Raw genomic sequence first — 369,467 nt, 5'->3', positions numbered from 1 at the left:
CGTACCCTTCGTATCCTCGGGTACTTCACACGGTCCTTCTCGATCGTACGGCCTTCGTCGAAGCTGCATTCTTCGCTCAGAACTTCGTCGGAACGTCGTCCCTTGTTCCTCCTTGTTCGTACCTTTCGCTTCCCTCAGGTACGCCTCTAACCTTCGCTTTGCTCGGTTACGTTTCACTCAGATCTTCGTCGGAGAACTTCGTCAGGGCTGCTTCGTCACGAGGGCTTCGCCAGGCCTACTGTCTCAACACCGTTGAGACCTTGGTCGCAACCTTCGCCTACGCTCGGTTGCCTTCGTTGGTTCCAACACTATTGGACCCTTCCTCGGATATCTCATTCGTACCCTTCGTATCCTCGGGTACTTCACACGGTCCTTCTCGATCGTACGGCCTTCGTCGAAGCTGCATTCTTCGCTTCTCCTTGCCCCTAACCTTCGCTTTGCTCGGTTACGTTTCACTCAGATCTTCGTCGGAGAATTTCGTCAGGGCTGCTTCGTCACGCCCAGAACTTCGAAAAAGCTTCGTTCCTCGCTTTTCCTCGTTCGTTCCCTTCGCTCCCCTCGTGAACATTCGTACCCTTCGTATCCTCGGGTACTTCACACGGTCCTTCTCGATCGTAACCTTCGTTTCACTCAGATCTTCGTCGGACCTGCTTCGACACGGTCCTTCTCGATCGTAACCTTCGTTTCACTCGGTTACCCTTTGCCTTGGTCGGAATCTTCGATTCTGGACGAGCTGCTTTCAGCAGGTCCTGGTTTAAGGATAAATCCGCCTTCTAAGCCACTTGATTGCTCGAAAAGGCGGATCAAACGAATTTATTGCAAACCGGAGGTTATGCTATTTAGCGTGCTCTTCCAGATAAGCGACAGCCTGACCAACGGTAGTAATCGTCTCTGCCTGCTCGTCCGGGATGGAGATGTTGAATTCCTTTTCGAATTCCATGATGAGTTCAACGGTGTCCAGAGAGTCTGCACCCAGATCATTGGTAAAAGAAGCCTCATTTGTAACCTCAGCTTCTTCAACTCCTAATTTATCAACGATGATCTTTTTAACCCTTGTAGCGATGTCTGACATTTTTGTAAGATTTAGTTATACGGCTGCAAAAATAGAGATTTCCAGCAAAACACAACAAACCGGGCATTTTTTAATTTTACCCTTTGTTCGTACCTTGCAATTTCCCTACCACCCTTTAATTGGCATTTTCTCGTCGCAAGCGCTAATAGAGCGCTTTAGCAGATTTTGGCAATATGTGTAAAATTTTTAGTTTTTGCGCCATTTAACAGCCCGGAATTAGTAAATTTAAATAACTTCGGCCTCCCTCTTACTTAAAATATAAAAGACAGCATGGCGCTTAGGATCATCGATCACGGAACGAAGGAGTATCAGCAGATGGTGAATTTACGCATGGAGATCCTGCGTAAACCACTGGGTCTCTCATTTGACGCAGCGGAGCTGGAAAAAGAAAAGGAGGATGTGCTGATGGGCGCCTTCGAAGACGACAAACTACTGGGCTGTTGTCTGCTGACAAGAATGGACCAGCATACTATGCGTCTCCGACAGATGGCCGTCCCCAATAGTATGCAGGGGAAAGGTATTGGCCGTGCTCTTATGATCTTCGCGGAGAATATTGCGCGGGACCTTGGCTATAAAAAATTGTGTATGCATGCCCGCAAGACGGCCCTTGGATTCTATGAAAAGCTGGGTTACAGCACCACCGGCGAAGAGTTCATCGAGGTCACCATACCACATTATATTATGGAGAAAGCGCTTTGAGCGGCGAGCTACAAGCTGAGAATTAATTAAATCCTGGCTTGAGGCTATCTGATCAGCCTTATGCTGATGGGATATCGGTATATCCTATTCTCAGCAGCCCTGATCGTCGCAACAATCACCAGGACGGTGTTAAGGATGCCCACTACCCAAAAGAGGAGCACTCCAATAAGGGTAATAAAGAGGATAATATATAACAAGATGATTGTCAACTGGAAATTCAAAGATTCCTTTGCATTGGCCGCTACAAAGGCGGAATCGTTCTTCTTTAGGAGGTAGATCACCAGTGGCGCCAGGAAACCGACTCCGGGGATGATGGCCAGTATATGGGAGAGGATGGCCAGCGTGCGTTCGTCGCCGTCAGGCATATAACCTGGTTGATCTTCTGCCATGGTGCACCTTTTCCATAAATATAATGAATTTATGTAGCAGCTGCCCTTTCGGGGACCTTATCTTCTCCAAGCGCGAAATCACTCATCCGGCGGAGGAAACGGAGCAATTCGGCCATGGAATGCACATCATCCACCACCAGCAGGAAGTTTTTGCCAGCCTGTTTGAGCTTGGCCTTATTTGTATATTTCTGAATATAGTCCAGGATCCGACTGAAGATCTCCGACTCAAAATAGGGAGAGTCGGGCCTGTTGATAAAATAGCAACGCAGGTCAGTATCCTTCAGGATCAGCTTTTCGAATCCCAGGGTGACGGCCAGCTTGCGGATACGCACTGTGTCGAAAAGGTCCTCTACCTGTGGCGGTATGGGGCCAAAACGGTCTATCAGCTCTTTATGGAATTCCTGCAATTCTTCTTCGTTACTGCTGTTATCCAGCCTTGTGTAGAGCGATAGCCTTTCAGTGATGCTTTCCACGTAGCTGTCGGGTATCAGTATTTCCAGGTCCGTGTCTATCGTACAGTCCTGTACATAATCGTCCGCTTTGGAGATCTCTTCTTTGAATAGCTCTTTGAACTCGGTGCGTTTGAGTTCCTTGATGGCTTCGTCCAGGATCTTCTGATAGGTCTCGAATCCGATGTCGGCCATAAAGCCACTTTGTTCGCCACCGAGCATGTTGCCAGCGCCGCGGATGTCGAGGTCGCGCATGGCGATCTGGAAGCCACTGCCCAGGTCGCTGTGCTGTTCCAGCGTCTGCAAGCGCTTGCGGCTGTCATCCGGCAGTGTGGCCAGGGAGGGAGCCAGTAGATAACAGAATGCCTTTTTATTGCTCCGGCCTACGCGACCGCGCAGCTGATGAAGATCGCTGAGACCGAAATGATGGGCATTATTGACGATGATCGTGTTTACATTGGGGATATCCACGCCACTCTCCACGATGTTTGTACATACGAGGACGTCATATTTCCTGTCGATGAAGTCCAGTATCTTTTCCTCCAGCTCATGGCCTTCCATCTGGCCGTGGGCGTAGCTGATGCTCAGATCGGGGCACAATCCCTGGATGACGGCGGACATTTCCGCCAGCCCCTGGACCCTGTTGTAGATGAAGAACACCTGTCCACCCCTTTCCGTCTCATAGTAGATTGCGTCACGGATGAAATCTTCATTATAGCCATGCAATTCCGTCTGTATAGGCTGACGATTGGGAGGGGGTGTATTGATGATACTCAGATCACGGGCGCCCATCAGGCTGAACTGCAGGGTACGGGGAATAGGCGTGGCTGTCAGGGTAAGGCAGTCGACATTTGTCCGCAGTGTCTTGATCTTCTCTTTATGTGCCACCCCGAATTTCTGTTCCTCGTCGATGACCAGCAATCCCAGGTCTTTGAACTTTACTTCTTTGCCCAGCAAGGCGTGGGTACCGATGATGATATCGATCTTACCGTCCTCCAGCCTTTTCAGGGTATCTTTTTTCTCTTTCGAGGATTTGAACCTGTTGACGTAATCCACTTTGACCGGGAAGTCCTTCAATCTTTCGCTAAAGGTCTTATAATGCTGGAAAGCAAGGATAGTGGTGGGCACGAGCACGGCGGCCTGTTTACCGTCACAGCAGGTCTTAAAGGCTGATCGAACGGCCACTTCCGTCTTGCCGAAACCTACGTCCCCGCAGACCAGCCTGTCCATTGGCGAAGGAGATTCCATATCCTTCTTTACGTCGGCAGTGGCTTTGCTCTGGTCTGGCGTGTCCTCATAGATAAACGACGCCTCCAGCTCTGTCTGCATGTAGTTGTCGGGGGTATGTGCAAAGCCTTGCTGCGCTTTGCGCTGCGCATAGAGCCTGATCAGATCGAAAGCAATCTCTTTTACCCTGGTCTTTGTCTTTTCCTTCAGCTTCTGCCAGACATCGCTGCCAAGCTTATTCACCCTGGGCACAGTGCCTTCCTTGCCTGTGTATTTCGAGATCTTGTGTAAAGAGTTGATGTTGACGTACAGGATATCGCTGTCCTTATAGATGATCCGAACGGCCTCCTGCAGCCGGCCATTGGCTTCTATTTTTTGCAAACCGCTGTACACGCCTACCCCGTGGTCGATATGTGTGACGTAATCTCCCGGCTGTAACTCCCGAAGGGTTCGGAGGGTGATGGCCTTGTTCTTATTATAGGCTTGTTTAACCTTGTACTTATGGTATCGCTGGAAAAGCTGATGGTCTGTATAACAGACGACTTTCAGGTCTTCGTCAATGAATCCTTCATGGATGGACAGTGGTATGGGGGTGAAAGTGACCTCGGCTTTCAGGTCTTCGAAGATCGTACGGAGCCGTTCCAACTGCCGCGGATTCTCAGCAAAGAGGTAAAGGGTATATTTTTTAGCCTCCCAGGACTTCAGATCCTTTATCAGCAAGTCGAACTGCCTGTTGAAAGCGGGCTGGGGGCGGGTGTGGAAATCGATAGCGAAAGGGGAACCACCATCGATGTCACCGGATGCCGAGGGCCCGTATTCCACCACGTGGAATTTTTTCAGCTCCCGTCCTATGTCTTCTGCTGTGGCGAACTCTTCCTGCCGTATCTCTCTTTTCTCCATTTTATCCTCTTCGTCCGAAGCGGCTTCCCGGGACAGGGGGCGCCGGCTTTTGCCTGCCGGTTCGGCTGCCGCCTGGGCTGCAAGGCGTTCACGTTCCACTGTCAGGTGTTCCAGGTAGATCTCCAGGTCTTCCTCCTGGATGGCGAGCCTTTCCCTCGTGAAAGCCCAGTCCTGCATCCAGATGACCGTATTTTCCGGCAGGAACTCCAGCAAGGAGATCTTCTCCCCGCTGCCCACCCGGGTGTCCACATTTGGTATAATATTGACTTGCAGCAACTTACGCTCACTGAGCTGGGTCTCGGGGTCAAATATGCGGATGGAATCCACGTCATTGCCAAAGAGCTCTATCCGGTAAGGCTTTTCGTTGCCAAAGGAGTAAATGTCGAGGATACCGCCGCGCAAAGCGAACTGCCCGGGTTCATATACAAAGTCGGTCCTTTCGAAGCCTTTTTCCACAAAGCGCTCCATCATGCCATTCAAGTCGAGGGTATCGCCCGCCTTGATGGAAATGATGTTGCCGGAAAGGGCATCCGGCTGTACCACCTTTTCAAAAAGCGCTTCGGGGTAGGAGACGATGAGCTTTTTATGGCTGCCGGTGACTGCCGCAGGATTTCGCATAGCTGCGGACAGGCGCGTCAGGGTCTCGGTGCGCAGCATGACATGGCTGCTGTTCAGCAGTCGATAATTTTTCTTTGTCTTAAAAGAGGAAGGGAAGTAAAAGAGGTCCAGGGCTCCTGTGAGGTTTTCCAGCGTATTATGCAGGTAGGCTGCGGCCTCGGCGTCCTCACAAACTACCAGGTGATTGAGCTGGCTGGTCATTTCATGCTGAAATACGGCGTTCACCAGAAAGGCTGGGCTACTGCCCTGTAGGTTCCTGCAATGAATGCGTTGGGGTTGGGACAATACGAGTCTGTCCGCCAGTTGAAAAAGGCGGGGAGAATGCAAAAAAGACCCGGATAAAACCTCACTGTTCATTCAGTTGGCAAAGATACGAAAAATGGTCAGGCAACCGAACAGGTTAAATTACCGTAAATCCTAATAAACGGGTTTATGATCGGATTCTACACTACAATCAACTTTTGTCATTTTTCCTGATAAGACCTCAACGGGGGCGAGATTGTTTTTTTCATCCCTGCGGCTGGCGTGGAAGAGATCACCCTTCTTTGTGAAAATGGAGTACTGACCGACAGGCAACAGCACTTTAAAATGTCCCTTATCGTCAGTGTCGGCCTGCCGGATCATCCGGGTATGTATGGACTTGAAATAAGGCGCGTCACCGACCCTATCTACCTGGTTGATATTGGTTAATTCATAGATGTAGATGGTGCCGCGGACACCCTCTTTTGGAGCAGAAGTTCTCCTATTTGGAGCGGGCATACGGTTGCCTCCGATGCTGAAGACGGTGCCTTCGATGCCCTGATCGCCGAAGGTCCTGTGGATCAGGCCGCAAGAAAGGCTCAAAAGACCTACAAGTAAAAGTTTCAGCATGAAGGAAGGCCCCAAAATGGTTCTAAGTAAGTTACATATAATTAAGCCTGAAAACAGCTAAAAAACACTATTTTTAAGACCGATTTAAATAATCCTTATGACTAATTGGCGCCCGCGCTCCTTATTCCTTTTATCGATCCTACTCCTTTCCGCCCTATTTTCCCAGGCGCAAGTGTCCACCAATAGAGCCGCTCTTCAACAAGCGAGCCGGCTCAAAGCCAGCCAGGAACAGGATATCCGCCGGATGGTGGAAACCCTGGCCGCCAAGCATGGATGGCCGCTGACGATCAAGAACAAGAGCGGGCGCCTGGCCTATCTGCGGGGACTCAGCCGGACGGGGCATCCAATATATATAACCACCAACGATAATATTATATCCGCCGCCACTATCCGGACCACCTCCCTTTGGCCTGGCGGCAGTACGGGACTTGGGCTCAGCGGCAGCGCCAACTATATGTCGGGATTGATCGCCGTATGGGACGAGGGGAAGGTGAGGAATACCCACGTCGAGCTGAACAACCGGGTGAACCAGGCAGACAACTCGGCGGTCCTCAGCGATCACTCCACGCATGTCGCCGGCACGATGATCGCGGCGGGGGTGAACCCGGTGGCCAAGGGCATGTCGTTTGGCGCAAAGATGCTGAACGCGTATGACTTCAATAGTGACCAATCCGAGATGATGACGGCGGCGCAGAACGGACTCCTTGTTTCTAATCACTCTTATTCCATTATTACTGGTTGGTACTACAATGGCGACCAGAGCCGGTGGGAATGGTGGGGCAATCATGGGGACACGGTGGATGTCAACTTCGGATTATATGACGAAGATACCCGGACCTGGGACTCCATCGCGTATAATGCCCCTTTCTACCTGATTACCAAAGCAGCGGGCAACAACAGATCCGTGAATGGTCCCGACGTGAACGCCACCTATTATTATTACGATGTCAGTTCCAACAGCTGGAAGTCTGAAAAGCGTCCTTCCAACATCAGCAACAATGCCGGTTACATGATCATCGCCACCTACGGCAATGCCAAGAATATCCTTACAGTAGGAGCGGTGAATCCGATTCCTGCCGGCTATAGCCAGCCTTCGGACGCAGTGCTGACCGATTTCAGCAGTTGGGGTCCCACGGGGGATGGCCGTATCAAGCCCGATGTCGTGGCTGACGGGGCCAATGTCCTGTCTTCCGTCAGTACTGCCGACAATGCATATGATGTTTTCAGCGGCACTTCCATGGCATCCCCTGCTGCGGCGGGCTCTTCTTTCCTGCTGCAGGAATATTGGTCGAAGCTGCATGGCAACACCTTCATGCGTTCGGCCACGTTGAAGGGCCTTCTTATCCATACGGCTGACGAAGCGGGCGCCAACCCCGGTCCGGACTATCAATATGGTTGGGGCCTGATCAATATGGAAAAGGCGGCCTCCGTCATCACTTCGAACAACACCGCCCAAAAAGATCAGATGGTCGTGGAGGATCAGCTGACGAATACTACCAATGATGCCGACAGCATCACCGTGGTGGCTTCCGGCACATCGCCTCTTATTGCTACCATCTCCTGGACGGATCCCGCGGGGGTGCCGGCAGCCAATGTCACTTCCAACTTTCATGACGTGGGCATCAAGCTGGTGAATGACCTGGACCTCCGGATTACCGATGTCTCGTCAGGCACTGTCTACCTGCCCTGGATATTAAATCCTGCCTCGCCGTCTGCGGCGGCTACCAGGGGGGACAATATCCGCGACAACGTAGAAAAGGTACAGGTGGACAGCCTGATACCCGGCAGGACCTATAAAATAAAAGTATCTCATAAGGGCACCCTGAAGCAGGGCACTCCTTCGGGCAGCCAGGCCTATTCGCTGCTGGTCAGCGGGGCGGGCGGAACAGCCTATTGCGCATCCGGCGCCTCGGGTTCCACCGGTTCCTTTATCAGCAATGTGAACCTGGGCAGCCTGAATAATGCTACAGCAGGCGACTGTGGCGCGAAATACAATGATCAGACTGCAGTGGCTGCGCCACAGCTGGCTATCGGGCAAACCTTTCCCATCAAGGTGGGTTACCAGACATGCAGCGGTACTGCCAACACCAATATTGCTGTTTATATCGACTATAATAATAACGGTGATTTTGGCGATGCGGGCGAGCTTGCCGCATCTACTACGAACCTGAGCAGCACCACAACTGCCGCCACCTACACGGGCAGCATTACTATCCCTACTACCGTAAAAGCCGGTGTATTCACCCGCATGCGGATCGTCGTACAGGACGGGGCAGCGGCTGTACCTGCTGCCTGCGGCACTTATACTGCTGGCGAGACCCAGGATTACCGCGTAATGTTCTCCACGCCCGCCAGCGACGTAGGCGTGGCTTCGCTGGAATTGCCCGGCCTTTCCAGCTGCGCCAGCGATTCCCAGATCGTCACCATCCGGATCCGCAACTACGGTACTACGCTGCAGAATGCAGTTCCCGTGACGACTACCATCAAGGATGGCGGCGGCAATACCGTCGCCACGCTTACTGCGATCTGCAAGGATAGCCTACCGGGCAAAAGCGATGTCGTTTTTACCTATAACACCACATTTAAAGCCATTGCCGGCACGACGTATACGTTGACGAGCAAAACGGGCCTGGCCACTGACTTTAATACCGGCAACGATCAGTATGTCGCCAGCACTACTGTCAGCACCAACTCCTCTACTGCTACGGGTACGGCATTTACCTGCGGTACGAATGCCACGACCGCTTCTTTAAAAGCAACCACTTCCGGCAACGACGTGGCCTTATGGTATGATAGTCCAACAGCGACCAAGCCTATTGCTGCGGGCAATTCCACTACTACCAGCGTGATCCCGTCCAATAACACCTATTATCTGGGAGTGAACGATCTGGCAACCAAAGAAGGCCCCCCTAATAAGATGGCGGCTTACACCAATGGAACGGGAGCCTATTATCAGCTGCAGGGCAATTTCATAAAGCTGACAACGCAAGTTCCCCTTACCATCGAAAGTGCCAAGATGTATTTTTCTCATAGCGGGAAGGTGACGTTTACCCTTGCTACTTTTGCAGGCTGGTCGGGTACCAATGGCTCCTATTCCTATATACCCAACTACAGTACGACCATCGACGTATACGCGACCAGGAATACGCCATTGGCAGTAGGCCCTAATACGTCTGCCCCAGCTGATAACAATGATACAGGAGGAATATTCAATCTGAATATCCCCATTCCCACTCCAGGCAGCTATATCATCATTATCGACGGCACTGACGGCACGGGCATATTTGCCAATGTATTCGGCAGCGGCAGCAGTTCCGTCGTGCCCTATCCCATTTCGATTCCCGGACTGATCTCTATCACCGGCAATGATCAGGGGGGCAATACTGCCGACAGCACTACGGCCTATAAAAAGATCTATTATCCCTTCTATAACATGGGTATCAGATTGACTGGCTGTCCCAGCACGGCGGCCCGGACTCCTGTGGTGGCCACACCCGTAGCTGCGCCTGTCATTACGCTGACCAATACCAATGTATTCACCAGCAGCTTTGACGATGGCAACCAGTGGTACCGGAGTGGAACGCTGTTACGGGATTCCACCGGAAAGACGCTTATCGCCAAGATCTCCGGCACGTATCAGACCATCGTCACGGATGCTGTCAGCGGGTGTGCGCTGCCGTCCAACTCCATACCATTCGTCTCCACCGGAACCAATGATGTCAACGGTTCCACCATTGGGTTGGTGGTATCGCCCAATCCCAACCCGGGGATCTTCCAGCTGCAGTTCAACATGGAAACGCCGGACAATACCAGTATCATCCTGTTGAATACCCTGGGCCAGAAAGTCTATGAAGAAGATGATGCGAATTTTGTCGGTGCGTATAACAAAACGATCAATGCCGGCAACCTGGCTTCCGGCATGTATGTGCTGAAGATCATTCACGGGAATGACACTTATGTCCGGAAAATCCTGGTGAAAAAATAAATCATACCCGGAAAAAAATTATATATTAGCCAATCGATTGCCTGCTACAACTGAACAAAGGGCGGATCTTCGGATCCGTTCTTTGTTTGTGTACCTGCCAGCATCACGCTTAAATTCCATCAGTATGCTCCAACCTTGGCAAACCGGTAAGGTCACCCGCATAGAGAATGAGACGGCGCAAACCCGGCGATTTTGGATACAGATCCCGGCCCTTGCCTCTTTTGACTTTAAGCCAGGGCAGTTTGTCACCCTGGACCTTCCTATTCACGAGAAGCTCAACAAACGGGTGCGGAGTTATTCCATTGCCTCCTGGCCCGATGGCTCCAATACTATCGAGCTGGTGATCGTACATCTGGAAGGAGGCGCCGGTACGAATTATTTATTCAATGAAGTGAAAGTTGGCAGCGAGCTGACGCTCCGTGGGCCACAGGGAATATTTACCTTACCGGAACCTATCGAGAAAGACCTGTATTTCATTTGCACAGGGACGGGGATCGCTCCTTTTCGGAGCATGGCGCATCATATCCTTAATAATAATATCCCGCACCGGGAGATCTACCTGATCTTTGGCTGCCGTCATTTTGGCGATGCGTTATATGGCCCCGAATTAAAGGCGCTGGCCGAGCAGATACCCAGCTTTCATTATATTCCTACTTACTCCCGGGAAGTTTCCACGGACCATATCATCCGTACGGGATATGTACACGCCGTGTATGAGGAGCTTTGCCGCAAGAACCAGGAAGGTTCGGGCACAAATGAATTGAAGGCGGCTTCTTTCTACTTATGTGGATGGAAAAATATGATCGATGAAGCCAAGCAACGGATTCAGGCATTAGGCTATGACAGGAAGGCTATCCACCAGGAGCTTTATGGTTAGGTCTGCTATTTCGTCGCTTTTTCTTTGGGATTTTCCTTGCCGTTGATCTTCATGGAGATGACAGGGATGGAATGTTCTTCTAATTTATTTTCCAGCTGTACATATGCCTTTTGTATCTCCAGAATCTCGGCGTGGCTATTCATCATTTCTTTTTCCAGTTCGATGATCTTCGAACGGCTTTTTGCCAATGTCGCCCTACCTATCATGAGACCTATAAAACCACCTCCAATTACTGCAATCAATAGAATAACCGGATTAATGATTAGATCAAAAGTAATCATCTTAAAAATAATTTAATGTTCTTTAAGCGATAGGCTGTTCACCAGGGGATGCAGTGGGTCGTTTTCAGGGGATCGGACAGGCTTTGCGTCCGATCCGGATCAAATATAGTAATAAATTAACGAAAACACAATAAATCCCGGATGCGAAAAATTCCTGTTATCCTTCTATTTGTCGGCTGACGATCCTGGATATGTCAGCAATGGGCACCCGCTCCTGCTGCATAGTGTCTCTATAGCGGATAGTAACCGTCTGATCCTCTTTGGTCTGGTGGTCCACCGTTACGCAGAATGGTGTTCCGATGGCGTCCATCCGGCGATAGCGCTTGCCGATGGCATCTTTTTCCTCATAAAAGCACCGGAACTGGCTTTTGCAGGCATCCATCACCTCCCGGGCTATTTCGGGCAGGCCGTCTTTTTTCGTTAGGGGCAGCACGGCCAATTTTATGGGCGCCAGCCTGGGGGGGAATTTCAGCACAACGCGGCTATCCTGCTTTTCAGGAGTGCTGAGGTCCTCTTCGAAATAGGCTTCGCTCAGTACCATCAGGACGGTGCGGTCCAGGCCGATGGAAGTCTCTATGACATAGGGTATATAGTTCTGATTGATCTCGGAGTCGAAGTACTGCATTTTCTTTTTGCTATATTCCTGATGGCTCTTCAGGTCGAAATCCGTGCGGGAATGGATGCCTTCTACTTCTTTGAATCCAATGGGAAAATCATATTCGATATCGCAGGCCGCATCTGCGTAGTGGGCCAGCTTCACGTGATCGTGGAAGCGGTATTTTTCTTTTGGTATACCCAGGCTCAGGTGCCATTTCATCCTTTCGTTCTTCCAGTGTTCGTACCATTCTTTTTGTGTGCCGGGTCGGATGAAGAACTGCATTTCCATCTGTTCGAACTCCCGCATGCGGAAGATGAACTGGCGGGCGACGATCTCGTTGCGGAAAGCTTTGCCGATCTGCGCGATGCCGAAAGGGATCTTCATCCGGCCTGTTTTCTGTACGTTGAGGAAATTGACGAAGATACCCTGGGCCGTTTCCGGGCGCAGGTAGATCTCGCTTGCTTCTTCGGACACGCTGCCCAGCTGGGTAGAGAACATGAGATTGAACTGGCGTACTTCCGTCCAGTTACCCGTATCGCTGACGCTGCATTTTATCTTCTGGTCTTCTATGAGCTTTTTCAGGCCGGCGAAGTCGCTGGCGGCGAGCAGGCTGTCCATAGCTTGCTGGAGGGCGTCCGCGCCTGCCTTATCTCCCTTTTTTTCCAGCTCTTCGATCCGGGCTTCGATGAGGTGGTCGACACGATAGCGCTTTTTGCTGTCCTTATTGTCGATCATCGGGTCGCTGAAATTGTCGACATGGCCGCTGGCTTTCCAGGTGGTGGGATGCATGAAGATGGCCGCGTCGATGCCGACGATGTTCTCATTCAGCTGGGTCATGCTTTTCCACCAATAGTCTTTTATGTTCTTTTTCAGCTCACTGCCATTTTGGCCATAGTCATAAACGGCGCTCAGGCCATCATAGATCTCGCTGGACGGGAAGATAAAGCCATATTCTTTACAGTGCGAAATGATCGCCTGGAACCTGTTCGTGTCGTTTGCCATAGTCGGCAAAGATAAAGAATCACCTCAATTTCTCGTTCTCCTTATGCCGCTCCGCGTCCCGGATGTTTTTCTTTTCGAAATTCTTTTCCAATGCGACGGAGAGATCGACCCCTGTCTGGTTGGCAATGCAGAGCAGCACCCATAGCACGTCCGCCAGCTCATCCGACAATTCCTTTCCTTTATCGGAAGCTTTGAAGGACTGGTCACCATAAAGCCGGCTCATCAACCGGGCGACCTCCCCCACCTCTTCGGCGAGGATGGCCATGTTCGTCAGTTCGCTGAAATAGCGCACGCCGGTGGTAGTGATCCATTTGTCTACCAGCTGCTGGGCTTCCTTTATGGACAGATGTTGTTCCGGCATGGTAATTAATCCCCTTTATCTTCCTCCAGGTCGTCATGATCATCGCCACCCAGGCTATAATAGTTATTTTCTTCGTCTTCTTCACCGATGGCTTCGTCGTCATCATCGAGTTCGGCGCCGGGTATATCCAAGCCGTCGTCGAGGGAAGGATCTTCGTCCTCCTTCTTCTTTTTCGACCTGGTTTCCGGGTCTATATCCGACTCTTCTTCCTGCTTGTAGATATCGTCTTTAGGGGAGTATTCCGGTAAGGGAAAGAGTTTGTCCTCCTTTTTCTCCGCCCTGGTTTTTTTCGCCATATATTATTATTTGACCTAAAATTACTGAAATTCCTACTCCCTGACCTTTGTATCCAGGAGGATCGTCACTGGCCCGTCATTCAGCAGCTCCACTTTCATATCCGCCCCGAATATGCCTGTACCGATGGGCTTGCCCAGATCGGCCTCCAGGCGGCGAATGGTCTCTTCATAGAGGGGAATGGCGATGTCCGGCTTGCTGGCCCGGATATAAGAGGGGCGATTCCCTTTTTTCGTGGCTGCGTGGAGCGTGAACTGGCTCACCAGCAGCAGGTCGCCGCCTGTATCTTTCAGGGAAAGGTTCATGACGCCTGCCGCATCATTGAAAATACGGAGATTGACGATCTTACCGCTCAGCCATTCGATGTCTTCCGGACCGTCTGCGTCCTCGATGCCTATCAATACCAGCAGGCCGGCCTCTATGGCAGCCTTCAGGACGCCGTCAATGGTGACGGATGCACGGGTTACCCGTTGTATAACTGTTCGCATTTCAGGATGAAGGTAAGCTCTCCGGGTGGAAATTCAGCACGGGCCGGCCGGCTATGCGGATACGCAATCCTTTTTCATACAATGATACGATGACGGCCCCTGCGACCAGCAGCAACTGGAGGATAATAGCCATCCATTGGACCTGTCTTCCTATATAATAGGAAAGGGGGTGGAAGACGAAGCGGATGACATGCCGTCCCGGTGGTATGGAAAGTCCCCGCAATGCATAGTTGGTGCGAATGATGGGCACTTCACGATCATCTACCCATGCCTTCCAGCCGCGGCCGTAGAAGACCTCACTGAATACGGCGAACCTGGGCTTCTTCGATGTCGACACGTAGGTAATGACATCATTATCGTTGTTCAGCAAGTGAATCTGTGCGGTAGTATCGGGTCCGGGCACGTAGGCGACCTTGTCTTTGTCTGCCGTGAAGACGATGGCCTCCTGTGCCGGCTGGAAATGTGTCAGGGTATCCATGACCGTTTTGGGTGTCCGGAGGAAGCGGATGCTGTCGACGAACCATACCGGGCCCAGGCAATTCGCATTTTGATAAACGAACTCTTTGCCCGTTACGCTGCGCCGGAGGATATACTTTGTATTCAGCATATTGATCACGGGCTGACAGATGGGATAGTTCATCAGCTGGTGGACTATAAGGTCTTCATAAACCCGCAGCTTGGCAGCGTGATAGCCTCCTATTGAATTATGGAAGTAGGCGGTCATTGCCCCATAGCTTAGGGTATTGTTAGCCGTGTCACGGAGATCGAAAACACGATAGTATCCTTTGTCCTGCATAACTTCCTTGTCGCTTTCGGTCGGGATGAAATTTGTCTGGTATTCTTCTTTTTCCTGGTAATTGTCGTAGTTGAGATATTTCAGGTCAATGTCCATGAGGTCCACGAAGCTGAGCAGGCCTATTGAAGCCAGCAGGAATGCGGGCCGGACCTTCCGTTTCAGATACAGTGCGAGGATCAGGGCTGCGGCTGCAACAAAGGAAAGACTGCGCAGAATGCTGTTCAGAAAGAGGGTACGGCGATCCAGGCGGAGGCCTTCCAGGAAGGTGGTGACGTAACCTACCTGGACTTTGCCTTTTGCGGCGGCCTTTTCCAGCAGGCGGATGTCTGAAAGGCCGGTGTAGTTTGATCCGGCGTAGAGGCCGAACAGCACACCAAAGACAGCCAGGGTCAGTAGTAGGCCCCAGCGGTATTTTTGCCAAATCTGTTTGGAATCCCTGCGTACCTGTTCCGGGACAGGCATGGCTGTCCCTGCGTTCCCACGGCTGATTCCCCAGGTATAGATCCGCTGCAAGGTCAGTGTGGCCAGGAGGCAAAGCAGGAAATTGGGGATAACGATGATCATGCTGGGCGCCCTGAATTTGTTATACATGGGAAGATATTTCAACAACCAGCTGTTGAAAGGTTGGAAATAACTACCCCAGCTCATTACGATGGTGACGATAAAAGCGCTCAGAATCCACCATTTATGCTTCTTATCCAGCATGATAAGGCCGGCCAGGGCCAAAAAGCAGATGATGGCACCCGCATAGGGGGGGCCAGCCAGCAGATCGCCCACGCCGCCCCAATAATATCTCGGTCCGTCCTCCCCTACCAACTGTCCCAGCTCGGCGGGCATTTTCTGCAGGGCCTGCACTGCATGGGACTTTTCGGCCGGCAATTGCAGGTCGGTGCTACCACCATAGATATCCGGCACCAGCAGGACGAAGGGTTCCGTCCTGTACATACTGAAATCGAAAGCGGCGGTCTCGCTCAGTCCATTGCTTGTGTAGTTGCTTTGATGGTCCGCCAGCTCGCTGCCTCCCCGAATGGTCTCATGGGAGGAATCATTGGTGGTAAAAAGTACAATGCCGTTGGCCAGCACACCTACCAGGACTGCCCCGATGCATACCAGGGAGGCATGGCGCAACCGGCGGAACTCCTTACCACGGATCCAGCGAATGGCATAGGCGCCAAAGAGGAACATGGCTGCCAGGAATGTGTAATAGACGATCTGCATATGACCTGTCGAGATCATCATCGATGCAAAAAGGGCCATCAAGGCCATTCCCTGCCAATATCTTTTCTCCAGGACCAGGATCATGGAGCCAATCAACCCGGGCAGCATGGCAATACATTGCATTTTTGTATCATGGCCTACGGCTACGATGACGGGATTATAGGTGGCATAGGCATAGGCCAGGCTGCCGATGATGCCGATGAATGGGTTGACCCGAAGTACGCCGGCGAGGAAGTAAAAACAAATGCAGGCCAGGAAGAAGAAACTGGCGGGTTTCTCCAGGTAGAGGGTCAACATCCCATAGAGTACGGAAGAAAGGTGGAGGGACGGGCCGTCCATTGCTATCTGGTAGGCGGGCATACCGCAGAACATGCTGTTGCTCCACAGGGGGAAATGTCCATGTGTCTGCCTGAACTGGAAAGATTGCTGGGCCATTGCCTTCCATTGCAGCAGATCTTCCTGGAAAAGCACCTTGCCCTGGAAGACGGGTTTGCAATAGATCACCGCCACCAGGAGGAATATCAATACCGCCACGCCATGGGGCAGCAGCCTGGTGAACCATTTTTTCCCGGGAAAATGTAATCCGGACACCTGGATGAAGCGGTGTTTGAGCATATTTGAATCGTTTTGCAATTGTCGGACCATATTTAGCGGTAACTTCGGGAGCTTAATTAAAACCAAGTTAATACTATTGGGGATGGATGGCCCATCAAAATAGCATGAAGATCGATATAACCAAAGAAATTATTTTTCAGACGGCCCGGAGCGGGGGTAAAGGCGGCCAGAATGTGAACAAGGTAGAGACGATGGTAGAGGGGTATTTCCTGGTCCGAGCTTCCTCCGTCCTGACGGAGCAGCAAAAAGCCGTGCTTGAACAAAAACTGGCCGGAAAGATCAATTCCGATGGCTTTTTGCAAGTGCGGTCCCAGGTCCATCGGAGCCAATTAGCCAATAAACAGGAAGTTGTCCGCAAAATGCAGGACCTGATCGCACAGGCCTTGAAGAAGGAGAAAAAGCGGATAGCTACCAAGCCCTCGAAGGGTTCTAAGGAAAAAAGGATTGAATCCAAGAAGAAGCAGGGGCAGATCAAGGAAGGCCGGAAAAAGATACAACACTGATCCCAGGCAATTAAAAAATTCCCCCACCCGGTGAGGATGGAGGAGGTTGACCCGTTTTGTTTAATGGTAAATGGTATCTGAACACTACGGAGATGGTTTAGGGGCTGTGCAAATTATCTCTCCAAAACCCCGGGTCCGCCGGGGGATTCGATGCCAAAGTTCCATTATCGGACACAATATGCCTAGCGCAATCCTACGGGAAAATGCACGTAGTTATACTTATTATATTTAGGTGTATATACTTATCTTACCTTCTTGCGGTTAATAGTATTTTGCCGCCTGATCGTTCACTACATAAATCACCCTTTAAATCAGAAATTTCCTTATGAACAAATTCCCAACTTCCTTTACCAGGACGCTCCCGGTAGCTGCGGGCCTTTTAATGATCACCGCTGTCCTGGCCTTGTCAGGGTGTGGCGGAGGTCCTTCCGAGCCCCCTATTAACGAAGACAGTGTGCGGCCGCACGCAATTTCCATTAAAGAGGCGACAGCGCTTTGTTCCATGTTCAGGACCACTACGGATACGCTGAAAGCGAAATGCCCGCTGTTCAAGGATGCCCTGAATATGGGATATGCAGAGGCCTTCAACAGTGACACGTACCGGATCCTGCTCAGGCAAAAGGATTCCACGGGGGCTCTTGCTGCTGGTATCCGCATCTATTACGGCCTGGATGCAAAAGGGGTCATGAAGCTGGTGATGGTACCTTATGACAAGAATGGCAATGATATCCTTCATCACCTGATCAGTACGGATGTCAAGCCTTTACCTGGCGATTCATCGAAGGAAAGGAAGGCTGAATCCCTTACCGCAGATGGCGCCCAGGCCATGGAGCAGGGGAACCTTTGTCCGACGGTCTGCTCACCTACCGGTCCGCTTACGCCTCAATAATTATGAAGCTTCTCTTCACTTACCTACTGAGTCAATCCATTTTAATACCTATTATCATAGGGCTGATACGCTTGCGTCGCCTCAAAGGCTATCAGCCCTTTTTTATCCTGCTGATCATCGGAACGTTGACGGAAACGGCGGGCTATATCACCATCAAGCGCTATGGCACCAATCTTGTGGTCGTCAATATCTATGTAGTGCTGGAATGGATATTCATCGCCTGGCAATTCCATGTCTGGGGCCTATTGCGTCAAAAAAAGTGGCTGTATTATCTTTTGCTTACCGGTCCAATCCTGCTCTGGATTGAAGAGGACCTTGTCCTGGGGAATATCACCCGCATCGAGCCCTACTTCCGGTTCCTCTATTTTCTCCTGATCGTCCTGCTTAGCATCAATAAGATCAATTTTACGATCACACATGAAAGCCGTAATCTTTTGAGAAACCCTCAATTCATTCTCTGCCTAGGGTTTATTATCTATTTCATGTATATGATCGTTTATTTCTGGGCATACTATGCCAGTGTATTTGAAAGGTCGGTTATCACGAGCAATATCATCGGCTTCATGGCCTATGTCAATGTTCTTACCAACATTATCTTCGGCATTGCGCTCTGGATGATCCCTGCGCCGCAGAAATTCACGCTCAGATAGTTTTTGGTCTGGGGTTTGCACAACGTACTTTAGCATCTGATGGAACATAAGATACTTTACAATACCGTTATTTTCTCTATAATCATTGGAGCGATTATCATATATTTCTTTGTTTCCATTATTCGTCACCATCGCCGTTTTGTCCGGTTGCAAAGGGAGAAGATCTTTGCGGAGATCACAATCCGGGAGAACGAGCGAAAACGCATTGCAGGCGATCTCCATGACAGCATGGGTCCTCTTCTGGCTGCAGTAAAGCTCAACATCAGCAATGTCGAGGTGGAGCAGGAGGCTGACAGGGAGGTGCTGGAAAAGACGGCGAAGTACCTGGATGAGATCATTGGCAGCATGCGCAGGATATCCCACGATCTTCTGCCCAATACGTTGGAGAGAAAGGGATTGGTGGAAGCCATCCGCGAATTCATCAACCAGATCAATGTCAAGGCATCCCTCAATATTCAGTTATACGTAGTGAAAGAGATCCAGGTGCCTAAGGAAAAGGAGATCCACATCTTCCGGATGATCCAGGAGATCGTTCATAATACAATCAAGCATGCCCAGGCGCGGAACCTGCAAATAGGCTTCAGCGAAGAGGAGGGGCATCTGCTGTTCCTTGCCAAGGATGACGGTAAAGGGTTTGACAAGGAGAAAGTGCTGGCGGGCGCCCACGGCCTGGGCCTTCGTAGTCTTGAGAGTCGTTGTGAGATACTGAACGGGGTACTTTCGCTGGAGTCGAAGCCGGGGGCAGGGACGAATTATTTTATAAAGATACCGGTGGCGTAGTGGGGGTTTGGCCTGACGGCCAGATTTGCTTAGATTTGGACCCTACCTCTTGCACTGAATGAAAAAGCAAATTTCCCTCGTAATTGCAGACGATCACGAGATCTTTCGGGACGGTCTTGCGCTGATGATCAACAAACAGGAAAATCTATCCCTTGTTGGACAGGCGGGCGACGGTCGTGAACTGATCCAACTGGTAAACGATAAGCAGCCTGATATTGTCATTACGGACATCAAGATGCCTTATATGGACGGTATTGCAGCCACCCGGCTCATGCTGCAACATGATCCCCTGCTGAAGATCATTGCTCTGTCCATGTTTGACGAAGAAGACCTCATTGTGGAAATGCTGGAGGCGGGCGCAAAAGGGTATTTACTAAAGAATGCAGATAAAAAGGAGATACAGGAAGCCATCCTCACCGTGAATGAAGGCAATATATTTTATTGCAAACTTACTTCTGCCCGCCTGGCCTCTCTTATTGTCAAGAGCAAATTCGATCCTCAGAAGAAGAAGTCAAGCGATCTCTTTACTGAGAGGGAAAAGCAGATCATCGAACTCATATGCCTGCAACACACCGCCCAGGAGATCGGCGACCGGCTCTTCCTCAGCAAGCGCACAGTGGAAGGTTATCGCACCCGTATCCTTGAAAAAATGGAGGTGAAGAACACTGCAGGGGTCGTGGTCTTCGCTCTCCGGCACAATCTCATCAGGGAAGAAGATATCCTTTAATGTTTCCTCAGGGTCTTTAATGAATCGAGGGTCTGCTGCTGCTGCCCGGCTGCCGTCCTCTGGAATTCCTGGTTTTTCTTGTTTTGTTCCAGGTCAGCCTGGTATTTAGCCAGCTTTTTCTGCAGGCTTGTCTGGTCATCCAACAGCTTATCCAGTTTTTTGTGGGATTTCTTCATGGCGGCGTCGTCGTTCTTTACGCTGGATTGCATGGCCTGTGTTTCCTTTATCTGGTCTGCCTTATTTTGTTTCAGGTCATCTTCCGTATTCCTGATCTTTTTCTCCAAAGAGCCTTGTTCGTCGTGGAGATTGCCCAGTTTATTCTGTGCTTTTTTGGTATCTCCTTCCTGGGTTTTGATCCTGTCTTCCAGGTCGGCGGCCTCGATGGCGGGCAGCATTTTCTCCATAAAGGCGGCTATTTTGTTCATCATGACAGCGTCCTTGCCTGTTCGGGTGGCGGGGTCTTCCCCTGCCCGGGCAGCCAGCACCGTAACAATGGAATTACTTTTATCCCGACTGCTTTTGCGGTCGACCATAATATGCAGATCGCTCAAGGAAGTGTCGGAATTATCCAGCTTCATGTTCCTATATACTTTATATCCCCGGCTGCTGGCGCCTTTCCAGCCATTGCGGGCCATGTACTCTTTGATGGAAGATTCCACTACATCCGAGGGATAGGGCAGGTCGACCTGGATAGCCGGCTGTACGCTTTTCTGGTAGCTGACCTGCGATTCATAGGTTTTAGGCTGTTGCGCGTGCGCTTGTAGCGTAGCAGTGAAACAAGCTATTATGGTCAAGGTGAACAGCATGCTTTGGGAGAGATAGCGCTTCATGTTCATACGGGGTTGATTTTGCGCAAAGTTACTATCAAAACCATTATGACAGAAAATCAAAAAGGCGCCAGATATAGGACAGTTCGTAGAGGATGAACAGGATGACGAGGGTGGCATGGAACTTCCTGTTAGATACGAACATAGCCACGATGCAGAGGGCAAAGTGTATGGAATTACGAACAGGATATTCCCATGTAGCCTGGAGAAAGTAGTCCTTCCCTTTCAGCCACGTGTCCAGGATGTCAGCTAAAAAGGTGGCGGCCAGCACTGCAAAGAACCATTTTTTCCGGGAATAGAAATATTCGGACCATTGGTTGTCATAATCCTTTACGTCATCCGGAAAAAGGAGGGCGCAGAGGGTGAAGTACATGGTGATGAAGAGGATGATAAAAAAATAGACCTGGAAGCTCCAGCCGGATATATCTTTCAGCCTATATTCCCACCACCAGAAATGGATCAGCAAAAGAAAGATATACAGGGCCCAGGCCAGGTGAATCCAGTAGGGTTTGGTCCTTCCCGGGTGCTGGATCAGCTTTACAGTTCCCTGCAGCAGCTTGGCAATACTCAGGCCCAGGATAATGCCGATGACCGACTTGATGTGCGCGAAGATATCCATGGCTTTTCTCCTTATGGTCTAATATACGGTATTTTGAAAATTAAGCGTTAATATGCACGTAACGGGATATTTTTGTCCATCAGAAACAAACAACCGCCTTTTTGAGCAGCATAAAAAAATTAGCCGGGCAGACAATGTGGTATGGAGTAAGCTCCATTTTCGCAAGATTCCTCAACTATCTGCTGACCCCTTACCTTACGTTGATGTTCACGGGGACCACTGATTTCGGGAAGATGAGCCTGGTCTATTCCCTGATCCCTTTCCTGAATGTGGCGGTGGTGTTTGCCCTGGATACGGCCTATTTCCGATATATACAGCAAAAGGAAGGGCAAGCCCACCTGTATGATACGCTGCTGTACAGTCTTTTCCTCAATACCCTGCTGATCACGGGCATTTTGCTGCTTTTCCGGCAACCTATTGCCGCCTTCATTCACCTGGAGAACCGCCCGGAATATATCACTTTCACGGCCTGCATCATCGGTCTGGAAGCGCTGTCGGCCCTGCCTTTCGCCAAGCTACGTCACGAAGGACGGCCCAAGAGATTTGCTTTTATCCGGGTGACCGGCATCCTGTTAAACATCTTTTTTACCTTTTTCTTTCTTTCTCTGTGTCCCAAGCTGGCGAAAACGCATCCCAATGGTATCTGGCGGCTCATCTACAGCCCGGGCTTTGGGGTAGGGTATGTGCTGCTGGCCAATCTCATTTCCTCGGCATTTCAATTCCTGGCGTTGTCGGGTCAATTCCTGCAATTCCGGTGGAAGTTTGATAAAAAGTTATGGATAGACGTCATGATCTATGCGTTGCCCCTGACCATCGCCGGATTCGGAGGAATGATCAACGAGACCTTCGACCGGATCATGCTGGCCCGGCGGCTGGACATCTCAAGAGCCGACCTCGATGTGGGCATTTATTCAGCCTGCTATAAGCTGTCTTTACTGATCTCCCTCTTCGTACAGGCATTCCGGATGGGTGCGGAACCCTTCTTTTTCCGGCAGGCAACGGAGGGCGATGCCCCCCGCACCTATGCCCGGGTCATGAAATTCTTCGTCATCACCATTTGCCTGATGTTCCTGGTGGTCGCGCTGTACCTGGACATCTGGAAACAGTTCATCCGGGACAAGACCATGTGGAAGGGACTTGGGGTTGTACCCATCCTCCTTTTTGCTAATATGTTCCTGGGGATCTATTACAATCTTTCCATCTGGTATAAGCTGTCGCGCAATACCCGGGCGGGGGCTTATATTACGCTGATCGGAGCGGCTATCACCCTGGTGATAAACTACATTTTCATTCCCCGGTTCAGTTACTGGGCTTCGGCCTGGGCGACTTTTTTATGCTATGGCTCCATGATGGTCATTTCTTTTAACTGGGGGCAGAAGGCCTACCGGGTACCTTATGCCTGGAAGAAGCTGGTGGCTTATATGGTCATTGTGGCGCTGCTGTTCTTTATTCATTACGGCATCACCCGGATCTGGAACAACCAGGCCTTCAGTCTTATTCTGGCCACCTTGCTGACCGGGGGTTATGCCTTCTTCATCCTGCGGGTGGAGCGGAAGGAGTTCCGGAGGCTACCTGTTGTGGGGAAATATCTTTAGCTACAAGCTGCAAGTTGGCTTGTCCAGGCATGAAAGACTTATTAGTTCCTGGCTTGCAGCTTGTAGCTTGAGGCTTGTCGCTTTATTTAAGGAATGGGTTGTACGCTTTTTCCCAGCCGATGGTCGTCTCTTCCCCGTGCCCCGGGTAGACGATGGTGTCGTCGGGCAAGGAGAATAACTGCTCTCTTATGCTGCGGAGCAAGGTGGCGTGGTCTCCACCCGGCAGATCCGTCCGGCCGATGCTCCCACGGAAAAGTGTGTCTCCCGCGATCAGAAAACCCTGAGCGGCGCAGTAGAAGCCCACGCTACCCGGCGAATGGCCCGGCAGGAACAGGATTTCCAGCTCATCGTCCCCCCATTTCACTTTCTCTCCCGGCTTCAGCAGCACCAGCGGTCCGCGGTAGTTCTCGAAGGGCATGTCCCAGATACGTCCTGCAGCCGGAGCATATTCCAACACCGGTCTTTCCTTTTCGTGGAGGTGTAAGGGCAAGTCCCATGTGTCATAGACGAACTTGTTACCAAAGACGTGATCCAGGTGACAATGCGTATTTAATAAAATTTTGGGTGTTAGGCCCTGCTGTTCAATATATTCCTGTAAGTTCACCCGTTCGTTACCGAAATAACAGCCAGGATCGATGATGCAGCAGGCATCCTTTTGGTCCAATAGCACGTATGTGTTTTCTTGCAGAGGGTTGAAAACAAAGGTTTTTACTGTCAGCATACGTTCCTTTTTTAGTTGCGCTCCGTCCCATATAAAACCGGCAAAATCAATTTCACCGGTAATAGGGATTGTTATAACTTTAAAACTCTAAAGAATGGGTATGAAAGATCCTAAAGATCCTCAGATTACGTTGAAGTCGCACTATTTTTTTTTCGTTTTACTGGGGATTTTCTTCTTTGCCGGGGGTGCTTCTGCCCAGGTCAATACTGTAGAGTTTGGTAAGAACAGGCTACAATTCAAAAAGTTCAAATGGAAATATTACCAAACCCAAAATTTTAATACTTATTTCAGCGAGGGTGGGCAGGATCTGGGCAAATTTGTCTGCCAGCTGGCCGAAAAAGAGCTTCCCGGTCTTGAGCAATTCGTAGAATACGGACTCCAGCGCCGGGCCAATATCGTCATTTACAACACCTATAATGACATGCAGCAGTCCAATATCGGGCTGAGCATGGACTGGCAGACCACGGGGGGCATCACCAAGCTGGTGAACAATAAGATGGTGATCTATTACGACGGCGATCACAACCATCTCCGTGTTCAGATCCGGCAAGGCATTGCCCGTATCCTGCTGGAGAACATCCTTTTTGGGGACGACCTGGGGGAGTTTGCCACGAACCAGGCTTTGCTGGACCTTCCCCAGTGGCTAACGGACGGCTACATTGACTATGCGGGGGAGACCTGGAGCACCACGTTGGATGACCAGCTGAAATCGGCCATTCTTTCCGGGAGATATAAGAACTTTTATCAGTTTGCATTTGAAAAGCCGTTGCTGGCGGGGCATGCTTTCTGGTATTATATGGCCACCAAGTACAAGAAGGAGAACGTCACCTATTTCCTATATCTGGCACGGGTGTACCGCAATCTCAACAATGCCTCCCAGCGCATCTGTAAAAAGAAGTTCAAGGAAGTGCTGAAAGACTTTATGGCGGAACAAGAGGATGTATTCGACAAGGATATCCGGGGGCGCCGCAATTTCCCCAAGGGCACTGTTGCGGTGGTAGAGGACGTCAACGATCATAAGGATTTTTTCCACTTCTCCCCCAACCCTGCTCCCCGCAGCCAGACGTATGCCGTGGTAGAGTTCAAACATGGCAGATATTCGGTTGTGCTGCATGAGAATTTCATCAATAAGAAGATATTGCTTAGGAACGGGGTCCGTTCCGATGCCGAGCAGCTGGATCCGCACTATCCCCTGATCGCCTGGGACAATAAGGGCACCCGGCTGGCCTGTGTCTATTGGGACAGGGGGAAGGTGAAACTTTTCGTCTATGACGTCGTGTCCAAATACAAGCGTGTCGTGCAGGACCTGTCGGACTTCCAGCAGGTGCAGGACATGAAATATATGCTCGACAACAATACATTGCTGATGAGCGCCAGCCGTAATGGCCAGTCGGATATCTTTGTCTATAAGATAGATAAGGATGAGTACAGGCAGATCACCAATGATGTGTATGACGACCTGGATGCCACTTTTGTGACCTTTCCTAATAAGACGGGCATCATCTATTCTTCCAACCGGCCCTCCGGAATGGCCAGGAGCGCGGATACGGTCCTGCCTTCCAACTATCATTACAATGTGTTTTTGGTGGATAACTGGAATGATATGGAGGGCAAGCAGATCTCCCAGCTGACGTACCTGAAATATGGCAATGCCCGCTACCCGACGCAGTACAATGTCAACCACTTCACCTTTATCAGCGATGAGAACGGGATCAACAATCGTTATGCGGGCTTTTTTACGACCAAAAGGGCCGGCATTGATACGGTCTATAAGATCGGAGACGAGCTGCTGCACAATCCCGATCCTAAAGATGTGGATTCTGTGCTGAAGTCCCAGAACAAGGAACAGCCCGATACCGTGTATTCATTTGCCATTACCAGCGATTCCTCTTATATTTTCCCCATCACCAATTACCAGAGCGGTCTTTCAGAGACCAAGATCGCGGGCGATGTCGGACAGGTGACCGAGGTAAGGCAGGAAGGCGACCAAAAATACCTGTATAAACTGAAGGTGGATGAGGCTGCCTTGAAAAAGCGCAACGTGATAGCGCGGATGACGGACTACCGGAAAAGGACGGTCACGGAAGCCCAGGTACAGGGGGCGAACATACTCGCACCCAGGGCCCGAACTGCCCGTCCGGACACGTCCCGGCGTGCGAATGACTTTTTTGAAAGCGAGTTCGACAAGGACAAACGGGACACCAGCGCCAACAACCGCCGTCCCACTGCCGTCAGCAATGACGCCAACCCTTTTTCCACCCGCCCGGAGCCCAGGGAAGAGCCTCTTTTAAAGAAAGCGAAGCTATTCGATTATAAGCTGAAGTTCTCGGTTGACAATTTCTCTGCCGGATTTAATAACGACGTCCTCATTACGCGTTATCAGCCATTCACCGGCAGTCTGCCTATCAATCTCAGCGGTACCGACCAGTTCAACGGTATGTTGAAAGCCTCTATATTCGATCTTTTCGAGGACATCCGGTTCACCGGGGCCATGCGCCTGCCTTTCTTCGGCAGCGGTTCCGGGGCGGGTGCCTTCGCCGGGCAGGGGGGACGTAGTTTCGTACCTACCAGCTCTTCTTTCTTTGACGGCAGCGGGGAGTGGTTTGCCCGGGTGGACTACCTGAAAAAGCTATTCGATTTCTCCCTGTTGTATTACCGGGAGACGCAGGTAGGCGCATATGTCGATACCCCCCTGGCCATAAGAATAGGGGGCATGGCAGATGGAGGATACGATGCCAAGTCCTATACCAATCTCTGGCAAGCTATTATCAAGTACCCGTTTGATAAAGTAAAAAGCCTGCGTCTTTCCGTGGGACTGCGTACGGATAAAGTCCAGCTTCGCCCTTATGGCCCCGCAATAGCGCCTTACTCCATTGACTCCGCAATATTGGAGCTGCCGGCACAAAACAAACAGACCTATGGCCTGCTGCGTTTGGAATATGTATATGACAATGCCCTGATGAAGGCTACGAATATCTACAATGGCATACGAGCCAAGGCATATATGGACTGGAACATGCAACTGAACACCACACCCGGGGCGGGAGAAGGCAAGTACATGTATAACTTTGGGTTCGACGCAAGGCATTACCTACCTATTTATCGCAACTTTATCTGGGCGGTGCGGTTCGCGGGCGACTTCTCCTGGGGCAACCGGAAAGTGGTGTACTACCTGGGCGGCACCGATGGCTGGCTGTTCCCAAAAGCAAACAATCAGCCGCAGCCAGCACCTGACGCCACTTATGCATTCCAGTCGTTGGCGGTGAACCTGCGGGGTTTCAAACAGAATGTCGCCAACGGCAATAATGCCCTGGTCCTGAACAGTGAGCTGCGGCTGCCTGTGTTCGCAACGCTCTTCAACAAGCCTATCAATAACGCTTTCTTACGTAATTTTCAGCTCGTACAGTTCTTCGACCTGGGTTCGGCCTGGAATGGGGCTTATGGAGGGCTCTCCCGCCCTACCCTCGAAATACCCAGCGGTGATCCGGTGCCGCCGGCAGCCCTGAATGTGAGGCTGAAAGCAGGCGGTATCGGGCCCTTTGCTGGAGGATATGGCTTTGGGGCACGCAGCACCTTACTGGGATATTTCCTCCGATTTGACGCCGGGTGGCAGATGAACACCTTTTTTGGCGGCAAGCCAGTGATGAACGTATCGATGGGCGTAGACTTCTGATCACTCGCTCCGCAGGCTTTCCGCCGGATTTGACAGGGCGGCTGTCAATGCCTGATAGCTCACTGTCACCAGGGTGATGAAGGTGGCGACCAGTCCTGCCGTCGCAAAGATCCACCAGGCAAATTCCGTGTGGTAGGTGTAATGCTGCAGCCAGCCATGCATGCAATAGTAAGCGACCGGTCCGGCAATGAAGAGGGAGATGATCACGAGTAGGATGAATTCTTTCGACAGCAAGTACCACACACTATATACAGATGCTCCCAGGATCTTTCGTATGCCTATTTCCTTTATACGTTGTTCTGCCATAAAGGAGGCCATGCCAAACAACCCCATGCAGCTGATGAAGATGGCCAGGGAAGTGAACACGAGCGAGAGTCGGCCTGTCTGTTCCTCCTCCCCGAACTTATTCGCATATTCTTCATCTACAAATTTGTAATCGAAAGGCGCTGAAGGTACGTACTGCTGTAAGATAGCCTGGATCTTACCGAGCGATGCTTTCATCTGCGATCCGGGCTTCATCCTGATCAGGATGAAATTTGCCTCTGCCTCTGCACCCAGGTAGTATATGGCAGGCTTCACCTGTTCATAAGGTGATTCCATCAGCATATTATTGATCACACCGATGACACGGTAGATATGGTGGTCCCAAGTGATGGACTCTCCTACCGGGTGTTGCAGGCCCATAAATTTGACGGCGGCCTGGTTTAGTATCAGCCCGGAAGAATCCGTAGGCAAGCCTCTTGAAAAGTCACGTCCTTCGGTGAATTGCCACCCCAGGGTTTTGCCGTAGCCATGCGTTACTGCAATGGTCCCGAACTCAGCCTGGGTCGCAGGATCTTTTCCCCGCCATTCAAATCCTCCATTGCTTCTCCATACCCAGGTCGCGGGACTGGATGATTCGGCCATTTCCACTACGGCGTCTGTTTGCAGCAACGCCTTGCGAAGCATCTCCTGCTTGCCAAAAAAGTCTGCCGTATTCATTTGTAGCGAGATCAATCCATCTTTATTATACCCCACCGGACGATCTTTCACAAATTGCACCTGACGGTAAACGATAACAGTACCGATGATCAAAGCAACAGAAACAGTGAATTGCAGCACTACCAATGCCTTGCGGGGCAAGGCCGCCCAGGGGCCGGACCTGAATAAGCCTTTCAGCACTTTCACCGGCCTGAAAGAGGACAGGTAGAGGGCCGGATAAAGTCCGGCCACGATGCCCGTAAGTGTCGTGCATACAAGGCCATAAGTCCAGAACCAGGCATTGCGCCATGGCAGGAAAATCTCCTTATGCGTGAGATCGTTGAAAAAAGGCAGGATAACATCTGTCAGGACCAATGCCAGCACAAAAGCAAAAAACGCAGCCAGCAAGGACTCACCAAAGAACTGGGCAACGAGCTGGGCCCTGGAAGAGCCTATTGCTTTCCGGATGCCTACTTCTTTGGCCCTGCGTTCCGACCGGGCGGTGCTCAGGTTCATAAAATTCACGCAGGCCAGCAGCAGTACGAAACATCCGATGACCCCGAATAGCCAAACCAATTGGATGCGTCCGCCGGTGTTTACTCCGTTGCTGAATTCGGAGTACAAGTGCCACCGGGCCATCGGATGAAGGAACAATACTGGTTTATAGACTGCCAGGTCTTTGGCGTTTTTGACCTTATCTAATTTGACATTCCTGATCCGGGCAGACACCTGGTCGATGTTTATGTTGTCCGCCAACTGGACGAAGATCTCGATGGCATCCCACCCCCAACTCGTCTCAACCATTGCCACTTCGGGATCCATCGACCGGAACAATTGCCAGGAAGATATGAACTGCAGATGAAAGAACTGGCTGTTGGAAGGCAGGTCCTCATAAACGCCCGTCACTTTTGCGTTTGCCTTGTTATCGATCCGGACGGTCCTGTTCAAGGCCTCCTCATTGCCAAATAGTGCTCTTGCCGTCGAGGCGGAGATCAGTATGGAAGCAGGGTCGTTGAGTCCTGCTCTTGTACCTTCGCGCATTTTCAGCGAAAGGATCTCGGGGCCTTCCGGCTCCATGAATTTTCCTTTCTCCGTGAATTTTCTGTCACCGGAAGAAAGGATGTGATCGCGGGTCCATTGAGAAAGGGCAACACGGCGGAAGGCATCTTTATAGTTATTGCGCAGTTCGGCCGCGATGGGTAGCGGCACGCTGTAAGATGTGGAAACCTGCCCGTTGAGGGTAGTAGTCTGCATCACCCGGGCCACCTGGGAATAATGTTCGTTGGACTTGTCGTAGGACGCCTCATCCATTATCCACAGTGCAGTGAGCAGCGCTACCGCCATTCCTATGGATAGTCCCGTAATATTGATGAAAGAGTGGATCCTGGTCTTAAAGAGGTTGCGCCAGGCAGTCCTGAGGATATTCTTAAGCATGTATTGTCGCTGCCAAAAACATACCTAATTTATATATTCCTGATTTACAACAATTTGGTTGCAGACTTGAGTTTTTGGATGTTCGTTTTTGCAACAGACGCTGTCCGGGTCGTCAGGATGTCTCGTGCTGGCACAAGATTTTAGTGCCCTTCATACAAAAAAATATGGCAACCCATACAAATACTGATGCGCTCCTGCCCGTCGATGAGCATTTCCTGCAAAGGTTGATGCCGGGCTCGCATCTTTTCCATTATCCCCGCGTTGGCGATGCGGAGGCATCTTTCCGGAAGAGTCCTTCCGCGGAATATACCATGTATTCCGTCATTGACGTGCCCACGGAGAACGACATTGTGCTGACGAGGGCTTTCGATGAAAAAGAAAGAAAGCGGTCCTATTCCCGGGACGACCTGCTGGCAGGCGAATGGTGGTATAACCCGGAAACCCTGCAACCGGGGAAATAATCGGGCAAATCGTATTACATTTGTCGCCGGATGTCTTTATATATCACTTCACTTAATTCGGGCAGTAATGGCAACTGCTATTACATCGGGAATGATCAGGAAGCTATTCTTGTCGATGCGGGCCTATCCTGCCGTGAAACGGAGAAACGTATGCGTAGGCTGGGCCTGTCCCTGGGATCCGTGAAAGCGATATTTGTCTCGCACGAGCATGACGATCATATCAAGGGCATTCCGATCATCGCCAGAAAATATCAGCTGCCAGTATATATCACTTCGGATACTTTGGAGAATTGGGGTTGCGAACTGGAGAAGCATCTCGTATGCTCCTTCAGCGCTTATACTCCCGTGACCATAGGATCGCTGACGATCACACCCTTTCCAAAGTTCCACGACGCAGCTGATCCACACAGCTTTATCATAAGGGAAGGCCCTACCGTCGTTGGGGTGTTCACGGATATCGGCGCTCCCTGCGAGCATCTGGTCCGGCATTTCAGGCAATGCCATGCCGCATTCCTGGAGGCAAATTACGACGAAGACATGCTGGAGAAAGGCAGCTATCCCTTTCATTTGAAAAAACGCATCCGTGGGGGACAAGGGCATCTTTCCAACCGGCAGGCACTGGAGCTTTTCCTTGCCCATCGTCCTCCTTTCATGAGCCATTTATTCCTGTCCCACCTCTCGCAGAACAACAATGATCCGGACCTGGCGCAAGATCTTTTCAACGGGCGAACGGAGGGTGTAAAGATCGTTCTTGCTTCAAGATTTGAGGAGACATCGGTATATGCCATACAAGGCAAGGAGGGAGATATCATGCCGCACTGGAAGCCCGAGGGTGCGCCGGCGGAGCAAGTGCAGGCCCGAAAGGCCTTGACAGCAGGGAGCAAAAAAAAGCAGGAGCAGGATCCCCGTCAGCTGTCATTGTTCTAGGTCATTCCCATTGTATTTATCATTGTCTATCCGGAAGGAGTTCCCAGTAACGGCCCGCTGCACCTTAAAGTAAGCGGGGTTTACCGGGGGATTTTGCGTACCTTTAGGGGAATGCCATGGTTATACATGGCTCCTACAAACAAAATAAATGACAGTTAAACAAGAATTAAAAGGGAATTGGAGCGAGCAGAAGATCAAGCTCAAGGCCCGATATCCCTCACTGACGGACAGGGATCTGATGTATGCGGAGGGCAAGAAAGAAGAAATGCTGAATAATCTGCAGATGGTGCTGGGCAAGCCCAGGCCAGCGCTTTACGCAATGATCGAAGCGTTGTAAAAGCCTACCATTCGTCTTGTTGTGGAAGATCCCACCTCATTCATAGCTACCTGCCGTCGATAAGATAAGTCATTCAAGCACAAGTACGATAGACCGGCTATCCGGAGAAGAACATTCATCAACAGCCGCTGCCCGCTCCGGCAGGTATATTCTCTTTGTCGGGCTTTAAAAATTTTGATCCATATTATGAAGGTCACTACAGGCACTGTGTTTGACATATTATCCCGTTTGCGCATTTATTTTCAGGGAAGCAATTCCTTCCGGAATTCCGACAATAAAGAGCCTTTCAGGTCCGAGCTTTACAGCGCGGATCAGATGAATCGTCATGGAACCCTTCTGGCCCGCTCTCACAAGCTGATGAAGCGCAATTCTTCCGACCAGCTATTGAAAAGACTGGTTGACAATGAAGAAACACTGCATGAGGTTCAAAACCTGATCGTTGAAAGCGTTGCGGCAGGTAAGAGCATTACCCCGGCGGCAGAATGGCTGCTTGACAATTCCTACCTTGTAGAGGAGCAGATCGTTATGGCAAGAAGGCATCTTCCGAAAGGATACAGTGAAGGATTGCCGTATCTCGCCGAAGGCAACTCTTCCGGCATGCCACGTATTTATGACATTGCCTTGGAGATCATTTCCCACAGTGATGGGCGGGTGGACGTAAAAAGCCTCACCAATTTCATTGCAGCTTACCAGGAATCTGCCTTGTTGACCCTGGGTGAACTATGGGCCATACCCATCATGCTGCGCCTGGCGGTCATCGAGAACCTCCGCAGAATTGCCGGGAAGGTAGCATTGGATATGATCGATCAAAATCTTGCGGGCTATTGGGCTGAAAAGATGATGACAACCATAAAGGAGGAGCCGGGTGAACTGATCCTCATCATCGCCGATATGGTAAGGTCCAGGCCTATATTGGGCAGCTCTTTCGTTGCAGAATTTTCCCGCAAACTGCAGGGGAAAGGTCCCTCCCTGGCATTACCTATCAGTTGGATGGAGGAGCAATTGACCGGCCTGGGCACCAGCATCAATGATCTTGTCCGGCAGGAGAATCAAAAACAAGCCGCCGACCAGGTATCGGTACGCAACAGCATCGGCACGCTACGGGTCATAGGCGCTACTGACTGGCGTGAATTTGTGGAATCCCTCAGCAGTGTGGAAGAGGTATTGAAACAGGATATTACGGGTACTTACCCGCTGATGGACTTTGCCACGAGAGACAGATACAGGCATGTTGTGGAATCCATATCCAAATCCTCCGACCTATCCGAGACGGAAGTGGCCCGCCTGGCAATTGCATTGACAAGACAGCATGTAGGAGAGGATGCTTCGTTCAATAGGTATCAGCATGTCGGTTATTACCTTATTGATAAAGGCCTGAGGCAGTTGGGGCAGGCCGCGCGTGTGCGTTATTCGATGGTCCGCAGGCTCGCTTTTTTCACGGACCGTATGCCTGCAACCATTTACCTGCTGTCCATCTTGTTCCTGACACTGCTGGCAGCGGCCGCCATATTCTATCCTGCCTACCGGTATGCCCCCCTTAACTGGCCACTGCTATCCCTGGTTGGGTTGATCACGCTTTCAGGGGCGTCCCAACTGGCTGTATCGATGGTCAATTGGTTATCTACGATCTGGACAAAACCCAAGCTGCTGCCCCGGATGGACTTCTCCGAGAACATTCCAGCGTCCAGCAGGACGCTGGTGGTCATTCCTACCATGCTTGCAGGAAAGGCCTATATTGAGGATTTGATCGAGGCGCTGGAGATACGATTTCTTGCCAACAGACAAGCCAATATTTATTTCGGGCTATTGACGGATCTTCCGGATGCCGCGAAAGAGGACATGCCGGAAGACGATGAACTAATCTATCTCGCCAGCAACAGGATACTCGCACTGAATGAAAGATATAAACAGGCGGGGGAAGACATTTTTTTCCTTTTCCACCGCCCCAGGACCTGGAATGCCCGGGAGAAGAAATGGATGGGATACGAGCGTAAAAGAGGAAAGCTGTCTGCTCTCAACGCTTTTATTCTGGGAAAGGGTCGTGATGCATTTTCCCTGATCACGGGCAATTATCCTGTTCTCAATGGGGTGAAATATGTCATCACACTTGATTCCGACACACAGCTGCCCAGGGAAACGGTGTGGAAGCTGATAGCCACGATGGCACATCCGCTCAATCATGCGTTGTATAATCCTCAAAAAAGGCGGGTCACGGAAGGGTATGGCATCCTGCAACCCAGGATTGGATCCGCAGCCCCTGCAACGCCGCCTTCCCTGTACCTGCGTATACAGGGTGAAACAGCCGGCATCGACCCCTATTCACTGGCCTCTTCAGACGTATACCAGGACCTTTTCGGCGAGGGTTCGTTCATCGGCAAGGGGATCTATGATGTCGAAATATTCGAACAGGTATTGCAGCCTGCCCTGCAGGAAAATCGTATCCTGAGCCATGATCTGCTGGAAGGTTGTTATGCCCGGTCCGGCTTACTGAGCGATGTGATCTTATATGAGGAAGGGGTTCTTCAATACAGGGCTGATGTCCGGCGCCATCACCGTTGGATAAGAGGAGATTGGCAGGCTGGCGCCTGGATGCTGCCTTTCGTCACCAACAGTGAGGGCCGATTGATAAAAAATAAGCTCTCCGGCTTGTCCAGGTGGAAAATATTTGACAACCTCCGGAGAAGTTTCCAGCCATTGACGCTGTTATTCCTTTTATTAGCGGGGTGGTGCTTTTTACCGTCGCCCGGCTATTGGACCCTGGTCGTCATCGGCATCCAATTGCTGGCACTGCTGGCAGCGACGGCCTGGCAGTTACTGAACAAGCCGGTTGACCTGACTTTGAAAGCACATTTATCCGAGATAGGCGTTTCCATCGGCCAAATACTTGCACGATTCCTATTCAATCTCGCCGTCCTGCCTTATGAGGCCTTAAAATATACGGATGCCGTCATACGGACCAATTGGCGAATGATCGTTTCCAGAAAAAAATTATTAGAATGGTCGCCCTCCGCCACCGCATCGCGGAATGATCATAACGATGTCGCGTCGATGTACAGATCCATGTGGGTCGCTCCCGTGCTGGCCATTGCCTGTGCGGGCTTTTTGTTATTTACCTACAGCGCAGCATTCTATGTCGCCAGCCCCATCCTTGCACTCTGGGTCCTCGCACCGTTGCTGGCGGCCCATGTAAGCAGCCCTGCCAAGGATACGACGGTCAAGCTTACAGATGAGCAAACTTCCTTCCTTCTCAGGTCTGCCCGTAAGACATGGGCATTTTTCGAGCAATTTGTGACGGCGGCCGACAACTGGCTGCCACCCGACAATTACCAGGAGCAGCCCGTTGCGGTGATCGCTCACCGCACTTCTCCCACCAATATGGGAATGGCCCTGCTTGCCAATCTCACCGCCTATGACTTTGGCTACATCGGGGGAGGAGAACTCGTGCAAAGGTGCAACAATACCCTGCAGAGCATGCTCAAGCTACAGCGGTATAAAGGGCATTTTTACAACTGGTATGATACAAGATCCATGTCGGTGCTGCAGCCCAGGTACGTTTCGGCCGTCGACAGCGGTAACCTCGTTGGTCATCTGCTCACCCTGCGGCAGGGCTTATTGCAGCTACCCGGTCAACCCGTATTCGGGACTCGTATTTACGAAGGTTTCCAGACTACTGCCAGCATCATTACGGGACTCTCCGGGAAACATCCCTCCGCGCAGGCAGGCAAGATAATGACGTTATTGAACGGGGCAACTGCTGAAAGCAGTTCATTGAGCATTGTAAAAAAGCACCTGGACGAGCTGGCGTCGCTCCTCGGGGATCTGCCTTCTGCCGTCGTCCCGGAACATACGGTTGTCTCCAGATGGATCGACAGATTATCACGGCAGGTGAAAGCGATCAGAGATGACCTGGCGTTACAGATACCCTGGCTGGACATGTTGCCTATTCCATCGCATTATACTCAGCTAGCTACGATAGACCGCATTCCTACGCTTCTGGACCTAAGGGACATACCCGGCAATTTGCTGCCACATATCGAAGCCTATGAACAGGGGCAAAATGATCTCCGGGAAAAACAGTGGCTAACTGGTTTGCGCGATGCGATCATACAGGCAAGCCGGCTGGCGAATGAAAGGATCGCCCTCTCGGAACAGCTCGCTGAGGATTGTGAGCAGCTAAGCGACGTAGAATATGACTTTCTGCTGAACAAGTCGACCGGTCTTTTGCATATAGGCTTCAACGTCGATGAGCACCGGAGAGATGACAGCTATTATGATCTGTTGGCCTCCGAAATAAGACTGGGTATTTTCGTCGGCATTGCACAGGGGAAGTTATCACAAGAAAGTTGGTTTGCCCTGGGCCGTCTGCTGACAAATCCCGGAAAGGAGCCTATCCTGCTGTCCTGGAGCGGATCTATGTTCGAATATCTTATGCCACAAGTGGTAATGCCCTCCTATGATAACACATTGCTTTCACAAACCTCCAAAGCAACGGTAAGACGGCAGATCGAGTATGCGGGCCAGCAAGGCGTGCCCTGGGGTATTTCAGAATCGGCTTACAATATGGTGGACGCCGAGCTGAATTACCAATATCGTGCTTTCGGTGTGCCCGGCCTGGGGCTAAAGCGAGGCCTGAAAGAAGACCTCGTGATAGCGCCTTATGCCAGCATGCTGGCGTTGATGGTGTCGCCAGCGAAGGCATGTGCAAACCTCCGGACATTAGCTGCGGAGGGGTTTGAAGGTGAGTTCGGCTTTTATGAAGCCATCGATTATACTCCCGGGCGACAGCCCCGGGGTAAGACCCATACCATTGTGCAGTCATTTATGGTTCACCACCAAGGCATGGGATTGCTTTCGCTTGCTTACGTGCTGCTGGATAAGCCCATGCAGCAGCGGTTTGTGTCGGAGCTCCGGTTTAATGCCACCCTCCTGTTGCTGCATGAACGTCAGCCGAGGGCAACACCTTATTATGTACATGCTGCCGACCTTATCGAGACACATGTGGGCGGCGCCGAGACACCGGTGCGGAAAATTACAACGCCCCACACAAGGACACCAGAGCTCCAGCTTTTAGGTAATGGCCATTACCAGGTGATGGTCACTAATGCCGGCGCCGGGTACAGTCGCTGGAACGATATCGCAGTCACCCGCTGGAGAGAAGACACTACGCAGGACAACAGGGGTATATTCTGTTATATTAAAGATACACAGAACGGACATGTCTGGTCCAATACTTATCAGCCGACCCTGCACCCCGTAAAAAACTATGAGGCTGTCTTTTCCCAGGGTCATGTTGAATTCTCCAGGACTGACCATGGACTGGATACAAGGACGGAAATAGTGGTCTCTCCCGAAGATGATATTGAAATGCGAAGGGTCGGCATAACCAACAGAACCCAATCGGCAAAGATCCTTGAGGTTACAAGCTATGCAGAAATAGTAATGGCAAGGCAGGATGCCGATGAGGCGCATCCTGCCTTCAGCAATCTTTTTGTCCAGACGGAGGTCATACCACAATATAATGCGATATTCTGCACGCGCCGTCCTCGTTCTGCGGATGAGACACCTCCCTGGATGTTCCATCTGATGGATGTCCATGGCGGATTGGTGGAGGCCGTGTCATTCGAATCGGATCGGATGCAGTTCGTCGGCAGGGGAAGGACCCTGGCGAACCCACAGGCTATGGAAATTGACCAGCTCTCGGGCAGCAATGGGTCCGTGCTCGATCCTATCCTTTCTATCCGCTATCGCATTCACTTAAAGCCTGGCCAGACAGTCAAGGTCGACCTGATATATGGCATCAGTCCTGTGAAAGAAGCATGTGAAAGCCTGATGCATAAATACCGGGACCAGCATTTGAAGCACCGTGCATTTGAACTTTCCTGGACACATAACCAGGTGCTCCTGCGGCAAATCAACGCCAATGAATCCGATGCGCAATTGTACCTTCGGTTAGCAGCTTCCGTTATTTACGCTAATTCTTCCTTCCGGGCAGAGGCGGCAGTGATCCTCAATAACTACAGGGGGCAGTCGGGGCTTTGGAGCCATTCAGTTTCAGGTGATCTGCCAATTGTATTGATGCATGTCCACGATCCGGGAAGCCTGGAGTTAGTAAGACAAATGGTGCAAGCGCATGCCTACTGGCGTCTGAAAGGGCTGGCGGTAGACCTGGTGATATGGAATGAGGATTACGGCTCTTACCGGCAGTTGCTGCAGGATCAGATCCAGGGCATGATAACTGCCGAAGCCGCCGGCAATGCAGGGCATGCCAGGCCCGGCAATATTTATGTGCGATCGGCGGATCAGATCTCTTCCGAAGACCGCATACTTTTTGAAAGTGTTGCGCGGGTAATAATCCATGACAATAAAGGCACATTGTCTGAGCAGGTGGACAGGCATTATGCGGAAAAAGTGCTCCCGCCACTTCTGGAAATCAAGCCGGCGACGACGAAGGTAACCCAGGAAAAGATCGCGTTACCCAAGGATCTGTTGTTCTTTAATGGAACAGGAGGATTCACGCCCGATGGGAAGGAATATAAGATCATCGTGGAGAAGGGCGTCACCACTCCCGCACCCTGGGTGAATGTCATTGCCAACCCGGATTTCGGTACCGTGGTCTCGGAAAGCGGATCTGCCTATACCTGGGCAATCAATGCCCACGAATACCGCATTACGCCCTGGAGCAACGACCCGGTGAGTGATGCCGGCGGCGAAGCCTATTATCTCCGGGATGAAGAGACGGGACAATACTGGTCCCCGTCACCATTTCCGGCTAAAAGCGCAAGTCCTTATATCGTTACCCATGGCTTCGGATATTCGGTCTTCGAACATATGGAACAAGGGATCTCTTCCGAATTGACGGTCTTTGTGGACAAAGCACTACCTGTAAAATTCATCGTGTTAAAGGTCAGGAACCGGTCGGGCCAGGAACGTAAGCTGTCGGCTACGGGCTTCCTGGAAATGATCCTGGGGGATGTGCGATCCAAGACGAACATGCATATCATTTCAGAAGTGGATGCCGGCAGCGGGGCCCTACTGGTGCGGAACCGGTATAATACCGCGTTTGCCGAGCGGGTGACCTTTTTCAGAACGGAGGGCCCCAACCAAAGTCTCACGGCGGATCGTTCGGAGTTCATCGGCCGTAATGGCAACCTGGAGAGCCCACACTCCCTACACCGAAAAAAGCTTTCAGGCAGGGTGGGCGCCGGTATGGATCCCTGTGCAGCATTACAGGTGAAATTCGACTTGTTCGACGGAGCAGAAAAAGACATCATCTTCCAACTGGGAAATGGAGAGAACATCACGGCAGTAAATACACTGCTGCGGCAGTTTGCAGATAAAGGGGCGGTGTTACGGTCCCTGGATGAAGTAAAAGCATATTGGCGTACAGTGGTGGGGGCGGTACAGGTGACGACGCCCGACACAGCATTGAACATCCTGGCCAATGGCTGGCTGACCTACCAGACGATGGCCTGCAGGGTCTTTGCCCGGACCGGGTTCTATCAATCCGGGGGCGCATTTGGTTTCAGGGACCAGCTACAGGACGTATTGGCCTTGCTGCATACGCAACCTGCGCTTGCGCGGCAACAGATCCTTTTAAGCGCATCCAGGCAGTTTGTGGAAGGAGACGTGCAGCACTGGTGGCATCCGCCAGAAGGGAGAGGCGTACGTACAAAATGCTCCGATGATCTCTTGTGGCTGCCCTTCGCGGTTGCCCGGTATATCGATGCGACAGGCGATAAAGCCATCCTATCCGTAACGATAGGGTTCCTTGAAAGCCGGTTGTTGCAGCATGAAGAAGATTCTTTCTATGATCTGCCGGTCAGCGGCAGTCTGAGCGCCCCTCTTTATGAGCATTGTGTTCGTGCGATCCGGCATGCTCTTCCCCGGGGCAAGCATGGCTTACCACTGATAGGGTCGGGAGACTGGAATGACGGCATGGACCAGGTAGGTAATAAAGGACAGGGAGAAAGCGTATGGCTTGCTTTCTTTTTATATGATGTATTGGTACGTTTTGGCAATGTAGCGCATGAGTATGGCGATGCCGGATTTGCCGATGTCTGTACAAAGGAAGCGGCCGCGCTGAGATCCGACACAGAAGCTTCCGGCTGGGACGGCGAATGGTACCTGCGCGCCTGGTTCGACGATGGCGTGCCATTGGGGTCGAAAGTCAATAATGAATGCCGTATCGATGCCATTGCCCAAAGTTGGGGGGTATTGTCCGGAGCGGCAGATGGAGAACGGGCGGCCATGGCGATGGATTCGCTAAATAAGCACCTGGTCCGCCGGGATCTGAAGCTCATCCAACTGCTGGATCCGCCATTTGAAGGCAGGGGACTCAATCCCGGCTATATCAAAGGATACGTGCCGGGTGTACGTGAAAATGGCGGTCAGTATTCCCATGCTGCCATATGGGCGCTGATGGCCTTTGCAAAATTGGGCCAACGGGCGCTTGCCTGGGAGCTGTTTCAAATGATCCAGCCTCTGAACCATACTTTGGATCCTTCGTCAGTAAATGTATATAAGGCAGAGCCTTATGTGATGGCAGCGGATGTGTACGCCAACGAGTCGCATAAAGGCAGGGGGGGATGGACCTGGTATACGGGCTCCGCCGGGTGGATGTACCAGTTCATCATCGGCAGTTTGCTGGGCATTGAATTGCTCGCAGACCGCCTTCGTTTCAAACCCTGCTTTCCTCTGGAATGGCCGTCTATTTCGATGGACTACCGGTATGGGCGCGCTATTTACAAGATCACCGTATTTCAGGACAAGCATTCCAATGGCTCATGGTGGAAAATGGATGACAGGGAGGGGCAGGGAGAGACGGTGCAGCTTACGGACGATGGGTTACAGCATCAGGTGGAAATGCACTATTGTGTTGATGTACAGTCATCCCGCAAGAACCGGATTGGCGCTGTTGATGCTTTGGGCTAGCTTTGTTCCTGTATGTCCGCCATAGAACATTCCGTGCCGGGGAAGCTGAGGGCGGGCCAGGTACGACGCGCCGCCTGCTGCAGGTGGTGAATATGAGCGCAAGGATATTGTCACGGGCCCATTCCGGGTCTTGAGCCGATGGCTTCGCAGATACAGAACAAGACAAATGAGCATACAGCTGAAAGTAAGATCCCAATCACGATCCTGATCATTTTGCTTCCGTCAATGAATTTCCAGATGCAAGGTATAATGATCAGTGGGGCAACGAGGGCCAGGAAGCACAATGCCAATTGTATAACATCCAAGAATGTATCCATATGGATAAATAATTAATTTTTATTCCGTCCATTTGATCTTTCTCGAAAAATACATCACAACACCCAGGGTAATGAACAAGCCGATGCTACCCATCAGCAGGGCATAATCCTGCAATTGGATCAGGGTATAGATGAAGCCGTACAGCAGGGTGAGCAACGAACCGACGAACAGCGACATCTTAGCGCTGCGCAGGATGCTGCGGACATACCAGGCAATAAGAAGGATGGTCGCCAGGGCTGCAGTCAGGTATGCTTTATTGAAGCCGATGTACTCAGAGAATGACAGGAGCAAGGTATAGAACAGGCAGAGCGCAAGGCCTACCAATACATATTGCAGGGCATGGATCGGAGATCTATAGACCCATTCGATGAGAAAGAAGGCGGTAAACGTGAGAAGGATGATCAGGATGGCATATTTCACGCTGCGGGTCGTCTGCTGGTAAGCATCCACCGGGACGATGAGGTTTACACCAAAGGCGGACTTGTCCATGTCGTGGACATTGTCCTTCCATTGCTGGGGATAATTGCGATTCAGATACAGCACTTTCCAGTCAGCGGCAAAGCCACTGTCTTTCACCGAACGCAGGTCCGGGAGATAGCTGCCGGCAAAGCTGGGGTCCGGCCAGGAAGAGGATGCTCTTACTGTCGTGGTCTTCCCCGCAGGTACGAACAAAAGGTTGCCGGAGCCTTTCAGCTGAACGGTAGCAGAAAAATCCAGGGGAACATGTGTGCCAGCAAAGGATACAGGAAGGGTGGCGCTCAGCGCGTTCTTAAACTGATCCGTCGAGAATTTAGCGGGCACCAGGTCCAGGTCCGACCCAGCCAGGTGAAGGATCATTTCTTCCCTCAGTCCCTGTACATCGCTGATATTGAAAAAAACTGCCGCCTCATTCCACAGCAGCCGATCGGCCGGGATATTCAGCTCGACTATACGCAGGCTGTCAAAAGCACCTTTTATCTGCAGTTCCGCCGTATAAACGATGACCTGATAAATGCCGCGGTATCTTTTTTCCGGGACGACATGCGCCTGGATATTCAGCTTGTCTGGAAGGAAATAGGCCCATTTCTTTGTTTCGACAGTCTTGTTGTCAACGGTCACCATTTCAGTGTAAGGTATCCCAATGGCAGGGCCCGTGATCGTCTGTGGGCCAGCCCATTTCGAGCTGATCTCGCCTACGGCTTCCTGCTGCCGTGACTGCCTTTCGGAAACGAGACTTTGTATAAAGGCAGCGGGTATCAGGAGCAGCAGCACCAGCATGCCGATGAAAAAGCTTTTCAGGATGATCTTATTGCGATCCCAAAAACTTTTGATGATATTTTCCATATTGTCAGGGGTTTATTTTGTTTAGGGTAAAGGGGTACTGTTAAGTCAGCGTCTTGCTGATCTTTTTCATCATGAGGTAGATGAGTGTCATCAGGATCGAGAAGCAGAACACCATGTCCCAGGTGTTTTGGTGCCGCAGGGGATGAACGGCCATGACGGCGATGTCCCGCAGCAGCTGAAAGGGATCGGTCACTACGTCCCAGCTGTTATACCGGAGGTAGCGGCCGACGTAGACTCCCAGGGCATTAAGCCACATAACGGGATAGAGGAAGAGCAGCTCGTTGCGCAAGGTCTGGCGGGGCAGGAGCACCCGCTCCATTTGTCTTACGGAAAGCACGCCCAACAAAAGCCCGTTCCAGACGTAGGACAGGATCATGGCCAGATCGAACCACTGCGGTATCTGGCGGTCGTTGTAATTATCTCCGAGGTGGTAGAGGTCGGTGATGATGTAAAAGGAGTTGGGTATGAACAACAACCAGATAAATGACAGGGCCCACCACCCTGCCCCTCGCCGGCTGCTCTTTGCCAACGCCGACGAAATAAAGTACGGGATATAGGCCAGGAAAAGATTCCAGGGTAAAAATATAAACGTACGCCGCTCCGTATGCACGATACGCGCTGCCGTCAGCAGGCAGCTGAAAAGCATGGACAGGAACAGCAGGCGATCCGTTTCGGTCCGGAGGAAAGGGATGCTGTCTATTGAAAGACGCGCTGTCTTTTGTGCTACAAAGGTTTCTTGTGTTTTCATAAAAATTTGGGGATAAAAATGAATGACCCGACGATCACAGCCGTGATAGAAGCGATCAGAACGGCCCCGGCCGCAAGGTCTTTTATGACCTTAATCTCCGGGTGATGTTCTCTGGTGATCATGTCCATTGCCTTTTCCAGGCATGTGTTGAGCATTTCCGTCACCCACACCAGGCCGATGACCACTACCAATGCGACGGCCTCCGTATAAGATACTTTCAGCCGCCAGGCCAGGATGCCGACGACGATGGCTGCCGCCAGGTGAATCCGGGCATTGTGCTCCTGCCGGAAGAATTGCTTTATGCCGGCGCCGGCATAATAGAAACTTCTGAGCCTGCTGCGGACGGAGAACTTTTGATCTTTTACCATGAAGTTTGAATTGTCCATAAATTTAAGCAATGGCCGGGAAGGGAGACAGGGTTCCGTCCTGCGTGCGTCCGCCTCGTTTCCCAGCTTTTGAAAGAATGGCTTCCAGCAGTGGCAGCATTTTGTTCAGGCCCTCCGACTTGATGAGGAAATTCCACAATGGTTCAAACTTCTTCCATCCGCCGGCATAGGCAAAATGTTTGAGCTGGTGTTTGAAAGTGTCATGACCCAGGCTGGCCTTTACAATATTCCGCCATGAGTAAAAAGAACGGTAGGCCCAATCATATCCACTTTTCAATTCAACGGCACTGAGCCCAACCGTCTTGTAAACCACCTGCCGCGTGTCGTACTGATCCCAATGCTTGTGCAAGATCCTGCCTTGGGCTGCCATGTCGCGGAACAGGCGTGTGCCGGGATAAGGGGTTAGAATATGAAATGTGCAGGTAGTGAGCGAATTTTTCACCGCCCAATCCACCGTCCTGCGAAATACGTCGGGGTCATCCTCGTCAAGTCCAAAAACAAAGCTGCCATTGATCATGATTCCTAAAGAATGCAGCCGTTGAATGGCCTGTTCATAGTCATGGCCGATGTTCTGCCGTTTGTTACTTTGAATGAGGTTGCCTTTGCTAAGGGTTTCGAAACCCACGAAGACGCTGCGCATCCCTGCTTCCGCCGCAAGTTCGACCAGGTTGCCCCGGAGTATGGCGTCGATGGTGCTGGCGCCCTGGAACACCCGGTTCATCCCTTTCATGCCTTCGAACAGGCTGGAAGCAAACCGTTGGTGACCCAGCAAATGGTCATCCAGGAAATACAGGTGGCGACCGGGCAGGCGATCGATCTCTGCCAATGCCGCGTCTACTTTTTGCGTATAGAAGCTACGTCCACCTTCGAAAAAAGCGTCTTTGTAGCAAAAGTCGCAATGGTGGGGGCATCCCCGTGATACGACGATAGAGTTGGGTACCAGGTAACGGCTCCGTTTGATCAGGTCTCTCCGGATGGGAGGGATGTCTTCAATATCACGCTGGCTGTTGCGGTAGATCTTTTGGGGGCATTTGTTACGAAAATCTTTCAGGAATGTTGGAAATGTATCCTCGCCCGGACCGATGAATATGCTGTCCGCATGCGTCATGGCCTCTTCCGGCAGTGAGCTGACGTGCAAGCCTCCCATGCAAACGTATGTTCTTTTTTTCCTGTAGTGATCGGCCAGCGCGTATGCTCTGAAAGCATTGGTGATATAGACCTGAATGATCACCAGGTCCGGCTCGTCATCAGTCACCAGTTCCTCTACATGTTCGTCCTGCAGAAGGATCTCGTCGTCCGGCGAGCAATATGCGGCCAGCGTAGCAAGACCCAGAGGCGGGAACAGGGAGTATTTGATGGGTCGCCAGAAAGGGCTTTTGGCTTCTGCCAGGGCGGGAAGGATCATTTTGATCTTCATTGTTTCGGATTTTTTAATACCGGATATGCTGGATGACTGTATAGACCGTCAGGATGACCAGGAGCAAAGTACCTTGTAATACGATGGCCATGTTCAGCCAATGGCGTCGATGAGTCAGGCAGTTCAGCATGATGGCCAACAACAAGGTACCGAGGATAAACTGCGCCTTGTGCCACGCCCACAGATCGAAGGGCGACTGCAGGAAAGAAGGCGCGAAATAATGGTACATCTTCTTTGTGCCGAAGATGATCCGCGTCAGCAAGGTCAGCAGAAAGACGCTCGCCGGCAGCAGGAGGGTGATGCCCAGGAGTCCGGAGATAAGGGGTTTCAGGAAGCCTGTGTTTGTCTTGTAGCGTGCGATTTGCTCTGTCATATGCTATTATTTAAAAAAGTACTTTGAATTTCAAAGTTATTGCCGATAAAAAAAGGGTGTTCCCCTTGTATGTTGCTGTGCCTGCGGTCTCAGCCAGGCTTGTTCATTCCTTTGATCATGTGCTCCAGGGCTTCCAGGTGATCTTTAAATGCCTTTTCCCCGGCTTTCGTGATCGAATAGGTCGTGTTTGTCTTTCGCCCGATGAAACCTTTGTGCACCTTGATAAACCCGTTCTCTTCCAGGTTGATCATGTGCGAAGCCAGGTTGCCGTCGGTGAGCTCAAGCAGCTGTTTCAGGTCGTTGAAACTGATCTCCTGGTTCATCATCAGGATACTCATCACTCCCATCCTGATCCGGCTGTCAAACACCTTATTCAGATTGCCGATGGGATTCTTCATGCCGTACCTCCCCTCTCATACTTCCACCACATGATCAGTCCATATACGATATGCAGGATCCCGAAGCCCACTGCCCAGAAGTACAACCCCCAATGGAGGTAGAACATGCTGACCGAGCCCAATACTATCTCAAGAAAACCGAGATAGCGGATGTCCGTCAATGTAAACTTGCTTGCATTGACAAGGGCCAGTCCATAGAACACCAGGCAGGTGGGAGCCACATAGTCCCAATCTGTATGGTAGAACATGCCCAGTACGAATAATCCGCCAGCCAGCAGGGGGATGAGCATATTGATGATCAATTTCTTTGAAGCCATGTCCCAGATAGGCAGGCCGCTTCTGCGTGCCTTGCGCCAGGTGAAGAACGTTGAGGATATCAGGGCTGCTGCCAGCACTGCGATCGCCAGCCCGATCAGCTTCCATTTCAACCCATCTGCCTCACCGTGCATGTAGCCATGCCGGCCGTATGATCCCGGCGTGACATCTCCCGAGAAACTGATGCCTCCATAGTAATCCATGATCCAGCCGTGCGCTATAAAGGCCCCGATCAGCGCACAGACGCCCGCGCTAACGCCGCTGAGCCCGCTGAGGGAGATAAACCGGGAGGAGCGTTCCATCATCCGGCGGATGTCCTGGAGGGTCTCTAAGGATTCGTTGGCTTGGCTGGGGCTATCCATATAAAAGCACTTTGAAATACAAAGTAAAGAGTAAATATTGGTTTTTGCAAGCCTTGCAGGTGAAATTTTAGAAGGTTTTTGGGATTGCCGGGGGCATTATGCTGGCTTTGTGGAATAATTTGCCCATTCAGATGTGTGAAAGGTTGTATTGGAAGTATTTATGAATTGGCATTATATTTCCCTTACTGCCAATATGTTAAGACTCAGGAGTAAGAAAGGATATTTACTGCTTACCATAGGTATCATCGTGATCGGGGTCCTCGGCTGGCAGATCTATAAATACAGGATGGTGAGCAGGAAGGTCGGAGAGGCGCTGCTGAACAAAACGGAAGGACTTTATAGTATCCATTACGAGGGGCTTTCATTTGATGAGGTCGGCGGGGTCCTGCACGCAAAGAATATACAGGTTGTCCCAGATACTGCCGTCTACCGTCAACTGGCGATGGAAGGGCGGGAGCCTCCGATGCTGCTGCGGCTGACCATACCAGCATTGGAAATTACAGGCGTCAAGACGCCGAAGGCTTTGCTCGCTAAACAAGTAGAGGGAAGCAAGGTGGAGATCGCCGGAGCAACTATCGAGGTATTGATGAGCGATCGGAAAAAAGAGGGCAAGCGCCTGCATTCCTCCAGTGACATCTCCAGGGAAATGCTGGGCAAACTGTTGAAAATTAAAATGGATAGTGTGAAGGTTACCCATGCCGATGTGCGTGTCAGCCATGTGAACGGAAAAGAGGTCCTTTTCTCCAGCAATAATGTTTCTTTTGTCTTCTCCGATGTGCTGGTCGACAGCACGAGTGGCGGGGACAGCTCCAGGATACTTTTTGCCAGGGGCCTTGAAATGGCCTGTGATGAAATAGCCTTTCCCACAAAGAATAAGAAATACAGGTTGCACGTATCAGGGGTGAGATTCTCCAGCCGGAATGACGCGTTGCATTTTCACCAGGTAAAAATAATACCTCAGCTGCCCGAAGATGCTTTTGCACATTCCTTCCCGGTGCAGAAGGATAGATATAATTTTTCATTTGAAGATGTGAGGCTGGTTCATGTCAGCAGGCAAGGCCTCTGGGATAAGGAGATCATGGCGGATAGTCTGGTGATCAGCAAAAGCGCTTTCAGGATCTACCGTGACCTGTCCCGTCCTCCAGACACGACCAGCAAGGTGGGCAAGTATCCACAGCAGCTGTTGATGCGCCTGCCCATCCCTATTCGAATCAAAGCGGCCGTGTTCACCCATTCCTTTATAGAATATAAAGAAAGAAACGGCAAAAGCGACAGTGTGGGTAAATTACAATTTTACGATGTAAGTGCGACACTTAAGAATATCAGCAACAGGAAGGAAGATATAGCACTGGATGATAAATGCGTCCTGGCGTTTAAGGCGAGGCTCCTGAATATGGCGCCAGTGGATGCCCGGGTGGTCATGGTCCTCGGGGACAGGCGCGGAAGGTTCTCCATTGATGGCAATATAGGCGGTATCGACGCGGTGGCGCTCAATCCGCTTACGCGGCCGATGGGACTTGCCCGGATGGAGAATGGAAGGATACATCAACTACATTTTAATTTTGCAGGCACTGATTCTTCCAGCGACGGCAAATTGTTATTGTTGTATGATGACCTGAAGATCTCTCTGCTGAAGAAGGACGAGGCGGAAGGCAGGCTCGATAAAAAGGGTCTGGCCAGCTTGTTTGCGAATCTTATCTTGAAAAATTCCAATAAAGGTGAGCATCCCCGGGTGGAGGAGGTGCATTTTGACCGGGTCCTGTATAAGTCATTCTTTAATCTGATCTGGAAAAGTATTTTCACCGGGGTAAAGCAAACGGTGGGGATGAAGAAATAGAACGGCTGATCTTTTATGGGGGTAAAAGCTACAATTTTGAGAACGGCCAGCTCAAGCTGGTTAATCTTGCGGAATGCTTACAGGGTTTTCCGGAAGAATGATCCATTGCGGATGGCGGCGGCGACTTCCTTCTTTTCCAGCTTTGCATTGCCCCCTATTATGATCATCCTGATCGAAGTTTTTGGCGTCTTCGCCGACCCGAAGACCGTACGGCATGACCTATTTAAACAGCTGGGGGTTGGGATCGACAGGAGCATCGCGCTGCAGGTGCGTGAAATTCTCAGGAACCTGCATTATTTATCCCTGAACCGGGAGGCGCGTATCGGCGGATTTATTTTCCTGCTATTTGTCGCCACTACATTGTTCGAGGTGATCAGCAGATCCCTTAATCAATTGTGGGGCTTCCGGCTCAAGGCACATCAGGGTTTGGGGTTCCTGCTGTTGCACCGGACCAAATCGATCGGCATCATCCTCATGGGAGGGCTTTTGTTTTCGACGGTACTGCTGGGAGATGCAAAGGGCTGGCTGTTGCCCCTCCAGGTGAACGAGCTGCTCTATCGTCTCATCACCACGTTGGCAGTGATCGTCTGGTTCGTCCTGATATTGAAGTACCTTTCCTATGGGCGACCGACCTGGAAAATGGCAATAGCCGGCGCTGTATTTACCGGGATCCTGTTCACCTCAGGACAGGTGCTATTGCATCACCTCCTTACCTATGATGGTTTGAAGGCCATTTATGGCGTTTCTGCTTCCCTGGCGTTGCTGCTTTTATTTGTATTTTATTGTTCGTTCATGTTTTATTTCGGGGCGTGTTTTACCCTGGCGTTGTCCAAGCATACGGGTCAGCCTATATCGCCTGCCGGATATGCTATATCAAGCGAATAATTGCAGTATATTTATATCACATTGCCAATATGAAAAGAACATTACTTGCTGCCGTCGTTTGTTATTCAATAGCCGTCTCTGGCTGCCGGGACAAGACCGTCGGAAAGATCGAACTGTATGACAAGAGCGCTGTCAATCTCATTGATACCAATGCAACGATCGAAGTGATCGGCAGGAATTATAAATGGTCGGAAGGGCCCGTCTGGGTAGCGGCCAAACAAATGCTGCTGTTTTCGGATGTCATAGGGAATAAGATATACCGTTGGTCGGAGAATGATACGCCGTTGGTTTATCTTACGCCTTCAGGATATACGGATAGCGCACGTCGTGACGGTGAGAATGGATCCAACGGACTTACCCTGGATAAGGATGGGCGATTGTTGCTATGCCAGTCGGGCAACCGGCAGGTAGCGAGAATGGACGCCGCGTTGGATGTGCCTGTTCCCAGGTTTACCGTATTGTCATCAGGCTACCAGGGAAAGCGGTTTAATAGTCCCAACGACCTCGTCGCAGACAGCAGGAACAATATATACTTTACAGATCCAATCTATGGCCTCCCTAAGCAGGCAAATGATCCTTCGAGGGAGCTGAAATTTGAAGGCGTGTATAGGATCAGCGCCCAGGGTGAGACTGTTCTGTTGATCGATTCTATTTCGCGGCCGAATGGCATTGCCTTGTCCCCGGATGAGAAGACGCTTTATATCGGCAGCAGCGATGATCAGCACCCTAGGTGGTATGCCTATCAGCTCGATACGGCCGGCCACATTCAGGGTGGCGGCGTTTTACTGGATGGTACGGAGATGAAGGCAAGGGCTTCCGTCAAGCAAGGCGCCGATGGGTTCAAGATAGATGGTCATGGCAATATCTTCAGCTCGGGTCCGGATGGCGTAGTGATCATTTCGCCGAACGGAAAGGTATTGGGATTGATAAAGATCTTCGGCCGGCCGGCGTCCAATTGTGCTTTTAATGAAACGAAGGAAGTGCTGTATATCACCGCGGATGATAGGGTACTGAGGGTGAAGCTCCATTAAGGTTTCAGGATTAGTTCCATCTGTATATCGCATCGTTCGTACGGGGACGGCGGACCTGCTATCTTACGGAATCCCAGCTTATGATACAGGCTAATGGCCGGCTTGAGACGAGTGTTGCTTTCCAGGTAGACCCGGTGCGCGCCCAGTTCACGCGCTTTCTCCAAACAAGCGCGGCCCAGCAGCCACCCGATGCCCTTTCCCTTGGCTTTTGGCGACACACCCATCTTGGCCAGCTCGAATCCGCCATCGTTCATTTTAATGATGGCGCAAGCGCCTACGGGTTCGCCCTTATACAAGGCGATGTAAATATGGCCACCTCCGTCCAGGATATGTTCCTGCGGATGGTCCAGGGCGTGATAATCCTCTTCCTCCATTTTGAACCAGGTGGTGATCCATTCTTCGTTGAGCTGGCGAAAGGCCTGGGCATAGCGGGGTTCGAAATCCACCATCTGCACGTCCTGGCTCTCGCGCAGTTTTTTTTCTTCCTGCACCCGTCTTAGCAGGCTTTTCTGGTCCAGTAAGAACTCCCATTCCGCGATGGCTTTCCACAGGTCGTATTGTGTCTCTTTCATTGCGTTTTCGATGGCGGAGGTGACGTCCTTTAATTGGTCCTGCATTTTTTCCATCATTCGCTGTCCTTCCTCCGAGAGGACCACGAAATTCTTCCTGCCATCGGCGGAGCCTTTTTTTTCTATGAGGTATCCTTTGGCTACCATTTCCCGTACGATCTGGCTAACGGAAGGGTGGGTGTGGCCGATCTCGCGGGCAATGTCGGTGATGGATTTCTCCGCGCCTTCGGAGAGGGCATAAAACACGGGAAACCACTTGGGCTGGAGGTCTACCTGGTAAAGGTCATAGATCCCAGCGGCCTGTTCCGTCACCTGATCGCTTAAGCGGCGAAGGCGGCTGCCGAGGGCCATTTTGCCAGTCTTTTCATAAAAGTTCATATAATCACTATTAATTACGTAAGTGCTTACGTAAATGTAGAAAGATAATTTTATTTCTCAAAAAAATATACCAGGAGAGGCAGGAAAATAATTTTCCCTAATTTACCTACTTAATTGTTTACCAAACCAAAAGCGATTACATGCCTTCTTCCTATATTCTTTCCCTTGACCAGGGGACTACCAGTTCCCGGGCTATTTTGTTCGACCAGGGGGGCCATATCCTGCAAGTGGCTCAGAAAGAGTTCCGCCAATATTATCCTCAGCCTGGCTGGGTAGAGCATGATCCTGAAGAGATCTGGTCGTCCCAGTATGGTGTGCTGGCCGAGGTGCTGGCCAAGAGCGGTGTTACCACGAAGGAGATAGCCGGGATCGGGATCACTAATCAGCGGGAGACCACGATCGTATGGGAGCGGGCCAGTGGTAAGCCCATTTATCCGGCTATCGTATGGCAAGACCGGCGTACGGCGGGATATTGCGACCAGCTGAAGGCGGCGGGATATACCGATCTGATCCGTGAGCGTACCGGGCTGGTCATCGACGCCTACTTTTCCGGCACCAAGCTGAAATGGATATTGGATAATGTTGCCGGGGCGCGGGCCCGGGCGGAGAAAGGGGAACTGGCTTTCGGAACGGTGGACAGCTGGCTGATATGGAAGCTCACGGGGGGTAAACTCCATATTACGGACAGCACCAATGCTTCACGGACGTTGTTGTTGAATATACATTCCGGGCATTGGGATGCGGATCTGTTGCGGATGTTAGACGTGCCTGCATCGGTATTGCCGGAGGTCAGGGCATCGAGCGAGGTGTACGGTTCCACCAGCAGCGGGGTGGCTTCCGGTTCGCTGGGCATGCCGATCGCCGGGATCGCAGGGGATCAGCAGGCTGCACTCTTCGGGCAGTTGTGTACTTCGCCGGGGATGGTGAAGAACACCTATGGAACAGGCTGCTTCATGCTGATGCATACGGGTGCGAAGGCCGTCCTGTCTAAGAATAACCTACTTACGACCATTGCCTGGCAGTTGAAAGGGCGCACCGAATATGCGCTGGAGGGAAGTATATTTATAGCAGGGGCTGTCGTACAATGGTTGCGGGACGGGTTGCGAATGATCCACCACTCTTCGGAAGTGGGTCCTCTGGCAGCCCAGGTGCCGGATACGGAGGGTGTTTATATGGTGCCGGCATTTGCGGGATTGGGCGCTCCTCACTGGAATCAGTATGCGCGAGGTAGTTTTTTTGGACTTACGAGAGGTACGACGCATGCGCATATGGCGAGGGCTGCGCTGGAGAGCATTGCTTATCAGACTTACGATGTATTGAAGGCTATGGAAGCCGACAGTGGCATCCAGATCCGGGAGCTGCGGGTGGATGGCGGGGCCACAGCCAATGACCTGTTGATGCAATTCCAGTCCGATATTCTGCAAGCGCCTGTGATCAGGCCTACGGTGACGGAGACCACGGCGCTGGGTGCGGCTTATCTGGCGGGGCTGGCAGTGGGTTTCTGGCATTCCGTAGAAGACATCCAACAACAATGGCAGATAGACCGTCGGTTTGATCCTTCCATGGATGCTGCCCGTGCAAAAACGTTATTGAAAGGCTGGCAAAGAGCGGTAAAAGCGGCTATTGCCTGGGCGGATAATGGCTAAAAGATGAATAGACAAGTAATGTTACAGGCCTTAGCGTCCCAGGGCGACCAGCCCTGGGACGTCTGCATCATCGGCGGCGGAGCTACGGGATTGGGAGTAGCGGTGGACGCCGCTTCCCGGGGGTTCAGCACGCTGCTGCTGGAGCAGTATGATTTTGCAAAAGGCACTTCTTCCCGGTCCACGAAGCTCGTCCATGGAGGTGTCCGCTACTTACAGCAGGGGAATATCAAGCTGGTGATGGAAGCCTTGCAAGAGAGGGGCATTCTTCGACGCAATGCTCCTCACCTGGTGAAAGATCAATCCTTTATTGTCCCCAACTATAAATGGTGGGAGGGTCCTTATTATGGCCTGGGACTGAAAGTCTATGACTGGATGTCCGGTCGCCTCGGGCTGGGTCCGTCAAGGCTGCTGTCCCGTGAGGAAACACTGGAGCTCGCCCCTACCCTGGATGCGGAAGGCCTTCGGGGAGGGGTATTGTATCATGACGGACAATTCGATGACGCCCGGCTGGCCATCAGCCTGGCGATGACGGCTGCTTCGCAGGGCGGGGTGCTGCTGAATTATTGCGAGGTGAGCGGATTGGTCAAGGCTGGAGAGAAGGTCACCGGTGTTGCAGTGTATGATAAGATCAGTGGGACTCCATTCTCTGTCAATGCCAAGGTGGTGATCAATGCCACGGGTATATTTACAGATACAGTGCTGCAGATGGATGAGCCGGGCAGCGAGCCCATCATGGCGCCCAGTCAGGGCGTGCATATCGTGCTCGACAAACATTTTTTACCTGGCGAGGCCGCCATCCTCGTACCCCATACTGATGACGGCCGGGTGTTATTTGCCGTACCCTGGCATGACAAGATCATCATCGGGACGACCGATACGCCTGTCCAGGAAGTGACAGCGGAGCCGCGGGCGCTGCCACAGGAGATCGATTTTATATTGCAGCAGATCAGCCGGTATCTTACCAAGCCGCCCTCACGTGCAGACATACGCAGTGTATTCGCCGGTCTTCGCCCCCTGGTAAAACGCTCGGGGCGGAGGACCGCTGAACTTTCCAGGGATCATTTGATAAGCGTGTCGGCGTCAGGGCTTATCACCGTCACAGGTGGAAAATGGACGACCTATCGCCGGATGGCAGAGGATACCGTTAACACGGCGGTTGCACGCGCCGGTCTTCCGGAACGGCCTTGCCGGACTGCTGAGCTAATGATCCATGGAGGCGGAGAGGCTTTTGCAGGAGGTCGGGAACTGGATTTTCATGCGCCGTTGTACTATTATGGTAGTGATATGCCGTCTATCCAATCGCTGGCAGCCGCCGACACTTCCCTGGGACAACTATTGCATACCCGGCTGCCTTATATCAAGGCAGAGATCATCTGGGCCGCCAGGGAAGAGCTGTGCATGACAGTTGAAGATGCGTTGAGCCGGCGTACCAGGGCCTTATTGCTGGATGCTGCCGCGGCTGTCGAGTGTGCCCCGCTGGTAGCGGAGCTACTAGCCAGGGAGCTGGGACGGGATGGGGTATGGCAGGAGGAGCAGGTACTGGCTTTCAAAGAACTGGCGCGAGGCTACCAGGTGTAGCGATCATTAAGTATTTTGTTCATTATAATCACTGCCATATGACACCTTTTTTCGGAGAATTCATTGGTACCGGTCTTCTCATTACGTTCGGGCAAGGGGTTGTGGCCAATGTTGTCCTTCCCAGGACCAAGGGCCAGAACAGCGGATGGATCGTCATTTCATTCGGGTGGGCTATAGCGGTATTCGTAGGAGTATATTGCTCCGCCGGTTCCAGCAAAGCACATCTGAACCCAGCTGTCACGCTGGCATTCGCTGCCCTCGGAAAATTTCCCTGGGCCCAGGTGCCACAGTACATTGCGGCCCAGCTGCTGGGAGCTATGGCGGGGTCTTCGTTGGCGTATCTAAGCTATCGCGGGCATTTTCAGGAGCCAGGAGATCCCAATGGAAAGCTCGCCGTATTTTGCACAGCGCCGGCTATCCGCCATACCCTGGACAATTTTGTCACGGAAGTCATCGGAACCTTTGTACTTATTTTAGGCGTCCTGTATATCGCCTCGCCTTCCAGCAGCCTGGGCGCGTTGGATGCCTTGCCTGTGGCCCTGCTGGTGCTGGGTATCGGCCTTTCCCTGGGCGGACCGACCGGATATGCGATCAATCCTGCCCGTGACCTGGGTCCGAGGATCATGCATACGTTGTTGCCTATTGCCGGCAAGCGGGACAGTGACTGGGCATACGCCTGGATACCTATTGCCGGACCCGTGGTGGGGGCATTGCTGGCGGCGATGGTTTTTAAGATGTTATAAGGATCTGCGGTTCAAAAAAAATCCCCGCTGTGTGAGCGGGGATGACTAATCAAATTCTTAGCCTGAATTATTCTTCTCATTCACAGGCATATACGCAAAAAAGGGGCTGTCAGATTCCTTTGTTGAAAAAAAGCCTTCCGGGGGTATACATGGACGGGAAAAGGCCGGATTCTCTGCGGGAAACCCGCAGCCGTAATCCTCTTCTCTTATGCTGGCTTATAGGTTAACTTCTATGTGCCACGGATATGCCCGGCGTTTGACCAGTAAAATTAGAAATCCTTTTTATATTTATTTCCCCAGACCTTTTTCCTGAGCTATCTATCGCCCCGTAGATCACTGACCCAATTTACCTCTGGATTAGTAGATGTGTTGGTTAAGGCTTAGATCTGATTAGTTTCCACGATGCAGTTCCATATATTTCTATTAAAGGAAACAATTGAACCTTATGCCTATACACATCACCACACCAACCTGGGGGGGTCCCTGTTTGCAACCCCTTTTGCCAGCGACGGCGGTCACAACCGCATTTCCTGATGTCCGGGAGCTTCAATCCTCCGGATGTTTTAGCAGCCTTTTATTTTTCGATGAACAATGCCCGGATCTCTGTATTCGCCTCAGTAATTATTTCCTGGGAGCCGATGCTGGCTGGTACGAGCAAAGCCAGGGAGACCGGCTACTGGTATTGCAGTTCGTATTACATGATTGCCTGCATTACAAGTTGGGCGAAAGCGAACGCAAGAGCATGTCGGAAGGGCAGTTTAATTTCTTCACTGCTCCTTCCATCAGCAAGATCAACTGGTTTGATCCTGCCAACAGTCATGCAGATACCCTGGATATTCATTTCTCTCCCACTTATCTGCACAAATTAGGGGATGATTTCCCCGAGTTGATCCGTTGGATAGGAAAAAAGAATCTTTCGTCTACGCTCAGCGCCACACCGGCTACCGTGACCCCGATCATGCTGCGCATGCTGCATGCCATTCACGATTGCCCTTACACAGGCGATCTCCGCCGCACTTACCTTCAGGCAAAAGCGGCCGTATTGCTATTGCTGGCGTTGGAACAGCTGATCAACCGTCCCACAGAACAGCAAGCCGGCGTACCATTGCGAAAATATGACCTGGAGAAGTTGTATGAAGCCAGGGAATACTTGCTGCACAACATTGAAAATCCCCCCACGCTGAAACAGCTGGCCCACAAAGTAGGGTTGAATGAATTCAAACTTAAGAAGGGATACAAGCAGGTGTTCGGCACCACTATCTTCGGAGACTTCAATAAAGTGCGGATGGAAGACGCAAAGCAAAATCTTCTGGAAACCAATAAAAGCATTGCCGAGATCTCTTTACTGGCGGGCTATGACGATCCTCCTAATTTCATACGCGCCTTCAAACACTATTTTGGTTGTGCACCCAACCGATTTCGCAAGCAACAAATTATAGCCAACGGCAAATTAAGATCATGAAGATCCGGATCGAGGCAGCGCAAGGCGGTGAGATCCATCTCTCTCCCGTCTTGCCTTCTTCGTTGCAGCAGCTGCAGATCCCGGATAGCGTTTGTTATGGCGCCGTGGGTCCCTTTGGCCATGTGCTTGTACAGCAGCTGGAAGGAGAAGATATTTCCATCCTTTACCATACGCTGTATTTCAACCACGGGGAACAGTTGGTGTATAGTTCCGAAGAGCCTGCCATTCGTCTGCAGATCGTTCTCCGCAACAGTTACTATTATGACTCCAGGTATTTCGGCGCGGGGGTGCTGCACGAGCGCGGCCTTAGTCTCAACTATGTGCCTGTAGTTTATTCAAAATTGAAGTTACATCCGGGTGAGGCGTACAGCCATCTTTCCGTTTATTACGGAAAAGAACGTTTGTTGCCTTTGCAGAATAGCTTTCCGGGGCTGATGCCCTTTTTGGCCAAGGTATCCGCGGGCCAGCCCGGTCTGTTTGGATCCGGATACACCATTGCCGATGCCGGCATCTTATCGGTGGTGGATAATATACTGGATTGTAATTACCAGGGGCACTTGCGCAAATTGTATCTTGGCTACCTCTCTGTAGAATTGCTTTTACTTTCGTTGATAAGGCTTTCGGAAAGTCATTCATCCGCGTCCGGGGTTATTACGGAAGAGGATGCAAAATGGGTCTATCGGGCGAAGGAGCTGATGTTACAGGATCTGGGAGGTAAGATATCACTTGGTTCTCTCGCCGGGCAAACAGGTCTTAGTGTCTATAAGCTGAATCATGGTTTCAAAGCGATCTATGGTATTGGCGTTACAGAGTTCCTCCATGAATGCAGGATGAAAAAAGCGCATCAGGCGTTGTCCGAGACAGATAGGTCCGTGGAAGCCGTTGCCAGGGAAAACGGCTATTCACATTCGGAATCGTTCTCATTGGCTTTCAAAAAGTATTTTGGTTATACGCCGGCGTTTGTGCAACGCAGCAGGCGGCTGCAGGGTTTGGTGAATGATTGAGGTGATACGAAAGAAGTATGAATGGTCTTGCAGATTTCATTTCTTATTGTATTTTTAATCCCTATTTCATAGGCAGTCCCCTGGATCTGTAGATTATATTTGTCTACACAAGTAAGTTGAATTACACACATCGTTCAACAGACATGCAAAAAATTCTACCACACAAATAAGGTTGGGGTAAGACTCGGTTATAGCAATCCCATATATACGACCCGGCGGCCAGAACGGCCCGAGCTGGAATAGGATGCGGATCCGGAAGAATACGACTGCGAACGCATGCGGCTCTCCGGTTTGGGTTGTTCGTTCCGGGTTTCAGAGCACTAACGATTAATCGAATCAACGGGTTTTTATTATACTACCTCTTCAATGGAGGGGATAAACTTTTATTCTATGTATGAGACTCTTCAATCTGCAGGAGCTGCTGTGCCCGTGCGCAAAGCTCCCAAACACATCCGGTACTCATCCCACCGCAGCCATATTCAAAAACTGTCTATCATCATTCCGGCTTTCAATGAGGAAGCAACGATCTCCATTATTTTGGAAAAGATCAACCAGGTGGAGCTGATTGGTAATGTCGCTAAGGATATTATCATCGTGGATGATTGTTCTTCAGATGACACTGAATTGGTTGCCCGGGAGTATATAGAAGAGAATCCTTCGGTCTCTATAAGATATGTAAGGCATACCGTCAACCAGGGAAAAGGAGCAGCTATTCATACAGGTATTCAGCATGCTGTTGGCGACTATCTATTGATCCAGGATGCCGACCTGGAATATGATCCGAGAGAATATAACACTTTGCTGGAGCCTATTGTGAATGGGTATGCGGATGTGGTATATGGTTCGCGGTTTATGGGAGGTAAGCCTCATAGAATATTATTCTTCTGGCATACGATAGGTAACCGGTGCCTGACGTTTTTCTCCAATATGTTCTCTAATCTGAACCTGACGGATATGGAGACGGGCTATAAGGCGTTCAGGACTTCGCTGATACAGCAGATCCCGCTGAGGGAAAAACGGTTTGGGTTTGAGCCGGAGGTGACGGCGAAGATTGCACAGGTGGAGGGAGCGAAGATCTATGAGGTGGGGATTTCTTATTATGGGCGGACTTATAAGGAGGGGAAGAAGATTGGGTGGAAGGACGGGGTGAGGACGTTGTGGTGTATTATCAAGTATTCGTTTCTTTCGAAAATACCGGCGGATATTAAGGTGCCGGAGCCTGAAGTTGTTGGTGCAGCATGAGTATTGTTTAACTTTTATCCTATTAGTACTATGAACCAGGCGTTTGTTCTACCGCAGTCTGTCGCGCAGGAATCTCGTGGATCTGCCGAGTCATTTCTGAACTTTATCTGGAAGAATAAGGTTAATCGGAGGTATTTGTTGATTGCGCTGGGAGGGACGATTGTTCAGTTTGTTATATTTAAAATACTGTATCCTTTTCCAGATTTTTTTTCGGATTCGTATAGTTATCTTTATGCAGCTTATGCGAATTTGGATGTGAGTATCTGGCCGATCGGGTATTCGAAGTTTTTGAGTCTTTTTCATTCAATTACCCAATCCCACACATTACTAGTAGCATTTCAATATTTCATTCTAGAGGGAGCATCCCTCTATTTATTTCTTTCTATACTATATTTTTACAAACCAGGAAAGACTTATCAATTAATTCTATTCATTTTCCTTTTTGCAAATCCACTATTTCTCTACCTCGGAAATTATGTCAACAGTGATCCCTTGTTTGCAGCTCTTAGTCTAGGTTGGTTTACTCAACTAATATGGTTAATGCAAAAGCCTATGGTTTATAACATTTTTGTACATGCTTTATTATTGTTTCTTTGCTTTACTACACGGAACAATGCCTATTATTATCCCCTTTTGGCGATAGTTGCCTTTTTAATATGTGCTAGAAACTGGAAATATAGGGCTGCAGGTATACTCTTACCATTCCTTCTAATTATTCCATTTGTTCTGCACACCCGGTCGGTTGCCCGTCAAATGACCGGAACTAGTCAATTCTCATTATTCACAGGATGGCAGTTGGCTAATAATGCACTTTATATGTACAGAAACCTGAATGTTGATCCCAGTGATTTGCCTTCTAATGAAACGCGTGAGTTGGATAGCCTTTCGAAAAACTTCTACAATGGTGTCGTCCCCGAATTTCACGACTATCTGGGAGAATATACTGGAAATTACTTCATCAGACAATCAGAAGCACCCTTAAAGCAATATTTGTTTAAACATTATTCTCTTACGAATCAACAAGATATAGTAATCGGGTGGGGAAAGGCATCTGCTGTATTTTCCCAATACGGCAGTTATCTAATAAAACATAATCCGTCCGCATATATTAGAGATTATATGTGGTTAAATGCAAAAAATTATTTCATAACCCCTTTGGAAAAACTTGAAGTATATAACTTAGGGCAAGACAGCGTTGAAGAAATAGCAGGTCTTTGGTTCAATCTTAAAGGTTTAAAAACAAAGTCCATCTCGAAACGTCTGCAGGGGGTTCTCCTATTCCCCATACCGCCTTTGTTTTTCCTCCTGAATCTTTATCTTGTTATCCGAGGCCTCCATTTCCTGGCAACCCGAAAATATAAAACTACCGACAGACCTACGAATCGATTCCTTTTACTCTGTGGCAGCTTCCTCACTCTAAATTTCTGTTTCTGCGTAACTGCGACAATTATAGTTTTCAGGTATCAATTCTTCCCAATGATCATTTTAATGGCGGTATCTCTCATGCTATTGCAAGGTTCGGAAAGAGTTGCTCTCAATTCCTCACTACAGCCACCCTTAAAACCAGTGTTATGAGTAAAAAAGCAATCATAATCGGGGCAGGTCCCGCCGGTCTAACAGCCGCTTACGAATTACTCAAAAGAACAGATATCATTCCTGTGATTCTGGAAAAAAGTGGAGAGATTGGAGGAATATCTCGTACAATTAATTACAAAGGTAATAGAATGGATATGGGGCCGCACCGTTTCTTTTCCAAGTCCGACAGAGTCATGGATTGGTGGCTGAATATAATGCCATTAGAAGGAGAAAAAACCAATATAACAATCGCCTATCAGAACAAACAAAGAAGTATTGAAACTAATCCTGGTGCCACGGCTATAGGTAAAAGAAAAGATTCGGATAAAGTAATGTTAGTAATCCAGCGTCTCACACGAATTTATTTTCTACGCCGTTTTTTTGCATACCCGATCCAACTAAGTCTAGAGACATTGCGAACATTAGGTGTGCTCCGGACTTGGAAGATTCTTCTTTCGTTCTTATGGATAAGACTATTCCCAATTAAAAATGAAAAAAACCTTGAAGACTTTCTGATCAATAAATTTGGTCGACAGCTTTATCTGCTATTTTTTAAAGACTATACTGAAAAAGTATGGGGAGTACCTTGTCACTCAATTTCTTCAGAATGGGGTGCTCAGCGAATCAAGGGAGTATCTCTCAGCAAAGCAATATTTCAGGCACTCCGAAGCTTTCGAAAGGGGGAGAAAAAAGATGCCGGCATCAATCAGAAAGCAACAGAAACAAGTCTTATCGAGCAATTTCTATACCCGAAAAAGGGGCCTGGTGCCCTCTGGGAAGAAGTAGCCAGACAAGTGCAGGAAATGGGCGGGAAAATTTTCCTCAATCAACAGGTGGAAAAAATATACCATAAGGATGGGGAGATCACTATGATCAATACTGTAAGCTCAGTTACCGGACAGGCAGGGGCCTGGGAAGGTGATTATTTTTTCTCCACTATGCCTGTTCAGGAATTGATTGCAGGCATGGACTCGCCCGCGCCTACTGATGTCCAAGCTATAGCTGCTGGCTTGCAATACCGAGATTTTATTAATGTTGGTATCCTTTTGGAAAAGCTATCGGCTCGAAATAAAGATGGAATCTACAAAAAATTGCAACTTAAAGACAATTGGATATACATCCAGGAGCGGGATGTAAAAGTAGGAAGGTTGATGATCTACAATAATTGGGGAGATGGAATGATTGCTGATCCGTCCAAAACATGGATTGGTATGGAATACTTCTGTGACAAAACAGATAGTTTCTGGGCCTTGGACGACGAGGCGATTCAGCGTATTGCTATCCTAGAATTGGAAAAAATGGCCCTTGCCAGGGCAGAAGATGTGCTGGATATAACCGTCCGTCGCATGGAAAAAACGTATCCGGCTTATTTCGGAACGTTCAGCGAGTTTGGAAAGATCCGAGAATATACAGATCAATTTTGCAATTTATTCCTGGTTGGTCGAAATGGGATGCATAAATACAATAACGCAGACCACTCTATGTTGACAGCAATGGTAGCAGTAGACAATATTGTAGCAGGAAACATCTCTAAGGACAATCTATGGTCCATCAATACCGAGCAGGATTATCATGAGGAAAAGAAATCCATTCCAGAAGAGATTATCCTCAATGAACCAACCTTGTCCCGGAAAGATCCACTTCCCGAATATTCTTTTAAGAGCTTTTTGTGGAAAAATAAATGGAATAGAGCTTATTTATTATTAGCAGCCGTAGCAATGCTTGCTCAATTCGCTATTTTTAAATTTCTATACCCATATGCAAATTATTTCGTTGATTCCTATTCGTACCTAGAGGCAGCCTATCGGAATTCGGATGTAAATACATGGCCTGTAGCCTATTCGAAGTTCCTTCGAATTTTCAGTGCATTCTCTCATTCGGACATGCTGCTAGTGGCTTTTCAATACTTCTTCATTCAATGTAGCAGCTTGTTCCTTCTTTTTACCGTTCAATATTTTTTCAAACCCAGCAAGATCATCTTCTTGATACTGTATGTTTTCTTTCTTTTTAACCCTATAAGCCATTATTTGGCGAACTATATATCAGCTGATGCGACATTTATAGGTTTAAGCACTTTATGGATAGCGCAGCTCATCTGGATAATCTGTCGTCCCATGACATCACACATCTTTATTCATGCCGTCCTGCTACTATTAGTGTTTACGCTACGGTATAATGCAATTTATTACCCTTTAATTTCCACCCTTGCATTCATTTTTACCAAGCGGCATTCTTGGTTTAAGATAGCAGGGATTGCATTTAGTTTCATGCTGCTATCCTTTTCTGTCCTATATACCAGCCAAAAGATGTATAAAGTAACAGGTTATCGACAATTCTCAGCCTTTGGAGGATGGCAACTGGCAAATAATGCTTTATATGCATACGAACATGTAAAAAATGAACCTAATGATAAATTTCCCGAGCGATTTGCAAAACTTGAAAATATGGTCCGCCAGCATAAAGACACCATATTACGGGTTAAACAATCCAGATTGGATACTTTACGTAATTATTTTTATCTGTGGAGTCCGCGAGCTCCGCTATTACAGTACATGATGCGAGAATGGAAAGGAGATAGCACGTCTCCGTATTTCAAAAAATGGGCTGCAGAAGGACCATTGTATCAGGACTACGCATTCTTTCTAATTAAGAAATATCCACTGAGCTTTGCTCAATATTTCCTCTGGCCGAATGCAATTAAATTTGCGGTTCCTCCTATAGAATTTTTAGGCGTATACAATATGGGAGAAGACAGTGTAGATAGGCTAGCTAAAGAGTGGTTTGATTACAAGACGCTTAGGATTTCTCATCATTATAAAGATCATGACGTCACATCTTTAAATTGGTACCCAATATTTAATGCGCTGGTGAATTTATTCCTAGTCATCAGTTTAGCCGGTTTCCTCTTGTTCAACGGAATAAAAATAGCTTTACCTTCTTACACCATTGTTCTGGCATTGATATTAGTGTTTTGGATTTTGAATATGGGCTTCAGCATATTTGCTTCCCCTGTTGTCCTTCGATACCAGGTATTCCCAGCATCTCTATCCTTTGTATTTGCACTATTGTCCACACGATATATAGATCTTCGGAATTAAACAAATATTCATGTCTGAAATTTCATCCATACAACTATATCCCAATACCGCAGTCTTAATGAATGAGGAATCGACCATCTCGCCGGAAAACTATTCCGGTCTACTAGCCTCTTTTGTTGAACTATTTAAGGCCAAAGACTACTTTTGGCAGGCAGGGGATATATCGGATATTCAGGGATGGGTGATTCATTTATCTGCTGTAGCCTCCCAATTAAATGATCTTTTTCAAACAGTCATCCCTATTCTGGTTTCGGAAAAAGTCTCCTTTACAATTCCCGCAGATAAAGAAACAGCAATGACGCTGCTCAATGGAGGGCTTGGCATAATTCAACTGGGTAAAATAATCACTGTATATCCGGATAATGACGAATTGGCCCTTTTGATAGCAAAAAAACTTGTGGCAGCAACTACAGCTATTAAAGGCCCTGTCATCCCAACTGATATCGCGCTAGGCAATGTAGTATATACACGCTATAGTCGTTTTCATCCATTATTGCTTACTGACGCTAATGGCAATAAAAACGAATATTTATATGACCCAGCTGGTAAATTGATTAAAGATACCTATTCCATTCCTTTTCAGCCGCCTCACGGCATTAATTGGCCATTTGATGTATTAGCCAGTACGGTTCCCAAAAAACCAAAAACCGTATTGAATCACATATATAAACCCTTATTCCTTTTAAAACCCGATATCAGTAAGGGAGATGTATATAAAGGGATTTATGTTAAAAGCCTATTTCGTGTTGTACAATGTGTTATTAAACAGGGAAGAAAAAACATGGTATCCGATGAGGCAGGCCGGGACGTTTATGACAGGCTGATTTGGCAACAGGAATTGCATAAGGAACTAGCTGGCATTATTCCGCTTCCGAAAATCTATGATCTCTTTGTGGAAGACGGAGATAGCTACCTTGTAATGGAATTCATAAAGGGATGTTCATTGTATGACAGGATGAGGAAGCTGAATTTCAGTAGTAAAAGCTGGTTCGAATTACATTCTGAGGAAAAATCAGAGTTACTTGATTACATTTTGCAAATCGTCTCTGTCCTTAAAAATCTCCATCATCATGGTTATATCCATCGCGATATGGCTCCTGGGAATTTTCTAATTGACTCCAGGGGTCAGATCATACTCATTGATATGGAATTAGCCTATTCCGTCAAAAAAGCATATCCTCATCCCCCCTTTGAATCCGGAACTCCCGGGTTTATGTCCCCACAACAACAGGCAGCCAAGGCCCCTTCTCCTAAAGAGGACATTTATGGCTTAGGCGCTTTAATGACTATTCTATTCACCGGCCTTTCACCCATACGTTTTGATACGAGTGATAATAAACTTTTGATTAGTAATTTAAATGCATTTATTGGCAACCATTCTCTTGCGGCAATGATTGGTGCCTGTATGAACCAAAATCCAGCAGAGCGGCCTGAACTAAATATCATTCAAAACATCCTGAATGAGTATCGTGTAAGCATCGTTAAAGCCGATGTATCCCAAGAAAAGCCTCCTGCAATGTTTGGCAGAAATGAACTAGAGAATTTAATTACAGCAAGTCTTCAAGGATTGATCAATCAGCCCATTGTCCAGTCTGGCGACATATGGTATTCTCAAAATATAGATAATATTACGACAGGGTCACATAGTCAAAAGGAATACTCAGTCTATGGAGGTTTATACCAGGGCCTGGCTGGTGTTTTGTATGTCATTTCAAGGGCACATCTCTTGGGATTTAATGTTGACTCGTGTCTATCTCATTATACTAAAAGCTGGCAATTCATAGAGGAAAATTATTTTAGTTGTCTCCCCAATTTATCCCCTGGCCTTTACAATGGTGCATCGGGGATAGCACTTAGCCTCGCAGAAGCCATCAGGGGCGGCCTAATGGAAAATTCCAAGAAAAATCGTAGTTGGATCAGGTCGTTATTAGAATTGAAGGATGACAATCTGGATCTTACTACCGGTGTAACCGGACAAGGTATTGCTTTACTTCAATGCATAGAATTGGTTGAATCAGATTTTTTTCGTCAACAATTGGACGCGGTTGTTCTTCTTTTATTAAAAAGACAGGAAAAGGATGGTTCTTGGTTGATCCTGAATGAGGCGGATAATAAAAAAGGATTAAAAAATATGCGCTTTGGCAATGGCATACCAGGTATACTTTTCTTTCTTCTTGCTTATTATAAACAATATCCCAGTAATCAATTATTAGAATCAATTAATAAAACTCTAAACTATATACTGAAAAGAACACATAATCTGGAATATCTGTTTAAAGGAGAAATATTCAAAAAAATGGTCCTTGATGGGGTTGAACTAGGAGACGAAAGAAAAGGTATAATTCTGGTTTTCATAAAAGCCTACGAAGTCATCGGGAACGAAAACTATAAATTTCTAGCAGAGCGGGCATTAATGCAATATCCTCCTTGTATGGTCAAGACCAACTTCTCGCAAGATACCGGACTAGCAGGATTAGGTGAACTATATCTGGAGGCATTTCGGGTATTCGGCAATTCCGAATGGGAAAATAGGGCGAATTGGATTGCAAAAGTCTATAATCACACATGTTACAATAGTGGTCCAGAGAAAGGTAAATATTGGATAATGGAAGAGAGAAGTACGCCGACAGCCGATTTTATGATAGGCACCAGTGGTATCATCCATTTTCTACTACGCTGTTTTCATACCAATAGACTAGGCTATCGACTTTTAAACTAAAATCTCTAAACATTAAATTATGAAAAAAACAAAGTTTCTTATTGCTACCTCTGCTGTTATCCTGGCAATTGGTGGATTCATAGCAACAAAAGCAAACCGAAAATTTGTAAGCTTTTCCATCAAGGCTGCCTGCCCTACGATAACAGGAGCTTTAAACGTAAGCACAACTAATTTCACAACGGTGCAAACTGGATCTTTAAGAACTTTATTATTGGTATGTGCGAGCTGTAATAAACTATGCACATTTGTAACTTCGGTCAATCAGGTGCACCGGGTATATTGTAAATAGCTCTTCCTCGTTAGCTAAATCAATGTTGCTCTTGATTACACTCATATCTTTCTCAGTAAGAACAAACAGGAGATTAGCACGAGATATTAAAAAATAAACACCTACAGCTATGAATTGCACCCATAGCATGTTTATTTGTAAACACGGTTCTAAAAAAAGGCAGGTCATGACTACCAAAGGGAAAATATTTGTTTCTATCACTTTTTTGATGATAGCAATAGGCGGACGTCTTTTCGCCAGAATAAATCGCAAGTACTCCTATTTTCAGGTAAGATTCTATGGAACAGTAGCCGGTGGCCTTATAGGTGATCTTTCAGCTGACAGTTACGACTATACAACTGTCATAAGTTCAGGATATAGAACAGTAGTGATAAAATCCGCGATCAGCGGCGTCAAGTTAGCAACCATGTTTACGGCAATTAATGGTAGGCATAAAGTATACTATAAATAATTACCCGTACTTCTGAAAGTGTCAATCTGGAATGGAAATCGAATAAAACATCAGTTGTTATAACACTAATAAAATGATCATGAAAAAATACAGGCTATTCATATTAATTGGGGTTACTGAAATGATTTTCGGTGCCTACCTAGCAGTAAGAGCTAATAAAAGATATGCCGATTTTGATATTCGATTCAAAACCTTTTTTGGTCTATCGGGATCAGAAACAGCGAACTCTCAATTCTTCACCACTGTTCAAAGCGGATCATTAAGAACCGCAATGTTAAAAACAAATGTGGGGAATACCAAATTGGCAACCATGGTCACTGCGATTAATAACTCTCACCGAGTATATTATAAATAATGGTAGTATCGGATTTGCATTGTTGATATTAAGAATTACAAATTTGTTATAATAAAGAGAATTTATACTTAATTAAAAATATTGCGCAATAATCCTGCTGGTTTTAGCAATAGCGGGGAAGGGGAAGCTGAAAACCTTTATAAGAGAGTAGGCATATATTTTAAAATAAAAAACTTGAATTATGAAAAAGTCAAAGATTTTCATTGGATGTGCTGCTTTTGCACTTGCAATTGGTGGTTTCCTGGCAACTAAAGCCAACAAGAAATTCGCTAATTTCGACGTAAAAATTGCTGGCGCAGCTTCTGGTCTCTCAGGATCTCTGTCCGCAAGCACGACAAACTACACTACCGTTCAATCTGGCTCTTTAAGAACAGTTATGTTAAAAACCAATGTTGGCAACACTAAACTTGCAACATTGGTTACTGCCATTTCTGGAGCTCACAGGGTATATTACAAATAGGTGGTATATTCTCCAGTACAAATTTACAATGCACCTGAAATCTCTCAGGTGCATTGTAATATTCAAATAAAATATTTCTCCGTTATTTGTAATGTGCCGCCAGAGATAAAGCATTATAGGCATTTATCACTCCTCCTGTCTTACACATCTTTATAAGATATTTGCTCTTAATCACTGATTTCATGACAATATCCTTAACCTGAGTCGCTTTCAGGTGAGGATAATACTCTCTTATCAAAGCAGCCAATCCCGCAACAACTGGAGCAGCCATGCTCGTGCCATCCAAGTACTCATATTGTGATCCCGGAATGCAAGAATATATTCGTATGCCAGGCGCAAAAACATCTACATATTTTTGTCCATAATTGCTAAAAGTCGCTACCAAAGTAGAGTCATTTTTTTTTCCAGAGGCCCCTACTTCAATCCAGGCATCACCAATACCGCTGCCATCAGCAAATAAGCTATTAGGGAATACATGATTTTCCGGATCATCCAAGTCTTTACCTTCATTGCCCGCAGCATGCACTAACAAAACATCCTTGGATAAGGCATACTTTACTGCCTCGTCCACGACAGGTTTTTCCGACGAAAATCTTTTCCCGAAACTCATATTGATAATGCTAGCTCCATTATCTGCTGCGTACCGGATAGCGTTTGCGACATCCTTATCCCTCTCATCGCCATTGGGAACTACCCTAATAGCCATGATCTGGATATGATCAGCGACTCCTTTTATGCCTCGTTCATTATCTCGAACGGCTCCAATGACACCTGCTACATGTGTTCCATGCTGAGCATTAGGACCACATACATCATTATTCCCGTAAAACATCTGATGTGGATTGCTATAATTGTCCCCAATCAACGGCCGTGGATCAAAATCAAGGTTAAGTCCATAATCAACCTTATCCTTATAATATTTATATACATCCGTGACGTTTTGTTTAATTTTCTTGTAATCAGCTTGAGTACGAAACTCCACAAGCATTCTCTCGACTAGATCTTTTTGTTCATCATTCTCTGGCTTATATGTCATGAAATCATTTTGGGAAGGATTGCGATTCCCGATATGATCTTCGATAGAGTCTAATACAATCCTAATTCGATTGATCTTATCTATCATTGTATATGCGCTTTCGAGTTCTCGATCATAGATTGATTTCATCTTACGAAAGGCTTGGTAAGACATTTGATATTCCTGTGGCACTCGGCTATGTGAAATGCTATCAAAGAATGGGCTTTTTTCCCGTAACTGCCTGGTTAATTCTAAATTATCATAATTAACATTGCCAACCCTGCCCCCGATGAAATTCCAACCATGAATGTCATCTGAATAGCCATTCCGGTCATCATCTATCCCATTGTTGGCCTGCTCTCTCCTATTTCTCCAGATAATTTGAGATAAGTCCTCATGAGAAGTATCGATGCCCCCATCAATTACGGCTACAATTACTATCTTCGGTTTCTTATACTTCAACAAGGCGTAAGCCTTTTCAGTGCTTATACCGAATACACTATCCTTTTCTAAATCGAGATTTTGCCAATTGCTTACCTGGGCCGACATGTCGAAGCAAACGGCAAACAAAATGCCCGTAAGTATAAATTTAAACATACAAATAAATAGAGCTAAGATTATCTATTGACGGAAGTAACAGATTGAGTCGATGATTTACCGTCTCCGAGATATTTCCATAAATTCCATTCTAATTCGGCCCCGTTTACATCCCAGGCCACGATATTTCCAGACCTATCCAATAGGACATTGGTCGTATTTTCACTTCTGTAGTTTCCATATTCCCTGTATACCTTTTCTATAATTTTTCCCCCTGGATTGATAAGATTAAGCCACGGATACTTTTCCATTGTCAGCGCCTCTTTCCAGCTTTCCATATCTATATCGGATGAAATTCCGACAACATCCAGTCCCTTATCATGATATTGTTTATAGAGGTCCCGTAGCTCATATTGAAACTTCCTTCTTTCATATGAATGCGTAGCCCAAAAATGTATTAAAGTCATTTTATTACGCCCTAGAAGTTCATTTGATGTCACCTGCCGACCTTCAGCGTTCGAAAAACTGAACGCCGGGAAAGGCTGTCCAATACATAGTGCCGTCAGTTCTTTCATCCATTTACCTAAAAAACTGTTCTTTTTAGCACTATCCAAATTTTTATAAAATTCTGCCCAATAGGCGGCATGTCCCGACCGTTGAAAGCTGGAATAATAAGTAGGCAGAACAATGTTAGATTCCTTAATATCAGGTGTACGCGAATCGTCTGGATCTTTATCGCCGTAAAATATCTGGTAATAAAATGTCTTATTAAGCTCTTCCCGAAGAGTAAAAATATTACCTAGCATAGGTCCGTCAAATCCGATGGAGTCTTTCAATTTTTGCACATATCGGTTCAACTTTCCAATGCTTTCATAATAGATTTCCTCAGCAGGTACCAGACACAATAATGAATAATTAGTTGGGCTACCTTTGATGGATATATATCTTTCAAGAGTGGGACTCGGAATCTGATCGATGTTGCTGCTATTTATTGTGATCGATTCATAGTTGTTTAAATACAAATTAATCTTTTTGCCATCATGTTTGTCGAAGATCATCATATACCTACGCGGTCCTTCAGGGACTGTCCCACTAAGATAGAACTCTCCATTCTTCACCGAAGCAGTATCAGAAACAACCCAAAAGTCTGTATAGGACCCCAACCCTTTACTATTCGACAACATCATTGTGACTTTTTCATGTTCCTTAAGGCCTTCTATACGTCCAGTGATACTATATTTTGCATTCTGGGCTTGTGAAACAGGTCCTGCAAGCTGGCTAATTAAAAGAAAAAAAAATGATCTTGACATCGTAGTATGATTTTTATTATTTCCCATATCCTGGATTCTGGGTTAAATTTGGATCTGTTAATAGTTCCTGATGGGGAATGGGGTATAGTGTATCCGTTTTTTGCCACGAAGGTTTAATAGTCGAAAGAGCAACATCCGCCTTGCCAGTTCTTTTAAGATCAAACCATCTATGTCCCCATTCTGCGAAAAATTCAATTCTCCTTTCCTGAGCCACAGCTTCCAGTACTTGTGCCTGAGAGAGAGAGGGATCCAACTCAGAAAGGCCCGCTCTTTTACGAATAATATTCAAATCACCAATAGCATCAAATGTCTTATTCATTTGCGCATTTGCTTCTGCCCGAATGAGATATTGCTCAGCTAATCGTAATATTGTATAGTATTCGGTAATGCTGCCTCCCGATGCATCTCTTACTTTATACTTATGTGGATAAAAAAGATCTGTCCCTGAAATATTAACGCTATCCACCCATGACTCACGCCTTTTGTCTCCTGGTTCAAACGCACCAAGCAACTGATCTGTCAATGTATAATAAGGCGCTGTCTGGGAATCATATGGAATGAAAAGATTTCCTTCCTGGGTGGCATACAGGAAGTTGCCCTGGTTAATATCCTGCCATTGCAAGATTGCCTCATTGCCATTCATTAAGAAGACATCATTAAGATTCGAATCTAAATTATAAAGAGAAGATTGATTTATAATAAGATTAGCCTCGGCAACTGCTTGTGACCAGTTTTGTTTATAAAGGTATGCTCTGGCCAAGAGCGCACTTGCCGCCCAGGAAGTTGCCCGAATTCGTTCCTTGAATAGGCTATAATCTGAGGGTAGTGTTGTTTTGGCTTCAGTTAAATCCGAAATCATTTGTTGATACACTGAGTCTGCACTTGTCCTTGCAAGTAGAGACGTTTTAACAAATGCAGTAGACGTAACCAAGGGAACATCCCCAAATAAATTTACAAGATAAAAATAGCAGAAAGCACGAAGAAATTTCGACTCACCAATCAATTGCTTCTTTACTTCTCCCGGCAATGTTTTCGATGCCTGTATGCCTTCTATACACGCATTTGCCATATAAATATCATAATAACAGGGTGCCCAAAAAACATTTAGAAGTGTGCCATCATCAGATAACAATTCATTGGTGAAATAGGGGTCGCTGCCATTGCCGAAAGGGTTTAGCTCATCAGCACTCATACCGGCATATATTGTTGTTGCACCACTTGCATAAAAGAAACTTCCAGAACTATAACTCATATCATTATAAATGGAAGTAACAGCAGCAGTAGCCTGGGCAACTGAACTGAAAGTTTCACTCGTGGTAATAGAGTTTGTGGGTTCTGCAATATGAACGAGCTTTTTACACCCGCCCAAAATTATGAGACTGGCAGAAAAGTATGTGTATATAATACAGCGTTTCATAATAATCGCGTTAAAAATTAAAAGTTATTCCCCCTACCAATGTTTTTGAAGGAGGCATACTACCGAAAACTTGCGTATCAGGGTCTAGTCCCTTGTATTTTGTGATAACAAACAGATTGTTAGTATGAATAAAGAACGTGCAACCTTCCATTCCCGCCTTTCTGACAATAGATGAAGGCAAAGTATAAGAAAGAGAAAGGTTAGATAGTCGTACAAATGATGCATCTGTATAAATGCCGTCTGACGCAATAAAATGTATATAAGAATCAGTAGTCTTTGTGGTAAATTTGGCATAAGAAGCAATATCACCTGGCTTTTGCCAATGCTTTTCAAACAATTCCAAAGATTGGTTACCAAGCTTTCCCGCAAGGCCGCTGTTGGCAAAAGCGTTCTTTCCAATTTGCTTTTTGTATTGGAAGAATAAATTTAGAGCAAACCCCTTATAATTGAAATTCATCCCAATGCCTCCAAAGTACTTAGGGCTACGATCAAATGCATATGTATCAGTCTGATCAGGATGTGCTGGGTCATACACAATTTCTCCATCGTGATTCTTATCCTCAAAGATATATTCCCCAGTTTGCGGATCGACACCCTTATTATGGAATAGGTTAATCATATTCAAAGATTTGCCAATTATAAGCAAACTTGCATATGGAGATTGATCAATATTTGGATAAGCTAACAGTTTGTTCTTATTAAGAGAAATGTTGAAGTTAATCGTCCACGTTAGATCTTTTTTATCTATCAGTTTAGCGCCCATGGTAAATTCCCATCCTGCATTCTGCACCAATGCAGGAGAATTAGCTATGACAGAAGTAAATCCGCTAAGATATGGTGTAGGAAAGCTCACCAATTGATTTCCACACCGGTCCCGATAATACACTGCTTCAAGATTTATTCTGTCTTTCAGAAAACCTAAGTTAAGAGCCGCCTCAAGCTTTTTATTCACCTGCCACCGATAATTTGGGTTAGCATGCTGGGTAGGAAACAGCGGCTGAGAACCATTATAAGGAATTCCCGATGTGACATTTGCCGACCACCTAGTTAGATATTGATAATCACCCACAGCATCACTACCAGTGGTACCGTAGCTTCCTCTCAATTTTCCAAAGCTAATGAAAGGAAGTCCTTTCTTCAACCAATTTTCCTCAGAAAAAATCCAGGCCGCACCTACCGATCCAAAGTTGCCATACTGATTTCCCTCGCCAAAACGACTTGATCCGTCGCGACGGCCATTGAAGTTCAATATATATTTATTCTTAAGATTATAGGTAACTCTGCCAAATGCTGCTGCATATTTATATTCGCCGAAAAGATCGTTAGCGCGCTGAGTTTGAGCATTGGCAATGGATTTCAACAGGCGATCATCCGTATATCCATCTCCCGTCAACAGAATTCCGCCGGTACTGGTATGCTGAACGGATGCTCCGGCCAAGATCGACAACTTCCCCTCGCCTATAATACCGTCGTAACTTATTTGAGGCTCAACTATCCAGTTTTTATTTGTGTTATATCCTGAGCGATTAAGACCAACCGGGCTACTAAGCGGATCCTGGGAAGCAATCGGTGAAAGAAACATTGTATTGGCTTGGGTGTTATTATACCCCAGATTGGTAGTGAATTGCAATCCCTTGAAAAGTAAATAGCCAAAAACCAAATTGCTATTGAGAAAATTGGTTTTGGCTGTGTAAGGTTGCTTGAGACTATAAAAAGGATAACGTTGTCTGGCAGTAGCGTTGCTTCCTCCGTATCCTGCATAATTCAAATTTCCCACAGAATCATAGATTGCTGGGGCATTTGGAGGAAGTGTACCTGCAGCGGCTATATTTATCATATCCGATTGAGTATAGGAGTACTGTCCTATCAGACCGACGGAGAACCGTTGATTGGCAGAACGATGTGTAAGATTGAAGGATAATGAACCTCGTTGATCTGCGCCGCTGACAGTTTGGATATTAGTATTGCGATTGTAAGAAGCTCCAAGCCGGAAGGTGGTTCGCACATCTCCTCCTGAAAGCCCAGCATATGCATCAATATTTCGTCCTGTGCCGCCGTACAAGCTTTTCTGCCAATCAGTATACTTTGTTGTGTCAAATTGCAGAAGATCATAATCACCATGGTTTATAGAGGGAGTGATGCCGTCATTCTTCAGTGCCTCCTTGCGCATTTGCAGATATTGTTGCGTGTTCATCATCTGCCAGTATTTGGTGACTTTGCTGAGGCCACTTTCGATGCGCATGTCTAATTTGGTCTTTCCCGTCTTCCCTTTCTTGGTGCTGATCAATATAACGCCATTAGCTCCCCTTGAACCGTAAATAGCGGTTGCATCGGCATCTTTTAATACTTCTATGCTTTCAATATCCCCTGGATTCAAACTAAAGAACGGACTTTGGCCATTGGCCGGTCCTCCATATCCTGATTGTAAGAATCCATACGAACCACTTTCGTACGTGGAAGAATTTCCTACCTCCAAGACAGTCAAAGGTACCCCATCAATGATATATAAAGGATCGGAGGTAAAAAGAGAATTAATAGCGCTTCTTCCCCTCAATTCTATTTTGACCGGAGCACTAGCAAAACCACTGGTTTGCACGACATCCAGGCCTGCCACTTTTCCTTGAAGAGCCAACAAAGGGTTCATTATTGGCTGTCTTTCAATCTCTTCGCTAGTAACTCGGCCAATATTACTTGTGGTTAGCCGTTTGCTTGTCCTTCCGTATGCCTGCACAACCTGTACATCCAGATCATTCATTGCAATCGTCAATCGTATGGAGATGGGTTCTTCATTCTTTACTATGAAAGTGTGACTTTTGTAGCCAACGTAACTAATAATTAAAATGCTATTTTCAGGGACAGCAGGCAATACGAATTCACCTTTAGCATTCGTAAGCGTTCCTTTTCCCGTCTGTTTAATTGTGATATTGGCTCCGGACAATGGCTGCCCAGATTCATTGTAAACAACCCCTTTTGTTTTGAACATCTTTTCCGCTATAGGGTCATTCAATACAATTTTTCTTTCTGGCTTTCTTGTTATGAAAATGGTTTTATTCAGAATACTGTAATCAAGTCCTTGTCCCTGTAAACACTCCTCTATTACATTCTCAATATTCGCATTTTTGAAATCTAAGGTCACATTCTTTACTCCCTGAAAAATGCTATAGTCATAAAAGAACACATACCCCGTTTGTTTCTTGATCATGGTAAACACTTTTTCCAGAGGCAGATCCTTTCCAGAAATAGTTACTTTCTGGCCAAAGCCAGTGGCACCGAGATGAAGGTATATAGCTACCAAAAAGAAGGTGGTCAATTTCATCGTCCTTAGCAGTTGTTGAGACACCTTATTATGCACAGAAATAGGGCGTCTACGTATAGTAAAAAAAAGCATTACCTTTAGTTTAGGATTATAGTACAAAGTCCGCCCCGTAAAGGCGGGTTTTGGAGTCCTGCTCTATCAGGACTTTTAGAGCCGAAGTGCTAGTAACACTTCGGCTTCTTTTTGGGATGCATCCTGCGTATTATGGATGTATGCCATTTATACAGGGTGTAGAGGGAACTTGTAGTACTCCTTTCTTAGCATGTTCATAATTTTAGGTGGTTCGCAAATAAAACTAAATAGCCCAGCCTGGTAGGTCGCAAGATCTTATTGCGGGCATTGATCCCGAAACGAGAGGCACTCCACAGGCTTAAAAGAAAGGTTTAATGGACTAATGGGAATTGGGTTCCACCTGAAATGGGATATATGTGAATTTTCTTATGCCTTAAAGGACGAAAGGTTTGATAAAGCAAGAATCGCGTAGAGTGTATAAGGTATAATGGTAAAGGAACTGCTGTGTTATGGTCTCACCGTGAGCTTTCGCCCTTCGATGTCAAAGTGTACCTCGTTCTTCTCGAGGATCTTCAACACCTCTGAAAGATTTAGCTTACGTTCCATGTCTCCTCCAAATGTGCGATTGGGAATTGCCCCCTCATAGACCACCTCCACATTGTACCAGCGGGCCAGCATCCGCATCGCCGTCTTTATATCGGCTCTTTCAAAATGAAATAGTCCGTTCTTCCAGGCCACCACCCCATCGGTGTCCACATCATCCAGGGTTTCGAGGCTGCCGGACTCATTCATCCGGGCTTGTTGACCAGGCTTGAGGATCTTCCGGGCATCGCCGCGGGAAATACGCACAGCGCCTGATAATAAGGTTGTCTTTATTGTAGTTTCGTCAGTGTAAGCAGAGATATTAAAGCTCGTTCCCAACACGTCCACTTGCGTTCCTTCATTCACTTTCACTTTGAATGGTTGACGGGCATTGGGCGCTATTTCAAAATATGCCTCCCCTTTCAGTTCCACCTCGCGGTCCTTGCCTGTGAAGGCGACGGGATAGCGAAGAGACGATGCGTTGTTCAACCAAACCTTGGTACCATCCGGCAGCAAAAGCTGAAACTGACCAGCGGCCGGTGTTGTCAGCGTATTATACGCGAGGGCGGCTGGTTTTTCACTCCCCGTATTATTGTAAGCCAGTTTGCCGTCATCCAGCTTCACTACACGGGCAATGCCCTGGTGAGCGATGGTCCCTTTGCCGGCGCTGTCCAACACTACATTGGAGCCGTCGGACAAAGTCAGAATGGCTTTATTTCCACCCGGCGCCACGTCATTCTTAAAAGTAGAGGTAAGCGCGGGTGAAGCATCGGACGTGGCAACCGGCCTATTTCTCGTATAGAGCCAGGCGCCAACAGCCAAAAGACCAACAAGGGAGGCCGCCACAAAATACCGGGTACGATGCATGGGCCTCACTATGGCTGGTTGTACGGAAAGATCTTCTTCATCTATGGCAGATATAACCTTTTCCCATCCTGCCTTTTTCAAAGATTGTAAATTAGAGAACTTCTGGACCCTACCCCGGAGATAATCCGGATCGGAAAGCTTGTCAAACCACACACGATTCTCATCCGACAATTGCCTCCAGTCCATCAGCTCCTGGTACTCTTCCTGCGTTATTTCATCATTATGAAATTTAATTATCAGCCCTGCTATCCTTTCTATGTAGTTCAGTTCATCCGACATGCACTTCCTGTTTGTACTTTTTGCGATCCATCTGATAAAAAAATATCATCCCTTCTGCAACAGCGTTCAATCTTACTACGAATGACATTATAGTTTTAACAAAAGAATCTTCAAGTTTTTTAAAAAAATTATTTCTATTCCAGGTTCCGGAATTGGAACACCTATTATGTATAAATCACATAATAGTCTTGCGGCCCGAAAAATGATTGCTTAAATGAAAAAGAATAAGGCGATAAGGCAAAGCTCTACCGCAGGCAATGACGAACGAAGAAGGTGGATCGCCCTTGCTTTTTGATTGAGGACATTTTGGTTGCTGATGCCCATCCTGGCTGCCACTTCCGCAGTAGTCAGATTATTAACGTAAATGAGTTCGAAGATCTTCCGGCATTTGCCGGGAAGGGATTTTATCTGATGTGCCAATGCGCCCAGGACCTCGGCATTGATCATTTCATTCTTCATGTCTCCGCTTAACTCTTCCATGTAAAGAATCTCTTTATGCGCGGATCGCTGTTTTTGAAGGAAACGCAAATAGTCGATACAAGCATTACGGCTTGTCACATATAGAAAGGCGCGTATATTATTGAGGCTTTCGAAATTTTCGCGTAATCGCCAGAGCTTGATGAAGGTTTCGGTAGTAATATCCTGAGCTTCTGTCTCCTTGCGGATCATATTGTAGGCGAAGATATACAACCCGTCATAACAGGAGTCGTATACACGCTTAAACTCTTCGCGATCCCCTTCGCGGAACCGATCGATAGAGACATCAAGTGTCAAAGTATTACCACTCATACCTTACTTGCCATTAAAATGCTACTAACTAATTCGAACAACCAAAACAACCAATTAAATTTTAACGTCAGGCAGTGATCCCCGCTTCCGGGGCTAGGGCCTGTTTCGGATAAGGTTTCATGAAGATATTGAAAAATAAAATATGTGAGTTTTTCTAACAAGAAAAAGGGCCAAACGCTGACAATGATAGCATAATCTATCAGTTTCTACCTCTTTTTAATCATTTTATTTAGGGTCTCTAACAAATTCTCCCTAGAAAAAAAGGTGATTTTTACCTAAAAAAAGGTCGTATTTATACTACAAGTATTTTTCGACCATTCCATAAGGGTAAATATTTATGTGCAAATAAAGAGCTGTTTGCAAATAGACGCTGCATAAAATTACAAACTTAATTGGAAAAGCGAGACAAAAGAAATTCACAGTCATTTCGCCCGGCCTACCCCGGCCAACAACCAACCGGCTTCCAGCAATTCCTCAAAATGCCTGCAGCGCAATAGGAGGTCCGCCCGCTCCTCGGGCTCGCTGAATTCCGAATTATCTGTCGTCAGGCAGGCCTCTACCATACTCCACAATATGTATCGCAGCTCGTGCAAACGGTAGTCATTATAAAAGCGTCGAAATACCCGCAGCGGTTCCTGCTTGTCTTCCTCTTCTAAATATATGATCTTGTCAAAAAGCTCCTCCGAAGATTGATTGAACCTGGACATAGAATTTGATTTTAATGGATACTCAATTATCCATATCGGGAGGAGATTGTCGGGTAAATTGCAGCATAAAATTAGATAAAAAAGAAACCAGATTAGGGAGAAAGTTGGTTAAAAATAAGATATTTATCCACAAATTAAATGAATCAAAGCGGTAGTTTTTATAAATGAACGGATAGCAATTTTATTGCTATATAAAGACGAAGTAAACTGTGGTGGAATGGCATAGGTGGAGCAGCCTCACGGAAACCCACAACCGATCTGGATGATATGCTGTCTTAAAAAAAGAAAAAGCCGATCCCTGAAGACCGGCATAAGAAAAACTGATCTGGTTCGTACCCATATCTGGCCGGCAAAGTAACTTTTCCGGCCCCTTCTGTCAATACCCAGTTAGTTGTAATTTTTTTCAATGTTTATATTTTCCCGCATTGCTCTTGCAAAAAAGAGTTAAATTGTGGCCTAATTAAACCGCACGCCTATCGGGAAAAATTTTCATCTTGGTTATCCATTAACCAAACCAATCCATGACAACAGCAGAAAAAGAAATCCTTAAAAAAAGATTCGGGGCCACTATCCAGGAGCTGCGGGAGAAAAAACGACTCAGCCTAAGACAGGTAGCCGCCAATTGCAACCTCGACAACAGCAAGATCGCCAAGATCGAAGACGGGAGATTCAATGTTTCCTTATCCACCATCGTCGAGCTGGCCCGAGGATTGGAAACGCACCCTTCCAAGTTATTCGTGGGTGAATTCACCTGGTTCGCCCTGGCCTAAATGCCGCAGACCCTCACCAGACCACCGGTCAAAACTTATGAATGCTACGAAATGCCCTCAATTCAAGAGGGCATTCGTCTTCTGTGACTGCACAGTTATAGGGCTGATCCCCGGCAGTCCCGCCACATCCACGGTCTTTTTACCCTGAAAGAACCGGGCAATGGTCGCATCGCCTGGTTGGAGCTTCATAAGTAGGTTTACTATGAGAAACACCCAACCCGCCTTGTTAATGAGTGAGCGATGACAAAATAATCTCACAGGCCTGCCGGATCTCCTCCTCCGTAATTAGAAGAGGTGGGGCTATGCGCATACACTGCGGTGCGAAAAGGTACCAATCTGTCAGCAAGCCCTTTTCAATGCAGTTATCAATGACCTGCTTGTTTATCTCAAAGCTGTCGAATTCCACGGCCATCAACAATCCGCAACTGCGCAGCTGCCGGATGGAAGGATGCACCAACAACTGCCGGAACAAAGCTTCCTTTGCCGCCACCTCGCTGATCCATTTCTCTTCCAGCAACACTTCCAGGGACGCCTGCCCCGCCGCGCAGGAGATGGGATGCCCGCCGAAAGTCGTGATATGTCCCAGCACGGGATCTCCAGTCAAAGTCCACATCAACTGTCTATCGGCAATAAACGCGCCCATGGGCATGCCGCCTCCCAGCGCCTTCCCCAACAGCAGAATGTCGGGCACAATGTCATAATGATCGAAGCCCCAGAGCCTGCCTGTCCTGCCGAATCCCGCCTGGATCTCGTCCAGTACCAATAAAGCTCCTGTCTCTTCGCATCGCTGCCGTAATGCCTTCATCCACTCCCGTGCCGGCGCGTACACGCCCCGCTCGGCCTGTACGGTCTCTGCGATCACACAAGCGGTGCGATCCGTGATCCATTCCAGACTGTCCATCACATTATATTCGACATGCCGTACGCCCGGCAGCAACGGACGATAAGCATTCCGCCAGTATTCGTCCCCCATAACGCTTAGCGCTCCCTGTGTACTGCCATGGTAGGACTGCCGGAAAGCTACTATTTCCGTACGGCCTGTCGCTCGTTTGGCCAGCTTCATCGCCCCTTCCGTAGCCTCTGCCCCGGAGTTAGTGAAATAGATGCTGTTCAGCGAAGCTGGCAGATTGGCCGCCAGCAAAGTTGCATACCGGACTTGCGGAGACTGGATCAGCTCCCCATACACCAATACATGCAGGTAGCGGTCGGCCTGGTCTTTAATTGCCTGGACTACGCGCGGATGTCGATGACCTGTGTTGCAGACGCTGATACCCCCTATAAGGTCCATATAGGCTTTTCCGGACGGCTCATACAGGTGGATGCCTTCTGCCCGGGCGATCTCGATGCCCAGGGGGCTGGGAGAGGTCTGGGCTACGTGTCGCAGGAACATTTGCCGAAGATCCATGCCCTTGCTGTTGTTGGAATTAAAACTCATTAATGGCAAAGTTCGTAAAAGAATTCTTAGGATATTCGCATAAACAAAAAGCATTGCCATGGCTACCATTCTTCCCGTCGAAGGCAAATTCCCAAAATTTGGAAAGAACTGCTTCGTTGCCCCCAATGCCACGGTTGTGGGAGATGTGGAGATCGGTGATGACACCAGCATCTGGTTCAATGCGGTCGTTCGCGGCGATGTCAATAGCATCCGCATCGGCAATAAAGTTAATATCCAGGATGGCGTGATCATCCATGCCACGTATCAAAAAACAAAAACGGTGATCGGAGACAATGTTTCAATCGGTCACAATGCCATTGTACACGGCTGTAAACTATGCGATAAAGTCCTTGTAGGGATGGGCGCTATCATCATGGACAATGCCGAGATCGGCAGCAACACGATCATTGCAGCGGGCGCCGTTGTCCTGGAAGGCACCAAGATCGAAAGCGGTACGATCTATGGAGGTATTCCCGCCAGAAAGATCAAGGACATACCTGTAGACCTGATCAAGGGCCAGATCGACCGCATTGCAGAACATTATACGCTTTATGCCAGCTGGTTCAAGGACTCCAATGCGGCGCCGCCTGCTCAGTAATTGATTAGTATCTGCGGCAAAAGACAAAATACCCTTAGAACTAACCAGAAACCACTAGTTTCCAATCGCTACAAGTGATTACCCTTGCATTTTCAAAATAATATTTGTAGGTTTAAATCGTTTATAAATAAGAAAAGACCCAATCCGATCCCATGAACACAGAACCGACGATATACGACACAAGATCCATATATAGCAGGAGTCCGGAGAGAACTAATTTTCCCCTTCTGATCCTCTTGTCGGCATTGCTCTTCTTCGGTAGTTCCTGCGGACTGGTACACAATCTTTTCGGACCAAAAAGCGGCTGTCCAAGCAACGGGAAAAATGTGGGTGCGGAGCGGATCCTGAGTGGAGAGAAAGTCCCGAAGGCGTCTAAATTCAAAGCATAGTAAGTATCTGTACTCTATTATAAACATTTAAATCCCTACGCTATGAGCCCCTTGACTCTCCGCACCGATTTCGGTTGCACAGAAGCCGTCATAGACGACGACTGCGGTCTGAAACGTTTTTACGAAGTAGCTAATATCCTCTCCGACGACCTGGATATTAAATTCACCCAAAAAACTGATGAATTCGACAGTCTTATGTGGGACTTCCTTTACAAGGGACATATCCTGACCCTTCACTATAATATTTACACGGGCATTTCTATCTATCCACGAAAGTTCCGGGAGGCGCCCCGCAAGGATAACGACGCCGTGGTAGAAGTGGCCAAATTCCTTGAAAGCAAACTCCTGATCAACACTGCTAAAAGATATATGTCTTAACCGGTCTATCGTCCATGGATGATCCGGGGCTCTGAAGCTGACGATTGTTCGCCTTTCGGCAAAAGCGGCCGCCCACGAGGGCGGCCGCCATTTTTTCTTATATTGCATCATGGCCTACACAAAACCCTCTGCGCCTTTCTATACCAAGCTGGCTATGGTACTGGTCAGCCTGATCGCTCTTTTCTACATCGCCATCCTGGGCAAGTCCATTCTTGCGCCGCTGGTATTCGGGCTGCTTTTCGCCGTCCTGCTGCTGCCCCTGGCAAACCTCCTGGAGAAAAAGCTGCGTTTGCCCCGCAGCCTGGCTTCCATCGTCTCTGTCCTGCTGCTAGTGTGCACGCTTGCCTTTATACTTTTCCTGGTCGGCGCCCAGATCAGCACGTTGGCGGACGATTGGCCTTTGTTCAAGCAACAGGTGCTGACATCTCTCGGCGATCTCCAGCGTTGGATCTCTCTAAAATTCCATATCCGTATCAAGCAGCAGAATACTTACCTTGACAATGCCACTTCCAAGCTGCTGGCCACGGGCTCTTCCGTATTGGGCGATGCGGTCCTTTCTCTCTCGTCCTTCGTGCTTTTCATGGTCTTTATCATGTTCGACACCTTTTTTCTTTTGTACTACCGCCGTCTTATCGTGCGCTTTCTCGTCTCGGTTTTCAAGGAAGAGAATTCCGTGACGGTGTATGATATCATCGCACACATACAGTCCCGCATCCGTCAATATATCCTGGGGTTGGTGCTGGAAATGATCATCGTAGCAGGCGCTACCTGTCTGGCCTTATGGATACTTGGGGTGAAATACGCCATCCTACTCGGGCTGATCACCGGACTATTTAACATCATCCCTTACATCGGGATCATAACTGCCATGATCCTCAGCGCCCTGGTCACTTTTGCCACAGCGGGCGCGGCTAAGGTGCTCATTGTCGCCGGCGTCGTATTCGGTATCCACCTGATCGATGCGAATGTCCTGCTGCCTGTGATCGTAGGCTCCAAAGTGAGGATCAATGCCCTTATCACTGTCCTGGGTGTTATCGTCGGTGAGAATGTTTGGGGGATCACCGGCACGTTCCTTGCCATACCGGTGATCGCCATGGCGAAAATAGTATTCGACCGTATCGAACCGCTGAAGGCCTGGGGTATGCTGCTGGGTGATGAAAGGGATGAAAAAGAGCCTGAGCCGCTGAAGGAAGAGATCAGGGAGGAAGGAGGAGTCGATCCTGAAAAACACGAAAGCTCGACGGCCGGTGCGGTATCGGGATAGGAGGTTCAGTAATTTTTGTCGTCGATGGAATCGAGAATAGTGCGATAGCTGACATAGCGGTCTTCAGTGATGTCCCCTTCTCGTACCGCCTCCTTCACGACACAGCCTGGCTCTTCGGCGTGCAGGCAGTCGTTGAACTGACACTGCCCGGCCAGCGCCCGCATTTCGGGGAAGTAACCTGACAGCTCCGCCCGGCTGATGTCCACCAGTCCAAATTCTTTCATACCAGGAGTATCGATGACCTTCCCTGAAGGAAGGTCGAACATCTCTGCAAAGGTCGTTGTATGGATACCCTTTCCGCTCCACCCGCTGACATCCTGCGTCTTTAGCCGCAGGTCCGGAAGGATGACATTCAAGAAAGATGATTTCCCCACACCGGAATGTCCGCTGAGCAGGCTGATCTTACCCTGCAGGCAATCTTTCACCTCCTGCACGCCTTCTCCCGTCTGTACGCTCATACGGATGACCCGATAACCGACGTCCTCATACATCTCTTTCCAGGCATCGAACTTTTCCGTCTCTTTCTTTTTATAAAGGTCCGCCTTGTTGAAGATGAGGATGGCGGGAATATGATAAGCTTCGCAAGTCACCAGCCATCTGTCGATGAACCCTTGGGAAGTGCGGGGCTCTTTCAGCGTTACCAGCAACAGCGACTGGTCGAGATTGGCAGCCACAATATGATGCTGCATACGGTGGGAAGGCGATTGCCGGTTGATATAATTTCTGCGATCGTGTATTTTCGTGATAATAGCCGTGTTCTCCAGTGCGTCTTCCTCTTCCATCTCCACGATGTCCCCTACGGCAATAGGATTGGTGGAAGTGATCCCATCCAGTTTCATGACACCTTTCAACCGGGCATTCCACACTTCACCTTCCGGGGTTTTCACCACGTACCAGCTGCCTGTTGACCTATACACAGTCGCCGTCATGGGAACTTTTTTAAGATCGTCCAGCGCAGCAAAAGCTCAAGCATGAGCAAGACTGCGGCGGCCAGTGCGAAAGGAAAGAACTGTTCTGTGTAGCGACGAAGGGCTGTCACCTCGATCCTGGACTTCTCCAGCCGATCGATCTCTGCATAGATACTTTTCAGACTTTCGTTATCCTTGGCCCGGTAATATTGTCCGCCCGTTTCTTTTGCGATCTGTGTCAGCAACTTCTCGTCGATGTTGACCTTTTCCCTTGACATACGGACGCCCTGGGGAGTCTGGATCGGCACGGGGGCAAAGCCTTCGGTGCCCATACCCACCGTGTATACACGTACGCCGATGGATTTCGCGATCTCTTTGGCTGTATTGGGGTCGATAAGCCCGCCGTTGTTCTCTCCGTCTGTCAGCAGGATGATCACTTTACTTTTTGAGGGCGAATTGCGAAGGCGGTCTACTCCTGTGGCGAGGCCCGAGCCGATGGCCGTACCATCTTCCAGCAGGCCGCTCTGCACACTGGCCAGCTGTGTCTTCAGGACAGCGCGGTCCGTGGTCAATGGACACATGGTAAAGCTTTCTCCGGAAAAGATGACAAGGCCAATGCGATCAGTGGGCCTGTGATCAATGAAGTCGCCGGCCACGTTCTTGGCAGCTTCCATTCGATTGGGGGTAAAATCCTGGGCCAGCATGCTACCGCTGATGTCAAGGCAAAGCACGATGTCGATGCCTTCTCCGGTGACCATTTGTTCATCATTACGGGTCTGGGGGCGCGCCAGGGCGATGATCAGGCAGCAAAAGGCCAGTATCCGAAAGATAAAGGGTACGGGTCGCAGCAGGTTCTTCCAGGAACGCTGTCCGGCGAAAGGACGTGTAGATGACACCAGCACAGTGCCCTGTGCCTGGCCGCTCTTACGCAGCTCCCAATAGATCAACACCGGCACAAGGGCAAAGAGCCCGAAGAACGCCGGCTGGCTGAAGTGAATATTTTCGTACCAATCGTACAGCACTAGGTCGTTGGTTTATTTTGTTTTTTTTCTATCTCGTCCTTTTCTTCTTCCTGGCCTATCGCATTCAGGTGCTCCACTGACTGGCGGATGACCTGGTAATTATGTTCGTTGTCGGCCGTTGCCGGTTGATATTTGGCAAACTTCACGAAATCGGCCATTCGCAACGTTTCCGCCAATTCATCAAATTGCTTACGGGTTAGGGGCAGCCTTCGTATCTGCCCGATCAGCTCCTCATTGGTTTCCGCCAGGCTTGCAATTCCCAGCTTGCGGAGTATGAACAGTCGCAGGATATCGTTCAGCCGGGTGTAGTAGATCTTTATTTGCCCATCTCCACCTGCGCCCTGCTTATGCAGCTCTTCCAGCTGACGGATGGCGTCCTCATAGGGAGAGAGGCGAGGCGCGGATGCTGCCGCTGCCGCCCGCTGTATTAATTTCTTTTTCAGCACCAGCCAGACCACCAGCGCCAAAGCGATCAGGGTGACAGCTGCCACTCCCCAGGGGATCCATTTTGCATAGGGATTGGGAATATCGATGATATCCTTGATGTCGTGAAAGTCTTTGCTGGGATCAAACCTGGAATAGTTGACTGCGATTCGTATCGAGTCGGAGAAATACTTCTTATGTCCCGAAGTAAAGGGGAGGCGGGGAATGGCCCAGGCCCCGGAGTCAAAGCTGGTGATGACGAACCTTTGGCGGTAATATCGCTCGTCGGGCTTCACGACAGAATCCAGCTGCCCTTTTTCCAGCCACTCAAAATGAGGTAAGCTGTCGATGGCGGGCCAGGTCAGCGGAGCGTTGCCTTGAACGAAGGCCTCCACCATCAGCTGCAAGGGTTGTCCGATGACAATTTTTTGAGAGTCGACGGAGACCTTTACCTTGACAAGAGGAGCCGGCTGTGCGGAAAGTGTCCGGGACAACAGCAATAACGCAAAGGGGCAGGCTATATATACTATTAATCTTTTCATGTACTAAGCCGGCCTGTTGCGTCCGACAAAAAAGCGTTGTAATATTTTGACGTAATCTTCGTCCGTACGCAAGTGCAGGAGGTCGCAACCGGCCTTCTGGAAAAAACTTTTGCACTGCTCCGTCTGATTGAAGAAATGTTGCTGATAGTTCGTCCGCACCAGGTAATCGTCCGTATCCACCCAGTATCGGCCACCCGTCTCCGCGTCTTCCGCCTCGATGAGACCGATGGCCGGCAATTCCATGTCCATTTTGTCATACACTTTAATGCCTATGACATCATGCTTTTTGCCTGCCACTTTCAAGGCGTCCTCGAATCTTTCTTCACGAATGGCAGGATCAGCGGCAGTCGTCTTTTCGCGAACGCTCTCCTCTATGAAATCACTGAGGAAGAAGACGATACTTTTCTGGCGGGCGCTGCGATTGAGGAAGCGAATGGCCTCCCGCAGGTTGGTCCCTTTCTGCCGGGGTTCTATGGAAAGCAGCTGCCGTACGATGTACAGTACATGTTCCCTGCCTTTTTTAGGCGGGATATATCCTTCTACCCTATCGCTGAACAGGATGACGCCCACTTTGTCGTTGTTATTGATGGCGGAGAAGGCCAATACGGCGCAGACCTCGGTAATAATATCCTTTTTACGGGCATGCACCGTGCCGAAAAGGGAGCTGGCACTTACATCCACCAGCAGCATCACCGTCAGCTCACGTTCCTCTTCGAACAACTTGCTGAAAGGATGGTTAAACCGTGCCGAAACATTCCAGTCGATGAATCGGATATCATCGCCCGCAGCATATTCCCGCACTTCGCGAAAGCTCATGCCACGCCCTTTAAAGGCGCTGTGATACTCTCCCGTGAAGAGGTGCCGGGTGAGCTTCTTGCTCTTTATCTCCAACTCCCGGACCTTCTTTATTATTTCTGCAGTTGTCAGCATATGATAATTATTGTGCTCGCTATGGGATGGGGATCGCTTTTAACACGTCATCGATCACCTGCTCCACATTCACGCTTTCGGCTTCGGCCTCATAGGTCAGCCCGATCCGATGACGCAGCACATCCTTGGAGATGGTACGGACATCTTCCGGGATCACATAGCCCCTCTTATTCAGGAAAGCATTGGCTTTGGCAGCCAGGGCCAGATTGATGCTGGCGCGGGGACTGCCGCCGTAGGCGATCAGGGGTTTCAGCTTTTCCAACTTATACTTTTCGGGAGTTCTTGTGGCAAACACGATATCCAAAATATAATGTTCCACTTTTTCGTCCATATACACCTGCCGGGCGAGATCTTTCGCCTCGGTGATCTCCTGCATGGAAACTACCTGTTCCACTTTCGGTGCCTGCCCTCCCTGCACGTTTTGACGGATGATCATCTGCTCTTCCTGCTTGGTTGGATAGTCCACGATGACCTTCATGATAAACCGGTCCTGCTGGGCTTCCGGAAGCGGGTAGGTGCCCTCCTGTTCCAGAGGATTCTGTGTAGCCAGCACCAGGAAGGGTTCCTCCAATTTGTAGCTGGTGTCCCCGATGGTGACCTGCCGCTCCTGCATGGCTTCCAGCAGGGCGCTCTGGACCTTTGCCGGGGCGCGGTTGATCTCATCGGCCAGCACAAAGTTGGCGAAGATGGGGCCCCTACGGACGACGAATTCGTGCTTTTGCTGATTGTAGATCATGGTCCCGATGACGTCGGCCGGCAGGAGGTCGGGTGTAAACTGGATCCGGCTGAAACGGGCATGAATAGCCTGGGAAAGGGATTTGATAGCCAGGGTCTTCGCGAGGCCGGGAACGCCTTCCAGCAGGACGTGGCCATTGCTGAGCAGGCCGATTAGCAACCTGTCGAGCATATGGTGCTGTCCTACAATGACGCGACCTACCTCGTCCCTTAACCTGTCGATAAAAGCCGCCTGGTATTGGATCTTATTATTTAATTGTCTGATATCCTCTGCGGTATAGAGCATATTACTAATATTAAGGTTGCAAAATAACGATTCTATCCGTACAAATTGCGTTCTTAATCACCGGATAGAAAGCGCTTTCACAGGGCAAGTAGCTTGCCAGATAATCAATATTTTAATTTTTTGACCGCTTAAGGCAAATAGTCTCCTAAAAACAAGGTTTCCATAACAATAATGCGAGCCCGGAAATGGGTAATGGAGGGCTCCTAATTGTTAAACAAACCCAATTCTTTATGAAAAAAACCGTACTATTCTTTGTTATTTCCGGCGCTGTTGTCCAAATCATCAATGTTTGCAGTAAAAAGAACGATGCACAGTCCTATACCGTCAAGCAATTGGCCGGAACGTACAAACTCACCGCCTCAACGTCCACCTCCAGCGGCATCACCGTTGATAATGTGGCGCAAATGGATGCCTGCGAAAAAGACGATCTCATGAAGCTGCAGGAAGATTCAACCATTGTATTTGTCGATGCAGGGATCCAATGCGCCTCCGGAGGCGACTACTCCGCCAAATTTACCGTCAAGGGCAATTTGCTTATCCAAAGCCCTGGCACCGACTATGCCGATAAGGCCACCATCAAGAGTTTCAGCGGGTCTACGCAGGTACTCACTACCGCGGAAAAGGACCAGGGAGTCCCCGTCCTGACTACAGTCACTTTTGCCAGGCTTTCCCCGCAGCCTTTTTCCATTACTTCCATGTGGGAAATTTTCCCGGATAGATAATAAATAGGCAATAGCAACCATTGGGACCAAAATTCCGTCTTTACCACTGGTGGTAAACCACCCTTTTAATCGGTTTTTAACAGGATAGGGCAATAACTTTCCAATCAGGCAGTTTAAACCTTGGGGTTATCTGGCCTTCTAAAGATTCGTGCAGCATGTTGTTGAAATGGACCATATTAATTTTTTCAGCCAGCGTTGCGCTGAGTAGCTGCACTGGCGCTTCCGGCCATGATATGGAACTCCTAACCCACTCTCCCTGGAAATATGAAAAAGCCGCCTTTGATTCAGACGATGAAGATGGGGTCAGCTTTAATGCGCTTGATCCCCGTATCATAGGTTTCGAAAAAGACTACTCCATCGTTTTCCGAAAGGACGGCACAGGCGCCATGAAGGATGGCAAGGCGAAGACCCGGCATCACCCAGGGCCGGACAGTCTTCCTTTTCTCTGGTCGTTCCAAAACAAAGACAGCCTTCTTTATTTTCAGGATCAGTACTATCGGGTCCAGACGCTCAATAATGATCATCTGGTCATCTACGCCGATCACAAGCTGGGAGGAGTCAGCTCGCGGTATACCATCGTTCTCAGGCACTGAGCGCAGCTGCAAGCTACAAGCTGCAAGTGCTTAATTAAGTCCTGGCTTGTAGCTTGAGGCTAACAGCTTGCAGCTTAAAAAACGGCCCGAAAATTGCCTATTTTGCCCTGGATGTACACAATAATTCCGGCATTTTATATGTTTTTAATAACCAATGTATTATAAGTCCAATTTTATGCAAAAACTCCTATGGACCGCCTCTTGCCTGCTGCTATTGACCCTTGCAATTAACTGGGCATCCTGCAGCAAAAGTAATTCCGACAGCAATAGTGCCAATGTAACCTTGCTGACCAAGAGTGTCTGGAAATTTGACACGGCCGGAATAGACATGAATAATGATGGAAATATTGACCAGGAAGACCCTAGCCTGGAAGCCTGTTTCAAGGACAATACTTACCTTTTCAACAAGGATAGTACGGTGGTGATGGATGAAGGCGCTACGAAATGCAACAGTGCAGATCCCCAAACTGCCACTTATTCATGGAGCCTTACCAACAGCAATCCCCCAGTATTGAAATCCGATGTCAACCCCATATTGGCACAAGGATTGAAAGTACGTACGCTTACTGACACGAAGCTAACAGTGTATAAAGACACCAGCTTCCAAGGCATCAAATTCTGGTATGTGCTCTCTTTAAAACATTAGGAGAGATATTTCCCCACGATGGGCATACGGCGGCCTACGCCAAAGGCTTTGCTGCTCACGCGAATGATGGGGCAGAATTGATTGCGTTTATATTCATTGGTGTTCACCAGCCGCAGCACTCTTCTCACCAGGGCTTCATCGATACCCATGGCAATGATCTCTTTGGGACCTTTCCGCCGCTCGATATACTGATACAACACTTTGTCGAGCACATCGTATTCGGGGAGACTATCGCTGTCCTTTTGATCGGGCCGTAGTTCGGCGGAAGGCGCTTTCTCCAGGATATTGGCGGGGATGATCTCTCCGTTGCGATTGATATACCTGGCCAACGCATATACCTGCAGCTTGTATACGTCACCCAGCACGCTGAGGCCGCCGGCCATGTCGCCATAGAGCGTTCCATAGCCTGTAGAGAGCTCGCTCTTATTCGAAGTATTCAGAAGTATATAACCGAATTTATTGGCGATGGCCATGAGGATGTTGCCCCTGGTCCGGCTTTGTAAATTTTCCTCTGCGAGGCCGAAGGCTGTGCCTTTAAACACCGGCTCCAGCGTATGCAACAATGACTCGTACACTTCCCTGATCGGAATAATGTCATAGGGGTTGCCCAGTTTGCGGGATAACTGTTCCGCGTCGCTGACAGAATGGGAGGTGGAGTAAGGAGAAGGCAATAGAATGGCCCGCACGTTGTCCTTCCCCAGTGCCTCGCAGGCCAGGGCCAGGGTGACGGCGCTGTCAATGCCGCCGCTGCTCCCAAGGATGGCTTTGGCAAAGCCCATCTTGGAAAAATAGTCCCGGATTCCCAGTATGAGGGCCTGGTGGATCTCCCTGATATTTTCCTGATCTACCAGGTATTCGATGACCTTGTTGGGATCTTTCAGCCTGGATACGCGCATTTCTTTATCGAACAAGGTGGACTCCCCGGCAGCGCTGCCTGCCGGCGCATCCGTAGTGGTCGTTGCCACTCCTGGTACAGAGGGTTTTCCAGTGGGTGCAGTCAGGTCATCATCTCCCGCCTCTTCCGAATGAATGGGGATAGAGAAGCCGGGGAGCAGCTCTTCAAACAGCGGGGGTACGGGAGCGGGCAAATCTATCACTGCCAGGTCCTCTTCAAAGTATTTCAATTCCTTTACCAATCTTCCCTTTGCATCATATACCAGGCTACCTCCGTCGAAAACGATCTCCGTCTGAGAGCCTACGGCATTACAATAGTACATGGGTATCTTGTATTTCAGTACATTCTGCCGCACTACTTCTTTGCGATCCTCATCATGATCATAATCGAAAGGACTGGCGGAGATATTGATCATCAGGTCCGGCTCCTGTCCTATCAGCTGATCCATTGGACAGACCCTATACAAAGGATTATCACCCAGGTTCCAGATGTCCTCACAAATGGTGAGGGCTATTTTCTTCCCTTTGAAAGGGATCACTTTCCACTCATATCCCGGCTCGAAATAGCGGTATTCATCAAACACATCGTAAGTGGGTAAACAGGTCTTATGGGCTATGCCTTTAACTTCCTTCTCAAAAAGGAACCAGGCGGCATTGAAAAGGTCTTTCCCTAGCGGGTCCGTATTGCGTGCCGGGGATCCAACGATGACGCCGATGGTGTCGGCCTCCTCCCGGATACGGTCCACGGAAGCATAGCATTGCGCGATGAAATCCTCGAATTCCAGGAAATCCCGGGGCGGGTAGCCACAGACGGACAGCTCGGTAAACACAACCAGGTCTGCACCCGACTGTTTGGCCTGCCGGATGGCGTCTATGATCTTGCGGGTATTTTCTTCAAAATTACCGACGTGATAATTTTGTTGGGCCATTGCGATCTTCATGGTACAAATTTACACTAATCTCACTGCATTCACGTTATTTCGCAGTATGAAGAACCATTCGCTTACTACCACTCAAGCTTCACAAGTGCCTGTTCCTGAACACCGTCCTTTCCCCCGAAGCCTCAACCTGGCCCTGGTTGCCCTGGCCTTTATCCTCAGCTTCTTACTGGCTTCCTGCGGTCATGGCGACAAGGGACCCGATGTCTCGGGCGTAAAGGTCAAGGAAGTCCGGATCATCCGCTATGACACCGCCTGGTTTTCCCTGGACTCCAATAATATTGTCCCTGGCCTTCATCGCCTGGACCAGGAGTATCCTTATTTCACAGGAGATTTTGTAGGTAATATATTAGGTGCCGGCCCCCTGTCCGACACCAGTAGGGTGGCATTTGTGGCCAGCCGGCAGTTCCTGGTCAGCTATCTGCCCGTAAAGGATTCGCTGGAAAAGAAATATGCCCGGTTGGACTGGCTGGAGCGGCAGCTGACCGAATCCTTCCGTTACATAAAGTATTATTTCCCCCGTTATAATCTGCCTCCCAGGGTCGTATCTTTTATTGGTCCTTTTGACGGCCCTGGTGTGGCCATCACCCAGTATACGCTGGCTATCGGTCTCCAATCCTATGCAGGAAAAGATGCGTCCTTCTATGCCGGACAGGACCATTACCCCACCTATATCACCCGGCGATTTGAGCCAGAATATATCATTCCCAATTGTCTTACAGCCCTTGCGCAGGACATCTTTCCCGACAGCAGCGAAGGTCGTCCTCTGCTGGACCAAATGATCATCAAAGGAAAGTATTGGTGGCTGGCCGGAGAGTTACAACCTGCCATCGCGGACAGTATTCGCACAGGTTTTACCCAGTCACAGCTGAACTGGTGTAACTCCCATGAATCCGACATCTGGAATTTTTTCCTGCAAAATACGGACCTGTACACGCTGGACCCCGACATCATCAAAAATTACGTAGGCGATGGTCCTAAGACTCTGGGAATGCCGGACACTTCACCTGGTAATATCGGCGCCTGGGTAGGCTGGCAGATCGTGAAGAAATACCTGCAGGTGCACGGTGATATCACCCCGGAAGCATTGATGCGGACGCCTGTTCGCCGGATCTTTGAAGAGGCGAAGTACAAGCCGAGATAAGTTAGCCGCCTCCTTTAACAACCTGTTAAATCCGCATTAACATCCCGTGCGATATGCAAGGAATATTTTTGCACTTCCCGGAATGAAAAAGCGTTTATTCATAGCACGGCAATTACTGATCGGTATCCTCTTATTGCAACTGCTTAATCTTGGCCTTTGCAGTGAACCTTACATTGACTACAATATGGCAACGAACCTTCGGCTCGTTTGCGATCCCACTGAAACGATCGTGGAATGGGTAGTTGAATGGAAAAAAGGGAACCAGGACGCATTTACTTACGCTCACACTATAAATCTTAAGGGGCTTAATAAAAATTTCGCATGGCATACAGATATGCGGCATGGCTTTCCCGTTCTGCCCCCTTCCTGTCTGTGTGCCTCCTCCGTCCATCAGAAAAAGCTGGCCTCCTCTTTCCTTTCCGCATGCATTGAGATACTCTCGCCTCCGCCGGAATGCTCCTGGTGGTTATGACCTTTTTATTTTTTCAATTTTCTCATTGATGCTGTGGCAGCCTGCGTACCATCTATGCGCAGTCTGCTGCCTGTTACAAAAAATGCTACTATGAATAAGCTCCTCAAGCGGATACTGGCCTTTTCGCTAAAGAATAAGTATTTTATCTTCTTCGCAACACTGCTGATGGTGATAGCGGGGGTCATCATTTTCCAGAACATGTCCATCGAAGCTTTTCCGGACGTGACCAATACCGAGATAACCCTCATCACGCAATGGCCGGGAAGGAGCGCCGAAGAGGTCGAGAAATTCGTAACCATTCCCATTGAAATAGCGCTCAACCCGGTGCAAAAGAAGACCAGCCTTCGATCTACCAGCATATTCGGTCTTTCAATGGTGAAATTGATCTTCGAAGATGGTGTGCCGGATAACTATGCCCGAACGCAGGTGAATAATATGCTGGTGAACCTTACACTGCCGGAAAATATCAGCCCGCAGGTGCAGCCTCCAACGGGTCCCACCGGTGAAATATTCCGGTATACGCTGGAGAGCGACATTCGTGATCCCCGGGAACTGAAGACTATGCAGGATTGGACAGTGGACAGGGAACTACGTTCTGTACCAGGGGTGGCCGACATCGTAAGTTTCGGAGGAAAGGTGAAGGCCTATGAAATAAAGGCGAACCCACTGAAGCTGGCCGACCTGGGCATCTCCGCGCTGGACGTCTATAATGCCGTCAACCGGAGCAATATCAACATCGGGGGCGACGTGGTCGTCGACAATTCTCAGGCATATGTAGTCAGGGGCATCGGCCTGCTCAACGACATCAATGAAATAAAGAATATCATCGTCCAAAACCTCAATGGCATACCTATACTCGTGAAAGATGTTGCCGAAGTAGAGATCTCCAACCAGCCAAGATTGGGGCAGGTAGGCCGGTCTGATGCACAGTTGGAGAATCGCAAAAGGATTATAAAAGAGCAAAAAGATGTTGTAGAGGCCATTGTCCTGATGCGAAAGGGAGAAAATGCGGGGGAAGTGATCCGTGCGCTCAAAGAAAGGATCGACAGGATCAATAAAAGAGTGCTGCCTTACGACACTAAGATCGTCCCTTACTACAATAGAGAAGATCTCATCGGCTATGCCACGCACACTGTGCTCCACAACCTGGTGGAAGGCATTCTTCTGGTAACGTTACTAGTCTCCCTGTTCATGTTCAACTGGCGCACCACGCTGATCGTATCCATCATTATACCGATAGCGTTGCTTTTTTCCTTTATCTGCCTGCACCTTATGGGCATGTCCGCTAACCTGCTGTCGTTGGGCGCCGTGGACTTCGGCATTATCATTGACGGGGCCGTGGTGATGGTGGAAGGATTATTTGTCGCCCTGCATCACAAGGCTTTGGAAGCCGGGATGACAAAATTCAACCGGCTCAGCAAACTGGGGCTTATCAAAAACAAAGGTACGGAACTGGGCAAAGCCATCTTCTTTGCCAAAGCAATTATCATTACAGGGCTTCTTCCCATTTTTGCATTCCAGAAAGTTGAAGGGAAGATGTTCTCTCCCCTGGCCTATACCCTGGGCTTCGCGTTGCTGGGCGCCCTCATCACTACCTTGACGTTGGTGCCTGTGCTGATCAATCTGCTCCTCCGGAAGAACGTCCATGAAAAGCGAAACCCTTTTGTGCATTTTCTCACGGCCGCCATGCTGAACGCCTTCCAATATGTGTTCAGGCATCGGAGGATTGCCTTGGTCATTTCCTGCCTGGTCGTCGTGGCAGGCCTTTACAGCTTTAACTTCCTCGGCAGTGAGTTCCTGCCTGAGCTGGACGAAGGGTCCATCTGGATACGGGCGCAGCTGCCTTACAGTATCTCCCTGGAAAAATCCAACGAAGTGGCGGACCAGATCCGGGGTATCCTTATGCAGTTCCCCCAGGTGAAAAGCATTGCGTCGCAGACAGGTCGGCCCGATGATGGCACGGATGTCACCGGGTTCTATAACAATGAATTCGACGTCATCCTCCTTCCGGAAGAAAACTGGAAGCACGAGATCAGCAAGGAAGGTCTGATCGCACAAATGCAGGAAAAGCTGCGTGTAATCCCGGGCGTCGATCTCAATTTCTCCCAGCCTATCATGGACAATGTAGAGGAAGCCGTATCCGGCGTCAAAGGTTCAATATGTGTAAAAGTATTCGGAGACTCGCTCGGTTATATGGAGAATAAAGTAACGGAGGTAGGTGGCATCCTGAAAAATGTCAAGGGTATAGAAGATCTGGGTGTGATAAGGAATATTGGCCAGCCGGAACTGGACATCGAGCTGGATCAGTCAAAAATGGCCCTTTACGGAGTGGCTACGGCAGATGCCAATGCGGTTATTGAAATGGCCATCGGTGGCAAGGCGGCAACACAGCTCTACGAGGGCATAAAAAAATTCGATATTCGCGTCCGTCTGCCTGAAGCTTTCCGGAAGAACGCCAAGGACATCGGTGACATACTTGTTCCCACGCAAAATGGCTCAAAGGTTCCTATCCGCGAGATAGCCACTATAACAAAAAAAACGGCACCCTGTCTTATTTTCAGGGATGATAACCAGCGGTATGCAGCATTGAAATTCTCTGTGCGGGGCAGGGACATGGGCAGCACCATTGCAGAGGCTCAGGAAAAGGTGAACAAAAATGTAAGCCTCAGAAAAGGCTATTCCATGGTGTGGCAGGGAGATTTTGAAAATCAGCGCCGCGCGGAGAACAGGCTTGCCCAAGTAGTACCAATCGCCCTTGTCCTGATCTTTATCCTGTTATTTGTCATGTTTGGCAATCTAAAAGATGCTGCCCTGGTCTTTCTCAACGTCCCTTTCGCCATTGTGGGAGGCATCTTCGCCCTACTGATAACCGGCACCCATTTCAGCATTTCGGCCGGCATCGGGTTTATTGCCCTCTTCGGTATCTGTATCCAGGATGGCGTACTGCTGATCACTGTTTTTAAACAAAACCTTGAGGCTTTAAAAGGCCAGGGCAGCTCTCTGTATACGGCTATTCGTCTCGGTGTGAATTCCAGGATCCGGCCGGTGATGATGACCGCCCTGATGGCAGCCATTGGCCTCTTCCCTGCGGCCCTCTCCACTGGTATAGGTTCGGAGAGTTCCCGGCCGCTGGCACGGGTGGTCATTGGCGGCATTGTATGCGCCATGCTTTTCTCCCTGCTGGTCTTTCCCCTGATCTTTGCCTGGGCGTATAAGAAATACTGGCCGCAAATGGAAGAAGGAGTTACAAATCAGCGGTCTGCGCCACGATGAATGCCCCTGCCGCCAATGCCAGGTCGAGCATGGCCCCTGTCCATTCTATGGCATTATGGATATTGGCCGCCAGTAAAGGTATATGATGGAGAATCAACAGGATCATGAGGAGCACACCCAGTCTGACGGCCGTCCGGTGTGCGTTTCGCGTGAAGAGGATGCCCAAAGCAGCGGCGATCAATGCGATCCCTATCAAATAATCGAAAACATCTATTAATGGGAACCAGGCGGGGATCTTAGCCGTTACAAAAGCATTGTGCGTAAAGTGCTGTGCGCCCAGCACCATCAGCGGCAGCGCATAGCAGTATTTTACAATGATGGATGCCTTCGGTGATGAGGGATGAGGACTATAAACGAGGCACAGTCCAAATGCAGCCGCCATAATGGCTGTGTCCTGCAAAGCCCGCGTCCAGTGTATTCCCCCTTGCGGCTCACCGGACAACAGCAGTGGATGTACCATCAAAATGAAGAGCAGCAGCATACAGCCCAGGAGGAAAGCGGCCAACCGCACCTGCCGGCGGAGGATAAAGCTGATGCCTGCAGCGATCATGGCTACGCACGTGAGATAGACCCAAAAGATGCGTGCCGGCATATAGGCCGGCACCAGACCCCTGACAAAATCTGCATACAGGAAATGCTGGATCCCGAATATGATCCAGGGTATACCGAATAAGAGGCTGGCTAATGGAAGCAGATAGGTGGTGCGCATATAACGAATATCCGTTTTCGGCGATATTCCTTTGCGTGCATTCTACCGGCAGCTTTTTAAGATATCCATACGGTATGGCTCTGAGGATAAGCGCTGTTGGTAGCCTCATGGCGGTTGCCGGTGGGTTGCAGGCTGCTTTCCGACAATTATTACCCGATGGCAGGCTTTTTTTTCCGACTTTTATGGTTCATGAGGAGGGTTTGGCTGCATATAGCTTTCTGGGTATTATATGTCCTGCAGGATACCCTCCTGGCCTATAACTGGGTAGGACCATCTTTCAGGGATATTTCCGATAGCCGGATGCTGGGCATTGCCATCCAGGCAGCCCTTATCAATATGCCTTACAAATTGCTGCTGACCTATTTCGTGCTCTATGTGTCCATCCCGAAGATCACCGCAGCCAACCATGCGCTGGGAAGGATCGTAACGGAGATCATTCTTGTCTTTATTCTTTGTGTGCTGTTGTATAGGTTCACCTCCCACTATATCCTGTACGCAAAGGTCTATGGAGGAACGATCCCTGACGGGAACACCCTGGGTATCGCCAATGTCATCGTCGCCACCATGGACATCGGCTTTATTGCAGGGCTGGCGGCTTCTATAAAATTCGTACGTATACAGTTGGTGACGAAAGAAAGGGAGAAAAGCCTGGTTAAGGAAAAATTAGGCGCGGAATTAAAATTCCTGCGCAACCAGACAAATCCCCATTTCCTGCTGAATACGCTGAATAATATTTATGGACTGGCCCGGAAAAAATCCGACGATACGGCTGAGGTGGTGATGAAATTATCGGAGCTGCTCCGCTTCATCCTGTATGAATCCAGGAGCAGCCTGATCGGCCTGGTGGATGAGATCAAGGTGATCGAAGACTACCTGGAACTGGAGATGATACGGTACAATGAACGGTTTGCCGTGGGCTTTAACAAGTCGCTTGATGGTGGCTGCTACCATATCACTCCTCTGCTGTTGCTGCCCTTTGTAGAAAATGCCTTCAAGCATGGGATCAGCGAGACCCGCTTCCAGTCCTTCATCCATATCGATATCCGTGTAAGCAACGGGCAATTATATTTCAACATCGAGAACACGAAAGACGCGGATCAGCAAGGTATTACCGGCAACAACATCGGGCTGATGAACGTAAAAAGGCAACTGGAGCTCAGCTATAAGGATTACAGGCTGGATGTTCGCAACGAGGATGATCTTTTCACTGTCAACCTTTTTTTAAATTTAGAGAGCCATGTTGAAATATAACTGTCTCATCGTCGAGGACGAGCCTCTCTCAGCTGAAATTTTGACCGATTATGTCCGGCAGGTGCCTTTCCTGGAGCTGCGATCCGTCTGTGCCGACGCCATTTACGCGATGGATCTGCTGCAGAAAGAGAAGATCGACCTCCTTTTCCTGGACATCCATTTACCCAAGCTGAAAGGAATGGAATTCCTGGAATCGCTGCGCAATCCGCCGCGAGTCATCATTGTTTCCGCCTATAAGGATTATGCGCTGCATGCATTCGAGCTCAATGTGGTGGATTATCTATTGAAGCCCATCCGGTTTAGCCGCTTCTTAAAAGCAGTGAACAAGCTGAACCAGCCATTGGATAGCAAGCCGGCGCCCATCTCGGCGGAGGTGCGGGAAAGGACCTATTTCTTTTTCTCCGTAGGTAAAAAAAAGGTAAAGGTGTTCCTGGATGAGATCCTGTATATCGAAAGCCTCCGGGAATACATCCGCATCACTACCCTGGAAAAGAACATCCTCACAAAATTCCAGCTAAGCGCCATCGAAGAGCTGCTGTCAAAAAATAACTTCATCCGCATTCACCGGAGCTTTATCGTGGCGAAAGATAAGATCAGCGCCTTCACGGCTACGGACATAGAGATCAACAATAAGCAGATCCCCATCGGCAGAAGCTATAAGGAACTGGTGATCGGTCTGTTGGAGAGAGGCATTTGAGCGGCTCAGGCGTGCATTGTATGGTGCGCCGGTTTTTTGCCCAGTTGGCGCATCACGTGAAAATGGCTCTTCACAGCCTGCCGCATGGTAGGGAATTCGTTGTAGTCGATGCCGTATTTCCGGCAGGTGTCCTTTACGATCAGGTTGATCGCGGGATAATGTATATGACTGATCCGGGGGAATAAATGATGTTCCACCTGAAAGTTCAATCCACCGACATACCAGGATACGAACTTATTCCGCGGGGCGAAATTAGCAGTGGTTTTCACCTGGTGAATGGCCCATTCTTCTTCCAGCTTTTTCGTCTCGCCTTCCTGAATATGTGCAAATGTGGCGCCTTCCACCACGTGCGCCAGTTGGAATACGAGGGCGAGGGTCAGGCCGAGAGCCAGGTGCATGGAGGTGAAGCCAATCGCCCAGTTACGCCAGCCAGTGACATATATGGGTATCGCGATGTAAAAGAGGATGTAGAGTACCTTGCTCAGCCAAAATACAATGTGTTCCCGGACATCCATTTTCTGCAGGGGCGTATTAACGATCTTTCGTTTGAAATATTTGATGAAATCCAGCGTCAATACCCACAGAAAAGACGACAGGGCATATGCAAGGATCATATAAATGTGCTGAAATCGATGGGCCGGCACCCATTTTTGAGAAGGGCAATGGCGCATGACCGGGCTTTTGGCAATATCATCGTCGATACCGTCGACATTCGTGTAGGTATGATGAATGATATTGTGCTTAAACTTCCAGATAAAAGCATTCCCTCCCAGGGCATTCAGGGAAAGTCCCATGATCTCATTAACCCATTCCTTGCTGGAATAACTGCCATGACAGGCATCATGCATTACATTGAACCCGATGCTTGCCAGCGCAAATCCAAGCAAAATGCTCATGGAAATGCCCGTGACCTGCAGGAGCGCCGGAACACCGGAGCCCGGATGGCGGAAGAGGCTTAATAAGGTGATATACAGGGTCAATGCAACCGGTATTAAAATCCCGGTTTTAGCGTATAGCTGCCAATTACCTGTTTTGCGGAGCTGAGACTGGTTGAAATATTGGTCTACGGATGTCTTCAGGGTGGTATAAAAAGCATTATGCTTATTATTGAAGGATACTTTGGTCATAACTTGTATTGCCGAAAAACGGCGGTAGCAAGGTAGGCAAGTTAGCCGGATTAGGGAGCAGCGAATCGTTAAATATAAAGATTTATTAAAATCAGGCAAGTGTTAACCCTTAATATGCGCTTTTAGCAATTGCCTGGCAGTCTGTATGTCCGTGATGTCCTTAAAAGAGTCCTTGGGGATCAAAAAGAAGCTCCGGGCGTCAAAATACAGGTGAAAGAAATAGGCGGTTTCCTTGAAAGCGCTGAAGTTATTCCAGTTCCACCGCTGGCTGCCTTTCTTGGTCTCCAGGAGGATGCCCTGATCTTCCAGGGTAAGGGTAAAAGTATCCTGGAAGGTAGCCGATCTTTTGTAGATACTGAGCGGCAGCAGCCGTCGGATGGACAGCCAAAGCAGGAACCAGAGAACGGAAAAGATGATGAAGGGCTGAGGTTGTATTTGCTTGAGCCAGAATAAGATAGCCGATATGATCGCAAACACATTGATACAAATGAAAAGGAATCTGATCTCCGGTCGTCCGAAAAAATGACCACGTAATCCATCCAGCACCTGTCTTTTGTTGTAACTAAATTGAATTGTCATTCCGCCCAGTGTAGTTTGGCGGTAAAAATAAAGGAAAAAGGCCATCCCGCATGATACAGGATGGCCGAATTACATTAGGCGATATACCAGAGCTGTGTTCCTGGAACGACAGGGATTTATCCTTAACGGACATTCCTGCAACTGCCATAGTGATGACTTGCGGCTTCCCCGGGGGTCACGCTACGGGCGCAGGAGGCAAATAAAGAGATTACGATGAGCGCCAACACAATACGTTTGTTCATGGTTTCCATTTTAGGTGTTAAGGATTATTCTATAACGAAAATATTGACAAAGTATTATGTATGTCTTTTTTTTCGTTTGTCAGAAGAAAAATAGGAAGAATCAGTGAAATTAGATAACCATTTTTTAGGGTGCTGGAAGGGGGGAAGGACAACAAAGTTGGAGTGTCCGGGGAAAAAACCCTTAGATCCTCACACTTATACCCTCATAGCAATAAAAGCTCCTCCGATAGACATCGAAGGAGCTGCGAAATTATGATTAGGTTATCGTGAGACGTTTAGCTACAACCCATACTATTCCCGCAATTCAGGCATTTATAACAGGTTCCGCTGCGGATGGTGATATGTCCACAGGTATTACAGGCAGGCGCATCGCTTTGCATGCTCTTTGCCGCAGCGTTCACCGCATCCAGGCCTGTTTCCGCCTTTATAGCCGAGGCTGCCCTGGAGGTCTTTGGCGCCAGTGGTTGTCCTGCCGGGGAGGTGGTCCCCCCGCTGTTGGCTTTTGCTACGATCCGCACATCGCTCAGCTCGGGTGTGCTTTTATCATATTCGAGAGATGTGGGAATCTCATCCCAGTCATCGGTGCCTGTATTGGCTACTTCGGGCCTGTCCAGCACATGGACCAGGTCGGTCCTACCCAAATACTCATAAGCCAGGCTGCGGAAGATGAAATCCACGATAGAAGTTGCGCTTTTGATATTCGGATGATCTACCATGCCCGATGGCTCAAAGCGAGTGAAAATGAATTTCTCAACAAACTCTTCCAGCGGTACGCCATATTGCAGGCCGATGGAGACTGCAATAGCAAAACAGTTGGAGAGGCTGCGCATCGTGGCTCCTTCTTTGGCCATGTCGATGAATATTTCCCCCACTGTCCCGTCGGCATATTCTCCTGTACGGAGGAAAAGCGTCTGACCATTGATCTTTGCCTTTTGTGTAAAGCCCCGGCGCTTGGCGGGCAGGGTCCTGCGCTCAACGATGGTAGCAAGCGCCCTTTTCAGCTTGGTATCGGGAGAAGCCTGCACTCTTTTCTGCACTTCTTCCAGCAGCTCCTGCACAGTCAGCTTGCTCATATCTACGATCATTGATTCTGTGGAGGAGGGAGCTTCAGGGGCTGTGGCTTCTTTTTCTCCTTCGATCTCCTTCTTTTTCTTGTCGGATTTTGTGCTCAGCGGCTGGGACAGCTTGGAACCGTCGCGGTACAGTGCGCAGGCTTTCAGGCCCAGCTGCCAGCTAAGCATATATGCGTCTGCGATGTCCTCTACCGCAGCTTCGTTTGGAAGATTAATCGTTTTTGAGATGGCGCCGCTGATAAAAGGCTGTGCGGCACCCATCATACGGATATGACCGTGTGCATGGATGTAGCGCTGGCCGATCTTGCCGCATTTATTTGCGCAGTCGAAGACCGCCAGGTGCTCATCCTTCAGGAAGGGGGCGCCTTCCACCGTCATGGTGCCGCATACGTAGTTGTTGGCAGCCTCGATCTCGCTCCCCGTGAAACCCAGGGCTTCGAGCAAACTCCATTCAAGATTGAAATATTGTTCAGGTTTGAATCCCAGGCGTTGCAGGCATTCTTCGCCCAGCGTGTAGACATTGAATACAAAACCGATCTCGAAGGCTGAGCCCACGGCCGAATCAAGCTTTTTTATTTCTTCCGCGATGAAGCCTTTTTCGCTCAGAGACTGGTGATTGATGGCAGGGGCGCCAGCGAATGAAGCGGCCCCCACGGCATATTTTATGATAGTATCGATCTGTTTGTCCGTGTAGTGGAGGTTCTTCAGGGCAGTGGGCACGGATTGGTTGATGATCTTGAAGTAGCCGCCTCCGGATAATTTTTTGAATTTGACAAGCGCGAAATCCGGCTCTACACCCGTGGTGTCGCAATCCATTACCAGGCCGATGGTGCCAGTGGGAGCGATGACGGTGGCTTGCGCATTGCGGTAGCCGTATTTCTCACCCAATTGCACCGCCTCATCCCAGGCCTTGGTGGCGGCTTTCAACAGATAGTCCGGGCAATAGCGGGCCTTGATCCCTTGCGGCTTGATGCCCAATCCCTCGTATTCATCCGCATCGTAAGCGGCCAGTCTGTGATTACGCATGACCCGCAGCATGTGCTCCTTGTTCTCTTCGTACCTTGGGAAAGCGCCCATTACGGCGGCCAGTTCGGCAGAGGTCTTGTAAGCCACGCCCGTCATGATGGCTGTGATAGCGCCGGCGATGCCACGGGCCTCCTCGCTGTCATAAGGAATACCCATGATCATCAGCATGGAGCCCAGGTTAGCGTAGCCCAGGCCCAGGGTACGATAGTCATAGGAAAGCTGCGCCACTTCCCGGGAAGGGAACTGTGCCATCAATACGGATACTTCCAGTACGGTGGTCCACAGACGGCAGCAATACTCGAATCCTTCCACATCGAATGTGTTGGTGTCCTCATCGTAGAAACGGCGGAGGTTGGCGGAAGCCAGATTACAAGCGGTGTTGTCCAGGAACATGTATTCGGAGCAGGGGTTGGAGGCCCGGATGCGGCCACCTTCAGGGCAAGTATGCCATTCATTGATGGTGGTGTCGTATTGGGTACCCGGGTCAGCACAACGCCATGCTGCATACGCAATCTGGTTCCAGACTTCTTTTGCAGGAATACGCTTCATTACTCTTTTGTCGCTGCGGGCAATGAGTTCCCAGTCTTCGTCCCTGGCCAGCTTATCGAAAAATTCATTTGTTACACGGATGGAATTGTTGGAGTTCTGTCCTGAGACAGTGCGGTAGGCTTCTCCTTCATAGTCACTGGGATAGCCGGCGGCAATGAGCGCCCCTACCTTTTTTTCTTCTTCTACTTTCCAGTTGATAAACTCCATGATCTCGGGATGGTCCAGGTCCAGGCATACCATTTTAGCGGCCCTGCGGGTAGTGCCTCCGGATTTGATTGCCCCCGCAGCCCTGTCTCCGATCTTCAGGAAGCTCATCAAACCACTGGAAGTTCCGCCTCCGCTCAACTTTTCACCTTCCCCTCGGATATAGGAGAAGTTGGTTCCGACGCCGGACCCGTATTTGAAGATGCGGGCTTCGCGCACCCAGAGGTCCATGATGCCGCCATCGTTTACGAGGTCGTCGCTAACGCTGAGGATGAAACACGCATGGGGCTGTGGTCTCTCATAGGCGGAGGTGGACCTCTTCAATTCCCCGTCTGCCTGATCGACGTAGTAATGCCCCTGGGGCTTGCCCGTGATCCCATAGCTTTCGTGCAGGCCTGTATTGAACCATTGAGGGGAGTTGGGTACGCAGGCCTGGTCGAGAATGCTATACACCAGCTCTTCATAGAACACCTGTGCGTCTTTAGCGCTGGCAAAATAGCCATATCGCTCGCCCCATACCCGCCAGCAGTTGGCCATACGATGGGCAACCTGCTTTACGGAAGTTTCTCTTCCCAGCGAACCGTCGGGCTGAGGGACGCCGGCTTTACGAAAATATTTTTGTGCAAGAATGTCGGTGGCAATCTGGCTCCACCGTTTAGGCACTTCTACGTTGTTCATTTCAAATACCACTTCCCCGCTGGGGTTCCGGATCAGGGACGAACGATAATCGTAAGCGAATTGATCGAATACATTTACATCGTCCTTTGTGAAGCGGCGGGGAAACTGCAAGCCCTTCGTAGTTTGCTTCTTGGATGCCATAAGTCAGTGCCAGATTTAAAGATTTTCAGATACGTTTTCAACGGGTAGGTGGGATAACGAAAGTATTTTTTTGAGGTCGAATTCCAATGTCAAACTTATCCCCATGGGTGGAAAAGAGTGTGCAAATTTTAGTCCAAAATAAGGCGGGAAACAGCTTACCCATGTGCATAATTATTTGGAGACCTTATTAAGGCCAACGGTTAAAAATACGGCCTTAACCGTTGAATTTATTTCCCCATTCCCGCCATTGGTGTAAATTTTACTGCCTCAACGTGTTATATGCAATTGAAGCTTATGCTTTTCGTGCTGGCCTTACTGGCCTTTATCAGCTTTTCCACCTCCCGGACGGCTGCTCCGGCGGGATGGCGGCCTCTCTTTCAAAATGACACCAGTGGACATACCCTGTATGGCGATAAGGAAGCGTTGTTACAGGCGGTGAAGCAAGGATGCCCTATCCGGGTGTCATGGGGAGAAAGATTGCCTGACGGCACCTCGGACATCGAATATTCCGCCCCCGACTTTACTTCCCTGGTCAATGACTCCGACCTTGTGGCGCAATTTCCTGCCAGCGCCATCCAGACGGACTATATGAATGCGCACAAAGCCTTCCTGAAGACGGATCCTCCGACGACGTGGAAGGCCCTGATGTGTACGGACGGGCATTATCATCAATTCCACCAGGATATGACCACGGGACGGGTCACCCGGGTAATGTACCTGCGTGCGTCCATGCTATGGTATGCTTTTACCAGCGATGCACCGGAAGGAAAGGTTGGGGACCGGATCCCGGATATGGCCATACCGGGAGGTATTGTACTGGACAGTATGGTCCGGCGATAAAATTTTACCATTTTTTTAGAATATAATTGCTTCATTTTGGGGTATGAAGCAAACTTTCCTTCTGATCCTCCTGCTGGCTATCATCGGCGTCCGTACTGTCTCTGCGCAATCACAGTTCTCGGGCTGGCTTGCCACTTTCCAGAATTATAAACTATCGCCCAAATTCGGCCTTTATTTCGACGGTCAGTTCAGGACCACGCATCAATGGCAGCAGATGAACCAATTGCTGCTGCGTCCGGGGGTCAACTTCTATATCACGCCGGCCATCACGGGGACTGCCGGTTATGCCTATATTCCCGGGCAGCGGATGTCCAATGGCGTTGTCGGCTATCTTCCGGAACATCGTACGTGGGAGCAGCTGATGGTGACCCATTCGACGCGTCTGAGCCGCTATGCCCGCACGACATCCATCGCACATCGCTTCCGCCTGGAACAGCGCTATATTCCCAAACATCATGCGGAAGGAAATTCGCTTGTGCATGACAAAAACGTATATGCCGGCAGGTTGCGTTATTTCACCCGGGCCGTCATTCCTTTTGGAGGTGCACATCCTGTGGCCGCACCACCTGCGGATGCGTCAGCCACGGCGCCCCTGCAGAATGGTACTGCCACTTCACGCGCTTTTACGGCAGGATTTTTTGCCGCCATCCAGAACGAGATCTTTCTCAATGTGGGCGATCCATCTCCTGTCAACGGAAAGGTCTTCGACCAAAACAGGGCATACCTGGCCATCGGCTATCGTTGCAGCAAGCAATTTGATGTGGAGCTGGGCTATCTCAATCAATATGTCAGCGGGGCAGGCAATAATTCCACGGCCAACCATGTACTACAAGTGGCCACTTATGTAAGATTATAGTTATAGTGAAGGCTCATCGCAAATTAGGATGGTCGTCCCTGTATTTAGGGTCCAGCACATCCCTGTTCTCCGGATGCTTTTTCAGCCAGCTGGCGACAAAGGGACAGTAGACCATGACAGGCAGCCGATGCTCACGGGCATATTTGAACGCGTATTCCGCCAGGGCCGAGGCGATACCTCTACCTTCCAGCTTGTCCGGTACTTCAGTGTGCATGAGCGCGATGTCTCCTTTATAGAAACGATATTCCAGGTAAGCGAGCTCGTCTTCCAGCCGTACCTGGAATTGCTGTTGCTGCTCATTGTTGATAATAGTAACTGGTGCCATAAATAAGTTTACAGATAACAAAAATCTATTACATTTGTTTTCAACCAGGAAATTTACGGATAGACACGTCCCCGGATGAACGTCTTACGTGAACAAATGCGAATAATACGTATTTGTCTTGAAGATCAAGACGTAAAAATGCACATTTCCATGGAATTTACTCCCTTAAAGCGGAAAACTTTTCGCATTTTTGCATTACTACCAACGGCAATAGCGAATGAAGCAATTTATTTACGAGTCCTTGTTGGCTAAGAAAAATAAGGGGCAGCGGTCTTTCGCGGTCCTTATTGATCCGGACAATGTGAATGCGGGGAAGATCGATGAGCTCACCGGGCTGGCTGTCGATGCAGGGGTAGACTACCTCCTGGTCGGCGGTAGTCTTGTCATCTCCAATCACCTGGACGAGGTGGTCCAGCATATCCGCCGGAATTGTTCCATTCCTGTGATTCTTTTTCCCGGTACGCCATCCCAGGTGTCCCGTTATGCCGATGGTCTCCTTTATTTATCATTGATCTCCGGAAGGAATCCCGAGCTGCTGATCGGACAGCATGTCATTTCTGCCCCACAAGTGCGCAGCAGTGGGCTTGAGATCATTTCCACTGGCTATATGGTCATCGATGGCGGGGCGCCAACCACTGTCTCGTATATCAGCAACGCCACACCGATCCCGGCCGACAAGAATGAAATCGCCCTTTGTACAGCCATGGCCGGCGAAATGCTAGGTATGAAGCTCATCTATATGGATGCGGGCAGCGGCGCACGTCACCCCATCCGAGAAGAGATGATCGCTGCTGTCGCCGCGCATATCGATGTGCCGCTGGTGATTGGCGGAGGTATCCGCGATCCGGAGAAAGCATACCGCAACTGCAAGGCCGGGGCTAATGTCATCGTGGTGGGCAATGCGATAGAGAAGGACGCCGGGCTTATTAAGGAGATGGCCGCCGCCGTACATTCTGTACCCGTCGAAGAGCCACTGCTATGATATTCTCTCCAGCAATTCCTTTGGATTGTCTACGGCAAACAAGATCACTGATGCTTCCCGCCGGATCCCGAACATACGTACGACCGTCACGGGCTGCCTGAGCTTTATACGCACGGTGTGATTTTCCAGCGCTCCCAACAAGGCCAGCTTAAGGGCTTTTTCTTTGGGTGATGTCCGGCTGGTGAGGTTGATCTCTTCGATATCGGCCATCCGGATGCAGGCGTCAGCCGCCAGGCCATTGCGCAGGTACACCAGGTTGCCCACTATTTGAATGGGCCTGGCATACATCGCCCGCATGTGGGCAAATAGCTGGAGCATGGTATAGGCACTCAGCCCTGTGAAGATCCAGGCAGTCGTGGGAGACCAGTGTGCGATGAGAAAATGTAGTGCGATCCCTTCAGCCAGCATGCACAGCAGGAATACGCCCAGTACCGGAATGGCGCCGGAGGAACGGGAATAGGAAAAAGAGCCATCCCGGCGTTTTCCGGCCGGTGCAAAAGCATAATAAAATACGGCAAATTCCGACCCCAAGATATCGCCCACACGCGTGCTGCCTGTGAGGCTGGCTACTACGGAACGGGTTCCTGACAGGAAATCAAGCTCATGTACGTTCTTGCGGGCTTTGTGTAACCTGAGGGCCAGTGTAAGGAGGAGCAGGCATTCAATTACGGGAGATATCCAGGTTTTGATGTCATGGGGCAGGGGGCTTCGATGATTCAGGAGACCTGCGATCAATAATCCCAGCAGGAATACACGGATCACTGTCAGCTTTGATATACTGCTTTTCCGGATGGCAAAGAAGTAAAGTAAGGGCGCTGTCAGGGTCAGGTCCAACGTTACGGCGATGGAGAGTTGTTCTTCGTGCTGCAGGAATAGGGGGCTGAAGACGATCATGGTGCAGGCGGCCACTACCAGCAGCGGCATGCCGAGGGCAAGGGTCCAGTTGGGGCGGGGAGAGACAGTCATGGTCCCCTAAAGGTACTTACTCTGTCCGCAAACTTTCCACCGGATTGGCAAGTACGGCCCGAACAACGCGTAATCCAGTGACAGACAAGGTAATAAGCGCCAGCAGCAAAAGGGGCGCAACGAACAGGTCAACGGTAAATGCAGTATGATAGGCATAGGACGACAGCCACCTGTGCAGGCCCCACCACGCCAGTGGCAGGGCCACCAGGGCTGCCCAACCGATGAGCAGGAAAAATTCCCGTGTCAGCAACAGGATCAAACCCCGTCCGGACGCACCCAATACTTTACGGATACCGATCTCACGGGTACGCCGGACCGTGATCAGCGATACCAGACCGTAGAGGCCCAGGCAGGAAATGAAGATCGCCAGCAAGGTGAATCCATTGAATAAGGTCATTGTGATCCGATCTTCCTTGTATTGCGCGTCGAAAGATTCGTCCAGGAAGTAGTAATCGAAGGCGTTGGAAGGGAAATAGCGGGCCCAGGTCTCTTTGAGACGGGGCAGGGCGGACGGAGATGCCTTTGCCAGCACTGCAGATGCATTACGGGCGCTGTCGTGATAGATCATTACCGCCGGCTCGATGGCATTGTGCAGGGACTTGAAGAAGAAGTCCTTTACCACACCTACGACCTTCCCTTTCCGGCCATAGCCCTCGATGGACTGTCCTTCTCCATGCTGCCAGCCCATCGCCCGTACAAAGGCTTCGTTTACGATGAACCCTTCCTTTGGGTCCATGCGGATACTGTCCGACAGGTTGCGGCCTTCCGCCAACCTGATATGCAGCAAAGGCACGAACTGCGCATCGATGAAAAAGTAATTGCATAATATTTCTCTTTTCATGCCTGCAGACCGCACCGTCGTGCTGCTCATCATTACGCCTTCGACAGGGATACCACTGCCGACCGACACTCCCCTGACACCGGAGATCTGCTGCACGGCCTGACTAAAACCCATAATACGCCGGCTGGCTATGGAATCCCGCGGCACCGAAAGACAGATGACCTGCGATCTGTCCGCACCCAGGTCTTTGTGCAGTACAAAATGCATCTGCCTGTAGATGACCGCCGTTCCCATCAGCATGGCCAGGGCGATGATGAACTGGGTTACCGTCAGCACTTTCCGGAGGCCGATTCCCTTGCTCTGTACCGCCATGCCCTTCAGCACCTTTACAGGCTGGAAACGCGACAATACAAAGGCAGGCCAGGCGCCCGCCAGCAGCGTTGTCAGGAAGAATAAGAGGAACAAAAAAAATACCGAGCCGCCGTCCCCAAGGGAGATGCGGGTGGACAGCATTTTATTGAAGAATGGAATAGCGGTCTCCGCCATCATGATGGCCAATAGCCAGGCGATGGCCATAAGGAAAACAGATTCTCCCAGGAATTGTCCCATCAGCTGAACGGGCTTTGCACCCGCCACTTTTCTTACTGCCACTTCCTTTGCCCGTTGTTCCGCCCTGGCGGTGGAGAGATTGATATAATTCAATATCGCTATGATCAGGATAAAGATCGCCAGCACTGAAAAGATGGTATTGAAAAGCCGGTTGCCTTTCGGTGTGTCGGCGATCTTTCTCTTGCTGAAATGCACGTCGGCCAGAAGTTCCGGAGTAAACCGCACCTGGTATTTTGCAGCTTCCATTTTTTCCAGCTCCGGCTGTATATAGGTGGCGGATATAACGGCCAATTGTTTTCTCAGGGCGGTGAGATCGGGACGTCCGCGGAAAAGCACAAAAGTGTATACCTCGAAGTCGTTGTCCATCCAACTGGTGACGGACTGGAAATCCTTCCAAACCAGGGCATCGATGGTCATATCCGAGTTTGCCGGCCTGTCCGCTATCACAGCTGTGACCTTATAGGAATGTTTGTCGCAGATCAGGATCCTGCCCATGGCTTCGCCGTCGCCAAAATATTTCCGGGCAGTGCTTTTTGTAAGCACGATGGAATTGGGTTCTGTGAGCGCTGTCGCCGGCGCCCCTTCCAGGAAAGAGAAATAAAAGATGGAGAAGATCGCCTGCTCCGAAAAAGCAAAATTATCTTCCTGAAATATGACCGTACCCTGTTTAACCGTCATTTCCGCATTCTGGATCCTTACGGCGTTCTCCACCTGGGGGCAATCCCGGATAAGGGCGCCGGCGAGAGGCGTATTGGAGGTAGCGAAAGCCAGCTCCGTGTCAGGCGAGTGAAATACAGTCGTCACCCGAACAATACGGTCCGCCTTGGGATGATAATTGTCAAAGCTCTGCTGGTGGTGGACATAACCATAGATCAGCAGGCAGGCGGCGATGCCCGTGGAAAGTCCCAAAATATTGATAAGGGAAAAACTTTTGTGACGCTGAAAATGGCGCCGGGCCATTCTAAGATAGTTTGCCGTGAACATTGCTCCAAGAAATGCAAATTTCCCTACTAAAGGAAGCCCGAAGGCAGGGCTTTAAGAGGACTTTAACAGGCTAAACCAGTAGTAAATAATACATTAAATAATATAAACATATAAAAAAGGGTTGGTTTAGCAAGATTTATCTAAAAATTGACGTTAAAATAATGGCGATAAACTAAAAAATGTCCCATCTTTGCACCTGTAAAAACATTTTACACAATTTCATCTGTCTTGAAATGAAAAAAAACTCACCCATATCACATCTCCCGGTGATATTGCACGCCTTCAATAAGCGTGGGTTTTTTGCTGCAGCCCTGTGCTCAGTTTTTTCCGTTCGCCCTGTTCCCTTTTGGGTGCGACGTTGATACTTACTCTCTCATAGCGACCCCTGATATAGCGGCACTATCCCCCATCCTGCGGCGGTTGATCCTACAATTAATCCCGTTTCAGCAATGGAGCATCATTTTTCATCCCAAGAGCACACTTCTAAAATGGAACAACAGAACTTTAAAATATTAATAGCCGACCACACGCACCAGGATTTTGCAAAGATCATCTGCGACGAGATGGAGTCATCCGCAAAAGCGAGGGGTACCGGCATTGCCAAAAGAAGCCCTGATTATATCCAGGATAAAATGCGGGAAGGAAAGGCGGTGATCGCCTTTACCGAGGACGGCGTCTGGGCCGGCTTTTGTTATATCGAGACCTGGAGCCATGGGGAATATGTGGCCAATTCCGGCCTGATCGTATCTCCTCAATTCCGCAAGAGCGGACTGGCAAAACTGATCAAAAAGAAAATATTCGCGCTTAGCCGCAAGACCTATCCCGAAGCCAAGATCTTCGGGCTCACCACGGGGCTGGCCGTCATGAAGATCAATTCCGAGCTGGGTTACGAACCCGTCACCTACTCAGAGCTAACCCAGGACGAAAATTTTTGGGCGGGTTGTAAAAGCTGCGTCAACTATGAGATCCTCATGAGCAAGGAGCGCAAGAACTGTATGTGCACCGCCATGCTCTATGATCCCAAAGATCACTACGAGCCTGAGGAAACCCAGCAGGATTTCACCAAGCATTCGAAACTGTACGAACGTTTTATGCGTATCAAACAGTGGAAGCTGCTGGCTCCTTTCCTGAAGCACCATGAGCCTGCCAATAGTGGCAATAAGGCTGGCGGCAGCCCGGAGAATGCGAAGCGGCACCGCAGCCTGTTCCATACTTTCTTCAACTTTTAACATTCACCCGAAATTCACCCGATAAAGACTATGAACAATAAAGTTGTATTAGCTTACAGCGGCGGACTGGACACTACCTATTGCGCAATTTACCTGCAGAAGATCAAAGGCCTGGAAATACATGCGCTCACCGTCAACACCGGTGGGTTCAGCGATAAAGAGATCGAGCAGATAGCCACCAGGGCCAGGAGCCTGGGGGTTGCCTCCTTCGAATGCGTGGATGTGACAAAAGAGTATTACGACAGCTGTATCAAATACCTCATTTTCGGAAATATCCTGAAGAATGCCACCTATCCCCTGAGCGTTAGCGCTGAGCGGATGGTACAGGCAATTGCCGTGGCAGAGCATGTGAAAAAGACAGGCGCTGCCTATGTGGCCCATGGCAGCACAGGCGCCGGCAATGACCAGGTGCGATTTGACATGGTATTCCAGAGCATGCTCCCCGGTGTAGAGATCATTACCCCCATCCGCGACCTGCGGCTTAGCCGGGAGGCGGAGATCGATTTCCTGAAGGAGCATGGTGTTGAAATGAATGCCGAAAAAGCAAAATACAGTATCAATAAAGGGCTTTGGGGCACTTCCGTCGGAGGAAAGGAAACGCTGACCTCCAGAGACTATCTGCCAGAGGAAGCCTGGCCTACGCAAGTGACGGAGACGGGCACCCGGCAGCTGGAGCTGGAATTTGTAAAAGGCCAGCTGGTATCCGTGGATGGAAAAAAGTTCAGCCATCCTGTAGCCGCCATTCAATACCTGCAAGCCATCGCACAACCTTATGGCGTAGGCAGGGATATCCATGTCGGCGACACCATCATCGGGATCAAAGGCCGTGTGGGCTTTGAAGCTGCTGCCCCCCTTATCATTATCAAAGCACATCATTTACTGGAAAAGCATACCCTCACCAAATGGCAGCTGTATTGGAAGGACCAGCTGAGCACCTGGTATGGCAACTGGCTGCATGAAGGACAGATGCTGGACCCTACCATGCGCAATATTGAAAAATTCCTGGAAGACACCCAGGCCACAGTCACGGGCAAGGCTTTTGTCGTCCTGCAACCCTATCGCTTTACTGTCACCGGTGTCGAGAGCGTTCATGACCTCATGAGCAGCAAGTTCGGCAGCTACGGGGAGATGAACAAAGGCTGGTCGGGTGACGACGTGAAAGGCTTTGCCAAGATCTTCGGCAACCAGACAGCCATTTATCACAAAGTAAACGAGGACCTGCAATGAGCACCGCCACCGGAAATAACAAGACCATAAAGGCGGGCATCATCGGTGGTGCGGGGTACACCGGCGGGGAGATGCTCCGGATATTGCTCCGGCATCCCAACGTTGACATCCGTTTTGTGCACAGCAAGAGCAATGCGGGGAAAGCGCTTTATGCCGTGCATGAGGACCTTATCGGCGAAACGGACAAAAAGTTCGATTCCGAATGGAGCTATGACGTCGATGTTCTCTTCCTCTGTCTTGGGCATGGCGAAGCAAAAAAATTCATCGAAGAAAATTCGCCGGTGAAGGGCGGTGTAAAGATCATAGATCTTTCGCAGGATTACAGGCTGGGCGGCCCACTGCTGGACGGGCAAACCGTGATCTACGGACTGCCGGAGCTGAACAGGGAAGCCATTCGGACGGCGCGTCACGTCGCCAATCCGGGCTGTTTTGCAACGGCCCTTCAACTGGGGCTGCTGCCCCTGGCCAAGGCCGGACTGCTGAACGACATATATACCACGGGTATTACGGGGTCTACTGGCGCCGGGCAAGGTCTTTCGGCCACCTCTCACTTCTCCTGGCGGGCGAACAATATCCAGGCATATAAGACCCTGACGCACCAGCATCTGAAAGAAGTAGGTCAATCCCTGCAGCAGGCGGGAGGGGGAGATGCATCCATTCATTTCGTTCCCTGGCGCGGAGACTTTACCCGGGGCATCTTCGTCTCCTCCCAACTCCGGGTCGGGCGACGACCGGAAGAGATCATTGCCCTTTATGAGCAATTTTACCAGGGCCATCCCTTCACGATCGTCAGCAGACAGCCCATCTCGCTCAAGCAGGTGGTCAATACCAACAAATGCCTGATCCAGCTGGAGCAGCAAGGCTCCCAGCTGGTGGTTCATTCGGTCATCGACAATCTGACGAAAGGGGCTTCTGGCCAGGCCGTACAGAATATGAATTTGTTGTTTGGGCTCGATGAGACGGCCGGCTTGCAATTGAAAGCAAACGCTTTTTAAAAAACTTATTATGAACTTATTTGACGTCTATCCCCTCAATGACATCACCATCGTAAAAGCCAAGGGCTCTTATGTATGGGACGATGAAGGACAACAGTACCTTGATCTTTATGGCGGCCATGCTGTAATATCCATCGGCCATACCCATCCCCATTATGTCAACCGTCTCACCGACCAGCTGAATAAGGTGGGGTTCTATTCCAATTCCATCCGCATTCCGCTGCAGCAGGAGCTGGCAGCCAAATTGGGTAAGATCTCCGGCAGGGAAGACTATCAGCTCTTCCTTTGCAACTCGGGAGCTGAAGCCAATGAAAATGCGCTGAAGCTGGCATCCTTTCACAATGGCCGGAAGAAGATCGTGGCTTTCACGAAATCTTTCCATGGACGTACTTCCCTGGCCGTCGCCGTAACGGACAATCCATCCATCGTGGCGCCAGTCAACCAGACGGACAATGTCATTTTCCTTCCTTTTAACGATGAAGCGGCCCTCGAAGCCTGTTTTGCATCCAGGGGAGAAGAGATCTCTTCGGTCATCATCGAAGGGATACAAGGTGTGGGCGGCATACAGGAAGCTTCCGCCGCCTTTCTGCAAAAGATCAGCAAGCTGTGCAAGCAATATGGCGCGGTATTCATCGCGGACAGCGTGCAATGCGGATATGGGCGCAGCGGGAAATTCTTCTCCCATGACCATGCCGGAGTAGATGCAGACATCTATACCATGGCCAAAGGAATGGGCAATGGCTTTCCTGTAGCGGGTATCATCATCGCCCCTCATCTCCATGCAAAGCATGGCATGCTGGGCACGACATTCGGGGGTAACCACCTGGCTTGCGCCGCAGCGCTGGCTGTGCTGGAGGTCATCGAAAAAGAAGGATTGATGGCCAATGCCGTCGAGGTGGGCGGCTACCTGATCGGGCAGCTGAAGAAAGTTCCGGGACTCCAAAATGTCAGGGGCAAGGGATTGATGATCGGATTCGATGTTCCGGAACAATGGAAGGAGCTGCGGAAGAACCTGTTGTTCAATCAGCGTATCTTCACGGGGGAGGCCAAGCCAAATACGATCCGCCTGCTGCCTTCCCTGGCATTGAGAAAGAAGGATGCCGATGCTTTCCTGGAAGCGCTTGAGGAAGAGATCCATGCCCTGCAAGGGACCGTTAAATCCGCGAATTGATCATTTCAAATATCAGAAGTAATAATGAAGAATTTTCTCTCTGCGCATGATGTAAAGAACATTGACAGCCTGGTACAGACGGCCCTGTCCTACAAGGCGGATCCATTGAAGGATAAAAAGCTGGGGACCGACAAGAGAATAGGTATGTTGTTCCTCAACCCCTCGATGCGTACCCGTCTCAGTACGCAAATAGCCGCGCAGAACCTGGGTGCCGAAGCCATTGTCTTCAACGTGGACAAGGAGGGCTGGGCCCTGGAGTTCGAGGAAGAGGCCATCATGAGCGGGAATAAGGTGGAGCACGTAAAAGACGCGGCTCCCATCATGGGAAATTATTTTGATATTCTCTGTATCCGGACCTTCCCAGGGCTTAAGAACAAGGAAGAGGATTACAGTGAGCTTTATATCAATCAATTCGTAAAATATTCCGGCATCCCGGTGGTCAGCCTGGAAAGCTCTACCCTGCACCCACTGCAGAGTCTTACGGATCTCATCACCATCAATGAAACGCTTGGGTTTCCCCGGGTTGCCATCCGCCGTCCCAAGATCGTCCTTACATGGGCGCCGCATGTTAAAGCACTGCCCCAGGCCGTAGCGAACAGCTTTTCCCAATGGGTGAATGCCTGGGGACAAGCCGACTTCGTCATCACGCATCCCGAGGATTATGAGCTGGATGAGCAATTTACGAAAGGCGCTACGATCACCCATGACCAGGATGAAGCATTGAAAGACGCTGACTTTATCTATGTAAAGAACTGGAGCACCTTTTCCGACTACGGCAAGATCTATTGCAATGACCCGGAATGGATGCTGACACAGGAAAAGCTCCGGCAGACCAACAACGCGAAAGTGATGCATTGCCTGCCGGTGCGGCGTAACGTAGAGCTCAGCGACGAGATATTGGACAGTCCTTCCAGCATTGTGACGCAGGAAGCTTCCAACCGGGTATGGGCCGCACAGGCAGTCCTGGCGGAGCTACTAAAAAAATAGATCATGCAACTTTCCATCATCAAGATAGGTGGTAATATCATTGACGACGAGGCCAGGCTGGAGACATTCCTCGAAGTTTTTGCGGCTGTAAAAGGCAAGAAGATCCTGGTGCATGGGGGAGGCAAGCTGGCTACCCGGGTCGCCACAGGTCTGGGCGTTCAGCAGCAGATGGTCGATGGACGCCGTATCACGGATGCCGAGACCCTGAAGATCGTCACGATGGTGTATGCCGGCACCATCAACAAGAATATCGTTGCCAGCCTCCAGGCGAAAGGCTGCAATGCCATGGGACTTACCGGTGCGGACGGCAATGCCATCCTTGCACACAAACGAGTGCATCCCACCATTGATTACGGCTATGTAGGAGATGTGGACGTTGTGGACGCCAGCTTGCTTACCAGCCTGCTGATGCTGGACAAGACGCTCGTATTTGCGCCTATCACCCATGATGGGAATGGACAGCTGCTGAATACCAATGCCGACACTATCGCCCAGGAAGTAGCCCGGGCCCTGTGCAGGACTTTCGACACCAGCCTGGTTTACTCTTTTGAAAAGAGCGGTGTCCTGCTGAATGCAGAAGATGACGATTCTGTCATCGGGCGTATTGATGCGGCCTATTATCAGCAATTAAAGGATAGGCAGGTGATCTTTGCCGGCATGATACCTAAACTGGACAATGCCTTCGCCGCCCTCAACAGCGGTGTGGGAAAAGTCATTATCGGGCGGGCAGAACAGCTGCCCCAATTACTCACCGGGACATCCGGCACAACCATCGTACATGCTTGACTCAGCCATCCATACATTACAGGCGGAAGCGATCGACCTGCTGCGGCAACTGATCGCCATCCCTTCCTTTAGCAAGGAGGAGGATAAGACGGCTGCGCTCCTCGAACAATTTCTCCGGGGTAAGGGTATTTCCACGGAAAGAATCCAAAACAATATCTGGGCGAAAAATAAATTCTTCGATCCGGCCAAGCCTACGTTATTATTGAATTCCCACCATGATACCGTCAAGCCAAACAAAGCCTATACGCTCGACCCTTTCTCTCCTATAGAAAAGGATGGCAAGCTCTATGGATTGGGCAGCAATGATGCCGGGGGCCCCCTGGTATCGCTGATCGCGGCTTTTATTTATTTCTATGGGCAAAAGGACCTGACACATAATATCCTGCTGGCCGCCACGGCAGAAGAAGAGATCTCCGGCCACCAGGGTATCGAGCTGCTGATCCCCTATCTGGGAAAAGTAGATTGGGGAGTCGTAGGCGAGCCTACGCAGATGCAACTGGCCGTTGCGGAGAAAGGATTACTGGTGCTGGATTGCACTGTTCAGGGCAGAGCGGGGCATGCCGCCCGGGAAGAGGGAGAGAATGCTATTTACAAGGCGATGCCTGATATCGAATGGTTCCGCACCTACCGGTTCCCCAAGGTGTCCGATCTGCTGGGACCCGTGAAAACCAGCGTCACCGTGATCCACACTGATAACAAGGCGCATAATGTGGTGCCTTCCACTTGTCATTTCGTCGTGGATGTAAGGGTAAATGAACTCTATACATTTGAAGAGATACTGGGCGTCATCCGGGAGCATGTCTCCTGCGATGTGCAGCCGCGCAGCCTGCGGATGCGCTCATCCTCCATTTCCATGGAGCATCCCGTGGTGCAGGCCGGGGTGCGGGCAGGAAGAAAATGTTATGGCAGCCCCACGACTTCCGACAAGGCCCTTATGCCTTTTCCCACATTGAAGACGGGCCCCGGCGATTCGGCCAGGAGCCATACTGCCGATGAATATATCCGCCTGGACGAGATAAAGGAAGGTATTACATCATATATTGAACTGTTGAAGCCCCTATTGTGAGGGCAGCCACAAATAAGTTAACTATGAGCGGACAAAAACTTTGGAGTAAAGAAGCCACGAGCACCTCTCAGCTGGTGGAAACCTTCACGGTAGGACGGGATAAGGAATTTGACGTGCTGCTGGCGGAATACGACGTACTGGGTTCGCTGGCCCATACGCAGATGCTGGAAAGCGCCGGTCTGCTCAGCAAGGAAGACCGGGAGCAGATCCACCGGGAGCTGAACAATATCCTAGCTGTCATCAGGGAAGGCAAGTTCGTCATAGAGAAAGACATCGAGGACGTGCATTCGCAGGTGGAATGGATGCTGACCCAACGCATTGGAGAGGCCGGAAAAAAGATCCACAGCGGCAGGAGCCGTAATGACCAGGTAGCGGTGGACATCAAGCTGTACCTGCGGGCACAGGTGCTGGCATTGAAGGAAGAGACGCATGAACTCTTCGAGCTGCTGATCAGACTGAGCGAACAGTATAAGGACAAGCTCCTTCCCGGCTATACGCATTTACAGATCGCCATGCCCTCCTCTTTTGGGCTCTGGTTTGGCGCTTACGCGGAAAGCCTGGTAGATGACCTGGAATTACTGGCGGCCGCCTATCAAGTCGTCAATAAGAATCCTTTAGGCAGCGGAGCCGGCTATGGCTCCTCCTTTCCGCTGGATAGAGAGTTGACCACCCGACTGCTGCATTTTGCCACGCTGAATTATAATTCCGTATATGCCCAGATGAGCCGTGGCAAGACGGAAAAGATCGTCGCCACCGGCCTGGCCACCATTGCCGCCACCCTGAGCAGGCTGGCCATGGACTGTTGTCTTTATATCAACCAGAACTTCGGGTTCATCTCCTTTCCTTCAGAACTCACCACCGGCAGCAGCATCATGCCGCATAAAAAGAACCCGGACGTATTCGAGCTGATACGGGCAAAGTGCAACAGGATACAGGCCGCCCCTAATGAGCTGACCCTCCTGATCAATAATCTTCCATCAGGCTACCACCGTGACCTGCAGCTGACCAAGGAGATCCTATTTCCTGCCATCGAAGAAGGGAAGGCCTGTTTGCAGATGATGCGTCTGATGCTGTCCAATATCCAGATCAGGGATGGCATCCTGGAGGATGAAAAATACAAATATCTTTTCAGCGTGGAGGCCGTCAATGAATTGGTGAACAAGGGCATCCCTTTCCGTGAGGCATACCGGCAGGTGGGCAACCAGATAGACAAAGGTGAATTTCGATTTGATCACAGGCAGCAGCTGCACCATACGCATGCGGGGAGCATCGGGAACCTTTCCAATGATAAGATCGCGGCGGAGATGGAGAAGGTGATGAAAAAGTTTGCCTGATGGATAATCAGGACATAATGCTTAAATTGTAGTAACAAGCTACTGCATTATGAAATTCCTCCATTTGTCCATTTTACTTACGGTGCATTTTTTTGCCCGTGCCGCAGACATTGACACTACCCTGAAGGCCGGGGCTATGGCCGACCTGCAATCCCGTTATGACGACTACAAAAAGATAGCCCTGCAGATATGGGACTACGCTGAAGTGGGCTATAAGGAAGTCAAAAGCTCCTCCCTATTGCAAAAGACCCTCAACGATGCAGGCTTTACGGTAAAGGCTGGCGTGGCAGACATTCCCACCGCCTTTGTCGCAACTTACGGATCGGGCAGTCCTGTGATCGGTATCCTTGCGGAATTCGATGCGCTCCCGGGACTTTCGCAACAGGCGGTCCCGGAAAAGTCGCCCATCACGGGTAAAAATGCGGGACATGGCTGCGGCCATCATCTGTTTGGTACGGCATCTGTAGCCGCCGGCATCGAGATCCAAAAGCTGATGGCTTCGAAAAAGCTTACCGGCACCATCCGTGTGTACGGATGTCCGGCAGAGGAAGGGGGGTCCGGTAAAGTATACATGGTACGGGCAGGTCTTTTCAGTGATGTGGACGTGGTCATCCACTGGCATCCGGGTGATGAGAACCGGGTGACGCTTACCAGCGCCCTGGCCAACAAGTCGGCCAAGTTCCGCTTCCACGGATTGGCGGCTCATGCGGCCATGAGCCCGGATAAAGGGCGCTCCGCCCTGGACGGCGTGGAATCCATGGATTATATGGTCAATCTTATGCGGGAGCATATTCCACAGGAAACCCGGATACATTATGTCATTACCAATGGAGGCAAGGCACCCAATGTGGTGCCCGACTTTGCCGAGGTATATTACTATGTCCGCCACCCGAAAAAAGAAGAGGTCGCCCGTATTTTCGACTGGGTGGTGAAGGCAGGCGAGGGCGCGGCCCTGGGCTCGCAGACCACGATGGACTATGAGGTCATCGGAGGAACGCATGATCTGCTGCTCAACCGGGTGTTGGCGTCAGCTATGCAACAGAACCTTTTATTGGTAGGAGGTGTTACATATTCGCCGGAAGAGCAGGCTTTTGCGAAAAAGATACAATCATCTTTTACGTATAAGGTAGCCGGCATCGAAGAGGCTGCTACCGTCAAGCCATTGAAAGAAGTAAATGACGCCGGAGGCGGGTCCACTGATGTGGGTGATGTCAGCTATGCGGTTCCTACTGTCGGTATGTCGTCCGCCACCTGGGTCACGGGCACTCCGGCCCATAGCTGGCAGGCAACAGCTTGCGGAGGGACGGATATCGGGGCAAAAGGAATGATGGTGGCGGCCAAGACGATGGCGCTGACCGCCATTGACCTTTTTACCACCCCCGCATTGATACAAAGAGCGAAGGAAGAATTTAAGGTAGGAAAAGGGGATTATCAATATAAGGCTTTGTTAGGAGATCGGAAGCCTGCGTTGAATTACAGAGATTAGCCTCAAGCTGCAAGCTACAAGCTGCAAGCCAGGATTTAAATAAGTATAGATGAAGAAACTAGGTGCTTTACTGGTTTTACTGGTCCTGCTGCTGGCAGGGTGGATCCTTATCCGGACGTTCAACGTCAAACCCTGGCCCAAACACAAGGCCAGGTCTTTAACGGCCTTGCCCGACTCCGCCATTTCGCATCTCAGCATGGCCATACGCATACCTACGGTGTCCCCGCAGGATCCTTCCCGTATCGACAGCGGCGTCTTCCTTCAATACAGGTCTTTTTTGCAAAGCGGCTATCCTCTTATTCACCAGCGGCTCAGCCGGGAGATCGTAACCGATTTCAGCTACGTCTATACCTGGAAAGGGACAGACTCCACATTGGCCCCGCTGATCCTCATGGCGCATTACGACGTGGTGCCCGTGGAGCCTTCGGCTGCAAAGCTGTGGACAGCACAACCCTTTGGCGGAGAGATCCGGAGGGACACGGTCTGGGGCAGGGGAGCCGTCGATGATAAATGCAGCATGATATCCATCATGGAGGCCGTAGAAGCGTTGCTACGGCAGCACTATACGCCCCGGCGTACTGTCCTGCTCTGCTTCGGCCATAATGAAGAATCCACCGGGCAAGGCGCCATCGCTATCGTCAAATTGCTGCAGCAAAAAGGTGTCCATGCAGAGATGGTCGTGGACGAAGGCGGAGAGATCACGTACGAACGGTTGCCGGACATTCATCGGCCCGTAGCCCTCATCGGCATTGGAGAAAAAGGCTATGCCACGTTTGAGCTGCTGGTGGAAAAGACAGGCGGGCATTCCTCGAGACCAGACAAAGAGACGGCCATCGATATCCTCTCCAGGGCATTGTACAAACTACAGAATGAAAAAACGCCCCGCCGGATCCTGCCGCCTACACGGGAATTCCTTGCCCGGATCAGCGGGTCGTCCGAAGATTTTTTTCAGAAAATGGCGCTCAATAACCTGTGGCTTTTCGAAGGCTATGTTCTCTACAAGATGGGAGAAGACAAGGATGGCCGGGCGATGACCGGCACTACTATTGTCCCCACCATCCTGGAGAGCGGCGTGCGGGAGAATGTAATTCCCTCTCAGGCCAGGGCCCTTGTCAATTCCCGCATATTACCAGGCGAAAGCATTAAGGAAGTAGAAGAATTTATCCGTAAGTCCATTGGTGACGAAAGGGTGAAGATCAGGATTGCCGGGGACTTTTCCACCGAGCCTTCCGCCATGACGGACTATCATTCCGATGCATTTAAAAAAGTAGCCGATGCCGCTGCCGCTGTTGCAGATGATATCATCCCTACCCCATTCATCATGCTGGGAGCCACCGATTCCAGGAATTTCCGGGCTATCAGCAATGGCGTGGTCAATTTCTGTCCTACCACGGACGGCAAGGGCTACCATGGTATTGACGAGCGATTACCCGTCAGGGACCTTCAGCGGGCCATTCAATTTTATACGTTGCTGATCAATGGATAGTCAGCATCCAACAAATCCCATCATGTATTCTTTACAAACAGAAAGGACACTGCTCAGCCTGCTCGTCGAGGAGGATCTGCCGGACATGGAAGCAATGGCCCGTGAGACGGATACGTTCAAATACCTGAAGAAATTTCAGACAATGACCTCCGATGAGTATACGCAGTTCCTCCAGACCAAGCTGGAGCAAATACGCAATGGTATCGGCTATCACTGGGCTGTCCGGCTAAAGACGGATCAGCATTTCATCGGCGCAGTCAATCTCAACCCCATCAAAGGCACATCGAAGCTGCAGATCGGCTGCCAGCTGAAAAGAGATTTTTGGAGCCAGGGTTTTGCTTCCGAGCTAATGGCCCGGCTGCTGGAATTCGCTATCAGGGATCTGAAACTCACGGCAGTCTATGGCGTATTCGAAAAAGAAAATAAAGCTTCCAGAAAGCTACTTGAAAAACTGGGATTTGTATTTGAAGAAGGCTTGCAGGAGCAGGAGGTGGAGCTGGAGATCCATAAATATACAGTTCCTGGTTCTCATACCGCTTAATTGAATTTGTAAATACTCAGCACAAAAATGCCGGCAAATAACAGCAGCTGGCCAAGGTGCATCACCAGAATACTACTCTTTAAGCTCTCCAGGCTATCCAGCGCATTTCCTCCTGCCAGTTGCAGTTCCATCGCCTGTCTCAGCTTTGATGTAAGCCGCTGCCCGTACACCGCCCCATTGAGCAGTATAAGCACGAGAAGGCCCATTTTAATACGGAACCACCATTGCTGGGCAAAAAGCCCATGAGAAAGTACTACCATGCCAATTCCGCTGATCAAAAGCAAGAGGAATCCCCCTGCGAACAGAAATCTGAAGGAAGCTGTCACGTTCAATATAGCCATTGCACCCTGCTTTCCTAAGGCATACTGTTTCCAGAATTGACCATAACAAACATAACTGACAATGGTAGTCCCGGCCATAGTGGCCAGGCCTATGATATGAAGGACCAGGAAAAAGAAAATATTCATTTTCGTTGTATTTATTTCAAAAATACAACGAAATCGAAATAATAAAAATATTTTTGAAGTTATTTTATATTAATTAATACGTTTACGAAACAAATGGAAGAGGGTGTTTATTTCATGGCCTGGTCATAGATCTCCTGGAAGGTAGCGCTCTTATATTGCTGCCAGAGGGCGGCGAATTTGATCTCCACATTTTTCAGCAGTTGAGTGCAGAGTCGTATGTCGTCTTCATTCATGTCCGCCAGCATCATACCTGCGCATTTCATCATCTGTTGAGCGCATTTATCGATGACCTTTTCCCCTGCGGACGTCAGGCTCACCCGCTTGCTGCGACCGTCTTCCTTATCCGCATGTTCCTTTACAAACCCCTTTTTCCGCAGGCGGTTTAGCATGTCCGTTCCGCTGCTAAGCTCGAAGATATTGGCGTAGATGATCTCTGTCTTCCGCGGTGTCTTCAGCCGCCGCACCGTCAGCAGCATACCGAATTCCTCCAATTGATCGATGCCGGTACCCTCCAGGGCCTTGGCGGCAAAGATGATATTGAGCTTATTTATCCTGCCCATCATTTTTAACAGCAGACCGTTGGGATGCCAGGGAATATCGCCTCCTTCCAGGGGAATTTTCTTGTCTTTTTCCCGCTGGGATATCAGGTAGTGCCGACAAAAATCCGAAAGATCCGCATCGGGATGGCGTTCTTCAAAGCTTGCCCACTCGTTGACAAGCTCTACCGTCTTATTCATGATAAATTATTTCAGTTTCGAAGCGAATCTACTGAAATTTCTGCGGAAGCCTTATTACGCAATGTTTCTACCTCAGCTGTGTCGCATCCACTCTCGAGGGGGTATCGGTCCCTGCGATAATGGTCTTTGCGCTCAATGCAATGGATTTTATGATCTCCGCCATATTTTTCATATCCAATGTGCTGAGCTCATCGCCCTGGGTGTGGTAAAACTTTTCCGAATCCATTTTGGAGGTGGAGATGGTATGGGCCGGGACGCCTTGCCGGGCTAAGGTAGCATTGTCGCTGCGATAAAAGAGCTGCTGTTCCGTATATGGATCAGGATAGAAGGAGAATTTGCTGCCGGAAAGATTTTTTTCCAGGATCTTGCCCATGTCGGTCTTTTCATATCCCGTGATGTAGGCGGAGTTCGTTCCCCATTTGCTTTCAGTTCCGATCATTTCGATATTGAACATGGCCATCACTGCGGCGGGGTCGAACTGGTGTGAGAAGTATTGTGAGCCAAATCCTCCGATCTCTTCGGCTGTGAAAGTGGCGAATATGAGTGTCCTTTCATTGTTGTTTAATTTTCCGAAGTATTTAGCCAGCATTATCACAGCGGTGCTTCCGCTGGCATCGTCGTTGGCCCCGTTGAAAACAGAGTCGCCCTTCTCATTCGGCTGTCCTACTCCCAAGTGATCGTAGTGACCGGAGAAGATGACATATTCGTTCTTTTTACTTTTGCCAGGAAGGATACCCACCACGTTGGCCAGCTTCTTTTCGCTGACTTCCTGTTCCACGGTTATGGAATACCTGGCTGGATCGGCCGCCGTAAGGATCATCACCACGCTGCGGGGGGATTTGAACTGTTGGGCGGCGAACCCGGCAAGGCGGGGAAAGTTCTTCGAAAAGCTGGTGTCGATGAGCACCAGGTAACTCTTTTTCTCCTGGGACAGATATTTCAAAATATCCCTGAAGCTGCCTCCGGCTTTTATGAATACCTTCTCGTAGCCACTGTTCTCATCGACGACCAGGTGAGCGGAAGAGGAAGCTACGGCAATGGAAGCTGCAGGAATGGAGATGCCATCCAGGCTTGCCGAGGCTGACAACGTCTTCGCCTGCACCATGGCGAAAGGCTGGAGATAACTGGCGCTGCCATTCCAGGTATGCAGGCCGGCCGCCTTAAATTGAGTTGCTATATAGGCCGCGGCCTTGTCGATGTCCGGCGTGAATGTGGCCCGGCCCCGCATGGCATCGGAGGAAAGGTTCTTTTCAATATTTTCTACCGCGGAAGGGGTGATGACGGCATCTACGTTCTGGGCGGACAGGCTACCGCAGGTAAAGAGGATAAAGGCGGCAAATAGTATCTTCATATGTAAATGTAAAATAGTAAAATTATAAGCTCATCATTTCTTTGAATTTCACCGTCTGGCGACGGCTGACCTCGATCTTTTCCCCTCCTTTCATTTCCAGCAGCAGGCCGCCATTGAAATAAGGTTCGATCTTCTCAATGAGCCGCAGGTTAACGATGTGCTTGCGGTTGGCCCGGAAGAACACTTTCTCATCCAGTCTTTCTTCCAGCGCATTGAGGGATTTCAGGATCAGGGGTTTGTTGCCCCCAAAGTATACTTTCGCATAGTTGCCTACGCTTTCAAATAAACGAATATCGGAGAGCTTCACGAACCAGCAGCGCTCCCCGTCTTTGACGAACACCTGGTCGTGTTCACCCAGAATGCTCCGGTTCACCGAGATCGGATGATCTGAGATAGGTTCCTTGTCTTCTTCCAGCTGCAGCTTCTGCAGGGCGTCGGCCAGCCGTTTGGGTTCGACTGGTTTCAGCAGGTAGTCGAGCGCGTTGACCTCGAAGGCCTTCAGCGCATATTCGTCATAGGCGGTAGTGAAGATGACATTGGGGGCCCTTTCCAGCTCGGACAACATGTCGAATCCGGTCTTACCGGGCATTTGTATATCGAGAAAGATCAGGTCGGGATTCAGGGAGTCGATCTTTTCCACGCCTTCAGCGGCATTGGTTGCCTCGGCGATGACCTCGATCTCCGGAAAGTCCATCAGCAGCTTTTTCAACTCATTCCTGGCAAGACGCTCGTCGTCGATGATAATAGCTCTAATCATACTATTGTTATTTACTCATGTCGATGGGGATCAATACACGTGCTTCTACAGTATTGCCGTCGATCTCACGGATGTCAAAATTAGCTTTTTGTCCGAATAAGATCTGTAGCCTGTTCTTTGTGCTTGCAAGGCCGAAGCCATCACCATTGCGGGCGCCGTTGAGGTAGCCAGTATTCTGGATCATCAGCTCATGGTAGTTGTCCTTGAAATCCGAGACGATCTTCACTTTGCCACCGCCTATCTGTTTGCTGATGCCGTGCTTGATGGCATTTTCTACCAGGGTCTGCAGCATCATGGGAGGGATGGGCTGATCAAGGGTATCTTCGTCTATCACGTATTCTATCTGCAGGCGGTCTTCAAAACGGATGTGTTCCAGGGCCAGGTAATCTTTTACGATGTTCAGCTCTTTTTCAAAGGTGACGGTTTCCAGCTTTTCCGCCTGCATGCTGCTGCGGAGTATATTGCTGAGCTCAGTGATGGCCGTACGGGCGCGAACAGGGTTCTCATCCACCAGAGCGCGGATGCTGTTCAATGCGTTGAAAATAAAATGAGGGTTGATATGTGCCTTGATGGTCTTCAGCTCCAGTTCCTTCACCAGCGCTTCCAGCTTCAACGTGTCCAGCTGTTGCCTGCGGCTATTCTCAATATAGTGGTAGAAATAGTAGATGAGGGTCCAGGGAATGATGAGGAGGCCGTTCTCGAAAGTAGTAGCGAGCAGGCGGGAAATAAAATCCATTTTGGATTTCGAGGTCGAGAGGTCCAGCGCTTCAATGAATGCAAAACGGATCAGGCTGTCTGCCACGCAGATCAGCAGCACACCGATCAGCAGTTTGGGCAGCGCTTTTTCCACCGGCAGCAGCAGCCATCCGGACCGGCGTATCACTTCCCGGAATATATGGGTCGTCAGGATCCCTGCAAATACGAAGATGACGAGGAAGCCTACCAGTTTCTGGGTGATCTTTTGATCAAGCGTCGAGGAGAATAGTACCATTACCAATGCCAAAAAACCCCAACCACTGATCTGACACCACCAATAATACCTGTTTGCATTTTTAGGCATAATAGTATATGAAAGTATATGAATTGAGCCAAATCTAACCTTTTCCCCCACCTGATCATCCCTAAATTGTACTAATGGCCAAATTAAATAGGCCATCGGTTCAGCAAACGGCGTAAAAGCAGGGGTTAATAACATGTATACTGCTCATTTTCAACATTTGAGGCACCACTGTGTCAAACAACAATAAAAGTGTATTTTTACAAAATCAAAGAACTCCGAATGGAAATTACCCCGGGACCGCTGTTGCAGTCCATCGATTCTCCCGCAGACCTGAAAAAGCTCGGCCGGGAGCAGCTGCAAAAAGTTAGCGACGAGCTGCGTCAGTATATCATCGACACCGTTAGCGTACATGGCGGCCATTTTGCGGCCAGCCTGGGCGTTATCGAGCTGACCGTAGCCCTGCACTATGTTTTCAATACTCCTTATGATCAGCTGGTCTGGGACGTCGGTCACCAGGCCTACGGTCATAAGATCCTTACGGGTCGCCGGGATAATTTTAGCACCAACCGTAAATACAATGGCATCAGCGGCTTCCCAAAACGCTCTGAAAGTCAATATGATACGTTTGGCGTTGGGCATTCTTCCACTTCCATCAGCGCCGCCCTGGGCATGGCCATGGCAGCCAAGTATAAGGGTGAAACCGACCGGAAGGCCGTTGCGGTCATCGGGGATGGCGCCATGACGGCCGGAGAGGCATTCGAGGCTATGAACCACGCTGGCGTGGCTGATACTGACCTGCTCATCATCCTGAACGACAATTGCATGAGCATCGACCCCAACGTGGGCGCCCTGAAAGAATACCTTACCGATATCACCACCTCGCAGACATACAATCGCCTGAAGGACGACATATGGAAGGCCCTGGGAAAGCTGCCTATCGGCAGTACGTTCAGCCGGGAGATAGCTTCCAAGATAGAGCATAGCATCAAAGGATTCATCAGCCGGAGCAGCAACCTTTTCGAATCGCTGAACCTCCGTTATTTCGGTCCTATCGATGGGCATAATGTTACCAAGCTGGTGGATACGCTGAATGACCTGAAGAACATTCCCGGTCCCAAGCTCCTGCACATCATGACCGTAAAAGGGAAGGGCTATGCGCTTGCCGAAAAGGACCAGACCAAGTGGCATGCGCCGGGCCTTTTTGATAAGATCACAGGCGAGATCTATAAAAAGCATTATGAGACCCCGCAGCCGCCCAAATACCAGGACGTCTTTGGCCTCACGCTCATCGAGCTGGCGGAAAAGAACCCGAACGTCTTCGGCATTACGCCAGCTATGCCCAGCGGCTCTTCTTTGAAATTCATGATGGAAAAGATGCCTGACCGGGCTTTTGATGTAGGCATCTGTGAGCAGCATGCGGTCACGCTGTCGGCAGGCATGGCCACGCAGGGGATGCGGGTCTTTTGTAATATTTACTCCTCCTTTATGCAACGGGCATATGACCAGGTGATCCATGACGTAGCCATCCAGCAGCTGCCGGTGGTGTTTTGTCTGGACCGCGCCGGTCTCGTAGGGGAGGATGGCCCCACGCATCACGGGGCATATGATATCCCCTATATGCGTTGTATACCTAATATGGTCATCAGCGCCCCGATGAATGAAAGCGAGCTTCGCAATCTGTTATATACTGCTCAGCTGGACGGCAACCAGCACCCCTTTGTCATCCGTTATCCCCGAGGCGAAGGCGTCCTGGCCCAGTGGAAGACGCCCATGCAGGAGGTACCCATTGGCAAAGGCCGGAAGATCAAGGACGGTGAAGACATCGCTATTCTGAGCCTGGGCCACCCCGGTAATTTTGCTACCACCGCCATACGTGAACTGAAGATGGACGGCCTCAACCCGGCCCATTTCGACATGCGCTTTGCCAAGCCGCTGGACGAAGCGTTGCTGCACGAAGTATTTTCCAAATACGACCGTATCCTCACAGTAGAGGACGGCACTGTCGTGGGAGGATTTGGATCTGCCATCCTGGAGTTCCAGGCTGCCCATGGATACAATGCCCATATCAGGATCCTCGGTATTCCCGATCGCATCGTCGAACATGGCACATTGAAGGAGCTGCAGCGCGAATGTGGTTATGATGCTCCGGCCATCGTTGCCGCCGTACGGGATATGATGAAGGATAAAGTGCAGGTGAGCACCTTGCTGCAATAGTACTTTCGCTTTTAGAATTTCTTTAACAGGCAGGGCCGCATTTCCGCTGTGGAATGCACGTTGGAGTGCATCCCAATGATCTAAAACTCTTTTATGCGGCGGCTTCGCAAACTACTCCTGGTGCTGGCGGGGTTAGGGACTGTTGTGTGCGTGTTGGCGGCACATTATTACTACAAAGGTTTTTACAAATGGAAGAAACGTCCCGCTGCGTCTTCGGAGGCAGTGCGGTTACGCAAAGCGGAGGCCGCCCGACTTGAGGGGAAGGCTGCCGATTTAAGAAAGTTCCTTGCGGGAACGGGGCATACGTATAATTCCAAGCTGGCATTCTTTGTTGACATGCATCTTCCTTCCGGGAAGAACAGGTTCTTTGTCTATGACCTGGATGGAGATTCTGTCCGGATGGCAGGACTGGTGTCCCATGGCAGCGGAGGCCGCGCCTTCAGCCTTACTCCTTCCTTTTCCAATATCAATGGGAGCAATTGCAGCGCCCTGGGAAGGTATCGCATTGGCGGCGCTTATATGGGGCGTTTTGGAAGGGCCTATATCCTCCACGGCCTGGATTCCACCAATGACAATGCATTGGAAAGGCATATTGTGCTGCATTCATTCAGCTGCGTTCCCGAGGGAGAGACCGATCCTTATCCCATCTGCAACAGTGAAGGATGTGCGATGGTGTCGCCGGGATTCCTGCAACACTTGCAGCCTATGCTGGACGCATCGAAAAAGCCTGTGCTATTATGGATCTTTTATTGAGGGCTGGCTATGCAAACATCGGCACTTCGATGGCTAGCAGCTCCGCGCCTGAAACAGCATGGATAGAGACATCCTTTATTTCGGAGAGGCCCAGGGCATCCCGTCTTTCCAGCTTTTTACCCTCCACTTCCACTTCGCCATCCAGCACGAAGAGATAGATGCCATTGCCTTCAAAAGCAGGGGTAAAAGTAATGTCTTTCCCCGCGCTTAGTTTAGTGAGAGCCATGCGGGCATCCTGGTTGATCCATACGCCGCCTTCGGCAGGATCGGGGCTGACCACTATCTGCCATTGATCCTTACGCTGGCTCTGGTCAAAGGTTCGCTGATCATGGCGTGGCCTGATGTTCTGTTGTTTGGGGAAGACCCAGATCTGCAGGAAGTTGGCGGGGTCATAATGGGAGGCATTGTATTCTGAATGACGAATGCCACTGCCGGCACTCATGATCTGCACATCACCACTGTAGACGATACCTTCGGTACCTGTGCTGTCCTTGTGCGCTATGGCTCCTTTCAGGGGTATGGAGACGATCTCCATATTATCGTGCGGATGTGTGTCGAATCCTCCGCCTCCTTTCACAACGTCATCGTTCAATACACGAAGGGCGCCAAAATGTACTTTTTCAGGATGATGCCAGTTGCCGAAGCTAAAAGAATGGTAGCTGTCCAGCCAACCAAAGTTAACATGGCCTCTTTCGGCCGCGGGATAGAATATGGTCTTCATAAGTATGTAAGTATTGCGCAATACCTTAATTCAAAAGCGACGTGTCGTCCTGTTCTCCGGGTTCGTCGTCCCCGTCTCCCTGATCTTTGTCATCCGCCCCATCTTCGTCAAAGCGTAATTCCGGCTGCCCATTTATGGGGGCGTCAAAAAGACCCAATGCGTTTTGCGGTGTATGTTCGGGCGTGTCTGCCTCTTCTCTGGGGAAAAAGCCATCATCCTCTTCCGTGCGATTTTCATTGAACTCGACGATGAAATTATTCCGGCCTTCACCGATCATGATATGCATATATTTTGCCTGTACCAGCTCCAGCATGGAGAGGAACATAAAAATCGCATGCAGTCTATTCTCGCAGATGTCGAATATTTTTTCAAAAGACAGCGTCTTTTCCTTTTGCACGATGGTCAGCATATATTCCCGGCTGTCTTCCATGGTGTAGCGGTACTGGACCACGGTGTGTACAGGCTTATTCTGTCTTTGTTGTATACGCTGCATAAGCCTTTCGAAGGTCTTCATCAGCTTGAACAGCGTGATAGCCTGGATCTCGGTGCCTTCTCCGGCTTCCTCCCCGATGTGGGAAAGCTCTTTCTGAAGGTTGCCCCTGCGTACCATCAGGTGGCGGATGGCCTCCATTTCGGCCAGGGTCGCTGCGGCCTCTTTATAGCGCTTGTATTCTAACAGTTTGTCTATCAGCTCCTGGCGAGGATCGATCTCATTGCCTTGTTCATCCACTTCCTTACGGGGCAGCAGCATTTTCGCCTTGATCCGCATCAGGGTGCTGACGAAGAGGATGAATTCGCTGGAAAGTTCGATATCGAGGTGGTCTTCGGAATGTATATAGGTTAAGAAATCCTTGATGATCCGGCTGATGGGAATATTATAGATATCCAGCTCGTCCCTCTCTATGAAGAACAGGAGCAGGTCGAAAGGACCTTCGAACTGTGGTAGCCTGATCTGGTACGTGGCATTGGTCATAAGCGAAAATACCCCAAAATCTGATTGAGATAAGGATCGGTTTTCCCCAAGTTATGCTACATATTATTGGGCTGGCGAGGCAGGTTCAGAACTTCGTTTCACTTGGTTATCTTTCGGTTGTTGAATGCATAGGCCAATCCGATGCCCATTACTTCCTGCAGCTGTACTTTGGGACCTCCCTGGGTACCATCCTTATTGACAGATTTGATATCGTTGTCATATATCAGGTTTACTGTCAGGTTCATGCTGATGAGCCTGGTCACTTTCACCGCCAGGATATTATTCCAATAGACGGCGACATTCCCGGCCTTGTGCAAATAGTCCGTGAAGAGGTCCAGCTTGGTCTTATAGCTGGCCGTTTTACTGATGTTGGAGACATAGGTGATGGAAGCAAAGGCACCCAGCTGGAACCGGACATGTTTACCCGTATCCACTCCAAAGGCGCCGATGGAAGAAAGGCTGTCATTGCTGACAATCACCCAGCGGGCCGTAGCAGGGGAAAGAAAGAGCGAGAAATTGTCTTTGGGTTTCCAATCCAGACCAAGTGAAGCCAGCACATAGGCCGGGGAAAGGAAATTAGAGGTCAGCCGCCTGGCGGTGTCCTCATAGGCAAATCCTTTTGCAAACTGGCTCCTGAAGTTCACCAGGCCGCTGAGATACCATTTTTTTCCAATATCATAGCCATACTTGGACACCAGATCGATGCGGTCATCAGCTTTGCGGGTACCCAGGCTGGTGGATTGCACCAAACCATAAGCCATATCCAGCGTATTGTCCCAATTATGTTTGCCTTCCTTGTAAAAAGCATACAGGCTGAGCAGGGTGGAAAGGGAAAGGGAAGATTTATCACCGCCGGCCGCCCAGTTGCTCAGGGCCGCCTGGTTGAAGTTGAGATTATAGATGCCGCCAGTCTTCCAGGTCTGGGGAATGGTATCTGCGGGATCTTTGGTAATGCTCCGGTTTGCTTCGTCCCTTAGCCCCAGGATCTTATTCTGCGCACGGGATAAAGAGATGCTGCCTACCGTAAGGATGACTAACAGTACATAGTTCTTCATAACACATCAAGTTTGATTACTTTAGGTCGATTCAACAAAAAAGTTGCCAAGAATGGTTCCCGGCATTTATTTTCCAATAACGGCAAGCAATCGTGCGGATCAGACTTTGGGCCTGGCTTTCAATTCATCGAGGATCTCAGCCAGTAATCTTTCGGTGGTAGAAGGTGCGGCTGCCGGTGGTACTTTTTTTCTTTCCAGGCTCTTGAAACCTTTTACGATGAGGAAAAGGATGAAGGCAATGATGATAAACTTAATAATCGCAGAAAGAAAGCTTCCGTATTTCACGGCGCCGTAATGCAGTTGCTCGATGTTCTCCAGGTGTGCCATCTTAAGGGCGGGTGTCAGGAGCAAGGGGGTGATCACATGATCCACCAAAGAGGAGACGATGGCTGTAAAGGCAGCGCCGATGACTACTGCCACGGCAAGATCCAGCACGTTGCCGCGCATGATAAAATCCTTGAATTCTTTAAGCATAATTTTCTATTTTGGTTTATCAAGTTGGTTACTTCTTCTTCAGGCCGGGGTACTGCATATTCAGGTCTTTTAGCATGTCCCTCACTGTGGTTGCAATGAGATGTTCTTTATACCAATTCTGATCGGCCGGCACGATGATCCATGGCACATCACTACAATTTTCAAAGCAGTCTTCGTACATAGACATATAATCGTCCCATAGTTTTGCCTCTGCGAAATCATTCTCATTGTACTTCCACTGTTTGGAGGGATTGTGGATGCGTTCTTCCAGTCTTTGCTTTTGCTCTTTGGGGGATATATGCAGGTAGAATTTCAGGATATGTGTATCGTTATGTTCCGTAAGCAATCGTTCGAAGTCATTGATGGCTTTCATCCGTTTGTGGGCTGTGCTATCATCGATCCAATTATGTACGCGGGTGACAAGAATATCTTCGTACTGGCTACGGTTGAATATTTGTATATAGCCTTTGGGTGGTGCGTGTGCGTGGATCCGCCATAAGAAATCATGGGCCAGCTCCTCGGCGGAGGGCGCCTTGAATGACCTTACCAACACGCCCTGCGGATTCAGCTTTCCAAATACGTTGCGTACAGCCCCGTCTTTACCGCTGGCATCCATGCCCTGGATAATGACTAACACCGAATGTTTAGACTCTGCGTATAACAGATTTTGCAATTCGTCCAGCTCCAGCAGGATATCGACCAGCTTGTCTTTGGTCTCTTGTTTGTCCCAGCCATCGGGGGCCCTTGTACTAATGTCCTTTAGTTTAATTTTTCCCATGATCCCTTTTTACTATTCAAATGTATAGATTTTCCCCTATGCAGCTCATGGGGACAGCAATGTTTGTGACAGGGTCTGATTCCTTGCGACAGGTGATCAGTAAGGGATGGGTAGGGAGAATCTATACGGACATGATCTCTTTTTCCTTTGCCGCCAGATGCTTGTCTACAAGCGCAATGAACTTGTCGGTCAGGTCCTGCATCGTCTTTTCAGCATCCTTGGCCTCGTCTTCACTCAGACCGTCCTTCTGCAGCTTTTTTATCTGCTCGATGGCCTCACGGCGAATACTGCGAACAGAGACTTTCGATTGTTCGCCTTCACCATTGGCTCTTTTCACAAACTCCCGTCTTCTTTCTTCCGTCAGGGGGGGCATGAACAGGCGTATGATATTGCCGTCATTTTGAGGGGTAACGCCCAGGTTTGCGTTGATGATCGCTCTTTCGATGGGCTGCAGCATATTTTTCTCCCAGGGCTGAATGGTCAGTGTGCGGGCATCCATTACGGATACATTGCCTACCTGGTTCAACGGTGTGAGGCTGCCGTAATAATCCACCGTCAGGCCGTCCAACATTTGCGGGCTGGCCTTGCCGGCACGTATTTTAATCAATTCAGTTTCAAGGTGATCGAGTGCTTTTTGCATGTTATCCTGGGCATCTTCCAGGATCAACGTAACATCGTCTGACATATGCTATAAGTTGACAAAAATAATGACGGTCTTCGGTGCAAATACCGTTAGACCTTGATGCAAACCTATGGAAAAATTGCTAATCTTCCCGACACTAATTGTTTTGCTCCAGCATTGTGTCTTTGGCCAGGGTTACCAGCTTAGAAGCTTTTGTAAGATGGGCGCTCTTTTCCGCTCCTCTTTTTGCCACAAAGAGCCGGGGAGCAGGACGCATGTAATAGATGAGGCCTATGAGTGAGAAGAAAATTGCGATGACGGAAAAAATGAGCACCGTACAGTTGAGGTTCCTTGCCAAAAAGACAAGAGTGATCATTGCCGCATTGACTGTCACCAGGAAGAAGGTGATCGCCTTATGGGAGAAGCCCTTGTCCAGCAGCAGGTGGTGGATATGATTTCTGTCGGGGCTGAATGGGCTGCGACGGTTGAACATTCGGATCCCAAAAACCCGGAGCGTATCCAGCAGCGGCACCATCAAAATGGTGAATCCCACGGCAGGTGAAGAAGCTATCCTGAAACTCACGTCTTCGGAATTGGCAACATTGATGAATTTTATAACGAGTATTGCATTGATCGTCCCAACTAACAGGGAGCCAGTATCGCCCATGAAGATCTTAGCCGGCTGGAAATTGAAGATCAGGAAGGCCAGCAGGCTGCCTGCCAGCGAAAACGCGACAACGGCATAAGGCAGCATGTTTGGATTCACATTCAGGAAGTAGATACCGAAAATAACGGTGGACAGTAGGCCCAGGCTGCCTGCCAAACCATCGATCCCATCGATAAGGTTGAATGAATTGATCACTACGATGACAGCGAAGTAGGTCAGCAACAGGCTGAACATTTCCGGCAGCTGATAGATGCCAAGGAAACCGTTCATGCTCCTGATCTGGATGCCGCCATAATATATGATAATGAAGGCAGCCAATACCTGGCCAATGAATTTCTTAACGGGTGATATAATAAGAATATCATCCTTAAGTCCCAGGAAGAATATGACGAGCGAAGCAGCCATAAAGTACTGAAGATCAGGATATTGATTGAAGTGAAGCGTAAGCAGGCATCCAAAAACGAAGCCGGCAAAGACGCCCAGGCCGCCCAGGGGGGTGATAGGTGAATGATGTACTTTACGCTCATCCGGCATGTCGAATAGCTTCTTCATTTCAGCCACATTGATGACAGCTGGTATGGCAAGGAATGTAATAGTGAAAGAAATAGCTATCGAAAGTAGAACATCGAACATCAGCCTCGTTTTGAATTGGTTAACAAAAATAGGAATCTTTTTTCCATTTCTATATTGCTACTTATATATAAACCCGCCTAGGTGCGCACAGGTCCTGGAGTGGTAGGCTTGCCAGTTCAAGTTTGAGTTCGTCTCAGATGTTACAAATAAACCGGATCAGTTAGTAAGCTATTGGGTAGCCAGGGAATTTGGACGGAAAGTTAGTACAAAAGTTTAATGCGTCAAACTATTCGGGATAAATATTGAGCACAATTGGTCTTCAGGCGAATATAGCCCAATTGTGCCAAACATCTTACGTCTGTCCCTAGGACAACGAACCTCCGGTTCGTTTTGAAAAAATCCTTAGCTTTGCTCACCAAATCTTGTAAAACGCTCATTATGGCCGATTTGAAAGCAATAGCTACCCAGATTAGAAGAGACATCGTTCGAATGGTTCACGGATCTGCCAGCGGCCACCCGGGTGGTTCCCTGGGCTGCGCAGATTATTTGACAGCACTTTATTTCAAAGTGATGCAGCATGATCCCAAATTCAACATGGATGGGAAGAACGAAGACCTTTTCTTTTTGTCCAACGGTCATATTTCTCCCGTATTTTATTCCGCACTAGCGAGATCAGGTTATTTTGACATCAAAGAACTGGCTACCTTCCGTAAGATCAACTCCCGGCTTCAGGGTCATCCGACCACGCACGAACACCTTCCTGGTGTAAGGGTGGCCAGCGGCTCACTGGGTCAAGGTATGAGCGTTGCCATCGGCGCCGCCCTGTCTAAAAAACTCAATAACGATAAAAATATTGTCTTTTCACTCCATGGAGACGGAGAATTAGATGAAGGTCAGAACTGGGAGGCTATCATGTTCGCCAACGCCCATAAGGTGGATAATCTCATTTCCACGGTGGATTGGAATGGTCAGCAGATCGACGGCACTACCAAATCCGTAATGGACCTGGGCAATATCCATGCTAAGTTCGAGTCTTTCGGCTGGACTACCCTGGAGATGAATGGCAACGATATGGATGAAGTGGTCGCTACGCTGGACAAGGCCAAAGGAATGACAGGAAAAGGCAAGCCTATTGCTATTATGATGCATACCATTATGGGCAAGGGTGTGGATTTTATGGAAAATGATCACCACTGGCATGGCGTAGCGCCGAATGACGAGCAGCTGCAAAAAGCCCTGGCACAATTGCCCGAGACGCTGGGAGATTATTAAAATTCGTTCTAAATAAAAAAAGGGTGGGTCGTCCTGAAAACGACCCACCCTTTTTTATCTTAATTCGATGGGAGTATGGGCGGCTTTCCGGGCGGGTATCCAGGAGGCCAGCAACGCTACGATCAGAATGGTGGTCAGTACCAGCAGGAAATCCGAAGCGATCAATTTTACCGGATAATAATCAATCAGGAATGAGCCGCCCTGCAGCGGCACCAGGTGGTAGGTGGATTGCAGCCAGCAGATGAGCACTGCCAACAGGATACCAAATCCGCCTCCCAGGAGCGCCAGCAGGATGCCCTCGCTTAGAAAGATCCGTTGGATCCTTCCGTCATCCGCCCCCAGCGCCTTTAATACATGAATGTCCTTTTGTTTTTCCCAGACCAACATTGTCAGGGCGCCTACCATATTAAAGGCGGCCACTACCAGGATCAGGGTCAGCATCACATAGATGACCCATTTTTCCGTACCCATCACATTATACAAGCTTTGGTTTTGCTCATAGCGGGTCTGCACCTTGTAGTCTTTCCCCAATAACTTTCCAATGACAGGAGCCAGGTCCCTGGCCAGCCGGGGGTCGTCCAGCGCCAGTTCGGCACTGGTGTATTCATCCGGCTTCAGGGCCAGCATGCGTTTGACAAAGGGCAGGTTGGTAATGACATAACGGTCGTCAAAGTCCTGCTGGATCATGAAAACTCCGGAAGTGGCCATATTCGCGTTGCTGAGAGATGAAGTAGGGTCGGCATTGTAGTTTCCGTCTCCTTTTTTAAACATATATACAGACAGTGGCAGGATGGCGCGGTCTGCTTCCGTACTTAAAGCGTTCTCTATGCCGGAGCCCAGGATGGCCAAAGGATGGTCCTCGTTTCCCAGCTCGAACTTACCCCGTACCAGCTTTTTATCGACTCCGGTGACTTTTGTAAAGTTTTCGTCTACTCCTTTCAGAACGGCGATGACTCTCCATTCCCCATTTTGGAGTACGGCATTATCTTCTGCATCCAGGGAAAGGGCACGAACGCCTTTTATCCCCGACAGCTGCTGCAATTGCTGAGGTGTTAAGGTCAGGGTCTTGCCTGTGGCCGGCGAAATTCTCACGTCCGGATAAAAACTGGTATAGAGGGATTTTACCAGGTCTTCAAAGCCATTGAACACACTAAGCACGAGGATCAGGGAAGCAGAACCTACGACAATGGCCGCCATGCTGACCCATGCAATGATATTGATCGCGTTGGTCGATTTTTTTGCTTTGAAATAGCGCCAGGCAAAGAGGAAATTCATGCATCATTTTTTGGGTTCTCCGAGTTCAGCCGCCGGAACAACTCTTCCATTCTATCTGCATGCTCCAATGTATCGTCCTGGAAATAGGAGATCACCGGAATACGACGTAGCTGGTGCTTTACCCTGGCAGCCAGCTCTTTTTTGATCTCCCAGCTTCTATCCTCTATCTTTTTCATGGCGGCAGGTACGTCCTTCACTTTGAAAAGGCTGAGATAAACCCGGGCCTCCAGCAGGTCGGGCGTCACTTTTACCGCCGTCAGCGAGATCAGACCGCCATCGATCATGCCCAGGCCCAGCCGCTGGAAAATATCGCTCATCTCCTGCAGCAGCAGGGCACCCACTTGTTTCTGTCTTTTTCCTTCTTGCATAAGATTTTTCTTTATTGTATGGCCGCATCCGGATGAAATTGTTCGATCTCTTCAGCCGTCCATTTTGTTCTCACTTCGATCATCTTATCGCGATCTGCAAATGGCGTTGGTTTCACGGCATATTTCGCGGTCATCCGGATATAGTGATGAATAAACACACCCCGGGCTATATGGCAGGGCTTGATATCGCCTGCTTCCACCGATCGCTTTTTCGTCCGTATGAAGAGATCCCAGTCAGCGCCCTGGATACGTTCGTCCCAATCTCCCATAATGGATAGCGCCCGACGGGTCATCATCACATTGTTGCCAACGATGCCTTCGATCGTCACGTTGCCAAGGTGTTCTCGTCTCTTAGCACAGAACTTCTCCCAGTCACCATACATCAGGCGATGCATCAGGCGGAGATTTCGTTCCCCAAAACCGAATAGGAACATCAGGGGGTTCTTGATCTTCTTCCACTTCCGGGAGAATGCCTTCGTCTCCAGGGAATTCCCCATGTTCTCAATACCTGCGGCAGAGATGATGTCCACATCCTGGCTCCGGGCAATTTCTATAAGATGCTTGTCCCAGGCAGGGGAGACCACAATGTCATTGTTCAGAAAAAAAAGGTACTCGCCTGCGGCTTCCCGGATACCCTGGTTCTGCGTATAAGGATACGAATAGTTCAGGCTGTTTTCAATGACTTTGCAGCCATTGGCCTTGAAAAACTCACGGCTGCCATCCGTGGAAGCGTTGTCAATAATGATGACCTCATAGGGATGATGGGTATACTTTCGGATGTATTCGAGATATATCTTATTGAAAGCAAGACCATTGTGCACTGCTGTGATAATACTTATCATACTGAAATTACCTTAACTTTGCTCCCTTTAAGTGAATTGTAAAAGTACATGAAAATTTTCTTCCGCCTGCTCGGTTTTTCAAGGCCCTACCATCACTACATCCCTGAGTATATCATCTATATATTCCTTTTTATCGTCTTTGGCCTGGTGAATTTTACCTTGCTGGCACCTTTATTCGACATTCTTTTCAACACCGGGAACAAGCATGTGGTCGAACAGCTGCCCTCCTTTTCTTTCTCAGCCACCTGGTTCAAGGATGCTTTTTACTATTATGTAAATTATTACAGTGCCGGCCCGTCCGGCAAAGAAAAAGTCCTGGTCTTTGTCAGCCTTGTCACCCTGGCCTGCGTATTGCTGAAGAATGTTTTCGGCTTTCTGGCCACGAAGGTATTGACCCGTATGCGCGTCAACATGGTAAAAAAGCTGCGGCACATCCTTTACGAACAATATGCCCGGCAGTCCCTTGGGTTCTATATCCACCAGCGGAAGGGAGATCTGATCTCCATCATGAGCAATGACGTGGTGGAAATAGAGAATTCCGTGGTCAGCAGCATCCAGACGATTTTCCGTGACCCGCTGGTCATTATCGGCACCTTTGTCGTGCTGTTCTACCTGTCTCCCCAGCTCACGCTGTTTACGCTGATCTTCTTTCCCATCTCGGGCACTATCATCTCCCTGATCTCCCGCAAGCTGAAGAAAGGCGGGGGCCGCAGCCAGGCCATCCTGGGAAAGATCCTCAACACCACGGAAGAGACCTTGTCGGGGATCCGGATCATCAAGGCATTTAATGCCGAGCAGTTCATGGAGAAGAAGTTTGACAGAGAAAATGCCGATTTCGCCCGCTCCACGAAAGGAGTGCTCAACCAACGGGAGCTTTCCTCTCCTCTTGCGGAATTCCTGGGAGTGGCCGTCATCGTCACCATTATCATCTATGGGGGCAGGCTGATCCTGTCTGGCGACAGCAGCTTTACGGCCAGCTCATTCATCGCTTATATTGCCCTGTATTTCCAGATCATCACACCGGCTAAGAACATTGCGGGGGCCATTACTTACCTCCAGCGAGGGCTGGCTGCCGGCGAGCGGGTGCTTAGTGTCGTCGATGTTGCCAATACCATTGTCGACAGCCCGGACGCAAAGACCGTCACCGGCTTCCATTCGGCTATTGAATACAGGAATGTCTCTTTCCGCTATGAACAGGCGGAGGTCCTGAAAGAAGTGAACCTGACCATCGAAAAAGGCAAGATCATCGCGCTGGTGGGCAGCAGCGGGGCGGGCAAATCCACGCTGGCCGACCTGTTACCCCGGTTTTACGACGTCACGGGAGGGGGCATCTTCATCGACGGACAGGACATCCGCAACCTGAAGACGCATTCCTTACGCGAGCTGATCGGAATTGTATCACAGGAGCCGATCCTTTTCAATGACAGTGTCTTTAACAATATTGCTTTCGGCATGCCCGACGCAAAAATGGAGGATGTTATTGCAGCTGCAAAGGTCGCCAATGCCCATGAATTCGTGGCACAGCTGGAGCAAGGCTATCACACCACCATCGGCGATAAAGGAATGAAGCTCAGCGGCGGTCAGCGCCAACGTTTGACCATCGCCCGGGCAGTGTTTAAAAATCCGGCGATCCTGATACTGGATGAAGCGACTTCTTCGCTGGACACGGAAAGTGAGCAGCTGGTACAGGAAGCCATCAACAATATGATGCAGCACCGCACGAGCATCGTCATCGCCCACCGGCTCAGCACCGTCCGTCATGCGGACGAGATCATCGTGCTGCAAAAGGGCGCCATTGTGGAAAGAGGGACTCATGATGCGCTTGTTCAGCATCAGGGGATCTATAAGCGGCTGCTGGATATGCAGGAAGTGAAATAATCATCTGATGAATATATCTTCTTCCCGTAGGGATTTTCTGAAGGCCGGCGCCGGATTGCTGGGCCTTTCCGGTCTATCTACTCTGTCGTTCAGAAAGCAGCCTCTCCTCTCCTTTTCCACCCTCGGGTGTCCGGACTGGACCTTTCCTGCCATCATGGACTTTGCCACGAAGAACGGCTATTCCGGCGTAGAGGTACGAGGGATCCTGAGAGAGATGGATCTGGTCAAATGCCCTGAATTCAGCAATGCCGAAAATATTGCCGCCACGCTACGGCAAATGGAGGACCATCAGCTGAAGTTCGTGAATCTGGGTTCCTCGGCAGAATTACATCTTGCCGATGCCGCGGCCCGGCAGCGCAATCTGGACGAGGGACGCCGCTTTATTGACCTGGCCCATCAGTTGCGTTGTCCCTATATCCGGGTGTTCCCCAATCGCCTGCCGAAAGAACAGGATCAGAACGCCACCATCGGGCTCATCACCAAGGGCTTGCTGGAACTGGGCGAACATGCCCGCAACAGCGGGGTCACCGTGTTAATGGAGACGCATGGCGACCTGGTGGAGACGGCGGTACTGGAACAGATCATGCAGGGGGCCTCCGGTCCCAATACAGGATTGATCTGGGATATCTTCAATATGTGGTCCATCACAAAGGAGCCGCCGGCGGAAGTGTATCCAAAGCTGAAAAAATATATCCGTCACACGCATATTAAAGATGGAAAGACCATCGGGGGACATATGGAAAATCGCAAAATGGTGGATGGAAAAGAACAGTACCTGCTCCTGGGGCAGGGTGAATCCCCGATCTTCGAAGCCATCGGGCTGCTGTACAAGGATGGTTACCCCGGCTTTTACAGCTTTGAATGGGAGAAGCTTTGGCATCCTGAGATTGCGGAGCCGGAAGTGGCGCTGGCAGATTATCCTAAGGCGATGAAGAAGTTTTTCCGCCTCACTTCCTGAAATAAATCCCCCTATCCGGATTAATAAGCGTACATTACTGTAAACGCGGCCTCCTCTCTTATAACAAAGGGCCGCATAACCGTCGATTAAAAAGAGTTCTGTGAAAATATTGATTATAACCACCTCGCACGAGCAGTTTGGTGACACCGGCCGCAAGACAGGCGTATGGCTGGAAGAGCTGGCTGTCCCTTACTATATATTCAAAGACGCTGGCGCCGACATTACACTGGCATCCCCCCTTGGCGGTCCCATACCCATAGATCCAAAAAGTGAGTCGATCATTGCTTCAACATCTACCATACGGCGTTTTCAAAAGGACCTGGAGGTGACTTCCTGGATGGCGCATTCCATTCCTTTAGGTACATTGAGCGCATTCGGCTACGACATGGTATTCCTGGCTGGCGGTCTTGGCGCAATATGGGATCTTCCGGGCGACGATCTGCTGGTGCAGCTATTGGAAGATTTCGACAGGCAAAGTAAGGTTATTGGCCTTTTGTCTTATGCGGTAACCGTTCTTATCTCGATGAAAACGGGCGATGGAGAGCCCTTCGTTAAAGGCAAGGACCTTACCGGGCCCAGCGACACCGAAGAGCAATTAGCCGGGCTGACCGGGATGCTATCCTCTTCCCTGGAATCAAAAATGATTGCGGGCAAGGCTTATTACAGTAAGGCTCCGAATTATATTTGCCACACTGTCGTCAACAGAAATATTGTTACCGGTCAGAACCCGGCATCTTCCGGAGAAGTGGCCAAGAAAATGCTTTTTGCCCTGAAAGAGGCGGCAAGGGACAGGCCGGTCGCCCAACCTTATTGATCAACGTCCTCTTCCTCGTCTTCATCCGGCGTTCTATTGTTACCTTCTTTCTCTCCAATCTGCGGCTGTTCACGATCTATTTCTTCCATATCCACAGGTCTTTCCGACACATCCCCGATAAGCCAATGGGAGAAGTAGTCGGCCATGCGCCAAAAAAAGTATTCTGTCATGTCGGCATAACCGTGCCGTTGTCCCGGCAGCAATACCAGGTCAAACCGCTTGTTGGCCTTTATCAGGGCATTGGCTACCCGGATGGTATTACCGGGATGGACGTTGTTGTCGATGTCGCCCGTGGACAGCATCAAATGCCCTTTTAAATTTTTCGCCAGGTCCGGGTTCTTTTCGATGTTGTATACAAAGGTCGTATCTCCTTTAGGACTGATGACTTCTTTCACCCCATGGTGCTTCTCGCTCCACCACCTGTTGTAGATGGCGTTATCGTGGTTGCCGGAAGAAGAGACGGCTACCTTGAAAAAGTCGGGATACACCAGCATGGCCGCCGTACTCATAAAACCGCCGCCGCTGTGACCGTGGATCCCTACCCTGTTGACATCAATAAAAGGATACCGGTCTGCCAGTTGCTCGACCGCCGCCTTTTTATCGGCGAGTCCATAATCACGCAGGTTGCCATAGCCATAATTGTGATACCATTTGCTGCGGGACGGATGACCGCCCCTGTTGCCAAGCGTAATAACGATCATGCCCAGCTGCGCCAACCTCTCGGTCCTGTCCATGCTCCGACTGAACGCTTTATTCACCGCCTCTGTCTGCGGACCAGGGTATACGTATTCCATGATAGGATATTTCTTCGTGGAGTCGAAGTTGAAAGGTTTGTACATGACTCCATAGATATCCGTAATACCATCATCCGCCTTGACCTTGAATGGCTGAGGGAACTTATATCCGGCGGCCATCAGCGCGCTGAGATCTGTCGCTTCCAGGTCCATGATCTTTTTGCCAAGGGCATTGAATAGGGCAGATCTGGGCGCTGTGTTTACCCTGGAATAATTATCGACAAAAAATTGCTGATCGTCATTCATGTTGATTGCATGATCGAATTCACCCGGGTCCAGCAAAGTAAAGCCAGATCCATCGAAGTTCACTTTGTAGAGGTGCAGGTAATAAGGATCTTCGCCGGCTTCGCGACCATTGGCCGAGAAATAGAGTATCCTTTTTTTCTCATCGATGCCTACGATGTCCTCGCAATGGAAGGAACCGCTGGTGATCTGGTTTTCCAGCTTGCCATTGGCGTCGTAGAGATAGAAATGGGCCCAGCCGTCACGCTCGCTCCACTCGATCAATTCTTTACCTTCGTTAATGAGACCCGGGCGGTGGATTTCCACGTAGGTGTTAAGCCCTTCGCGGATCAGGGGCCGGGCAACGGTGTCTTTTACATCCGCCGTGCAGACATCTATTCTTTTCAGATCACGGCTGGTCCGGGAGAAATAGAATTTGCTGTCCGTGCCCAGCCAGATATTCGAGCGATATTCATCGTCCCGATTTTTTGCCAGCACAGGCTTTGCCCACAAGGCAACGTCCTGGTCCTTAAATCCCGCCGCATTCAGCTCGCGATGTGTCATTGCTGTCATATCGAAAAGGAGCACATGATCGACCGGGGCTTCTTTTTCCCCAGGCATTTGATATTTATATGATTCCAACGTAGGCCGGGGGTTGGCCAATGCGTTGATGACCCACAGGTCCTTTACCTTGCGGCTGTCCGAACGGGTCATTGCAAAATATTTTGCGTCAGGGCTCCAGAAGACCTGTGCCGGCTTTCGTTTATCCTTGTTCTTTTCCTTGTCTACATTGGTCTCGCCGCCGCCGCCGAGTACGCCGCTGCCATGATAGCTGAAGTATTCCACACCGTCCGTCGTCAGAGCGTGCTCTACGATGGTGCTGTCGTCCTCATTCCTGAGCGCTTTTTCATAATTGGCTTTGTCCATCCAATACAGGTTGAAGCGTCGGCCGAAGACGATGGTGTTACTGTCGGGAGAGATGGAAGCCCAGTTTGGTTTATGTTTAGGCTTTTTATAGCCGACGAGTTCATTGAGTGTTCCATCCAGCAGGTGGTATTCGAAATAGAAAACCTTCTTTTCCTTTTTCCTGACACTGTCGGTCTTTTTGCCTGAGGAGTCGGTCTTCTCCGCATCCGAAGTGCTTTTCACTTCAAACTGGATCCAATTCTCATCTTTTATGAAACGCATGCTATCCAGCCCCAGGTGCTGCGCATCGAAAGGGTCGTGGACAATCCGTGTGATGGCGGCGGCCAGCTTTTCATTATCGAAAAGCTGTTTCTTCTCTCCCCTTACAGGGTCTATGATATACCATTTTTTCCCTTCGGAAGTCTCGTAGACATACCAGAAGCGGTCGCTTTTCTTTAGCCAATGTGGGTCCACACTGGTGGAAAAGACTAACTTATCAAGCTTTCTGGGAGAGAAGCGGGCGGCTGCCTGGTAATTGGCTTTAATGACGGGGGTCAATTGCGCCCGGACGAAATAGCATGTGACGAGCAACAGAAAGGTCAGCAGTATCCTGAACATTAGCAGTGATGGTTTATGCCTGTAAAATAGTTATTTGAGCTGCCAGTTATGCGAACGAACCAACTAACATCCACGCGCGGCGGCTTTTCGGGATAAACGGGGCATTAAAGTAAAAGGCAATTTTCTTGTAGAAATCCAATGGATTTTTATTTTTGAGGGCCCAACCCTTTCGTTTATGCCCATGTTTTTCCAAAATAGTTATTTTTATTATATCACTGTCGGATTGCAGGCCATATGCGCTATCCATTGTTTGAGGCGGGGTACGCAGAACAAGTGGATCTGGATGATCGTCTTCGTGCCCGTCATCGGTAGCATTGCCTATTTATTTACGGAGGTTTTTACGCTTCATCATCGGAAGGATTGGCAGGAAGGTATCTCAGGTGTTCTTGTCAGCAAGAGTGCCCGGATCAGGAGGCTGGAGAATAATTTAAAATTTACGGATACATTCAATAACAGGGTGATGCTGGCGGACGCTTATCTGGCTGCCGGGTATACGGACGATGCCATTGAATTATATGAATCCAGTCTTACGGGTGCTTTCGAGGAGAATGAGCATGTCATTGTGCAGCTGATCACGGCGTGTAATGCCAAGGGGGATTACGCCCGTATCGTGCCGCTGGCGAAGAAGGTATATCACCGACCGCAGTTTGCCCGTAGCCGGGGGCATATATTATATGCCATGGCGTTGGAAAAGGTGGGTGAGCCAGTGCTGGCGGAGCAGGAGTTTAAGAAAATGAAAGCGCGATTCTCCTATTTCGAAGCAAGGCTGCAATACGGGTTCTTTTTGAAAAGGGCGGGGAGGGGCCAGGAAGCAATGCAGGTATTTATGGATATGGTAGACGAAGCCCCTCATCTCAGCTCGAGGGAGAGAAGGGACAGCCGTGCCTGGATTGCGCAGGCGCGGTCAGAATTGAAAGAGAGCTAGCCGGGAGTTAACCGGCTATCGGCTACTTATTCATCATTTGCTTGGCTTCGATGGAGAGCGTAGCATGGGGCACGGCTCTCAACCTTGCTTTATCGATGAGCTTGCCTGTCACGCGACAAATACCGTAGGTCTTATTTTCAATGCGCATGATGGCTTTTTCGAGATGGTCGATAAATGTGATCTGGCGGCTGGCCATCTGGCTCAGCTGCTCGCGTTCCATGCTCATACTTCCGTCTTCCATGGTCATGTAACGTGCGTCATCGTTGTCTCCTCCCATTTCGTCCTTGCGAGTGATCAATCCCTGCAGGTAGGCCAGTTCTTTCTTAGCCGCGTCCAGCTTACGGTTTATTAGCTCTCTGAATTCTCCGAGTTCTGCGTCGCTGTATCTCATAGTGGGTCCAGTTTGATCTTCTTGTGGTGTATCTAAAACAGATTTTGTGAATTCCGGTTCATATTTACGAACCGTTTTTGTCTTAATTTCCGGTATCACCACCTTGGTTGGTTTAGCGGGTGGAGGAGCCGGTTTTTTTACTTCAGGTTTGATCGACACAGGGGGCGGAGGGGGGATTATAGCCTTTTTGACCTCTTCTTTGGGGACCGGTTTAGTGGTGGCCACCGGAGGAGGAGCAGCGGGCTGTGGTTTTGAAATGGGTTTCGAAATATTGGATGCAGTTGACTTCTTAGCAGGGACGACCACAGGCTTTTTAGCCGGTGCGGGAGGGGCAACCTTCTTTGCTGCTACCACCGGTCTGGCAGGGCTCTTAGCTACCGGGGCTTTTTTAACTGCTTTGCCGGCACCTGACGAGTGGGCAGGTTTCGCGGCCGCTTTTTTAGCCGGCGCTATTTTTTTGCCATTGGGAGTAGGTTTTTTGGCGGGCTTAGCCGCTTTCTTCTTGGTTGCCATACAATTAGGCTTTTTTTGAAACAAACACTTTTAAAAGAATATCATTCACTTCAATTTCAGTGCCATTAGCCAGTTCCGCTACCAACTCGATAGAATCTGCCAAAATTTCCGAGCAAATATAGTCATTAAATTGAGTCAAGGAATCCTTAAGGGCGGGTACGTCAGCGACTTTTACTAAAATTCTGTCGGTCAATTCATAGCCATTGTCTTTCCGGATCTTCTGGATCCGATTGACAAATTCGCGGGCATTACCTTCGCGGGCCAGTTCTGGAGTTACGGTGACGTCCAGGGCCACTGTGAGTGTGTCTTTTCCGGCCACAACCCAGCCTGGAATGTCCTCGCTGGTTATCTCCACTTCATTAATCTTCAATATTAATGGTTCGCTTTCAATTGACAAAGTATATATGCCTTCTTTTTCCAATTTTGCTATATCTTCCTGCGAAAAGGCGCCTAATGCTGTGCTGACGGCCTTCATTTTAGATCCCAGCTTCTTCCCAAGAGCAATAAAATTGGGCTTTATCTTCTTTTTTATAAACCCGTCACCATCGGAAAGGTATTGCAGCTCCTTCACGTTAACTTCTGCCTTTACCAGGTCCTCGACTTTTTCCAGCTGGTGTTTCATCCCGGGATTCAGAACAGGGATGAGCACTTTTTGCAGTGGCTGCCGCACCTTGATATTCACCTTCTTACGTAAGGACAACACCAGGGAGGAAGCGTCCTGGGCCAGCTGCATCCGCTCTTCCAGCGGGACATCTATCACACTTTCGTCGGCTTCAGGGAAGTCGGTGTGATGAATGGAAGCGGCTTTGTTCCGTCCGGTGGCGCTGTTGAGGTTACAGAAAAGCCAGTCTGCGAAGAAAGGGGAGACGGGGGCCATCAGGCGGGCTACTGTCTCCAGGCATTCGTAAAGGGTCTGATAGGCGCAAAGTTTGTCGTGGCCATAGTCACCCTTCCAGAAACGGCGGCGGCTGAGGCGCACATACCAGTTGCTGAGGTGTTCGTCCACAAAATCCTCGATCAAACGGCCGGCAACGGTCGGCTCATAGTCGTCCAGGCCTGCTCCCACTTTGGCGATCAATGTATTGAGGGAAGAAAGTATCCAGCGATCAATCTCGGGTCTGTCTTTCAAAGGCACATAGGCTTCCTGAAAATTAAAGCCATCCACATTGGCATAGAGGGCAAAGAACTGGTAGGTATTGTAAAGGGTCCCGAAGAATTTCCGTTGTGTTTCTTTGATACCGTCAATGTCAAATTTCATGCTGTCCCAGGGGGAAGCATTGGTGATCAGGTACCAACGGGTGGCATCGGCCCCGAAATCGCCGATGGTCTTAAAGGGGTCCACTACATTACCCAGGCGCTTGCTCATCTTATTTCCATTCTTATCCAGGACCAGGCCATTGGATACCACTGTTTTATAGGCGATGCCGGGGTATAGCCGCTCCAGGTCTGCTGCCGGGACGCCTGAGGCCTTCAGTTTTTCGTGAATGGACTCTTTCAGCAGGGCTGCCAGTGCATGGAGAGTATAAAACCAGCCTCTTGTCTGGTCCACTCCTTCGGCAATGAAGTCGGCAGGATAGTTTTGGGCAAAGGTATCGATGTTCTCAAAGGGGAAATGCCATTGTGCGTAGGGCATTGCGCCGCTGTCGAACCATACGTCGATGAGATCTGGCACTCTCCGCATGGGTTTGCCGCCGGGGGACACAAATATTATCTCATCCACGAAAGGTTTGTGCAGGTCTGAAGTGAGCTTTTGAATGTATTTTTCGACGTCATCTCCGACAGGAGGTGGCATGAGACCAGCCTTGACGGATTTATCCAGTTCCGCCCGGAGGGCTGCAATGGAGCCGATGCATATTTCCTCCTTGCCGTCTTCCGTCCTCCAGATAGGGAGGGGGGTCCCCCAATATCGGCTGCGGCTGAGATTCCAGTCTACCATATTTTCCAGCCAGTTGCCAAAGCGGCCTTCACCTGTGGACCTGGGTTTCCAGTTAATGGTTTTATTCAGCTCTACCATCCTGTCCTTCAGTGCTGTAGTCCTTATGAACCAGGCATCGAGGGGATAATAGAGTATGGGCTTGTCCGTTCTCCAGCAGTGGGGGTAGTTGTGTTCGTATTTTTCGATCTTAAAGGCCCTGTTCTCTTTTTTCAGCTTGACACTGATGTCCACATTGACGTCGACATACTGCGGGTCATCCTTATAGTTCTTTACATAGCGGTTGCTAAATTCGCCCAGGCCGTCTATGAACTTACCCTGCCTGTCCACCATGACCAGGATACCTATATTATACTTCTTCCCCACTTTAAAGTCATCTGCACCGAAGGCGGGGGCTGTATGTACGATGCCCGTGCCATCTTCCGTCGTGACGAAGTCTCCCAGGATAACGCGGAAAGGGTCGCCCCCGGCTTTTTCGGGCGCGTTGGCTTCGTAGGGCAGTAACTGTTCATAGCGGCATTCTTCCAGGTCCTTTCCTTTGCATTCAGCCAGGACCGTCCAGGGGAGCAGCTTATCCCCTTCTTTATACCCCTCAGGATCAATGTTCTCGCCTTCGGGCTTAAAATATTTGCTTACCAGGGCTTTGGCAAGAACAATATTTATAGGAAGGTGGGTATAAGGGTTAAAGGTTTTTACCAGGACGTAATCTATGTTCGGTCCGACAGTGAGGCCCAGGTTGGAAGGAAGGGTCCAGGGAGTGGTTGTCCACGCCATAAAGAAAATCTCGGCGCCAGCTGCTGCCGCCTTAAAGAGGAATTCGCTTTCTTTGTTCCGGATGGCTTTGAACATTACCACGGCCGAAGTGTCTTTAACGTCCTTATAGGTACCCGGCTGGTTTAACTCATGGGAGCTGAGGCCCGTACCCGCGGCAGGCGAGTAGGGCTGTATGCTTACGCTTTCGTATAGCAGGTCTTTATTATATAGTTCGTTCAGGATCCACCAGAGGGTCTCGATATACTCGTTCTGGAAGGTGATATAGGGTTCTTTCAGGTCGACCCAATAGCCCATCCGGCGCGTCAGTTCGTCCCATTTATCCTTGTATTTCAACACCTCCCGACGACAGGTCTCATTGTATTCCGCGATGGATATTTTTTTACCGATGTCTTCTTTGGTGATGCCCAACATCTTTTCCACGCCCAGTTCCACGGGAAGGCCATGGGTATCCCATCCGCCTTTGCGTTTGACCTGGAAACCTTTCATGGTCTTATAGCGGCATACCAGGTCCTTTAATGTCCGGCTAATGACGTGGTGAATGCCAGGCATACCATTGGCGCTGGGGGGACCTTCATAAAATACGAAGGGAGTGGCTCCTGCTCTCAATTCCACGCTCCTTTCAAAAGCCCGTTCGGCCTCCCATTTGGCCAGTATCTCCTGGCTGATGGCAGGGAGGTTCAACTGCTGATATTCCTTATATTTGTTGGGCATAACTTTGATTCTCTTTGGGGGTGCAAAGTTACGAAATTGGGGCCAATGGCGCGCCGGCAGGGTTTGGACAGTTTAAGGCGCTTAACTATCGCTTTTTGACTAATTGTTAAAGATTTGCAAAAGGATTTTTTTAGCCTGTTTAGCCTCGTTTCAGTTATCCACATTGTCAGGCTTTGGCATAATTTATGGTTAACTACTCTCAGAAACAACGACGATAAAGGGTGTACGCACCTTCTAGCTCATATAAATAAAGAAATTAAAATCCTTAATGTTATAAGTTGTTGAAAACATTGACATTAAGTTAACTCTTTCTACGGTTTAGGGTTTAGGGGTTAAAAAGGGGGGTATTCCTACTCCCCTTCCTTTTTAAAACTTCCCTCCGTACATTCCTGACCTGCCTTATTCCGTGTAAATTCTTTTTATTCTACCTTATCGAGTCTTTCTCGTCCGTAACCACCCGTTTTTAATCTCTGATATTGCCTTTGCAAGAACCCGTTCGACAAGCACCAGCCTCAAAAATGTCGTTTTGTTGATCCCAATTCCTCCGATTACCGAATTTTAAAGATTTCAGTTTCCTGAAAAACTACCTTTTTACCCCGGAATAGAAAAAACCCTCCCGACCTCAGCGTCGGGAGGGCTTTTTTGTGCCACAAACCACAAGCTGCGAGCTACTAGCTTCGAGCTGTGAGCCAGGGTTTATTTAGTTCAACGCTCATGGCTCATCGCTCGCGGCTATTTCTTGGTTCTTATGGTTTTATAGATGCGCACGGCGCTCATCAGGATGATGACAAAGCCGAAAAGCCCGGCCAAACCCCAGGCCCAGCTCATATTTTGCTTCACTACGACCAGCATGACGATGGCCACCAGGAAAATAGTGGCTATTTCGTTCCAGATGCGCAATTGCTGGGAAGACCACCGGAAGATACCTTTCATTTGCTGGCGATAGATGGCCTGGAGAGAGAAATGATAGAGATAAAGTCCCACAACAAAGCCTAATTTAATGATCAGCCAAGTGGGGAGGGCGCCCATCATTCCCATGACCCAGGGTCCGAAGATGAGGGTAAAGATGGCGGATGGCCAGGTGATGATCAGCCACAGCCGGCGGATCATGATCCTGTACTGCTGCTGTAGGATAGTTTTTTCCGGCTCGGGCTTTTCTGCCGCCTCGGCATTATAAATGAAGAGACGGACCATGTAGAAAAGACCGCTAAACCAGGTGACGATGAAAATAATGTGGAGCGCTTTGATGTAACTATACATAGGAATTGATTATTTAAGGATCATCTCCTGGCTGCCTGTCCCGATCTCTTTTGTCCAGCCTGCCAGGGCCTGGACCCACAGCGGATCTGCATTCAGGCAAGGGATCATTTCATATTGTTCTCCGCCGGCCTCCATGAATGTCTCCTTTCCTCTGATAGCGATCTCTTCCAGCGTCTCCAGGCAATCGCTGACAAAAGCGGGGCAAAGGATCAGCAATTTCTTTATCCCTTCCCTGGGCATTTCTTCGAGCCGGATGTCCGTGAAAGGTTCCAGCCATCCTTTACCCAGCCGGGATTGAAAGGAATTACTGTACTTGCCTTCGGGGATATCCAGGATGCGTACTACTTCCTTTGTCGTGGCAAAACACTGGTGACGATAGCAACGGCTGTGAGCCAGCGAGGGAAGGTCACAGCAGTCCGCCGACGAGAGACAGTGCCGGTGGGTGGGGTCTGATTTTCTGATATGACGGGCAGGCACTCCGTGGTAGCTAAATAATATATGATCGTAATCTTTCGAAAGGTAAGGGCGGATCTTTTCGCTCAGTGCCTGTAAATAATGCGGTTCATTGTAGAATGGGCGGACGAACCGCAGGCCGAATGAATAGTTCTTTTTGCGATGGATCTCTTTGGCGTGGTCCACTGCCGTCTCATAGCTTGCCATGGCGTAATGCGGATAGAGCGGGATGGCGATGACCTCTTCCAGGTCCGGAACTTTTGCCAGGAGGCGTTCATAGGCAAGCTCCATACCTGGATTGCCGTAGCGCATGGCTATTTCAACGGGTTCGTCCACCTGCTGCTGTAATGCCTGCTGCAGCTGGCGGGTGAGGTGGATCAGGGGCGATCCATCGTTGGTCCAGATGGTCTTGTATGCCTCTGCCGAATTAGCGGTACGCGAGGGTATGATAATACCTTGCACGAGTATTTTACGAAACAGCCAGGGGTAATCAATGACCTTGCCATCCATAAGGAACTCTGTCAGGTAGCGTTTCACATCGGGCGCCTCCGTGGAATCGGGTGATCCCAGATTCAGTAATATGATGGCGCGCTTCACCGGTGATTTTGTCATAATTGGCAAATGTATGGTGACAAAAGGGATTTAGGCCCAAATTGACCCGATTGATTGTTCTCAGGCGGCTGGCTGACCTAAATCATAGTTCCCTGACGGCTGGAACCTATATTTGTTTCCGGATTAGGCGGTTCCAGATAAAAGATCATGGATTTAAATGACAGTCTAATGACAGAAAAATTCGTGTAATAGGAACCCTTGCAACTAATTTTGCGTACATATTTCAACAAGCTGATGTAATGGCCAACAAGTCGACTGATATCTCTAAATTCTTCATAGCCGGGATCAATTATAAAAAGACGGATGCGGCTATCAGAGGTCGGTTTGCCATCAGCGCGGAACAATATGAGAAGATACTTACCCTGGCGCCTGCCCACCATTTACACGAGCTTTTTATTTTGTCCACCTGCAACCGGACAGAAATATACGGGTTTGCCGAAGAGCCTGCGCATCTGATCAACCTGCTGTGTACGCAAACCACCGGGGATCCTGCAACTTTTTCGAAAATAGCTTATATTAAGAATGGCCTGGAAGCGGTGGAGCATCTCTTCCAGGTATCTGCCGGACTGGATTCCCAGATCCTGGGAGATTATGAGATTGTGGGTCAGATCAAGACTGCGGTGAAATTTGCCCGGGAACGAGGGTTCATCGGCGCTTTTACGGAAAGGCTGGTAAATTGTGTGCTGCAATCCTCAAAATCCATCAAGAACCAGACGGCGCTCAGCGGCGGGACGGTGTCCGTCTCCTTTGCCGCGATTCAATACATAAAGGAACGAATAGGGCGTGTGGAAGGCGAAAAGATCCTGCTGATCGGCGTCGGCAAGATAGGCCGGAATACATGCCGCAATATGGTGGATTATCTTGGCACCCGGAATATCACCCTGATCAACCGTACGGAAGAAAGGGCCGCCAGCCTGGCTTCGGAAATGGGTCTTAGCTATGCTCCCTTGGAGGATGCTGCGAAATACATCGGTGAGTCCGATATCATCCTGGTTGCCACGAATGCGGAACAGCCCACATTGCTGCGCACGCATCTGGAGGGTAAGGGAGCCAAGCTGCTCATCGACCTTTCCATCCCCTGCAATATAGAAAAGTCTGCCGGCGAATTGCCGGGTATAACCCTGGTGAACGTAGACGAGCTGTCAAAGCTGAAGGACGAGACGCTCCAAAAGAGGGAAGCAGAGGTCCCGAAGGCAAAGGCTATCATCGCCGAGCACATCGATGAGCTGCTGGAGTGGCATGATATGCGCAAGTATGTCCCCGTATTGAAAGCCGTGAAGACAAAGCTGAAAGAGCTGCATTCATGCCCAGTATTCAGCCGGCTTTCGGGAGAATCTTTTCCTTCCACTGTCCATACGGATGAGCAGATACAACGCGTGATCAACGGCATGGCCACCAAAATGCGCCAGCATAACAAAGGTGGCTGTCATTATATAGAGGCGATCAACGAATACATCGCCATAGGCCCCCAATGGACCGCAACTTCGGCAAAGGCTGTGGGCTAAACTAAATTTTGCATGCAAACACCGATCCGGATAGGCACAAGAGAGAGTCAACTCGCTGTCTGGCAAGCTACCCAGGTTAAGGAATTATTAGCACGGGAAGGCACAGCCGCAGAGCTGGTGTTCATTAAAAGCGAAGGTGACATCGACCTGAAGACACCACTGTATGAAATGGGTGTCCAGGGCGTGTTTACCCGCAGCCTTGACGCCGCCTTGCTGAGCGGACGGATCGATGTAGCCGTACATTCCATGAAGGATGTCCCCACGCAGCTGCCGGAAGGGCTGCAACAGGCTGCCGTGCTGAAAAGGGGCCCCGTCTACGACCTGCTGGTCTACAATAATGATCCGGCCCTTTTCCGGCAAAAGGATTACATAGCTCACATTGCTACGAGCAGCATTCGCCGCAAGGCGCAGTGGCTGCACAAATACCCCAACCACCAGGTGCATAATCTCCGGGGTAATGTCAACACGCGATTGAAAAAGCTGAAGGAAGAGCGCTGGGACGCTGCCATATTTGCCCAGGCGGGGCTGGAGCGTATCCATCTGCGCCCTGAAAACAGCGTACTGTTGGACTGGATGCTGCCTGCACCGGCACAAGGCGCTATTATGGTGGTATGCAGGTCCGTGGACGAAACGGCTTTCCATGTATGCCAGCCGCTGAACGACGTGACTACCGCCTTTTGCGTAAAGACGGAAAGGGAGTTCCTTCGTGTTCTGCTGGGAGGATGTTCTACTCCCATCAGCGCGTTGGCGGAAATAGAGAATGAAGAGCTTTATTTCAGGGGTTCTATCCTGTCATTGGATGGCAGCCGGAAAGTGGAGATCGAAAAGATCCTTCCCGTAGATAAAGCAGCGGGCTTGGGAAAGACCGCTGCTGAAGAGTTACTGGAAAGGGGAGGGAAGGCTATTGCAGACGGTATTCGCGAGGCAGGTAAAAGCCCGGCCACCGGAAAATGAGCGAACCAGCACATATATTATCGACCCGCCCCCTGGACACCGGCCTATTGGCGCATGCGAAGGCTTGTGGTATCGTCATTGACACGCAATCGTTCATTTCAACGGCACCGGTGAAGGAGGAAGGGTTGCAGCGGCGGGTCAGGGAACTGAGCCACCAGCCATTGACGGCTGTATTTACCAGCGTGAATGCGGTGGAGGCTGTGGCAGCAATGGTTGGATCGAAGGTTCCTTGGGAGATCTTTTGCATCGGTGCAGCGTCAAGGCAATCAGTGCATGAGCATTTCGGGGCGGACGCGATTGCGGGGAAGGCCCCTTCTGCGGCGGAACTGGCGGATGTGGTCCTGCGGCGGTCTCTTTCAGGGGCAGCGCCAGCGGATGAGGCCCCTGGCCATCACCCTGCCGAGGTCTTTTTCTTTTGCGGGGACCAGCGCAGGGATGAATTGCCTGATAAATTGTCAGCAGCGGGCGTACATGTCAATGAACTGGTGGTCTACCGTACGACACAGACGCCGCACTACGTGGAAAGGCCCTATGACGGCATTGCATTTTTCAGTCCCAGCGCGGTGCATAGTTTTTTTTCAGTCAATATTGCCGGTGGCGAGACGCCGCTTTTTGCCATTGGAAGCACAACGGCTCAGGCCATTCGAGGGTATTGCACGAACCCGGTGATCATCAGCGGATCCCCGGTGAAAGAAGCGCTGGTACAACAAATCATCGAGCATTTTCAAACGAATATATGAGCCAACTAAAGAACGACTTACTATTAAGGACGCTGAGAGGAGAGGAAACAGAACGTACACCTGTCTGGATGATGCGGCAAGCGGGCCGCTATCTCCCGGATTATATGAAGCTGAAAGAAAAATATTCTTTTTTTGAACGTTGTCAAACGCCCGAGCTAGCGACGGAGATTACCATACAGCCGGTGGAGCAGGTAGGTGTGGATGCCGCGATCATCTTTTCCGACATCCTGGTTGTACCGCAAGCCATGGGGCTGGAAGTGCAGATGGTGGAAGGCAAAGGGCCTTTCCTGCCGGACCCGGTAAAACAGGAAAAAGATCTTCAACGGTTACACCTGCCCGACGTAGATGAAACGCTTGGCTATGTATTCGATGCCCTTCGACTCACCAAAAAGACACTGGACGGCCGGGTACCCCTGATCGGTTTTGCGGGCGCGCCCTGGACGCTGCTGTGCTATATGGTACAAGGGAAAGGCTCTAAGACTTTTGATGAAGCAAAGGCATTTTGCTATACGCAGCCCGGGACGGCGCACCGGCTACTGCAGATGATCACGGACACTACCATTGCCTATCTGAAAGGGCAGGCAAAGGCGGGCGCTGACGTGGTGCAAATCTTCGACTCCTGGGGCGGGCTGCTGGGTCCGGATGATTTCGAAAACCTTTCTCTTCGTTATATCCGCCAGATCGTGGCGGCGCTGAAAGATGTGATCCCTACTATCATATTTGCAAAAGGCGCCTTTTCTTCCCTGGAAGGAATGGCGGCCACGGGCGCGCAGGGGTTGGGCATTGACTGGTGTATCCGCCCGGCCATGGCCAGGCAGCTGGCAGGTGCGAATGTGACGCTGCAGGGAAATTTCGACCCTGCTAAACTGATGTCGCCTATCCCTGTCATCGAGCAGGAAGTGAAAACGATGATGGCTGCCTTTTCAGGCACCCGGCACATTGCCAACCTGGGACATGGCATCCTGCCGGAAATACCGGTGGATCATGCAAGGGCTTTTGTCCAGGCGGTGAAGAATTATCGGACTTTTTAAATCAACAGGATGGACGCAATGCCTTTTAAGACGGACACGCATGCCTTCCGCGAGAAATGGATCAGCTATATCCATGCACTGCAGGATACCATTTGCGGGGCACTTGAAGGCCTGGACGGCAAGGCACGTTTTGCCACGGATGAATGGGAGCGGGAGGGCGGCGGCGGCGGTATAACCAGGGTTATTGCCGATGGGAATGTCTTGGAGAAAGGCGGTGTCAATACTTCTGTGGTCTGGGGTGAGGTCACCGATATGATGCGGGGTCAGCTGAAGCTGGGAAGTCCGGGAGACGGCAGCGCTGCCAAATGGTTTGCCTGCGGACTTTCCCTGGTGATCCATCCACTGAACCCTTATGTGCCTACCACCCATGCCAACTGGCGATATTTTGAATTATACGATGAAGAAGGCAATGTCTCCGACAGATGGTTTGGAGGAGGCTCCGATCTTACCCCTTATTATCTCTTTGAAGAAGATGCCCGGCATTTTCACGGTGTGCTGCGGGAGGCCATGGAGCCATTTGGCAATGAGAAATATCCCCTTTACAAAAAATGGTGTGACGAATATTTTGTCAACAGGCATCGCGATAATGAAATGCGCGGCATCGGCGGGGTATTTTACGATCACCTGCGTCCGGCAGATGCTGCGGAAGCTGATAGATGGTTTGCTTTCCAACAGGCCTGCGGAAATTCGTTCCTGCCTGCTTATGTTCCCATTGTCCTGCGCAGGAAAGACATACCATATGGTGAAAGGGAAAAAGAGTGGCAGGAGATCCGGCGGGGGCGTTATGTGGAATTCAACCTGGTCCATGATCGCGGGACCTTGTTCGGCCTAAAGACACAGGGACGTACGGAGAGCATCCTGATGAGTCTGCCGCCCAGAGCCCGTTGGGGATATAATTATCGGCCTCAACCGGGAACGCCGGAGGCCGAGCTGCTGGATGCCTGTCTCCATCCGCGGGACTGGATGGCATGAAGATCAATGTAAAAAAGGAATTTATATATGTATCTGCAAAGGCGCAATCGCATTCTACGTAAGACCGCCGCTATCCGCGCGATGGTGGCGGAGACCCTGCTCACTCCCCAGGATTTCATCGTCCCTCTTTTCATCGACGAAGGGAAAGGGCAGCAGCATGAGATCTCCTCCATGCCCGGGTATTTCCGCCGCAGCATCGATGGCACGGTGAAAGAAGTGAAAGAGCTATGGGGTCTGGGTATCCGGAGCGTGCTGCTTTTCATCAAATGCCGGGATGAGCTGAAAGACAATACAGGTAAGGAGGCCTGGAACCCTAACGGACTGATGCAAACGAGCATTCGGGCCATTAAGGATGCCGTTCCGGAGATAGTGGTAATGACGGACGTTGCGCTGGACCCTTATTCCTCCTATGGTCATGACGGGATAGTGGAAAATGGCGAGATCGTCAACGACCCTACGGTAGCCGCATTGGTCAGAATGAGCCTTAGTCATGCGGACGCTGGGGCTGACTTCGTGGCGCCCAGCGACATGATGGACGGAAGGATCGGCGCGATCCGCCAGGGACTTGAAGAGAATGGTTTTACGCAAACAGGTATCATGGCTTACAGCGCGAAATATGCATCCTGCTTCTACGGACCTTTTCGGGACGCGCTGGATTCTGCGCCGGGCTTTGGGGACAAGAAGACCTACCAGATGGATTATGCCAACAGGCTGGAAGCTGTCAAAGAAGCGCAGATGGACGTGGAAGAAGGCGCCGACATTGTTATGGTCAAGCCTGCCCTGCCCTACCTGGACATTATCCGGGAAGTGAAGAATGCGGTGGAGGTGCCCGTTAGCGCTTATAATATCAGTGGGGAGTATGCGATGATCAAGGCTGCCGCGAGGATGGGCTGGATAAATGAAGAAAAGGCGATCCTGGAAACCCTAACTTCTATCAAACGGGCAGGCGCGGATCTAATAGCTACCTATTTTGCGAAAGATGCGGCCAAACTTTTAAATATTTAGAAGCTATGTTCATCATCGAATTGACCTATAAGGTTCCCAACGCGGAGATCGATCAATTCCTGACGGCGCACAGGGATTTCCTGGATAAGTATTTTACTGCCGGCGTATTTATTGCGGCCGGGGCCCAGGTGCCCAGGAAGGGCGGCATTATCCTGGCGATGGCGTCTTCGAGGGAGGCCGTTCTTTCCATCATCGGAGAGGATCCATTTTATATCAATGGGTTGTCGGACTACCGGATCATTGAATTCAAGGCTACCAAAAAAGCCGCCGCTATTGCGGATCTTATTGATTAATATATAATTACAGAACTAAGCATATGTACGAAAAGAGCCAGCAACTTTTTGAAAGGGCCCAGCAAAGCATTCCAGGCGGCGTCAACTCTCCTGTCCGCGCCTTCCGCAGCGTTGGAGGCACTCCCATCTTCATGCAAAAGGCCGAAGGTGCCTATCTCTATGACGTGGATGGACGCCGGTACATCGACTACATCGCCTCGTGGGGGCCGATGATCCTGGGACATGCCTGGCAGCCTGTGGTAAAGGCCATTCAGGAGTATGCCATATATTCCACCTCTTATGGGGCGCCTACCCTGCTGGAAGTGGAGATGGCGGAGCTGATCATCAGCATGGCGCCCAATGTGGATCTGATCCGTATGGTGAGCAGCGGTACAGAGGCGTGTATGAGCGCCATCCGGCTGGCAAGGGGATATACGGGCAGGAATAAGATCATAAAATTCGAAGGCCATTATCATGGGCATGCAGACCCTTTCCTGGTAAAGGCGGGCAGCGGGGTGGCGACCTTTAACATCCAGACTGTTCCCGGCGTAACCCCGGGTGTGGCACAGGACACCCTGACAGCGGCTTACAACGACCTGGAGGCCGTGAAGAAGATCACGGCTGCCCACCAGGGAGAGATCGCAGCCATCATCGTGGAGCCGGTGGCTGGCAATATGGGCTGTATCCTGCCCAGACCGGGATTCCTGGAAGGGCTACGGAGCATTTGCGACCTGGAAGGCATCGTGCTGATCCTGGATGAGGTGATGACGGGTTTCCGGCTTGCGCCGGGAGGCGCCCAGGAGCGATTGGGGATCCGTGCGGACCTGCTGACCTATGGAAAGGTCATCGGAGGGGGCATGCCTGTTGGGGCATTTGGCGGAAGAAAGGAGATCATGCAGCACATCGCTCCGTTGGGTAATGTCTACCAGGCCGGTACGCTGAGCGGCAATCCCATTGCCATGATAGCAGGGTATACGCTCCTAAAGGAATTGAAGCAGAACCCTTCTATTTATACGGAACTGGAGGAAAAAACACTTTATCTGAGGGATGGACTGGATAAGGTATTGGGCGCGTGGGGACAGCCTTACCAGATCAATCAGATGGGGTCCATGATCAGCGTACATTTCAGTGAGCACCCCGTTACGGACTTTGCATCCGCCTCGGCAGCCAATAATGCACGGTTCAAGACCTTTTTCCACTCGTTGCTGAAAAGGGGCGTCTATTTGCCGCCCAGTGCTTTTGAGAGCTGGTTCCTGAACAATGCGTTGCAAAAGGAGGACCTAGACGCTACGATCCATGCCGTGAAGGAGAGCCTGGAAGAGTTAGTGTAACAGCAATTCACAAGGCTTCAATCCCGTATGTTTCTTGAAAGCGGTGGAGAAGTGGGAGATGGAGGAGTAACCCAGCATGATGGATACTTCGGTGACGCTTAATCCTTTTTCATACAAGAGATAGCGCGCGTGTTCCATCCGCTGGCTCTGGTAGAAGTCGAAGATCGTGGTGCCGAACATTTCCTTGAAACCTTTTTTCAGATAGCATTCATTGATCGCCACTTTGCGGCTGAGCTCCTTGATGGTGAGGGGTTCACCGATGTGCTGAAGGAGCACTTCCCTGGCCCTGATGATCTTTTCCCTGTCCGCTTCATTCGCCAGGAATTTACATTGGAATCCTTCCACGTCTTTTTCACCGACCATGCATTCCAGGCTATATAACAGCAGCATCTGGCTTTGGGCATTGATGAAGATGTTCTCCATGCTGTCCGTATAGCTATGGTTCAGGAGGGCTTCCAGCACCAGGCGGGTCCTTCCACAAAGAGACAGTATTTTCGAAAAGGAGGAAGGATGGCGAAAGTCCAGGACGTCCTGGCTAAGTGTGCTTTCGGGCTTACGAGGTTTTCCGAACTGCGAGAGGTGGACGGCCAGGAAGCGGAAGCTAAGGACATCCACAGTATCGACCCGTTCCGAGCAGCCGGGAGTTTCGTTGACCTTACAGGCGTTGCATTCGACGCTATTTTTCCGGCAATACACGTTGCCGGCTATGCAAAATCTCAGTTCGAGGTAATTCTGGGAGGGGTCGTCCTTCTTACAGTGGTAGACGAGCATGCCCAAATCGTCGAGGTTCCATTGGGGGTGCTTGTTGTACCTTTTGATGGTGTATTGTACCGAACCAGGTATATGTCGTTCTTTTTCATCCAGTAATGCCAGCTGTCCCTGCATGACAGGTTGCTTGTAAGCCATCATCAGTATATCAGGCGCCTGGTACATAAGCCGCAAATTTAGGTCAGAATTATGAATTTATGTTCGTCGATCTAAGCAATGCCGGGAAGAATACAGGCAGGATGGGGGTTTGGTTATGTAGAAATGGATCTTTTGACAAAACGATGACGCAGGAGAGCCGGAAGGGGGTGAAAATGACAGGAATGCGGCTGATTGGAGTGTGGGGTTGGGACTACCGGAAGAATGTCAGTAAAAAGCCTAAAATGAGCCTAAAATGGGGATATCAAATCGTCCAAAACCCCTTAATTTGCTTACATTTGCAGGCCTTATTAATTTATTGTTAACGACAATATTTTCAACCAAATATGAGTGAACAAACAGAGGAAATCCTAACCGCCGCAAGTAATGGATATGGGGCAGATAGTATCCAGGTTCTGGAGGGATTGGAAGCCGTTCGCAAGCGTCCTGCCATGTATATCGGCGACATCGGTGTGAAAGGTCTTCACCACCTGGTATATGAGGTAGTGGACAACTCCATTGACGAGGCGCTGGCAGGCTATTGCAAGAATATCAATGTCACGATCCATGAAGACAATTCGATAACGGTCGAAGACGATGGTCGCGGTATCCCTACGGGTATCAACACCAAAGAGAAGAAGAGCGCCCTGGAGATGGTGATGACGATCCTCCATGCCGGTGGTAAATTCGACAAGAACACTTACAAGGTTTCCGGGGGATTGCATGGAGTGGGTGTCAGCTGCGTCAACGCGCTCAGCTCCGACCTGCACGCTACTGTTTACCGCGAAGGGAAAATTTTCGAGCAGGCTTACAAGATCGGGGTCCCTCAATATCCCGTGCGCGAGATTGGCATAAGCGATAAGACGGGCACTACCATTCAGTTCTGGCCCGATGCCAGTATCTTCATCACTACCACTTACAATAAGGATATCCTGGAAGGCCGTCTGCGGGAGCTGTCGTTCCTCAACAGGGGAGTACGCATCATCCTGAACGATCTCCGGGAGAAAGAAGAAGATGGCAGCACTTACACCAAGACTTTTTACAGCGAAGGCGGCATTACGGAATTCGTAGAAATGCTGGATAAGAATGCAGGTCGTACGCCCCTGATCCCCAACATCATCTTTGTGGAGGGGCGGGATGAGGCCACCAATGTATCCGTGGAAGTTGCGCTGACCTATAACGACAGCTACAGCGAGCATATCTATTCATACGTCAATAACATCAATACCATCGAAGGCGGTACGCACGTGGCCGGCTTTCGCCGGGCGCTTACCCGTGTATTTAAATCCTATGGCGAGAAGCAGGGACTTTTTGAAAAGGCCAAGGTAGAGATCGAGGGAGATGATTTCCGGGAAGGCCTCAGCACCATTGTCTCGGTGAAAGTTCCCGAGCCGCAGTTTGAAGGACAGACAAAGACCAAGCTGGGAAATAACGAGGTCAGCGGCGTTGTGGATTCCACGGTTTCAAAAGCACTTGACTCTTTCCTGGAGGAAAATCCAAGGGAAGCCAAGAATATCATTCAGAAAGTAATTCTGGCCGCCCAGGCCCGTGCAGCGGCTAAGAAGGCCCGGGAGCTGGTGCAAAGAAAAAGCGTACTGAGCGGCGGCGGACTGCCCGGAAAGCTGGCGGACTGTTCAGACCGCGACCCCGAACGTTGCGAGCTCTACCTGGTCGAAGGCGACTCGGCCGGCGGCACTGCCAAGCAGGGCCGCGACCGCAGCTTCCAGGCGATCCTCCCACTGCGTGGTAAGATCCTGAATGTGGAAAAAGCCATGGAGCACAAGATCTATGAGAACGAAGAAATCCGCAACATGTATACGGCACTGGGAGTAACGGTGGGCACAGCCGAAGATCCCAAGGCATTGAACCTGTCGAAGCTGCGCTATCACAAAGTCATCATCATGACCGATGCCGACGTCGACGGCAGCCATATCGCCACGCTTATTCTCACCTTCATCTATCGCTATATGAAAGAGATGGTGGAGCAGGGATATGTATATATCGCACAACCCCCCTTGTATTTAGTGAAGAAAGGTAAAGAACAATCTTATGCCTGGAATGAGGAGCAGCGGAGAGGATGGGTAGAGAAGCTAGCCGGCGGGAAAGAGGACAGCGTCACTGTACAACGCTATAAAGGGTTGGGAGAGATGAATGCGGAACAACTTTGGGAAACTACCATGAATCCTAATACCAGGACCTTGAAGCAGGTGACGATTGAAAGCGCCGCGGAGGCCGATCGTATCTTCAGCATGCTTATGGGAGATGAAGTGGCGCCAAGAAGGGACTTCATCGAATCGCATGCAAAATATGCCAAGCTGGACGTGTAATCGAGCACGGCCGGCCCCGGGAGATGATTTTTTTCCCGTCAACTGGGGCAAATGGCGTAATATTACAATATTTGGTACTAATCTTGCGTGTAAACATCAGACACTAAATCAATTAATCATGTCAACGGTAACACTTACGGCCTACAATGTCAAGACGAAAGAAAAAAATGTACCCATCCAGGATGCAGTGATCACTAAAACTGCAAAAGGTGCTTATATGGCCCAGGGGAATGATGGTAAAGGCAATAAGCTGACCACCCTGCTCGGAGAAGAAAAAGCGCTGGCCGCCATCAAGGCTGGTATAGCAAAACAAGGCTGGTAAACATCCTGTTATCGGCAAGACTTTCCTCAAAATAAAAGAATGAAGCAGGCGGTCATGGGACCGCCTGCTATACATTTTTGCGTTTGTCCAGCCTGACTTAGATGATCCATTTGATGCCGACGACGAAATTGTCGAGGGTCTTATTAAGACCGGTACCGAGACTAAAAGAATTTGATTTCACATTGTCAGCACCATCTCCCAATTTGGAATGTCCGTATTGGGCATAAAACAAGTTCTGCATACCGGTCTCCACCTGCACATGCCGGCTGATGAAATACGCGATGCCCGGATAGAATCCGGCATTGATGGAATAGCCTTTGTTCGCAGGGGGCTTCGGTGCGCCGTCCGGATAGCTATTATTCTGCTGATAGGCTCCGGACAGGTTGCCTTCCGCAAAGAGGGCAAAGTTGGCGCCCAGGCTCTTATACCTGCGCACAAAAACGCCCAGTCCATAGCTGTCGATGGTGGAAATAGTGGAAGGAGTGCCACCCTTAGTTCTGGTATGTGCATAGGAAAGGGTCAGGCCTACGATGAGGTCGTCCTTAACAGCCTTAGCAATGGAAGGGGAGATGGCGAAGAAAGTTTGATCGCTGGCATAACTGTCAGGCTTTACGTTCGACGTGTTGAAATTGACATTTCCTCCCAGCAAAATATCTCCTTTCTTAATTTGTGCGTTGGCAATGCATACAGTGAAGAGGCCGGCGGCCAGCAGATAAAAATGTTTTTTCATACTAGATAAAATATTTATTGCAGTAAAGATTGCGGGAATAAAACTATGTTCATAACCGTTGCACTGTCTTTCACAAATATTTATCTATAAGATTAAACGATTCTTAAAATTGCGAGGCCGTGCAGCACTGATGAGCTTTGTCACACAGGACGCGGCGAACCGTTGCAGGCAATCGCCGGAAGAAAAAATTCAAATCTTCTCCGCTCCGAAATAATTATGCAATGCTTTGGGCAAGGCGATATGATCCGTCGCCTGATGATTTTCCAGGAGACATGCGACAATACGGGGCAGTGCGAGGGAGCTGCCATTCAAAGAATGGACCAGCTGGGTCTTCCCACCGCCATCCTTGAAACGGATCTTCATCCTATTCGTCTGAAATGCTTCGAAGTTACTGACGGAGCTGACCTCCAACCATTTTTCCTGGGCGGCGCTATAGACCTCAAAGTCATAGGTCATGGCAGAAGTGAAACCCATGTCGCCTCCGCAGAGCCGCAGAATGCGGTAAGGCAGCTCCAGGGATTGTAATAATTTTTCAACATGCGCTACCATCTCTTCCAGGACCTCATAGCTTTTTTCCGGATGCACGAGCTGGACTACTTCCACTTTATCGAACTGGTGCAAGCGATTGAGGCCACGTACATCCTTTCCGTAGCTGCCTGCCTCCCTGCGAAAACAAGGTGTATAAGCGGTCATCTTCAACGGCAGCTGCGCTTCTTTCAGGATCTCATCCCTATAGATATTGGTCACCGGCACTTCCGCCGTCGGTATCAGGTACAGGTTGTCCAGGGTAACGTGGTACATTTGACCTTCCTTATCAGGCAATTGACCCGTGCCACGGGCGGAAGCCTCATTCACCATGATGGGAGGCTGGTATTCCGTATAGCCTGCGGCGGTATTGTAATCCAGGAAATACTGGATGAGGGCCCTTTGCAGCTTTGCACCCTTGTTGATATATACAGGGAATCCGCTGCCTGTGATCTTATTGCCCAGCTCGAAGTCGATGAGCTCATATTTTTTTGCCAGGTCCCAGTGCGGCTGTGCGCCTGCGGGCAGGGCAGGTTTCTTTCCGCCTTCCCGGATCGTAATATTGTCCGCTGGTGTTTTCCCCCGTGGGACAAGGGCAGCGGGCAGATTGGGTAATTTTATCAGTGTGCTGTTCAATTCTTCTTCCACAGCTGCAAGCTTTTCAGTGATGGGAGACAGAGAGGTCTTCAGCGAGGCAACTTCCTGTTTTTTTGCTTCTGCCTCCTGTTTTGCCCCCTTGGCCATCAGCTGTCCTATTTCCCTGGAAAGTGTGTTTATTCCGGACTGGGTGGTGTCTGCTTCCAGCTGGAGCTTTTTGCGCTGGTCATCAAGCTGTACGATCGTATCTACCAGGTCCGTTTCCGGGAAATTCCTCACGCTCAGTCTTTCCTTTACAAACGCCGGATCCTGACGAATAACTGCCAACTGTAACATCTAATGAAATTTTTGGTAAAGATAGTATTGTAAAAGCGTAATTTTATCTGAACTCACACCAAAACCTGTTATATGCTCGACCAAACGATGATCACCACCAGCACAGCACTTGAGGGCTATCGTATCACACGTAACCTGGGCGTGGTGCGGGGCATTACTGTCCGCAGCCGCAGCGTCCTGGGTAATATCGCCGGTGGCCTGCAGACCCTTTTTGGAGGGCAGATCTCCATCTATGTGGACCTCTGTGAAAAGACCCGGGAAGAGGCTTTTCAATACATGATGCAGCATGCCGCCGAGAGAGGCGCCAATGCGATCATCAATATGCGTTATGACGCCAATGAGGTGATGAATGGTGTGACGGAAGTGCTGGCCTATGGGACTGCGGTGACGGTGGAAAAAATATAAGTATCTTTGCAGGATGCAACAAGCGCAAGATGACCTGCAGATGCGGTGGTGGAACCTGGAAGCCCAATTGGTGGAAAGATTCGGGAAGAAGCCCGATATGGAAGCCATTTTATTCCTTATCGGCGTCCAGGAGTTCGGGGATATCCGAAAGAAATTTTCGAAAGAGCAAAAGCAGGATCTTATGCATATCGCCATATGCTCCTTATTCCGGCAAAGCGGTTACTATGAGCTGGACCGGGTGGACGAGGATGGCTGGCCACACTTCACACAGCTGAAGGCCCTTCCCGTCATGACCATGCCGCAGCAGGAGAACTTCCTGAAGGACCACATATTATTATACTTCGAGAACGCTGGCATCTAATCTATGCTTAAATACTTAACGGGTGTCGTTGCCGCCCTTCTGATCTTTTCCTGTAATCCCAGGCTTGCCAATGGCTTGCGGAAGAATGACCTTCACAAGGACATAGAAATGGTCACTACCCGGGGGACAGTAGTCCTTCGTCTCTCGGATTCTACCCCGCTGCACCGCGACAATTTCCTGTCACTGGTGAAAAAAGGTTACTATGACAGCCTATTATTCCATCGTGTCATCCAGCGCTTTATGATCCAGGCGGGAGATCCTACCAGCAAGCATGCGGTGACAGGCGCCAGCCTGGGGGACGGAGGGCCATCCTATACTATCCCGGCAGAGTTCCGCCCTACCCTTTTTCACCAACGAGGGGCGCTGGCAGCGGCCAGAGAAGGGGATGACGTTAATCCTCAACAAGCCAGCAGTGGTAGTCAGTTCTATATCGTCCAGGGAAAGGTATTCACTCCTGCCGGATTGGATTCAGTGGAAACCTTTCGCCTGAAAGGCAGGAAGATACCGGCTGCGGAACGGGAAGTTTACCAGACGAAGGGAGGGGCGCCGCATCTCGATCAGCATTATACCGTATTCGGAGAGGTGATACGGGGCATGGAAGTAGTGGATTCGATTGCTGCCGTGCCCACCAGCGGACGGCCGAACGACAGACCCTTACAGGACGTTCGTATATTGAAAATGAAGCTGATAAGCAGAAAATAAGTCCACTGGAAATTTTATCATGGGTGATTGAGGTCTTTTACTAATATTTGCATCACAAAATATACATCGTCATGAATTTTCCCGAGAATTTACGCTATACGAAAGATCACGAATGGATACGCCTTGAAAATGGCAATACGGCCATCATCGGCATTACGGAATTTGCTCAAAAGGAATTGGGGGACATTGTATACGTGGAGATTGAGACGGTGGGTAAGGCCCTGGCGGCGGAGACTGTATTTGGAACTGTAGAGGCTGTCAAGACTGTTTCAGATCTGTACCTACCCATTGCCGGAACTATTACGGAGGTGAACCCGGCGCTGGCAGGCGCTCCCGAACTGGTGAACTCTGATCCGTACGGAGAAGGTTGGATGATCAAAATGACTGTAAAAGATCCGGCGGACCTGGATAAGCTGATGGATGCCGCAGCTTACGGCAACATCGTACATTGATCTTTATTTTCCTTACATTAGAGTATCTATCCATATAAGACCTTGGGAATACCAAAAACCTATAATACTGAGCAGGAATTGGTGCTTGCTTTAAAACGGCGAGATAATCAAGCTTTCAGTTCTTTATACGACAACTATGCAGGCGCACTCTATAGCATTATTAAACAGATTATTACAGATAATGCAGAGTTAGCAAGCGATGTTTTGCAGGAGGTATTTATCAATATTTACAGGAAGATCGACACGTATGACCAGACAAAGGGGCGCCTGTTCACCTGGATGCTGAATATAGCCAGGAATGCTTCCATAGACATGCTACGAAGCAAAAGTTACCAGAATTCTCAAAAAAACCAGGAGCTCCCGGATAACGTATATAAGGGTACAGCCCACCAGTCCACGCTACTCAACGTTGATAACATCGGCTTGAAAAAAGTGCTGGAAAAGCTGAAGCCAGAGCATCGTGTATTGATGGAACTGGCTTACTTTAAAGGATTTACACATGAGGAAATAGCTGAAATGATGAGTATTCCTCTAGGAACTGTAAAAACCAGGATCCGAAATGCGTTGTTACAATTAAGAGAATACCTACAGTAAATTGAATATACAACAGTACATAGAAAGTGGCATTATAGAGACCTATGTATTAGGTCTGGCCAGTCCGTCAGAAAGTGCTGAATTTGAGCAACTGTGTGCTCAATATCCCGAATTAGTAGCAGCCCGTACCAAATTTGAGGAAGGGCTTGAGAAGCATGCTTTGGCCAATGCCGAGCAGCTTTCCACAGGGGTTAAGGTGAAGGTTTTGGAAGCAATCGGGGACACCACCGCAACAGGTGCCCGTGAAAGTGTTTCTTCAAATCCACCTAAAATAGTCACCATGCAAAATGAAAGCAAGAAAGGTTCTTCCGGCTGGCTGCGTTTCGTAGCCGCCGCGTCTGTCGTATTGCTCATTGGACTGGCCTGGTTCAGCTACCAGTTCTATTCTCAGAACTCCGAGCTGCAACGCTCCAACACCGCCCTGCAGGAAAAGTTGAATTCCACGCAAGGCACGCTGGACAAGATCGTTCAGGAACAAAGCATTGTAAAGGACCCTAATACTACCGTGGTCAACATGGTGGGTACGAAGGTGGCCCCCAAATCTTCCGCCAACGTTTATTGGGATTCTACCAGTTCCAATGTCTACCTGGTGGTGAAGAATATGCCCAAGCTGCCTTCTGACAAACAATATCAGCTGTGGGCACTGATCGACGGTGAAAAACAGCCCAAAGACCTGGGTGTATTTGACGCCACGGATGATAAGATCATCCTGAAAATGAAGGATACCAAGAAAGCCCAGGCGTTTGCCATCACGATCGAGAAGACGGGAGGAAGTCCTTCACCTACGCTGGACAGCATGCAATCGCTGGGAAAGACCTTGCAAAGTCAATAGAGACGGGGGCTGCGGGAAAAAAAATCTACACTGGGTAGAAAAAAAAGTCCCACTTAAGTTATATTATAATAAAGAGATCGTCCAAAATTTTTCTGTTTGGCGGTCTCTTTCTACTTTAGCGGACATCGCTACATGAATCAATTTCTGAAAAAATACCTGGGGTCTGTCTATCTTCCCATTCTCTGGACACTGATCATCGCTGTTCTGCTATCCATCCCCGGGACTATGCTGCCCAGTGAGTCACATTTCACTATTCCGCAATTCGACAAAATAGTGCATATCTCTTTGTTCGGGGGGTTTGTGCTAAGCTGGAATTTTTATCTCAGCAGAAGGCCTTTGTCTTCTCCTCAATTGCTGCGATGGTTCTTCGTCATTTTCATATTGGGAAATTCATTCGGTATTGGAATGGAGTTCGTGCAGAAATACTTCATCCCATTCAGGGACTTTGATACGGAAGATATTATTGCCGATATGATTGGAGCGGGGTTGGGGTATGGGGTGTCGAATGTTTTTTTGGCTGGTTACAAAGGTTAGTTTGACAGTTTATTTAGTCTGGCCTGACGGCCCGAGTTTCTTATCGGACCTAACGGTCCTCCAGGGTTTGTTTAGACTCTAATTTATTGCGATCGCCTGCGATCGCTGGTTTATTTTTTTGGCCTTCGGCCGAAAAAATAAACCCCTGTAGAAACAGGGGTCGTAACCAAAACTAACTGCTTATGAGAAAATTGACTGCTTTATGTGAGTCAAATAGAAAAGACTAACTTATGAACTATATAACGCAAAACAGGTGCCAATATTACTTATCCATTTCTCTTCATTTTCACCTGCCCTGTAAAATTACGTTGCAAATTGATGCTTCGTAATTGATCCAAAGAGTAATAACATTTATTTAGCATTCGCTCTCTTAAGATACGTAATCCCGTGGTTTATAGCAAGATTTTAGCTGTTTTTTTAAAGAACTTCTACAATATAAAGACGCAGAAACGAAGAAAAGGTTTACAGCACAAGCGTTAAAAGATTCTAAAAACGGGAAAACAGCCAATAACTACCCAGAACCGTGAGGGCTTGGCGGGGCGCTTTTAATGCCGTTTTAATTTGGCGGGTTCGTATAGAGTTAATTCTGCCGGGCCATTTTCTCGGCATTCTCCGCAAATTGGAGAGCGTCGATAAATTCCTGGATATTCCCATTCAGTACATCGTCCAGGTTATAGACGGTGAGGCCGATGCGGTGGTCTGTCACCCTACCCTGTGGAAAATTGTAGGTTCGGATCTTGGCGCTGCGATCTCCTGTGCTGACGAGGCTTTTCCGGTGACGGGCAATTTCCTCTTCCTGTTTGCGTACCTGTTCCTCATATAATTTGGTGCGCAGCATCTGCATTGCCTTTTCCCTGTTGCCCAGCTGGCTGCGTTCCGTCTGGCAGACCACGACCACGCCTGTGGGAATATGCGTAAGAAAGACCTTTGTTTCCACCTTGTTTACATTCTGACCGCCGGCGCCACCGCTACGGGCCGTCTCCATTTTTACGTCGCTTTCCTTCAGCTCGAAATCCACCTCTTCCGCCTCGGGCATCACGGCGACAGTAGCCGCACTCGTATGTACGCGCCCGCTCGTCTCCGTATCCGGTACACGCTGCACACGATGAACGCCACTCTCGAATTTAAGCGTCCCGTATACGTCATCGCCCACCACTTCCACCTGGACTTCCTTGTATCCACCCACTGTGCCTTCACTTTCGCTGAGGATAGCAGTTTTCCAGCCCCTCCGTTCGCAATACTTTATATACATGCGAAGCAGGTCGCCTGCGAACAAGCTGGCTTCATCTCCTCCCGTACCAGCCCTGATCTCCAGGATGGCATTCTTTTCGTCCTGAGGGTCTTTGGGAATCAGCAGCTGGCGAACGAAAGCCTCCATCTTCTCCTTTTTCTCGTCCAGGCCTGCCGTTTCGGCTTTGGCAAGATCACGTAATTCGGCATCGTCCCCGTTTAACGCCTCTCTATTAAAATCGATCGTATCCAACAGGTCCTTATATTCCTTGTACGCCTGGACGATCTTTTCCAGGTGACGGTATTCTTTACTTATCTCTCTGAACTTCCGGTTGTCGCTGACAATCTCCGGATTGCTCAGGGCTACTCCCAGGTCTTCGAATCTCGCCTTTATGGCTTCTAATTTATCTAACATACTTTTTGCTACTTTTAGGACCCCTCACGGGCCCGTGGGCCTGCAAACCTACATCAAAATGCGAAAATTCAGTGCGGACTATTTATTTACAGGCCGGGAAATGGCAGCGGAAGGTACGGTACTGATAACCAAGGACGATGGAACGGTGGAAGCAATCCTTCCCGCAGCGGATGCCGGCGAAGGCGTGGAAGCGCTTCCGGGGCTGCTCACGCCGGGATTTGTCAATTGCCACTGCCACCTGGAGCTTTCACATATGAAGGGCCTCCTGCCGGAAAAAACGGGCATGGTGGATTTTCTAATAAGCGTGATCCGGGGAAGGGGCACGGCGACTGCGCAGGGAGAGGAGATGTCCCAGATCCTGACCGCCATCGCCGGGGCGGAGGAATCCATGCTGCATAATGGCATTGTCGCTGTTGGGGACATCTGCAATACCAGCCTTACCCTTAAACAAAAGGTGGAGGGACGCCTGAATTATCACAATTTTATCGAGACCATGGGGTTCATCGAACAGACAGCTCCCGACCGCCTGGAAGCCGCGGTAAAGATTTTCGGGGAGTTTGCCGGGGCTTACAGCCTGCCGATAGCGGCGATTTCGCTGGTACCGCATGCACCCTATTCCGTGTCGCCCCGTCTTTTTGGGCTGATCGCCAACTTTCCCGGCAATCAGTTGATCACCATCCATAACCAGGAAAGCCAGGCGGAGAATCTTTTCTGCCAGACGGGGCAAGGAGATTTTCTACGGCTGTACCAGGCGCTGGGGCTGGATATTTCGTTCTTTTCCGGCTCGGGCCAAAGAAGCATGGCAGGCTATCTGCCTCATTTCTATCACAATCAAACGTTACTGCTCGTGCATAATGTGGATACCCGGGAGGAAGATCTGGCGTGGAAAGGCGGACCCGATCTTTGTTTTTGTCTTTGCCCGAATGCCAACCTTTATATTAGCGGGCAGCTGCCTGATGTGGACCTATTGATGCGGCATGGCTGCAGGATCGTGCTGGGCACGGATAGTCTGGCGTCCAATCACCAATTGGATATCCTGGAGGAAATGAAAACGCTGCAGCATCATTTTCCCCTGGTTCCGACTGAAATACTACTGCGGTGGGCAACCTCCAATGGGGCCGAAGTCCTACAAATGGACGGGATATTGGGGGCATTTGATATGGGTAAGCAGCCGGGGGTCGTATTGGTCAGCGGCATGGAAGAGGGGAAATTTACGAAGCGCTCGAAGGCGCACCGGCTGATCTAGGCGCTGATGATCGTTTGCAACACAGCCAATGTCCTCATTTCACCGAAGTCCGGGATGTGCAGGGCATAAAAGGTCCGGTATGCCTGCAGCAAATGACGCCTGACGTCCTGGTTGAGCAATAGTTCCCTCAGCTCGGCGGGTTGTCTCACCCGCAGCAGCTGGGACGTGATATAGGCGTAGCTGCCTTCCAGGTAGTGTTGATGAGTGGGGTGCTGCGCTGCGAATATCCCCTCCTGTAAGTCCAGTATCTCGTTGCGTTCTGACCAGGTATCTTCGATCCGGAAGCCGAAAAAACCTGCCAGGTGGAGAGTGAAAAACAACGGGAAATTGGCCAGCACGGGGCCTTCCGCTTCGTCCAGGTGAATGAAGGCGTCTTCGATAAAATAAAAGAGGTCTGCATTGGGTTCCGGCTGCTTGAGGCATTTCTGCAGGAGCTCCACCATAAACAAGGCGACCGAGTTTTTTATCACGTCGAAAAACAAATGTTTGTACAGGTATTCCCATTTGAACTCTTTTATACGCTGCAGGTGTTTCAGGTCATTATGGTAGACGACGAGATCGAGCATGGCGGCGGATTGGAAGAGGTTGGCCTTGCCCGGTCCTTTTTTTGTCGAAGTCCTCACACCGTTGACGAGATAGGACTGCACCCCAAAAAGTTCGGTATAGACGGTGACGATGAGGCTTGTCTCCCCATACTTCACTGTCCTGAATACGATTCCTTTTGTTTTATGCAGCTGCATTTGTTGTTATTTACCGATGAAAACGATCTTTGCCGATGACTTTTCATGCCGGCTCTCGTCGGATATCAGTACCAGGTAGACGCCGGTGGCTACCCTGCGGCCTTTGTAGTCTCTTCCATCCCAGATGGCCTGTCCTCCCAGCGCGTTGGTCTGATAAACCAGGCGTCCATCCGGGGCTGTGATCTTGACGAAGGCTCCATCCACCAGACCTCTGACGGCGATGACGCCCGTATAATCAGGGGGTACGGGATTGGGAAATACCAACACATTTGCATTATGATCCCCGCCTTCTGTTGCGGTACTACGAAATGAGCAAAGCCCCCCGGCTGTGGCAAAAAATACTTCTCCCGTGTTTGGATCGATGGCGATGTTCCTTACATCGTTGTTGAGGAGGGGTGTGCTATCCGCCGTAAAGTGATAAACGATCTTTTGCGCATCCGGTGTGACAAGCCATACCCCATTTCGGGTGGCGATCCATTTTCTGTCAGCGCCATCCACTGCTATGGCCTGTACAGCCTGGCCGCCAAAAAGGTAACCTGCAAAATTATCGAATTGTACGACAGGCCATACCGCCTCACAGCCACCCGCACCAAAGACCTGCCGGGCGCATTGTATCAAGCCGATGCCATTACCCGTACCAATCCATATGAGGCTGTTCCTGTCCCTGGCCAGGCAATAAACATGATTGTCAGGCAGATTGCCATTGCCCGTACCTGTGCGATAATATTTCCATTGATCGTCCGAAGTACTACTTAATGAAGCTCCGGGGTTGTAACAGAAAACGCCGTTTCCTTTTGGCGAGACGATCCATACTTGCTTATTATCATCCACCAACACCTGAGAGACGGCATTTCCCGTATGGGCAAAAGGGATGGCAAAAGAGGACCAGCTGCCATCGGCCTGTCTTAGCAGGAGGTCGCGGGCGGCGCCATAATTGGCGATCCAGGCATTGCCGTCCTTGTCGAAGGCCAGGCCGCTGACGCGGTAGGCGGAAGGGTTGTCGAGGGATGGGCCTATGGAAGAGCGTGCAGCGAAGACCCTGAACCCGTCATCTGCATTTTTTTCCAGCAATCCTTCTCCGAAGGAACCGGCCCAGAGGCTGCTATCCCCGGGATTATAAGCGATGGCACAGAAGTCGAAGATGCTGTCGAATACGGGATAGGAGTCTTTGTTATAGTTGGTCCAACCGTTGGCATCGAGGCGATAGATCCCTCCGTTGCGGTCGCCCAGTGGGTGCCAACTGGTGTCGGCGCCTCCTGAGGCCACCCAAAGAACACCGGCGGCGCCCGGGCCCGCCGTGGGGTCCCGGTGGATGGTGATGGGTCCGGTGGCTAGTCCGCCGGGGGAATCGGGGATATAGGATCGCGCCTGGGAGCCAGCGGAACCCCAGGCGGAGAGGCCGGTGATGACATCCGCCACCCAGGGCTCTCCTTGTAAGAGCAGGGCTTGGCGAGGGCTGTGGAGAACACCGGGCTGCTGCAGCACCCTTTCGATCTGACCCGATCCCGTCAGGATCGTCACCCGGCCACTGTCCCCATTTTGTTCGCAAACCAGCAACCGATGTTCGCTGGTTGACAGGCTATTGACATGCCAGGTGCTGCTGTATGCTGCTACCCAGCTGTTGTTGATCAGGGCTACAATGGAATCGCCACGAAGGGCGATGATCTCACCGTCGAGGGACACTACCTGGCGGCAGGGGGCCTCGTTACCTCCCGGCACGGTCCAATTATGATAGTCTGCCAGGTCGGGGGAGTTCAGGGGCGCTTGTTTCAGCCCTTCGGCGGTGGCGGCATACAAGAGCGTTCCATCGGTGGCGACAGCCTGTACGGCGACAGAGTCGCCGCCCGCTCCTATAATGTAAGTGTCTTTTACTTCGTATTTGTCTTCATCCACTACGATGATGCCCAGGCCCGTGGACAGATAGACCTTATTATTATAAGCGATGGCCTGGTAGATGGTCTTGTCGCCTCCCGCGCTCGTCCGCCGGATATCGGGGATATTAAAGGTTTGCCTGCCGGAGAGGATGTCGATATTGCTGGTGGTGTAGGCGATGGTCAGCTTATCGGACGCAGGATCGTAGCAGAGGGCGCTGATGCCTGTTTCGCTGAGCCCGTTGGTCTTACTGAGCCGGCTCATGCTATTGTCCTCCTTATCCACTATAAAGATGCTGTAAGGGGAAGCGCAGTATATTTTCCCTGCCGATCCGGCGACGGCGATGGCCTGATGATAAGGCAAATGGTCCCGCCAATGGCCGATGGCAGGGGTTTGCGTCAGGCCGGAAAGCCAGCACAGAAGGGCAAAATATACCGTAAACAGTATTTTTTTGATCGTTGCGATGGCCAAAGTTAACGGGAAGGTTGCTAAAAGCATCTTTCCAGTGCTGGAAAAGCCGGAGAAATAACGGACCTTCGCACGGCAAAAACCGTTGACTTACAAAAATCATTACCATGTGGGAATCCCTGGCACGCCTGGTCCTAAAATTCCGGTTGTCCTTACTTCTTTTCTTACTGACGGCCACGGGCTTCATGGCCTACCATGCTTCCAGGGTCAAGCTGAGCTATGATTTCAACAGCAGCATTCCTACTGACAATCCCAAATACATCGCGAATCTGAATTTCCGCCAGCAATTCGGGGATGACGGCAATCTATTGGTCGTCGGCGTGCAGACGGACAGGCTTTTTGAAAAGGAGATCTTTTCCGGGTATATCGCGCTAGGCGAAAAATTAAAGAAGATAACAGGCGTGGATGATGTGCTAAGCACTCCCATGGCGATTAACCTGGTGAAGGATTCTGTCACGGAAAAGCCGCATGCTCTTGCCATTTTCCCGGCGCATCCGCAGTCGCAGGCCGAGATCGACAGTGGCAAATCGGTGTTCAAAGGTCTTCCTTTTTACAAGGGACTGCTGTATAATGCAGAGACGAATACCTGGCTAATGGCGGTGCGTGTGAATAAGGACGTGATGAATTCGGCCAAACGGATCGTCACGGTAAATGCAATTATAAAAGAAGTAAAGGCTTTTGGGACGCAATATAACCTGGATATGCATCTCAGCGGCCTGCCCCTTATCAGGACCGTGATGGCGCAGAAAGTATCCCGGGAAACTACCTGGTTCCTGCTGGGATCCGTGCTGTTGTCGGCGATCATCCTGGTAATCTTCTTCCGAAGTCTGGGCGCTATGCTCCTTTCGCTGGGGGTGGTAATCGTCGGGGTGATCTTCAGCCTTGGGACGATGGACCTGCTGGGATACAAGATCACGCTGCTGAATGCCCTGACACCTACTTTAATGGTGGTGATCGGCATACCGAACTGTATCTATTTTCTCAATAAATATCATACGGCATACCGGGAATTGAAAGACAAGCGTGAAGCGCTGCTGGCGATGATCGGCCGGATGGGCGTCGTCACCCTGTTCTGCAACCTGACGGCAGCCATTGGATTTGGAGTTTTTGCCCTGACCCGGAGCGCTATCCTGAACCAATTTGGCGTGGTGGCGGGGATTAACATCATGATGTTGTTCTTTATATCCTTTATTCTGATCCCGGTGGTGCTCAGCTATCTTCCTCCGCCCAGGCCCCACCATACGCGATACCTGGAGAACAGGTGGCTGACCGCCATTTTGCGGAAGCTGGAGATATGGACGCTACACCATCAGCGGACGATCTATGCCGTGACTTTTGGGATGCTTGTTCTGGCGATAGTGGGCATGTTCAGGCTGAAATCGGAAGGTTTTATCGTGGATGACCTGCCACAGAAGGATCCGATCTACACCGATCTCAAGTTTTTCGAACACCATTTTAAGGGCGTAATGCCCCTGGAGATCATAGTAGATACCCGCAGAAAGAATGGATTGCGGATCAACATGCTGCAGACCCTGGACAGCGTGGATCAGCTGTCACGATATATTGCCGCGCAGCCGGAGATGGCCCGGCCTTTGTCGCTGGCGGAGGGGTTGAAATTCGTCCGTCAGTCCTATTACGGAGGGGACAGCGCCAACTATGGCGTGCCAAATTCGCTGGACCTGCCCTTTTTGTCGTCGTATCTGAAAGGGGGGGGAGACTCTTCGGGGAAAGCTACCGGCGGGAGCAATAATCTTAACCAGCTATTGAAGAGTTTTGTAGACAAGGATAACCGGCGGCTGCGTATCAGTGTAAATATGGCCGATGTGGGCAGCAGTCGTCTACCCTTCATCCTGGACGACCTTGAAAGGAAAACGAAGCTTCTTTTCGATACTGCAAAATACCATGTAGAGCTCACGGGCACCAGCGTCACTTACCTGGAAGGCAGTAGCTTTATCATCAAGGGGCTGAAGGATAGCATTCAATGGGCGTTTGTGCTGATCGCAGCCTGTATGCTTTTCCTGTTCAGGTCTTTCCGGATATTGCTTTGCAGCCTTGTACCCAATATCATACCATTGATCATAACGGCGGGCATTATGGGATGGGCGGGGGTCCGGCTTAAGCCATCGACGGTGATCATTTTCAGTATTGCGCTGGGTATTGCCATCGATATCACGATCCGGTTCCTGGTGAATTATAAGCAGGAGTCCCGTGGGCCGGATGGCAAGCAGACTGATCCGCAGCAAATGGTGATCGAGACGATCAATAAGACCGGTATCAGCATATTATACACTTCGATGGTGCTGATCGCGGGGTTTGTCATTTTTTGCTTTAGTGATTTTGGCGGGATCTTCGCCCTGGGATGGCTGACCTCGCTGACGCTGGTGATCGCTACGGTGACGAACCTGGTATTTCTGCCGGCATTGCTTATCACGCTGACGCGCAGGCGCCGGAGGTAGTACTAGACCTCGGCCAGGCCGTTCTTGATGGCGAACATTACAAGGCCTACGCGGGTGCGTACCTTTAATTTCTCGAAGAGGGTATTGCGGTAGTTGTCGACGGTGCGGGGGCTGATGAACATTTTGTCGGCAATGTCCTTGTAGGTAAGCTCCGAGCAAATGAGCCGGAGGAATTCCTTTTCTTTATCGCTGAGGATGACAGGATCTTCGGGATTACCCAGGTCTTTATGGAGTCCGCTGATGATCTTGCCGGAAATATATTCGGACAGGTAGAAATCTTTTTTCATGATGGAATCCAGGGCCACTTTCAGCTCTTCAGGTTCGATGTTCTTCATGATGTAGCCTTTGGCGCCCAGGCGGAGCATGCGGATGATCGTATTCTCGTCGCTGGACATGGAGAGGGCCAGCACTTTGATCTGGGGGTAGTTCTTATGGAGCCAGCGCACCGTCTCATATCCGTCCATATCCGGCATATTGACGTCGAGGAGGATGATGTCGGGGACGATGTGCTGTGTAACCTTGGCCTTTATCTCTTTTCCATTATCTCCTTCGAACAGGACGGTGTAATTTTCGAAAGAATCGATCAATTTTGCCAATGCCTTCCGTAGAAGGCTATGATCATCAACAATGCCGACCTGTATTTTCTTAAGTGATGCAGCCATAAATAAATTATAAAGCTTCCCTTTCGAGGGGCAATTCCACTTGTATAACTGTACCTTTTCCAGGCTGGCTCTGAATGGTGATCTCTCCGCCAATGAGACGGGCACGGTTTGTCATACTTTTCAGGCCTATACCGCTGGAGGAGGACGCCGATACCTGTTTCTTTTCCGGATCAAAGCCTACCCCGTTGTCCTCCACCCGCAAAACAAATTTATCATCAATTGAGTAATTTACCGCAATATTTACGTGAGTGGCTTTAGAATGCTTTAAAATATTGTTTATCATCTCCTGGAACATGCGAAAAAGGAAGATGGCCCGTTGACTTTCGAAAGGAAATTCCTCCCCTTCCACGGAGAATTCTACTTCTATCAGGCCTGTCCGGCGGAGGCTTTCCAGGTCAAACCGGATGGCTTCCACCAGGCCAATCTGGGAAATACGGTCTGTATGGAGGCTTTTGGTAAGGTCTGCCATATCGTAGATGATCTTATTGAGCATCTGACGGCTATTTTGAACGCTTTCGTATGCGGGGTGTTCTTTTTCCAGGGGCAGGATGGACAGGGATAGTTTGACCACCGATAATACCTGGCCGATGTTGTCATGGAGTTCCTGGGCGATGGTCTTGAAAGTGGCTTCCTGCATTTCGAGCTGGCTTCGAAGCACTTCCTGTTCGTATTCCTGTTTCATGCGTACCATTTCTTTTTCCTGCCTGTGTTGTCTTTTTTGGTAGAGGAACAGCAGGAAAAGGATGAAGCCGACCAATAACAAGGCCAGCACCATCCCTAAAAGGACTACGACGTAGAGTTCCTGGCCCTGATCCGGCATAAAAAGGCGATAGTGAAAGATGAATATAAGAAAACATTCAAAAGTAGTATGATAAACTGGAAATTTTTCCGGATAATATCCGGTGCTTTTTTCAGGAAGTTAAGCATTCCGAAAACGGGGAAAGTGCAGCAATAAAAAAATAAGAGACCGGCGCAAATCCAGAAAGCTGGCTGCCTGACAAGGTTGACAGAATGAGAAGATTGGAATAACTCGAAAAAGTAGTAGATACAGATAATAGTGATAAGCAGGCAGCTCAATGCATAGTTTATGGAACCAAAGGATGTGATCGGCTGGATAAAAATAAAATTCACTGCAACCATCAGTACATACAGCCAGGCGGTATGCAAAATGATCTTTTTTACGGTCTTGCTTTGTATGATCTCCCTAAGAACATACATGTAGAACAGGAATTCAAAAACGCCAAAGAAATTGTACAGGGGAATGGGAGGTTTACCCTGATTGGAATAGTGCAACCCAATAAGCTCTACGATCAATGTGATCAATAAGAACAGGGGGAACAAGCGCAGGTAAACGCTAATCCTTTCGTAAAAGTAGACGCTAAGACTGGCTATAAAACTGACCGCAATGAATGTTATATATATCAGCGGATTCATAAATCCCCAAAATAGGGGAATTAATCGGTATGAAAAAGCCAGCTATAAATTAAAAGAGAGGTCTCCCTTGCGGGAAGACCTCTCTTTGATCCATGGTTATGGTTATATGATCATTAATCCTTTATTTTTGTCCGCGACCATAAGTGTTCCCAGTTGGTCGCCTCCCATTGTAACAGTGGTTGGAGGAGGATTAGTTCCGGGGAGGACATTAGGGAGAGGGAAACCCATATTGTAAGCCATCAACCCGGCTTTTCCATCCTTTTCGACATATAGATCCTTAAATGCGGGCGCCTCATTTTCCTCATTCAGGCTACAGGTTGCTATTAAGGCCACTGTTTGACGTCCTTCATTTTCTTTTCTGGGAGCATTGCCGCCGTATACACCAAAAGCTATTCGAATTCCATCAGCACCATGCAGCTTAGCAGTTTGAATGAATTCTTCCAGTTCGTCAGCACTATACCAGATACCCAGCGTATCTTCTTTGCCAATTTTCTCCGAATTCTGCATCCATCTGTCTTTCTTATAATTCCGGATAAGGGAGTCAACATGTTCGGTACCTACATAATTTCCAGCCTTTACTGTTTTTTTTTCAATTGTTCTCATTGTTAGTCGCTTTAGAGTTTTGAAGAATAATTTGCTTTGGTAAAAGTATTCCCCAAGTCTCTGAGAGACTAGACGCAAAAAAGTATCAATCAAATAATTATAAATTAGTATTATTTATAAACTAAAGGGGATCAAAGACTCAGGTGGTAAATATGACAAAAAAAACGTTTTTTAGTCAATAAAAAAACAGTAAATAAACGAAGGAAAACCACGTCTTTTTACGTGGTCAAAAGGCACGTATAATACGCAAGAAAATACCGTCTGAAGTTTTCATCCTGATTTCTTCAGGATCGGAGATTTTATCTGACATTAGTAGGGAGAGGTTCATCATTGTCCCGTTTTTACAATTTGATATCCTTAAAGCGTGTTGGAAACTAAGTGTTGTTGTGCCATGTTGCTACCTTGAATGTATCGTACAGATTTAATCAAAAATTATTGACCACTACATTACTATGCATCGGCAACAGCATACATAACCATTAACACCTTATCCTGTTTGTTTTCAAGCGTGTATGGGTATGTATGCTGTTGTTTTCCTTATGTTTAAACGCGGATCGGGCCGATTTTAGTACACATGAGAAATCACCCGGGCATTACAAATATGCTACCGTTGTTTGCCCAAAGTGCTTACCGCTGTTACCATTCAAAACTCCCGGGTACCCGCTGCCACCTTCGGCAGGGGGGTATCCCGGAGTGATCTTCTCCCCTTCTTTTTCCTTTCCTATTGATTTGTGATTGAGAAAGTTACAAGCTTTCAGGTTTGTTGAAGCATTCCATCCGGCGGTGCAATAGGCCGGTTTTTCGTACATTTGCGCCTCTTTATACCCAACACTCAGTCAATGAATAAGAAGATCAAATCGGCGCTTATCTCCGTTTTTTACAAAAATGGCCTGGACAGTATCGTTAAAAAACTACACCAGGAGGGTGTAATCATCTATTCGACGGGAGGCACACAGCAGTTTATCGAGTCGTTGGGCCTGCCCTGCACTCCGGTGGAGAGCCTGACCTCCTACCCTTCTATTCTTGGAGGAAGGGTGAAGACATTGCATCCTTCGGTCTTTGGGGGCATCCTGGGAAGAAGGGACAGACCCACCGACCTGGAAGAGATGGCCCGTTATCATATTCCGGAGATCGACCTCGTGATCGTAGACTTATATCCTTTTGAAGAGACGGTGGCTTCCACCAGTGATGACGAGGCTATTATCGAGAAGATCGACGTTGGGGGCCCCTCTATGATCCGGGGAGCCGCCAAGAATCATAAAGATGTGGTAGTTATAGCGTCCAAAAAGGAATATGCTTACCTGGAGCAGCTGCTGGATGATCAAAAAGGGACCACTACGCTGGAACAGCGCCGGATGCTGGCCGCCAAGGCGTTTGAAGTTTGCGCTCACTACGATGTAGTGATCGCCCAATATTTTATTTCCCCCGCTGCGGTGTCTTCACAGGGGGCGGCCTCTTCGGCCCCTGCGCAGGAACCGGATTATTTCCTGGAATCTGTTGCCTCACCAAAGAGTTTAAGATACGGTGAAAACCCCCATCAATCCGCCCGTTTTTTTGGCAACCTGTCGGCGCTTTTCGACCAGCTGAATGGCAAGGAATTATCCTACAATAACCTGGTGGATGTGGATGCTGCCGTGCAGCTGATCCAGGAATTTGACGGTACCCAGGGTGCTGTTTTTGCCATCATCAAACACACAAATGTTTGCGGTATTTCCATCCGTCCTTCGCTGAAACAAGCCTGGGATGCGGCCCTGGCGGGCGATCCGGAGAGTGCTTTCGGGGGGGTATTAGCCTGCAGCGCCCCGGTGGATAAAGCCACGGCCGAAGCGATCAACGAGATCTTTTTCGAGGTGTTGATCGCCCCTGCCTATGATAAAGACGCCCTGGAAGTGCTGCGTTCGAAGAAGAACCGCATCGTTCTCCGGCAGAAGGTCCAGCTGGCCAACCGCCCTCAATACCGGAGGCTGCTGAACGGTGTATTACAACAACAGCAGGATGAGGGCAATTACCTTGAATGGAAAGAAGTGGGGGGCCGTCCTTCCACCAGCGGGGAAAAAGACGATCTCACCTTTGCCAATATTGTTTGTAAGCATTTGAAGTCCAATGCCATTGCACTTGTAAAAGACAGGCAGCTGATAGGTAAGGGCTGCGGACAGACCAGCCGGGTGGATTCCGTACGGCAATCCATTGCCAAGGCGGCACAATTTAATTTCGATCTTAAGGGAGCGGTGCTGGCATCCGACGCGTTCTTCCCATTTAATGACAGCGTACAGATCGCCCATGCAGCGGGGATTACGGCTTTTATTCAACCGGGGGGCTCCATCCGTGACAAAGATTCCGTCGACTATTGCGTGGAGAACAAGCTGGTGATGGTCCTGACGGGGATCAGGCATTTTAAACACTAGCTACAAGTTACAAGCTTCAAGCTGCAAGCTGGGTTTGCTTAAATGATCCGACTTGTAGCTAGTACCTTGCGGCTTGTGGCTGTTTAGGCGTCCCAGAACACCTCTTCTTTCAGGAATACTTCGTAGACTTTCTTCCAGCCTGCAAATTGCGGGTCGTTGCCAAGAAAAGTATTATGCCAGATGGTCACCATCAGTCCGTTGACCTTTCTGATCAGCTGGTAGTAATGCATCAGCTCGCGCATGGCCTGGGCCGGTGTATCATGCTGCTCATAAAAGGAATTGGCGTCCATAAAACAAAAAGGGAACAGGCGCAGGGAGGTCGTTTCCTCTTTTTCCAGGTCATACCAGTAAAAGGAAGAGGCCACCGAGGCGCGGAAACCATTGATGCTCCCATACCCCATGGAGAAATCCTGCTGAATGCCGTATTTTATCAGCAGGCGGTAAGTTTGCGGTAATGCAAACCTGATATAATGCTGGCGGCTGCGGATGACCTCTTTTTCAGTCATACATTCCAGCCATTCTATCTCTTCTTTCAGGATGCTCTCCCTGTCGCCACTCTGCCAGGAAGGATGGATGCCTACGCGATAGCCTGCTGCATGATAGCGCACGAGTTCCTGCAAGCCCGGGCCATCCGGGGAAATGTTCCTGTCCAGTCCTTTTTGCCGGGCAGCCACCAGGAAGAAATAATAAGCCCGCAGGCGGCAATACAAGTGCAGCGAGTCCAGCCACTCGTATGCATCGTAAGGGTCTTGCTGCCGTCCCTGCAATACGCCGATCCTTTCCCTGACCTTCGACCATTCGCCTTTTGACAGCGCCAGCAGAAGACCGCCCAGGTTCCTTTTCCATCCTTTGTGCAGGTAGCTATAAGCAACATCGATGTCATACGTAGGAATGAACTTGAAGGAAGCGTAGCGGAAGGTGAGGGCGGGATATTTTTTCGCAAGCGCTTTTTTGAATTCCTGGATCCAGATATTTATCAGCGGGATATCCAGAAAGCCTTCTTTCCAGGCCAGCGAACGCGTGTGATCAAAACGCCCATATTCATCCGGGCTGCCGGGCAGGTATTCTTCGTACCGGCTGAGCAGATAGAAGGAGGCGGCGAAAATATCAAAGGGAAAATCACCTTCCGTAGGGAAAAAAGCCTTGTGAAAGTTGAGCTCGAAGCATTCGATCTCCGCTGCGCGAATGCCTGTTTCCTGCAGCAGCGGCGTATTGCGTAAAAAGAACTCTACTTCGTCCAGCTCTTCCTCCGAATAATTCAGACGGGGCCCGGCATAGCCGGCATATTCCTTAATGTTCACAGTAAGCGCGATAGGTTCGTCGAAAAGCTCCCTGCCGATGAAGTCGACAATGTAGCGCAGTCGTGGAGTGATATGAGGGGTATATAATAAAAGCATACTAGTTCACCATCACCCTCTTTCGGCCTTCCATCTTTCATTGAAGGTCTTTGGAGAAAAGTCCAGTTCGTCACGATGCGCCGTCCAGGCTTTGAATGCCTTATTGACGACCCAGTTCTTCATCCTGTGGCTTCCCATATTCATTAATCCGCGGCTGAGGCTAGCCTTTTTCCAGGCTTTCCAGGCCAGCTTTTCAGACCAGGAGGCATAGCCGTTCTCAACGGCTTCATATCTATTCTCCAGGAGCAGCTCGTGCAGGTTGATCTTCACGGCGCAGACCTCAGTGCAATTGCCGCAAAGGGAAGAAGCGTAGCTAAGGTGTTTCCACTCTCCCATCTCTTTCAGGTGAGGGGTAATAACAGAGCCAATAGGACCGCTGTAGGTGGTGCCATAGCTATGTCCGCCGATGTTCTTGTAAATGGGGCAGGCGTTGAGGCAGGCACCGCAGCGGATACAGTAAAGGCTTTCGCGCGATTTTTCGTTGGCAAGGATATTGGTCCGGCCATTGTCCAGGAGAATAACGATCATTTCTTCCGGACCGTCCGACTCACCCGGCTGTCTGGGGCCGGCGACGATGGTATTGTATACGGTGACCCGCTGGCCTGTGCCGTAGGTGGCCAATAAGGGCCAGAATAGTCCCAGGTCAGTAAGGGAGGGGATCACTTTTTCGATGCCGGCGATGACGATATGTGTTTTGGGAAAGGCGCAGCTGAGGCGTGCGTTGCCTTCATTTTCCGTGACGGCGATGGCGCCTGAGTCCGAAATAATGAAATTGGCTCCTGTAATACCGATCTCCGCCTGTACATATTTTCCCCGTAGTTTTTCCCTGGCTACCAGGGTGAGCTGTTCGGGGGTAAGTCCGGGTTTGGTATGCAATTTTTCGTAAAAAAGCTTAGCCACATCTTCCTTACTCTTATGCATGGCCGGCGTGACGATGTGATAAGGCGGTTCGCCATCCAGCTGCTGGATATATTCGCCGAGGTCTGTCTCTACGGACTCGATGCCATTTTCTTCCAGGAAATCATTCAGTTTGAGCTCTTCTGTGACCATGCTTTTGCTTTTCACGATGGTCCGACAGTTCCTCTGCTTACAAATGGCCAGGATCTCTTTCAGGGCAGACGCGGCATTTTCAGCCCAGATGACCTTTCCGCCACGCTGGGTGAAGATGGCCTCGAATTCCTCGAGGTGTTTGTCCAGGGTCTCGAGCGCCCGCCATTTGATGTTCTTTGCCCTTTCCCGGGCCAGGTTCAGCTCCGCAAACTGCTGTTTGCCCTGTGGGACGACGGCGTTATACCGGCCGATGTTGAAGTTGATCTTACGCCGGTGGTCCATATCTCCGGCCTTCACCGTGCTGCGGGCGATGAAACTGGCTGCTGTGTCAGTCATGGTTTAAAGTATTTTTTCGCCACCTTATCCAGGGCTTCATAGAAGCCGGCTCCGAACTTACGCACCAGGGATTCTTTCAGGAAAACATATGCAGGCACTTTCAGTTTCTTACCGTTGATGCAAGCCGGCCGGCACATTGTCTCACGGGGCTCGTAGTTCACTACTTCGTGAGTTTTTGTCTTACTGATCTTTACGGGATATAAATGGCAACTGATGGGCTTTTTCCAGCTGATCTTTCCATCGTAGTAAGCCTGTTCAATACCGCATTTTATAATGCCCTTGCTATCCCTGAAACCATATGCACACATTTTTCCTTCGATGGTGGGGGTGACCCAGCCGAATTCCCGGTCGTAGTTGTAGCGGCCGCGGCCTTCGATCTCTTTTATCCCTGCAGGAGTGAGGTAGGGCTTTACGGTCTCATAGACCTCGTTGATCCTGTCCATTTCATCTTTCTCCAGCGGGGCTCCTGCGTCGCCATCCTCACAGCATCCTCCTTTACATTTCAGAAGGTCGCATACGAACTGCTCTTCCACCAGGAGATCGCTTACCAGGACGTTGTCGATTGCTATCATGCTTACAAATATAGGTCACATTAGTGATTATTCAGCTACAAGCCACAAGCTGCAAGCTACAAGAAAGTCTTATAAAGTCCTGGCTTGCAGCTTGTGGCTAATAGCTTGCAGCTTATTGATTTTTCCACCGAAAGGTATTGATCAGATGGTTCATATCTTCCTGCAGGAATTCATTGACGGGTTTTAGGGAGTCTTCGTTGGGGGTCGTATCGAAATACAAGGCTCCCCGGAGAAAATGCCTGGTGGTGTCGGTGACGAAGAACTGATGGGCTGTAGCCGCATTGCCTCCTACGTTGAAGAAGACGCCGCCCACGCCATTTGCCGTCCGGATAGGGGTCTGATCAATGGAAGAGGCTCTGGATGTGTGCTTAAAGGTCATTTTGAAAGCATCGTCCCGCAGCTTATCGAAGGTATTGTGGCCAATGTCCTTGTAGCTGACGTAAATTTTTGCATTGAAGCGGGGGAAATCGATGTTAATCCACCAGGGATTTTCCGGCTTTGCCTCAAAAAAGGAGCTGTCTCTCACCACATTGGCATAGACAGGATATTCAAAGCTGTATGGGTAGCCCGGCTGGTCGAATGTGCGGTATTGATGCGGTGGGAGGTCTATTTTGAAGTAACCCCTTCTTTTGAGGGTAAAATCGCTGTTACAGGAAAAAAGGAGGGCGGATATTACGCAACATATTCCCAGGACGGTGAAAAACCTTGTCGTATTCAATTTAAGCATTCATTTTTACGGTGACCTTTACTTTTTTTATCCTGCTGCTGTCTGCGTCGAGAATAGTGAACTCAAAGTCTCCACAGGGTATCATGTCGTTCACCTTAGGGATCTTGCCTGATATCTCCAGTATGAGGCCGGCGAGCGAATCGCTATCACCTTTTACCTCGTCAAAGGTATCCACGGGCAGGAGCATGGCCTTGCAAACGTCATTCAGCATGGTGCGACCTTCGAATATATAGCTGCCATCGTCCAGCCGCCTGTTGCCACTCTCCTCTTCATCGAACTCATCCCGGATGTCACCGATGACCTCTTCCATAATATCTTCCAGTGTGACGATGCCGCTGGTGCCGCCAAACTCATCCACGACGATGGCGAAATGGATCCTTTTCTGCTGAAATTCATGCAGGAGATCTTCTATCAATTTGTGTTCATGGACAAAAAAGGGAGGGCGGATAAGCTTATGCCAGTCGAAGTCGTCGGGTTCATTCAGGTGGGTGATCAGGTCTTTCGTATGGATCATGCCGGCCAGATCATCCAGGCTTTTGCGGTATACGGGCAAACGCGAATAATGCAGCTCTTCCACTCTTTGTTTCAGCCCGGCGAAATTCAGCTGGAAGTCGATGCCGTGGACCTCCAGGCGGGTGCGCATGATCTGCTTAACCGTGATGCTGCCAAATTCGATGAAGCCCTGCAGAATGCTTTTTTCTTCTTCAGAAGCCAGTTTTTCAAGATTGAATGCTGTCTTTTTGCGGCCAAAGAATCTTTCCAGTCCTTCGCTCCTGTGAACGGCCCACCCGCTGACCCTCCGGAAAAGAAGGTGAATGAGCTCTACGACGCCGGATGTATAATAGGCGAACTGCAGGTTATTCTGGGTGGCCCAGACCTTTGGCATGACCTCTCCGAAAAGGATGACGACAAAAGCGACCAGGATGACCTTTATAAGGAATTCAAATAGCCAGAAGCTTTGTTTTAGAAGAACCATTTCATCAATAAGGAAATTGGCCAGAATGATGATAGCGATGTTGATGATGCTATTGGCGATGAGCAGTGAAGCGAGGAGATCTTTCGGTTCTTCCAGCAGGGTGACAATCCTCTTCCAGGAGGCGTCCTGTTTGGTCTTAAGGATATTGATATCCTTATAGGTCAGTGAAAAAAAGGCTACTTCCGAGCCTGCCAGGACAAACGAGATGATCAGGAGGAAAAGGATAACGATTGCCAGTATAGTCGTAGCCTGTGGGTTGATGACCAGGAACACAGGAGACAGGACTTCGTTCAGTAACACTTTCGTTAAAGGGTGATCCAAAATAAACAATTTCGTTAACAATGACTACTTACCCAAGGAGTTAAAACGGCAGGTCTTCGGAGGGCTCTCCCAGGGTTGGAGAATCCGAATTGCCTTCCAGGCCCTCGTGATGAATATGGGGATGAGAAGGTCCGTCGGAGCGTTTGTCCAGCATGATCAGGTTGTCCCCTACCACTTCAGTGGCGAATTTTTTATTCCCTTCCTTATCTTCCCAGCTGCGCGTACGCAATCTGCCTTCGATATAGACCAGGCTGCCTTTGTGAAGATATTTTTGAGCCAGTTCGGCCAGGCCCCGCCAAAGGACGACAGTATGCCATTCCGTTTGCGAGATGAGTTTACCTGCCCTGTCTTTAAAGGTCTCTGTGGTAGCCAATGAGAATTTTGCGACGGCAATATTACCCTCCAACACCTGTACATCCGGGTCTTTTCCGAGATTTCCAATTAACATCACCCTATTTACACCACGCATACGAAGAAGTTTGAAGTTTACAATCGTCTTTAAGTACCAATTCCTGCTTTGATGTCCGTAAAACGGATGTCGGTAAATTTCATCCGTTTTCCGGAAAAATCTAATATCCGTCCTTCAGACAACGAACCTTTGGTTCGTCAGACCGTGCCGTACGGTCACTCGTTCATTAAAATTAAATTTTTTCAGGCAAAAAGATAAATTTATTAGAACAAGCTTTGCGCCGGGGTGGGATCGAGCAGCCAGGCGTTGATAAATTTGGGAAAGGGGTAATCGCTTAGTTTCTTCTTATCCACCAGCAGGTAGTCTTTAAGGGAAGTAAGCGGTTTTTTAAGGTGGATGGTAAAGAACTGTCCCTGGATGGACTGGTGCGTAAGTTCCTGACGATATACTTTTGATATATACCTGACTGTGAGTGATTGTGTTCCAAAGACCCTTGCCGCCAGATCGCCTTTAAGGATGTCTTCGGGGTACACGGGTTCTTTTGACTCCCAACCTACCAGTTCGAAGAGATCGGCCCAGATATCGCCTTTTTCCCGGCGCCGGATATATACCTGTCCATCGGGTGTTTCCACCATAAAATAATAGAACCAGCGGCGTTTTTTGTGAAGGACTTTTTCTTTTATGGGGAGCTCACCTACCCTTTCGCTGCCGTAAGCCTGGCAACGGTCCCGTTGGATACAGGTAGTGCAGAGAGGGTTTTGGGGTCGACAGATCATGGCGCCAAAGTCCATAATGGCCTGGTTATAGGTGCCTGGCTGCTCTTTATCCAGCAGTTGACCGGCCAGGGCCGTATATTTTTTTTTCCCGGCGGTGGAATCGATGGGAGTAGCATCGCCTGTATAGCGCGACAATACGCGCAATACATTGCCATCCACCACGGCATGGGGAAGGTTAAAGGCAAAAGAGGCAATGGCTGCGGCTGTATAGGGGCCAATGCCCTTCAACGCCAGAATAGTCTCATAATCGGCGGGGAATTTGCCGCCATAGTCATCTGCTATCTTGCGGGCTGTGGCTATGAGGTTGCGGCACCGGCTGTAATATCCCAATCCTTCCCAGCATTTGAATACTTTCTGGTCTGGGGCACGGGCCAGGTCTTCGATGGTAGGGAACGTTGTGATAAACTTTTCATAGTAGGCCCAGCCCTGTTCTACACGAGTTTGCTGCAGGATGACCTCGCTGAGCCAGATCCTATAGGGGTTTTTCTCACCTTTCCAGGGCATAGCCCTGAAATTTTCTTTTTTATGCCATTTTAGCAGCAAATTTGTAAAATCGCCTTTTTTTACCGTCATTATACGTAAATTAGCCTCCCTTAAAATTCACAATCAATATTTTAGAGAATCCTTGCACAAATAAACCAAATCTATTATTTTGATGCTGAAAAAGGATTTTATACAAGATGTTGTGAATTAAAAATTTTGTTATATATTTAAAATCAGAAACTTATAAAACTTAATCCCCATGAGAAAGGCAGACCTAGTTAACCAGATATCGGAAAAAACAGGTATACCTAAGGTTGACGTCCTTGTGACGTTGGAAACCATGTTCAAAGAAGTAAAAGAGACCCTTTCCCAGGGAGAAAACATTTATATCCGGGGATTTGGCAGTTTCATCACGAAGAAGAGAGCTGCGAAAATCGGACGCAATATAAAGAAGAATGTGGCAGTTCATATTCCTGAGCACTTCATTCCTGCTTTCAAGCCTGCGAAAGAGTTTGTGGCAGAAGTAAAAAAATTGCAGTCTGTGAAAGAAGATCAACCAAACCCGGATGAAGAGATGTAATTTTGCGCTCTAAGCGAACAGCATGAAGAGACAGCAAATTATGGTAGTTGGCACCGGGGTGCTCTTATTACTCGCTCTGTATTTTTTTGGACAAACAGTTCCTCCGCAAAAGAAGCAAGAGCCCTCCGAAGGGGGTGCTCAAGGGGCTTCTATTTCAAGACCGATCAGCACTGAGGATATTCTACAGGCCTCACAATCAAAGCTTACTCCTACACAACTGGAATATGTCACCCGTTTGCAGCATGCTGTGGTAAGGGGGGATGTAAAAGTGCAGCAGCTGGATGCCAGCCGGTCGTTGGCAGCATTCTGGCGGGATTCCGTGCAGAATGGGTTCCTGCCTTTTGCCTATTATACGGCAGAAGTAGCTAAATTGGAAAATTCGGAAAAAAGTCTGACATTTGCAGCCCGAATATTTTTGGAGAGTTTGCGGGGGCAGGATAACCCGGCTATTAAAAGCTGGATGGCCACCAATGCTAAAGAGTTGTTTGAAAAGGCTTTAGAACTGAATCCTCAGAATGATTCCACGAAGGTGGGTCTGGGCGCAAGCTACGTGTTTGGTAGCACGGCCGGAAGTCCAACGGAGGTCATGCAGGGAATTCAGCGGATTTTGGAAGTAGCACGCCGTGATACAAGCAATATGTACGCTCAATTCATGCTGGGTTGGGGAGGGATTGTATCAGGGCAATTTGATAAAGCTATTGAACGTTTGACAACAGTCGTTCGACATCAACCTGCCAATATCGAAGCGATACTCCTACTTGCCGAAGTCCATCAGCAACAGGGTAACAAGGCTGATGCCATCCGATGGTATCAGGTTGCCCGGAAGCTGGTAGGTAACCCGGATATGATCAAGGAGATTGATCAAAGTATCCAGTCTTTACGTTAAGTCTCACATTTAGAGCGAGCGAAGTGCGCTGGCAGAGGCTCAACATCAATCATTGGGGAATTTAGAATTTATTTTTAACTATAAAAAGTACTCATTATGCCTTGTGGTAAAAAGCGTAAGCGTCATAAAATTGCGACGCATAAGCGTAAAAAAAGACTGAGAAAAAATCGCCATAAGAAGAGGAACAAATAGTGTTTTTCTATGCGCGCGGGGGTCAGTCAGAATGGCCTCGTTCTAAAAGGTTCATGTCTATGGCAAACGCTAGTTACGCTTGAATAAGGAACTGATCATAAATGCAACCCCACAGGGTGTTGAGATAGCCCTATTAGAGGACAAGAAGCTGGTGGAGCTACACCATGAAAAAGCTGATGCAAGCTTTGCAGTGGGTGATCTGTACCTGGGAAAGGTAAAGAAGCTGATCCCGGGGCTGAATGCCGCTTTTGTGGACGTAGGTTTCGAAAAGGATGCTTTTCTACACTATACTGATCTCAGTCCTTATGCCCGGAGCCTGCTGAAGTTCACGCAACAGGCGATGAACGACACCAGCGCGGAGGGTTTTGACTTCGGTGGTTTCCAGGTGGAGCCGGAGATCATTAAAACGGGGAAGATCAATGAGGTATTGAACGGCAAACCACACATACTTGTTCAGATATTAAAAGAACCTATTGCGGCCAAGGGCCCTCGCCTCAGCTGTGAGATCTCACTGCCGGGGCGTTTTGTCGTTATTACTCCTTTTAATGATATTGTAGCTGTCAGCAGGAAGATCCATTCTTCAGAGGAGCGCAAACGGCTGCAAAAGATCGTTGAGGCCATCAAGCCGAAGAATTTCGGGGTCATTGTCCGTACGGCGGCCGAGGGTAAGAACACGGCTGAGCTACATGAGGACCTTACGGACCTGGTAGCCACGTGGAAGATGATCCAGCACAACCTGAAAGGGGCTGTGGCGCCTGCGAAGATCCTCAGCGAGCAAACGAAGACCACCAGCATGTTGCGGGACCTGTTGAACGAGGATTTCAACAAGATCGTCATCAACGACCGGAATATCTACAACGATACCAAGAGCTATATCCAGCGTATCGCCCCCGATAAGGTTGACATTGTCTCCTATTATCACAATGGTTCTCCTATTTTCGACCAGTTCAGCGTTACGAAGCAGGTGAAGGCGGCTTTTGGGAAGACGGTAAACCTCCCCAGCGGGGCTTATCTCATCCTGGAGCATACCGAAGCGCTGCATGTCATCGACGTGAACAGCGGGTACAAGAGCGTCAGTAATAACCAGGAGCAGAACGCGTTGGAAACCAACCTGGAGGCTGCGGAGGAGATCGCAAGGCAATTGAGGCTACGGGATCTGGGTGGCATTATCGTGGTGGATTTCATAGACATGAAGCTACCGGACAATAAGCGCAAGCTGATGGAGTCCATGGAATCATTTATGCGCACGGACAGGGCCAAGCATGCCGTCCTGCCTATCTCCAAATTCGGGCTGATGCAGATCACCCGGCAGCGGATGAAGCCGGAAGTCACTATCAATACACAGGAAGTGTGTCCCACCTGTAATGGCACAGGCAAGATATCTTCCGCTCTTATCCTGGAGGACGAGATCGAAAAGAACTTAAGCTACCTGCTGAATCACCAACATAAGGACCTGACCCTCACGGTGCATCCCATTATGCATGCTTACCTGACCAAGGGGAAGCTCTTTGGCATCGGGTCAAGGCAATGGAAATGGCGGTTGAAATACAAGCAGAAGGTCAATATTGCTGCGAATACGAATTACCACCTTACGGAGTTCCATTTCTTCGACAAGCAGGAAGATGAGATCAAGCTGTAAATAAAGAAAATACTTAAAAAAAAACGAGGGTGTCTCAAAAGTAGAGACACCTTTTTTCTATATAGGGATGTATAGAGGTTGGTATAGGCGATTACTAGAGCGCCTTATGCTGCAGCTTCAATAAAGTCAAAGTAGATTGTAGCAGTTTTTAAGTGATTAGGAAGGATTTCCTCCATTTTTAGGCCGCTTTCTTTCTTAAATTATGAGCCAGGGCGAGTAGACCTGTTTCAATGGCCACTTTTTCGATCCCCCGCAGCATAAAGCGTTTAAAGTGGTGATTGTGTTTGATCTGCCCAAAGACGGGTTCGGTATCCCAGCAGCGTTGTTTGCGTTTTTTAATACCCCGTTTCGATTTAAGCCGTTTTTCCGCTTTTCGCCTTAACCGGTTAAGGTTGAGGTTGACCTCTATGATCCGGTGGCCTTCTGCCGGATGACATTTCGATCGCAGCGGACAGCTGGCACATCCTTTCGCCTGGTAACGGGTCAGGGTTTGATCGATACCGGATTTGGTCTTATTGCTCCGGATAAAGCTGTTCCGTTTCTTCATCACTTTGCCAGCAGGGCAATACTGACGCCCGGTAGATTCCTTATAAGGGAACCGGTCTGCCCGGAAGGCTTCCTGATCATGGAGCCGCTCCTGCTGCTGCCGGTCAAAACGCGGGTATTTAACATAGGCGGTAATCCGTTTTTTCTCCAGCCATTGATAGTTCTGTTCACTGCCATATCCCGCATCAGCCGTCAGGTTATTGGGCTTAACGCCACTATTACGGATATGCTGCTGTAAATGATCGATCAGTGTTCCCGTATCGGTGGAGCTCTGGTGGATGCTATAGGCGGCTATATATTGATTGTTGGTGCTGATCTGTACGTTGTAGCCCGGCTTTAACTGCCCGTTGCGCATATGATCCTCCTTCATCCGCATAAAGGTCGCGTCAGGATCTGTTTTGCTATAACTGCTCCTGGACTCTCCGATGATCTTTTCCTGTTGTTCATATTTATCCAGTGCCCCCGGCCAGTTTTTGCGGGCATAGTTCAGCTTTTGACGGATCTTACTGCTGACCGGTTTATCTCTCAGAACACTATTGATCTTCTCTACGGTAGCACTTACCGTTTCTTTGTCGATCTTTTTGAAGCCCGACGGATCGGTATCGTCCAGTTCTGCGGCAGCTACCGATTGAGCGTACTTCCACAGGTCGTTTAGTTGCTCTCTGATCTTCTCCTTATGATATTTGATCGCCTTACCCCAGACAAAGGTGTAGCGGTTGGCATTGGCTTCCATCTTTGTTCCATCTGTATACAAGTCCTTCAGACTCAGTAACCCTTCCTCACACAGCAACAGGACCACCTGGGTAAAGATCGGCTGTAGCGTCTTTTGCAACCGCTGGCCACGGAACCGGTTAATCGTATTGTGATCCGGTTTACTCATGCCTGTCAGCCACATAAAATAAATGCTCTCCTGCAATGCCTGCTCGATCCTGCGGCTGCTGTAAATGTTGTTGATATAGGCATAGACCAGCGCTTTGAGCAGCATCCGGGGATGATAACTACTCGTCCCGCCTGGTTTATACTCCTTTAAAAGTGCAGTAATATCCACCTGCTCAAGCACCTCATGAACGACCCTGACCGGATGATCGGCTGCAATCAACTCGTCCAGAGTAGGGGGAAAGGCCATCAGCTGATGTTGGTGATTGGCCTTGAACACGACTGATAATGTTTTGCCTCTTGCCATACCCTAATTTAACCCTATTCTTCCGCCTCTGCTAATCCACAGGCTACCTACTTATCCCACTGTTGTGCATAACATTGCGTACTTCCCGAAAACGAAGAGGGTGCCTCAGTTACTTTTGAGACACCCTCGTTTTTTTGTTTATTTGAGGATCGACAATTTGTCGAAAATGGTGGCAGCGGGTACGTTGGCAGCATTTTTATCCAGCTCAGACTGCGGATACAGCAGGCGCTGGATGAACTGGGTAGCCACCGGTACCGGGGAGGCCGCCGATGCATCTTCCACCGGGATGGTCAGCCAGGTGGGATAGAGATTACCCGTCCTTCTGACGTCCATCCAGGATTCACCTTCGATGGCGAACATGATCTTATGTTTCTCAGTCATGATCTTCTCCAGCGTGATGGTGGCCGCTGTCTCGCTGGCGAAACTTGCCAGGTAAGCCGGGATCTTGGCCTTATCGGAAGCTTTGGAGGCCGGCAGGGACAATACTGCATTCACCTGGTCGGTGATAGCTGCATTATGTGCTGCTGCCGCACGTGCTGGGTCACCGGACCGCAGAGCCGCTTCGGCTTCGATCATCAGCAGCTCCGGATAAGTAGCCATCCATACCGGAGAGTTCTTTTGACCATAGTAGGACCAGGCGTCAGGACCGATGCCCATGTAATTCCCGTTACCCACTACGCCGTCCTGGGGTTTTCCAAGACCGTAAACATCATCGCCCGACACGCCATTGATGGAGGTGAAATAAGCATTCAGACGGGGATCGTTCTGCGAGATCATCAATTGCAGGAATGGTTCATTGGCGGCCAGCATCCCATTGGTCCACATACCGTACCAGGGGTTGGTGGTTTGCGAAGTAGCGCCATCATAAGGGAGCGCAAAATTGCCGTCATCCTTGTTGGCGGTGAAGCCGGCGGCTTTGGCGCTGTCAACCATCGCCAGGGCCGAAGTGGCGCTGCCGGTGGGGTCTTTCTTGCTGAAGTGGTTGTAGTACCTCGCTTTCAGGAGGTAGGCGCAAGCTATCCATTTGTCGAGATCGCCGTTATAAATGACATCGCCCGTCACGCTGGCGGCCTGGTCATCATTCTTGGCATCGTTCAGCTTTGCGATACCTTCGCTAAAAAGGGTCTGTGCTGACGCATAAATATCTGTCTGAGCATCATATTTCGGATTATGGTATTTCAACACATCCAGCGCCTGGCTCCAGGGAATGTCTCCATATACTGTCGTAAGCCAGGCGATCTGGTAAGCCTGCAGGATCTTGGCAACGCCTACGAACCCTGCTTCGTTGGACTTTGCATTGGCGATCAGCAGCTGCAGGTTCTTCAGGGAAGAGACGTAAGCATCGTTGAAGAGGAACTGGAAATCGCCGTGCTTCAGAAGATAGATATTAAAATTCACTCCTTGCGCATGGTTGCCGGCAAAATGTCCTGCAAAGATGCCCAGGAAACCGTCCCCATCGCCACTGTTGACAAAGCTGCCTTCGTCATACATAATGCCGGAATACTCGGCGGCGGTGAGCAAGGTGGGAGAAGAAGCCTTCAATGGGTTATTCTCATTGTTGTTGTATTCCGATATCCTGTCCAGCGTCTTCGTGCAGGAGCTAAACCCGAGCACCGCAACGCTGGTAAATGCTATGGAAAATATTTTAAGTCTTAGTTTCATGGTTGATTTTTTTTGCTTATTTACTTTGCGCTCCGGGTCCAATTAAAAATTAATCTTTACGCTCGCATCCCAGGCCTTTGTAGCGGGAACGCCATTGTAATCGATGCCTGTTACACCATTGGGGCCATTGCCGACAGAAGCGACTTCCGGATCGATGCCCGTGTATTTCGTATGCAGCCAGACGTTGCGGCCTGCGATGGTGAACTCGACACCTTTGATATGTAGGGGTCTCAGGACACTCTCAGGGATCGCATAGCTCAGGTAGATATTGCGCAGACGCAGCCAGCTGGCGTCTTCCACCCAATGTTCGTCGATCTGGTTGAACTGGCCTGTATACCAGGATTTTGTCAGCTTGATTGGGTTGCTGGTCTTTGCCTTCCCTTGTGCATCGACGCCTGTGTATGTCATGGTCGAGTTAGCACCTGCATATGTATCGGAGTAGTACCTGTTTTGTGTAAGCGCACCTTTACCGGAATAGGTCAGCAGGTTGTTATAATCATTGATGACATCACCGCCATGTCTCCATTCGATGGTCCAGCCAAACGTAAAACCCATGTACTTCAGCGTATTGTTCCAGGCCAGTATGAACTTAGGGCTGGTGTTGCCCAGTAGGACCTTATCACCGGAGCCCGAGACCGTACCGTCGTCACCGATGAGCATAGGGGCTTTGATATAATTAGGATCGGTGGACGCTACGTTGTAACGTTTCCACGCATAGCCGTAGATGGCGCCGAAGGCTTGTCCTTTCTGTGCGTCAATCTCGGTGGTGGCATTGTAACCGCCGGCGAGGGTCAGCTTGTCATTGCCATTGTCACCCACTTTGATGACCTTGCCGACATTCCGGCCAAAGTTGAAGGCGGACGTCCAGCTGAATCCTTTCGCCCTTACGATATCCTTAAAGGTGATGGTTGCATCTACCCCTTTGTTGGTAATCTCGCCGAGATTGATCACCTCTGTGGTAACACCTGTTGCATTGGAGGTGGGGGCTGTCACGATCAGGTCCTTGGACCTCTTGAAATAGTAGGAAGCTTCCAAAAAGACTTTTTGCTTAAAGAATCCCAGGTCGGCGCCGATTTCTTTCTGGGTTGTATGTTCCGGTCTCAGGAAGGGATTACCCACCTGGGTAGAATAAGAATACCGGGGATTACCCATCACGTTGGGCGTAACGGGGACATAAGGAGTAGTTGTTTGATAAGGTCCGGCATCATTAGCTGTTCCGGCGATAGAGCCACGCAGCTTGCCGTAAGACAACCAGTCAAAATGCACCAGGTCGCTGAACAGAAAGCCTGCGCTCACGGAAGGGTATTGGAAACCCATGTTGGCACGAGGCAGGGTGGACGACCAGTCCTTCCGGTAGGTGCCCTCCAGGAATAGCATGTCCTTATAGCTCAACTGCACATCGGCATATGCACCCAATGTCTGCTTCTGGAAGGAATAATGATAAAGCGTTTGGGTTTTGGTGTTGGTGATATCGAACAGGTCAGGCAGAACGAAGGAAGTGCCGGTGATGTCCAGCACATCGTATTTGTTATAGAAGATGTTGTTGCCCACCAATGCGTGCAGATGAAGATCATCGCTGAATTTGTGGTCATAGTTCAACATAGCCTCCGAGTTGACCTGCAGGTTGCTAACCCTTACTTCGTGCATGCCACCCAGGTAGTCGGTGCTGGAGTAGGCCAGGGTACCGATGGGGTCGACATTCCGCCTGTTCTCGGAATAATTGTCGACACCGTACCTGTAGTTGAACGACCAGTCGCGGGCAATCTTATAATCGGCGCCGATGTTGGCGATGAGGCGATTCAGCTTGTACTTTTCTCCCGTCTCGTGTACGCTCCATTCGGGACTGGAGATCGTCTTCTGCCACCAGGTCTCTTCACCCGTTGGGGTCTTCCAGGGGAAGGTGGTGATATCCCAGGTATTTACATAGTAGTCCAGTGCGTTCATCAACCTGCCTGCATCGAAACGTTTGCCGCCCGTGTTGATATAATTGGCCTTTACGGTCAGGTTCAAGCGAGAGCTGACCTGCGTGGTGTAGTTAAAGACGGCGCCTGTCTTGTTGTAGTTGTTATTTAAAATGATGCCATCCTGCTCCAGTCTTGACAGACCTACGTAGTAGGTGGACTTGTCGCCGCCGCCTGAAAGAGACAAATTATATTTGTTCGATTTACCTGTGACGAAAAAATTCTTCCAGTTATTGGGATAATAGGGGATCTTCTGACCGGATACATCGACGGGTATGCCTGTGCCTACCAAATCAAGTTTCGTCCCTGAGGCGAAAACGGGATTGGATGAAGCAGTAGGCCCCCAGTTATTGGTGGTGACTGTGTTGTATACACCGCCGCTGCCTCTCATGAATCCGTGTGAGAGCGCAGGGAACTTGTTGGCTTTTGCTATACCATGATCAAAGGCGGCTTCCACCACCATCTTTCCGGGACGCCCTTTCTTGGTAGTGATGATCAGGGCGCCGTTGGCCGCCTTGATGCCGTAAAGCGCTGTTGCCGCACCACCTTTCAGGACCGTGAGGTTCTCGATATCATCGGGGCTGATGTCGACGGCCCGGTTGGCTGTGGGTACGTTGACCGCGTAGCCGCTGCCCTGCTCGGCACTGTTGTCGATAGGAACACCATCGACCACGTACAAGGGCTGATTGGTCCCTGTTATCGAATTGTACCCGCGGATGATGACGGTGGTACCCGAGCCGGCCTGGCCGCCCGCATTGGTGATCTGGACGCCCGCGACCTTTCCGTTGATGTTGTCCATCAGGTTGCCGCGGCCGCCATTGGAAATATTCTCTGCGGTAACGCTCTGCGCAGAGTAGCTGAGCGACCTCTTTTCCCGGGCGATACCCAGGGCAGTGACGACCACTTCGCTGAGCGACTTGCGATCTTCATCCAGCTGAATGGAAATGGAGGTGCGGTCCTCCAGGCCCAATTCCTTTGGCAGGTAGCCCACGGCGCTGATCACAATCGTCGCATTGCCAGGGGCTTTAATCACGAAAGAGCCATTCTGATCGGCGCTGGTACCTGTTTTGGCCCCCCTGATCTTAATGGTCGCATTCGGAATGGGCAGACCACTCGCGTTGGTCACCGTGCCGGACACGTTCTTCGTTTGTCCAAAACTTAGTAGTGAATACAATATCAGCATCGCTGATAGCATTAGACATTTTCTCATGTTTAGTAGTTATGTGGTAATTTAAAATGACGACACAAAAATTTCTAAAAGAAAAGTTGTTGACATAATGTAAATGAAGCCCCGGTGGAAACCGGGGCCGTTTTTTCACTGTCAACATTGAGTCACACAGACTTGATTAAAATATTTTACGTTGCAGGAACTGGCTTTCCGGACCGCTGACCGCGTTCCAGAAAAGATATTCCATGCTAAAAGTGGGGGGGATGAACTGTTGGGATCGGTGACTTTTTGTGTCACTCGAGATGCTTGGGGGAAGATACCCTTACTAATGGGCAATAGTATGCCCATTAGCAAACAGTGAAGTTTTCTCATGTGTAGTAGTGTTTATTCCAAAAAATCTTTCTCTAATAGGGAAGCAAGCGTCCCAAAAATGACGAGTGGGTATCTTATTGGTTGGATGGTAACCGCTTATACTAATTTTCTTTTCAGAACCAATAAACTAGTCAGATTTGGGAGATTAAAGTACGAACTTTTAATTAGACTTTAATTTTTCTTAACAATTTTTTTTAGTTTTTTATAGAAAATCGTGCCGATAATATATTATTATGTAAAAGAGATCGGCCGGTGAGCCGATCTCTTTTTTTGCTCATTGCTTTTGAAGGATGAGCCGGTTAGGGCCATAGTCTGTACCACCCCCCTGGATATCGATGCTCAATGTAATATACCCCGTACAGGAAAAAATATATCCTGCGACGTCACCTGCGCCGGCGCCTTCTGCGGTGTACTGCGTGGAAGATGCACCACCGTATCGGCCGAAAGTCACTTTGGGAATGGTGGCGACACCATTCGCCGGATTGACGTTGACAACCAGCGGGCTGATAACGGTTCCGCCGTTGGGGTAGACCTGGCTCAGGTTCACCTGGTTTGGCCCCGGTCCGTCCGTCACCTGCACGAGATCGTCCGGATGCCAGTCTGCCCAATCATCTGCGATGACCTTATAAGTTCCCGCGATCGGACCGGAGAACGGACAGGTGATATAGGCGGTGAAAAAATAGGCTCCGTAATAATAGGGGCCTGTTATCAGACCGCTGCCGGAATTATTCCCGGTGTTATTGACATCGAAGGACCTTCCTGTCTTTGTATAGAGCCGGGTATAAAAAGTATAGAACGAGCCGGCGACGAAACTGTTGGGGTTCACTCCGAGCGCGGTGGCCAATTCTGCTCCCGTGACGTTTAATTTTGTGCCATCGCCCGAATAGCTGACCGTCTTTATCTTGTGCCACTTCGTCGTATCGTAGGTGGAGCCGGATGCGGCGAATACATCGATGTGGTCTACAGCTTCGCCTCCCTTATAACTGCTGACCATGATACCGACGGTGGAAGTGGTCATCGCGCTGTTATCAAAATTCAGGTTAAGAGTGCTGTCCAGCACCAGGTAGGATCCCACAGTGAGGTTTTTGACGTCCGAGAGCGGGTTGATCGCACCTCCTGTCTTTTTACAGGAGTTGATCGCCGTGACCAGGCTGATGATGCTTATGATGATAAGTAATTTCTTCATGTTGAAATTTTTTTGTGTACCGAATTACTTGACGAAATTATCCGGGTTGTTATCCCAGAACACTTTGTTGACGGCATCTCCCGGTGTTTTCTGTGCAGGGGCATTGGCGTTCCTGTTGACGAACACGGAAGGGTAGTACAGGCTGCGCATGAAAAAGCCCGGATTGGGGACAGCTTGCGCTATCTGGGCGTTATCCGGCTTACCTGTGCGCCGGTAGTTATTGTATGGTTCCACACCATTCCCCCAAAGGGCGAGATAATATTCGGTCATGATAATATTGAGTCGTGCGTCGTCTGTTGTAGCCGCATCATAGTTATTCAGGACGAGGTTGACATAATTCGACACCTGGGTAGCAGAGGGGACGAAGGAAGGGTCTGGCGTCACGCTGACAGTGGCGGGGAAGGACATGACCTTCTCGATGGAGGAATTTACGCCGGCTTCCAACAGATCGCGCGGTGTTCCTTGAGAGGTGATATTCAGGGTGAGCGCCGCCTCGGCTTCGAGGAAAGCCGTGAAGGAGGAAAGCCAGATGGGATTGATGCCGGCTCCTTGCCCGCCCATGCCGAGAGAGACCGACTCGTGCTGGTCCGCATCGAACTCGCCGGCTGCGGGATAAACGCCAAAGGCAGTACGATAGCTTCCGTCCGGGGGAGCGCCGCTGTTGTCCCCGTGGTCTCGTCCCATATAGCCTTTGCCGATGACGCAATATGGGGTTTTGGAGGGAACGCTGGGGTACCATGCGGGGAAGGTGGGAGAAGTACCGAACTGGGAATTGACAAAGCAGGGACAGGTCTGTGAATTGGCCCAGGAATAAGTACCCACCTGGCGGTAGAAATAATAGCGTGTCCGGGGATCGCCTGAAAGGTTGACCGTGCCTCCGTATTTCTGCGCCGTCACCATCCACATGAAATAGTTGCAGATGTACTCCCCTACTCCACCGGAGTTTACATAATCCAGGGCGTAATGTTCATGGCGGCTGTCCGGGGCAGTGACGGACGTACCATATTTAAATGCAAAATCCTGGGAAGGGTCGTTGATAAGATCGTTCTCTGTCAGCAATGCCTGGATCTTTGTGGCAACCGCATTGTCTACCAGCCGGGTCTGCATATAAAATTTCAGTTTCAGTGTTTTGGCGAGGGTGATCCAGTTGGCCGCTTCATTGTCGCCGGGGTAGAACAAGTCGTTAGCTGGGCCTGCTGCCGCATCGGGATTCTGGAGGTCGAGAATGGCGCTGTCCAGCAGGGTCTGTATCCCTGCATAGATGGAGGCGCCCGGATCTACCTTGGGATTGGTATTGGAATTTCCGTGGTTGGCTTCAGAATAGGGCACGTCTCCGAAATCATCCACCAGGATGCCCAAGGAAAAGGCTTTCAGGATCCTGGCGATGCCGGATTGAATGTATTTTTTTTGTGTTTGCGCCAGCTTGATCAGCGCATCGGCATTGGGGATGACTCCACCGTAAGTGCTGGCACTGGCTCCCAGTGCGCCGTAGTATGCGCCGAATTGGGTCGAACCACCTGCATAGGCTATTTCCCATTCACCGTCGAAGGAAGCGGGTGTATAGGCATTGCGATAAAAGGGCCCGACCCATTGCTGTTGACGGGTCAGCTGTGCGCCGTAGTCGGATGCGGTCAACCACAGGTTGTTGAAGGTCAGCTGCACCTGGTTGAGGTACAGGTCGACGTCAGCAGTGGAAGTGCCGGGATAGTTGGGATTGACCAGTCGCTCATCAAGGCTTTTACTACAGGAAGCTAATCCTACAAGAAGACTTATCGTCACGCTGCCGATCAATATTTTTTTATAGTTCATATTTGCTGTTTAAAAGTTTTAGAAAGTGACTCTCAGACTGACGCCGTATCTGCGGGCCGATGGGCCGGATAGGAATTCCATACCCCTTCCATTGCCTACACCCAGACCGGAAGCCTCCGGATCGAAGTGGATGTATTTGGGGAAGTTGGGGGCATAGTACCAGAGATTGGTACCGGACAGGCTGACGGAAAGAGAGCCGAATGGTGTCTTATCTAAAATTTTTGCGGGAGGGCTATAGGAAAGGGATGCTTCCCGGAGGCGGATGCAGGTGGCATCGAAGACGGCGCCTTCATTCGCAGCACCATTGGTGATGCTGTTGCCGTAATAGGCTTGCGTAGCGGAGATCTCGATGTTATTGGGCTGACCGTTCTCCAGCACACCCGGCAGTATATAGGGTGCGGCCCTATCGAATTGCGTATCCTTTGTCACACCTCTGCCCAGCAGTGCGCCAGCCGTGGAAGAGAACATTTCACCACCCTCCGTAAAGTCCCATTGCATCCTGAAGGATAGCCCTTTATAAGAAAGGGTACTGATGCCCGTGAGCTTATATAAAGCATTGGGGTCGCCTATGATGCCGATGTCACCAGAGTTGATGTAGTTACCGTCCGTGCCGACCAGGCGCTTGCCGGATTTCGGGTCTTTCTGGAAATAGTTGGCCATGATAATGCCGAGGGGATAACCATTTTTTGCAAAGGTTCCCAGGTTGGAATACCCGGCAGTAGGAACCTGGGTCAGGTCAGCCGGCAAATTGGATACCTTGCTTTTGTTCAAAGTATACAGTCCATCCAGCTGCCATCTCCAGTCCTGGGTCTGCAGGACCGTCACACCAATTTTCAGCTCGATGCCTTTATTGGTGACTTCACCTGCATTGATTTGCTTTTCGGTGCCGCCAGCGGCAGGGTCAACCAGGCGCAAAAGGATCTGATCATTTGCAACGCGGCGATAGACGGTGAGATCGACGTCCACTATATTATTCAGGAACCTGCCTTCCACGCCGGCCTCCGTCTCTTTCAGCAGTTCCGGCTTCAAATCGGGGTTGGGCAGCAATGGTGGTATGGAGTTGATATTGATGGCCGTGCCCTTGGCCGTGAGGAAATTTTGCGTAGCTGTGTACAGGGTAGCCCTGGTGGAATAGGCCGGCGGAATATTGGCGGAGGTGGCGTAACCGATCCTCAGCTTAAGGTAATTGACCATTTTACTGCCCTTGAGGCTTTCTATCGCCGTGGTTGGAATGAAAGCCAGGGAGCCGCTGGGATAGAAGATGCTGCGATGGTTCTTTTCCACGGTGGAGAACCAGCTGTTGCGGCCTCCGACGGTCAGGTAAGCATAATCCTTATAGCCTAACGTGCCTTGTGCGAAAAGGCCCAGGCTTAATACATTGGAATTGTTGTTGTTCAATGGTGTGGTACCGTTTTCGCCGTTGGAAGAATGATTGACGAAGTTGCCATGGTTCATCAGGCCGTACACCAGCTGCTGGCTACTGGTCATGCCTGTCTGTTCATACTTGATCTCTTTGGCGTTGGCGCCAGCGTCCACGTTGAGGGAGAAATTATCTCCGAAGTTCCGATTGTAATTCAGCAGACCTGTATGATCCCAGATGGTATTGATGCCGGTAGTGGTGCGGTAGATACCGGTGGGTGTGGCAATGCCGCCCTTGTTCTGGGCGTATTCCTGGAACTCCGTATAGTTGTCATATCCTATCCGGTAGGACAGGTTCATCCCTTTTACCGGTGTGGCGTAGGAGAACGTCATCTGACCGAATACGCGGCTGACCTTATCAACGGTGAAGGCGTTATAAAGGGTCCAGCGAGGATTTTGAATATCATTTCCATTACGATAGTAGATAGAAGAGTGATCGGAAGGCAGTTCATAGGGCAGTCCCATCAGGTCAACGGCGGTAGGGGTATACAAGACGTTGCCAAATACGGAAGTGTTGGTGGAATTATTGCCATAGCTGTCGCTGGTGGGTGGCGAGCTTACGTTGGTCGAAACATAGTTCACCGTTCCGCTGACCGTGAACTTATTCGTCAGCCTGGCGGACCCGCCGAATCCGAAGGTATTCTTGAACATGGAGTTCCCCGGCAAATAGCCTTCGTCGTCCATGTAGCTATAGCTCATGGCATAGCTGGCGGTGGGTGAGGCGCCAGAGACATTCACCGATGTATTGCTGGTGTTGCCCGTTCTGAAAAAGCGGGGGACGCTGTTATAATATTGATAGTAATAAGGTGCGCCCTGGTATTGAGGGAATTCATTAGCCAGGTTGGATTTGTCATAGGGGTGGGTTACCACAGCGGGCGGATGGGTGAACCTGGCACCCCAGTTGCTAAAGAAGGCGATACCCTGGCTAAGGTCGAATCCACCGCCATATTCAGTATTGTATTCCGGTAATATTGCTTTTGTACGGAAATAAGATTGGGAGACCATGATCTCCGCTTTTTTTCTTGCCTTTTGCGAGGCGCCGTTCCTGGTGGTGACGAGGATGACACCATTTCTTCCGGCTTCGCCGTACAGGACGGTGGCGCTTAGTCCTTTCAGGATGCTGACGCTTTCGACGTTATTGGGATCCAGGTCCAGGAAGCGGCTGGAGGTCTGGGTACCGAAGGTGAAGTCGGCCTGGGTATTGGTACTGTTGTCGAATGGAACGCCGTCGACAACGAACAGAGGTGTCGAGTTACCGCTGATCGTGCTGATACCGCGGATGTTGATATTGGTGCCGCTGCCGCTGAGGCCGCTGGTGCTGAGGACATTCAGGCCCGGGGCCTTGCCGCTGAGGACACGTCCCAGGTCGCCTTCGGGCCTAAGCTCCAATGCGGCTTTGTCGACGGTGGATACGGCATAGCCCAGGGCTTTCTTTTCTCTTTTGATACCCAGAGCGGTGACGACTACTTCGCTCAGTGCGTTGTTGGATGGTTGCAAGGCGATGGTGATGGAGGTCCTGTCTTTTACGGAGATCTCTACCGGCTGGAAGCCTACGCCACTGATGATAAAGGAGGCATTTTCGGGGGCAGTGATCTTGAATTCGCCGTTGGTGTCGGCGCTGGTACCTTTCTTAAGGCCTTTAATGCGGATAGAAGCTCCCGGGATAGGATTTCCGGATGGATCTGTGATCTTTCCTGTGACTTCTTTAGTTTGCGCTATTAGCCCGGATGAAATGAGCAATAGGAGGCCCACTATGAGACCGTGAAGTTTTCTCATGTGATCTGTTTTGGTTAATAAATAAATATGACTCTATGCAGTTTCCCGGGATGCAACGGAGCAAATGGAGTGGGCACTCAAAATATTGACAGTAGTAATAATGTGACTTATCTTTCTAAAAATTACGAAGTCAGTCGTGGATTTCCGCGAATGGGAATGTCTTTATAGGGCTTCTACAGGTTTATACTTATAGAGTTTGAAGTACCGCGGAGGGTCATGAAGCAGCCGGGTAAAATCAGATAAAAAGCCCTCCTGTCAAGTGAAGAAGTCTTCTCATGTTGTTCGCAGTTCTGGTTACGATGCATAAAAACCGAAGCTGGTCACAGGCAAACAACCGCCTCGACAATTGACAGAAGGGAGGGTGTAGATAAAAAAATATAATGTGATGACTCAGGCGTCAAATATATGAACATTTGATTTATTTGTCTTTTTAATAACAAATATTTATGAATTTAATATGAATTTCTGCGCACAAAAAATGGGGCCCGGGTTGAAACCCAGGCCCGTTCTTCACTGTCAACATTGAGTCACACATTTTTCAGGGCAATCCGTTGTAAAAGTGGATGAATTGCCGATATCGTTTCTTGCACGCATTGTTAATAATTCGGGTTAACAACCGGGGCGCTCGAAGCAGAGGGCTTGTTCTTGTCGGTTTCATCCGCAGGTACATCCCAATAATCCATGTAATTGTAATTGATGTATGCATTGGTATAAACAGTCCCATTATAGATCAAACTTGTCCCCCATCGGCCACCACCTTTTGAAGAGCCATAGGTCCAACCCCACCTTCTCAGATCATAAAACGACAGGCCTCTGAATGCCAGGGCTGCAAGGCGTTCCTGTGTCAAAACATTCAATGCCTGGGCTAAGGTCAAACCGGTGCCCGCTACTGGCGCGACACCTGCTCCCTGGTATGCCCTGACCGCATCGATCAAACCCAGGCCTTTGTCGATTTGCCCGGTTTGAATATACGCCTCGGCAAGCATCAACGCATTCTCTTCATAGGTAGGGCCAATATATACTTCAAGGCCGCCTACCTGCCTGGAGCCCAAGATTTGGATCCCGGTTAGTCCCGCACTCACTCCGTCCACCAAGCTGTACCGGGTCGAGTTGGTATTCGCATCACCTGTAAAAATCCCATTTGCAGTACTAAAATTGGCCAACCGTTCATCGCCGGCCTGGAATTGCTGAACCAGTCTTTCACTTACTTTATACGTGGAGTTCTGGTTACTGGTCGCACACAAAGAAGCTACCGTGCCGCTCGGAGCGGTAAAAAATGAATTCGAGGCTGTCGATCTTCCTGTAAATACATTGTCGCCGCTCTGGACCCCTGCCTGACAATAGCTGATGATCGCCGCCCAGTCGGTGGATGCAATAGCAGGGATGCTGGCGCCCGTGATAGTAGCGTTTGGATTGCCATTTACAAAGGGCGACAATCTATTGAGCAGGATATTTCTTGCCAACATGGTATTGATCGTGCCGATCCATTGCGTGGTTGTCAATGGCAGGCCGAGGCCTACCTGGCATTGCGTGGGTATCAGCTCGGTAACGACCGCAGTGTAATCGCCCTGGTTCGCAATACCTTTTAATTGGCCTAAGGCAGCATTTAACAGGCTATCGGATTGTGCGATGATAGCCGTATGGCTCACAAACTGGTTGTTGATCACATTGGGTTTATCTTCGATCAGGCCGGCATAATATAATGTTCCAAGCTGTGCATAGGCATACCCTTTCCACCAATAGCACCAGGCCTTGACCGTTGCCACTTTATCTGCGCTTAAGCCACTTACATTGGGAAGTTGGCCCAATACCGTATTCATGACATTGATCATTGCGTACATATTGGCCCATTCGTAATACAAGGCGTTGTTCGCAGACGCTGTGGCAGCCGCATTATTATAACCCCTGATGATAGAGACCTGGGGGCTGGGGTTGGTAACAACGGTGCCCGGGGCGCCCACCGGATCGGGTGTAAAGCTGTCCGGAACACCCATGGTCGTAGTTTGGTTATTGGAACCGGCGCCGCCTCCTACTACATCACCCATCAGTTCGTGGTATCCCCAGGGCAAAGAGAAGTAGCTGTTGCCCAACCAGCCGTCACCATAGTTGAAACCGTTCCAGTAAACGCCGCCCATCGCGTATGCTGTAATACCCTGTTCGTTGGTCACATTGCCGGCAAGGGTAGGCGAATTGGGATTGATCTGATTTAGCTGCTTCTTGCATGAGCTGGCCAGTACGATCATTATAAAAAACGCCGTATAAAACCGTATTGGAAGAATTATTTTTTGCATTGTCGGTGCGTTTTAATGATTAAAGACTAATGTTGATAGTAGCCTGGTACGCTTTCATGTTGGGAATGGTGCTGTGATCGATACCTCTGTCAAATGCTGAGTTGGAAGATCCGGAGCTGATCTCAGGGTCCAGGCCGGGGTATTTAGTGATCGTCCACAGGTTTCTGCCGCTCAGCACCAGTTGGCATTTTTTAAGCCAACCTTGTGAGACAAATCTTGCAAAGTCGACTCCAACCGATACGTTCCTCAACCTCCAGAAAGACGCGTCGTGATAGAAAAAGCTCTTGGTAATATTGTTGCCAACGCCGTGTGCCGTCGTTCCCAGCCCGTAATAAGCACTGGCATAATAGGCGGTCCAGGCGCCTTTTTGGCCATTGATCGTCACCGGCTTGTCCCAATCACCGCTGATCCCTTCCCTGTACAACCACTCGTCTGTCTGATCATACAGATGAGTACCATAGATCCAGTCCCATTGGAATCCCAATGTTATGAATCCTTTGTAGCTAACGCTGTTGATAAATGAGGAGGTGAGTTTTGGATTGGGGTCGCCCAACACCGTTGGCTCATCGGAGATATATAACCACTTCGATTTGTTATTGACCACATAACCGCTGCTGGCAACAGAATAATCGCCCTGGTTTGCGGTGGGTATGAAGGGTGTCTTCCCATCTGCCCTCAATTGGTTCACGCTGGTCAACATCTTGTAACCATATATCTGGCCGATCTTGGTTCCTGCTCTCAGAACTTCGCTCGATGAGCCCGCACCGGTTGTCAGCGGGATATCTCCGCCTACGATACCATCGATGATCGAGACCTGGTGGCCGAAATTGGCGGTAAAGTCCCAGTTCCAGGTCTTGGTCTGGACCACCGGGATATTCACCGACAGTTGCCAACCCCTGGAATGCATCGTGATGACATTGTCAACGATATTGGACGAGCCGGTGGACATCGGCAACACTCGTGCAAAAATGGCATTATCCGTGTGTCGCTTCCAGTAAGAGAAAGAGAAATTCAGACTTTTAAACCAGCTGCCCTGTTGGCTTGGCGCCACGGTAAAGTCAGTTCCATATTCCGTTTCAGCCGAGACTTCCACCCCTAGGGCAGGGTTATTGGCTGTCGTTGGATTAGCATAAGCTGCCTGGTTTCCTGTGGGTTGTCCATTCAGAGTGGATTGTCTTTGATAAGCGCCAGGTTGAATACCGGCCTTACCGTAAGAAGATCTCAGTTTAAAGTTGGGCAGCACATCCCGGATCCCTTCCCAGAAGCTGAAGGACGGCAGGTTGACATAGCCGTTTACATGCGGGAAGGTGAATGGCGTATGACCTTCACCAAATTGCGAAGAATAGTCCGTCCGGAAACCGCCCGCCACACCTGCCCAGTCACCGATGTCAAATTTCTGATCCACGATATAGCCATAAGTTACCTTGGTTTCATTGTATTGAGTGATCAGTGACTGCGACTGCGTTGAGAGGAATGCGAATGGCGGCTGCAAGGGTAAGGAATAGCCGTTGAAGCCTATCTCCTTATAAACATCCTTTCTGAAATCATATCCTGCAAACGTAGTGGATTGAATAGGCAGTTTTAGATGGAAGTCCTTTTCAAAATCCAATTTGATCGCAGCGCTTGTAAATAAGTTTTGCTTGGTTTGGTCATACGAAAAATTATTAACTTCACCGGTATTGTCGGTGCCATTATTATAGGAAGACCAGGTACTGTAGTATTGAGAGTTGGCGTTCAGGGTCTGATTATAATACGTCCAGATATCATTTTCATTCTTATAGGTGACCCCATAACGGCCGTTCAGGGTAACAAATTTGTTTAACTTGTAACTGGCCTCAAAACTTTGGATGATATCATATCGCTTGCCATCACCTTTACTGTAATATTTTTGATAGAAAGGATTGAATGCATTGGCGCCGATGTTGATATTGGAAATATAGTAGCCGGCGGCAGGCACCCCCCCGGCGATAGTGTCTTCCAGGCTAAAGAAGGAAGGGGTATTCAGGAATCCATATACGGAGCCCACACCGGCATTGCTGGTGCCATAACCATAACCGGGATACCCGATGCCTCCCCCGCCGCCGGGAGCTCCCAACCCCGGATGCAGCGTATTCTTTGTATAAGCCAGATTCGTGATCGAACGAAAGGTCAGACCTTTGGCCAATTCCATTCCAAGGTTTGCGGTAACGTTCGTTCTGTCTATATAGCCATTGTCCTTCAGCAAAGCAGAGTTTGTCCTGTTATTCGCAATGGCAATATTATAATCTGCTTTTTCGTTACCACCCCCAATGGACAAAGAATTGTTGTAAGAAGGCGCGCTCTGAAATACCTGTTTAAAATGGTCATAATAGTGCAGGCTTCCCTTATAGGTCTGATTGTTTTGATTCAAGGGGTCTAATATCCCATAGCGGGAGTGGCTGGAGCCTTCGCCAGAAACAGGGTCAGGATTATTTTCGGAACCAAAGCGATAAGCCATATCTCCCAGTATCGTTCCGGTGGCCGGATCGATCGTCAACGCGTCTCCTTTGTTGAAGCCACCATGCGTATCATAGGCAATGATGTTCCCGTTCGCATCCGTCAGGTAAGGATGCAGGGCGGAGTTGCGGAAATGTCCATTGTTAATAAAAGAGGAGGACCCATAACTGGAGGAAAGGTTAATGGACATTTTACCCTTGCTTCCTTTTTTGCTGAAGATCTGGATAACTCCATTGGCTCCCTGGGCGCCATACAGGAAGGCAGAAGCAGCACCCTGCACTATTTCCACTCTTGCGACCTGCGCAAGATCGAGTGTGCTTAAGTTAGCATAGGGAATTTCCACTCCATCCATTAACACCATGGGCCTTGTTCCACCCTGAACGGTGTTGATACCTCTTAAAACGATGTTCACCTGGTCGCCGGGGTTGCCGGATACGGTCGATATCTGGGCTCCGGCGACTTTGCCGATCAGGGCCTGATCGATCGAAGCTATTGGCACCGGTGGCAACTTTTCCCCGCCGACGCTTTCGACCGCAAAACCCAGGTTCCGCTTGGAAGTCGCGGTACCTACCCCGGTAACCACCACTTCGCTAAGTGATTTGGAGTCAGTGTTGAGCTGAACGGACAAATTAGTAGCGTTACCTACCTTTATCGCCTTGGATTCATATCCTACACCGGTGATAATAAGAACATTAGCGTCCAAAACATCCAATTTGAACGAGCCGTCGAAACCGGCACTGGTACCCAAATTGGTACCCTTGATCTTAATAGTTGCTGATGGAACGGGCGCGCCCGAGGGGTCTGTGACCGTACCGGTGATCTGCCTCTTTTGGGCAAATAAACCGGTCGTGACGAGCAATAAGATGCACGTCATCAGTTGATGAAGATTTCTCATGTGAGTAGTAGTTTTGTTTAAGTACTAAAAATCAGGCAACAGCAAACGAGGGCTGTGTCTGCAAAAATTGACGAGGTGAAGAAGTGTTGCTTATTTGGTAGGATAGGGAAAAGTCAAATACATTATATTAAATAATATATTTAGTTCCTAAGACGAAAATATGAAAATTTAATGTTCTTTTAATTTGAATCGCACATATTTTTTTTGCCCATATCTTTGCGGGGCTATTGGGTTTGCCAAAAAGGCAGTCGCCAGGCAAAAAAGACAGTCACATTTCAGGTAATTTGTGAAGCTCCCTGCCGATGTTAATTTTCAATATTTTATTGGGGCTTATTCGGTGAGCGGCCCCGGGACAGGGAAATTGCTAATTTCCCATATCGTATTGATTATCAAATAATAATAAGGATATTCAGGCCTCTCAAAAACCGATTTTTACCCCCTTTAAAGTTATTCACACCGTCAAAAATTTATTTTGTTATGTGGCGCTAATTTGTAATTTAGTGCAAGAATTTAATGGGTTAGTAAGTAAGGGGCCGGCGATTTAGCTGGCCCTTTTACTTTTTATGCCTTTCTTCTCTCCTCCCCCGGAATCATCCACTACCTTTACTGAATGAGTAAAATAAAAACCGCTTTCTTCTGTAGTAATTGTGGTTATGAGAGCGCTAAGTGGTCGGGCAAGTGTCCTTCATGTGAGCAATGGAATACTTTCGTCGAAGAAGTCATCACAAAAGACAACAAGCTGGCGGAAAATGATTGGAAGAAGATTTCTTCCGGGAAGAAAGATGTCCGGACCTTACCCTTGCGTGAAATAGTAAGCGCGGAAGAAGAGAGGATCATCACGGCGGATGCAGAGCTCAACAGAGTATTAGGCGGAGGGATTGTAGCGGGAAGCATCGTGCTGGTGGCTGGAGAGCCGGGCATCGGAAAAAGTACGTTGTTCCTGCAGAACGGATTGCTTTTAAAGGACCAGATCATTCTTTATATCAGCGGAGAGGAAAGTGAGCAGCAGATCAAGATGAGGGCAGACCGTTTGAAGATGCACAATGATCAATTCTATCTATTGACAGAGACATCAACACAGGTGATCTTCCAGGAGATAAAAAAATTAAAGCCCAACCTGGTGATCGTGGACTCCATACAGACCCTGCAATCTCCTTATATCGAATCATCAGCTGGCAGCATCTCGCAGATAAGGGAGTGCACTTCGGAATTTCAGCGCTTTGCCAAGGATTCCCAGACGCCTGTGTTCCTTATCGGACATATCACCAAAGATGGCACCATCGCGGGCCCCAAGGTCCTGGAGCATATGGTGGATACGGTATTGCAATTCGAAGGCGACAGGAATTATTCTTACCGGCTCCTGCGTACGCTGAAGAATCGATTTGGCAGCACGGCCGAACTAGGCATCTATGAAATGACCGAAGACGGGATGCGTGGGGTGAGCAATCCAAGCGAGCTCCTGATCACTCAAAAGGAGGAGCAGCTGAGTGGCACGGCGATTGCTGCCACCAACGAGGGGCAGCGTCCTCTCCTGATAGAAGTGCAGGCATTGGTGACACCATCTGTATATGGCACGCCGCAAAGAACCGTTAGTGGATTTGACCTGCGTCGTCTGCAATTGCTGCTGGCCGTGCTGGAAAAGAGGGGCGGTTTCCATTTTGGCATGAAGGATGTCTTTCTCAATATTGCGGGAGGGTTGAAAGTGGAGGATCCATCCATTGACCTTGCCGTATTATGTGCATTGCTTAGCTCTTATGAAGACACTCCCCTATCCTCCCATTATTGTTTTGCGGGTGAAGTAGGTCTCAGCGGCGAGATCCGGGCGGTGAATCGCATCGAGCAACGGATAGCAGAGGCCGAAAAGCTGGGTTTTGAAAAGATATTTGTCAGCAGATACAATATCAAGGGGCTGAACAACCAGAAATCCAATATCGAGATCATGCCGGTGGGAAGAGTAGAGGAAGTATACCAATATCTTTTTTGACAGCTCTTTCAGACCTTCCAAAGTATTCGTACTTTTAGCCCGATGTACAAGCTGTTCATACCACTGGTCGTCGCCCTCACCCTTTTGTCCTGCAGGAAAGATAACTTCAATACCAGCAAAGACGCCATCGTCCAGTTTAGCGCCGATACTTTGTTCTTCGACACGGTGTTCGTCTCCACCGGCTCGGTGACGCAGGCCGTCAAGATCATCAATGGGAATGATCAGAAACTGCGTTTATCGGATGTTAAATTAATGGGCGGCAGCGGGTCTTATTTTGCCATCAATATCGATGGGTCTGCGGGACCTCAGCAGCAGAACCTGGAACTGGAAGCGGGCGATTCCCTTTACGTATTTGTTGCGGTGACCATAAAGCCTGGTGCGGCCAATCTGCCTTTTGTGGTAGACGACAGCATACAAGTAAGCTTTAATGGCGTGAGCCGGTATATTCAACTGCAGGCCTGGGGTCAAAATGCGCATTTCCTTAGGAACGCGGTGATCGGAGGAAACGTGGTTTGGGATAACGCCTTACCTTATGTTATCCTGGGTGGATTGCGGGTAGATACAACTGCGCATCTCACCATTCAGCAGGGATGCCGGATCTATTCGCATGCGGATGCACCCTTGCTGGTGGACGGAACATTGGAGGTATCGGGCGGAAAGGACACCGTCAACCGCGTTGTTTTTCAAAGCGACAGGCTGGACGATCCTTATCGTGATTTTCCGGGCAGCTGGCCGGGCATTTATTTCAGGCAATCCAGCACCAATAATAAGCTGCAGTATACTACTATCAGGAACGCTTACCAGGCTGTCGTGGTGGTAGGGCCTCCGGCAGGAGGTTTTCCTCAGCTATCGATGGAGGAGTGTATAATAGATAATAGTTATGATGCGGGCATAGCAGGAACAGGCGCCTCTATACAGGCTTCCAATTGCCTGATCAGCAATTGCGGGAAAAATATCGTGCTGGATGATGGGGGGAGCTACCAGTTCCTGCATTGTACGGCCGCCAGCTACTCCAATGAGCTGATCGCTCACACACAACCTGTGCTGTCCGTCAGCAATTATATTTTGCAAGGGAGCGCGACCCTGACAAATGATCTAACAGCCGACTTTATCAATTGTATCTTCTGGGGAAATAATGGCAATGTGGACAATGAGGTGCAGGTCTCGCGGCAAGGCACTACAGCTTTCCATGTAGGCTTTTCCAATTGCGACTGGAAAGTCAAATCAACTCCGGGCGATGTAACTGTTGCCAATATGATCGCCAATGCCGACCCAATGTTCGACAGTGTCAACAATACCCGGCGCATTTACAATTTCCATCTGAAGGCGGAGTCGCCGCTGATCGACAAGGGTTTGGGCACTGCAGTGTCCCTTGACCTGGATGGCAACAGCCGTCCTGTCGGATTGCCCGACCTGGGATGCTATGAGCGGCATTGAGACAATCCTGCCCGGCTATCCGGAGGGAATGCCGTCCATCATTCAAATCTTTCTCTAATTTAAACTTTAGCGTTCAATCTTTGTAAAACTTTAATAATTGTAAATACCTTCAACTAAAATCATTAACTATGTTACGCGCTCTATTCCTATCAATCTTCCTGGTGGCCGGCGTCGGTGTCACAAGCGTTTATGATTTCAAGGTACCGGGGCTGGATGGAAAAACCATCGATCTCTCCAAATACAAGGGGAAAAAGCTTTTGATCGTCAATACGGCATCCAAGTGCGGATTTACCCCTCAGTATGCCGATCTGGAAAAATTATACGAGCAGTACAAGGACAAGCTGGTGATCGTGGGCTTCCCCGCCAACAATTTTCACCAGCAGGAGCCGGGCACCAATTCGGAGATCAGCGAGTTCTGCAAAAAGAATTATGGCGTTACTTTTCCCATGGCTGAAAAAGTGGATGTTGTCGGAGAAAATACGCATCCTCTCTTTAAGTATCTGACGGAAGAAGCTAAGAAGATGGGGGTGGCCGATCCCGTCATCGGCTGGAACTTTACTAAGTTCCTCATTGACGAAAAGGGTAAGCTGGTGGCGGTGTTTCCCAGCAAGGTGAAGCCTATGGACGAGCAGATCACGAAATACCTGAACTAATCTATAAATAACTGGATTAAACTCCCGGCTTGCGCCGGGGGTTTTTTATTTTTGTACTCTTATGTTTAAAGACGTCATCGGGCAGGAGGAGATCAAACAGAAGCTGGTTGAGTTAGTGGAACACAACCGGTTGAGCCATGCGCTGCTATTCCTCGGGAATGAAGGCAGCGGCGCGCTGCCGTTGGCCCTGGCATTTGCGCAATACACGGTCTGCGAAAAAGTAAACAGGCCGCAGGCTACTGCCGTTGCGGCAGGTCCGTCCCTGTTTGGGGAAGAGCCTGCCCCTTCTCCGACCGGAATAGGGGGCCAGGCCGCCTTGCCCCTGGATGCCTGCGGGGCGTGCGCTTCCTGTGTCAAAGCGGGGCAGCTGATCCATCCTGACATTCACTTCTCCTACCCAGTCATTCCCCGTAAACCTGGCGATAAGCCGGTGAGCACCGACTACATCAGCGAATGGCGGGAATTTATCCGGCAACACCCTTATGGCAATGCCTATGACTGGCTGCAGTTCATCGGGGCGGAGAATAAACAAGGGAATATAACGGCCCTGGAGTGCAACGACATTCTTCACAAACTGAGCCTCAAGAGCTTTGAAAGCGGATATAAGGTATTAGTCATGTGGATGCCGGAATACCTGGGCAACGAGGGGAATAAGCTGCTGAAGCTCATCGAGGAGCCTCCGGCCAATACACTCTTTATACTAGTAGCTGAGAATGAATCGCTTATCCTGCAGACCATCCTGTCCAGAACACAGTTGGTAAAAATACCCCTGCCGGATGCCAAAGCCATTGAAAAAGCCCTGGTTGAGCGGGCAGGTGTGCCTGGGGAACAGGCCCGGCAGACGGCCGTCCTCTGCGAGGGGAATTACCATGAAGCGCTGCAATTGATCCGCCATGCGGAAGATGACTGGCAGGGTGTCCTCCGGGAATGGCTTAATGCCATCCTCAAGACCGGGCCGGTGGCCCAGGTGAAATGGATAGATGAGATCAGCAAATCGGGCAGAGAGCGTCAGAAGCAGTTCCTCCGGTATTTCAACCATTTACTGGAACAGTCCATCCGGCTGCGGTACATGGGGGATGCGGCGCCGGCAATACCTGACAATGAAAGAGATATTGCTTTGAGATTGAATAAGATAGCTGATGTTTCCCAGCAACGGGCTATTATCGAGGAGCTGGACCGGGCAGCTTATTATATCGAAAGGAATGCACACGCCAAGATGCTTTTTCATGCACTGACCATAAAGCTGTATCATATTCTGGCCCACCGGACGTTGGCTTCGGTGAATTAAACGGTTGGCGCTTTTCGCTTAGTTTAGGGGGAAAAGTAAAATTTAGCTTTATAATAGTATATTTGGACAACCCTAAATGGGGTTAGTGAAAAGAAGCGGCCCGGGAGAGATGAATAGTTGTGTAAGGGGGACGCCAGGAACAGAGACATTTTGCACCTGATATATTTTTATAATTTAGTTTTTACAAGTCAGTAGCATTCTTCTGCCTCCGCCGTTATATGCTTCTTTTTGCGATTTTTTTCCTAATTGTTAATTTATTTTGGATATGGGATGTAGCAATTGCGGTACAGCCAAGGGGGGGAAACCATCGGGCTGTAAAAGTAACGGAGGATGCAGCACAGGGGGATGTAATCGGCTCAATGTGCATGACTGGCTTGCGAACTTACCTTTCAGCGACCCGGAAAGTGGTTGCCGGATCATCGAAGTCAGCTTTAACAGGGGTAGCCGTAAGGATTTTTATAGAAATACCACCATGCAGCTGTTTGAAAAAGGGGATTTGGTCAGTGTAGAAGGGGTCAGTGGTTTTGACGTTGGGGAAGTGAGTCTCACCGGAGAGATGGTTCGCCTGCAAATGAAGAAAAAGGATGTGGAGGAGAACAATCCCGAAATAAAAAAGATCCTGCGCCGGGCCAATGACAAGGACCTGGACATCATGAAACAAAATAAGGCCAGAGAAAAGGACGCCCTGACCCGGGCCAGAGCCATTGCCCGTCAGCTGAAGCTAGACATGAAAATGAGCGAAGTGGAGATACAGGCCGACGGCAGAAAAGCGACTTTCTTTTATATTGCGGACGACCGGGTGGATTTTCGTGAACTGATCAAATTATATGCGGGAGAATTCCGCCTCAAGGTAGAGATGCGCCAGATCGGCGCCCGCCAGGAAGCCGCCAAAGTTGGGGGGATCGGAAGCTGCGGAAGGGAATTATGCTGCAGCACCTGGCTGAGCGATTTCAAGTCGGTGAATACCACTGCCGCCCGGTATCAAAATCTTTCAATCAATCAAAGTAAGCTCAGCGGTCAGTGTGGCAGGCTGAAATGCTGTCTCAACTACGAGTTGGATACTTACCTGGATGCCCTGCAGAACTTCCCGGATAACGCAGAAACGCTGCAGGTAGCGAAAGGAACGGCTATTCTCATCAAGAAAGATATTTTCAAGAACCTCATGTGGTATGTGCTGCCGGACAGCAATAAGCAATATCCCCTTACCATTGAAAGGGTTAGAAAGATCCGGCAGCTGAATCTTCAGAATAATGTGCCGGATAGCCTGGAACCTGTAGAAGTAAGCACGGGCAAGCCAAAAGAAGATGAGGGTGGTTTTGTGGATCTTGTTGGCCAGATCAGCCTGAAGACGCTGGAAAAAGCCGACAGAAAAAAGCGGCATGGGCATCAGAAGCCCGGGCATCAGCGACAGGGATCGGGACAGGGTCAGCAAGGCGGCGGGAAGCAGGGTGGCAACGGCGGCCAGCAAGGGTCGCAAGGCCGGGGAGAAGGACGGGACAACCGTGAAGGCCGGGATAATAAGGACGGGAAGAATCCTCCGCCGCCGGGTGGTGGGCGCAATAGGCGCAGATAGATGACCTGGTGGAGAATTGTTAAAGTTTTTCCTGATCCAACCACTTTTATTGCTACTTGTTAATTTTATGTACTCTTTGTACTTTACAAAGGCTAAAACTCTATAACTATGGCACTTTTTGAAACTGGAAATCCAACCCTGTCGGAAAAAATTTTTAGTAAAAGCATTGACCGATCGAGCACTGAATTAATGACGGTGAGAGGGTCAATTCAAAAATTCGGCTTTTTATTACTGATGGTGGTGGCAGGTGCTGCATATACCTGGAAGCTATATTTTGAAGGAGCATTTCCTACCATGATGACCTTTTTCTGGGTCGGACTGATCGGGGGACTTGTTTCTGTCATCGCTATTTCTTTTAAGCCTACACTCGCAAAATACCTGGCGCCGGCTTATGGTGTGCTGGAAGGTTTTGTACTGGGTGGGTTGTCGGCCATTATCAATGATCAGTTCAAGGCTAAATATCCCAATATTGTCCTCTCCGCCGTGCTGTTGACATTTGGAGTAGCCTTCGCCGTATTTCTGTTGTATAATTTCCGGATCATCCGGCCTACAGCTAAATTCAAGGCTATTATCTACTCTTCTATTGCGGGTATTGCCATTTTTTACCTGGTCTATATGGTATTGGGGCTTTTCGGCGTCAATATTCCTTTTATGAACTGGGGTGACAGCAGCCTGCTGGGCATCGGGATCAACCTGTTTGTGGTGGTGATCGCGGCATTGAGTCTTATTCTCAACTTCGAGCAGATAGAGGTTGGAGAGCAGATGGGTGCACCGAAATATATGGAATGGTATGGTGCGTTTGGCCTCCTGGTAACGATGGTTTGGTTGTATATCGAGATCCTGAAGTTATTGAGCAGGTTTTCGAGTAATAGGAATTAATTTTATCTGAAGATATATTATGACAAGTCCCGGCCTCTGGCCGGGACTTTTTTTAGTACCCATCCCCATCCAACAGATTGCCGAGCCCCCCCAATATGCTGCCTTCCTCGCGGCGGTGGCCCAGCTGCGGGCTGTATTGGATGATCCTGCTGGCCAGGCGGCTGATGGGCAGGGATTGTAACCATACTTTGCCGGGGCCACGCATCAGGGCAAAGAACAGACCTTCGCCGCCAAACATCCAGTTGCGGATGCCACGGATAAATTCGATATCGAAATCTACAGAGGGCTGGAAAGCTACCACGCAGCCTGTATCCACTTTCAGGATCTCGCCTGGCTGAAGCTGCTTTTCAATAACATATCCTCCGGCATGTACAAAGGCCATTCCGTCCCCTTCCAGCTTCTCCATGATGAAGCCTTCTCCTCCGAAGATGCCAGTGCCCAGCCGGCGTTGGAATGCGATGCCGATGCTGACCCCTTTTGCAGCACAGAGAAAAGCATCTTTCTGAGCGATGATGGTGCCTCCTAATTGCTGCAGGTCGAGGGGAATGATCTTGCCTGTATAGGGAGAGGCGAAACTTACTCTTTTTTTACCTTGCCCGGTGTTAGTAAAAGCTGTCATGAAAAGATTTTCACCTACCAATACCCGTTTGCCTGCATTCATCAGCTTGCTCAACAAGCCACCTTGCTGCGCCTGCGCGGAGCCATCTCCAAACAGAGTGGCCATCTGAATGCCGTCATCCATCATCATAAAGCCGCCGGGCTCCCCTATGACTGTCTCACCCGGGTCCAGCTCCACCTCTACGAATTGCAGCTCCTCGCCGAAAATTTTATAGTCTATTTCGTGATTGTTGCGCATGTTTTTTTGTTTTTATGAAGATAACTTATTTCGAAAAAAAAGCCGCCCATCAATTGATGAGCGGCTTTGCTAGTTTTTCCGGGCTATACGACAGTTCCTGTCTGAGGGTTGTTCCGATCTATATAATTTTATCAAAACCAGCTGCCTATCCATGCCTCCCCTACTTTTCCGCTCAGCTTTCTTCTTCTTCTTGCTTTTTCAAAACGGTGACGGAGGATGGTAACGAACATCAGCAGCAGGAAAATGACGGTAAACGGCGGGATACCCAGGAAAGAGATCCATTTGCCGCCCCAGTGGCGGCGCATGGGTCTTCTCAGCCTTTCTGCAATAATATACATACTGGGCACCATGATCAACGTCATGAAGAATGCAAAGGCCAGGCCAAAGATGATGGTCCAGGACAGCGGTTTCCAGAACACGGCGTTATCGCCACCGAAATAAATATGGGGATTCAGCTCGGAGAAGAGCGTGACGAAGTTGATGTTGAACCCTACGGCCAGCGGGATCAGGGCCAGGATAGCGGCCATGGCTGTGAGGAGTACGGGAATGATACGGGTCTTCCCTGCTTCGATCGCCGCCTCTCTTGTCTTCATGCCGCGTCCACGCAGCTCGTCTGTAAACTCTATCACAAGGATTCCGTTCTTCACCACGATACCGGCCAGGCCTACGATACCCAGGCCAGTCATGATGACGGACACTTCCATCTTCGTGATGGCGAATCCAAGGATGACGCCGATGACGCTGAAGAGGATCTCGGTAAGGATGATCACTGATTTGGCTACAGAGTTGAATTGCAGCACGAGTACGATAAGTATGGTCATCAATGCAATGACCAACGCCTTGCCCAGGAAGGCGCCTGTCTCCGCCTGTTGTTCTCCTTCCCCTGTCTGCTTGATATTCACATTGTCGGGCTTCTTTTTGAAGTCCCCAATGGATTTTGCAAGGTCGATGTTGACGGCAGTCGGCGTATATCCGTTCAGCACGTTGCTACGCAGGGTGATGACCCGTTTCTGGTTCTTTCTTTTTACGCTGCCCAGGGTGCTGGTGTAATCAATTTTCACCAAAGAGCTGATGGGCACATTCTTGATCCTGCCCTGGTTGGCCATATCGCGGAATGTGACGTTCATGTTCAGCAGATCGATGAGGTTCTTCCGCTGTACTTCCAGGTTGCGGATCTGGATCTTATATTCTTCTTTTCCTTCCTTGATCTTGGAAGACTCTCTTCCAAAGAGGGCCGTGCGTAATGTCTGTCCGATCTGAGCTGAGCTTACGCCTTCCGTCATCGCCCGCTGGCGATCCACAGTGAAGCTGATCTCAGGGTTGGTGAGATCGATGTCCATCTTCAGCTCTTCCACGCCGGGAGTTTGTACGGAGTCGAGATAATTTTTCAATGATACGGCCGTCTTGATCAGGTCATCGAAGTCTTCACTGGCCACTTCGATATTGACGGGAGGATCGGTGGGCGGGCCGTTTTGTTCCTGGTCCACGGAGATCTCCGCACCGGGAATACCTTTCATCACGTGGCGAATGGAATCCAGGTATGGGGCGGTGTGAACGCCATTGCGTTTACCATATTCGACGAAGGATACCTGTATACGTCCCAGCTCACTGCGGGTGCTACGATCGCCGCTGGTGGGATCGCTGGCGCCGATGGCCACGTTGCTGATGACACTTTCCACTACGGGATTCTTTTTGCCATTCTGCATATCCAGTACCCTATAGACTCTTTCTTCCAGGACCTTGGTAACGGAGTCCGTATAATCCACATTGGTACCCACCGGCAGCTTGAGGTACACATACACCTGGTTGGGATCCCCTTTCGGGAAGAACACTACCTGTACGTTGCGGGCGCCGAAGAACATGAAAGAGAAGATCAGCAGTCCGAAGGTTCCCAACAGGAGCCAGGCCGGTCGCCAGCCTTTCAGGGCCCAGCGAAGGAGGCTTTCGTAATGGCCCATGATCCAGGGCAGCACCCTGTTCTGGAAGGAATGGATCATTCCTTCAAAGACGAATTTATTCAGGATGGTCAGGATGACCAGGAACAGGAGCAGGTTGCCCAGGAAAGTCATATGCCCCAGGTCCAGCAGGACGCCCAATACCACTGCGATCCAGAATCCGGGTTTTTTAAAGATATCGGCTTTGGACGACTTGCCTTCTTCTTCCGGATGGTTCATGAAGTCCACTGCAAATACGGGATTCATGATGAAGGCCACGACCAGGGATGCTGTCAGCGTAAAGATCAGCATGGCGGGAAGGTAGACCATGAACTTGCCGATGATGCCCGGCCAGAACAACAGGGGGAAGAAGGGCGCCAGCGTGGTGACCGTACCTGCCAGCACGGGAATAAACACTTCTCCCGCCGCCATCATGGCGGAGGTTGGAGCGGTGATCTTTCCTTTTCCCTGGGTGAAAATGCGGTGTGTATTCTCAATGACCACGATGGCGTCATCCACGATGATGCCCAATCCGAAGAGCAAGGCAAACAGCACGATGAAATTGAGGGTGACATGGGTACCGATGATCACATCCGCACCGGGCAGGAACATAAAGGCCACGAACATGCTTAGTGGAACGGAAAGCGCCACGAAGAAAGCGTTGACCACGCCCATGAAGAACATGAGGATGATCAACACCAGCATAAAGCCTATGACGATCGAATTCACCAGATCGTCGAAAGAGGTGCGTGTCTTGGTGCTCAAATCGCCTGTCACCACTACCGTAAGGTCCCGAGGCAGGGATTTTTTCATTTCTTCCACTGCGCCTTTCACATTATCGGAAGTCTCGATGAGATTCTCTCCGCTCCTTTTGATAATATTCAATGTCACCACGTTCTTTCCATCCAGGCGGGCATAGCTTTCCCTGTCCTTGATGGTGTCCCTGATCGTGGCGATGTCTTTTAAATAGACGGCGCCGCCGCCGGGATTGCGGATAATGATCTGCTCGATATCCTGGGCCGTATGGAACTGTCCTTTCAATTGAAGGTTTCGTTTCATCGTGCCTACGTCCAGGAGACCTCCGGAGATATCCAGGTTCTCACCTTTCACGGCATTGTCGATGTCGTCGAAACTGATGTTGGAGCTCCGCATTTTGTAGTTGTCCACGTTGATCTGGAATTCCCTTTCCGGAGCGCCTACGATGTCCACACGATTGAGCTGGGGAAGGTCTTCCAGCTTGTCCTTCATGTCATCGGCAAATTTTTTCAGGCGTTGCTGGTCATAGTCTCCGCTGATGTTGACATACATGATGGGCTGATCCGAGAAGCTCACTTCCAGGGCGGTAGGCTCCTGGGTGAGGTTGGTCGGCAAGTCCTGCTTGGATTTGTCGATGGCGTCCTTGACTTTCTGCAAGGCGACGTCCACCTTTACGTCCGTCTCAAATTCCACCATGATGGCGGAATAGTCCTGCTGGGAGGTGCTGGTGAATTTTTTGATCTTGGCGCCTGTAATGGATTTGATCTGTTTTTCTATAGGCCTGGTAACCAGGTTTTCCATATCCTTGGGAGAGTTGCCTGTGTAGATCGTGGATACATAGATGGTAGGTATCACGATGTCGGGGAACTGCTCTTTAGGCAATGTCATGAACTGGTACACTCCTATTCCGCTGACGACCAGCATCAGCAAATAGACGGCTGTTTTGTTCTTTATACTCCAGGTGGTGGGCCCGAACTGCTTGAACTTTTCGGTAATATTTTCTAAAACACTCATACAGTGGTTTTTGTGTGGTCCGCTTATTGATGCATTATTGTATCGTGATCAGCTGGCCTTCATACAGACCCTGAAAACCGTCCGTGATCAGCTGGTCGCCTTCCTGCAGACCGCCAATGACCTCCACCTTGTCGCCGTAGGACTGTCCGATGGTGATGGCTTTTTTATGCGCCAGCAGGTTGTTCTCCTTGTCCTTTGTGGCTACCATCACATATTTGCCTTTATCATCCGTCTGCAGGGTATTCACCGGAATGGCCAGGGTCTTTGCGACATTGTAATCCTGAAGCCGGACGAGGGCCACCTGGTTGCTGCGGATATCGCTGCTGGCGGGAAGCTTTATTTCAACGGTGAATGAACGGCTGTCGCCGTTGATCGTTCTACCAGTGATATGCACGATGCCAGTGATCTCTTTGTTATTCAGCCCGGGAAGGGTGATCTTGACGGGTGTGCCTACTTTCACTTTTTCCTGGTAGAGTTCCGGTACCTGTACGGTCACTTTCAAATTCTGGGTATTGACGAGGTGGATCTGTGTGGAACCTTGTATGAAGGCCTCTCCTACTTTCAGCCAGATGTCCTCGATAACACCGCTGATATCCGCGTATACATTGGTAAAATCAAGCTGCTCCTGGTAGTTCTTCAGCTGATTTTCTGCCTGGTCCACCGCGTTCTTAGCATTGATTAGGTCCACTTCCGTGCCGATCTTCTCATCCCAAAGGTTCTTGCGGCGCTGGTAGAGGTCTTTTGCGTGGTCCAGCTGGATCTGGGCGTTGGCCACATTGGTACGCTGAAGCGCATCGTCCAGCTTCACCAGCAGCTGACCCTGCCGCACGTGATCACCTTTTTTAACATAGACGGCTTTAGCGACTCCCGGGGTGCGGGGGGAGACATAGGAATTATTCTCCGCCTCTACGTTACCCTGGAGGTCGATGAAATGGGCAAAGGAAGAGGGGGTCACGGGTGACAAGGCGACCAGTTTGGCTTTCTGACCCACCTTTGAAGAGGTGTCCAGGCGGCTGATCTGGGATTCCAGGCTGTCGATCTGTTTAGCCAGTGCGGTCTGCTGGTCTTTCAGCATTGTCAGCTGCTTTTTCTTGCCTTCCAGCGTGTCCGGCGTTTTGACGCCGCTGCCACAGGATGCCAGCAGTATGGTGGTGGTAATTGCAGCTACAGTCAGTATCTTTTGCATATTGAGCTTTTTAGATTGTATTCTTGATTATAATTTGCCTATTGCATTCAGATAGTCTACTCTCGCGACTATTGCGCTGTAAAGGGCATTGAAATAGTTGGCCTGGGCCGTTTTCTGATCGGCAAGAGCGGTGGTGATCTCCGTATTGGAGCCCAAACCCTGGTCGTATTTTTTCCTTGTCTGGGCGTATACCCTGTCAGACAAGTCCATATTCTTTTTCTGGAAATCCAGCGTTGCCAGGGCGGCGGAAAATCTCAGCTGCGCCTGTTTGACGTCATTATCTATCCGGATCTTCATGGAGTCGATGTTATTCTCTGTCTGACGCAGCCGGAGCTTTGCCTGTTTGACGTTGGCATCCTTGAAAAATCCATCGAAGATGGGCACGGAAATATTGAGCCCGATGTAAGCGGAAGGGAACCAGCTGTTCTTCTGCGTCAGATCAAATTTGTTGGAAAATTGATTCTGCGAATAGTTGGCAGTCAGGTTGGCTGTAGGTATATACATTTTCTTATAGCGGCTGATATCGTATTCATTCAGCTTTTTGTTCACCTGGAGCAGCTGGAAATCGCGTCTGTCCGCGTATTTGTAATCATCGCTCAACGTGGCGTCCCGGATCATATCGTAGGTGAGTGAATCGGTCAGTCTCAGCGAGTCTTTTACAGGCATGCCCATCAGCACTTTCAGGCCCAGGTAGCCATTGGAGATATTCAGCTCCAGCTGGATCTTTTCTGTCTGGAGGTTGGCCAGCTGTACATTGGACCTGTCGACGTCCAATTGTTCGGCAAAACCATTTTTGAACATCTCCGTGGAATTATGCAAAAGCTCCTGCTGGTTTGTAATGTTGGCGTCGATCTGAGCGATCTGCGATTTGCTTATCAACAGCTGATAATAAACTTTCTCGATGTTGGCCCGCAACATCTGCTCGGTGACCTCCTGTTTTTTCTGGTAAAAATCCAGGGATGCCTGGCGTGCCTGCAATCCCACGAAGACCTGTCCATCGAACAGCACCTGTTTAAGGGTGATGCCTGCATTTGCATTGTACTGGGTACCGAACTGGAGCGGAACGAATGTGCCCGCGGGCTGTCCGATGAATTCCCCCGGGATCAGCGTAGTGGGTATTTTGACATTGTCCGTCAGTCCGAGGTTGCCTGTTATCTGCGGCAAGGCTTGCGAGGTCGTGGCCCGGTTGCTTTGCTGCTGGATCTGAAGGTCCAGTAAAGCATTTCTTACCATGACACTGTTCTTAGCGGCATAATCTATTGCCTGTGTCAGAGAAAATTCGTGCAGCTGAGGGCCCTGTGCGGCGCCCGACGCCTGTCCGTTGGGAGCTTGCTGTGTCCATGCTGTAAGGGCAGGAAAAGCCAGCATGACAGCCATCAGCATTCTTCCAATGTTAAACCTTCTGTTCATGAGATATTTTTTTGTTACGTTCAATGGTGTATTTCCCGATCAGCGCTCTGCCTGCGTCGGTAGCAACGCTATTGAGAAAGAGAATGGCCAGCTCAAAGGCCACTTCCGCCACTTTATAGCGACTGTGAGGATAAACGTCGGGGTTAAATACCAGGAATGCCGCTTCGATGCGTGCTTTTACCACGATGTCTTTATGCAGATCTAAGCGGTATACCCCTTCTTCCATCCCCCACTGCAAGTTGTCCATCAGCACCTGGTGAAGGAATTGGTATTTAAATTCCTTTAATCGCTTAAAGGCCCTGGGATGATGTTTTTCCAGGTCGTACACCATCAGGGGGTTGGTGTACTTCAGCATCTCCTCCACGGATTCCTGGGCCATAAAGATCTGATGCACAGCATTTTCGGCTTGTTGACGGAATAGTACGCACTCCTCCTCGTTCTTACGGATCTCCTGGTCGATGACAGCAGAAACCATATCATCTTTATCTGTAAAGAACTGGTAGATCGTCTTTTTCGAAATGCCCAACTGGGTGGCGATCTCATCCATGGTGATGGAGCGGATGCCATACCGCAGGAAGAGGTCTGCGGCCTTACCTAGTATTCTTTCTTTTACGTCCATTTCGAGTGCAAAACTATGGAAACTTTTTTTGTTACCAAAGTTTCCATGGGGTTTTTTGGAGGTTTACCCAGTTTCCGCCCAGGGGTCGGATGTCTCATCCGGCAGCGGGCCGGCAGTCCCCGGGAAGGCGCGAATGGCAGAAGTTGAGTGGGCGGGAGGGGTGAAATATGATTACTTTTGAGCAGCTAAATCCCTGCACATGAAGTTTCGAAAAATACCTAAACAATTGTTTCACTTCTTTTTACAGGGAGTGCTTGTTCTGGCGCCTATTTCTATCACCATCTGGACTGTCATTGCCGTATTTAACTGGATCGACGGGATACTACCTAACCTGGTATATAATATTGTCCCGAGCCTCATCGGGACGGACCAGTTTGGGGTACCCAGGAGGATCCCCGGGTTGGGGTTTATCGTATTTGTCGCCATTGCGCTTATCGTGGGGTATATTTCCCCGTCTTTCATCGTCAGCCGGCTGGTGGACTTTGCCGACAGACTGCTGGAAAAGACTCCCGGTATCAAGCTGATCTATACCACATTAAAGGACTTTTTCGAAGCTTTCGCTGGTAACAAACGGAAATTTGACAAAGCGGTGCTGGTCAGCATCGATGCGCCGGATATCTGGCGGATGGGGTTCATCACCCAGGAGGACCTGCATGAATTCGGGCTGCCGGAATATGTTGCAGTATATGTGCCTCAGTCCTATGCTTTTTCGGGTAACCTGTATTTTGTAAAAAGGGACAGGATCCGCGTAGTGACGGACATCAGCTCGGCCGATGCAATGAAGTTCGCTATTTCGGGGGGTGTTTCCGATGTTGATGAACATGAGCAGCAGCGCTGAATTGCCAGATGAAATACCATGTGACCAGGATCTGGAAGAGAATAAAGGAAGGCAGCAGGTAGTGGTGACGGTCGATCGGGTTCAGGCTATCTCCGGAAGCCAGCATGATGGGTAAATCCAGGACATTAAAGATGACGATCGTGATCAATAGCTTTTTGCTCCCTTTAAAATACCACCAGCAGCATATGCCATAAAGCAGCTCGACCGTAAAATCCAGTAATGGATGGTCGATGATGCCCAATCCCCATGCTGGCTTTTCTGTAAAAGGGGTCAACCGGATATCGTGTTCGTGGAAAACCAGGTCTATTGCTACGTGGGAGAGGACGCCTATAGCAAATGCGAGGGCTATGTCGTGTTTTTTATAGCTGCGGTAGAGGATGATATAGGACAAAGCTGCCAGCACGAGGGCGGAGCATATGGAGTGGGACCAGGGCAGAAAATCAAGATGCAGCCGGCCATTGGCAACAGAAAAATATTCCAGCCCCGTGTAGTTGAAGAGCACCCAGAAAAGTTCTACGAGCTGTACGGATACCAGGAGCGGGAACATGGGAGAAGCGGGAAATTTTTTCTTAACCAGCAGGGCCGTAGCGGCGTGATCGATGGCGTACATATCAGTGATTATTTCCGCAAAGGAACGACGCTTATTTCCAGAAGGCTTGTACGTTCTGGCTATTTTTCAGGACAGAGGAGGGATAGAGGCCGAACATTTTACGAAACGTCCTGTTGAAATGGGGTGCGTCCGAGAATCCTGCATATAATGCCGCCTCGCGGATATTCTTCGTTTCGAATACTTTCTGAAGCGCCAGCAGGATCTTTGTCCACAGCATATACTTCCTAATGGGTATGCCTACCTGCTTTTTGAAAAGATGGGTGAGCCTGCCGGGCGAGAGGAATACCTCGGCTGCGAGCTCCTCTAATTTCAGTGTATCATCATTTTTCTCTTTCAACAGCTCCATGACCTTTTGGATCCTTTCATCGATGTCGGTGTCTTCCTCCAGTGCGCAAAGCCTGCATAAGTACTGGCGCGTGATGTCGTGGATGAGGTGGCTGTCGAAGGGGTGCACATGGAGGTTCTGTTCGATGGTCCTCAGGAATTCGGCCGTTTCTTCCGGAGGCAGTTCCATCACTGCCTGTCCGGTCAGGTAGATCTTTTTAAGCGCACGTCCCAAGGTGGTCTGGGGATCGATGTTCAGGAGAAGGAAATAATTGTCATTGGTGCGGCATTCATGGGCCTGATCGGAGTCGATTATTACGGCCTTGACCGTTTTGAATGACCCTTCGGAAGACTTGATAAAGAATGGCTGGTCGAAACTGAGGGCGAGCTGCAGAGCGTGATGGTCATGGGTAGATGTGTCTATCGCCTTCCCGATGTACATAAATTGTCCTGCCCAGAAGAAAAAGTATGAATTTATTTCCGTCATGTGAATTTGCACCTGGTATGGGGTAAGATACATTGATTTAAAAAGATTTAAAAAAAACTCTCAAAATTTTATAAATCAAAAAGATTCTTTTTTCCTATATACAGGGACGGGTGTTTGCCCGAGAGGGGGTATCTTTGGCCCTCATTTAAAGAGCTGTCAATGGTTTATAATTTTAATTCCGGTCCCAGCGTGCTGCCCAGGGAGGTGTTCGAGCAGGCCAGCCGGGCAATCCTGGATTTCGATGGTACGGGACTTTCCATCCTGGAAATAGGCCATAGGACGCCTCTTTTCCAGGGAGTGCTGGATGAGGCGCTGGCTACAGCCCGCGAGCTGATGCAACTAGATAAGGAGCATGAGGTCATTTTCCTGCATGGGGGGGCCAGCACCCAGTTCTTCCAGGTGCCTATGAATCTTTTGAATGAAAATGAGACGGCGGCCTATCTGGATTGCGGTACCTGGGGCACGAAAGCAATCAAAGAAGCGAAGCTTTATGGGAATGTGGATGTGGTGGCGTCTTCCAAGGACAAGAACTACACGTATATTCCTAAAGGTTTCGCCATACCTGCCGGAGCAAAATATTTCCACTATACCACCAACAATACGATCGAAGGAACGCAAATGCATTCCATTCCCGAGACGGATGTCCCGCTGGTAGCGGATATGAGCAGCGATATCCTTAGCCGGGTGACAGACTTCAACCGGCACGACCTGATCTATGCGGGCGCCCAGAAAAATATGGGGGCGGCAGGAGTGAACATGGTGGTATTGAAGAAAGACCTCTTGGGCAAGGTCAGCAGGAAACTGCCTACCATGATGGATTACCGCCAGCATATCGAAGCCGGGTCGGTATTGAACACGCCACCTGTGTTTGCTATTTATGTCTGTATGCTCACGCTTCGCTGGCTGAAGGAGCAAGGCGGCGTGGCGGCCATCGAAAAAATCAACGATCAGAAGGCCGCGCTCTTATACGACACGTTGGACAGCCTTCCCATTTTTCGTCCTACTGTGGCGAAGGAAGATAGAAGTAAGATGAACGTAGTCTTTGTGATGGACGACAAGGAATTGGAAATGGAATTCCTGGCTGCCTGCACCGACAATGGGATGGTGGGCATACAGGGTCATCGTACCGCAGGGGGATTCCGGGCCTCCCTGTACAATGCCCTTCCCCTGGAAAGCGTAAAGGTCCTGACAGATTTGATGAAAGAATTCGCAACTCAAAAAGCTTAATAAAATAAACGATGGCAAGCATTAGTCCTTTCAAAGCGCTGCGTCCCGTGCCGCAATCGGCAGCGCAGGTAGCGTCCAGGCCATATGATGTTCTGAACAGCGCAGAAGCCAGGCAGGAGGCTGCAGGCAATGCCAGCTCTTTTCTCCATATCACCAAGTCCGAGATCGACCTGCCGGAGAATATCGACACGCATTCTTCCCAGGTGTATGATAAAGCAAAGGAGAACCTCCAGGATTTCATCCGCAGGGGCGTCCTTATACAGGAGGAAAAGCCCCTGTACTATATTTACCGCCTCATCATGAATGGGAGGAGCCAGACGGGATTAGTATGCGGAAGCTCGGTGGACGACTATGAAAGGGACGTCATCAAGAAGCATGAGTTTACACGTCCCGACAAGGAGGCTGACCGTATTCAGCATATGAAGACCATCCGGGCCCAGACGGGCAATGTGTTCCTGGCCTATAAGAATGTGGCAGCCATTGACGAGCTGATCGAAGGATGGAAGAATGCACATGCGCCTTTATATGATTTTACCGCGGGAGACGGCATTCAGCATACCATCTGGGCCGTGGATGAAGAGGGGGCGATCGATGCGATCACCCAAACATTTGCGGAAAAGGTCCCTTTCACCTATATAGCGGATGGGCATCACCGTGCAGCCTCCGCTGCCAAGGTCAGGAAAGAGCTGGGTGAAGCGGCGGGAAAAAGCGCCGACTACTTCCTTACCACCCTGTTCCCTTCCGCGGAGCTGCATATCCTGGATTATAACCGCCTGGCAAAGGATCTCAATGGCGCCAGCCCGGAGGAATTCCTGGACAGTCTGCAGAAAGACTTCCTGGTAGGAAAAGTAGACAAGGCTTTTTCGCCTGCCCGGCTTCATGAGTTCGGCATGTACCTGGATGGCAGCTGGTATCAGCTGGTGGCCAAGGACGGCTCATATACAGAAGATGATCCTATCGGCGTTTTAGATGTCACCATCCTGCAAAAAAATGTATTGGACCGGCTGCTGGCCATCAAGGACCCGCGCACGGACAAAAGGATCGACTTTGTAGGAGGCATCCGGGGCCTGGGGGAACTGGAAAAGAGGGTGGACGGCGGCGAATGGAGAGTGGCTTTCAGTCTCTACCCTGTCAGCATCGAGCAATTATTCGCCATTGCGGACAGCGGGAATGTGATGCCGCCCAAGAGTACCTGGTTTGAGCCCAAACTGCGGGATGGCCTCCTCACGCATATTATCTGAGCTGCAAGCTACCAGCCTCAAGCTACACGCGATGTGCTGGGAGCCAGGGATTTGTTAAGAAAGGCTGAGTTTTAGCTATGAGCCAGGGATTTATTAACTTGCGGCTTGCAGCTTGTAGCTTGCAGCTAAAAAACGGTCTTATGATAAGAAGGAGTCTTTTTCTACCCTGTTTGCTGGTGTTTGCCAGCTTGTCAGTCCTTTCACAACAACCTGAAGCAAAGACATTGCAGGAGACGGCGAAGACCTTCACGCGGCAGGGCGATTACTCGAACGCCATTATGGTATTGACCGGTGCGGTGCAGAAAGAGCCGCAGAACCTGGAATTGCAAAAAGACCTGGCATTCAATTATTACCTGCAAAGAGACTATCCCAAGGGCCTGAATGTTGTCCGACCTTTGATAGAGCGCTCTGACGCAGACGTGCAATGTTACCAGATCGCCGGTATGCTGTACAAGGCTATCGACGAGAGTAAAGAATGTGAAAGGCTCTATAAGGCCGGCCTGAAAAAATTCCCCCAAAGCGGCGTATTATATAATGAATATGGGGAAATGCTGTTTGCCCGTCAGGACAATTCCGGCGCGATCAGGCAATGGGAAAGGGGTATCGAAGTCGATCCTACTTATTCTTCCAATTATTATAATGCCAGCCGGTACTATTACTTCACCATGGACAAGATATGGAGCATTCTCTACGGGGAGATCTTTGTCAACCTGGAAAGTTACAGCAAACGCACGGCGGAGATCAAGGAAGTGCTATTGGAGTCCTACAAAAAGCTGTATACCGGCGACGATGTGATGAAGGACCAGACTACCAGGAGCCCATTCGCCCTTGCCTGCCTGGGAATGTATGCCAGTCTAAAGCCTGTTGTAGCGCAAGGGATCACCACGGAGTCACTTATCCTGCTGCGGACGAAATTTATCCTTGGCTGGTTTGAAAAATATCCTTCCACTTATCCTTTCCGGCTTTTTGAATATCAGCGGCAGCTGCTGAAGGACGGGATGTTCGATGCTTATAATCAATGGATCTTCGGTGCTGCGGAAAACCTGACCACTTTTCAAAACTGGAGCAACACCCATGGAGACGAGTACAAGCGTTTTGTGGGGTTCCAGCAAGGAAGGGTTTTCAAGTTGCCGGAGGGGCAGTACTATCAGACTAAGCCGTGAGCATTTCTTAGCTACAAGCTGCAAGCGACAAGCCCCAAGCTGAGGACTTATTAAGGCCAACTTGCAGCTTGAAGCTGGAGCCTTGAAGCCGGTTCTTTTGTTTGGGATAAGTTTTGTACATTGATTTCCGAAACAATGAATATGACCGAACCCAAACGATTGTTCGACTGCATTTTACAGCAAGACGACCGACTTTTTCTTCCCGATATGCTGGCCGGCAAAGAAAACGGCAAATGGCGGGCGTACAGCTCCGAAGAGACTATCGATACCATCCATAAATTGAGTGCGGGGCTGCTGCGCCTTGGCATCTCCGGGCAGGACGGCACCATTGAAGGCCGGGATAAGGTGGCTGTTATTTCGAAGAACCGACCGGAATGGATCATGCTGGATCTGGCCGTACAGCAGATTGGTGCCATCCTTACACCCGTCTATCCTACCATCAGCGTCCATGAGCTGGAGTTCATCCTCAATGACGCCCAGGTAAAGCTGATATTCGTCAATGACGAAGAATTGTTCCATAAGGTCCTGAGCATACGGGAACGGGTTCCCAGCCTGAAAGGGATCTATACTTTCGAGCATGTGGCCCATGGCCAACATTGGAAAGAGCTGTTATCGGATGTTTCCGAAGCTGAGGCCGGGCAACTGGCCGCTATCCGGGATAAGATACAGCCGGAAGACCTGGCTACCATTATTTATACTTCCGGTACCACGGGCACACCAAAGGGTGTTATGCTTTCGCACAGGAACATCGTCAGCAATGTGATCTCCTGTATACCCTGTCTTCCACGAGGCCCTATCAGGGCCCTTAGCTTTCTGCCCCTGAACCATATCTACGAGCGCATGCTGACCTACGTATATCTTTTCAGCGGCAGCTCCATCTATTATGCGGAGAGCATGGATACCATCGGTGAGAACCTGAAAGAGGTGAAGCCTCAGATGTTCGTCACGGTACCTCGTCTGCTGGAAAAAGTCTATGATCGCATCATGTTGAAAGGAGCCGAGCTGACAGGGATAAAGAAGAAGCTTTTTTTCTGGGCGCATGGTCTGGCTGCCCGTTATGAGATCAACAGGCCGATGGGAGCATGGTATAACCTGCAGCTATCGCTGGCCAATAAACTCATATTCAGTAAATGGAGGGAGGCATTAGGCAATAATCTTACCTGTGTCGCCAGCGGCGGCGCTGCCTGTCAGGTAAGGCTGATAAGGATCTTCACTGCTGCCCGGATCCCTATCCTGGAAGGTTATGGTCTTACCGAGACCTCTCCGGTGATCAGCGTCAACCGTCTGCAGGAAGAAGACCGTATGTTCGGTACTGTGGGCCCTATCATCCCGGATGTGGAAGTGAAGATCGCGGAGGACGGCGAAATACTCTGCAAAGGTCCGAATGTGATGTTGGGTTACTATAAGCGGCCTGACCTGACAGCGGAAGCTATGGAAGGCGGGTGGTTCCATACGGGAGACATTGGGATGCTGGTAGAAGGTAAATATCTGAAGATCACAGACCGGAAGAAGGAGATGTTCAAGACCAGCGGCGGCAAGTACGTAGCGCCCCTGGCCATCGAGAGTAAGTTGAAAGAATCGCCTTATATAGAGCAGCTGATGGTGGTGGGGCCGGAAAGAAAATTTGTAGGTGCACTGATCGTGCCTGCTTTTTCTTACCTGACGGAATGGTGCAGGCAGAATGAGATAGCGGTAACTTCCCAGGAGGAAATGGTCAGGAACCCGAAGGTTATTGCTTTCTACCAGGAGATCATCGAAAGCTATAATAAATTCTTCAGCCATGTGGAGCAGGTGAAACGGTTCCGGCTGTTGCCTTTGGATTGGACGATAGAGACCGGCGAAATGACACCTAAGCTGAGCCTCAAACGAAAAGTTATCACGGAAAAATACCGCGACCTCATTGAGGGCATCTATGCGCAATAACCTTTTTATTCCTTGAATTTCAGCAAAGACCATTTTCCATTGCCTATTACCAGGAATAAGATCAGCAACAGCAGCACGACGACCGACAGGAGTAGTTCTGAGAAAGGCCTGTACAAGTTGTCCGGCGATAGATTGACAAAAAAGATAGCCCCCAGCAGGATCGGGATCTGGATGAGGCAGGCAAACCGGGTCAGCACGCCCAATATCAGCAGGATGCCACCCAGTATATGTGCGAAGGAAATGTAATTGCTCATCATCATAGATGAGAATGACCCGAAGCCCATCTTGTTGGTGATAAGATTGAGCATGGTGCCCATGTTATACAGGTATTGCACTCCTTTAAAGCAAAGGAAGGCGCCAAGGGCAATGCGAACGATATCGAGCCATTGAGGATGATGGGTATCGCCCCAGTGCTCCACGCGTTGTACGAGGTTCATATGGCATCGTTTTAGTAATAAATAAAGCCTATCTAAATATAAGAAATTTTTATCTATCTACAACGAGGATCTTGTTTGCTGTATGCATTCCTGAATTTCAGCATTTTACAACCCTCCGGCGCCGGAGGGTCACAGCATCTTCCTGATGAGTGTACCCAGTACTTTTAACCCTTGCTCGACATCTTCATCCCAGGGGCGGGCGTAGCTGATGCGCAGACAATTGCCAAAACGACCTTGCATGGAAAAGAGCTGTCCGGGCGCCACGGAGATATGATGTTTCAACGCCTCGCGGTACAGAAGGTAGGCGTTGAGCTTTTTATCCAGCTCAACCCACAGCACGAAACCACCCTGGGGGCGGGAAACTTTCACATTCTCTGGAAAGTATTGCATGATGCCCTGCAAATAGCGCAGGCATTGTGTGTGCAGCGCCTTGCGTAATTTTTTCAAATGGTATTCATATCTGCCGATGCTTAGGAAATGAGCGATGGCCTGTTGTGTGATGGTGACGCCCGTCACTGTGTGCATCATCTTGTGGAGGACTACCTGCCCGGTGAACCTCCCGGGGATGGCCCATCCGATGCGATAGCCGGGCGCCAGTGACTTGGATAATGAGCTGCAATAAAGGACCCAGCCTTCTTTATCGAAGGTCTTGCAGGTTTTGGGGCGATGGCGTCCGAAATATAGCTCTCCGTAAATGTCGTCTTCGATGAGGGGAATACGGGCCCTGGTAAGCAGCTCCACCAGGGCTTGTTTATTTTTATCCGGCATGCAGGAACCGAGGGGGTTGCTGAAATTAGGGACGAATACGCAGGCTTTGATGGGAAATTTTTTGATCAGGGTAGCCAGCAGGTCCGGATCCATACCTGTCATGGGATCGCAGGGGATCTCCAGCACTTTGAGGCCCAGACTTTCCATCACCTGGAAAATGCCGAAATAAGTAGGGTTCTCGATGGCAACAGTATCGCCGGGCTTTGTCACGGCTTTCAGGCACATGACCAGGGCCTCCATGCATCCGGCCGTTACTACCACATCCTCTTCGGACAGCTTGCCGCCCCAGTGGAAGGCTTGTTTCACCAGCTGACGACGCAGCTCCTTACTGCCCTGGATGTGTTCATATTGGATCGCATGATGCCGGGTGGAGCGCATGGCGTGCACCAGCGATTTATTCAGCCGGGCCACGGGCAGAAGGCTTGTCGGCGGCGCTGCAATGGAAAAATTGATCAGGTCGTCGGAAGTAATGTCGTTGAAGACGGCGGTGATCATCTCCTGCACGCTCACATCGCTGGTCACCGGCTCCGGCTCTGCGATCCGTGGAAGGGCGGGCATTCTCCGGAAATTAAACCGGACATAGTAGCCTGATTTGGGCCGGGCTTCAATCAGGCCTTTGCCTTCCAGGTGATAGTATGCCTGGAAAGCTGTGCCCATGCTGATCCCATACTCTTCGCTGAGCATCCGGACGGAAGGCAGCTTGTCCCCTATCTTAAGGGTCTCCTCGCCTATCATTTTTTCCAGGCCTTCCGCTACCTGGAGGTAGAGGTGGTCCTGGTCATTGAATTTTTTCTTTGGCATATATTATCTGATACAGCCAAAATTAATAAATCTGCATCTGTTTTATTATAAGATTCTTTCGGAATTTTGGGAAAATGATTTGCTTATGGAATATAATCTGGATCCTGCCGATTGGGAGGAGCTGCGTCAGCTTGGTCATCGTATGGTAGACGATATGATGGAGCATTTGCGCACGGTACGGGAAAGGCCGGCGTGGGTGAAGATGCCGGAGAATGTATTGCAGGATTTGAGACAGCCGTTGCCGCAAGGGCCGCAGGATGCCGCCGATGTGTATGAAGATTTTCTTCGTGCCGTGCTGCCTTACAATAAGAACAATATACATCCCCGCTTTTGGGGCTGGGTGCAGGGAGGGGGTACGCCTTTCGGAATGCTCGCAGATATGCTGGCCAGCGGTATGAATGCCAATGTCGCCATCGGTGATCATTCGGCGATGTATGTAGAACAGCAGGTGTTGGATTGGAGTAAAGAAATGTTCGGTTTCCCTGCATCGGCTTCCGGCATTCTCACCAGCGGCGCCTCTATTGCGAATATAACGGCGCTGGTGGTGGCGAGGAATCATTTTCGCGCGGGGGTGAAGCAAAAAGGTGTGCGGGCCGTGGAGGGACAGATGATCGTTTATGGCTCTTCGGAAACGCACAACTGTGTGGCGAAAGGAGTTGAAGTCATCGGCATCGGAAGCGACCATTTCCGCAAGGTTCCGGTGGATACGGATTACCGTGTGCGGACGGAGGTACTTCGCACCATGATACGGGAGGACCGGGAAGCAGGGCATCTACCTTTTTGCATCATCGGGAATGCGGGAACGGTGAATACGGGCGCCATCGATGACCTGGAGGTGCTGGCAGTTATTGCAAAGGAAGAGGGTTTATGGTTCCACATCGACGGAGCGTTTGGCGCTATTCCGTACATACTGCCTTCATTCCGGGATAAGCTGAAGGGCTTGCAGCTGGCGGACAGTCTCAGCTTTGATTTTCACAAGTGGCTCTACATGAATTACGAGGTAGGATGTGTGCTGGTGAAAGAAGCAGCCATACATCGTGCAGCTTTTGCCACTTCCGTGAATTACCTGATGCAGCATGAACGGGGACTATCGGCGGGGCCCGAGACTTTCACCAATTATGGGATGGAGCTGTCAAGGGGATTCAAGGCATTGAAAGTATGGATGCTGCTGAAAGAGCATGGTGTACAAGGGTACGCGAGACTGGTGCGACAAAACCTGGATCAGGCGCAGTACCTCGCAAAATTGGTCCGGGGGAACGGAGAGTTGGAATTGTTGGCGGATGTACCGCTCAATATCGTTTGCTACCGGTGGAATCCCGGGGGCATGGAAGAGGAGGAGCTGAACACCAGTAACAAGGAGATCCTCATGCGGCTGCACGAAGAGGGTATTGCCCTTCCGACGTATACGGTGTTGCATGGGCGATATGCCATACGGGTGGCGATCACCAATCATCGCAGCAGGCTGGAGGACTTTGATGCCCTGGCAGATGCCAGCATACGCATCGGCAGGGATCTTCATATAACACAATAAAAAAATAACCACATTATGTCTATTACCAAATCATTGCCTATTCCTGTGCAAAGGGTTTCCGAAACCAGGCTTCCTGAAGTGGACTGGGATGACCTGGAATTTGGAAAATATTTTACAGATCACATGCTTATCTGCGATTACGCGGATGGCGATTGGAGTGATGCGCAGATCATCCCTTTCGGGGATCTTCGGCTGAGCCCTGTCGCACTGGCGCTGCACTATGGGCAGACCATCTTCGAGGGGATGAAAGCTTTCGGTATGGAGGATGGTGCAGTGAATATATTTCGTCCTTATAAACATCATGAGCGCCTGTCGCTGTCGGCGGAACGTTTGTGTATGCCTGTTGTGCCGCAGGAAATCTTCATAGAGGGCCTTCGGCGGCTGGTGGAGCTTGACAAGGCCTGGGTGCCGGCAGCTGCGGGGAGCGCGCTGTATATCCGGCCCTTTATGATCGCTACGGAAGCACGCCTTCGGGTGAAAGTATCCGGCGCCTATCGTTTTGTTATTGTCGCCACACCTGTCGGTTCCTATTTTCAGCAGCCCGTGCGGGTGAAAGTGGAAAGAGATTTTGTCCGTGCGGCAAGGGGCGGTACGGGCTATGCCAAGTGCGGCGGCAATTACGGCGCTTCCATGTACCCAACCCAGCGGGCCAGGGAGGAGGGTTATGACCAGGTGTTGTGGACGGATGGAAAGGAGCATCGCTTTATAGAGGAATCTGGCGCCATGAATGTATTTTTCGTAGTGGATGGCGTGTTGATAACGCCGCCCTTATCCGACTCGATATTGGATGGGGTCACACGCGACAGTCTGTTGAAGCTGGCCGTCCGGGACGGTATCCCTGTAGCGGAGCGGCCTGTCGACGTGGAGGAACTGAAAGCCGCCTTTGCCGGGGGGAGGATCAGCGAGGCATTTGGATCCGGGACGGCGGCTGTTATTTCTCCCATTGGGGTCATCGGAATAGATGACAAGGATTATGTGCTGCCTGCCGCGGAAGAGCCGGGTGTGGGATCGCGGCTGAAAGCAGCGTTGGAAAATATCCGTTATGGCAAAGCTAATGATACGGAAGACTGGAATTTTCTTGTTAAATAGGCCAGGAAAGTAAAAGGTGGTGAATATTTATCGGTAAATTGAACCAATAAGCAACGGTTTACCGATATGAAGGAGAAAAAATTGCAAGGGCAGGTGGCCATCGTCACAGGCGCCAGTTCCGGCATCGGTTCGGGGGTAGCCAGGGCGCTGGCGGCGGCAGGCGCAACGGTGGTGATCAACTACCCGGCAGAAGCTACCAAGATAGGGGCACAGACAATATTAGAGGAAGTCATCAGTGCCGGGAACGGGGGCATCATATATCAGTGTGATGTTAGTAAGGAACAGGAAGTACAAAAGATGTTCTCCGACGTAATTGCTCAATTCGGAACGGTGGACATTCTTGTTAATAATGCGGGATTGCAAAGAGACGCTCCATTCCAGGATATGACCCTGGAGCAATGGAATTTTGTACTTGGCGTAAATCTCACCGGGCAGTTCCTTTGTGCCCGGGAAGCCATCCGTGAGTTCCTCCGGAGAGGCATTGTGCCGGAAAGATCTCTCTCAGCCGGCAAGATCATCTGTATGAGTAGTGTTCACGAAGTGATCCCCTGGGCGGGGCATGTCAACTATGCCACCAGTAAGGGGGGCATTATGATGATGATGAAAAGCATTGCGCAGGAATTTGCACCCTGGAAGATCCGTGTCAACAGCATTGGACCGGGCGCCATCAAGACGCCTATCAATCATCAGGCGTGGGATACGCCAGCGGCGGAGAAAAAGCTGCTGGAGCTGATCCCTTATGGCCGTGTCGGTGTTGTCGAGGACATCGGGGCTGCGGCGGTATGGCTGGCGAGCGATGATTCGGAATATGTGACGGGCACCACTTTATTTGTGGATGGCGGCATGACTTTGTATCCGGGATTTAGTACGAATGGATAAAAAATATGGAAAAAGAAAGGCTTAAGATACCAGATTGGAAAAAATGGGGCCCTTATCTCTCCGAAAGGCAATGGGGCACGGTGAGGGAGGATTATAGCTATAATGGAGAACCCTGGCTCTTCACCACGCATGATATGGCCAGGAGCAAGGCCTGGCGCTGGGGTGAGGACGGACTGGCAGGTTTCTCCGACAAGCGGCAGACGCTGTGTTTTTGCTTAGGGCTCTGGAACGAAAAGGACGCGATCATTAAAGAAAGGTTATTCGGCCTGTCGGGTTATGAGGGCAATCATGGCGAGGACGTAAAGGAGCTGTATTATTATCTTGACAGCAGTCCCACCCACGCTTATATGAAGATGCTGTACAAGTACCCTCAGGAGGCGTATCCTTATCACCGGCTCGTGGAGGAAAACCAGCGGCGGACAAAACAGGATCCTGAGTTCGAGCTGATGGATACGGGCATCTTCGACGACGACAACTATTTCGATGTATTCATAGAATATGCCAAGGCGGACATGGAGGATATCCTTGTGCGGGTGACCGTGTACAACCGCGGGAAGGCCGCGGCCCCTATCCATCTGCTGCCTACGATCTGGTTCCGCAATACCTGGGCCTGGGGTTACGACGATTATAAGCCCAGGATGATGACTTCGAATGAAGGAGATATCCTGATCCAGCACCGGGAGCTGGGAGATTTCACGTTCTTCGGGGAGGAAAAGGAAGGGCACCTTTTCTGTGACAACGAGACCAATATAGAGCGGTTATACGGCGCTGACGGTACCGGCTATTTTAAGGATGGCATCAATGAATACGTCGTCCAAAAAAATACGAATGCAGTGAACTACCAGGAAGGCACGAAGGCGGCCCTGCATTATCAACGGATGGTCCCTCCGGGCCAGTCTACCTCCATCCGGCTGCGATTGCAAAAAGGCTGCAGCCTGACGCCATTCCGGGACTTCGACGCCATTTTCGAAGCACGTCTTAGAGAAACGGATCAATTCTATAATGAACTGCAGGTAGAGATGACTAATGAGGACGAGAAGCTGGTGCAGCGCCAGGCTTTTGCGGGCATGTTGTGGGGTAAGCAGCTGTATTACTACAATGTTCATCAATGGTTGAAGGGCGACCCCCGTCAGCCGCCTCCGGCGCCGCAACGAAAAGTGGGTCGTAATCACACCTGGCAGCACCTCAACAACAGCAATATCATTTCCATGCCGGACAAATGGGAGTATCCCTGGTATGCGGCCTGGGACCTTGCCTTCCACTGTATCTCGCTGGCCATTATCGATGCCGACTTTGCCAAGCATCAATTATTGCTGTTGACGCATGACTGGTATATGCACCCCAATGGTCAGCTGCCGGCCTATGAATGGGCTTTCAGCGATACCAATCCTCCCGTACATGCCTGGGCTGCTTACCGCGTTTATGAGCTGGATAAGCATGCCAACGGGGGCAAGGGTGATATTGCTTTCCTGGAGACTGTCTTTCACAAGCTGCTGCTCAACTTTACCTGGTGGGTTAACCGAAAGGATGAGGAGGGTAATAACATCTTCGAGGGAGGATTCCTGGGGATGGATAATATCGGGATCTTTGACCGTAGCAACACGCGCCTGCCTTATGGGGGGACGCTGGAGCAGGCGGACGGCACCAGCTGGATGGCCGCCTATTCGCTGAACCTCATGCGCATTGCCCTGGAGCTATCCATGAATAATCCTGCTTACCAGGACATGGCCAACAAGTTCTTCGAGCATTTCCTCCATATTGCTGCGGCCATCGCCAATATGGGTGAAGGGGCGGAAGGGCTCTGGGATGCGGAGGACGAATTCTTTTATGACACTATCCGGCTCCCCGGGGAGAAAAGCATCCGGGTGAAGGCCCGTTCAATGGTAGGGCTGATCCCGCTCTTTGCCGTGGAAGTGATCGATGACGTTATTTTACAGGCCCTGCCTGAATTCGCGAAGCGGCTGAAGTGGCTGCTGGAACATCGTCCTGACCTGGCGTCCCTGGTGTCGCGCTGGCATGAAAAGGGCTCGGAAGAGAAGCATTTGTTGTCGCTGCTGCGCGGGCACCGGATCAAGCGGCTGTTGAACCGTATGCTGGATGAGACTGAATTCCTCAGCGAATATGGCGTACGGGCTTTGTCCAAATACCATGAAGAGCATCCTTACGAGCTGCAGATAGACGGCCAGGTCCTAAGTGTAAAATACGTGCCGGGAGAATCGGACAGCGGTATGTTCGGCGGCAATTCCAACTGGAGGGGTCCCATCTGGATGCCTCCCAACTTTCTTCTTATCGAATCATTGCAGCGTTTCCATCATTATTACGGGGATGATTTCAAGGTGGAGTACCCGACCTATTCCGGTAAATACTTAACATTAAATGAGATCAGCCATGAGCTGACCCGCCGGCTGTCGCATATCTTTCTCCGTGATGAGAAAGGTCGGAGGGCCGTGTTCGGCAATTGCGACAAGCTGCAGCATGACCCTCATTTTAAGGATTATGTTCTCTTCTTTGAATATTTCCATGGCGACAACGGCACGGGACTGGGGGCATCGCACCAGACCGGGTGGACAGGGTTGATCGGCAAACTGCTGATGCCCAGGAACGTGGTGGTGGAGCCGGCTGCACGGGCGGATGAGAACAGGTGAGGCCTGTTGTCCTGCTCAGGCTGGCGTGACCACATTAATGGGATGGCGGTCCAGGAATGCTCTTACATTGGAGGTCGTCACCTGCATGATCCTTTCTCTTGCCTCCTTACTTATCCAGGCGTTATGGGGTGTGATAATACAGTTTTTGGCGGTGAGCAGGGGATTGGCTGCCACGGGCGGCTCTATGGACAGGACGTCCAGGGCGGCGCCTCCCAGGCGGCCTTCGTTCAGCGCGTCGGCCAGGTCCTGCTCCTGAATAAGCTGTCCCCTGGCCGTATTGATAAGAAATGCCGTGGGTTTCATCAGGCGCAGCAGGTCTTTATTCACGAAGGCATGATTGTCGGGAGTCAGGGGGCAGTGAAGGGTCACGACATCGCTGGTGGAGAAGAGTGTGGGCAGGTCCGCGGGTACGTCCGGCGTCCAGGGTTTTATCATCGGGCTGTAATAGATCACTTCCATACCAAAGTCCTGGGCGATCTGTCCTACGCGCTGCCCGATGTTGCCGTAGCCTACGATACCTATTGTTTTGCCTTCCAATTCCATTATAGGCGCCTCCGTGTAGCACCAGTCTTCGGAGCGCAACCATTTGCCTTCCGTGACTGAGCGGGCATTCCGGCCTACATGGTTGGTCAGCTCCAGGAGGAGCGCAAAAGCGTGCTGGGCAACAGAAGCTGTGCCATAGGCGGGAACATTGCAGACGACGATGTTTTTCTTCCGGGCTGCGGCAATATCCACTATGTTGTATCCTGTTGCCGTCACGGCAATCATTTTCAATTGCGGCAGGGCATCCAGGGTAGCAGACGTAAAAGGCACTTTATTGGTAAGGACGATGTGCGCATTTTTGCATCTGTCGATGATCTGGTCGGCGGACGTCCGATCATAATGGGTCAGCTGTCCCAATGTTTCCAGATCCTTCCAGCTCAGATCGCCGGGATTGAGGGTATAACCGTCTATTGCAACTATGTTCATAGGCCGAAGATATGCTTTATATGAAAAAGGTGGATAAGCCAGGCCTGCAAAGTAGTCAATATGCAGACGATAGCCAGCATGATGAAGCTGTGTTTGGCTGTAAACCGGAAGATGTCGGATTCTTTTCCCACCAGGCCCACGGCTGTTGCAGCGATGGCGATGGATTGGGGGGAGATCATTTTGCCTGTGACGCCACCGGAGACATTTGCAGCCACTGTGACAACAGGGTCTACACCGATGGCGACCGCCGAGTTATACTGTAATTTACAGAAAAGCGCATTGGAAGAAGTATCTGATCCAGTGAGGAATACGCCCAGCCAGCCCAGGATGGGGGAAAAGAAAGGGAAGAGCGTGCCTGTCGTTGCAAGGGCCAGGGCCATGGTAATGGACATACCGGAGTTATTGACAACATAGGCAAAGCCCATTACAGAGGTTATGGTGAGCGCGGGAAATTTCAGTTGATGGATGGTCAGACGAAAGGCTTTGGCTGCCATCGCGCCGTCAGCCCCGATGATCGGGATGGAAAGTATGGCCGCAAACAGCATGGCAGTGCCGGCATTGGCAAGCCAGCTGAAGGTGAAAGGTTTGATCACAAGTGGACTGCCATCCGCCCGGAGGATGGCATTATGCAGTCCCGCGATCGTAGCTTTCAGCTGTCCGACAGTATTCAGCTGGTCTTTTATGGCGGGGACTCCCCATAGGATCACCAGCAGGGTCATGATCATGAAGGGAGACCATGCCCTGACGATCTGCAGGCTCGTGTAACCGGAGGCGGTTTGTGGCGCATGCGGGCCTGGCCTCCAGTATTTCAGCAATACGATCATGCAAATGATGGAAGTGAGACCCGAAAGGACATCGGGCAACATCGGGCTGATGTAATTAGCCGTGACAAACTGAACAATGGCAAAGCTGGATCCGGCTACCAGCACGGCGGGCCAGACCTCCCATGTCTTTTTGAATCCGACTGTTATGAACACGAGGTAGAAAGGCAGCAGCAGGGACAGCAACGGCAGGGTTTTACCCACCATTTGTGAAATAGCCATTTCCGGCAGGCCGGATACCTGGGAAGCTACGGTGATCGGGATGCCAATGGAGCCGAATGCAACCGGGGCCGTATTGGCGATGAGGCAGATGCCGGCAGCGTATAATGGTTCAAATCCCAGGCCCGTCAGCATGGCGGCTGTAATCGCCACGGGCGCGCCAAAACCGGCAGCTCCTTCCAGAAATGAGCCGAATGCAAATGCGATGAGCAGGGCCTGTAATCGTTTATCGGTGGTGATGGAAGCCATAAAATGCCGGATGATGGCGAATTGTCCGCTTTCCACTGTCAGGTGGTAGAGGAAAAGAACGCCCATGATGATCCAGCAGATGGTGAACAGTCCGAACAAGGCGCCGTCAGCCAGGGAGAGGACGGCCAGCTTCACCGGCATGCCATAGACTATTATGGCGATGAGCATTCCCGCCAGGGCGGTGAGCAGGCAAACCGTGTGTCCTTTCATCTTCCTGATAATGAGGGCCCAGAAGATAAAGGCTATTGGGAGGGCGGCCACCAGGGCCGACAGACCGAGATGGTGCAGCGGGTCTGTGATTTGGGTCCATTTCATATGTCGTTCAATTTACGAAAGAATTGAGCGCCATGGGACTTTGGTTAATTCTGATTAGAGATCGTCATTACAGGTATGCTGAAAGTATTGGGCAATGAATGTGCGCCGGTCCATTTTAAGAATTTGCTGCGGAGCTTGTTCCAGAAGCCGGCGTGCATGGATCCCTTTCCAGGAGAGGTGAGGATGAGGTCGGCCTTAATTTTCTTCGCATAATCCCAGGCAGCCTCTTCCAGGTCCTCTTCGGGACTGGCCTGGCATTCTATGGAAAGGTTTGTATTCTCTCTCAGCAGGCGGTAGCATTTATGGAGGTTATCATGGGACCCGATGGCAAAGCCAGGGTCATTGCTGCTGCCGGGCGCTATGAGGTGGATGGTGGAATTAACAGTCCTGCCCAGGTAGGTGGCGAAAACCAGCTGGCGCATCGGGATATGATCTCCTACGGGCAGCACGATCTTCTGCAGGCTGGAAAAGGACGGCTGTTCGAATACGGAGAGCACAGGGCAGAGGGCCTTATTTACGAGCCGGTCCACGTCAGCGCCAACGGGGTGCCGGAAGAGGGGGTGGCCGGGTCTTTTCTTCCTGACGAGCAGGATGAGGTCGATGCCGTGCCTTTTGGTATAATCAAGGATCTGTCTTTCAGGGAAGGAGGGTTCTATGTTTACTTCGAGGGAGATGGCAGGATCCGCGAGAAAAGGATGCCGTTGCCGTATATCGGCTTTTAACCTGCCGGCCGCCCCTTCGCCGTGAGCGCCAGGAACATGGTAGAAAAGGTGCAGCTGGCATTGCAGGCGGCCGGCCATGTGAAGCGCTTGTTGTACAATGCCCTCATCGTCTGCAAGGTCCACCGGCACGAGCATATGGTTGAATAATTTTTGCATGAGCTTCGTTCCCTCTTCCCAAAACTAGGCCATCGTCTTCGTACGGGCATTAAACAGGAATTAAAATAGCGGTGCAGGAGGATCGTTAACAAAACTCAGTTGAAGATGGTGATGGAGGGCATTTCGATAGTGAAGCTGGTGCCTGTGTCCATATCGGATCTTACCCGTATAAAGCCTTTATGGAGGGCTATGATACGTTGGGCGAGCGCCAGGCCCAGGCCAAATCCTCTGGTATTGGCGGTGCCGGCTCCCCTGTAAAAAGGCTGAAAGATCTGCTGGATCTCTTCGGCCGCAATGACATCCCCCTGGTTTACCACCTGCACAAATACTTTATGGTCTGTGAAGGAGAGGTCGACCACGGACCGTTTGTCCGTGGAATATTTACATCCATTCTCCACGATATTCTTTATGGCAATGTATAAGAGCTCGTTATTGCCAAATACGACAAAATCCTTTTCATCTTCTGGAAATTCTCCGAAGTTGAGCTCGACGCGGTAGTCGCTACTGAGCTTTTTCACATCTGCCGTCACTTTCAGCAGCAGTTCATCCACCCGTACTTCATTGAGTTCGATACCGCCCTGGGAGCCTGTCTTGGCGATCTCGAGGAGACTTTTGGTCAGTTGGCGCATCTGCTGGACGTCCTCACGGATGGAATAAAGCACCTGTTTGTATTCATCGGCGTTCCTTTCTTTTTGCAGGATGACCTCCACCTGGCTGGAAACGGAAGTGAGGGGGGTTGAAAGTTCATGGGAGGCATTGGAGATGAACCTGCGTTGAATGGCGAATGACTCCTGCAGGCGTCCAAGTAAATCGTTGAATGTATTGGCCAGCTGGCTCAGCTCGTCCTGTCCGGTGCCGGCGCGGATTCGGTGAGAAAGGTCATAGGAGGAGATGTCCTGTACTTCCCGGATGATCTGGGACAGGGGCCGTAGCAATTGACCTGTAAACAGGTAGCTTACCAGGGCCGTGAGACAGACGCCCAGCACCAGGCTGAACAGGAGGATCTTGTTTAAGGTTCCCACTCTTTCCAGCCCATCGTCATCATGGCCCGCCACCACTACGATGAAGTCCCTATTACGGGTTTCCCTGTGGATGGCGATGGCATCCCGGTCACCCAGTGTGAAGAATTTTTCTCCCTTTCCTATCACTTCCCGCAGGAGGTCATTGTCGACGCGGAGCAGGGGTGCTCCGGGTACATCATATTGATACAAAGTCTTACCATCATCGGTATAGATACCCATACTGCGGGCGGGCAGGAGGCCGCCGGTGGTATCCATCCGCCGGAGAAAGGAAAAGGCGCTGTCGCCCATCAGCGCGTAGAGCTGGGTATTGTAGCTGGCGCGCGCTTTCAGTCGTTTGTTGAAAACCTGCACCCTTTCGAGCTTGGCAAAGTAGGAGACGGACAACGTCAATACGGATATGATCGCTGTTACCAGCAATGTGAACAGCAGCATTATTTTGTAGCGGATCTTCACGTCAGGGGGTTTCTTTCAGAACATATCCCATGCCCACCTGGGTGTAGATGAGCTTGGAAGAAAAGTCTTTTTCGATCTTTTTCCGGAGGAAATTCACATATACGTCGATGACATTTGTCTTGGTATCGAAGTCGATGTCCCACACATTCATGGCGATGTCAATGCGGGACACCACTTTATTCTTGTTCCGGATGAAGTATTCCAATAATTGAAACTCTTTGGCTGTCAGCGGGATATTCCTGCCTTCGCGGGACACTTCCTTACTATCGAGATTCATGACCAGATCTCCCACTTTCAATACGTTGGGGCCGGCGGCCGGCTGATGGTGGAGGCGTTTCAGAAGGGCGCGGATGCGAACCAGCAGCTCCTGGAAGTCGAAGGGTTTTACGATATAGTCGTCAGCACCTGCCTCGAAGCCTTCTATTTTATCTTCCGTCGTGTTCATGGCAGTCAGCATGATTACGAGGATCTCTTCATTGTAGGAGCGGATATGACGTGCCAGCTCATATCCATTCATCAGCGGCAGGTTGATATCCAGGATAGCGAGGTCATAGGCGCCTGCGTCAAAGAGTTTTTTGCCGATGGCCCCATCATAGGCTACGTCCACTTCATAATGATGTTCCGTCAGTCCTTTACGCAGGGTTTCCGCTATTTTCTTTTCATCTTCTACCAATAAGATCTTTGTTTCTGCCATGGTGGTACCGAATGGTGTAATATAGTGTAATTGAGGGGTTGTGGCCTACTCTACCCCATTAAAAATGCATTAAACCGTTTTAGCAAATAAATAATCTATCTTCTTGCAATATGCCGAAAAAATTTGTAAATTTTGTACACTCTTCCCTAAACACTTTATCGTATGGGTCGTCTACCTGTTGCATGCTAAAATTCGATTAGTCATGTATAATTTTGTCCTTGCCCGGATGAAAGCGATTATTTAAAATCTAAAAAAGGGGGTTGCTATGAAACTGCGCGAATCGCCGTACATCAACAGGCGAACAAAAAGGATCGAGTTTTATGTACACCATCTGAATGCGGCCGCCTGTAAACACATCTCACTGGCGGGAACTTTCAATCATTGGGCGACCGATGAACTGCAAATGAAGCCAGAAAGGGTCACCGGAGGCGGGTGGAAGATCTCCATTCCTATGTTGCCGAATGGCAAGTATTATTATCGATTTTTGATCGATGATAAGATGTGGATGGAAGATATTGAAAATCCCCTGCGGGAGCCGGATGGTGTGACGGGGTTTAACAGCGTGCTAACTGTTTAGACACTATGGGTTGTGAGTAAAGAGAATGCCCGCCTGACGGCGGGCATTCTCTTTGGCCGGAAACTATTTAAGTGAGAGTTCTTTTCCGCTGCAGATAAGCTCCAGCACGTCGGCCAGCTGGGCAGGTTCTATCCAGCCGCTGGAGTCGGCATCGGGCATGCTTTTATGGTTGAGCTCGGTGTCTATCGTTCCAGGTGCGACGACGGAGGCCAGTACATTCTTTCCTTTTGCAGAGGCGTTCAACAGATCAGCCAGGTTGAACAGCATGGATTTGGTGAGGGCGTAAGCGAGTGCTCCTTTGCCCAGCTCGGGTTTTATTGCCGTGCGGGCGCCCATGAAGATCAGCCGGCCGAAGCCGTTTTCCATCATATGCCGGAATAAGGGGCGGGCAGCAAACCAGGCTGTCTCGAAGTTCAGGGAATACATTTTTTGCATAGCTGCCCCATCTGTGGCTGCGACATCGCCCATGGCGAAACCGCCCACCAGCAGTAGGGCTCCATCAATACGGCCGTAAAGGCTAATGGCTTCGGCGATAAAGTCTTCGGTGGCCGCCTCGTCGGAAAGGTTGATGTCCTTCAGCTCGAAATTGTCGTGTGATGCGGCAAACCCCAGGTGGGTGCCCGTGTGGTCGACGGCAATTACCTTGTATCCTTTATCCAGGAATTTTTTTACGGCGGCGACGCCCAGATTGCCATTTGCGCCAGTGATCAGGACTGTCTTTCCCATATGAAAGTTTATTTGGATGCTATTTTGAATCCAGGGCTTCCCACATTTTGTCCGCTACCAGCTGATTGCCGGCATCGTTCAGGTGTACACGGTCCCTGGTGAGGATGCCGGATTCGTTGTTGGCCGGGTTGTTCTTCAGCTCATAGTTATGGAAGAGTTCCCGAAAGTCCACCAGGCCGCAATGAAATTTCTGGGCCAGGTTGCGAATAATCTGGGAGTACGCATTCAGGTCGCCGTCCTGCATATTGGTGAAATCAGTCTTTTCACCGATGACGGCGGGGGTGCAGAGAATCACTTTGATATGCCTGTCCAGCAATTTATTGATGATGGCCACATAAAATTTTTCGAATTTATCGGGGTCTGTGCCTGTGCCGGCGGATGCCTTGTGCCAAACGTCGTTTACACCTATCCAGATCACCACCACATCGGGTTTTTGAGCCAGCACGTCATCCTCCATGCGCAGGTAGAGATCGTATACTTTGTTACCTCCGATGCCGGCGCCGATGAAGTCAAAGTCGGAGCCTCTGCCTGTCTTATCCAGGGCCTCTTTCATTTTTACAATATATCCACCGGGCTGGGCGCCCTGTTGGGTGATGGAGTCTCCGAAGAATACGACGCGGGTGGGTTTTTTGGTGATCATGGAAGTAAAGGCAGTGAACGTGATGAGCAGCAGGAGTCGCATAGCGGTAAAAGTTTTTTCTTCGTCCAAACCTACACCAAAATGTTCAAACTAATTTCCCAAAATTTCAGGGCGGGGGGCGTCTATATAGGCCTTATTGTTGTCGATGATCCGTTGCAGGGTACGGGCCGAGCCGGCGGAATGGTATTCATCGGCGGGGGTATTGACCACGTAATCCAGCAGTTTTTCAACAGTGGTCGTTGCCACATGCATCCGGGTATCGGATGACGCGTAATAAATAAATACGGCACCGTCCTCGTCGGCTATCCATCCGTTGGAGAATACGACATTGGATACATCTCCCACCCTTTCCTCTCCTTTTGGGGCGATGAAATAGCCGCCGGGTCTGTAGATGACCCTGGTGAGGTCGTGGAGGTCCGTCATAAAGAGGTAGAGGGTATAGCGGAGGCCAGCGGCAGTATTCCTTACGCCGTGGGCCAGGTGCAGCCAGCCGAGGCGGGTTCGGAGGGGCGCGGGTCCCAGTCCGTTCTTGGCCTCGTTGATGGTATGATAGATGCGGGGGTCGATGATGGTCTCTTTTTCAACTACGGCATTGGTAATAGAGGCGGAGAGGCCCAGTCCGATGCCGCCTCCGTTGCCGGCATTGATGAATCCGTCCTGAGGCCTGGTGTAAAAAGCATATTTGCCGCCGACCAGCTCAGGATGCAGGACGACATTGCGTTGTTGAGGGGATGGCGTTTGGAGGTCTGCCAGTCTTTCCCAATCGACCATATTCCTGGTGCGGGCAATGCCGCACTGGGCGATGGCCGAGGATTGGTCAGCGGGAGGGGCCGAGGGGTCTTTTCTCTCTGTACAGAAGACCCCATATATATATCCATCTTCGTGCCTGGTGAGCCGGATGTCATAGATATTTGTTTCGGGCTCACCGGAAACGGGCATATGCAAGGGGGAATCCCAGAATTTAAACTGATCAATGCCATTAGGGCTCTCCGCGATGGCAAAAAATGATTTCCTGTCGGAGCCTTCCACGCGGGTGATCAGCAAATAACTATTGTTCCATTTGATCGCGCCGGCATTGAAAACGCCATTGATACCAAAGCGTTCCATCAGGAATGGATTTGTCTTCTCATTCAGATCATAACGCCAGAACAGGGGGGTGTGCGCGGCGGTGAGCACGGGATATTTCCAGCGGTCGAAGATGCCATTGCCCACGCCATTAATCTCATTGGGTCTCGTGATGAGCGCGGTATATTGTGCTTTGAGCTGCGGCAGCCGTCGGTTGAACGTATTCTTCATGTTGTCCATTTTATTGATATTGTACAGGGTTAGATCAGTATTCATTTAGTTTATCCCACCAGGTCTTTTTAAGGATCAAACAGATGATCAGCAGCAGGACCAGTGTGACGAGCAGGGGCCCTTTCAACCATAGTACGATGTACATGGGCAGGATGGTCAGGCATAGCTGTCCTATGATGCCCAGCAAAATATTAAAAGCGTTCAGGCGAAAATTCCGGTTGCCAATGAATGCCGGATCCGCCTTAATCACTTTTTGATGTACGGGTTTCCAGAACCCCCAGGGTCTTACGGTTTTGTAAAACGACATCAAAACGGCCTCTTCGGTGGGCGGCGTGGCATAGCTTCCCAGGACGGAACCTGCCAGGGAAAGCAGGAAGAGGATGGGCCAGTAATAGAGATCCAGGCCTTTCAGCCAGCCGAAGGATTTCAGGACGGCCAGCGCGATGGCGGGGATGATCCCTGCCATCATACCCCAGAAAAATCCGCTGGCGTTGAATCTCCACCAATGCCATTTCAACATATTGGCGGCTACATAGCCTCCGTAAAGCCCCGATACGATCCATTGGAGGACGGTGTTCACATCTTTTACGAAAAGGCCCAATATCACGCCTGTGATCACCACCACCAGGCCGGCCAGGTAGTTCATGGAAATGGTCCTGCGGGTGGAAGCCTGGGGGTTTATGTACTTCAGGTAAATGTCATTTACCATGTAGGCTTGTGCGGCATTGAGCGTACCGGAGAAGGTACCCATGAAAGCTCCCAGCAATCCTGTCAGCACGATGCCCATCAGCCCTACGGGCAGAAAATTATTGATGGTGGCCGGCAAGATCCTTTCGAAGTCTGTTCCATGGCCTGCCTGTAAGCTGTCGCTGATGCGGGGATAGTATAACAAAGCCAGGACGGTAAGACCGATGATCATGGAATAGCGGATCGGCAATAGAATAATGGATACGAAGCCGCTCATCTTACTGGCATCCTGTGGAGAGCGGGTGCTAAGCACTTTCTGCATGTCATAATTCGGCGCAGGTCCAGCCAGGCTGGCAAATATTCCCTTAAAGAGCATCATCATGAAAAACACGCTGAAAAGCGAGAACCCGTCCGCCTGGATCTTTTTATCCGCGTCGTTTACAATATTTCGCCAGTCCAGGTCCAGTCTTACGCCAAAAAAGGGATTGAGCCACCCTTCCGGCACATTGAGGTGATGTCCCCGAAGGCGTATCATGGCGATGATCGCAATACTGATGCAGCCGACGGTCATGAGGCCATATTTGATGACATCGCCCAGCACGATGCTGTGCATGCCGCCCAGGATGGAATAAAACATTGCGAAGAGGGTGAAAATGATACCGTAGAAATGCGGCACGTATTCGGGTGAGACATTAAAAGGTATATAGGGGCGTACGATATCCCAGGGGATGAATACCTGCACGAACTTGCCCAGGCCTACGAACCCATAGGCCATGAAGCCCAGGCAGCTCAGCAGGGCAAAAGCCACGACAATATTATGCGAAGAACGTACGCCGCGGCCCGATGCGCCAAAGCGGCCGGTGAGCCATTCGGCGCCCGTGGTGGCATTGGACCTTCTCATCCAGCGGGACAGGTACATCATCATAAATACCTGGTTAAATACGGGCCATAGCCAGGGGATCCAGATACTTTTCATGCCATAAACAAAGCAGAGGCTGACCATCCACATGGTCCCGGAAATATCGAACATATCGGAAGCATCGCTCAGGCCCAGCATATACCAGGGAAGGGATTTCCCTCCCAGTAAGTAATTTTCCTTGTTCAACCTCGCTTTCTTACGTAAAAGCCAGCCGATCATCACCATGGTGACCAGGTATGCTACGATGATGAGAATATCCGGTAGTTGTAAATTCATGCGACTAAGCTATCACTTTTGACGGGAAGGTCTTGTGAATGTGCCGAGAGGATTTATAACGGCAAATATATGTTCCGGGATTGCCTAAAAACTAATGATATTTTATCCCAGATTGGACGTTAAAGAACTTATCGAAGCAGTATTATATAATGCAATCAATTTAAATACGTGATTTACAGCAGATAGATTAATTTTTACACTTTCACCCTCATCCTATACTATTTTATCCGAACTTTATAGTAATCTGACAATCCTCCTGAGTTACGAGGGTTTGGGATATATTTATTATACCTTAACGAGCGGCTATATGAGCACGAATATCATCAGAGAGATCACACCTCTTACGCAAAACGACTGCTTCACTATTTTTTCCCGTTTAAAAAAAGAGTTCAGTTTCCCTCTTCATTACCATGAAGAGCTGGAATTGAATTTGATCATCAATGCGAGGGGGGCGCGGCGCATTGTAGGTGATCATATCGATGTCATCGACGACCTGGAGCTTGTTTTGGTGGGCCCCAATCTCTACCATGCCTGGTTCACACACCAATGCAAGAGCGAGGAGATCCGGGAAGTGACGATCCAATGGCATAAGGATCTTTTCGAGGACAAGCTGTTGCGGAGGAATCAGCTCAGCTTTATCCGGAGCATGATGGAGCGGTCCCAGAAGGGCATTCTTTTTTCGAGGGAGACAGCAACGGCTGTGGCTCCCCGTATCCTTTCGCTCAACCAGAAGAATGGCTTTGACTCTGTGCTGGAGCTATTGTCCATCCTCCATGACCTCTCTATTTCCCGTAACATGCGCACGTTGTCGGACGCTTCCTTCACCAACGAGCATTTTACGTATAACAGCCGGCGCATTGAAAAGGCCTTTGAATACATGAACAACAATTATGACAAGTCCATAACGCTGGGAGAAGTAGCCAGGCTGGTGAATATGACGGAGGTCTCCTTCAGCCGATTTATCAAGAAACGGACGGGAAATACATTCATCGACAGTCTCAACGAGATAAGATTGGGGCATGCGTCCAGGATGCTTATTGACACTACTCATTCTATTGCGGAGATCTCCTACAACTGCGGGTTCAATAATATTTCCAATTTCAACAGGATCTTCAAGAAGAAAAAGACCTGTACGCCCAAGGAATTCCGGGAGAACTTCAATTCCGGAACGAGGGTATTTATTTAGACGCTGGCCATTGTCCCGCTGCGCTCTGCCGCCACGAGGTCCTGATCCGGCCTGGATTCGTCCGTCAGTTTTACCTTGCCTCTATCCTTTCTGACAACCCGATGATAGAGCGATATTTCCCTGTCGAACAGGAAGCGGAAGAATAATTTCGTCCATGATCTGTGCGAATAAAGGCTGTCGTAATAGCCGGGAGCGGTCTTTTTGATCTGGGGCAATTTATTCCAGGGAATGGAAGGGAAATCATGGTGTTCATTGTGATAACCCACATTGAACGCGACAACATTCAATACACCATAATAGCTGAATGTCTCCTGTTCTTCGTCATGGGTGAGGTAGTGTTCCTGGATCCAACGGGCGCCCAAGGGGTGCAGGCCGACGGAGAAGAAGAAGCTGGCGAGGAGGTAAACGATGGCTTTAGGGCCAAAGGCATACCAGATACCGGCGGTGAAAGCGATCTCGGCCAGCCAGTTCAGTGCTACCCATTTATCAAAGGGCTTGATCTCCTTAAGACGGGAAATACGAAATACCTGGAAAACGGGATAGAACAGCAGCCAGATCACCTTTCCAACGAAATAGTTATTGATCAGCTTTGCCTCCCACTTATTGGGCAGGTCGGCATCCAGCTCGTGAACGCCTTGGAAAGAATGATGTTTGATATGGTAGCGCTCGAAGGATACGCTGCTGGGGAAGATCTGGGGAAGGTTGGCCAGGATGCCGGAAAGGCGATTGGAGGCCCTGCTCTTAAAAAGGAGGTGATGCGCACACTCGTGGATCATGACGAACAGGGAGTGATCTGCAAAGGCTCCCAGCAAATAGGCGGCACCGAACACGATCCACCATGACTGAGCGCTTACGAGCCCCGCCAGTACTATCTGAAAGCCTACGAGACCTAATATGGCGAAAAAGGTATATTTATTCTTTCCGATGAGTTGGCGGACTTCGGGGTGTTGCTTAAGGATCTGTCTTGTTCGGAGACGGTGGGGCTCTTGCTTTGTTGAATGGACGAAATCAGTTTTCCTTGACATAGATGCAATTATGGAGATTTTCTAAGTGAATCAAGATACTATAAAAAACGATAAATTACCTTGTGCCGGCCAGGTTTTTGTATTATTTTGGCATTCAAAGTCAATATCCCATGAAGACAAAAGTACCCTTAACGGTCATCCTGACCTTATTTGTATCTATTCCTGCCGTATTTTCCCAGCCCGACACGGTAAAGATAAAGCAAAGGGCCCTATTTTTCGCTGACAGCCTAATTAAGACGGATGCTTATAAGAGTTGGTCCGCCTATGCGGATCTGGCCCCTTTGAGTGTTTTGAAGCACTATGGGGGGAAAGATGGTTTTATCGAGCATATCCAGAAGTCCTATGCACGGACTGTCAGCTCTATAGAGGAACCTCCCGCGGAGGTGAGTGTCATGACCCTGAAATCAAAGGACGATCAATGGCAATGCGTTATCCGTGAATCCCGCTTTATCCACCGCGAGGACAAGAAATTTCATCTCGTCACCTATCTCCTAGCCCAGTCCAAGGATGAGGGTGAGACCTGGCGGCTTTTCGACCTCAACTACAATAAGGTGGCCAATGTCATTTTTATGATGCCGGATATTATCGATGATCTTCCAATACCGGAGCCTTATACCATTTCTGAAGAAGAAGAGCTGGCCAAACAGCACGCTGCGGCTACCCCTGTAGGGAAGAAGGCTGCTCCCAAAAAGAAATGAACCTCTCCGGACGACATTTGTCGAGGTTCTTTCTAAGGGTATTACTAAGTTTTCATTAAAGTTTGATCCTAAAGTGTAAACTCTTAGGCGTAGAATCTAAATATAGAGGCAATCCTGATGTAGCTTTGTCTCTTCATAGGATAAGGTTTAATGGTTAAAACACTTTGATTAGTATGTCCCCGGTAGTCTTGCCGGGGACTTTTTTTGTGCCTGGTTATTGTTTTTTGGACGTCAATAAATTCATATCCGCCATCCAATCTGCCATACGCTGCGGCCATGTCTTCACGGCCTGCAGTTTGCTGCGATTGCCCATATTGAAGCCATGGCTGCCTCCCGAAAGAATGTGGGCTTCCACAGGAGCTTTTGCCTCCCGGTACCTTTCCAATAGTTTTACGATGGGGACGGCGCAGCATTCGTCATCATTTGCGGCGATGAGAAAGGCGGGAGGTGCGTCTTTAGGAACCATGTCCGGTATCCCCAGGGGCCCGGGGTATACCAGCATTTGAAAATTGGGCCTGCCATTGAGTCGGTCGATAGGATCGGATGCATGCGGGTCTCCCATACCGGGAGCATAGGCCACCAGCGCGACGACCTCGCCTCCCGCGGAAAATCCCAGCATGCCCACTCTTCCTGTATCTACTCCCCATTCATTGGCTCTGCTGCGTACGAGCCGCATGGCCCTGTAAGCATCCATCTTTACGTCTTTTTCCAGGCTATAGGAGGAATCCTGTCTAAAGAGTCTATACTTCAACACGAAGGCTGCCACGCCCAGGCTATTGAGGTAGAGAGCAGCGTCCCGTCCTTCGGCATTGTATACCAGCAGCCGGTGGCCTCCTCCCGGGCAGATGACGACGGCGGCTCCCGTGGCTTTTTCCTTTGGGGGCAGGTAAACGGCGATAGAGGGATTGTGGATGGTCTTTACCCAATAGTCTTTTGCCTCTTCGGGAATATTGCGCCTGCTCTCGAATCCCGGAGCGCCATTGAGCCAGAGGGGGACCTGGAGCGGGGTGTTCTGGGCGGAGCAGGATAAGGTCAGCAAGGTGAAAATGAGCGAGGGCAGGGCGCGTGAAACTCTTATGTGCATGGTGCGTGTTTTAAATAAAGTGGTTTGTAGTGTACAGGAAGTTACATAAATGCAACAACGTATCAATACAAAATCGGGAAACCCTTACTGGGCTTGGTTTACACCGTTCTTTATGCAACTGGGTAACAATCCCTGCCCGCTGCAAAAGGCACAATTACCGCTCCTAAAGCCCGGCAGCCATTCATAAGTCCAAAAATACCGCTCAGACCCGATATTTCGCGCTCAGCCACCTATTTTGCCGTTTATCCCAGGTACTTAACCGATGTTCCACAAAAAGGACCGATCCACCCGTATGTACTAACAATGAGGGGCAAACCCGATATATCTTTACTCCATCAAACAAAACGGAGCTAGTCTCCCACCGAACATGAAATCTTATATGGAGTTTTTATCTGGCTATTATCCACTCGACCTGGCCAGACTACCGGAAATCTCCAGCTGCTAGAAAGTTCCCCAGCAAAATTCCGCAAGTAACCAGGTAAGGGTCGGCAACGCCCGGGAAGCGCATACACCTTTACGAAACAACGCTTATTTTTTAATCAGTCAGAAAATGAAAAAGATCATTGGAGCTATAGCCCTGTTGTGCTCTATCGCCATCTTCCTTATCCTTCGCCAGTTGACAAACAGTCAAGCCAAGGCGCCTGGCCGGAAGGTCAATGTCACCGCCATCATGCGGGAAAATATCCTCCTTACCACTATGCTGATGCAATAACGCCGGGACAATAGTTACCACGGTGTGCTATAACCGCCAACGGTTGTGCCTGGCGTAGCTATGCCCTAACGATAAAGACTTTTTGTTAACCACTAAAATCAACAACCATGGCAAGTTTTGGAAAAAAGATCCTGTCGGCATTCATAGAGGTGACACCCCCCGACAAGACGGCAACTACCGACAACAATAAACAAACAGCAAACGCAGGTGCGGCGGGCGGAGAGCAGAGTCGTGCGGCATCGCCCGGACAGGGAGAGGGCGCCGGTGCGGAGGGAGGGGGTGCGCAGGGAGGTTCCGAGGGGAACGTAAGCCCAGGTGGAACGAGCGCCGGAAATACAGGCGTAAGCACTGTGCGTGGAGATACCCGTATGGAAGAATATTTCGACAAGCTGTTCAGCGAGGCGAATATTCCCGGTCCCGACTACTTCGAGTTCTCGAAGATGGTGGCGGCCCTGAAAGCGGTGCCTGATGAATTCTCCCGGTTTTGCGCCGCCTATGCGGGCCTGCAGGTCCAGGGCCTGACGAAGGAGAAACTATTGTCCACCGCGGAGGAATACCTGCGGGTACTGGACGCGGACGCGGCGCGATTCCATTCCACCGTAGAGGCCGCCTTGCAGGAAAAAGTGCATGGCAAAAAAGCAGCGGCGGAAGAAAAGAGCGAACGGATCCGGACCCTTTCGAAAGAGATCAGTGAACTCCAAAACCAGATCGTCGCCCTGCAGGCTGAGATCAGGGAAAGTGAGCAGAAGATCACGGGCAGGTCCGGTGATTATACGGCGGAAAGCGCTGCCAGAAAGCAGCAGATAGCCGGAGACATCGAGAAGATAAAACAATATATACATCAACGTTAAAAACCAAATGACCATGAACAAGCTGATTGAAAAAACAAAGACTCCCGGCTGGTGGAGCGAACCTAAGAATATCGCCACGGCCATCATCGGTCTGTCCCTTTTTGCGGGGCTGGCCTATGGGTTCCTCACTTACGTACTGCCCTGGCTGGTGACGGTGACCTGGAACCTGGTAAACCTCATCATCGGCGGTGTGGTGATGGGATTTCTGCTGATGATCGTCAGCAGCAGGAAGTTCTGGCGTGCCCTGAAGTATTTCTCGGCCTTCATCGCCAACTATTCTATCGGGCTGGCCATCGAGCTAAACCCATTCAACATCCTGCAGGCGAAGATTGACCAGGGATATAAGGACAGGGAGATCCTGTTCCGTCAATCCGGTCGTCTAAAAGGCAAGCAGAGCGAGCTGATGGAAAAGCTAGGTGAAAAAGAAAAGGAATTGCAGCTCAATATAAAGAAAGTGAAGATCCTTCAGTCGGAGAACGCCAATAGCAGGCAGATCGACCTGTACGCCAACAATGTGATTCGTTGCCGAGAGTACATCGATAATGTTACGCCTATCGTAGGCGACCTGAACAAGCTGGTAAGCTTTGCCGATGCTGCTTATGAAGAGAGCGGCATCATGCTGGAAGATGCCAAGCTGGACCTGGAGGCAAAGAAGGACCTCTATTATTCCGTCACCACGGGGCTTTCTGCCGTCACCAGCGCCATGAAGGCTTTCAAGGGGGACGATGAGCTAAACCAGGATGCGGAAAAGGCCCTGGCCATCTTAAAAGTCAACATCGGTGAAAAGATCGGGCATATCAAGTCCGCCATCGATGTCACCTCCCGGTTCATGGACGACAAGAACCTGGAGGATAAAGCGAAATCCGCCCAGGCGATCGAGCTGATCAACAGCTTTGACATGGGAAAGGATTTCAATTACAGCGGCAGAGCCATGAAGGAGGATAATGGGAGGCTGAAGGATGTCAAGACTCCCGACCGCTATAAAGGCTTATTAGATTAATTAATTATTTAAACCAGTAAAACACAAACATATGTCAGTCAAAATCAAACCCGCCGGAAAATTGCTCATCATCGCTGCCGTAGTTACGGCAGGCATACTGAGCGTCAAATGGTATCAGGGTCGTCCGAAAGAAGCCGGGAAGGCCGTCGAGGTCGGTAAGGTAATTTTACCCGATGCCCCTGAAGCTTCGTTGAAAGGCGACGCCGTCCTTATTCCCCTCCCTGATAATGCCGATGCCGTCAATGGCGGTACGCGTATCACCTGGGAGCGCATGGCCTGGAACAGCCAGTTCTCCGGTATGTATGCCAACGGTGGCATACGTACGACAAAGAACTCCCTGTTTGACAAGGCGCACCTGGACATCTCATATGTAAGGCAGGACGACTGCAATAAGCAGATGGCCGACCTGGTGAAGTTCGCCGGGGAGTATAAGAACAACCCTAATGAGACGGGTGTCCTCATCACCTTCATGGGTGACGGTATGCCTGCCTTTATGAGCTCTTTGTCCAAGGAGCTGGAACCCCTGGGTGCCGAGTATCAGCCGATTATTATCCCAGTGGCGCACGGTAAATCGTATGGCGAGGACCAGGTGATGGGCCCTTTATCCTGGAAACAGGACCCCCACAATGCCATTGGCAAATGCGTAGCCGGTGTGCTGAGGGACGGCGACGTCAATATCCTGCTGAAGTGGGCTGGGGACAATGGCCTCAAGGTCAACCCTGACGAGACCACTTATGATGCTACCGCCATTAACCTGATCGCTGCCAGTGACTTCCTGGATGCGCCGAATAAATATATCACGGGATATACGGAAAGCAGGAAAGTGGTAGCCGGTGGTAAGACGACGGGCCGGGATACCGTCGTAGGCGTGGATGCTGTTGCTACCTGGACACCGGGCGACGTGAACGTCGCCACGAAGAAGGGTGGGTTGGTGACCATCGCCAATACGAGGCAATATGCTTCGCAGATGCCCAACCAGACGATTGCTATCAAAAAATGGGCTAATGATCACCGTACGGACATCGAGAACATGATCATTGCGCTGGCGCAGGCAGGAGACCAGGTACGCAGCTTCAACGAGGCGAAGCAATTCGCCGCGGAGGTCAGCGCCAAGCTCTACCAGGAGAAGGACGCCGCCTACTGGCTGAAGTACTATAATGGCGTAGCCGAAAAGGATATCCGTGGTATGACGGTGAACCTGGGTGGTTCGACCGTATTCAACCTTGCGGACATGGCCAATACCTATGGGTTGGGCAATGACAAGGTAGACCGCTATAAGGCCGTCTACAATACTTTCGGCAACCTGATGGTGAAGATGTACCCTTCCATCATGCCCAGCTTTATGCCTTATGAAAAGGCGGTGGACAAATCCTTCCTTCTCAGTGTGATCTCCAATCACCCTGAATTACTGGAAGGGAAGGCCATCGAAACGAAATATGCGGATCAGATCACGGAAGCCGTGTCCTCGCGCAGCTACCACATTGAGTTCGAGACAGGATCCGCCATCATCCGGCCGTCCTCTTACAGGACGCTGGACGAGATCTTCGAATCGGCCGTAGTAGCGGAGGGTCTGAAACTGGGAGTCAACGGTTATACAGACAATAATGGTACCGATGCCATCAACCTCCCCCTTTCCGAAAAGAGGGCAGCCGCTGTCAAGGATTATTTAGTCCATAAGGGTTTGAAGGACGGCCGTATCGATGCCAGGGGTTTTGGCGCCGCCAAGCCTGTGGCCGACAACAGGACCGAAGAGGGCCGCAGCCGCAACCGTCGCGTAGAGATCGTGCTGGGTAATTAATGTAAGTGGACTTTAGATTGTTTAACCGGGGGCGGTTTGTCGCCGCCCCCATTAATTGTACGTGCTATGTTCAAACCTTTTGAAAGGATCCACCGGACCACGGTCATTATGCTGGTAGCAATACAGGTGATCGTGCTGCTTTCAATATGGCAGGCTGCTCCGGTGGGTCTTATACCTTCGCCTTTGCGGATCGGGGAAGCCCTGGGAGGGCTCTTTACCAGCAGTCTGCTGTGGGACAATGTGCTGGTGAGCCTGTTGCTGACATTGAAAGCCCTGTTTTATTCGGTGTTGATCACCCTCGTGTTCTCGTATCTGTCGGTAGTGCCTTTTTTCCGGCCGCTCGCCCATTTCATCGTGAAGTGCAGGTATCTTACCCTAACGGGCCTCATCTTCATTTTCACGTTGCTGACGAGGGATGGCAGTCAGCTGAAGCTCTCGTTGCTGGTCTTCGGCATCGTGCCCTTCTTTACGACTTCATTCCTCTCTGTGATCCTGCAGACCAATGCACAGGAGTTCGAGCTTTGTCAGACCTTGGGATACAGCCGCTGGCAGAGCCTGTATGAAGTGATCGTCGTTGGTAAGGCCGACCAGGTTTTTGAGGTCGTACGGCAAAACTTTGCCATTGCCTGGATGATGATCACTATGGTAGAGGGATTGAGCATGAGCGAAGGGGGCATCGGTACGCTGCTGATCAAGTATAATAAATACAATGACCTGGTGCATGTGATCGCCTTACAGGCCGTGATCTTTGGCCTGGGACTTTTCTTTGATCACCTTTTGGGAAGACTCCGCCATTGGTTCTTCCCATATACAAAATTGTAATCATGACTATTTATAGCAAGGGGGAAACGCTTCTTCAGGTGAAAAACATTTCCCTCACTTATGACAATAAATGCATCCTGAGCGATATCAATTTCAGCATCGACGACATAATCCGGCCAGGCATACAGCAGGGACAGGTGGTTTCGCTGATCGGGCGCAGCGGGATTGGCAAGACACAGCTTTTTCGTATCCTCTCAGGTCTTCAAAAGCCGGATAAGGGAGAGATCCTTGTCCGCGGATGTCCGGAAAACGGGTCGCCGAAAAATATAACCCGTTTTCCGGATAGCGCTAATATCTGTCCTTCGGACGACGAACCTCCGGTTCGTTCTGGCAAACCGTGGACCTTGCGTCCTGTGCATGCGGGGGATATGGGCGTCATCTTTCAGAACTACTATCAGTTTGGATGGAGGACCGTGGAACAATCCCTGCGGTTGGCGGCGCATCAGAATAAGGCACTGATGGGTGCTGAAAACGACGCTATATTGGAATATGCGGCACAATTCGATCTTTCAGATGTCCTGAAGCGCTATCCGAAGCAGCTGTCCGGTGGTCAGCAACAAAGGGTCAGCATCATTCAACAGCTCCTGAAGGGATCTGATTTTCTTTTGCTGGATGAGCCATTTTCGGGTCTGGACGTCTGTGTGCTGGATAAGGTGGTGAGTCTTCTGTTGAAAGTATCGCTGTCCCATGAGTTCAAAACGCTGATCATTGTTTCGCATGATATCGTTACGACGGTGGCTATATCCGATACGGTGTTCATCCTGGGTAAAAAAAATGGTCTGGAGGGTTCAACCATCGTGCAGAGCATCGACCTGATGGAAAGGGGGCTGGCATGGCAGGAGCATGTGCAGGAGAAAAAGGCTTTTACGGAGACTATCCGGGAGATCAAGGCTTGTCTATAGAGGGTGGCATCAAGTCTTCAGCAGGGTCCTGATGCCGGCGGAGGCGATCTGCATCCCAATGCAAAAGACCAGGAAGGCGCTGAGCCTGTTTACGATCTGTTCGCCCCTGGGTCCCAATCTTTTGATCAGGCGTGGCGTATTGGCATAACAGATATAGATTAACAGGCAAATGAGGAGGACGGCAATGAAAAGTGCGACCAGCTTTACCAGGTGCTTGCTGATGTCATTGTCTTCACCGTGAGCGCTGAGGGTCAGCAGGACAGAGATAGTACCGGCTCCGGTGGTCATGGGAAAGGACACAGGATAGAAGAGGATGTTCTCGATGTCACCGGCCTTTCTTTCCGGCTGGGCCGTCTCTTTACTGCTTTTGATGGCATCCTCGGTGGTCAGCAGCTGCCACCCCATCCGGCAGATCATGAGGCCGCCGGCCAGCTGGACAATAGGAATGGAGATACCGAAAAGCTCCATTATATAGGTGCCGATTAGGATGGATACCGTGCAGATGAGGAAACAATAAAAGGCTATTCTTTTTGAAGCGGCCCTGCGTTCCGGGCCGTTCAGGCCCATGAGCAGAGGGTCGACGATGAAGGCCGAGCCCACCGGGTTGACTGCCGGAAACAGTGAAATGAACCCTGTGAATACCAATTGCAGAAAAGGGAAGTCCAATTGCATTCGTGAATATCGCTATTATTTAGGTAATTTGAGGCGTATGCGAATCACGATTTTTTTGATATGTACCTTTTTTTTGTCGTCCTGCGGCGGCGGTGATAGTAAGCAACCACATGTGCGGATCAAGACCGCTGCGGGTGATATTGAAGTGGAGCTATATCCCGCGCAGGCGCCAAAGACGGTGGCGGCTTTTTTATCTTATGTCGACTCTGGTTTTTACCGCAATAGTTCCTTCTACCGGGTGCTGAATGATGACAACCAGTCTTCGGAGGCCGCTAAATCCGAATTGATCCAGGGAGGTATCTGGCGGACGGATCAAAAGAGGGCTTCCTCTCTTCCAGGGATACCCCATGAGAGCACGCAACAGACCCATATCCTGCACAAGGATGGGGTGATCTCACTGGCGCGTACGACACCCGGTACGGCTACGACGGAATTCTTTATCTGTGTGGGAGATCAGCCGGGGTTTGACTATGGGGGTGACAATAACCCTGACGGGCAGGGCTACGCGGCTTTTGGAAAGGTCGTTAAGGGCATGGATATTGTGCGGAATATTTATGCAAGGCCGGAGAATAACCAGGCCTTTGATCCGCCGGTGGCTATTTATGAAATTGTAAGAAAATGAACACCCGTATATTACTTATTGAAGACGAGCATTCCGTGGCCGCTGTCATAAAGAAGGCCCTGATGGAAGATCAATATGATGTCTCTGTCGCCATGGATGGAGCATCCGCCTGGGATCATATTTCCCGCTTCACCTACGAGCTTTTCATCCTGGATGTCATGCTGCCAGGCGGCAATGGCATGGACCTGTGCCGAAGGATACGTGAACAGGGGATCCGCACGCCTGTATTGATGCTGACGGCGCTTGGTTCGGTGGACAATATTGTAATGGGGCTGGATGCCGGGGCGGACGACTACCTTACCAAACCTTTCAAAATAGCGGAATTGCTGGCCAGGGTCCGATCGCTGCTGCGCCGGGTCCCGGCAGGCCCTTCTCCCGAAGCCAGCCATGGCCATGCGCGGAATGTGCTTGTATTCTCCGATATTACGCTGAACCTGGATGAGAAGAATGCGCAACGGGGTGGCAGGACCATCGATCTTACCGCCACGGAATTCAGGCTGCTGGAATATTTGATGCGAAATCCCAGAAAGGTGCTTTCCAGGATGGATATTCTCGAGAAGGTATGGGGTTATGACTTCAATCTGAATACCAAGTCGGTGGACGTTTATATCAATTATTTACGCAAAAAGCTGGATGATGCGCCCGGCGGACGCGTTATTCGCACCGTTGTCGGCATGGGTTACATTTTAAAAGACGAATGACCCTATGAAGATCCAATTAAAGATCACTCTTCTTTTTACGTTGCTCTGTCTTTCCGTCATTGTGATGCTGAGCACGGCCATCTATTATTTCGCCAACGAGAAGGCCTTTCAGGATTTCTATACCCGCCTGGAGCTGAGGGCTGTAGTTGCTTCTAAAATAAACTTTGACATCAATGAGCAAAGCCAGGATGCCTATGAAAAATTACGCAGGCAGCATCTGCAGCGGCTGCCGGAAGAGGAAGAGTATCTCATAAGGACGGACACGCTCGACAGGATAAGGAACACCGTCTTATACAAGACTGCGGGGAAAAAGTTCTTTGCCGATGCACAAAAAGATGGGAAAGCGGTAAGCAGGCATCATTTCCAGTTTTTTGCAGGCATCGTTCATTCGGCCAGGCAAGGGGAATACCTCATCATCGTCTCGGCGGTGCACAGCTACGCGCAAAATTTTCTTTTGAACCTCTTCAGGATCCTGGTGACGGCGTGTATCATTTCTACCATCGTGCTTTTCAGCATTGGCCTCCTCTTTTCCCGGCAGGTGCTTTCCCCTATCCGGAATATCGCGAAAAGAGTGACCAATATCAGCGTCACGTCCTTGCATGAGCGCCTGGAGGTCCGGAGCGGGAAAGACGAAATATCTTTTCTCGCTACCACTTTTAATGATATGCTTTCCCGGCTGGAGACGGCATTTGAGACACAAAATAATTTTGTCAGCAATGCTTCGCACGAGCTGAATACGCCTTTAACGGCCATTATTGGAGAGGCGGATCTATCGCTGGCGAGACAGCGTGATCCCGAGGAATACCGGGAGGCCCTGCGGATCATTATGAGCGAGGCCGAAAAATTAAAAGCTATTACGAGCGGGCTGCTGGAACTGGCGCAGTCCAGCTTTCATGGCACGCTGGTGTATGAGCAGGTGGGCGTAGACGAGCTGGTCCACAACAGTCTGCAAGTGGTCTGGAACGTATATCCGAAATGTCCCGTAAAGCTGGACCTGAGTCTGCGTCCGGAGGTCAGTCGTGAACTGACCATACGGGGGAATGCCCAGCTATTCGAGCTGGCGCTCTCCAATGTGCTTTTGAATGCCTGTAAGTATTCCGGGGAAAAACTGGTGGCCTTTGCTGTCGCAGCCAGCAAAACGCATGTCATTTTTATCATCAGTGACCAGGGCATTGGCATTCCGTCCGCCGACCTCAAGCATATTTTCGACCCTTTCTTCAGGGCGTCCAATGTCAAAAATACCCGTGGCTATGGCATTGGTCTACCGCTGGCCCGCAATATCGTCAACCTTTATAAGGGGAGCATCGAAATACATTCCAAGGAAAATATCGGCACCGAAGTGATCATCAAATTCCCTCTTTAGCCGCGTCCGCGCAGGTTTCTTACCGGATTCTTACCGAACTTTTATTCCTTCCCAATTTCTTTTTTACCGCTTTCTTACGCCGGGAGCGCATCTTGCCGTCAAATTAAAGCGTATGAAAAAAAACATATTATTACCGACCGATCTTACCGTCACCTCGCTGTACCCCATTCATGAGATCTGCAAAAATGCAGGTGGGGAGCAATGCAATATCTATATCATTCATACTTTGGATCTTCCCACGGGTATCATGGACCTGCTATTCCTACAGGAAAGAAAACCTTATAAAATGCTGCCTCCCTCTTTCCTGGAAGCGATTGAGATGCTGAGAAAGAAATATGCTTCCATTATCCATCTCCTGTCGTTCGAATTCCTGTATGGCAATTCCCGGGCTTACCTTCGTCATTACATGCAGGGGCGTAATATCCAATCCGTGTATTTGCTGGAAGACCATGTGTATGAAAACAGGCTTCCACAATCCGTCAGCTGTATACGGACATTAAGAAAGTGCAAGGTCCCCATCGTATATGTGGAAAAGGGCAGACAAAATGAAGTAGGGGTTCTGACAACGCTTTTGTATAAAGAAAAAATGTTAGCCTGATATGTTACTGAAAAAAAATATCCCTATCAAGTATATCATGGGGAAGATCAGGACAGAGCTGATCCTGTTAAGCCTGTATGCCATGGGAGTGGCTATTCTATACAAAGTATTTCAATTTACCAACCTTACCATTCCCTTATCCGTGCCTATGATCATGGGAACGGTGATCTCTTTACTGCTGGCTTTCCGGTCCAACCAGGCGTATGATCGCTGGTGGGAAGCCAGGACCATCTGGGGATCCATCGTGAACGACAGCCGAAGCCTGGCCAGGCAGATCAATTGGTTCACCCATACTGCAGGCCAGGATGAGCAGGCACATTTTATCAGGTCGCGGTTTATCAAAAGGCAGATCGCCTGGTGCTATAGCCTCAGCCGGAGCCTGCGTGGCCAGGATACCCAGTATGGAATCGAAAAATTTATCAGCCGGAGCGATATGCAGCATATTAAAAATTTCAACAATACTCCCATGGCTATCCTTGACCTGCATGGGCAGGAATTGCAGAAGGCTTATCACAATGGTTTGATGAATTCCTATCAGCAGGTGGAGATCGACAGGACTTTGTCACGGCTTTGTGATGCCATGGGGAAATGCGAAAGGATAAAGAATACCATATTCCCGGCCACCTACAGCCTTTATATTCATTTTTCCCTTCTGTTCTTTTTCCTGCTGCTCCCTTTTGCGGTGGTGGATCTCTTTGGATTTATGAGCATCCCGGTCGTCATTGCCATCGGCGCTGTATTTTTCCTGATCGAAAAAATGGCGATCCACCTACAGGACCCTTTTGAAAACAAGCCCACGGATACTCCGATGACGGCCATTTGCTTTACCATTGAGCGGGATCTGAAGCAGATGATCAGTGATGTCCCCCATTATACGGAAACGGCGCCCCATAAGAAGAGATATTATGTCCTATAACGTAGTGTCCCTTTTGTGACGTGCGGTGTCCGGCACCTTGGGGACGGGTATTTTCTCGGGTGGGGGACCGTCCGTGGCCTTTACCGAACCGATGGTCCCGCTGGTGCTTACATTCCTGTCGGGGCGCCCTGTCACCGGACCGGGCGTAGAACATGCGGCAAGCATTGCCGTCAGGAAGCAGGCGGCACATAGTTTTTTCATGATCTGTGGCCTTAAGTATTGGCTTAACAAAACCTATGCAAATGACCGGCCAGGGCGGAGGGATTGGTTTACCCCTTTTTCAACAACACCTTCTGATCTGCGAACTCCGTAGACGCGTCGATAATGGCGAGTAACTGAGGCCATTTGTTTACGGATTCCTGGTCGTGTTTATACGTCCTTTTAAAATGCACCATCAGCTGACTGCCCTGTACCTGGGCGCTGGTGACCACTGATCCGCAATCATTGTTCAAGGTCTTGTTGAGCTTATCCACTCCCTGTACGGAATATCCCTGGGGAATGTCGAAGGCCACAGTGCAGTCCAGCGTGCGGGCATAGGACATATAGATATCTATATTGCGGGTCCTCTGGGAGGGGGTCAATTTCAGGGGAGAATTAACCACTTTACCTATATTGAGCAGGAAATTATTCCCCGCCCGCTGGATGAGACCATCCACGGTGAACTCTGTAGAATATACCAGGTCGGGCGCCGTATGGCGCAGACCGGGATTGTCTATCTTCCAGGAGATGACGTCCTTTGGATCCTGCTCAAATTCTCCTGAGATCTCGGCCTTAAAGCGGTCCTTTAGGGATGCTCTGGCTTTTTGCAGGGCGGCGGCGTAGTCTTCGGACACGTTCTTACTTTTCCTGGCCTTTTGGAGGTTGTCCATAATGGATTTCTCCACATGCAATGCATTTCTTTCAGATTCGTAGCAATCTTCAAAATTCAGGAGCCGCAGCTGCTCGCCCTCCTTCATTTTACCTGTAAGAACGGTATGTCTTTTTACGTGCAGCAATTGCATGTCCGTGCCGTTGAAAGCTACTTTCAGGTTTTCCTCCTGGGTATTGTCCCGCGCCGTGCTCAGGGGGGTGAGCTGGTCAAGTCCTACCACCTGGTTGCGCGTGAACCTTTTGGAACGGACTTCGGGGCAGGGCTGTCCTTCCAGACTGGCGGGTATATAGCCGGGGTATGTGAACATATTGTTGTTGGTGAAGTAGATTGGTTTTTCCAGGTCTACCAGCAGCATGACCGAGAGATCCCCGATGCCCATTACATGGTCAATGGACGGCCCATGTTTATAGGGCATGACGACAAATTTCGAGTAGATCTTATGTTGCTCCAGTATGGGCTGCAGGTAAATGAGATAATCATAATTATTGATATCCATTTCATTCCGGTCCTCGCCTACTTCCAGGCTGGCATCCACCTGGTTATAATAGCGGACAAACCGATAGGCATAGTAGATGAGATTGGCCAGGCTGTCCTTCGGAAGCTTGTTGTAATGTTTGTCATACCCTTTCAGCACGTCTACCACCAGGCGCTTCAGCACGGCTGATTTGCCTGGATCGGGATAGGATATGCCTGTGTTGATCAGGTTTATGATGTCCGCCAGCGGAACATCCTTCACTACTTCTCCCGGGGCCCGCCCTGCGCCCGCATAGGTTCCGCCAGCGAGCACATTCAGGCGGAAGGCAGGCAGCTCCCGGAGCGAGGCCATCCAGAAACCTGTGGGGGCAGCGGGGAGATTTTTCATTCCGATGTCCAGGATGACATCTTTATCTTCATTGGTCGTCTGCTTCGCATCGGGTGCATTGTTCATCGACCGGTATTCGATGGCGTATTTACTTCCGATCTCGCAGTGCAGATAATAATACATGATGGGATGGTCATCGCCAAAAACGAAGATGAGTCTTTCCGGTTCCTTGATATATTCAGAGAACTCTTCCGTCCTGACAAAGTAGTCCAGGATGTCTCCCACCTGCAGGTCACTGATGGCCAGTTTGCGTTGCTGGTCATTGCGGCCGTTGTTCAACGACACCGCTTCGTCTGTGTTCACCTCTTTTATAGTGCCGTTGGGCTTGATGATGCGTGCTCCTACAAAGCTGGTGGATGTGGCTGACATCCAGCCGTTGAGCTTTTTGAACTGGCGGTAGCTGAGCTGCGAATATTCCTCCAGGGAAGCTTTATCGTTGATCTTCACCATTTCTCTTACCGTACTGTTGTAATAGAAATTCCGGTGCGCTGACAGTGCCCAGTTGATCTTCTTTTTTGTATCCGCCTCTATCACGGCTTTTCTGCCCATGATCACGCAGGATTCATTGGCATGCTCTGCGGGAACGGTCCGATTGGCAAATACAGCGTCTTTCCATGCCCAAACCTCAGCGCGGATGGCCGTGGCTCTCTCTTTATATTTGGTCGAATCCGCCTGGGCAGAGGCGGAAACGCAGGTGATTCCCGCCAGGCTGAGCAGTAAACAAATGCGTGAAAGCGGCTTCATGATATAGGATTGTGGGTGTGAATTCATTTCTTTTATTTCCGTGTAAGTGTTACCTGCTGCAGGTAAGTCTTTTTCAGCGCCGCTATATCGGCATTCCATTGTCCGAAGCCGGGCCTGGGCAGATGTACATCCTTTATGACGATGGCTTTCCGGTACTTGAGCACATTCCCCTCCAGTTTGCAGGAAATCGAAAAGCTATATCCTTTGCGTTGGATATCCAGTCCCGGAGGCAAGTCCTGGACTTTATAGCCCGCCGGCAGCGCAAGATTGGTCTCTGTGATCCAATCTCCTTTACAATCGAACAAATAATCCAATTGGCGGCTGGTGGTATCGATGTCGGCTTCGCCAAATTCCTTACGGAAATCCGGGTCGATGTAGATGTCATTATCGAATATAGTGGCGGCGTTGTTATACACCAGCTTATACTGGAAAGAAAGGTCGGCATTGCGATTTTCCAGACCGTCCTGCTTCACCGTTGTCATAACGTAATTAGGGTTGCCACGGGAAAGGAATTGCTGCAGGGCTTCCTGTAATTTGTTCTTATAGACAGAATTGGCACGGAAAAGAATGTTCTCTTTATTTTCTCCTTTCCAAAGGTGAGAGACCTGACCTGTGAGGGCCGTACCTTCGATGCGAAGGTCATATTGATTATGGACCTCATTCTGTTCGTAACCGGACACCGGCACCCGCTGCAGAAGGTAGCTGTCGCCATTTTCGATGAGCACCTGGCGGCCCTGTATACGTTGTGCATATTGTCCAAAGCCGATGTAAGATTCGGTGGCATCTAAAAAATAGAATTTCCCTTTATAGTTCAGGGCGCAGATCATATGATTGTCCACCGCCAGGGAGGGGGTAGAATAATCGTAAGCGATGTGGTCGGTGCCGATCCAGCAAAGGCGGGCATCGAACCCGAGGGCGGCCAGGAGGTTCTTCGTCAGGTTGGCCATGCCTTTACAGTCGCCATATTTTTTGTTCAGGACATCCTGGGCTTTTGCGGGGCGGAAGCCAGCCAGACCGTTCTCAAAGGCAATGTACCGGATATTTTCCTGTACCCACTGATAGACGGCTTTTATTTTATCCAGGTCTGTGGTGAGGCCTTTGGTGATCTCTGTGGCTTTGGCTTTCATCACGGCGGCGTCATTGTTGGTCTGGAGGACGAGGCCACGGTACCAGGCGTATTGATCTTTCAGATCGTTGAAATACTGTTGTTTGCCTGTCTTCAGCTCTGCGAATTTGCTGAGAATGAACAGGTGCGGGTACACATATGATGGACCCGGGCTATTCTCTTCTTTTTTGAAAGAGGGTAGATTGGCGATGGTATAGGTGTAGACGTCAATTTGTTTGCGATCGTCGAACTGGTGGGTCTTCCGAATGCTGTATCCCGCAAAGTTCATCTCTTTTATTTCTATATGCATCCATTTTGGAACCGCGATCTCCACTGTCTTTTGCCGGACCGGCTGCTCTTCCGGGAAATAGATGGTCGTGAAGTAACGCGGGTCCAGGGTCGTCTTTTCCAGGTCGACCTCGTTGGAGGTCCCCTTTTTTATGAAAGGCAGGGAGAAATAATACACGCGCTGGTCGGAGAAGAAGATATCCCCGGAGGAATAAAATTCGTCCTTAGGCTGGATGGACTTGTCGCGGGAGCCATTTACATAGATCTTCACGCCGTCTATCCTGGATTGGCCGTCATAAGTCTCCACCCAAGGGATGGAAGCCCTTAATTCGGCACAATAATAGGTGGTTTTCTGTTCCTGCCGGATGATAACGGGGTGGGCCTGGTCGCCTTCCTCGTAGGAGTATCGCTCGGCCTTATTGCTGATGATAATATTGCTGTCCTCACCAAAATAGGACGGCGGTGCTGCATGGGTGTTTGGCCTGGCGGAGAGAAGGATCAGCGACAGGAATAAGGCGGAGGGGAATTTCATCATTTTTTAACGACAGCGCAGAAATAAAAGTATGTAAATTTCAATCAGTATTTTTAAGGTATGGTAGCGAAGATCGGCCGTATTTTCCTAAAGACTGTTATCTGGGCATTTGTTCTCCTGATTGTACTGTTACTGGTGTTCGATCGGCTGGTGCAGTTTCGTATGGATGACACCGACCTGACAAAGTATTTTCATGAGCGGAAGCTGGATCCGCACATCGCTTATTACAAGGCGGGCGGGCGGGATGTCCGGTATCTGCGGGTGGGGGATAAGCCTGATGCCTCCATCCTTTTCATCCATGGGGCGCCCAGTTCCCTCAGTTACTGGAAAAACTACCTTTCCGACAGCACTTTGCTGAGCAGGGCAACAGTCTATGCCGTCGACAGACCCGGCTATGGTTACTCCGGGCTGGGGAAGCCTCTGCCGGACATTGCTGCTCAGGCAGCTGCCATAAAATTAATATTGGACAGCCTTCATCGGGCGCACCATCCCATCATCATCGTAGGCGTGTCTTTTGGGGCTCCTATTGCCTGTCGACTGGCGATGGATTACCCCGAGCTGGCGGACGGCCTTGTTTTAACGGGTCCGGCCCTGGGTCCGGGGCAGGAAAGGATCTTTTGGTTCAGCTATATGATTGAAAACCCGTTGATCCACTGGGTCATTCCCCGTATGTTACAGTCTGCCAACCAGGAGAAGATCCATCACCGGGAAGAGCTGACAAAGATGCTGCCGCTGTGGCCCCGGATCCATGTCCCTGTAGCCTATCTGCAAGGCGCCGATGACGGACTGATCTATACCTCTAATGCGGACTTTGCCAGGGAGCATTTGAAGAATGCACCCTCATTGGAGATCCAGATGATCCCGGGTAAGGGGCATCTTATTGCATTCTCGGAGAAGCCCCGGATCGAGAAAGCCATTTTGGACATGCTGGATAAGGTGGTCCAGAAAAAGGCCGTCTCAAAATAGTCGAGACGGCCTGCGGCTTATTCTCCTTCGACGGCTTTGCCTTTTTGCCAAGGTTTTGGCTGTGCGCCATCCATCTTTACGATCCTTGGGGTGAATTTTCCCAGCACATCTATTAATTGCCGTTGGGACTGCATCACGGCTTCGATATCCTTGTACGCCTGCGGCGCTTCGTCCAGGCCTCCTCCCAGGAGCGTTACGCCATGTTCATGCAAGGTCTTTTTCAGCAGGTCTTTCGTCACCGTGTTAAGAGCGGTCGTCCGGCTCATCTTTCTGCCGGCCCCATGGGAGGCGGAAGACAGAGACGCTTCCTGTCCTTTACCCTTTACGATAAAGCCAGGCGCCGTCATCGATCCCGGGATAATGCCCAGGACGTCTTTTCCGGCGGGCGTAGCTCCTTTTCGGTGGACGATGACCTCACGTCCTTCATACCATTCCTTCCAGGCAAAGTTGTGGTGGTTCTCTACCCTTTTCAAAGGGCGTCTTCCCAATTGCAGGGCGATCTTATCATGGATGACTTCGTGGCAGGCAGCCGCATAGTCTCCGGCCAGGTTCATCGCTAGCCAGTATTCCATACCTTCTTCTTCCTTCAGGTCCAGCCAGGCCAGGTTGTTCGCTTCCCCCGGTAGCCTTCGTTTCTGTTTGGCCACCTTCGTGTAATGGCCGGCAATAATCGCCCCCAGGGCCCTCGATCCGGAATGCGAGAGCAGGCCAAGGTATTGTCCCGGCTCAAGGTTCAGGGTAGGATCCTTTTCGCTGATGTCCACGACGCCGAATTCCACGAAATGATTTCCCGAGCCGGAGGAGCCCAATTGCTTCGCGGCTTTCCATTGCAGGGGTTTCAGGATAGAAATCTCCGTGAACTCCTTCCTTTCCATGACCTCGTGCGGTGTGCTCTGGTCGAATTGTCTTCCTCCCCCGAACAGCGTGGCCTCGTTGAGCTCCCGTGTAAAATAGTGCTCCCGCTGCAACAGCTCTTTCGGGTTGATGTCGAAAACAGACAGGCACATACGGCAGCCGATGTCGACCCCTACTCCGTAAGGAATAACTGCATTTTCCGTTGCCAGTACACCTCCAATGGGCAATCCATACCCGGCGTGCGCATCCGGCATCAGGGCTCCTGCTATAGCAACCGGCAATTTTGCCGCCTGGTACATCTGGTGGGTAGCGCCCTGTTCGATCTGGTCGCTTCCAAAAATATTAAACGGCACACCTGTTTGGTTCAGGGAGATCTCAACGCCTTCTGTCTCGTCCTTTTTTGGTATCAATTGCCGGGCTATCAGGCCCAATACGGCGTCATTTTCGTATTCCACAGGCGCGGCCAATATTTGCTTCAATAAATTCATCGCCTCCTCCTGTTCTGTAAATTTGTAATTCTTCTCCATGATATTCATGGCTATGCTGATCACGGGACCTTCGGGATAACCGATGGATCGCAGATCTTTTCCTGTTAATTTTAATTTTCCCATTTTTTTGTTTTTTTACTTTGAGGTCGCGAAGATCTGCCGGAGCTGGTCGATCAACACACCATTGCCATTGACACTGATGCTGCTGACCTTTTCTGCGATCTTTTCGACGTACTCCATTTCTTTCAGCTTGAACAGCATGGGGTTGTCCTCCATCAACTTGGCGGTATTCAGCAGATTTCGGGTGCTGGCCGTCTCTTCCCTACGGAGGATGATGTTGGCCTGCGCTTTCTTTTCCGCCACGAGCACCTGGTTCATGATGTCTTTTACTTCACCCGGCAGGACAATGTCGCGGATGCCGAAGCCGGACACCTGTATACCCAGCGTTTCCGCCGTCTGCTGTACCTTTTCCTTTACATAAGGCAAGGCGGTCTCCTTTTTTTCCACCAGCTCGTCAAAGCTCAGTCCTCCGACATACTCCCGAAGAGCCAGCTGAAAAGCCACGTACAGCTGCCTTTCGTGGTCCTTATTCTGCAGCAGCGCCTTCTCAATATTTTCGATCCTATACTGAGCCCATGCGTTGATCCGCAGGGCGGCTTTGTCTCTCGTGAGGATCTCCTGTCCGTTGATCTCCAGCTGCAGCTGCCGGGTGTCCACTTTGCCCACATGGATGGCTATGCCGTTCTTCCACCAGTAATATACACCACTTTCCAGGGTCTGTACATACTTTCCATCTACGAACAACAGTGCCTTTTCGTAGCTCTCTATGGTGTACGTCCGAACATAGGGGGAAACCAGCTTATGCAGCAGCGTGGTACGGTCCAGGTTCTCCATGATCTCGATTTTCCCGAGATCCAGGCGGACGAAGCCATAGGCGACGATCCCTTTCCAGTAGGCATAGCGCCCGGCGGTGAGGACCTGCTTCAAAAATCCATTTTCATATTGTAGGACCAGTTCGTGGTCTTTTACTTCAATTACATGCAGGGATTCCGTGAGGGCTTCGTCCTTCAACAGGATATTGAGCTCGCAAGCGGGAGTAAAGGGTGCGGTGAGGTCATATACCTCTATCCTTTGGGATGGCCATTGCCAGTAGGCCCCCTCTTTCAACATGTGCTGATACGTTCCATGCTTGTACAACAGTCCTACCTGGTAGGCGTTGATCATTACCTTTTTCATTTTGTTGTCATTTATCAATTTTTATATACTGGTTTTGTGTAAAAGCCAGGGGTTATTTGCCATCCTGCATGTGCGGAGACGGGTCGCTGATATAGTTGCCTTTTCCTGCCCCCGGTGAGCCGGGGTAGAGAAATGCTGACTAACTCTTATGACGGGGCTGCTGGCCCATGCCGGATTGCGGTGGACGTCCATTCCGGTGAGTTTCACCGGGTTTTCTGTTCATCGCCGGCGCATAAGCCTGGCTTAGTTGTTTCACCATTTTTATAGCAGCGGTGTGCTGCTTTCCAACCTACGTTTTCAAGGTAGTGCTCTTCCATTGAGCGTTTCGTGTTCAAGACGAAATGGGAATCGAACCCGTGGATATGGCCGGTTGCTGCAGGATACAGGGAGTTACTACACCTGTACTGTTGCGTCTTTTGAAACGCGGGGAATCGGCATAACCGAGGTTTCCCTTTTGAAAGGGAATAAAGTATTTACAGGGCAACAAGTCGAAAAGAGTACGCAAAGTGCTCTAACCGCTGAGCTATGGATTGCACGGGGCAACCCAGCGGGATTCGAACCCGCCACCTCTTCGTCCCGAAGTAACTCTTGTCTACGGCACCTGTAAAATATCATTAAAAAATAAGGAGTAACAAGCGGACTGAGAACGGGGCGCTGTCAAGCGAGGATTTGCACCTCTCCCCGGATCACTCCGGGGTCCTACCCCTGGTTTGGACGATGGAACTCACTCCTACGACATCCTTATATTTCTTTCGTCAAAGATCTTTCTGGTTTTTAAATGACAGCCCCGGCCGGAGCCGAGAGCTGTCATATTCTCATAGATTAAGGTTCTCGATCCTCTTTATAGCATTTCCTCCTTCCTCGATGGCCTGCAGGGCGTGGAAGATCTTATCACTCCATCCCGCCACCAGGTAGACATCATTTTTTTCCAGCTGCAAAGGTGACTGTCCGTGACCTGCAAGGTCGAAGAGGTAGAGCTTTGCCTGTGGCGCCAGCTTTTTATAGCTCTTCCACAGTGTATTGATGTGATACCCGTTGTTATTACTGTTCCATAACTGGCAGTCCGTGAACATCATCACTTTATCAACGATTTGTGAATCGTTTAATAGCTGCTGGATCACGAGGTATCCGTTCGTGCTGTACCCCACCTCTCCTTCTCTCCGGCGAAACTCTTCCACGTTGGAGAGGATATTGTTCTTCGGCACGTTGATCGTTTTCCAGGTATTCCCGAACATCCCGGTGATGACATTCCTGCACCGGCTGCGTAATAACATCGCCAGGACAAGACCTATATCAAAATACTGCACCTTGCTTTTCGGGCTGATGGCCGCCTGCATGCTGCCGCTGACGTCTGCGGCAACGACCACCCGGGTGTTGTCATCGTATCCGGGGATATTGAGGGCGCTGCAAAGAATGGCGGCTTCCAGCGCTTCCAGGATATTCCCCACCCTGCCGTCCTTTACGTCTTTCAGCTCCCTGTAAGCGCTAAGGAAACGGAAGGGCAGCTGCCGGCTGGATGTTACGGCTTTCCCATCGGACAGGTATGAACACACCTTATTCAATGCTTCGTTGCTGATGCCCGCTTCCAGGAAATTCCGGAGGTTCCGCAAGGTGGCCATATAACCCAGCTTGTTGCTGAAGATCATCTCTTCCCATTTTTCCTTAAAGGCCTTGCTGCGTACGGCTTCCGTATTGAAAGCCAGCTGGCCTAATGCGCTCAATTCCACTTCCCAGGTGTAGGGGGTCTTCAGCTCATTCTTTACAATCTTATCGAAAATCACCTGCTGGGCATCGTCTTTTGCCTTAGGGTGGACCAGGAACAGCGCATCGCGCAGCTTTACCTGGTTGGCCCGATCGTATTTGGCGAACTGGTATTCGTCAAATTTATTGAATGATGCCGCCAGGCCTTTCTGCAGCTGTTTGCTAAGCTTGTTCAGTTTCTTTACCTGGGTCCTCTTGTTGGCCAGCTGATAATAGGCCAGCAGCTCCGTGATCTCATCCGCACGTTGTATTACCCGGGCGACCAGTTTGGCTACAACACCATCACCACGATGGACCTTTCCCAGCTCAACAACCAGTACCAGCGGAATGGTCCGCAGGTGCATCTGCTCCCGGGCATAGACGGCCAGACGGGCTACGAATGCGGCCTCGTTCTTTTCGATGAGCTTCCGCAGCCTTTTCAGCTTGTCTTCCGCGTTCTCATAGAACTGATCATTCAGCGCAGATACGGCGACCATCGTATACAGCTCCATCTGGGGCGTAAGGGCAAAGGCTGTTTCCCCTTCGTGGTTCAGCAGCTTAGCGGTGATGGCTTTTACGTTGAATTTCATGTTATGCCTCCTGGTGATTAAGTCTTGTTTTCTGTTGACATTACAAACCTCGCATCGAAGTGTGCAACCTACTTGCACAGTAAAATATTTTTTCTTTCTTTTGCAAAAATTCTTGCTGATGCCCATTAACCGCAATGCCCTGATCCGATATCGCACTATCGACAAATGTCTTCAGAACCGTCGGCGGAAATGGACGATCGAGGACCTTATCGAAGCCTGCAATGAAGCCCTCTATGAATTCGAGGGGATCCAACGCGGCGTAAGTCTCCGTACTATCCGATTGGATCTCAATGCCATGCGAAGCGACAAGCTGGGTTATAATGCTCCGATCATTGTCCGTGACCGTAAGTACTATAGTTATGAAGACCCTGCCTATTCCATCACCAATATCCCTCTCAGCGCCCGTGACCTGGGCATTCTGCAGGAAGTATCCGGTCTGCTACATCAATTCAAAGGATTCAGCCATTTTACCGAAATGTCTGAAATGATCAGCCGGCTGGAGGACAAGATCCACAGCGAGCAAAATCATTCTCCTTCGGTCATCGATTTCGAGAAGAATGAGCTATTGACCGGCATCCAATGGCTGGATGTCCTCTACAAGGCCATCATCTCCCGGACAACGGTCCAACTCTCCTATCAATCCTTTAAGGCCCGGACCGGCAGCAGCCAGGTATTCTATCCTTATTTACTGAAAGAATATCGCAACCGCTGGTTTGTCCTTGGTATGCTGAAGTCGGGAAAGGCCATCATTACCTTTGCCCTGGACCGCATCCAGGATATCATGCTGCTGCCTTCGGAAACGTTCCGCTGGCAAAAGGACTTCGATCCGCATACTTATTTCCTGCCGATCGTAGGCGTGACGCGTAACACCGGCGAAGCACCCATGGAAGTGATCTTTTGGGCCAGCCATGTGCAGGCGCCGTATATCAAGACCAAGCCTATCCATCCTACACAAAAGATCCTGGAAGAGGTGCAGACCGGTACGCATTTCAGCATCGTAGTTATTCCAAACTTTGAGCTGGAGCGCGAATTGATGGGGTTTGGGGAGGGATTGAAGGTCCTCTCCCCTGCCCGACTTGTACGCATCATTCAGAAAAAGGTACGGTTGATGAATGAGCTGTATCATCCTTCAACTGGTCCAGGATCTTTTTGACTGGCTTGTTCTTTACTGTACTACCTTATTTGCGCAGCTGGAGCTTGCGAAAGCTTCCGGTTTTGCCCGGAAAGAAAAGCCCATACCCTGGATATAGCCCATTGCTTCTTTCAATGCATGGTTGCTTTTGAAGCCCGGGTTGGTATTGATATCCGCATGGATTTCCAGGTCCACGCCGTACAAAGTGAACAGACGGCTCAGCGGGTATGCCGCGTCGATGCTTCTGGCCACTTCTTTCAACATCCTTTCTTTGACGCTCATCTTCTTTCGGGAGATCTCAGTATTAATATACATGAAACCTCCTTTCCCTTTCCGGATGAAGACGATGACGGTGGCGAATGCCGTCTCGGCGCCTTTCACCTGGCTATCCGTTCCGATGCAGACCTTTAGTTCGTGGCCTGCCTCCTTTTCCCTGACAAGAGCGGACCTGATCTCATCTTCGATGTTCCTTTTTACGGGAGTGCCGTCAAGGCGCCTCCACTTCTGCTGCTGTTCCATTTTTCTATCTTTTATCGCACGGGATACAGGATTCGAACCTGTATCGTCAGTTTTGGAGACTGACCTGTTACCAATTACATTAATCCCGTATGGCGGCGCCCCGGGGAATCGGACCCCGATCACCGGCTTTTCGGGCCGGCGCAATAGAACCATCTCTGTCAAAGCGCCAGTTGCGGAGAGTGAAGGGATCGAACCTTCGTATCCAAAAAAGGATAGCCAAAGCTTAGCAGGCCTGCACATTACCACTCTGTCAACTCTCCGTTTTCGTTGCACTATTCATCCGGGTTGGTCAGACCAGACTCGAACTGGTAACGCAGTGCGTATAAGGCACTTGCTCTAACCATTGAGCTACTGACCATTCCAGTTGGCCCGCCGGGACTCGAACCCGGAGCCTCCGCATTAAAAGTGCGGCGCTCCACTGTTGAGCTACGGGCCAGTATTTGCTGGCTTAAGAAGAGTCGAACAGAACTTCGTCGGAACATCGTTCCTCGTTCCTCCTCGCTCGCAACCTTCGCGTTGCTCGGTTGTCACCAAGTTCGTAGCGTGGCATTCTTCCATTGAACTATAAGCCATTCTCGGTTGTCCCCGGGACTCGAACCCTGTACTCTTCGTTCACACCGAAGCGCTTTACCTGTTAAGCTAGAGACAACATTTGTGTTGCGACCCCCGGACTCGAACCAGGATCCTCCACCTTATGAGAGTAGGGTGTTGCCGTTACACCAGATCGCAAAAAAAAGCCCGGTCATTGTTGACCGGGCTTGCTATCTGGAAGATCCGCACTACACAGATCCCATTGGCATATACCACGGTCTTTTCAGACATGTCTCTCCCATTCGACTATTAAACCGATGGTGACCGGCCCTATACCCGTTGCGGGAATAGCTATATCGTTTTGAACACAAGGACATAAAAAAAGCCCCACAATTTCTTGCGGGGCTCGTTATAGTGTTTTAATTCTAAACTATTTACATGCAAATTTGCCCCGCACACCTGGATGATAGTCTTCACGACTATTCCATTTTGCTCCTGATATGATAAAAGTGCGATGCATTTGTTTTATGATTTCTTTAACAGTGCAAAGATGCAACATTTTTACTGATACCACCAACTTTTAGGAAAGATATTTTTTTATCGAAGTATCTTTAGAGAGATGACAGACATGGGAAAATCCCTTTACTCAACAATTAAAAGCATTACAGCTTATGAGACGTCTGTTTATTATTCCCATCCTTTTTCTCAGCCAAGGTTTGCTTTTCGGTGCGGCCGCCCAGGATCTCACAGGATCTGGTTTTGTTAATCCAACGGGTACCTATACCCTAACAGGTACTGTCCGGAAAAACCGGGTCATGGGTCATTCGGGGGAGGTCAGGGTCGTACTGCTGGACAGCAGCAGGGTCGCCATATCCTTCTATATCAACAAGGGGTATCCCAATTATGAAGCAGGCTCCATGATAGATACCCTAAAGTATAACGAGGATATGGCCCGGTATACTCCTTCCTGTGATTCCACCTGTACGATGATCTTTTGGTTTTCGGACAAGGCGATGGAGCTGCGAGGATTATATTCGAACCCAAATTCAAGCTGCGGGTTCGCCAACGGCGTCATGACTGCTGCCATCTTTATCAAAACCTCCAGGGACAAGCCGGTGATACAGGATCTGTCGGCGCATGGGATCGTGCGGTAGGGATGTTTTAGCGAGTAAACGAACAAGTTTCGTTTTGATTTGTAATTCCCGCAAAAGCAATCACCACCATGCAAAACCAACCCCTTTTTGTAAAAATGGGCCTGCTCACCTGGGAAGGGCAGCTGAAGAGAGTCACTAGCCTATTTAATAGTCTGACAGACGAGCAGCTGTCAAAAGAGATAGCTCCCGGACGTAACACGGGTATCTATCTGATGGGGCATCTCATTGCCGTACATGACGCCATACTACCGCTGTTTGGACTGGGAGAAAGGCTTCATCCGGAGCTGGAAGAGACTTTTATCAGCAGCCCTGATAAATCCGGTAAGCCAATACCCTCTCTCCTTCAGTTAAGAGCCTACTGGACGGAGGTGCACGGCCATTTGGGAGAGCGTCTCGCCAGTCTTTCGGAGGAACAATGGCTTCAGCGGCATAATTCCGTCAGTGAGGAAGACTTCATAAAGGAGCCGCATCGCAATAAGCTGAATGTTTTGATCGGCCGGGCTAGTCATATTGCTTATCACCTGGGTCAGTTGGTATTGTTGAAAAATTAGGTCAGGCAATCACCTCCTGAAATGTTTTTCCAAAATCAGTGCCGTATATGTCCTTATATTCTTTTATGAATTTCAGGTAGGTGTTATTGGCCAGGGCATGACGGCGCAGCAAGATGAGACTTTTGCATTTGTAATTGAGGGCGTCCTCGTTCAGCGGGTCAAAACAGAAGATGCAATTGGCGATCTCGATAATGAATTCCGGTTCGTTCAGCGGATGCGCCCTCATGTATTCCTGGCATCGATCGATCACGGCATTTGACACTTCTGACTTAATATCATCCAGCCAGCTATATTCCGTCTGGGAGAGGAGCGCTCCCCTCTTGATGATGCTCACCAGGGGGCGGATATCGGCCCTCGTGCTATCACGCGGCGCTTGCAGGAGGGATGTATACTTCCTAAAATCCACGTACAGGTCCTCTTCGGGCGTTTGAAACTGCCAGTAGCCGGATTCCTTATTGATCACAATATTGCCAACCTTTTCCAGTATTACTTTTAACTTGGCCAGGTTCACCGAGCGATTGTTCTTAGCATCTTTTTCAGATTTGTCGTGCCAGAGTATTTCATTCAGCCCTTCAGAGGATATGCCTCTTCCATTGCGGAAGGTATAGGTGATAATGATGAGCAATAATTCTTTCAGCAAGGGGGTGAACAACCTGGTAATGTCATTGCCCTCCTTATCTAAAACCTGGAAGGGGCCGAAAAGGTAGACAGCAGGGTGGATTGTCTTTTCAGAAGATCCGGAAGGAGGGAGGGTTTCAAATTGAGGCTTCGCCGGCGGTTGTGGGTTACTGGTGGCCTCAGGCGCGGATGGATCGGGTGGTACGACCGGGACTTTTTTCCTGCTGAAGAACCAAAAGACGGCTGCTCCAATTGTTATCATGAAGAGGAAGGCACGCCAAAAGTAACTACCGGCTGAGGCTACTGGCTGGGCCTGCACAACTTCTGTTTTTTCCGGCGGGAAATTCAGCGTATAGATCTTTACCTGTGTACTTTTTTCTTTTGTCTCCTCCTTTGAATAGAGCATCGTAACAGCTATGAGCTTATTACTGAGGGGTGAATAATAAAGATCTGCATAAGACTGGACGTCATGAAAACTATAGGGGATGGGATCTCCTTCAGTCTGGTAAGAGGAGTCGGTAAACGAACCTTCCACCAGCTGAAGATTGGAATTATAGCTATCATTTGCATGGATCAATCCGTACCAGGCTCCTGGCCTGGCGCCAATCACCAGGCTATTGGAAAATGTGAATGGAGTGGTGAGAGTCCTCAGCGTGAAAAGTTTCTTGAACGAGCTTTGCCCTATATCATATTGGTAAAGATCATAGTAGTTCCGGGGGTCGAGCATCTGGTCGCCTGTCTGGCTACCATAGCCGCCGACCACATAGGCGGATCTTCCGTCGGGAGACAATCCCAACGCGGAAAGATAGCGCGGCGGGAAATAGTCCCCGGAGGTATGAACCGTGTCCCATCTGTGCAAGGAGAAGCTATAGCGATGGACATAATTCCTGTACCTGAGCTGTCCGTAGCCGCCGATGGTGTATAAGCAAGTATCGTAAGGCGCGATGAATTTATTAGCGTGCCAATATTCCGTAATCGGCGAATAGGGCATGGGGATATCCCACTGGCGGCGTCCCATGTCAAATGTGAGGATCATCTTCTTATCCACGAAAATATCGTACAGCTTGTCACGGAAGGTGTCGTATATGGCCTGATGCCCCAGGATAAATTCCTGATGGTTGGTGGAGATCCAATCCAGGGTATGCTGATCCATCCGGAGGGCCCAGATCGCCAGTGAGTCGGAGCCGGCTACGTAGACCTTATCGTGTTTGGGATCATAGGTTACGGCGCCATATCCATTGAGCGAAAATGAGCTAACCATTTCCCATTTCTGATATTTGGGCTTGATCCATACGGGGTTCTTAATCTTTGCCGGGTGCCGGCCGACCCTGTCGTAAGCTATGTCACCGGAGGTCTCATCCAGTGGCCAAAAATATTTTTCCGCACCCTTTTCAAGGATCTTAATATCCCGGATACGCATGGGCGGGATATCTCTCGTCTTGAACTTCTGGTAATCGTTAGCGCCCCAGAGGAACTTAAAGCACTTTTCGGTAGCCGGGAGGGGACTGGTACCGATCGTCTTCCCGTTGACCGAAAAATGCAGGATATGGTTTTCCAGATCACATATAAATGAAAAGCGGCTCCAATCCTTATGCAACCAGGCGCTGTCCACCGTGAAGCTGATGCCTGAAAAGCTTTCACCAATGATGACCTTAAAGGTACGGAGGGGCTGATTGTATATAAGGTCGATGTTCTGGTTGTTGGAAGAGATCAGGCGGACCACGTAGCCGAAATAGATGGAGCGACCGGGAATGAAGCGAATATCGAAGCTTAATTCAAACTCCTTTTTAAAGCACAATGAATCATCGGGTGAAAGGTCGAGGCTGGTCCTTTTTTCCTGGACAACCTCATGGCTGCTGAACATCAAACCATAAGATTGGGCAAAAACGCTAACCGTTGAGAATAACGAAATTATGATGCTATAGATATACCTCATAAGCTGAGGGTAAAAATAGCTCATTTTCCTGTAGAAAAAAGAAGGCGCCTCTTAGAGACGCCTGCTTTCTTTAGTATCCATCATTTTGGATAAGCACGGGCTTATTCCTATCTATCTCTGTCTGCTGGATGGGCCAGAATTCATAGTTATCCTTATAAAGGGTCTTGATATCCGGGGTGATCGGATTCTGGACAAAACCGTTCAGCTTTTGCTTAGCGATCCCCCATCTCCGCAGGTCGAAATACCTGAGACCTTCCAGGGCGAACTCCACTCTTCTTTCGTGGCGGATGCGGTCACGCATTTCGTCCTGGGACAGGCCGGCCGGAAGCGCGGGCATGTTAACGCCAGGACGGGCGCGTACTTCGTCGATCTGCTGGTAGACAGAGGCGTCAGGACCGACCGCTTCATTTTGTGCTTCGGCGTACATTAGCTTAATGTCGGCATAGCGCAGTAATACGTAATCCTGGTCATCCAGGAGAGCGTCGGTGGGATTTGTCACGGTGGGGTCCAGCCATTTTTTGGCGGCATAAAATCCTTTCTCCCATTCACCTGTGCCCGGATTTCCCACAGTGCCGGGGTAGGGCCAGCCCTGGGCGGGACCATCTCCTGGCATGAAGAAGGTCATGGTTTTGCGGGGATCGCCTGTCTCGTATTCGTCGATCATGTCCTGTGTGCCTTGTACATCCCACCATCCGGGTCCGCTGAGCAAGGCAGCCAGTGATTTTTCCCCGTGCGTGCGCGTTGGCGCCTGGAACTGGACGGAGAACATGATCTCGGGGCTGGAGCGCTGGTCCGGTTTATAAAAGTTAGAGGGATATTTAGGATTCAGGGAGAACAGGTTGTCGGTGATCACCTCCTGCGCCAGCGCAGCTGCCTCGGACCAGCGCTTTTCAAACAGCAGCATCCTAATCTTATATCCCTGAGCGGTGGCTTTTACAGCGTGTCCTGTCGTGAATTTTACATCTGGCAAGTAAGCAATCGCGCTATCCAGATCTTTCTCCACCTGTTTTAAGATATCCGCCCGGGGTGATTTGGCGCGGGTGCTCTTATAATCTATTGAAAAGGGATCTTCTGTCACCAGCGGTAGATTGCCGTATAATTCTGCGAGCTCGAAGTAATTGAAACCGCGGAGGAAAAAGCCCTCCCCTTTGTATTGCTTCAGTTTATCACCTGTAAGGACTTTATTGACATTGGCCAGAAAATAATTGGCGGCGGCGATAGCTATGTAGCCATTGCTGTAGTAACTGGCGGCAAATCCGCTGCTGGTGGGGGTAAGCCCTGCGATTAGTGCCTGTTGCGCACCTGCTATGTTGTGCCGTGTATAAGAATTGTCGCTGTAATTGTCCCACCAGAATGGCATATACTGGGGGATGTAGCTTTCAGTGGAGGAAGCGTAAAATCTGTTGTAGATACCCGTAAGGGCCAGGTCTGCGTCACTTTCGGTCTTCCAGAATATGGTCGTGGATATTTTGTCCGGCGGGGTTACGTCCAGCTTTTTGCATGAAGCGATAAAAGCGGCCCCTGCGAGCATCAGCAGCGATATATATCTGATAGTTGCGTTCATTTTAATCATTTTTTCAGGTTAGAATTGTACGGAGGCTCCAAAAGTGAACGTCCTGTTTTGAGGATAGTTGGCGAATCCATACCAGGCATCCGGCTTGTTGCTGATATCCAATCTTTCGGGGTCCGTGCCCTGCTTCAGGGGTGTAAAGAGGGCTACGTTATCTATGGAAGTATAGATACGGAGGTTCTTCAGCTCGCGTATGAACTTCCCGCTGAAAGTATATCCCACCTGGATGTTCTTGATGCGCATGAAGCTGCCGTCATACAGATGGAAGGTGGATTGGACATTGGTGATCTTTGGGTAACCGTAAAAACCCATGTAGATCTTCGGCATGGTGGTGGAATGATGATCAGGTGTCCAGCGGTCCCTCCAATCCACGGTAGGCGGCGCGCCTTGTGCGTAGGGATCGGTGCCCCATTTATAGAGGTAGAGTTTGTTCCCTTGTGAGCCATATAGCTGGATGGATGCGTCAAAGCCTCTCCAGTTGGCGCCCATGGTGAGGGAGTATTCGAATTTCGGATATTGGCCGTTGAATACCTTGCGGTCGTTGGCGTCTACCTTGTTATCGCCCGTGATGTCTTTGTATTTTATATCTCCGGGGGTGGGTGTGCCGCCCAAAGAGGATTGGTCGGGCGCTTTATTGATATCATCCTGACTTTGGAAGATCCCATCCATTACGTACAAATAGAGCGAATTGATGGGTTGACCGTTCCGCATGATGGTCTGTCCATCAGGGCCTGTGATCTCGTCCTTACCAAAAGATTCGAGCTTATTGCGATAGGCCTGGAAATTGCCGACCACATAGAAGTTGAGGTCTTTCCCGATCTTATCCTGATAGCGTGCGCTGAACTCGAAGCCTTTGTTCCTTACTGCGCCGTTGTTGATGGTGGGAGCCTGCAGGCCCAGCCATACGGGTACCTGGGAAGGCCTCAATATGTCATAGGTGTATTTATTGAACCAGTCGGCGGAGAAGGTGAGCTTGTTATTAAAGATGGCCAGATCCACGCCCAGGTCAACAACACGTGTGCTCTCCCAGGTAAGGTTGGGATCCACCGTTGCGTTGGCTGCGGCGCCTGGTACGACATTGCCGGCAAAAGCATAACTATTTGTCTGTAAAGCCAGCTGATAGGGATAAGTACCGATGTTCTGATTGCCCAATTTGCCCCAGGAGCCGCGGACCTTCAGGTCATTCAGCCAGGAGACATCTTTCAGGAATGCTTCCCGAGAAATGCGCCAGGCGCCTGAGAATGAATAATACAGTCCCCAGCGATGATCTTTGGGCAGCCGGGAAGTACCGTCAGACCTGATGCTGCTGCCAAACAGGTATTTGTCATTGAAGTCGTAGTTCAGGCTGCCGTAATAAGAATGTATGACCCATTGTGAAGAGGTGCCATTATTGGACTGGCCACTGGGTGAACCCGCGTCCAGCTCGAAGAGGGAATTGGTAGGATAGCCTGTACGGAAAGCGTTCAGCTGGCTGTAATTGTCCACTTCCTGCTGTGCGCCACCCAGGAGGGACAGGTTGTGCGTTCCGAAGCTGCGCCTGTAGTTCAACTGGCTGTAGATGGTGGTATGGATGTCATCGTTCTCACCTATGGAAAGGCCGATATTTCCATTGTAATTGCCGGCGTAGCTCATGTCGTTGTAGTAATACAACGGCAGTGTAGGTACAAATACCTTGTTCTTATTCACTTCAAAGTTAATGCCTGCGCGGTTCTCCCATTTGAGTCCTTTCACCAGATCCACGTCCAGGCTCATATTACCCTGGCCGTAGTAGTTCGGATTCTTTATGGGTATCTGGGTTGCTACCAGTACGGGATTCTTGTTGCCCAGCTCTTTGGGATAGGCTTTGGCCAGCCATTTGCCATCTTCCGTCCGGGCCGGGAACAGCGGGGACTGGGCCATGGCAGAAATATACAGGTCGGTGCTGCTGCCGGCGTAGGCTCTGTCGCCGTAACGGAGCTGGATATTCGTACCCAAGGTGATCCTTTTGTTGATCCTGGACGAAAGCCCAAGGTCCATTGTATATTTCTTGTAGTTGAATCCCAGCATGGTGCCTGGTTGATCCGTGTAACCCAGGCTCAGGCTGTAGGTAGTCCCTTCTCTGCCTCCGCTGAGATTGAGATAATGGTTCTGGATGGCCACCGTCCTGAACATGTCATCCAGCCAATTGTGATTGGGGTATTTCACTTTGTCGGTGGCATTCTTATACAGGTCGATCTGTGCCTGTGTATATACCGGTGTACCGCCTGAGTTGGCTTCCGCTTCATTCAACAGCGCCATATACTCTGCTGAATTGGTGATCAGGTCTGGCAGGCGGGAGGGTTTGGCGATGCCAACATTGTAATTGTAGGTTAACGAGAATCCGCCGCTCTTCCCCTTTTTGGTCCTGACCACGATGACGCCATTAGCGCCTCGGGAGCCATAGATAGCAGCAGAAGCCGCATCTTTCAAAACCGTGACGGACTCAATGTCATTGGGATTGACAATAGAAAGATTGCCTGGTAAGCCGTCCACGATGATCAGGGGGTTGGTGCCTGCACCGCTGAAGGTGCCTACGCCACGGATACGCAGTTGGGTGGACTCATTGCCCGGCTCGGCGGAGTTCTGGACCACGGAAAGGCCCGGCAGCTGGCCTTGCAGGAGTGTGGCGGGGTCAGTGGCAACGCGCTTTGTGATCTCTTCGCCTGTGACCGAGACCACTGCGCTGGTGAGCTTTCGTTTTTCCTGCGTGGTGTATCCGACGATGACTATCTCGTTCAGCCGGGTGGCGGCCTGCTTCAGGCGGATGCGGATGGTCCCATTGGTTGTTGCCCGTATTTCCTGTGACTCGTAGCCAATAGAGGAGATGACCAATATCCCTCCCGTCTCGGGGATCTGTAAATTAAAATTGCCGTTGTTGTCCGTATAGGTGCCGGAGGAAGTGCCTTTCAGCTTTACCGATACGCCGGAGAGGGGTTGACCGGTGCTGTCGGAGACGATGACCCCTGTCACCGGAATGTAGACCGGCGGGGGCGCAGTCTCGCTGGGCTTCACGGGAGCAGGCGCTTGCCGCTTGATCACGACGATCTTATCTACCAGGGACCAGGCGAGGGGCTGGTCGTGAAGACAAATTGCCAACACTTCCTCAATGGAGGCATTGGTAACCTTTATGGTGATGTTCTTCGTCTCCCGAAGCAATTTGTCCTTATAAAAGAATTGGTAATCGCTTTGTTTTTCTATTGCCCTGAATACGGCTTTCAGGGAAACATTGCTTTGGGACAGTGTGATCTTTTGCCCGTATCCCCTGGCGGCAAGCTGCAGGCAGGCGGCCAGCAGGAAAATTGTCGTGAGCTTCATAATCAGCAGGATTTTGACGAAGCCTGCCCTCCCCGGGGAGGGGGCTTTGGAAAGCAGTCGTAAATACATAACTTTGTTTTGTTTAGGTTAATAATGACGCAAAAAATAGCCTAGATGTCAGCCAGCAGTGTTGCCGCACTACTGGCTTTTATTTTGATGGGGTCGCCGGCCCGCTAAGGCGATATGATGATCTTTTTACCTTCTATTTTAAAGTTTATCTCATATTGTTCCAGCACTTTTAAGAGCCGCGATAAGGGAACGCTGCGGGAGACCTTTCCGGAGAAACTGTCGTCGGTTACATTGCCTTTAAACTCCACTTCCACGTCGTACCATCTTGCTACCTGTCGCATCAGGGTGGGAAGATCGGTGTTGTCAAACCAGAAGTACCCGTCTTTCCAGGCTGTTTCGTGGCCTGTATCTACGTCCCTTATCAGCGTGATCGGCTTCCCGGAGCCGGGGGATTTTGTCTGCGGACGGAATTTCGCCTGTTGTCCCGGGGAAAGCACCAGCCGGGTATTTTCTTTCTCGACGGCGACGGCGCCTTCCAGGAGCGTAGTTTTTACAGTGGATTCATCTGCATAGGCATTCACGTTGAAATGCGTACCCAGCACCCGGATCTCACCGCCGCCGGCCATTACTTTAAAAGGCATGGCGGGATCTTTGGCAATTTCAAAATAGGCTTCGCCCGTGATCTCCACCTTTCTTTCAGTGCCTTTGAATGCGGTGGGGAAGCGCATGGAGGAGGCGGCATTCAGCCAAACCTTTGTCCCATCAGACAGTATGAGCATGTATTGATTGCCTCTGGCCGTGGAGATAGTGTTGAGAAGGGGCTCTCCCCCAGTGGTCTTACCATTACTGGCGTAGGCTATCTGCCCGTTGAGCTTAATCACCTTTGTGTTGCCTTGCTGAGCCAGGTTACCATTTGCCGCGCTGTCAAGTGCGATCCTGGTTCCATCGGCCAACGTGAGGATCGCATTTTGGGTACCCGGGGGGCAGTCTGTGGCGGCTTTTGCAAGGGGCTCGTTCGTGGAATGTTTTGCCGGGATGGAGCCAGAGCCGGCGAGGTGGAAGATGAATTTGCCGGCAACCAGCAACAATATGGCAGCCACGGCCCATTTTCTCCACCCTCCCAATGATATCAGACGGGTTCTGTTTGCCGGCGGCTGAATCTTTTCATGAATAAGGGAAAGCAAGTGCTGTTCTTTTTCGGGGGAAGGGTGGGATGCGGTCATATCTTCCCGAAAACGATCTTCCATGAGGCGACGCATAGCATCGTCGTCCTTTTCGTCCAGGAATTCCAACAATCGCCGGCGATCGTCCTCCGACCATTCGTCTTTTTCAAAAAGCAGCCTTAGCCACTCTTGTTTATTATCTTTTTCCAATATGGCAGTTTAGATAAATACAAAGACGCCCTAAAAAAGGGGGGGTAGGTCGGTTTTTTTTAACGGGAGATCATCCGAAGAGGAAAAGAGGCAGTAGAAGGGCGGTGGAACCGGGGTGATGAAGGCTGTATTCTTTAATGGATACGAGGGCAGCGGACAAATACTCTTTCACGGTGTATTTGGAGATGTGCAGCTCCAGGGCCGCCTCTTCGTAAGTTTTTCCCTGCAGCTTGCATAATTCGAAGACGCGGCGACGCTGGGGTGAAAGGCGAGACATGGCATTCTCCAGGATATTCCATTGAGCGCCGAATCTTATTTCTTCTTCGGAAGAGCTTTCGAAGGGCTGCGGCAGCTGTTTGTAAAGCAAGGATTCCCGCAGGCGGCGTCTCAGGATATTAATGCTGCGGTTGTAACAAAGCACAAAAAGCCAGCCTGCCAATGCTCTTTCAGGGTCGATGGCCATTCTTTTCTCCCAAAGAGTAGTAAAGACTTCCTGGAGGATGTCCTCTGCGATCGCAGGGTCACGGGTGATCTTTACGGCATTGTTATATACGGGATGAAAGTAAAGGTGATAAATTTCATTAAAAGCCGCCATGTCTCCGGCTGCCAGCCGTCGGGCAAGATCCTTTTCATTTTCATTATGGCAGTCGTGGGAGCGCATCGTTACTAATCAAGCAGCTTACGATAGCAAATATATAAAAATTATTATTCCATGCTTTTTAAATTAATGAGGTCAATCATCAGATTGAAAGCATCCATCGACGCGGGGCTATTCAACTTTAAAGGTTTGATGATGTAGCCTGACACGCCAAGGGCCGAAGCGGTGCGCCTGTCTATTTTTTCGTCGGAAGTAGTAATGATAAAGCATTTTAAATGTTTCCACCTTTCATGCTGTCGTATGGTCTGGAGAAGCTCAAGTCCATTCATCTTCGGCATGTTGATATCGATCAGGGCAATGTCGGGCGGTTCGGGAGCCTCTTCCAATATGCCTATTGCCTCTTCACCATTGTGCGCTTCGTACAGCTGGTAGATGATATGCTGTTTGTCCAGCTGCCTTGAAATGTCGATGATGTCCAGGGGATCGTCATCTGCCAGTAAAATGTTGATCGGTCGCATTGATATTAATATTTTGGCCAGGTGAATGAAAAGATCGAACCCTTCCCCGGCACCGAGGTTAACCGGATGGTTTTCTTCTTCCCATCCAGGATCTTTTTAACAATGGCAAGTCCTACCCCTGTACCTGTGAAAGAATTCTTGTCCGAGAGGGTTTGAAAGATAGCAAAGATCTTCTTGTGATAAACCGGGGCAATACCTATGCCGTCGTCTTCCACAAAAAATTCATACTCCGTCAGATGTTCTTCACAGGATATCTTTACCTGGCCCATTTCCTTGTCATTGTATTTGATGGCATTGCCGATGAGATTGGAAAAAACCTGGAAGAGCGGGAGTTTTTCGGAGTAGATGATGGGGAGCGGCGAGACTTCCACTCTCACGTTGCCGCCGGCCGGCAAGTTTTCCAGCACTTCATTCACCAGCATATTGAGGTCTGTGGTCTCTTTCTCCGCCTCCTCCTTATCGATGCGGGCGTACGAAAGAATTCCTTCTATCAGGGCCTCGGCCCGTACGATCCTGTCCTTGATAATTTGCAGGTATTGGTCTACTTTAGGAGATAGCTCCTGCTTGTGATCTTCCTCGATCCATGACACCACATTGCTAATTCCCCGGAGCGGGCTTTTCATATCATGAGACACGATGTGGGCAAACTGATTCAGCTCTTCGTTGGATCTTTCCAGCAAGGAGATATTCCTGGAGAGCTGGTCTGCCATATGATTCAGCGAATATCCCAGGGAGCTTAACTCATCTTTACCTGTGTCTTTGATATTTACGTTGTAATTACCCCCGGCGATGGCATTGGCCATCCTGGTCATCCCCGCGATCCTTCGCGATATCTTTCTTACCACGATGCCCACTATTACCAGGGCAATTATCAGGGATATGACGGTGAGCCAGAAAGATAATCTGCGGGTCCTGTCGACCATTTCGGTGAGCCTGGTCTTTCTTTCCCGCCGAAGATCGTATTCCAGGGTCAGGAAGGCTTTGAACTTTTGCTGGAGCTTGGCCTGGATGATCTTTTCATCGCCCGTGATGAATTTCTCCCTGTAGAACCTGTTAAATACCTGCAGGTTACTGTCGCTGACGTTCGCCAGCATTTTTGCTTTACGCAGCGGATCCGTGTATTCTTCCGTCCATTCGTCGTTGAGCGCTTTGATCTCTTTCAACAGCTGGTTTTGCTGGGTGTCGGTCACTAGGGGGGTCAGCTCGGAGAGTATGGAGTCGTTCTCCGTGTTTGAGGCGTCATAGGACTCGATGAACGACCGTTCGCCTGTCAGGAGGTAGCCCCGCAAGCCGCTGACCATGTTCAGGATATTTCTTTGGAAACGGCCGCTGTACCGGATGACCTCGGTGGAGGTGGACAGATACTCGGTATTGGCGTTGACAATTCCGGAAAGGCGAAAATTGATAAAGGTGGTAATAGCAAACAGCAACAGGATGAGCAGAAAGCTTAGGAATATGTAGTAAGCTATTTTCATAGACCTTCCGGTAATTGGAACGTCTAAAGTAAATGATAATGCTTACAAAGCGATGACCTTGCTGATCTTTTTTAGCTGCCAGATATGCCGCTGGGTATGGACCACGGCGAAGGACAGCCATTCTGACCGGGTGAGGTGGCCGACAGTGGGCATTTCGAAATCCAGGCAAGTGGCGGTGAGGTCGGTTGTTTGAGCGGCGCTGGCAAGACCTTTCCAGGTGTCTTTTGTCATCTGGAGTAAGGTTTGTTTGTCCTTCGGATCGTCCGAGGGAATAATGAAGTCCGGGGATTGCATCTTAATATTGAAATTCAGGAATGCCTCCCGCAAGGGTGCGATCATTTGATGGGGGTCGCGTTGCGTAAGCTCCGTGTTCCCATTAACGGCTTTTAATATGCCGGAGGCGGAAAGAAAGAGATGTTCTGCCACCTGTCCCGGCGTCCAGCTGCCTTCGAAGGGTATCTGGTTGAAAGCATCCAGCGGAATGTTGTTGACCACCTTCAGCAGCTCATGCGCTGTAGTTTCTATTTCGTTGATAAGTTGTTTTTCCATGTAACAAAGCTAACCGCTTATCTGATGTGACACGATGGTCAAATATGACAATAGAAGGGGGGAAATGAGACAAGTTATACGCCTTCGAACTTCATGCGCAGCTTTTCTTCTTCCAGGTCCAGCATGGTGAGGTATTTCCGGATGATCTCATCGTCCAGTTCATCCTTTTTATTCAGCTGGTGAAGTACCTCGCGTTGCCTGTCCAATAGCTGTAAATAGACACGACGATAGTCTTCGTGCAGCAGGTTGGCATTCTCATCCTGGGGCAGCTGATCATTTGCAAACCTTTCCCGCAGCTGTTGAAGGGGACGATTGTTCTCTACTGTCTGTTTGTGTTCGCCATCCAGTAATTGCAGGCTATAATATGACAGTTTTTTCCTCAGGATCAATTCCTGGTCACGATGGGGAAGTGTGATGTCCCTGTTCTCTCCACCATGCAGCCATTTTATTACCAGCGGCAAGGTCAACCCCTGTACGACCAGTGTCAGTAGGATGACAGTGAAGGTGATGAAGAGGATGAGGTTCCTTTGTGGAAAAGGAGCGCCATTCTGCAGGTGCAATGGAATGGATAAGGCAGCAGCGAGGGAAACCACGCCCCGCATGCCCGCCCAACCGAAGATCAGGGGATTTTTCCAGCCCGGTCTGCTATCGGCGGTAGTTATATATTTACTGACCCATACGGTGAAAGCAGAAGCGCCCAGAGTGGAAAGGATGCGTCCTACGACGAGGACCCCTGTGATCAGCAGTCCATAGCCAATGGCCTGTGATAGCCGCACCTCGCCCAATTGTCCGATGATGTGGGGCAGTTCCAGACCGATGAGCATAAAAACGAGCCCATTCAGCACAAATCCGAGCGTAGACCATACATTACCTCCCCGCAAACGGCTGCGCTGGCTCATGTATAAATGGCTTTTTACCGAAAGAAAGAGTCCGCCTGCGACCACGGACAGTACGCCGGAGACATGAATGGATTCCGCCGCTATGTACATGACATAGGGCGCCGTCAGGCTTAGTACGATGTCCATATTGGTGGAGGTAGGCAGCCATTTGTAAATGGCATAGTAGATCAGGCCTACGGCCACGCCGATGAGCACACCGGCTACGATGACCACCACAAAGCTGAGGGCGGCCTCGTGGAAGACAAACCGGCCTGTATCCACGGCGATCAAGGCAAAGCGGAATACGATCAGGCTGGATGCATCGTTCAGCAGGCTCTCCCCTTCTATGATGGAGGTCATGCTCCGGGGGATCCTGACATATTTCATGACGGAACTGGCCGAGACGGCATCAGGCGGGGATACGATGCCACCCAGCAAAAATCCCAGGGCCAGGGTGAAGCCGGGGATCAGCAGGCTGGACACTACGGCTACCACCAGGGAGGTCACGAGTACGATGAGGAACGCAAAGCTGACGATCACCCTTCGCCATCGCCAGAGATTTTTCCAGGAGGTATACCAGGCGGCCTCGTACAGCAGGGGCGGCAGGAATATGATGAAGATCAGCTCCGGGTTGATCGAAATAATATTTATTCCGTCGAAAAAGCTTAACGTAAGCCCTCCCAGCACTAGTATAATAGGATATGCCACCTTCAGCCTTTCGGCCAGCATCACGAGCAGGAGGATGATAAGGATCAGGGAAATATAGATGATGAACGTATGCTGCATAACCGGTGTATTGCCGCTAAGTTAGGGCATGAGCCGGAGGAAAATATCTTTTTTTAAACGTCGAAGGGTTTTCTCCCGTCAGCCTGTTGAAAAGCTTATTAAAATAGGAAAGGCTTTCAAACCCTACCTCATAACAAACCTCAGAAATGCTGCTGTCCTGCAACAATAGCGTCTTCGCCTGAGCGATACGATATTGATTTACAAAGTCCGTGAAAGTCATCTTTGTCTGCCTGCGGAAATAGCGGCAGAAGGCGGGAGTGCTCAGGTGTACGCTGGCGGCAACCGTATTGACATCCGGGTGGGCATTGTAATGCGTGTGGATATATTTATAAACAGCGCCCATGCGGATCTTGTCATCGAGGAATAACCTGACGCTGGTGTCCTGCTGATTAAGTACGGTCATTTCCCGGGAAGCCGCCAGCAGCTGGAAAACTTCCAGGAGGGACAACAGCTGTTCGAAACGGTCTAAGGTCTTCATTCTTCTCAGTCTTTCAGCGACAATGGTTTTGGTGTTCCCGGCAAATGACAATCCGAAACTGGCCAGTTGGAACAGCTGTCCCAGGGATTCGAATTCAGGTGTCTCTTTTAAAGCATCGCCCAGGAAATTTTGTTTCAGTTGGACGACGATCTGTTTGTATGCTGTCTTTACGCCATAGTCGAAGTTCAGGTGAGGAATATTGGGGCCGATGAACACCAGATCGCTTTCCATATAGCTGGAGATATGTTGACCTACATGCCGAATGCCCGAAGTCGCCTCTACAAATACGAGCTCAAATTCGGGGTGGTAATGCCAATAAAATTGATTACGCAGGCTGGGACTGAACAGTTTGAAAGACTGTCCGGGGTCCGGCAAAACAATCTCTTTCTGGATCTTCACTGTTCAGATTTTGCTAGTAAGCTACAATTTTTTAGATACATGGTCAAAATATGTCAATACAGAGCAAAAACTGGTCATTGCCGAGGTTTTCAATGCGGGCTTTGCGGATGAACTTCGTCCTATAAAATCATTTATATGGTAAATATAAAGATGGCGCCTACGATGATCCCTAACAATGCGCATAAAGAGATACCGGGCAATCCTTCCACTGCCACAAGCAGTGTCGTGAAGCTAAGTAACCGTAGCAATGGGGAGCGGCTGCGGGTAATGTCGGAAGAGGACTGGCAATTCTGGATATATAATGGTTATGTGATCATCAAGGCGGCCGTGCCGAAAGAGCAGGTGAAAAGAACGGCAGACTTTCTCTGGGAATTCGAGGAGAAAGATCCGCATGATCCGGCCTCCTGGTATACGATCCCCCGGGCGGAGATGAAAATGAAAGAGCTTACCAATACGGGCATGGTAGAGGTTTATAATCACCAGCTGCTGTGGGATAACCGCCAAATGCCAAGAGTGCATGCAGCTTTTGCAGATATTTGGGGGACCGAAAAACTTTGGTGTACGATCGACAGGGCTAACCTGAATTTCCCGATACGACCGGGCTTCGAATACAAGGGGTTTATCCATTGGGACTATGATCCTGAGACGAAACCGCAAAACGTGCAGGGCGTACTGGCGCTGGCCGACCAGATGGACGAAGAGATGGGTGGCTTCCAGTGTATCCCGGATCTATTCAGGACGTATGACCAATGGAAGCTTACGCAGCCGGAGGACAGGGATCACTTCAAGCCGGACACTACGGGGTTCGGGACCGAAAAAATAAAAATGGAAGCGGGGGATCTATTAATATTCAACAGCTCACAGCCGCATGGGATCCGCGCCAACTACAGCAAGGATAAAGTGCGTATGGCCCAATATATTTCGATGATGCCTGCCGAAGAAGAAAATGAAGACCTGCGCCAGTGGAGGATCCGGTCGTGGAGGGACAGGATCGCGCCGGAGGGTTATGCTTTCCCCGGCGACCCCCGGGGGTGGGAACAAACAAAATATAAGACAGCGGACCTGTCCGCACTTGGAAGGAAATTATTAGGTTTGGACAAATGGTAGATTCATGAAAATGGGATTGCTGTGCTTACTGTTCTATGCGAATAGTGGATTGGCGCAAGTATACCAGGTGAAGAAGGTGGCTGCCGGAGCCGTAAGGGCCGGTGACCTGGGGTCTGCGCCGGCATGGCGCCAGGCTGGTATACTGAAGGATTTTGTATACCCCTGGGACAGTGCAGCTGCGCCGGGCACCTCCTTTTCGGCTGTGTGGGATGGGAAATGGCTGTATGGCCTATACAAGGCGCAGGACGACTCCGTGATCACGCTGGTGAAGAAAAATGATAAAATGGAGGTAGGCGCTTCCGACCGGGTGGAAATCTTTCTTGCCAGGAACGACTCGATGACCCCTTATTACTGCCTCGAAATGGATGCCGACGGAAGGGTATTGGATTATAACGCTGTATATTACCGAAAAATGAATTATCCCTGGACCTGGCCCGAAGGGCAGCTGGTGATAAAAGCGTCCAGGGTCTCCGGTGGTTATATTTTGGCCTTCGCCATCAGTATTCAATCCCTGAAGGAACTGGGGTTGCTGCAAAATGGTCGACTCCATGCGGGATTATTCCGTGCGGAATGTAAAGGGGTGGTGAATGGAAGGGCGGACCTGCGTTGGATCAGTTGGATCAGGCCTGCGTCTGTCCAGCCGGATTTTCATATTCCCTCCGCATTTGGCACTTTGGTGCTGGAAGAGTGAATAATTCCTGCAAATTGTGATTTTTCACCTGCTGCTGCGAATCATAATAACAGCATGTCATCCGCCAATAACCATCCCGATTTTCTGGCATTGATACTTGAAAATAAAGGGATTATATTAAAAATATGCGCACTTTACTGCCCTGACAAGCATTCCAGGGAGGATCTCACGCAAGAGATCATTTACCACCTGTGGAGGTCGGGGAGAAGTTACGATGCGACCTATCGTTTTTCTACCTGGATGTACCGGGTGGCGCTGAATGTAGCTATTTCGTTTTACAGGGAGGGTAAGCGGCGGAGGGGTGATCATTCCCTGTCGACGTTGCACCTGGAGATCGAAGACAGGTCTTCGGACATGTCCCAGGAAAAAGAAAGGTTTGCCTGGCTGCAAGCCTGCATACAAGGGCTGAAGGAGTTCGACAGAGCATTGATCCTGCTTTATTTCGAAGAGAAAAGCTACCGGGAGATAGCAGAGATCCTTGGTCTGACCGAGACCAATGTGGCGACGAAGATCAGCCGGATCAAGGATAAACTTAAGCAATGCATTTTAAATAATAAAAAATAATATGATGGAAGATCTTGAATTAAGTGAGCTCTGGAAGCAATACAATCAAAAGATTGAAAGGGCCAATATCCTGAACTTACAATCCTGGGTGCTTCATCTGCAGACTTTTGAGTATTTACAAACTGAAAAGGCGAAGTCCAGGTTGAATGCGGTGAGCAGGTGGAAGAAATGGGTAGCTGCGCTCGGTGTGGTATGGGTACTTTTCCTGGTCTTTCTCATCGTCAATTCACTGGTCTGGGGAAAGTTGTTCTTTGTGGTGTCGGTGGCGGCCATTCTGGGATTTAACATTTATGCGGTGATCGTTTATATCCGACATACGTTGCTGATCTCGGAGATCGACAACAGCGAGAGCCTGATAGAAGTGCAGCAAAAGACGGCGGAGCTGAAGGCTTCTACCTTGCAGGCAACGCGTGTATTATTCCTGCAGACGCCGTTTTATTGTACCTTCTTCTGGAATTTTCAATGGATGAGGGAGAGTCCCCTCTCTTTCTGGCTGATCGCATTCCCTGTTGCGGTCCTGTTCGCTATCTTTTCCATCTGGCTGTACAGAAATATTCATCTTCGGAATGCCAATAAGAAATGGTTCAAATTACTGTTCAGCGGGAGGGAGTGGACTTCCGTTATCAAATCGATGGAGTATCTGAAGGAGATAGAGGAGTATAAAAAACAGCTTTAAGTTTTAATAAGCGAAAGCCCCCTTCCGGGGGCCTTCGTATTAGTTGGTTTCTGTATAGTTCTTAAAACTATCCAGGATGGCCTGCCAGCCCCCTCTTTGCATTTCGATAGGATTTTCGTTTTCCGCCTCGAAGGTTTGTACTATTCGGGTCTCATTCCCTTTTTTCGTGAAATTGGTCACTACTTTCCTGCCGTCGCCGATGGTGTATTCGATGAGCTCGTTTGTTTTAACGTTGTCGTATACGCCACCGAAGTCAAAGCCGAAGCTGCCGTCCTTCGCTTCCATACGGGAGAGGAATTTACCGCCTGTACGAAGGTCGTTCTCGGCGCGGGGCGTGTGCCAATCGGGCGAGGGGGTGGCCCATTTAATGATGTGTTCGGGGCCGCTCCAGTACGCCCACACTTTTTCTACGGGAGCTTTTACGGTGGTTTCGATGGTGATGGTGGTCTTATTTACCGTTTCCATTTTTCTTAGTTTTTGGTGTTAATGATTGGGTTATTGTTTGATGATGCAAACATACCACGGGCATTTGAAATGAAAAACTATGGTAAAACGACAAATAAGGGGGGCTAATCCGTCACTGTGGTGTAAATCCCTCTGTCAATGTTGATATTCAATCTCTTCAGCATGGCCGGCAGATCGAATCCCTCCTTCTTATACGCTGCCTGCACTGCCTCCCTGGCCTTTGCCATGACCTCTCTATTTGCCCAATGGGCCACCGTCACACAGATCAGATTGCCATCATTATCGTTGTATTCATATGCTTCGTCTTTTATAAACCCGGGCAAGGTTTTCAGGAGGCTTCGGTTCATGTGCATTCTTTCATAGAATTCAGCTTTGCCGGCTGGGGGAACGAGGAACTTATCAATGAGATTGACCTGGTCTTTAAGGGTGGCATCGTTCGATAGCTGGTTTAAGTCCTGAGGGACTGCCCCCAATTCCTGCAAAAAGCCCAAGCGGTCCGTGAGGACCTGGCCATTTGTTATTTTGCCGTCCTTCAAGGTGAAAATAGCCATCCCTTCGTTGGTGATGGGCTTACCTGTCGGGGCTAAGCCATTGTACTCCATTGTTTGGGTGCCCTTAAGCTTCCATCTGACGACTACCTTATCGTCTTCTCCGAGAAGCTCCTGGATATGCCATTGTATGTCGGGAAAGGCATCCATCAGCGGGGCGATTGGTTTTTCAAATCCCGCTGCCCCTTTCAGTCCCTGGAACCCTACGTAATCTTCGGATACCAGTTCTTTCAGCAGCGCTGTATTTCTTTTATTCAGGGATTGGTCGTACAGTCTGCGGATGACTGTCTTGTTCTTTTCAACGGTAGACATTTTTTTAGTTTTTGTGTTGTTATTGATTCCTTGTGCCTGTGTTATTCCTGCCATGAGGAGTAGCGCCGATAGCAGGGTATGCATCCGTACCATTTTGTTTTATTTTACACAAAAATACCCTGGCAGGCAGGCGAGGAATTGTAAAAAATCATTGATCTACCAATATTGGCCTGATCTGAAGAAGTCTTTGGGAGTTTGGCCCGTAAAAAGCCGGAAGTCTTTTATAAAATGGGATTGGTCGAAATAACCGGCTTCATAGGAGGCGTCGGTCAATGAATGAAAGGAGGGATATGCATTGATGAGGTGTCGCAGGCGGACAATGGAAGCATATTGTTTAGGCGTGGATCCCACCATTGTCCTGAACCTTTTTTCGAAAGCATCCTGGCTGATGTAAAGGGAGGCAGCCAGGTCTTTGACCCTTATGATCCCATTTTGTCTTTTGATCAGCTGAAGTGCATTGTCAATGAGGAGGTCGGCTTTGGTATTTGTCAGGTGCCTCAGGAGGAAAGATTGCATGATCTTTATCCTATCTGTTTTGTTTGCGGCTTCAGCCAGGCGCTCCAGGATCTCATTCAACGTTGAGGAATGGAAGAGGTTCCCGGAATGGACGTGCTGTTCGAACAATTCATGTGCGGGTGTCCTGGAAAAGGCATTGATCCCGCCTTCGGTGAAAACGACCAGGAGGTTGGAAGTGTTCTCTTCGTAGGTGAAATGCCGGGAAGACTTTCTCAGGCCAGAGACAACGGTGGCGGGGAGGTTGGACTTTTCATCTCCTTCCATCATTTGAACCCTCCCCTTGTACCGAAAGGACATCACCATGGATGTATCCGGAATGGTGCTGCTGTCTGTTGCCAGGTCGCTTTCAATGATGATAAACTCCCTGACAAAAGGCTGTAATGCTATAGCGGGAAGGAACTTTTCTACTTTCATTATATTGCTGCCGGGTGCGAATCCCTGGCAAATTGGTATTAAATTTAGCGAAAATTCCTGAATCCTTCCATATGGAGCTGCTTCTCAAAACCATACGTACTTACATCCCCTTATCTCCCGATGACGAGGAAGTTGTCAGGCGACTGTTCAAGAGAAAAATATTCCGGCAGGGCGAACACTTCCTGGAAGCGGGTAGCACTTGCCGGTACGTAGGTTTTATCGAAAGTGGACTTGTCCGCTATTACACCGTCAATGGCGAAGATGAGAAAACATATTATTTTAGTAAGGAAGGAGCATTTATATGCGACAATGAAAGTTTTTTGCCACAGCAGCCTTCGGACAGGAACATTCAGGCACTTGAAACTACCGTTGTCTATATGATCGGATATCGCAATCTGCAGCAGCTGTACCGGGAGCTGAAACATGGAGAGCGGTTTGGCCGTCTGGTGATAGAACAAGTGTTTATTGCCGCTATCCGGCAGATCACCAGCATGTATAACGACCCGCCAGAGGTGCGGTACCAGGAATTTCTAGCTGTCTATTCGGATATCGGACAGCGTATACCCCAATATTTTATTGCCAGCTATATAGGGGTGAAGCCGCCTTCCTTAAGCCGGATCCGCAAGCGTCTCGCCGGAAAGCGGTAATTAACCCAGGTGAATAAACCGGCAATTTTTTAGCTGGAGATTTGTGCTATTAAATCAAAATAAGATGAAAACACAAAATCATGCTAAAGAATGGGGTCCGCGCAGCGTAAGTTATTGGGTTACGCTGTTTTTAGCGCTTGGAATTATTTTCGTAGGGGTTCGATTTATCGTGGCGCCTTCCGTGGGCGCGGAGGGATTCGGCATAGGTATCATAGATGCACATGATTGGGCTTATGGAAGAATCAAGGGCATCCGGGACATTTTTTCCGGTGTGGTATTATTGCCATTGTTGTGGATGCGGATGCGAACTGCGGCAGCCTGGGTGTTCACTACGACTATTATTGTTCCGGTGACAGACGGGGTGATCGTACTTGTAAACAATGGCGCGGGTGATGTGCAGCATTTGCTTATTCATTGGGGGACTGCAGTTGTCATGATGGCCACCAGTTTTTTACTTTTCAGGGCGGATACCATTATGATAAATAATGCTTAAATTTCGATATGAACCGAAGCCCCTATTTACTGCTTATATGCGCATTGTCTTTCAGCGCTGTCAGGGCTCAGGTATACAATGAGCCGGACCACGACACCACGTATTACCGGTCGTTCAAAGGGACGATCATCGGCCGGGTATATTTATCCAGGAGCTATTTACAATTCAAAATGGAGCCGCCAGCGGGCATTCATTCCATGAACTACCCGGTGAACAAGCCTTTGAGCCTCGGAGTAGGTCTTACTTATAAATCGTTGTCCTTCAGTTTTTCAAAAGGTTTGAATTTCCTGCATTCGAATAGTTCAAAAGGGTCAACGAAGAGTACGGACCTGCAGCTGCGCCTGTATAAGCGGAAGTGGACGATAGACGCGGTGGCTTCCTTTTACAAAGGATATTATTTGGATACGCGCGGGTTAGGCGTCGAAGACAGCCATCGCTATTACGTCCGGCCCGATATGAAAATTAGCATGGTGGGCACCTCGGTGGTTCGCGTGCTGAACGACCGGCGGTTTTGTTATGGCGCGGGGTTATCACAAAATGCCTGGCAACAAAAGTCGGCAGGCTCATTCCTGTTGGGGGGCGAAGCATTTTACGTGTCGATCAGCGGCGACAGCGCGTTTGCACCATACAAAGTAGACCCGGTGTACAATCAGAGCAACCTTCGTAAAATACGCTTGTTTGAAATAGGGCCGGGTGTTGGTTACGCCTATACGCTGGTGCTGCAAAAGCATTATTTCCTGCTTGGCTCTTTCGAAGCCAATCTTAATTTCCGATTTTCTCACGAATCAGGCACCGGTATTGGCGGGGACAAAGTGGGCATTTCCCCTAATTACATGCTGCGCCTGGCGACGGGCTACAACACCAGTAAATGGGGCCTGAGCTTAGCATGGCTCACCACGGGCGTGAAGCTGCAGGGAAAGGAGTTCGATTACAGATATTCCATCACTGCCGGTAATTATCGGCTGGTATATGCCAGGCGAATTGCTATCAACCGTAAGATGAAACAAATAATCGGGCCAGAGGATTAACGTCGAATTCACTACCAGATCTGGTATATTTCCCGGGATCCGGTGAGGTACATATCCTGGTAGCCAGCCATGGCTGCCTCCATTTTCTTCATTGCTTCGGTGTCCTCTTTGTACTTCTCCCAGCTCTTTTCATACGCGGTGAGGTTCTCGTATTGGGTCACCATTATTACCCTGTTGTATTGTCCGCTCATATCTGTAAGGATATTAACCAGTTCGCTGGCGCTGGTCATGGCTTCTTTGAATTTCTTTGCCAGTTTGGAAGCGTTGCCTGGTTTACAGACAAAGATGTCGTGTACCTGGATCATGGTGGTGATTTTTAGTTAAATATACTTAATGTTTTACAAGAATATGCGCCAGGGTTGGCATGGTGTGAAAAATAGTTGTCGTACCTTAATCATTAATATCCAACTGAAATGGGAATAGAAATTGAAAGGAAATATTTGATAAAGAAAGACAAATGGAATACATCCTTAGCAAAAGATGGAGTCCAATACCGGCAAGGCTATATTCTTACTGACCCCTCCAAAACCATCCGGGTTAGATTAGCCGGTGAGCAGGGCTATCTTACCATAAAAGGTCTTTCAGAGGGTGCTTCCAGGCCCGAATTCGAATATGAAATTCCCAAAGAGGATGCTATTGCGCTTTTAGATAATTTCTGCCCGGCTACCATTAGTAAGGTGCGATACAAAATTCAATTCGACAACCATCTCTGGGAAATTGATGAATTTTCTGGCGATAATGAGGGATTGATTGTTGCTGAAATAGAACTGGCAAGGGAAGATGAAACTTTTACGGTGCCGGATTGGATTGACAAAGAGGTAACAGCAGAAAGCAGGTATTATAATTCCAATCTCACTATTCATCCTTACAAGGATTGGAAATAAGACATATGTAGGTTTATAGTTATGAGTATGGCTTGCTGACTGAAATAAAAAATTAGTAACTATGCATATAACATATAATTGTAAAATTCCTTTATGAACATTTCCTGGCGATTGCTTTCCCCCCTGCCCTTCCTCCTTTTGCTATTCGTTCTTTTTAGTTGTAATCATAGCCGTCCTGGCAAACCGCGGGTGCTGATCTTCAGCAAAGGCGCCATGGGTGCTGCTTCGGCGGTGGCCCCTATTGATCTTCAGGCGCTGCAGAACCTGGCGGAGACCAATGGATGGCTGGCAGACACGACTTCAGACAGTACACGTTTTCGGGAAGATAGCCTTACGTTATACTCGGCTATCGTTTTCCTGAATACCCCGGGTAATGTCCTTGATCATTATGGACAGGCCGATCTCCAGCGTTATATACAGGCGGGGGGTGGTTATGCCGGTGTCCGATCGGCCACGACCTCGAAATATGAATGGGGATGGTATCGGCGGATGATCGGGGTGGATGATAGCAGCCGGAAGGGTATGTTCTCCCACGAATACGAAGGCGGGCGGGCCTGGTATGTAGATTCATTACCTTCTCTGACGGATACGTCCTCCCGGCGTCTCCTGGCGGATGGGATCCGGTATGCCATCGGTAAGAATACCGAGCTGGATTACAAAAAGGCGACGGCCCTGCGAGTGCCGGAAGCAGAAAGGTTCTCCAAGACAAACCTTGTACAAGGCGTCTTCTTCGAGCCCACTGAGATGACGATCCTCCCCAACCTGGACATCCTGGTAGTACAGCGGCGAGGAGAGATTATGCTGTATCATCATACCACGCAACAGGTGACACAGGCGGGATTTTTAGATGTATATTTTAAGACAAAGCATACGCCGAATGTCAATGCGGAAGAGGGTTTGCTAGGAGTTCAGGCTGACCCGGACTTTGCCAGGAATCATTTCGTCTATGTATACTACAGTCCGATCGATACTTCGGTAAACCGGTTGTCAAGATTTACGTTGTCCAATGACAGCATTGACCGGAAATCAGAGAAGATCATACTGGAGGTGCAATCACAGAGGGAAATATGCTGTCACACGGGCGGCTCTATCGCTTTTGGCCCGAACAATACGCTTTTTGTGTCTACGGGGGATAATTCCACTCCTTTTGATGAGCCTAATACGCCGTATCCCAGCAATGGGTATGCTCCGCTCGATGACAGGCCCGGCCATCTGCAGTATGACAGCCGCCGCGGTGCGGGCAATACCAATGATCTCCGTGGCAAGATCCTCCGCATCAGGGTCAATCCGGACGGCACCTATGATATACCAGAGGGCAATCTTTTTCCAAAGGGAGAGACTAAAGCGCGTCCGGAGATCTATGTGATGGGGGATCGTAATCCTTACCGCATAACGGTGGACAAGAAAAACGGCTATCTATACTGGGGGGAAGTAGGACCCGATGCCAACCAGGACAGCCTGGATACCCGTGGTCCCAGGGGCTATGACGAGGTTAACCAGGCAAGGAAGGCAGGCTTTTTCGGATGGCCATTGTTCGTAGGCAATAATTATCCCTACCATCTCCATAATTATCAGACGGGGGTCAATGGGCCTCTTTTTGATCCGGCGAAACCTGTTAACGAATCCCGCAATAACACGGGACTCCGGGACCTTCCTCCTGCGCAGCCGGCCTATGTGTGGTATCCGTATGGGCTATCCGATGAATTTCCCCAGCTGGGCAGCGGGGGCAGGTGCGCCATGGCGGGACCTGTGTTCTATTCAGACCTGTACCCGGACAGCACCCGGCTGCCAGACTACTACAATGGAAGATTCCTCATGTACGATTGGGTAAGAGGATGGTTCAAGATGGTGACGATGCGGGCGAATGGCGACCTCGATAACATGGAGCCCTTCCTGCAGGATACCAAGTTCAATGCTCCTGTCGATGTGGAGCTTGGGCCTGATGGGAAGCTCTATGTGCTTGAATATGGCAATGGCTGGTTTCAAAAGAACCCGGATGCCGGCATTTCCCGAATCGACTTTAACCGGGGGAATATTGCACCTGTCGTGGATAGTTTTAAAGTAGACAGGATCTCGGGCCTGCTGCCAATGAGCGTGCATCTTTCTGTAAGGGCGAAAGATCCAGAGAAAGACTCTCTTAAGTATGTTTGGGATACAGGCGATGGCCGTACCCAGGAAACATCGGCTCCCGTTCTCGACCACACCTATACGAAGGCAGGCGACTATGCCCTTTCGGTAACGGTGGTAGATGCGCACCACGCCGCGACAAAAAGCAATGTGCTGAGCGTCTATGCGGGCAATATCATCCCTACGGTGAATGTGCAGATCAAGGGCAATCGAAGCTTCTATTTTGAAGGTCAGCCGGTAGCTTATGTCGTGACTATTGATGATCCGGCGGATACGGGAAGAATAAAAGATATGAAAGGTCTTGTAGTATCGGCGGACTATACGGAAGGATCCGATAAAGCCGCCTCTTCCCAGGGTCACCAGGTGCTAAGCGCAGCGTTTGAAGGCAAGAACATCATGCTGTCACTGGATTGCAAGACCTGTCATAAGGTGGATGAAAAGTCTATTGGGCCTTCCTTTACGGATGTAGCTAAACGTTATGCGAAAGATCCGGAGATCGTCCCCAAGCTAATGCAAAAGGTGATGAAGGGAGGCAGCGGAAACTGGGGCGAAGTAGCCATGCCCGCACATCCCAATATCAAAGAAGATGATATCCGGCAGATAGTTTCCTGGATACAAACGCTTTCCGGAGCGGAGTCTACTATTAAATCTCTGCCAGCGACTGGGATGGTTGACCCAACCATGCATCATCCCCTAAAGGACAATGGCATCCTGACCATATCGGCTTCATTTACGAATAAGGGGGGAGACCATATTCGTCCACTGACGGGCATGGGCGCGGCCTCTCTCCATAATGCAAAGCTTTCCTTTCATGGCAAGCCCTCTATGAAGGGGCCTTTTCACCGGGATCATCTCGACCTGACCGGGATTGTGCGGGCTGAACTAAGCATTACCTGGAATGGGCGTCCCGGTCCCGCCTATCAAATGGAAGTACGCCTGGATTCCGCCTCGGGCAGGAAGATCGCGGATCTCGCATTCAGCGGGAGCGGTGCGAAGGCCTCTGCCGACGGAAAAGGATATGTGCAGACCATAATGGCGCCAATACAGGCGGTGAATGATGGCGGGTGGCATAATCTGTATGTTGTTGGTGAGAAAAAGGATCCGGCAGCACAGGAAGTTCCTGTTGTTTCCTGGTATATCCGATTGCTTAATCGCTAATAGAATCACATGTTTTGGAATAGTCGACTTGTTTTGATCCTCAGCTTATGGATGCCTTCCGTAGTGGTGTGTGCGCAATCAGTGGATTCGGCGACCTCGCTGAATGAGGTTGTGGTCACTGCGCAGAAAAGGGAAGAGCCTTTGGGAAAGGTCCCCATTGCAGTAGCAGCTTTCACCGCCACACAAGTGCAGCAGTTCAGGCTTTGGAATAATAAGGATATTTCGGGCGTCGTTCCGGGACTCTATGCAGCCGATCCGGGTGATGGGAGAGATGTCATTTCTATCAGGGGGGTTACGTCCACCTCTTATGATCCTGCGGTGGCGGTGTATGTCGATGGCATTAATCAATTCGGGCTGGATACTTATATTCCTTCCTTGTTCGATATTCAGCGGATCGAAATACTCAGGGGCCCACAGGGGACACTGTATGGTCGCAATGCTATGGGCGGCGTGATGAACATTATTACCCGGCAGCCTACGAACCAGTTCAGCGGCGTCGCAGAAGTCAGTACGGGAAATTACGGTCTGCAGCGGTATGTGGCCGCCTTCCGGAATCCTCTTGTCAAGAATAAACTCTTCATTGGTGCAGCGGGCCTGTATGAAGGGCGCAATGGTTATTATACGAATGAATATGATGGCTCTTCTTATGACAGGCAGCATTCTTTTACGGGGAATTATTATCTAAAGTACCTGCCGGGCCCACGCTGGACCCTGGATCTAAATGTCAAACAGCGAAACAATCGTAACCATGGGGCTTTCCCCCTTGTCGCTGATCCTTCCATGCTCTTCGGGCAGCCATTCAAGCTGGATCAGAATGCAAGGACCACCATGGTGGACAACACTTTCCAGTCTTCCCTTTCGGCGGGGTACAAGGGCCGTGGGTTTAACTTTAAGTCACAGACCTCTTACCAGAAGAATTACCGGTACTACCAGGAGCCGATCGACGGCGACTTTTCTCCTTTGGATGCTATTTCGGTCATTAATAATTATGGCAGGCGGTGGAACAATATAAAAGCGTTCACAGAAGATATTCAATTCTCTTCGGCTAGCTCTTCCAATCTCAAATGGACGGCCGGCTCTTATTGGTTTTACCAGGATCAACCCAATAGGCAGGCAACCCGGTATGGCAACGACGCCAATTTACTGGGTGTAGGCGATTCTCTTTTCTCGACGATCAACACGACGCGGAATCATAAATGGGGGATGGCTTTCTATGGACAATTGAGCTATCCTATTTCAAGCAGGGCCAATCTGACGGCTGGATTGCGGTACGACTATGAACATCAGCGGGAGGATGTCCTGGGTGAATACCAGCATGATCCTGACCCTACGCCTGTTGTAGTCATTCCCGATACGTCGGGGCGGGTGTCTTTTCATGCTTTTTCACCACGGCTGGCGCTGGATTACCAGGTGGCGGATCATTCTATCTTATATGCCGTCTATAGCCGGGGATTTCGTACGGGAGGCTTGACGCAGCTGTCGTTTAACCCTTCGGAGCCCCCCCTGGCGGGTTTCCGGCCGGAGTACAGCAGCAACTACGAGTTTGGCATCAAAAATTCCCTGCTGTCGGGAGTGCTACGGGTAAATGCCGACGTTTTTTTCACACATATCAATGACGCGCAGGTACCGACGCTCATTTTGCCTGAAGCGATCACTGTCACAAGGAATACAGGGAGGTTGGACAATTGGGGTGCGGAAGCCGAGATTGCCGGGAGGTTTGTCAAGGGGTTGGAGGTCATATATAATTTAGGGTATACGCATAGCCGATACCGGTCCCTGAAACTGTCACAGAATGGGGATATTGTCGACCTGGTGGGGAAGCGGCAGCTTTTTACCCCGGATCTCACTTCCCTGCTGGCGGTGCAGTATGGCCTTTCCCTGCGGGAAGGCATCAGGGCCTTTGTCCGTGGAGAATGGAAAATGATGGGATCGACGTATTTCGATCTTGCCAACACGATGCGGCAATCTCCTTATTCTATTTATAATATGCGCTGCGGTGTGGACGTGCGGCAATTCGAGCTGGCTGTCTGGGGAAGGAATATTGGGGATAAGAAATACATTTCCTATGCATATGATTTCGGGGCTTACCACCTGGGCGATCCCGCGACCTGGGGGGTGACGCTGGGGGTAAGGTTTGGGGGGTGATATTAGCCGCCGGACCGTTGCGTCCGGCGGCGTGGGGGGACTAATGATCGTCCTTTTTTGTTGCTTGCGCCGTGTCCCGGACGTTCTTCTGAACGGCGATGGCTCCGAATAGTGCGAGCATGAAAGCAAAGGCGTAAAAACCTTTTTCGCTGGGTAAGAGCGTTGCATTCCATAACCCTACTACCAGGAGGATAATCGACAGAATGGTGGAGAACCAGCTTAGTCCATAGTATATGTCCGTGACAGGAATCCCTTCCAATCTATCCCTTACGCTTTTTTGTACGGATATCACAGCAAAAAGTCCAAACATCAATACTGTGAAATAATACCCTTTTTCGTTGAGGGCCATCCCGGCCCGGTAGAGACCGATGAGAAATCCTATCATCCCGGCGCCAAGCGCAATCCAGGATGCCGCGATAAATGCATTAGACGGTTTTTGAGTCATATCAAACGGTTTATGGGGTTTTGCCTAAAAGGCATCTGATAAAGATACAATGCCGGCGTCTATTTTATGTGAGCAGATGGGGTATCTATGACCGTATTTAACTATATTTTTACTAAACTAGTAAACAACAAAAAGGGGTCGTTTGCGACAGCAGTTTCCGGGTCAGGGAGCCAGACGGAGACTATTTCGTAACTTCCTATATGGAAAGACAAATTACTTCGATCTTAAAAGTCCTCACACTTGCAGAGCGGCTGAAGTTTGAGCTTCGTCATAGTTATACTTCCAGCGGAAGGCAAGAAAGCGTTGCAGAACACACCTGGAGAATGTCATTAATGGCCGTGCTGATAGAACCTTTATTAAAACAAAAGGTGGATACTGTCCGCCTGCTCAAAATGATCATCATCCATGACCTGGTCGAGGCTGAGGCAAGGGATGTCTCGGCCCTGGACGTTTTGCGTAATCCCAGCATTAAGATCCAGAAAATAGAAAGGGAAAAGCAAGCCATCGAAAATCTACGCGTGGCGTTAGAAGACACTAATGGCCAGGAAATTTATGATCTGTTCTATGAGTTTGAAAATAAAGATACATACGAAGCTAAGGTAGCAAATGCATTAGATAAGCTGGAGGTTCAGCTGCAACATAATCATGCTGATCTCTCCACCTGGGAAGAAATTGAATATGACATGTGCTATATGATGGACAAGCATGTTCTTTTTGATGAAACATTGTTTGAATTAAAGAAGCAGATCGAAGATGCGGCAGAACAAAAAATGAGACTGGCCGGTGTTGATACCGACATGGTCAGAAAAAGAGTTATGGGATAGTGATTATACACCGTAAAAGGCTGATCGGAGTTACAAAAAAATGAACAAAAGGGGGTAATTTGCGTTACACGATAGCATAAATATTTTTTAAATGGATCTCCAACTTCAAGATAAAACCGCCTTTATCAGCGGCTCGACAGCCGGCATCGGATTAGCGATCGCCGAAGCTCTCCTTAAGGAAAAAGCCACTGTCATCATCAATGGACGTACAACGGAAGCCGTAGAAAAGACAGTATCTGCACTTAAAGCTACTTATCCTGGCGCCAGGGTCACCGGCATTCCGGCTGACTTCGGAATAAAAGAGGACGTTGCAGGTCTTTTGGATAAGCTTCCTTCCATCGATATTCTCATCAATAATGTAGGTATTTTCGAACCCAAGGCATTTGTGGATATACCGGATGAGGATTGGTTCCGTTTTTTTGACGTGAACGTAATGAGCGGTGTCCGCCTTGCAAGACGGCTATTCCCCGCCATGTTGAAGAAGAACTGGGGTAGGATCATATTTGTATCCAGTGAATCGGCCGTCTTCATTCCCGATGAGATGATCCATTACGGCATGACCAAGACCGCACAACTTTCCATCAGCAGGGGGTTGGCTGAATTGACCAAGGGGACAAATGTAACCGTCAATTCCATATTGCCTGGCCCTACCAGGTCCAGGGGCGTGGGTGATTTTGTAACCAGTCTGGCGAAGCAGGATAATGTTAGCTTCGATGAAATGGAAAAGAAATTCTTTCAGCAATATCGTCCTACCTCGCTCATCCAACGATTTGCTACTACGGAAGAGGTGGCGAATATGGTGGCTTACCTGGTTAGTCCGTTGGCATCTGCTACTAACGGCGCTGCCATCCGGGTAGAAGGAGGCTTAGTAAGGTCCGCAATATAAATACCCCCCCTATTTGAGGTATTTTAGTATCACATTTATTTAATATCTTAGTCTCTTATAAGTAAATACTATAGCCAGGATTTTCTGTAAATGACCCGAAGGCGCCTCTCCTGAACTTATCCATCCTGATGAATTCATAAACACTATCACTTGTCACTGGCAGGTTATCGCTGAGTAGCTATTGAAGCGTATGCTTTACAATACCTGAACATGGTTGAGGGAAAAGACATTTTATGTAAATAAATGGTTTTTCAATGCCTGTTTCTACTGTACTGCTTGGCCCCGAACAGATCCCCTATGGGGAAAAACTGGTAGAGATCTCCTCTGGCGGAAAAGAGATCTTTATTATCAGTGATTTGCACCTCGCCGCCGGACTGAATAGCAACGGCAATTATGACGGCACTGAAAACTTTTTTGCCGATAACTCCTTTGTGCGTTTCATCGATCACCTTGAGAAAAAGCTTTCTCAAAAGAAAAAAGGCCTGCTTATCATCAATGGAGATCTTATCGACTTCCTGAGGATAAGGAATATACCTGTTACGCAGCATGATTTCGAGATATGGAAGCAAATCCTGGACGATCTTGGATCGTCCATTCCGATGGATCTACTGAAGTCCTCGATCTCTCCCAAAGAGGTGAAATATGGCCTCCGGACAGATGACTTCAAATCGGTGTGGAAATTATATATATGCGGATCCGGGCATCCTATGTTCTTTAAAAGACTTGCATTATGGCTCCAGCAAGGAAATGAACTCATTATTACCAAGGGTAATCATGACCTGGAGTGGTACTGGAAGCCCGTAAGATGCTACTTTCGTTATCTGCTTGCCCAGCATATTGCATCCGGCGAGAGAGGCAATGTGGAGGAAATACTTGTCAAAGTGGTTAACCCGCAAACGCATTTCGTCGATGACAGTCTGGTGATCGACGGGAAAATATACGTCGAACATGGCCATCGCTATGAAAACTTCACGACTGTCGACGGGCCTCCGGTCCTGAAAGGCGATACGCAGCTGAACCTTCCTTTCGGATCTTTTTTCAACCGTTATCTGATCAACCGGATCGAACTGGCGTATCCACACATAGACGATGTCAGACCGCGGCAAAATATCCTTGCGCTGTTGCTAAGGGAAAGATTTCCCTTGGCCTTACAGTTGTTATTCAGCTACATACCCTTTACGATAAAGATCATTCCCAAGAAGCAATATGCCTATGCGTTGAGGTACTTATTTCATTTTTTACTTATTATCGTCATCCCCATTCTTATTACGGCATTTGCACTATACAAAGGATTTCCCGGCATCCTGAAGTCGGGAGGTTCTCCGGGCACGAACTCACCGGGGATCTGGCAATCCGTTCTGTCGGAGCTGAAGAATTTCTTATTCCTCGCGTTGTCTTATCTAATCGGAAGGCTGGTGGCCATGCTGCAACTGTCCGCTCCTTCTACCCTATACCCAAATGCCAGCCGCATCTTCTCCGGCAATCCCCATTTACAGCTGGTGACGTTCGGGCATACCCATGATCCCGAACAGGTGAGCGAAGGAACCATACGAGGAAAAGGGAGAAGATATTGTAATACGGGCACCTGGATCCCTGTTTTTGAAATGGACGCCGCGGACGTACGACTGGACAGGACCTATACCTTCCTGCATCTCGAGACTGATGACGGGGGAAATGTAAAACCCTGCGATCTTTTCCGATGGAACGACGATGCAATGCGTGAAGATCCGCTTGTCATGATAGACAAAAAGTAGGAAACTAAAATAGAGAACATGAAAACCCCCTTGCTGTATGTAGTGGTAATGCTCACCATGGCTGTTCCCTTTTTTGAAAGCTGCTCCTTCGAAAAGATAGGGCACGATCTTACAAAAGGCGTGTCCTCCCAGACGGACAGCATCGGCCGGACACTGGTGGCGGGGGCAATGAATGAACTAACTAATCCCGCCACCAGGCGGAAAGTGTCATTATTGCTTGATTCCATCCTCACACAGTTCAGCGATTCTCTCAATCTCAGAACCAGGACCCTGGAAGACAGCCTTCTCAACCGAAAGGTATTGGGATGGGCTGATTCGCTGATCCAAACGCTTACGGGCAGCAAAATGAGGATGAATATGGACAGCCTGCAGGGAATCCTGGTGGGAAAAACCAAGCGGGATGTACTACAGATGAGGGATGGGTTCAGTCAATTATTGGCTGAAGTGCTTAGCAATAATACGAAGAACAGGCTTGGCGTAATGCGCGATGAGCTGCTGGGGCCTAAAACAAACGCGGCCGTTACAAAGATCATCGATACGGCGGTCATTCATGTTGTGGACAGTGCTATGCATCGAATATCCGAGCGGTTCCGGGCGGATATCAATCCTCAATTGACCAGGGATATATCATTCGTCAACAAGAATGCTACGTGGCTGCTGATCACTCTGGGGGCTATCGCGGCCGTGATTATATTCCTTGTATGGCAAAACAGGAAGAAATATCTGCGCATGGTGGCCATCATCGCCAAACAGATCCATGATATCCCGGATCAGCAAGTGTATGACCAGGTGACGGCCAGGATCAAGCAGGATTCTGTCGCTACGGGGCTGGAGCCGGATCTCCGGAAATTGCTGGCCAAAAACGGCTTGATAGCGGACACCTCCTGGAAAAAGGATGCTGTCAAATAATAAAGCTTAATTATTAACCAGAAAACTCTTCAGGTATGACTCAAAAATGGACCTACGAAACACTGGCTCAGGCTGACAAGGCGACGCTTGAAAACATCCTCCGTACGGGGACCCCGCCGGACCTGGAAGAGCTGAACGGCTATATTTACTGTGGCTGGAACCATGAATGGATCGGGCGCCTGTCCGGGATCAAATTCAAAAAAGGGTTTTATAAGAAGGATGGTCTGAACTACGGGTTTAATGAAACGGTGGTCCAGGATCACCAGGGCTTCCTGGGGCAATGGGAATCCGGCCTGCACAAGGTACGTCCGAACCAACTGGGTTATTTCAAGACTGCGTATGCGAGGGACCAGCCCGTAACGAAATTGTCCACACCTTATCTGCATCTGGCTACGTTTGATTATACTGTACCGTTTCACAAATGGTACCTTATTTTTTTCTCGGTGATCAAGGATTTTGTCGTTTGCCCGAATGAAGGGGACAATAGCCTGATGCTTTGCAAGGCCTATCTGCATTTTTCAGATAGTTTCAATGTGTTCTATTGCTATTTTATCCTGGGACATCGATATAAGATCCGGTATCTGCCCTGGTGATGTGACCCTATCATTAAATCCTACAAATTTTCCTATCATGAATCCTTCATTGGTCCTTGCCGAGAAACGCCTGCGGACAATTCTGAAATTGCTGCTTTTGCTGAGCCTACTCATCCTTTTCTTCCATGTTTTCCCGAAATGGACGCCGGGATTTCTGGAAGGGTTTGCCTTTCATGGATTTTCGCTGCTGGCAAACCATTCGTTCCCCCAAGGAGCAGTTTTGACGCTCCTGTTGGCGATGGTTATCGGAGATATCCGTCGTTTCAGTGTCCTGTTGCGCCTGCTGATCGGGTTCCTTGTGATCGGGGTGACCTGGTCCATTGTCAACTGGATACGGGCCATGGATCCTCATGCGGGGGATATGCCCTACTGGGCGAAGACGGCCGTTTATGCTGTGATGCTGGTGATCCTCTGGGTGTTGTTCGGTGCGGCGGGACGGGCGCGTTATGCGCTCAAATATCTTTCGGTCCGTCAATTTCAGACTCTGGAAGCCCTGGCGGAAGTTTGTATTGCGGGAGACAGCAGGTCTGAGTTATTGGCAATCCTTCCGGTGGAAGTAGCGATGAACGTCGACAACTATTTGTGGAAGTTCAAGGCCAGATCCAAGTGGGTGATGAAGGTGGTGCTGACCTGTATGGAGTTTTATCCCCTGCTATCTCTCCATGTTCCACTGAGCCAGATGCTGCCTGATGACAGGTTGAAATTCCTAAAGAAACGCTTTCTGACAGCCCCGCAATACCGGATGCTGCCCGATTGGTATGTGCAGCTTACCCAGGCAGCCATCCGAATGTCGAAGCAACTATGTTACATGGGCTATTACAGTGATAAACGGGTGCATGAGGGTATTGGATATACGCCGTTCTCCGGCAGAAAAGATATCAAGGAGCGTTTTGCTGAATTTCCGACTAACCATTCGCAAAGCGCTTCGCTGCGGGTGATGACGGAGTCTGATATAGCGACCAGCGAGATCACGGCGGATGTGGTGATCGTAGGTTCGGGTGCGGGGGCCTCTATCCTCGCCCATCAGCTGGTCGGACTGGGGCGAAAAGTGTTGATGGTGGAGCGCGGTCAGCTGGAATTGCCTTCCACCTTTAATGATAATGAAGTGGACATGGTATCGCGTCTATATGCGGATGGGGCGCTGCAGTTGTCCCGCGATTTCCGTTTCCAGGTCTTCCAGGGCAGCTGCGTCGGAGGATCGACTGTCGTGAATAATGCCGTCTGTTTTGAGACGCCGGACTATATTTTAGATAAATGGATCAATGAAATGGGTATTGGTCTCGACCGGTCAAGGTATGAACAGTCAATGAAGGAGGTCTACAGCTTGATGCATGTGGCCCATACGCCCACTATGACCAGTGAGAAATACCTTAATCCGGGCGGCAGTCTTTTCTCTGCCGCCTGTGCGAAAATGGGATTTGGTAAGCCCCAGCTGGATTCGGTCATGGCGAACATCGACGGATGCGTAGGCTGCGGCTATTGCAACATCGGGTGCCAGTTCGGAAAAAAACTGTCGATGCTGGACACCGTTTTACCACAGACACAGCAAAGCCACCCAGATAAATTGCAGATCCTGGCCGGATGCGAAGGGGTGAGCTTCAACAAAAAGGGAAGCCGGATCGTTTCGCTGACCGGTCAGTTCAAGAGCGGCCGTAAGGTGACCATCAAGGGCAATACATTCGTATCCTCGGCAGGGGCGATCTCTTCCAGTATCTTGCTGATAAAGTCGAAATTAGGGATTGCCAATGCGGGCAAAAAGCTTGCCTTTAACCTGGGATCACAAATAACGGCCGCCTTCAGGCAGCGGGTCAATTCCTATGACGGGCTTCAAATCTCCCATTTTTTGAAAACGGGTGATCGCCGATTTGTGATGGAGACCTGGTATAATCCGCCCATGTTCCAGTCAACAGCCATGCCTGGCTGGTTCGATCAGCATTTTCACAATATGTATGAATACGGAAATATGGCTTGCACGGGCGTGCTGGTAGGAACGTCGTCGAATGCGGAAGTAAAGGCGGCCGGTCTGCTTGGAAGAGATATCAATTATGTCCCCACGGAAGACGATTTTGACAGCCTGATGGAAGCGCTTGAAAAGGCGGCCGAAATATATCTCACCGGCGGAGGGGCCGTTCGGGTAATGCCCAACACATTCAGCTATTATGAGTATAAGACAGTGGAGGAGCTGAAGGAAAACCTCCGGAAAGATGTCAAATCCTCACGGGACATTTCAACAGGGACGGGGCATCCGCAGGGGGGGAATGTCATGAGCAATGATCCCGCTACGGGGGTCGTCGACGAAGGCTTCAAAGTTTTTGGGTTCGACAACCTGTTCGTATGTGATGCGAGCGTCTTTCCAACCAGCCTGGGTGTGAATCCGCAGGTGACGGTGATGGCGCTGGCGCACTACGCGGCGCCGATGATCGCGCGGAATGTGTGACATTTTTAAAAATACGCCTATTGTAGTTGCTTGCTCCACCATTGCTCAAAGTTGATGGCCCCCAGCTCTGCCTGACCAGCTGGTACCAACGCCGTATGGGCAATTTCTCCACCGTAGTACGCCGGCTTGTCGTTAGGTACCACCTTGCGTGGATCATTTGAATGCTGCAGGTACCGCGCAACAATCTCATACATTTTAAAACGTTCCGGGCCGGCTATTTCTACTTTGCCGTTGACGGGGGCCGCTAATGCAAATTTGGCTACAAAGGAGGCTACATCATCCGCAGCAATGGGCTGGAATTGCACATCGGACAGGTGTACTTCATTGCCATCTGCAGCCTGGTTGGCGATGCCAGCCAGGAACTCAAAAAACTGGGTGCTGCGAATGATAGTATACGGCACCCCTGATTTCTTGATCAGATCTTCCTGCACTTGCTTGGCGCGCATATATCCGATGTTTTGCATGACGTCGACTCCGACAATGGAAAGTGCGATGTGGTGTTTTACGTCAGCATTGATCTCTGTCGCCAGTAAATTTCGGCCTGCTGTTTCAAAAAATTCCATGACAGCCTTATCCTCAAATGACGGGGAATTAGCGAGGTCGATGACGACATCTGTATCATTCACGGCCTCGGCTAATCCCTCTCCCGTGACCGTATTAATTCCGGTGGCAGGAGAGGCGGCAATAACCTGGTGTCCTCTTTGACGAAGTTGTGTGACTACTTTGGTTCCAATGAGGCCAGTGCCTCCAATGACTACGATTTTCATAATTTGATTTTTAAATGGTTTGTTGCACATTAAGGCTAATGAAATGCCAATCAATCAAATTATTGATAGTCAAAGAAATGTATAAATCGGCCCTTATATTTTTCACTGTATTTGGTGAAAACACGACTTCTTTCCTTATATATAGGGAAGAGTAAGCAAAAAGCAATTGCAAATAGCGGTAGCCTATTGTATCAAGCGAAATAGTCGCTCTTGCTGATGCCTAACTTTTTCATTTTGGAATGCAGCGTATTACCGGGGATTCCCAGTATTTCAGCAGCGCCGCCGGCGCCTGAAATTTTACCGGTACAACGTTTCAATGTTTCAATAATATAACCGCGTTCTACTTCTTCCAGCGAACGGTTTAAAAGATACGCCTGCCCGGGCCTTTCTGTTTCGGCAGGCTGAGGGATGTATACATCATCCAATGTGCCGTCTGTTGCCAGTAAAATGCTGCGTTCTATTAAATGCTCCAGCTCTCTTACATTGCCCGGCCAGGTATAGCTTCGCAATTGCTGAATTACTTTCGGAGCGACCTTTCTGATCTTACGACCCGTATTCCTGCTGTACTTCTGTACGAAAAAATGGGTAAGCGCTTCGATATCTTCTACCCGCTCACGTAACGGAGGCAGGCTGATAGGAAATACATTCAGACGGAAATATAAATCTGCACGAAAACGTCCGGCCTTTACTTCTTCTTCCAGGTTGCGATTGGTAGCCGCAATTAATCGTACATCGATCTTTATTATTTGTTTGCCTCCCACCCGTTCCAGTTCGCGCTCCTGTATTACCCGCAACAACTTTGCCTGTGCTTCCAATGGCAGCTCTCCAATTTCATCAAGGAACAGGGAACTGTGATTGGCCAGTTCAAACTTGCCGATTCGCCGGTCGATAGCGCCGGTGAAAGCTCCCCTTTCATGACCAAACAATTCACTTTCGATAAGATTTGCGGGTAAGGCAGCGCAATTTACTTTTACCATCAGTTTGTCCTTTCGTGGCGATGCATTGTGAATAGCCCTTGCGATCAATTCCTTGCCGGTGCCAGTTTCGCCCAATACCAAAACGGTGGTGTTTGAATCGGCCACCAGGGACATCAGGCGATATACTTTTTGCATCTGGTCCCCGCCGCCAATAATTTCTGAAAAGTTATAAATAGTTTTGATCTGTTCTTTCAGGTAGTCATTTTCAACTTCCAGTTGCTTTTTGTAGGCCACCAGTTTTTCATTGGCCCTTATATTGGCAATGGCAATAGATATTTGAGCACATATGCCTTTCAACAGTAATTGGCTCAGCCGGTCTGCCAGCAGCCAGATAGTGCCGATGTTTTTATCGGACACCCGTAATGGCAGTCCATACATGTTTTTCAGACCGGTGGTTTTCCATAATTTGGCGTAGGCGTTACCACTCTTTAGTTCCTCTTCCACGTTAAAAACCAATCCATCCTTGCTGGCTAACACCTGCGAAGTGTAGATTTCCCCGATGGTGATCGGGTTGGCCATCATCTTATCAAAATCCACTTTTGCTTTTGTAAATAACGTACTGTCATACATAAATGCAGGCATGTGGATGCCGTCATCATCTATTACCCTGATCATGGAAAGTTTTGTATGCAACGCTTTGTCAAGCACCGTAGAAATAGCGTTCTGCAGGTCCAGCTTCGTTCTTGCCTGTGTAATATCATTACTGAACTTCAGCAGAAAGGCCTGTTCGTCCTGTGTTCTAATGATTTGCTCATTGGCAATAATATTGGCCAGGGCGATGGATATTTGTGCGCAAATACCCTGCAACAACTGCACGTTTATCTCTTCAATTTCCAGCAACAGGATTCCAAGGTTAGCTTCCCCGTTGCGCAGCCGGATACCCACAAAATTCCTGAAACCCATTGCTTTCCAGTTCTGTAAATAAGTGGACGTAATGCCACGTTGTATTTCCCTCTCTACGTTAAGCAATAATGGGATAGGGCTATTCAGTACGCGGTCCTGCAGTCCATCGTTGATGAGATATCTGGCCTGCTCAAGTGCATTTATTATCTTTTGATCGTGTTGTTGTATACCGAGATCATAGATATAGGGACTCATGGTAGTACCATCCTCATTGATCCTGCGGATGACATAGCCGCTCTTCTGTTTCAACTTGCGTATTGCGGCGCCAACGGCGCGTCGCAATTCCACCTTTGTTCTCACTGTTGCGATGTCACTGCTAAAATCAAGAAGAAATGATTTTTCTTTTTCCTTTTTAAGGACCTCTTCATTTTTGATAATATTGGATACAGCGCTCGATAATTGAGGGGCGATACCTTTCATAACACTTCTGAACTCGTCGCTAAAGCCTTCTGGTTTATCGGTATAGGTATGAATAAAGCCTAATGGCTTCCCTTCCTTCATCAGCTTGGTCATTAGAATTTCTCTTACTCCCTTTTCATAATTAACCCTGAGAAAAGGGGGGCTTTGGGGTTTGTCCATTATATCTTCCAGCAAAAAAGATATAGGACCATCTGCCCGCAATACGGCCTGGATAAAAGGTTCGTTCAGCGAAAAATGGGATCGCACCATCTCCTGGTATCTGGCATGCGACCGGATAGGAGAACCTTCGTTATCGAGCAGGAAGGGAGTATAGGTTTCGTCTTTATAGTCGATGAGTGTAACGATCGTATGGCTAATGTAAAACAGCCCTTTGATTCGTTGTTTGAATAAGGTGAGAAGGTCATTCTTTTCCCGGACCCTGGTGATATCATTTCCCAGTTCCAATAAAACTTTTCTTTCCTGTTCGAGTATAGCTGTGCTGGGAGAAGGCAGCTCTACTGCCGGGATTTTTGCCCTTTTCATATAGGAAATTTATGCAAAAATACGGGTATGTAAAGGATTTGGCATTTAGTTGCTAACTTCGACTTCCTATTTTCAAAGTTCAATTAGGCTATGAACTTCAATCTTTTACTCTCTAATATTGCAAGGCATATTTCCCTAAGTCCGGAAGAAATAGCATTTTTCACCTCCCTATTAAAGCCAAAGCTTGTGAAGAAGGGCGAATTCTTACTTCGCGAGGGAAATATATGTAAATATGAATCGTTCGTAGTCAGGGGATGCTTAAAAACATATTACCTGGATGAAAACGGATTCGAACATATTATAGATTTCTCTATTGAAGAATGGTGGGCAGATGATCTATATAGCCTTTTAACTCAAACCCCATCAAAATCGAATATTAAAGCAATCGAGGACACCGATATTTTACAAATAAGCAACCCTGATCTGGAAATGCTGTATCAAAAGATCCCAAAGTTTGAGCGCTTTTTCCGGATACTTTTTCAAAATGCATTCATTACGCAAAGAGAGCAAATAAACCAGGCCTTATCTGCCTCGGCCGAAGAAAGATATAGTTTGTTCTTGAAGCAGAAACCGTACGCCGAAAAGCGTTTCTCTCAAAAAGACATTGCCTCCTACCTTGGCGTCACCCCTCAGTTCTTAAGCGCTTTAAAGAAAAGATTGAGCTAAGTTAATGTAGATTAACTTTCATTCGATGCCAGCTCCTTTATTTTGTATCAAATAATTGTCCCGCTATGACAAGAGAGGCGCTGATCAACGCGCAGAATGTTTCCATTCAATTCTTCAAGGCTGTCGAAGAAAACGAAATGATTGTTGCTGGAAAAACAGAAGCACAGCTCAATGAGGAAATTTGTTTCCTGGCATTAAAAGAATTCGGTATAAGACGGCACTGGCATAAAAAGATCGTGCGAGCTGGCAAGAATACTTTGTCAGTCTATCATGACGACCCTCCTGATCGCGTAATAGATGAAGACGATATCCTGTTTATTGATCTGGGGCCGGTGGTAAAGGGTTACGAGGCCGATATTGGCAGAACATATGTATTGGGAAAGGACCCCCGGAAGCTAAAGCTAAAAAAGGATGTTGAAGCCGCCTGGCATGAAATACAGGCCTGGTATCAACTTCAGACGACATTGAAAGCATCGGCCTTATTTCAATATGCCGCCGGGAAGGCGGAGGAATATGGTTGGGAGTTTGGAGGAGCCATTGCGGGGCATATCATCGGGAAATATCCTCATGAACAGCCGCTCGACCCCCTAAGTCTGGAATTGGATATTCACCCGGATAACCCAAACGATATGTTCCTGCGTGACGAAGATGGTAACGAAAGGCACTGGATCTTAGAACTGCAGTTTACAGATAGAGGGAGCGAAATAGGCGGGTATTTTGAGCAAATGTTATAAAGTGTAAAAATGAATATTTCGAGAATATGCAGGCCCGCGTTAATATTGGTTGACATTCAAAAAGGATTCGATAACATCGAATACTGGGGAGGTCAAAGGAACAATCCGGACGCGGAGGAAAATGCGAGTCACATACTTGAACTGTGGAGAGAGATTGACCTCCCTCTTTTCCACATTCAGCATTGTTCATCTAACACAGGGTCCTTGCTGCATGAAACAAATGATGGAAATGCTTTTAAGGACCTGGTTAAACCCATCGGCCGCGAGCCGATCATTAAAAAGAAGGTGAATAGCGCTTTTATCGGCACAGATCTGAAACAGCGGCTTGACAGGTTGAAAATCAAAAAACTTGTTATAATTGGCTTAACCACCGACCATTGCATATCAACAACGACAAGGATGGCTGGAAATTTTGGATTTGACACTTTCCTGGTTTCTGATGCAACGGCAACCTTCAATAAAAAGGGTATTGACGGAAAATATTATTCAGCGGAACTCATCCATGCAACAGCATTGGCAAGCCTGAATGAGGAATTTGCAAAGGTTGTCACAACAGAGTTTTTGAAAAAGAATATTTGATAAGTTGGCTGGCTGCTGTCACTCTATTATATTTACAGATAACTCAGCCTTTATGCCATTATTGAAAGCAATCCGTCAAAATTCCCTGGTACTCATTTTTTTATACTCCACCAACCTATACGCACAGAGCGATCTCCGCATGCTGTTTAAAGTACCCGCTGACAATTATCATTCTTCCTCTCCCCTGGGTAATGGCCGTTTGGGGGCTATGGTTTTTGGGAGGCCCGACAGAGAGCGGATCGTGTTAAATGAAATTTCAATGTGGAGCGGAGGGATACAGGATGCGGATGATCCCAATGCAATCAACTATCTTCCCCGGATCAGGCAATTGTTGCTCGAAGGCCGAAACGCAGAGGCTCAGGAGCTCATGCAGAAAAACTTTATATGCAAAGGGAAAGGCTCTGGTTCGGGCGAAGGTGCCAACGTCAAATATGGTTGTTATCAGACACTCGGAGATCTTTTTATCGATTGGGCGGATGGTTCCTCACCCGTACAGAATTACCAAAGGGCACTTCGGCTGGATAGCGCTTTTACAACCACTTCATGGCAAAGAAAAGGAATTACTTATACAGAGGAAGTTATGGTTTCTGCGCCGTCGCAGGTGATTGCTATCCGTTTAAAAGCTTCCAGGCCGGGCGCTTTATCTTTTTCTACCCGCCTCTTCAGAAAGGAACGTGCCGGCTACGTGATGGGGAAAGGCCAGATGTATATGAAGGGAGTTATGAATAGCGAAGGAAATGAAGGCATCCATTACGCTGCCGTACTAAAAGCAATACCCCTGAGTGGGCGGCTATCGGTTACTGACACCAGTATTGTGATCGCCGATGCAAACGAATGTATTCTATTAATAGGAGCTGCCACCGATATGAACTGGCCAAAGGTAGAAACGCGGGGGCCGGAGCCATTACCTGTTGTGCTCCAAACGTTAACCAAATTATCGGATAAATCCTGGACAAAATTGCTGACGGAACACGTACAGGATTACCAATATTATTTTAACAGGTGTCGTTTGAATTTTACAGCTGCCGGGAATAGTACAGAAATAGCACAGCTAAGTGTGTTGGAAAGACTGGCTCGTTTTGGCAACGGAGCGTCAGATCCTGACCTGATCAACATGTACTTCAATTTTGGCAGGTACTTGCTGATCTCTTCTTCCCGCCCCGGAGGCATGCCCGCGAATTTGCAGGGATTATGGGCCGATGAATACCAGACACCCTGGAACGGCGATTATCATACGGATATTAATGTGCAAATGAATTACTGGCCGGCGGAGGTTACCAATCTTGCGGACTGCCATCAGCCAATGTTTACTTTGTTGGCACAAATGGCCGATCATGGCAGGCGTACTGCAAAGACCTATTACGGAGCCAGGGGCTGGGTAACACATCCTATTACCAACCCATGGGGTTATACATCGCCGGGCGAAAGCGCCAACTGGGGTTCCACCGTCACTGGCGGCACATGGGCTACCATGCATTTGTGGCATCATTACCAATACGCTCCAGACAAGAGTTTTCTCGCTTCTGTTTATCCGATCATTAAAGGAGCCGCACAGTTCTTTAGCGATATCATAATAGAAGAAACAAAACATAGCTGGTTGGTCACAGCCCCATCCAATTCTCCTGAAAATTCTTTTTTTGGACCCAACGGAGAAATTATTGCTAACTGCATGGGCCCGACGGTGGATATGGAACTTGGAAGGGAGATATTGAGCGAGGCGATAGAGGCTTCGACCATTTTAAATACCGATAGGATCTGGAGGGATAGCCTTCGTTCTATTATTCCCAGGCTCGCACCCTTACAAATAAGCCCTTCGACGGGAGCATTGCAGGAGTGGTTGGAAGATTATAAGGAAGTGGAGCCGGAACATCGTCACACATCCCATTTAATGGCAGTTTATCCGCTTGACGAGATCACTCCATGGGAGACACCTGCCTTTGCAAAAGCAGCAGCGGTGACTTTAGAAAGACGTAAAAAGAGCGGAATAGGGTGGGTCTGGGCCTGGCGGATGGCTTTGTATGCCCGAATGCAGGATGGCAACAAGGCCTTGTCTTTCCTGCGTTCTTTTCTAACGCCTTCCAGTGCTTCTGAAATAGATTATAATAGGGGTGCTGGTACCTATCCCAATCTTTTTTGCGCAGGGCCGCCGTTCCAGATAGATGGGAACCTGGGCGCCACTGCCGGTATCGCGGAAATGCTGATACAGAGTCACGGCAAGCATAACATTATCCGCATATTGCCCGCCCTGCCTGCAGATACCTCTCTCCAAAGTGGATCAGTAAAAGGACTACGGGCTCGGCAAGGATTTGAAGTTTCGTTTAACTGGCAGCAGGGCAAAGTAAAAAAGATAAAGATTCGTTCCGCCAACGGATTGCCTTGTCACATCTTATTGCATGGCAAAACAACTATCAGGGACTCGGCCGGCAAGCCCGTCGCCTATAAAAAAGACGCAGAGGATGTAATTGAATTTATCACACAAAAAGGGATGGAATATTTTTTCTCCATCGGTTAGCTTTTCTTCTGAAGTGCCCTGTATTGATCAGGCGAGACTTTCATGTATTTTTTAAAGAGCCTTGAAAAATAATAAGGATCGTCATAGCCAATTTCCGTCGCCACTTTTTTAATTTTAATATCCGAGCTGTACAACAGCAGGCAGGCTTTCTGTAATTTCAGGTGAATAAAATAGTCAAGCGGCGCCATGCCGGTCGCCTTGCGAAACAGGCTGGAAAAATGGGAAGTGGACAAGCCTTGCTTCAGCGCCATGTCTTCTACGGTGAGCTGCTGGTGCAATTTGCTTTGCATGAACAGGATAGTATCGTTGATCAGATCTTTTGCATCCTGTTTCTTTTCATTCACCTGCCGGTCCGGGTAAAGGAAGGTGGCGATAAAATTATACAGGCACATATTTGTATTCGTGAGGTTCTCTATGCTATATCCTCTTTCCAGGTTCTGGTACATCATATTCCAGATTTGCAGCCCTTTCTCATTAAATATGATCGGCTGCGGACCGTCAAACATTCCGATTTTGAAACAACGGTTGAATGTATCCATATCCCGGCCGCTAAAATGCACCCAGTAAATTGTCCAAGGATCATTTTCATCCGCTCCATACCGCAGGAAGCTCTTTAACGCGGGTATGATGATATATTCATTAACACCTACTTCAAAACGCTTTTTGCCAAGTTCATACCAACCTTTACCACGGAGACAATAGATCAGAATATTATCAGGGCAGCCTTTTTCCCATTCACGGTAATGAGCGGTTGCGTTGGGAAAATAGCCGATATGTTTTATATAAAGCTGGCTCAATACAACATTATCCCTGATGGCTTTTTTCCAGACGGATTCGGGGAGATTGATCATTTTTTCTCCTTCAAACCCATCCCGCCTTTTAATAGTTTTCATTCTGCATGCCTTGATATAAGTTTTAAAGATATATAATTCTCTTTATTCCAGACACAGGAACGCCAATAATCGTAAAAGGCCTTAAGTCATTAGACTTAAAGCCTTTTACGGTCCGCAGGACCATGATAATGATGAAACCTAATTTTTTGTCATCACGGTATCCAACGAATGGATCACCCCATTAGATATTTTTGTATCATAGCTCTTAATATTGGCACCCTCGATACTAACCTCTCCATTATTCACCTGAACAAGTAATTCCTTTCCATTCACTGTTTTCAGTTTCTCGCCATCTTTCAGATCTTTAAAATCGATTTTCCCCGGCACCACATGGCAATTCAGCAAGTCGGCCAGTTTGGCCTTATTTTCCGGCATTAACAAGTTCTCCAATATCCCTTTTTCCAGTTTTGCAAAAGCAATGTCAGAAGGTGCAAAAACAGTGAACGGCCCCCTGCTGCTTAACACTTGATCCAGATCCGAGGCCATAACGGCTTTTTTCAATGTCGTCATATGTTTATCAACATTGACAACCTGTGTGATATTTGACATAATTATCTATTTGTATGTCGGTAGAATCACCGGCGATGTAAGGTAGGCATAAATTGGCCGGTCCCGGTGTTAATGTTTCGTGCTGCCCAATCACTTTATTGCAAAGCTGGATTTCGGCAGATAGAAAAGGATCTTCTTGCCGCTTCCCGTAACGTAGTTCATCTTAGCAAAACTGCCTGCCATGCCCAAATATAAGATCTTGTCGCCCACTTTCATCTTATCCGTATCAAAATAAGCTCCCAGAAGGCACTTGCTTGAATTGTCCGTTACCGTGTTGACATTCGAAGAAAAACAGATCATTTTCCGGGTCGTAATATTGGGATATTGATATCCTAATATCGTATAATTCGATGGCTGATCAGGAGCGATGGTGAATTCTTTCGTCTTTTTATCTACACGGCCAACCACCTGCCCAATGGCGCTGGATGTGACCAGCAGGAATAAAACAAATGTAAGGATCTTGTTCATTTTGAGGTGTTTAAAGGGATAAATAATCAATTTATAAATCGCAAGGTATATGCCAATTTAATTCGATCACATGTAACGCTTAATCCTGTATTTAATTTTGCAAGCCAGGACTTATAATTTCTCCATGCCGTCCCTATAACCTTTTCCAATAGGTATGGACACGCCGTTCATTTCGATCATCTCGGCCGTGTAAGATTCAATCCGGCGTATGGAAACGATAAAAGATCTGTGCACCCGTTTGAAGAGATGGGGAGGCAATATAGCCTCGATCTCATGTGTGCTCATCTTTGAAATATATTCATTTTGAGTGGTTATGATCTTGACGTATTCCCGTTGGCTTTCAATATAGACGATCTCTGAAAAGAGGACCTTCACTTTTTTCTTTTGGACATTGATAAAAAAGAAGTCTCTCAACTCCGCGTCATCCGCCGGTTCCCGATTTGTCATGTGTATGGTCCTGACCTTGGTCACAGCCACCAGGAACCGCTCGAAATCAAATGGTTTCAGCAAATAATCCGTCACGTTCAGGTTAAAACCTTCCACAGCGTATTGGTGGTAAGCCGTAGTAATAATAACTGCTGGCGGATTGGTAAGCGTTTTTAAAAAAGACATACCTTTTAGTTTGGGAAGATGGATGTCCAGGAAAATAAGATGAGTGGTCGTATGACGCAGATAGTCGGCCGCCAGGATAGCGTCTTTAAAAGTCCCTTGCAGCTCCAGAAAGGGCACGTGAGAGATGTAATCGATTAGGACTTTTACGGCCAAAGGCTCATCTTCTATGATCATACATTTTATTTTAGACATGGCTTGCAAGATTGATCTTTAAAGTGGCGGAAAATTCGGACATGTGTTGTTCCAACAAGACATGGTAGTCGGTGTAAAGCAATTCGAGCTGACGGCGGAGATTCGAAAGCCCGATATTTTCTTTCACTTTCCCATCGCCGGAGAACTCTTCCGTCGAGTTTCTTACGAAAAACGCCAGTTGGCGCTTGACGATGGAAAGATGAATATCGATGAATGGCTGGTTTCTCGTTTCAGAAACCCCATGTTTGAAAGCGTTCTCGACCAAAGGGATCAGCAGCAGTGGCGGTAATGCCTGCTTCATATCTTCCACATCGTAGTTAAAATTGATCCGCAGGGAATCATCGTAGCGTAGTTTTTCAAGAGAGATATAGTCTCCGATGATCTTCAGCTCCTGCTCAACAGCTATGTATGGACCGCCAGCCTCGTATAACATATAACGCATTATTTGTGACAGCCGCAGGATCGTTTCGGGTGTCTGGTCAGATTTGTCCCTTGCCAGTGAGTAGATATTATTTAAGGTATTGAACAGGAAATGGGGATTGGTTTGCGACTTGAGATAGTTCAATTCGGCTTGCTGCTTTTCTATCCGCAGCTGTTGGGTAGTCTGTTTTAATTTGATATGATTATAAATATGTCTGATAATCCCAAAGAAAAATATGGAACTTACGCTGTATTCCATTTGTGGGGAAACCTCCTGTGATCCTGGCGGGAATGAGGTATAGATTTTTAGCGCGATCCCTATCTGCCGCCAGAGATACAGGCCCTCTGAGTACAAAAAGAGATGCGCTACTATCAGCAACAAGGACCGTACGAATTTCCTCCAGCTTAACATCGGGAAAGTATACTCAAAGAGGATGTAATTCAGAATGGTCACATAGCCCACCCTCCAGCAATCATTCGCAAATCTTTGCCCGGCCTCGGCTAAGCCCTGCGTCAAATGGTGGACCAGGCTCAGCAATAGAAATGCGAGACCAATCCATGCGTATAATTTAAATCGTTTGATGTCCAGGAGGGTTTTCATTATGTTATTTGACGGATTAAATATCGTTAAATCTTTTCTCCTTTTTTATTCCATTCGATCGTTGACCGCGAATCGCATTTCGTATACCCCAATCTCTTGTCTATTGATGCAACTTGCACTCTTTGAGTTATTTAGCTAGTATTATGAAAAAACTACCATGAGCAAAACAATACAGTTCGGCGAAGAGGTGGCCGGGTATGAAATACGGGTTTTAAATGAAAGGGAGATCAGGGCCGCGGCGGGCATCCTCTTCCTGGCGACCTTCCTTTCACTGATGTTCATCGTGTTTAAAAATAATTTCTTGCCGATCAAATATGTTATCACCCTGTTTTTTATTGATTTTGCCATACGGGTTTTTATAAACCCCAAGTTCTCCCCTATGTTAATCATTGGCCGCCTGATCGTTGGCAGGCAAACACCCGAATATGTGGGTGCCCGGCAAAAAAGGTTTGCCTGGGTCATTGGCCTGGTCCTGTCGGCAACCATGTTCATTTTTATGGTGTTGGTCAACTCCTATAGTCCGATCACCGGTATTATCTGCCTCATCTGCTTGATATTTCTCTTTTTTGAAGCGGTGTTCGGTATTTGCCTGGGATGTAAATTTTATCCGTTGCTTTTTAAGGGAAAGACCCAATACTGTCCCGGAGAAATTTGCGATGTTCGCTCTAAACAGGAAATTCAGAAAACCTCAATATCCCAGTTGATGATCGTCTTGGGATTTGCGGTCTTTATTTTCTTCCTTGGCGCATATTTCAATAATTATTTTAGCAAAAAACCCCATGCTCTTTTTGACCTCTATGCTTCCGAAAAAAATAAATAAGCACGGATCAATCCTGATATATGCACGCGGTAATCTCATTAGAAGAATATTTTTCCCCTTTTCGCCGGAACATCATCGGCTGCGAGCAGCTTTTTGAATCTCCTTTTGGGCAAAAAAGGATACTATATGCAGACTGGACAGCCAGCGGCAGGGCCTATGGGCCAATCGAGACAAGCCTGCAAAATGAAATACTACCTTTTTTCGGGAATACGCACACCGAAACAAGCATTACAGGAAGAATGATGTCAAGCGCTTACGGGCAGGCGAAAGCCATAGTCAGGGAACATGTCAATGCAAAGAAAGATGATGTATTGGTCTTTTGCGGTAGTGGTATGACGGCTGCCGTTAATAAACTACAGAGGATCATGGGGCTTCGGGTATCGGAAGGGGTCATGGACTATGTCAAATATTTCCAGCCGGACGAATCTGTAAAACCGCTGGTTTTGGTTACCCATATGGAACACCACAGTAATCATATCAGTTGGCTGGAGACTATCGCGACGGTTGAAATGATCCGGCCACGCGAAGATGGGAATGTCGATCTGGAGCATCTCAGGGAACTGTTGGAACGATTCCGCCATCGGAAGATGAAGATTGCGGCGGTTACCGCTTGTTCGAATGTCACGGGGATCGAAACACCCGTTCAGGAGATAGCGACCATCATGCATGAGAACGATGGTTTCTGTTTCGTAGACTATGCTTGTTCGGCTCCTTATGTTCGTATAGATATGCACCCCGGATCGGGTGCAGCGGATTTGGATGCGATCTATTTTTCTTTCCATAAGTTTTTAGGCGGCCCGGGCACCCCGGGCATCCTGATCTTTAACAGCAAACTATATAAGAATCGCATCCCCGATCAGCCCGGCGGAGGCACTATCATATATAGCAATCCATGGAAGGCACATGAATATATCTCCGACATTGAACTACGGGAAGATGGCGGCACGCCGCCCATCCTGCAGGGGATAAAAGCAGGCATGTGCGTACGGTTGAAGGAGGAGATGGGCGTGGCAAGAATGCTGGATCGGGAAACGGAGATGCTTCGCCGCCTTTTCGATCGTTTTGAGCAGATCGATGGCGTCGAAATATTGGGAGCGACCAGGAAGCGATTGGGCGTTATCTCATTTACGGTGAAGCATGCACATTATGATCTGATCGTGAAGATCCTGAACGACAGGTTTGGGATCCAGGCAAGGGGTGGATGCAGCTGTGCGGGTACTTATGGACATGTGCTGCTGGGCATCGATAAGATCCGGTCTTACAAGATCCTGAATGCACTCCGGGCTGGTGAGATGTGGTGTAAGCCGGGCTGGGTCAGACTGTCCATTCATCCTACCATGACCGATGCAGAAATAGATTATATGATGGATGCGGTGGAAAGCACGGTTGACCAGTACGTCGAATGGGAGAAAGACTATGCTTACGACCCGGTGTGCAGTGAATATACTTTCAGGAAGTCCGGGAAGTCGGATCTTTCAGTATATTTATAATCATGAAGTACGTGATTTTTTTTGCACTCCTATTCTCTTTCGTCCAGGCTTTTTCCCAATCCCCGGGCTATCAGGTCTACGCGCTAAGATTCGCCTCCATGGGTCATCCCTCCCCAATTGCAGACTGGTCCGACCATGCCCCCCGAAAAGACAGTATAAACATCGATTTTATGATTTGGCTGGTCCGGGGGAACAATGGGAGGAATATCCTCGTGGATGCAGGATTTCTCCCCGATATGATAAATACGGAAGATGCAAAAGAGTTTGCCATCAAACAGTACGTCCGCCCGGACTCCACCCTTTCGAAGCTGGGACTAAAAGCCGGAGACATTACGGACATTATATTGAGCCATCCGCATTGGGACCATATTGACGGGATCAGCTTATTCCCGAATGCGCACATTTGGATCCAAAAAGAGGATTATAACTATTTTGTAGGCGCCGCCTGGCAAAAGGGCGGGTTTAATGGCGGTTTCAATAAACGGGACGTGCGTTTGCTCGTCGATATGAACCTGGCGCGAAGAGTGACGCTTGTCGATGGCGATAATAAAGAAATAATACCCGGGATAAAGGTACTCACTGGTTCAAGACATACTTTCAATTCACAATTTGTATTGGTGGAGACGGGCAGGAACAAGGTTCTTCTTGCTTCGGATAATATCTGGGTCTATTACAGCCTCGAACATTTGTGCCCGCCGTCTCCCGGCGGCACATTCGATACGACAGCTTATGTAAAGTCGATGCAAAGGATGAAGACCCTGGTAACCGACCCAAGGTTTATTATCCCGGGACATGATGCGAGGATCTTCGCAATATTCCCTAAAATATCGGAAGGCGTCGTTAAAATAAAATGAATGCATCTACTCTTATTACACGGGGCCCTCGGCGCTGAAAATCAGCTAAGCCCCCTCGCTGCCGAGCTGGAAAACGAGTTCACCGTTCATACGATGGATTTCTCTGGCCATGGCAGGGAGCCATTTCCCGATAGCCCTTTTTCAATTCCTATGTTCGCGCAGGATGTCCTCACCTATATGGACGAAATGCAACTACCCGAAACATCGATCTTCGGCTATAGCATGGGCGGATATGTCGGTATGTACCTGGCACTGCACCATCGTTCACGCGTAACCAAACTGGCTACCCTGGCGACGAAATTTCATTGGGATCCGACCATAGCCCAACGTGAAATACAGATGATCAACCCCGAAAAGATCCTGGAAAAGCTCCCGCCATTTGCAAAAATCCTGGAACAACGTCATCAGCCGAAAGACTGGAAGACAGTATTACAAAAAACCGCTGATCTCTTAATAGACCTGGGAGATAAGCCCCTTTTATCTGCGGATAATTGCAACAATATCCTAGTCCCGACCCTCCTGATGCTGGGGGACCGTGATAAAATGGTCAGCCTGGGGGAAACAGCAGATATACATAAAAGCATACCGAATGCCCAGTTAGCGATCCTTCCCGGAACGCCTCATCCCATCGAGCAAGTGGATACAATCCAGCTAGCGGATCACCTTCGGCGTTTCTTATAAGATCAATAGAAAAAGGTTTCCGAAACGATCTTGCCGTTCTTCACTTCAATGACAGCGATCTCCTCCGAGATTGCCCTGGGCCTGCCTTTATAGGTAACATCCCTTTTCAATACGGTGGTGAAGAAATTGCCTGCGACGAGAGGTTCGCTGGTATGGCGGCTGTGCATCGTCTCGATCATGGCACGATGGGTATCGGTCTTAACTTTCACGGCCACTTTTCCCCGGGTTATGGTTTCGATGCCGGCCGGCGCGCGATTTTCGGGTTCCCGGGATATGATGCTCTCGTCATGGAGGGTCTCCTGGATCTCGTTCCATTTGTTCTGGCAGGCCAACTCGTAATAGCGGAAGGCGACTTCCTGTGTTGTCATATATATGTTTTTTTAGTGATGATCTTTCCGCTACAAAGATGACGGTGCACTGTGACAACCCTATGTCAGGAGCCCTTTTTATGGAAGGCGATTGGTAGTGCGTCGGAAATAAGGTTGCTTTTTTAACTCCTAAGGTTTCACCTAATCTGTTGATAATTAATAGTTAAAATGAAGGTTGAGGATTGTATTGTGCAAATCTTACAATTTGTGTAAGATTTGCGCATGATTAAACGTCGACCCGAATCTCAGATAACAGGAGTTTAAGCAATAGAACTTATATCAAAAGGCATGTAACCCTTTTCTAAGATCCGGTGTAAAAATAATGTCATGAAAATTGCAGTTCTCATCTCCCGTCTGCTTCTCGGATTTCTCTACCTGGTGTTCGGTCTTGATTATTTTCTGCATTTTATCCCTTATCAGCCGCCGCAGCATCCGGGAGCAGCTGGGTTATTTAAAGCAGGCCTTCTGGCTACAGGTTATTTCTATCCCATGCAAAAAGTCATTCAAATAGCAGGCGGCATGTCTTTATTGTCTAACTGGTACACTCCCTTTTTTGCGGTCGTTCTCTTCCCCATCAGTGTTAACGTGTTCCTTTTTCACACCATCCTGGTGCCCTCGGGCTGGTTGATGGGTGTCCTCCTGCTACTTCCCAATTTGCTGCTTGGCCTCGGCTATCGCGCCTGTTACCGTGGCCTCTTTACCGCCCGGCCGGTTATTAAGTCCAAATAATTGGATTGCCTGTCAATAGCGAAGCGATTGCCAATTTTCTCAATGGTTCTAAAATGTACTGATACTCGTTTGCGATTGCATTTTTCTTTTTTATTACAATAAATTCGAATTCAATTGCAACATTTTCCTCATCCGGATGAAGTTTAACTGAACATTCAAAACTTTTTGTAGTCGGAATATCAATGAACCTGTAAACACTCTTTGAAATTGTTTGTTGCAAGAAATTGATCGAACGAAACACTATTTTAGGAACAACTCCATTGTATTTTTTCTTATTTTGTAAAATGAAAAAGCCGTCTTTGTCAATGCCATAGTTAATCTTGTTATTTGCGGTATACACAAAAATTTCCCGAGAATCAGATTTGACTGACGCCTTTAGATCTCCTGTAGATTTTTCTTGAAGTGAAACAAATTCCTCAGGCGTTGTTTCGTTCCCAAGGTCTTCTAACTCTTGAAGTAATTTATTTGCAAATCCTGCCGGCAAAGTCCCCCCATTGACAGTAGGTAGATATTCAGTCAAAATTGGAAATTTGTCCTTCCCGCCAAGTTTATGAACAATGTGTTTAAAAGCTGCCATTCCAGACATATTGGAAAGATATTCATATGCGGCATTCATATCCTTATGTTCACAAGCGGTGCGCTTCCATTCGTCAAATTCTTTGTCCATTTTATAACAAAGTTCCTCGTTCTTTTTCCACATTTCGCTTGTTATTTCAAGGTAAACGCCCTCATCATCAAAGCTTATAAACTCTTTGTATGGCGGGGCAGCAGTTTTGCCGTCCGTATAGCAATTACAATTTACAAATGCACTATAGCTCATAGGCAAATGTAGCGGATTCCAGCTCACAATATGTTAGTGTGCAAATATGACTATTTATGGATAATTTTATAGATATCTATTCGCCATGTGACTTTTTATGCTTCTTAAATGTAAACATAGAACCTATGAATGAGACTTCGACTACGGTACGTTCCGTTGATATTTCGGGAGACACAGCCGCTCACTATGACCAATTTTTCGGTCCCCTATTTTTTGAACCATATGCCCTGGAAGTTGTAAAACGAATAGACCCAACTTTCGTCGCAATTGTACTGGAAATTGCTGCAGGAACTGGCCGGGTTACACGTCATATCCGGGAATGTATCTCAACCTCTGCAAAGCTGGTCGCTTCGGATATTAGCGAGGATATGTTGAGTGAAGCAAAAAAGAAATTAAGCCATCTTAATATCGAATGGCAAAATATCGACGCACAACATCTCCCTTTTAATGATAACAGTATCGATGTGGTTGTCTGTTGCTTTGGATATATGTTTGTTCCCGACAAACCAAAGGCGTTCGAGGAAGCATATCGCGTTTTAAGACCAGGAGGCATGTTATTATTTACAACCTGGGATAAGCTGGAGCAAAACGCTGCATCCTATACTGCCCGATCTATAGCAAAGGAATATTTGGATCAGCCGTTACTAGATTCATATAATCTTGCAACCTCGATGAGTGATGAAACTGTAATAGACCAATTATTGCGGGATGCAGGATTTTCAAAAATAACCATTGAAAAAGTAAAGCAATTTTCCGTCAGCCCTTCTGCAAAAGAAGCTGCACATGGCCTTGTAGAGGGAGGAGGACCTCTTTATAAAGAAATCATAAAGCGTAATCCCGCATGGATAGACGAGATAAAGCTTAAATTGGAAAAAGAACTTTCCGAAAAATTCGGCGCGGCTCCTATGATCGCTCCTATAAGCGCAGTAATCAGCCAGGCGTGGAAATGATATTAACCTTTCTTATTTTGTATCTTTGAAGAGCAACGTCAGCTAAGATGAACTATGGGATCATACAACCTCCGCAACGGCTTTCTGATTACATTCGATTCTTTTGGTTTTCGGAGGCCAATGCCTCCATACATAATCCATTTGTTCATCATGCTTTTGCTTACCCCTGTCCCGAAATTATTTTCTGTTACAAAGGTCAATTTAAGTTCAATATCGAATTCGAGCCCGAGAAAAACCTAATCTCAGGAATTTATGGACAGACACAGACCTTCAGCAAGATCACATCAAAAGCTGATTTCGGTGCCTTTGGATTCTATTTGTACCCCCACGCTCTCCCCCAATTATTTCACTTACCGGCAAGCGAGATAACAAATCAATCCACGGACATTAAATCATTCTGTGGAAAAGAGGGAGAAATTCTGGAAGAAAAAATTATGTTGGCGCTCAGCAACGAGCAGCGGGTTAAAATCGTCTGCGATTTCCTTGAAGCCCGGTTGAAAAATGTCAAACCTGAATACACAAAGATCTTCTCATCGACCACGTTGATGTCAAGATCCAGCAATATGACATCGATACAAGCATTGGCCGACGATAGTTTTTTATCGATGAGACAGTTTGAAAGAAGATTTAAACAATTTTCCGGTTTCAGCCCCAAATTATTCCTGCGCATTAAAAGGTTCAATTCCGCCCTAAAAAAAGCTTGTGGGGATAGTTCATTAACACAAATTGCCATAGAATGCGGGTATTATGATCAATCACATTTCATCCACGACTTCCGAAAATTTTCCGGCCATAATCCCAAAGAATACTTTAGGCCGGAAACCGTGCCCGCGACTGACAGGGGCACGGTTGAGTTCGAAATGTAAAATGTCGTTTTTTTACAATTTTAGCACCTAACAGGTTCGTTGCTTTGTATTTAAAGAATAAATTCTTATGAAGAAGCATTTTGCATATCTCTTGTTAATCGGGTTAATTGTTGCATTTATTTTTTTACTGCCGGGAGAAGTGTTTTCACAGGCCGATTCTACCTATGTGAAAGGTATCACCACCGGGCGGGCCAGGGCCCTCATAGGAGTTGCTGTGGGGTTGGTCAGTTTCGGCATCGGCTGGCGGGCTAAAGGCCGTCAGAATAAAGGCACTGGCGACGTCCGCACCGGAGCTATCCTGGCCCTGGTACTGGGGTTGATCGGTATCGTCCTCAGTGCAATCCATTTAAGTGTTACTGCAGGGGCAGTTTTCGGCAGCGGCAGCGGGAAAGCCGGGGCAATCTTTGCCTTTGTGCCAAACTTGATTGGCATAGCCCTTGGGGCGTCGGTTCTTCGCAAAATAAATGAAAAGAAGCCGGGATAGTCCGTTAAAAGGCAACCCAATAACCAGGAATGGAGGTGGCGGATGATGATAAATTTTTTTACCATGAAGAAATGAATTTTATTTGCATAATAATTGAGTAGTCAAGTATATGTCAAGTATTAATCCCTCTTTGAGGCTTTTGATGAACTTATTTAAGATACAGGCGATGATGGCGCGGAAATTCGATAGGTTGACTATGCATGGCATAGGGTTCAATGATTTTCTCATCCTTTATCTGTTGCAACAAGGTGATGAAAAAAGATTGAGGCCTACGGACCTGGCGGAAAAGACAGGGCTTACCGCATCGGGCGTTACGAGAATGTTGCTGCCTATGGAAAAAATAGGTTTGATCGCGCGTCAGGCTAATGAACGGGATGCCCGGGTAAGTTTTGTGACAATTACTGTTGCGGGGAAACGGATCTATGAGGAAGCAATGGAAACGGCTAACATGATTGCGAAGGATATAGTACCTGTAGAGTATGGTAAAAATAGCCTTTCGCTGGCGAGCTTGTTAAAAGCGTTAGGAGGAAATATCTCATAAATATCGCAATGGAAAACACTCTCAATCAATTGATATCTGAATCCCGCCTACCTGCAGTGGAAGCAGCCTTGCTACAAACCTTTCGCTCGGCTGCCATCGACAAGATAGATCTGTTGTCCGGCGGCCTATCCGGTTCGGCGGTGTATAAGATGATAGTACAAGGTCGGGCGTATGTGTTAAAGCTGGATGCTCCTTCAATACACGATACTCATGCTCTGGAGGAGACGTCGAAGGCAGGGATTGCCCCCCGGCTATACTTTAGGGAGGCATCCGCAGGTATTACTATTACCGATTTTATTGAAAGCAAGCCTATAAGGCAAGTGTTTACGCCTGAAAAGCTCGTAAGTGAACTGGCAAACACCATTCGTTCCATTCACACACTTCCTTGTCACATTCCAGGACATGATCTGCAGCAAACCATTGACGGAATGATGAATAATTTTTTGCAAACAAAAGTATTGGCTGGGCCCATCATTGAAGAATGTTTTACTCATTATTTGGCTATAAAACAGAAATACCCCTGGGATGATCCGGACAAGGTATTTAGTCATAACGACATCAATCCTGGTAATCTGTTGTGTGACGGGGTGCGACTGTGGGTCATCGATTGGGACGCCGCATTCTCAAATGACAAGTATATTGATCTGGCGACAGCTGCCAACTTTTTTGTACAAACAGAAGAACAGGAAGTGGAATTCCTGCACATCTATTTCAACGGGGCAGTGGATGAGCATAAAAGAGCCCGGTTCTATACCATGCGGCAGATATCCAGAATAATATATGGCATCCTGTTGGTTCAGGTGGCTGTCCGAAATAAACCTGCAGGGCAGCAGCTTGACCCGGAAATGGAAGGCAAGACATTGAAAGCTTTTGGCGAAAAGATGGCCGCCGGGCAACTGTCTATGGCGACCTATGAAGGGCAACTGATGTACGGTAAGGCGCAGATGAATGAAGCGGTACATCAGATGCGATCATCCCGATTTACCAGGGAGCTCTGGAGGCTTTGATAAGGGCTATCGACAGCTTGCCGAGGGGGAAGCCCTCTTGCGAAGGGGCCGCGCTCGGGCATTTGCATCCCGAAGGAATTATTTATTGATTATTCTTCCATAGTCATATAACGGCAATGAGATGATGTTGCCCCTTTGATATATCCTATCAACCAAATTTAATTCTGTATTGTTCACTTCGATGATCCTAACTAAGAATTCATACTCATCATGTGGTTCATCCGTCTCTCTGGTCTTTTTCAACAATACACCTTTAATAAACAAAGTATCTTTAAAATTGGCTTTATTATATTGTCTGTAATAATAAACTACTTTTTTGGTATCAGATCTTCCAAGAGAAAGTTCCAAATGCAATGTGTCCCCAATTTGAAAACGACTAAAATTGTATTTCGCGGTATCAATATGATTTTCGATATTTTTCCTTTCCTTATCGTCATATATGCTATCCTGCAAGTTATCATATTGTACCATTTCATTCTTGATTTCAAAGAAGTCAACTGCTTTCCCAATCAATTTTTCTTGATAAGCAAGAAGCAGAGCTCTTTGCCTGTCATATAGGCTGTCAATTCTAAAAGAATCAATCAAGAACTGATTAATATCAACAGCCTGTGTGTCATATGCATCAGCAAATTTCTTTCGCATTTTTGACCCTACTAATACAACCAAACAGCCAACATCAGGACATTCACGAATTTTTGTCTTTTCGCTGACCGAAAGCGTATGATCTAGTTTCTGACAAAAAACATCTATGCTTGTAGTCTTTGAATTGCATCCACTAGTGAATACCAAAAAACATAGAAAATAATATTTCAATCTCATTTTGATGCTTTTTACTTAATGTAAGTAGGTATTTCTCATGCTGCCTTCAGTTGGCTATTACTTAGACGTCATGACGATAATTCGAAATCAACCTTCTTCAATAAATAATTCGACCTCCTGTTCGCAGCAAGGGAAATAGGGCCTCAATCAAACGGCGTCTGAATTTCTCCTGGTTTAATCAAGGAAATGCTATTTTCCGTGTGACTTACCTCAAAAAACACCAACCATTCGTACTTCTTGTGTCCTATATAAAAGTCTGCCGGAGCGATTGAAAGAAGCTCCCTCAAAGCAGCAGTATTACAATCATAGACATACTGTCTGGATGTGGGATTATCGGCAAGCACGACGAACATCCAATAATTTTGGGAAGCATCAAGTCTTGAAATTTCTTTATCGATGTCCTGTTGAGAAACATTTCGAATAGGAGTTTTTTCTCTCAACTTTTCCGACCAGTTGCAAAATTGATAGATAGGCCATTTATTACTGACAAATTTCGCTTCCATTTTTTTGAATATTTCCGTCCAATCGGAAAATGGAACACGAAATTGTTCTTGAGAAAACTTACTTTTTAATCTATCTATCTTTTCTTCCCAAAACATGATAAAATCTTTGTTAAAACAATTCAGCTTGACCAGGAATCCAATCGGGCTCTACTCCAAACCTCTTAAGACATTCAGTCGGTTAGCTGGTGCACTGGGGGAGAAAAAATCAGGAATGGTATTTTTCTTCCTCTTAGGACGTTCCAGCCATTGAACACTCCATTCCGTAAGGCGCCGCTCCTTTATATGAACAAAATTATCCGGCGAAGGCTCGTCGATATATTCTTCCTGAAGAATAAGGGCCAGAGGTTCCTCTGTTCCAGGGTTTTGTTCCGAAAATTCCAGCGCTTCTTCATAACCCGAAAACGCATAGTATCCTTCGCATTAGGGTATTTTGACATAGAGGGTTATTATCGCCTAAATCCGCTGGGACGCAGCGAGTTAAAATCCGGTGTAGTGCCAACAGCACAATTGTCTAACCAGTTACTGGGAGATTTCGTGACTTTTGGCAGTTTACCGTGAGTCTATCCCAATATCAATAGTGATCGGAAACTTGCATAACATAGCCACCTCTTTTCCATTGCACTTGGCTGGATGCCATCGGCAGCTTTTTAGTACTTTTAATAACTGTTTCCCAATTAGATTTGTGTTGTCTTGAATTATCCTTTCGCCAGTGATCTGTCCATCCGCTTCCACGATAAAACCGACGACATAATTCGATTGGTAATCATTTGTGGCCGCAGAGTCAGGAAGCGTAATGCCTTTGTTAATACGCCTCAATAAAGCGATTTTGCTTTCTTCACACTCCGGTTCGACATCAGCAGCCAAGTATACCATTCTACCTGTCAAGGTATCTTTTCCTTTCTTACAGGTATCACAGAATGTATCAAGGTTGGGATGTGATGATCCAGAAATTTGAATTGGTGATAGCGAAAGGAATATCGAAGTAAATAGAATTGTCATCAGCAGGTTTATTGGAAGATACATAAAATAAAAACTTCCACAAGAACCGCGCTGAACAATGAATAAAAACGCCCTTAGTAATCAAGGCGTAAGTAAAAATTGTAGAGGGAACCGGGCAATCTGACACGATCTTACCGTTAAAGAAATTGCCCGCGACGAGAGGCTCGCAGGTATCACAGGCACTGTGACAACCCTAAGCCAAGAGCTTTTGTTCGAAATAGCAAAATAAGCCGCCAACCATAATAAGCTATAAATCAACCAAATAAAGAAATGTAGAAAGACCAAAATCAGCCGCGTCTGGATTATTACGAAACATCACCTGGTTACGAATTTCACGCTTTTCCCTAATCAGCTTTCCAGCGGACCTTGGGATTGGGCAGTTTTGTATTACAATTCAAGCCTGCCGCCCCAAACAATTTAACACATTGATTTATCGTTGAGAATAAAAGAAATCAATTCCACCACTACAATGAAGGCAATTTTTGTGCTGTTTTTACTGCCATTGCGACTCTTTTCCCAGGATCTTTCGGGAATTTGGGTGGGAACGATCTCCACCTCCCAAACACAAATGCCACTTGAACTGGCAATCAATCAGGACATGACCGGTTATTCGATGATTACCTTCATGTTTAAAGGTGCTGAAAAAATAGCTGTTAAGAAAATTACCCTGATCCGGAAGGATAGTGTTTTCACTATTTCGGATGATAAACTGGTCTACAATAATTTCACGGTCCGGTCCCGCAGCATCAAAACATTTTGTGAATTGTCCATTAAGATGGTTGATACCATAATGGTTTTGAGCGGACCTTTCCACACACGAACGCGAGACCTCCGGGCAGGTGACGAGGATCTTTCTACCGGAACCATCACGCTTCAAAAGCAAAACAGGCGGGCTCAGACAAGGCTGATCAGCAAACTTGACAGTTTGAAATTGTCAAATACCCTTGCGTTTTCAAATCCTGAAACAATTATAAAAGAAACACCGGTAGTAGCAGTATCGGAAAAAGAAACCCCTGGGGAGGCCAAGAATCCGGTGAAAGTTTCAACAGCCGTTAAAGTGCAGCGACAGGTAGGTTTTCAAAACGGAAGAAATGAACCTAAAAGTTATGCGCCCAATAATATTACCACTATTCCGACTAATCCAAAAACTATTGGGGCCGCAGCTGAACTTGCACTACGTAAAACAGAAGCTATTCGCACTATTGATTTCAAATCCGATAGCCTGATATTGGTTTTATATGATAATGGCATTGTTGATGGAGACACGGTAAGTGTAGTATTGAATGATGAAGTGATTATTCCAAAACAAGGCCTTACTGAACAAGCGTATCGAAAAGTCATAAAAATACCGCCCAGTATGGGCGATTCTCTGCAATTGGTGATATATGCAGAAAACCTTGGTTCCATTCCACCGAATTCCGGCTTGCTAATTATTGAAGATGGTTCCGATCGTTATGAGGTAGGATTCAAGGGAGATATGAAGAAAAGCCCCGCGGTGATATTGAGAAGAAAGGGGTAGCCGGATCCGAAAAATTTTAGTATACTGTTAAGTTGTTAGCCGGGGCGTTAAGTGAGAGCTATTAATGAAGAGAATTCGGGGCGCCATAACAATAGTCTTAAAGCAGGTGTGTTATTATTCGTGTATCTTTAACCAATCAGCCGGTTATTACAGACACACCTACCAATTTGATTTTAACCCTTGATTCGTATGAATTACAACCGCTATTTAAAGCGTCATTTTAGAAATAGCACAGTATATATTTTTTTTATCCTGTTCACTCCCAAAGGCCTGGTTGCCCAAACCGACCCGGCATTTAAACCCATATCGGCAGATATCGTCAAACTTTCATCTAAAGTATTGGGTGAAGACCGGAAAGTTTATATTTATGTACCACCTATAGATACCTTGTTGCCCAATAAGCGTTACCCCGTATTATACATACTTGACGGGGACAATCACTTTAGCCTGATTGCAGAATATTGCCAGTATCTTAGCCGCCGGGACGTAAATGTTGTGCCCGAAATGATTATAGTGGGCATCCCTAATACAAACCGCATCAGGGATCTTACCCCTACCAATAGCATTTGGGGTTATGACGGAAAGCCTGATACCAGTTCAAACTCCCGGTTTAAGTCAAGTGGCGGCGGCAATAATTTTTTGCTGTTCTTAGGTGCTGAACTGATACCTTATATTGAGGCGCATTACAAAACAACCCATTTTAAAATTTTTGCAGGGCATTCATTCGGCGGCATCACCACAATCAATTGCCTATTAACGCAGCCAAATATGTTTGGTGCTTATATAGCCATAAGCCCATCCTTTTGGTGGGATAGGGGATATTTACTTAGCCTTGCTGAGGAAAAGCTAAAAAATGATCGGATTATTAATAAAATGATCTTTTACAGTGATGCGAATGAAGGAATGCCGGACGATCCTACCTTCCATGCCAATCTTTTAAAATTCGACTCTATAATAACCCAAAGAAAGATAACGGGTTTAGACCATAAGTATGTTCACTATCCCGAAGACACGCATATGACGGAACCCATAAAAGCCTATTATGACGCTTTGCGGTTTATTTTCAGGCGATGGGATAGCCACTGACAGATTTGAAATCATTGATTTCACATTTCTGGCATTGTGAAATAATTCACCTTGAAGCACATTTATAAATGAGAATACTATTCCAACTTCCTTCCTCAGTGTGATGGAAGTGCCAGCGATGAGATAAAATGTTTACATTATAGTCTTGGGAAAACCTATCTATTAGTTCTCCGAAATCGTCTCCATCGCATCCTAAGTCATCGACAAGATCGCTATTTTCACCAATCTGATACATAAGGAAGTCGCCTATTGAATTATAACATGACCCGAAATTAATAAAGGAGATAAAAGGATCGAACTTTGTGCCTGTGAATAAGAGCGTCCCAAGAAAAGAAAGAAAAATCAGAGAAGGGAAAACCCACTGGATTACAGTGGGTTCAAAAAGGTTGTAGTCCGGACAAAACGATTATCTAACCATTTAATTGCTGATCTTCTGGCTATTTATCAATTTGCCTAATTGATATTCAACTATCTGTAATCGCAAATATGTTTAAATTATTTAACGTATTGGGCATGGGACCAGGTGGGCATGATTTTTTTACGTACAGAAAAAATTTTCATCCCATGGACGTTATCCGAATTAGAGGCGCACGTGAAAACAATCTGAAAAACATATCCATTGAAATTCCTAAAAATAGGATTACCGTTTTTACAGGAGTATCGGGTTCAGGAAAGTCTTCCCTTGTGTTTGAAACTATTGGCGCCGAGGCACAACGACAGTTCAACGAAACATACGATAGCTACCTTCGAAGTCGAATGCCACATTATGGACATCCTGACGCTGATTCTATTCAAAACCTGAATGTAGCGATCATTATCAATCAGAAACGGCTAGGCGGTAACGCGAGATCAACCGTGGGAACCGTCACGGATATTTATACATTGCTGCGTCTTTTGTTCTCACGCATAGGTGAGCCGTTTGTCGGATATTCCATGGTCTTCTCTTTTAACAACCCCAAAGGTATGTGTCCGATGTGTGAAGGACTGGGAACCATTACAGATATCAACCAGGATGCGTTGATTGATAAGAACAAGTCTTTGAATGAGGGCGCGATTCGGTTTCCTGCTTTCCAGCCGGGTGGGTGGAGATGGACGCGATATGTGAACTCCGGCTATTTCAATAATGACAAGAAGATTAAACATTTTTCAAAGGATGAGTTGCATATGCTGTTGTATGCTGAAGAGCATAAGCCAAAAAATCCATCAAAGGAATGGGGGAAAACGATGTTATATGAAGGCATCATTCCCAGGATCAAACGCAGCTTTTTAAAAAAGGAAACTAAAGAACATAAGCGAAAAAAAGATGAGCTTCGTGAAATACTTTATCAGCATACGTGCCCGGAATGTAAAGGAGCACGGCTGAATAAAGAAGTACTTCATTGTAGAATTCAGGGGAATAACATCGCGGACTGCAGTGCGATGCAGATCAGCCACCTCATCAAATTTCTTAAGACAATTCAGAACAATCAGGTACAATCAGTGCTGGATGAATTGATCGCCAGACTCACTCATTTGGAAATCATTGGCCTGAGCTACCTAGCACTAAACCGGGAAACGTCATCGTTGTCTGGTGGAGAATCTCAGCGCATTAAAATGGTGAGGCATTTGGGAAGTAGTCTCACAGGGTTGCTTTATATTTTCGATGAACCGAGTATTGGTCTCCATCCTAATGATATTGCCCGGCTGACGGACATTATTCTGCAGCTTCGGGACAAGGGTAATACAGTGCTAATTGTCGAACATGACCCTGACATTATAAAAATTGCCGACCATATTGTTGACATGGGGCCCGGTGCAGGAAAAGAGGGCGGAAACATTGTTTACAGTGGGGCGGTGAGCGGATTGAAACAAGCAGATACACTTACTGGAAAATTTTGGAGTATGCACAGGGCACCAAATCAAAACGCACGACAAGCTAAAACTTTTTTAACGGTACGAAATGCCCAGCTGCACAATTTGAAAAATGTGACTGTGAAAATTCCCCAGCGCGTAATTACAGTGGTGACCGGTGTTGCGGGTTCAGGGAAAAGTTCATTGATCAACCAGGAATTGCCCCGGCAACATCCGCACGCTAAACCCATCGACCAAGGATTGTTGCGTGGCTCAAGGCGTTCGCATCTCGCCTCCTATACGGGCATCTTTGATGCGCTAAGGCAGGTGTTCGCGAAAACAAACCACGTAAGTGCGTCACTTTTCAGCGCCAATGCCCAAGGTGCGTGTCCTCAATGCAAAGGCCTGGGTGTGATCAGACTTGACCTCGCTTTTATGGAGGAGGTGGAGGAAACATGTGATCTGTGTAAAGGCACAGGTTACCAACAAGGGGTTTTGGGCTATACCTGGAATGGAAAAAATATTATTCAGTTTCTTAAGATGACTGTTGCCGAAGCCAGTGATTTTTTTGAAGGTACTGATAAAGAATTGTTGAATCGCATCCGGGAATTGGGACTTGGTTACATGACCTTAGGACAACCACTTAGTACATTTTCCGGAGGAGAACGGCAACGGTTGAAGCTCGCGATGGAATTTGACGAGCAGGGCCAGCTTTTTATTTTTGATGAGCCAACGACAGGTCTTCACCCTTCTGATATAGAAAAACTAATGTCTACTTTTCACCGGCTCGCGGATCGCGGCAATACCGTCATCATTGTTGAACATAATCTGGATGTGATTGCTCAGGCAGATTGGATAATCGATATGGGACCTGGTGGCGGATCGGATGGTGGACGCGTCGTCTTTGAAGGATTGGTTAGTGATCTATTAAAGCATCCGGAGTCGAAAACCGGTCAACATTTGGCGAGGTATATAACTACCCGAAAGTTTCGTAAGACGATTTCTTCATCTGCCATATAGCGTATCAAGTCAAATCAAGGCTTTAAGCAGCCGTTTAAGGCCTTGATAATTAATATAATATTGTAGTCCTGACAGGAATCGAACCTGTATCAAAAGTTTAGGAAACTTCTATTCTATCCATTGAACTACAGGACCAATGGTTTGGGCGGCAAAAATAAGGCATTCCGGCATTTTAACCAGCTAATAATATAATTTGTAATCCGGAATGGTATGCTATTGGACAGGTGGGTTTTTTAGCTGTCGGTAATTGCGTACTTTGGATTCCTTAAACCATTCATTATGCGACGATTGTTCCCATTGGCCGCCTGCCTGCTGCTGGCGTTTGCCGCCCATAGCCAGGGCCCTCATTTCAGCCATCAGACCATCTTTGTGACAGACCTGGGCAGGAGCGCTGATTTTTATGAAAAAGTGCTGCAGCTGAAGCGCATTCCGGAGCCTTTCCATGACGGAAAGCATGTCTGGTTCCGGATCTCCGAGCATGGACAGCTGCATGTGGTGTCGGGCGCCAAGGAGGATATCCCCCACGACATCAATATACATCTTGCGTTTAGCGTGGCATCCATGGCGGCTTTTACGGCTCATTTGGACCAGAACAAGGTAAAGTATGGCAACTGGGCGGGCAGCAGTAAGGAGCCCCAGGTAAGGCCGGACAAGGTAAAGCAGGTGTACCTGCAGGACCCGGATGGATATTGGATCGAGATCAATGACGACACCTTCTGAAGCCGGGATTGGCAAGAGGAATCGGGGAGAATTCATAGCATAGCCCTATCTTTGCAATCCCTTTGCGCTGACCGTGTGTCCGGCTCATAAGGATACCATAAAAGCTATGAAGTTTTATAATATCGTCATCAAGTATCGCCTCCCTATAGCCATAATCCTGCTGGCCCTGGCTATCCTGGTCAATGTGTCCGCCGGCTTCTGGCCTGCCTTCCTGCTATATTTTATAGCTGTGATCCTGCTTTTCGGCTACTTCTTCTTCGGTCCTCTGCGGCTGATCCAGGAGCATATGGAGAGCGGTAACCTGGAGGCAGCCGAAAAAGTGCTGAACTCTATCAAGTTCCCTGGCCTGCTGTACAAGCCCATCCGGAGCGTATACTATACGTTGAAAGGGAATATCGCCATGATGAAAAATGATTTCTCTGGCGCTGAGGTGAACATGAAAAAAGGGCTGGACCTGGGCATGCCAATGAAAGAAGCCGAAGGGGCCAGTCTGCTACAGATGGGGATGCTGTCCATGCAAAAGAACGATATCCGTCAGGGAGAAAGCTACATCCGTCAGGCGCTCCGGAAGGGTTTACCCGATAAGGAAAACCAGGCTGCCGCCTTCCTCCAGCTGTGCTCTATCATGATGACAAAAAGGGAATTCCGTGCTGCCAAGGACTTTTTCAGAAAGGCAAAGGCCCTGAAGCCCACCACTCCGCAGATCGTCAGCCAGATCAAGGAAATAGAACGATATATTTCAAGAATCCCCGGATAGGTCAGGATTTCCCGGCAGAGACAACACAATCTACCATTTGGTGCAGGGTGCGCAGCGATAAGCTATTCTTTTCCAGGAAGTCGAAGGAACCGTATTGAAGAAGCACCTCTTTTGTATTCAAGCCTTTCTGGCTCGAAAAAAGGATGATGTAAACATCGGGATGGACGGCCCTCACCTGTTGAAGCGTGTCCAGGCCATTCAGCTTACCATCGAGGTTGTAATCCATCACAATGATGGTGGGACCTTTGTCCAGCTCATCCAGACAGGACTCTCCGTTGGTATAGAAATAAATGTTGCTGCTAACAGATTCAAGCTCCTTAGCGATAAGGTTTTGATAAATTAGGTTATCCTCGACGACGAAAATAACCGGCTCTTGGTTGAATTCCATATATAATTGCTAGTAGTGCATTCCTTTCACCGGAAAATGGTGCCAGAAAAAGCGTGGAGCTAATTGATTGAAAATCAGTTCTTAATATTTAGTCCTGCGGGTGCAGGGCTCCCTATTTGGGAATGCTTTTCTAAGATTGGGGGAACAAAAAAATATATGGAACCCTTATTCCGGCGGGGGGGGGACGACCTTACGGCATGATCTCGGACTGTAATTGACCAATACATTCATGGATGACTGATCCTATCCTTTTTACCAATGCCGGGATCTCCTCCAGCTGCGTTTTTTGCTTGGCATTGGCCTCCACCGTCCGGATCTCCTGTTTGATGGATTTGATCCCCATGGAGTCTACCGTAGACTTTAGCTTATGCGCCGTCTTGCCTACCTGGTCCCAATTTTCCTCCTGGGTGGCGTTGACCAGCTCTTCCAGATTTTGTGGTACTGTCTCGATAAAAAGAGCCACCATTTTCTTAATAAAGCTTTCATCGCCTCCCGATACCGATTGTACCATGGACAGATCGTACAGCTTATTTTCGGGTAACATGCTTGTATGGTTTTTGAAGGGAATATTCTTTTCTGTGGCCAAACCAGGTGTGTCTTCGGTCAGGTTCCTGGAGATCACCCGGAATAGCCTGGCTTCATCAAAAGGTTTTGCCAGGTAATCATTCATGCCAGCTGCCAGGTATCGCTCGCTGTCTCCTTTGAGCGCATTCGCTGTCAAGGCTATAATAGGAATATTTGCCTTAGCGGGGTCAGACAGCTGCCGGATATGCCTCGTTGCCTCCATACCATCCATTTCCGGCATTTGCACATCCATGAGGATGCAATCATAAGGTTCTACCTGTAATTGATCAACCGCTTCTTTCCCATTGCTAACGATGGTGACCTCAAAATCCCATGATTCGAGTATATGCCGGGCAAGGTACTGATTAAGCTCCACATCTTCGGCCACTAATACTTTTTTGTGTCCCAGGCTCTTGTAATCAATATCCTGGTTGGTTTCATTTTCCTGCATAGCTTCCATACTTAATTGATAGGGGATCCGGACAGTAAATGCGGATCCTTTTCCTTCTTCACTTTGCACCAGCAATTCGCCATTCTGCATTTCGATCATATTCCTGCAGATGGTCAGTCCCAGGCCTGTCCCCCCGTATTTGCGGGAGATGGCGGCATCAGCTTGCTCAAAAGGTTCGAAAATTGTACGGATACGATCCTTGCTTATCCCGATGCCCGTATCACTAACGACAATTTCCACAACGGCCCATTCCTCGTTTTGTTCAATAATGCCTGTCACGATGGTGACCCTTCCTTTTTCCGTAAACTTCAAGGCATTGCTCAATATATTATTCAACACCTGGCTCAGCCTGTAAGGATCGCCCTTCACTACCATATTTGCCGGTATCCCATTCTGGAAGATTAGGCCTAAATCTTTTTCCTCCGCCTTGTGGATAAAGGCTTGTATGGAGGAGGTGATCTTTTCCACGAGCTTGAAGTTGATCTTCTCGAGCTGCAGCTTGCCTGCCACGATCTTCTCCAGGTCCAATATATCATTCACGATCACCAGGAGACTGCCGGCAGCCTCCTGGATCAATTTCAGGTAATACCGTTGCTGGTCGTCCAACCTGGTCTTGGCCATCAAACTGGCCATTCCCATGATGCCATTCATAGGCGTGCGGATCTCATGACTCATATGTGCCAGGAAAGACTCTTTCGCCTGGGCGACCTCGTCGGTAACCTTTTTAGCGTAGCGCAGCTCCTTCTCCATGTGGATCCTCTCCGTGATGTCCTGTGAAAAGCCTATCACATAAGGCTCCAGGCCGGGCTCCTCTACCCTATAGTTCTTATACAAAAGATAGATCCGCTCGCCTTTCTTATTCAAGACGCAAAACACGCCGCTGACGGCGGTGTTGCTCGTCCGTATGGCGTCTATGTATTCCTGCTCGAATTTTTCCTGGTGTTCGGCAGGGATAAAATTTTGGATCCTGCTGCCCAGCATCTCATCTTCGGCATAGCCGAGTACCCTGCAGATCTCCGGGTTGACGGCCAGCAGCCTCCCTGTCATATCATGTGTACAGATGAGGGCCTGGCTATAATTAAAGAGGTCCCTGTACCTTTTTTCACTGCGCCTGACCTTTTCTTCGAACTCCTTTTTCTCCGTGATAGTCACGCCATATATAATCACCCATCGCACTTCCCCGTTGTCATCCAATACGGGGTATACCGTCTGAAGGTAATGTTGAAAACCGCCTTTTTCATCTTTTATCTCCTCGCTCCATTCTATCATCTGCCGCGTACGCATCACTTTTCCAAATACCTGACGCCGGGACCTTGCCGTCATTTCCGATCGCCCCGCATACGCGCAAAACTCCTCGTTGGTCTTGCCGATCATCCATTCCCGAAGATGCGGGTCCGGTACGGCTCCGGGGTTTACAAAAAGATACCTGTATTGCGTATCTGCAACGATGATCTCCGCGGGGATCTTGTTCAGTATCTCTTCGTAAAAACTATAATTTCTGACCAACTCTTGTGGCAAATTCATGCAGACGCTGATTTAAAGGGATAGGTCTACTTCATCTTGAGCTCCCCGTTCTGTATCATACGGTAAAGCGTGGACTTGCCTACATCCAGCTTTTTGGCGACGAGCAGAACGTCTTTGTCATATTTGTCCAAATAATGCTGCAGGATCTGTATTTCGAACTCTTTAAGGGTCATTTCTTTGTTGAGCAGGTCAGCAATGCTGGCCGACGTGTTCAATGTAATGTGCTCGGGATGTATCACCTCCTCATCCGCCATAACGACGGCCAGCTCCACCACCGACTTCAACTCACGGACATTCCCGGGAAAAGGATATTGCATCAGCTTTTGCTGAGACTCGGGGGACAGGGTCTTTTTATCCAGCTTATTCTCCTTACAGAAGCCGTCGATGAAATGCTTGGAGAGGATCAGGATGTCATTACCCCTCTCTCTCAACGGCGGCAAATAGATAGGCAGACCGATCAACCTGTAATAAAGGTCTTCGCGAAAATTCTTGTTTTTCACCTCTTCCAGCAGGTTCTTATGCGTCGCTACGACAATGCGAACATCTATCTTGGTAACCGTATTGCTGCCGATGCGGGTGATCTCACGCTCCTGCAGAACACGCAAAAGTTTTGCCTGCAAATTGATATCCAGCTCCCCTATCTCATCCAGGAACAGCGTACCCTTATCCGCCTCCTCGAACTTCCCTATCCGGCGGGTGACGGCTCCCGTGAACGCACCTTTTTCATGCCCGAACAACTCGGCCTCGATCAGTTCTCTCGGGATGGCTGCCACATTCACGGCCACGAAGGGCTGCTTGTGCCTTTCGGAATTGTAATGGATGGACTTGGCGATCATTTCCTTCCCGGACCCCGTCTCACCGGTGACCGACACGGTAATATTTGTCTTCGCGGCTTTTTCTATCAGGGAGAAAACTTTTTCGATCTGCTCGCTTTTCCCCAGGATCATCTGGGAGAAATCATACTTACGTCCGACCTGGGTCTTCAGGGTCTCCACCTCCTGCTTGAGGTTGCTGATCTCCCGCAGGTGCAAAATGCTGTTCCAGAGCCTGTCCTTCGTGTCGTCATCCTTCACGATATAATCGAAGGCCCCGTTCTTCAACAGGTTGATAGCCGTGGCGACATCCTCTTGTCCCGAAATGACGATGACCCGTATATCGGGGTTGTGCTCCCTGATCTTTTTCAGGACCTCCGCCCCATCGCAATCCGGCAAGGAATAGTCCAATGTCACCACATCGGGATTCTCATGTAACTGCGCGAAAAACTCCCGGGGGGATTCAAACCTTTTAACTTCGTACTCGGGATTGAGGGAAAGGTAATGCTGGAGCATACTGCCATACCAGACATCGTCCTCGACGATAAATACTTTGAAAGGATGATGGTTTTTCATATTTGCGTTTATATAGGGATATGATTCTAACGTCGAATCGGCTAATTTATTCCCATATCAAGACATTTTCCAATTTATTGGGCAACTTTTTCCAAATTAGGGATTTATACAGCAGACGAATAAGTGTTTTTACCTATTGTTTTTCGGATAAACCCGTTTAGAATTTCCTTCCAGGAGTATAGCGGCCCGGAGCATCGATGGCAAAAGTAGTCCCGGGATGGGATAGGCAAGGCGACAACGGACTAAATGGTGGATTGATGCCGGTGGTGTACCTTTATATTATGTCCATTCAAAGGGAGAAACTCCAGCAACATTTCCGGGAAGAATATCGAAAGCTGAACGATCAGCAGCGGCTCGCCGTTGACACCACGGAGGGGCCTGTCATGGTCATTGCGGGGCCCGGCACAGGGAAAACGCAGATCCTGGCAGCCCGTATCGGGAAGATACTTTTGAATACGGATATATCCCCGGAAAACATCCTTTGTCTGACCTATACGGATGCGGGAGCCATTGCCATGCGACGGCGTCTGCTGTCTTTTATCGGTCCTGACGCCTATAAAGTTCATATTCATACCTTTCACAGCTTTTGCAACGACATCATCCAGGAAAATCTGCCTCTTTTCGAGAAGACATCGCTGGATCCTATCTCCGACCTTGAAAAGATCCAGCTTTTCAAGACCCTGATCGATGCCTTCCCAAAGAACCATCCGTTGAAGCGCTACCGGGGGGATGTTTATTTTGAGATGAGCAACCTGCAGAACCTTTTTTCCACTATGAAACGGGAAGGCTGGACGCCTGCCTTTATCAATGGAAAGATCGATCAATACCTTGCGGAACTTCCCACCCGGGATGAGTTTATAGCCAAGCGTGCCACGAAGGAATTCAAAAAGGGGGATGTCCGCACGGACAAGATTGCAGAGGAGGCTGAGAAGATGGGCAAGCTGCGCGCTGCCGTAGGCGAGTTCGACGGCTTCCAGGACCTCATGCGGCGGCGTAACCGCTATGACTTCGACGACATGATCAACTGGGTGATCCGGGCCTTCGAGGAGAACAAGGCATTACTATCCAGCTACCAGGAACGATATCAATACATTCTCGTGGACGAATACCAGGACACCAGCGGTACCCAGAACAGGCTGGTAAACCTGCTCATCAGCTATTGGGCGCAGCCGAATGTATTTGTCGTGGGAGATGACGATCAGAGCATCTACCGTTTCCAGGGCGCCAACGTGGAGAATATGCTGGATTTCGCCCATCAATATGAAAAGGATCTGCTTACCGTGGTCCTTACCAATAATTACCGGTCCACCCAGCCTATCCTGGATATCTCCAAGACCCTGATCGATAAGAATATGGAGCGGCTGGTCCGCCAGCTCCCCGGTCTGTCCAAACAGCTGGTGTCCAGTCATCCCCTCATCAGCCACCTGAAATACCCCCCCCATATCCTGGAATACAAGGATCCCCGGGAGGAAATGACGGATATTACCCTCCATGTTGAAAAACTGGTAACAGAAGAGGGAGTTGCTCCGGGAAGGATCGCCATTATTTATAAGGAAAACAAATATGGCGAGGAGCTTGCCCGTTTCCTGCAGCTGAAGAAAATACCGGTGTATAGCAAGCGCAGTCTCAACCTGTTTGAAGTCCCTTTTGCACAAAAGATCATCTTATTGCTGCGATACCTGGCTGCGGAGCATGACGCTCCTTATGGCGGCGATGAAATGCTGTTCGAGATCCTGCATTTCGACTTTTTCTCCATCCCTCCACTCGAAATCGCCAAGCTATCCGTAGAGGTGGCTGAACGGCAGTTCAGCGATCAGAAAACTTCCATCCGGCGCCTGCTCTCTGAAAAAGCGGGTCGTCCGGCACGGGACCTATTCGACAGCGGTCTGCCGGAGGGTATGAAAAAGGCCAGCCGGGCCCTGGAAAAACTGATAGGGGATGCGTCGAATGTTACCTTACAGACCTTATTTGAAAACTGTATCCGGGATACGGGAGTACTGGCCTACATCATGCAAAGCCCCGAGAAGATCTGGCTGATGCAGATCATTACGGCCTTGTTCGACTTCATTAAGGAAGAATCCCGGCGTGATCCGGACCTGAACCTGGAGCGGCTGGTCCAGATGATCGACCTGATGAAGGACAATGGCATCTCTCTTCCCCTGATACAGGTGGCGGGGAGCGATAAGGCCGTCAATCTCCTCACTGCGCATGGCTCCAAGGGTCTGGAATTCGAATATGTATTTTTCGCCGGTTGTAATGCGGCCACCTGGGAAAAGAAACGTAAGCCGGGCGGAGGCTACAGGTATCCGGATACCCTGTTCTCCTCCCGGGTGAACGGTGATTCCAAGGCCTCTGACGAGGAAGAACTGCGGAGGCTGTTTTATGTCGCGCTTACACGGGTGGAACAACATCTGTTCATTTCTTATTCCCGCTATCGTCCGGATGGTAAGGAGCTGGAACCTTCTGTTTTTATTGTGGAGATACTGGATCAGCATGCATTGTCCGTGGAGAAGGTGGCGGTACCGGAGGAGGCCAATGCGGACTTTGCCTCCCTGCCTTTTACTGAAACAGTGGCGCCTGAGATTGCGGCAGCGGAAGAAGCATTCATTACCCGCATGCTGGAAAAGTTCATCATGAATGTAACGGCGCTTAACAACTATCTCAAGTGTCCCCTGGAGTTTTATTACCGGAACCTGGTAAGGATACCTTCTCCCAAAAACGAAGCCACCGAATTCGGGAGCGCCGTGCATTTTGCGCTGCAACGGCTGTTTGAAAAGATGAAGGCCCATGCAGCAGAGCAATTCCCGCAAAAAGACGAGATGCTGCAGGATTTCATATGGTATATGCATCGTCACCGGGAGATCTTCACCCGGGAAGCCTTTGCACGGCGGATGGAATATGGTATGGAGGTCCTGGGCAACTATTACGACAAATATATCTTCCAGTGGAATAAGATCGTGGCGGTGGAAAGGAATATCCGTAATGTGATGGTAAAGGGAGTCCCGCTGAAGGGCAAATTAGACAAGCTGGAATTCCAGGGAAAAGAGGTCAACGTCGTCGATTATAAGACGGGGGACGTGGATAAGGCGAGGGAAAAGCTGGCGCCGCCCAACCCAAAGGCCCCTAACGGCGGGGATTACTGGCGGCAGGCCGTATTTTATAAGATATTGGTGGATAGCTATGAACAGAAGGACTGGAAAGTGGTCAGCACGGAATTCGATTTTGTCGAGCCGGACAAAAAAAAGGAATACCGCAAGGTGAAGATCCTGATCACGCCTGCCGATATCACCACTGTCATCCAGCAGATAGAGTCCACCTGGCGACGCATCCAGGACCGGGAATTCTATACGGGGTGCGGAAAACCGGATTGTCATTGGTGTAATTTTGTCAAGACAAACAACCTTGCCGTCGAATTGCATGAGATCGGTGAGGAGGCGGAAGAGGAGGATGCATAGGTAGTTTTAAGCTAATATTAGGAAGGAACTTTCATCAATCCCCGTATTTTTACAGCATGAAGATCCAGAACGGTCCGTCATTTCTTCTTCTTTTAATCACCGTTGTCAGCATGCTGGGCAATACCGGTTGCGCCAATATCGTACCACCACTGGGCGGCCCCCGGGATACACTGCCTCCGAAGCTTGTATTTGTCACACCGAGGGATTCCAGCAAGCTTTTTAATGCCAACAAGATCGTTTTTACCTTTAATGAATATATCGATCCGAAAGATGTGCGGACGGAGCTGATCGTTTCGCCTGTCCCGAAGACCGAACCAATCGTTGACGCGAAACTGAGGACCCTTACCGTACGTATCAAGGATACGCTGCAGCCCAATACCACCTACTCCCTGAATTTCGGCAATGCCATCCGGGATGTCAATGAAGGTAATATCATGAAGAATTTCACCTATGTTTTTTCCACCGGCAGGTATATCGACTCCATGCGATTTTCAGGGAATGTGCTGGTGGCGAATACGGGTAAAACGGACAGTACGCTGATCGTCATGCTGCATAAGAACCTGGACGATTCGGCCGTTGTAAAGGAAAAGCCCCGTTATGTCGCCCGGCTGGACAGTATGGGCCGATTCTCCTTCCGCTACCTCGAGCCGGGTAAATATGCCCTTTATGCCATGAAGGACGAGGGCGGCACCCGGCGATATTTGTCTGCAGCCTCACTATTTGCCTTTTCCGATACGCCCGTGATCATTGGTCCCGGCACTCCCCCTAGCACGCTGTATGCCTTTGTGGAGCCGGATACGGTGAAACGAGCATCGAAAAGCGGGACCTCAGGACAGAATAAGGGCGCTATCGCCAACAAGGAGAAGGAAAAGGACAAAGAGAAAGACAAGCGGCTGCAGCTGCAGGTGAATATCTCAAGTGGAGAGTTCGACATCCTGGATACAATGAAGATCACTTTTGCCACCCCGTTGAAGGTATTTGACTCTTCCATGATCCAATTTACAAATGATGACTTTAAGGTCATCGACCCCCGGAATTACCAGTTCAAACGGGACTCGACCAAAAAATTGTTTGCCATGCTATACAACTGGCCGACGGACACCAAGTACCACCTTATCTTTCCGAAGAACTTTGCCGAGGACACTTCAGGAAGGAAGCTTTTAAAGGCTGACACTATTAGCTTCCGCACGAAAAAAGACATCGAATATGGCGAAGTACGGGTCCGGATCCTCAATCTGGACCTTTCCAGGAAGCCCGTTCTGCAGTTCGTCGTCCAGGATGCCATAAAATTTACTTATACGTTCAGGAATGGGAAGGAATTCCGGCAGCTGCTATTTGCTCCTGGAGAGTATGAGCTCCGTGTCCTGTACGACACTAATGGCAATGGCGTCTGGGATGCCGGTCAGTTCTTCGGCAAGCACCGGCAGCCTGAACGGGTGGTCCCCATCAAGAAGAAATTGACTGTCAAAGCCAACTGGGATAACGATGTAGATATTACGCTGTAAAGCGGCTTCCTGGCGGAAGAAGCCGTATCTTTATGGTATGCAATTTTCCTCTGATCTATTGGAAAGCGCAGTGAATGAGTTTGCCAAGCTGCCGGGTATTGGAAAGAAAACGGCCCTCCGCCTGGTGCTTCATTTGCTAAAGACAGATCCCTCGATGGTACAGGGATTTGGGGAGACCCTGATCCGGATGCGTCAGGAGATCAAGTTTTGCCAGCGCTGTTTCAATGTAGCCGATGCCGATATCTGTTCCATCTGCGCCAATTCCCTCCGGAAGCAGGAGCTGATCTGTGTGGTGGAGAGCATACGCGAAGTGATCGCTATCGAAAGCACGCAACAATATAGCGGCACTTATCATGTATTAGGGGGGATCATTTCTCCATTGGATGGGGTAGGTCCCGATCAGCTGAATATCGAGGCGCTGGTGAACAGGGTACAAAAAGAGCATACACAGGAGCTCATTTTCGCCCTCAACCCTACTATACAGGGAGATACTACCATATATTATATCCAAAAGCGTTTACAGGGCAGCGGGGCCCGATTTACCACCATTGCCAGGGGTATCGCCTTCGGCGGGGAGCTGGAATATGCGGACGAAATGACCCTGGCGAGAAGCATTACGAACCGCCTGCCCATAGAAAGCTATATGGCGGGGAGGTAATGCCCCGGAGATGCACCCTATGTCCGCTGGCCGACCTTGTTATCAATATTTTTATGTACCTTTGCCCCCGGAACAGGCGGATTTGTTTATTGTTCAGCCTGTCCGGTCAACGCCAGCGCTTCTGCAAAGAAGTAAAAACTGAACTAATAAACGTTTGAAATAATCATTTTTTATTCCCATCCAGGTTATTTCCCTCGTTGTTATCCGTTCAGAAAATTTTTCTCTTTTAAAAGCGTTTGCACATTTTGTCAATCTTACTCGGCATGCGGGAAGATGCAGCCCTTATGGATGCATCCGCAGGAAGAGGAATCAAAACCGTAAGGAAAGACGGGAAAGGAGCAAAATCATGAAGAAGACAATTCAAGACTGCCTGAAAGAGCGAATACTTATCATCGACGGGGCCATGGGTACCATGATCCAGCGTCACAAGCTGGAGGAAAAAGACTATCGCGGGCATCGTTTCGCAGACTGGCCGTCCGATCTCAAAGGGAATAATGATCTGTTATGCCTTACCCAACCCGATATCATCGAAGGTATTCACCGGGAATACCTGGAAGCAGGCGCCGATATTATCGAGACCAATACCTTCAATGCCCAGGTGATCAGCATGGCGGACTATCATATGGAATCGCTGGCTTTCGAGATCAACGTGGCTGCTGCCCGCATCGCCAGGAAAGCGGCGGATGACTATACCTCCCGTAATCCTGGCAAGCCCCGCTTTGTTGCCGGCGCTATCGGCCCCATGAACAAGACATTGTCCCTCTCTCCGGATGTCAATAATCCGGGCTTCAGAGCCGTCAGTTTCGATGAGGTGGCTGCCGCTTATTACGAGCAGGTAAAGGGCCTTGTGGAAGGGGGTGTTGACCTGTTGCTGATAGAGACGATCTTTGATACATTGAATGCAAAGGCTGCCATATTCGCGATCAAGAAATACTTCCGGGATTTGAAACAAAAGGAGCTGCCCATCCTCATCAGCGGCACCATCACAGATGCCAGCGGGAGGACCCTCAGTGGTCAGACCCTGGAAGCCTTCTATGTCTCCGTCATGCATGCCAAGCCGCTCAGCATCGGACTCAATTGCGCCCTTGGCGCGGTGGAAATGCGCAGTCATATAGAGGAACTGAGCCAGATTGCGGCCTGTTATACTTCGGCCTATCCCAACGCCGGTTTGCCAAATGCGATGGGAGAGTACGACGAGCAGCCGGAACAAACGGCGCATTTCATCGAGGAATGGGCGGAAAATGGATTTGTCAATATCGTGGGTGGCTGCTGCGGCACTACCCCGGACCATATCCGTCATATTGCGGAACATGTAGCCACTATCCGGCCGAGACCGCTGCCGGTGGTGGAAGCAGCGTTGAGCTGAGAGCTGAAAGCTGTGAGCTATGAGCCAGGGAAATTTTAAATGATTAATGGATTTGATCAACTAATAAGATGTCAACAGTTACTATTAAACCGTATTTGCGATTGGCAGGCCTGGAGCCATTAGTGGTAAGACCTGAAACGAATTTTCTCAATGTAGGGGAGCGCACGAATGTCACGGGCTCCAAGAAGTTCGCCCGTCTGATCCGGGAAGGTAAATATGAGGAGGCGCTCAGTGTCGCCCGCCAGCAGGTGGAGAACGGGGCCCAGGTCCTCGACGTCAATATGGACGACGCCCTTCTGGATGGAGAAAAAGCCATGCAGACCTTTCTCAACCTTTTGCAGGCCGAGCCGGATATCGCCAGGATCCCCATCATGATCGACTCCTCGAAATTCTCCATCATCGAGGCCGGATTGAAATGCGTACAGGGAAAATGCATCGTCAACTCCATCTCCATGAAAGAAGGGGTAGAGAAGTTCATCGAACAGGCCATCGTCTGTAAGAGCTATGGCGCTGCAGTCATTGTGATGGCCTTCGACGAGAGCGGGCAGGCGGATACCCTTCGCAAAAAAGTTGACATCAGCCAACGGGCCTATGATATATTGACTGAAAAGGTAGGTTATGATCCGGAAGACATCATTTTCGATCCTAATATCTTCGCCATCGCAACAGGCATCGAAGAACATAATAATTATGCCGTCGATTTCATCGAGGCCATCAAAGAGATCAAGCAGCGGATGCCCCTCACCCGTATCAGCGGGGGCGTCAGTAATATCTCCTTCTCTTTCCGGGGCAACGAGCCTGTCCGGGAAGCCATGCACAGCGTGTTCCTGTACTATGCCATTAAGGCGGGAATGGATATGGGTATCGTCAATGCCGGTCAGCTGGTGGTATATGACGAAATTGAACCCAAGCTCCGTGACCTGTGCGAGGATGTGATCCTCAACCGTAACCCCGAAGCTACCGATAAGCTGCTTGCGTTTGCCGAAACCGTCAAGGCAAAGGACAAAGCGGAGGTAAAAGACGAAGCCTGGCGTAAGGGGACGGTGGAAGAAAGATTGAAGCATGCCCTTGTCAATGGCATCACCGAACATATAGATGCCGATACGGAAGAGGCCCGGCAGAAATATCCCAAGCCGCTGGAGGTCATTGAGGGGCCGCTGATGGCCGGCATGAACGTGGTAGGCGACCTGTTCGGCAGCGGCAAGATGTTCCTGCCACAAGTCGTAAAAAGCGCCCGCGTGATGAAAAAGTCTGTTGCCGTGCTCACTCCTTACATCGAACAGGAAAAAGAGGAGCGCAGGCTGGCGCACGAGGCGGCGGGCACAACGAATGGAGAATCGGCCGGGGCCGCCAGGATACTGTTGGCTACGGTGAAAGGCGATGTACACGATATTGGCAAGAACATCGTCGGCGTTGTGCTGGGGTGTAACGGCTACGATATCATCGACCTGGGGGTAATGGTGCCGGCGGACAAGATCCTGGAGACGGCTAAAAGGGAAAAGGTAGATATCATCGGGCTCAGCGGGCTCATCACCCCTTCACTGGACGAGATGGTACATGTGGCCAGGGAAATGAAAAGACAAAATTTTGAAGTGCCGCTGCTCATTGGGGGAGCGACCACCTCCCGTATGCATACCGCGGTGAAGATCGCACCGGAATTTGAAAAGGGCGTGGTACACGTGCTGGACGCGTCCCGCAGCGTCACTGTCGTAGGTTCGCTGCTGAGCCAGGAGCAAAAACCTGATTTTCTCAAGACGATCAAAGAGGAATACCGTAAGCTGAAAGAGGATTTCGCCAATAAGAAGTCCGCCAAACAATACCTCTCATTTGCACAGGCGCAGGAAAATAAGGTGAAGATAGACTGGGAAAAGTTCAATCCTGTACGACCGGGGTTCACCGGAACGAAGGCTTTCGATGGTTATGACCTGGCTGAGATCGTACCGTACATCGACTGGGGTCCTTTCTTTATTGCCTGGGAGCTGCATGGCAAGTTCCCGCAGATATTGACAGATGAGAAAGTGGGATCTGAAGCGACAAAATTGTACAATGATGCGCAGGCCCTGCTGAAACAGATCGTGGAGGAGAAATGGCTAAAGGCCCGGGCGGTCATTGGTTTCTGGCCGGCCACTTCAGACGGAAAGGATACGGTGACTGTCGATGCGGGAGATGCTCCCGTACGGTTGGAATTCCTCCGGCAGCAGATCAAAAAGGCGCCGGGGCAACCCAATATCTCCCTAAGTGACTTTATAACGCCGAAGTCTTTTGGCAAGCTGGACCATATCGGCGGATTTGCCGTCACCATTGAAGGGATCGAACCGCATATCAAACGTTTTGAGGCTGCTCATGATGACTACAACAAGATCACCTTACAGGCCCTGGCGGACCGGCTGGCGGAAGCTTTTACCGAACTGCTGCATGAGCGGGTACGCAAGGAATTCTGGGGTTATGTGAAGGAAGAGCACCTGAGCAATGAGCAGTTGATAAAGGAAGAATACATGGGCATCCGTCCCGCACCAGGCTACCCCGCCTGTCCGGATCATACGGAAAAGCGCAAGCTTTTCGCCCTGCTGGATGCTACGAAGCACACAGGGATCATCCTTACGGAGTCACTGGCCATGTATCCCGCCGCTTCTGTCAGCGGCTGGTATTTCGCCCATCCGGAAAGCAAGTACTTTGGGGTCGGTAAAATAGAGAAGGACCAGGTAATGGACTACGCCGACCGGAAAGGAATGCCGTTGGGTGAGGTGGAGCGGTGGCTGAGACCAGTATTGGAATATGATGCCTGATAATGGAGTTATCCCTTTTTTATCTAATTTCGCCGTGCAAAAAGATTCTTATCCGAACAGGCATTGATTATGAGACAGTCAAAAATTGGTATCTGGCAGAGCATTACCTCTATCGTATTCGTTAGCCTTCTCCCTTACTGCAGCAGCGCGCAGGGGAAAAAGAAAAAGCATTTCATCAAGGAAGTTTATTTCTCCTGGGGATACAATACAGAATGGTATACCCGTAGCAGCGTACACGTTTCCCAGCCGTCGCTCGGCAATGACTATACCTTCAAGAGTATCAAAGGTCACGATCACCGGGGATGGGACGAAGGTTTATTTCAAAAGGCCCTGACCATTCCGCAATACAATTACCGCGTGGGGTTCGTGCTGAATGAAGAAAAGGGCTGGGGCTTCGAGATCAATTTCGACCATACCAAATTCATATTTGCCGACCAGGACGCCCATCTGAAGGGTACGCTGAATCACCGCCAGGTGGATACAACTGTCGCCTTCAACGCTGACAACGGTTTTTATTACTATCTGAATAATGGAGCCAACTTTTTACTCTTCAATATCGTCAAGAGCTGGCATGTCGTGCCGCTGTCCTCCGGGAAAGTGAAGCTGGACGTTTTGGCAAAGGGAGGCATCGGACCTGTGATCCCTCATGTGGATAACAGCTTTTTTGGACATCATAATGACGCGGGTTTTCAATTCGGCGGATGGAACATCGGCCTAGAAGGCTGTATACGTGCGACTTTTTTCAAATATGTCTACCTGGAGTATTCCAATAAGCTGGATTATGCCCGCTATTCCGGTCTGCAGGTATACGAGGGTAAGGCACGTCAGGCATTTGGCTGTTATGAAATGATCCTCAGCCTGGGCTTCCGGATCCCCACCGGCGAGAAGAAGTAAAGGGGGGGGCCCTGGACAAAATGCCTGTCCATGCAACGAAGGGACGCTTTTTCTATGTCACGTGGAAAAGCCTGATATGAAACCGAAGGTTCACGAACTCCTGCTTCCCCTTCTTGCGGGAGCGCTTTTCCTCCTGCCCCTATCCGGATGCGACAAGAGCAACGGCGCAAAGCACTATACATTTTATGAGCCGATCTATACGTCCAGGGCGGATGCGCTGGCTCGCATCAATGGCAATCCCACCGAAGGCATCGATTCTGCCGGCAAGGTCTATATCAATGGCAACTATATCTTTCTCAGCGACGTCGACAAGGGCATACATGTGTTCGACAATACGAACCCGTCTCATCCCGTGCAGGTCGCCTTTCTTTCTATCCCCGGCAACCAGGACATTGTCGTAAGAGGCAATACACTCTATGCTGACATGTATGACGCGCTGCTGGCCGTCGATATTTCGGACCTGAGCCATGTAAAGGTCACCCGTCAGCTGGAGCATTTATTTGTCATGCGGGCGTATGTGAATGGCTACGGGATGCCCAGGGACAGCGTCATTACCGGCTGGACAAAAAAGTATAGTGACACACCTCCCCGCAATGGCTCCTGTTATTGGTGCACCCTACCCGGGGTGGACCTTGTCCCGATGGCTTTCGCTTCCTCCAAGTCATCGGGATTGGCCGGCTCCATGGCAAAAATAGTCCTGCTTAAGGACCACCTGTATGCCCTGGCCGAGAGTCATAGCCTGCAGATCATCGACCTGGATAATGCGGATCAGCCATCCGCGGGACCGAAGATAATGGCGGGTTTTGACCTGGAGACCGTTTTCCCTTTCCAGGACAAGCTATTCCTCGGTTCATCTTCGGGCGTTTATATTTATGATGTCAGCAGCCCGGACAATCCCGTTGCCGAAGGAACATTTGCACACGGACGCGCCTGTGACCCAGTGATAACTGACGGGGATTATGCTTATGTCACGCTGCATAGCGGCGGCATGTGCGGAGGGGCTTCCAATGAGCTGAACGTACTGGATGTGAAGGACCTGAAAAGTCCCGCGCTGGTGAAGGCCTATACAATGAGCAAGCCAATGGGGCTAAGCAAGGACGGTGATCTTTTGTTCGTATGTGACGGGCCGGGCGTAAAAGTGTTCAGGGCAAACAATCCCGGCCAGCTGCAGTACCTGAAAACGATCATCCTATCAAACGCCTACGACGTGATCGCGTCCAACAAGCATTTGCTCGTCACTGCAGACGAAGGAATATATCAATTCGACTATAGTAAGCAGGGTATGCCGTTGTTGAGCATTCTGCCCGTGGCGCATCATAGCAAGGGCTAGGCAGTCTTATACTTCTGGTATTTTTCAAACAACCACCATTTGCGCTTGCGCGGGGTAAAGCGATAATTCTTCTTTATAAAGGTGTCGATGTGGGCCGTGGCTTCGGCGATGCTGTCGGTGAGCAGCACCAGGGAAAGGTCCTCTTTGGAAACGGTGCCCTGTGCGGCCATGTATTCCATATATTCCCAAAGCTCCCGGTAATATGCCGCGCCGAAAAGGACTATGGGAAACTGCACCAGGGTTTTGGTCTGGATGAGTGTCAGCGTCTCGAAAAACTCGTCCATGGTCCCAAAGCCGCCGGGCATGATGACAAAGGCATAGGAGTATTTCACCAGCATCACTTTGCGTACAAAAAAATGTTCGAAG

The 369,467-nt window shown here is 49.4% G+C and carries 310 protein-coding genes and 8 tRNA genes (1 of these 318 only partly in view); 161 read left to right on the top strand and 157 right to left on the bottom strand.

Annotated elements, in window-relative coordinates; translation table 11 throughout:
• Window positions 1-835: 835 nt before the first annotated feature.
• Window positions 836-1,072 (bottom strand): acyl carrier protein, encoded by a 237-nt coding sequence (locus Q4E93_RS25215; protein ID WP_081146706.1) that lies wholly within the window; start codon window positions 1,070-1,072, stop codon window positions 836-838.
• 270 nt (window positions 1,073-1,342) lie between these two features.
• Between Q4E93_RS25215 and Q4E93_RS25210 the strand changes: the two genes are divergently transcribed.
• The gene (locus Q4E93_RS25210) at window positions 1,343-1,771 is read left to right on the top strand and encodes a GNAT family N-acetyltransferase (protein ID WP_303590079.1); all 429 of its coding nucleotides are present in this window, start codon (window positions 1,343-1,345) and stop codon (window positions 1,769-1,771) included.
• 44 nt (window positions 1,772-1,815) lie between these two features.
• Here the strand turns inward: Q4E93_RS25210 and Q4E93_RS25205 are convergent, their stop codons facing one another.
• The 3 genes from Q4E93_RS25205 to Q4E93_RS25195 are packed head-to-tail and all read right to left on the bottom strand — an operon-like array spanning window position 1,816 to window position 6,224.
• Window positions 1,816-2,160 carry a DUF4870 domain-containing protein gene (locus Q4E93_RS25205; RefSeq protein ID WP_303590077.1) on the bottom strand — a complete coding sequence of 115 codons (345 nt, stop codon included), beginning with the start codon at window positions 2,158-2,160 and terminating at the stop codon, window positions 1,816-1,818.
• A 29-nt stretch (window positions 2,161-2,189) separates the two neighbouring features.
• The gene (gene mfd, locus Q4E93_RS25200) at window positions 2,190-5,711 is read right to left on the bottom strand and encodes a transcription-repair coupling factor (RefSeq protein WP_368501899.1); all 3,522 of its coding nucleotides are present in this window, start codon (window positions 5,709-5,711) and stop codon (window positions 2,190-2,192) included.
• Window positions 5,712-5,771: 60 nt separating this feature from the next.
• Window positions 5,772-6,224, bottom strand: a complete 453-nt coding sequence (locus tag Q4E93_RS25195; RefSeq protein ID WP_303590073.1) for a hypothetical protein — start codon at window positions 6,222-6,224, stop codon at window positions 5,772-5,774.
• Between the two features lie 97 nt (window positions 6,225-6,321).
• Here Q4E93_RS25195 and Q4E93_RS25190 point away from each other — a divergent pair, with 97 nt between their 5' ends.
• Window positions 6,322-10,209 carry a S8 family serine peptidase gene (locus Q4E93_RS25190; RefSeq protein ID WP_303590071.1) on the top strand — a complete coding sequence of 1,296 codons (3,888 nt, stop codon included), beginning with the start codon at window positions 6,322-6,324 and terminating at the stop codon, window positions 10,207-10,209.
• Window positions 10,210-10,333: 124 nt separating this feature from the next.
• Window positions 10,334-11,086 (top strand): ferredoxin--NADP reductase, encoded by a 753-nt coding sequence (locus Q4E93_RS25185; RefSeq protein WP_303590069.1) that lies wholly within the window; start codon window positions 10,334-10,336, stop codon window positions 11,084-11,086.
• 5 nt (window positions 11,087-11,091) lie between these two features.
• Here the strand turns inward: Q4E93_RS25185 and Q4E93_RS25180 are convergent, their stop codons facing one another.
• From Q4E93_RS25180 to Q4E93_RS25155, 6 genes are all read right to left on the bottom strand, one after another.
• Window positions 11,092-11,292 carry a hypothetical protein gene (locus tag Q4E93_RS25180; protein ID WP_303590067.1) on the bottom strand — a complete coding sequence of 67 codons (201 nt, stop codon included), beginning with the start codon at window positions 11,290-11,292 and terminating at the stop codon, window positions 11,092-11,094.
• A 232-nt stretch (window positions 11,293-11,524) separates the two neighbouring features.
• The gene (locus Q4E93_RS25175) at window positions 11,525-12,967 is read right to left on the bottom strand and encodes a glycine--tRNA ligase (RefSeq protein ID WP_303590065.1); all 1,443 of its coding nucleotides are present in this window, start codon (window positions 12,965-12,967) and stop codon (window positions 11,525-11,527) included.
• A gap of 19 nt (window positions 12,968-12,986) precedes the next feature.
• Window positions 12,987-13,328: a nucleotide pyrophosphohydrolase gene (locus Q4E93_RS25170; RefSeq protein WP_303590063.1), complete on the bottom strand. Its 342-nt coding sequence runs from the start codon at window positions 13,326-13,328 to the stop codon at window positions 12,987-12,989.
• A 5-nt stretch (window positions 13,329-13,333) separates the two neighbouring features.
• Window positions 13,334-13,624 (bottom strand): hypothetical protein, encoded by a 291-nt coding sequence (locus tag Q4E93_RS25165; protein WP_303590061.1) that lies wholly within the window; start codon window positions 13,622-13,624, stop codon window positions 13,334-13,336.
• Window positions 13,625-13,657: 33 nt separating this feature from the next.
• Window positions 13,658-14,110 carry a D-aminoacyl-tRNA deacylase gene (gene dtd, locus Q4E93_RS25160; protein WP_303590059.1) on the bottom strand — a complete coding sequence of 151 codons (453 nt, stop codon included), beginning with the start codon at window positions 14,108-14,110 and terminating at the stop codon, window positions 13,658-13,660.
• A 1-nt stretch (window position 14,111) separates the two neighbouring features.
• On the bottom strand, window positions 14,112-16,739 hold the full coding sequence (locus Q4E93_RS25155; protein WP_303590057.1) for a glycosyltransferase family protein: 2,628 nt from the start codon (window positions 16,737-16,739) through the stop codon (window positions 14,112-14,114).
• Window positions 16,740-16,843: 104 nt separating this feature from the next.
• Here Q4E93_RS25155 and arfB point away from each other — a divergent pair, with 104 nt between their 5' ends.
• The 5 genes from arfB (at window position 16,844) to Q4E93_RS25130 (ending at window position 20,288) form a co-directional block, all read left to right on the top strand.
• The gene (gene arfB, locus Q4E93_RS25150) at window positions 16,844-17,242 is read left to right on the top strand and encodes an alternative ribosome rescue aminoacyl-tRNA hydrolase ArfB (RefSeq protein ID WP_303590055.1); all 399 of its coding nucleotides are present in this window, start codon (window positions 16,844-16,846) and stop codon (window positions 17,240-17,242) included.
• A gap of 325 nt (window positions 17,243-17,567) precedes the next feature.
• Window positions 17,568-18,131, top strand: a complete 564-nt coding sequence (locus Q4E93_RS25145; RefSeq protein ID WP_303590053.1) for a hypothetical protein — start codon at window positions 17,568-17,570, stop codon at window positions 18,129-18,131.
• A 2-nt stretch (window positions 18,132-18,133) separates the two neighbouring features.
• A complete protein-coding gene (locus Q4E93_RS25140; protein WP_303590051.1) occupies window positions 18,134-18,781 on the top strand; it encodes a hypothetical protein in 648 nt (215 codons plus the stop codon).
• 39 nt (window positions 18,782-18,820) lie between these two features.
• Entirely contained in the window at window positions 18,821-19,561 is a 741-nt protein-coding gene (locus Q4E93_RS25135; protein ID WP_303590049.1) for a sensor histidine kinase, read from the top strand.
• A 58-nt stretch (window positions 19,562-19,619) separates the two neighbouring features.
• A complete protein-coding gene (locus Q4E93_RS25130; protein ID WP_303590047.1) occupies window positions 19,620-20,288 on the top strand; it encodes a response regulator transcription factor in 669 nt (222 codons plus the stop codon).
• On the opposite strand, the gene Q4E93_RS25125 is transcribed toward Q4E93_RS25130, so the two are convergent.
• Both Q4E93_RS25125 and Q4E93_RS25120 read right to left on the bottom strand, forming a co-directional pair.
• Window positions 20,285-21,124 carry a coiled-coil domain-containing protein gene (locus tag Q4E93_RS25125; RefSeq protein ID WP_303590046.1) on the bottom strand — a complete coding sequence of 280 codons (840 nt, stop codon included), beginning with the start codon at window positions 21,122-21,124 and terminating at the stop codon, window positions 20,285-20,287. The genes Q4E93_RS25130 and Q4E93_RS25125 overlap by 4 nt on opposite strands.
• A 37-nt stretch (window positions 21,125-21,161) precedes the next feature.
• Window positions 21,162-21,734: a hypothetical protein gene (locus Q4E93_RS25120; RefSeq protein WP_303590044.1), complete on the bottom strand. Its 573-nt coding sequence runs from the start codon at window positions 21,732-21,734 to the stop codon at window positions 21,162-21,164.
• A 134-nt stretch (window positions 21,735-21,868) separates the two neighbouring features.
• Between Q4E93_RS25120 and Q4E93_RS25115 the strand changes: the two genes are divergently transcribed.
• Window positions 21,869-23,329, top strand: coding sequence for an oligosaccharide flippase family protein (locus tag Q4E93_RS25115; RefSeq protein ID WP_303590042.1), 1,461 nt, complete (start codon window positions 21,869-21,871; stop codon window positions 23,327-23,329).
• A gap of 82 nt (window positions 23,330-23,411) precedes the next feature.
• Here the strand turns inward: Q4E93_RS25115 and Q4E93_RS25110 are convergent, their stop codons facing one another.
• Window positions 23,412-24,050 carry an MBL fold metallo-hydrolase gene (locus Q4E93_RS25110; protein WP_303590040.1) on the bottom strand — a complete coding sequence of 213 codons (639 nt, stop codon included), beginning with the start codon at window positions 24,048-24,050 and terminating at the stop codon, window positions 23,412-23,414.
• Between the two features lie 100 nt (window positions 24,051-24,150).
• Between Q4E93_RS25110 and Q4E93_RS25105 the strand changes: the two genes are divergently transcribed.
• A complete protein-coding gene (locus Q4E93_RS25105; RefSeq protein WP_303590038.1) occupies window positions 24,151-27,723 on the top strand; it encodes a hypothetical protein in 3,573 nt (1,190 codons plus the stop codon).
• Here Q4E93_RS25105 and Q4E93_RS25100 read toward each other — a convergent pair whose 3' ends face one another.
• Window positions 27,724-30,117, bottom strand: a complete 2,394-nt coding sequence (locus Q4E93_RS25100; RefSeq protein ID WP_303590036.1) for an ABC transporter permease — start codon at window positions 30,115-30,117, stop codon at window positions 27,724-27,726.
• A 164-nt stretch (window positions 30,118-30,281) separates the two neighbouring features.
• Between Q4E93_RS25100 and Q4E93_RS25095 the strand changes: the two genes are divergently transcribed.
• The 4 genes from Q4E93_RS25095 (at window position 30,282) to Q4E93_RS25080 (ending at window position 40,773) form a co-directional block, all read left to right on the top strand.
• The gene (locus Q4E93_RS25095) at window positions 30,282-30,578 is read left to right on the top strand and encodes a hypothetical protein (protein WP_303590034.1); all 297 of its coding nucleotides are present in this window, start codon (window positions 30,282-30,284) and stop codon (window positions 30,576-30,578) included.
• Between the two features lie 30 nt (window positions 30,579-30,608).
• A complete protein-coding gene (locus Q4E93_RS25090) occupies window positions 30,609-31,505 on the top strand; it encodes an MBL fold metallo-hydrolase (RefSeq protein ID WP_303590032.1) in 897 nt (298 codons plus the stop codon).
• Window positions 31,506-31,653: 148 nt separating this feature from the next.
• Complete coding sequence (locus Q4E93_RS25085) at window positions 31,654-31,842, top strand: CsbD family protein (RefSeq protein WP_303590031.1); 189 nt, start codon at window positions 31,654-31,656, stop codon at window positions 31,840-31,842.
• Between the two features lie 186 nt (window positions 31,843-32,028).
• Window positions 32,029-40,773, top strand: a complete 8,745-nt coding sequence (locus Q4E93_RS25080) for a GH36-type glycosyl hydrolase domain-containing protein (protein WP_303590029.1) — start codon at window positions 32,029-32,031, stop codon at window positions 40,771-40,773.
• Window positions 40,774-41,109: 336 nt separating this feature from the next.
• Here the strand turns inward: Q4E93_RS25080 and creD are convergent, their stop codons facing one another.
• The 7 genes from creD to Q4E93_RS25045 all read right to left on the bottom strand — a co-directional run bounded on the left by creD (window position 41,110) and on the right by Q4E93_RS25045 (window position 46,413).
• Entirely contained in the window at window positions 41,110-42,414 is a 1,305-nt protein-coding gene (creD, locus tag Q4E93_RS25075) for a cell envelope integrity protein CreD (RefSeq protein ID WP_303590027.1), read from the bottom strand.
• A gap of 40 nt (window positions 42,415-42,454) precedes the next feature.
• Window positions 42,455-43,162: a DUF1361 domain-containing protein gene (locus Q4E93_RS25070; RefSeq protein WP_303590025.1), complete on the bottom strand. Its 708-nt coding sequence runs from the start codon at window positions 43,160-43,162 to the stop codon at window positions 42,455-42,457.
• On the bottom strand, window positions 43,159-43,548 hold the full coding sequence (locus tag Q4E93_RS25065; RefSeq protein ID WP_303590023.1) for a diacylglycerol kinase family protein: 390 nt from the start codon (window positions 43,546-43,548) through the stop codon (window positions 43,159-43,161). The genes Q4E93_RS25070 and Q4E93_RS25065 overlap by 4 nt, the downstream gene beginning before the upstream one ends.
• Window positions 43,549-43,552: 4 nt before the next feature.
• Entirely contained in the window at window positions 43,553-44,965 is a 1,413-nt protein-coding gene (locus Q4E93_RS25060) for a B12-binding domain-containing radical SAM protein (protein ID WP_303590021.1), read from the bottom strand.
• A 13-nt stretch (window positions 44,966-44,978) separates the two neighbouring features.
• On the bottom strand, window positions 44,979-45,338 hold the full coding sequence (locus Q4E93_RS25055) for a hypothetical protein (RefSeq protein ID WP_303590019.1): 360 nt from the start codon (window positions 45,336-45,338) through the stop codon (window positions 44,979-44,981).
• Between the two features lie 89 nt (window positions 45,339-45,427).
• Complete coding sequence (locus tag Q4E93_RS25050) at window positions 45,428-45,736, bottom strand: winged helix-turn-helix domain-containing protein (RefSeq protein WP_303590017.1); 309 nt, start codon at window positions 45,734-45,736, stop codon at window positions 45,428-45,430.
• Entirely contained in the window at window positions 45,733-46,413 is a 681-nt protein-coding gene (locus tag Q4E93_RS25045; RefSeq protein WP_303590015.1) for a hypothetical protein, read from the bottom strand. The genes Q4E93_RS25050 and Q4E93_RS25045 overlap by 4 nt, the downstream gene beginning before the upstream one ends.
• Window positions 46,414-46,606: 193 nt before the next feature.
• Here Q4E93_RS25045 and Q4E93_RS25040 point away from each other — a divergent pair, with 193 nt between their 5' ends.
• The 3 genes from Q4E93_RS25040 to Q4E93_RS25030 are packed head-to-tail and all read left to right on the top strand — an operon-like array spanning window position 46,607 to window position 50,166.
• Window positions 46,607-48,250 carry a hypothetical protein gene (locus Q4E93_RS25040; protein ID WP_303590013.1) on the top strand — a complete coding sequence of 548 codons (1,644 nt, stop codon included), beginning with the start codon at window positions 46,607-46,609 and terminating at the stop codon, window positions 48,248-48,250.
• Window positions 48,251-48,265: 15 nt separating this feature from the next.
• Entirely contained in the window at window positions 48,266-49,135 is an 870-nt protein-coding gene (locus Q4E93_RS25035) for a YihY/virulence factor BrkB family protein (protein WP_489670939.1), read from the top strand.
• Between the two features lie 29 nt (window positions 49,136-49,164).
• Window positions 49,165-50,166, top strand: a complete 1,002-nt coding sequence (locus tag Q4E93_RS25030; RefSeq protein WP_303590011.1) for an SMP-30/gluconolactonase/LRE family protein — start codon at window positions 49,165-49,167, stop codon at window positions 50,164-50,166.
• Here Q4E93_RS25030 and Q4E93_RS25025 read toward each other — a convergent pair.
• The gene (locus Q4E93_RS25025) at window positions 50,163-51,113 is read right to left on the bottom strand and encodes a bifunctional helix-turn-helix transcriptional regulator/GNAT family N-acetyltransferase (RefSeq protein ID WP_303590009.1); all 951 of its coding nucleotides are present in this window, start codon (window positions 51,111-51,113) and stop codon (window positions 50,163-50,165) included. The two genes, Q4E93_RS25030 and Q4E93_RS25025, sit on opposite strands and share 4 nt — an antisense overlap.
• Before the next feature lie 140 nt (window positions 51,114-51,253).
• On the opposite strand from Q4E93_RS25025, the gene glpK reads away from it, so the two are divergent.
• The 11 genes from glpK (at window position 51,254) to Q4E93_RS24970 (ending at window position 67,735) form a co-directional block, all read left to right on the top strand.
• Entirely contained in the window at window positions 51,254-52,759 is a 1,506-nt protein-coding gene (gene glpK, locus Q4E93_RS25020) for a glycerol kinase GlpK (protein WP_303590007.1), read from the top strand.
• 3 nt (window positions 52,760-52,762) lie between these two features.
• Window positions 52,763-54,337, top strand: a complete 1,575-nt coding sequence (locus tag Q4E93_RS25015) for a glycerol-3-phosphate dehydrogenase/oxidase (RefSeq protein WP_303590006.1) — start codon at window positions 52,763-52,765, stop codon at window positions 54,335-54,337.
• Between the two features lie 38 nt (window positions 54,338-54,375).
• Window positions 54,376-55,080, top strand: a complete 705-nt coding sequence (locus Q4E93_RS25010; RefSeq protein ID WP_303590003.1) for an MIP/aquaporin family protein — start codon at window positions 54,376-54,378, stop codon at window positions 55,078-55,080.
• 445 nt (window positions 55,081-55,525) lie between these two features.
• Entirely contained in the window at window positions 55,526-56,542 is a 1,017-nt protein-coding gene (locus Q4E93_RS25005) for a helix-turn-helix transcriptional regulator (protein ID WP_303590001.1), read from the top strand.
• Entirely contained in the window at window positions 56,539-57,546 is a 1,008-nt protein-coding gene (locus tag Q4E93_RS25000) for a helix-turn-helix transcriptional regulator (protein ID WP_303589999.1), read from the top strand. The genes Q4E93_RS25005 and Q4E93_RS25000 overlap by 4 nt, the downstream gene beginning before the upstream one ends.
• A 390-nt stretch (window positions 57,547-57,936) precedes the next feature.
• On the top strand, window positions 57,937-58,788 hold the full coding sequence (locus Q4E93_RS24995) for a glycosyltransferase family 2 protein (protein ID WP_303589997.1): 852 nt from the start codon (window positions 57,937-57,939) through the stop codon (window positions 58,786-58,788).
• A 30-nt stretch (window positions 58,789-58,818) separates the two neighbouring features.
• The gene (locus Q4E93_RS24990; RefSeq protein ID WP_303589996.1) at window positions 58,819-60,363 is read left to right on the top strand and encodes a DUF6020 family protein; all 1,545 of its coding nucleotides are present in this window, start codon (window positions 58,819-58,821) and stop codon (window positions 60,361-60,363) included.
• Window positions 60,360-63,461 carry an NAD(P)/FAD-dependent oxidoreductase gene (locus Q4E93_RS24985; protein ID WP_303589994.1) on the top strand — a complete coding sequence of 1,034 codons (3,102 nt, stop codon included), beginning with the start codon at window positions 60,360-60,362 and terminating at the stop codon, window positions 63,459-63,461. Before Q4E93_RS24990 ends, Q4E93_RS24985 begins: the two co-directional genes overlap by 4 nt.
• Window positions 63,462-63,471: 10 nt before the next feature.
• The gene (locus Q4E93_RS24980) at window positions 63,472-66,180 is read left to right on the top strand and encodes a class III lanthionine synthetase LanKC N-terminal domain-containing protein (RefSeq protein WP_303589992.1); all 2,709 of its coding nucleotides are present in this window, start codon (window positions 63,472-63,474) and stop codon (window positions 66,178-66,180) included.
• Between the two features lie 819 nt (window positions 66,181-66,999).
• Window positions 67,000-67,275, top strand: coding sequence for a hypothetical protein (locus tag Q4E93_RS24975; RefSeq protein WP_303589990.1), 276 nt, complete (start codon window positions 67,000-67,002; stop codon window positions 67,273-67,275).
• 181 nt (window positions 67,276-67,456) lie between these two features.
• Entirely contained in the window at window positions 67,457-67,735 is a 279-nt protein-coding gene (locus Q4E93_RS24970) for a hypothetical protein (protein ID WP_303589988.1), read from the top strand.
• Window positions 67,736-67,817: 82 nt separating this feature from the next.
• On the opposite strand, the gene Q4E93_RS24965 is transcribed toward Q4E93_RS24970, so the two are convergent.
• The 7 genes from Q4E93_RS24965 to Q4E93_RS24935 form a co-directional block, all read right to left on the bottom strand.
• Window positions 67,818-69,347 carry a S8 family peptidase gene (locus Q4E93_RS24965; RefSeq protein WP_303589986.1) on the bottom strand — a complete coding sequence of 510 codons (1,530 nt, stop codon included), beginning with the start codon at window positions 69,345-69,347 and terminating at the stop codon, window positions 67,818-67,820.
• Window positions 69,348-69,367: 20 nt separating this feature from the next.
• Window positions 69,368-70,597 (bottom strand): TlpA disulfide reductase family protein, encoded by a 1,230-nt coding sequence (locus Q4E93_RS24960; protein ID WP_303589984.1) that lies wholly within the window; start codon window positions 70,595-70,597, stop codon window positions 69,368-69,370.
• A 16-nt stretch (window positions 70,598-70,613) separates the two neighbouring features.
• On the bottom strand, window positions 70,614-72,014 hold the full coding sequence (locus tag Q4E93_RS24955) for a RagB/SusD family nutrient uptake outer membrane protein (protein ID WP_303589982.1): 1,401 nt from the start codon (window positions 72,012-72,014) through the stop codon (window positions 70,614-70,616).
• A gap of 10 nt (window positions 72,015-72,024) precedes the next feature.
• Window positions 72,025-75,330 carry a SusC/RagA family TonB-linked outer membrane protein gene (locus Q4E93_RS24950; RefSeq protein WP_303589980.1) on the bottom strand — a complete coding sequence of 1,102 codons (3,306 nt, stop codon included), beginning with the start codon at window positions 75,328-75,330 and terminating at the stop codon, window positions 72,025-72,027.
• Between the two features lie 519 nt (window positions 75,331-75,849).
• On the bottom strand, window positions 75,850-77,070 hold the full coding sequence (locus Q4E93_RS24945; RefSeq protein WP_303589978.1) for a FecR family protein: 1,221 nt from the start codon (window positions 77,068-77,070) through the stop codon (window positions 75,850-75,852).
• 210 nt (window positions 77,071-77,280) lie between these two features.
• Window positions 77,281-77,859, bottom strand: a complete 579-nt coding sequence (locus Q4E93_RS24940; RefSeq protein ID WP_303589976.1) for an RNA polymerase sigma factor — start codon at window positions 77,857-77,859, stop codon at window positions 77,281-77,283.
• Between the two features lie 422 nt (window positions 77,860-78,281).
• Entirely contained in the window at window positions 78,282-78,566 is a 285-nt protein-coding gene (locus Q4E93_RS24935; protein ID WP_303589973.1) for a hypothetical protein, read from the bottom strand.
• 521 nt (window positions 78,567-79,087) lie between these two features.
• Here Q4E93_RS24935 and Q4E93_RS24930 point away from each other — a divergent pair.
• A complete protein-coding gene (locus Q4E93_RS24930) occupies window positions 79,088-79,336 on the top strand; it encodes a helix-turn-helix domain-containing protein (RefSeq protein WP_303589971.1) in 249 nt (82 codons plus the stop codon).
• A 57-nt stretch (window positions 79,337-79,393) separates the two neighbouring features.
• On the opposite strand, the gene Q4E93_RS24925 is transcribed toward Q4E93_RS24930, so the two are convergent.
• Together Q4E93_RS24925 and Q4E93_RS24920 are read right to left on the bottom strand one after the other, a co-directional pair.
• The gene (locus Q4E93_RS24925; RefSeq protein ID WP_303589969.1) at window positions 79,394-79,525 is read right to left on the bottom strand and encodes a hypothetical protein; all 132 of its coding nucleotides are present in this window, start codon (window positions 79,523-79,525) and stop codon (window positions 79,394-79,396) included.
• A gap of 37 nt (window positions 79,526-79,562) precedes the next feature.
• On the bottom strand, window positions 79,563-80,771 hold the full coding sequence (locus tag Q4E93_RS24920; RefSeq protein ID WP_303589967.1) for an aspartate aminotransferase family protein: 1,209 nt from the start codon (window positions 80,769-80,771) through the stop codon (window positions 79,563-79,565).
• Between the two features lie 58 nt (window positions 80,772-80,829).
• Here Q4E93_RS24920 and Q4E93_RS24915 point away from each other — a divergent pair, with 58 nt between their 5' ends.
• The 4 genes from Q4E93_RS24915 (at window position 80,830) to Q4E93_RS24900 (ending at window position 83,400) form a co-directional block, all read left to right on the top strand.
• Window positions 80,830-81,369 (top strand): gamma carbonic anhydrase family protein, encoded by a 540-nt coding sequence (locus Q4E93_RS24915; protein WP_303589966.1) that lies wholly within the window; start codon window positions 80,830-80,832, stop codon window positions 81,367-81,369.
• A gap of 152 nt (window positions 81,370-81,521) precedes the next feature.
• Window positions 81,522-81,758 carry a hypothetical protein gene (locus Q4E93_RS24910; RefSeq protein WP_303589964.1) on the top strand — a complete coding sequence of 79 codons (237 nt, stop codon included), beginning with the start codon at window positions 81,522-81,524 and terminating at the stop codon, window positions 81,756-81,758.
• 42 nt (window positions 81,759-81,800) lie between these two features.
• The gene (locus Q4E93_RS24905) at window positions 81,801-82,136 is read left to right on the top strand and encodes a hypothetical protein (protein ID WP_303589962.1); all 336 of its coding nucleotides are present in this window, start codon (window positions 81,801-81,803) and stop codon (window positions 82,134-82,136) included.
• Window positions 82,137-82,245: 109 nt separating this feature from the next.
• Entirely contained in the window at window positions 82,246-83,400 is a 1,155-nt protein-coding gene (locus Q4E93_RS24900; RefSeq protein WP_303589960.1) for an AI-2E family transporter, read from the top strand.
• 5 nt (window positions 83,401-83,405) lie between these two features.
• On the opposite strand, the gene rsgA is transcribed toward Q4E93_RS24900, so the two are convergent.
• From rsgA to Q4E93_RS24875, 5 genes are read right to left on the bottom strand one after another with little or no spacing between them, the layout of a single operon-like run.
• Window positions 83,406-84,329, bottom strand: coding sequence for a ribosome small subunit-dependent GTPase A (rsgA, locus tag Q4E93_RS24895; RefSeq protein ID WP_303589958.1), 924 nt, complete (start codon window positions 84,327-84,329; stop codon window positions 83,406-83,408).
• Complete coding sequence (locus Q4E93_RS24890; protein ID WP_303589957.1) at window positions 84,326-85,330, bottom strand: vWA domain-containing protein; 1,005 nt, start codon at window positions 85,328-85,330, stop codon at window positions 84,326-84,328. The genes rsgA and Q4E93_RS24890 overlap by 4 nt, the downstream gene beginning before the upstream one ends.
• On the bottom strand, window positions 85,330-86,295 hold the full coding sequence (locus tag Q4E93_RS24885; RefSeq protein WP_303589956.1) for a hypothetical protein: 966 nt from the start codon (window positions 86,293-86,295) through the stop codon (window positions 85,330-85,332). The genes Q4E93_RS24890 and Q4E93_RS24885 overlap by 1 nt, the downstream gene beginning before the upstream one ends.
• 3 nt (window positions 86,296-86,298) lie before the next feature.
• Complete coding sequence (locus Q4E93_RS24880; protein ID WP_303589954.1) at window positions 86,299-87,225, bottom strand: DUF58 domain-containing protein; 927 nt, start codon at window positions 87,223-87,225, stop codon at window positions 86,299-86,301.
• A 19-nt stretch (window positions 87,226-87,244) separates the two neighbouring features.
• A complete protein-coding gene (locus tag Q4E93_RS24875) occupies window positions 87,245-88,246 on the bottom strand; it encodes an AAA family ATPase (RefSeq protein WP_303589953.1) in 1,002 nt (333 codons plus the stop codon).
• A 230-nt stretch (window positions 88,247-88,476) separates the two neighbouring features.
• On the opposite strand from Q4E93_RS24875, the gene Q4E93_RS24870 reads away from it, so the two are divergent.
• From Q4E93_RS24870 to Q4E93_RS24860, 3 genes are all read left to right on the top strand, one after another.
• Window positions 88,477-88,968 (top strand): lipocalin-like domain-containing protein, encoded by a 492-nt coding sequence (locus Q4E93_RS24870; RefSeq protein WP_303589952.1) that lies wholly within the window; start codon window positions 88,477-88,479, stop codon window positions 88,966-88,968.
• A gap of 233 nt (window positions 88,969-89,201) precedes the next feature.
• Window positions 89,202-89,561, top strand: a complete 360-nt coding sequence (locus Q4E93_RS24865) for a hypothetical protein (protein WP_303589950.1) — start codon at window positions 89,202-89,204, stop codon at window positions 89,559-89,561.
• A 175-nt stretch (window positions 89,562-89,736) separates the two neighbouring features.
• Window positions 89,737-90,207: a hypothetical protein gene (locus tag Q4E93_RS24860; protein ID WP_303589948.1), complete on the top strand. Its 471-nt coding sequence runs from the start codon at window positions 89,737-89,739 to the stop codon at window positions 90,205-90,207.
• On the opposite strand, the gene Q4E93_RS24855 is transcribed toward Q4E93_RS24860, so the two are convergent.
• A complete protein-coding gene (locus Q4E93_RS24855; RefSeq protein ID WP_303589947.1) occupies window positions 90,204-92,042 on the bottom strand; it encodes an NAD+ synthase in 1,839 nt (612 codons plus the stop codon). The genes Q4E93_RS24860 and Q4E93_RS24855 overlap by 4 nt on opposite strands.
• A 46-nt stretch (window positions 92,043-92,088) precedes the next feature.
• Here Q4E93_RS24855 and Q4E93_RS24850 point away from each other — a divergent pair, with 46 nt between their 5' ends.
• The 3 genes from Q4E93_RS24850 (at window position 92,089) to Q4E93_RS24840 (ending at window position 96,928) form a co-directional block, all read left to right on the top strand.
• On the top strand, window positions 92,089-93,183 hold the full coding sequence (locus tag Q4E93_RS24850; protein WP_303589946.1) for a gliding motility protein GldB-related protein: 1,095 nt from the start codon (window positions 92,089-92,091) through the stop codon (window positions 93,181-93,183).
• A 184-nt stretch (window positions 93,184-93,367) separates the two neighbouring features.
• Window positions 93,368-93,655, top strand: coding sequence for a hypothetical protein (locus tag Q4E93_RS24845; RefSeq protein ID WP_303589944.1), 288 nt, complete (start codon window positions 93,368-93,370; stop codon window positions 93,653-93,655).
• Between the two features lie 90 nt (window positions 93,656-93,745).
• Window positions 93,746-96,928 carry an efflux RND transporter permease subunit gene (locus tag Q4E93_RS24840; RefSeq protein ID WP_303589942.1) on the top strand — a complete coding sequence of 1,061 codons (3,183 nt, stop codon included), beginning with the start codon at window positions 93,746-93,748 and terminating at the stop codon, window positions 96,926-96,928.
• On the opposite strand, the gene Q4E93_RS24835 is transcribed toward Q4E93_RS24840, so the two are convergent.
• Complete coding sequence (locus tag Q4E93_RS24835; protein ID WP_303589940.1) at window positions 96,900-97,637, bottom strand: DoxX family protein; 738 nt, start codon at window positions 97,635-97,637, stop codon at window positions 96,900-96,902. The two genes, Q4E93_RS24840 and Q4E93_RS24835, sit on opposite strands and share 29 nt — an antisense overlap.
• A gap of 189 nt (window positions 97,638-97,826) precedes the next feature.
• Between Q4E93_RS24835 and Q4E93_RS24830 the strand changes: the two genes are divergently transcribed.
• Window positions 97,827-98,888 (top strand): sensor histidine kinase, encoded by a 1,062-nt coding sequence (locus Q4E93_RS24830; protein ID WP_303589938.1) that lies wholly within the window; start codon window positions 97,827-97,829, stop codon window positions 98,886-98,888.
• Window positions 98,875-99,585, top strand: a complete 711-nt coding sequence (locus tag Q4E93_RS24825) for a LytR/AlgR family response regulator transcription factor (RefSeq protein ID WP_303589936.1) — start codon at window positions 98,875-98,877, stop codon at window positions 99,583-99,585. Before Q4E93_RS24830 ends, Q4E93_RS24825 begins: the two co-directional genes overlap by 14 nt.
• Window positions 99,586-99,590: 5 nt before the next feature.
• Here the strand turns inward: Q4E93_RS24825 and Q4E93_RS24820 are convergent, their stop codons facing one another.
• From Q4E93_RS24820 to Q4E93_RS24810, 3 genes are all read right to left on the bottom strand, one after another.
• Window positions 99,591-100,712, bottom strand: a complete 1,122-nt coding sequence (locus tag Q4E93_RS24820; RefSeq protein WP_303589934.1) for a fatty acid desaturase family protein — start codon at window positions 100,710-100,712, stop codon at window positions 99,591-99,593.
• A gap of 102 nt (window positions 100,713-100,814) precedes the next feature.
• The gene (locus Q4E93_RS24815; RefSeq protein WP_303589932.1) at window positions 100,815-101,291 is read right to left on the bottom strand and encodes a YcxB family protein; all 477 of its coding nucleotides are present in this window, start codon (window positions 101,289-101,291) and stop codon (window positions 100,815-100,817) included.
• 517 nt (window positions 101,292-101,808) lie between these two features.
• Window positions 101,809-105,204 (bottom strand): vitamin B12-dependent ribonucleotide reductase, encoded by a 3,396-nt coding sequence (locus tag Q4E93_RS24810; RefSeq protein ID WP_303589930.1) that lies wholly within the window; start codon window positions 105,202-105,204, stop codon window positions 101,809-101,811.
• Between the two features lie 279 nt (window positions 105,205-105,483).
• Between Q4E93_RS24810 and Q4E93_RS24805 the strand changes: the two genes are divergently transcribed.
• Together Q4E93_RS24805 and Q4E93_RS24800 are read left to right on the top strand one after the other, a co-directional pair.
• The gene (locus tag Q4E93_RS24805; RefSeq protein WP_303589928.1) at window positions 105,484-106,044 is read left to right on the top strand and encodes a hypothetical protein; all 561 of its coding nucleotides are present in this window, start codon (window positions 105,484-105,486) and stop codon (window positions 106,042-106,044) included.
• Window positions 106,045-106,087: 43 nt separating this feature from the next.
• A complete protein-coding gene (locus Q4E93_RS24800) occupies window positions 106,088-106,900 on the top strand; it encodes a DUF2490 domain-containing protein (RefSeq protein WP_303589927.1) in 813 nt (270 codons plus the stop codon).
• A 13-nt stretch (window positions 106,901-106,913) separates the two neighbouring features.
• On the opposite strand, the gene Q4E93_RS24795 is transcribed toward Q4E93_RS24800, so the two are convergent.
• Window positions 106,914-107,225, bottom strand: a complete 312-nt coding sequence (locus tag Q4E93_RS24795) for a GNAT family N-acetyltransferase (protein ID WP_303589925.1) — start codon at window positions 107,223-107,225, stop codon at window positions 106,914-106,916.
• Window positions 107,226-107,442: 217 nt separating this feature from the next.
• On the opposite strand from Q4E93_RS24795, the gene Q4E93_RS24790 reads away from it, so the two are divergent.
• Window positions 107,443-108,207: a phosphoglycerol geranylgeranyltransferase gene (locus Q4E93_RS24790; RefSeq protein ID WP_303589923.1), complete on the top strand. Its 765-nt coding sequence runs from the start codon at window positions 107,443-107,445 to the stop codon at window positions 108,205-108,207.
• On the opposite strand, the gene Q4E93_RS24785 is transcribed toward Q4E93_RS24790, so the two are convergent.
• Together Q4E93_RS24785 and Q4E93_RS24780 are read right to left on the bottom strand one after the other, a co-directional pair.
• A complete protein-coding gene (locus Q4E93_RS24785; RefSeq protein WP_303589921.1) occupies window positions 108,202-109,173 on the bottom strand; it encodes a hypothetical protein in 972 nt (323 codons plus the stop codon). The genes Q4E93_RS24790 and Q4E93_RS24785 overlap by 6 nt on opposite strands.
• Before the next feature lie 16 nt (window positions 109,174-109,189).
• Window positions 109,190-111,523 (bottom strand): ABC transporter permease, encoded by a 2,334-nt coding sequence (locus tag Q4E93_RS24780; RefSeq protein WP_303589919.1) that lies wholly within the window; start codon window positions 111,521-111,523, stop codon window positions 109,190-109,192.
• Between the two features lie 512 nt (window positions 111,524-112,035).
• Between Q4E93_RS24780 and Q4E93_RS24775 the strand changes: the two genes are divergently transcribed.
• The 11 genes from Q4E93_RS24775 to Q4E93_RS24725 are packed head-to-tail and all read left to right on the top strand — an operon-like array spanning window position 112,036 to window position 123,855.
• Entirely contained in the window at window positions 112,036-112,776 is a 741-nt protein-coding gene (locus tag Q4E93_RS24775) for a GNAT family N-acetyltransferase (RefSeq protein ID WP_303589916.1), read from the top strand.
• A gap of 30 nt (window positions 112,777-112,806) precedes the next feature.
• A complete protein-coding gene (locus Q4E93_RS24770) occupies window positions 112,807-114,003 on the top strand; it encodes an argininosuccinate synthase (RefSeq protein ID WP_303589914.1) in 1,197 nt (398 codons plus the stop codon).
• Complete coding sequence (gene argC / locus Q4E93_RS24765; RefSeq protein ID WP_303589913.1) at window positions 114,000-114,998, top strand: N-acetyl-gamma-glutamyl-phosphate reductase; 999 nt, start codon at window positions 114,000-114,002, stop codon at window positions 114,996-114,998. The genes Q4E93_RS24770 and argC overlap by 4 nt, the downstream gene beginning before the upstream one ends.
• Window positions 114,999-115,008: 10 nt before the next feature.
• Window positions 115,009-116,169: an aspartate aminotransferase family protein gene (locus Q4E93_RS24760; RefSeq protein WP_303589912.1), complete on the top strand. Its 1,161-nt coding sequence runs from the start codon at window positions 115,009-115,011 to the stop codon at window positions 116,167-116,169.
• Window positions 116,170-116,193: 24 nt separating this feature from the next.
• Window positions 116,194-117,156, top strand: a complete 963-nt coding sequence (locus Q4E93_RS24755; RefSeq protein WP_303589910.1) for a Rossmann-fold NAD(P)-binding domain-containing protein — start codon at window positions 116,194-116,196, stop codon at window positions 117,154-117,156.
• 3 nt (window positions 117,157-117,159) lie between these two features.
• Window positions 117,160-117,942, top strand: a complete 783-nt coding sequence (gene argB / locus Q4E93_RS24750; protein ID WP_303589907.1) for an acetylglutamate kinase — start codon at window positions 117,160-117,162, stop codon at window positions 117,940-117,942.
• Entirely contained in the window at window positions 117,935-119,008 is a 1,074-nt protein-coding gene (locus tag Q4E93_RS24745; protein WP_303589906.1) for a M20 family metallo-hydrolase, read from the top strand. Before argB ends, Q4E93_RS24745 begins: the two co-directional genes overlap by 8 nt.
• A gap of 23 nt (window positions 119,009-119,031) precedes the next feature.
• Window positions 119,032-120,342, top strand: coding sequence for an argininosuccinate lyase (gene argH / locus Q4E93_RS24740; RefSeq protein ID WP_303589904.1), 1,311 nt, complete (start codon window positions 119,032-119,034; stop codon window positions 120,340-120,342).
• Between the two features lie 49 nt (window positions 120,343-120,391).
• A complete protein-coding gene (locus Q4E93_RS24735; protein WP_303589902.1) occupies window positions 120,392-121,828 on the top strand; it encodes an amidohydrolase in 1,437 nt (478 codons plus the stop codon).
• A 49-nt stretch (window positions 121,829-121,877) separates the two neighbouring features.
• Window positions 121,878-123,314, top strand: coding sequence for a M20/M25/M40 family metallo-hydrolase (locus Q4E93_RS24730; protein WP_303589900.1), 1,437 nt, complete (start codon window positions 121,878-121,880; stop codon window positions 123,312-123,314).
• Window positions 123,315-123,336: 22 nt separating this feature from the next.
• On the top strand, window positions 123,337-123,855 hold the full coding sequence (locus tag Q4E93_RS24725) for a GNAT family N-acetyltransferase (protein ID WP_303589898.1): 519 nt from the start codon (window positions 123,337-123,339) through the stop codon (window positions 123,853-123,855).
• Here Q4E93_RS24725 and Q4E93_RS24720 read toward each other — a convergent pair.
• The 5 genes from Q4E93_RS24720 to Q4E93_RS24700 form a co-directional block, all read right to left on the bottom strand.
• Window positions 123,852-124,322: a hypothetical protein gene (locus Q4E93_RS24720; RefSeq protein ID WP_303589896.1), complete on the bottom strand. Its 471-nt coding sequence runs from the start codon at window positions 124,320-124,322 to the stop codon at window positions 123,852-123,854. The genes Q4E93_RS24725 and Q4E93_RS24720 overlap by 4 nt on opposite strands.
• Before the next feature lie 107 nt (window positions 124,323-124,429).
• Window positions 124,430-125,059, bottom strand: a complete 630-nt coding sequence (locus Q4E93_RS24715) for a MarR family winged helix-turn-helix transcriptional regulator (RefSeq protein WP_303589895.1) — start codon at window positions 125,057-125,059, stop codon at window positions 124,430-124,432.
• Window positions 125,060-125,126: 67 nt separating this feature from the next.
• On the bottom strand, window positions 125,127-126,410 hold the full coding sequence (locus Q4E93_RS24710; protein ID WP_303589894.1) for a M28 family metallopeptidase: 1,284 nt from the start codon (window positions 126,408-126,410) through the stop codon (window positions 125,127-125,129).
• Window positions 126,411-126,432: 22 nt separating this feature from the next.
• Window positions 126,433-127,167 carry a LytR/AlgR family response regulator transcription factor gene (locus Q4E93_RS24705; RefSeq protein WP_303589893.1) on the bottom strand — a complete coding sequence of 245 codons (735 nt, stop codon included), beginning with the start codon at window positions 127,165-127,167 and terminating at the stop codon, window positions 126,433-126,435.
• Between the two features lie 7 nt (window positions 127,168-127,174).
• Complete coding sequence (locus Q4E93_RS24700; protein ID WP_303589891.1) at window positions 127,175-128,227, bottom strand: sensor histidine kinase; 1,053 nt, start codon at window positions 128,225-128,227, stop codon at window positions 127,175-127,177.
• A gap of 219 nt (window positions 128,228-128,446) precedes the next feature.
• Between Q4E93_RS24700 and dxs the strand changes: the two genes are divergently transcribed.
• Window positions 128,447-130,381: a 1-deoxy-D-xylulose-5-phosphate synthase gene (gene dxs / locus Q4E93_RS24695; RefSeq protein WP_303589889.1), complete on the top strand. Its 1,935-nt coding sequence runs from the start codon at window positions 128,447-128,449 to the stop codon at window positions 130,379-130,381.
• A 93-nt stretch (window positions 130,382-130,474) separates the two neighbouring features.
• Window positions 130,475-131,134 carry a murein L,D-transpeptidase catalytic domain-containing protein gene (locus Q4E93_RS24690; protein ID WP_303589887.1) on the top strand — a complete coding sequence of 220 codons (660 nt, stop codon included), beginning with the start codon at window positions 130,475-130,477 and terminating at the stop codon, window positions 131,132-131,134.
• A gap of 7 nt (window positions 131,135-131,141) precedes the next feature.
• Here the strand turns inward: Q4E93_RS24690 and Q4E93_RS24685 are convergent, their stop codons facing one another.
• The 7 genes from Q4E93_RS24685 to Q4E93_RS24655 form a co-directional block, all read right to left on the bottom strand.
• Entirely contained in the window at window positions 131,142-131,855 is a 714-nt protein-coding gene (locus tag Q4E93_RS24685; RefSeq protein ID WP_303589885.1) for a pirin family protein, read from the bottom strand.
• 25 nt (window positions 131,856-131,880) lie between these two features.
• Complete coding sequence (locus tag Q4E93_RS24680) at window positions 131,881-132,828, bottom strand: segregation and condensation protein A (protein ID WP_303589883.1); 948 nt, start codon at window positions 132,826-132,828, stop codon at window positions 131,881-131,883.
• Window positions 132,829-132,926: 98 nt separating this feature from the next.
• Window positions 132,927-133,883, bottom strand: a complete 957-nt coding sequence (locus Q4E93_RS24675; protein ID WP_303589881.1) for a DUF3078 domain-containing protein — start codon at window positions 133,881-133,883, stop codon at window positions 132,927-132,929.
• A gap of 99 nt (window positions 133,884-133,982) precedes the next feature.
• Window positions 133,983-134,357: a large conductance mechanosensitive channel protein MscL gene (gene mscL / locus Q4E93_RS24670; protein WP_303589880.1), complete on the bottom strand. Its 375-nt coding sequence runs from the start codon at window positions 134,355-134,357 to the stop codon at window positions 133,983-133,985.
• A gap of 28 nt (window positions 134,358-134,385) precedes the next feature.
• Entirely contained in the window at window positions 134,386-135,135 is a 750-nt protein-coding gene (locus tag Q4E93_RS24665; RefSeq protein ID WP_303589879.1) for a PPK2 family polyphosphate kinase, read from the bottom strand.
• 121 nt (window positions 135,136-135,256) lie between these two features.
• The gene (gene frr / locus Q4E93_RS24660; RefSeq protein ID WP_303589878.1) at window positions 135,257-135,820 is read right to left on the bottom strand and encodes a ribosome recycling factor; all 564 of its coding nucleotides are present in this window, start codon (window positions 135,818-135,820) and stop codon (window positions 135,257-135,259) included.
• A gap of 94 nt (window positions 135,821-135,914) precedes the next feature.
• Entirely contained in the window at window positions 135,915-137,057 is a 1,143-nt protein-coding gene (locus Q4E93_RS24655) for a glycosyltransferase family 4 protein (RefSeq protein ID WP_303589877.1), read from the bottom strand.
• Window positions 137,058-137,387: 330 nt separating this feature from the next.
• Here Q4E93_RS24655 and Q4E93_RS24650 point away from each other — a divergent pair, with 330 nt between their 5' ends.
• Window positions 137,388-138,269 (top strand): transketolase, encoded by an 882-nt coding sequence (locus tag Q4E93_RS24650; RefSeq protein ID WP_489670938.1) that lies wholly within the window; start codon window positions 137,388-137,390, stop codon window positions 138,267-138,269.
• 54 nt (window positions 138,270-138,323) lie between these two features.
• On the opposite strand, the gene Q4E93_RS24645 is transcribed toward Q4E93_RS24650, so the two are convergent.
• From Q4E93_RS24645 to Q4E93_RS24635, 3 genes are read right to left on the bottom strand one after another with little or no spacing between them, the layout of a single operon-like run.
• On the bottom strand, window positions 138,324-139,544 hold the full coding sequence (locus tag Q4E93_RS24645; RefSeq protein ID WP_303589875.1) for an FtsX-like permease family protein: 1,221 nt from the start codon (window positions 139,542-139,544) through the stop codon (window positions 138,324-138,326).
• Window positions 139,541-139,912, bottom strand: coding sequence for a ribosome-binding factor A (locus Q4E93_RS24640; protein WP_303589873.1), 372 nt, complete (start codon window positions 139,910-139,912; stop codon window positions 139,541-139,543). Before Q4E93_RS24640 ends, Q4E93_RS24645 begins: the two co-directional genes overlap by 4 nt.
• An 11-nt stretch (window positions 139,913-139,923) precedes the next feature.
• The gene (locus Q4E93_RS24635) at window positions 139,924-140,754 is read right to left on the bottom strand and encodes a glycosyltransferase (RefSeq protein ID WP_303589872.1); all 831 of its coding nucleotides are present in this window, start codon (window positions 140,752-140,754) and stop codon (window positions 139,924-139,926) included.
• 48 nt (window positions 140,755-140,802) lie between these two features.
• Between Q4E93_RS24635 and Q4E93_RS24630 the strand changes: the two genes are divergently transcribed.
• The 3 genes from Q4E93_RS24630 to Q4E93_RS24620 all read left to right on the top strand — a co-directional run bounded on the left by Q4E93_RS24630 (window position 140,803) and on the right by Q4E93_RS24620 (window position 144,404).
• On the top strand, window positions 140,803-142,632 hold the full coding sequence (locus Q4E93_RS24630; protein ID WP_303589871.1) for an ABC transporter ATP-binding protein: 1,830 nt from the start codon (window positions 140,803-140,805) through the stop codon (window positions 142,630-142,632).
• A gap of 7 nt (window positions 142,633-142,639) precedes the next feature.
• On the top strand, window positions 142,640-143,590 hold the full coding sequence (locus Q4E93_RS24625) for a sugar phosphate isomerase/epimerase family protein (RefSeq protein WP_303589870.1): 951 nt from the start codon (window positions 142,640-142,642) through the stop codon (window positions 143,588-143,590).
• A gap of 100 nt (window positions 143,591-143,690) precedes the next feature.
• Complete coding sequence (locus Q4E93_RS24620; protein WP_303589868.1) at window positions 143,691-144,404, top strand: type 1 glutamine amidotransferase domain-containing protein; 714 nt, start codon at window positions 143,691-143,693, stop codon at window positions 144,402-144,404.
• On the opposite strand, the gene Q4E93_RS24615 is transcribed toward Q4E93_RS24620, so the two are convergent.
• Complete coding sequence (locus tag Q4E93_RS24615; protein WP_303589866.1) at window positions 144,398-146,944, bottom strand: S9 family peptidase; 2,547 nt, start codon at window positions 146,942-146,944, stop codon at window positions 144,398-144,400. The two genes, Q4E93_RS24620 and Q4E93_RS24615, sit on opposite strands and share 7 nt — an antisense overlap.
• Window positions 146,945-147,119: 175 nt before the next feature.
• Between Q4E93_RS24615 and Q4E93_RS24610 the strand changes: the two genes are divergently transcribed.
• Window positions 147,120-147,869, top strand: a complete 750-nt coding sequence (locus tag Q4E93_RS24610) for a PLDc N-terminal domain-containing protein (RefSeq protein WP_303589864.1) — start codon at window positions 147,120-147,122, stop codon at window positions 147,867-147,869.
• 22 nt (window positions 147,870-147,891) lie between these two features.
• Here Q4E93_RS24610 and Q4E93_RS24605 read toward each other — a convergent pair whose 3' ends face one another.
• Complete coding sequence (locus Q4E93_RS24605) at window positions 147,892-148,260, bottom strand: TraR/DksA family transcriptional regulator (RefSeq protein WP_303589862.1); 369 nt, start codon at window positions 148,258-148,260, stop codon at window positions 147,892-147,894.
• A gap of 46 nt (window positions 148,261-148,306) precedes the next feature.
• On the opposite strand from Q4E93_RS24605, the gene Q4E93_RS24600 reads away from it, so the two are divergent.
• Complete coding sequence (locus Q4E93_RS24600; RefSeq protein WP_303589860.1) at window positions 148,307-148,792, top strand: hypothetical protein; 486 nt, start codon at window positions 148,307-148,309, stop codon at window positions 148,790-148,792.
• On the opposite strand, the gene ileS is transcribed toward Q4E93_RS24600, so the two are convergent.
• The 3 genes from ileS to hemH all read right to left on the bottom strand — a co-directional run bounded on the left by ileS (window position 148,778) and on the right by hemH (window position 154,516).
• The gene (ileS, locus tag Q4E93_RS24595; RefSeq protein WP_303589858.1) at window positions 148,778-152,191 is read right to left on the bottom strand and encodes an isoleucine--tRNA ligase; all 3,414 of its coding nucleotides are present in this window, start codon (window positions 152,189-152,191) and stop codon (window positions 148,778-148,780) included. The two genes, Q4E93_RS24600 and ileS, sit on opposite strands and share 15 nt — an antisense overlap.
• A 732-nt stretch (window positions 152,192-152,923) precedes the next feature.
• The gene (locus tag Q4E93_RS24590) at window positions 152,924-153,451 is read right to left on the bottom strand and encodes a CopD family protein (protein WP_303589856.1); all 528 of its coding nucleotides are present in this window, start codon (window positions 153,449-153,451) and stop codon (window positions 152,924-152,926) included.
• A gap of 9 nt (window positions 153,452-153,460) precedes the next feature.
• Window positions 153,461-154,516, bottom strand: coding sequence for a ferrochelatase (gene hemH / locus Q4E93_RS24585; protein ID WP_303589854.1), 1,056 nt, complete (start codon window positions 154,514-154,516; stop codon window positions 153,461-153,463).
• Window positions 154,517-154,755: 239 nt separating this feature from the next.
• Here hemH and hemA point away from each other — a divergent pair, with 239 nt between their 5' ends.
• The 8 genes from hemA to hemL are packed head-to-tail and all read left to right on the top strand — an operon-like array spanning window position 154,756 to window position 162,326.
• On the top strand, window positions 154,756-156,021 hold the full coding sequence (gene hemA, locus Q4E93_RS24580) for a glutamyl-tRNA reductase (protein ID WP_303589853.1): 1,266 nt from the start codon (window positions 154,756-154,758) through the stop codon (window positions 156,019-156,021).
• A gap of 12 nt (window positions 156,022-156,033) precedes the next feature.
• Complete coding sequence (gene hemC, locus Q4E93_RS24575) at window positions 156,034-156,975, top strand: hydroxymethylbilane synthase (RefSeq protein ID WP_303589851.1); 942 nt, start codon at window positions 156,034-156,036, stop codon at window positions 156,973-156,975.
• Window positions 156,972-157,715, top strand: coding sequence for a uroporphyrinogen-III synthase (locus Q4E93_RS24570; RefSeq protein WP_303589849.1), 744 nt, complete (start codon window positions 156,972-156,974; stop codon window positions 157,713-157,715). The genes hemC and Q4E93_RS24570 overlap by 4 nt, the downstream gene beginning before the upstream one ends.
• Window positions 157,712-158,746: a uroporphyrinogen decarboxylase gene (gene hemE / locus Q4E93_RS24565; protein ID WP_303589848.1), complete on the top strand. Its 1,035-nt coding sequence runs from the start codon at window positions 157,712-157,714 to the stop codon at window positions 158,744-158,746. The genes Q4E93_RS24570 and hemE overlap by 4 nt, the downstream gene beginning before the upstream one ends.
• Window positions 158,747-158,755: 9 nt before the next feature.
• Window positions 158,756-159,718, top strand: a complete 963-nt coding sequence (gene hemF / locus Q4E93_RS24560; RefSeq protein WP_303589847.1) for an oxygen-dependent coproporphyrinogen oxidase — start codon at window positions 158,756-158,758, stop codon at window positions 159,716-159,718.
• Window positions 159,719-159,745: 27 nt separating this feature from the next.
• A complete protein-coding gene (gene hemB / locus Q4E93_RS24555) occupies window positions 159,746-160,723 on the top strand; it encodes a porphobilinogen synthase (protein ID WP_303589845.1) in 978 nt (325 codons plus the stop codon).
• Between the two features lie 5 nt (window positions 160,724-160,728).
• The gene (locus Q4E93_RS24550) at window positions 160,729-161,016 is read left to right on the top strand and encodes a YciI family protein (protein WP_303589843.1); all 288 of its coding nucleotides are present in this window, start codon (window positions 160,729-160,731) and stop codon (window positions 161,014-161,016) included.
• A 23-nt stretch (window positions 161,017-161,039) separates the two neighbouring features.
• Window positions 161,040-162,326 (top strand): glutamate-1-semialdehyde 2,1-aminomutase, encoded by a 1,287-nt coding sequence (hemL, locus tag Q4E93_RS24545; protein WP_303589841.1) that lies wholly within the window; start codon window positions 161,040-161,042, stop codon window positions 162,324-162,326.
• Here the strand turns inward: hemL and Q4E93_RS24540 are convergent.
• Window positions 162,318-163,259 carry a helix-turn-helix domain-containing protein gene (locus Q4E93_RS24540; RefSeq protein WP_303589839.1) on the bottom strand — a complete coding sequence of 314 codons (942 nt, stop codon included), beginning with the start codon at window positions 163,257-163,259 and terminating at the stop codon, window positions 162,318-162,320. The genes hemL and Q4E93_RS24540 overlap by 9 nt on opposite strands.
• A gap of 317 nt (window positions 163,260-163,576) precedes the next feature.
• Between Q4E93_RS24540 and gyrB the strand changes: the two genes are divergently transcribed.
• Both gyrB and Q4E93_RS24530 read left to right on the top strand, forming a co-directional pair.
• Window positions 163,577-165,556 carry a DNA topoisomerase (ATP-hydrolyzing) subunit B gene (gene gyrB / locus Q4E93_RS24535; RefSeq protein ID WP_303589838.1) on the top strand — a complete coding sequence of 660 codons (1,980 nt, stop codon included), beginning with the start codon at window positions 163,577-163,579 and terminating at the stop codon, window positions 165,554-165,556.
• A gap of 118 nt (window positions 165,557-165,674) precedes the next feature.
• Window positions 165,675-165,878 carry a hypothetical protein gene (locus Q4E93_RS24530; protein WP_303589836.1) on the top strand — a complete coding sequence of 68 codons (204 nt, stop codon included), beginning with the start codon at window positions 165,675-165,677 and terminating at the stop codon, window positions 165,876-165,878.
• Window positions 165,879-165,975: 97 nt separating this feature from the next.
• Here Q4E93_RS24530 and Q4E93_RS24525 read toward each other — a convergent pair whose 3' ends face one another.
• The gene (locus Q4E93_RS24525; RefSeq protein ID WP_303589834.1) at window positions 165,976-166,608 is read right to left on the bottom strand and encodes an autotransporter outer membrane beta-barrel domain-containing protein; all 633 of its coding nucleotides are present in this window, start codon (window positions 166,606-166,608) and stop codon (window positions 165,976-165,978) included.
• A gap of 189 nt (window positions 166,609-166,797) precedes the next feature.
• Window positions 166,798-168,066 carry a serine--tRNA ligase gene (gene serS, locus Q4E93_RS24520; RefSeq protein ID WP_303589832.1) on the bottom strand — a complete coding sequence of 423 codons (1,269 nt, stop codon included), beginning with the start codon at window positions 168,064-168,066 and terminating at the stop codon, window positions 166,798-166,800.
• A gap of 72 nt (window positions 168,067-168,138) precedes the next feature.
• Between serS and Q4E93_RS24515 the strand changes: the two genes are divergently transcribed.
• The 7 genes from Q4E93_RS24515 to Q4E93_RS24485 all read left to right on the top strand — a co-directional run bounded on the left by Q4E93_RS24515 (window position 168,139) and on the right by Q4E93_RS24485 (window position 171,946).
• The gene (locus tag Q4E93_RS24515; protein ID WP_303589831.1) at window positions 168,139-168,471 is read left to right on the top strand and encodes a YbjQ family protein; all 333 of its coding nucleotides are present in this window, start codon (window positions 168,139-168,141) and stop codon (window positions 168,469-168,471) included.
• Between the two features lie 13 nt (window positions 168,472-168,484).
• Entirely contained in the window at window positions 168,485-168,832 is a 348-nt protein-coding gene (locus Q4E93_RS24510) for a hypothetical protein (RefSeq protein ID WP_303589829.1), read from the top strand.
• A gap of 3 nt (window positions 168,833-168,835) precedes the next feature.
• On the top strand, window positions 168,836-169,534 hold the full coding sequence (locus Q4E93_RS24505; RefSeq protein ID WP_303589827.1) for a peptidylprolyl isomerase: 699 nt from the start codon (window positions 168,836-168,838) through the stop codon (window positions 169,532-169,534).
• A 71-nt stretch (window positions 169,535-169,605) separates the two neighbouring features.
• A complete protein-coding gene (gcvH, locus tag Q4E93_RS24500) occupies window positions 169,606-169,986 on the top strand; it encodes a glycine cleavage system protein GcvH (RefSeq protein ID WP_303589826.1) in 381 nt (126 codons plus the stop codon).
• Window positions 169,987-170,028: 42 nt separating this feature from the next.
• A complete protein-coding gene (locus Q4E93_RS24495; RefSeq protein WP_303589824.1) occupies window positions 170,029-170,580 on the top strand; it encodes an RNA polymerase sigma factor in 552 nt (183 codons plus the stop codon).
• Between the two features lie 280 nt (window positions 170,581-170,860).
• Window positions 170,861-171,412: an anti-sigma factor gene (locus Q4E93_RS24490; RefSeq protein ID WP_411162131.1), complete on the top strand. Its 552-nt coding sequence runs from the start codon at window positions 170,861-170,863 to the stop codon at window positions 171,410-171,412.
• Between the two features lie 96 nt (window positions 171,413-171,508).
• Window positions 171,509-171,946 carry a VanZ family protein gene (locus Q4E93_RS24485; RefSeq protein ID WP_303589822.1) on the top strand — a complete coding sequence of 146 codons (438 nt, stop codon included), beginning with the start codon at window positions 171,509-171,511 and terminating at the stop codon, window positions 171,944-171,946.
• A 580-nt stretch (window positions 171,947-172,526) separates the two neighbouring features.
• Here the strand turns inward: Q4E93_RS24485 and prfA are convergent.
• Complete coding sequence (gene prfA / locus Q4E93_RS24480) at window positions 172,527-173,591, bottom strand: peptide chain release factor 1 (protein WP_303589820.1); 1,065 nt, start codon at window positions 173,589-173,591, stop codon at window positions 172,527-172,529.
• A 58-nt stretch (window positions 173,592-173,649) separates the two neighbouring features.
• Between prfA and Q4E93_RS24475 the strand changes: the two genes are divergently transcribed.
• A complete protein-coding gene (locus Q4E93_RS24475) occupies window positions 173,650-174,837 on the top strand; it encodes an amidohydrolase family protein (RefSeq protein WP_303589819.1) in 1,188 nt (395 codons plus the stop codon).
• On the opposite strand, the gene recO is transcribed toward Q4E93_RS24475, so the two are convergent.
• Both recO and porZ read right to left on the bottom strand, forming a co-directional pair.
• On the bottom strand, window positions 174,834-175,577 hold the full coding sequence (recO, locus tag Q4E93_RS24470) for a DNA repair protein RecO (protein WP_303589817.1): 744 nt from the start codon (window positions 175,575-175,577) through the stop codon (window positions 174,834-174,836). The two genes, Q4E93_RS24475 and recO, sit on opposite strands and share 4 nt — an antisense overlap.
• A 6-nt stretch (window positions 175,578-175,583) precedes the next feature.
• Window positions 175,584-177,920 carry a type IX secretion system anionic LPS delivery protein PorZ gene (gene porZ, locus Q4E93_RS24465; RefSeq protein WP_303589815.1) on the bottom strand — a complete coding sequence of 779 codons (2,337 nt, stop codon included), beginning with the start codon at window positions 177,918-177,920 and terminating at the stop codon, window positions 175,584-175,586.
• Window positions 177,921-178,024: 104 nt separating this feature from the next.
• On the opposite strand from porZ, the gene Q4E93_RS24460 reads away from it, so the two are divergent.
• Entirely contained in the window at window positions 178,025-180,373 is a 2,349-nt protein-coding gene (locus Q4E93_RS24460) for an efflux RND transporter permease subunit (RefSeq protein WP_303589814.1), read from the top strand.
• 2 nt (window positions 180,374-180,375) lie between these two features.
• Here the strand turns inward: Q4E93_RS24460 and Q4E93_RS24455 are convergent, their stop codons facing one another.
• The 5 genes from Q4E93_RS24455 to Q4E93_RS24435 all read right to left on the bottom strand — a co-directional run bounded on the left by Q4E93_RS24455 (window position 180,376) and on the right by Q4E93_RS24435 (window position 183,881).
• The gene (locus Q4E93_RS24455) at window positions 180,376-181,035 is read right to left on the bottom strand and encodes a response regulator transcription factor (protein ID WP_303589813.1); all 660 of its coding nucleotides are present in this window, start codon (window positions 181,033-181,035) and stop codon (window positions 180,376-180,378) included.
• Between the two features lie 7 nt (window positions 181,036-181,042).
• A complete protein-coding gene (locus Q4E93_RS24450; RefSeq protein ID WP_303589811.1) occupies window positions 181,043-181,855 on the bottom strand; it encodes a sensor histidine kinase in 813 nt (270 codons plus the stop codon).
• Complete coding sequence (locus Q4E93_RS24445; RefSeq protein WP_303589810.1) at window positions 181,822-182,469, bottom strand: hypothetical protein; 648 nt, start codon at window positions 182,467-182,469, stop codon at window positions 181,822-181,824. Before Q4E93_RS24445 ends, Q4E93_RS24450 begins: the two co-directional genes overlap by 34 nt.
• Before the next feature lie 102 nt (window positions 182,470-182,571).
• Window positions 182,572-183,072, bottom strand: a complete 501-nt coding sequence (locus tag Q4E93_RS24440; RefSeq protein ID WP_303589809.1) for a hypothetical protein — start codon at window positions 183,070-183,072, stop codon at window positions 182,572-182,574.
• Between the two features lie 593 nt (window positions 183,073-183,665).
• The gene (locus Q4E93_RS24435; protein WP_303589807.1) at window positions 183,666-183,881 is read right to left on the bottom strand and encodes a hypothetical protein; all 216 of its coding nucleotides are present in this window, start codon (window positions 183,879-183,881) and stop codon (window positions 183,666-183,668) included.
• A 30-nt stretch (window positions 183,882-183,911) separates the two neighbouring features.
• Between Q4E93_RS24435 and purH the strand changes: the two genes are divergently transcribed.
• Entirely contained in the window at window positions 183,912-185,477 is a 1,566-nt protein-coding gene (gene purH, locus Q4E93_RS24430; protein ID WP_303589806.1) for a bifunctional phosphoribosylaminoimidazolecarboxamide formyltransferase/IMP cyclohydrolase, read from the top strand.
• A gap of 83 nt (window positions 185,478-185,560) precedes the next feature.
• Here purH and Q4E93_RS24425 read toward each other — a convergent pair whose 3' ends face one another.
• The 7 genes from Q4E93_RS24425 to mutY all read right to left on the bottom strand — a co-directional run bounded on the left by Q4E93_RS24425 (window position 185,561) and on the right by mutY (window position 192,614).
• On the bottom strand, window positions 185,561-186,874 hold the full coding sequence (locus Q4E93_RS24425; RefSeq protein ID WP_303589804.1) for a polysaccharide deacetylase family protein: 1,314 nt from the start codon (window positions 186,872-186,874) through the stop codon (window positions 185,561-185,563).
• 12 nt (window positions 186,875-186,886) lie between these two features.
• The gene (locus Q4E93_RS24420; RefSeq protein ID WP_303589802.1) at window positions 186,887-188,260 is read right to left on the bottom strand and encodes a LutB/LldF family L-lactate oxidation iron-sulfur protein; all 1,374 of its coding nucleotides are present in this window, start codon (window positions 188,258-188,260) and stop codon (window positions 186,887-186,889) included.
• Window positions 188,257-188,832: a DUF3109 family protein gene (locus tag Q4E93_RS24415; RefSeq protein ID WP_303589801.1), complete on the bottom strand. Its 576-nt coding sequence runs from the start codon at window positions 188,830-188,832 to the stop codon at window positions 188,257-188,259. Before Q4E93_RS24415 ends, Q4E93_RS24420 begins: the two co-directional genes overlap by 4 nt.
• 112 nt (window positions 188,833-188,944) lie before the next feature.
• Complete coding sequence (gene gldD, locus Q4E93_RS24410) at window positions 188,945-189,550, bottom strand: gliding motility lipoprotein GldD (protein WP_303589799.1); 606 nt, start codon at window positions 189,548-189,550, stop codon at window positions 188,945-188,947.
• A gap of 1 nt (window position 189,551) precedes the next feature.
• Window positions 189,552-190,856, bottom strand: a complete 1,305-nt coding sequence (gene gldE, locus Q4E93_RS24405) for a gliding motility-associated protein GldE (protein ID WP_303589797.1) — start codon at window positions 190,854-190,856, stop codon at window positions 189,552-189,554.
• 40 nt (window positions 190,857-190,896) lie between these two features.
• Window positions 190,897-191,325 (bottom strand): single-stranded DNA-binding protein, encoded by a 429-nt coding sequence (locus Q4E93_RS24400; RefSeq protein WP_303589795.1) that lies wholly within the window; start codon window positions 191,323-191,325, stop codon window positions 190,897-190,899.
• A 203-nt stretch (window positions 191,326-191,528) separates the two neighbouring features.
• Window positions 191,529-192,614 carry an A/G-specific adenine glycosylase gene (gene mutY / locus Q4E93_RS24395; RefSeq protein WP_303589793.1) on the bottom strand — a complete coding sequence of 362 codons (1,086 nt, stop codon included), beginning with the start codon at window positions 192,612-192,614 and terminating at the stop codon, window positions 191,529-191,531.
• A gap of 169 nt (window positions 192,615-192,783) precedes the next feature.
• On the opposite strand from mutY, the gene Q4E93_RS24390 reads away from it, so the two are divergent.
• The 3 genes from Q4E93_RS24390 (at window position 192,784) to Q4E93_RS24380 (ending at window position 195,821) form a co-directional block, all read left to right on the top strand.
• Window positions 192,784-193,104: an HU family DNA-binding protein gene (locus Q4E93_RS24390; protein ID WP_303589791.1), complete on the top strand. Its 321-nt coding sequence runs from the start codon at window positions 192,784-192,786 to the stop codon at window positions 193,102-193,104.
• A 22-nt stretch (window positions 193,105-193,126) separates the two neighbouring features.
• The gene (locus Q4E93_RS24385) at window positions 193,127-193,990 is read left to right on the top strand and encodes a tetratricopeptide repeat protein (RefSeq protein ID WP_303589788.1); all 864 of its coding nucleotides are present in this window, start codon (window positions 193,127-193,129) and stop codon (window positions 193,988-193,990) included.
• Between the two features lie 271 nt (window positions 193,991-194,261).
• Window positions 194,262-195,821: an Rne/Rng family ribonuclease gene (locus Q4E93_RS24380; protein WP_303589785.1), complete on the top strand. Its 1,560-nt coding sequence runs from the start codon at window positions 194,262-194,264 to the stop codon at window positions 195,819-195,821.
• A gap of 178 nt (window positions 195,822-195,999) precedes the next feature.
• On the opposite strand, the gene Q4E93_RS24375 is transcribed toward Q4E93_RS24380, so the two are convergent.
• From Q4E93_RS24375 to Q4E93_RS24340, 8 genes are all read right to left on the bottom strand, one after another.
• Window positions 196,000-197,550, bottom strand: coding sequence for an IS1182 family transposase (locus tag Q4E93_RS24375; RefSeq protein WP_303589784.1), 1,551 nt, complete (start codon window positions 197,548-197,550; stop codon window positions 196,000-196,002).
• A gap of 138 nt (window positions 197,551-197,688) precedes the next feature.
• Complete coding sequence (locus tag Q4E93_RS24370) at window positions 197,689-199,212, bottom strand: SusD/RagB family nutrient-binding outer membrane lipoprotein (protein ID WP_303589783.1); 1,524 nt, start codon at window positions 199,210-199,212, stop codon at window positions 197,689-197,691.
• A 42-nt stretch (window positions 199,213-199,254) separates the two neighbouring features.
• Entirely contained in the window at window positions 199,255-202,383 is a 3,129-nt protein-coding gene (locus Q4E93_RS24365) for a SusC/RagA family TonB-linked outer membrane protein (RefSeq protein ID WP_303589782.1), read from the bottom strand.
• A gap of 604 nt (window positions 202,384-202,987) precedes the next feature.
• Entirely contained in the window at window positions 202,988-203,899 is a 912-nt protein-coding gene (locus tag Q4E93_RS24360; RefSeq protein ID WP_303589781.1) for a hypothetical protein, read from the bottom strand.
• Between the two features lie 24 nt (window positions 203,900-203,923).
• A complete protein-coding gene (locus Q4E93_RS24355) occupies window positions 203,924-205,708 on the bottom strand; it encodes a SusD/RagB family nutrient-binding outer membrane lipoprotein (protein ID WP_303589780.1) in 1,785 nt (594 codons plus the stop codon).
• An 18-nt stretch (window positions 205,709-205,726) separates the two neighbouring features.
• Complete coding sequence (locus Q4E93_RS24350) at window positions 205,727-208,903, bottom strand: SusC/RagA family TonB-linked outer membrane protein (protein WP_303589779.1); 3,177 nt, start codon at window positions 208,901-208,903, stop codon at window positions 205,727-205,729.
• A 596-nt stretch (window positions 208,904-209,499) separates the two neighbouring features.
• Window positions 209,500-211,194, bottom strand: a complete 1,695-nt coding sequence (locus Q4E93_RS24345; protein ID WP_303589778.1) for a RagB/SusD family nutrient uptake outer membrane protein — start codon at window positions 211,192-211,194, stop codon at window positions 209,500-209,502.
• Window positions 211,195-211,213: 19 nt separating this feature from the next.
• Window positions 211,214-214,564: a SusC/RagA family TonB-linked outer membrane protein gene (locus Q4E93_RS24340; protein WP_303589777.1), complete on the bottom strand. Its 3,351-nt coding sequence runs from the start codon at window positions 214,562-214,564 to the stop codon at window positions 211,214-211,216.
• 610 nt (window positions 214,565-215,174) lie between these two features.
• Between Q4E93_RS24340 and radA the strand changes: the two genes are divergently transcribed.
• The 6 genes from radA to Q4E93_RS24310 all read left to right on the top strand — a co-directional run bounded on the left by radA (window position 215,175) and on the right by Q4E93_RS24310 (window position 222,378).
• Window positions 215,175-216,548 carry a DNA repair protein RadA gene (gene radA / locus Q4E93_RS24335; RefSeq protein WP_303589775.1) on the top strand — a complete coding sequence of 458 codons (1,374 nt, stop codon included), beginning with the start codon at window positions 215,175-215,177 and terminating at the stop codon, window positions 216,546-216,548.
• A 42-nt stretch (window positions 216,549-216,590) separates the two neighbouring features.
• Window positions 216,591-217,985 carry a choice-of-anchor Q domain-containing protein gene (locus Q4E93_RS24330; protein WP_303589773.1) on the top strand — a complete coding sequence of 465 codons (1,395 nt, stop codon included), beginning with the start codon at window positions 216,591-216,593 and terminating at the stop codon, window positions 217,983-217,985.
• 128 nt (window positions 217,986-218,113) lie between these two features.
• Window positions 218,114-218,638: a glutathione peroxidase gene (locus Q4E93_RS24325; RefSeq protein ID WP_303589772.1), complete on the top strand. Its 525-nt coding sequence runs from the start codon at window positions 218,114-218,116 to the stop codon at window positions 218,636-218,638.
• A gap of 61 nt (window positions 218,639-218,699) precedes the next feature.
• Complete coding sequence (locus tag Q4E93_RS24320; RefSeq protein ID WP_303589771.1) at window positions 218,700-219,926, top strand: DNA polymerase III subunit; 1,227 nt, start codon at window positions 218,700-218,702, stop codon at window positions 219,924-219,926.
• Window positions 219,927-220,287: 361 nt separating this feature from the next.
• Window positions 220,288-221,499, top strand: a complete 1,212-nt coding sequence (locus Q4E93_RS24315) for a PSP1 domain-containing protein (protein ID WP_303589769.1) — start codon at window positions 220,288-220,290, stop codon at window positions 221,497-221,499.
• Between the two features lie 108 nt (window positions 221,500-221,607).
• Window positions 221,608-222,378, top strand: a complete 771-nt coding sequence (locus Q4E93_RS24310) for a Bax inhibitor-1/YccA family protein (RefSeq protein WP_303589767.1) — start codon at window positions 221,608-221,610, stop codon at window positions 222,376-222,378.
• A gap of 52 nt (window positions 222,379-222,430) precedes the next feature.
• On the opposite strand, the gene Q4E93_RS24305 is transcribed toward Q4E93_RS24310, so the two are convergent.
• From Q4E93_RS24305 to Q4E93_RS24285, 5 genes are all read right to left on the bottom strand, one after another.
• Window positions 222,431-223,234 carry a TIGR00266 family protein gene (locus Q4E93_RS24305; RefSeq protein ID WP_303589766.1) on the bottom strand — a complete coding sequence of 268 codons (804 nt, stop codon included), beginning with the start codon at window positions 223,232-223,234 and terminating at the stop codon, window positions 222,431-222,433.
• Window positions 223,235-223,365: 131 nt separating this feature from the next.
• Window positions 223,366-226,938, bottom strand: a complete 3,573-nt coding sequence (locus Q4E93_RS24300) for an efflux RND transporter permease subunit (protein ID WP_303589764.1) — start codon at window positions 226,936-226,938, stop codon at window positions 223,366-223,368.
• A 34-nt stretch (window positions 226,939-226,972) separates the two neighbouring features.
• A complete protein-coding gene (locus Q4E93_RS24295) occupies window positions 226,973-228,124 on the bottom strand; it encodes an efflux RND transporter periplasmic adaptor subunit (protein WP_303589763.1) in 1,152 nt (383 codons plus the stop codon).
• Between the two features lie 27 nt (window positions 228,125-228,151).
• Window positions 228,152-229,534: a TolC family protein gene (locus Q4E93_RS24290; protein ID WP_303589762.1), complete on the bottom strand. Its 1,383-nt coding sequence runs from the start codon at window positions 229,532-229,534 to the stop codon at window positions 228,152-228,154.
• Entirely contained in the window at window positions 229,518-230,153 is a 636-nt protein-coding gene (locus tag Q4E93_RS24285) for a TetR/AcrR family transcriptional regulator (RefSeq protein ID WP_303589761.1), read from the bottom strand. Before Q4E93_RS24285 ends, Q4E93_RS24290 begins: the two co-directional genes overlap by 17 nt.
• 199 nt (window positions 230,154-230,352) lie before the next feature.
• Between Q4E93_RS24285 and Q4E93_RS24280 the strand changes: the two genes are divergently transcribed.
• Window positions 230,353-230,991, top strand: coding sequence for a DUF502 domain-containing protein (locus Q4E93_RS24280; protein ID WP_303589759.1), 639 nt, complete (start codon window positions 230,353-230,355; stop codon window positions 230,989-230,991).
• On the opposite strand, the gene Q4E93_RS24275 is transcribed toward Q4E93_RS24280, so the two are convergent.
• Complete coding sequence (locus tag Q4E93_RS24275) at window positions 230,942-231,601, bottom strand: hypothetical protein (RefSeq protein WP_303589757.1); 660 nt, start codon at window positions 231,599-231,601, stop codon at window positions 230,942-230,944. The two genes, Q4E93_RS24280 and Q4E93_RS24275, sit on opposite strands and share 50 nt — an antisense overlap.
• A gap of 31 nt (window positions 231,602-231,632) precedes the next feature.
• The gene (locus Q4E93_RS24270; RefSeq protein WP_303589754.1) at window positions 231,633-232,445 is read right to left on the bottom strand and encodes a helix-turn-helix domain-containing protein; all 813 of its coding nucleotides are present in this window, start codon (window positions 232,443-232,445) and stop codon (window positions 231,633-231,635) included.
• A gap of 126 nt (window positions 232,446-232,571) precedes the next feature.
• Here Q4E93_RS24270 and serC point away from each other — a divergent pair, with 126 nt between their 5' ends.
• From serC to Q4E93_RS24250, 4 genes are all read left to right on the top strand, one after another.
• On the top strand, window positions 232,572-233,639 hold the full coding sequence (gene serC, locus Q4E93_RS24265; protein ID WP_303589751.1) for a 3-phosphoserine/phosphohydroxythreonine transaminase: 1,068 nt from the start codon (window positions 232,572-232,574) through the stop codon (window positions 233,637-233,639).
• Window positions 233,640-233,650: 11 nt separating this feature from the next.
• Complete coding sequence (locus Q4E93_RS24260) at window positions 233,651-234,880, top strand: DUF1015 domain-containing protein (RefSeq protein ID WP_303589749.1); 1,230 nt, start codon at window positions 233,651-233,653, stop codon at window positions 234,878-234,880.
• Between the two features lie 140 nt (window positions 234,881-235,020).
• A complete protein-coding gene (locus tag Q4E93_RS24255) occupies window positions 235,021-236,043 on the top strand; it encodes a tetratricopeptide repeat protein (RefSeq protein WP_303589748.1) in 1,023 nt (340 codons plus the stop codon).
• 141 nt (window positions 236,044-236,184) lie between these two features.
• Window positions 236,185-237,966, top strand: coding sequence for an AMP-dependent synthetase/ligase (locus Q4E93_RS24250; protein WP_303589746.1), 1,782 nt, complete (start codon window positions 236,185-236,187; stop codon window positions 237,964-237,966).
• Between the two features lie 5 nt (window positions 237,967-237,971).
• On the opposite strand, the gene Q4E93_RS24245 is transcribed toward Q4E93_RS24250, so the two are convergent.
• Entirely contained in the window at window positions 237,972-238,403 is a 432-nt protein-coding gene (locus Q4E93_RS24245; RefSeq protein ID WP_303589744.1) for a DoxX family membrane protein, read from the bottom strand.
• 129 nt (window positions 238,404-238,532) lie between these two features.
• Window positions 238,533-239,972: an aminotransferase-like domain-containing protein gene (locus Q4E93_RS24240; protein WP_303589742.1), complete on the bottom strand. Its 1,440-nt coding sequence runs from the start codon at window positions 239,970-239,972 to the stop codon at window positions 238,533-238,535.
• An 85-nt stretch (window positions 239,973-240,057) separates the two neighbouring features.
• Here Q4E93_RS24240 and Q4E93_RS24235 point away from each other — a divergent pair, with 85 nt between their 5' ends.
• The 4 genes from Q4E93_RS24235 (at window position 240,058) to Q4E93_RS24220 (ending at window position 246,116) form a co-directional block, all read left to right on the top strand.
• Window positions 240,058-241,503: a pyridoxal phosphate-dependent decarboxylase family protein gene (locus tag Q4E93_RS24235; protein ID WP_303589740.1), complete on the top strand. Its 1,446-nt coding sequence runs from the start codon at window positions 240,058-240,060 to the stop codon at window positions 241,501-241,503.
• A gap of 15 nt (window positions 241,504-241,518) precedes the next feature.
• Window positions 241,519-242,592, top strand: coding sequence for a branched-chain amino acid aminotransferase (locus Q4E93_RS24230; protein ID WP_303589737.1), 1,074 nt, complete (start codon window positions 241,519-241,521; stop codon window positions 242,590-242,592).
• A 66-nt stretch (window positions 242,593-242,658) separates the two neighbouring features.
• Window positions 242,659-243,471, top strand: coding sequence for a glucose 1-dehydrogenase (locus Q4E93_RS24225; protein WP_303589735.1), 813 nt, complete (start codon window positions 242,659-242,661; stop codon window positions 243,469-243,471).
• A 5-nt stretch (window positions 243,472-243,476) separates the two neighbouring features.
• On the top strand, window positions 243,477-246,116 hold the full coding sequence (locus Q4E93_RS24220) for an MGH1-like glycoside hydrolase domain-containing protein (protein WP_303589734.1): 2,640 nt from the start codon (window positions 243,477-243,479) through the stop codon (window positions 246,114-246,116).
• Between the two features lie 15 nt (window positions 246,117-246,131).
• Here the strand turns inward: Q4E93_RS24220 and Q4E93_RS24215 are convergent, their stop codons facing one another.
• The 5 genes from Q4E93_RS24215 to Q4E93_RS24195 form a co-directional block, all read right to left on the bottom strand.
• Window positions 246,132-247,085: a D-2-hydroxyacid dehydrogenase gene (locus Q4E93_RS24215; RefSeq protein WP_303589733.1), complete on the bottom strand. Its 954-nt coding sequence runs from the start codon at window positions 247,083-247,085 to the stop codon at window positions 246,132-246,134.
• Window positions 247,082-248,689, bottom strand: coding sequence for an L-lactate permease (locus tag Q4E93_RS24210; protein ID WP_303589732.1), 1,608 nt, complete (start codon window positions 248,687-248,689; stop codon window positions 247,082-247,084). Before Q4E93_RS24210 ends, Q4E93_RS24215 begins: the two co-directional genes overlap by 4 nt.
• Before the next feature lie 44 nt (window positions 248,690-248,733).
• On the bottom strand, window positions 248,734-249,567 hold the full coding sequence (locus Q4E93_RS24205; protein WP_303589730.1) for a universal stress protein: 834 nt from the start codon (window positions 249,565-249,567) through the stop codon (window positions 248,734-248,736).
• A 95-nt stretch (window positions 249,568-249,662) separates the two neighbouring features.
• Window positions 249,663-251,042, bottom strand: coding sequence for a sensor histidine kinase (locus Q4E93_RS24200; RefSeq protein WP_303589728.1), 1,380 nt, complete (start codon window positions 251,040-251,042; stop codon window positions 249,663-249,665).
• A gap of 1 nt (window position 251,043) precedes the next feature.
• The gene (locus tag Q4E93_RS24195) at window positions 251,044-251,736 is read right to left on the bottom strand and encodes a response regulator transcription factor (protein ID WP_303589725.1); all 693 of its coding nucleotides are present in this window, start codon (window positions 251,734-251,736) and stop codon (window positions 251,044-251,046) included.
• Between the two features lie 265 nt (window positions 251,737-252,001).
• Here Q4E93_RS24195 and Q4E93_RS24190 point away from each other — a divergent pair, with 265 nt between their 5' ends.
• Entirely contained in the window at window positions 252,002-252,313 is a 312-nt protein-coding gene (locus Q4E93_RS24190; RefSeq protein WP_303589723.1) for an early set domain-containing protein, read from the top strand.
• A gap of 63 nt (window positions 252,314-252,376) precedes the next feature.
• Here the strand turns inward: Q4E93_RS24190 and Q4E93_RS24185 are convergent, their stop codons facing one another.
• Genes Q4E93_RS24185 through Q4E93_RS24170 form a run of 4 tightly spaced genes read right to left on the bottom strand, consistent with a single transcriptional unit; the run spans window position 252,377 to window position 256,857 of the window.
• Window positions 252,377-253,039 carry an SDR family NAD(P)-dependent oxidoreductase gene (locus Q4E93_RS24185; protein ID WP_303589721.1) on the bottom strand — a complete coding sequence of 221 codons (663 nt, stop codon included), beginning with the start codon at window positions 253,037-253,039 and terminating at the stop codon, window positions 252,377-252,379.
• A 19-nt stretch (window positions 253,040-253,058) separates the two neighbouring features.
• Window positions 253,059-253,721: an SGNH/GDSL hydrolase family protein gene (locus Q4E93_RS24180; RefSeq protein ID WP_303589719.1), complete on the bottom strand. Its 663-nt coding sequence runs from the start codon at window positions 253,719-253,721 to the stop codon at window positions 253,059-253,061.
• Window positions 253,722-253,769: 48 nt separating this feature from the next.
• A complete protein-coding gene (locus tag Q4E93_RS24175; protein WP_303589717.1) occupies window positions 253,770-255,020 on the bottom strand; it encodes a glycoside hydrolase family 130 protein in 1,251 nt (416 codons plus the stop codon).
• Complete coding sequence (locus tag Q4E93_RS24170; protein ID WP_303589715.1) at window positions 255,010-256,857, bottom strand: sodium:solute symporter family protein; 1,848 nt, start codon at window positions 256,855-256,857, stop codon at window positions 255,010-255,012. The genes Q4E93_RS24175 and Q4E93_RS24170 overlap by 11 nt, the downstream gene beginning before the upstream one ends.
• A gap of 307 nt (window positions 256,858-257,164) precedes the next feature.
• Here Q4E93_RS24170 and Q4E93_RS24165 point away from each other — a divergent pair, with 307 nt between their 5' ends.
• Window positions 257,165-258,043, top strand: a complete 879-nt coding sequence (locus Q4E93_RS24165; RefSeq protein ID WP_303589713.1) for a helix-turn-helix domain-containing protein — start codon at window positions 257,165-257,167, stop codon at window positions 258,041-258,043.
• Here Q4E93_RS24165 and Q4E93_RS24160 read toward each other — a convergent pair.
• Window positions 258,040-259,068 carry a fatty acid desaturase gene (locus Q4E93_RS24160; protein ID WP_303589711.1) on the bottom strand — a complete coding sequence of 343 codons (1,029 nt, stop codon included), beginning with the start codon at window positions 259,066-259,068 and terminating at the stop codon, window positions 258,040-258,042. The two genes, Q4E93_RS24165 and Q4E93_RS24160, sit on opposite strands and share 4 nt — an antisense overlap.
• A gap of 110 nt (window positions 259,069-259,178) precedes the next feature.
• On the opposite strand from Q4E93_RS24160, the gene Q4E93_RS24155 reads away from it, so the two are divergent.
• Window positions 259,179-259,766, top strand: coding sequence for a hypothetical protein (locus Q4E93_RS24155; protein WP_303589709.1), 588 nt, complete (start codon window positions 259,179-259,181; stop codon window positions 259,764-259,766).
• Window positions 259,767-259,980: 214 nt separating this feature from the next.
• On the opposite strand, the gene Q4E93_RS24150 is transcribed toward Q4E93_RS24155, so the two are convergent.
• The gene (locus Q4E93_RS24150) at window positions 259,981-260,850 is read right to left on the bottom strand and encodes an alpha/beta hydrolase (protein ID WP_303589707.1); all 870 of its coding nucleotides are present in this window, start codon (window positions 260,848-260,850) and stop codon (window positions 259,981-259,983) included.
• 550 nt (window positions 260,851-261,400) lie between these two features.
• Between Q4E93_RS24150 and Q4E93_RS24145 the strand changes: the two genes are divergently transcribed.
• From Q4E93_RS24145 to Q4E93_RS24120, 6 genes are all read left to right on the top strand, one after another.
• Complete coding sequence (locus Q4E93_RS24145) at window positions 261,401-261,562, top strand: hypothetical protein (protein ID WP_303589705.1); 162 nt, start codon at window positions 261,401-261,403, stop codon at window positions 261,560-261,562.
• A 107-nt stretch (window positions 261,563-261,669) separates the two neighbouring features.
• A complete protein-coding gene (locus Q4E93_RS24140) occupies window positions 261,670-262,413 on the top strand; it encodes a hypothetical protein (protein ID WP_303589703.1) in 744 nt (247 codons plus the stop codon).
• A 13-nt stretch (window positions 262,414-262,426) separates the two neighbouring features.
• Complete coding sequence (locus Q4E93_RS24135) at window positions 262,427-263,413, top strand: hypothetical protein (RefSeq protein ID WP_303589701.1); 987 nt, start codon at window positions 262,427-262,429, stop codon at window positions 263,411-263,413.
• A gap of 31 nt (window positions 263,414-263,444) precedes the next feature.
• Window positions 263,445-265,211 (top strand): OmpA family protein, encoded by a 1,767-nt coding sequence (locus Q4E93_RS24130; protein WP_303589699.1) that lies wholly within the window; start codon window positions 263,445-263,447, stop codon window positions 265,209-265,211.
• 66 nt (window positions 265,212-265,277) lie between these two features.
• Window positions 265,278-266,033, top strand: a complete 756-nt coding sequence (locus Q4E93_RS24125; protein WP_303589697.1) for an ABC transporter permease — start codon at window positions 265,278-265,280, stop codon at window positions 266,031-266,033.
• Between the two features lie 2 nt (window positions 266,034-266,035).
• Window positions 266,036-266,935 carry an ATP-binding cassette domain-containing protein gene (locus Q4E93_RS24120; protein WP_303589695.1) on the top strand — a complete coding sequence of 300 codons (900 nt, stop codon included), beginning with the start codon at window positions 266,036-266,038 and terminating at the stop codon, window positions 266,933-266,935.
• Between the two features lie 9 nt (window positions 266,936-266,944).
• On the opposite strand, the gene Q4E93_RS24115 is transcribed toward Q4E93_RS24120, so the two are convergent.
• On the bottom strand, window positions 266,945-267,607 hold the full coding sequence (locus tag Q4E93_RS24115) for a MarC family protein (RefSeq protein ID WP_303589693.1): 663 nt from the start codon (window positions 267,605-267,607) through the stop codon (window positions 266,945-266,947).
• Between the two features lie 37 nt (window positions 267,608-267,644).
• Here Q4E93_RS24115 and Q4E93_RS24110 point away from each other — a divergent pair, with 37 nt between their 5' ends.
• The 5 genes from Q4E93_RS24110 to Q4E93_RS24090 all read left to right on the top strand — a co-directional run bounded on the left by Q4E93_RS24110 (window position 267,645) and on the right by Q4E93_RS24090 (window position 271,807).
• Complete coding sequence (locus Q4E93_RS24110; RefSeq protein ID WP_303589691.1) at window positions 267,645-268,229, top strand: peptidylprolyl isomerase; 585 nt, start codon at window positions 267,645-267,647, stop codon at window positions 268,227-268,229.
• Window positions 268,226-268,930 (top strand): response regulator transcription factor, encoded by a 705-nt coding sequence (locus Q4E93_RS24105; protein ID WP_303589690.1) that lies wholly within the window; start codon window positions 268,226-268,228, stop codon window positions 268,928-268,930. Before Q4E93_RS24110 ends, Q4E93_RS24105 begins: the two co-directional genes overlap by 4 nt.
• 4 nt (window positions 268,931-268,934) lie before the next feature.
• Entirely contained in the window at window positions 268,935-270,293 is a 1,359-nt protein-coding gene (locus Q4E93_RS24100) for a HAMP domain-containing sensor histidine kinase (RefSeq protein WP_303589689.1), read from the top strand.
• A gap of 112 nt (window positions 270,294-270,405) precedes the next feature.
• On the top strand, window positions 270,406-270,891 hold the full coding sequence (locus tag Q4E93_RS24095; RefSeq protein ID WP_303589688.1) for a hypothetical protein: 486 nt from the start codon (window positions 270,406-270,408) through the stop codon (window positions 270,889-270,891).
• 1 nt (window position 270,892) lies between these two features.
• Window positions 270,893-271,807: a bestrophin family protein gene (locus Q4E93_RS24090; protein WP_303589687.1), complete on the top strand. Its 915-nt coding sequence runs from the start codon at window positions 270,893-270,895 to the stop codon at window positions 271,805-271,807.
• Here Q4E93_RS24090 and Q4E93_RS24085 read toward each other — a convergent pair.
• From Q4E93_RS24085 to Q4E93_RS24075, 3 genes are all read right to left on the bottom strand, one after another.
• Window positions 271,802-272,008 carry a hypothetical protein gene (locus Q4E93_RS24085; RefSeq protein WP_303589685.1) on the bottom strand — a complete coding sequence of 69 codons (207 nt, stop codon included), beginning with the start codon at window positions 272,006-272,008 and terminating at the stop codon, window positions 271,802-271,804. The genes Q4E93_RS24090 and Q4E93_RS24085 overlap by 6 nt on opposite strands.
• Before the next feature lie 68 nt (window positions 272,009-272,076).
• Window positions 272,077-274,284, bottom strand: a complete 2,208-nt coding sequence (locus tag Q4E93_RS24080; protein ID WP_303589683.1) for a DUF3857 domain-containing protein — start codon at window positions 274,282-274,284, stop codon at window positions 272,077-272,079.
• 32 nt (window positions 274,285-274,316) lie between these two features.
• Window positions 274,317-276,212 carry a transglutaminase domain-containing protein gene (locus Q4E93_RS24075; protein ID WP_303589681.1) on the bottom strand — a complete coding sequence of 632 codons (1,896 nt, stop codon included), beginning with the start codon at window positions 276,210-276,212 and terminating at the stop codon, window positions 274,317-274,319.
• A 57-nt stretch (window positions 276,213-276,269) separates the two neighbouring features.
• Between Q4E93_RS24075 and Q4E93_RS24070 the strand changes: the two genes are divergently transcribed.
• Complete coding sequence (locus Q4E93_RS24070; protein WP_303589680.1) at window positions 276,270-277,175, top strand: alpha/beta fold hydrolase; 906 nt, start codon at window positions 276,270-276,272, stop codon at window positions 277,173-277,175.
• Window positions 277,176-277,192: 17 nt separating this feature from the next.
• On the opposite strand, the gene Q4E93_RS24065 is transcribed toward Q4E93_RS24070, so the two are convergent.
• From Q4E93_RS24065 to Q4E93_RS24055, 3 genes are all read right to left on the bottom strand, one after another.
• On the bottom strand, window positions 277,193-278,641 hold the full coding sequence (locus Q4E93_RS24065) for an RtcB family protein (protein ID WP_303589678.1): 1,449 nt from the start codon (window positions 278,639-278,641) through the stop codon (window positions 277,193-277,195).
• 12 nt (window positions 278,642-278,653) lie between these two features.
• Window positions 278,654-279,754 (bottom strand): slipin family protein, encoded by a 1,101-nt coding sequence (locus Q4E93_RS24060; RefSeq protein ID WP_303589676.1) that lies wholly within the window; start codon window positions 279,752-279,754, stop codon window positions 278,654-278,656.
• A gap of 815 nt (window positions 279,755-280,569) precedes the next feature.
• Window positions 280,570-282,084 carry a TROVE domain-containing protein gene (locus Q4E93_RS24055; RefSeq protein WP_303589674.1) on the bottom strand — a complete coding sequence of 505 codons (1,515 nt, stop codon included), beginning with the start codon at window positions 282,082-282,084 and terminating at the stop codon, window positions 280,570-280,572.
• A 118-nt stretch (window positions 282,085-282,202) separates the two neighbouring features.
• On the opposite strand from Q4E93_RS24055, the gene Q4E93_RS24050 reads away from it, so the two are divergent.
• Window positions 282,203-283,237 (top strand): helix-turn-helix transcriptional regulator, encoded by a 1,035-nt coding sequence (locus Q4E93_RS24050; RefSeq protein ID WP_303589664.1) that lies wholly within the window; start codon window positions 282,203-282,205, stop codon window positions 283,235-283,237.
• A gap of 12 nt (window positions 283,238-283,249) precedes the next feature.
• Here Q4E93_RS24050 and Q4E93_RS24045 read toward each other — a convergent pair whose 3' ends face one another.
• The 8 genes from Q4E93_RS24045 to Q4E93_RS24010 form a co-directional block, all read right to left on the bottom strand.
• Window positions 283,250-283,735 (bottom strand): ribonuclease H-like YkuK family protein, encoded by a 486-nt coding sequence (locus Q4E93_RS24045; RefSeq protein WP_303589662.1) that lies wholly within the window; start codon window positions 283,733-283,735, stop codon window positions 283,250-283,252.
• Window positions 283,736-283,752: 17 nt separating this feature from the next.
• Window positions 283,753-283,824 (bottom strand) — tRNA-Trp (locus Q4E93_RS24040).
• A gap of 1 nt (window position 283,825) precedes the next feature.
• Window positions 283,826-283,903: transfer RNA gene (locus Q4E93_RS24035), tRNA-Phe, on the bottom strand.
• 5 nt (window positions 283,904-283,908) lie between these two features.
• A tRNA-Ser gene (locus Q4E93_RS24030) sits at window positions 283,909-283,995 on the bottom strand.
• A 25-nt stretch (window positions 283,996-284,020) separates the two neighbouring features.
• Window positions 284,021-284,093, bottom strand: a tRNA-Ile gene (locus Q4E93_RS24025).
• Between the two features lie 6 nt (window positions 284,094-284,099).
• A tRNA-Lys gene (locus tag Q4E93_RS24020) sits at window positions 284,100-284,171 on the bottom strand.
• 7 nt (window positions 284,172-284,178) lie between these two features.
• A tRNA-Arg gene (locus Q4E93_RS24015) sits at window positions 284,179-284,307 on the bottom strand.
• Between the two features lie 85 nt (window positions 284,308-284,392).
• Window positions 284,393-284,464, bottom strand: a tRNA-Met gene (locus Q4E93_RS24010).
• A gap of 473 nt (window positions 284,465-284,937) precedes the next feature.
• Here Q4E93_RS24010 and Q4E93_RS24005 point away from each other — a divergent pair.
• Window positions 284,938-285,420: a hypothetical protein gene (locus Q4E93_RS24005; protein WP_303589660.1), complete on the top strand. Its 483-nt coding sequence runs from the start codon at window positions 284,938-284,940 to the stop codon at window positions 285,418-285,420.
• A gap of 68 nt (window positions 285,421-285,488) precedes the next feature.
• Window positions 285,489-285,971 carry a DinB family protein gene (locus tag Q4E93_RS24000; RefSeq protein WP_303589658.1) on the top strand — a complete coding sequence of 161 codons (483 nt, stop codon included), beginning with the start codon at window positions 285,489-285,491 and terminating at the stop codon, window positions 285,969-285,971.
• A 1-nt stretch (window position 285,972) separates the two neighbouring features.
• Here Q4E93_RS24000 and Q4E93_RS23995 read toward each other — a convergent pair whose 3' ends face one another.
• The 10 genes from Q4E93_RS23995 to Q4E93_RS23950 all read right to left on the bottom strand — a co-directional run bounded on the left by Q4E93_RS23995 (window position 285,973) and on the right by Q4E93_RS23950 (window position 300,491).
• Complete coding sequence (locus Q4E93_RS23995) at window positions 285,973-288,453, bottom strand: Kelch repeat-containing protein (RefSeq protein ID WP_303589656.1); 2,481 nt, start codon at window positions 288,451-288,453, stop codon at window positions 285,973-285,975.
• Window positions 288,454-288,595: 142 nt separating this feature from the next.
• Window positions 288,596-290,089 (bottom strand): RagB/SusD family nutrient uptake outer membrane protein, encoded by a 1,494-nt coding sequence (locus tag Q4E93_RS23990; protein WP_303589654.1) that lies wholly within the window; start codon window positions 290,087-290,089, stop codon window positions 288,596-288,598.
• Between the two features lie 18 nt (window positions 290,090-290,107).
• Window positions 290,108-293,428, bottom strand: coding sequence for a TonB-dependent receptor (locus Q4E93_RS23985; RefSeq protein WP_303589652.1), 3,321 nt, complete (start codon window positions 293,426-293,428; stop codon window positions 290,108-290,110).
• Window positions 293,429-293,601: 173 nt separating this feature from the next.
• The gene (locus Q4E93_RS23980; protein ID WP_303589649.1) at window positions 293,602-294,810 is read right to left on the bottom strand and encodes a FecR family protein; all 1,209 of its coding nucleotides are present in this window, start codon (window positions 294,808-294,810) and stop codon (window positions 293,602-293,604) included.
• A gap of 70 nt (window positions 294,811-294,880) precedes the next feature.
• On the bottom strand, window positions 294,881-295,471 hold the full coding sequence (locus tag Q4E93_RS23975) for an RNA polymerase sigma factor (RefSeq protein WP_303589647.1): 591 nt from the start codon (window positions 295,469-295,471) through the stop codon (window positions 294,881-294,883).
• A 44-nt stretch (window positions 295,472-295,515) separates the two neighbouring features.
• The gene (locus Q4E93_RS23970; RefSeq protein ID WP_303589644.1) at window positions 295,516-295,926 is read right to left on the bottom strand and encodes a response regulator; all 411 of its coding nucleotides are present in this window, start codon (window positions 295,924-295,926) and stop codon (window positions 295,516-295,518) included.
• Between the two features lie 5 nt (window positions 295,927-295,931).
• Entirely contained in the window at window positions 295,932-297,401 is a 1,470-nt protein-coding gene (locus tag Q4E93_RS23965; RefSeq protein ID WP_303589642.1) for an ATP-binding protein, read from the bottom strand.
• A 42-nt stretch (window positions 297,402-297,443) separates the two neighbouring features.
• Window positions 297,444-297,950, bottom strand: coding sequence for a DinB family protein (locus tag Q4E93_RS23960; RefSeq protein ID WP_303589641.1), 507 nt, complete (start codon window positions 297,948-297,950; stop codon window positions 297,444-297,446).
• Between the two features lie 74 nt (window positions 297,951-298,024).
• The gene (locus Q4E93_RS23955; protein WP_303589639.1) at window positions 298,025-299,614 is read right to left on the bottom strand and encodes a Na+/H+ antiporter; all 1,590 of its coding nucleotides are present in this window, start codon (window positions 299,612-299,614) and stop codon (window positions 298,025-298,027) included.
• A 16-nt stretch (window positions 299,615-299,630) separates the two neighbouring features.
• Window positions 299,631-300,491 (bottom strand): AraC family transcriptional regulator, encoded by an 861-nt coding sequence (locus tag Q4E93_RS23950; RefSeq protein WP_303589638.1) that lies wholly within the window; start codon window positions 300,489-300,491, stop codon window positions 299,631-299,633.
• Window positions 300,492-300,626: 135 nt separating this feature from the next.
• On the opposite strand from Q4E93_RS23950, the gene Q4E93_RS23945 reads away from it, so the two are divergent.
• Genes Q4E93_RS23945 through Q4E93_RS23930 form a run of 4 tightly spaced genes read left to right on the top strand, consistent with a single transcriptional unit; the run spans window position 300,627 to window position 303,529 of the window.
• Window positions 300,627-301,598: a phytanoyl-CoA dioxygenase family protein gene (locus Q4E93_RS23945; RefSeq protein ID WP_303589637.1), complete on the top strand. Its 972-nt coding sequence runs from the start codon at window positions 300,627-300,629 to the stop codon at window positions 301,596-301,598.
• Between the two features lie 4 nt (window positions 301,599-301,602).
• Window positions 301,603-302,289, top strand: coding sequence for a sugar-binding protein (locus tag Q4E93_RS23940; RefSeq protein WP_303589636.1), 687 nt, complete (start codon window positions 301,603-301,605; stop codon window positions 302,287-302,289).
• Between the two features lie 54 nt (window positions 302,290-302,343).
• Window positions 302,344-302,853, top strand: a complete 510-nt coding sequence (locus Q4E93_RS23935) for an RNA polymerase sigma factor (RefSeq protein ID WP_303589635.1) — start codon at window positions 302,344-302,346, stop codon at window positions 302,851-302,853.
• 1 nt (window position 302,854) lies between these two features.
• Window positions 302,855-303,529 carry a hypothetical protein gene (locus Q4E93_RS23930; protein ID WP_303589634.1) on the top strand — a complete coding sequence of 225 codons (675 nt, stop codon included), beginning with the start codon at window positions 302,855-302,857 and terminating at the stop codon, window positions 303,527-303,529.
• 39 nt (window positions 303,530-303,568) lie between these two features.
• On the opposite strand, the gene Q4E93_RS23925 is transcribed toward Q4E93_RS23930, so the two are convergent.
• The 3 genes from Q4E93_RS23925 to Q4E93_RS23915 form a co-directional block, all read right to left on the bottom strand.
• A complete protein-coding gene (locus Q4E93_RS23925; RefSeq protein ID WP_303589632.1) occupies window positions 303,569-303,994 on the bottom strand; it encodes an SRPBCC family protein in 426 nt (141 codons plus the stop codon).
• A 104-nt stretch (window positions 303,995-304,098) separates the two neighbouring features.
• Window positions 304,099-304,854 carry an ester cyclase gene (locus Q4E93_RS23920; RefSeq protein ID WP_303589630.1) on the bottom strand — a complete coding sequence of 252 codons (756 nt, stop codon included), beginning with the start codon at window positions 304,852-304,854 and terminating at the stop codon, window positions 304,099-304,101.
• Between the two features lie 156 nt (window positions 304,855-305,010).
• On the bottom strand, window positions 305,011-305,784 hold the full coding sequence (locus Q4E93_RS23915; RefSeq protein ID WP_303589628.1) for a helix-turn-helix transcriptional regulator: 774 nt from the start codon (window positions 305,782-305,784) through the stop codon (window positions 305,011-305,013).
• A 71-nt stretch (window positions 305,785-305,855) separates the two neighbouring features.
• Between Q4E93_RS23915 and Q4E93_RS23910 the strand changes: the two genes are divergently transcribed.
• The 3 genes from Q4E93_RS23910 (at window position 305,856) to Q4E93_RS23900 (ending at window position 307,952) form a co-directional block, all read left to right on the top strand.
• On the top strand, window positions 305,856-306,431 hold the full coding sequence (locus Q4E93_RS23910) for a Crp/Fnr family transcriptional regulator (protein ID WP_303589626.1): 576 nt from the start codon (window positions 305,856-305,858) through the stop codon (window positions 306,429-306,431).
• Between the two features lie 64 nt (window positions 306,432-306,495).
• Window positions 306,496-306,924, top strand: coding sequence for a DUF4267 domain-containing protein (locus Q4E93_RS23905; RefSeq protein ID WP_303589624.1), 429 nt, complete (start codon window positions 306,496-306,498; stop codon window positions 306,922-306,924).
• A gap of 8 nt (window positions 306,925-306,932) precedes the next feature.
• On the top strand, window positions 306,933-307,952 hold the full coding sequence (locus Q4E93_RS23900; RefSeq protein WP_303589623.1) for a DUF4421 domain-containing protein: 1,020 nt from the start codon (window positions 306,933-306,935) through the stop codon (window positions 307,950-307,952).
• Between the two features lie 11 nt (window positions 307,953-307,963).
• Here the strand turns inward: Q4E93_RS23900 and Q4E93_RS23895 are convergent, their stop codons facing one another.
• Window positions 307,964-308,257, bottom strand: coding sequence for an NIPSNAP family protein (locus tag Q4E93_RS23895; protein WP_303589621.1), 294 nt, complete (start codon window positions 308,255-308,257; stop codon window positions 307,964-307,966).
• A gap of 108 nt (window positions 308,258-308,365) precedes the next feature.
• On the opposite strand from Q4E93_RS23895, the gene Q4E93_RS23890 reads away from it, so the two are divergent.
• The 3 genes from Q4E93_RS23890 (at window position 308,366) to Q4E93_RS23880 (ending at window position 314,266) form a co-directional block, all read left to right on the top strand.
• Window positions 308,366-308,836, top strand: a complete 471-nt coding sequence (locus Q4E93_RS23890) for a CYTH domain-containing protein (RefSeq protein ID WP_303589620.1) — start codon at window positions 308,366-308,368, stop codon at window positions 308,834-308,836.
• Window positions 308,837-308,929: 93 nt separating this feature from the next.
• On the top strand, window positions 308,930-312,121 hold the full coding sequence (locus Q4E93_RS23885) for a PQQ-dependent sugar dehydrogenase (protein WP_303589619.1): 3,192 nt from the start codon (window positions 308,930-308,932) through the stop codon (window positions 312,119-312,121).
• Window positions 312,122-312,130: 9 nt separating this feature from the next.
• Window positions 312,131-314,266, top strand: coding sequence for a TonB-dependent receptor (locus Q4E93_RS23880; protein WP_303589617.1), 2,136 nt, complete (start codon window positions 312,131-312,133; stop codon window positions 314,264-314,266).
• A 40-nt stretch (window positions 314,267-314,306) separates the two neighbouring features.
• Here the strand turns inward: Q4E93_RS23880 and yiaA are convergent, their stop codons facing one another.
• Complete coding sequence (yiaA, locus tag Q4E93_RS23875; protein ID WP_303589615.1) at window positions 314,307-314,711, bottom strand: inner membrane protein YiaA; 405 nt, start codon at window positions 314,709-314,711, stop codon at window positions 314,307-314,309.
• Window positions 314,712-314,911: 200 nt separating this feature from the next.
• Between yiaA and Q4E93_RS23870 the strand changes: the two genes are divergently transcribed.
• From Q4E93_RS23870 to Q4E93_RS23845, 6 genes are all read left to right on the top strand, one after another.
• Complete coding sequence (locus Q4E93_RS23870) at window positions 314,912-315,535, top strand: HD domain-containing protein (RefSeq protein WP_303589613.1); 624 nt, start codon at window positions 314,912-314,914, stop codon at window positions 315,533-315,535.
• A 91-nt stretch (window positions 315,536-315,626) separates the two neighbouring features.
• A complete protein-coding gene (locus Q4E93_RS23865) occupies window positions 315,627-316,421 on the top strand; it encodes an SDR family NAD(P)-dependent oxidoreductase (RefSeq protein ID WP_303589611.1) in 795 nt (264 codons plus the stop codon).
• A 254-nt stretch (window positions 316,422-316,675) separates the two neighbouring features.
• The gene (locus Q4E93_RS23860; protein ID WP_303589610.1) at window positions 316,676-318,175 is read left to right on the top strand and encodes a metallophosphoesterase; all 1,500 of its coding nucleotides are present in this window, start codon (window positions 316,676-316,678) and stop codon (window positions 318,173-318,175) included.
• 18 nt (window positions 318,176-318,193) lie between these two features.
• Window positions 318,194-319,084, top strand: coding sequence for a hypothetical protein (locus tag Q4E93_RS23855; protein WP_303589609.1), 891 nt, complete (start codon window positions 318,194-318,196; stop codon window positions 319,082-319,084).
• A 35-nt stretch (window positions 319,085-319,119) separates the two neighbouring features.
• Entirely contained in the window at window positions 319,120-319,677 is a 558-nt protein-coding gene (locus Q4E93_RS23850; RefSeq protein ID WP_303589608.1) for a hypothetical protein, read from the top strand.
• A 37-nt stretch (window positions 319,678-319,714) separates the two neighbouring features.
• The gene (locus Q4E93_RS23845) at window positions 319,715-322,114 is read left to right on the top strand and encodes a GMC family oxidoreductase N-terminal domain-containing protein (protein WP_303589607.1); all 2,400 of its coding nucleotides are present in this window, start codon (window positions 319,715-319,717) and stop codon (window positions 322,112-322,114) included.
• Window positions 322,115-322,131: 17 nt separating this feature from the next.
• Here Q4E93_RS23845 and Q4E93_RS23840 read toward each other — a convergent pair whose 3' ends face one another.
• A complete protein-coding gene (locus tag Q4E93_RS23840) occupies window positions 322,132-322,881 on the bottom strand; it encodes an SDR family oxidoreductase (RefSeq protein ID WP_303589605.1) in 750 nt (249 codons plus the stop codon).
• Between the two features lie 191 nt (window positions 322,882-323,072).
• Window positions 323,073-325,703 carry a sigma 54-interacting transcriptional regulator gene (locus Q4E93_RS23835; RefSeq protein WP_303589603.1) on the bottom strand — a complete coding sequence of 877 codons (2,631 nt, stop codon included), beginning with the start codon at window positions 325,701-325,703 and terminating at the stop codon, window positions 323,073-323,075.
• A gap of 90 nt (window positions 325,704-325,793) precedes the next feature.
• Here Q4E93_RS23835 and Q4E93_RS23830 point away from each other — a divergent pair, with 90 nt between their 5' ends.
• From Q4E93_RS23830 to Q4E93_RS23815, 4 genes are all read left to right on the top strand, one after another.
• Window positions 325,794-326,369, top strand: a complete 576-nt coding sequence (locus Q4E93_RS23830; RefSeq protein ID WP_303589600.1) for a Crp/Fnr family transcriptional regulator — start codon at window positions 325,794-325,796, stop codon at window positions 326,367-326,369.
• 65 nt (window positions 326,370-326,434) lie between these two features.
• Window positions 326,435-327,103, top strand: a complete 669-nt coding sequence (locus Q4E93_RS23825; protein ID WP_303589598.1) for a M24 family metallopeptidase — start codon at window positions 326,435-326,437, stop codon at window positions 327,101-327,103.
• Window positions 327,104-327,112: 9 nt separating this feature from the next.
• On the top strand, window positions 327,113-327,682 hold the full coding sequence (locus tag Q4E93_RS23820; RefSeq protein ID WP_303589596.1) for a cysteine hydrolase family protein: 570 nt from the start codon (window positions 327,113-327,115) through the stop codon (window positions 327,680-327,682).
• A 52-nt stretch (window positions 327,683-327,734) separates the two neighbouring features.
• On the top strand, window positions 327,735-330,194 hold the full coding sequence (locus Q4E93_RS23815; protein ID WP_303589593.1) for a glycoside hydrolase family 95 protein: 2,460 nt from the start codon (window positions 327,735-327,737) through the stop codon (window positions 330,192-330,194).
• On the opposite strand, the gene Q4E93_RS23810 is transcribed toward Q4E93_RS23815, so the two are convergent.
• The 5 genes from Q4E93_RS23810 to Q4E93_RS23790 form a co-directional block, all read right to left on the bottom strand.
• Window positions 330,191-331,087, bottom strand: coding sequence for an AraC family transcriptional regulator (locus tag Q4E93_RS23810; RefSeq protein ID WP_303589591.1), 897 nt, complete (start codon window positions 331,085-331,087; stop codon window positions 330,191-330,193). The two genes, Q4E93_RS23815 and Q4E93_RS23810, sit on opposite strands and share 4 nt — an antisense overlap.
• Before the next feature lie 138 nt (window positions 331,088-331,225).
• Window positions 331,226-331,636, bottom strand: coding sequence for a fasciclin domain-containing protein (locus Q4E93_RS23805; RefSeq protein WP_303589589.1), 411 nt, complete (start codon window positions 331,634-331,636; stop codon window positions 331,226-331,228).
• A 90-nt stretch (window positions 331,637-331,726) separates the two neighbouring features.
• Complete coding sequence (locus Q4E93_RS23800; RefSeq protein WP_303589587.1) at window positions 331,727-332,104, bottom strand: hypothetical protein; 378 nt, start codon at window positions 332,102-332,104, stop codon at window positions 331,727-331,729.
• Window positions 332,105-332,215: 111 nt separating this feature from the next.
• Entirely contained in the window at window positions 332,216-332,890 is a 675-nt protein-coding gene (locus Q4E93_RS23795; RefSeq protein WP_303589585.1) for a LytR/AlgR family response regulator transcription factor, read from the bottom strand.
• A 10-nt stretch (window positions 332,891-332,900) separates the two neighbouring features.
• Entirely contained in the window at window positions 332,901-333,929 is a 1,029-nt protein-coding gene (locus tag Q4E93_RS23790) for a sensor histidine kinase (protein ID WP_303589583.1), read from the bottom strand.
• Window positions 333,930-334,086: 157 nt separating this feature from the next.
• On the opposite strand from Q4E93_RS23790, the gene Q4E93_RS23785 reads away from it, so the two are divergent.
• From Q4E93_RS23785 to Q4E93_RS23770, 4 genes are read left to right on the top strand one after another with little or no spacing between them, the layout of a single operon-like run.
• Window positions 334,087-334,749 carry a DUF4395 domain-containing protein gene (locus Q4E93_RS23785; RefSeq protein ID WP_303589581.1) on the top strand — a complete coding sequence of 221 codons (663 nt, stop codon included), beginning with the start codon at window positions 334,087-334,089 and terminating at the stop codon, window positions 334,747-334,749.
• Between the two features lie 20 nt (window positions 334,750-334,769).
• Window positions 334,770-336,239: an aminotransferase class V-fold PLP-dependent enzyme gene (locus Q4E93_RS23780; protein WP_303589579.1), complete on the top strand. Its 1,470-nt coding sequence runs from the start codon at window positions 334,770-334,772 to the stop codon at window positions 336,237-336,239.
• Between the two features lie 2 nt (window positions 336,240-336,241).
• A complete protein-coding gene (locus Q4E93_RS23775; RefSeq protein WP_303589578.1) occupies window positions 336,242-337,093 on the top strand; it encodes an N-acyl homoserine lactonase family protein in 852 nt (283 codons plus the stop codon).
• The gene (locus Q4E93_RS23770; RefSeq protein ID WP_303589576.1) at window positions 337,094-337,774 is read left to right on the top strand and encodes an alpha/beta fold hydrolase; all 681 of its coding nucleotides are present in this window, start codon (window positions 337,094-337,096) and stop codon (window positions 337,772-337,774) included.
• 2 nt (window positions 337,775-337,776) lie between these two features.
• Here the strand turns inward: Q4E93_RS23770 and Q4E93_RS23765 are convergent, their stop codons facing one another.
• A complete protein-coding gene (locus Q4E93_RS23765; protein WP_303589574.1) occupies window positions 337,777-338,142 on the bottom strand; it encodes a SnoaL-like domain-containing protein in 366 nt (121 codons plus the stop codon).
• A gap of 327 nt (window positions 338,143-338,469) precedes the next feature.
• Here Q4E93_RS23765 and Q4E93_RS23760 point away from each other — a divergent pair, with 327 nt between their 5' ends.
• Complete coding sequence (locus tag Q4E93_RS23760; RefSeq protein WP_303589572.1) at window positions 338,470-338,871, top strand: DoxX family membrane protein; 402 nt, start codon at window positions 338,470-338,472, stop codon at window positions 338,869-338,871.
• On the opposite strand, the gene Q4E93_RS23755 is transcribed toward Q4E93_RS23760, so the two are convergent.
• Window positions 338,858-339,691 carry a hypothetical protein gene (locus Q4E93_RS23755; RefSeq protein WP_303589571.1) on the bottom strand — a complete coding sequence of 278 codons (834 nt, stop codon included), beginning with the start codon at window positions 339,689-339,691 and terminating at the stop codon, window positions 338,858-338,860. The two genes, Q4E93_RS23760 and Q4E93_RS23755, sit on opposite strands and share 14 nt — an antisense overlap.
• 125 nt (window positions 339,692-339,816) lie before the next feature.
• On the opposite strand from Q4E93_RS23755, the gene Q4E93_RS23750 reads away from it, so the two are divergent.
• The 5 genes from Q4E93_RS23750 to Q4E93_RS23730 all read left to right on the top strand — a co-directional run bounded on the left by Q4E93_RS23750 (window position 339,817) and on the right by Q4E93_RS23730 (window position 343,539).
• Window positions 339,817-340,641, top strand: a complete 825-nt coding sequence (locus tag Q4E93_RS23750; RefSeq protein ID WP_303589570.1) for a class I SAM-dependent methyltransferase — start codon at window positions 339,817-339,819, stop codon at window positions 340,639-340,641.
• Window positions 340,642-340,688: 47 nt separating this feature from the next.
• Complete coding sequence (locus Q4E93_RS23745; protein ID WP_303589568.1) at window positions 340,689-341,507, top strand: AraC family transcriptional regulator; 819 nt, start codon at window positions 340,689-340,691, stop codon at window positions 341,505-341,507.
• Window positions 341,508-341,574: 67 nt separating this feature from the next.
• Entirely contained in the window at window positions 341,575-341,991 is a 417-nt protein-coding gene (locus tag Q4E93_RS23740) for a DUF6223 family protein (protein WP_303589566.1), read from the top strand.
• Window positions 341,992-342,100: 109 nt separating this feature from the next.
• Window positions 342,101-342,532, top strand: a complete 432-nt coding sequence (locus Q4E93_RS23735; protein ID WP_303589564.1) for a MarR family winged helix-turn-helix transcriptional regulator — start codon at window positions 342,101-342,103, stop codon at window positions 342,530-342,532.
• A gap of 8 nt (window positions 342,533-342,540) precedes the next feature.
• Window positions 342,541-343,539: a phosphotransferase gene (locus Q4E93_RS23730; RefSeq protein ID WP_303589562.1), complete on the top strand. Its 999-nt coding sequence runs from the start codon at window positions 342,541-342,543 to the stop codon at window positions 343,537-343,539.
• Between the two features lie 78 nt (window positions 343,540-343,617).
• Here Q4E93_RS23730 and Q4E93_RS23725 read toward each other — a convergent pair whose 3' ends face one another.
• The 3 genes from Q4E93_RS23725 to Q4E93_RS23715 form a co-directional block, all read right to left on the bottom strand.
• Window positions 343,618-344,358, bottom strand: a complete 741-nt coding sequence (locus Q4E93_RS23725) for a hypothetical protein (protein WP_303589561.1) — start codon at window positions 344,356-344,358, stop codon at window positions 343,618-343,620.
• Window positions 344,359-344,501: 143 nt separating this feature from the next.
• Window positions 344,502-344,957 (bottom strand): DUF6756 family protein, encoded by a 456-nt coding sequence (locus Q4E93_RS23720; protein WP_303589559.1) that lies wholly within the window; start codon window positions 344,955-344,957, stop codon window positions 344,502-344,504.
• 453 nt (window positions 344,958-345,410) lie between these two features.
• Window positions 345,411-345,860 (bottom strand): energy transducer TonB, encoded by a 450-nt coding sequence (locus tag Q4E93_RS23715; protein WP_303589558.1) that lies wholly within the window; start codon window positions 345,858-345,860, stop codon window positions 345,411-345,413.
• Between the two features lie 469 nt (window positions 345,861-346,329).
• Between Q4E93_RS23715 and Q4E93_RS23710 the strand changes: the two genes are divergently transcribed.
• From Q4E93_RS23710 to Q4E93_RS23700, 3 genes are all read left to right on the top strand, one after another.
• Complete coding sequence (locus Q4E93_RS23710) at window positions 346,330-347,379, top strand: hypothetical protein (RefSeq protein ID WP_303589556.1); 1,050 nt, start codon at window positions 346,330-346,332, stop codon at window positions 347,377-347,379.
• Between the two features lie 189 nt (window positions 347,380-347,568).
• Window positions 347,569-348,465, top strand: a complete 897-nt coding sequence (locus Q4E93_RS23705; protein WP_303589553.1) for an alpha/beta hydrolase — start codon at window positions 347,569-347,571, stop codon at window positions 348,463-348,465.
• 486 nt (window positions 348,466-348,951) lie between these two features.
• Window positions 348,952-351,315, top strand: coding sequence for an ATP-binding cassette domain-containing protein (locus Q4E93_RS23700; RefSeq protein ID WP_303589552.1), 2,364 nt, complete (start codon window positions 348,952-348,954; stop codon window positions 351,313-351,315).
• Window positions 351,316-351,378: 63 nt separating this feature from the next.
• On the opposite strand, the gene Q4E93_RS23695 is transcribed toward Q4E93_RS23700, so the two are convergent.
• Window positions 351,379-351,450 (bottom strand) — tRNA-Arg (locus Q4E93_RS23695).
• 144 nt (window positions 351,451-351,594) lie between these two features.
• Here Q4E93_RS23695 and Q4E93_RS23690 point away from each other — a divergent pair.
• Both Q4E93_RS23690 and Q4E93_RS23685 read left to right on the top strand, forming a co-directional pair.
• The gene (locus Q4E93_RS23690) at window positions 351,595-352,035 is read left to right on the top strand and encodes a VOC family protein (RefSeq protein ID WP_303589550.1); all 441 of its coding nucleotides are present in this window, start codon (window positions 351,595-351,597) and stop codon (window positions 352,033-352,035) included.
• Between the two features lie 106 nt (window positions 352,036-352,141).
• Window positions 352,142-352,792: a tetratricopeptide repeat protein gene (locus tag Q4E93_RS23685; RefSeq protein WP_303589548.1), complete on the top strand. Its 651-nt coding sequence runs from the start codon at window positions 352,142-352,144 to the stop codon at window positions 352,790-352,792.
• A 1-nt stretch (window position 352,793) separates the two neighbouring features.
• On the opposite strand, the gene Q4E93_RS23680 is transcribed toward Q4E93_RS23685, so the two are convergent.
• The 3 genes from Q4E93_RS23680 to Q4E93_RS23670 form a co-directional block, all read right to left on the bottom strand.
• Window positions 352,794-353,180: a response regulator gene (locus tag Q4E93_RS23680; protein ID WP_303589546.1), complete on the bottom strand. Its 387-nt coding sequence runs from the start codon at window positions 353,178-353,180 to the stop codon at window positions 352,794-352,796.
• A gap of 190 nt (window positions 353,181-353,370) precedes the next feature.
• Entirely contained in the window at window positions 353,371-355,719 is a 2,349-nt protein-coding gene (locus Q4E93_RS23675) for a PAS domain S-box protein (protein WP_303589543.1), read from the bottom strand.
• 26 nt (window positions 355,720-355,745) lie between these two features.
• Window positions 355,746-357,107 (bottom strand): sigma-54-dependent transcriptional regulator, encoded by a 1,362-nt coding sequence (locus tag Q4E93_RS23670; RefSeq protein WP_303589541.1) that lies wholly within the window; start codon window positions 357,105-357,107, stop codon window positions 355,746-355,748.
• A 197-nt stretch (window positions 357,108-357,304) separates the two neighbouring features.
• Here Q4E93_RS23670 and Q4E93_RS23665 point away from each other — a divergent pair, with 197 nt between their 5' ends.
• The 7 genes from Q4E93_RS23665 (at window position 357,305) to Q4E93_RS23635 (ending at window position 369,101) form a co-directional block, all read left to right on the top strand.
• Complete coding sequence (locus tag Q4E93_RS23665) at window positions 357,305-360,562, top strand: ATP-dependent helicase (protein ID WP_303589540.1); 3,258 nt, start codon at window positions 357,305-357,307, stop codon at window positions 360,560-360,562.
• 56 nt (window positions 360,563-360,618) lie between these two features.
• Window positions 360,619-362,067, top strand: a complete 1,449-nt coding sequence (locus Q4E93_RS23660) for an Ig-like domain-containing domain (RefSeq protein WP_303589538.1) — start codon at window positions 360,619-360,621, stop codon at window positions 362,065-362,067.
• 37 nt (window positions 362,068-362,104) lie between these two features.
• Entirely contained in the window at window positions 362,105-362,725 is a 621-nt protein-coding gene (gene recR, locus Q4E93_RS23655; RefSeq protein ID WP_303589536.1) for a recombination mediator RecR, read from the top strand.
• Between the two features lie 346 nt (window positions 362,726-363,071).
• Window positions 363,072-364,091 carry a homocysteine S-methyltransferase family protein gene (locus Q4E93_RS23650; RefSeq protein WP_303589535.1) on the top strand — a complete coding sequence of 340 codons (1,020 nt, stop codon included), beginning with the start codon at window positions 363,072-363,074 and terminating at the stop codon, window positions 364,089-364,091.
• A 68-nt stretch (window positions 364,092-364,159) separates the two neighbouring features.
• Window positions 364,160-366,877 (top strand): methionine synthase, encoded by a 2,718-nt coding sequence (gene metH / locus Q4E93_RS23645; protein ID WP_303589533.1) that lies wholly within the window; start codon window positions 364,160-364,162, stop codon window positions 366,875-366,877.
• Between the two features lie 69 nt (window positions 366,878-366,946).
• A complete protein-coding gene (locus Q4E93_RS23640) occupies window positions 366,947-367,771 on the top strand; it encodes a hypothetical protein (protein WP_303589531.1) in 825 nt (274 codons plus the stop codon).
• A gap of 76 nt (window positions 367,772-367,847) precedes the next feature.
• Entirely contained in the window at window positions 367,848-369,101 is a 1,254-nt protein-coding gene (locus Q4E93_RS23635; protein WP_303589530.1) for an LVIVD repeat-containing protein, read from the top strand.
• Here Q4E93_RS23635 and Q4E93_RS23630 read toward each other — a convergent pair.
• Window positions 369,098-369,467, bottom strand: partial view of an LOG family protein gene (locus Q4E93_RS23630; RefSeq protein WP_303589529.1) — the 3' end only. The gene runs 380 nt beyond the window's last position; the window shows 370 of its 750 coding nt (coding positions 381-750); the start codon falls outside the window, past its right edge; its stop codon occupies window positions 369,098-369,100. The genes Q4E93_RS23635 and Q4E93_RS23630 overlap by 4 nt on opposite strands.

The sequence above is a fragment of the Flavitalea plasmicola genome, assembly GCF_030546645.1.
Taxonomy (GTDB): domain Bacteria; phylum Bacteroidota; class Bacteroidia; order Chitinophagales; family Chitinophagaceae; genus Puia.
The sequence above is the reverse complement of the archived record's forward strand: the minus strand, read 5'-3'. Positions and strand labels throughout refer to the sequence as shown.

Excerpts from the sequence above, each read along its gene's own strand:
- Q4E93_RS25215 (WP_081146706.1), bottom strand. The coding sequence starts at position 1,072 with ATGTCAGACATCGCTACAAGGGTTAAAAAGATCATCGTTGATAAATTA.
- Q4E93_RS25210 (WP_303590079.1), top strand. The coding sequence starts at position 1,343 with ATGGCGCTTAGGATCATCGATCACGGAACGAAGGAGTATCAGCAGATG.
- Q4E93_RS25205 (WP_303590077.1), bottom strand. The coding sequence starts at position 2,160 with ATGGCAGAAGATCAACCAGGTTATATGCCTGACGGCGACGAACGCACG.
- mfd (WP_368501899.1), bottom strand. The coding sequence starts at position 5,711 with ATGAACAGTGAGGTTTTATCCGGGTCTTTTTTGCATTCTCCCCGCCTT.
- Q4E93_RS25195 (WP_303590073.1), bottom strand. The coding sequence starts at position 6,224 with ATGCTGAAACTTTTACTTGTAGGTCTTTTGAGCCTTTCTTGCGGCCTG.
- Q4E93_RS25190 (WP_303590071.1), top strand. The coding sequence starts at position 6,322 with ATGACTAATTGGCGCCCGCGCTCCTTATTCCTTTTATCGATCCTACTC.
- Q4E93_RS25185 (WP_303590069.1), top strand. The coding sequence starts at position 10,334 with ATGCTCCAACCTTGGCAAACCGGTAAGGTCACCCGCATAGAGAATGAG.
- Q4E93_RS25180 (WP_303590067.1), bottom strand. The coding sequence starts at position 11,292 with ATGATAGGTAGGGCGACATTGGCAAAAAGCCGTTCGAAGATCATCGAA.
- Q4E93_RS25175 (WP_303590065.1), bottom strand. The coding sequence starts at position 12,967 with ATGGCAAACGACACGAACAGGTTCCAGGCGATCATTTCGCACTGTAAA.
- Q4E93_RS25170 (WP_303590063.1), bottom strand. The coding sequence starts at position 13,328 with ATGCCGGAACAACATCTGTCCATAAAGGAAGCCCAGCAGCTGGTAGAC.
- Q4E93_RS25165 (WP_303590061.1), bottom strand. The coding sequence starts at position 13,624 with ATGGCGAAAAAAACCAGGGCGGAGAAAAAGGAGGACAAACTCTTTCCC.
- dtd (WP_303590059.1), bottom strand. The coding sequence starts at position 14,110 with ATGCGAACAGTTATACAACGGGTAACCCGTGCATCCGTCACCATTGAC.
- Q4E93_RS25155 (WP_303590057.1), bottom strand. The coding sequence starts at position 16,739 with ATGCTCAAACACCGCTTCATCCAGGTGTCCGGATTACATTTTCCCGGG.
- arfB (WP_303590055.1), top strand. The coding sequence starts at position 16,844 with ATGAAGATCGATATAACCAAAGAAATTATTTTTCAGACGGCCCGGAGC.
- Q4E93_RS25145 (WP_303590053.1), top strand. The coding sequence starts at position 17,568 with ATGAACAAATTCCCAACTTCCTTTACCAGGACGCTCCCGGTAGCTGCG.
- Q4E93_RS25140 (WP_303590051.1), top strand. The coding sequence starts at position 18,134 with ATGAAGCTTCTCTTCACTTACCTACTGAGTCAATCCATTTTAATACCT.
- Q4E93_RS25135 (WP_303590049.1), top strand. The coding sequence starts at position 18,821 with ATGGAACATAAGATACTTTACAATACCGTTATTTTCTCTATAATCATT.
- Q4E93_RS25130 (WP_303590047.1), top strand. The coding sequence starts at position 19,620 with ATGAAAAAGCAAATTTCCCTCGTAATTGCAGACGATCACGAGATCTTT.
- Q4E93_RS25125 (WP_303590046.1), bottom strand. The coding sequence starts at position 21,124 with ATGAACATGAAGCGCTATCTCTCCCAAAGCATGCTGTTCACCTTGACC.
- Q4E93_RS25120 (WP_303590044.1), bottom strand. The coding sequence starts at position 21,734 with ATGGATATCTTCGCGCACATCAAGTCGGTCATCGGCATTATCCTGGGC.
- Q4E93_RS25115 (WP_303590042.1), top strand. The coding sequence starts at position 21,869 with ATGTGGTATGGAGTAAGCTCCATTTTCGCAAGATTCCTCAACTATCTG.
- Q4E93_RS25110 (WP_303590040.1), bottom strand. The coding sequence starts at position 24,050 with ATGCTGACAGTAAAAACCTTTGTTTTCAACCCTCTGCAAGAAAACACA.
- Q4E93_RS25105 (WP_303590038.1), top strand. The coding sequence starts at position 24,151 with ATGAAAGATCCTAAAGATCCTCAGATTACGTTGAAGTCGCACTATTTT.
- Q4E93_RS25100 (WP_303590036.1), bottom strand. The coding sequence starts at position 30,117 with ATGCTTAAGAATATCCTCAGGACTGCCTGGCGCAACCTCTTTAAGACC.
- Q4E93_RS25095 (WP_303590034.1), top strand. The coding sequence starts at position 30,282 with ATGGCAACCCATACAAATACTGATGCGCTCCTGCCCGTCGATGAGCAT.
- Q4E93_RS25090 (WP_303590032.1), top strand. The coding sequence starts at position 30,609 with ATGTCTTTATATATCACTTCACTTAATTCGGGCAGTAATGGCAACTGC.
- Q4E93_RS25085 (WP_303590031.1), top strand. The coding sequence starts at position 31,654 with ATGACAGTTAAACAAGAATTAAAAGGGAATTGGAGCGAGCAGAAGATC.
- Q4E93_RS25080 (WP_303590029.1), top strand. The coding sequence starts at position 32,029 with ATGAAGGTCACTACAGGCACTGTGTTTGACATATTATCCCGTTTGCGC.
- creD (WP_303590027.1), bottom strand. The coding sequence starts at position 42,414 with ATGGAAAATATCATCAAAAGTTTTTGGGATCGCAATAAGATCATCCTG.
- Q4E93_RS25070 (WP_303590025.1), bottom strand. The coding sequence starts at position 43,162 with ATGAAAACACAAGAAACCTTTGTAGCACAAAAGACAGCGCGTCTTTCA.
- Q4E93_RS25065 (WP_303590023.1), bottom strand. The coding sequence starts at position 43,548 with ATGGACAATTCAAACTTCATGGTAAAAGATCAAAAGTTCTCCGTCCGC.
- Q4E93_RS25060 (WP_303590021.1), bottom strand. The coding sequence starts at position 44,965 with ATGAAGATCAAAATGATCCTTCCCGCCCTGGCAGAAGCCAAAAGCCCT.
- Q4E93_RS25055 (WP_303590019.1), bottom strand. The coding sequence starts at position 45,338 with ATGACAGAGCAAATCGCACGCTACAAGACAAACACAGGCTTCCTGAAA.
- Q4E93_RS25050 (WP_303590017.1), bottom strand. The coding sequence starts at position 45,736 with ATGAAGAATCCCATCGGCAATCTGAATAAGGTGTTTGACAGCCGGATC.
- Q4E93_RS25045 (WP_303590015.1), bottom strand. The coding sequence starts at position 46,413 with ATGGATAGCCCCAGCCAAGCCAACGAATCCTTAGAGACCCTCCAGGAC.
- Q4E93_RS25040 (WP_303590013.1), top strand. The coding sequence starts at position 46,607 with ATGTTAAGACTCAGGAGTAAGAAAGGATATTTACTGCTTACCATAGGT.
- Q4E93_RS25035 (WP_489670939.1), top strand. The coding sequence starts at position 48,266 with ATGGGGGTAAAAGCTACAATTTTGAGAACGGCCAGCTCAAGCTGGTTA.
- Q4E93_RS25030 (WP_303590011.1), top strand. The coding sequence starts at position 49,165 with ATGAAAAGAACATTACTTGCTGCCGTCGTTTGTTATTCAATAGCCGTC.
- Q4E93_RS25025 (WP_303590009.1), bottom strand. The coding sequence starts at position 51,113 with ATGAACTTTTATGAAAAGACTGGCAAAATGGCCCTCGGCAGCCGCCTT.
- glpK (WP_303590007.1), top strand. The coding sequence starts at position 51,254 with ATGCCTTCTTCCTATATTCTTTCCCTTGACCAGGGGACTACCAGTTCC.
- Q4E93_RS25015 (WP_303590006.1), top strand. The coding sequence starts at position 52,763 with ATGAATAGACAAGTAATGTTACAGGCCTTAGCGTCCCAGGGCGACCAG.
- Q4E93_RS25010 (WP_303590003.1), top strand. The coding sequence starts at position 54,376 with ATGACACCTTTTTTCGGAGAATTCATTGGTACCGGTCTTCTCATTACG.
- Q4E93_RS25005 (WP_303590001.1), top strand. The coding sequence starts at position 55,526 with ATGCCTATACACATCACCACACCAACCTGGGGGGGTCCCTGTTTGCAA.
- Q4E93_RS25000 (WP_303589999.1), top strand. The coding sequence starts at position 56,539 with ATGAAGATCCGGATCGAGGCAGCGCAAGGCGGTGAGATCCATCTCTCT.
- Q4E93_RS24995 (WP_303589997.1), top strand. The coding sequence starts at position 57,937 with ATGTATGAGACTCTTCAATCTGCAGGAGCTGCTGTGCCCGTGCGCAAA.
- Q4E93_RS24990 (WP_303589996.1), top strand. The coding sequence starts at position 58,819 with ATGAACCAGGCGTTTGTTCTACCGCAGTCTGTCGCGCAGGAATCTCGT.
- Q4E93_RS24985 (WP_303589994.1), top strand. The coding sequence starts at position 60,360 with ATGAGTAAAAAAGCAATCATAATCGGGGCAGGTCCCGCCGGTCTAACA.
- Q4E93_RS24980 (WP_303589992.1), top strand. The coding sequence starts at position 63,472 with ATGTCTGAAATTTCATCCATACAACTATATCCCAATACCGCAGTCTTA.
- Q4E93_RS24975 (WP_303589990.1), top strand. The coding sequence starts at position 67,000 with ATGAAAAAATACAGGCTATTCATATTAATTGGGGTTACTGAAATGATT.
- Q4E93_RS24970 (WP_303589988.1), top strand. The coding sequence starts at position 67,457 with ATGAAAAAGTCAAAGATTTTCATTGGATGTGCTGCTTTTGCACTTGCA.
- Q4E93_RS24965 (WP_303589986.1), bottom strand. The coding sequence starts at position 69,347 with ATGTTTAAATTTATACTTACGGGCATTTTGTTTGCCGTTTGCTTCGAC.
- Q4E93_RS24960 (WP_303589984.1), bottom strand. The coding sequence starts at position 70,597 with ATGTCAAGATCATTTTTTTTTCTTTTAATTAGCCAGCTTGCAGGACCT.
- Q4E93_RS24955 (WP_303589982.1), bottom strand. The coding sequence starts at position 72,014 with ATGAAACGCTGTATTATATACACATACTTTTCTGCCAGTCTCATAATT.
- Q4E93_RS24950 (WP_303589980.1), bottom strand. The coding sequence starts at position 75,330 with ATGAAATTGACCACCTTCTTTTTGGTAGCTATATACCTTCATCTCGGT.
- Q4E93_RS24945 (WP_303589978.1), bottom strand. The coding sequence starts at position 77,070 with ATGTCGGATGAACTGAACTACATAGAAAGGATAGCAGGGCTGATAATT.
- Q4E93_RS24940 (WP_303589976.1), bottom strand. The coding sequence starts at position 77,859 with ATGAGTGGTAATACTTTGACACTTGATGTCTCTATCGATCGGTTCCGC.
- Q4E93_RS24935 (WP_303589973.1), bottom strand. The coding sequence starts at position 78,566 with ATGTCCAGGTTCAATCAATCTTCGGAGGAGCTTTTTGACAAGATCATA.
- Q4E93_RS24930 (WP_303589971.1), top strand. The coding sequence starts at position 79,088 with ATGACAACAGCAGAAAAAGAAATCCTTAAAAAAAGATTCGGGGCCACT.
- Q4E93_RS24925 (WP_303589969.1), bottom strand. The coding sequence starts at position 79,525 with ATGAAGCTCCAACCAGGCGATGCGACCATTGCCCGGTTCTTTCAGGGT.
- Q4E93_RS24920 (WP_303589967.1), bottom strand. The coding sequence starts at position 80,771 with ATGAGTTTTAATTCCAACAACAGCAAGGGCATGGATCTTCGGCAAATG.
- Q4E93_RS24915 (WP_303589966.1), top strand. The coding sequence starts at position 80,830 with ATGGCTACCATTCTTCCCGTCGAAGGCAAATTCCCAAAATTTGGAAAG.
- Q4E93_RS24910 (WP_303589964.1), top strand. The coding sequence starts at position 81,522 with ATGAACACAGAACCGACGATATACGACACAAGATCCATATATAGCAGG.
- Q4E93_RS24905 (WP_303589962.1), top strand. The coding sequence starts at position 81,801 with ATGAGCCCCTTGACTCTCCGCACCGATTTCGGTTGCACAGAAGCCGTC.
- Q4E93_RS24900 (WP_303589960.1), top strand. The coding sequence starts at position 82,246 with ATGGCCTACACAAAACCCTCTGCGCCTTTCTATACCAAGCTGGCTATG.
- rsgA (WP_303589958.1), bottom strand. The coding sequence starts at position 84,329 with ATGACGGCGACTGTGTATAGGTCAACAGGCAGCTGGTACGTGGTGAAA.
- Q4E93_RS24885 (WP_303589956.1), bottom strand. The coding sequence starts at position 86,295 with ATGAAAAGATTAATAGTATATATAGCCTGCCCCTTTGCGTTATTGCTG.
- Q4E93_RS24880 (WP_303589954.1), bottom strand. The coding sequence starts at position 87,225 with ATGCTGACAACTGCAGAAATAATAAAGAAGGTCCGGGAGTTGGAGATA.
- Q4E93_RS24875 (WP_303589953.1), bottom strand. The coding sequence starts at position 88,246 with ATGCTCTATACCGCAGAGGATATCAGACAATTAAATAATAAGATCCAA.
- Q4E93_RS24870 (WP_303589952.1), top strand. The coding sequence starts at position 88,477 with ATGAAAAAAACCGTACTATTCTTTGTTATTTCCGGCGCTGTTGTCCAA.
- Q4E93_RS24865 (WP_303589950.1), top strand. The coding sequence starts at position 89,202 with ATGGAACTCCTAACCCACTCTCCCTGGAAATATGAAAAAGCCGCCTTT.
- Q4E93_RS24860 (WP_303589948.1), top strand. The coding sequence starts at position 89,737 with ATGCAAAAACTCCTATGGACCGCCTCTTGCCTGCTGCTATTGACCCTT.
- Q4E93_RS24855 (WP_303589947.1), bottom strand. The coding sequence starts at position 92,042 with ATGAAGATCGCAATGGCCCAACAAAATTATCACGTCGGTAATTTTGAA.
- Q4E93_RS24850 (WP_303589946.1), top strand. The coding sequence starts at position 92,089 with ATGAAGAACCATTCGCTTACTACCACTCAAGCTTCACAAGTGCCTGTT.
- Q4E93_RS24845 (WP_303589944.1), top strand. The coding sequence starts at position 93,368 with ATGGCAACGAACCTTCGGCTCGTTTGCGATCCCACTGAAACGATCGTG.
- Q4E93_RS24840 (WP_303589942.1), top strand. The coding sequence starts at position 93,746 with ATGAATAAGCTCCTCAAGCGGATACTGGCCTTTTCGCTAAAGAATAAG.
- Q4E93_RS24835 (WP_303589940.1), bottom strand. The coding sequence starts at position 97,637 with ATGCGCACCACCTATCTGCTTCCATTAGCCAGCCTCTTATTCGGTATA.
- Q4E93_RS24830 (WP_303589938.1), top strand. The coding sequence starts at position 97,827 with ATGAGGAGGGTTTGGCTGCATATAGCTTTCTGGGTATTATATGTCCTG.
- Q4E93_RS24825 (WP_303589936.1), top strand. The coding sequence starts at position 98,875 with ATGTTGAAATATAACTGTCTCATCGTCGAGGACGAGCCTCTCTCAGCT.
- Q4E93_RS24820 (WP_303589934.1), bottom strand. The coding sequence starts at position 100,712 with ATGACCAAAGTATCCTTCAATAATAAGCATAATGCTTTTTATACCACC.
- Q4E93_RS24815 (WP_303589932.1), bottom strand. The coding sequence starts at position 101,291 with ATGACAATTCAATTTAGTTACAACAAAAGACAGGTGCTGGATGGATTA.
- Q4E93_RS24810 (WP_303589930.1), bottom strand. The coding sequence starts at position 105,204 with ATGGCATCCAAGAAGCAAACTACGAAGGGCTTGCAGTTTCCCCGCCGC.
- Q4E93_RS24805 (WP_303589928.1), top strand. The coding sequence starts at position 105,484 with ATGCAATTGAAGCTTATGCTTTTCGTGCTGGCCTTACTGGCCTTTATC.
- Q4E93_RS24800 (WP_303589927.1), top strand. The coding sequence starts at position 106,088 with ATGAAGCAAACTTTCCTTCTGATCCTCCTGCTGGCTATCATCGGCGTC.
- Q4E93_RS24795 (WP_303589925.1), bottom strand. The coding sequence starts at position 107,225 with ATGGCACCAGTTACTATTATCAACAATGAGCAGCAACAGCAATTCCAG.
- Q4E93_RS24790 (WP_303589923.1), top strand. The coding sequence starts at position 107,443 with ATGAAGCAATTTATTTACGAGTCCTTGTTGGCTAAGAAAAATAAGGGG.
- Q4E93_RS24785 (WP_303589921.1), bottom strand. The coding sequence starts at position 109,173 with ATGACTGTCTCTCCCCGCCCCAACTGGACCCTTGCCCTCGGCATGCCG.
- Q4E93_RS24780 (WP_303589919.1), bottom strand. The coding sequence starts at position 111,523 with ATGGCCCGGCGCCATTTTCAGCGTCACAAAAGTTTTTCCCTTATCAAT.
- Q4E93_RS24775 (WP_303589916.1), top strand. The coding sequence starts at position 112,036 with ATGGAACAACAGAACTTTAAAATATTAATAGCCGACCACACGCACCAG.
- Q4E93_RS24770 (WP_303589914.1), top strand. The coding sequence starts at position 112,807 with ATGAACAATAAAGTTGTATTAGCTTACAGCGGCGGACTGGACACTACC.
- argC (WP_303589913.1), top strand. The coding sequence starts at position 114,000 with ATGAGCACCGCCACCGGAAATAACAAGACCATAAAGGCGGGCATCATC.
- Q4E93_RS24760 (WP_303589912.1), top strand. The coding sequence starts at position 115,009 with ATGAACTTATTTGACGTCTATCCCCTCAATGACATCACCATCGTAAAA.
- Q4E93_RS24755 (WP_303589910.1), top strand. The coding sequence starts at position 116,194 with ATGAAGAATTTTCTCTCTGCGCATGATGTAAAGAACATTGACAGCCTG.
- argB (WP_303589907.1), top strand. The coding sequence starts at position 117,160 with ATGCAACTTTCCATCATCAAGATAGGTGGTAATATCATTGACGACGAG.
- Q4E93_RS24745 (WP_303589906.1), top strand. The coding sequence starts at position 117,935 with ATGCTTGACTCAGCCATCCATACATTACAGGCGGAAGCGATCGACCTG.
- argH (WP_303589904.1), top strand. The coding sequence starts at position 119,032 with ATGAGCGGACAAAAACTTTGGAGTAAAGAAGCCACGAGCACCTCTCAG.
- Q4E93_RS24735 (WP_303589902.1), top strand. The coding sequence starts at position 120,392 with ATGAAATTCCTCCATTTGTCCATTTTACTTACGGTGCATTTTTTTGCC.
- Q4E93_RS24730 (WP_303589900.1), top strand. The coding sequence starts at position 121,878 with ATGAAGAAACTAGGTGCTTTACTGGTTTTACTGGTCCTGCTGCTGGCA.
- Q4E93_RS24725 (WP_303589898.1), top strand. The coding sequence starts at position 123,337 with ATGTATTCTTTACAAACAGAAAGGACACTGCTCAGCCTGCTCGTCGAG.
- Q4E93_RS24720 (WP_303589896.1), bottom strand. The coding sequence starts at position 124,322 with ATGAATATTTTCTTTTTCCTGGTCCTTCATATCATAGGCCTGGCCACT.
- Q4E93_RS24715 (WP_303589895.1), bottom strand. The coding sequence starts at position 125,059 with ATGAATAAGACGGTAGAGCTTGTCAACGAGTGGGCAAGCTTTGAAGAA.
- Q4E93_RS24710 (WP_303589894.1), bottom strand. The coding sequence starts at position 126,410 with ATGAAGATACTATTTGCCGCCTTTATCCTCTTTACCTGCGGTAGCCTG.
- Q4E93_RS24705 (WP_303589893.1), bottom strand. The coding sequence starts at position 127,167 with ATGATTAGAGCTATTATCATCGACGACGAGCGTCTTGCCAGGAATGAG.
- Q4E93_RS24700 (WP_303589891.1), bottom strand. The coding sequence starts at position 128,227 with ATGCCTAAAAATGCAAACAGGTATTATTGGTGGTGTCAGATCAGTGGT.
- dxs (WP_303589889.1), top strand. The coding sequence starts at position 128,447 with ATGGAAATTACCCCGGGACCGCTGTTGCAGTCCATCGATTCTCCCGCA.
- Q4E93_RS24690 (WP_303589887.1), top strand. The coding sequence starts at position 130,475 with ATGCGGCGGCTTCGCAAACTACTCCTGGTGCTGGCGGGGTTAGGGACT.
- Q4E93_RS24685 (WP_303589885.1), bottom strand. The coding sequence starts at position 131,855 with ATGAAGACCATATTCTATCCCGCGGCCGAAAGAGGCCATGTTAACTTT.
- Q4E93_RS24680 (WP_303589883.1), bottom strand. The coding sequence starts at position 132,828 with ATGACCAATGCCACGTACCAGATCAGGCTACCACAGTTCGAAGGTCCT.
- Q4E93_RS24675 (WP_303589881.1), bottom strand. The coding sequence starts at position 133,883 with ATGAAGAACTATGTACTGTTAGTCATCCTTACGGTAGGCAGCATCTCT.
- mscL (WP_303589880.1), bottom strand. The coding sequence starts at position 134,357 with ATGCTTAAAGAATTCAAGGATTTTATCATGCGCGGCAACGTGCTGGAT.
- Q4E93_RS24665 (WP_303589879.1), bottom strand. The coding sequence starts at position 135,135 with ATGGGAAAAATTAAACTAAAGGACATTAGTACAAGGGCCCCCGATGGC.
- frr (WP_303589878.1), bottom strand. The coding sequence starts at position 135,820 with ATGTCAGACGATGTTACGTTGATCCTGGAAGATGCCCAGGATAACATG.
- Q4E93_RS24655 (WP_303589877.1), bottom strand. The coding sequence starts at position 137,057 with ATGTTCGATGTTCTACTTTCGATAGCTATTTCTTTCACTATTACATTC.
- Q4E93_RS24645 (WP_303589875.1), bottom strand. The coding sequence starts at position 139,544 with ATGAATTTCCTCTTTGCCTGGCGCTATTTCAAAGCAAAAAAATCGACC.
- Q4E93_RS24640 (WP_303589873.1), bottom strand. The coding sequence starts at position 139,912 with ATGCAAGAAGGAAAAAGACAGAAACAAGTGGGTGCCCTGCTGCTGCAG.
- Q4E93_RS24635 (WP_303589872.1), bottom strand. The coding sequence starts at position 140,754 with ATGATAAGTATTATCACAGCAGTGCACAATGGTCTTGCTTTCAATAAG.
- Q4E93_RS24630 (WP_303589871.1), top strand. The coding sequence starts at position 140,803 with ATGAAAATTTTCTTCCGCCTGCTCGGTTTTTCAAGGCCCTACCATCAC.
- Q4E93_RS24625 (WP_303589870.1), top strand. The coding sequence starts at position 142,640 with ATGAATATATCTTCTTCCCGTAGGGATTTTCTGAAGGCCGGCGCCGGA.
- Q4E93_RS24615 (WP_303589866.1), bottom strand. The coding sequence starts at position 146,944 with ATGTTCAGGATACTGCTGACCTTTCTGTTGCTCGTCACATGCTATTTC.
- Q4E93_RS24610 (WP_303589864.1), top strand. The coding sequence starts at position 147,120 with ATGCCCATGTTTTTCCAAAATAGTTATTTTTATTATATCACTGTCGGA.
- Q4E93_RS24605 (WP_303589862.1), bottom strand. The coding sequence starts at position 148,260 with ATGAGATACAGCGACGCAGAACTCGGAGAATTCAGAGAGCTAATAAAC.
- ileS (WP_303589858.1), bottom strand. The coding sequence starts at position 152,191 with ATGCCCAACAAATATAAGGAATATCAGCAGTTGAACCTCCCTGCCATC.
- Q4E93_RS24590 (WP_303589856.1), bottom strand. The coding sequence starts at position 153,451 with ATGTATAGTTACATCAAAGCGCTCCACATTATTTTCATCGTCACCTGG.
- hemH (WP_303589854.1), bottom strand. The coding sequence starts at position 154,516 with ATGACAAAATCACCGGTGAAGCGCGCCATCATATTACTGAATCTGGGA.
- hemA (WP_303589853.1), top strand. The coding sequence starts at position 154,756 with ATGGCCAACAAGTCGACTGATATCTCTAAATTCTTCATAGCCGGGATC.
- hemC (WP_303589851.1), top strand. The coding sequence starts at position 156,034 with ATGCAAACACCGATCCGGATAGGCACAAGAGAGAGTCAACTCGCTGTC.
- Q4E93_RS24570 (WP_303589849.1), top strand. The coding sequence starts at position 156,972 with ATGAGCGAACCAGCACATATATTATCGACCCGCCCCCTGGACACCGGC.
- hemE (WP_303589848.1), top strand. The coding sequence starts at position 157,712 with ATGAGCCAACTAAAGAACGACTTACTATTAAGGACGCTGAGAGGAGAG.
- hemF (WP_303589847.1), top strand. The coding sequence starts at position 158,756 with ATGGACGCAATGCCTTTTAAGACGGACACGCATGCCTTCCGCGAGAAA.
- hemB (WP_303589845.1), top strand. The coding sequence starts at position 159,746 with ATGTATCTGCAAAGGCGCAATCGCATTCTACGTAAGACCGCCGCTATC.
- Q4E93_RS24550 (WP_303589843.1), top strand. The coding sequence starts at position 160,729 with ATGTTCATCATCGAATTGACCTATAAGGTTCCCAACGCGGAGATCGAT.
- hemL (WP_303589841.1), top strand. The coding sequence starts at position 161,040 with ATGTACGAAAAGAGCCAGCAACTTTTTGAAAGGGCCCAGCAAAGCATT.
- Q4E93_RS24540 (WP_303589839.1), bottom strand. The coding sequence starts at position 163,259 with ATGTACCAGGCGCCTGATATACTGATGATGGCTTACAAGCAACCTGTC.
- gyrB (WP_303589838.1), top strand. The coding sequence starts at position 163,577 with ATGAGTGAACAAACAGAGGAAATCCTAACCGCCGCAAGTAATGGATAT.
- Q4E93_RS24530 (WP_303589836.1), top strand. The coding sequence starts at position 165,675 with ATGTCAACGGTAACACTTACGGCCTACAATGTCAAGACGAAAGAAAAA.
- Q4E93_RS24525 (WP_303589834.1), bottom strand. The coding sequence starts at position 166,608 with ATGAAAAAACATTTTTATCTGCTGGCCGCCGGCCTCTTCACTGTATGC.
- serS (WP_303589832.1), bottom strand. The coding sequence starts at position 168,066 with ATGTTACAGTTGGCAGTTATTCGTCAGGATCCGGCGTTTGTAAAGGAA.
- Q4E93_RS24515 (WP_303589831.1), top strand. The coding sequence starts at position 168,139 with ATGCTCGACCAAACGATGATCACCACCAGCACAGCACTTGAGGGCTAT.
- Q4E93_RS24510 (WP_303589829.1), top strand. The coding sequence starts at position 168,485 with ATGCAACAAGCGCAAGATGACCTGCAGATGCGGTGGTGGAACCTGGAA.
- Q4E93_RS24505 (WP_303589827.1), top strand. The coding sequence starts at position 168,836 with ATGCTTAAATACTTAACGGGTGTCGTTGCCGCCCTTCTGATCTTTTCC.
- gcvH (WP_303589826.1), top strand. The coding sequence starts at position 169,606 with ATGAATTTTCCCGAGAATTTACGCTATACGAAAGATCACGAATGGATA.
- Q4E93_RS24490 (WP_411162131.1), top strand. The coding sequence starts at position 170,861 with ATGCAAAATGAAAGCAAGAAAGGTTCTTCCGGCTGGCTGCGTTTCGTA.
- prfA (WP_303589820.1), bottom strand. The coding sequence starts at position 173,591 with ATGTTAGATAAATTAGAAGCCATAAAGGCGAGATTCGAAGACCTGGGA.
- Q4E93_RS24475 (WP_303589819.1), top strand. The coding sequence starts at position 173,650 with ATGCGAAAATTCAGTGCGGACTATTTATTTACAGGCCGGGAAATGGCA.
- recO (WP_303589817.1), bottom strand. The coding sequence starts at position 175,577 with ATGCAGCTGCATAAAACAAAAGGAATCGTATTCAGGACAGTGAAGTAT.
- Q4E93_RS24460 (WP_303589814.1), top strand. The coding sequence starts at position 178,025 with ATGTGGGAATCCCTGGCACGCCTGGTCCTAAAATTCCGGTTGTCCTTA.
- Q4E93_RS24455 (WP_303589813.1), bottom strand. The coding sequence starts at position 181,035 with ATGGCTGCATCACTTAAGAAAATACAGGTCGGCATTGTTGATGATCAT.
- Q4E93_RS24450 (WP_303589811.1), bottom strand. The coding sequence starts at position 181,855 with ATGCCGGATCAGGGCCAGGAACTCTACGTCGTAGTCCTTTTAGGGATG.
- Q4E93_RS24445 (WP_303589810.1), bottom strand. The coding sequence starts at position 182,469 with ATGAATCCGCTGATATATATAACATTCATTGCGGTCAGTTTTATAGCC.
- Q4E93_RS24440 (WP_303589809.1), bottom strand. The coding sequence starts at position 183,072 with ATGAGAACAATTGAAAAAAAAACAGTAAAGGCTGGAAATTATGTAGGT.
- Q4E93_RS24435 (WP_303589807.1), bottom strand. The coding sequence starts at position 183,881 with ATGTACGAAAAACCGGCCTATTGCACCGCCGGATGGAATGCTTCAACA.
- purH (WP_303589806.1), top strand. The coding sequence starts at position 183,912 with ATGAATAAGAAGATCAAATCGGCGCTTATCTCCGTTTTTTACAAAAAT.
- Q4E93_RS24425 (WP_303589804.1), bottom strand. The coding sequence starts at position 186,874 with ATGCTTTTATTATATACCCCTCATATCACTCCACGACTGCGCTACATT.
- Q4E93_RS24420 (WP_303589802.1), bottom strand. The coding sequence starts at position 188,260 with ATGACTGACACAGCAGCCAGTTTCATCGCCCGCAGCACGGTGAAGGCC.
- Q4E93_RS24415 (WP_303589801.1), bottom strand. The coding sequence starts at position 188,832 with ATGATAGCAATCGACAACGTCCTGGTAAGCGATCTCCTGGTGGAAGAG.
- Q4E93_RS24400 (WP_303589795.1), bottom strand. The coding sequence starts at position 191,325 with ATGCGTGGTGTAAATAGGGTGATGTTAATTGGAAATCTCGGAAAAGAC.
- mutY (WP_303589793.1), bottom strand. The coding sequence starts at position 192,614 with ATGACGGTAAAAAAAGGCGATTTTACAAATTTGCTGCTAAAATGGCAT.
- Q4E93_RS24390 (WP_303589791.1), top strand. The coding sequence starts at position 192,784 with ATGAGAAAGGCAGACCTAGTTAACCAGATATCGGAAAAAACAGGTATA.
- Q4E93_RS24385 (WP_303589788.1), top strand. The coding sequence starts at position 193,127 with ATGAAGAGACAGCAAATTATGGTAGTTGGCACCGGGGTGCTCTTATTA.
- Q4E93_RS24375 (WP_303589784.1), bottom strand. The coding sequence starts at position 197,550 with ATGGCAAGAGGCAAAACATTATCAGTCGTGTTCAAGGCCAATCACCAA.
- Q4E93_RS24370 (WP_303589783.1), bottom strand. The coding sequence starts at position 199,212 with ATGAAACTAAGACTTAAAATATTTTCCATAGCATTTACCAGCGTTGCG.
- Q4E93_RS24365 (WP_303589782.1), bottom strand. The coding sequence starts at position 202,383 with ATGAGAAAATGTCTAATGCTATCAGCGATGCTGATATTGTATTCACTA.
- Q4E93_RS24360 (WP_303589781.1), bottom strand. The coding sequence starts at position 203,899 with ATGAAGAAATTACTTATCATCATAAGCATCATCAGCCTGGTCACGGCG.
- Q4E93_RS24355 (WP_303589780.1), bottom strand. The coding sequence starts at position 205,708 with ATGAACTATAAAAAAATATTGATCGGCAGCGTGACGATAAGTCTTCTT.
- Q4E93_RS24350 (WP_303589779.1), bottom strand. The coding sequence starts at position 208,903 with ATGAGAAAACTTCACGGTCTCATAGTGGGCCTCCTATTGCTCATTTCA.
- Q4E93_RS24345 (WP_303589778.1), bottom strand. The coding sequence starts at position 211,194 with ATGCAAAAAATAATTCTTCCAATACGGTTTTATACGGCGTTTTTTATA.
- Q4E93_RS24340 (WP_303589777.1), bottom strand. The coding sequence starts at position 214,564 with ATGAGAAATCTTCATCAACTGATGACGTGCATCTTATTGCTCGTCACG.
- radA (WP_303589775.1), top strand. The coding sequence starts at position 215,175 with ATGAGTAAAATAAAAACCGCTTTCTTCTGTAGTAATTGTGGTTATGAG.
- Q4E93_RS24330 (WP_303589773.1), top strand. The coding sequence starts at position 216,591 with ATGTACAAGCTGTTCATACCACTGGTCGTCGCCCTCACCCTTTTGTCC.
- Q4E93_RS24325 (WP_303589772.1), top strand. The coding sequence starts at position 218,114 with ATGTTACGCGCTCTATTCCTATCAATCTTCCTGGTGGCCGGCGTCGGT.
- Q4E93_RS24320 (WP_303589771.1), top strand. The coding sequence starts at position 218,700 with ATGTTTAAAGACGTCATCGGGCAGGAGGAGATCAAACAGAAGCTGGTT.
- Q4E93_RS24310 (WP_303589767.1), top strand. The coding sequence starts at position 221,608 with ATGGCACTTTTTGAAACTGGAAATCCAACCCTGTCGGAAAAAATTTTT.
- Q4E93_RS24305 (WP_303589766.1), bottom strand. The coding sequence starts at position 223,234 with ATGCGCAACAATCACGAAATAGACTATAAAATTTTCGGCGAGGAGCTG.
- Q4E93_RS24300 (WP_303589764.1), bottom strand. The coding sequence starts at position 226,938 with ATGAGTGTTTTAGAAAATATTACCGAAAAGTTCAAGCAGTTCGGGCCC.
- Q4E93_RS24295 (WP_303589763.1), bottom strand. The coding sequence starts at position 228,124 with ATGCAAAAGATACTGACTGTAGCTGCAATTACCACCACCATACTGCTG.
- Q4E93_RS24290 (WP_303589762.1), bottom strand. The coding sequence starts at position 229,534 with ATGAACAGAAGGTTTAACATTGGAAGAATGCTGATGGCTGTCATGCTG.
- Q4E93_RS24285 (WP_303589761.1), bottom strand. The coding sequence starts at position 230,153 with ATGGACGTAAAAGAAAGAATACTAGGTAAGGCCGCAGACCTCTTCCTG.
- Q4E93_RS24280 (WP_303589759.1), top strand. The coding sequence starts at position 230,353 with ATGAAGTTTCGAAAAATACCTAAACAATTGTTTCACTTCTTTTTACAG.
- Q4E93_RS24275 (WP_303589757.1), bottom strand. The coding sequence starts at position 231,601 with ATGTACGCCATCGATCACGCCGCTACGGCCCTGCTGGTTAAGAAAAAA.
- Q4E93_RS24270 (WP_303589754.1), bottom strand. The coding sequence starts at position 232,445 with ATGTATCTTACCCCATACCAGGTGCAAATTCACATGACGGAAATAAAT.
- serC (WP_303589751.1), top strand. The coding sequence starts at position 232,572 with ATGGTTTATAATTTTAATTCCGGTCCCAGCGTGCTGCCCAGGGAGGTG.
- Q4E93_RS24260 (WP_303589749.1), top strand. The coding sequence starts at position 233,651 with ATGGCAAGCATTAGTCCTTTCAAAGCGCTGCGTCCCGTGCCGCAATCG.
- Q4E93_RS24255 (WP_303589748.1), top strand. The coding sequence starts at position 235,021 with ATGATAAGAAGGAGTCTTTTTCTACCCTGTTTGCTGGTGTTTGCCAGC.
- Q4E93_RS24250 (WP_303589746.1), top strand. The coding sequence starts at position 236,185 with ATGACCGAACCCAAACGATTGTTCGACTGCATTTTACAGCAAGACGAC.
- Q4E93_RS24245 (WP_303589744.1), bottom strand. The coding sequence starts at position 238,403 with ATGAACCTCGTACAACGCGTGGAGCACTGGGGCGATACCCATCATCCT.
- Q4E93_RS24240 (WP_303589742.1), bottom strand. The coding sequence starts at position 239,972 with ATGCCAAAGAAAAAATTCAATGACCAGGACCACCTCTACCTCCAGGTA.
- Q4E93_RS24235 (WP_303589740.1), top strand. The coding sequence starts at position 240,058 with ATGGAATATAATCTGGATCCTGCCGATTGGGAGGAGCTGCGTCAGCTT.
- Q4E93_RS24230 (WP_303589737.1), top strand. The coding sequence starts at position 241,519 with ATGTCTATTACCAAATCATTGCCTATTCCTGTGCAAAGGGTTTCCGAA.
- Q4E93_RS24225 (WP_303589735.1), top strand. The coding sequence starts at position 242,659 with ATGAAGGAGAAAAAATTGCAAGGGCAGGTGGCCATCGTCACAGGCGCC.
- Q4E93_RS24220 (WP_303589734.1), top strand. The coding sequence starts at position 243,477 with ATGGAAAAAGAAAGGCTTAAGATACCAGATTGGAAAAAATGGGGCCCT.
- Q4E93_RS24215 (WP_303589733.1), bottom strand. The coding sequence starts at position 247,085 with ATGAACATAGTTGCAATAGACGGTTATACCCTCAATCCCGGCGATCTG.
- Q4E93_RS24210 (WP_303589732.1), bottom strand. The coding sequence starts at position 248,689 with ATGAAATGGACCCAAATCACAGACCCGCTGCACCATCTCGGTCTGTCG.
- Q4E93_RS24205 (WP_303589730.1), bottom strand. The coding sequence starts at position 249,567 with ATGCAAAAATTATTCAACCATATGCTCGTGCCGGTGGACCTTGCAGAC.
- Q4E93_RS24195 (WP_303589725.1), bottom strand. The coding sequence starts at position 251,736 with ATGGCAGAAACAAAGATCTTATTGGTAGAAGATGAAAAGAAAATAGCG.
- Q4E93_RS24190 (WP_303589723.1), top strand. The coding sequence starts at position 252,002 with ATGAAACTGCGCGAATCGCCGTACATCAACAGGCGAACAAAAAGGATC.
- Q4E93_RS24185 (WP_303589721.1), bottom strand. The coding sequence starts at position 253,039 with ATGGGAAAGACAGTCCTGATCACTGGCGCAAATGGCAATCTGGGCGTC.
- Q4E93_RS24180 (WP_303589719.1), bottom strand. The coding sequence starts at position 253,721 with ATGCGACTCCTGCTGCTCATCACGTTCACTGCCTTTACTTCCATGATC.
- Q4E93_RS24175 (WP_303589717.1), bottom strand. The coding sequence starts at position 255,020 with ATGAATACTGATCTAACCCTGTACAATATCAATAAAATGGACAACATG.
- Q4E93_RS24170 (WP_303589715.1), bottom strand. The coding sequence starts at position 256,857 with ATGAATTTACAACTACCGGATATTCTCATCATCGTAGCATACCTGGTC.
- Q4E93_RS24165 (WP_303589713.1), top strand. The coding sequence starts at position 257,165 with ATGAGCACGAATATCATCAGAGAGATCACACCTCTTACGCAAAACGAC.
- Q4E93_RS24160 (WP_303589711.1), bottom strand. The coding sequence starts at position 259,068 with ATGTCAAGGAAAACTGATTTCGTCCATTCAACAAAGCAAGAGCCCCAC.
- Q4E93_RS24155 (WP_303589709.1), top strand. The coding sequence starts at position 259,179 with ATGAAGACAAAAGTACCCTTAACGGTCATCCTGACCTTATTTGTATCT.
- Q4E93_RS24150 (WP_303589707.1), bottom strand. The coding sequence starts at position 260,850 with ATGCACATAAGAGTTTCACGCGCCCTGCCCTCGCTCATTTTCACCTTG.
- Q4E93_RS24145 (WP_303589705.1), top strand. The coding sequence starts at position 261,401 with ATGAAAAAGATCATTGGAGCTATAGCCCTGTTGTGCTCTATCGCCATC.
- Q4E93_RS24140 (WP_303589703.1), top strand. The coding sequence starts at position 261,670 with ATGGCAAGTTTTGGAAAAAAGATCCTGTCGGCATTCATAGAGGTGACA.
- Q4E93_RS24135 (WP_303589701.1), top strand. The coding sequence starts at position 262,427 with ATGAACAAGCTGATTGAAAAAACAAAGACTCCCGGCTGGTGGAGCGAA.
- Q4E93_RS24130 (WP_303589699.1), top strand. The coding sequence starts at position 263,445 with ATGTCAGTCAAAATCAAACCCGCCGGAAAATTGCTCATCATCGCTGCC.
- Q4E93_RS24125 (WP_303589697.1), top strand. The coding sequence starts at position 265,278 with ATGTTCAAACCTTTTGAAAGGATCCACCGGACCACGGTCATTATGCTG.
- Q4E93_RS24120 (WP_303589695.1), top strand. The coding sequence starts at position 266,036 with ATGACTATTTATAGCAAGGGGGAAACGCTTCTTCAGGTGAAAAACATT.
- Q4E93_RS24115 (WP_303589693.1), bottom strand. The coding sequence starts at position 267,607 with ATGCAATTGGACTTCCCTTTTCTGCAATTGGTATTCACAGGGTTCATT.
- Q4E93_RS24110 (WP_303589691.1), top strand. The coding sequence starts at position 267,645 with ATGCGAATCACGATTTTTTTGATATGTACCTTTTTTTTGTCGTCCTGC.
- Q4E93_RS24105 (WP_303589690.1), top strand. The coding sequence starts at position 268,226 with ATGAACACCCGTATATTACTTATTGAAGACGAGCATTCCGTGGCCGCT.
- Q4E93_RS24100 (WP_303589689.1), top strand. The coding sequence starts at position 268,935 with ATGAAGATCCAATTAAAGATCACTCTTCTTTTTACGTTGCTCTGTCTT.
- Q4E93_RS24095 (WP_303589688.1), top strand. The coding sequence starts at position 270,406 with ATGAAAAAAAACATATTATTACCGACCGATCTTACCGTCACCTCGCTG.
- Q4E93_RS24090 (WP_303589687.1), top strand. The coding sequence starts at position 270,893 with ATGTTACTGAAAAAAAATATCCCTATCAAGTATATCATGGGGAAGATC.
- Q4E93_RS24085 (WP_303589685.1), bottom strand. The coding sequence starts at position 272,008 with ATGAAAAAACTATGTGCCGCCTGCTTCCTGACGGCAATGCTTGCCGCA.
- Q4E93_RS24080 (WP_303589683.1), bottom strand. The coding sequence starts at position 274,284 with ATGAAGCCGCTTTCACGCATTTGTTTACTGCTCAGCCTGGCGGGAATC.
- Q4E93_RS24075 (WP_303589681.1), bottom strand. The coding sequence starts at position 276,212 with ATGATGAAATTCCCCTCCGCCTTATTCCTGTCGCTGATCCTTCTCTCC.
- Q4E93_RS24070 (WP_303589680.1), top strand. The coding sequence starts at position 276,270 with ATGGTAGCGAAGATCGGCCGTATTTTCCTAAAGACTGTTATCTGGGCA.
- Q4E93_RS24065 (WP_303589678.1), bottom strand. The coding sequence starts at position 278,641 with ATGGGAAAATTAAAATTAACAGGAAAAGATCTGCGATCCATCGGTTAT.
- Q4E93_RS24060 (WP_303589676.1), bottom strand. The coding sequence starts at position 279,754 with ATGAAAAAGGTAATGATCAACGCCTACCAGGTAGGACTGTTGTACAAG.
- Q4E93_RS24055 (WP_303589674.1), bottom strand. The coding sequence starts at position 282,084 with ATGAAATTCAACGTAAAAGCCATCACCGCTAAGCTGCTGAACCACGAA.
- Q4E93_RS24050 (WP_303589664.1), top strand. The coding sequence starts at position 282,203 with ATGCCCATTAACCGCAATGCCCTGATCCGATATCGCACTATCGACAAA.
- Q4E93_RS24045 (WP_303589662.1), bottom strand. The coding sequence starts at position 283,735 with ATGGAACAGCAGCAGAAGTGGAGGCGCCTTGACGGCACTCCCGTAAAA.
- Q4E93_RS24005 (WP_303589660.1), top strand. The coding sequence starts at position 284,938 with ATGAGACGTCTGTTTATTATTCCCATCCTTTTTCTCAGCCAAGGTTTG.
- Q4E93_RS24000 (WP_303589658.1), top strand. The coding sequence starts at position 285,489 with ATGCAAAACCAACCCCTTTTTGTAAAAATGGGCCTGCTCACCTGGGAA.
- Q4E93_RS23995 (WP_303589656.1), bottom strand. The coding sequence starts at position 288,453 with ATGTTCAGCAGCCATGAGGTTGTCCAGGAAAAAAGGACCAGCCTCGAC.
- Q4E93_RS23990 (WP_303589654.1), bottom strand. The coding sequence starts at position 290,089 with ATGAACGCAACTATCAGATATATATCGCTGCTGATGCTCGCAGGGGCC.
- Q4E93_RS23985 (WP_303589652.1), bottom strand. The coding sequence starts at position 293,428 with ATGAAGCTCACGACAATTTTCCTGCTGGCCGCCTGCCTGCAGCTTGCC.
- Q4E93_RS23975 (WP_303589647.1), bottom strand. The coding sequence starts at position 295,471 with ATGCGCTCCCACGACTGCCATAATGAAAATGAAAAGGATCTTGCCCGA.
- Q4E93_RS23970 (WP_303589644.1), bottom strand. The coding sequence starts at position 295,926 with ATGCGACCGATCAACATTTTACTGGCAGATGACGATCCCCTGGACATC.
- Q4E93_RS23965 (WP_303589642.1), bottom strand. The coding sequence starts at position 297,401 with ATGAAAATAGCTTACTACATATTCCTAAGCTTTCTGCTCATCCTGTTG.
- Q4E93_RS23960 (WP_303589641.1), bottom strand. The coding sequence starts at position 297,950 with ATGGAAAAACAACTTATCAACGAAATAGAAACTACAGCGCATGAGCTG.
- Q4E93_RS23955 (WP_303589639.1), bottom strand. The coding sequence starts at position 299,614 with ATGCAGCATACGTTCATCATCTATATTTCCCTGATCCTTATCATCCTC.
- Q4E93_RS23945 (WP_303589637.1), top strand. The coding sequence starts at position 300,627 with ATGGTAAATATAAAGATGGCGCCTACGATGATCCCTAACAATGCGCAT.
- Q4E93_RS23940 (WP_303589636.1), top strand. The coding sequence starts at position 301,603 with ATGAAAATGGGATTGCTGTGCTTACTGTTCTATGCGAATAGTGGATTG.
- Q4E93_RS23935 (WP_303589635.1), top strand. The coding sequence starts at position 302,344 with ATGTCATCCGCCAATAACCATCCCGATTTTCTGGCATTGATACTTGAA.
- Q4E93_RS23930 (WP_303589634.1), top strand. The coding sequence starts at position 302,855 with ATGATGGAAGATCTTGAATTAAGTGAGCTCTGGAAGCAATACAATCAA.
- Q4E93_RS23925 (WP_303589632.1), bottom strand. The coding sequence starts at position 303,994 with ATGGAAACGGTAAATAAGACCACCATCACCATCGAAACCACCGTAAAA.
- Q4E93_RS23920 (WP_303589630.1), bottom strand. The coding sequence starts at position 304,854 with ATGTCTACCGTTGAAAAGAACAAGACAGTCATCCGCAGACTGTACGAC.
- Q4E93_RS23915 (WP_303589628.1), bottom strand. The coding sequence starts at position 305,784 with ATGAAAGTAGAAAAGTTCCTTCCCGCTATAGCATTACAGCCTTTTGTC.
- Q4E93_RS23910 (WP_303589626.1), top strand. The coding sequence starts at position 305,856 with ATGGAGCTGCTTCTCAAAACCATACGTACTTACATCCCCTTATCTCCC.
- Q4E93_RS23905 (WP_303589624.1), top strand. The coding sequence starts at position 306,496 with ATGAAAACACAAAATCATGCTAAAGAATGGGGTCCGCGCAGCGTAAGT.
- Q4E93_RS23900 (WP_303589623.1), top strand. The coding sequence starts at position 306,933 with ATGAACCGAAGCCCCTATTTACTGCTTATATGCGCATTGTCTTTCAGC.
- Q4E93_RS23895 (WP_303589621.1), bottom strand. The coding sequence starts at position 308,257 with ATGATCCAGGTACACGACATCTTTGTCTGTAAACCAGGCAACGCTTCC.
- Q4E93_RS23890 (WP_303589620.1), top strand. The coding sequence starts at position 308,366 with ATGGGAATAGAAATTGAAAGGAAATATTTGATAAAGAAAGACAAATGG.
- Q4E93_RS23885 (WP_303589619.1), top strand. The coding sequence starts at position 308,930 with ATGAACATTTCCTGGCGATTGCTTTCCCCCCTGCCCTTCCTCCTTTTG.
- Q4E93_RS23880 (WP_303589617.1), top strand. The coding sequence starts at position 312,131 with ATGTTTTGGAATAGTCGACTTGTTTTGATCCTCAGCTTATGGATGCCT.
- yiaA (WP_303589615.1), bottom strand. The coding sequence starts at position 314,711 with ATGACTCAAAAACCGTCTAATGCATTTATCGCGGCATCCTGGATTGCG.
- Q4E93_RS23870 (WP_303589613.1), top strand. The coding sequence starts at position 314,912 with ATGGAAAGACAAATTACTTCGATCTTAAAAGTCCTCACACTTGCAGAG.
- Q4E93_RS23865 (WP_303589611.1), top strand. The coding sequence starts at position 315,627 with ATGGATCTCCAACTTCAAGATAAAACCGCCTTTATCAGCGGCTCGACA.
- Q4E93_RS23860 (WP_303589610.1), top strand. The coding sequence starts at position 316,676 with ATGCCTGTTTCTACTGTACTGCTTGGCCCCGAACAGATCCCCTATGGG.
- Q4E93_RS23855 (WP_303589609.1), top strand. The coding sequence starts at position 318,194 with ATGAAAACCCCCTTGCTGTATGTAGTGGTAATGCTCACCATGGCTGTT.
- Q4E93_RS23850 (WP_303589608.1), top strand. The coding sequence starts at position 319,120 with ATGACTCAAAAATGGACCTACGAAACACTGGCTCAGGCTGACAAGGCG.
- Q4E93_RS23845 (WP_303589607.1), top strand. The coding sequence starts at position 319,715 with ATGAATCCTTCATTGGTCCTTGCCGAGAAACGCCTGCGGACAATTCTG.
- Q4E93_RS23840 (WP_303589605.1), bottom strand. The coding sequence starts at position 322,881 with ATGAAAATCGTAGTCATTGGAGGCACTGGCCTCATTGGAACCAAAGTA.
- Q4E93_RS23835 (WP_303589603.1), bottom strand. The coding sequence starts at position 325,703 with ATGAAAAGGGCAAAAATCCCGGCAGTAGAGCTGCCTTCTCCCAGCACA.
- Q4E93_RS23830 (WP_303589600.1), top strand. The coding sequence starts at position 325,794 with ATGAACTTCAATCTTTTACTCTCTAATATTGCAAGGCATATTTCCCTA.
- Q4E93_RS23825 (WP_303589598.1), top strand. The coding sequence starts at position 326,435 with ATGACAAGAGAGGCGCTGATCAACGCGCAGAATGTTTCCATTCAATTC.
- Q4E93_RS23820 (WP_303589596.1), top strand. The coding sequence starts at position 327,113 with ATGAATATTTCGAGAATATGCAGGCCCGCGTTAATATTGGTTGACATT.
- Q4E93_RS23815 (WP_303589593.1), top strand. The coding sequence starts at position 327,735 with ATGCCATTATTGAAAGCAATCCGTCAAAATTCCCTGGTACTCATTTTT.
- Q4E93_RS23810 (WP_303589591.1), bottom strand. The coding sequence starts at position 331,087 with ATGAAAACTATTAAAAGGCGGGATGGGTTTGAAGGAGAAAAAATGATC.
- Q4E93_RS23805 (WP_303589589.1), bottom strand. The coding sequence starts at position 331,636 with ATGTCAAATATCACACAGGTTGTCAATGTTGATAAACATATGACGACA.
- Q4E93_RS23800 (WP_303589587.1), bottom strand. The coding sequence starts at position 332,104 with ATGAACAAGATCCTTACATTTGTTTTATTCCTGCTGGTCACATCCAGC.
- Q4E93_RS23795 (WP_303589585.1), bottom strand. The coding sequence starts at position 332,890 with ATGATCATAGAAGATGAGCCTTTGGCCGTAAAAGTCCTAATCGATTAC.
- Q4E93_RS23790 (WP_303589583.1), bottom strand. The coding sequence starts at position 333,929 with ATGAAAACCCTCCTGGACATCAAACGATTTAAATTATACGCATGGATT.
- Q4E93_RS23785 (WP_303589581.1), top strand. The coding sequence starts at position 334,087 with ATGAGCAAAACAATACAGTTCGGCGAAGAGGTGGCCGGGTATGAAATA.
- Q4E93_RS23780 (WP_303589579.1), top strand. The coding sequence starts at position 334,770 with ATGCACGCGGTAATCTCATTAGAAGAATATTTTTCCCCTTTTCGCCGG.
- Q4E93_RS23775 (WP_303589578.1), top strand. The coding sequence starts at position 336,242 with ATGAAGTACGTGATTTTTTTTGCACTCCTATTCTCTTTCGTCCAGGCT.
- Q4E93_RS23770 (WP_303589576.1), top strand. The coding sequence starts at position 337,094 with ATGCATCTACTCTTATTACACGGGGCCCTCGGCGCTGAAAATCAGCTA.
- Q4E93_RS23765 (WP_303589574.1), bottom strand. The coding sequence starts at position 338,142 with ATGACAACACAGGAAGTCGCCTTCCGCTATTACGAGTTGGCCTGCCAG.
- Q4E93_RS23760 (WP_303589572.1), top strand. The coding sequence starts at position 338,470 with ATGAAAATTGCAGTTCTCATCTCCCGTCTGCTTCTCGGATTTCTCTAC.
- Q4E93_RS23755 (WP_303589571.1), bottom strand. The coding sequence starts at position 339,691 with ATGAGCTATAGTGCATTTGTAAATTGTAATTGCTATACGGACGGCAAA.
- Q4E93_RS23750 (WP_303589570.1), top strand. The coding sequence starts at position 339,817 with ATGAATGAGACTTCGACTACGGTACGTTCCGTTGATATTTCGGGAGAC.
- Q4E93_RS23745 (WP_303589568.1), top strand. The coding sequence starts at position 340,689 with ATGAACTATGGGATCATACAACCTCCGCAACGGCTTTCTGATTACATT.
- Q4E93_RS23740 (WP_303589566.1), top strand. The coding sequence starts at position 341,575 with ATGAAGAAGCATTTTGCATATCTCTTGTTAATCGGGTTAATTGTTGCA.
- Q4E93_RS23735 (WP_303589564.1), top strand. The coding sequence starts at position 342,101 with ATGTCAAGTATTAATCCCTCTTTGAGGCTTTTGATGAACTTATTTAAG.
- Q4E93_RS23730 (WP_303589562.1), top strand. The coding sequence starts at position 342,541 with ATGGAAAACACTCTCAATCAATTGATATCTGAATCCCGCCTACCTGCA.
- Q4E93_RS23725 (WP_303589561.1), bottom strand. The coding sequence starts at position 344,358 with ATGAGATTGAAATATTATTTTCTATGTTTTTTGGTATTCACTAGTGGA.
- Q4E93_RS23720 (WP_303589559.1), bottom strand. The coding sequence starts at position 344,957 with ATGTTTTGGGAAGAAAAGATAGATAGATTAAAAAGTAAGTTTTCTCAA.
- Q4E93_RS23715 (WP_303589558.1), bottom strand. The coding sequence starts at position 345,860 with ATGACAATTCTATTTACTTCGATATTCCTTTCGCTATCACCAATTCAA.
- Q4E93_RS23710 (WP_303589556.1), top strand. The coding sequence starts at position 346,330 with ATGAAGGCAATTTTTGTGCTGTTTTTACTGCCATTGCGACTCTTTTCC.
- Q4E93_RS23705 (WP_303589553.1), top strand. The coding sequence starts at position 347,569 with ATGAATTACAACCGCTATTTAAAGCGTCATTTTAGAAATAGCACAGTA.
- Q4E93_RS23700 (WP_303589552.1), top strand. The coding sequence starts at position 348,952 with ATGTTTAAATTATTTAACGTATTGGGCATGGGACCAGGTGGGCATGAT.
- Q4E93_RS23690 (WP_303589550.1), top strand. The coding sequence starts at position 351,595 with ATGCGACGATTGTTCCCATTGGCCGCCTGCCTGCTGCTGGCGTTTGCC.
- Q4E93_RS23685 (WP_303589548.1), top strand. The coding sequence starts at position 352,142 with ATGAAGTTTTATAATATCGTCATCAAGTATCGCCTCCCTATAGCCATA.
- Q4E93_RS23680 (WP_303589546.1), bottom strand. The coding sequence starts at position 353,180 with ATGGAATTCAACCAAGAGCCGGTTATTTTCGTCGTCGAGGATAACCTA.
- Q4E93_RS23675 (WP_303589543.1), bottom strand. The coding sequence starts at position 355,719 with ATGAATTTGCCACAAGAGTTGGTCAGAAATTATAGTTTTTACGAAGAG.
- Q4E93_RS23670 (WP_303589541.1), bottom strand. The coding sequence starts at position 357,107 with ATGAAAAACCATCATCCTTTCAAAGTATTTATCGTCGAGGACGATGTC.
- Q4E93_RS23665 (WP_303589540.1), top strand. The coding sequence starts at position 357,305 with ATGGCAAAAGTAGTCCCGGGATGGGATAGGCAAGGCGACAACGGACTA.
- Q4E93_RS23660 (WP_303589538.1), top strand. The coding sequence starts at position 360,619 with ATGAAGATCCAGAACGGTCCGTCATTTCTTCTTCTTTTAATCACCGTT.
- recR (WP_303589536.1), top strand. The coding sequence starts at position 362,105 with ATGCAATTTTCCTCTGATCTATTGGAAAGCGCAGTGAATGAGTTTGCC.
- Q4E93_RS23650 (WP_303589535.1), top strand. The coding sequence starts at position 363,072 with ATGAAGAAGACAATTCAAGACTGCCTGAAAGAGCGAATACTTATCATC.
- metH (WP_303589533.1), top strand. The coding sequence starts at position 364,160 with ATGTCAACAGTTACTATTAAACCGTATTTGCGATTGGCAGGCCTGGAG.
- Q4E93_RS23640 (WP_303589531.1), top strand. The coding sequence starts at position 366,947 with ATGAGACAGTCAAAAATTGGTATCTGGCAGAGCATTACCTCTATCGTA.
- Q4E93_RS23635 (WP_303589530.1), top strand. The coding sequence starts at position 367,848 with ATGAAACCGAAGGTTCACGAACTCCTGCTTCCCCTTCTTGCGGGAGCG.